Below are 455,398 nucleotides of genomic sequence, written 5' to 3'. Positions count from 1 at the left end.
CGTGCCCGGCGCGGGCAATGGCGTTGGTGTCCTGCCCCGTATCGGCCCAGAGGAACATGCCCGCGCCGTGCTGCGCGAACAGCTTCAGCCCCATGCGCTCGAGGCTGCGCTGCACGCCGTCGCGGGCGCGGTCCAGACGGGCGCGTATGCGTTCGACATGCTTGCGGTAATGGCCTTCAGTCAGGATCTTGTAGAGCACGCGCTCGTTGATCTCGGGCGTGACGAGGCCCGTCAGCAATTTGCCGTCGACGAGGTTCTTGGCCAGCTCCGGATGGCAGGCAATAAACCCGACGCGCAGGTTCGCCGCCAGCGTCTTGGAGAAGCTGCTCAGGTAAATGACGCGGCGCAGCTGGTCCAGGCTCGCGAGCCGTGTGCCGGGGTGTCCGGGCGGCGCGAGATCGCCGTAGATGTCGTCTTCGACGATCAGGAAACCGTACTGCTCGGCCAGCCGCAGCAACTGAAACGCCTTGGCCGCCGACAGCGACGTGCCCGTCGGGTTATGCAGGATCGAATTGATGATCAGCAGCTTGGGCCGGCGCACCTGCACCAGCCCCTCCAGCGCAACCAGATCCGGCCCCTCGGCGGTGTACGGCACGCCGATCACCTGCGCCCCTTGCGCGGCAAAGCGGCCGAACATGAGGAACCACGCCGGATCGCCCACCAGCACCGTATCGCCGGGCTGCACGTACTGACGCGCGATCAGGTCGAGCGACGACGTGATGCCCGAGGTCATGACGATCTGTTCCGGCCGCGCGCCGATCTCCAGCTCCGCCAACCGTGTCTGCAACTGCTGACGCAGCGGCAAAAAACCCTGCGGCGATCCCCACGCGAGAAACTGGTTGCCGTTCTGCCGGCCGAGCGTGCGCAGCGCGTTGGCGATCAGCTCGCCGTCGAGCCAGCCGTTGGGCAGAAAGCCGATGCCCGGCGCCTTGCGCGGCTCCGCAGAATGGAACATGTTCCGCAGCAGCCACGTCACGTCGATCTTGCGGGCGGCGGTGGGCGGCGGCGCAACCGGCTCCTCGGGCAGTGGCGCCTGGCGCTCCTTGACATAGAAGCCCGAGCCCCGGCGCGATTCCAGATACCCCTGTGCCACCAGCCGCTCATACGCCTCCACCACGGTGAACCGCGAAATGCTCTTTTCCTGCGCCAGTTGCCGGATCGACGGCATGCGCATTCCCGCGCGAAACACACGCTCGTCGATGCGCATGCGCGCCCATTCGGTGAGCTGGTCCACCAGCGTCATCTGCGCGGATGGAATTGGATCCGGCAACTGCTCCGCCGCCGGGCGGGCGGCCGCGCGGCGGGCATCCAGGCTGATGATGTGGGAGGTGGAATTCATGACGAGGTAGGCGGGAGCGGGCAGAAAACTGTACAGAAAGCGCCACGACAAAGTGTACAGGTACTGTACAGACACAGTTCGGTAGGATCAAGGTCAGAATTCCGCCCCCAGCGAACCCGGAGACGCCCCCATGCCAACGTTGAAACGTTTTGACGAAGACGCTTACCGCACCACCTGCGATGCCACCGTCGTCGCTCTGCACCCGGAAGGCATTGAGCTGGATGCAACGGTGTTTTACGCCCGCAGCGGCGGCCAGGCTGGCGATACCGGCACACTCGTCCTGGCCGATGGAACAACCATCGCGATTGCCGACACCGTCTACAGCCCGGATCGCCAAACCGTCCTGCATGTGCCCGCCGACAATGCTGGCCTCACGCTGCCCGCGCCCGGCACGGCCGTCACGGCCACCATCGACTGGGACCGGCGCCACCGGCTGATGCGACTGCATACGTGTTTGCACTTGCTGGGCTCGCTCATTCCCGTGCCGGTCACAGGCTGCGGCATCTCGCCAGACGCCGGCCGCATCGACTTCGACCTGCCGGAATCGACGCTCGACCGCGACACGCTCACCGCGCAACTGAATGAACTCATCGGCCGGAACACGCCGGTGCGCATCGACCTGATCACGCCGGAAGAACTGGCCGCCCAGCCCGATCTTGTACGCACCATCGGCGCGGCGCCGCCGGCGGGCGCATCGGCCATCCGCATCATCCATATCGACGGCATCGACCGGCAGCCGTGCGGTGGCACCCACGTGCGCGCTACCGGCGAAATCGGCCGCGTCGTCGTCACCAAGATCGAAAAGAAGAGCCGCCAGAACCGACGCGTGGCCGTAGCGTTTGCAGATTGAGCGACCACCATGAACGAGTCCGCCGCCCTCCCCATGCAACACGCCGACCATGCCGAACGCCGGGGCTTGCTGCTCGGCTTCATCGGTGTGGCCATCTTCAGCCAGACGCTGCCGTTCACGCGCATGGCTGTCGCCGAACTGGATGCCACCTTCGTGGCACTGGCGCGTGCCGTTCTGGCGAGTGTGCTGGCGCTGGCGATGCTGGCGGCCACGGGCGCGTTCTCCGCCGCCAAACGCCCGCGCGGTAGTCAATGGTGGCAACTTGCGGTGACGGCGATGGGCGTGGTGGTGGGCTTTCCGCTGTTTTCATCGCTGGCGATGCGCGATGTGCCGGCCGCGCATGGCGCCATCATCACCGGCCTGCTGCCGCTTGCGACCGCCATCTTCGCCGCCTGGTTTGGGCGCGAGCGGCCGTCCCCCGGGTTTTGGCTCTGCGCGGTCATTGGCAGCGTGCTTGTTGTTTCATTTGCACTGCTGCAAGGAGCGGGCGCCCTGCACCGCGCCGATTGGCTGCTCTTCGCCGCGATGGTGACCGGCGCCCTCGGCTATGCCACCGGCGGCAAGCTTGCGCGCGAGGTGGGCGGCACGCAGACGATTGCCTGGGCGCTGGTCGTCTCGCTGCCCGTGTTGCTCCCGATCGTGGGGGCGCTGGCGTGGATGCCGTCATCCCATCAGGCCGAAGCGCTGGCGCATGCGTCGTCCCGCGCCTGGATGGGGCTGGCTTACGTGTCGGCCTTTTCCATGTTCATCGGCTTCCTGTTCTGGTACTCCGGCCTGGCGGCAGGCGGTGTTGCGCGGGTCGGCCAGATACAATTGCTGCAACCTTTCATGACGTTGATCGGCGGCTGGCTGCTGCTGGGCGAATCGCTCGATGCGCCTACCGTACTGTTTGCGCTGGCCGTGATTGCCGTGGTCGGCATCGGCCGGCGCACGTCGGTCCGCCGATAGCAACGTCTTCCCTGTTTGTTGACCGCACTTACCAAGGAGTCTTCATGTCCGCCTCGCACGACGCTCAGGCCAAGCTCAAGCAACTCGGCATCGAACTGCCTGCCGCCGGCGCCCCCGCTGCCGCCTACGTCATGGCCGCGCAAACCGGCAACCAGGTCTTCCTGTCCGGCCACATCGCCAAGAAAGACGGCAAGCCGTGGGTTGGCAAGCTCGGCGCCGACATGACCACGGAACAAGGCAAGGCCGCGGCACGCGCCATCGCCATCGACCTGATCGCCACGCTGAACACGCACCTGGGCGGTGATCTCAGCCGCGTCAAGCGGATCGTCAAGGTGATGAGCCTGGTCAACTCCACGCAGGAGTTCACCGAGCAGCACCTGGTGACCAACGGCGCATCCGAACTGTTCGTCGAGGTGTTTGGCGACGCCGGCAAGCACGCCCGCAGCGCCTTCGGCGTCGCACAGATTCCGTTTGGTGCGTGCGTCGAGATCGAGCTGATTGCAGAAGTCGCCTGAGCGACGCTTTTTCCTGCTGTGCCACCGGCAGCCGGCCAGTGTTAGACGGGTCGGTTGCCTGCTATTCTCACCGTCTTGCCCACCCACGGCGCTCGCTCACGAGGTGGGCGCTGTAACACTAGGACCACACCATGGACCATACCGCCTGTACCTTCTCCAGCCGCGCTCAGAAACTGACCAGCTCGGCGATCCGGGAAATCCTCAAGATCACCGAACGTCCTGAGGTCATTTCGTTTGCCGGCGGCCTGCCCGCTCCGGTCACCTTCCCGGTTGAAGCGATTCAGGCGGCGTGTGCCCGCATGTTTGCCGACAATCCGCAGGCCTCGCTGCAATACACGCCGACGGAAGGCCTGTCGGTGCTGCGCGAGTGGATTGCCCAGCGTCATGGCACCACCGCCTCGCGCGTGCTGATCACCACGGGCTCGCAGCAGGGCCTGGACCTGCTCGGCAAGATTTTCATCGACCCGCAAAGCAAGGTGCTGGTCGAAACGCCGACGTACCTGGGCGCGCTGCAGGCGTTCTCGCTGTTCGAGCCGACCTATACGTCCATCGCCACCGACGACAAGGGCCTGCTGCCCGACGCGCTCACGCCGGAGCTGGCGGCGGGCGCGCGCTTCTTCTACACGATCCCGAACTTCCAGAACCCGACCGGCCGCCGTCTACCGCTGGACCGCCGCCAAGCCCTGGTCGCCCGCGCGAAGGAACTCGGCGTTCTGCTCGTTGAAGACGACCCGTACGGTGAACTCAGCTACACCGGCGACGCCCTGCCCTCGCTGCGCTCGCTCAATCCGGACGGCGTGGTCTACATGGGCTCGTTCTCGAAGATCCTGGCGCCGGGCATGCGCCTGGGCTACATCATCGCGCCCGAGCATATCCACTTCAAACTCGTGCAGGCCAAGCAGGCATCGGATCTGCACACGCCGAGCTTCACGCAGCGTGTGGCGTACGAGGTGCTGAAGACCGGGCTGCTCGATACGCACATCCCGAGCATCCGGAACCTCTATGGCAAGCAATGCGAAGCGATGCTGGACTCGCTCGCGCGCCATATGCCAGCCGGCGTGCACTGGAACCGTCCGGAAGGCGGCATGTTCATCTGGGTTGAGGTGCCGGAAGGCATCGACACGATGGCGCTGCTGGAAAAGGCCGTCGCGCGCAACGTGGCGTTCGTGCCGGGCGCGCCGTTCTATGCCAATGCGCCGCGTCGCAATACGCTGCGACTGGCGTTCGTGACGGTGGCACCGGAGCGCATCGAGCAAGGCATTGCCGTCCTGGGCGAGCTGATCCGCGCGGAAATCGCTGCGCTCACGCCCAAGGCCGCGTAAATTCGCTAACACCATTCACTTGTTCATCTAAGAAAGGAGCCGTCGTCGATGCTGCGGATCTGGGGAAGACTCTCTTCGGTCAACGTTCAGAAAGTGGTCTGGTGCGCGCGCGAGCTGTCGCTGGACCATGAGCGCATCGACGTCGGCGGCGCCTTTGGCGGGGTCGACACGCCGGAATTCAAGGCGATGAACCCGAACGGCATGATCCCGGTCATCGAAGACGGCCTGAACGACGCCGGGGACACGCGCTTCGTGCTGTGGGAATCCAACGCCATCGTGCGCTATCTCTCGGCGCGCTACGGCCCGGGCAACCTCTACCCGCTCGAACTGCACGAGCGCGCCGATGCCGACCGCTGGATGGATTGGCAGACCACGTCGTACAGCCCGTCGATGGTGGATGCGTTCCTGCAGCTCGTGCGAACGCCGGAAGACCAGCGCGACGCCGCGCGCATTGAACGCTCGCGCCAAGCCGCGGAGCGCAGCACCGCTGTCCTCGAGGCCGTGCTGGCCAAGCAGCCGTACGTGGCCGGCCGCCGCTTCACCATGGCCGACATCGTCTGCGGCTGCGCCACGCACCGCTGGCTGGGCCTGCCGATGGACCGCCCAGCGCGACCGAACCTCGAGCGGTGGATGGCCGAACTGCGGGACCGCCGCGCCTCGCAAGAAGTCCTGGCGCTGCCTGTGGTCTAAGCCCACCTGAAACCAATTGCGGTAGCATCATCAACCGCGCACGGCACCTACGCCGGCGCGGTTTTTTGTTTTCACCGAGGGAAACCCGGATGCCATTGAACCGACCTTCAACGACCGTCGCCACGGCCCTCTGGGGCGCGCTTTACCTGGTTGCCGCCATCGTGTCGCACCGGCTGAACGGGCCGATCGACATGACGGGTTACATCTGGCTGCCGGCGGGCGTCGCCATGGCCGCGTTCATGCTGCGGCCGTATCGCGAATGGCCCGGGCTGGGGGCAGCGTTTGCCGTGGCGCAGCTGGTGCTGGCGGCGATCGAGCGCACCAACCCCGCGCACGCGATGCTGTTCGTGCTGGACGAAGCAGGTAGCGCGGCGCTGGCCGTGGCACTGGTGCGGCTGGCACGCGTCCCGCTTGAAGGGCTTTACTTCGTGCGCGCAATGCTGGTGGCGGGCGCGGTCAGTGCGCTGCTTGGGGCGTTGTTCGGCGCGGCATGGTTTGCGTGGTCGCAGGGCGGCTCGTTCGGACACGTGCTGCGCATCTGGGCGGCTTCGGATTTCCTGGGCGTGCTGATCGTCACGCCGGTGCTCGCGGCATGGTCGCGCTTTCGCGCATTTCGCTCGGGTGGCACAGACCGCACCGATTTTCTGCTGGGCCTGGCGGCCTTCGTGGCGCTGGGGCTGTCGGCCTACGTCATCTTCGATGGCAGAACCGATGCCAAGTTCGGCGACGGGGTCGGCTTTGCTCTGACCTACGTCCCGCTGTTCTTTGCCGTGGTGGTGGCCCTGCTGTGGGGCGGCCGCGGTGGCTCGATGGCCGTGCTGCTGCTTACGCTGCTGGCGCTGACGCAAACCGCCGAGGGCGACGGCCCGTTCGCCGTGCTCGATCACCACTATGGCCAATCGCTGCTGGAAGCGCAGCTGTACCTGGGCGTTGCCGCGCTGCTGGTGCTGCTGGTGAGCGCGCTCAAGACCACGCGCGAACAACTGCACGAGCAAAGCGCGCAATGGCAGAACCGCGTTGAACTGGCGTTGGCAGCATCGGGCCAACTGGTCTACACCATCGACCCGGCCACCGGCCGCATCGACTGGGGCGGCGACGTGGTGCACCTCTTCGGACACGACCCGGCGAGCATGGCGTCGATCTCGACCGTGCTGCAACTGGTGCATCCGGATGACCGCGACGCGCTGCGTGCACGCTGGCTGGGAGAAGCCGCCCCGGATAACCAGACCGCCATGCCAGCGCGCCGCCAGACGCTGCGCATCACTGCGCGCGACGGCACGCTGCACACGGTGGTGGATACCGGCGGCCCGCTGATGGACGCCGTCGGCAACATGGCGCTCATCACCGGTACCTGGTCGGTCGAGACTGCATTGTGACCACATCGGCGTCGGGCAGCACGGCCGTGCTGCTGATCCATGGTCTGGGCGGCACTGCCTACGATGTGGGCGTGCTCCAGAAGGCGCTGCGCAGCGCCGGCGCGGTCACGTACGTGCCAACCCTGCCCGGCCACGGCACGCGCCCCGAAGACCTGATCCACACCCCTGCCGAGGCATGGCTTGAAACGCTGACGCAAGCGTATGAGCGGCTCGCCGCCGAGCACGACACCGTGCATATCGCGGGGATGTGCATGGGCGCATTGCTGGCACTGGTGCTGGCGCACCGGGTTCGGCATGGCATTGCGCGCCCGCAGGACAGGCTGGCGCTGCTCGCCACGCCCGTCCATATCGATGGCTGGTCGACGCCGTGGTATCGGGATCTGCGCTACGCGGTGTATCGCATCCCGGGCATGGCTGCACGCATGCGCGTGGAAGAGGACGAGCCGTTCGGCATCAAGAACCCCCTGTTGCGGCGGATCATCAAGGCGAAGCTCGCACGCGGTGACAGCTTCCACTACCCGTGGGTGCCGCTGGCGTGCATTCGGCAGGTGGACCGCCTGCGACGCTGGGCACTGGCCGGGGCGCCCGATACGCAGTGCCAGACGCTGGTGATCCATTCGCGCGAAGACGAACTCACCAGCCTGCGTTCCGCCCAAACGCTGCAGGCCACCCTGCCCAATGCGCGCAGCGTGGTGCTGGAAAACAGCTACCACATGATCTGCGTGGACAACGACCGCGATCAGGTCGCAGCAGAGGTCCTTGGCTTTTTCGGCTTCGACCCGGCAGCAGCCAGGCGCAAAGGCCCAGCCGCCGCAGATTGATGCCGACGCCGATCAGGCGGCCGGCCCGGCCGTCTCGTGCTCGTGCGCCGCGTCCAGCCGGCGCTGCCGCTCGCTGCCCTTGAACACGCGCCGCACCACCACAAAGAACACCGGCACCAGGAACACCGCCAGCACCGTTGCAGCGATGATCCCGCCCAGCACGCCCGTGCCGATAGCGCGCTGGCTGGCCGATGCCGCGCCGCTTGCAAGCGCCAGTGGCACGACGCCAAACGCAAACGCGAGCGACGTCATCACGATCGGCCGGAACCGCAACCGCGCAGCTTCCAGCGTGGCTTCAATCAAGCCCATCCCTTGCGCCACCAGATCCTTGGCCACTTCGATGATCAGGATCGCGTTCTTGGCCGACAGGCCGATGGTGGCAATCAGCCCGACTTTGAAGTAGATGTCGTTGGGCAGAAAGCGCAGCGTGGCGCCCAGCAGCGCGCCCAGCACGCCGAGCGGCACCACCAGCAAGACCGCCAGCGGAATTGACCAGCTCTCGTACAGCGCGGCCAGGCACAGAAACACGACGAGGATCGACAACGCAAACAGCGCCGGCGCCTGCGCGCCCGACAGCCGCTCCTCGAACGACTGCCCCGTCCACTCGTAGCCGAAGCCTGCAGGCAGACCGCGCGCGATCGACTCCATCGCCGCCATGGCCTCGCCCGAGCTGTGACCGGGTGCAGGCGAGCCGGTGATCGTCATGGCCGGAAAGCCGTTGTAGCGATCGAGCTTGAGCGGCCCGACGATCCACTTGGTGGTGGTGAATGCGGAAAGCGGCACCATGGCCCCTGCTGCATTGCGCACGTGCATGCGGCCAAGCTGCTCGACCGAAACCCGCTGCTTGCCGTCGGCCTGCACGATCACGCGGCGCACCTGGTTGCGGTAGACGAAATCGCCGGCGTAGTCGGAGCCGAACATTACGGCCAGCGTGCGGTTGATGTCTTCGATCGATACACCCATCGCCAGGGCTTTCTTGCGGTCCACATCGATCAGAACCTGCGGCGCATCGCCCTGGCCTGCAAACGTGACTTCCGATAGCGCAGGATGCTTCGCCGCCTCGGCAAGCATGTGGTCGCGTGCCTGCGCGAGGCGCTCGTAGCCGGCACCGCCGCGGTCTTGCAAGCGCAGGTCGAACCCCGGCTTGCTGCCCAGTTCCGGCAGAGCCGGCGAGTTCATCGCCATGACCATCGCGCCCTTGATCTTGCCGAATGCCGCGTTGGCGCGCTCGACCACGGCATCGACATGCTGGCCAGCACCCTTGCGCTGCTTCCAGTCCTTGAGCGTCAGGAACAGCATGGCCGCGTTCTGGCCGTTGCCGTACAAGCTGAACCCCGTGATGGCGAGCGTAGACGCCACGGCCGGTTCCTGCGTCATGAAGTACTGCTCTGCCTGCCGAACGACGTCGAGCGTCTGCGCCTGTGTGGCGCCGGTCGGCAGCATGACGACGGTCATGAACTCACCGGTATCTTCCTCCGGCAGAAAGGCCGTCGGCAGTTGCATGAACAGCAGCACGACCACGCCGATAACCGCGCCGTATGCCACCAGTGCACGGCCCGTGCGATTCAGCAGCATGGCAACGCCGCCCCGGTAGCGTGCCGTCAACCGCGCAAAGCCCCGGTTGAATGCGCCGAAGAAGCCCTTGCGCTCGGCGCCGTGGTCCGGCTGCACCGGCTTGAGCAGCGTCGCGCAAAGCGCCGGTGTGAGCGTCAATGCCAGGAATGCCGAGAACACCATCGACACGGCAAGCGACAGCGAAAACTGCCGGTAAATGTTGCCTACCGCGCCGCCAAAGAACGCCATCGGCACGAACACTGCCGTCAGCACCAGCGAGATGCCGACAATCGCACCGCTGATCTGCCGCATCGCCTTGGCCGTTGCCTCGCGCGGCGAGAGCCCTTCTTCGTGCATCACGCGTTCGACGTTTTCCACCACCACGATGGCATCGTCGACAAGGATGCCGATGGCGAGCACCAGGCCGAACAGCGTCAGCACGTTGATGGAGAAACCCATGGGCAGCATCACCGCGAACGTACCCAGCAGCGCGATCGGCACCACCAGCGTCGGGATGAGCGTCGCGCGAAGGTTCTGCATGAACAGCATCATCACCAGGAACACCAGCACCACGGCTTCGAGCAGCGTCTTCACCACCTGCTCGATGGCAATGCCGACAAAGCGCGAACTGTCGTACGCCACCTCGTAGCGCACGCCGGGCGGGAATTGCGCCTGCGCTTGGTCCAGCACCGCGCGCACGCGCTTGGCAACGCCCACGGCGTTGGCACCCGGCGCCAGCTTGATACCGATGGTCGTGGCCGGCTTGCCGTTCATGCGCGAGAGGTACAGGTAATCGCTACCGCCCAGTTCCACGCGGGCGACATCGCGCAGCAGCACCATGCGGCCCTGCGCGTCTGCACGCAGCGGAATCTGGCCGAATGCTTCAGGCGTGGTGAGTCCATCGTCACCGGTGACGCTCGCGTTGATGGGCGCGCTGCCCGGTACGGCGCCGCTGCCGATCTCACCCACGGTGATGCGTGCGTTGTAACGACGCACGGCATCGCTCAAATCACCGGCGGTCAGGCCCAATGCAGTCAACTTGTCGGCATCGGGCCAAATGCGCATGGCGTATTCCGCATCGAACAACTGCGCGGTGCCAACGCCCGGCACGCGACGCAACTGCGGAATCAGATCAGACGAAGCGAGGTCGCCCAGGTCGATGCCGTCGAAGCGCCCGCGCTCCGCCGTCAGCGACAGATACATCATGTAGTTCTCGGCCGCCTTCTCGATGCGGATGCCATTGCGGCGCACGACTTCAGGCAGGCGCTCTTCGACGATCTTCAGCCGGTTCTGCACCTCCACCGCCGCAAGATCCGGGCTCGTACCCTGCGTGAACGACAGGTTGATCGACACGTTGCCCGCCGCATCGGACGACGACGACATGTACAGCAGCCCCGGCGCGCCGTTCATCTCGCGCTCGATGATGGCGGTGACGGCACTCTCCACCGTGCGCGCCGACGCGCCCGGGTAGTTGGCCGAGATGCTGACGTTGGGCGGCGCGATGTTCGGATACTGCGCCACCGGCAGCTTGGGCAGTGCGAGCACGCCGGCCAGGATGATGGCCAGCGCAATCACCCAGGCAAAGACCGGGCGGTCGATAAAGAAGCGCGCCATGGTCAGCCCTTCTTCGGCTCGGTGTCAGCACGCGGTGCTGCTGGCACCGGCTTGACCGCCATGCCCGCTTCCAGCGTCTGCATGCCAGGAATGGCGAGGCGCTCTCCACCGGACAGGCCGCTCGTCACCAGCCATTGGTCGCCGGCCAACGTTTGCGCAGCCACCGGCCGCGCGGCCAGCGTATTGTCGGCCTGCACCACGAACACCGATGCCCCCTGGCGATCGCGCTGCAATGCGCCCTTCGGAACCGTCACCGCGCCCTGCTGCACGGCGTGCGAGAGCTTCACGCGCACATACATGCCGGGCAGCAGCAAGCCATCGGGGTTGGGCAGCACGGCGCGCATCGAAACGTTATCGGTCGCGCGGTCCACCGCCAGATCGGAGAACAGCAACCTGCCGGGGCGCTCGTACGCCACGCCATCGCTCAGGATGACCTGCACGCCGATGTCCTTGCCGCTCAATGCAGCGGCCTGGCCCTTCTTGAGCGCGCGCTGCAAGGCCAGCACCTCGGCGGCGGGCTGCGCGAAGTCGACGTAGATCGGGTCGATCTGCTCGACGGTGGTCAGCGGCGTGGCGGCGTCTTCCTTGACCAGCGCGCCTTCGGTGACCTGCGCGCGGCGCGAGCGGCCGGCAATCGGGGCCGTGACGGTGGCATAACCCAGGCGCAGTTGCGCGGTTTCCAGCGCAGCACGGCTGGACACCACGTCTGCGGCGGCCTGACGCTCTGCGGCTTGCGCTTCTGCGTATTCCAGCTCGCTCACGGCGCGCGTGGCGGCCAATCCCTTGTAGCGCGCAGCCTTGTCGCGGGCGATGGCGAGCTGCGACTGGGCACGGGCAAGCGCCCCTTGCGCAGCGTCCACCTGCGCCTTGAGCGGCGCGGGGTCGATGCGGAACAGCACCTGGCCGGCCTTGACCACCTGGCCTTCTTCGTAGGCGCGCTTGAGGACGATGCCGTCCACGCGCGCGCGCACCTCCGCCGTGCGATACGGCTCAAGGCGGCCCGGCAGTTCGGTCACCAGGGGCGCATCGGAGCGCTGTGCAACGACAAACTCGACCTCCGGCGGACCAGCGGGCTTGGCGGCCTCATCAGCATGCTTGCCGCAGCCCTGCAACACAGCCAAGGCGCACACGCACAGCAACCACGGGGACGAACGGTAACGACGGAACAACACGGAGAACATCATGGGAAAGGGGGCTGGGCGCGACCGCGCCCGAGGTCTTGAACGAAGCGAAGCGGAAGGCTAGCACGCACATCCGCCGCAGGCTGACCGATTGATTTCCCAATCTGATCAAGACCTTACGAAGCAGGCCCTGACCGTATGCCAGGCAGGCCTGCTGCCCCTTGATGCGGTTTCAGAAGACGCGACCGAGCTGCAGGTACACGTTCCACACGCCCTGCGGCGCCACCGCAAAACCGAAGTAGAGCGGCCCGATCGGGCTGGTGCCTCCGACAAATACGCTGCCGCTCTTCAGGTAAGGGCCCTTGCCAAAGTTGTTGCGCAACTGCCAGACATTGCCGGCCTCGGCGCTGGCGCCGAACACCGGTGCGCGCAGACCGAGCAGATCTTCGACGCGCAGGTCGTACAGATAGGTCAGGCGGCCGTACAGCATGTACTGGCCGTTGAACTGATCCTGCGCGTAGGCGGAAAGGTGCTGGAAGCCGCCCAGGAAAAAGCCCTCGTTAGCGCCGTTGCCCGTGTTGCCGTCGTTTTCACGCGTCGGGCTGTTAATGCCAAACTGGCCCGCCCCTTCCAACGCCACATTGAACGTGTGGCGCCCATAGCTCGTGGCCCATAGGCCCTTGGCCTGGGCGGTGTTGAACTTCTTGTCGAGCGAGCCGAAGCCCGTTTCCACGCTGCTGTAAAAGTAATAGCCGCTACGCGGGAACAGCGGATCGTCGAGCTGATCCAGCGTGAGCTGGGCGCGGAAGGCCGGCTGCTGCGCGCGGGTGGGGTCAACGGCCGTCGCATCCACGACATTCCCGGATTCGTCCGCGATCAATTGCAGGTAATTGAACGTTGCCGTCTTCCTGACGTAGTTCACGCCCAGGCGCAGTTCACCCTTGCGGCCCAGCGGGATGCCAAGGTCAACGCCGGCGCGTGCCGTCTCGATGGTCAGGTTGTTGAACGGCTTGGCGTCCCGCGTGGGGGGCTGGTCGTCAAAGTAGAGATCGGAGCGCCGGCGCGAGTACTCGGCGTACGGCGCCACGTAGAACCCGCGCGCCTGCCACAGCGGCTGGCGCAGCTCGGTGTGGATGCTCGCCCGGTTGCTGCCGAGCACGATGTCATTGCGCCACTCCAGTCCGCTCTGCGTGAGCCACGGATACCGATGGCCGAGGTTGACGTTGAATGCGCCGCGCCCGTCGAAGTTGGTCGACATGCCCAGTCCGAACAGGAAGAACTGGTTGCCCCACGACTTTTCGTGCGCGTCGATCTTGAGCGTATGCACGCCGTTCTGTTCGACCAGCTGCTGCGTGACGGTTTCGAAGTCGCCGGTGGTGGCGAGCGCCGACAGCTCGCGGTTGAGGGCCTCGGCGTCATACGCATCGCCCTCGCGCACCTTGATCAACTGGCGCACACGCGCCGCAGGCACACGGCCGTTGGTGGTCACATCGATGGCGTCGATGCGCGCGCCTGCCACCAACGTGCCTTGCGGCTGATGGGCGGCGCGGTACGCGGCATACGCCTGCGGCGACAGCGACAACGTCGCGAGCTTCGCCTCGACGCCCTGCGCCGCGCGCTCGCCTTGCCGCACGCCCTGCGGGCCCTTGGCGAAATCGGTGAACGAAAGTTCCGAGAGCTGCGGCTCGATCAGCACATCCTTGGCGCGCAGCAGCGCCTTTTGCGCCCGCACGTTCTGGCCGACGAGGATCGTGATCATCTGCTGCGTGACCGCCGCAGGCGAGGCCAGGTCTTCAGGCCGCTCCAAGTCCGACCCGATGTTGACGGCGATGATGATGTCCGCGCCCATGTCGCGCGCGAGCTGCACCGGCAGGTTGCTCACCAGGCCACCATCCACCAGCGTGCGCCCGCCCACCTCGATGGGCGCGAACAGCCCCGGCACCGCCATGCTGGCCCGCATGGCCAGTGGCAGCGAGCCGTGGTCGAGAATCACCCCGTCGCCCGTGGCCAGATCCGTCGCCATGGCCTTGAACGGAATCGGCAGGCGCGAGAACTCGATGTTGTCGGGCCACTGCGCCGTCCAGTTCTTGAGCAGCGCGAGCAGACGGTTGCCCTGCACCAGCCCGGCCGGCAGCCTGAGCTTGCCGTCGCCATAGCCGGCCGACAGGCCGATCGGATACTGGAAATCGTCCTCGCGCAGCGACTGCGGCAGCTTGGCGCGATCGTTGCGATCGAACGCGATGTCGCTCAAGTCGACCTGCGAGAGCTTCTGTTCCAGCGCATCCGCACGCATGCCGCTCGCGTACAGGCCGCCCACGACGGCGCCCATGCTCGTGGCGGCAATCACATCCACGGGAATGCGCATGCGCTCCAGCATCTTCAGCACGCCGATATGCGCATAGCCGCGCGCCCCGCCACCCGAGAGCACCAGGCCGATACGCGGCCGCGTCGATTCGGTATTCGCCTGCGCGGGCGCTGGCGCGGTCTGGCCATGCACGGCGGGCGACAGCGCCGCCGATGCCACAAACACGGTGATCACGGCGGTAGTCAGTCGGGAGCCGTGGCGGCGAAGCAGGAAGGCCGTCAGAGAAGCCATGGATGGAGGGCGAACTAGGGTTATGGGGATGCTGGGCAGCGCTGCAGGCGCAATGATTCCACAACCCGGATTTACCCGGTGCAATTGCGTGCGCCGCGCCAAACAACGGCTCGGCGCCGATGAATACTTTTCAGGGCGAAAGTGACAGAATATTGCCGGGACCCGGACACGCTTGTTCCTACAATCCGCGTTTGCCCCTGCGAAAAGGGGCAACAGAAGACGTTCGGTATCGACAAGAACTGAAACGCCCAAACAGGAGGAGATCAAGATGTGGAATCAAGTCTATGACCCGCTCGGCAGCGCCGTGTGGTCGACCATCGCAGCCGGGATACCGGTGGCGGTGCTGCTGTGCTCTCTGGCGTTTTTCCATATGCAGGCGCATCTGGCCGCCGGCCTGGCGCTGATCGTCGGGGTGGGGATTGCCTCGTTCGTGTTCGGCATGCCGACCGCGATGGCCGGCAAGGCAGCCGGTCTGGGCATCGTCTCCGGCCTGTTCCCGATTGGCTGGATTGTTCTCAACATCATCTTCCTGCACCGGCTCACCACCTTGAACGGGTCGTTCAAGGTGTTACAGACTTCGATTTCCGGCATCACCGAAGACCGCCGCCTGCAACTGCTGCTGGTGGCCTTCAGTTTTGGCGCGTTCTTTGAAGGCGCAGCAGGCTTTGGCACGCCGGTGGCCGTCACGGGGGCCATCCTGATCGGCCTGGGCTTCTCGCCGCTGGCCGCGTCGGGCCTGGCCCTGATTGCCAACACCGCGCCGGTGGCCTACGGCGCGCTGGGCGCTCCGCTCATCGGCCTGGCTTCCGTCACGGGGCTGGACTTGCTGCAGCTCTCGGCCATGGTCGGCCGCCAACTGCCGTTCTTCTCGGTGCTGGTGCCGTTCTGGCTGATCTGGGCGTTCGCGGGCTTCCGCGGCATGCTGCAGATCTGGCCGGCGATCCTGGTGGCGGGCGTGTCGTTTGCGATTCCGCAGTTCCTGGTGTCGAACTTCCACGGCCCGTGGCTGGTGGACGTGATTGCGGCGCTGGTGTCGATGGGCTCGCTCACGCTGTTCCTGAAGGTGTGGAAGCCCAAGACGATCTGGACGTCGACCGCCCTGCGCAACCGCGAGGACAACTCCAGCGTCGACCCGGAAGCCGCCGCAGAGGCGCGAGAAGCCACTACGGCCACCAACGGCAAGATCACGCGCGTGCAGGCCTGGCTGCCGTGGGTGATCCTGACGGTGTTCGTCTTCATCTGGGGCGTGCCCCAGTTCAAGGCGTTTGCCGACGGCCTGTGGGCCTACAAGCTCGCCATTCCGGGCCTCGACAAGATGGTGCTCAAAGGCCCGCCGGTGGTGCCCAAGGTGATTGCCGAAGGTGCTGTGTTCAACTTCAACGTCCTGTCGATGGCGGGCACGGGCATCCTGTTTTCGGCCATTGTGGGCGGCCTGCTGATGGGCTATTCGCTGCCGCGCATGCTCAAGGAGTACTGGAACACCATCAAGCTCACGCGCTATTCGCTGCTGACGATCTGCGCGATGTTCGGCATCGGCTACCTGACGCGCTACTCCGGTCTGGACGCGACGCTGGGCCTGGCCTTCGCCCACACGGGCGTGCTGTACCCGCTGTTCGGCACGATGCTGGGCTGGCTGGGCGTGGCGCTGACCGGCTCGGACACGGCATCGAACGTGCTGTTCGGCGGCCTGCAGAAGACCACGGCCGAGCAGCTTGGCCTGTCGCCGATCCTCATGTCTGCGGCAAACAGCTCGGGCGGCGTGATGGGCAAGATGATCGACGCGCAGTCCATCGTCGTGGCCTCCACGGCCACCAAGTGGTACGGCCACGAGGGCGACATCCTGCGGTATGTGTTCTTCCATTCGCTGGCGCTGGCCTTCCTGGTGGGACTGATGATCACCCTGCAGGCCTATGTGGAGCCGTTCACGCGGATGGTGGTGCACTGAGCCCCCAACTCCCGACGGAACCCGAAAGCCGCTCAATCGAGCGGCTTTTTTCATTCGAAGCCGACACGTCGAGCGAAAAGCCTCGCACGTCGGGTTCCGAACTACAACGGCGGAGTAAAAAGCCTCACGCGTCGAGCTTTGAGCTCCACTCGCCGAGCAAATAGCCTCACGCGTCGAGCTCTGAGCTCCACTCGCCGAGCAAAAAGCCTCGCGCGTCGAGCTCTGAGCTCCACCTGCCGAGCAAAAAGCCTCACCCGTCGAGCTCCGAGCTCCACCTGCCGAGCAAAAAGCCTCACCCGTCGAGCTCCGAGCTCCACTCGCCGAGCAAATAGCCTCACGCGTCGAGCTCTGAGCTCCAACCGCCGAGCAAAAAGCTTCGCGCGTCGCGTTCTGAACCCCGACCGCCGGGTCTAAAACCTCACGCGTCGCGTTCTGAACCCCAATCGTCAAGTTCAAAACCTCACGCACGGCGTTCAGAACGCCGATCGCCGAGCCCTGCACTCCGTAAGCCACCCCGCCATCATGGGCCCTTTCACGCGCGTATCATGGGCAGCTCTTCCGCGCACGTCCCGCCCTGGGGCGTCGGTCTTCCCCCTCCCGACCCGACATGCTGCTGCGCCGCCTGGAAAAGCTCATCGATCCGTTCCGTCCCCTGCCCGACACACAGCCTCCGGCCAATGTGTGGCGCTTCTACGCCTACTTCCTGCGCGAGGTGCGCGGCGTTTTTGCGTTCCTGCTGGTCGTCGGGTTGCTGGGCGCGCTGATTGAAGTCGCGCTGTTCGACTTCCTCGGTCGCATCGTCGACATGATCCAGGCAACCCCCGGCGCGGAGTTCTTCGACCGCCACCGCAACGAACTGCTGTGGATGGCCTTTGTGGCGCTGATCGCGCGACCGGTCATCTTCGGGCTGCACGACGTGCTCGTGCATCAGGTCATCAACCCCAACCTGTCGAACCTGATCCGCTGGCAGAACCACCGCTACGTGCTCAAGCAGAGCCTCACGTTCTTCCAGAACGACTTCGCGGGCCGCATTGCGCAACGCATCATGCAGACCGGCTTTTCGCTGCGCGATTCCGCCGTGCAGGCCGTGGACGCGCTCTGGCATGTCGTCATCTACGCGATCAGTGCGATGGTGCTGTTCGCCAGGGCCGACTGGTGGCTCGTTGTGCCGCTGCTGGTGTGGATTGGCTGCTACATCGCGGCACTGAGCTATTTCGTGCCGCGCGTGAAAGCGCGTTCGGTCATCGCCACGGAATCGCGCTCCAAACTGATGGGCCGCATCGTGGACGGCTACACCAACATCACCACGCTCAAGCTGTTTGCGCATACGCAGCACGAAGAAAGCTATGCGCGCGACGCCATGGCCGAGCAGACGGACAAGACCCGCCTGTCGGGCCGCATGATCAGCGGCATGGATTTCACCATCACGGCCATGAACGGCCTGCTGATTGTCGGCACGTCGGCGCTCGCGCTGTGGTTGTGGAGCCAGGGCCGTGTGAGCGCCGGCACCATTGCGCTGACCACGGGGCTGGTGATCCGCATCAACAACATGTCGGGCTGGATCATGTGGGTGGTCAACGGCATCTTTGAAAACGTCGGTCAGGTGCAGGATGGCATGCAGACCATTGCGCTGCCGCGCGCGGTGATCGACCAGCCCGATGCCAAGCCGCTGCGCGTGACGCGGGGCGAAGTGCGCTTCGAGCACGTGGGCTTTCATTACGGCAAGGGCAGCGGCGTGATCGAAGGGTTGGACCTCGTGGTGCGCCCGGGCGAACGGATCGGCCTGGTCGGCCCCTCTGGGGCGGGCAAATCGACGTTGGTCAACCTCCTGCTGCGCCTGTACGACGTGGAGCGAGGCCGGATTCTGGTGGACGGTCAGGATATTGCGACCGTGACGCAAGAAAGCCTGCGCGAGCAGATCGGCATGGTCACGCAGGACACGTCGCTGCTGCACCGGTCAATTCGCGACAACCTGCGCTACGGCAAACCCGACAGCACCGAGGCGGAATTGAAGCAAGCCGTGCACCGGGCCCGCGCCGACGAGTTCATCCCGCAGCTGTCCGATGCGCAAGGGCGGCGCGGCTTCGATGCGTTGGTTGGGGAACGTGGCGTGAAGCTGTCGGGCGGTCAGCGGCAGCGCATTGCGATTGCGCGCGTGCTGCTGAAGGACGCGCCGATCCTGATTCTGGACGAAGCCACGTCAGCGCTGGATTCGGAAGTGGAAGCGGCCATCCAGGAAAGCCTGGAAACGCTGATGCAGGGCAAGACCGTGATAGCCATTGCGCACCGGCTCTCGACCATCGCGCGCATGGACCGGCTGGTCGTGCTCGATGGCGGCCGCATCGTCGAGAGCGGCACGCACGCCGAGTTGCTGGAACACGGCGGCCTGTATGCGCGGCTGTGGGCGCACCAGACCGGCGGTTTCGTTGGGGTGGACTGAGCGTTACGAGAGGCGGCGGCCCAGCGTTTCGGGCACCATCGCCAGCCCGATCAGCGAGACCAACCCGCAGCCGATCACGTAGAAGGCCGGCGCATTCGCGTTGCCCGTGAGGTGGATCAACTCGGTGGAGAAGAACTGCGCAAATCCACCGAAGATCGCAATGGCCACACAGTAGGCAATCGACAGCCCCGTGGCGCGCAGCCGCTGCGGCAGCACCTCGCTCACCAGCACCATCGATGCCGGCGAGGTCATCGACATCGGCACCGACAGGCAGCCGACCACGATCAGCAACCGAGTCAGCGAAGGGTCGGCGTTGATGAGCGCGAAGGCCGGATAGATCATCGCCAGCAGCGCAACGCGCGACCACAGCACGACCTTGCGGCGCCCGACGCGATCGGCCAGCCGGCCCGCAAACGGCGACAGCACCACCTGCACCAGCGCCGCAATGCACGCCGCCCAGATGCCCAGCGACAGCGGCATGTGCAGCACGCTCACGGCGTAGTTGCTGAGGTAGTACACGATGATGTACGTGGACGACGCCACGCCGATCATCAGCAGAATGCTGGCCACCAGCGTGCGACGGTGTTCGCGCAGCAGCGGCAGCGTGGCGTCGGCTTCGCGCGTGCTGGGCGATGCGGCGGTTTCCTCCAGCCGGCGTCGGATGATCAGGCCGACCGGGATCACGAGAATGCCGATCACGAATGCGAGCCGCCAGCCCCACGACTCCAGTGCCGCGGGCGCCAGCACATTGCTCAGCAGCAAGCCGACCAGCGCGCCGAACAGCGCCGCCAGCCCCTGGCTGAACGGCTGCCAGCTCGTGTAGAAACCGCGCGAGCGGTCGTCGGCGTACTCCAGCAGCAGCGCTGTCGAAGCGCCCATCTCCCCGCCGATGGCAAAGCCCTGCACGAGCCGCGCAAGCACGACGAGCACCGGTGCGAGGATGCCGATCTGGGCGTAGGTCGGCGTGACGACGAAGATCAGCGACGACAGGCCCATCAGCCACAGCGTGAGCGCCACGGCGGGCTTGCGGCCTGCGCGGTCGGCGTACATGCCGATCAGCAGACCGCCGAGCGGCCGCATCAGGAAGCCGACGCCGAAGGTGGCGAACGACATCAGCAACTGGCCGGTCGCATTGCCGACCGGAAAATACAGCCGGCCGATCAACGTGGCGAAGAAGCTGTAGACCACAAAGTCATAGAACTCCAGGCCGTTGCCGATGGTGATGGCGGCAATGGCGCGCGTGCGTGACAGCGGTTGGGCGTGGCCGGTCGCCTGCGTGCCGGCGCGGCCGGCGTACGACGGCGCAGAGGTGTGGTTCGACATGGGTTGTCTCCGAAACTTGTCTCGTCTTCTCTTTGCGGGCGGGCCGGGTTCAAACCCCGCTTGCCACTTCAGCCAACACGGATGCTGCGTTGGGCTTCACGCGCAGATACCACGCTGCCGACATGAGCAGCACCCAGCCTGCGCCAACGTAGAGCGCCACGCGCGTGTCTTCCATGGTGCCCAGCACGCCAATCACGAACAGCATGAAAGCGATGGCGAGCGCCGGCCCGACAGGCCACAGCGGCACCTTGAACTTGAGCGCGCGCACCTCTTCAGCCGACAGACGCCGGCGCATGGCCACCTGCGAGAGCAGGATCATCAGCCAGACCCAGACGGTCGCGAACGTGGCGATCGACGCGATGATCACGAAGACGTTTTCGGGAATCAGATAGTTCAGCACCACGCCGCACAGCAGCGTGCCGGCCATGAACAGCACCGTCACCCAGGGCACACCGTGACGCGACGTGGCCGCAAAGATGCGCGGCGCCTGGCCCTGCTCGGCCATGCCGTACATCATCCGGCCCGCGCCGAAGATGTTGCTGTTGATGGCCGAGATGGCGGCCGAAATGACGATGAGGTTCAGGATCGCCGCCGCAGACTGGATGCCCAGTCCGGAGAAGATCTGCACGAACGGGCTGCCCTGGCCGTCGATGCCCGTCCACGGGAAGATCGCCATCAGCACGCACATGGTCAGCACGTAGAACAACAGGATGCGCGCCGGCACGGCATTGATGGCCTTCGGGATGACCTTGTCGGGGTTCTGTGCCTCGCCGCCGGTAATGCCGATGATCTCGACGCCGCCGTACGCAAACATCACCACAGCAAACGACGCCACGAGGCCGCCCACACCGTGCGGCAGGAACCCGCCGTGCGACCAGAGATTGCTCAAGCCCGACGCGTGCTCGCCATTCATCTTCACGCCGAGGAACAGGATGACGGTGCCGCCGACGATCATGGCGCCGATCGCCGCGATCTTGATCAGCGCGAGCCAGAATTCCATCTCGCCGAACACCTTGACGTTGCAGAGGTTCAGGCCGCAGATGAGCATGACGATGCCCAGCACCCAGATCCATTGCGGCACCTCGGGAAACCAGAAGCCCATGTAGATGCCGAAGGCGGTCACGTCGGCCAGGCAGACGATCACCATTTCGAGGATGTACGTCCAGCCGGTGAGAAAGCCGGCGAGCGGACCGAGGTTGTCGCGCGCATAGCGCCCGAAGGAGCCGGAAACCGGCTGGCGCACCGCCATCTCGCCGAGCGCGCGCATGACCATGTAGACGGCCGCGCCGCCGATGATGTACGCGAGGATCACGGCCGGCCCGGCCAGTTGGATGGCCGAAGCGGACCCGTAGAAAAGGCCCGTGCCGATGGCCGAACCGAGCGCGAGAAAGCGGATATGCCGCGCGCGCAGGTTGCGTTGAAGGTGTTCCAAACTGTCTCCTCTTTATGTCGGCGAGGCTGTCAGCGCAGTGCCGGGCTGGACGGATGCGTCGAGCGGATCGAAATTCACATACAGACAACATCGCTTTGATCGATATGTTGTTGTATATACATCATGAACGGCATTGGGGTATTCCCGAGGGCCGTGGCGCCATCTCGTTGGCGAGCGGGCCAAGAAAAAAGGCGGACACGCGTCCGCCTTGGATTTCGCTGGCCGCGCAGTACGGGCGCTACACCCAGCCCATGCCGCCAACCAATGCACCCAGCCCCACCAGCACCAGCGGGTGCACACGGGTGAAGGTGCAGACCAGGACGGTGGCGACGGTCAGCGCGATGGTGCTGAAGCTGCTGTCTGCGCCCCGCGCCAGCACCCAGCCGGTGGAGAACAGCAGCCCGATCGTCAGTGGCGCAAGGCCGCGGCGGACCAGCGCAATCCAGCGCGCGTCGGGCTTGCGGTCCATGACGCGCGCGATGACGGCGGCAATCACGCACGACGGCCCGCAGATGCCCACCAGCGAGGCAATCGCCCCGCCCAGGCCCGCCGCCTGCCAGCCGAACAACTCCACGAACAGCACGTTGGGGCCCGGCGCCGCCTGCGAGATGGCGTACATGGCGCTCAGCTGCTCGCTTGTCATGTAATGCCGCGTGTCGACCAGAAAGCGGTGCATGTCGGGCAGCGTCGAGCTGGCCCCGCCGATGGCGAGAAACGACAGCACAAGAAAGTGCCAGAACAAGTCGTAGACGGTGGTGAGGTAGCTCATCGCATCGCCCACCATTCGAGCACGAGTGCGAGCGGAATCAGCACCAGCATCACGGGAAGCAGCGGCCACTGCAGGACGCCAATGGTCAGGAAAACCGCCAGGCCGATGGCGAACGCTCGCCACGTGCGCGACTGCCCCTGCGCCAGCTTGATGGCCGTTGAGAGCACCAGCCCCGCTGCCACCGCCGCCATGCCTTTGAGCAGGTTCTGCACCACCGAAAGCGCGCTGAAATGGTCGTACAGCATGACGATCAGCAACAGCAGCACCGCAGGCGTCAGCACCAGACCGGCCATTGCGGCTGCGGCGCCGCGCACGCCGTGAAAGCGGTAGCCGAGCATCACCGAGAGGTTGACCACATTCGGGCCGGGTAACACCTGACCCAGACTCAGCAACTCGGCGAACTCGGTATTGGAGAGCCAGCGGTTGCGATCGACAATACCGGCGCGCGCAAAGGGCAGCACGCCGCCGAAGCCCGACAGGCCCATCCGCGCAAACTCGGTGAAGAGCTTGCTGCAGGACGGAATGTTTGTGTTTGCTGCGGCGTTGGCGTCAGGTGCGGCGCTCGGATCGCTCATGGGCTCAGGCGGCGTCCGGGGCGGGCTTGGGCAACGAGAGCTTCGGATCGCGCAGCTTGGGCTCGAGCGTCTTACCCTTGCGCGCGCGCTTGCCGGCGTACGGCTCCTGCGCGCGGGTCGTCATGGTCTGCTCGACCGCCTTGCCGCCGCGTGGGCCGGTGCCCGAGAGCACAAAGCCCGCTGCACCAAAGGCCACCGCCTGGAGCAGCGCTTCGTTCTTCTCCAGCTCCATCAGGATCACGCCACGGCCGCCGCTTGCGAGCGTCTTCAACTCGCTGATCTGGAACAACAGCAAGCGGCCGCCTTCGGACAGGCAGGCCACGCCATAGGCGTCAGCCGGCACCGGCGCCGGCTTGTTGGGCTGATCGCCCTCATCCAGCGTCAGGAACGCCTTGCCAGCCTTCTGGCGGCCGACCATGTCACCCACCTTGGCCAGGAAGCCGTTGCCGCCGCGCGTGGAAATCACCAGACTCTGTTCGGCGTGACCCGCGAACGTGTGGGCGATATGCGTGCCCGGCGCGAGTTCGATCAGCGTCGTCAGCGGCACGCCATCGCCACGGCCGCCCGGCAGGTTGGCCACGGCCACGGAATAGACCCGGCCCGTGCCCTTGTCGTCGCGCGTGCCGAAGATCAACAGCGCATCGGTGGTCCGGCATTCAAACGTGTCGTACAGCGTGTCGCCTGCCTTGAAGGTGAATTGCGTGGCGTCGTGGCCATGGCCCTGGCGCGTGCGTACCCAGCCCTTCTGCGAAACAATCACCGTGACGGGTTCATCGACGATCTTCACCTCGGCGGCGGCACGGCGCTCTTCCTGGATGAGAGTGCGGCGGTCGTCGCCGTATTGCTTCGCGTCGGTCTCGATCTCCTTGATGATGCGACGGCGCATCATGGTCTCGGACTTCAGCAGCACGTCCAGCTCGCCCTGCTCTTCGCGCAGGTTCTTCAGCTCCTGCTCGATCTTGATCGCTTCCAGGCGAGCAAGCTGACGCAGGCGGATTTCCAGAATGTCTTCGGCCTGGCGGTCGCTCAGGTTGAAGACCTGGATCAGCGCAGCCTTGGGTTCCTCGCTCTCACGGATGATGCGGATCACGTCCTCGATGCGCAGCAGTACCAGTTGCCGGCCTTCGAGGATGTGGATGCGGTCTTCCACCTTGCCCAGACGATGGCGCGTGCGGCGCGTGACCGTGGCGAAGCGGTACGTGATCCACTCGCGCAGGATCTCGGCCAGGCCCTTCTGCCGAGGCCGCCCGTCCGTGCCGATCATCACCAGGTTGATGGCCGCGCCCGACTCCAGCGACGTATGGGCGAGCAGCGCGTTGGCAAATTCCTGCTGATCGATGTTCTTGCTCTTGGGTTCGAACACAAGGCGCACCGGCGCGTCCTTGCCCGACTCGTCGCGCACGGCATCGAGCAGACCCAGCATGGTCTGCTTCATGGTGAGCTGATCCGGCGACAGCGACTTCTTGCCCGTGCGCACCTTCGGGTTCGTCAGCTCTTCAATTTCTTCCAACACCTTCTGCGACGAGGTGTTGGGCGGCAATTCGTTCACTACGAGTTGCCACTGGCCGCGTGCGAGTTCTTCGATCTTCCAGCGCGCGCGCACCTTCAGGCTGCCGCGACCACTCTCGTACACCTGCGCAATGTCCGCCGCCGACGAAATGATCTGACCGCCACCCGGGAAGTCCGGGCCCGGCATGTACTGCATCAGGTCGGTGCTGGTGAGCTTGTCGTCGCGGATGAGCGCCACGGTGGCGGCCGCCACTTCGCGCAAATTGTGCGACGGGATCTCCGTGGCCATCCCGACCGCAATGCCCGATGCGCCGTTGAGCAGCACGAACGGCAAGCGCGCCGGCAGCAGCTTTGGCTCTTCCATCGAGCCGTCGTAGTTCGGGATGAAATCGACGGTGCCCTGGTCCAGCTCTTCGAGCAGCAGACGCGAAATGGGCGTGAGGCGCGCTTCGGTATAGCGCATCGCCGCCGCACCGTCGCCGTCGCGCGAGCCGAAGTTGCCCTGCCCGTCGATCAGCGGGTAACGCAGCGAGAAATCCTGCGCCAGGCGCACCAGTGCGTCGTAGGCGGATTGATCGCCATGCGGGTGGAATTTGCCGAGCACGTCGCCGACCACGCGCGCCGATTTGACGGGCTTGGCATCGGAGCGCAGGCCCATCTCGTGCATCGCGAACAGGATGCGGCGCTGCACCGGCTTCTGGCCATCGGCCACTTCGGGCAGCGCACGGCCCTTGACCACGCTGATGGCGTAGTCGAGGTAGGCACGCTCGGCATAGGCGCCAAGCGTGAGCGCTTCGGCCGGCTCGCTGGGGTCGAAGAGGATGTCTTGTTGTTCCATGGAGGCTCAAGCAAAAGCGGCGCGCTTCAACGTGGCGGCGCCGCCGGGATCAATGTTGGGGGAGGTTCGTGGCCACGCCGGTGGCGGGGTCCAATACGAGTTCGATGCGTGCGGGCCGGCCCGTGCGGCCTGGCTTGCGTGTGGCGATGACGCCGTTGCCGCTCGCGTTCATCAACCCGGGCACGGCGGCGACCGGGTTGTAGTAGCGATAGAACTGCAGCACCGTCTTTACGTAGTTCTGTGTCTCGGCGTAGGGCGGAATGTCGTTGCCGTGCTTCTGCACCGCGCCTTCGCCCGCGTTGTAGGCGGCCAGCACAAGCTCAAGGTTGCCTGAGAACATGCGCAGCAGATCGCTCAGGTAACGCACGCCGGTGGTGATGTTGGTCTTCGGGTCGGCCAGTTTCTGCGCGGCCGTGCGGCGGGCGTCGCCGGTCACGCCGTAGCGCGCGCCGGTGTCCGGAATCACCTGCATCAGCCCGATTGCTCCCTTGGGCGACACGGCCTGCGGATTGAAACCCGATTCAGCGGCAATCACGGCCTTCACTAACGCGGGGTCGATGCCGTGCTTGGTCGCGGCCTGGCGGATCAGCGGTTCCACCGTCGGCACGTTCGGGTGCTGCAGCACCGCGCGCACCAGGCGCTGGCGCATACCGGCGGCATTGTCGAGTGCATCGCGCTTGCTGGCGTTGAGATAGGCATCGGCATCGGGCAGCTCAGTTGCCGGCAGGGCGATGGCGCTATCGTCCTTGGCCTTGTCGTCGCCCTTGCCCGCCACCGCCGCGCCCTTCATGAACAGCACGTAGCGATCGTCCAGCCGTTCGGCAGCGAAGTGCGCCAGACCGTTTTCATCGATGTAGCCGTAGACGTCCGCGCGCACCGGCTGGCTGGCCAACAAGGCCAGCGCCGTTAATGCGAATGCGAAACGTACGAAAAGCTTCATCGTTGTCGGTTTGCGATCAGATATCGGCTTCGACTTCGTTGCCGCGCGCTTCCAGCCACGTGCGGCGCGCGCCGGCTTCGCCCTTGCCCATCAGCATGTTCATCATGTTGATGGTCTGGTCTTGGCCCAGTTCGCCCAGCGCCACGGGCAGCAGACGGCGCGTGTCGGGGTTCATGGTGGTTTCCCAGAGCTGCTCGGCGCTCATTTCGCCCAGGCCCTTGAAGCGGGAGATCTGCCAGGCGCCTTCTTTCACGCCGTCCTTACGCAGCTTGTCTTCAATGGCCTCCAACTCGCCATCGTCCAGCGCGTAGAGCTTCTGCGCAGGCTTCTTGCCGCGGGCCGGGGCATCGACACGATACAGCGGCGGACGGGCCACGCACACGTGCCCCCGATCGATCAGTTGCGGAAAGTGCTTGAAGAACAACGTGAGCAGCAGCACCTGGATGTGCGCCCCGTCCACGTCAGCATCGGACAGGATGCAGATCTTGCCGTAGCGCAGGCCCGACAGGTCGACCGTATCGTTCGGACCGTGCGGGTCCACACCGATGGCGACAGCAATGTCGTGCACTTCGTTGTTGGCGAACAGGCGGTCGCGCTCGGTCTCCCAGGTGTTCAGCACCTTGCCGCGCAACGGCAGGATGGCCTGGAATTCCTTGTCGCGGCCCATCTTGGCCGAGCCACCGGCGGAGTCGCCTTCCACCAGAAAGAGTTCGTTGCGGGTGACGTCGTCGGATTCGCAATCGGTCAGCTTGCCGGGCAACACGGCCACGCCGGAGCCCTTCTTCTTCTCGACCTTCTGCGCGGCACGTGTACGCGCCTGCGCCTGCTTGATGACGAGTTCGGCCAGTTTCTTGCCGTGGTCGACGTGCTGGTTCAGCCACAGCTCCAGCGCCGGGCGGCTGAAGGTGGACACCAGCCGCACCGCATCGCGGCTGTTCAGGCGTTCCTTGATCTGGCCTTGAAACTGCGGGTCGAGCACCTTGGCCGAGAGCACGAACGAAGCACGCGCAAAGACGTCTTCGGACATTAGCTTGACGCCCTTGGGCAGCAGCGCATGCATCTCGACAAAGCTCTTCACAGCCTGGAACAACCCTTCGCGCAAACCGGATTCATGCGTGCCGCCAGCAGGCGTCGGGATCAGGTTCACGTATGACTCGCGCACCGGGGAGCCTTCTTCTGTCCAGGCCACCACCCACGAGGCGCCTTCGCCGAAGGCAAAACCTTCTTCGCCGGGCTTGTCTGGGTCGGCAAAGTGTTCGCCTTCGAACAGCGGGATCACCGGCTCGGCGCCGCTGCCCTGCGCAAGCGATTCGACCAGATAGCCGCGCAGGCCCTGGTCGTATTGCCATTCGAGCGTCTCGCCGGTTTTTTCCAACGTAAGGGTGACCTTCACGCCCGGCAGCAGCACGGCCTTGCTGCGCAGCAAGCGTTGCAGCTCGGCAAGCGGGATGTTGTCGGAATCGAAATACTTGGCGTCCGGCCACGCACGCACGCGTGTGCCGCTCTTCTTCTCGCCGCGTTCGGCCTTGCGGGTGGTCAGCGGTTCAATCACGTCGCCGCCCGAGAATGCGAGCGTCGACACATTGCCGTCACGCCAGACCGTCACTTCCAACCGCGTCGACAGCGCGTTCGTGACCGACACGCCAACGCCGTGCAGGCCGCCGGAGAACGCATATGCGCCGCCTCGGCCCTTGTCGAACTTGCCGCCGGCGTGCAGACGCGTGTAGACGATCTCGACCACCGGCACGCCCTCTTCGGGGTGGATGCCGACGGGAATGCCGCGCGCATCGTCTTCCACGCTCACGCTGCCGTCCTTGTGCAGCGTCACGGCAATCAGCTTGCCGTAGCCGCCCAACGCCTCGTCAGCGGAGTTGTCGATGACTTCCTGCACGATGTGCAGGGGATTGTCGGTGCGCGTGTACATGCCCGGCCGTTGCTTGACCGGTTCGAGGCCCTTGAGGACCTTGATCGACGATTCGCTGTATTGGGAGGTTTTGCTCATGGAAGGCGGAAAAACTGACCAGGCTTGGGTCTGTCCCCAAGCACCGGGAATGCAGCGCGCATTGTAAAGGAAGCTGTCCTCGACAATGCGGAGGGATCGTCAGCGCCGGGATGCGAGCCGAAACTCACATTCGCTCGACATCCCGCTGACATATTGCGTGGCTAATGCAGCGTCACACCGTGCCGGCGCGCTTGGCTTCGAGGGCTTCCCAACGTTCCAGCGCCTCCAGCAGCTCCAGTTCGATGGCCTCGTGGCGCTCGGCCAGCTTTTGCGCGCGCTCCGGGTCGCGGCCGTAGATCGAGCCGTCCTCCAGTTCGCCGCCGACCTGCTTCTGCTCGGCCTCCAACGCCTCGATGGTGGCGGGCAGCGCGTCGAGTTCGCGCTGCTCTTTGTAGCTGAGCTTGACCGTGGCACGCTCGCGCGGCTTGGCCATCTCGGGCTTCTTCTCTTCGGCTGCCGGCTTGGCGGCTTGGGCCATCTGCGCCGAGCGTGCCGATTGCATCTGCCAATCCGAGAACCCGCCCACGTATTCGCGCCACCGGCCTTCGCCCTCTGCCGCAATCACCGAAGTGACGACGTTGTCGACGAACGCGCGATCGTGCGAGACCAGGAATACCGTCCCGCTGTATTCCTGCAGCAGTTCTTCCAGCAGTTCGAGCGTGTCGATGTCCAAGTCGTTGGTCGGCTCGTCGAGCACCAGCACGTTGGCCGGACGGGCAAACAGGCGCGCCAGCAGCAGCCGGTTGCGCTCGCCGCCTGATAGCGAAGCCACCGGCGAGCGGGCACGCTCGGGCGGGAAGAGGAAGTCGCCCAGATAGCTCATCACGTGCTTGCGCTGACCATTGACTTCGATCCAGTCGCTGCCGGGGCTGATGGTGTCGGCGAGCGACCGGTTCAAGTCGAGCTGCGCGCGCATCTGGTCGAAATAGGCAACCTGCAGGTTGGTGCCGTTGCGCACCGTGCCCGAATCGGGTGCGAGTTCGCCGAGAATCAACTTCAGCAGCGTGGTCTTGCCGACGCCGTTGGCGCCGAGAATGCCGACCTTGTCCCCGCGCATGATGGTGGCGGTGAAGTTGTCGACAACGGTCTTGTCGCCATAGCGCTTGGTCACGTCGATCAACTCGGCGACGATCTTGCCGGAGCGATCGCCCTGGGATACCTCAAGCTTGACGTTGCCCTGCACCTCGCGGCGCGCCTGGCGCTCCACACGCATCTGTTCAAGCCGCGCCACGCGGCCGACGCTGCGTGTGCGCCGCGCTTCCACACCCTTGCGGATCCACACTTCTTCCTGCGCGAGCAGCTTGTCGAAGCGGGCGTTTTCCAACGCTTCGGCGTCCAGCTCCTGCGCCTTGCGCGTCTGATACGCCGTGAAGTTGCCGGGGTACGAGCGCAGCTTGCCGCGATCGAGTTCGATGATGCGTGTGGCCACGCGGTCGAGAAACGCGCGATCGTGCGTGATGAACAAGACGCTGCCGCGGAAGGCCAGCAGCAAATCCTCGAGCCAGCGGATGGAGTCGTAGTCGAGGTGGTTGGTCGGCTCGTCCAGCAGCAGGATGTCGGGCGCGCCCACCAGCGCCTGCGCAAGCGCCACACGCTTGGTCAGGCCGCCCGACAGCGAACCGATACGCGCGCCGGGCTGCAGGCCCAACTGGGCGATGGTCGTTTCCACGCGCGTACGCAGTTGCCAGGCATCTGCCGCTTCCAACTGAGATTGCAGCGCCTGCAGCTTGTGCATCGCCTCATCATTGTGCGTATCGCCCATCGACGCGATCAGCGCCTCGTATTCAGCCAGCAGGCCGGCGGCATGCGGCACCCCCATCGCCACGGCTTCGGCCACGGTCTGCTCGGGGTCGAATTCGGGCTCTTGCGGCACATAGGCCGAGGTCACGCCGCTCTGGCGGGCGATCAGGCCGTCATCGGGCGAGGTCGTCCCCGCCACGATCTTGAGCAGCGACGACTTGCCGGTGCCGTTGCGGCCGATCAGGCCAACGCGCTCGCCGGCTTCCAGCGAGAAATCGGTGTGGTCGAGCAGCGCCACGTGGCCGAACGCCAGTTGCGCATCGGTAATGGAAAACAGGGCCATGCTGGAGTGAAAAAGGTGCGGGCGGCGTACGGCCGGAAGGCGCGTATTGTAGTCGCCCCGCGCGTCGCCCATCGGCAGCATTGCGCTTGCGATTGCCAGTGCTATAACGCTTGTGCCGCCGGACTCGCTTTTTCCGGCCGCGCCATCCATACCGTTACGAAAGGGGAATGACGATGCGCGGACTTTTCGGGCTGTTGATCATCTTGATCGTGGCAGGCATTCCGGTGCGGCAGATCTTGCTGCGGACCGGCTTCTCACCGTGGTGGACCCTGCTTGTGCTGGTGCCAGTGGCGAACCTGGTGGCGCTATGGATTTTCGCGTTTTCGAACTGGCCGCGGCAGGCGTCTCAGCCCGGCAACGTGCTACCGAATCAGAACTGAGCAAAGCTCGAACGCGCAGGCGCCAAAGAAAACGGCCCGCTTTCGGCGGGCCGGAAGAGTCTCTCCTCGATGCCTTGCGAACAAGACATGCGCGCAGCATAGCGCCCCTCGCCAGTCTCGGGCAGTCGGGACAAACCCGGTAGGGAAAAACGCGTAACACCAAGCCCGGTGCGGCTTCGCACCGCAGCAGCGCATGCGGCGTCAAGCATGCACCGCGGGCAAGTTTGCTGCACCGGCCGAATCGCGCGGACAGTGCGCTACGCACATACCATGTGCGCGGCGCACCACTGAAAAACACGCGCTGCCGCCGCTTTTAGAAACCCGAATCCACTGATGCAGCCTGCTTACAACACCAAAAAGGCACAGGCCTGCAGGTTGCAGCGCTGCGCCGTATCATGCGGCAGGCCCTCCGGTCACGAGCCGGGCATAACGATAACGTGGGCTGCCGATTCTTCCCGGGGGATACAACCATGCCGTTCTTCACGCGCGCGCTGCCCGCTGCAGCGCTGCTCTTCGCTTCGCTCTCCAGTTTTGTTCCGGGCAGTGCCCAAGCCTCGTCGACGCACGTACTTGACCGCATCCGCGATACCGGCGCCATCCGCGTCGCCTATCGCGAAAGCTCCGTGCCATTCTCGTTCTACGACGCCGACAAAAAGCCCATCGGCTATGCCATGGACCTGTGCCTGCGCGTGGTCGACAAGCTGCGCACTGATCTCAAGCGGCCGGACCTGAAAGTCCAATATGTGATGGTCACGCCTTCCACCCGGATGCCGGCCATCATCGAAGGCAAAGCGGATCTCGAATGTGGTTCGACCACGAACAACCGCGAGCGCCGGGAGAAAGTGGCCTTCACGATCCCGCACTACATCGCGGGCATCCGCATGCTCGTCAAGACTTCGTCGGGCATCCGCAAGTGGGACGACCTGCGCGGCAAGACCGTCGTCACCACAAAGGGGACCACCAGCGTGGCTGAACTGCGCAAGATGAACGATGTGCGCGTCCTGAACATGACGTTCCTGGAAGCCAAGGACCACGCTGAATCTTTTGCGATGGTCGAAACCGGCAAGGCGGACGCCTTTGCCATGGACGACGTGCTGCTCTACGGCTTCCGAGCAAATACCAAGACGCCAAGCGACTATGCCGTGGTCGGCGACATGCTGACGGTTGAACCCTACGCGATCATGCTGAGCAAGGACGATCCCGAGTTCAAACGCCTCGTGGATCGCGCGATGACCAACATCATCCTCGACTACGACGCCGAGAAGCTCTACAAGAAGTGGTTCCAGCAGCCGATTCCGCCGCACAATGCCAAGCTGGATATCCCGATGAGCTTTTTGCTGCGCGACTCTTTCAAATATCCGAGCGACAAGGTCGCTGATTAAACGGATCAGCGCGCACCATCAGCGCCGCCGTCATGCACGGCGGCGTTTTTGTTTGTGAGCGACACAAACAAAGATGGGCTTTAAAGGAAGTGTTTGACGACCTGCTCTTCCAGGCCGACAAAACGCACGAGCTGGCGCGAGCCGTCAGGAAATTGCTTGATGACGTGGCCGTCGGGCGTATCGGTATGACGGAAGTAGATCGGCCGATCGATCGACCCGGGCCGATGCTTGGGGAGCAGACTTTCCAGCGACGGCTCCACCGTCCACGGATCGTCCCGTTCTTCGGATGTCAGCATGTTGGTCGCCTAGGGGTTTCTGAAAAGGGGTGATGAAGCATAACTTCCGTGAACAATCGTGGAAAGTTCGTAATACTTAAATCTGATTCTTTGACCGATCGTTCGTTCGATTTAGCGTTTGCTTCATCACGAGAACGCTCGAACTGTGGGCGGCAACCTACAAAAACCATGCCGTCATCATCGTTTCATATGGCGTCGGTAATGGCTGCCCAAGCGTCGCCCCTCCTCGGGGTTGTCTGGTTTTGGTTCCGCAAATTGCGTAGAATCGCGGCTCGCTCGGGCGGCCGTTCGCGTCACCCGGGGGTCGGTTTCTCGCCGTAGCACAATGGATAGTGCACGCGCCTCCTAAGCGTGAGATACAGGTTCGATTCCTGTCGGCGGGACCAGCAGATACGACAAAGCCAGGCAGCGCGCCTGGCTTTTGATTTTTGGTCCGCACAAAACGACGAGGCCCGCCACACGCGGGCGGGCCTATGGCTGCGGATGGCCCCGGGCCATCTAGGTCAGCACCGGCAGCGCTTCGAGCAAGAGCAGGCCAATCAACACCCCAATGATCGTCAGCAGCACGCGAACCCCTACTCGCGCGCCTCGGATCACCAGTGGCGCAGACGCCAGCCCAATGACGCCCGCAACGCAAACGGCGAGCAACAGATATAGGTTGGAGAAGGCCATCGGGAATTCCATCATCCGCCCCTTTCCGGCCGAACGTGACCGGTGTCTTGAGTATAGGCCGCACGTTCGATCCGGCAAGCGTCGGCGCTGCAAGACGCGGCGCCAGCGGAATTTTTGCGCACTGCAAAAATCCGTGCTATAGTCCGTGGCTTGGCTGCTTACTGCCGTATTTTTCGGTCCGCGATTGGCCGATGTGCTGGTTCCAAACCAGCGCGCATCGTCCGAACCCCCGCCCGTTGCAAGCATGCGCAGCCGATTGCCATTGTGCTTGGCATCGTCTCCGATCTCCCGCGTGGATTCACATCACGCCGAAGGGACCGCCGCCCCACCTCGCTGACCTGTTCAGCTTGAGGTCGGCCAACTCCCCCGCCTGTCCGTTCTGCAGCCCGTCTGTCGAACCGGCCTTATCCGATTGGCGCCGACGCCCGTGATTAACCGGTCGCCGTATCCCATTTCCGTCGCCTGCATCCGTTGATGTAGCGGCGCGGCAGCCTTACTACCTATTCGACATGACGCAGCCTCAAGACGGCAGCGGCGCCATTGCGCACGCTGAAACCATCAATACCAATACCGAAAACCTTATCGCCGAAGCCGCGACCCGTGCCAGCGCCTTTGCTGCGCTGGGCCTGGACGACCGCATCGTCCGCGCGCTGGGCGAAGTGAACTACACCACACCCACGCCGGTGCAGGCGCAAGCCATTCCGGCCTGCCTGTCGGGCCGCGACCTGCTGGTCACGAGCCAGACCGGCTCGGGCAAGACCGCCGCGTTCATCCTGCCGGCCATCCAGCGCATCAGCGAGCAGCCTGAGCCGCAGCGTCCGCGCATGGACGGCCCGCCGCAACGCATGAAGGGCCGTCGCCCTCGCCCGGCGCCGGCCAAGCCGTCGCTGCTGGTGCTGACGCCCACGCGTGAACTGGCCCTGCAAGTGACCACCGCCACCGCACAATACGGCCGCCATCTGCGCCGTATCGTCTGCGCGAGCATCCTGGGCGGCATGCCCTACCCGAAGCAGCTCGACATGCTGGCACGCATGCCGGACATCATCATCGCCACGCCGGGCCGCCTGCTCGACCACATCGACTCGGGCCGCATCGACCTGTCGGCACTCGACATGCTCGTCTTTGACGAAGCGGACCGCATGCTGGACATGGGCTTCTCGGATGACATCGAAGCCATCGTCGGCGCAACGCCGGCCACGCGCCAGATGCTGATGTTCTCGGCCACCATGGACCGCCGCATCGAGCAACTGGCCGAGCGCATGATGCGCGAGCCGCAGCGCATCGAAATCGCCGCTGCCAAGGTCGACCAGAGCAACATCGAAGAGCGCCTGCACTTCACCGACGACATGTCGCACAAGCAGCAGCTGCTGGATCACCTGCTGCGCGATGCATCGCTCAAGCAAGCCATCGTCTTCACGGCGACCAAGCGTGATGCCGATTCGCTGGCCGAACGCCTGACCGAGCACGGCTTCTCCGCCGGCGCCTTGCATGGCGACATGCACCAGGGCGCGCGCAACCGCACGCTGACGGCACTGCGCCGCGGCCAGTTGCGCGTGCTGGTGGCCACCGACGTGGCAGCGCGCGGGATCGACGTGCCGGACATCACGCACGTGGTCAACTTCGACCTGCCCAAGCAAGCGGAAGACTACGTGCACCGCATCGGCCGTACGGGCCGTGCCGGCCGCAGCGGTATCGCCATCAACCTGGTGAACCACAACGACACGTTCCAATGGCGTCGCATCGAGCGCTTCGTTGATCGCCGCATCGACGCCTCCGTGGTGGAAGGCCTGGAGCCGAAGCGTTCGCCCAAACCGCGTACCGGCGGCCCGCGTGCCGGCGGCGACCGTGGCGGCTACCGTGGAAACGGTGGCAATGGTGGCGGTTATCGTGGCCAGCGCGAAGGCTACGGTGCACGCCAAGGTGGCAATGGCGGCAACAGCGAAGGCCGCTTCCAGCGCAGCTTCGGCGGCGACCGCGAAGGCTTTGCTCCGCGCCGCGACGATCACAACGGTAACGGCGGCGGCTACCAAGGTGGCCAACGCGAATGGAACCGCGACGACCGCGCTCCGCGTCAGTCGTACGGCCAAGGCCAGCAAAACCGTGGTGACTGGCAACAGCGCCCCGCGCGTACCCAAGGCACGCAAGACGGCAACCGTGGCTACGGCAACAGCAATGGCGGCAACGGTGGCGGTTATGGCAATCGTGACGGCAACCGTGAGAGCTACGGCAACCGTGAAGGCGCCCCGCGTCGCTTTGGCGACAACAATGGCGGCAGCCGCTTCGGCGACGCTGGCAACGGCGCGCAGCGTCGCAGCTATGGCAATCGCGACGGCAACCGCGACAGCTACGGCAGCAAGGGCCGCTCGCGCGACTTCGATCGTTGATCGATGAAGGGCCATCTCCTCCGGATGGTCTGAGCAGCAGCCAACAAAAAACCCCACGTCTAACAGCGTGGGGTTTTTTTTGCTTCTTGGGCAGCGCCGGTCCGTTGCAGTTCGACTTGCCGGCCCTGCCCAAAACGCTTCCGTCAAAGCGCACAGGTTCGGAAGCCGACAAAGATGTCGTCGCGCTCCGGCAGCAGGAAGCCCCGAAAACGCGGATGGCGCGCGCGCTGTGGCGTATGTGCGGCCGCACCCCGCACTGCCTGCATCGTTTGGAAGTGCGGCGCCGACAGGCTCGCCACACGGCCGCGCGGCATGCCCGGCACAAAATCCGGGTACGGCTCGAACGGCGACGACGTCCACTCCCACACCTGCCCCCAATGGAAGCCGGCGCGACCCTGCACCGCGGCCATTTCCCATTCGTCTTCCGTCGGTAGGCGGCGGCCAGCCCAGCGGCACCACGCCTGGGCTTCGTACAGGCTCACATGGCGCACGGCTTCATCTCTGTTGATCGTGCGCGCCTGACCATAGCGCAGCGCCTGCCAGGTACGGGTGGCAGGATCGCGCTGCCAGCCCAAGGGCGCAGAACGCTCCTGCATCATCAGCCACTCCATGCCGGCCGGCGACCACCACTGTGGATGGTCGTAACCACGGTCCTCGATGAACTCGAGGTATTGGCCATTCGTGACGGGCTGGGCATCGATTTCGAACGCGGGCACATAGGTGGGGTACGGCGGACATTCGTTGTCGAAGAAGAAGCCATCGGCGTCGGGCCAGCCCATCTGGAAGCGACCACCCGGCAACGACAAGGTCTGCGTCGCCGGCACGGCCACAGCGGCCAGCGGCGGCTGTCCAGCGGGTTGCAGGCGCAATATCTGCAGCAGGCCGTGCAGATGTTCGGCGCGCAGGTCTTCGTGGAATACCGCCCAGCGGAACGGTTCAAGTGCCGCATCGTCGTCGGTGCCGAGCGTGGCGAGCTTGCGCAGCACGCGGTCGAGCACGTCATGAGCGTACTGCTTGATCGTTGCAATGCCGGGCAGCGTCAGCTCCCAGCACGCCTCCGGCGGCATGCGATCCATGTCGAAAAACGTATCGGCACCGTCAAGGGCGGCAGGTTGCGTCGCCTGCCAACGGGCCAATTCCCATTCGGTACCCGCGCCGTCTTCGATGGTGTCGCTGCCATTGCGACGCGGTTCGCGCAGGCACCAGAACTCGGCGAACCAGGCCAGTTGCCCCAGGGTCCAGAGCGGCGGGGCGTGATGCTCGACGCGTTCAATCTGCCAGCCGCGCTGCGTATCGCCGAACGCCGACAACAAAGCCAGCGTGCGATTGCGCGCGTCGACCAGGCTGTGCGCAATGCCCTGACGCGGCAGGCGACGGCCGTCGGTCCAGTCGGGAAGCGATCCGATGAACGTCGGATCAGGGAGCATGAAGAATTCAGCCATCGCGGCACACCTCGGGCGGGAATCGGTCCATTATCGCACCGGCCTGCCTGGCGTTCTGCCGCCCCGCCTACCGGGCCACGCTCGCGTGGCAGACGGCAAAGTCGCCGCTGGCGTCGGTCCAGGCATGCAGGTCTTCGAAGCCGGCATCGGCAAACATCGTTTGCAGGCTGGGCAGGTCGTACTTGACCGAGTTCTCGGTGTGCATGCGTTCACCCGCCGCGAAGGCCCGCGCGTGCTTGCCCCACCGCACCGTGACATCGCGACGCGCTTCGAGATGCATCTCAACGCGGTGCGCCTCTGCGCGGTACAGCGCAACATGGCGCCAATCCCGCACGTCGAAATTCGTACCCAGAAGGCGATTCAGATTGCGCAGCACGTTCAGGTTGAAAGCTGCCGTCACACCGAGCGGATCATCGTAAGCGGCTTCCAGCCGTTGGGCGTCTTTGATGAGGTCGATGCCGATCAGAACACTGTCGCCGGGGGCCGAAGCTTCGTGCAAGCGCGACAGAAATGCGCCCGCTTCTTCCGGCGTGAAGTTGCCCAGGCTCGAACCGGGGTAAAACCACACGCGGCGTCCGTCGCCGACGGCATCGGGCAGCACCAGCGGCGCACACAGATCGGCGCCAATGCCGACCATCGGCAATTGCGGATGCTGACGTGCAAGCCCGCGCAGCGTGTCGCGCAGAAACTCCGCCGAGATATCGATCGCCACATACCGCGACGGCGCCAGCGTGCGGAACAGACGTGCGGCCTTCTCGCAGTTGCCGGCGCCCAGGTCGATTAACGTGGCGCCACGTCCCACGCGCAGTGCGATCTCAGCCGCATGCAAGGTGAAAATGGCGGCTTCGGTGCGCGTCGGGTAGTACTCGGGTAGATCGGTAATCGCCTCGAACAGACGCGAACCGAGGGCATCGTAGAAAAACTTCGGGCTGATGCTGGCCGCGGGTGCCAGCAGGCCGGCTTCTGCCTCGGCGCGCAGCGCAGCGTCGTCTTCCGTAAAGAGTTGGTAGAAGGTCAAGCCTGCGCCAACGGCGTCGACCGTGGGCTGCGGCTGGATCAGTCGAGCCAGCGCGCGGCGGGCATAGGCATCGGCGGACGGCTTGGTGGCCTGCATGGTGTCTCCCGTTGTGGGTGGAACGGCGTGGTGCTGCATGGTCATGAAGGCCATCGACAGCGAGAAATGTGCCATCGCGCCGAAGCCATCACCGCAGGTCAATTGCGCGCGGATGAAATTGCAGCGTAGACGCCGCTTTGTGACAGCGCCACCGTTCTTTCGCCGGAGGCTGTCACAACGCGCCATCGCGCCCATCGTAAAAATCACCCGCAGCGCTGAAAAAACCGCGCACGGCGCACCACCATGCCGATGTTGCGTTTTTGCACCGCACAATCGGTCCGCTGCGATACAATGCGACCTTCCTCAAAGGGGAGTAGCTCGGGGGTTCTTCAGCCCCAGGCACGATCGTCATGACGAAGCGCACGCTTCCGGTCGTGCCGGCATCGGCAGGTTCCCAACCTGCCCGTGTCGAGCAAGACCTTTGCAACCGGATTTCATGGTCTGCAAAGCGTCTCGCCCCAGCACTCCATGCAGTTCGGTCAACCGATTTTTATTGTTGTTTGACCTGGAGCCACCATGGAATGGTTGTCTGACATTTTCACCATGCAGTTTGCTGCCGCGCTGGCATCGATCATCGTGATCGACCTTGTGCTTGCGGGCGATAACGCCATCCTCATCGCGCTGGCTGCGCGCAACCTGCCCCCCGAGTTGCAGAAGAAAGCCATCATGTGGGGCGCCGCGGGCGCCATCGTGGTACGCGCCTTGATGACGCTGGCGGTGGTGTGGCTGCTGAAGATTCCAGGCCTGATGCTCGTCGGTGGCTTGGCGCTGGTGTGGATCGCATGGAAGCTTCTGGCTGACGACGGCCAGGGCGGCGATGAACACGGCGCAGGCAGCACCACGCTGATGGGCGCGATGAAGACCATCATCATTGCAGATGCGGTCATGGGCATCGACAACGTGCTCGCCATTGCCGGGGCATCCCACGGCAGCTTCCTTCTGGTGGTATTGGGCCTGCTGATCAGCGTGCCGGTCGTGGTGTGGGGCAGCGGCGTGGTACTGCGGCTGATCGAGCGCTTCCCGATCATCATCTATGGCGGCGCTGCGGTGCTGGCTTATACGGCGGCGCACATGATCGTGGCCGAACCGGTGCTCAAGGCGTTCTTTGCTTCGCAGCCGCCACTTAAGTGGGCCGTGTATGTGGTGGTGTTCCTGATCGTGCTGGGCGGCGGTTGGCTGGTGCAACGTCGCCGCCAACAACCTGCCTAAGGCAGGATCGGCTGACCGGCAAGCACGCGCGCCAGCTTTGCGCGATCGATGTTGCCGCCGGTCAGCGGCAGACCGATGCGCTGGCCGGCGATCTGTTCGCGCTGCTGCCATGCACCCGCCAGGGCCGCGGCGGCAGCGCCCTCGGCCACGTTGTGGGTGGTGGAGAAATACAGGCGAATGGCCTCCGCTACTTCGTCATCCGTCACCGCAATGACCTCGTCGACGCCAGCGCGGATGACCTCAAGCGCCTTCGCATCAGGCGTGCGGCACGCCAGCCCGTCGGCCAGCAGCGTCGAGACCGGCGCCGACACCACGGTACCGCTTTTGAGCGACTGCTCATAGCATCGGGCATGCGCCGACACGACGCCCACAATGCGCGTCGACAGCGCCAGCGCATCGCGCGCCCGTACCGCCGCGCAAATACCCGAACCCATGCCGATCGGCACGTAGACCACATCCAACGGCGTGGCTTCAAAGAACTCCAGCCAGTAGCTCGCCACCCCGACAACCAGATCGTCGTGGTACGAGGGCACAAAGTGCAAGCCGCGTTCAGCGGCCAACTGATCGGCCACCTCGCGGCTCGCCTGAAAGTCCTCGCCCGCTTCAAGCAGCTCGGCCCCGAGTGCGCGCATGGCGGCGTTCTTCTCCACGCTATTGCCGTGCGGCACGACGATGGTGACGGCGAGACCGTTCCGGCGCGCCGCCAACGCAATCGACTGTCCATGGTTGCCACGCGTCGCGCCGATCACACCGCGCACCTGGGGCTCGCGTTGGCGTAGGACATGCAGATAGGTCAGCCCGCCCCGAAGCTTGAACGCGCCCACTTCGGTGTGGTTTTCATGCTTCACCCACACCGCTGCGCCCATGGCTTGCGAGAGCAACGGCCAGCAGTATTGCGGAGTCGGCGAAACCACGGCATGGACCACGCCCGCCGCCGCGCGCAGATGGCGCAATTCGGCGGCCCGGTCCAGCGACGCAGAGGTAGCAGTGAGCGACATGACTTCTCCAGCTGACAGTTGAAGCGATCGCGCCATCTTGCCCGCCCCGCGTGTCTGGCAACATCGACAATTCCGCGTTTTGCCAGTCCAGCCGTGCCGCCCATTCGACCGGGCCAGTTTCCGGACACTGCCGGTACAGTCGACCCCGCGCCTGTCACGTTACAATGCGGCTCACCCGATTTCAGACGCACCGCCTCTTCGCCCGCGCTCGCATGAAGCCCTATCTCGACCTGATGCGCCATGTCTACGAACATGGCACCGACAAAGCCGACCGCACCGGCACTGGCACGCGCTCTGTGTTCGGCCACCAGATGCGTTTCAACCTGCAGGACGGCTTTCCGCTGGTGACCACCAAGAAGGTCCACATCAAGTCCATCGTCTATGAACTTCTGTGGTTCCTCCAGGGCTCGACCAACGTGCGGTGGCTGCAAGACAACGGCGTGACGATCTGGGACGAATGGGCCGACGCGGACGGCGAGCTGGGCCCCGTCTACGGCTCCCAATGGCGCTCGTGGCCGACGCCCAACGGCGAACATATCGACCAGATCGCCGAGCTGATCGCCCAGATCAAGCGCAACCCCGATTCGCGCCGGCTGATCGTGTCTGCCTGGAACGTGGCGGACATCCCGCGCATGAAGCTGCCGCCCTGCCATGCGTTCTTCCAGTTCTATGTGGCCGACGGCAAGCTGTCGTGCCAGCTTTACCAGCGCAGCGCCGATATCTTCCTCGGCGTGCCGTTCAACATTGCCAGCTATGCGCTGCTCGTGCACATGGTTGCGCAGCAGACCGGCCTCGATGTGGGCGATTTCGTCTGGACCGGCGGCGATTGCCACCTGTACAACAACCACTTTGAACAGGTCGAAACGCAACTCGCGCGCGAACCGCTGCCGCTGCCGAAACTGCACATCAAGCGCAAGCCCGAGAGCATCTTCGACTACCAGTACGAAGACTTCGAGATCCTGGGCTACCAGAGCCACCCTGCGATCAAAGCGCCGGTGGCCGTGTAACCGTATGACCATCCTGACGCTCATCGTCGCCCGCGCCCGCAATGGCGTGATCGGCCGCAACAACACGCTGCCATGGCGCCTGCCAGAAGACCTCGCGCACTTCAAGCGCACCACAATGGGCGCGCCCATCGTAATGGGCCGCAAGACGTACGATTCGATCGGCCGCCCGCTGCCTGGTCGCCGCAACATTGTCGTCACGCGCAATGCCAAGCTTGAACTGCCGGGCTGCGAAATCGCGTATTCGATGGAAGACGCGCAGCGTCTGTGCGTAGGTGCCGAGCAGATCTTCCTGATCGGTGGTGCGCAACTGTACGCGGACGCCCTGCCGAGCGCAGATCGGCTGATCGTGACCGAAATCGACGCCGATTTCGAAGGCGATGCGCACTTTCCCGCGCCCGACCCCAAGGTGTGGCATGAAGTCTCGCGCGAGACGCACCACGCTGCAGCGCCCAACGATTTCGACTACGCATTCGTTACGTACGAGCGCCCGCCATCGAACGAGCAATAATTCCGGCAGGCGATAAAAAACGCGCTCCGTTTCGAGCGCGTTTTGTTATTTCTGGTGTGACGATTTACTCGCCGGCAATCGTCATTTGTTCGATCAGGATCGACCCGGTTTCCTTCGTACCGCGCACCAGCGCATCCGCGCCGATGGCGACGATCTGGCGGAACATCTCGCCCAGATTGCCCGCGATCGTGATCTCTTCCACCGGATACTGGATCACGCCGTTCTCCACCCAATAGCCCGACGCGCCGCGCGAATAGTCGCCCGTCACATAGTTCACGCCCTGACCCATGAGTTCGGTCACCAGCAGGCCCGTGCCCATGCGGCGCAGCATGCCGGCAAAGTCATCCTGGAGCGTCGTCTTGTCGGAGAACAGCGTCAGATTGTGCGAGCCGCCCGCGTTACCGGTGGTCTGCATACCGAGCTTGCGCGCGGAATACGTCGACAGGAAGTAGCCCTCCACGACGCCGTTCTTCACCACATCGCGACGCTGCGTCCGTACGCCCTCCTCGTCGAACGGCGCGCTGCCCATGCCATTGAGGACGTGCGGATCTTCCGTGATCTGCACGTGCGGCGCGAAGACTTCCTTGCCCAGCGTATCGAGCAGGAACGTCGACTTGCGGTACAACGCGCCACCCGACACCGCCTGCACGAACGCGCCGAGCAAGCCCGCCGCCAGCGGTGCCTCGAACAACACCGGGCACTTGCGCGTGGTCAGTCGGCGCGCGCCCAGACGTGCCAGCGCGCGTTCCGCCGCGTACTTGCCGATCGCCTCCGGTGCGGCAAGATCGTCCGGCGAGCGCTTCGACGAGTACCAATCGTCGCGCTGCATATGCGCGCCCGACCCGGCGATCGGCGCGGCCGAAATGAAGTGGCGCGAATATGGGTAGCCGCCCATGAAACCGCGCGACGTGGCCAACACGAAGTGCGAATGCTGCGCCGAGATGCTCGAGCCATCGCTGTTGCGGATTTTCGGGCTCACCGCAAAGGCAGCGGCTTCCGCAGCGCGTGCGATCTCCACGGCGGCTTCGGCGTCGATCATCCACGGGTGATAAAGCTGCAGGTCTTGCGGGTGCTTCTCCAGCAGCTCTTCTTCGGCCAGGCCGGCGCAGTCATCGTCGGCGGTGAACCGCGCGATGTTGTAGGCCGCCTCGACGGTGGATCGCAATGCCGCCGGCGAGAAGTCCGACGTACTGGCGTTGCCGCGCTTCTTGCCCAGCATGACCGTCACGCCGACAACCTTGTCGCGGTTCTGCTCAATGGTCTCGACTTCGCCCTTGCGCACCGTGACCGACAGGCCCTGACCTTCGGAGATTTCCGTCGCAGCATCGGAGGCGCCAAGTTCGCGTGCAATGCGCAGCACATCGGTGGCCATCTCCTCGAGCTGTTCGCGGCGGTAGGCAAACACGGGGGCGGTCTTGGAATCGAGCGTTTGAGACATAGGCAATGGAGGGGGAGAAACGGGTGCCGCGATTTTGCCAAAAGCGGGCAATAACCGGCGAAAGTGCCCATCATAGCAAGATACAATGCGCGCCATGAGCCGAGCATCCCGACACAACCCCACGTATCTCCAACCCGTCGTGCGCACCGACATCGGTGACGAGGACGATCCGGATACGCCCAAGAGCAAATCGCAGCGCAAGCGCGAGGTCAACGCCTTGCAAGACCTGGGCACCGCCCTGGAGGCGCTGCCCAAGGACAAACTCGCCAAGGTGCCGCTGCCCGAAAAGCTGGTCGACGCCCTGCGCGAAGCCAAACGCACCACCGCGCATGAAGGCAAGCGCCGCCAGATGCAGTACATCGGCAAGCTGATGCGCGCGCTGACCGAGGAGGAAGTGGAAGCCATTCGCCGCGTCCTGGCCACCTTCGTTGGCGCCTCGAAAGCCGAAACCGCGCGCCTGCATGCCATCGAGCGTTGGCGCGACCGCCTGATCGCCAGCGACGACGCCATCACCGAGTTCATTGCAGCGCACCCGGACGCCGACGTGCAGGCGCTGCGTACGCTGGTGCGCAATGCGCGCAAGGAAGCGCAGTTGGCCAAGCCGCCCAAGTCGTCGCGCGAACTGTTCCAGATGGTCAAGCAAGCCCTGTCTGCCAACGACCGCGACGAAGACGACGCCGATCAACCCGTAGCCGAAGACGACGAAGCATGACCGCCCCTGCCCCCTCCGCGCCGATCACCCGCCGCCATACCGACGAGCTGATCGTCGGCTTTGTGTCGATTTCGGACCGCGCTTCGGCCGGCACGTATCAGGATGAAGGCATCCCCGCACTGCGAGACTGGTTTGGCGCCGCGCTGTCTTCACCGTGGCAAGGGGTGGAGCGCCTGATTCCGGACGACCAGGCGACAATCGCCGAAACGCTGATCGACCTGGTCGACCATGCCGGCTGCGATCTGGTGCTCACCACGGGCGGCACCGGCCCGACGCGCCGCGATGTGACGCCCGAGGCCACGCTGGCCGTCGCCACCAAGGAAATGCCGGGATTTGGCGAGCAGATGCGCCAGATCAGCCTGCATTTCGTTCCGACGGCGATCTTGTCGCGCCAGGTGGCGGTGATCCGCGAAACGCCGTCACGGGCCGCGCTGATCATCAACCTGCCCGGCCAGCCTCGCGCCATCAAGGAAACACTGGAAGGCCTGAAGGATGTGGAGGGCCGCGCAACGGTGCCGGGCATCTTTGCGGCGGTACCGTACTGCATCGACCTGATCGGCGGCCCGTATATCGAGACGCAGGACAGCGTGGTGAAGGCCTGGCGGCCGAAGCACGCTGTGCGCGCAAAGCCGCTGCAGGTTTAATGGTTACGGGGCGACCGAAGACGCCAGCGCTTCAGCGTCGGGCGTTTGCGGCACATCACGGATGAAGTGCTCGCGGTAATAACGCAGTTCTTCGATCGATTCGATGATGTCGGCGAACGCCGTGTGCCGTTGGTGCTTCGTGAAGCCCTTCGCAATGGCCGGCTGCCAGCGCTTGCAGAGCTCCTTGAGCGTGGAGACGTCCAAGTTGCGGTAATGGAAGTACTCCTCCAACTTGGGCATGTAGCGCGCCATGAAGCGGCGATCCTGGCAGATGGAGTTGCCGCACATCGGCGACTTGCTCTTCGGCACCCACTTCCTAAGGAATGCCAGGAGCTCCGCTTCCGCTTCCGCTTCGGTCGTGGTCGATGCCTTGACCTTGTCGATCAGGCCTGAACGGCCGTGCGTGCCCTTGTTCCAAGCGTCCATGCCGTCGAGCAGCTCGTCGGATTGATGGATCACCAGCACGGGGCCTTCAGCCAGGATGTTCAGCTCTGAATCCGTCACCACCACGGCCACTTCGATAATGCGGTCGTTCTCGGGGCTCAGGCCGGTCATCTCCATGTCGAGCCAGATCAGGTTGTTGTCGCTCTTGGCTGCAACGCGGTTCGGGGTCGACGGAGAACCGGCGGACGGGGAAACAGGGGTACTCACTGGGGTGCTCACTCAAGGGCCTTGAGAAAATGACTGAAGGCTATAATTTTCGCATATCTGATAGGTGTTTCCCCACATGCCCGCCCCGACCGTCTTTAGCGTTGTCTTCCTGATCGCCCTTGTCTTGATGTCCGCCACGCGCCTGTGGCTGGCCGCGCGGCAAGTCCGTCACGTCGCGCGTCACCGCGATGCCGTGCCCGCGCAGTTTGCCGCATCGATCACACTGGACATGCACCGCAAGGCTGCCGACTACACCATCGCCCGCACGCGCCTGGCGATGCTGGAAGTACCGGTCCAGGCGGCCCTGCTGATCGCCCTGACGCTGCTCGGCGGCCTGAACTGGATCAACCAGGCGTGGCTGGGCGTTTTTGGCCCCGGTTACGCATATGGGGTGGCTCTGATCGCGTCGGTCATCGCGATCAGCAGTGTGATCGAATTGCCGTTTTCGCTGTATGGGCAGTTCGTGGTCGAGGAGCGTTTCGGCTTCAACCGCATGACGTTCAAGCTTTGGCTGGCCGACAACCTCAAGGGCCTGGCCATTGGTACCGTGCTGGGTCTGCCGCTGCTGCTGGCAGTGCTCTGGCTGATGGACAAGATGGGCGCGTACTGGTGGCTGTACACCTGGATCGTGTGGATGGCTTTCATGCTGTTTGTCCAGGCGATCTACCCGAACGTCATCGCACCGCTCTACAACAAGTTCACTCCGCTGCAGGACGAGGAAATGCGCTCGCGCATTGAAAGCCTGCTCCAGCGTTGCGGCTTCGCCAGCAAGGGCCTGTTCGTGATGGACGGCAGCCGCCGCAGCGCCCACGGCAACGCCTACTTCAGCGGCTTTGGCGCAACCAAGCGCATCGTCTTCTTCGACACGCTGCTCGCGCGCCTGAACCCCTCCGAAATGGAAGCCGTGCTGGCGCATGAGCTGGGCCATTTCAAGCGCCACCACATCACCAAGCGGATCGCCGTCACGTTCGTGCTGAGCCTTGGCGCTCTGGCTCTGCTCGGCTGGTTGATGACGCGCACGTGGTTTTACCTGGGCCTTGGCGTCGCTCCGAACCTGTTCTCCGACAACCATGCGCTGGCACTGATGCTGTTTTTCCTGGTGCTGCCGGTGTTCACGTTCTTCGTCTCGCCGCTGGCGAGCCTGTCGTCGCGCAAGGACGAGTACGAAGCAGACGCCTTCGCCGCCGAGCACGCCGACGCCAATCAACTTGTCTCGGCGCTGGTCAAGCTGTTCCAGGACAATGCGTCGACGCTTACCCCGGATCCGGTCTATTCGACGTTCTACTATTCGCACCCGACTGCATCGCAGCGCGTGGAGCGCCTTGTGCAGGCCCGCACGGCATGACGCGCGGCAAACCGGGCCGCGCCCATAAGCAGGCCGCCTCCGGCGAGCACGGGCTCGTCATCGCGGCACACGGGCGCCATTACCTCGTAGAGCGCGAAGGCGGCGGTTTCCTGCAATGCTTCCCGCGCGGCAAACGCAGCGAATGCGCTGTCGGCGATCGCGTGGTCTTTGAAACCACCGCCGTCGACCAGGGCGTGGTGGTGCGTGTGGACGAGCGCCGCAACCTGCTCTATCGCTCCGATCAGTTCAAATCGAAGGTGCTGGCCGCAAATCTGGATCAGGTCGTCATCATGCTCGGCACCGAGCCGAGTTTTTCGGAAGACCTGCTCGGCCGCGCGCTCGTCGCCGCAGAATCCCTCGGCATCACCCCGCTGATCCTGCTGAACAAGATCGACCTGACCGCGCGACTGGAGACGGCTCGCTCACGCCTGGCGCTCTATCGGGACCTGGGCTACACCATCGTGGAACTGACCGTGCACGGCGCGCCAGAAGCCGCGCATACCGCGCTCGAACCGCACGTAGCCGGGCGCGCTTCAATCCTGATCGGGCAATCGGGCATGGGCAAGTCCTCGCTGTTGAATCTGCTGATTCCGGGCGTGGATGCGCAAACGCGCGAGATCTCTGAAAAGCTGGATTCCGGCAAGCACACGACCACCTTCACGCGGCTCTATCACCTACCCGCTGAATGGGGCCAGGGCGGCGTGCTGATCGACTCGCCGGGCTTCCAGGAATTCGGCTTGCATCACCTCAGCGAAGGAATGCTGGAACGCGCCTTCCCGGAGTTCCGCCCGCGCCTGACCGAGTGCCGCTTTTATAACTGCCGGCACCTGCAGGAACCCGGCTGTGGCATTCTGGGTGCGATGGCCGAGGGCAAGATCGATCCACGCCGTCACCAGCTTTACGCGCAATTGCTGCACGAATCGGAACAGCAGAAGCCCTGGTAACGGCTTCGTCATACGCTCGTGGAGGGTGGGATGAAGTTGCTGATCAGCAGTCCATCGCTCGGCATGGCGGCACACTGGCAGAACGTCCTGTCTGCCGCCGGCATTCGCACCGAGCTGCGCAACATCTACTTGAGCAGTGTGGCGGGTGACGTTCCGCCGCAGGATTGCGCAGCGCAGGTCTGGCTGGTGAACCCCGCGCAGGAAGCGCAGGCCCGCGTGCTGCTCGATCAGGCGCAGCACCCGCCGACCGGCCCGGCATGGCGTTGCGCCCATTGTGGAGAGAGCCATGAACCGCAGTTCGCCCAGTGCTGGCGCTGCGGCAAAGACCGTGAAAACGCGGCCTGATTGAACGATCCTTCAGCGACTAGGTGTCGTGCCCAATCAGCCGAGCCACACGGCAATCGACAGCATTGCCAGCAGCAGCATCCACAGCACCACAGCACGCCACACCAAACCTACAGCCGACTGCAGCGTCCGTACGTTCGGCTCGTGCCCTACTTCCATCGGATAAGCGCCGTCCTCATCGGCAATGCTGTCGGCCGAATCGCGTTGCGGAATGGGCGTGCCAAGACGGACGCCGAGCGCGCCGCCACCCGCTGCCAGCAGGATGCCGTTCACTTCGTCGTTCCACTTGGCCGCACGGTTGCGCCACGCGTACACGGCATCCTCAAAGTTGCCGACGATGGAGAAGCCAATCGCAGTCAAGCGCGCGGGGATGTAATCGATGACGAAAAACGCTTGGCGTGCGAACAGTCCAAGCGCGGGGCTGCGTTCCGTCGACGTATCGCTCCAGTGTCGGGCGAGGTATTCAGCGCCGCGATACAGCACAACACCCGCCGGCCCAATCGGCACCAAGAACCAGAAAAACACGCCAAACACGTGCCGATGTGCCGCCACAATCGCGCATTCGAGCGTGTGACGGACGATCTCATTGACCGGCATGTCGGTCGTGTCGCGCCCCGACCATTCGTTCAGTAACAGGCGCGCGGTGACAACGTCATCGCTGCGCAAGGCCTCGTGGATATCGGTGAAGTAGTGGCTGAACTGGCGGAAGCCGAGCGTCAAGTACACCATCACTACGTTCCACAGAAACGCCAGCCCAAGGCTGATTGACGACAGCAGGTAGTGCACCAGTGCGACGACCACCACTGCGGGTAGCGTGACCACGCACCAGGCAAGCACGGCATCGCGACGATGACCGGTATCGAACCATTCTTCCGCCCTGGCGGCCAGTGCGCGCACGACGTCGTAGATCGGGTTGTCCCGGCTGAGCGCACGGAACTGTTCGAGAATCAGCGCGCAGAGTACGGAGAAAAAAGTCATTGGAAGGGCGTTGCGAGGGCGTGAATCACGCCGTGAATGCGATGTGCAAGACGATAGCACACAGCGTGCGCGCAACAGCGCACAGGGAGCCCATATTCGCGCCGACGCTACGCTGCCAGCAGGTGATACAGGTTGCGCAGCATGCCCGCGGTCGCGCCCCAGATGAAGTGATGGCCTGCATCAGGCGCCTGGCCCGATCGCCCAGATCGCCGGTAAGGCATTGCATAGAAACGACGGACGCGGTCTTCCCACCGTAGCTCGCGGACTTCGTGGTTGGCCGGGTCCATCAAAAAGGCGAGCGGCACTTCAAATACCTCGGCCACTTCACTTGGATCCGGCTGCAGCGTGAAATCGGACGCGAGCAAGCCAACGATCGGGCTTACATGAAAGCCTGTCCCGGTAATGTAGTCGGGCAAGCGACCAATCACCTCGATGTGATCTGCGCCGATGCCCACTTCTTCCATCGTCTCGCGCAGCGCCGTGTCGACCATGTCGCGATCAAATTCTTCACGTCCGCCGCCGGGAAAGCTGACCTGGCCGGCATGCTGGCTAAGCGACGCATTGCGCTGTGTCAGCAGCACCGTCAGCCCGGCCTCACGCTGCACCAGCGGCACGAGCACCGCCGCCTCGCGTAGCTTGAGCGACGCATCGATCAGGCGGGATTCGTCCGTTTGTTCCGGGTGCCAGTCGGGTTGCTTCTGCAACCGCGCGCGTACGAACTCTGCCGTCAACCGCGAGCCCTCAAGCGCCGGCAACGATGCCTCGGTCGGCACCACCGGCAACTGCTCAGGATCGAAGACGGGACGACGCATTGGATGGGATTGAAGGTGGTGGGCGGAAGACATACATGCGGTCAATCTTCCGCCGCAAAAGAGAAAAAAGGCACCCGAAGGTGCCTTTTCGCAACGCGCGCAGATTACTCCGCTGCGGCTTCCTTGCGCTTGAAGGTCAGCTTCTCCTTGATGCGCGCCGACTTGCCCGAGCGTTCGCGCAGGTAGTACAGCTTCGCACGGCGCACATCACCGCGACGCTTCACTTCGATGCTGGCCAGCAGCGGCGAATACAGCTGGAACGTACGCTCCACGCCTTCGCCCGAAGAGATCTTGCGAACGATGAACGACGAATTCAGGCCACGATTGCGCTTGGCAATCACGACGCCTTCATACGCCTGCACACGCTTGCGGGTGCCTTCAACGACGTTCACGTTGACGATCACAGTGTCGCCAGGGGCGAACGGGGGGATCGTCTTGTTGGCCGTCAGGCGCTTGATTTCTTCCTGCTCGATTTGCTCGATGAGATTCATCTTTTTCTCCTTGACCATCATGCCGGCGTTTTGCCCAGTCGGTAGACCGCGGCCCCGGTAGAGGATGGGAACTTCACTTGGCCGAGCCTTCCGGGACGGAAGCCTCTGACCCCTTTGCCGTTATCGCCGCGGCAGCGAGGAAAACCTCATCGCTGCGGGACAACAAACCCTGCTTGCGCGCCGCCTCGATGAGATCGGGCCGCTTGCGCATTGTGTTCATCAGCGCCTGCTGGCGGCGCCACTTCTCGATCTCGGCGTGATGGCCACCCAGCAGCACATCGGGCACACGCACACCTTCGTACTCTTCCGGCCGCGTGTAGTGCGGGCAGTCGAGCAGACCGTTGACGAAGCTGTCTTGCACTGCCGATTGCGCATCGCCCAGCACGCCAGGCAACTGTCGCACTACCGCGTCGATGATCGCCATCGCCGCAATCTCGCCGCCGGAGAGGACAAAATCGCCAAGGCTGATTTCCTCATCAACGCGACGGTCGACCAAGCGTTGATCGATCGCTTCGTAGCGCCCACACAGCAACGTGAGTGCCGGCAGCTGCGCCAGCTCCATCACCCGCTTGTGCGTGAGCGGCTTGCCTTGCGGCGACAGCAGCACCACATGCGACGCCGCCGGCGCTTGCGCCTGGCGAATCGCGTCCAGTGCAGCTTCCAGCGGCTTGGCCAACATCACCATGCCTGGACCGCCGCCGTAAGGGCGGTCGTCCACGGTACGGTAGTTGTCCGTCGTGAAATCGCGCGGGTTCCAGGTGCGTAACGTGTACACCTGCTGTTTGACTGCGCGGCTGGTGATACCCCAGTCCGTCAGCGCCCGGAACATATCCGGAAACAGCGAGACGACGTCGAACTGCATCGCCGAATTCTCCGGCCGCATGTTCAGTAATCCAGACCCCAGTCGACGACGATGCGCTTGCCTGCCACATCCACCGACTTCACGTAAACCTCGACAAACGGCACCAGCCGCTCGACCTCACCTTCACCGACAATACGCAGGATTTGATGCGCGCCGTTGTCGATCAAGCCACCCACCGTGCCGAGCGTTTCCTGCTGCTCGTTGACGACCGTGGCGCCGATCAGGTCGACCCAGTAGAACTCGTCATCGTCAGGCTCAGGAAAGTCGGCCCGGCTGACCCACACGGCATAGCCGCGCAGCGCCTCGGCGACATTGCGATCGGGTGCTGCAGGCGAACCTGCCACCACCGTGCCGCTATGCTCACGCGACGTACCGACAGGAAACACCCGCCAGTCCGCCGACGTTGCCAGCGCCCCGGCAGCCGGCTTTAGCCACCACGTGCGGGCATTCAGCAGCGCGTCGGCGTCGCCGTGCAACTGGACCTTGATCCAGCCGCGAATACCGTAGGCCCCACCCACATAACCCACCTCGACGAGATCGTCCGGGAGTGTCGGATTGTTGCCCACGCCCGGGCGCATGGCTTGCAGCCGGTCGGCAATCTTCTGCGAGATCGCCTGCGTTGCAAGAGCCACCGGTCCGGGCCGTGTCGATCCAGCGCGCGTCACAGCAGGATGTGCTCGGACGGCACCGTCGATCGACCCATGCTAAAAATTAGGCAGCAGCCTTCTTGGCGCTTTGCTTCACCAGACGGGCAACAGTCGGCGACAGTTGTGCACCCACGCCTTCCCAGTAGGTCAGGCGGTCTTGCACGATGCGCAGACCTTCCTCGCCTTCACCGGCGAGCGGGTTGTAGAAACCGACGCGCTCGATGAAACGGCCATCACGGCGGTTACGCGAGTCGGTCGCAACGATATTGAAGAACGGGCGCTTCTTGGAGCCACCGCGGGCCAGACGGATCACGACCATGGATCTTTTCCTTGAAAAACTGGGTATGCGTACAGAGAAACACGCAAGTATAGCCCAATTTCTCCGACCAAACAAACACTTAGGCGTATCCAAACGATGTAGCCGTTGGCGCGCCTTGCGGGGACGATGCTTGTGGCCGGCGGTTGTGCTCGCCGCTTGGCTTGGCGCGGGGCCGGCAGCGCTCGCAAAGCTGCCCGTCGAGTCAGTGCGGGTACCGCCGGGTTTCCATGTCGAAGTGCTGACCGACGCAATGCCAGCAGCCCGCGAAATGGCACTCTCTCCAGCCGGCATACTTTATGTAGGCAGCCGCGCGGGCAAGGTGTACGCGATGTCGTTGCAAACGCCGGATGCGCCGATCCATGTGGTCGCGTCTGGGCTGCAATTGCCGGTGGGCGTGGCATGGCGTGACGGCAACCTTTATGTGTCGGCCGTTTCACGCGTGCTGAGGATCGACGGCATTGACAGCCGGCTCGGTAATCCGCCGGACTCGGTGATCGTCAACGACAAGCTGCCGACGGAAACGCATCACGGGTGGAAATTCATTGCGTTCGGGCCGGACGGCAAGCTGTATGTGCCGGTGGGCGCACCTTGCAACATATGCCGCCCCGATGAGAACCGGTACGCCAACCTCATGCGCATGAACGCCGATGGAAGCAGACTGGAACTCGTGGCGCGCGGCATCCGCAATACGGTCGGCTTCGACTGGCACCCGAGCACGCACGAATTGTGGTTCACCGACAACGGCCGCGATCTCATGGGTGACGACGTGCCAGACGATGAACTGAACCGCATCACCAAGCCCAATCCGCACTTTGGCTATCCGTTCTGCCACGCCGGCGACATTCCGGACCCTGAGTTCGGTGCCGGACATCCGTGCTCAGACTACACACCACCGGCCGCGAAGCTGGGAGCCCACGTAGCGGCCTTAGGCATGCGCTTTTATACGGGCAGCAGCTTTCCGCCGGAATACCGGAACAACGTCTTCATTGCGGAGCATGGTTCGTGGAACCGATCGTCAAAGGTGGGCTACCGCGTCGTGCGCGTCGTTCTGGATGCCGCCGGCAATGTGACGAAGCAGGAGCCGTTCGCCCAGGGCTGGCTGCAAGGTGAGAGGGCCTGGGGACGCCCCGCAGATGTGCTCGTGGCACCGGACGGCAGCCTGCTGGTCTCCGACGACTTGGCGGGCGCAGTGTATCGAATCCACTACACCGGGAAATGATCTTTGCGTCGCCCACCGCACGGGCAAAGCGTGCGCGAAACATCTCGTTACATGGGTAACGTTCGGACAGTGGATGCCCGATGAGTGAAGCCTTACATTGACAGGCATGAACACGCGCTGTCGATCTCTCTCTCTCAACTGCCAGAAGCACGCGGCGCGTGGCGCTTTCGAGTTCTTGCCCGACAGGAGATAGCCATGCCGATCCGTGCATTGCTTCGCACCTTCGCGGCAGGCGTTCTGATCGTCGCCTCTGCGGGCGCTGTGGCTGCCAACGCAACGGCGCATCAAACCGCCGCCGCCTTTGCAGAATCCACCATGCCCACATGGACGCAAGCGGCACAGACCATGCCGCAACCGCGCCCGTTGGTGGCGCAACTCTTCGCGGACAGCCGAGGCGAACAGGCAGCGCGTATCCGCGCGCAGATGGAGCGGATGGAAGCGCGCGCCCGCGCTGATGACCGCCTGAACGGTCGGATTCAGCCCCGCGACGGCGGCGGCCGTGGGGACTGGCAGCAACAGGAACGTATGCGCCAGGAACGCGGGAACGGCGATCAGGGGAACTGGCACGGCTCCCGCCGCGGTTGAGCCGAGTCGCCGTCCCATTTCACATCCCGGAACTTGGCCGGGACGCCTGGGTCGCACCAGGTGGCACGCATACGTTTGAAGCGACGGTGCCATCACACCCATCACAACGACAACAGGTGCTCCAATGTCATTTCCCCTCCACCGCCATGTGCGGCTTATCCTCGGTCTGGTCTGGACCACGGCCTTTATGCTGTTGCTGGCTCACCTGCTCTACGGTGAAGCAGCATCCCGCCATCAGGCGCCGCAGCAGGACTCGACGGCGATTTCGATGAGCGTGCCGTCGCTGCGTCCGGTTCCGATTTAGTGATCCTGCCCCACCTGCCGCAAGCGTCGAGCAGCGTTGTGCGCATCCGGCCGAACTGACGGCCTCTTCTCCCCGTTGCTGATGCGTCTTTAGGACGCGCTCCCGGCGCCACCGTTTGGCTGCGCCGCGGTCGACGTTGGGCGTAGAATGCGCGGCGCTGTGTTGTCTTGCCGTGTGTTCACCGCCCGCTATGCCTACGACCGCTCTTCAAAAAAAATCCAAGCTGCTGACCGTGCTGCTCGCCTTCCTGTTCGGAAGCGTGGGCGCGCATCGTTTCTACCTCAAGGGCGGACGCGACTTCTGGGCGTGGTCGCAAGTGCTTGCCATGGTGCTCGGTGTGATTGGCGTGGCGCTGCTGTGGTCCACCCAGCGGGCGAGCGTCCCGGGCTGGGTCTGCGCAATGATCGGCGGGGCTTCCGTGTTGGCGGGCTATCTGTCTGCGCTCGTCTACGGTTTGCGCCCCGACGAAAAATGGGACGCGCAATTCAATCCCGACGGCACGCCCACACATTCGGGCTGGCCTGTCGTACTGCTGAGCATTCTCACGCTGATGATCGGCACGGGCCTGCTCATGGCGGGCCTCGCCATCACCTTTCAGACCTATTTCGAAACGCAGGTGCAGGCAGCGAAAGAGTTGTCGCAGTAATCAGAACAAGCTGCCCTGGCGCTCGTCGACCGGCTTTCGCGATTTGACGGCGCTCGTGGGGGGCTTGAACTGCGAGGTGTCGAGCACCCGTTCGTTGTAGCGGTGGTAGCTGAAGCCGAGCCTGTCGGCGGCCTTGTAGAAACGCTGCCGCAACAAGTCGGCCCAAATGCCGGTGCCGCGCATGCGCGTGGCGAAATCCGCCTTGTAGTCTTGCCCGCCGTGCAGATCGCGGATGCGGTTCATCACGCGTTGCGCGCGGTCGGGGAAATGCGCCATCAGCCAATCCTGGAACACCGCGTTCAGCTCGTTCGGCAAGCGCAGCACGATGTAGCTCGCGTACGTGGCGCCCGCCTCGCGCGCGGCTTCCAGGATCTGCTCCATGTGGTCGTCGGTAACGAAGGGGATCATTGGAGCGACGCTGACACCCACCGGAATACCGGCCTCGGCCAGCGTGCGAATCGTGCGCAGGCGACGCGACGGCGTGGCGGCCCGGGGTTCCAGCTTGCGCGCCAGTTCAGCGTCGAGCGTGGTGATGGTGACGGCGGCTACGACGAGGTTCTTCGCCGCCATCGGAGCGAGCAGATCGATGTCGCGCTCGATCAACGTCGATTTGGTGATCAGCCCCACCGGGTGATCGCAATCGTGCAGCACCTGCAACACGTCGCGTGTGATGCGCAACTCGCGCTCAATCGGTTGATATGCATCGGTATTCACGCCCAGCGCTATTGCCTCGCAGCGGTAGCCTGGCTTGGCCAGCGTTTCGCGCAGCACCTCCGCGGCATTTGTCTTGGCGAACAGCTTGGTCTCGAAATCGAGCCCCGGCGATAAGTCCAGATACGCATGCGTCGGCCGCGCAAAGCAATACACGCAACCATGCTCACACCCGCGATACGGATTGAGCGACACCCCAAACGGAATATCCGGCGACTGGTTATGGCTCAGGATGGAGCGAGCGCGCTCAACCGAGACGCTGGTCTCGATGCGCGGCGGCGCCCCATCCGGATCGAGATGCCCGACAAGCGGTTGCCAGCCGTCATCGACGCGCGTGCGCTCGTCGCGCTCGAAGCGGCCTTGCAGATTGGACGTGGCGCCGCGTCCCTTGCGGGGGACGTGGCGATCGGACATGTCGGACACAGCGGAAAAGTTTGGATGCGGGGGCTTGCTGATCGTATCGCATCCGCTCCCGCTCCGCTGTGGGCGACGCCGGCTACGCCTCGGGGTCGAGCTTCACTTCCCAGAGCGATTTGCCGTCGAGATCGTGCAGCGATACAAGCATCGTGCGCGTGGCCGGGTCGATCTTGGCTCGGCCATAATACTGCTGCAGCGCTGCCGGCGACTGGTTCTGCGGATTGTCCTTGGGAATGCTGATGTAGCGCAGGTCCGGCCCAAAGGTCTGATCCACTTCGTTAGGCCCGAACGTGCCCGCGTTGATCGGGCCGCCGACGAACTCCCAGAACGGTTTGAACTCCGTGAATTTGGCGCGCGACGGGTGGTAGTACGTCGCTTGCGCGTAGTGCACGTCTGCCGTCACCCACACCACGTTCTGGATGTTCTCCTGCTTGATGAAACGCAGGATTTCGGCCAATTCCAATTCGCGGCCCGACGGCGCGCCATTATCCGCATTGGCCCAGGCTTCGTAGGTACCCTTTGGCACGTCCGGGTTCAGATCAGGCACCACCAGCGAGATCGGCATGTCGCTGGCAATCACCTTCCACGTGGCCTTTGACTGCTTGAGCGATCGCTTCAGCCACGCCGTCTGCGCCGGGCCGAGGAAAGCGGAATCGGCATCCAGCGTGGTCTGCCGGTTCGGCGAGTTGCGACCGCGATAACTGCGCTCGTCCAGCATGAACACGTCGAGCAGCGGGCCGTACCGGAATGCGCGGTAGATCTGCTCGGGCTCGACGGGGTTGAAACGGAACGGGTTGTACTCGAACATCGCCTGCTTTGCGCGGGCGGCCAGCACGGATGCGCTGCGTTCTTGATAGCGTTTCTCTTCCGGGCCGATCTGCTGGCCGGGGTACCAGTTGTTGCGCACCTCGTGGTCGTCCCACTGCACGAGGAAAGGCACCTCGGCAGCAAACGCCCGCTTGTTCTTGTCGAGCTGGTTGTAGGCGAAGGCGCCGCGATAGTCCTCCAGCGTCTGCGCGACGTGCGACTTCGCTTCGGTCGTGAGGTTGGTCCACAGCGAACCGTCGGGCAGCTTCACCTCGGCTTCGATGGGGCCGTCAGCGTAGATCTGGTCGCCCGAGTGGATGAAGAAATCGGGCGACTCGCGGCGCATGGCTTCGTACAGGCGGTAGCCGCCGAAGCGCTCGTTGATGCCCCAGCCCTGGCCGGCTTCGTCGCCGGAGAACACGAAGCAGATTGGGCGGTTGGCTTGCACCGGCGCGGTACGGAAGCGGCCGACGACGGGCTCGCTGAACGCCTTCTCATGCACGAGATCCTGGAAGCGGACGCGGTAGAACAGGTTGGCACCAGCAGGCAAGCCGGTGAGATCGACACGCGCGGTCAGTCCGCTGGTTTCGATGGCCGTCGGGCCAACACGGCGCACGACCTTCTTGAAGGCCGCGTCGGTCGAATATTCGACGATCATCCGCGCGGGACGATCGGTGCGGCTCCAGACGATGGCACTGTCAGCCGTGATATCACCGCTCATCACTCCGCCGGGCACTTGCGGACGCAGGCGCTCGGACGTCACCACGGCCGGTGCAACGCCCTGGGCCAACACTTCGCCCATACGCGAACCGAGCAGCGCGGTGCCGCTGGCGGAAACGAGACCCTTGATCAGTGTGCGGCGGGTCGGCTTGAAGATCGGCTGGTCGGACATGCGGGCTCCGTTATCGGTGATAAAGCTGCAGGCCAGCCTAAAGCGCTTCCGTGACAGCGCTACGTCACCCGCCCTCTTCCGTCACATCGATGGCCAGCGTCTCCTTGATCTCCTCCATCACGATGTAACTCTTGGACTGCACGGCGCCTGGCAACTGCAGCAGGATGTCGCCCAGCAAGCGTCGGTATTCGCCCATCTCGCGAATGCGGGCTTTGATGAGGTAATCGAAATCGCCGGACACGAGGTGGCACTCCAGCACCTCCGGAATACGCAGCACCTCGCGCCGGAACTGCTCGAACATGTTGCCGGACTTACTGCCCAGACTGATCTCCACGAACACCAGCAGCGAGGCTCCCAGCATGGCCGGGTTGAGCCGCGCGTAATAGCCCAGGATGAAGCCCTCGCGCTCCAGGCGTTTGACGCGCTCGATGCACGGCGTAATGGTCAGGCCGACTGCCTCGGAGAGTTCCTTCATCGACAGGCGCCCGTCCTTTTGCAGGAGGTCGAGGATGCGCCGATCGAGCTTGTCGAGTGCCCGGACGGGCTTGCGCTGGGTTCGCATGACTTAAAACGCCTCAAAATCGAAGTAGTTTCTGTTTTGGTTAAATATACAGAAACAATTACTAGGTTTGTGCGAATACGATAGCGGCATCTATCGCAAATGCATCCCCGGGGAGTATCACCATGCGCGTGCTCGTTCTTGGCAGCGGCGTGATTGGCGTGACGAGCGCCTATTACCTGGCCCGTGCGGGCCATGAAGTCACTGTCGTCGACCGCGAAGCGGGTCCGGCGCTGGAGACCAGCTTCGCCAATGCTGGCCAGATCTCGCCGGGCTATGCGTCGCCGTGGGCCGCGCCGGGCGTCCCGCTCAAGGCCATCAAGTGGATGTTCCAGCAGCACGCGCCGCTGACGATCCGCCCCGACGGCACCCTCTTCCAGCTCAAGTGGATGTGGCAGATGCTGCGCAACTGCGACGCCGCCAGCTATGCGCAGAACAAGGAGCGCATGGTCCGCCTGGCTGAATACAGCCGCGACTGCATCCGCGACCTGCGCGCCGACACCGGCATCGCCTACGAAGGCCGCCAGCAAGGCACGCTGCAAATCTTCCGCACCCAGCAACAGCTCGACGGCGCCGCGAACGACATCGCCGTGCTCGAGCGCGCCGGCGTGCCCTACGAACTGCTTTCGCGCGAAGACCTCGTGCGCAGTGAACCAGGCCTGGCCTCGACCCGCCACAAGCTGGCCGGTGGCTTGCGCCTACCCAATGACGAAACGGGCGATTGCCAGCTCTTCACCACGCGCCTGGCTGCGATGGCGGAAAAGCTCGGCGTGCGCTTCCGTTTCAACAGCACGATCAACAGTCTGATCTTGAAGAACGACGCCGTACGTGGCGCGCTGGTCGACGGCCAGCCGATCGATGCTGATCTCGTGGTCGTGGCGCTGGGCAGCTACAGCACGCCGTTCCTGAAGAATCTGGTGAACGTGCCGGTCTACCCGCTCAAGGGGTTCTCGATCACCGTGCCGATGACGGACGCGACGAAGAGCCCCGTGTCCACCATTCTGGACGAGACCTACAAAGTGGCCGTGACGCGCTTTGACGACCGTATCCGCGTGGGTGGCATGGCGCAGATCGTCGGCTATGACAAGCGCCTGGACCCGAGCAAGCGCAAGACGCTGGAGTTCGTGGTCAACGATCTGTTCCCGGGTGCCGGAGATGTGTCGCGCGCCTCCTTCTGGACGGGCCTGCGCCCGATGACGCCGGACGGCACACCCATCGTGGGCCAGACGCCGGTGCGCGGCCTGTGGCTCAACACGGGCCACGGCACGTTGGGCTGGACCATGGCCTGCGGCTCGGGCAAGCTGCTGGCGGATCTGGTGTCCGGCCGCTCGCCCGCCATTCGCTCGGATGACCTCTCCGTGTATCGCTACCTGGGCGGCACGCCGATGCCGGCGACCAAGCCTGCGCTGGCCTGATCGCCCGCACCGCACGCAGTAAAAAGGGAGGCCGAAGCCTCCCTTTTTTGTTCCGCTGATACCGCTCAAAACTGTGCTTCGGGCACCGCACCGATCGTCTCACCGCCCGTCAGGATCGACTGTGCGATACCCGGTGCCTGCGTGAGCAACACGTCTGCGAACACGCGCGCCGTGGCGATCTTGGCGCCGTAGAAGTTCGGGTCTTCACTCTCGCGGTCGATGGCGACCAGCAGAGCACGCGCCATCTGCCAACCCGACAGCACGATGCCGCACAGTCGCAGATACGGCACGCTTCCCGCGAACACGGCGTTCGGCTGCGCCTTGGTCTGCACGACCACAAAGCGCACCACCGACTCCAGCGCCTCGCGGCCCGCCGCCAGACGCGCACGCATCGCATCGCAATGTGCACCGCCCTTTGCAGCCAGTGCCGCTTCCACCTTGGCAATTTCCGCACAGATGCCCAACGCTACCGCGCCACCGTCACGCACCGTCTTGCGGCCAATCAGGTCGTTGGCCTGGATGGCCGTAGTGCCTTCGTAGATCGGCAGAATGCGCGCATCACGATAAAACTGCGCGGCGCCCGTCTCTTCGATAAAGCCCATGCCGCCGTGCACCTGCACGCCCATGCTCGTGACGTCGATCGACATCTCGGTGCTCCAGCCCTTCACGATCGGCACCAGGAATTCGTACAGCGCCGCGTTCTGCTTGCGTGCTGCGTCATCGGCAGCGTGATGGCCGGCATCGCACGCTGCGGCGGCCACGTAGGCGAGCGCGCGCGCGCCTTCGGTCATGGCGCGCATCGTCAGCAGCATGCGCTTCACATCCGGGTGGTGAATGATGGGCACGGCCTTGGAAGCAGAGCCATCGACGGGGCGGCTCTGCACGCGCTCGCGGGCATAGGCCACGGCCTTCTGATAGGCACGCTCCGACACGCCAATGCCCTGCATGCCGACCGCATAACGCGCCGCGTTCATCATGATGAACATGTATTCCAGGCCGCGATTTTCTTCGCCGACCAGCGTGCCAATCGCGCCGCCGTTATCGCCAAATTGCAGCACGGCCGTCGGGCTCGCCTTGATGCCGAGCTTGTGTTCGATCGACACGCAGTGCGCGTCGTTGCGCGCGCCCAGCGAGCCGTCCGGATTGACCATGAACTTCGGCACCACGAACAGCGAAATGCCCTTCACGCCTTCCGGCGCGCCCGGCGTGCGCGCCAGCACGAGGTGGACGATGTTCTCGGCCATGTCGTGCTCGCCCCAGGTGATGAAGATCTTCGTACCGAAGATTTTGAACGTGCCGTCGCCCACCGGCTCGGCGCGCGTGCGCACGAGTGCCAGATCCGAACCGGCCTGCGGCTCGGTGAGGTTCATCGTGCCCGTCCATTCGCCGGAGATGAGCTTGGGGACGAAAAGCTGTTTCTGCTCTTCACTACCGGCCGTCAGCAACGCCTCAATGGCGCCATCCGTCAGCAGCGGGCACAGGGCGAACGACAGGTTGGCCGCGTTCAGCATTTCGATGCACGCCGTGGCGATCAGCTTCGGCAGGCCCTGGCCGCCGTATTCCAGTGGATGCTGCACGCCCTGCCAGCCGCCCTGGCCGAACTGCGCAAACGCCTCCTTGAAACCCGCGGTGGCCGTGACGATGCCGTCCTTCCAGCTGCTCGGGTTACGGTCGCCCTCCACATTCAGCGGCGCAACGACTTCACCGGTAAAGCGCGCGCTTTCTTCCAGCACGGCCTGCGCCGTATCTGCGGTGGCGTCCTCAAAGCCGGGCAGCTTGGCGACGTTGTCCAGGCCGGCCAGCTCGTTCATCACGAACAGCATGTCCTTGACGGGGGCTTGATAGGTCATGTCTCTCTCCAACTCTCGTTAAGCGCGATCAGGACAGCGCAGCATCAAGTGCGCGACGCGCTCTCCTGATGGCGCTTGCGTATAAAAAAGCCGTTTCCAAACAGGTCGGAAACGGCTTTGCGTCGGGCATTGCGGCGCGCCTTAACCAAGGCACGTCGCACAGTGCAATCAGCCCAGTGCGGTCACCAGCTCCGGCACGACGGCGTTCAGGTCGCCCACGAGGCCATAGTCCGCCACCTGGAAGATCGGCGCTTCCGGATCCTTATTGATCGCGACGATCACCTTCGAATCCTTCATGCCGGCCAAGTGCTGGATCGCGCCCGAGATACCGACGGCGATGTACAGCTGCGGCGCGACGATCTTGCCGGTCTGACCGACCTGGTAGTCATTCGGTACGAAGCCGGCGTCCACTGCGGCACGCGAGGCGCCCAGCGCGGCGCCCAGCTTGTCGGCCAGCGGCGTCAACACCTTGGTGTAGTTCTCGCCCGACCCTACGCCACGGCCGCCCGACACGATGATCTTGGCAGCGGTCAGTTCCGGGCGGTCGCTCTTCGTCACTTCACGCGAGACGAATTGCGAGATGCCGGCATCAGCCACGGCAGTCAGGTTTTCGGTAGCAGCCGAGCCACCGGTAGCGGCAGCCGGGTCGAATGCCGTGCCGCGCACGGTGATTACCTTCACCTTGTCGGCCGATTGCACGGTGGCAATCGCGTTGCCGGCGTAGATCGGGCGCTCGAAAGTGTCCGGACCGTCGACCTTGGTGATGTCGGACAATTGGGCCACGTCCAGCTTGGCGGCCACGCGCGGCAGGATGTTCTTGCCGTAGGCGGTGGCGGGCGCCAGGATGTGGCTGTAGTTGCCGGCAACGGCCAGGGCCTGCTCGGCGACGTTCTCGGCCAAGCCATCGGCAAACTGGGGCGCGTCGGCCACCAGCACCTTGGTCACGCCGGCGATCTGCGCGGCGGCCTGTGCAGCGGCGCCGCAGCCAGCGCCGGCCACCAGCACGTGGACGTCACCGCCGCATTGGGCGGCGGCCGTCACGGTGTTCAGCGTCGCGGCCTTGATGGATTGGTTGTCGTGTTCAGCAATAACGAGTGCGGTCATCTTGATCTGCCTGTTCGGTGTGCTTGAAGTTGCGTGCGGTTGCGGGAAGGTTACAAACCCGCCGCTTACAGCACCTTGGCTTCCGTCTTGAGCTTGGACACCAGCGTGGCCACATCGGGCACCATCACGCCGGCGCTGCGCTTGGCGGGCTCGACCACCTTCAGCGTCTTCAGGCGCGGTGCAACGTCCACGCCCAGATCTTCCGGCTTGACCGTGTCGAGCTGCTTCTTCTTCGCCTTCATGATGTTCGGCAGCGTCACGTAGCGCGGCTCGTTCAGGCGCAGGTCGGTGGTGACCACGGCCGGCAGCGTGACCGACAGGGTTTCCAGGCCGCCGTCCACTTCGCGCGTGACCGAAGCCTTGCCGTCGGCAATCTGCACCTTCGAGGCAAACGTGGCTTGCGGCAGGCCGGCCAGCGCAGCCAGCATCTGGCCGGTCTGGTTGGCGTCGTCGTCAATCGCCTGCTTGCCGAGGATGATCAGCTGAGGCTGTTCCTTGTCGACCAGCGCTTTGAGCAGCTTGGCCACGGCCAGCGGCTGCAGTTCTTCATTCGTTTCAACCAGGATGCCGCGATCGGCGCCGATGGCCATGGCAGTGCGCAGGGTTTCCTGGCACTGCGTCACGCCGCACGAAACGGCGATCACTTCGGTAGCGACGCCCGCTTCCTTCAGGCGAACCGCCTCTTCCACGGCGATCTCGTCGAACGGGTTCATGCTCATCTTGACGTTGGCCAGATCGACACCGCTGCCGTCCGTCTTCACGCGAACTTTCACGTTGTAATCGATCACGCGCTTGACTGCGACCAGGACTTTCATGCGCTCACTCCACTAATTGATAAGACGATTTTGCAAAACGCCGGCCATTATAAGGGGGGCTGGTCGCTCGCGTAATTTTTCCGAACGGTCGTGCTATTTTAACCGCGAAAATTTGCCGGACGCCAGTCAAACGTCCGGCAATCTGTTTGGTAGAACCCTCTACCGGATCACCGAAGGATCAGGAAGTGGTTACCAAGCCACAATCACCGCATCTTTGTACTTCGTCTTGACGAAGGACTTCACGGCGTCGGAATGATACGCCTTCACGAGCTTGGCGACCCAGGGTTGATCCTTGTCGGCCACGCGGACGGCGATCACGTTGGCATACGGGCCCTTCGGGTTTTCGATGGCGATGCCGTCCTTGGTCGGGTCCAGGCCGGCCTTTTCAGCGTAATTGCCGTTGATGGCGGCGGCATCCAGATCATCCAGCGAGCGCGGCAGTTGCGCGGCGTCCAGCTCGACGAACTTCAGCTTCTTCGGGTTATCGGCCACGTCGCGCGGCGAAGCCTTGAAACCGGCGTTCGGCTTGAGCTTGATCACGCCTTGCGATTGCAGCAGCAGCAGCGCGCGGCCGCCGTTGGTCGGATCGTTCGGCAAACCGAAGCGCGCACCGTCCTTCAACTCCTTCAGCGACTTGATCTTCTTCGAGTAGATCCCCATCGGGAAGGTGATGGTTTGGCCGACGCTCACGAACTTGTAACCGCGCGTGGCAATCTGGTCGTCGAGATACGGCTGGTGCTGATAGCTGTTTGCATCCAGGTCACCGGCAGCCAGGGCCGCGTTCGGCTGGATGTAATCGTTGAACTCAACAATCTGCAGCTTCAAGCCGTCCTTCTCGGCGACCTTCTTTACTTCTTCCATGATCTCGGCGTGCGGCCCGGCGGTCACGCCAATCTTGATCGGCTTGCTCTGCGCGAGCGCGCTGCCTGCGACCAATGCCAATGCGGCGCCAAGGCTCGCGGACCATTGCAGCAGTTGACGGCGATTCATTGTGTTTCCTCGTTCTGTCTGTCGATTGAATGATTAACGGTGGCTCAGGCGGCGCACGAGCCAATCGCCCGTGGATTGCACGGCCTGCACAAAGACGATCAGGATGACGACGACCGCCAGCATGATGTCCGATTCGTAGCGCTGATAGCCGTAGCGGATACCCAGGTCGCCCAGCCCGCCGCCGCCGATGGTGCCGGCCATGGCCGAGTAGCCGACAAGGCTGACGAAGGTGATCGTCAGGCCGGCGAGGATGCCCGGCATCGCTTCAGGCAGCAGCACCTTGTAGACGAGTTGCCCGGTCGTCGCGCCCATCGATTGCGCCGCTTCGATCAGGCCACGATCCACTTCGCGCAGCGCAGTCTCAACCAGACGTGCAACAAACGGAATCGCGGCAATCGTCAGCGGCACGATGGCCGCCGCGGTGCCAATGGACGAGCCCGCCAGCAGGCGGGTGAACGGAATCACGGCGACCAGCAGAATGATGAACGGCACCGAGCGCACGGCATTGACGACAAGGCCCGCCACGCGGTTGAACACCGGTGCCGACAGCACGCCACCCGTGGTCGTCAGATACAGCAGCACGCCCAGCGGGACGCCGAATAACGCGCCAATACCGCCCGACACGCCGACCATGGCGAGCGTTTCCCAGAAGGCGGGCAAAAACAGATCGGTCAGGTCAGACCACATGATTGATCTCCTCGACCACCACGCCTTGCTCGCGCAGGAAGTTCATCGCGTTGTTGATGTCGGCGGTATCGCCCGATGCCAGGATCGCCAGCGAGCCGAAGGCCTGGCCCTGAATTTCGTCGATATGGCCGTGCAGGATATTGAAGTCGAGCCCGTAGTTGCGGATCGCCTGGGCCAGCACCGGTTGGTCCACGCCTGCGCCGGTAAATGCGAGGCGGAACAGGTGGTCACGGCCACCCTGCTCACGTGCGGTGAGGCGGCTTTCCACGCGCGCCAGAACGGTGGGCGGCAGCTCTTGGGAGATCACCTCGCCGATGAGCGCGCGCGTCACGTCATGCTTGGGTTGCAGGAACACATCGATGACGCGGCCGAGTTCGACCACGCGGCCAGCGTCCAGCACCGCCACACGGTCGCACACCTGCTTGATGACTTCCATCTGGTGCGTGATCAACACGATGGTCAAACCGAGTTCGCGGTTGATCTTGCGCAGCAGGTCGAGAATCGAGCGCGTCGTCTCCGGATCCAGCGCGGAAGTCGCCTCGTCGGAGAGGAGCACATCGGGCTGGCTTGCCAGCGCGCGGGCGATGCCAACGCGCTGCTTCTGGCCTCCGGAAATCTGCGCGGGGTAGCGGTCCTTGTGCGCGGACAGACCCACCAGCTCCAGCAGCGGCAACACGATCTCGCGGATGCGTTCGCGTGATGTGCCGGCCAACTCCAGCGGCAGCGCCACGTTGTCGTAGACGGTGCGCGACGACAGCAAGTTGAAGTGCTGAAAGATCATCCCGATCTTGCGGCGCGCCTGGCGCAGTCCGTCGGCATTCAGGGCAGTCAGTTCCTGCCCTGCCACGGTGACGGTGCCCGAGGTCGGCCGGTTCAGGAGATTGATGACGCGGACAAGCGTGCTCTTGCCCGCGCCACTGCGGCCAATGATGCCGAAAATCTCTCCCCGGTCGATGGACAGGTCGACGCCGCGCAGCGCGTGGACGTCATGGCCGCCCGCTCCCCGAAAGTGCTGCGATATCCCCTTGAGTTCGATCATGCGTACAGACAAAAACGGCAACCGCCCTGCTTAGGCCGTTGCCGTCTCTTTTTTGTTTGAATGAGGCGCTAGTGTAAGGCAGACCCTACATGCGAGGAACGATTCTTTAACGATGTATTTATTACTTTTTCGAATATCATCAACGATTCGTCATCGTCAATCGGTTAAAGCTCGGCCAACGCCTTGACGTGTGCCACCACGCTGCGACCCAGCGCGCTGAGGTTGTAGCCGCCCTCCAGACAGCTGACAATCCGGCCCTTGGAGTGCTTGCGCGCCACTTGCATCAGCTGTTTCGTAATCCAGGCGTAGTCCGCCTCGACCAGGCCCATCTGGCCCAGATCGTCTTCGCGATGCGCATCGAAGCCGGCAGAAATGAACAGCATCTCGGGCTCGAACGCCTCCAGGCGCGGCAGCCAGATGGTCTCCACCACCTCACGTACGGTCAGGCCATTGGTATACGCCGGCAGCGGAATGTTGACCATGTTGGCCGCCACTGCCTCGGTGCCGGAATACGGATAGAACGGGTGCTGGAAGATGCTGCACATCAGCACGCGAGGTTCATCGCGGAAGGCCGCTTCGGTGCCGTTGCCATGGTGGACATCAAAGTCGACGATCGCCACGCGCTGCAAGCCGTGATGCTCCAGTGCGTGACGCGCGGCCACGGCCACGTTGTTGAAGAAGCAAAAGCCCATCGCGCGGCCGGGCTCGGCATGGTGGCCGGGCGGGCGGACGCTGCAGAAAGCATTTTCAAGTTCGCCTGCGATGACCTTGTCGGTGGCATCCACCGCCGCACCGGCGGCCAGCACTGCGGCCATATAGGTGTGCGGGTTCATCGACGTGTCGGGATCGATCGGCATATAGCCGGCAATCGGCACACTGGCCACCAGCTCGCGCACGTATTCGGCACGATGCACGCGACACAGCTGCGCCTCGGTGGCAGGGGGCGCCTCGCACGGGACGAGCAAGTCTTCGATGCGGCTGGCGATGAGCTGGTCTTCGATCGCGCGCAGGCGGTCCGGGCATTCGGGATGGTGTGGGCCCATCTCGTGCCGGAGGAATTCGGGATGCGTGTAGAGGCCGGTCGCCATGTTGTTGTGATCCGGTGTGCTTCAGTGTCTCCAGCCGCTACGTTAGCACGGCTCTGCGACAACGCCGCGCGCCCCGGGCGATCCAACAGACGCATCCGCTACAATGCCCTGATCCCGTTTGAAGCCTGCCCATGAGCCAATCGCCTTCTTCCCGTCGTCCCGTATTGCGCGCCCTGGTGGCTGGCGCAGCGCTCTCCGCACTCTCTTTCCCGGCACTCTCGCTGGCGGCCAAGAAGGCCGCCAAATCGTCCAAGCGCCGCGTCGCGGTGCATGAAGAAGAGATTGATCCCGATCGTTATCGCAACAACCCGCAGACGCAGGCCTTCATCGGCATGCTGGTCGCGCAGTACAACTTTGACCGGACATCGCTCGATACGCTTTTTGCGGGCACGGCCTATTCCGCCACGGTGGCGCGCTTGATCCTGCCGCCAGCCACGCCCGCGCGTCGCAGTTGGACGGCCTATCGCGGCCGCTTCATCGAACCCATCCGCATTGGCGCCGGCGCGCGCTTCTGGCAGCAATACGGCGATACGTTGCGCCGCGCCGAAAAGGAATTCGGCGTGCCTGCCGACGTGATCGTCGGCATTTTGGGCGTCGAGACCATCTATGGCCGGGACATGGGCAACTTCCGCGTGATTGATGCGCTGTCCACGCTGGCTTTCGACTACCCCGACACGCCCAACCGCGAAGACCGCAGCACGATGTTCCGCAATCAGTTGAAGGACTTCCTGCTCTGGTGCCGCGACACGGGCACGGACACGTTCTCGGTCCTGGGCTCGTATGCGGGCGCAGTGGGCATTCCGCAGTTCATGCCGACCAGCATCCGCGAATACGCCATCGATTACGATCGCGACGGCCACATCGATCTGCGCAACAGCGCGGTGGATGCCATTGGCAGCGTTGCCCGCTTCCTGCAAATGCATGGCTGGGAGCCGAACCGCCCCGTGATGTGGAACATTGCCGGCGATGCCGACAGCCAGGGCATTGCGGCAGCAGCCGCAGACGGCCAGCCGTATCCCGGCATGACGCTGTCCAAACTTACACGTGCGGGGCTGACGCTGACGCCGGGCGTCGATGCTGCGCGCGAGCAGGAAACCGAAGTGCTGATGATCGATCTGCCGACGCCCGGCCAGCCGACGGAATACCGCGTCGGCCTGCGTAACTTCTACGTGCTGACGCGCTACAACCGCAGCTTCTTCTATGCGGCGGCGGTGTACGAGTTGGGCCAGGCCGTGCGGCAGGCGATGCAGGGTTGATCTGCCGTCCACGCAACAAAAAAAGCGCAGCCTCGGCTGCGCTTTTTTCATGGCGATGCGGCGTGCCGTCAGGCGGGGAAGACACCCGTCGACAAGTAGCGATCGCCTCGGTCGCAAACCACGAACACGATCGTCGCGTTTTCGACTTCCTCAGCCACGCGCAGCGCCAGGCACAACGCGCCAGCCGCGGAGATTCCGCAGAAGATGCCTTCTTCACGCGCCATGCGCCGCGCCATGTGCTCGGCGTCGGACTGGCTCACCGGTTCGGTGCGATCAATGTATTTCGGATCGTAGATCTTCGGCATGTACGCCTCGGGCCACTTCCGGATGCCCGGAATGCGCGAGCCTTCTTCCGGTTGTGCACCAATGATCTGAATATCCGCGTTCTTCTCTTTCAGAAAGCGCGAGACGCCCGTAATGGTGCCCGTCGTGCCCATCGCCGAAACGAAGTGCGTAATACGGCCTTCGGTCTCGCGCCACAGTTCGGGGCCGGTGGTCTCGTAGTGCGCGAGCGGGTTGTCCGGGTTGGCAAACTGGTCGAGGATAACGCCCTTGCCTTCCTTCTCCATCGCATCGGCCAAGTCGCGAGCGTATTCCATACCGCCCTTAACGGGCGTCAGGATGATCTCGGCGCCGTATGCGGCCATGCTCTGGCGGCGCTCCACCGACAGGTCTTCCGGCATGATGAGCACCATCTTGTAGCCGCGCACGGCAGCGGCCATGGCCAGCGCAATGCCGGTGTTGCCCGAAGTGGCCTCGATCAGCGTATCACCCGGCTTGATGCGGCCCCGAGCTTCGGCGCGCTTGATCATCGACAGCGCGGGGCGATCCTTGACTGAGCCGGCTGGGTTATTGCCTTCGAGTTTGCCAAGGATGACATTGCCGCGACGCGCGTTGCCTTCGCCTGGAATGCGCTGGAGCTGCACCAGCGGCGTGTTGCCGATGGTGTCTTCGATCGTGAGATAGGCCATGATGCGTAAGGGACGGGAATCAAGTCATTGTAATGCAGCCCAAATCCCTCCCCCGCACATGGCAAAACGCCCCGCTCGGGGGCGGGGCGTTTTTGGGCAGGTGACCCAGCGTTACTTCTTCTTAGCGTCCTTGCCATCCTTCTTGGCTGCCGGTGCAGGAGCCGGAGCACCGAACGTCAGACCTTCGTTCTCGAGCTTGACGAGCGTCTTGTCACCAATGCCGGACACGCGGGCCTTGAAGTCGGCAGCATCCTTGTACGGACCATTCTTGGTGCGCTCTTCGATAATCAACTTGGAACGCTTGGGGCCAATGCCGGACAGCGTCTCCAGCCCCGCGTGGTCAGCGGTATTTACATCTACCGCCGCCCACGACATCGACAGCATCGACAGGGACATCAGCGCGGTGGCCAATAGCTTCTTCAACATGTGCTTCTCCTGGGTATAGGGAATAAAAAAAACCGCCACGTGAGCGGCGGTTTCAGCACATCTTAAAGAGCGTTCTGGCGATGCTGCTGCCCGCGGACAAAAAGTCACACGCAGTCTGATTCTTTGCAGGACTGACAGATCAGGCTGGCTGCTTCAGCAGCCACTGGCAGTAACGTTCCACGCCTTCCTGCACGGTCAGGAACGGCGTCGCGTAGCCTGCCGCCCGCAGGCGGGACTGGTCAGCCTGCGTGAAACACTGGTATTTGCCGCGCAATGCATCGGGAAATTTGACGTACTCGATGAGACCTTCCTGAGCCAACTCTTCGGTGGAAAGTGCCGGCTTGCCTTCTGCTGCGCGCAACGTGTTCACGACCGTCGTGGCGATATCGTTGAACGGCTGTGCGCGGCCCGTACCGAGATTGAAGATGCCCGACTTGTCCGGATTGTCGAAGAAGAACAGGTTGACCTTCACCACATCTTCCACCGACACAAAATCGCGCATCTGGCCGCCTTGCGGGTAGCCGTTGTACTCGCCGAACAGCTTGACGGTACCTTCTGCGCGGAACTGGTTGAAGTTGTGGAACGCCACCGACGCCATGCGCCCCTTGTGCTGCTCGCGCGGGCCGTAGACGTTGAAGTACCGGAAGCCGACGATCTGTGACAGCGCGGTCGGCATGACACGACGCACGATCTGGTCGAACAGCAGCTTGGAGTAGCCGTACACATTGAGCGGCCGCTCGAACTGGGGCTCTTCGCGGAACGTTTCCGACGCGCCGTACGTGGCTGCCGACGAGGCGTAGAGGAACTGCACGCCTTGGTCCAAACACGCGCGCATCACCGCCAGCGAGTAGCGGTAATTGTTGTCCATCATGTAGCGGCCGTCGGTCTCCATGGTGTCGGAGCAGGCGCCTTCATGGAAGATCGCACGGACCTTGCCGAACTCGCCGCGCGCAAAGCGCTCGACAAAATCGGTCTTGTCCAGGTAATCGCTGATCTGGCAGTCGACGATGTTCTTGAACTTGTCGGCCCGCGTGAGGTTGTCGACAGCGATGATGTCGGTCTCGCCGCGCTCGTTCAGGCCCTTGACGATGTTGGCGCCGATAAAGCCGGCAGCGCCGGTGACAATGATGGTCATGATCCGTTGATCAGGTGATCAGTTGAAGAGTTCTGCGTGCGTGACGACAGCCGTACCCAGCTTGCCGACCACGATGCCGCCTGCGCGATTCGCGTACTGAACCGCTTCCTTGATGTTGGCGCCCGCACCCAGCAGCGTGGCCAGCGTGGCGATGACGGTATCGCCCGCGCCCGAAACATCGAACACCTCGCGCGCCTGCGCCGACACGTGGAGCACTTCGTGCTCGGTATAAAGCGTCATACCTTCTTCCGAGCGCGTGAGCAGAAGTGCCTCGAGCTGCAACTCACGGCGCAGATTCTGTGCGCGGATGGTGAGGTCCTGCTCTGACTTCCACGAGCCGACCACCTGACGCATTTCAGCCCGGTTGGGCGTGATCATGGTCGCGCCCTTGTAGCGCGAATAGTCGTCGCCCTTCGGGTCGACCAGCACGCGGCGCCCCGCCTGGCGCGATGTCTCGATCATCTTGCCGACGTGCGTGAGACCGCCCTTGCCGTAGTCGGACAGCACCACCACGTCATGCTGCGGCACCAGCGTACTGAAACGATCGAGCACCGACATCAGCACTTCGTGCGTGGGCGCATTCTCAAAATCAACGCGAATCAATTGCTGCTGACGTGCGAGCACGCGCAGCTTGATGGTCGTGTTGACCGCCGGATCCCGATGGAGATGGCCGGTGACGTGGCTCTCGCCGAGCAGCGTTTCGATGCTGCGACCCGGCTCGTCGTCGCCGATCACACCAAGCATGGCTGCCTGCGCACCGAGCGCCGCCACGTTGCGGGCCACATTGGCCGCACCGCCAAGACGTTCATCCTGGCGCTTGATCTGCACAACGGGCACCGGAGCTTCCGGTGAAATCCGATCGACGTCTCCAAACCAGTAGCGGTCGAGCATCATGTCGCCGACCACGAGGATGCGGGCGGCGTAAATCTGTTCGGAAGCGAGCGTGGTCATGGGTCTTGGCGTCGGCAGCGGCCGGTGGATCTCGGTGATTACGATTGGGTAGAGCGTCCGATGGCCTGGTATTCAAAGCCCGCATCGCGCATGGCTTGCGGCTCGAACAGGTTGCGGCCGTCGAACACCATCGGCGTCTTCAACAGGGCCTTCACGGCATTGAAGTCCGGGCTGCGGAACGCCTTCCATTCGGTCACGATGACCAGAGCGTCCGCATCCTTGAGCGCGTCCATCTGACCGGCGCAGAACGTCACGCGTTCCAGTTGTTCGGCAGAAAGATCGAGCCCCAGCGCGTGGCGGGCTTCTTCCATCGCAACCGGGTCATACACTTGCACGCGCGCGCCACGGGCCAGCAGCGCGGCAATCAGAATGCGGCTTGGAGCCTCGCGCATGTCATCGGTGTTCGGCTTGAACGCCAGGCCCCAAATGGCGAATGTGCGCCCGGTCAGGTCGGCACCCAAGCGATCTTCGATCTTGCCGACCAGCACTTCCTTCTGCTTGTCGTTGACGGCTTCGACGGCTTCGAGCACATGCAGCGTCTGACCGTACTCCTGTGCCGTGCGCACCAGCGCCTGCACGTCCTTCGGGAAACACGAACCGCCGTAGCCGGTGCCAGCGTAGAGGAAGCTGTAGCCGATACGCGGGTCAGAGCCGATGCCAAGGCGAACGAGCTCGATGTCTGCGCCCACCTTGTCCGCCAGATTGGCCATCTCGTTCATGAACGAAATGCGCGTGGCGAGCATTGAATTGGCGGCGTATTTAGTGAACTCGGCGGAGCGCACGTCCATGTAGAACGTCCGCTCGTGGTTGCGGTTGAACGGCGCGTAAAGCGTGCGCATGATCGCCTTCGCGCGCAGGCCATCGGCGTCGCCATAGGTGCCGAGCACGATACGGTCGGGGCGCATGAAGTCGTCCACCGCCGCGCCTTCCTTGAGGAATTCCGGATTCGATACCACAGAGAAGCCGATGTCCGACTTACCGCGCGTTGCCAGCACTTCGCCCACCGCGGCACGCACCTTGTCGCCCGTTCCCACCGGCACCGTCGATTTGTCGACGATCACCTTGAAGCCCGTCATGTGCTGGGCAATGTTGCGGGCAGCCGCGAGCACGTATTTCAGGTCGGCCGAACCGTCTTCATCGGGCGGCGTGCCCACAGCGATGAACTGCACGTCGCCGTGTGCCACGCTGGCAGCCACATCGGTCGAAAACTGGATGCGGCCAGCCGCGCGGTTGCGCTCGATCAGCTCTTTCAGACCGGGTTCGTAGATGGGCACGCCGCCGGCGTTGAGCAGGTCGATCTTCTTCTGGTCGACGTCGAGGCAGAACACATCGTTGCCCAGCTCCGCCAGACACGCGCCGGTGACCAGACCGACATAACCGCTACCGATGATGGTGATTTTCATACGAACACTTGAAGATTAAAAAAGCGCCTGCGCGGTCGCCGCAAATACACCGCGCCGGACTGAATTACATGCTGGCGCCACCGCTGCCGCCGAGCGTTTCGGTACGGCGCGGGGCATACGTCTCCCAGCGGTTGCAGCCGGGGCATTGCCAATAAAACAGACGCGCGCGGAAACCGCACTCCTGGCAGGTGTAGCGCGCCAAGTTGCGCGTTCGACTTTGCAGCAAATCGCGAATGGCGCCGAGATCCTGCGCGCGCTGGATGTCGGCATTACTCCCCGCTTCCACCGGGTCCGCCAGCGCACTCTCGGCGACGTCGACCGTGACCGGCGCTTCATGACCAACGGCTTCAGACGCGCGCGTCGCTTCGGCTTCCACCAGTCGAGTCAATGCCATCAACGAAGGCTGACGGCGGATCTGGTCGCGCATCAGTGCCACGGCATCATCGATACCGTGTACGTCCAATTCGTATTTGTAGACCGTATCGAGCAATTCAGGGCCCAGTCGGGCGTCCATCTTCGATCGCAACCAGGCAAGCCCCTCGGCGGCGCGGCCAAGCTGCGTGTACGCCTTCATCAGACGCTCTGCCACCAACGGCAAGAAGGCCGCGTTCTGCTGTTCGATGCTGCGCCAACGCTTGATGGCGCCCTCGATATCACCCTGCCCTTGTGCAACGTCGCCCAATTGAATGGTGGCGCGCACGTTCTTCGGGTTCTCTTGCAGGGCGCGCTCGAGCCATTCGACGGCGGTCGGCACGTCTTTGCGCTGCAGCGCTTCCTGCGCCACCTCACAGCAGAACTGTGCGATCTGCACGGCGTAATCCTTGCCTTGCAGCTTCTGCAGCTCGCGTGCGGCGTCAATGGCCTTGCGCCATTCCTTCTCGACTTCGTATAGCTCAAGCAGCACGCGCTTGGCCGGCTCAGCAAATGTGCCGTCCATCAACATGCGCAGGGATTCTTCGGCACGATCCAGCAGCCCCGCACGCAGAAAATCCTGCCCCAGTTCAAATAACGCGTGATCGCGCTCGTGGGGCGGTAGATCAGGGCGGTTCACAAGGTTCTGGTGAACGCGGATGGCGCGTTCGGTTTCGCCCCGCCGACGGAACAGGCTGCCGAGCGCAAAGTGCAGTTCCGTGGTCTCGGGATCCAGCCGTGCAACTTCAATGAAGGCGTCGATGGCCTTGTCCGGCTGCTCGTTGAGCAGAAAATTCAAGCCCTTGAAATATGAGCGAGGCAGCGACGATTGTTCGGTACGCAACTGGCGGGCATCGAGCCGGGCGGCCACCCAGCCCAAGCCAAACACCAGGGGGATGGCCAACAGCCACCAGAGATCAAAATCCATGCGTCAGACCTTGGGGCCGGGAACGTGATACGGAGAATCGACAACGACCGGCGGCTGCGCCTCGGCGCGCTCTTCGTCCTTCTTCATGCGACCGATCTGGCGACGCAGACGGCTCGCCGTGAGGCGATGCCGCATCACACGCGGTGCCATTGCCAACATGGCCAGCAAGATGCCGGCGACAAAGAACACCAGCGCGATCAGGATCAACGGTGCATGCCAGACCACGCCAAACGGCAACGCGAGCGAGACTTCCGTCGTGTTGTGGAGTGCCAGCACGAAGAGCAGCACAAACAACAGGATGCGGATGGCCCAGACGAGAAATTTCATGCGGATTCAAAAACGAGCGGCGGTGCAGCTGCAGGATGCGACGCAATTGGCGGCACGATTGCCGGGATGTGCCGCATTGTAGCGGATTCATATGGCGGCCAGCCACGCGGCGAGTGGCAGCACACAGGCATTGCCGGAATAAAAAACGCCCCGACAAGCGGGGCGTTCCTGAAACAACCAAGTGTCACCTGGCTCAACGCGACATGGCCAGCGGCACCGACCCATCTACCGGAAAACCGGCAGTCTGACGGCTGCTGTCAACCTGTCGGCCAGCCTTTACAGCCGCAAGCGACACAGCAGGCTCGCCCTCCGAAGAAGGCTCGCCTTGTCGCTCCAAACTGCGGTCGACCCGTTCTCGCAATTCCTTGCCGGCCTTGAAGTGCGGCACCCGTTTCTCAGGGACCAGCACCTTCTCGCCGGATTTGGGATTGCGACCGACTCGGGGCGGACGACGATTCAGACCGAAACTCCCGAACCCGCGGATCTCGATGCGGTGCCCGTCCGCCAGCGCGTCAGACATTGCATCGAGGATCGTCTTGACCGCGATGTCCGCATCCCGCAGCAGCAGCTGCGGAAAGCGGGCGGCCAGCTTTTCCACGAGTTCGGACTTGGTCATGGGCATCTTGCGCGCGTCCTCGTCGTTCTTTAGGGTCGACCCGGTGGATGCTTACTGGTTGGTTTCGTTCAGCTTGGCCTTCAGCAGCGCGCCGAGGTTCGTGGTACCAGCTGCGCCGGTATCCGCCGAGAACTTCTGCATCGCTTCCTGTTGGTCGGCGCTGTCCTTCGCCTTGATGGAGACGTTGATGTTGCGCGACTTGCGATCGATGTTGACGATCATCGCGGTCATCGTTTCCCCTTCCTTCAGCACGTTGCGGGCGTCTTCCACGCGGTCGCTCGAGATTTCCGAGGCACGCAGGTAGCCTTCCACGTCGTCAGCCAGCTGCACAACGGCGCCCTTCGGATCAACGGTCTTGATCGTAACCTGCACGATCGAACCCTTGTCGTTGGTCGACACGAAGTTGTTGAACGGGTCGCCCGACAGTTGCTTGATACCCAGCGAGATGCGCTCCTTGTCGACGTCGATGGCCAGCACCACGGCTTCCACTTCGTCGCCCTTCTTGTACTTGCGAACGGCTTCTTCGCCAGTCTCTTGCCACGACAGGTCCGACAGGTGCACCAGGCCGTCGATGCCGCCCGGCAGACCGATGAACACGCCGAAGTCAGTGATCGACTTGATCTGGCCGGCCAGCTTGTCGCCCTTCTTGTGGTTGCGAGCGAAATCGTCCCACGGGTTGGCCTTGCACTGCTTCATGCCCAGGCTGATACGACGCTTGTCTTCGTCGATGTCCAGGACCATGACTTCCACTTCGTCGCCCAGCTGGACAACCTTGGACGGAGCAACGTTCTTGTTGGTCCAGTCCATTTCCGACACGTGCACCAGACCTTCGATGCCGGCTTCGATCTCAACGAACGCGCCGTAGTCGGTCAGGTTGGTCACCTTGCCGAACAGGCGGGTGCCTTGCGGGTAGCGGCGCGAGATGCCGACCCACGGATCTTCGCCCAGTTGCTTGACGCCCAGCGAGACGCGGTTCTTCTCTTGGTCGAACTTGAGGATCTTGGCGGTGATTTCCTGGCCAACCGACAGCACTTCGCTCGGGTGACGCACACGACGCCATGCCAGGTCGGTGATGTGCAGCAGACCGTCAATGCCACCCAGATCCACGAACGCGCCGTAGTCGGTGATGTTCTTGACGATACCGTTGACGATTGCACCTTCCTTGAGCGTTTCCATCAGCTTCTGACGCTCTTCGCCCAGCGTGGCTTCAACCACGGCACGGCGCGACAGCACAACGTTGTTGCGCTTGCGATCCAGCTTGATGACCTTGAATTCGAGGGTCTTGCCTTCGTACGGCGTGGTGTCCTTGATCGGACGCACGTCGACGAGCGAACCCGGCAGGAATGCACGAATACCGTTGACCATGACGGTCAGGCCGCCCTTGACCTTGCCAGTCACCGTACCGGAGATGATCTCGCCGGATTCCAGTGCCTTCTCAAGGTTCAGCCACGAAGCCAGACGCTTGGCCTTGTCGCGCGACAGGATCGTGTCGCCGTAGCCGTTTTCCAGCGCGTCGATTGCGACCGAAACGTAGTCGCCGACTTGCACTTCCAGCTCGCCCTGATCGTTCAGGAATTCTTCGACCGGAACAAAAGCTTCAGACTTCAGGCCCGCGTTCACAACGACGAAGTTGTGGTCGATACGCACAACTTCCGCAGAGATCACTTCGCCAGCCTTCATATTGGACTTGGCGATCGACTCTTCGAACAGGGCGGCAAAAGATTCGTTAGTTTGGGACATAAAAAATGGACATCCGCAGAACATGCCTCGCATTGCTTTCGCACAGAATGGGCGAAGACACGCATGCGGGGTTATAAGTTGAACAACCGCCGGCAGCGACATGCCGCCGGCACCAAACGAACCAGCCCAGCCGAGTCAGTTTGCCTTGTTGGCGCCCTGCACCTGCCGGTACCAGTCCAGTACCTGCGCGACAACTTCATCGACCGTCATGTCGGACGAATCCAGTTGCCGCGCATCTTGCGCTGGGCGCAGCGGCGCGACACTGCGGGTGCGATCCCGCAAATCACGCGCCTCCAAGTCCTGCGAAAGACTTTCAACTGTAGCAGAAAAACCCTTTGCAATCAATTGTTTATAGCGCCGCTCGGCGCGTGCCTGCACGCTTGCCGTCAGGAACACCTTGAGCACCGCTTCCGGAAAAACCACGGTGCCCATGTCCCGGCCGTCGGCCACGAGACCGGGGGCTTCCAAGAAGGCCCGCTGACGTGCGTGGAGCGCCTCACGCACCGCGCCATGCACGGCGATGGCCGAAGCCTGGTTGCCAACCGACTCATGGCGTAACGCCAAGCTCACATCTTCACCCTTGAGCCAGATGTGATCCGCCTTGAAGCGCACATCCAGCTCGCGAGCAATGCGCACAAGACTATCGACGTCGTGGTCATCAATGTTCTCGCGCATGCTGGCGAGGGCCACCAGGCGATATAGCGACCCGCTGTCCAGCAGGTGGAAACCAAGCAGATCAGCAACTTGGTGGGCGACCGTGCCCTTGCCGGATGCGGTCGGGCCGTCGATGGTGATGACCGGATACGGCATGGAAGCAGCGGTGTCGGACATGATGAAAATGCAGGCGGTTAATTGCGCTTCAAGCGGTGATGCCGCTGAAGGCCGTGAAATATTCCGGGAACGTCTTGCCGACGCAGCGCGGGTCGTTGATCCGCACCGGCACCGGGCCGAACGCCGCCAACGAGAAGGCCATCGCCATACGATGGTCATCGTAGGTGTCGATGCCACCGGCCGGCGGCGTCCATTGCGACGGAGGCGTCACGCGAATGTAGTCTGCGCCCTCCTCCACCGCGGCGCCGAGCTTGCGCAGTTCGGTGGCCATGGCGCTCAGGCGGTCGGTTTCCTTGACGCGCCAGCTCGCGATATTCGTCAGCGTGGTCGTGCCGTCGGCAAACAGCGCAGCCACTGCCAGCGTCATTGCCGCATCTGGAATGTGGTTGCAATCCAACTCGACGGCGTGCAACTTGCCGTCGTCGCGCTCAACACCGCGCACTTCGATCCAGTTGCCGCCGGCCATCACGTTGGCGCCCATGCGGTTCAGCGCGTCGGCAAAGCGGACGTCGCCCTGAATGCTCGACATGCCAACGCCCTCCACACGCACCGGCCCGCCGCCCAGCGCGCCGGCCGCAAGGAAGTACGACGCCGACGAGGCATCGCCTTCCACAAAGATCTCGCCCGGCGCTTTGTAGGCCACGCCGGTCGGCACCGTGAACGACGCCCAGCCGTCACGCGCGACCTGCACGCCGAAGCGCGCCATCAGATTCAGCGTGATCTCGATGTACGGCTTGGAAATCAACTCCCCCACCACTTCGATGGTGACGTTGCCGGCGGACTCCACCAGCGGCAACGCCATCAGCAATGCCGTCAGGAACTGGCTCGACACATCGCCGCGCACGCGAATCGGCGCGTCGATCTTGACTGGCGCGGCGTGGATTGCCAGCGGCGGATAGCCCTCGTTGCCCGTGTAGTCGATGTGCGCACCGACTTGGCGCAGGCCGTCGACCAAGTCGCCGATCGGCCGTTCGTGCATGCGCGGCACGCCGTGCAGCGTGTACTCGCCACCTTGCAGCGCCAGCGCGGCCGTCAGCGGACGGATGGCTGTGCCAGCGTTGCCCATGAACAGATCGGCCGACTTGTTCGGGAAGCGGCCGCCGGTGCCGGTGACGCGATATGCGTTGTCGCCCAGGCCTTCGACCGCGACGCCCAGCTTGCACAGCGCATCGAGCATGACACGCGTGTCGTCAGAGTCGAGCAAGTCGCGCACCACGGTTTCGCCCTGCGCGAGTGCGGCGAGCAGCAGAACACGATTGGAGATGCTCTTCGAGCCCGGCAGCTTGATGGTGCCGCGCGCCGTCTTCAGCGGGCCGACGTCGAGATGTTCCATGAATCCACTCAGTTCAAAACAAAACGTTATTCGGATTGCGGGCCGGTGGCACTTGCCGCTGCCACGCGTTGCGGCCATGCCAAACGCGCCTCGCTGGCACGGCGGAACACCCGCTCGAGCGACGCGCCGTCTTGCTCTGCAATCATCGTCTTCAAACGGCCGATCACGGCTTCATACGTTGTCAGTTCCCGCAGCAAGGCATCCCGATTCGATAAGCAGATGTCACGCCACATTTCCGGCGATGATGCAGCGATGCGCGTGAAATCGCGGAAACCGCCGCCTGCAAAATCCAGCTTGAGCGACGCATCTTCGGCATTGATGATCTGCGCGACCAGCGCGTACGACAGCACGTGCGGCAGGTGGCTGACCGCAGCGAACACGGCGTCGTGCTGCACGGCCGACATGATGTGGCAATAGGCGCCCGCCGCTTCCCACATCGCCTGCACACGGGCGATATCGCTGCGACGGTTTTCCTGCAGAGGGCATAGCACGGTCTTTCTGCCGACATAGAGATCGGCCAGCGCTGCCTCCACACCGTTCAGCTCTCGGCCGGCAATCGGATGCGCCGGCACGAACTGGCTGACTTGATCGCCCAGCGCCGTCTTGGCGGCCATGATGACGTCGGATTTGGTGCTGCCGGCATCCGTCACGATGGTGTCCGGGCCCAGATGCGGCTGCATGGCGAGCAGAAGCGGCAGCGTCTGCGCGACGGGTGCGCACAGCACCACCATGTCGGCGCCGCGCACGGCCTCTTCCATCGGCAACGCTTCGTCGATCACGCCCAGGCGGATCGCGGCCTCAAGCGACGCAGCCGATCGGCCGACGCCCACGACATGCCCCACCACCCCGGCGCGACGCAAGCCGAGCGCCAGCGAACCACCGATCAAGCCGACCCCGACAATCACCAACCGGGAACTGGAAAAAGAAGAGGCCACAACACCGCCCTGCCAGAAAAAAGCAAAGCGGCATTGTAGCCCGATGTGCAGGGCGCCCGATGCCTGAGACCGTGCGCCGCGGCGGTTGCGAAGGAAGTTACGCGGCCGCTTTTTCCTGCGCCAGCGCCGCCTCTAGTGCGCCGATGAACGTGGCGTTCTCTTCCGGCAAGCCGATGCTGATGCGCAGCCATTGCGGCAAGCCATAGTTGCCGACTGGACGCACGATCACACCTTGCTTGAGCAATGCAATGTTCACGCGCGCACCGGCGCCCGCGTCATCGCCCACGCGCACCAGCACAAAGTTGCCCGCTGACGGCACGTACTGCAAACCCAGCCGATCAAACGCGTCCGTCAGTTGCACGTAGCCGGCGGCGTTCAGTTCAGCCGATTGGCGCAGAAATTCCGCGTCGTTGAGCGCTGCCACCGCCGCTGCTTGCGCCAGGCTGTTGACGTTGAACGGCTGGCGGATGCGATTAAGCAGATCGGTCAATTGCGGTTGCGCAATACCGTAGCCCACACGCAAGCCGGCCAGCCCGTACGCCTTGGAGAACGTGCGCGACACCAGCAGGTTCGGGTATTGGCGGACCCACGCGGTGGAGTCGTACTGCTGCTCCGGCTTCAGAAATTCGTTGTACGCCTCGTCCAGCACGACAACCACCGTCGGCGGCACCTTTGCCAGGAACGTCGCAATCGCATCGGCCGGCAGGAACGTGCCGGTCGGGTTGTTCGGGTTGGCGATGTAGATCAGGCGGGTGTCCGGCGTGATTGCAGCGGCCATCGCGTCAAGATCGTGGCCGTAATCGCGGGCCGGCACCTCGATGGCACGCGCGCCCACCTCCTGCGCGGCCAGCGCATACACGGCAAACGAGTGCTGCGCATACATCACAGCCTGCCCCGGCGACACCAGCGCGCGAGCGGCCAGTTCGAGGATGTCATTGCTGCCGTTGCCGAGCGTGATCCATGTTTCCGGCACGCCAAACTTGGCATGCAGCGCGGCCTTCAGGCTGAAGCCGTTGGCATCCGGATAGCGCGCCAGTTCATCAATTGCCGAGGCCATCGCGTTCTTGGCTGACTGCGCCATGCCCAGCGGGTTTTCGTTGGACGCCAGCTTGACGATGCGTGCGGCATCCAACCCGAACTCGCGTGCCACCTCGGAAATCGGCTTGCCGGCCACGTAGGGGGCGATGGCGCGGACATACTCGGGGCCGAACTGCAAAGACATGGGGTGCTCCTCCGTTATCGACGCTCTGCCCATGCAGAGCGCCTTGAATCCCTCAATGTGCCGAGGGATAGGACCCCAACACTTTGAAATACGCTGCGTCGTGACGCAGTTTTTCCAGCGCGCGCGCGACTTGCGGGTCACGCTGATGACCTTCCACGTCGACGTAGAAGTAGTACTCCCACGCGCCGCTGCGTGCCGGACGCGACTCGAAGCGGCACATTGACACGCCGTTCTCCGCCAACGGCGCCAGCAACTTGTAGACAGCCCCAGCCTCGTTCGGCACCGACAAGATCAGCGATGTCTGATCGCGCCCGCTCGGCTCGGTCTCGTAGTTGCCGATCACGACAAAGCGCGTGCGGTTGTGCGGATCGTCTTCCACATTGGCCCGCACCACGTGCAGGCCGTAGCGGTTGGCCGCCTGCACGCTTGCCAGCGCAGCAATGGTTTCGTCCTCGCCCGCCATGCGCGCGGCCTCGGCGTTGCTTGACACAGCCTCGCGCGGGAGATTCGGATAGTTCGTGTTCAACCACCGTTGACACTGGGCCAATGCCTGCGCATGCGCACGCACCACCTTCACTTGCGACATGTCGCCCGTCTTGTGCAGCAAGTTATGGTGCACGCGCAGCGCGATCTCGCCGCTGATCTTCAGCGACGTCTGCAAGAACAGGTCGAGCGTGCGCGACACCACGCCTTCCGTCGAATTTTCGACCGGCACCACGCCGCAATCGACCGTGCCGGACTCCGCCGCACGAAACACTTCGTCGATGCTCGGGCACGGCATCGGCTGGATCTCGTGTCCGAAATGCGCGATCACCGCCTGCTCCGAAAACGTGCCCGCCGGGCCGAGGTAACCGATCCGCAGCGCCTGTTCCAGGCCACGGCACGCCGACATCACCTCGCGCCAGATGGCGGCGATGCTTTCGTCGTGCAGCGGCCCCGGATTGCCCGACTGCATCTTGCGGATGACCTGCAGTTCGCGATCCGGCCGGAACGCCGGCGACGAATAGCGCTTTTTCACCTCGCCCACTTCCTGCGCCACCTTGGCGCGATCGGAGAGGAGCGAAAGAAGCTGGTTATCGATGGCGTCGATCTGCGTGCGCAACGGCGCAAGCTCCGCCGCCAATGCAGCGTCCTTGTTTTGCTTCGTATCGTCTGACTGACTGGTCATTGTAGGAATCGGGTTCGGCAACGGATTGCAAATTGCCGCGCGAAGCGGGCGTTTCGCGCAATGTTCTGCCGTGATTGAGGGTGGGCCTTACGCCGACACTCGTTCAAACTCACGCATGAAGTCGACCAGCGCCTCCACACCTTCCAGCGGCATCGCGTTATAGATGCTCGCTCGCATGCCGCCCACGGACTTGTGGCCCTTGAGCTGCACCAACCCGCGCTCGCGCGCCTGTGTGAGGAACGCCTCGTTGCGGGATTCGTCGTTGAGGAAGAACGGCACATTCATGCGCGACCGGCACGTCGGATGAATCTCATTGCGGTAGAAGCTGCTGGCATCGATAAAGTCGTACAGCATCTTCGACTTGATGATGTTGCGCGTTTCCAGCGCCTCAACCCCGCCCTGGCGCTTGATCCACTGGAACACAAGCCCCGCGATGTAGATGGCGTAAGTGGGCGGCGTGTTGTACATCGAGCCGTTCTCGGCCACGAGGCGCCAGTTGAACGCCGACGGGCATAGCGGGTGCGCATGACCCAGAAGGTCCTTGCGGACAATGGCGATCGTCAGGCCGGCAGGACCGATGTTTTTCTGCGCGCCGCCGTACAGGACCTGGTAGCCGTTCCAGTCGATCGGCCGGGAAAGGATGTGGCTCGACACATCAGACACCACCACACGCCCATGTGCCTGACCGACGTCAGGCGTCTCCTGATATTCAACGCCCACAATGGTCTCGTTCGTGCACAGGTGCACGTAGGCCGCGTCAGAAGACAGCTTCCAGCTCGACACATCCGGAATCTTGTGGAAGCGTTCAGCCTCGCTGGTGGCGGCGATGTTCACCTCGCCGTACTTGCGTGCTTCCTGTTGCGACTTGATCGACCACGTGCCGGTGACGATGTAGTCGGCCTTCGGTGCATCGGCCGACAGGCGCCGCATCAGGTTCAGCGGCACGATCGCGTTTTCGGCGATGGCACCGCCTTGCAGGAAAAGGATTTCGTAGTTGTCCGGCACGGCCAACAACTGGCGCAAATCGCTGAACGCCGCTGCCAGGATGCTTTCAAACTCGCGGCCGCGATGACTCATCTCCATCACGCTCATGCCGCTGCCGTGCCAGGAGACCATCTCGTCCTTCGCCTGCTCCAGCACCTCGACCGGCAACACTGCCGGCCCCGCCGAAAAGTTGTACACACGCGCCTGGCTGGCTTGAAGTGCTCGGTCCGCTTGGTTCATAGGGCGAAGGGCAAAAGAAAAATGGCTGTCCGGGCGCAAACCCAAACAGCCATTATCTACCAACTGACAGCGCTAAGGGGGTGCCCCCCCGTTTGCCTGCCTACGCCGGCCAATTACTTCGAAGCGGCGGCAACTTCCTTGTCAGCCATGTCGCGCATCTTCTTGCCGACCTGCGGACCGTACTTTTGCATCACGTTGCCCCACACTTCCTGCATGGCCTTGCCTTGGTTGGCCATGAACTTCTGGCCGCTAGGCGTCTTCAGGAATGCAGTGAGATCCTTGATTTCCTGGGTCGAGTAGTACTTACCCAGCGAATCATAGTGGGCTTGCAGAGCGTCTTTGCGGAAGGCTTCGGTGTCGAAGTCCTTGCCAGCGCCGTCGGTCATGCGCTGCACGGCGCCGTTCTTCTTCAGCTTGTCGACAGCGGCTTGCTTTTGCTTGTCATTCAGAGTCTTGTTCTCGACCAGTGCCTGCTCCAGCACCAGCGGGGCTTCCTGCTTTGCGCCGTTGGCCAACACTTCACCTTGACCCTTGATGGCCGCGTCGACGTTCATCGTCGTCAGCAAGTCCTTGATGGCTGCCGTCTTGTCAGCGTCGGCTGCCTGCGCGAACGCGAACAGCGGAGCGAAACCGGCCACCACGATCAGATGTTTGAGTTTGAGACTCTTGTGCATTGTTGCTCCCTTGAGATAAGCGTTGCGTTTAGGCCGGGCGAGTGACGCAAAAGTTCCAAGCCCTTGCCGCGCACAGGCCGGCATCATGACAGAACTGCGCGCAACGGCAAGCAAAAGATGTTTCCAATTATGTCTCGGTGCTGTCATCCGCCTGTGCATCTGCGCCCGAGGCGGCATCGGTCGCATCGGCGCCCTCAGCACCATCTGCACCTTCAGCGTCGGACTCCATCACACGTTGCAGCCCGGACAGCTTGTTGCCTTCACCCACCGAGATGAGCGTGACACCCTGCGTGGCCCGACCCATTTCACGGATCTCGTCCACACGCGTGCGGATCAGCACGCCCCCCGTCGTGATCAACATGATTTCGTCTTCCGGCGCCACCAGCGCCGCTGCCACGACCTTGCCATTACGCTCGGAGGTCTGGATGGCGATCATGCCCTTCGTGCCGCGGCCATGCCGGGTGTATTCGGAGATTGGCGTGCGCTTACCGTAGCCGTTTTCAGTGGCGGTCAGCACGCTGCCGGCGCCGGATTGGGACCCTTCGCCCGCGGTTTCTGCCGGCGCGACCAACATGGCAATCACCTGCTGGTTCTCTTCCAGATTCATACCGCGCACGCCGCGCGCCTGGCGACCCATCGGGCGCACGTCGTTTTCATCGAAGCGCACGGCCTTGCCCGCGTCGGAGAACAGCATCACATCATGCTGACCATCGGTAATGTCCGCGCCGATCAGGAAATCGCCCTCGTCCAGATCCACCGCGATAATGCCGGCCTTGCGCGGATTCGAGAACTCGGTCAGCGCCGTCTTCTTGACCGTCCCCTTGGAGGTGGCCATAAAGACGAAGTGCTGCTCGTCGAACTGCTTCACCGGCAGGATCACGTTGATCTTCTCGCCCGGCGACAGCGGGAACATATTGACGATCGGACGGCCGCGCGAATTGCGGCTGCCTTGCGGCACTTCCCAAACCTTCAGCCAGTACAGGCGGCCACGGTTCGAGAAGCACAAGATGTAGTCATGGGTGTTGGCGACGAAGAGCGTGTCGATCCAGTCGTCTTCCTTCGTTGCCGCAGCCTGCTTGCCGCGGCCGCCACGCTTTTGCGCCCGGTACTCGGAAATCGGCTGGCTCTTCATGTAGCCGCTGTGGGACAGCGTCACCACCAGATCTTGCGGCGTAATGAGGTCTTCTGTATCCAACTCGGTCGCATTGTGCTCGATCTGCGAGCGACGCTCATCGCCGAATTCCGCGCGGATCGCGGTCAGTTCCTCGACGATGATGGCGGTAATACGTTCCGGCCGCGCCAGGATATCCAGCAGATCGGCGATCTGCGCCATCACTTCACGATATTCCTGAACGATCTTGTCCTGCTCGAGCCCGGTGAGGCGTTGCAAGCGCATCTGCAGGATTTCCTGCGCTTGCGTGTCCGACAGCTTGTACAGGCCATCGCCCTGCATACCGAAAGCGGGCAGCAGACCTTCCGGCCGATACGCGGCGCCACCGCCAGACGTTTCGCTCTCTGCCCGAACAAGCATGTCCCGCACGAGCCCCGAATCCCAGCTGCGGCTCATCAACTCTGCCTTCGCGACCGGCGGGGTCGGCGCGGCCTTGATGATGGCGATGAACTCGTCGATGTTGGCAAGCGCAACAGCCAGACCTTCCAGGATGTGACCACGCTCGCGCGCCTTGCGCAGGTCGAACACGGTGCGACGCGTCACCACCTCGCGGCGATGCAGCAGGAAGCACTCCAGCATCTGGCGCAGGTTTAGCAGGCGCGGCTGGCCGTCGACCAGCGCCACCATGTTCATGCCGAACGTGTCTTGCAGCTGGGTATTCTTGTAGAGGTTGTTGAGCACAACCTCCGGCACCTCGCCGCGCTTGAGTTCGATCACCACGCGCATGCCGGACTTGTCCGACTCGTCGCGAATGTCGGAAATGCCTTCGATACGCTTTTCGGTGACCAGCTCAGCAATACGCTCCAGCAGCGTGCGCTTGTTAACTTGATACGGCAGTTCGTCGACGATGATCGCCTGGCGCTGGCCGCGGTCGATATCTTCAAAGTGCGTCTTGGCGCGCATCACCACACGGCCGCGGCCGGTGCGATAGCCTTCACGCACACCCGAAATGCCGTAGATGATGCCCGCCGTCGGGAAGTCCGGCGCCGGGATCAGTTCAATCAACTCGTCGACCGTCGCTTCCGGGTTGCGCAGCAAGTGCAAGCAGCCATCGACCACCTCATTGAGGTTGTGCGGCGGAATGTTCGTTGCCATCCCCACCGCAATCCCGGACGAGCCATTGATCAGCAAGTTGGGAATGCGCGCTGGCAGAACGGACGGTTCAGTTTCGGAGCCGTCGTAGTTCGGCTCGAAATTGACGGTTTCCTTGTCGAGGTCGGCCAGCAGTTCGTGGGCGATCTTCGAGAGGCGGATTTCGGTGTAACGCATCGCCGCCGCGTTGTCGCCGTCGACGGAGCCGAAGTTGCCTTGGCCGTCGACCAGCATGTAGCGCAGCGAGAAGTTCTGCGCCATCCGCACGATGGTGTCGTATACAGCAGTGTCGCCGTGGGGGTGGTACTTACCGATCACATCCCCGACGATACGAGCGGACTTCTTATAGGGGCGATTCCAGTCGTTGTTCAGCTCGTGCATCGAATAAAGCGCACGGCGATGCACCGGCTTGAGACCATCCCGCACATCGGGAAGCGCGCGGCCCACGATCACGCTCATGGCGTAAGCGAGGTACGAACTACGCATTTCTTCTTCGAGCGATACCGGGAGTGTCTCTTTGGCGAATTGATCCATTGGGCGAACGGTGGGAGGTCCCTAGTGAGCACAGCGACGCGCACCACAGGACGCTGCGGTTGCGCGAATAACAGAACATTTTACCATGCCGCAAGCCCCCTCCCCTCATGCGCGCGAGCGACGCATCGGCAACCCCGGGCACGTTCCCTGCGAGGGAGGGCAAAACCGGCGAGCCAATCCCCATAAGGGTTTGCGAGCCATTTCCTGCCTTGTTGCGTACACACCACAAGGCCATGGCGCCCCGTTCGAATCGCTTATATTTGCTTTTTAGGAGTGCGTGCTTGTGGCACAATCCCCCAGCGAAGAGGCAGACATTGTTCGAAGTGGAGCCTTCACCACACCGAGAATGTTATACTCCGAAGAATGTATGACTTGTTTTCGTCCCATCTGCTCGCAGTCTTCTGCGGTGATCTCATCCTGAGAGGAGAAATATGAAAAAATTTGCCAAGCTCGCGTTCGCTGCAGCTGCGGTAGCCATGGCTGCGTCCGCTTACGCTCAGTCGGTGCCCTACGAAAAGAAGGCCGTCAACGACAACTGGGGTAACGGCACGAGCGAGTGGGTCTGGAAGAACGGCACGAACGAACTGTGCTGGCGCAATGGCTTCTGGACGCCGGCAACCGCCAACGCACAATGCGACGGCGCTCTGGCTCCGGCTGCTGCTCCGACGGCTGCTCCGGCCGCTCCGGCTGCTCCGGTTGTGTCGAGCGAGAAGGTTACGTTCGCTGCTGACACCCTGTTCGATTTCGACAAGGCGGTGCTGAAGCCGGAAGGCAAGGCTAAGCTGGACGACCTGGTCTCGAAGCTGCAAGGCATCAACCTGGAAGTCGTGATCGCCGTTGGCCACACCGACTCGTTCGGTTCGGACAAGTACAACGACCGCCTGTCGGTCCGTCGTGCTGAAGCCGTCAAGGGCTACCTGGTCAGCAAGGGCATCGAAGCCAACCGTGTCTACACGGAAGGCAAGGGCAAGCGCCAGCTGAAGGTTGATCCGAAGTCGTGCAAGGGCGCTCGCAAGGCACAAATCGCCTGCCAGCAACCGAACCGCCGCGTGGACGTCGAAGTGGTCGGCACCCGCAAGGCTCAGTAAGTCGGTTCACACCGGGAAAAAGCCCAGCGAAAGCTGGGCTTTTTTTTTCGTCCATAAGTCTGCGGATCTTCCTCGTCTGGTTTACTGCGGGATGGGCATTAAAAAAGCGATGACGCCAAATGCGCCATCGCTTTTTTGCTTTTGGGGCATCCGGCGCCCCTTTCTCACAACTGCCCCTCTTACTAATAAGAAGGTGTCGCCTGATCGTTGGCGACCATGGCGCGATCGCCAACACGCAGGTTGTTCGGATTCCGCTGCGTCACGGTCGCGACGCGGCCATCGTCCAGGCGCACGCTGATGCGGTACACGGTTTGCCCACCGGCGCCGGCGCGCTGTTCAACCTGGTTGCCTGCATAAGCGCCAAGCGCTGCGCCGCCAATGGTCGCAACGGTGTTGCCCGTACCCCCGCCCACTTGGTGACCGAGGATACCGCCGGCCACACCACCGATAATCGTGCCCAAGATGCCCGGGCTATTGGCCGGGGCTTGCATCGGCTGGATCGATTCCACGCGGCCATAAAGAGCGCCCGTTTGCTGCGGCTGCCCGCCATAAGCCGGTTGCTGGCCATAGGCCGGCTGTTGTGCATACCCACCGTTATAGCCACCGCCGTAACCCGGCGCGGCACAACCTGCCAGCACCGTGAGGCCAGCAACACCCAGTCCTATCAGAATGTGTTTGGATTTCATTGATCTCTCCTTGAGCGAAGGTGACAGTTGGAGGAATTGCATGCGCGTTTGTTCACGTCTGTTTCAATGTGAAACCTTTTCGCAGACCCGCTATTTGGTCGGGGCCTCGCTTTTTGGTACATTTCCTCACCTAGCCGATATGCCCTGGCGCAGCGCAACATGACGACCACTCACGCGAACGCCGATCCCGGCGAACTCGAAAAATTCAGCGAACTTGCTCACCGCTGGTGGGATCCGAACAGCGAGTTCAAACCCCTGCACGAAATCAATCCGCTGCGGCTTGACTGGATTCAGTCGATCGCCCCGCTGGCCGGCAAACGCGTCGTCGACGTGGGCTGCGGCGGCGGCATCCTCTCAGAGAGCATGGCGCGTGCCGGGGCCATCGTCAAAGGCATCGATCTCTCCCGCAAAGCATTGCGTGTTGCCGACCTGCATAGCCTTGAGGCCGGCGTTACCGTCGATTACGAGGAGATCGCCGCAGAAGCGTTGGCCGCACGCGAGCCGGGCAGCTTCGATGTCGTCACTTGCATGGAAATGCTCGAACATGTGCCTGATCCAGCATCGGTTGTGCGCGCTTGCGCGACGCTGGTCAAACCGGGTGGATACGTCTTTTTCTCCACCATCCACCGGAATGCCAAGGCGTATCTGCTAGCCGTCATTGGCGCGGAATACGTCCTCAACATGCTGCCGCGCGGCACGCATGATTACGCTAAGTTCATCCGCCCGTCAGAGCTGAGCGCGTTCGTACGCGCGGCCGGCCTTCAGGCGCAAGAGTTGCGCGGGCTGGAATACAACCCCATCACCGCCCGCTACGCTCTTACGCGGGACACGAGCGTCAACTACCTGATGGCGACGCGCCGTCCGGTCGAGGCATGACGGCGCGCCGGTTTCCCGATCCGCTGGGCGCGGTGCTGTTCGATCTGGACGGCACGCTGGCTGACACGGCTCCCGATTTGGCCGCGGCGGCCAACAAGGTGCGCACTGACCGCGGCCTCGAGCCGGTCGACTACGAAGCGCTTCGCCCGGTGGCCTCGCATGGTGCGCGCGGGCTGATTGGCGTGGCCTTCGGCGTTGGGCCGGGGGACGAGGAGTTCGAAACGCTGCGACTCGCATTTCTCGCCAACTACGAGGCGGAAATCTGCGTGCGTACACAGCTGTTTCCGGGCATGGCAGACGTGCTGGCCGAACTGGGCCGTGCCGGTATTCCCTGGGGGATCGTCACCAACAAGTCGGGCCGACTGACGGTACCGTTGGTTGCACAGTTGCCGTTGCCGGTGCCGCCGGCGTGCGTCGTTGCGGGCGACACTACGCCGCACGCCAAGCCCCACCCTGCCCCGCTGCTGCATGCGGCCGACTCCATCGGCGTCGATGCACGGCAGATCGTCTACGTGGGCGACGACCTTCGCGACATTGAAGCCGGCCGCGCCGCCGGCATGCCTACCATTGCGGCCAGTTACGGCTATTGTGGTAATGGACCATCGCCCGTGGAATGGCGCGCCGATGCGCTGATTGCCAGCGCGGCCGAGCTGATTCCGCTGCTGCTCGAATCGAAACGCGCGTGACCACGATGCTCAGGTGAAGGCCTGGGCGCCGCACTTTTCAGGACCGCTGCCTCCCATCGGGGACGTGGCGGTCGACCGACTGACGAAGTAGGCCACGCTATGGCCGCCGACACCAGCATGAGTACCTCCCCCGATTCGCGCCCTGAACTGCAATCAAATACCCACGGCTGGCGCGCACGGCTTGAACGCGTGCGCGGCACGGCCGGCTGGCAACGCGTGGCGCGAGTCGGTACATCCCGGCGCACCAAGCGCATTGGGATCGGCGTACTGGTCTTCCTGGTGGTGTTCGGCTTGCTCGGCGCCTTCGGCGGCCCGCCACTGCTGCGCCACGTAGCTCAAACCCAGCTCAGCAAGCTGCTGGAACGGCCGGTTTCGGTGGGCAAGATCAGCATCAACCCATACACGCTGCGGCTTGATGTCGACCAGTTCCACGTGACCGAGCGCGACGGAAAGACACCGTTCGTCGACGTTGGCCACCTGCATATGAACGCGTCGTGGAGTTCGATCTTCCGCCGCGCCCCTGTCATTGAAGAACTCAGCATTGACGCGCCCCACGTGCGCATCGTGCGCACTGCCGAGCAGCGCTTCAACTTCTCCGACATCGTCGACCGGCTAAGCCAGCCGGAGAACCCGCCCAAGCCGAAGTCGAACGAGCCGGCCCGTTTCGTCTTTGCCAATCTGCAGTTCGCCAACGGCGCTATCGATTTTGTTGACCAGCCACTCGGCACCCAGCACAAGGTCGATGGCCTGCAGATCGGCGTGCCGTTCCTGGCGAGCCTGCCAGCCGACGTGGACATCTTTGTGCAGCCGCTGCTGGCCGCGCGCATCGACGGCGCTCCGCTGCATTTTGCGGGCAAGACAAAGCCATTCGCCGATTCGCTTGAATCCAACCTCAACGTCAAGATCGATGGCTTGGATCTGCCTCGCTACCTCGGCTACGTGCCCGGCCCGCTTCCGGTGGGGGTGCCGCAAGGCAAGCTGACGACCGACCTGACGATCGACTTTCAAAAGCCGAAGAGCGGCGCGCCGATACTGCGCGTGCGTGGCACGACTGGCCTCGACAACCTGGAAGTGGTCGATGCCAACAAAGCACCGCTGGTGGCCGCAAGACAGGTGCGCGCAACGCTTGCCGATGTGCGTCCTCTGGACAACGTATTCCACTTCGATGCGCTGACGCTCGATGGCGTACGCGTCGATGCCACACGTGGCGCTGATGGCGCGGTCAATTTCGCGAAGCTCGGCGGCAAACCTGCGCCTGCCGACGCACAAGCAGCCAAGGCCGAGCCCGCACCAACCGCCAAACCGAAACCCTTCGATGTGGTGGTCAGCAAGCTGCAACTGATGAGCAGCACCGTTCATTGGCGTGACGCGGCTACGCAACCGGCCGCCGACCTGACGCTGGAAGACCTTCACGGCGATATTGGTGTGCGTACGCTGGGCGGCCCCACCACGCTGGATGTGGGCGCCAAGCTGGCGCAAGGCGGCGCGCTCCATATCAAGGGCAGCACGTCACTGGAGAAGCACACGGGCGAACTGGAACTGAAGCTGGACGGCGTGAAGCTGGCCGGCATCGGCCCGTATCTGCGCCAGGCGGGTGCCCCGCAATTGCAGAACGGCGCGCTGTCGGCCGACGGCAAGGTGGCACTCGACTTCGGGCCGGATAAATTCAACGTGCGTGCGGCACCGCTGACCGCAAGCCTGGCCGATCTGTCGCTGGCGCCCGCCTTGGGTAAGGACACCGCGCTGCGCGCCAAGCTGCTGCGCGCGGACGTCAAGAGCTTCGACCTGGGCGCACGCACCATCGCGCTCAACGAAGTGCGTGCCGACGGGCTGCAGATCGACGCACTGCGCAAGAAGGACGGTACAACCACGTTGACGCTGCTCGATGGTCCGCAACCGGTGGCGGGCAACCCGTCAGCGCCCGTCAAGTCCGACGCAAAGCAGAACGCCCCGGGGGAAAGGCCGTGGGCTGTGACTGTACAAACGCTCAAGCTGGACAACAGCGCTGTCGGCTTTGAAGACCAATCGAACTCGCGCCCGGTCAAGGTGCGCGTCGAACCGCTGAACGTGGTCGTGCAGAACGCATCGAACGATCTCAGCAAACCCGTCAACGTGCAGATTAACGCGGGCCTGGGCACGAAGGGCAAGCTCGATGTGCGCGGCCAAGTGGTGCCGCAGCCGCTGAAGGCGGACCTTTTCGTGAACTCGCAGAACCTATCGCTGGCGGGCTTCGATCCGTATCTGGACAAGACGCTGAATGCGGCGATTACGAGCGCGCTGCTATCGATGGACGGACGCCTGGTGCTCAACCAGGGCAAGGCGCTGACGGTCAACTACCAGGGCAACGCGACGTTGGGCAACGTGCGTCTGCAAGACCGCTTGAGTTCGGACGACTTCCTGCGCTGGCGTTCGCTCGCGCTCAACCGCATCCAGGCCAACTACGACGGCACCACGCCGCGTGTGCGGGTGGGCGCGGTGGCGCTGTCGACGTTCTACGCGCGGATCATCATCAATCCGAATGGACGCCTGAACCTGCAGGACATCCGCGTGCAGCCGACCGAGGAGCGACGCTCGCTAACGCAAAGCGAACCTGCATCGGCATCGGGCGCTGCAGCGTCCGCCTCGGCAGCCGCCCCCGTGGTGGCTTCGGCCCTGACTGCGGCACCCGCATCGGCCGTCACCGTCACAGCCACGGGCCCCACGCCCAAAGCCGGCGGCGCCGACCTTCGCGTTGATGCCATCACGCTGCAGGATGGCAACATCCGTTTCACAGATAACTTCGTCAAGCCGAACTACACCGCCAACCTGACCGCCATCGGAGGCTCGATCGGCACGATCAGCACGGCCTCCAGCCAGACACCCGCAGATGTGACGCTGCGGGGCAGTGTCGACGGCACGGCACCGGTGGACATCCACGGCAAGGTGAACCCGCTCGCCCCCACGGCCTTCGTGGACCTGACGGCCAAGGCCGACGGCGTGGAACTGACCAACCTCACGCCCTACTCCGCCAAATACGCCGGCTACCCAATCACCAAGGGCAAGCTGACGATGGATCTGCACTACCTGCTCGACCAGGGCAAGCTGACCGCCGATAACCACATCTTCATCGACCAGCTCACCTTCGGCGATCGCGTAGAAAGCAAAGATGCTACCAACCTGCCGGTGCGCCTTGCGGTGGCGCTGCTGAAGAATTCACGGGGCGAGATCGACGTGCGCGTGCCGGTATCTGGCTCGCTCGATGACCCACAGTTCAGCATCGGCGGCGTCATTTTGCGTGCATTCGTCAACCTCATCGCACGCGCCGTGACGGCACCGTTCTCGCTGCTGGCGAGCGCATTCGGCGGCAGCGGTGGCGAAGAACTCGGCTACATTGAATTCGATCCGGGCACATCAACCATCAGTCAGGCGTCGGTGGCAAAACTCGACAAGCTCGCCACCGCACTCAAGGACCGCCCTGCCCTGAAGGTCGACATCGTCGGTCGCGTCGATCCAGAATTCGACCGCGACGGCCTGCGCCGGGAGGCCGTGAACCGTCAGATTCGCGAACAGAAGCTCCAGGACGCCGGCGATGCTGCTGAGGCGGATACGACGGTCAAGCCAGAAGAAGAGAACAAGTACCTTGAACGTGCCTACAAGGCCGCCAAATTCCCGAAGCCGCGCAACGTGATCGGACTTGCCAAATCGTTGCCAGCCGACGAGATGCGCAAGTTGATGGAGACCAATGTGCAAGTGACGGATGCGGATCTGCGTGAACTCGCGCAGCGTCGCGCGAATGCGGTGCATGTTGCACTTGCTGAACGCGTGGATCCGGAGCGCCTCTTTGTTGTCGCCCCAAAACTCAGCGCAGAAGGCATCAAGGACAAGGGCAAGACGACGCGGGTTGATTTCTCGCTGAAGTAGCCCATCTATGGGATAATCGATACTTCCTTACTGGGGCCGACCTGGTTTCGACGTGGGTTGCAAAGCAGTGGAGGGCATACCGAGGACCCGTCACCTCGTTAATCAATGGGAATGCAATAACTGCTAACGACGAACGTTACGCACTGGCAGCCTAAGGGCCGCCGTCCTCGCACTGGCTCGCTGACGGGCTAGGGTCGCAAGACCAGCGAGGTCATTTACGTCAGATAAGCTTTAGGTGAGTCACGGGCCTAGAGACGAAAACTTAGTGAATCGCCGTCGTAGAGCGTGTTCGTCCGCGATGCGGCGGTTAAATCAAATGACAGAACTAAGTATGTAGAACTCTCTGTGGAGGGCTTGCGGACGCGGGTTCGATTCCCGCCGGCTCCACCAGCTTTTCAAAGCAAAAATCCGCGACAGTGCAAGCTGTCGCGGGTTTTTTCTTGGCGTGCTCTAAGCACACGAAGATGTTCTAAAACAGGTAACTGACGTACTGAGCTGAACAACTCACTACGTAGACCTAGTCATAGCCCATCACAAACGTGACTGAGGTATTCGCAGTACCCGGCACGACCGTGGCCGCGGTCTGCTGATATGGCCTGCATCGGTATGTTGAAGTTGCCACCCAGCTTGTCGTACGCGCTGAACTGGAGCGGCGTCTTCACCGCAACAGGGTTGCCCGCGTTATCCAGCAGCTGCAACCCCACGCCCTTGGCTGTCGAGCCAGCATCAAGTGCAACAACCGCGCGCGTGGCATCCACTATGCCGGTGTTGGGGTTCAACTGATACGAATAGATTTAAAACATTTGCCCTCACGATATTTCGCTTATCTGCGGCAAATCCATATCGATTAGATATAAAAATTGAACCCGACGGAATCCTGCATCAATTCGTATTCCTGATTTGTTTGCGTCAGCCGATTGACGTACTGATATCGGTACTCTTCCTCAATGATTCTTTCAGGTTGTATCCCTTCGGATTGATTTAGCGCCCTACCGCACGGGCGTGATCGCGTGGCGCACCTAAGCGTCGCCGCTGCGCAGATTCGACAAGGAGCGGCGGTGGAAGGTGACTTCGACGGTGAGGATGTCGCGCCCGCCGGTAATCAGCGGCAGCGCAGCGTCTGCCTCTGATAATTCCGCCCGGCTTCGGCGGGGCGCAGGGCGTAGGGCGCTTGGCATTGACCGCTCTTCCACTTCACCGACAAGGTGCCCTGCTCCTGATTGAGCAGCACAAATGCGCTGCCGTTCGGATCGGCGATGCCGAGGTGGCGGCCGGTTTGTGCGTCTTCCACGCTGGCGCCAAAGGGAACGGGCTTGCCGTCGGCCTGCTGGAGTGCAAACTGGGCGCGCTGCCCGCTGTAGCCCTTGAAAGTGGCCTGCACGATGGCGCCGCGGCGCGGCACCACCTGCATCACAGTGTCTTCCAGTTCGACATCCGCGCCAAGGTTATGGGTCTCCGGGCTCAGTGCATTCAGCCGATACGGCTGCGCGTACGTGACCACGGCGTAGCCGTTGCGGCCGACCGAGGTGCCAACATTGGTCTTGACGTCCACGCCTTTGAGCCCTTCAAGCTTCATCAGCGCGAAGGTATCGCCAACGGTACGGCTCAAGTTGACGCCACCGCGATGGACCACCACGGAACCCGTGGCGCCAACACTGGCCGATTGATAGTCGCGGGCGACGTTCACGTTGGCGTTGAGCTGGCCGACGTCGGTATCGCGGGTGAGGCTTGCCCCGCCCGTCGCGCCGCGGCCCCCGCCGGTGTAACCGGCCTGCATGGCGTACGACGTGTTCTCGTTGATGAAACCGCTCAGGCCGCTTTGAACGTTGGTGCCGCTATTGCTGGTGTTGCTGACGTTGGTATAGGCACGCGCAGACCGAAGCTTGGCACCCAGCGGGATGGACATTGTCAGCATGACTTGCGTGCTGCTGCCGCTTCCGCCAAAGCGCGTGTCCTTAGTTTGGCTGAGGCTCAGGTTGTAGCTCAACTGCTTCCAGTTGTTGCCGTATCCAACGCTAACGCTGCGGCTCGAGCCCGGCTGATTCCAAAAGGTCTGCTGGCTGAGGTTGAGGTAGACGCTGCCGTATCGGCGATCGACGCCACCCAGGTCCTGGCTGGTCGTCAGGTCGATGCGTGAGCGGCTACGGCCGCCCTGGAAGCCCGAGGCGTTGAACCAGTCGTTGCTTGGGTTGTTGCTGAGATCGTTGACGTGATCATTGAAGGTACGGTAGCCCGACGTGGAATACCGATAGGCAGCCAACGTGAAGTTGGTATTGGTGCTCGTGAACGTCTTGGCGTACAGAATCCGCACACTCTGGCCGGTGTCGCGCTTGCCACGCACGCGGCTGCTCGATTGCGTGACATCAACGGACAGCGCGCCGATGGGCGTGTTGGTACCAACGCCCACGTTCAAGGCCTGGAAGTCTTTCGACACTTGCAGGCCGCCCGCCACCGTGCTGTTGTCGGTCAGGCCATAGACGAGCGAGCCGCTGACCAGATTAGGCGCGGGGCCCTGGTCGCCATCGTACTTGCCGCCCGCAAAGCTGTACTTCAGGCGCCCATTGCGCAGCATCAGCGGCAGGCTTGAAAACGCCTGATGCGTGACGCGCTTGCTACCGTCAGCTTCAATAACGGTGATCTCCAGATCGCCATTGGAGCCGGACGGGAAGATGTCGGTCAGCTGGAACGGGCCAGGCGGCACGTTGGCCCGATAGAGCACATAGCCGCTCTGGCGCACCTCGACCACCGCGTTGGTGGTTGCTTGACCGCGCACTACCGGCGCATAGCCGCGCTCGCTGTCGGGCAGCATGGCATCGTCAGAAGTGACTTGCACCCCGCGAAACCGCACGCTATCAAACAGCGTTGCGTCAGAATACTGCTCGCCGAATGTCAGCTGGCCCTTGATGGCATCGACGTCGCGCTGCACGAGCGTGCGGTTGCTCTTAAATCGCGTCTGGCCGCTGTTGCTGCCGGTGAGCGTGGACTCGTTTCGCAGGCGCCAGCGCCCGATATTCACGCCGTTCTGCAGGCCAATGAAGTAACTGCTGCTGTCAGTGCCGATGTGGCTATGACCGTAGTTGCCGCTGAACTGGTAGTTGACGTAACCGGCAGTGACCCCTTCGTCCCACAGCGCAGGGTCTACATAGCCGCGCGCCGCGCGGGAAAGAAAGGCTTGCGGAATGCTCAGGTTGAGCTGGAGCCTGCCAGCGTCGAAATCGACCGATGCTTGATCCAGCAGGTGCGGCAGATCAAGGCAGGCTTGGCTGTTGACATCCAGCGGCGGGTTGATCGCGCTCAGGTTGACACCGAAGTCCTGAAGCATCTTCGCCGTCAGGCACGGGCGCAGCTTGGCCTTGTCGGTGTCTTGGTAGAAATCGATGTCGCGACGCCCGACCAGATTACCGTTGACCTCCACCTCCACCCGATAGTTTCCGGGCGGCACGCTGCTGCCCGAACTCAGTACGGCGCTCAGGTCCGCTGGCCGTCCTTGGCCGTTCAGGAAACTCGTATTGAATGCGAGGAGCGTTGGATCCACCTGTGCGACGAGCGTCTCCCCTTCGGTGGCGCGCGCGCTGTTCATCATCGCAAGACACACGGCCAGGTAGAGCGGCGTTGTGCTCGGGCGTACAAGAGCCGCTTTCCCAACGGCCTTTCTGGAGAACGCTTTGGTCGTCTGGCAGGTAGACATTGCAATGCTCGCTTCTGGCTTTGTGAATCGGAGGGCTGTCACATAGGCAAGCTCCGCTACGGTGGGTGCGGGCTAAGCCAGCCCAGGCGGGCTGGCGCCATCGAACTGGCTTGCTGCCGGCTCGATCAATTGCCGGTGGAGACCGGCGTGCTCGGCTGACTGCTGTGCAAGGTGACGCGGTAACTTTGGCGGCCGCCGTAGTCGTTGATCACGTCGTAGCGAAGCTCGGGTGCGCCGGCACCGGCGGCCGGCAGCTTGACGGGCACAGCAACCGTCGAGTTAGGCGCAATCATCTTCGCGTCGATGACGGGCTCCTCTGCACTGCCGACATGCACCTTGGCATCCACCACGGTCACGTGGTACAGGCTCGGGTTGCTCAAACGCAGCATGGCCTTGCCGCCATCCTGGTTGAGCTGCCATTGCAGGCTCCCGGGGGCCTTCTGTGGATCCGCGCTCAGACCGGTCGGCCGATAGAACACCTTGATTCGCTGGCGCACGGCCAGTTGCAATACGTTGTCGTTGTGGGCTGTCTGCGGAACTTCTTGTACGTTCAACCAGAAGGCCGACTCACGATCTGCCGGCATACCCACGCCTTCGTAAAGCACGCGTAGCAATTGCTGCTGCTTTGCTGCCAGCTTCGCCAGCGGCGGTGTAATGGCAAACGGCAGTTGACCGTGCGCACCTTCATCCAGGGGGTCGAGCCACGCCTGGATCAGTGCATCGCCACCATCGTTGTTGACGGTTACGGACGTCTCCTTGTTCTTGCCGTCAAAGATGAGCCGCGTGGTGCTAAGGGAAATGCTGGCGTGACTCGCGGACGCAGCCAACGCGCACGCCAACGCCGCGCCAGCGGCGCATCGTTTTGCTTTCATATCCGGAATTGCCTGTGAAGAAATAGGCGGCAGCGGGGTAATGACCGCTGCCGATTGAAGCCAGCCGCATTGGCTGGCGCTTGGCTTATGCTTACTCGTAGGTGAGCGTGAACGGCAGGCTGGCGTTGGCAATACCCGGCTTGATCTTGGCCGCGTCTGCGGCCACATAGGCGGCGGAGAACCGGACGTTGACTGCCCCGCCGGTCGCCGGCACCGTGGTCTGTGCCAGCAGATCGCCGTTGCTCAGGTCGAACGCGTTTGCACCTGCGCCCGTACCTTCGTACACAGCAATGCCCACACCTTGTGCGAAACCTGCAGCGGTGTTGCCGCTATTCACGCGCAGCGTCTTCTTGTCGGCGCTCAGGTCGGCCGCCTTACCGGCGAACTTCATGCTGACCTTGGCGCCCGTCTTGCACACCACGTCAATGTTGGCCGAGCCAGAACCGCTGGTCAGAAGCTTCGGTGCAGCAACCGTGCCGATGTCGTCCGCAGCGATCTTGCCCATGTTCACGTTGATGGTGCCTGCATCGCCGGTGAGCGAAGACACCTTGCAGGTGTCGCTCAGGATCGTGCCTTGGAAATTGATAACGCCATCCACCGACGCAGGCGCTGCTTGCGCCATTGCGGCGAAAGAAAGAGCAGACACGGCGACGCCAGCCAGGAACAGTTTTGCTTTCATTGACTTACCCTTAGATTGAATCCGCAGCACGAACGTGCGGGATTTGGTCGAGAACAAATGCCTATCGAAGAAGGCAGGCGCAAGTATTCCAAGCGTGGCGGCTGCGCCATATCAGACTGTTCTGAAAAAGCGGAGGGATTCTTGCGTTCTGCTCGCACGCCTCCGCTTTAGGCATTGGGGCGCGCGGAGACATTCTCGTCACGAACGAGGCGACTCGCTAGGCATGCGGCAGAACCCGGAAATCGTTGCAGCACAAGGCTCCGTGCCGCCTCAGGCAAGGCGTACACGGCATATGTGGGGGGATACGGAACCGGAGCGACGTTCGCTCCGTTGACAAATTCAGGTAGTGGCGCTGTCCGTCGGGTGCAGCGATTGGAGTTCCGCCAGGAGCGCATGCGCGTCTGCCGTGATGCCCCCCGACGCCTTCGAAAGATGCCGCTCCAATTCGCTTGCCACTTGGCGCGTTCGCAGGTCGTCCACAACGGCAGCGGCACCGGATATCCGATGTGCCGCGCGACGTGCCTGCTCGATATTCCGATCTGCGAGACCCTGCGCGAGCATTTCAAGATCGGTTTTCATGGTCTCTCGATAGATCGCCAGCACGTCCACCGTCGATTCCGTCTCGCGCTCTGCCTGCACCGTACGGGAGCCGGAATCACCATGGCCGCACCAAAGCGCGATCAGTTCCCGTAAGGCGGCAAGGCGCAGCGGCTTGCTAAGGACGCCGTCCATGCCGCTGTCGAAACACCGGACGCGGTGCGTGTCGCCTGTCACAGCCGAGATGGCCACAATGGGCGTGCGCTCGCCTCCGCGCTGATGTTCGATGTTTCGCATGCGCTGCGCGACGGTATATCCATCAATCCCCGGCAGATTGCAGTCGAGCAGCACCATGTCAAACGCTGCTGACGCAAACTGTTCGAGCGCGGCCTCACCGGTGCCGGCGATTGCAGACCGGCAGCCCAGTGCCTCAAGCTGATGCTGGATCGCGTGTTGCACAGCCTCGTGGTCATCGACCACCAGGACCAGCGGGCCCTCCTCCGATTCCGGCGACGGCGCCTTTCCCGCCCGAGGAGGCGATATCGCGTGAGGCGCAGACGCCCCCGCTGCTTCCGCAGCCTTTGGCAACGCCATCGCTGCGCGCGCCTCCCGTGCCGGCAACATGACAGTGAAAACTGTGCCGACCTCGGGGCTGCTGCTGACGGTGATCACGCCTCCCATCAACTCCACGAGTTCGTGGCAGATCGACAAGCCCAGCCCGGTTCCGCTGGCACCGCGATTGCCCGGGCTTTCCACGCGTGCATACGGTTCGAAAATATTCCGCTGGCGCTCCGGAGGAATGCCCATGCCCGTGTCTCTGACCTCGAGTACGAGCGTTCCGGCGGCGCGTCGCTTTGCGGGCAGATAGTCGACGCGCAGCACGATCTTGCCGACCGTGGTGAATTTGATCGCGTTCACCAACAGGTTCAAAACGATCTGCCGCACGCGCATGGCATCGATGTCCACGCTGAAATCCGGCGCGCAGGCAAGATCGAGCGACAACGCCAGCTTCTTCTCATCGGAGCGCCAGCGGACCATGTCCAGAGCCTGCTCGGCCCAGGGCCCGATCGCCGTAGGCTGAGGCGCGAGTGTCACGCTGCGGGATTCGAGACGCGAGTATTCAAGGACATCGTCAAGCAGCGCCAAGAGCGTTTCCGACGCCGAGACAGCGGCATCCGCGCGACTGGCTTGCTGGCCCGTCAATTGCGAGCGCTGCAGCAGTTCCAGCGAAGCCAGGATCGTGTGCATTGGCGTGCGGATTTCGTGGCTGATGAATGCGAGGAACATCGCCTTTTCACGCTCACTGCGAACGGCGGCCACACGCGCACGCCATAGCACATAGGCCAACACCGCAAACGCCAGAACAACGGCCGCAACGAGAGCGACCTGGCGCCAGCGGTAATGCAGGATCGACGCCAACGACGGCGCGCCGTAGTCGGTCGTTTCCTGCCAACGCTGCCGGATAGCATCGGCCTCCGACGCCGAAATGGCGGTCAGCGATTTATCGAGAATCGACGCGAGCACGGGGTTGTCACCGCGAGTGACCATCGTCAACGCATAGGGCCGGTCCCAGAGGCTGCCCGAAAGGAACAGTTGGCCCTTGAACTGCCGGTGCAGTTGCGGAACGATCGAAGCGTCCGTCCCGAGTGCGGCGTCGGCATCGCCGTCAACAACCGCCTGCAACGCGTCGGACTCGTTTTGAAACGTTACCAACTTCACTGGGACGGAGCTGCGGCGGATGGCCAGTTCAAGACCACCGCCGCCCTTGATCGCAAGCCGCTTGCCGGACAGTTGCGAGAAACTGGCGAACAGGTTTTCCTGTTCCGCCGTAACGATTGCGATTGTCCCGACGTAGTAGGGCGTGCTCGCGATGTAACCGTCCCGGTAGGGTGCCACGGCTTCGTCCTTGCTCCAGTCGGGGAGCATGTCCACCTGCCCGAGCTTCAGTGCAGCCAGCGAGCCGTTCCAGCACGCACCGTCCACATATTCGAAACGCAGCCCACTCACATGGGCAACCGCATCGAGGAACGATGGAACCATGCCGGCCACCTTGCCGGCTTTGACAAACTCGAACGGACGCCAATGCGCATCCACGCAGGTGCGCACGATCGGATGCGCGGCGATCCAGGCATCCTCTTCGGGTGTGAATAGCGAAGTCGGGGCCGCATCGCTGCCGCCGGACATCAAGCCGAGCCAGAAGCCTAAGATCAGCGCGCGGACCGCCGCGGCTACATTGCTCACATCTCCCCCCGTCGCCATATCGGAATCGATTGCCTCGGCGCGTCGGGTTCGAGATGTTGCTGATCGCGCCAGTTCAGAAGCTTAATTCAGTCACGAGCCGGATGGCCGGAAACGACCTGAAGGCTGTGTCGAACGGTCAACGAACGCATGGATGCGATTCGACTGGCGATGGATCTGCCGCGCGTCGCCCGAGGAAGCGCGCAGACGCTCAAGACCGACACGCACGACGCCGCGCCAAGGCTACCGCAGCGGCGGCCAGTGAGAGCCCGAGGATCGGGTCCACCGCACCAGCACCCCCCACCCCTGTGCTGCCCGTGGCCGCACCCGCCGCCGCATCGGCTTCCGGATTCGTGCCGCCGCCTGCCGTCTGCGTGTTGAGCGCGAGGTCGACCAGCACCGGATCGTGATCCGAAGAGCGGTACGCGTCCGGCGCGTAGAACGTCTGCTGCTGTTCGGCGCTTTTGTAGGCGAACGAGTATTCCAGCGCAATCGGCTCATCGGCGTTGATGTGCCACTCGTGCACGGCGCGCACACGTTCGGCCAGGCCCGGAGTGGCCAGCGCATGGTCGATGTAGCCGGCTTCGCCGCCATAGACGTAGCTGTACGCATCCTTGCCGATGAACTTCGCCACCATGTCGGCGTAGCCTTTGTCGGCGAACAGCACGATGGGGTCTTCCTTGGCATAGCTGTTGAGGTCGCCGATAAGGAGCTTGCCGATGTCCGCCACGCCGGTCGGCGAGGTCGCCAGCCAGTCGGCGATCAGGCCGGCAGCGCGGACGCGGGTGGGGTTCCAGCAGCTTTGGCCATCGCCTTGGTCGGCGTCCTTGCCGGTCGCGCCGGAGCAGCCCTTCGACTTCAGATGATTCACGACGACGGTGAAGTTCTGCGTGCCGCCGATGCGTCGGAAGCTGCGCGCGAGCGGCTGGCGGTTCTTGTCGTCGATGGCAAGCGTGGCCGGCGTGCCGACGGGCTCCACTGTGCGGCCGTTGTAGATGATTGCCACCGTGATTGCATCGCCGCCGAGCTTCGGTATGCCCGGGTCGACATAGCGCCAGTCGGCGCCAAGCTGGGTCGTCAGGCGGCGGATGGCGCTGAGCTCGCCGTAGCCCTCGTTCTCGATTTCCATCAGGCCGACCACGTCGGCATTGAGGTCGCGGATGGCGGCGACGATCTTGGCTTCCTGGCGCTCGAACTCGGCCTGTGTCTTGGCACCTCGATTGGCTGGATCATCAAAGCCAGCCCCTTTGCCGTCTCCGTTGAAGTAGTTCAGCACGTTGAACGAAGCGACGCGCACATCGGCCTGGGCGTGGCGCGCAGGGGCACCCGCACGCGGGTTCGCAGCAGCATTGAAAGCCGGCGCGGCCGCACCCGGGACAGGCTGCAGGCGCCAGGCGTTGTAGCGCATTTCAAGCACGCCCTGCACACCGCTCACGGTATAGCCGGCGCGCACTGGATTTGCCGCCGACAGGCCCGGCGCCGGGTAACGCACGCTGGCGGGATTCTGCTGATTGGAGCCATCGTCAAGCACGATGCGGTTCAGCGCATTGGCCGATGCCTGGGCCGCCGCGCCAGTTGCGGGCCGTGCCACGTTTGTCGGCAATGGCAGGCGCCCGTTGCTAAGCAGCAGACTGCCGTAGCGTCCAAGTTCGTACGTCTCGCTTACCGTGAGGGTCTGCGGCAGGCGCAGGAGCATCCCTTCATACGCCGACCACGCCCTCGCATCGGCCACGGGCAATGTCACGTCGATCGGCGTCACGCTGTTGCCGCCGGCGCAGCTTGCGATGCCGTTGGTGGCCAGCGTCAACTGCGTCTGGCCATACTTCTCCTCCACCTTGCCGACGAGGTGGACAAGGTCTCCCGCACGGGCCGTGACGCCGGGCGCGTGGACGAACAGTCCTTCCGATACGCCGGGCAGTCTGCGGCGCTGCGCGTCGGGCTGTTGCACGAAGAAGCCGTTGAAACCGCTGGTGCCGCTGTAGTCGGCGGTCACCACGGCTTCGATCTCGACGTTCTGACCGGCCAGCGGCGAGGTCGGGCCGGCGCCCTGCACATCCGCAAGGTGCGTTGCCGGCGCCCCGCACACGGCAGCGGCAGCCGCAGGCGGTGGCGTGACGGCGCCCTGCCCGTTGTACAACCCAAGGTCGGAAAAGTCGTCGACGTTGAACGCGTCCCATTGCAGGGACGGATCGAACGCAGCCGTCGCTGCCGTATCGCCCTGCTTCAGCGAGCCCTTGCGGCGCAGCGTGTGGTCTTTCGTGCCGGCGCTGGATGTCCCCCAGAAGCCGGATGGGGGTTGAAAGCCGATCTGGCCGATGCGGTCGACAACCACACCGGAACGCGTGAGCGTCAGCGCATCGTCGCCATTGAAGGAGAACGCCGCGGTCTGGTTGACGCGGCTACCGAGCACGCCGGCCAGCGTGCTGTGCGCCATCACGTGGACTGAGCCCGGCGCCAGCTTGCCCGAAAGCGCAAACGATGCGGTGGGCGTGCTGGCGCCATTGTTGTACTGCTCGATCTTGTAGACCGACAGATCGGCTTCGGCGCTATCTGGGTTATAGATTTCGATGGCTTTGTTGTTCGAGCTGCCCTCTACGTACTCGCTGATAAGAAGCTCGGCATGAACAGGCGACGCCGTGAGCAGCACGGCGGAAAGAAGGAAATGCAGGCGCATGGGGAACAAGGGGGATCGGGGGGAATGATTTCGGCATACCTTCAACAACGCCGATGACGCACGCATGGCGCGCGGCCGTCAAACGTTCAGCATTCTGTAAGCCGGGCCCTCCGGGGTGCCTGCTCTCACCAAAAAATGAAAAACCCGCGACGCTTTCGCAGTCACGGGTAGCTGGCGCAACGGATCGCTGTCTTAACCGCCGATCGTCACATTGAAGACGAGACCGTCCGGTCTCACCAGGTAGTAACCACCGTCTACGCCGACCCAGTGATAGCCGCGCGGCGCCTGAGCAGTCAACCGACCAATACAGAATTGCGGAATTTTGTGAATTTCTGTACCTGTTGGGCCATCGAGAGCGGGTGCTAGCCTGCAAGCTCCTCACCTTTGCCGCCGATTGCGCATCCGCCATGCCCACCCTCACCAACCTGCTCACTTTCGCCCTGGTCGCGCTCGGCATGGTGCTGACGCCGGGCCCGAACATGATCTACCTGATCTCGCGTTCGATCTGCCAAGGGCGCAACGCGGGGCTGGTGTCGCTGGCGGGCATCGCTACAGGCTTCGTCTTCTACATGCTGTGCGCCGCTTTCGGCATCACCGCCTTGCTGATGGCCGTGCCGTTTGCCTACGACGCGCTGCGCTTTGGCGGCGCGATCTATCTTCTGTACCTCGCTTGGCAAGCGGTGAGGCCGGGCGGCCGGGCGCCGTTCCAGGTGCGTGAACTACCGGTGGACAGCCCGCGCAAGCTCTACACGATGGGCTTGCTGACCAGCCTGCTCAACCCAAAAGTGGCGGTGCTGTATCTGTCGCTGCTGCCGCAGTTCATCGAGCCGGCGCACGGCAGCGTGCTGGTGCAATCGGTCTGCCTGGGGCTTACGCAGATCTGCGTGAGCTTGACCGTCAATTCGATGATCGCGGCCACGGCCGGCAGCATCGCTGCATTCCTCTCGCGCAAGCCGAGCTGGCTATCGGTTCAGCGCTACCTGATGGGCACCGTGCTGACCAGCCTGGCGCTGCGCATGGCGATGGAAGCGCGCAAGTAGCCACGCAGTCGATAAAAGTATTTGCCGCCAAATGAAAATGGGGCGATCCGGCCAAACCGGATCGCCCCGCTTTCTTTGAACGCGCTACCAGATCAGCGGCGGCGCATGTAGAACGTGAACACCTTGTCGTGCTCGCTGTGCTCCAGCAGCTCGTTGCCGGTTTGCTTGGCGAACGCCTGGAAGTCCCGCGTGGCGCCGGGGTCGGTGGCAAGAATCTTGAGCACGTCGCCGCTTTGCATGTCGGCAAGCGCCTTCTTCGTGCGCAGGATGGGCAGCGGGCAATTCAGGCCGCGCGCGTCGATTTCCTTTTGAAACTCCATGTCTTCCTCAGTGGTACGGGCCAGCGGCGCAGTGCCGCTCGCGTCAGTCATTCCGGGATTGTAACGAGCCGGGTGGGTTGCCACTGGCGCGGCGGCGGCTCGGCCGGTTCGCCGGTGCGGATGTCGATGTAGTTGACGGGCAGCCCGCGCGCGGTCAGAAAATCGGCGACGGCATAACCGGTGCCGGCCGTCCAGGGGCGGACTTTCTCGAACGGCTTCAGGCGGTATTCAACCAACTCTTCCGACAGCGCGATCTCGCCATCGGCCACCACGTGGTACGCAATGATCAGTTCATTCTTGCGGATGAACTCATACACACCGATCAGCGAGATCGAGCGAGCGTCGAGGTTCGTCTCTTCCTTCAGTTCGCGCGCGATGCCCTCTTCGGGTGTCTCGTCGCGTTCGAGAAAACCCGTGACGAGCGCGAACATGCCCTCAGGCCACAGCGCATTGCGCGCGAGAAACATGTGCCCGCGATATTCGACAACCGCCGCCAGGACCGGCAGCGGATTGTTCCAGTGGACGAAGCCGCAGTCCGGCACCGGACACGCGATGCGCAGGCGGCCGGCGTTGTGCTGCTCGACGAGCGGCGTAGCGCATTGGGGGCAGAAGCGGTAGTCGAAGCTCATGGCAGAGAGATGCGTTAGACAGCTTGCTCACAGGCGTTGCGGATGTCGGCGGCGAAGGCTTCCACCGTCTCGGGCTCCACATCCCACGAACACATCAGGCGGCAGCCGCCGGCACCAATGAAGGTGTAGAAACGCCAGCCGCGGGCGCGCAGCGCCTCAATGGCGGGCACCGGCAACTCGGCGAACACGGCGTTCGACTCGGTCGGGAACATGATGCGCACGCCCGGCACGTCGGCAATGCGCGCGTGCAGTAACTGCGCCATCGCGTTGCCGTGACGCGCGTTGCGCAGCCACACATCGTTCTCGAGCAGACCCAGCCACGGCGCCGAGATGAAGCGCATCTTCGACGCCAGCTGCCCAGCCTGCTTCACGCGATAGGCAAAGTCCTCGGCCAGGCGGCGGTCGAAGAAGACCACCGCCTCGCCGACCGGCAGACCGTTCTTCGTGCCCCCAAAGCACAGCACATCCACACCGGCACGCCACGTGATCTCGGACGGATGCACCCCAAGCGAGGCCACCGCGTTGGCAAAACGCGCGCCATCCATATGCACGCGCAACTGCCGACGCTTGGCAATCGCGGCAATCGCGCGGACCTCCTCGACGGTGTAGACGGTGCCGACTTCCGTCGATTGCGTCAGCGAAACGACCTTGGGCTTCGGGTAGTGAATATCGGAACGCCGCGTGACCAGGGCTTCAACCGCATCCGGCGTGAGCTTGCCGTTCTCGCCCTTGGCGGTCAGCAACTTCGAGCCGTTGGAAAAGAACTCGGGGCCGCCGCATTCGTCGGTTTCGATGTGCGCCAGCTCGTGGCAGATCACGGAGTGATACGACTGGCATAGCGACGAAAGCGCCAGCGAATTGGCGGCCGTACCGTTGAAGACAAAGAAGACTTCGCAATCCGTCTCGAACAGGTCGCGAATGCGGTCGCACACGCGCTGCGTCCACGAATCATCGCCATAGGCAGGCTCATGGCCGCTGCCGTTGGCCTCCAGGAAATACTTCAGCGACTCCGGGCAGAAGCCCGCGTAGTTGTCTGAGGCGAAATGCTGCTTGGGCTGCATGGCGGGCCGGCAAATGTGTGTGGAAAAGAATGGGTTACTTCTGCTCGGACCACAGCACACCGCCGGTAGCCCAGTTCTCGCGCTTGATGTCAGTGATGATGATGTCGACGGCGCCCGGGGCGCAGCCCAGCGATTCGCAGGTGACGCGCGTCACCTCTTCGACGAGCTTGCGCTTCTGCTCAACGCTGCGGCCCTCGAACATCTCGATATGGAAAGTCGGCATGGTGTCTCCTGTTTAGTGCGTCGCTCTGATAGTCGCGGCGGTTGTATCAGTCGCGATACGAAGCGTCGATTTTATCCAGTTTGCGCAACAGCGCCGGCCACTCGATCACACCTTCGATGGCGCCGCCATCTTCGAGCTGCTCTGCCGAACGCTCTGCCACTTCCGGCGCCGGCGCGACGACCTCGCCGCCCGCAAGCGCCTGAATCTGTATCTCGCATGCCTTGATAAGCGTGGCCATCAGCACGTGCGCCTCGGCCACGGTCCGGCCGATGGTGAGGGTGCCGTGATTGCGCAGCAGCATGGCGAAATGATGGCCGAGCGACGCGGTCAGCCGCGCGCCCTCTTCCGGCGTGAAGGCAAGACCTTCGTAATCGTGATACGCGATGCGCCGATGAAACCGCAGCGCATGCTGAGACAGCGGCAGCAGCCCGCGCTTCTGCGCGGACACAGCAATGCCCGCCGTGTTGTGCAGATGGATCACGCACTGCGCGTCGCGCCGTGCGGCATGCACGGCCGCGTGCAACGCAAAGCCCGTGACGTTGACGGACGGACGCGCAGCGCCCTCGGGCCAATCGCCGACAAGCTGGCCGCGGCCATTGATCTTGACGAGGTTGGATGCGGTGATTTCGTCGAACGCCAGGCCGAAAGCGTTGATCAGGAAGTGATCGGGCTCGCCCGGCACGGTCGCAGACAGATGGGTGTAGACCAGATCGTCCCAACCGTTGAGCGCGGCCAGTCGATACGCGGCTGCCAGATCGACGCGCACCGCACGCTCGGCTTGGCTGATCTCGCCGCCGGGCACAACGGCATCGGGGCGCAGGGCAAAAGACATGAGGCTCCTCCAATGGAGGAGGCATTCTAGAACGGGTGCACCGACCGCGCTGTCCGCGCCTTTACATGCCGCGCATCACGCACGCGCCGGGGCCACGCGCTTGACCACAAGAAAGATGACCACGCCGGCCACGAGCGACACGGCTGCCACGGCAAGCGATGCATTGAAGCCGCCCGTGGCCGCAAACAGCCGGTTCGCCAGCGGCGGCCCGGCGATCTGGCCGATGCCATACGCGGCCGTCATCAGCCCCATCAGACGCGGCGCGGCATGCGGCCAGAGCCGGCGCGCCTCGCGCATGGCGAACAGCGTGATCGCCGTGAATGGCAGGCCTAGCAGCGTGCTCGAAAGCGCAAGCCCCGCCACTGTCGGCCAGACGATGCTGATGGTCACGGCAACCGCTTGCATGCCATAGGCCGTGGCCAGCAGCGAACGGTTGTCGCGCGCCAGGCTGATCCGCGTGGAAAGGAATGCCCCGAGCGCCACGCCGGCACCGAACATCGGCCAGAACAGATCGGGCCAGAGCGAACCTGCAGGTAGCACCTTGCGGGCGATCACGGGCAGGAACGTGGCGGTGATGATGTAGCCGAACCCGGCCAGACCGTAGGCAATCGTGAGCGCGCTGGTGGGCGCATCCAGGCCGGGTGCCTTGCCGGATGCGGCGGACGCCGGAGTGGCATGCGCCGGTGCCTCGGGCCGAATGGTCGACCACACCGCCGCCGAAAGCAGCGCAGACAGCACGCCAAACGCAATCCACGCCGACGTTGCATGCCAACCCAGCGCCACCATGCCGCTGGCCGCCAGGCCCGGAATGGCGATGCCGAGACCCGGCCCGCAGAAGATGATGCCGCCGAGCGCCGCGTGGCCCAGTTCGGTCAGCCGATGCAGGCACCAGCCCGCCGTAAATACGAACACCAGCGCGCTGGCCATACCGGCCGCAAAGCGCAGCACAAGCCACGCAGGCTGCCCTTGCAACACGCCCATCCCGGCGGTCAGCAGCACCGTCGCAACCAGACCGATGCGGATGAGGCGCGCTGCATCGCCGCGCACCGCCATGCAGGCCAGCGCGCCCACGAAATAGCCCAGGTAATTGCCGGTGGCCAGCCAACTGCCCTGCGCCAGCGTCAGGCTGCCGTCGTGCAGCATCATCGGCAGGATCGGCGTGAAGGCGAAGCGGCCGATGCCCATCGCCACGGACAGCGCCACCATGCCCGCAATCGCCACGCGCCAAGCGCTGGCTCGCTGGGAATGCGCGACGGACAAGGCTGAGGGGGAAGACAGCGTGTGCTCCATGGAGTGGGCCCGGATGAGGGAATTGGCACTTCATCGTACGCAAGGCCGCTCATCCTGAAAAATGAATTATATTGAACAAACCCATTAGCATTTGAGATACATCATGGATCTGTCCTCGCTCGAGATCTTCCGCGCTGTCGTGCGCGAAGGCGGCGTCACGCGGGCGGCTCAGCAGCTCAACCGCGTGCAGTCGAATGTGACGACCCGCATCCGCCAGCTGGAGACTTCGCTCGGCGTGCAACTGTTCGTGCGTGAGAGCAAGCGCATGGTGCTCACGCCCGCCGGGCAGACCCTGCTGACCTACGCCGACGACATCCTCCGCCTGGCCGCCGAGGCTCGCCAGGCCGTGCAGCCGCGCGAACCGCACGGGCGCCTGCGCATCGCCTCGATGGAAAGCACGGCGGCCAGCCGCCTTCCTGCCCTGCTGGCCACGCTGCATCAACGCTGGCCGCGCGTGCAGCTTGAACTGGTGACGATGACCACGCGCCACTCCCTCCAGGCACTATCGAACTTTGAAGTCGATTGCGCGTTCGTTGCCGAAACCGCGTGCTCGAACAACCGGCGCGCCGCCATGACAACGCTGCCGGCTTTCTCGGAAGAACTGGTACTGATTGCCCACCGCGCCCATCCACCGATCCGTCGCGCTTCGGATGTACAGATCACGGGCCTGCTCGCGTTCGAAGCCGGCTGCGCCTATCGGCAATTGATCGAAGACTGGTTTGCGGCAGACGGTGTGGCGCCATCGCGGGTGCTGGAGCTTGGCTCGTACCACGCCATCATCGCGTGCGCGGCAGCCGGTATTGGCGTGGCGTTCGTGCCCCGCTCGGTGCTGGAGCTGTATACGAATGCTCCGGAAATCAGCATCCACGCGCTCGGCAAGCCAGGCCGTGTCGACACGCTGCTTGCCTGGCACCGCGACATGGCCGGACCCGCCCTGCAGGCGCTCGTGCAGGTGCTGAGCGAGCCCCAAGCAGCGGCAAGCAAGACCGCGCGGGAAGCCATTGCCGCCTAAACTGAAAGCGGATGCTGGGACCGTGCCGCCGGTCTGATCGGGCAAAGCGCGGCAATCACGGACGGAGGCGCGAATGCGACCGTCGTTGCGGATGCGGCGTTGGATGGGATGGTTGGCAGCGGTCATCGCCGCAGTCTGGACCAGCCTTGCCGTGGCAGCGGCGCCGGTCGTGGTGTTGCCGGTCAACGGTGCCATCGGGCCAGCCAGTGCGGCCTACGTGATCCGCGGCCTGCAACAGGCGCGCGACCAAGGTGCGCAGCTTGTCGTACTGCAAATGGATACGCCCGGCGGCCTCGATGCGTCGATGCGCCAGATCATTCAGGCCATCCTTGCGGCGCCCGTGCCGGTGGCTGGCTACGTGGCCCCCGGTGGCGCGCGGGCAGCGAGCGCGGGCACCTACATCCTTTATGCATGCCACGTTGCCGCAATGGCGCCCGCCACGAACCTGGGTGCGGCCTCTCCGGTAGCGATCGGCATGGGCGGCCACGCTCCCAGCCCTGGCGCCACACCGGCGAGCGCGCCAGCCGCCTCCTCCAGCAACGAAGACACCCTCGCCCGCAAACAGATGCACGACGCAGCGGCCTACATCCGGGGCCTGGCGCAACTGCGCGGTCGCAACGCGGAATGGGCTGAGCGCGCCGTGCGTGAGGCCGTGAGCCTCGACGCGCCCGAAGCCGCCAGCCAGCACGTGATCGATCTTGTTGCGGCAAACCTCCCTGATCTGCTCAAACAAATCGATGGCCGCGCGGTGCGCACGTCCGCCGGCATGGTCACGTTGCGTACAGCCGAAGCCACGATCGTCACGCTGGAGCCCGACTGGCGCAATCACTTCCTCGGCGTCATTACCGACCCAAGCCTGGCGCTGCTGCTGCTGACGGTGGGCGTGTATGCACTGATCTTCGAATTCTCGACCCCTGGCATGGTCGTGCCCGGCATCCTCGGCGCCGTGTGCATCGTGGTCGCGCTCTACGGGCTGCAGATGCTCCCGATCAACTACGCGGGGCTCGCCCTCATTGCACTTGGCCTCGGCTGTATGGTGGCTGAAGCATTCCTGCCGACGTTCGGCGCGCTCGGCGTGGGCGGCATCGTTGCGTTCGTGCTGGGTGCGGTGATGCTGATCGATACGCAAACGCCGGGCTTTGGCGTGCCGCTTCCGCTCATCATCGGACTGGCCTTCGTGAGCCTGACCGTTGTTCTAGCGCTCTCCAGCCTGGCGGTGCGTGCGCGACGGCGGCCGATCGTGACCGGCGGCGATACGCTCATCGGCATGACAGGCGAAGTAGTGGACGTCGATACACCGCACGCCGACGCCGACAGCGACGGCTGGGCGCGCATTCATGGCGAGCGCTGGCGTGTGCGCTGCGATGGTGGCATCGCGCGTGGCGATCAGGTGCGCGTGATCGGCCGGCGTGGGCTGACACTGATGGTGGAACCCGTTGCCCCCCTCGCCGCGTCTTCATAAGGAGAAGAAAAATGCTCTACGGTTTCTTCAGCGCAGGCGGCCTGATCTTCCTGGCCGTGCTGCTGGTCATCTCCTCGTTCCGGGTGCTGCGCGAATACGAGCGCGGCGTGGTGTTTCTGCTGGGCCGCTTCTGGCGCGTGAAGGGGCCGGGGCTGGTGCTGATCGTGCCGGCGATCCAGCAAATGGTGCGCGTGGATCTGCGCACGGTTGTGATGGACGTACCGCCGCAGGATGTGATCTCGCACGACAACGTTTCGGTCAAGGTCAATGCGGTGGTGTATTTCCGTGTCGTCGATCCGGAGCGCGCCATCATCCAGGTGGCCAACTATCTGGAAGCGACCAGCCAGCTCGCCCAGACGACGCTGCGGGCCATCCTGGGCAAGCACGAGCTGGACGAGATGCTGGCCGAGCGCGAAAAGCTCAACCTCGACATCCAGAAGGTGCTCGACATCCAGACCGACCCGTGGGGCATCAAGATCGCGAACGTGGAGATCAAACACGTCGACCTGAACGAATCGATGATCCGCGCCATCGCCCGTCAGGCCGAGGCCGAGCGCGAACGCCGCGCCAAGGTCATCCACGCGGAAGGCGAACTGCAGGCGTCGGAAAAGCTGCTCGAAGCCGCACGCATGCTGGCCCAGCAGCCCGAGGCAATCCAGTTGCGCTATCTCCAGACGCTCACGCAGATCGCCGGCGACAAAAGCTCGACGATTGTCTTTCCGCTGCCGATGGAAGTGCTGGGCGCAGTGAAGAAAGCGGCCGGTGGCTGACACGCATCACAGATCGATCTTCATGCCGAGTTTGAAAAGACGTGGCGCCCCCATCGACAGACGATTGTTCCCGGCGCCCGCCCAGTAACGCTTGTCGGTCAGGTTGTCGACATTGAACTGCAGCGTTGCCCGCTTGCCCGAAATCCGCGTCACATAGCGCACGCCTGCGCTGAAGAGCGTCGTGCCGCCCAGCTCTGCTTGGTTGGCGTCGTTCACAGGCCGTGGGCCGAGGTAGTAGGCGCCCGCGTTGAGCGAGACAGCGCGCAGCATCGGCAACGTGTATTCGGCAAAGATGCTGGCGGTGCTGCGCGGCGTGTTTTCCGGCGTTTTTCCGTCGAGGCCGTTGCCGACACCGCGGAACTTCGCGTCCGTCCAGCCGGCCGAGGCCAGCAGCGACAAATCCGGGGTGACGCGGCCTTGCGCGGTCAGCTCGATACCGCGGATGCGCTCGCGACCGTCTTGCACGAAGATATTGGCGTCGTTGGTGTACGCTGCCGCGCGGTCGATGTCGTACACGGCAGCGGCGAGCTGTGTGCCGGCCGGTGTTTCGTAACGCAGGCCGAGTTCCTTTTGCTCCGACAGCGCTGGCGGCATGGCCACATTGGCATTGGCGGCCGTATTTGGGGCGCGCGCTCCGGCTTCCAGGCCTTGTGCGTACGACGCATACGCCGACAGCGTCGGCGTGAACTTGTAGATGACCGCCCCCAGCGGCGTGGTCTTGCTGGCTTCATAACGGTTGGGCGCCTGCTCGCTGGTATAGCGCGTGTAGCGCAGGCCAGCGATCACCTGCCAGTGCTCCGACAACGTCATTCGATCCAGCGCGTAGACGCCGCTGTCTACGGCGCGCTGCTCGGCGGTAAAGCCGGTGCCGGTGGTCGGCAGCCAGCCGAGGTCGACCGGGTTGTACAAGTTCTGCGCGCCTGAGAAGCGGTCGGAGTACACGGCCGCCTGACGCATGTCGGATCGCGCCACACCAAAGGTCAGGTCATGCGTGATCCACCCCGTCTTCTCGGTACCGGAAACGTCTACCCGCACGTGGCTGGTATTCCAGCGACCGCTCTGCCGCTGGCCCGACAACGTGCCGGCGCCCGTCAGCGTGTTCGTCAGCCGAAATTCGGAGAACGCCCGCGTCCGCGCCGTCTCCGACATGCCACCTTCCACCGTCAGCAGCCATGCATCGGCAAGCGCGTAATCGGCGCGCAGCAGCGCGTTGGTGTTGTTGCCATCAAAGTCGGCCCAGCCCGGCGAAATGCGTTTGCTCGGGTCGGGCATGGCCGGCAAGGTGATCACCCCGTTTTTCGCGGCGGGCAGCGTCACCACCGACTGCTCGGTGATGACCTTGCGCGAATATTCCACGTCGGCTTTCAGGGTGAGGCGGCTGTTGACCTTCCAGTCGAAGGCCACGGCGGCGAGCTGGCGCGTGCCGTCAATGCCGCTGGTAGGCGACTGCAACGAGACACCCGCGGCGTTGAAGCGAAGGCCGTACTGATTGTCTTCACCGAAGCGGCGCCCGACGTCGAGCGTGCCCACAGCGGTGCCGTTGCTGTCGAACTGCATGCCGAGCGTGGTCACCGGCGTATTGCCCGCCCGCTTGGTCACGAGATTGACCACACCGCCCGGCGTCGTGTAGCCGTAATACAGCGCCGACACGCCTTTCAGCACCTCCACGCGTTCCTTGTCTTCCAGCGGGATCGCCGTGAGTGCAGCCATCGGCATCGAGCCGTTGAAGCGGAAATTGGTGCGGTTCTCCAGCGTCACGCCGCGGATGGCGAGGTTGTCGAACGTTTCGCCTGAGAGCTGCTGGCGCGTCACGCCGGCCGTCTTGCGCAGGGCGTCGTACAGCGACGTGTCCTGCTGCGCGTCGAGCGCCTCGCGCGTGACCACGTTCACGGTGGCAGGGATGTCGCGCAACGCCATCCCGCGGAACGCCCCAACCTGTGCCGTGCTGGCTGCAAAGCCCCGCTGGCTGGCCGCCGTGACGGTCGTCTCGTTGAGGTTCACCGTGGCGCCGCCTGCGGCCGGCTGGTCGGCTTCGGCATGCGCCAATGTGGAAACGGCAAGAGGAATGGCGGCGAGCGCGCACGAGAAGGCGCGAGCCGCGAGATGACGGTTCATCGCGGGCAAAGGGTCAATCAGGATTGGCGAAACCGGACGCGCGGCAATGCGCTGAGAGAAGAGAAAACGCGCCGCAAAACATCATGCGGCGCGTCGATCCGTTGGCTGGCAGGTGGAAACCTGCTGGCTCGCCCGGCAGGAGCGATGGTCAGCGGGTGGGCATTCGCCCGTGGCCTTCCATCAAATGAGAATGATTCGCATTATATAGATTGAAATGTGATGTCAGCAACTGTTAATTCGCCGGCACCCCCTGTTTCCACTGGGGCCAGTGCTGCACGATGTCGTCCAATAACGGCTTGGCCGCATTGACGAGGTTGTGCGTGGCCGGCACAAAGCCGCCCTGCTGCGCGTAGTTAATGAGCCCGTCGGAGGCGCTCTGGCCGTCGTATGGACGATCGAAGTCGGACCCGGCACGCAGCAATGCCACGCGGCTGAAGTCGACCTTGCCGGCGCGGGCGCCGCGCGTCAGGACTTCCAGCGTGGCGTTGTCTTCCTGCGCCGTCGTGCAGTAGGTGCCCTTGTTGTCGGTCATCGTCTTCACCCAGTCTCGCGCCCGCTGGCCCAAGTTGCGGCCGGCCCACCATGTGTCGGCGGAAGCCACGTCGCACTGGATGACGGCAGGCGGCTGGTTGGCCGGCGCATACGCGTAGTTCTTGCGGAAGGCGATGGCCTCGGGGCTGTCTTCCAGCGTCGCCGATTTCGACAGCGTGTACGCCTTCTGCAGCAGCGTCTCGTTGAGCTGGAACACCTCGGTGCGGTAGTCCATCGGCGGCTTCTGGCCGGGGCCCTTGGTGCCGATGCCGAAGTAGCCGTACGGCCAGCCGGCCGGCATCTCGCGCGCATCGATCTCATGCGACAGGCCGTAATCGACCGCATACCGCGCCCACGCCGCCGAGCCCACTGTCCCCTGCCCCGGATCGATGCCCGCAATGCCGGCAATCACAAAGTACGTGTGCGAGAGGTCCAGCTTGCTGCGATAGAGCAGCGCGGAAATCGTCGACGCGGCATTCGCGTAGCCCATGCCGGTCGTGACCTGGCAGATGCCGTCGTAGTTGCACAGCATGTTCGGCGCATCGGGTGACAGGCCGGAAATATAGACCTTCTCCTTCAGGTCGTAGCGGTCAATAAAGGGTTGGGCTTCGCCCTGGAACATGTTGATGACGATGACCTTCACTCCGTCATACGCGCAGCTGTTCAAGGTCAGCGCTGCGGCACCGACGGCGCAGAGCTTCGCGATCGTACGCAAACGCGGCATGGGCATCTTGAGTCGGGAATCGATCATGGCGAGGGCACTCCGTGTTTCCACACGCTCCAGCGCGTGACGATCTCGTTGACCAGCGGACCGCCCGCCAGGTACAGGTTGTTGAGCGACGGCACGAACCCGCCCGAGTTGCTGTTGACCAGCGAGTCGTACGGTGTCTGCCCCGGATACGGTCGATCGAAGTTGGATGCAGTGCGCAGCACGGCCACCCGCTGCAGATCGAGCAGCCCCGCCTTCGCGCCGCGCGTGAGCGCCTCAAAGGTGGCGTTGTCTTCCTGCTGCGTGGTGCAATACGTGCCCTGCCCGTCCGTCAGCAGCTTGACCCACGCGGCTTCACGCTCGCCCAGCTTGGCGCCGTGCCAGTACGTGTTGCCGGCAGCGGTGTCGCATTGCACGACAGAGGGCGGCTGGTTGGCGGGTGCGCTCGGATAGTTGGCGCGATAAGCCCGCGCGGTGGCGTTGTCGTCCAGCACCGCGCCCTTGGAGAGCGCCAGCGCCTTCTGCAGCAGCGCCTCGTTCACGCGGAAGACTTCGGTCTTGTAATCCAGCGGCGGCTTCTGCCCGGGGCCTTGCGTATTGATGCCGATGAAACCGTTCGGCCAGCTGGCGGGCACCTCGCGCGCATCGATCTCCCACGCGATGTCGCTGTCGACCAGGAAGCGCGCCCACGCGGCGCTGCCGAGCGTGCCCTGCAACGGGTCGATCCCGGCAATGCCCGCCACGAGGAAGTACGTGCGCTGCAGATCAAACTTGCCGCTGTAGATCAGCGCCGACACCGACGACGCGGCATTCGCCTTGCCCATGCCGGTGGTGAGCTGGCAGACGTCGCTGGCGTTGCAATGCACGTTCGGATAGTCGAAGGACAGGCCCGGCACCGGCACGTCCTGCGTGAGGCCGAGCTTGTCGATCCACGGCTGCGCCTCGGGCGCGAACATGCTGATGATCAGCACCTTGACCTTGCGCGCATGCGATTCCGGTGCGAGTTGCGCACCGGGCTGCGTCGACGCGCCAACGCCCGCCGCCAGCAATGCGCCAACCGCGACGGCACGCGCCAATCGTTTGCCTTTGCGCCCGAGCAGCCGGTGCGGCGGCTGCGGTGGCGGGGCGTCGACCTTGTCAGATAGGACGCTCATGGTTCTCCTCGGATTTTGGGGATAGGGATGGGATCAACCCGCGCTGTGGGGAACAGCGCGCGCCACCGATGCAAATTGCCTGCCAGGCGGCAAACACGCTCTACGCAATCGGCAACGTGTTCCGGTATAGGCCATGGCGGCGCCTGTCTCCAGCCGGGCACCGTTCCCGAGCTTGTCCTTGCGATGCAGACAAGCCCCACCACGGGGCGCCCGGTGCCCTGAAAGCCCTCGGCCCGCCCGCTGAAATCCGTTGCTCAGCTTTCTGACGCGCCGCTCAGGGTCTCCGTAAGTTGCGCGTGATGTACTCCACAGCGCCCCGCCAGACCGGGTCGGGGCGTTCTGTCTGACATCCAAGCCGATCGGCCCACCTTCTTCCGGGCCGCATCCGGCCAACCGGAAAACCTCGCACCATGCAGGAATCCACACGCCCTGGACGGCGGAGCGCACACGCGCCCGCCGCGACCACGCACGCGCGTGACTTCACCGCCCGTCCTGCCCTGCTTGCCACAGGCGGGGTGATCACGCCGGCAGCGCCATCCGTGCGCGCATGGCCCTGGCGCGCGTTGCGCAAATGGCTGCTAGTCGCGCTGGTCGCCTGCGCCTACCTGTTGCCCGGCACGCTCGGCCACGACCCGTGGAAGCAGGATGAGACCTACACGTTCGGCATCGTCCAGCACATGGTGGCAACCGGAGACCCGATCGTGCCGGTCAGCGCAGGCCAACCCTTTGTCGAAAAGCCGCCGCTCTATGCGTGGGTGGCCAGCACGCTGGTCTGGCTGCTGGCAGACGTGCTGCCCGCGCACGACGCCGCGCGGCTCGCGAGCGCACTGTTTGCCGGACTCGCGCTTGCGTTCACGGCGCGGCTCGCGCGGGCCGCCACAGGCGCAGCTTCATGGACGGATGCGCGCGTGCTCGGCACGGTGGCGCTGTGCGCAGGCTCGCTGATCGTCGTCAAGCACGCCCACGAGATGATCACCGACGTGGCGTTGCTGGCGGGCACCGCCATCGGTTTCTGCGGCTTGTTCGAATGCGTGCTGCCGGCAACCCATGCTCGCGGCTCGGCATGGCTGCTCGGCATTGGCATGGGGATGGCGCTGCTGGCCAAGGGCGTATTCATTCCGATGGTGTTCTGCATCACCATCGCCGGGGCTTGCGTGCTGCTGCCCGCATGTCGCAGTCGCGCGTTCGTGCGCCGACTCGGGACGGCGACGCTCGTCTTCCTTCCGTTCGCCACGATCTGGCCAACGCTTTTCTATCTGCGTGCGCCGGACCTCTTTCAGGTCTGGTTCTGGGACAACAACATCGGCCGCTTCCTCGGCTTCTCCGTGCCGGTGCTGGGCGCGGAGAATGACGATCCGCTCTACGTCTGGCATTCGCTGCTGACCATCGGGTTTCCCGCCGGCCCGCTTGCGCTCGTCGCGCTGGCCCGCGGCGCATGGCGAGACTGGCGTACACCGCACGTGGCACTGCCGCTCGTGTTCACGGCGGTAGGGCTGCTGGCGCTCCAATTCTCGGCGACGGGCCGTCCGTTGTACCTGCTGCCGTTCATCGAGCCGTTGGCAATACTGGGGCAGCGCGCCATGTCGCGGCTGCCGATGCGCGTGCACATCACGTGGGACTACCTCAGTCGCACGCTGTTCGGCGGTCTCGTGCTGCTTGCATGGCTGCTGTGGGCCGTCATGACGGAAAACACATCGCATGCAGGCCTGCGCTGGCTCGACCGCTGGTTGCCGGTCGATTGGACCTTGCCGATCCAGCCAACGCTAGTGGCCGCGGCGCTGGCCCTCACAGTGGGATGGCTCTGGCTGCTGCCGCGCCTGAAAGCGGCCGGCGCATGGCGCGGGGCAATGTCATGGGCGGCCGGTGCCCTGGTCGGCTGGGGCTTGATCGGCACGCTGCTGCTGCCGTGGCTGGACGAAGCCAAAAGCTATCGCTCCGTGTTCGACAGCTTCGGCGTCAAGCTGGCGCCGGCATGGCGCGCCGATGATTGCATGGCGAGCCTGCATCTGGGTGAATCGGAGGCGCCCATGCTGCGCTACTTCACCGGCATCCTGCACCAGCCCGTTGGGCAATCCACCGCACACCATTGTCGATGGCTGATCGTCCAGGACAGCCATGCGCACGCCCGAACGCCCGGAATGGAGTGGACCCTGTTCTGGTCGGGCGCCCGCCATGGCGACCGAAATGAGCGCCTGCGTGTCTTCCAGCGCGAAACCGCCCCGCCGCCCTGATCGCCCCAAAACAAAACGGCGCGCGCCCCGTTGTCAGGAACGCGCGCCGTTCAGCGCATGCGGTTCGAAGGCGTTACATCAGACCTTCTGCTGCACCCACGCTGCCACACCGGCCAGCGCCTGCGGCAGGTTGTCCGGCTCCGTGCCGCCGGCCTGGGCCATGTCCGGTCGGCCGCCACCCTTGCCGCCGACCTGCTGGGCAACAAAGTTGACCAGCTCGCCCGCCTTGACCTTGGCCGTGGCGTCAGCCGTCACGCCGGCAATCAGCGCGACCTTGCCGTCAGTCACGCTGCCCAGCACGATGGCTGCGGTCTGCAGCTTGTCCTTGAGCTTGTCCATGGTCTCGCGCAGCGTCTTGGCGTCGGCGCCGTCCAGCTTGGCAGCCAGCACCTTGATGCCGGCCACGTCCACAGCCTGGCTCACGAGTTCGTCGCCCTGGCTTGCGGCCAGCTTCGACTTCATGCGCTCCAGTTCCTTCTCGAGCGTCTTGACCTGGTCTTGCACCTGCACGATGCGTTGCGTCAATTCCGAAGGCTGCGCACGCAGTGCGGCGGCCGCTTCGTTGATGCGCGTATCGAGCGTCTGCAGGTAGTGCAGCACGTTGTCGCCGGTGATGGCTTCCACACGGCGGATGCCCGCTGCCACGCCCGACTCGCTCACGATCTTGAACAGACCGATGTCGCCCGTGCGCGCCACGTGCGTGCCGCCACACAGTTCCTTCGACGAACCGATCGACAGCACGCGCACTTCGTCGCCGTACTTCTCGCCGAAAAGCGCCATCGCCCCATTCTTGACCGCGTCGTCAAAGCCCATGAGCTGCGCGCTCGTGGCCGCGTTGGCGAAAATTTCTGCGTTGACGCGCGCTTCCACTTCGCGGATCTGCAGCGGCGTCATCGGTGCGTTGTGCGAGAAGTCGAAGCGCGTCTTTTCCGCATCGACCAGCGAGCCTTTCTGCTGCACGTGGCTGCCCAGCACTTCGCGCAGCGCCTTGTGCATCAGGTGGGTGGCCGAGTGGTTGCGCATGGTGCGCGCGCGGCGCACTGCGTCCACTTCCGCCGACACGGCATCGCCCACCTTCAGCACGCCGGTGCGCAGCTCGCCGTGGTGCCCGAACACGTCCGGCTGCACCTTGAGCGTGTCGGTCACGTCAAACCAGACGGTCGCAGCCTTGAGCGTGCCCTGGTCGCCAACCTGGCCGCCCGATTCCGCATAGAACGGTGTGTGGTCCAGCACCACCACGCCGGTCTGGCCCGGATGCATTTCCTGCACCGATGCACCGTCGACAAACAACGCCGTCACTCGCGCGGTTTCGCGCACCAGCTGCTCGTAGCCGTGGAAGGTCGTCTTGTCGCCGGTGTAGTCGAGCGTGCCGGCGGCCATCTTGAACTTGCCGGCGGCGCGTGCCTGCTCGCGTTGGCGGGTCATGGCGGCGTCAAAGGCGGCTTCGTCGACGATCACATCGTTCTCGCGGCAGACGTCTTGCGTCAGGTCCAGCGGGAAACCGTAGGTGTCGTGCAGCTTGAAGGCCAGCTCGCCGTCGAGCATCTTGGCACCCGAGGTCTTCAGCTCGCCCAGCGCGGCGTCGAGGATCGACATGCCGTGCTCGATGGTCTCGAAGAAGCGCGCCTCTTCCGTACGCAGCACTTCGACCACGCGGTCGCGCGCCTCACGCAGTTCCGGATAGGCTTCGCCCATCTGCGCGACGAGGTCGTCCACAAGCTTGTGGAAGAACGCAGCGCGGCAGCCGAGCTTGTAGCCGTGGCGGATGGCGCGGCGGATGATCCGGCGCAGCACGTAGCCGCGGCCTTCGTTGCCCGGGATCACGCCATCGACGATCAGGAACGAGCACGCGCGAATGTGGTCGGCAATCACGCGCAGCGAGTTGTTGGTCAGATCCTTCGTGTTCGTCTCGCGCGCAGCGGCAGCGATGAGCGCCTGGAACAGGTCGATCTCGTAGTTGCTGTGCACGTGCTGCAGGATGGCAGCCAGGCGTTCCATGCCCATGCCGGTGTCGACGCACGGTGCGGGCAACGGAGTCAGCGTGTATTCGCCGGTCGCCGGATCGAGCTGGCGGTCGAACTGCATGAACACGTTGTTCCAGATTTCGATGTAGCGGTCGCCGTCGGCATCTGGGCTCCCGGGGGGGCCGCCCCACACGTCCGGGCCGTGGTCGTAGAAGATTTCCGAGCACGGGCCGCACGGGCCGGTTTCGGCCATCTGCCAGAAGTTGTCGGAGGCGTACGGCGCGCCCTTGTTGTCGCCGATGCGTACGACGCGCTCGGGCGGCAGACCAATGACCTTGGTCCAGATGTCGTAAGCCTCGTCGTCGGTCTGGTAGACGGTGGCCCACAGCTTCTCAGCCGGCAGCTTGTATTCCTGCGTCAGCAGTTCCCACGCCCACACGAGTGCGTCGCGCTTGAAGTAGTCGCCGAACGACCAGTTGCCGAGCATTTCGAAGAACGTGTGGTGGCGCGCCGTATAGCCGACGTTTTCCAGGTCGTTGTGCTTGCCACCGGCGCGCAGGCAGCGCTGCACGGAGGCCGCGCGCACGTACGGGCGCTTGTCGGTACCGAGAAAGACGTCCTTGAACTGCACCATGCCGGAGTTGGTGAACAGCAGCGTCGGGTCGTTGCCCGGCACCAGCGGCGAGGAGCGCACCACGGTGTGGCCCTTGCCCTCAAAGAACGTCAGGAATTTTTGGCGGATATCGGAGGCTTTCATGTCGCGGGGTGCCGGAGTCAGCATTGCGCCTCGGAGCATCCCGCTCCTGAGCGCCTTGGATTAGTGCAAACCATTGATTATACGGGGTTCACGGCCGGGTGCCGTCCTTCTGCGCCGCATTTTCCGCGCTTGGTCGCATGGGGCTCGGGCACCGCCGGGACGTGGTGTAGAGTGCACCCGTTCCAATCGTGTCGATTCGTCAATCCATGGGCGCTCTGAGCCATCTTCGTGTTCTCGACCTGACCCGCGTGCTTGCCGGCCCCTGGTGCGCGCAGAACCTTGCCGATTTTGGCGCCGACGTCATCAAAGTGGAGCGTCCCGGCGCCGGCGACGACACGCGCACATGGGGCCCGCCGTGGCTCAAGGACGAAGCGGGCAACAACACCGCCGAAGCCGCCTATTACCTTGCGGCCAATCGAAACAAGCGGTCGATCACCGTCGACATCAGCATGCCGGAGGGCCAGGACATCGTCCGCAAGCTTGCCGCGCACGCCGATGTGGTGCTCGAGAACTACAAGGTCGGCCAGCTCAAGAAGTACGGACTCGACTATGCATCGCTCAAGGCGGTGAAGCCGGACCTCGTTTACTGCTCCATCACGGGCTTCGGCCAGACCGGCCCTTACGCCGCACGCGCCGGCTACGACTTCATCGTGCAGGGCATGGGCGGCTTCATGAGCCTGACCGGCGAGCGCGACGACCTGCCCGGCGGCGGCCCGCAAAAGGCCGGCGTGGCCATCTCCGATTTGATGACCGGCATGTACGCCACCGTCGCCGTGCTGGCCGCGCTTGCGCACCGCGACCGCACCGGCGAGGGCCAGTACATCGACATGGCGCTGCTCGACGTGCAGGTCGCCATGCTGGCCAACATGAATACCAACTACCTCGCCAGCGGCCAGGCGCCCAAGCGCTGGGGCAATGCGCATCCGAATATCGTGCCGTACCAGACGTTCCAGGCCGCCAATGGCTGGATCATCGTGGCGGTCGGCAACGACGGCCAGTTCCGGCGCTTTGTCGAGGCCGGCGGCATTCCCGAGCTGGCCGACGATCCGCGCTTTGCCACCAACCCGCAGCGCGTGGCCAACCGGGACGTGCTGGTGCCGATCCTGGCAGAGATGGTCAAGCGCTTCGGCAAAGGCGAATGGATCGACAAGCTCGAAGCCGCCGGGGTGCCGTGCGGCCCGATCAACTCGCTTGACGAGGTGTTCGACAACGAGCAGGTACAGGCGCGTGGCCTGCGTGTCGACCTTCCGCATCCGAGCGCGGGCACCGTCAAGCTGGTCGGCAGCCCGGTCAAGATGAGCGCCACTCCGCCCAAGGCCGCGAGCCATCCGCCGTTGCTGGGCGAGCACACCGAGGCCGTGCTGCGCGACGTGTTGAACCTGAGCGCGGACCAGGTCGACTCGCTGCGCAGGCGCGGCGTGATCTGAACCGGAGCATTTGGCGCAAACCATTTCCCCACCCCTGACGAGGTCAACATGTGGCTTGATGCGTTGCTGGCTTACCTGCATTACATCTCGATCTTCACGCTAATCGTCTTTCTCACCGCCGAGGCCGTGGTGCTGCGCCCCGACATGACGCCGGAGATCCGCAAACGCCTGGGACGTTATGACGCTGTGTATGGCGTGGCGGCCGTCGCGGTGGTTGTCACCGGCGTGCTGCGTGTGATTTACGGTGCCAAGGGCTACGCCTTTTATGTCCACAACCCGGTCTTCCACATCAAGATCGGGCTGTTCATCCTCGTCGGACTGCTGTCGATTGTTCCGACCATCAACATCCTGCGCTGGAACAAGCAAGGCAAGACGCTGCCCGACTTCGTGCCCACCCCGTCGGAGATCGCCAAAACGCGCCGCTGGGTCATGATCGAGTCGCACCTGATCATCTTCATTCCGCTGGCGGCCGTGCTGATGGCGCGCGGTATTGGCATGTAATTGCACCGGGGGCCGCGCAACCGCGTTGTGCGGCCCCAATGTTGCTCAGGGCAACGCTAGGGACAAACCCTGAACCGTTTGCCCGGGGCGCCGCGCCGGCTCATGAAGCGGCATGCCCCCCTTCGCAAGCTGCTTGAAAGCCGGTCTGCTTAGCGTGCAAACTTGGTCGCCTTATCACGCACAAGGCGGCCCGCCGAACCCGCGCGGCACGCCATCCGAGGAGACCAGACTTGCAGAACGATCCACAAGGTCGTCCGGTGATCCGCAGTCAGCAGGACTTTGCATCCGGCATCATGTTCATCGTCGCCGGTGCGGCGTTTGCCCTTCTGGCGCGCAGCTACCGCATGGGCACGGCCGGCAGCATGGGCCCGGGCTATTTCCCGTTCTGGCTGGGCATGGTGCTCGTGCTGCTGGGCGTGGTTGTCGTCGTGCAATCGCTGTCCCGCAAGGGCGTGGTCGATCGCATTCCGCGTTGGGACGTCAAGACGCTGCTGTGGATTCTCGGCTCGGTTGTTCTGTTCGGACTGCTGCTGCAACCGCTTGGCCTGGTGCTGTCGCTTGTAGTACTCGTTTTCGTTTCCAGCATGGCCAGCCACGAGTTCACGCTGAAGGGCGCGGCCGGCACCGCCATCGTCATGGTGGTGATGAGCCTAGCGGCCTTCGTGTACGGGCTCAAGCTGCAGTTCCCGGTGTGGCCCGCCTTCATCGGCAATTGAGCGAGACGCGGACGACACCATGGACCTCTTTGCCAATCTCGCGCTCGGCTTCTCCACCGCGCTCTCCATCCAGAACCTGATCTACGCGTTCATCGGCTGCGTGCTCGGTACGTTGATCGGCGTGCTGCCAGGCCTTGGCCCCATCGCCACGATTGCGATGCTGCTGCCGGCCACGTACGCGCTGCCGCCGGTGGCTGCGCTCATCATGCTGGCCGGCATTTACTACGGCGCGCAGTACGGCGGCTCCACCACAGCCATCCTCGTTAACCTGCCGGGCGAATCGTCATCGGTGGTGACGACCATCGACGGCTACCAGATGGCGCGGCGCGGGCGCGCGGGCGTGGCGCTGGCCACCGCGGGCCTCGGCTCGTTCTTCGCGGGCTGCGTGGCCACGCTGGTGCTGGCGGCGTTTGCCACGCCGCTGTCGGAATTCGCGTTCAACTTCGGGCCGGCAGAATATTTCTCTTTGATGGTGCTGGGCCTGATCGGCGCGGTCGTGCTGGCATCGGGCTCACTGATCAAGGCGATTGCGATGATCGTCCTGGGCCTGTTGCTTGGCCTGGTCGGCACCGATGTGAATTCGGGCACCGCGCGTTATTCGTTTGACGTGCCGGAACTGGCCGACGGGTTGAACTTCGTGTCGGTGGCGATGGGCGTGTTCGGCTTTGCCGAGATCATCGCCAACCTCGAACAGAAGGAGCATCGTGAAACCTTTGTCGAGCACGTGCGTAACCTCTGGCCCAGCCGCGAAGATTTCAAGCGCATGATCCCGGCCGTACTGCGCGGCACGGCGCTGGGCTCGCTCCTGGGCATCCTGCCGGGCGGCGGCGCGACGCTGGCATCGTTCGCGTCGTACTCGCTGGAGAAGAAAACCTCGAAGTATTCGAGTGAATTCGGCAAGGGCGCCATCGAAGGCGTGGCGGGCCCGGAATCGGCCAACAATGCTGCGGCGCAGACGTCTTTCATCCCGCTGCTCACGCTGGGCATTCCGCCCAACGCAGTGATGGCGCTGATGGTGGGCGCGATGACGATCCACAACATCCAGCCCGGCCCGCAGGTGATGACCAGCAACCCGGCGCTGTTCTGGGGCCTCATCGCCTCGATGTGGATCGGCAACCTGATGCTGATCGTGCTGAACCTGCCGATGATCGGCGTGTGGGTACGCCTGTTGAAGGTGCCGTATCGCTTCCTATATCCGGCCATCCTGGTGTTCTGCTGCATCGGCGTGTATTCAGTGTCGAATACGACGTTCGATATCTTCCAGACAGCGCTGTTCGGATTGATCGGCTACATGTTCGTCAAGCTGCGCTGCGAGCCAGCGCCCATGCTGCTCGGCTTCGTGCTGGGGCCGATGATGGAAGAAAACTTCCGCCGCGCGCTGTTGCTGTCACGCGGGGATTTCTCCACGTTCGTCTCGCGGCCGCTGTCGCTGGGGCTGCTGATTGCGGCGGGCATCCTCGTCTTGCTGGTGGCGCTGCCCGCCATCAACAGAAAACGCGTGGAAGCGTTCCAAGAAGAATAAGCGTGGCGACGTTGCTGCATCGCACCCTACGAAACCGGAGGCCTGCCCTCCGGTTTTTGTTTGCGCACGCGGCGGCGCAGCATTAGAGCCAAACCTCCACTCCAGTTGACGTTGGGCACGGCGCTTCGGATAACGGAGGGCGATCGACCCAAAGAGGTCGACCACCTATCCAATGTCCAGGAGACAACCGAATGTCACAGACTTCCCTGTTCCATGTTGTGTATGGATCAGTGCGCGGCTTCCTGCGCACGCACGCTGCAGCCGCCGTCTTGGCCACCTCCGCCCTCACCCTGGGTACCGTCGCACCGGCGCAGGCCGCCGGCACCTATGCCGCAACCAAGTACCCGATCGTGCTGGTGCATGGCCTGTCGGGCACCAGCAAGTTTCTCGGCGTGGTCGATTACTGGTATCAGATCCCCGAAGACCTGCGTGCCAACGGCGCCAATGTCTACGTGGCCGATGTCTCCGCCTTCAACGATGAAACCGTGCGCGGCGAACAGCTCGTCAGCCAGATCCGCAGCGTGCTGGCTACGACGGGCGCCGCCAAGGTCAACCTCATCGGACACAGCCAGGGCGGACTGACATCGCGCTATGCAGCCGCCGTGGTGCCGAACCTCGTAGCCTCCGTCACCACCATCGGCACGCCGCACAAGGGGTCCGAGTTTGCAGACTTTGTGGAGTCGACACCGGCCCCGTTCAAGGCGCTCGTGAACCTCGGTGCCGATGTATTCGGCTCGGTGCTCGGCTGGTTCAACGGCAACAGCAATCCGCAGAACGGTTTTGCGGCGCTGCATATCCTGTCGACGTCGGGCGCGGCTGATTTCAATAAGGCGTTCCCCAGCGCGGGCCTCGCCAGCGGATGCAACACCGGCAGCGCCACCGACGTGCGCAATGGCAACGTGCAGAAGCTGTATTCGTGGACGGGCCGCTCCACTGCCACCAACGTGCTCGACGTGTTTGATCCGGTGCTGGTTTTCAGCGGAAGCGTCATGCAGGCGCGCGGTTCGGGGACGAACGACGGGCTTGTCTCAGTTTGCAGCGCGAAGTTCGGGCAGGTCTTGTCGACGGATTACGCGTGGAATCACCTGGATGAGGTCAACCAGCTGCTCGGCCTGATCGGTTGGGGCGCGGCCGACCCGGTTGCGGTGATCCGCACGCAGGCCAATCGGCTGAAGACTGCAGGCCTCTGACCCTCGAACTGCCTAACGCCGATTGCCACGATGAAGACCCTGTCGCCATCGATACAACCTATGACGTTTGTTGTTGCCGTACTGGTGGCGGTATCGGTCGCGGGCGGGGTCTACTGGTGGCACACGTCGGACGCACCTGACACGCCTGTGGCTGCACAGCCGCAGGCAGTCAAGGGGGCATTCATCGGCAGTGCGGGCGGTGATCCGTTGACGACGGGCACGCCGGCACCCGAGCTGGCCGACACACAGGCGCCCGACGGGCTCCACGCGGATGCGCGCGGCCACCTCATCGTCGAAGCCGCCAACCGCGCCGTGTTCGACTACTTCCTCGACGTGCCGGCGTCGCTGCCCGAAGCCCAGCGGGTGTCGATGGCCGAGGCGCATCTGCGCGCCAAGCTCATCACGCCGGCACTGGCGGAGGCGCAATCGTTGTTGCAGCATTACCTGGTCTATCGAAAGGCAGCCGCTGAAAAGGGCAGCACCGGCCACAACAAGCCGACTCTCGAACAAGTCCAGCAGCGCCCGGAGCTGATCGCCACGCTGCGCCAGCAGTTGAGCGAGCGCACCGCGCTGCGTCGACAATACCTGGGAGCGGACGTCGCCCAGGCCTGGTACGCCGATGACGACGCCATGGACGCCGCCGCACTCGAGCGCCTGGCCGTGATGGCAGACCCGTCGCTCACGCCGGAACAACGCACGGTGCGAATCGCTGCCATCGATGCCAACCTGCCGCCCTCGGTGCAACAGGCGCGCCGCGACGCCTCCGCCCCGCTCAAGCTCGCCGCCGACATGGAAACGTGGACAAAGCAGGGCATGAGCGAAGCCGAGATGCGCCAGCGCCTGTCGGCCCGGGGGGTGGACAACCTGGTAGCCGACCGCCTCATCCAGGGCAATCGCGAGGAAGCCGACTGGCGCAACCGCTACGACGCGTACGCCCTTGAACGCGATCGCATCAACGCCTTTGCCGGCCTGTCGGATGCCGATCGGGCCGCGCAAATCGCACAACTGCGGCAACAGACCTTCACCGCCTCGCATGAGCTGTTGCGCGCACAGGCGCTCGATGGCCTTGCCCAGCGTAAATAGCGTCCCGGGGCGCGGAGCGCCGGGCACGGTAAAATCCCGGGATTGCCGAATCACGCACTCCCATGAGCCAAGACAACGCCACCGCCCCGACGTCCAACTTCCTGCGCCAGATCATTGACGCCGACCTCGCGCAAGGCACCTACGCCGATCGCAAGGACGCCACTGGCCAGCCGATTCCGCCGGTGGTCACGCGCTTTCCGCCGGAGCCCAACGGTTACCTGCACATCGGTCACGCCAAGAGCATCTGGGTGAACTTCGGCATGGCCCGCGATTACAACGGCCGCTGCCACCTGCGCTTCGACGACACGAACCCCGTCAAGGAAGACACCGAATACGTCGATTCCATCATCGACGCCGTGCACTGGCTCGGCTACTCGTGGAGCGACGCCGGCGGCGAACACCTGTACTACGCCAGCGACTACTTCGAGCAGCTCTACGGCTTTGCCGAGGTACTGATCCAGCGCGGCGTGGCCTACGTCGACAGCCAGAGCGCCGAACAGATCGCCGCCAACCGCGGCGATTTCACCCGCCCGGGCACACCGTCGCCGTTCCGTGACCGCTCGGTGGACGAAAACCTGGCGCTGTTCCGCGACATGCGCGCCGGCAAGTACAAGGACGGCGAGCACGTGCTGCGCGCCAAGATCGACATGGCCGCACCGAACATCGTGATGCGCGACCCGGTGCTGTACCGCATCCGCCATGCGCATCACCACCGCACCGGCGACGCGTGGTGCATCTACCCGATGTACGACTTCACGCATTGCATTTCCGATGCGCTGGAGAACATCACGCATTCGCTCTGCACGCTGGAGTTCGAGAACAACCGCCCGCTGTATGACTGGGTGCTCGACCACCTGCGTGATGCCGGCGTGCTGGCCGCCCCGCTGCCGCATCAATACGAATTCGCGCGCCTGCACCTCACCTACGCCATCACCAGCAAGCGCAAGCTGCTGCAACTGGTGACGGAAAAGCGCGTCGACGGCTGGGACGACCCGCGCATGCCGACGCTCGTTGGCATCCGCCGCCGTGGCTACACGCCCGAATCGATCCAGCTGTTCTGCGAACGCGTGGGTGTGTCGAAGGCCGACAGCTGGATCGACATGAGCATCCTGGAAGGCGCCGTGCGCGACGACCTCGACGCGCGTGCGCCGCGCTCGGTGGCCGTGCTGGACCCGGTCAAACTGGTGCTCGACAACGTGCCGGCCGATTTCAATGAGCCGTGCTCCGCACCCGTGCACCCGAAGCAACCCGAACTGGGCCGCCGCGAATTCCCGCTCACGCGTGAGCTGTGGATCGAGCGCGAGGACTTTACCGAGACGCCGCCCAAGGGCTACTTCCGCCTCTTCCCGGGCAACAAGGTGCGCCTGCGCTACGGCTATGTGATCGAATGCACCGGTTGCGACAAGGATGCCGACGGCAACATCACCGCCGTGCACGCCAACATCATTCCGGACACGAAGAGTGGCACGCCGGGTGCTGACAGCGTAAAGGTGAAAGGCAACATCCACTGGGTGAGCGCCGCACATGCGCTGGAAGCTGAAGTGCGCCTGTACGACCGCCTGTTCAGCGATCCGCAACCGGATTCGGGCGACAAGAACTTCCTGGATGCGCTCAACCCGGATTCCAAGAAGATCGTCACGGCCTACCTGGAGCCGACGCTGGCAACGGCCAAGGCGGAAGACCGCTTCCAGTTCGAGCGCCATGGCTACTTCGTGGCAGACCGCATCGACTCGCAGCCGGGCAAGCCCGTGTTCAACCGCGTGGTCGGCCTGAAGGACAGCTGGGGCAAGTAAGCACAGGCCCATGCGCGCCATGGGCCTCTGATAATCGGAGGCATCATGCGTGCATGGATTGTATTGCTGGCGGGGTTGTTCACCACTCCCGCCTTCGCCGCATCATTTGCGCCAGATCTGGCGCACACGTCGGTCTACTTCGGCGCATCGCATTTCGATCGCAGCACGATGCGCGGCCGCTTCGACAAGATCGACGGCGCCATCAACTTCGATGAAGCCACCCACCAGGGCGGCTTCGATTTCACCGTCGACGCCGACTCCATCAACACGCGGCTGCGCGTGCTGGATGGCGTGCTGAAATCGGAGCAGTTTCTCGACGCTGCGAAGTTTCCGGTCATCCGCCTGCGCAGCGACCGCTTTGTCGTCGAGGGCGGCAAGCTCATCGCCATTGAGGCCAACCTGACGCTGCACGGTGTGACGCAGCCTGTGCGCCTAGAGGTGCGCCGCTTCAGTTGCGGCGACGAAAAGATGCCCGGCAGCACGCGCCACGTTTGCGGGGGTGACTTCCACCTCGCCATTGCCCGCAGCGCCTTCGGCATGACGCGTTTCCTGCCCGACGTGGGCGACGGCGTCGACCTCGACATCAGCGTGGAAGCCACGCCTCAATAAATCTCGCAATCCATCCATGCCCAATATCGATTTCGCCTTGACCACCGAATACATCGAGCTGCACAAGCTGCTCAAGCTCACCGGCGTGGTGGACAGCGGCGGCGCCGGCAAGGCGGTGGTCGCCGATGGTGCGGTCACGGTCGACGGCCAGCCGGAACTGCGCAAGACGGCCAAGATTCGAGCGGGCCAGGTTGTCATGCTCGGGGATGTGCGCATTGCCGTGCAAGGTTTCGACTAACGTCTCAGGTGTTTGAAAACGCGCCTTGTGCTACGGTGCGGCACCTTCACACCCATCCACATCCAGGAGACTGACCATGCCGATCGCCCTCTGGTGCGTTCTGGTGGCAGCGGTGTTGCCGATCGTGTGCGTCGGCATCGCCAAGGCCAAAGGCCCGCGGTACGACAATCGCAACCCGCGCGCGTGGCTCGCACAGCAAACCGGCGTCGCGGGCCGTGCCGCCGCCGCACAGCAGAACCACTTCGAAGCGTTTCCGTTCTTTGCAGTGGCAGTGCTGGTGGCCATCCTGGGCGGCGGCATCATTGACCGCATCAACCTGCTGGCCATCGCATTTATCGTGGTGCGCGTGCTGTACACGGTGTGCTATCTCGCCAACTGGGCTCCGCTGCGTTCGCTGATGTGGTTTGCGGGCTTTGCCTTGTGCGTTGCGCTGTTCGTGCAACCGGCCTTTGCGCACTGAACATCCGCTCCGCCAGGAAGAAACGGCGCCCAGGTGGCGCCGTTTTCTTTGGGCAATGCAGATTACGTCGAAGCATCCGGTGGCACCGACGGCGCGCGGAACAACCGCCAAGCCATCCCGCCAAGCACCGCTACCGCGGCCAACAACGCGCCCCACAGCACCCACTGGCGCCGGCGCCCCCCGGGTGGCTCGGCTGTCAGCGCGTCGGCAGGCGAATCGCTCATCGCGCCAAGCTGTGCCTGCGCAATGGCGGGCGACGCACCCGCCAGCAGATCCGCGCGTGCGACCGGATTGCCGCGCGCCACTTCCGCCACCGCCAGCGTGAAGGGCACATTGCCGCGCGCCGCATACGTAACCGTGGCCGGACGCCAGCCGATCGCCAATTCCGGCGCGCCGGCACCCAGGCCGCCGCTGCGCGTGTCGACCTGCAGACGCCAGTAGCGCTCCCCGGTGGCGGGCACCGTGATGGCCGCGCTCTCCTGCTCGCCTTTCCCGTCGGCCCCAGCCAGCCGGAACAGGCGGGCAGATGTGACCGGCCGCCAGGGCGCCTGGGCATCGGCCCGCGCATAGAGCGTTGCCTGTGCGACAGTGTTGGCTTGCGGCAGACGGATCTTCACACGCTCGACCGGGAACACGCCGCCGGTATCGAACTGGTAGTCGCCCGCCGCGGGCGTCTGCACCGGCGCCAGCCCCGAGCGCCACTGAATGGCGTTATCCGCAAGCGCCACCGGCGCACCGGCAGCCAATTCTGCGCGCACGGCGTCCGGCGCAGGCGGTTTGCCTTGCCACGTCAGACGCAAGTATTTCGCCCGCAGCCCCGTGAACTCGATGCGATCCTGCACCAGCGTGCTGCCCTGATTGGACAGCCGGAACAGCGTGGCCTGAGCGACCGGGCTCCAGTGTTGCAAGTCATCGCTGGCCTGCACGCTCACACCGCTCTGGAATTCCGCAGCGGGCAGCGCAACGACCAGCGCTGTCACCGTGTCACGAAGCTGGCTGAGGTCGACCAACCACGCGCGCACAGACGCCTGCGACAGCTGAGCGCCGCTCGCACGCAGCACGCCATCGGTACCGAGCACGACACCTGCGGCGCTGGGCCTCTGTGCGTCGTCGATGGGCGTGGCGAACCAGTGCACGTCCCGCAGCGTGCGTGCCTGGGGCGGCGGATCGCGCGGGATATCGATGGTAAAAGGCACGGGCTCGCCGTCGCCATTGAGGATGCGCAGGTCGGCCAGATTGGCCTCGCGGGCATGGGCATAGACGTCTTCGCTCAGCGTGACGGCGTAGTACGGGGCGCCGGGCGTGCCGGTCAACGCAAAGCGTTCGGCCCAGGCCGGCGCAGACAACAGCGACGCCACGGCCATCGCAAGAGCAACCTTCTTCACAGAACCTCCCCGGTTTCAGCTCCGGCGCTGGTTTTGGGCTTCGGCGGCAACGGCGACAGATAGCCGATCAACAACAGCAGCACGCCAATCCCGATAAACGACACGATGCGCTCCACACCCGTGACGCGTGACAGGTCGAACAGGAACAGCTTGACCACCGTCACGCCCAGCAGCGCTCCGCCGGTGAACCACAGCGCCCGGCTGGCGCGCCGCGTGGCAAACACCATCACCGCCAACGCCAGCACCGTCCAGAACATCGACAGCGACGCCTGCACCAGCATCGAGGCACCCAGATCGTCCAGCGTGTATGGAACATGCGCCCAATGGTGCAGCGTGCGCAGCAGCACTGCGTTGGCCCAGATGAACAGCGTCGCGCCGATGGCGTAGCCGATCACCATCGGCTCGGGCACCAGCTTCTGCAGCGCCACGCGGCGCATCCACAGCGCGATGGCAAGAAACACCAGCAGTTGCGCCACGTCCAGCGGGTTGAGAATCGGCAGGTAGAACAGCGGCGCCGCATTGCCGTCACTGGCGGCGCTCGCCAGGCTCCACAGCCACAGCAGGGCAGTCAGCGGCGCGGCGCCCCACAGCAGGTAGGCGCGCTCGAATCGGGCGATCGGCCAGCGGATACGCCAGCCCGCGCCCGCCAGCAGGGCGAGCAGCGCGCCGTAGGCATAGGCCCAGGCGGCGAAGCTCCACGTGCCCTCGGGCACGTAGGCATCAAGGCGCCAGTAGCCTTCCGTGGCCAGTACGCCGCAGATCAGCCAGAACAGCACGGTATGCAGCGGCGCGAGGATGGCGCCCTTCACGTCGCGCTCCTGCCGGCGCAGCAGCACGAAGGCCAGCACCACGGCCGCAATCCACACCAGCCCGCCCCACCCGGCCAGCGGAGAGGGCACCCAGTGTTCGATCGCAGCCAGCGAAATCAGCGCCAGCACCGGCGACAACGCCAGCGCAGGCCACTCGGCCAGCGCCCAATCGAGCTTCCGGCGCAGGCCGTGCGCAGCCCACGCCGTCAGCACGGCGAAGACGGCCCACAGTGGAATGTCCGGCCGGTCGACGGTCTTGCTGGCGATGCGCCAGGCCCAGCGATCAATCTCGTTGCTGCCGCTGCCGAGCCACCACAGCAAGCCCCACCCCGACGCCACAACCCCAAGCACCGGCGCGGCCTTCAGCCATGCACGCGCCTCCGCCTTGCCATGCAGGCGCCAGCCGCTGAAGACGCCCGCCAGCGCAATCAATACCCCGCCGATATAGCGGCTGTTGAGCACGGCCCAGCCGCTCTGCGGCGCCCAATCGAATGCGGCATCCAAGGCGAAGGCGGCGCCTGCCGCGAGTTGCAAAAGGAGGCCTGCCGCCAGCGCCAGACGCCGCTGCTGGCGCACGCCCAGCCAAACCACGGCAGCACCTTCCAGCGCCCACACCGCACTGGTCGTGCGCCCATCGAAGGCCAGCGGAATCGCCAGCGTGATGAAGATCACGCCGAGCGCGAACATCGCCTCGTACAGCAGGCCAAGGCTGGCACGCCTCGGCGCCAGCCAGCCCGCAATCCCCAGATAGAACGCGGCCAGCGCGGTGGCGCTCCACGCCATCGCAAACGGAATGTGGTGCACCAGCCCAGTCTGCAAACCCATTGCCACCAGCGGCGTGCCGAACACCAGCGTGCCGTCAACGTAGTTGGTGAGGCTGATATGGCGGCGCAAGGCAGTCAGCAGCGCAATGCCCACATACATCAGGAAGAAGAGGATCAGGAACGGCTCGGTGCTCGCCAGCAACGACGGCTGATAGCGCAGCACGCCCCACGCCGTGGCAATGCCGAACGTAAAGACGAAGCCCAGCAGATTCAGCGCCCGCCACGCGCGGAACCACGCAATGGCGAAGATGCCTGCGTTGAGCAGTGCGTAGTAGCTGAACAGCGCCACGTGGCTGCCCTGTCCAGTCGAGATCAGAATCGGCGCCAGGAACCCGCCCGCGCTGCCGGTAAAGGCGAGCGCCGGCGCGTTCTGCTTGACCGCCAGCCCGGCGGCCAGCGCGCAGATCAGCACCAGCAGCGGAAACGCCATCCCCGGGCTGAGCAGCGGCACCACGCGCGTGGCTGCAAACACGGTCAGATACAACACGCCGACCCCGCCACCCTGCAGCACCAGCGCATAGCCCGGGCGCTTTTCGCGCAGGCGCCAGCCGATGCCGAGCAGCACGATCGCCCCGACCGCCACACCCGCCAGCCGGAACTCGACCGGCAGCAGGCTATTGTCCGCCGCGTACTTGAGCAGGAACGCCACGCCGAAAAACAGGACCAGAATGCCGACCCGCACCACGCTGTTGCCGCCCAGCAGCCAGTCGCGGGCAGCGCCCACGGCGCGCTCGACCCAATCCGGCTCGTGCGGTGCCAAGACGGGCACGGGCTGCGCAGCAGATTGAGGCATTGGCTGCGGAACCGCAACCTGCGGCGCAGGCACGGACACGGGCACAGGCACCGCAGGCGTGTCCACGGGCGGCAATGCCTCGGCCACGACCGGTGGCACCTCTGCGGCTGCCTGTTCCACATCGGCAGGCGCGACGAACGTTCCGCCTTTCATTTCAGCCAGTTGCCGGCGCAGGAGCGAAACCTCGTGCTCCAGCCGCGCCACCCGCTCCTGCAGCGTCGCGGGCGGCGGCGACACGGCTGCCTGCGTGGCCGCATGGCCTGGCGCCGCGCTCGTTGCGCCCGGAACGTCGGGTGGATTGGCCCACTGCGCACTGGCCCGCTTGTCCATGTACAAGATCAGCGAGGCCAGTCCCAGACCGATCAACGCCCCAAAGAACGCCCCGATGACGCCCCCCGACAGGCCTCCGAGCAGCAGCCCCACGATTCCGAATATCCAACGCATCGTTCTGATTGTCCTGGTTTGGATAGGAAAACCATGCGCCGACTGGCGCACGCACCGCTCATATACCGCAAACAGCCGCCGTTGGGAATGCGGCCCGCCAATACCGTCAGCTTCATCGGCCCGTGCGACAATGCGCGCTTTGCCAAAAACGGCCCATTTGCCGACCACCCGCATGGCCCTGAAATCCACGATCTACAAGGTCGATCTGCAGATCGCCGACATGGATCGCCACTACTACGCCAACCACGCGCTGACGGTCGCCCGCCACCCGAGCGAGAACGACGAACGCATGATGGTGCGTGTGCTCGCCTTCGCCCGCCACGCCAGCGAAACTCTCGCCTTCACACGCGGTCTGTCGGAGCCCGACGAGCCCGAACTCTGGCAGCGCGACCTGACCGACGCCATCGAGTTGTGGATCGACCTGGGCAACCCCGACGACACCCGCATCCGCAAGGCCAGCAACCGCGCGGAGCAGGTCGCCGTCTATACCTATAGTGGCAACGCGAGCCGCGTGTGGTGGCAACAAACCGAGACCAAGATCACGCGCTTTGCCAACGTGTCGGTGTACGAAGTCGCGGCGGACACGGTGGCCGCGCTGGCCGCCATGGTGGAACGCACCATGCGCCTGCAAGTCACCATCCAGGACGGCGACATCTGGATCGCCAACGACGCGGACAACGTTCACGTCCAGCTCGAAACGCTGAAGGCCGCAGACGCTGCCTGAGACCTTTCCCCTCATCACCCACGTCACTCCACGAGGCTCATCATGACCATCGAAACCACCGCAAGCGGTCTGCAATACGAAGATGTCGTCGTCGGCGACGGCGCTGAAGCCACGGCCGGCAAATACGTCACCGTGCACTACACCGGCTGGCTCTACGAAAACGGCCAGGCCGGCAAGAAGTTCGATTCCAGCAAAGACCGTAACGACCCCTTCGCCTTCCACCTGGGCGGCGGCATGGTCATCAAGGGCTGGGACGAAGGCGTGCAAGGCATGAAGGTCGGCGGCACGCGCAAGCTGATCATCCCGGCAGCCCTGGGCTACGGCGCACGCGGCGCCGGCGGCGTGATCCCCCCGAACGCAACGTTGATTTTTGAAGTCGACCTGCTGGAAGTCTGATCCTGCGCTAGAATCCGCCCCGGCTTGCGATGCATCACACGGTGCATCACGAGCCGCCTCCCCCGGCGGGGTGGCAGAGTGGTCAATGCTGCGGCTTGCAAAGCCGTATAAGACGGTTCAATTCCGATCCCCCGCCTCCAGTTTTCCGGCTGCCCACGCTTCACCGTTGCGGCCGCGCCATAGTCGAACCTCCGCCTACACTCGCAACGCCCTGTTTCCGGGCCATCGGGCGTCCGCCTGCGTGACCAGTCTTTACGATTGCTCTATGCTTGCGACATGGCCGTCACCCGAGAGGATCTCGAACAGAACCGGTTGCGCGCCGCCCTGGGTGATTCGCCCGTCGCGTCGTCGTTGCTGACCGAGGCTGCGCTGGAAGCGTCGCTTGCATCGACGCTCGCGCGGTTGTCGGCTGCGCCCGGTGATTGCCAAGACGCCTGGGTGTTCGGTTACGGCTCGCTGATCTGGAACCCGATGATCTTCCACACCGAGGCCGCCCGCGCCACGGTGCACGGCTATCACCGCGGCTTCTATCTATATTCCCGCATCAACCGCGGCACCTGGGACAATCCGGGGCTCGTACTCGGACTGGACCGTGGCGGCAGTTGCCGAGGCGTGGCCTTCCGCGTACCGCGCGACCATGTCGAGCATGAATTCCGCGTGCTGTGGCGCCGCGAAATGCTGACCGGCGCGTATCTCCCTCGCTGGCTGCCGACCGACATCAACGGCAAACGCGTCCTGGCGCTGGCCTTTGTCATGAACCGAGCGCACGAAGCGTACGCCGGCCGCCTGCCCGACGAGCGTGTGGTCGGCTGCCTGCGGAATGCCGTCGGGCTGTACGGCCCAGCGCGCGAATACCTGCAGCGCACGCTGATCGGCCTGGCCAGCAACGGGTTGCACGATCCGTATCTGGACCGCCTATGGTCGCGCCTGCAGGCGATCGACGCGGCAAACGGCCCCTCCGCCACCACGGAGGCAACCGACGCAACGGACACGGCACCGCTGCCCGATCCCTATCTCAGCGCCTGAACCCCCCCGCCATGCTCATCGCTCCGCACCCTGCGCTCAACCAGCTCATCGGCGTCATGCTGGGGATGGCGCTGGCGGTGGGCGACATGGCCAACGCGTGGCAGGAGCAGCATCTGCCGATTCTGCACGTCGCCGCCAGCGCCAGCGGGAAAGCGGCACCCGTTGCGACCCACGCCGCGGACACCCGCCCCGTGCGCCGCAGCGACCCGGCCACGCGTGACCGCGACCTGATCCTTGCCGCACAAGCCGGCAACACGATGGCCATCCAGTCGTTGCTGGCCGAAGGCGCCAGCCTCAAGGCGCGCGACGCCGATGGCCGCACCGCGCTCATCGCTGCCGTCATGGCGCACATGGGCGCAGCGGCACGCCTCCTCATCCAGGCCGGTGCCGACGTCAACATGCAGGACAACACGCAGAACAGCGCCTTCCTGCTCGCTGCCAGCCAGGGCGATGCGGAAACGGTGCGCCTGGCGCTTTCGCACGGCGCCAACCTGCGCGCCACCAACGCTGACGGCGACACCGCGCTCATCCCGGCCGCGCGTCGTGGCTATGTCGAAGTCGTCAATGAACTCGTGAAGGCCGGCGTTCCACCCGATGCCACCAACAACCTGGGCCTGACCGCGCTGATCGAAGCCGTGGCGCTGGGCGATGGCAGCGACAAATACGAGAAGACCGTGCAAGTTCTGCTCGACGGCGGAGCGGACCCGAACCTGGCCGACCGCGGTGGCGTCACGCCAATGCGGCATGCGCGCCAGCGTGGTTTCCACGGCATCGGCGCACTGCTCTTCAAAGCGCGCGGACATTGAAAAAGGGGCCACTGGGGCCCCTTTCTCTTGCTGCGCGCGTTAAGCAGCGGCCGGTTTCCCGGCTGCTTCATTTCTTGCGTTTTCCTGCTCCTGCAGCGTGCGCCACATCACCTTGCCCGTCCCGGACTTGGGCAGCGCGTCCACAAACTCCACCACGCGCGGGTACTTGTAGGCCGCCATGTTGTCGCGCGCCCAGTTGATGATGTCGTCTTCGGTGGTCTTGCCCTTGGCGTGGGCCTTGAGTACCACCACCGCCTTGACCGACTCGCCGCGATACGCATCGCGCGTGCCGATGATGCAGGCCTCCTGCACGTCGGGATGCTTGTACAGCAGGCTTTCCACCTCGGCCGGCCACACCTTGAAGCCCGACGCGTTGATCATGCGTTTCAGCCGGTCGGTGAGGAAGAAGTAGCCGTCTTCGTCCATCCTGCCAAGGTCGCCCGTGCGGAAGAACTTCTTGCCTTCGAATTCGATGAAGACCTCGGCGGTGGCCTGAGGCTTGCCCCAGTAGCCGAGGAAGACCTGCGGGCCGCTGACGATGATTTCGCCCACCTCGCCAATCGGCAACTCCTGCAGCGTCTGCGGATCGACGATGCGCGCGTCGGTGTTGAACACGGGAATGCCCAGGCACTGCTGCTTGGCCCGATCAGCCGGATTGCTGTGCGTCGGCGCGATGGTTTCCGACAGGCCGTAGCCTTCCTGGTAGGCGAGGTTGAAATCCTTCAGCAGGCGCTCCGCCACGGCCTGTGGCATCGCCGCGCCGCCGCCGCCGATGTAGGTGAGGCTCGACAGGTCGAACTCCGCGAGCTGCGGGCTCGCCAGGAAGTCGATGACCATGGTGGGGATGTTCGTCCAATGGGTGATCTTGTAGCGCGAGATCAGCCGCCCCGCGACCTCGCGATCCCAGCGCGGCAGCATCACGACCGTGGAGCCCATGTAGATCGGCGCGTTCATACCGTACTGCATGCCGGTCACATGGAACAGCGGGATGATCGACAGGCTCACGCCCTCCTTCGTCCCATTCGACCACATCGAGCCACCGACGATGTTGTGCATGACCGTGCGATGCGGGTGCATGCAGCCCTTCGGGAAGCCCGTGGTGCCTGACGTATATGGCATCACGGCCAGGTCGTCCGGCCCGGCCGTGTGCGGGCCGGGTACAAGGCGCTGCGCGAGCACGTCGTTCCATGCAACGGCGCCGGGCTGCGCCGGATGCTGCGCGGTGATCCAGGCGGGGGGTGCATCTTCAGGATATTCGTACGTGGCAGGCAGCGCATCGGCGTACGACGTGACCAGCAGGTGCCGGGTGCGCTGCGCTTCCGGCAGCTCGGCGTTGGCCGTCGTCACATTGACGGCCAGATCTGCGCTGCAGATGACCGTGGCGGCGCCCGAATCGGTCACGTAATGCTTGAACTCTTCGGGCCGGTTCATCGGATTGACCGGCACGACCACCGCATCGGCCCTCAAGATGCCGTAGTAAGCGGCCATGAACTGCGGACAGTTCTGCATGTACAGCAATACGCGATCGCCCTTCTGCACGCCCGCCACCTGCTGCAGCCAGCCCGCCACGGCCACCGCATCGTCGTGCAACGCTCGGAAGGTCGTGTGGCGACCGTAAAAAATGACTGCGTCCTTGTCCGGATAGCGTCGGGCCGACACTTCCAGGTTGTACCAAAGGCTCGTTTGCGGCGAGCTGATGTTGTGCGGCAAACGGCGGGGCCAGAACTGGAAGTGCGGTCGTGTCATGCCATGTCTCCGTGAATCTGTGTGTTGTTTTTACCGGATGGTATCCGAACGATCGTTCTATTTTCAACCGTTGCTCTGACATACGTTATTGCCGGGAGCGGGCAGACAGCAGACGGCCTCGCAACGAGCCGCTGCGCCCCCAAGTAAAATGCCTGATACCTCTCGCCGGCGCGTGTGCCGGCGCCATTGCCCCTCAGGAGAAGCCCGACGATGAGCGACATCACCTCGCAGAATTTCGCGCAGGAAGTGGTCGAAACCTCACGCCAGATCCCGGTGCTGGTCGATTTCTGGGCGCCGTGGTGCGGTCCCTGCCGCACATTGGGCCCGATGCTGGAAAAGCTGGAGGCCGAATACGCCGGTAAGTGGAAGCTCGCCAAGATCAACTCGGACGAAAACCCCGAGCTTTCCGCCCAGTTCCACGTCCGCAGCATCCCGTACGTGGTGGCGTTCGTGGACGGCAGGCCGGTCGACCAGTTCGTCGGCGTGTTGCCGGAAGCGCAATTGCGCGCGTTCCTGGATCGCGTGATTCCGCAACCCGCAGAAGTCGCCTATCGCGAAGGGCTCGCCGCGAGCCAAGCCGGCGAAACCGCCCACGCGCGCGAAGCGTTCCAGAACGCGCTGGCCTTCGACCCCGGCTTCGATGCCGCGCGCTTTGCGCTGGTGAACCTGCTCCTCGACACCGGCGACGCGCATGCCGCGCAGGGCGAATTCGCCTTGCTTTCACCCAAGGCGCCGCAAGATGAGCGCTATGCCCCGCTGGAAACGCGGCTGAAAGCCACTGAACGAGCCGATACGCTGCCCGATGCCGGCGCCCTGCGCACGGTCGTGCAAGCGCAACCGGACAATCTGCAGGCGCGGCTCGACCTTGCCCAACAGTACATCGCCGGCCAGGATTACGAAGCCGCCCTGGAGCAATTGCTCGCCATCGTCGAGCGGGATCGCGCCTTCCGCGACGACATTGCGCGCAAGACCATGGTGTCGGTGTTCGACATGATGCGCGACGCGCCCCAGGCGGTATCACACTGGCGCCGGCAGCTTGCGTCCAAATTGAATTGAGGCAGCCATCATGCGATTGATCTACGTGGCCGATCCGATGTGTTCCTGGTGCTACGGCTTCGGTCCACAGTTGGCTGACCTGCGCAAGCGGCTGGCGGACACGCTGGGCGCACCGGCGCCTGTTACGGTCATCACCGGCGGCCTGCGCCCCGCGCAGCGCGAACCGATGGCCGCAGACAAGCGCGACGAAATCCTCCACCACTGGCATGCCGTGGCCGAACGCAGCGGGATGCCGTTCGACCAGTCGCCCGCGGTGGCGATGCGCCGTGACGGCTTCGTCTACGACACCGAACCCGCCTGCCGCGCCGTCGTCATGGCGCGCGAACACTGGGCTGAGGACGACGAGCGCGTGCTCACCTTCTTCCATGCCATCCAGCACGCCTTCTACGCCGAAGGCCGCGACACCACACAGGCCAGTGTGCTGCGCGACGTTGCGCTCGCCAATGGCGTCGAGGCGGAACACTTCGATGCCGTGTTCGACACGGATGCGCTACGCGATGAAACACGCGAAGACTTCCGCCTGTCGCGCCGCTGGGGTATCACCGGCTTCCCCAGCTTGCTGGCCGAACAGGGCGGCACGCTGTACCAGATCGGGCGTGGCTATGCCCCGTCCGTGGCGCTCTATGCGCGGGCGGTGGAAGTGCTGCAGCAACATCCCGCGCCGGACGCCGGCTAATACGTTTGCCCGTCGTCAAACTGTGGCGAGGCGGCCGTCGCTTAAGCTGACCGCCTCGCCCATCCAATTCTTCAGCCTGCCATGCCCGTGATCGAATGGTCGGAGGCACTCCAACTCGGAGACGCTGCCACTGACGCCAACCACGTCGAGTTCTGTGCGTTGCTCAATGCCGTTGCAGATGCACCGGATGCCGAGTTCATTTCCGCGCTCGACGCCTTCATCGACCACACAGAGCACCACTTCGCTGAAGAGAACGGATGGATGGACGCGGCGGACTTTCCCCCGCGCCACTGCCATCGCGGCGAGCACGACAACGTGCTGGCGCTGTGCCGCGAAGTGCGCAAGCGCGCCGCCGCCGGCGACATGGACCTCGGCCGCAGGCTCGTGGCGGAGCTGCCCGCCTGGTTTGCCCAGCATGTCGACGTAATGGACCGCATGATGACGACGTATCTGGCGCAAATGGGCAATTCGGTGCGCAATATCGAGCACGTTGGCTGAACGCGGGTTGTCGACCGGCGATCTGCTGCCTAGAGTCAGAATGGCCCTGCCCGCTGGCCTTCGTTGCGCGGGCGTCCACTCCAGCCTGGGAGCGCCCATGAAGATCGTCAACGATGCCTCGTTTCAATCCGATGTGATCGACGCCTCGCAACGCAACCCGGTGGTCGTGTGCTTTGCCGCAGAGTGGAGCCACCCGAGCCAGGCCGCCGTGGCCAGCCTCGAGCAGATGGAATCGAGCTACGCCGGACGCGCCACGTTCGTCACCATGGACTTCGACGAAAACCAGCACACCGCCGATCGATACGGCGTGTCGGTCATGCCTGGTTTTGTGGTCTTTGCTGACTGCCAGCCGCGCGATGGATGGTCGGGCGTCTATGCCGACACCATCCGCGAGAAGCTCGATCAGGTCATTCCTCGATCAAGCAATACGCCATCAGACGCCGGCGATCGCCCGCAGCGCCGTTGACGCGGCCACCATCCCGAACACCGCAGTCACGCATACGGACGAACCAAAGCCCGCGCATGCCAGGCCTTGCGGCCCCTGCGCAGGCTGCGGTGCGGGCGGCGCGTTGACCACAGCAATCTCCCCTGCCGCCGCGAGGTCGTCGATGCCGGCGTGGCTCGACTCAACCGGCAACTCGACGGCGCATGCCTGCTGCTCGGGTTCCGGATAGCGCAGGGGCTCGTCGGAAAACACTGCGTCAATACCGAAGCGGGACTTCGGGTTTTTCGAAAAGCCATGCTGGCGGCGCAGGTTGCCGCGTACCTTGGCGAGCAGGGGATCCTGAATCGTGCGCGAGAGGTCCGTCACGCGAATGCGCGTCGGGTCCAGTTGCCCGCCGGCGGCGCCGCACGTCACAACGCGTTTGCCGTTGCGTTTGCAGAACGCAATGATGGCCGTCTTCACTTTCACCGCATCGATCGCGTCGATCACGTAATCGAACGGATGGCCGAGCAATGCTTCGACGTTCTCGACCGTCACGAAATCGTCAATGCGGCTGATCTCGGCGCGCGGATTGATCTGCAGAATGCGCTCTGCCATGGCGTCAACCTTGGCCATGCCATACGCGTCGCCCAGTGCGTGGATCTGCCGGTTGGTGTTGGACACGGCAATGTGATCGAGGTCGATCAGCGTGAATTTGCCGACACCGCAGCGCGCCACTGCCTCGGCCACCCACGAGCCCACGCCGCCGATGCCGATCACGCAAACGTGCGCCGCCGCAAAACGCTCAAGCGCATGGGGGCCGTACAGCCGGGCAACCCCACCAAAGCGGCGTGCGTATTCGTCATCGAGGATGGGCGGGTGCGCTGGCGCGCTGATTGCTACTTGGCTCATGACACAATTGAATCGTGGTTGCGCCGAACTATATATCAACGCGCGCGGTCGCATTTTTGTGCCAATACCGACAAAAACACGATGCGTACATCCGGCAAACTCGCCCTCGGACTGGTCATCACACCCGTGGTCATCGTGGCAGCGGCGGTCATCTTTGTGCTGACGTTCGACTGGAACCGCGCCAGGCCTTATCTCAATGATCGCGTCTCGCAAGCCATCGGACGCCCCTTTGCCATCAACGGCGATCTGGTGCTCACGTGGAAGAAGCCCGAAGGCGAATCCGGCTGGCGTGCTTACGTGCCCTGGCCTCGGTTCATTGCCAACGACATCACCGTCGGAAACCCGGATTGGGCCAAGCAGCCGAACGTGGCCACCATCCGGCAACTCACGTTTGTGCTGGAGGCACTGCCGCTGCTCGCGCATCGCATTGTCATCCCGAGCGTCACACTCGACACCCCCGCGATTGCGCTTGAGCGCGACAAGCAGAACCGCAACAACTGGACGTTCGATCTGACGGGCGGCGAAGGCGACAACAAGAAGCCATCAGACTGGAAACTCGACCTGCGCGAAATTGCGTTCAGCAGGGGCTCGCTGGCGCTGGACGACGACATCAAGCGCATTCACCTGACGGCAACCGTCGACACCATAGACAACCAGACGCTGTACACCGCGGCTAACGGCACGGCCATCAAGAGCGCGGATCAGCCCGCCAAGGAGCCGGCTGCGTCCGGCGCCGCAGCCTCCGCTACCGCGGCACAGACGCCGGCGGCGCCGGATCCGCAGCAGCCTTATGGAATCGCGTGGACGGTCAAGGGCACCTATAACAACGCCGCCATCACGGGCAGCGGCAAGGCGGGCGGCGTGCTCCGCCTGCAGGACGCGCAACGGCCCTACCCGCTGCAGGCCGACGTGACGGTCGGCAAGACCCGCATTGACCTGGCCGGCACGCTCACCAACCCCGCCAGCCTGACAGCGATCGACTTGCGCGTGCACTTGTCGGGCGCGAGCATGGCGCAGCTGTATCCGCTGACCGGCGTGGTGCTGCCGGATACGCCCCCCTTCGACACGCGCGGCAGGCTGATCGGCGAGTTGCGAAAACGGGGTTCGACGTGGCGCTACGAGAAATTCACGGGCCGCGTGGGCGGCTCCGATTTAGGCGGCACCCTCGCCTATACGATGCGCGAGCCCCGTCCGCAATTGACGGGCGAGTTGGTTTCGCATCAATTGCTGTTTGCCGACCTCGCGCCCATCATCGGCGCCGACTCCAACGCCAGCAAAGCCAAGCGTGCTGACCCGAGCACCGACCCCGGCGACAGCAAGACCGTGCGCCAGCCTGCCGACAAGGTGCTGCCGGTGGAGCCCTTCCGCACCGATCGCTGGAACGCCATCGATGCCGACGTGAAGTTCACCGGCGAGCGCATCGTCCACACCGCAGATCTGCCGATCAACCACCTTGTGACGCACGTCAAATTGCAGGATGCGGTGCTCACGCTGGACCCGCTTAACTTCGGCGTTGCGGGCGGTACGCTCAGCTCCAACATCCAGCTCGACGGGCATGCCACGCCCATGCAGGCGCGCGCCGCGCTGGCAGCACGGCACTTCAAGATCAAGCAACTGTTCCCGAAGATCGAGTCCGTGCGTGCAAGCGTGGGCGAGATCAACGGCGATGCGCGGCTCTCGGCCACGGGCAACTCGGTGGCGGCACTGCTCGGCTCTTCCAACGGCGAGGTGAAGATCCTGGTGGAGCAAGGCACCATCAGCAAGTTCATCCTGGAAGCCATGGGGCTGAACGTCGGCAACGTGATCCTGACCAAGCTCTTTGGCGACAAGCAGGTCACCATCAACTGCGCGGCCGGCGACTTTGCCGTGAGCGATGGGCTGGCGCAGGCACGCACGTTTGTGGTGGATACACAGGATGCCGTCATCGACGTGACCGGCGCGACGAGTTTCAAGCAGGAAGCGCTGGACTTCACCATCCATCCGGATTCGAAGGGGCTGCGCGTGTTTTCGCTGCGCACGCCGCTGTATGTGAAGGGCACTTACAAGCATCCGGATGTGTCGGTCAACCCGGCCGTCGTGGCGCTGCGGGCAAGCGGCGCAGTGGCGCTGGCACTGACGGCGCCGGTGGCGGCGGTACTGCCTGTGCTTGAGCTCAAGCCGGCGCCCGAAAGCGCCTGCGGCAAGCTGCTCGCCGATGTGCGCCAACGCCCGATCGCACCGCCGCCCGGCCAGACATATCACAGCAAGAAGCCGGGCCGCACGCCGGAAGGCGATTTAAAGTCGACGCAGCCCGACTCGGGCAAGACCGCAGCGCCGCAGCGTCGCGCAGGCCCCCCGTCGCGCGACCCGCTGACCACCGGCGGCTGAACCCCGCCGCCGGCACCATCGCCGCTACTGCGATGAACGCCGCTTTGCGATGGCTTCCGCCGTCACCGGCGGCGTGGCCGGGTCACCAAACTGGCGCGTGACGTAGTTCGTGAGGGCGGCAAGCTGCTCCTCCGACAACTGACGGGCAAAGGCCGGCATGCCGATGTGCTTGTCGCCAGCCTTGCGCTCAATGCCAAACAGAATCACCTGCACAAGGTTGGTCGTGTCCCGCGTGCCCACCGTGGAGTTGTGCAGCAACGGCGGGTAGTAGCCATCGGGCGTGCCGCGTCCATCGGCCTGGTGACACGACGCGCAATTGCCCAGATACAGCCGTGCGGCGTCAATCGTGGTCTCGATGGGCTTGCCGCGCAGCGTCGTCACATCGGTGGCGGGCTTGCCCCAATCCTGCCGTGCGCGTTCAAGGTTGTTGCTCACCGCAGGCACGGTCCGCAGATATTCGGCGATGGACTCGACGTCCTGCACCGTCATCTTCGAAAAGCTGTGCTGCACCGCTTCACCCATCGGCCCCGCGGCCTGGGCCACTCCGGGCACGCTGCCGGTACGCAGGTATTGGACGAGCTGCTCGCGCTTCCACGCGCCAATGCCGCTCGTTGGGTCCGACGTGATGTTGAAAGCCGTCCAGCCCGCGAGTGTTGAGCCCGCCAGATAACCGCTGCCGCGCTCATCCAGTGCCTTTTCCTGCATGGCGAAACCGCGCGGCGTGTGGCACGTGCCGCAGTGTGCCAGCCCTTGCGTGAGGTACGCACCGCGATTCCACGTCGGAGATTTGTCGGCCTTCGCTACGTACGGCTCGCTCTTGAGGAAGATGAGGTTCCACAGCTTGAGCGGCCAGCGCATGTTCAGCGGCCAACGGATGGTGCTGCGCGGCCGTCGGTTTTCCACCGCCGTGACGCCGTTGCGGAAGTACGCATAGAGATCGCGCATGTCCGCATCGTTGATCTTCGCGTACGACGGATACGGCATGGCGGGATACAGATTATTGCCGTCATCGTCCACGCCTTTTCGCACGGCGCGCTCGAATTCTTCGTAGGTCCATTTGCCGATGCCGGTCTTTTCATCGGGCGTGATGTTGCTGCTGTAGATTGTGCCCAGCATCGGGATCTGCATCGGCAAGCCGCCGGCAAACGGCTTGCCGCCCGGCGCCGTGTGGCAGGCTGCACAGTCGGCCGCAATGGCGAGGTATTCGCCGCGTTTGATCTGTGCGGTGTCGGCCGGCGTGTCCTTCGCCCACGCATTGGCCACCAGGCCGGCGAGCAACAGCAGCGAGAAGGAAGCGATCGCTTTCATCTCACGCCTCCTTCTTCAGTTGATCGGCAATCCGCAGGGCCAGTGCCGCGATGGTCAGCGTCACGTTGACGGTGCCCACCGTCGGCATGGTGGAACTGCTGCTGATGAACAGATTCGGATGGTCGAACGTCCGGCAATCCTTGTCGACCACCGAGTCTTTCGGATCGGCCCCCATGATGGTTGCGCCGGTGATGTGATTGTTGGGCGCGAAATCGTCGTGGAATTCGACATTGGTGCCGCCCATTACCTGGGCTACCGTCGCGTAGACCTCCCGCGTATGCACGGCGCTGCGTTTAACGTAATCGTCAATGTGGTACGTGATCTCGGGGCGTGGAATGCCGATGGCGTCCACTTCCGTCGCACTCGGCACGATGCGGTTCTCGGGCAGCGGCAGGATCTCGTGAAAGCTGTCGAACTGCACGTAGCGCGCGGCCTGGTCGCGAATGCGTGCATCGAGGTCGGCCGGTTTGATCAGCTTGCCTTCCTTGAAGATGCGCTGCGTTTCCTGCTCGATGCGCGAGATGTTCGACAGGTGCAGCTTCTTGCCGGCCTGCGTGGCGCGAAACGGCCCATCGCGAAAGCCGATCAGCGACGTCATTTCCTGCGGCCCGCGTCCGGGCCATAGCTTGCGGTCGGCATAGAAGCTCACGCCGGTGCCGGGATGGTCCATCAGGTTGCGCCCCACCATGTCGGAGCTGTTGCCCACGCCCTTGGGAAAATCCTGGCTGGTTGACATCAGCATGAGCTTGGGCGTTTCGATGCCGTTGGCGGCCAGCACGAACCACTTGCCTTCCACGCGGTGCTCTGCGCCTTTCGCGTCTTTGTAGCGCGCGGCCACGATGCGCTTGTTTGGGCCGACTTCGAGCTTGAAAACCACGGCGTTCTCGATCAGCCGAGCGCCGGCCTGCTCGGCTTTCTCTACATGGAAGATGCCGTTGTACATCGCACCGATCGGGCAGATCGGCATACAGTTGTTGTTGCCGCAGCAGGTCGGGCGGCCGTCGTACGGGCGGCTGTTGCGCGCCACGGGTTCGGTCACCACGTGGAAGCTCGCGTCGTGCGCATTGAGCGCTTCCTTGATCGTGCGCTCATTGAACGAGAGCGGAAGCGGCGTCATCGGATAAGGCTGGCTACGCGGCGAGCCGAGGTCTTCGTCGTTCGGTCCCCAGACGCCGAGGGCCTCTTCGGCCAGGCCGTAATAGCGCTCCAGATCCTGATACTGGATCGGCCAGTCGCGCGCGATGCCGTACACGCTGCGCAGCTTGAAATCGTTCGGAAGGAAGCGCCACGTCGATGCGGCCCAGTGCCAGGTCGTGCCGCCCACCGCCCGGATGTACTGCGAGTTGAACTGATGCTCACCCTTGAGCACGAGGTAGTTGTTGGGTGGCCCGTATTCCGGGTGCGGCGCCCATGCCGTCGACGGATACGGCGCCATGAAATCCATCTTGTCGGCCTGGTTGCGGAAGCGCTCGACAATTTCCCAGCGCGGCAGGCGCGGGCCGGCTTCGAGCATCAGCACTGACTTGCCCGCGCGCGCCAGCTCGTACGCCACCAGCGCCCCGGCCACGCCGGAGCCCACCACTACGATATCGGCTTGTTGGCGAGTTTGTTCAGATTGGGCCATCAGGCTTGCCTCTCGACGGGGGGCTCGGCCCAGAAGCCGGGCTGGTTGGGGCAATACGTGCGGATGACGAGCGTGTCTGAAACCACGCTATACATCAGCGCTTGCTCGTACGTGACGACATTGCCGTCGACCACACCCAGGTACCAGGCTTCCAGAATCTGCAGCGCCGTCTTCTGCTGCGCATCGGAAAGCGAGCCCACTGCCAACGCCTGCGCCAGCGGCCGCAGTTGCGCGGCAAAGTCGGCGCTCGATTTGCCCAGCGCCGCCAGCAACCGCGTGCCCACGCCGCGATCCAGCGAGGGCCGTGCCGTCAGCGCCTGTGACAACGCGATGAATGCATCGAGCGATTCAGTCGGGCCCTGGGCGACCGCGCGCAGCACCTGCGAGCCCGCCAGCCCGGCCGCGGCCAACGCGAGTGTGCCCTGCAGCCACTGGCGGCGCGTCAAGCCGGCAGGGGTGTCGGGATCATGGGAACGGGGGACCATTTTCGACATCCTGTTGAAATTTTTGTGGCAGACGCGGCGAGCGCCGCAGCCTGATGCCCTTGACTAGCCAATATAGGCGGCGCAAAACGGACCGCCAGCCTTCCGCCGCAAGCGCAAACCGTGCCAGCCCTTTTGCGCGCAAGCAAATAACGGCAGGCGGTGTTTGTCTATACTCGGCCCGTTCGCATGCCGCATTCGCCACGCTCATGACCTCCATTGCCGATATCCGTACCGATTACGCCCGCGCTTCGCTCGACATCGCCGACGTGGACGCCAACCCCCTGCGCCAGTTCCGCCGCTGGTTCGACGAAGCCCTGAAGGCCGAGATCGCTGAAGTCAACGCCATGACGCTCGCCACCGTCGACCCGCATGGCCAGCCCTCGGCCCGCATCGTTCTGCTCAAGAACCTGGACGAACGCGGCTTCACCTTCTTCACGAACTACGCCAGCCACAAGGGCGAAGAACTGGCCGCCAATCCGCGCGCAGCGCTGCTGTTCCACTGGATCGGGCTGGAGCGGCAAGTGCGCATCCAGGGCATCGTCGAGAAGGTGAGCGACGCCGAAAGCGACGCCTACTACCACTCGCGCCCGCTCGGCTCGCGCCTGGGCGCGTGGGCCTCGGAACAAAGCAGCGAAGTGCCCGACCGGGCCACGCTCGAAGCTCGAGAAGCCGAATACCGCCAGCGCTTTGGCGACGCCCCGCCGCGTCCGCCGCACTGGGGCGGCTACCGCCTGCTGCCCGAGCGGCTGGAGTTCTGGCAAGGCCGCCCGTCGCGGCTGCACGATCGGCTGGAGTACCGCAAGCACGCCGACGGCAGCTGGACAATCGTCCGCCTTGCCCCGTAGTCCGGAGCGGACGGCGCCGCAACAGGCTATTGCGCATTGCGTCATACCGGCACGGCGCTTGCTGCAACGGGCTTGGCCCGGCACCCGCCCGCAAGACCCGCACAGCACAATGGGAAAGTTTGTCGTAAGCTAATGTGATGCGTTCGGGCCGCAATCCGATGGCCGACCCGAACACCTGCACATCAGGGAGGCGTCGACATGTTTTTCCAACAGGCGATTGACCGCAAACTCGAACAGTGGATCCACGACATCCGCGAGTCTGCCGACCTTCCTGTCCGCCTGCGGTTATGGAACGGTGACCAATACGAACTGGGCCGCTTCGATCAGCCCCGCGTCACGCTCACCGTGCGCGAAGCGAGCGCCCTGCCGCTGCTGCTTTCCCCTACCCTCAACAACCTCGGCGAAGCTTACGTCCAAGAGAAGATCGACCTGGACGGCAAGCTCGCCGACATCATCAACGTGGGTTACAGCCTGGCTTCTGCGGCGGCAGTCAGCAGCGGCAATGCGCTGGCCCGCGTGGTGCGCCACTTTGCCCATACCAAGGAAGGCGACAAGGAGTCGATCCAGTACCACTACGACGTTTCCAACGACTTCTACAAACTGTGGCTGGACCAGAACATGGTCTACTCGTGTGCCTACTTCGAAAACGGCGATGAAACGCTCGACGAGGCGCAGCTCAAGAAGATCGACCACATCCTCACCAAGATCCGCCTGCAGCCCGGACAGACGCTGCTCGATATCGGCTGCGGCTGGGGCGCGCTGGTGCTGCGTGCAGCCCAGAAGTACGGTGCGCGCTGCCTGGGCGTGACGCTGTCGCAAAACCAGTACGACCTCGCCACCGAACGCGTCCGTGCTGCGGGCCTGCAAGACCAGATCGAGATTCGCATCCAGGACTACCGCGATCTCACGGGCCAGTTTGACCGCATCACCAGCGTCGGCATGTTCGAGCACGTAGGCCGCAAGAACCTGCCAGGGTATTTCCGCCGCATGCACGACCTGCTGGCCGACGACGGCATTGCCATGAACCACGGCATCACTTCGTCGGACTCGGCCGGCGGCGAAAGCTCGATGGGCGGCGGCGACTTCATCGATCGCTACGTCTTTCCGCAAGGGGAGCTGCCGCACATTTCGCTGGCACTGAGCGCCGCGCAGGATGGCGGCCTGGAAGCGCTTGACGTTGAAAGCCTGCGCCGCCACTATGCGCGCACGCTCGAACACTGGGCCGAGCGCTTCGAGACCAACGGCGAAACCATCCGCGCGATGGTGGGCGAAAAGAAATACCGCATCTGGCGCGTCTACCTGGCCGGCTGCGCGCACGCCTTCGACGCCGACGAGATCTCGATCTTCCAGACCGTGTTGCAGAAGTCCGGCAAGTCGGCGTCGACGATCCCGTGGTCGCGCCGCTATATCTACGCGTAACCATTTGACCGCCAGTTTCCCCATCGACGATCTGTTCGGCGCGCCGCCCGCCCCCACCGACGGCGCGGCCGCCGAAGCAAGCAAGTCCGCTCCGAAACCCAAACGTTCCCCCGCCCGCCAAGGCGTACTGCCGGCGCTGTTCGCACCCGAAGTGGCGGAACTCGCGCAACGCTTGCCGCGCGGCCTGCGCATCGGCACGTCATCGTGGTCGTATCCGGGGTGGGACGGGCTCGTGTATGGGGGCGAGTATTCCGAGTCCATGCTTGCCCGCAAGGGCCTGACGGCGTATGCCCAGCACCCGCTGCTGCGCACGGTCAGCATCGATCGCGGGTTCTATTCGCCGATCCCACTGGCGGACTACGTCGCCTATGCGGCCAGCGTGCCGGAAGATTTCCGCTTCGCGGTCAAGGCAACCTCTGCCGTATGCGACGCTTGGATTCGCGAATCGGACGGGCGCGGCCGCATGGCCAATCCTGCCTTCCTGAATGCTGAATTTGCGATCCGCGATTTTGTCGAGCCGGCCACCCGCGGGCTCGGGAAGCGATGCGGTCCGCTCGTGTTTCAGCTTTCGCCGCTGGGCGCGCTGGCTGAAGATGCCACCGGTTTTGTGGAACGGCTTGAAGCATTCCTGGCCGCGTTGCCTCCACTCGATCCGCAACTCAATCCCGACGCTGTCTACGCGGTGGAGTTGCGCGACGCCACGCTGCTCACGCCGCGCTTCATCAAAATGCTGCGCGCGGCGGGGGTACGTTATTGCGTCGGCCTGCATGAGCGGATGCCGGCAGTGGACCGGCAAGCGGCCGCCGTTGCGCTGCTGGATGAAGGTGGCGGTGGCCCGTTGGTGGTGCGCTGGAACCTGAACAGCCGCTATCGCTACGCGCAAGCCGAAGCAGCGTACAAACCGTTCAACAAGCTCGTCGATGAAGACCCGTTCTCGCGCGAGACGCTGGCCGACATGGCCGTCGCCGCGCTGGCGGCCGGGCGCAAGGTGACGATCCTGGTCAGCAACAAGGCGGAAGGATCGTCCCCGCTGTCGTGCATCAAGCTGGCCGAGGCCATCGCCGCGCGCCTGCCGGCAGACGCAGCGTAGCCTCGACGCCGGCTCCAGCCGACGCCTAGCCCTGCAAGCGGTGCGCGAACTGCTTGCGGAACTTCGCCACCTTGGGCGAGATGACGAACGCGCAGTAGCCCTGGGCCGGGTGGTCGCGGAAGTAGTTCTGGTGCTCGTCCTCTGCGCGCCAGAAGGTGACCTTGCCGTCAGCGGCATCCACTAGCTCCGTCACGATGGGCGCTTCAAAGATGTCGCTGGCGCCCAGCTCGGCGATGGCCGTGCGCGCCGTCGCCAATTGCTCGGGCGTTTGCGCGAAGATGGCCGAACGGTATTGCGGGCCGACATCGTTGCCCTGGCGATCCACCGTGGTGGGGTCGTGGATGGCGAAGAAGATGTCGAGAATCTCGCGATACGGGATCACGGCGGGGTCGAACTTCACGGCCACCACTTCAGCATGGCCGGTATTGCCGCTGCAAACGGCACGGTAGCTCGGATGATCGACCTGGCCGCCGGCATAGCCGGACACCACGCTCTGCACCCCTTGCACCTCCTGGAACACAGCTTCCAGGCACCAGAAGCAGCCTCCGCCCAGGACGGCGGTTTCAAGGGCACGTTGTTCAGTCATTCGGATTCTCCTGCATTGATTGGGCTGCCATTGGTCGGCCGAAGACGCCAATCCTGACACAGTCGCCATCATGTGGACGCGACATCACGCAAAGCCCTACGTCCGGGCGGCCTATCGCTCGTCCGTTACAATTGCACATTACTTTCGGTAGTTTTCATGGACCAACACGGAGCCATTCCCATGGATGCGCGCGACCGGGAATCTTCCGCGCGCGAGGCGTCGTCACATCGACGCCCACATGGCCGCGCCACCCCGCCCGATTTCGATGCCGCGCATTTCCGGCATGCCCTGTCCCAGTTTGCCACTGGCGTGACGGTGGTCACCACGCGCTCGGAAGGCCGGCCCGGAACACCGGCGTTTGTCGGGGTGACAGCCAGCTCGTTCAATTCGGTGTCGCTCGACCCGCCGCTGGTGCTGTGGAGTCTGGGCATGCAGGCGAATTCATTCCCACTCTTCCACGCCGGCTCGCACTACGTCATCAATATCCTGGCCGCGGAGCAGCTGGACCTGTGCAAGCGCTTCGCCACGCTCAAGGGCGACCGCTTCGCCAACATCGACTACCGCCTCAGCCCGACCGGCCTGCCGATCCTCGCGCAATCATTGGCCTGGTTCGAGTGCCATAACCGCAGCCGATACGACGAGGGCGATCACGTCATCTTCGTGGGCGAAGTCGAGCGCTGCGGCGTCGTCGACGCTGAGGGTGCGCCGCTGGTGTTTCATCGCGGCGCGTTTTCGTCGCTCACCCGCCTCGGCGACTGAGTCGCCGTCATGCGGCGGTAATGTCCTGGCCATGGCCCGCTTCGGTCGACAAGACATGGGCCACTATCCGCGCATGCTTGCACGGGGATTGATCGCCGCCAGCAGGCGGAGCGCTAGTTAGCCCTTCCCGCGCTTGCCCGTCGCCCCGCCTTCCAGCGGGCGCACGCCACGCGCGTCCATCAGCAGCGCGAGACCGCCCTCGCGGTCCTTGATGGTGCGCAAGACGATATTCGAGCGGATATCCATCACGCCGGGCGTCTTGTACAGCCGCTCGATGATGAATTCCGAGTAGTGCTGCAGATTGGGCGCCTGCACGCGCAGGATGTAGTTGCAATCCCCGGTGATGATGTAAGCGGCCACGATCTCGGGCCAACTCTGCACGGCGGCCATGAACGTCTCGTGCCAGCCCGTCACGTCTTGGCGCATCGACACCTGCACGATCGCTTCCAGTTCCAACCCGAGCGCGGCGCGGCCCAGTTGCGCCCGATAACCGGTGATGGCGCCGCCCTCTTCCAGCATCCGCACACGCCGCAGACAGGCCGAGGGCGACAGCGCGACGCGCTCCGCCAAATCCTGGTTGCTGATGCGGCCGTCTTCCTGCAACACCTGCAGAATGCGCAGATCGGTGGTATCGAGTTGCATCTTTCGTGCTTCCTTGCGTCATCGCTTGATTGCTTTGCATTTTATGCGAATCTCACGCGATGACGCGCACGATTATGCAAACCCATTGCGCGCGGATTTCCCTATCATTTCGGCACGGATTCAACGAATTTTCCGCCCTGGAGCCGCCTTGGAACGCACTTTGTGGGACATCAGCCCCGCCCTCTCGCCTGCTACGCCCACTTGGCCCGGCGACACGCCGTTTTCGCAGGAAATTGCGTGGAAGCTCGAAGGTGACTGCCCAGTCAACGTCGGGCGCATCACGCTCTCGCCGCATACGGGTGCGCATGCCGATGCGCCGCTCCACTACCGCGCCGACGGCGCTGCCATCGGCCAGGTGCCGCTGGACGCCTACTTGGGCCCATGCCGCGTTATCCACTGCGTAGGTGTAGCGCGCGTCGAACCTGAACACGTGCGCGATGCATTGACTGACGTACCGCCGCGCGTGCTGCTGCGCACGTACGCAGAGATGCCGCAAACCGCGTGGGACGACGACTTTGCGGCCGTTGCGCCCGAGACGATTGCATTGCTGGCCGCGCACGGCGTCAAGCTCATCGGCGTCGACACCGCCTCGCTCGACCCGCAGACCTCCAAGACCATGGACGCGCACCACGCAGTGGGCAAACACGGCCTTGCCATCCTCGAAGGGCTCGTGCTCGACGACGTGCCCGCCGGCGATTACGAACTGATCGCCCTGCCCCTCAAGTTCGCCACGCTCGATGCGAGCCCGGTGCGCGCCGTGCTGCGCAGCCTCCCCTGATCGACACAACGACAGAACACCCACCCCTTTTTACCCGGCATTCACATGACCATCACCCGCAACTCCTGCGTCGAACGCGACGCGGCCGATCCGATCGCCGCGCTGCGCGACGCCTTTGCGCTGCCCGACGGCGTGATTTATCTCGACGGCAACTCGCTGGGCGCCCGCCCGAAAGCCGCGCTCGCCCGCGCGCAGGAAGTCGTCGCCAACGAATGGGGCGATGGCCTGATCCGCAGCTGGAACCAGGCCGGCTGGTTCGAGTTACCGCGCCGCCTGGGCAACAAGATTGCCCCGCTGATTGGTGCACGCGAAGACGAAGTCGTCGTCACCGACACCACATCGATCAATCTCTTCAAGGTGCTGGCCGCCGCGATTCGCGTGCAGCGCGAAGACGCGCCCGCCCGCAAGATCATCGTGTCGGAAACGCATAACTTTCCGACCGACCTCTACATCGCTGAAGGCCTGGCCGACCTGCTGCGCGACGGCTACAAACTTCGCCTGATCGACTCGCCGGAAGAACTGGAAGGTGCGCTGGGCGACGACGTCGCCGTCACCATGCTCACGCACGTGAACTACAAGAGCGGGCACATGTACGACATGGCGGCCGTCTCGGCGCTGGCGCACAAGCACGGCGCGCTGGCCATCTGGGATCTGGCGCATTCGGCCGGCGCCGTGCCCGTCGACCTGCACGCTGGCGGCGCGGATTACGCCATCGGCTGCACCTACAAATACCTGAATGGCGGCCCTGGCTCGCCGGCCTTCGTGTGGGTGGCGCCCGCGCTGCGCGAACGCTTCTGGCAGCCGCTGTCCGGCTGGTGGGGCCATGCGCGGCCGTTCGCGATGGAGTCGCGCTACGACGCCGATGCCGGCATCGGCCGCTTCCTGTGCGGCACGCAGCCGATCACGTCGATGGCGATGGTGGAATGCGGGCTCAACATCTTCGCGCAGACGTCGATGGCCGCCCTGCGCGCCAAGTCGCTGGCGCTCACCGACCTCTTCATCACGCTGGTGGAAACGCGCTGCGCAGGCTTTCCCCTCACGCTCATAACGCCGCGCGACCACGCCATCCGCGGCAGCCATGTCAGCTACGAACACCCCAACGGCTATGCCGTGGTCCAGGCACTGATCGCGCGCGGCGTGATCGGCGACTACCGCGAGCCGCGCATCATGCGCTTCGGTTTCACGCCGCTGTACACGAGCTTTGCCGATGTGTGGGATGCCGTGGAGGTGTTGCGCGATGTGCTGGAAACCGGCGCGTGGCAATCGGCCCAATTCAACGAACGTACGCTGGTGACCTGAGATGTCGAACCCGAACCAACCCGCAGCATCGGGCTGCCCCATGCATGCCCCCCAGGGCGAAGGCTGGCACGACGCGCAGCTCGATTTTTCAAAATCGATGAGCTATGGCGACTACCTCGCGCTCGACCAGATATTGAACGCACAACACCCGCGCTCGCCGGATCACAACGAGATGCTCTTCATCGTCCAGCATCAGACCACCGAGCTGTGGATGAAGCTGATGTTGCACGAGCTGCGCGCCGCGCGGGATTGCGTGCGCAATGACAACCTGCCGCCTGCGTTCAAGATGCTGGCGCGCGTGTCGCGCATCATGGATCAGCTGGTGCAGGCGTGGAACGTGCTCGCCACGATGACGCCGCCGGAATACTCCGCCATGCGTCCGCACCTGGGGCAATCGTCGGGCTTCCAGTCGTATCAGTACCGCGAGATCGAATTCATTCTCGGTAACAAGAACGCGGCGATGCTCAAGCCACATGCGCATCGCACGGAGCATTACCAACAGGTCAAGACTGCACTGGAAACGCCGTCGTTGTATGACGAGGCGGTGCGTTACATGGCGCGTCACGGCTTTGCATTCGATGCGGATTGCATCGAGCGTGACTGGTCACGGCCGGTCACCTACAACGCCTCGGTGGAAGCGGCGTGGCTCGAGGTCTATCGCGACCCGACGCACCACTGGGAGCTGTACGAACTGGCCGAGAAGTTTGTTGATCTGGAAGACGCGTTCCGACAATGGCGCTTCCGGCATGTGACCACGGTGGAGCGCGTGATTGGTTTCAAGCGTGGCACGGGCGGCACCGAAGGTGTCGGCTACCTGCGGAAGATGCTGGATGTGGTGTTGTTTCCGGAGCTTTGGAAGTTACGGACTGACTTGTGACTTTTGCTATTGGTCGATCTCTGGTTTCATCCCCTGCCGGGGCTGACTCACTTTCTTTGTCTTGCCAAAGAAAGTAAGCAAAGAAAGGCGCGCCCGAGATGGCGACTCACCCCTTGAATTTATGTCGCAGAGAGGGGAAGGGAAAAACTCGCTTCGCTCAGACAGTTTCCCTTCCTTTTTCCTCTCTGCAACAGAAATTCAAGGCGCCATCTAGGGCATCAACGGCCAAACCCTTCTCGCCGCCAGCGCTGGCGGCAAAACAGTTTCCGGGGATCTCTGAGCGGCCTACGCGGCGGGCTCAACCACTTGGCCGAGCCGTGCCGCGAACTCGCGTAGCGCGGGGGCCAGTTCGTCGCGGATGCGCTCTGCATCGGCGGACGTGTACGGCGCGCTGCAACTCACGACATACGGCTCGCGCTGGCTTGGCGCGAAGAACGCGACTGCGCATGCGTGGATAGCGGGATGCCAGTCGCGCAGCGATACGGCGTAGCCATTGCGGATGCCGGCTTTCACCGCGTCATCTGCGGCGGCCCCTTCTGCCGCCCACTGCGCCGGCTGCTGCGTGCGCAATGCTTCGTACAAGCGCTCACGCCGCGCGGCGGGCAACGAAGCCAGATACGCCCGTCCCATCGAACTCGACAGCAGCGACAGCCGCGAGCCCACGCCCAAGCCAGATGAACCGCTCATCGACGGGCTGTCGTGGCGGATCGTCTCCAGATAAACCATGTCCAGCCGATCACGCTTGCCCAGTGAGATCGACACGCCAAAGCGCTGTGCAAACGCGCTCATGTGTGGCCGCGCGAGCTGGATCACATCGCTGGAGGCCAGATAGGCAAACCCGAGTGCGAGCACACCGGCGTCGAGCCCGTATTTGCCGAGCGCGTCGTCATAACGCAGGTAACCGAGCGACACCAGCGTGCCAGCCAGCCGGCTGACGGTGGCTTTGGGAAAACCCGTGCGCCGGACGAATTCCTGGTTGCCGAGCAACGTGTCGCCAGGGCGGAATGCGCGCAGCAGTTCCAGCCCGCGCGCGAGTGCCGTGACGAAATTCGGGTCGCTCGACTCGGCGGGCGCCGTGTCGAATTCGGGATCGGGGAGACGGGTCGTGCTCATGGCAAAAAAGCCCTGGAAATCGTCGGTGGTTGCGCTATGATAGCCCTAAATTTCGAAACTGTGTTCCGTATATCGGAACAACAACGACTCGGAGACGACCGCTGTGACCGCTCGCAACGCCTTCAATTGGGCCGACCCCCTGCTGCTCGACCAACAACTGACCGACGACGAGCGCATGGTGCGCGACGCCGCCGCATCGTATTGCCAGGACAAGCTGATGCCGCGCGTGCTGGAGTCGTTCCGGCATGAAAAGACGGATGCATCGATCTTTCGCGAGATGGGCGAACTGGGCCTGCTGGGCCCGACGATTCCCGAGCAGTACGGCGGCCCCGGCCTGAACTACGTCAGCTACGGCCTGATCGCACGTGAAGTGGAGCGCGTCGATTCGGGCTATCGCTCGATGATGAGCGTGCAGTCGTCGCTGGTGATGGTGCCGATCTACGAATTCGGCAGCGAGGCGCAAAAGCAGAAGTATCTGCCCAAGCTGGCCACCGGCGAGTGGATCGGCTGCTTCGGCCTGACCGAACCGAACCACGGTTCCGACCCGGCCTCGATGATCACGCGCGCCAAGAAGGTCGACGGCGGCTACTCGCTGTCGGGCGCCAAGATGTGGATCACCAACTCACCCATCGCCGATGTGTTTGTCGTGTGGGCCAAGCTGCCGAACGACAACGGCGAGGACGAAATCCGCGGCTTCATCCTGGAGAAAGGCTGGAAGGGACTGACGGCGCCCGCCATCCACGGCAAGGTCGGCCTGCGTACGTCGATCACCGGTGAAATCGTGCTGGACGAAGTGTTCGTGCCGGAAGAAAACCTGATGCCGGGCGTACGCGGCCTAAAGGGTCCGTTCACGTGCCTGAACTCGGCACGCTACGGCATCGCGTGGGGCGCGCTGGGCGCAGCCGAAGCCTGCTGGCACATCGCACGCCAGTACGTACTCGATCGCAAGCAGTTCGGCCGCCCGCTCGCCGCCAACCAGCTCGTGCAGAAGAAGCTGGCCGACATGCAGACCGAAATCACACTTGGCCTGCAAGGCTGCCTGCGCCTGGGCCGCATGAAAGACGAAGGCACCGCCGCGGTGGAAATCACGTCGATCATGAAGCGCAACTCGTGCGGCAAGTCGCTCGACATCGCCCGCGTGGCGCGCGACATGCTCGGCGGCAATGGCATCTCGGACGAGTTTGGCGTGATCCGCCACGTGGTGAATCTGGAAGTCGTGAATACCTACGAGGGCACGCACGATATCCACGCGCTGATCCTCGGCCGCGCTCAAACCGGCATTCAGGCGTTCTTCTGATTGCGCTTTGTTTTTCCGGCGAGTTGGGGCACACTCGTGCACCACTCGCCACACCCGTGGCTGCACCTCTCGCCCGTCCTGGGCACCGTTGTTCTCCGCCCCTCCCGATATACCAATTTGCAAATGACCGGGATACGCTACGCCGCATGAATCGGCGGTAGCGCGCGTCTATGCTTCGGTCCAAGTGTCGGCGGATTGTTGGGCCGCACGCCCTCACACCGATAGAACGAGCGCGCAATCCACACGCAGAGTGCAGCGCCACGCGACAAAACCAATCGCGAGACAACGGTCTGGAGAATGCCGGCGCGCGTACGCAGGCACCCGTACCGATATCAAAACCAGAACAGGGCACCCTACGCGGACGACCAAGATCGGCCGGCGCGGAGTCCTGCCAGGAGACAAACCCACCATGGCTGAACAGTCCATTCCGTCGTCGACGGAACTTGGCGCCGCTGGCATCGCCGATGCGCGTGCCATTGATCGCTATTTCCAGATTTCTGCACGCGGCAGCACGCAAAAGCGCGAGGTCGTGGCTGGCATCACCACCTTCATGGCGATGGTCTACGCCGTATTTGTCGTGCCCGGCATGCTGGGCAAGGCCGGCTTTGACACCAGCGCCGTGTTCGTCGCGGTGTGTCTCACCACCGCCTTCGGTTCGCTGCTGATGGGCCTTTGGGCCAAGCTGCCCATCGCCATCGGCTGCGCAATTTCGCTGACGGCGTTCATGGCCTTTGGCCTGGTGCTGGGGCAAAAGCTGACGCCGGAAATCGCGCTCGGCGCCGTGTTCCTGATGGGTGTGGCCTTCACCGCCATCTCGGCTACGGGCGTACGCTCGTGGATTCTGCGCAACCTGCCTTCGGGCGTGGCACACGGCACGGGCATCGGCATTGGCCTGTTCCTGCTGCTGATCGCCTCCAACGACGTCGGCCTGGTGGTCAAGAACGCCGGTGCGGGCCTGCCCGTTGCTCTGGGCCACGTGACCGCCTTCCCGGTGATGATGTCGGTGCTGGGTCTGGCCGCGATCTTCGGCATGGAACGCCGTCGCGTCCCGGGCGGCATTCTGATCGTGATCATCGCCATCTCGGTCCTGGGGCTGATCTTTGACCCGGCCGTGAAGTTCACCGGCGTGTTTGCCGTGCCCTCCCTCGCCGCTGCAGGGCATGCCTCGCTGATCGGCACAATGGATATTCGCGGCGCACTCACGGCCGCCGTTCTGCCGAGCGTGCTGGCGCTGGTGATGACCGCCGTGTTCGACGCCACCGGCACGATCCGCGCCGTCGCCGGCCAGGCCGGGCTGCTCAACGACAAGGGCCACATCATCAACGGTGGTCGCGCGCTCACGGCCGATTCGATCAGCTCGATCTTCTCGGCGTTCTTTGGCGGGGCTCCCGCGGCCGCCTACATCGAGTCGACGGTTGGCGTGGCAGCCGGCGGTAAGACGGGCCTGACGGCTGTCGTGGTCGGCGTGATGTTCCTGGCCGTGATGTTCTTCTCGCCGCTCGCAGGTCTGGTGCCGTCGTACGCAACGGCCCCGGCGCTGATGTATGTCGGCTTGCTGATGCTCTCCAGCGTGAGCAAGCTGCACATGGACGACATGGTCGACGCGCTGTCCGGGCTGGTCTGCGCCGTGTTCATCGTGCTGACCTGCAATATCGTCACCGGCATCATGCTGGGCTTCAGCACGCTGGTCATCGGCCGCCTGGTAGCCGGCGAATGGCGCAAGCTGAACATCGGCACCGTGGCGATCGCGGCTGCGCTGGTCGCGTTCTACGTAGGCGGATGGGCGATCTGATCGCACACGGAACCGTCTTCACAAAAGACAAACCGGCCAGACCCGAAAGGGCTGGCCGGTTTTGTTTTGCACGGCACGACAAAAAACGCCCGGCACAAGGCCGGGCGGCAATCACACTACCAAGGAGACGGTCACTTGTTGGGCTGCGGCGTCAGGCGCAGATACGGGCGCAACGCCTTGTAGCCCTTCGGAAATTTCTGCTTGATGACTTCCTCATCCTTCAGCGACGGCACGATGACCACGTCATCGCCGTCCTGCCAGTTACCCGGCGTGGCCACGCTGTGGTACTCGGTCAACTGCAGCGAGTCGATCACACGCAGCACTTCATTGAAATTGCGCCCCGTCGATGCCGGATACGTAATCGTCAGGCGAATCTTCTTGTTCGGATCGATCACGAACAACGAACGCACGGTGAACGTCTCGCTCGCATTCGGATGAATCATGTCGTACAGCTGCGAAACCTTGCGATCGGGATCGGCAATGATCGGGAAGTTGACGCTGGTGTTCTGCGTCTCGTTGATATCGTTGATCCAGCCCTTGTGGGACTTGACCGAATCGACCGACAGCGCAATCGCCTTGACATTGCGCTTGGCAAATTCGTCCTTCAGCTTGGCGGTCAGGCCCAGTTCGGTGGTGCAAACGGGCGTGTAGTCGGCCGGGTGCGAGAAAAGCACGCCCCAGCTGTTGCCCAGCCACTCATGAAACTTGATGCGGCCTTCGCTTGAATCCTGCTCGAAATCAGGGGCGATATCGCCCAAACGTAGAGACATCGTGTCCTCCATACACAGGTTGGGAACCACTATAGCCAGATTGCCATCCAACCAAAACGACTATAAATTCACAACAACATCACTTTTCGTCATTAGGCCCGGCATTTGCTGACAACAAGGTGGAAGGCATGCGCACATTGCCGGACAATGACTGCGGTCTTGATCCATCGCAGCATGCGCAATGCGGGCGCTTGAAGTTTCGCAACGCCCACACATATGCTAGCGAATAAGCGCGCCGACATATTGACGATTGAACCACCCCGATAACGAGGACCCGACCATGACGAACACTTCCCCCAACCTGGCCGATTCCGTCAATAAGGAGAAACTGATGACCGACGTGAAGACTGTACTGTCCGACGCTGAAACCCTGCTCAAACAAGCTGCGTCCAGCAGCGGCGAAAAGGCCGCCGAGCTGCGCGAGCGCGGCATGGGCATGCTCCGCCAAGCCAAGGAAAAGGCGCAGGACCTGCAAGACGCGGTCGTCCACAAGAGCAAGGCTGCCGCCCGCGCCACCGATGATTATGTTCACGATCACCCGTGGCAAGCCGTGGGCGTGGCAGCTGGCGTGGGCCTGCTGATCGGCCTGCTGCTCAACCGCAAATAACCTGCCGCAGTCTTTCTGGCCGATGGCGCGCGCCTTGTGGGACGCGCCATCGGCCAGTTGCATTTCGGCGGCTCGATCCCGGGCATGGCGCGTGCTGTGTCTGGGGTGTCTCCGATCGCCTCGCACCCTTTCCACACCCCATGACCGACGACACCAGTCCAAAGCTGTTCGCTTCCTTGAAGAAACTGGCCGGCACGGTCGTCTCGATGCTGCAGACGCGGCTCGAACTGGCGAGCGTCGAACTGGCTGAAGAAAAAGAACGGCTGCTTGGCACCGCCTTCCTGGGCATGCTGGCCGTAAGCCTGATTGCACTGTCCATCATGACGCTGACGGCGCTGGTGGTCATCCTCTGCTGGGATACCTATCGCTGGCAGTCTCTGGCCGTCATGGCCGCGCTTTACGCGCTGGGCGCGGTGGCATGCCTTTGGAAGGTGCGCTCGCTGCTGCGCAACGCACCGCCACTGTTCGAGGCCACACTGGCTGAACTGGACAAAGACCGGGAGATCCTGCGCCGATGACTGACCCGACCGAACACGCGCCGTCGCCCGGCACCTCCGGCACTTCCATGAACGAACCCGCATCGAGCGCGCGCCATCACGTGCGGCCGTCACGCCGCAGCGCCGAAACGCGCCTGCCGCTGAGCGTGCGCAAGGAATTGCTGCTGACCCGCGCCGCGCTGGAGCGCTATGACTACGCCCAGGCGCGCAACGATGTGCATCGCGCCACCAGCCGCACCTTTAGCCTGGGCGGCTTCGGGGCACTGCTGCCCAGCTTGATCCGACCATTGGCCCGTCCGAACAGCCTGATGCGGACGTTGGGTATTGCACGTGAATATCCGCTGGTGGGCACCGCGCTGTCGCTCGCATATGCAGGGTTGCGCCGCACCGTCATCGGGCGCCTCACGCGCAAGCTGGGCAAGGTGGGGGTCGTGGCCGGAGCGGCCTGGTGGGCCTACAGGAAATGGCGGGAGGCGCAAGGCCAGGACACCGCCATCGCGCCCACGCGGACACCCGGTGCCGACGCGGACGAGATCATTCCTGGGAGCACTTCCTGAGGGCGAACCACGTAACAAAAAAGGCCGGAAAAGTCCGGCCTTTGTCGTTTACGCACTGCAGTATCAGCGCTCTTTCAGTGCAGCGGAATGGGATGACGCATGCGCTCCCACCGCCGGGCCATACTCTGGCGCAAACCCGACAGACCGTGCGCTTGAAGCGCGGGGCCGTTGTCGGGTTCAACGGTCGGCTCTGTCACACCACCGTCACGCACGACGCCGCGGCGGCCATGCCACATCAGCACGCCGCTGGCCGTCCAGCCGATCACGAACAGCGTGTCGCCAATGTGACTGAGCGACTTGGGGGACGTACCCGCATGAAAAATCGCGCTGAGCATATCGGGAGGCAACTCCGCGCAGATCCAGAGAAAAATGGCCGGCGCCGATGCAAAGACTCCCGGCTGCCACCATGGGTGGGCAACTTGCACTTTTTCGGTCTCCATGGCGCCCTCCATCGCTCTTTTTTAGTGATATTCCGATCCTATGCCGCGTCTGCGCAAATGGCGACCCGCCCGCCGCTGAATGGCATGTCGGATTCGTCCGACATCAGCCTTTGCTCAACGCATCGACGCTGATCTGTTTGGGCTAAGGGCGACTCCGCATGGGCACGTGGATGGCGTCACCACGCCGCAGCCGCACAGCGTCGGCCCAGAAGTATTCAGGATTACGGCTGAGGACCGCCCCACCCGTTCATATGCATAATGCATAAATTCGGCGCATTGATGCCGCACCGTCCGCAACACACTCGCCTCCATGCTGGCCGCCACCTCCCTTGAACGCCGCGATGCACGCTCCGGTGCCACGCTGCTGCAACCCGCCACGCTTGTTGTGCGGGCCGGCGACCGCATTGCCCTGACCGGGCCATCTGGCGGGGGGAAGAGCGTGCTGCTGCGCGCGCTGGCGCTTCTTGATCCGCTCGATGGCGGCCAAGTGACGTGGCAAGGCGAAGCGATCCACGTAAGCGCCGTGCCGGCGTATCGCTGTCACGTCGCATACGTGCGCCAACGCCCGGCGCTGCTGCCCGGCACGGTGGAAGACAACCTTCTGATGCCGTATCAGCTGCGTGCACGGCGCCACAGCGCGGCATTCGACCGTGACGCCGCCATCGCTCTGCTCGCCGGCGCGGAGCGCGACGCCAGCTTTCTTGAAAAAAATGCCAGCGATCTTTCCGGGGGCGAAGCGCAGATCGCCGCGCTGGTCCGCACGCTGCAGACCCACCCGACCGTGCTGCTGCTCGACGAGCCTACGGCGGCGCTCGACCCCGCCTCTGCTCACGCAGTTGAATCGCTGTTGCAGCATTGGTTTGCCCAGGCGCCCGAACGGCATGCATGGATCTGGGTGACGCACGATCCGGCGCAAGCGGAGCGCGTCGGCCGTCAGCATTGGCGCATGGCGGCGGGGCAGCTCAACACGGAGCCCGCACGATGAATGGCCAGGACTTGTCGCTTTCCGCCTGGCAGGTCGGCATTGCGGCCGCGCTGATTCTCGTGAATGGCGCGTTGTCGATTGGGCTGGGCCTCGGGCTCGAGCGACGCCTGGCGTGGGCGGCCGTGCGCACCGTCGTGCAATTGCTGGCGGTAGGTTTCGTCCTCGAATGGGTCTTCGCCCACGCGCATTGGGCGGTAGTGCTGGGCATCGTGGCTGTCATGACGCTGATTGCGGGGCACGCAACCGGCAGCCGCGGCGCGCGCAGTTACGCGGGCTTGCGGTTGGACGGCACGTTGTCGGTTTTCGGCAGCACATGGCTGATCGGCGCGATCGGGCTGGTGGCCGTGCTGCATGCGCGCCCGTGGTATGAGCCGCAATACGCCATCCCGATCATGGGTATGATTCTTGGCAACACGCTCACCGGCGTAGGCCTGGCGCTCGAGCGCATGACCGGCGAGCTGACTGCCACGCGCGACCAAGTGGAGACGGTTCTTGCACTCGGCGGCACGCGCTGGGAAGCGGCGCGCAACGCAGCACGCACAGCCGTACGCGCCGGCATGACACCGATCATCAACCAGATGACCGTGGTCGGGGTGGTGAGTCTGCCCGGCATGATGACAGGCCAGGTGCTGGCCGGGCAGTCTCCACTGGAGGCCGTGCGCTACCAGATCGTCATCATGTTCCTGCTGGCGGCCTCTTCAGGGTTGGGGACGGTCGCGGCGGTGCTGCTGGCGTATCGCAGGCTGTTCAGCCGCGCCCACCAATTGCTGAGTGCGCGCATCACGCAACGCGGCGGAGCGAAATAGCGTGCCGATCGCCCTGTCCTGCGGCCTGGTGCTGCTCAACGAAGATGGCGATGTGCTCCTCGCGCACGCCACAGAGACGCGCCACTGGGACATCCCCAAAGGTGCACCGGAGCCTGGCGAGGACCATCGCGACACCGCCCTGCGCGAGACGCGCGAAGAGACCGGCCTTGTGCTCGACAGCCACGCCCTGATCGAACTCGGCCGGTTTCCCTATCGCCGCGACAAGGAGCTGCATCTGTTTGCCGCGCGCCTGCGCCGCGCCGACGTCGCACTCGAGAGGCTGACCTGCACGTCGATGTTCCACAGCTATCACACCGGCCGCCTCATCCCCGAGATGGACGCGTACCGCTGGGCCACGGCGGAGGAGGTGCCGACGTATGCGAGCCAATCGCTCACGCGATTGTTTGCACAGACGTTGACGCTGGCGAGTATTGATGCCCGCCTCGCCGAGGCCGGGCTGTAGACGAACGGCGCTTAAACCGGCACGTCGCCTTCGATGGTCGTGCGATGCAGCGTGCGCCGATACTTGTCCGGGCAGCCGGGCGCAAAGTGGATGGTGGAGCGGTTGTCCCAGAACAGCATGTCACCAGGGCGCCACTGGTGCGTGTAGACGTTGTCGGCGCGGACGCTGTGGGCGAAGAGCTGCTCCAGCACGCTGGTGCTCTCGTCTTCCGGCAAGCCGATGATGTGCGAGGTGAAGCCTTCGTTGACGAAGAGCGCACGTTTGCCGGTTTCCGGATGCGTGCGCACAACGGGGTGATCGACCGGCGGAACGGCGTCGCGCTGCGCTTGCGTAAGCGGCGGACGCCAGGTCGACAGCGCGCGCAATCGCTCATAGCGGTACACATACGAATGCACCGCGCGCCGTCCTTCGATGATGCGCTTGAGATTGGCCGGCAGCGTTTCATAGGCGCGCACCATGTTGGCGAACAGCGTATCGCCGCCCTCTTCCGGCAGCTCGCGCGTGAGCAGCATCGAGCCGAGGCTCGGCAACGGCTTGTATGAGAGATCGGAATGCCAGTCGCGCCCCGCATCGCCCAGCCCGATTGGCTTACCGTTTTCGACCACGTTGGAGACGACGAGGATTTCCGGATGTCCGCTCAGATGGAACTGGTTCAACACATGAACCTGCTGCGGACCGAAGCGCCGGCTGAAGGCCACTTGCGCCTGCGGCGTGAATTCGACGTCACGGAACACGAGCAGACCGTCATGCGCGAGCCAGGCTTGGCGGATCGCGGCGATGTCGGCGTCAGACAAATCGGCTGCATCGCCCAGGCCCAGAACCTCTGCGCCAAGCGGCGCGTCGGGCAGACGGCGAATGTGGAATCGGGCGGTGTGAACGGCGGGGGCATCCGTGGCAACAACGGCGTCGGACATGATGTAAGCGCGCGGCAATAGACGAATTTCACATTACACTGCCCGCCGCGGTCGTGTGCCAACGAAGGAATGCGCAGATCGATAGGCGTTCAGCCGTAGATGGTGGCGTCAGGCAGGATGCCTTCCAGCGCGTAGCGGCCGATGGCGCGCAACTTGTAGTCAAGCGGGTCGTGCAGCGTATGTGTGCGCGCGTTGCGCCAGAAACGGTCCAGCGCCAGCGCGGCCTTGGTCGAACGTGCGCCCGTCGCCTCAAACAATTCCTGGGCGACGAACAACGCGGCACGATGTGCCAACACCTTGGCTTCGGCCGTGGCAAGCGAGACCTCGGCCCGCTCGTCGGCGCCGAGCGCGGCGCCTTTACGCCAAGCGCGGTCCAACCGTTGGATGGCGCGATCGGCCAGCGCTTCTGCAGCCAGCAATTGCACGCGCATCTCGCCAAAGCGGTGAATTTGGTAAGGATCGTCCGCCGCGCGCTCCACACCCGAGGTGATCCATGGCCGCGACGATTGCAGCGTGTGCTTGCGTGCCTCGTCCAGCGCGCCTGCGGCAATGCCGGTGTAGAGATTGACCAATACGTTCTGCGCGATACAGGAACGCAACGTTTGATATGGCGTGAGGACGGCCTCGGGGCGGACCAGCACTTCGTCTTCGCTGACCTGCACGTGCCGGAATTGCACAGACGCGCTGTCGGTCTGGCGCTGCCCGATCGGATGCCAGTCATCCCTCACCGTGATGCCGTAGCGCGCGGTCGGCACCACTGCGACAACGGGGTTGCCGCTGGCCGCATCGTGGGCAGACACGACCATCACGTCGGAGCCGAGCGTGCCGGAACAGAAACCCTTTTCGCCATCGAGCAGCCAACCGCTGCCCGAGCGCTGCGCACGCAGTCGATGATCGAGCGGATTGACAGCGTTGCCCCACCACCACCCCAGCTCAGCGGTCGGACGCAGGAAGCGTTCGCGTTGCGCGTCGGAGCCGTACAGATAGACGGTCGCGGTTTGCAGATATTGGAAAGCAATCAAATGCCCAAGCGAGCTGTCGACTGCGGCAATAGCGCGCACCGTGGCAAAGGCATCGGCCCAACTGACGCCGGCTCCGCCGTATTGCGTGGGAATCACCAGGGGCAGCAATCCGGCGCGTGCAATCGCCGCTTTCTCGTGCGCGGCATGGCCGCCGTGCTGGTCACGCTGCGCAGCAGTCGCTGCCAGCTCAGCCAGCAGTTGCGTCAGGTCTGGAAGTTGATGCAGATCGTCGAGCTTCATGCGTTTGCCTTGCGTCGGAGACGCCATCCGGTGCAGGCACTATACGGACGGCGCCTACCGCCTTGAAGGAAGCAATCCGCATACGCATATCCAGCGCGCGACTATGTGTAGTGTGCGCACATGCGCTCGAGGCACGCGCGCACATCGCCCACGACGAGGTGACAGCTGCACGCGATCATGAGGTTGCGCGGCAGGCCGAAATCTTCCACGGCCCAGCCGTCGGCATCGTTGCCGTTGGTGTTCGGCACCTGCGCCAGGAGCGGTGCGTCGGGCACGTGATAGCACCACACGTCTTTGCCGCGGGCGATGGCGTAGCCGATTTCGAAGCACGTGCCGGAATCTGGCTCGTGGCCCCGAAAATCCGCTACGTTGGCGAGCACGGCGTCAGCCGAGTCGATCAGCGCGATGTTCTGGCGATAGATCTCCGCAGCGGTGGCAGGGCCGTCGGCTTGCGGAGCGATCGTGTTGTCGAGCGGATACAGGCCGATGAAGCCGAACTCGGCGCACAGCGCCTTCAGGGCTTCGCCGTGCGCGATGGGCTGGGGACGGAAAACATCCGGGCCGGCGAGGTAAAGACGCACCGTCATGACGCGGCCTCGACAACATGCAGCGTCGAAGCCCGCTCGACGAGCGTACCAGGCAGCAATACGACGCGGGCATCCCCGGTCACGCCTTCGATGCGTTCATGCACAAATTCGACGGCCTTGTAACCGATGTCGTACGTCGGTTGCCGGATCGTGGTGATGCCAATCAACTCCGCCCATTCCGGATCATCGATCGACAGCAGGGCTGCCCGCTCCAGCCAGGCCGTGCCGAACTGCGTGCGCAGATGCCGCGCAACGATGAGCGCAACCGGCGCATTGGCAATGAACAGCGCCAGTCGCTTTCCGCCCCGGCGCTGCACGGCATCGATGCGTACATCGATTTCGGCCAGCGCACGTGCAGATGCGGCCGGATCGTTCGGGTCGAGCACCACGGTCGGCTCCGCTGGCAGGCCTCTCGCTGCCATCGTCTCGCGAAATGCGCGTTCACGATCTCGCCGCGAACTGACCTGTTCAAACGGTTGCACGATGAACTGGATGGCATCGAAGCCTTGATCCAGCAAATGCTGCACCCCCAGGCTGACGGCATCACGGTTATCGAGCCCCACGAGGTCGGCGTCGAACCCGTCGACGGTGCGATCCACCAGCACAGCCGGAATACCGCCACCCCGCAAGGGACGCAGCACGGCCTCTTCCGCGCCCAGCGCGTTGACGATCAAGCCTTCGACCCGATACGTCGTCAGCAACTGGACGAACCGGCGCTCCATCTCGATCTCGTTGGCGGCGTGGCAGATGAGCGGCATGTAGCCCAGCGCGTGGCAGGCTGCCTCCACGCCCTGCAGCACTTCAATCGTATAGGGATTGGTCAGATCGGCCACCAGCATGCCGAGCAGCCGATTGCGGCCCCGCTTGAGGCCACGGGCCATTTGGTTGGGCCGGTAGTTCAACCGCTTAATGGCGGCTTCGATGCGTTGTCGCAAATCTTCGGAAAGGACTTGCGTCTCGCCATTCAGGTAGCGGGACACACTGGTCTTGCCGGTTCCCGCTTCGCGGGCCACGTCGGTGATGGTCGCAGGGCGCGAGGAAGAGGATGGGAAATCAGTCACGATGCGCTTCAGAACAGGCCGTCGGCGCGAGGGGCCGGAGCCGGAGTGCGAGGATCATAGCGCAATCCCGGCACGCAGCTCACGAGGTGCGCGCGTGCTCCAGCACCAGTGGATTGACCAGGTTTTCACGTAACGTGCCGGCCAGCGCCTTGATCAGGTTGTCTGCCGCGCAGCGCGCCATGGCGTGCCGCGTCTCGTGCGTTGCGGAGCCGATATGGGGCAAGGCCACCACATTCTTCATCGCCAGCAATGGCGAGTCGGGGGGCAGCGGCTCGTGCTCGAACACATCGAGCCCGGCGCCGCGGATCGTGCCATTGCGCAAGGCATGAATGAGCGCCGCTTCGTCGACGACGGGCCCCCGCGATGCATTGATCAGGATCGCGCCTCGCTTCATCTTGGCCAGTTCCGCCGGCCCGATCAGGTGCTGTGTTTCGGGCGTCAGCGGCACCTGTAGGCACACAAAATCCGATTCGGCCAGCAATGTGTCGAGCGTCACGCGGCGCGCGCCGTACTGCGCTTCGGCCTCGGGATGCGGATGCCGGTTCGTGTAGAGCACGTGCATCCGAAACCCGTGCACCGCACGGCGGGCCAACGCCGCGCCGATCCGACCCAGCCCGAGGATGCCGATCGTCTTGCCGTGGACGTCCGTGCCGTAAAGCTCCGGCCCGATGCTGCGCTGCCAGTTGCCGGCCCGGACCCACTCGGCCAGCTCCACGACACGACGCGCCGACGCGAGAATGAGCGCAAACACGGTATCGGCGGTCGACTCGGTCAACACATCCGGTGTGTGCGCCAGCACGATGCCCCGACGCGTGAGATCAGGCACGTCGAAGTTGTCATAGCCGACGGAGATCGTGGACCACGCCCTGAGGCGTGGCGCGTGGTCGAGCATCCGGGGCGTGATCTTCAAGCTCGCACCGATCGCGCCTTCGGCGTTGGCAAGCGACTCGGTCAACGCCGCAGCGCCGTCGACCTCGACAAGTTCGACATGCTGGCGCAACTGGGCCGCCACATCGTCGGGCAGCGGTTTGTAGGCAACGACAAGCGGTTTCATCGGTTCATTTTCCAGACACAGGATGGGCGAACGCGTACGTTTCTGGCGGCTGCGGCTTGACGCAGAGCGTGAGCACCACGGCGGCCAGGAGCGCGGCGCTCATGAATGCGTACGACGCCAGCGGCGAGCCGGTGGCACCGTTGAGGTAGCCAACGAAGTACGAGCCAACAAACGAACCGAGGGCACCCATGCTGTTGATCAACGCCATCGCCCCACCGGCGACGTTCTTCGGCAGCAGCTCCGGCACGATCGCGAAGAACGGACCATACGGCGCATACATCGCCGCTCCGGCGATCACGAGCAGCACATACGACATCCAGAAATGCGTGGACCCGAGCGCAAACGATGCGGCAAACGCCGCAGCGCCCACCAGCAGGAACGGCCAAACGAAGCCGCGCCGCGACCCCACCTTGTCGGATGCCCACGACGCCGCGAGCATCGCGATGGTGGCCGCAAGGTACGGCAGCGCCGACAGCCAGCCCGTCTCGACCATGCCGAGCGACGAGCCGTTCTTGACGATGGACGGCAGCCACAGCACGAAGCCGTACACGCCAATGCTCCAGCAGAAGTACTGCGCACAGAGTTTGACGACCGCAGGCGAGCGGAAAGCTTCGCCATAGTTGCGCATCGGCTTGATGCCCGCCTGTTCCGTTGCCAAGGCTTGTTCCAAATCGCGTTTTTCCTGAGGGCTCAGCCACGGCGCCTGCGCGGGCTTGTCCTGTACCAGACACCACCAGCACACGGCCCAGATTATGGCGGGCACGCCCTCAGCGATGAACATATGGCGCCAGCCAAACTCGCGCACGAGGTAGCCCGATACCACCGACATCCACAACACCGTCACTGGATTGCCCAGAATCAGAAACGTATTCGCGCGCGAGCGTTCTTGCTTGGTAAACCAGTTGCTGATGTAGATCAGCATTGCCGGCATGACGGCCGCCTCGACTACGCCCAGCACAAAGCGAATCGCGAGCAGCGAGGGAATGTCGCTCACGACACCGGTGAGCGCCGCGCACAAACCCCATAACACCAAGCTGATGAACACGAGCTTCTTCACGCTGCGGCGCTCTGCATAGATCGCGCCCGGTATCTGGAAGAAGAAGTAGCCGAGGAAGAACAGCGCCCCAATCAACGACGACAGCCCCTGGCTGATCCCCAGATCGTGATTGATGCCAGCCGCCGCCGCGAAGCCATAGTTCGCGCGGTCGAGGTAGGCCAGGCTGTAGGTGATAAAGACGATCGGCATGATCATCCACCAGCGCCGCGCAGCAAGTTGCGTTGCCATGTTCGTGTCTCCTTTGATGGTGTGCGTTGCCCGCGAGGGCGGCAGTCGAAGCGCTGCGTTAGACGCTGGGAATGGATTCCGGCTCGCACCCCAGGCGGGCCGTTTCTTCAAGTACGTCGAGCGCGGCACGCGTCGGCAGGCCTTCGGAATCGCCGATCACCTGGATCGCCAGCGCGCCAATCCGGTTGCCGCGCGCAACAGCCTGCTCTGCGGACAGCCCTTCAAGCAGCGCGCTGACCACGCCCACCGCAAAGCCATCGCCCGCACCGACTGTGTCGACAACGCGCTCCACACGGACGCCGTCGGCGATGCCTTCCGCGCCATCAGCGGTCTGGTAGTAAGCGCCGGCAGCGCCCAGCTTGATGGCAACGCCGCGCGCACCCCGATCGAGATAAAAGCGCGCGATGTCGGCTGGAGTGTCATGGCCGGTCAGTTGCCGCCCCTCAGCCAAGCCGGGCAGCACCCAATCGGAAAGCGACGCCAACGCGTTGAGCGTGGTCACCATCTCCGTTGTGGAACGCCACAGCGTTGGGCGCAGGTTCGGGTCAAACGAAATCGAGCGACCAGCCGCACGCATCTCCCTCGCGAGGTGGAACGCAAGTTCGCACGACGACGCAGAGATCGCGGGAGCCACACCCGTCAGGTGCAGATGGCGCGCGCTGAGTACATAGTCGGCCACATAGTCGGCGCGGGAGAGGCGGCTGGCAGCCGAGCCTTTGCGGAAGTACTCGACACGCGGGTCACTGCCATCGTCGGCGCGCGACTTTAGCTGGAAGCCCGTGGGATATTGCGGATCCACAGCTACACACGATGCGTCGATCCGTTCGCGTGCCAGCGTTTCCAGCACGTATTCACCAAACGAATCCTGCCCCACCCGGCTCACATAGCCGACGCGAAAACCGAGGCGGCTCAGGCCGACTGCCACGTTCAGATCGGCACCTGCGATGCGCTTGGTGAACTGCGTGACCTGCGCGAGCGGCCCCGGCGCCGTCGCCACAAACATCGCCATGGCTTCGCCGTAGGTGATGACATCCAACGTATGCGACATGCGCAGGCTCCTTCGATGTCGAGTCACCGTCAGGCGGCCTTGAGCCACACGACATGTTGATGGGCGTCCGCGGCGGGATCGACCGCGTTGAACGGGAATTCGATGCCGCGCGGTACATCGCCGGGCAGCGCGGCCAGCACAGCGGCGAATCCGGCATCGTTGCCCGCAGGCGCCACCGCAAAGCGACGCGCGCCCTCGCCCGCAACGCTCTTGCAGTGGATGTATTGGACATACGGCGCCAGCGCCTGCGCGCATGTGAGCGGCGCTTCGCCAGCCCACTCCCAGTTGCCGATGTCGAACGTCATGCCGAGCATGTCGTTCAGGCCCGCCGCTTTCAATGCGCTGAACAGGTCGCTGAACTGCGACAGCGAGCCGCCTACCGCCTGCTGACCGTTCTCAACGAGTATCCGTGCTCGCGCGCCTTGCAACAGCTGGGCCAGCGCCTCTGCCGACGCATCGCCGGCAAATCCGCCGAGCTGGAACTTCACAATGCGCGCACCCAAGGTCTGCGCTTCAACCAGCGCGCCGCAGATCGCGCCTGCATCCAAAGCACCGTCGTCCGTGTAAAGCGTGGCCGGTGTCGAGTAGACCGCCCAGAGACCATGCGCGGTGATGAGCCGGCCCAAGGCAACCAGGACCTCAGCGGATACCGTGCCATCGAGGCCAACAGGCAACAATTCACGCCGCACCTCGAAGCCGGCAGCACCGACCGACGCCGCCAGCGGGACATAGACGTGATGTCCCTGCTCAAGCACCTGAGCGACGCCGAACGCGCTTGCCACGATCACGATATCTGCCATTTGTGCGCTTTTCTCCGTATGGAACCGGTTCCATTAGAGGATATGGTCGCGGTTGGAGGCGGCCCGCGCTATAGAGGAAATCCCTAGCAGCGGTGGCCAGATGCGACACGCCGCACATGTGTTCGGCGCGGAGCGAGTATTGTGCTTTCGGGAGGGATGCCCGCGCTTTGAATGTGGAAGCAACGCCACGCGCAGAGCAGAAGAGTGGCAGCCGTGCAGAAAGACAGCCAAACAAAAAGGGCCGACAGTTGCCTGTCAGCCCTTCGAATTTTGGTGGGTCCTGCGGGATTCGAACCCGCGACCAATAGATTAAAAGTCTACTGCTCTACCGACTGAGCTAAAGACCCCAAAGACCGCGATTATAGGGAGATACCCGCGATTCTGTCAACGGCCCGTCAGATCAAACCAGACGTTCCATTCGCCAGATCTGGTAGCGGAACGCCAGCACCGCGCCGATCACGATGCCCGCGAGCGCGATGAACGATCCGACCGCCAGCGTCGACACACCGGACAGCCCTTGCCCGATCGTGCAACCGAGCGCCGTGACGCCGCCAATGCCCATGAGGATACCGCCGATGATGTGGTTGCCTGTGTCCTCGGCATTGGCAAAGCCCTCCCAACGGAACGTGCGCGTGGCCAGCGCCACCGCCGCCGAACCGGCAATCACACCGAGCACGCTGACGATACCGACCGTCAGGACCTTCGACGTATCGCTGAAGAACATCAGCCACTCCAGCGTATACGACACCGGCGCCACGAAACTCAATGCCTCCATGCGGCCGCTGTTGGTCGCCACGAACGCTTCCTGCAGCGTGCTCGGATCTTCCTGCACGTAGCCGAGATGCCCGGAGACATACCACATGCCGACGATGATGAGGCCAACGCCGATGCCACCGAGCAGGTTGTCACCGGTGCGGAAATCGCGCGAGATGAGCGCCCACACCGACAGCGCCCCACCGATTACCAACGCCAGAACAAGGCGCAGCATGCGCGCATCGGCGGAGAACGCGTGGCCGAGCACGCTGGGCAAATCCTGCGACGTCGGCAATGTAATCGCCACGCTGTCCACCGTTGCGACGCGCACCACGCCAAACACGCCCTTGAGCGTCATGTACGCCGCCAGCCCCAGAAACACCAACACGACGACCGACTTCAAATTGCCGCCGCCGATACGCACCAACGTCTTGCTTCCGCACCCTGAGCCCAGCACCATGCCGAAGCCGAACAGCAGGCCGCCCACCAGCGACGACAGCCACAGCAGCTTGCTGGCCGTGTAGATCGTCTTGCTTGTATCGATCAGGCCAAGCCAGCTCAGGCACCCGGTGCCGATCATGGCCACACCGATGGCCAGTGCCCACATGCGCAGCCGGTTCCAGTCGCCGATGTTGACGACGTCGGACACCGCGCCCATCGTGCAGAAGTGCGTGCGCTGAAGGATCGCGCCAAACACGAACGTCAGCGCAAACGTGGCCCACAGCACCGTGTGGGACAGCGCGTTGAGGTCGATATCGGGCATGGTGCGTCAGACGTAGCGGGTGGGGTCGGGCACGCCCGCAGCTTCAAAGCCGGCCTTGCGAATGCGGCATGAATCGCAGACGCCGCAAGCCCGACCCTCGTCGTCGGCCTTGTAGCAGGACACGGTCAGGCCGTAGTCCACACCCAGCCGCACGCCGGCCTGGATGATTTCCGCCTTGGTCATGTCGATGATGGGTGCGTTCACGCGGATGCGCTCGCCTTCCACACCGGCCTTCGTCGCCAGGTTGGCGAGCGTTTCGTAAGCGGCAACGTATTCGGGACGGCAGTCCGGATAGCCGGAGTAGTCCACGGCATTTGCGCCAAAAAACAGGTCGCGTGCGCCGACCGCCTCAGCCCAGCCAAGCGCCAGCGACAGCATGATCGTGTTGCGCGCCGGCACATACGTGATCGGGATACCCGTCTGCGCACCGTCGGTCGGCACGTCGAGCGTATCGTCGGTCAAGGCCGAGCCACCGAACTTGCGCAGGTCCAGATCGACGATTTCATGGCGCACTGCGCCAAGCGCCGCCGCGACTTTCTTGGCCGCTTCCAGCTCGGACGAGTGGCGTTGGCCATAGCGCATCGACAGCGCGTAAGTCTCAAAGCCGTCCGCATTGGCCATGGCGAGCACGGTGGCAGAGTCCAGCCCGCCGGAGAGCAGGACGATGGCGCGTTTTTTCATGGGCGAAGCCTTGCAAAGCAAATCGGGAAGGCCCGCATTTTAGCGTGCCGCCGCCCTACCCGCGCCCAACACGGCTTATGCCCGCTATTCGGCGGTCCATGAAAAAACGCCCGCCGGTGCAGCCACGGGCGGGCGTTCGTTCAGATGCCGAGCGGCTTGCCGATCAGCGCATCGACTTCAGACGGCTTTGCGCGGTCTTAGCCTGCTCGGTGCCGGGATACTGAGAGACCACCGATTCCAGCGTCTTGCGTGCGGCCGCCTTCTGGCCGGACTCGCCCTGGTTGGTCGCCACCTGCAGCAGCGCATCGGGCGCTTTGGGATGCTGCGGGTTGCTGCGCGCCATGTTTTCGAGCACGTAGCTGGAGCCCTTGTAGTCGCGCTGTGCATAGAGCGCGTTACCGAGCCAGAACTGCGCGAGCGGCAGATACGGGCTTTGCGGATACTTCTTCACGAACGCCGAGAACTGGTTGCCCGCGCCCTTGAAGTCGCCCGCCTGGAACGCCTTGAGCGCAGCGTCGTATTCCGGCTTCTCGTTCGGCTGGACCATGCCTTCGCGGCCATCCACCGTTGCTTGCTGCGGCTCGAATTTCTTCAGGCGCGCATCCAGGTCGGCGTAGTAATCCTTCTGCTGCTTGGTCAGCGTATCGACGCTGTTCTGCAGGACTTCGTTCTGCCCGCGCAGGCGCGCCACTTCGGATTTGAGTGTCTCGATCTGGTTTTGCGCGTCGATCAGGTTCTTGCTGTTCTGATCGATGCGCTGGGCAGCCGTCGACTGGAAGTTGTTGAACTTGTCGCGCATGTCGATGATGGCGCGGCGCGCCTCATCGTCGTCAAACACCCCCGCTGCCGCCGGGCCGGCCACGGTGAGGGCGCCACCCGCGACGAGCGTCGCCAACAGGATGGCCCGACGCATGGCCCCATAAGCGCGCTGTTTCATCATCGTATTCATGTGATTGCCAACGTAAGAACGCCGGCCGCAACCTCGCAGCCGGCGCGTTCCACTTCAAACCGTACCGATCAGTAGACGATGTCGGCGCGGCGGTTCTGTGCCCACGAATCTTCGTCGTGGCCGGTCGCTTGCGGCTTTTCCTTACCCAGGCTCACGGCTTCCATCTGGCTGTCAGGCACGCCCATCGACGACAGGGCGCGACGCACGGCCTCGGCACGCTTCTGGCCCAGTGCGAGGTTGTATTCGCTCGTGCCGCGCTCGTCGGTGTTGCCCTGGATCAGGACCTTGCGCTGGTTGTGCGATTGCAGGTAGCGCGAGTGCTGGCCCAGCAGGCCTTGGTACTCCGACTTCACCGAGTAGCTGTCGAAATCGAAGTAGATGCTGCGCTTGGCGAGCGGGCTGTTCGGGTCGGTCAGCTCGTCACGGCCCACGTCCACCGGCGTCACCGTGCGGGCATCCGCACCCGTACCGGCACCACCGCCCGTACCGTTCTTGGCCGTATCGTCCAGCTTCACGCCCGAGCTGCAAGCGCCCAGGGCCAGCAGCGCGGCAATGGCTGCGATTTTGATCATGGTTTGGGACTTCGACATGTCCGATTTCTCCTAGTGGAACAGCTTCGTTATTGCATGAAAGGACCCCACGCCGGCTCACGAACTTCGCCGGCCTGGAGGGAAAGAACCTGACGCGTGCGGCCATCGGTGGACACAGCGGCCAACACCGATTTGCCGCCAACGCGCGTGGCATACAGGATGAACTTGCCGTTGGCCGCAAAGCTCGGCGACTCGTCGTTCGAGGTGTCCGTCAACGCGTTCACATCGCCATTCGACAAGTCCTGCGTGTACAGGCGGAAGGCACCCCCCACGCGCGAGATGTATGCCAGCAGCTTGCCGTCCGGCGACACGCGCGGGCTGGTGTTGTAGTTACCCTTGAACGTCACGCGTTGCGCACCGCCCGCCTCTTCGCCGTCAACCGACATGCGATAGATCTGGGGCGCACCGCCGCGGTCGCTGGTGAAATAGATGGAGCGGCCATCCGGCGAGAACGACGGTTCGGTGTCGATCGCGCTGCTGCGGCTCAGGCGGCGCAGGCCCGAGCCATCGGCGTTGACCAGGTAGACCTGCGTATTGCCATCGCGCGACAGCGACACCGCCACGTGGCGACCATCGGGCGACCAGGCGGGCGCCGAATTGTTGCCCTTCTGATTCGAGATCACCGTGCGGCGGCCCGCCACCAGGTCATGCACGTACACCACCGGCTTCTTGCTCTCGAACGACACATACGCGACTTTGGTGCCATCCGGCGACCACGACGGCGAGATGATCGGCTCATTGCTCGTCAACGCGATCTGCGGGTTGGCGCCATCCGAGTCAGAGATCTGCAGTTGGAAGCGACGGCCAACCTTGGACACGTACGACAGACGCGTTGCAAAAACGCCGCGCTCGCCGATCAGCTTCTGGTAGATGTAGTCCGCGATCTCATGCGCAGCCAGGCGAAGCTGGCCGGGGCCACGCGTGAGCGACAGGCCGCCCAGGCTTTCGCCCTTGGCGGTGTCGTACAGGCGGAAGCGAATTTCGTAGCGGTCGCCGTTGCGCGTCACGGTGCCGCCCACGAAGGCTGCGGCGCCCTTGGTCTTCCAGGCACCCAGGTCAGGCGCCGGGCTTTCCGGCACGACTGCACCGGCCACATCGACGTTCGAGAAACGACCGCTGCGCGCCAGGTCCGCCCGGACAATCGCGGAGAGGTTTTGCGGAGCCTGTGCCTCGCCCTGGAAGTTGGCGATTGCAATCGGGTACTGGCTGGCGCCGACACCCGAGATCTCCACGTTGAGCTGGGCATGGGCCACGCCCGCGCACGCTGCGCTCAGCAGAAGCGCCTGCGCTGCACGTCGGAACATCGGAATCCACATCGTTCGCATCATGTTCATCTTCCCTACTATCAAATCCGGAATCCGAGTACGCCGGCCAGCGCTGCCTTGAGCGGCGCTAGCCCGTTATTCCTTCGGCCGGAACGTCAGGATGACGCTCGACGGCGCTTTGCCGTTGGTATCGCGCGGCAGCGGGTCGGAGCGCTCAACCGCGCGCATCACGGCTTCGTCATAGGCGCCGTTGCCACTCGATTTCGTCAGGCGCTTGGACAGGATCGAACCGTCCGGCGCCATCTGCACCGACACGACGGCCGACGGATTGCCATTGACGGCCGACGGATCGAACAGGATGTTCGGCTTGACCTTGGCCCGCACACGCTCTGCGTATCCTGCCGACGCCGTGCCACCCGTGCCCTGGGCATTGCCGACACCACCACCGGAGCCCGCCACCGTGCCCGTCGCACCCGCACCAGCCATCGCGCGCAGCCGATCCAGCTGCGCCTGGCGTTGTGCATTGGCGCGCGATTCATTCGCCTTACGCTCTGCGTCGGCCTTGGCCTTGGCTTCTGCGGCGGCCTTGGCCTTCAATTCCTTCTGCTTCGCATCCGCTTCCGCCTTTGCCTTCGCTTCGGCCTGGGCTTGAAGCTGTGCATTCTTGCGGGCCTGCGCTGCGTCCGCGGCAGCCTTCTCAGCGGCCTTTTCCTTGGCCTGCTGTTCGGCCAGGGCCTTGCGTTGGAGTTCCGCCTGACGCGCCTGTTGCTCTTCCTTCAGACGGGCTTGACGCTGGGCTTCTGCCCGTTCTTCGGCGGCGCGGCGAGCGAGTTCGGCCTCACGGGCCGCTGCAGCCTCCTGCTCGCGCTTGCGCTTTTGCTGCTCCAGCGCGATATCCGCTTCCTCTTCCACCTTGGCCGGCGGCGCCTTGATCACCGGTTCGGGCTTGACCTCGGGCACCGGCGCGGCCTGCTGCACGGCCTGCTGAACCGCCGCCTCGTCCCACAGTTCAGCCTCCTCGCCGCGCGGGGTGCTGCTCTGCCACTGCACGCCAAAGTACAGAAAGATGATCAGCAGAACGTGTGTCAGGAGCGCCAGCCCGAACGCGCGCAGCGTGCCGCGCTCGCGAACAGGCTCGTAACGATGCAACGACGTCGTAGCCATGACGTTCAGGTTGCCCCGCCGTGGTTCGTCAACGCTCGCTTCAGCAACCTGCTCATGACGATTTCACCATCAGGCCGACGCGCTTTACGCCATCGCCCTTGAGCACGCTCATGACGGTCAGCACGCGGTCATACTGGACCGATTTGTCGGCGGCAATCACGACGGGCTGATCGGGGTTTTCGTCCGTGCGCTGCTTCACGAATGCGCGCAGCTCGTTGTTGTTGGCGAGCCTCTGCTCGGTTGCTCCCGAACCGGTTTTGATGCGAGCAAGGATCGTGCCGTCGCTCTTGATGGTCACCACAATGGGCGGCTGCGTCTGCTGCGGCGTCGCGTTTGCCACCGATGGCAGATTGACCACGCCCGGGTTCACCACGGGCGCCGCCACCATGAAGATGACCAGCAGCACCAGCATTACGTCGATGTAGGGGACGACGTTGATGTCAGCCTTGGCCCGTCGGGCGCGGCGCGTTCGCTGGATGGTAGCCATGAGTGCGGCTCCTTAGCGCGTCTGGCGCTGGAGGATGTTCGAGAACTCTTCCATGAAGCTCTCGAAGCGGTTGGCCAGGCGGTCGATCTCGGTGGCATAGCGGTTGTAGGCGATCACCGCCGGAATGGCCGCAAACAGACCGATGGCCGTGGCGACCAGCGCTTCGGCAATACCGGGCGCTACGGCCGAGAGGGTCGCCTGTTGTACGTTGGACAGGCCGCGGAAGGCGTTCATGATCCCCCAGACCGTGCCGAACAGGCCGATATACGGACTGACCGAGCCGACCGACGCCAGGAACGGCAGGTGGGACTCCAGCGAGTCCATCTCGCGCTGGTAGGCGGCACGCATGGCACGACGGGAAGCATCGAGAATGGCGCTCGGATCGCCGCCGCCGCGCTGCAACTCGCGCGCCTTCAGGTATTCGCGCATGCCGGCTTCGAAGATACGTTCCAGCGCGCCGGTAGTGTGACGGTTGTTGGCAGCGCTCTGATACAGCGCCTGCAAGTCGCCACCGGCCCAGAAATCGCGCTCGAACGATTCGGTCTGGCTACGCGCTGCGCGCAGTGCAAACGCTTTGCGGAAGATGTACGTCCAGGAGAACAGCGACATCACCAGCAAGAGGCCCATGACGAATTGGACCAAGAGGCTGGCATGCAGCACCAGCGAGACGATCGACAGATCTTGTGTGACCTCGACGGGATTCATGCGGCGGCTTTGATGGTTGCGAGTACGGGAGCGGGAATCGGGGTCGGCCGGAAAGTGAGCCGGTCGACACATCCAACACGAATCGTGCCTGATGCGAGCAAAACGTCGCCGCGCCAGCCTTCTTGGGCGAATTGGACCGACACGGGGCCGACCCGTTCCATACGCGAACGGATCTGAAGCAGGTCGTCCAGGCGTGCCGGCGCGCGGTAATTCACGGCAGTGCTGCGCACCACGAAAATGGCTCCGGTCGTGTCGGCCAGCGCCTGCTGATCGACCCCAAGCGCACGCAGCCACTCGGTGCGGGCGCGCTCGAAAAATTTCAAATAATTGGCGTAGAACACCACGCCGCCTGCGTCGGTATCTTCCCAATACACGCGCAGGTTCCAGTCAAAAGAAGCCATCGGGTAATTTTACCAAGACGCAAATGACGGCCAGGCATCCACCGACTGGCCGAGGGCTTGCGCTCGAATTCAGGCCATGCCTCGCGTCACGCTGGTGGCCGAGAATGACTGGCAAACGGGCATCAGCTCCATCGCGTTGACATTGAAGTGCGCCGGCAGCGCCGCCATCCAGTAGACCGCTTCGGCGATGTCGTCGGCGGTGAGGGCTTCCGTGCCTTCGTAAACCTTCTCCACACGGGCATCGTCGCCCTTGAAACGCACGTTGGAAAACTCCGTGCCGGAGCACAGCCCTGGCTCGACGTTCGATACGCGTACGCGCGTGCCGGTCAGGTCCGCCCGCAAGTTCAACGAAAACTGGCGGACGAACGCCTTGGTGGCGCCATACACGTTGCCGCCCGGATACGGATACGTCCCCGCGATCGAGCCAATGTTGATGATGTGACCACGATTGCGCTCCACCATGGCGGGAAGTAGCGCACGCGTCATATGCACGAGCCCGGAGCAGTTGGTGCCGATCATGCGGTCCCAATCGGTCAGGTCGGCACGCTGGGCGGGTTCGAGGCCCAGTGCCAGGCCGGCGTTGTTGACCAGCACATCGACTTCGCGCCAACCCTCGGGCAGGGAGCCCGGCAAGGCCGCAACGGCATCGGCATCCAGCACGTCAAGCACGAACGGCAGCACAGCGTCGCCCAATTCGGCCTTGAGCGCGTCGAGACGGTCCTGGCGGCGGCCTGCCGCGATCACACGATGGCCTTCTCGCACGAAACGCCGCGCGATGGCAGCGCCGAACCCGGCCGTTGCGCCGGTCACGAATACGATCATGGAAGTGTCTCCGGGCCTAAAAAAACGAAAGTCAGAGTTTACCTGAAGCCTTATGCGGTATTGCACCGCAATGTGCGCGTCTGCACGCCCGCTGGTTGCAGCGGCCATGGGGCTGTCGTACACTCGCGGGCAACCATTCCACCTTGCGCGACTGGCGAATCCTGAAGCGGCTTTGAGCGGCTTCGACATGTGGGCAGCGACCACGAGGAAGCGCAAGGTTTCTGACGTCATGCACAACGGCGCCTGCCGCTCGCCTGGGCAGCGAATGGGAAGCACAGGGTGACTTGGACACCCGCTGCAATCGGCCGACACCGGGCGCAGCCGTTCAAGCCGCGCGCATGTTTCCCCACGCCTCGCCCGATCTCCGCCATTTCCGTTTCGTTTCAGACCAGACACTCGCCATGTTCGAACGCAGCCGCTATACGATCGACCAGATCGATCCCGAAATCTTCGCCGCCATCCAGCAGGAAAATCAGCGTCAGGAAGACCACATTGAGCTGATCGCCTCCGAGAACTACACCTCCCCGGCCGTGATGGCCGCGCAGGGTTCGCAACTGACCAACAAGTACGCCGAAGGCTACCCCGGCAAGCGCTACTACGGCGGTTGCGAATACGTGGACGTGGTCGAACAGCTCGCCATCGACCGCGTGAAGCAGCTCTTTGGCGCCGAAGCCGCCAACGTGCAGCCGAACTCGGGCTCGCAGGCCAACCAGGGCGTGTTCTTCGCCGTGCTCAAGCCGGGTGACACGATCATGGGCATGAGCCTGGCCGAAGGCGGCCACCTGACGCATGGCATGGCGCTCAACATGAGCGGCAAGTGGTTCAACGTGGTCAGCTACGGCCTGAACGCGCAGGAAGACATCGATTACGACGCGCTCGAAGCCCTGGCGCAAGAAAAGAAGCCGAAGCTGATCATCGCAGGCGCATCCGCCTTTGCGCTGCGCATCGATTTCGAGCGCATCGGCAAGATCGCCAAATCGATCGGCGCGTACTTCATGGTGGACATGGCGCACTACGCCGGCCTGATCGCTGCAGGTGTGTACCCGAATCCCGTGCCGCACGCTGATTTCGTCACGACGACCACCCACAAGAGCCTACGCGGCCCGCGCGGCGGCGTGATCCTGATGAAGGCCGAGCACGAGAAGGCCATCAACTCGGCGATCTTCCCGGGTATCCAGGGCGGCCCGCTGATGCACGTGATCGCCGGCAAGGCGGTGGCGTTCAAGGAAGCGCTGTCGCCCGAGTTCAAGGCTTACCAGCAACAGGTCGTGAAGAACGCGGCCGTCATGGCTGAAACGCTCATGGCCCGAGGCCTGCGGATCGTGTCCGGCCGCACGGAGAGCCACGTGATGCTGGTTGATCTGCGCGCCAAGAAGATCACTGGCAAGGAAGCCGAAAAGGTGCTGGGCGACGCACACATCACCGTCAACAAGAACGCGATTCCGAATGACCCGGAAAAGCCGTTCGTGACGTCGGGCGTGCGCCTGGGTTCGCCGGCCATGACCACGCGTGGCTTCAAGGAAGCCGAGGCCGTGAAGGTCGCCCACCTGATCGCCGATGTGCTGGACAATCCGCACGACGAAGCCAACATCGCCGCCGTGCGCGCCAAGGTGGCTGCGCTGACCAAGCAGTTCCCGGTCTACGGCTGAAGCATCCGCCAATGGCCGGATCGGCCAGCCACGTAGTACCCTGCCGCGATGCGCCCCCAATTGAATGAGGGGCCATCGCGGCGTTGTTCTTTTAGCGCAGTGCGTTCTTTGAGGTTGCCGAGGAGACCACCGGCATGAAATGCCCCTTTTGCGGCCACGCGGCCACCCAGGTCATTGATACCCGCATGTCGGAAGAAGGCGACACCGTGCGCCGCCGCCGTCGTTGCGAATCCTGCGACCGCCGCTTTACCACCTACGAACGCATCGAGCTGTTCTTCCCTGCCGTCGTTAAAAAGAACGGCAGCCGTGTCGACTACGACCGCAACAAGGTCAAGGATTCCATGCGCCTGGCGCTGCGCAAGCGCCCCGTTTCCGCCGAGGCCATCGACGAGGCTATCGCCCGCATCGAAGAAAAACTCCTCAGCCACGGCGAGAAAGAAATCGGCAGCGACCGCGTGGGCGAACTGGTGATGCGCGAACTCAAGCGGCTGGACAAGATCGGGTACATCCGCTTTGCTTCGGTGTACCGGAGTTTTGAGGATCTGGCAGAGTTTCGGGACGTGCTGGATGAGGTTGCGGCGACGAATGTGCGGAAGTGAGTTTCAGCAGACGGCTGCACTTCTCCATCGGCGACAAGTCCGCCATCCAAATTAGCCTCTTGCGGCATTGAGTCTCAGGAGGAGGCGGGGCGGTTGCTTCCGATGGACGGTTGAATCTGAAACTCCAACTCCCTTACAGCAGCGACATCCGCGCCCAAGCGCTTGGCGGGAACAAAACGTGTCTCCATGAGAATCAAAGCCAATCTGGCCGCGGCGGGACGATTGTCTTCATTAGCACGGACGATTTCAGCGCGCACGACCACGCCATCAACACTGATATAGACGCGCAAGGTTATGGGCGATGCATTTTCGACCAACGCCATCACGTCTAAAAGTTCAAGTGAGCTAGCCGGCAAGGCCTGGCGGTCCACCTCCGTCGATGCATAAAACCGCATCCCGTCGAGATTCTCCGAACGCGAAGACTCAGGTGCAGACAGTTCCGATCTGTAGCCTGCGCTGCCAAAGACGTTAGCGTTAGGCTTCACGGGAGAGGCACCCCGCAGCGGTGAGAGCGCTGCAGAACCGACTTCTCCGCTTCTTTGGCCGTTTGCGCCGGTGCCTTTACCCGTCAGTTCCGGCGACAGGCCTACGTACAACAAACGAGTGCCCGCGTGGCCCTCCTCCGGGGCCGTCTGAGGTTTCCACGCGCTGACAGCGTGCAGGAAAGCCAAATGGGCCGCCACTGCAACAGCGCAGGCGATCAAGCCACGCCGCATCCTCACTATTCCGTGTCGGTGCTTGGCGCTGCGTCGCGATACCGCATCATCAAATCAGCGCTAGTCGGCAGTAGGCACTTCACGCCAGTTGATCTGACGGATTGCTTGCACCACCGTAGGAACCAATGGCACTGAATTGATCGCGCTATTGTCTGTACCAGCCTCCAGCCGAACGGAACCATTGACATTAAGGTAGGACAGATCCACAACCAGCCCGCCACCGGTGTAATACGGTTGGAGTAGGCCAGCATTGTTTACCACGCGGCTCGTGCCAGTACCGATATCCAGCGAGAACACCCGATTCATGCCGGAAGGATTGCAGGCATCACCGTTCGGCAGATTGGCAGCAAACGACACCGTGCCGAAGTTCGAGACCGGCGCCACGTTCACGCGCTCCGCCACATTGTTGGACGATTGGCCGAGGTCAATGTAATAGCCCATGACCGATGGCGGCGCGCTGCCAATGCCGTTCAGCAGATTGGTGTTCGCATTCAGATCTTTGCGTTTGATTGGGAACGTGACCCCAGTCGGGAGATCCGTGCTGCTGTTGAAGCGCTGCACAACGCCGTCATAGATGACGTAGAAAGTCTGCGTCTGGCTGGTTGCGATATCGGTACTGCCAAGGAGCTGACCCGTCCCCACCATGACATAGCGCTTGAGCGAATTCGGCTGGATCTCGATCAGCGGCGGCGTGGTGACAGGCTGTGTGTTGCCGCTCGGGTCGGTCAACTGCGCAATCTGGGTCGGTGCCGGATAGGCGCCGCTTGCCGCCGTGAGATCAAAACGCCAGACGTTGCCCAGCAGATCGCCTGCATAGATCGAGTCCGCAGTGTTGTCGGTGTAGTCGGCCACATAGGCAGACGCATAGGCCAGACCTGCAGGCGAGCTTGCTGAACCGACACCCGTCGAAATCGACTCCAGCAAGGCGCCCGTCGCCGGGTTCAGAATGAAGAGCCGCCCCACGCCATCAGCGTTGTTGTAGCCCGACGGCACTGCAACGATCCAGCCGTACTTCTTTGTCTTCACGACGATCGGGTCGCCATAGGTGAAGCCCAGGGTGCCTTGCTGGACGTTGGACGGGCCACCGAATTCCCACATCACCTTACCCGCCAGCGCGGTCTCGGTGGTGATGGTCGTGGGGTCGGTAATGTCCAGCGCGTAGTAACCCTTTCCGCCCTTGCCCAGACCGCCGATCAGCATGGTGCGCCAGTTCGGCGTACCAGTAATGGCTGTTGAGCCACCCGTACGGTCTAGATCGACATCGAACGCCTGGGGCGTAGCATCCACCATGGCATGGTGGACGAAATTCGTGCCCGACAACCCCAGCGATGCCAGGCCATTGACGGTCGGCGTGCAGGTACCTGAAGAGCACGGTCCTTGGTAAAGGAAGCTCGGCACGTAAGCAAACAGCTCGTTGCCGCTGGTTGTGTTGCCGATCGTGCCATCGAACGCGTGCACCATGCCGTCGTTCGCGCCAACGTAGACCACGGGCTTGCGATTGACATTGCTGCTCTTGAACGCTGCATAACCTGGGTTGGTCGCACTGGACAGCACGGCAATGGGTGGGCCCACGGGATCGACCTTCGAGCCAACAATGTCACCGAGCAGGCTGCTGCGCTGGCGATAGACAGCCTTGCCACTTGCTCCTTCGTTGGTACGGTCGCCGCGCAAATAATTCAGGAAATCCTGGTTGTTCCAGTTCTTCACGGCCGAATTGCTGAGCGCACTCTGGTTGGTCGCGCTGAGCTTAGCCAATTGGAATGGCACACCCTGCGCCGTCCCAACGCTATTGCTGGTGGCAATCAAGCGCGACGAACTCGATTGATTCGCGAGCTGCGCCTGTGCAGACCAGGCTTTCGTCTGTGTGGGTAACCCGGTCTTGGCATCAAAACTAAGCGTACTGCCCACGACGTCCCCACTCCAAGTCGACGAGTTGTAGGACGCGGAATATCCAATATTGCCGGTCAGGCTCACATTGGCGGACGACACTGCCAGCGCCGTCGTGGCCGCCTGAATATCGTTGGAGATATTGTTGAACGCAGTGTTAAGCCCATTCACCATCAAGTCCGCCTGACCGGCCAGATAGTAGTTGTCGGGCATTGGTTTGCCATTCGGGTCTGTGTTGCCGCTCGCGTTCCACAGCGACTGAGCCAACGCCGTTGTGTTGCTCGTGTTGTAGTTGCTCGGAACACTGAAGCCACCGTACTTTGCGGCCAGCCAGAACTGGTTCTGATACTTGTATTGCTGATATTCCTGCACATCCAGCCAATAGGTGGATATTGTCTGGATCTTGGACTTGTTGCCGAGGGGGTCCTTGAAATCGTTCGGGCGAATGTCGCGCACGTGCGAGTCGTAGGCCAGCCCCGCCATCAGGAACGTGTTGTTATCCCCACAGCACCACGGCGGCGAAGCCGTGTTGAGATTGCCGATGCCTTCCATCTTACCCACGAGGCTGGTCGCCGAATCCACATTGACCGTGGTATCTGCAGAAACCTCCGGAGGAAGCGCAGGCTCATTGGCGCTTTGGATAATCGTACTGCCCGGCAAATTGGCGTCCGCATGGGTGTTGACGTCGCCGATACCCAATATGTAGTTCTTCTGGCAGGAGTACAGAATGGGGTCATCCCACTTCTGAATCACCGGAAAGCCGTCGACATACGTCGCCGTAGTGTTAGCGCTTACGCTATTACCGCTGGCATCGTGTGTCACGTCGGAATAGGCAGCAACGTTCCCCAACTTCTTGTAGTAACGAATGCCCGCGTAGTACAACTCGCTCACCGGGTCATATGTCTTGTAGGTGTGGGAAGTCGATCCGAACTTGTTCAAATAGTTCATGACCCCGCTGTTACTCACATTGCTCGAGGAAGCATCACTGGGGTTTGGATTGACAAGCATCGTGCCGTCTGTCGCACTCCACTCGGCCAACGCGTTGGTCGTGGGACTCTTGCCAGGGACCGGCTGCATAGGCCCGATGAACTTCATATTGGAGCGCAGCACCCCGCCATCGCGCAGGATGTTCGAATCATTGATGTATCCGAACGCACCGAAACGGATGCGTTGCGAGTACTTCTGCATCAGGCCTTCCGGCTTGTAGTTGCTGCCGTACTTCGTGCAGTTCGCCTCCAGTTGCGATGGGTCGCACACCTTGACGCGCACAATCACGGACCACACCTTGGATGAGTCTTGGGACGAGCCTGAAGTGTAGGTGTTGACCCTGTCCCGATCCAAATTACCGTCTTGAGTGAAGTACAGCTTATTGCCCGCACCATAGACGCGTACGCTGATGCTGCCCCAATCGGAGAACGGCGTAATGGCCCCCACAATACCGCTCCCGTTGGGATCATTGACGGTGCGGTTCGGCGTTTCACTTGCGCCACCCTGACCTGACGCCCAGGCCTTCTCAAGCACGGTCAACGACGGAGTATCCGTGACGCGATAGCCGCCCGTCAGCGCCCATCGAAATGGATCGATGGTTTGCATCGTCGCCCAGTTCAGGAACGCGCCGGACCAGTAATTGTTGCCGCTGGCGCACTGGAAATTGCTATCCGATGCTGTAGCCGGCACGAAATAGTTGTTGGCGTCGACCTTAGAGTCGTACTGATACGTGTAGCACTTGAGCGGATCGAAGTAGCCCAGGTACTTCACCCCCGCCGTATAGCTGCTGACATACGCAATGCTGTTGGCGGTCGGGTACTCCACCGACAGCGAGAGCAGGAGGTTGCCAGGCACCGATACGGAGCTGAAGAGTGGCTGATCTGCCAGGTCGGTCTGTGCAGCCGACACCAGTAGCGCAGGTAGCAACAAGACGCTTGCAAGCAAGCTGCGCAGGAAAGTCATAACGGAAGGGCTCCGCGAAGCGCTGGCCTTCCAACCTCGGTCACAATTGGGATGCATGGCTGTTCAGCAACTCAGAGAGAAACAGTGGTCTGAAGGAAGGTCTGGCTATTGCGCGGCCCATCGACCCGCACGCTAATACGGTACACAGGCACCGAAGGCGGTTGGGCCTGACCACGATATGGCAGGACCGTGCCCCCCTTCGCTGAGCCGATCGAACTGACCACGCAAGCATTGGACGGGTCAGTCGAGCCCGTTGCGCTACAGAGCCGGTCGATCATGTAGTAGATCGTGATGCCGTCGCCGGCGTTGATCGTCGGCAATGGCGGTGTGGACGGTTTGCTCGGGAGATACCCGATCAGAGTGTTCGGAACGCCGTGCGTGCCGGTGGCCTGCATCGTGGCGTAGTAGCCGCTGGCAAGTTGATTGCTCTGGCGCGTCGACTCCTGGTTGAGCGCGCCGCTGGTCAGGGCTGCCTTAGCGGCGACAATGCCTAGCTCGCCACGGTTGGTCATATCGCGCTTGAACGCGAGGTTGCCTGCATTGAACAGTGCGGCATCGGACGAGCGGAACAGCGCGACGGTCCCGATGGCGAGGATGACCACGGCGATCAAAGCGATCAGCAAAACAACGCCGGACTGATGCCGGCGCACCATGGCGCGCAAGGGACGATTCGAGCGGAGCTGGGGCGTGGTCGACATCTTCAGCGCTGCAACAATGTGTTGCGCAAAGGGATCGTGGCTTCCAACACGCGGTAACGATAGTTTTGCTCCGCGCCCGTGAGCTTTCGCGTATAGGCCTGTCCTGGTACATCGGCAAACAGAACCAGCGGCCCCGGGCTGACGACGCCACTCGCGGTGACTGCGCTAGCACTCGTCACATATTGCTGCGCGCGCTCAGGCAACGACGTCCGCAGGATCAAGCCGATCCGCACCGCCTTGACCGCGTAGAGATTTGCAGCGGCTGTCTGCGTACCGTTGGACAGCGTTGCCGCATCGAACGCGCCCGTCGGCGCTTGCCAGGTGACATTGCCGGTGTTGTTTGGATCAATGCCGTACAGGGCATGCATTTCCATCACGCCATCGGCGAGCGGGATTGCGCTATTACCGTTGCCACTCGATTGCAGCAGGTCGTAGAACATCAAAGTGTTGTTGGCACCCACGCCATACACGCCAAAGGCCGGCAAGTTGCCCCCCCCGACATTGCCGAGGTTCATGGCCACACCTGTTGCGGAGACGTTGGCCGCGCCCCCGTCCGTGCCAACCGATGCGTCATAGGCACCAGTCAACGGCAGTTGTACTGCAACGCTGCCGGTAAAGCCCGCCTTCACCTGGCCGATATAGCAGGGTTGTAAGTTGCCCGCCGTGTTATTGCGGTCCGCCACCAGCACGAGGTTGCCCGCGTTGAACGTCATGGTGTTGATCAGGCTGAGGTTCACCACGCCTGCGGACACCACGGGTGCAGTATTGGAAAACTCAGTCGGAATCTCTCCATAACCAGCATTGCCCGCCATGGTAATGATCGCATCAGAACTTCCCGTAGTCAGCGGCGTTCCGTTCTGCACGATTAGTAGCGGCATCAACCGAAAGCCGCCCAACTGCGTCAACAGCTTGTCAAACGGCGGCGGCATACTCGCCGGAGACGGAAGAATTTGATTGCCGTTCAAATTGACATTGAGGCGGCAGCCATAGGTCAGCGGCCAGTTCTGTGAATAGCCCGACCCGGCGCTGCGGATCGCCTTGTCCAATTGGTACAAAGCGAACACACCGCTTTGGTTGATGTCACTGACCGACATCGTGGTGCGCTTGCGCCCTTCCGACACACTCATCAGGCCGAACACCGCGCCCACGATGACCATGCTGACGACCAACGCCACCATCAATTCAATCAGGCTGAGGCCGGCTTGGCGGCGCGCGCGCAATGGCCGCTTGGTGGAAATCCGGGCGCTCATGGCAGCACCACCTGCGTCACATACTGGCTTGTGCTGCTCATACCGGCGGTCGCGTTCACACCGTGGGACGGTGCTTGCCAAGTAATGGTGATCGTCGCGATATTGGTCGTGCTATCGACGGAGACCGAGCCGGTACCGTTGGGCAGGCCGCCCAGCCCGCTGCCCACGGGGCTCGATGCGCTGGCTGTCCGATAGCTCACGTTGGCCCCCACCATCGTTTGCCACGCCGCCACCGATGACGCCGGCAGATTGACCGTGTGGTTCTGCCACATGGTGCTCGCGAGTTCATTAGCCAGCAAAGCAGCGCGATTGCGGTCCTCGGCGTCAACCGACACTTGCGAAGCTCGGATCTGCGCCATCACCATGGCCGTCAACGCCACGGTGAGCAGTAGCATCGCAACCAGCACCTCGACGAGCGTCATCCCGCTCTGGAGTCGGGAGTCGAGCGTAGCGCGGTGTGAGGCGGGGTTAGCTGCACGCATCTGGACTATTCTGCGACAAAGACTTTTTCGGATCGCACACTCGAATCGAACCACCAAGGCCTACGGTAACGTTCAATGCCCGGGCGGTTGCAGATCGGCTGTTCGTCACGGCGTAAATGACCGTGCCCGTGGCCGGAATGGTGCAGCTGTACGTGCCATCGTTGAGGGTGGTCAGCCGGCCCAACGAATTGAAGCAGACCGCCGCCTGGCCGTTGATCTGCGCGTTAGGTGCAACCGCGCCAAGCGTGCCGCTTTGCACCATCAATGGGGATGGGGCCGGCGGAGTGGGGTACGACTCGCCTGCCGTGGTGTTCGGAATCACTGTAACGAACCAGTTCTTTCCGTTGGCTTGTGCCGTCACGCCCGGGTTCGGCACGCCGTTGGTTAGCACCATCGCAACCTGACGATGGCGGCGCGCCGCTTCGGCTTGCGCAACACGCAAACCGTTCTGCAATGATTCGGCTGCGGTACGCACCTGTGCATCCTGAATCCAGCTCGTAAAACTCGGGGCCGCCAAGAGCATCAAAAAGGCAAACACCGAAATCGTGACGAGCAGTTCGATCAGCGTGAAGCCGCGGCACCGGGCTTCGGTGCCCATCAGCACGACTGACCTCGCTTAGTCACCCAACACGTGGTGGATGTGTTCCAGCCGCGGGGTGCCGCAGTCGTCGCCTGAACATTTGCCTCATTGACTGTGTACGTGAAGCCGGCCGTTGTTCCGGAACCGGTGGCAATCATCTGGTAACCATTACCGTTGGCCGTGATGTTGCAGGCCAATGAAAACTCGGCTACAGACGAGATCGCCTGACAGGGCGGGGTGAAAGTCCCGACCGCCGCGTAGGTGCGATTGTCTTGGTAATACTGTTCCATCTGCGCGCGAATACCCGCGAGCATGTTGGTCACGTTGGCCAGCTTGCCGCGTGTGATGTAGTCGGTGTAACTGGGATACGCAATCGTAGCCAGGATGCCCACAATGGCCACCGTGATCATGAGCTCGACGAGCGTAAACCCAGAAGCGCACGCAACGACCGGACGCAGCCGCCTTTTAGTAACTAAAGGCGAACCAGTCCAATCAGGATCACGTGGCACGCTTGCGTTGACGCAGAGCGGCGCGGACATGTCAACGCCACCGCAGAAAGATTGACTGCGTTAGAGTTACTTTAACCCTGTGCATGTAGCCCCCCGGCTGCTTGAAACGATAGACGCATCTTGACAAAAGATGCGTCCTTCCCGATTACCCGATTACTTTTTTTTGATTCTGCCGCCCCGCACACCAAGCAGATATAGCGTCAATCCTAACGCTCGCAATCATGTAGGAGGCAACCAATCACTGTCAATAGGCCCGGTCCGATAGACAAGCGTCTTTTGTTGGTGCAACGCAACCCGGCCACCAGGATCTCAGTGACCGTACGTCATTGGCGTGACTCCCTACAAACAACGACCTGAGGGAGAAGTCGCGTCGGGAATCAGCTAACTGGATATCCAAAATAGCGTCACACCCCAACAGAGGTAGGCGGACACTCGACCATCGTAGAGGGTATTGACCAGATATGACAGTTATACGGCCAAATTCCCACTAACTTGAGCGGCTAACCAGTTCCAGCCGACTCATGCCACATCGCCACCACGTCATGCATCAACAGGGCGCCATCCTGCTCGAATCCCTTGTCGCCCTGGCCGTCCTCTCGCTGGGCGCTGCAGCCATGCTCCACGCGCTCGATCATGTGGAGGCCACCAGCCATGCCGCTCGCGCGCTAGGGGTCGAGGCCCGTGCCCATATCAACGAGACGGAAACTCGCTGAGATGCCGCGCCCGCTCGCGCGGCATACGCGCGGCACATCGCTGGTCGAACTGTTGGTCGGCATGATCATCGCCCTGATGGTGCTGGGCATCGCGTTGCAACTCATGCTCGTAGCGCGGGTGCGCTACCAGCGGCTGGCCGACGAAGCACTCATTGAAGACCGCGGAATGCGTGCATTGGAGCTGATCGGCAAGGCGGTACGTCAAGCGGGATGGATTACCGACACGCCTACTTCTTCTCCCGTACGGCGCTGGGCGGAGAGCGCCGCACCATTGTCCCTGGTCGGAGCGGACGACTGCGGCCAGCCTAAGAAAACTGTCGAATTGGAATGCGGTCCGCGCGGAATACAAGGCAGTGACGCATTGATGGTGCGTTTCTCCGGTCGCAACCAACTGCCTCCAAACGCGCATGAGCCTGACGGCGCCACGCTGGACTGCGACAACTACGGCGTACGAGAACGCGCCGGATCGGAATCGGATCCGCGCTTGGGAAATATTCTGCTGTTCATCTCCGTCAGCACGGACGCCGAGGAGGCGCCGCGACTGATGTGCCGGTCCTTGTCGCGCAATAGTGGTGATGTATTGGTGGCAGTGAACTCGAACGAAGCGGTCCGCGGGGTCGAAACGTTACAACTGCTGTATACGCTCGCACCGACGGCTACATCGCAAGCCAAAACCGTGTCCGCTCGCGCCATGGCCACCACAGATTGGCATCGCGTAAAGCTGGTCCATGTTGCCCTCGTCGTACGCGGTGACCGGCATTCACTCAGGCAGCCCGACTCGGAAAGTATCGCCCTGTTTCCCGCATTTGGCTCGGCCTCAGGCGCTCGTACGGAAGACCTGGAATTCCAACCCAAAGATCCACGCCGTAATCGCGCGCTCTTCACCGCCACGTTCGCCGTACGCAACTCACTACGCTGCGAGGCGGACGCATGCTGATCCAGCATACAAGCGTGCGAGGCTTCTCGATCATCGCAGTGACTGGTGCGCTGATCATCATCAGCCTGCTGACGGTCACGGCCTTGCAGCTCGCACAAGACCACCTCCGCCGTGCCGTTCTGTCTGCAGACTATGCCGTCGCTTTGCAGGCCGCCGAGTCTGCACTGGCAGCGGGCGAGTGCGATCTAGCCGTTGCGACACGTACGCCAATCCGCAGAAACTGCCCTGCAACGGTGGATGCAGCGCGCGTCGCGGCGCTTGATCCCATCACTTTGGCGGGTTTCGTTCCGGGCCTCTGTGGGCAGGGCACTGAAGCGGGTTTGTGCTGGCCGCTGCAGGGTCAATCCGCTTCCAAGCTCGCGGATTTGATCGAAAACGGTTCGAGGAGTGTGACAGTTACCACAACTAAGCAGCGGGACGGGCGCAGCGCAACGCCGGCCCGCTATGTCATCGAGCCGATTCCTGACGCATTGCCTGGCCAGTGGATACAAGCCGGTGCTGAGCGCCCCCCTTCGCTTTTCCGGATTACGGCAGCAGGCTTTGGCACCAACCCGCAGATTAATGTGCTGCTGCAAACCGTTTTTCGCCCACGGGCAAACGAACCATGAAGGCGTGTCAAATCTGCATGGGAATCGTTACAGCGCTGATCAGTTCAACGCTTGGCGCTACGAGTGGTAGTCCCGCGGGTCAACTGCCGACCCACGTCGTTGTCGAAGCCGGCGACGATGCTTGGAGCGGCAAACTCCGTGGTATGCAATTTCTGCCCACACTGGGCACGCTCGACGCCCCTGCTCCGCAAGATCTCTGGGAGGCCAGTCGACAGCTCCGTGATGTCGCTCCGGATGCGCGGCATCTGTGGACTTTCCATCGCAGTCCTTCCGGCGTTCGCACGCCAGCCCCGCTGCGCTGGGCAGCCCTGTCGCGCTCCCAGCAGACCGAGATCGCCGCGAGCGATGAGCCCGGCGCCCGACGCGTCGATTACGTGCGTGGTGTACGGCAGCACGAGCACGTCGATCCCACACTGCGGCCACGCACGTCTGTACTAGGCTCCATGCGCGGCGCACACGTCCTGCTGCTCGGCCCTCCCGGCGTGGCTCTCGATGCAAGTCACGAACTCTTTCGCCGCCAGCACATGCGCCGTCCATGGATGGTCTACATCGGTGCGAACGACGGCATGTTGCATGGCTTCGATGCGCTTACCGGTATGGAACGCTTCGCCGTCATACCGGATGCCGTCCTGACCGCTGCTGCGCGCAATGCCTCCTTAGGGCAGCCGGCACCGGCTCCGATCTGCAGCCGGCCTTTGGCCACCGATGCACGAGTCGGCAAGCAATGGCGTTCAATACTCGCTTGCCCCAATGGTGCAATGGGGTCGGGCCTCTTCCTTGTGGACATTACCGACCCGCCCTCTTCTACGCCTCCACCCATGCTTGCCTATGACGCAAGCAATGACGCCGGTGTCGGCCACATGACAGGCCCTATCCCCATCGTGCCACTCAACGCGGGTGGCGACGGGGAGCAGCGATGGTTCGCAGTCAGCGGCAATGGTGAAGGTGCCGAGCGTGCTGGGAGTCGTCTGCTGCTCTTGCCTTTGGACCAACCCGGCACAGCTCTATCGATCCAGGTGCCTCCGAGTGCAAGTCAAGGGGGGCTTGGCGCACCAGCGGTGGCACTCGGGCCGCGGGGGACAGCCCAATCGGCGTACGTCGCTGACACTGAAGGCCGAATCTGGCGCTTCGACCTGACGGGCGCCCCGCCGTGGTGGCAAGCATTGGGAACGAATGATGCCGAGCGCCGCACGCCCTTCTTCACAGCCACCTCTCTCGGAGGCTCTGTCCAGCGCATTCTTAGTCCGATCTTGCTGTCGTCAACGGCTGGAGGCCCATTGCTTGTTTTCACCGCGCTAGGCGCCGACGGGCATGCCACGCTTTATGGCGTAGCGGACACAAACACGTCGCTACGCAACCTGTCGCGCGACAGCCTCGAAGGCTTAAGCACCCGCGAGGTCGCAGACGGCGTGGTGATCCAGCCGGGAAGCAACAGCGCGGCTGGCTGGCGCATCGATCTGCCGGCCGGCCAAAGGCCAGACGACCTGACCGCAGCCGGTCCCGATAGCTTGCTGCTCACTACACGTGACGCTGCCGACCGCGAACGCACCCTTCTGTTGGACGCGAAAACCGGCCTCCCCGTGAGCAAAGATGGGCGAACAGGCCGGGTTGTCCTCGGCGCACCGCTCATTACCATACAGAGCGCCCCGCCCGCCGAGACACCTCGCGGTGGCACCACGCAAGCAACTCACACCGTCCTGTGGCAACTGGATGGCGAACGTGTCCAGCAGCTGGAATCGCGCACATACACGCGCCAACTCGGCCGACTCAGCTGGCGCGAAGTGACCGAAGCTGGGGCACGCAGATGCGTCCTACGCGGGCATTCACGTTGATAGAGCTGATGGCAGCGCTTGCCGTCGTGGGGTTGCTAGCTTTTTTCGCCATATCAAGCTGGTCTACGTATTGGCAGCGTGCACATCGCGTCAGCGCGGGCGCCGCCTTGGTCGGTGCCCTATCGCAACTGGAACTCCGGCGTGCGCGCACAGGTACGTACGATGGACAGTCGCCATTTCACGGCCCGATCCCGCATGCGGACGGTTATTCCATCCGCCCCCAGGCGTGCTCCAGTGGGGGTATAGAGCGGCCGAAGACTCAATGTATTGAAGTGGTCGCCGTTCCGGATAGAGCGGATGCCTCCTGCGGCATGCTCATTCTACGAAGCACCGGCGAACGCGAACCACGCGACGCGGCATGTTGGCCATAACACTACCAATGCTAGCCACCCGGAAAGCAGGCGTGACCCTTTTGGAATTGGTGATCGTGCTTGCCATCCTCACTTTACTGGCCGTGATGACAGTGCCACCGACCATCGACCGCTGGCAGCGCGAGACCGTGACGCTCCTCGCCGAACGCTTGGCCAGCACGATATCGTTGGCTCAGCGTACGGCTCAGCATCGTCATCTCCAGACAGAGATCGCCCCTCGAAATGCTTCATCAGACTGGGCTAGCGGCTGGGAACTCACTGTATTGGCAACGGCAGGTACGCCTGGCGCTGCAGCCGCGTCGGAGAGAGAAATCATGGTCTCTATCCCGTTGCCCACGGTGCCCGCCGTCCGGCTCAGCGTGCCTCGCAGCAAAATTTCCTACGAGGCTGTGGGATACTCACGGATGACAGAAGTAACCGGCACCACAGTGACGATCTCTAGCGGACGCCATACGCGTCTAGTACGGGTCAACACCGTTGGCCGCCCCCGCATCTGTGACCCACATGCGGATCGCGGCGGCAATTGCCGAGCACCCAATACCGATCCGTAACCAGGCCGCGTCACACCCATGTTTTCCGACTTCGACCACGCCATGATGCAGCGCGCCCTGGCGCTGGCCGAGAAGGGCTTGTTCACCACCACGCCCAACCCGCGCGTCGGGTGCGTGATCGTGCGAGACGACACCGTCATCGGCGAGGGCTACACACAACCCGCCGGCCAGGACCATGCTGAAATCCAGGCCATCAAGGACGCCCAGTCCCGCGGCCTCGACGTGCGCGGCGCCACCGCCTATGTGACGCTGGAGCCCTGCAGCCACTTCGGCCGCACCCCGCCCTGCGCAGATCGACTGGTCGAAGCAGGCATTGCACGCGTGGTGGCGGCCATGGAAGATCCAAATCCTGCCGTCTCTGGGCGTGGTCTGCAGAAGCTGCGCGATGCCGGCGTGGACGTGCGTTGCGGTCTGCTTGAGCGCGAGGCGCGCGAGCTGAATATCGGTTTCGTTTCACGTATGACCCGCGGCACACCGTGGGTGCGCGTGAAGGTCGGCGCATCGCTGGACGGCCGCACGGCGTTGGACAACGGCGTCAGCCAATGGATTACCGAAGCCGAAGCGCGCAACGACGGGCACCGCTGGCGCGCGCGCGCCTGTGCCATCCTGACCGGCATCGGCACCGTACGCGAAGACAATCCGCGACTGACCGTGCGTGCCGTCAATACGCCTCGCCAGCCACGCCGCGTGCTGATCGACTCTGCGCTGGACGTGCCGCTCGACGCGCATATCCTCACGGCAGATGGTCACCATGAGCCGACGCTGATTTTTGCCGCCCAGCCCGAAGCGGGCCGAATGCGGGCGTTGAGCGAGCGCGGCGCAGAGGTCATCCTGCTGCCCAATGCGGCTGGAAAGGTCGACCTGGCCGCGGTTCTGCGCGAACTTGGCCGCCGCGAAATCAACGAGCTGCACGTCGAGGCCGGCTTCAAGCTTAACGGCTCGCTGCTGCGCGAAGGGCTGGTTGACGAGGTCCTCGTCTATCTGGCGCCCAAGGTGCTGGGCTCGGGCCAGGGCATGTTCAATATGGGGCCGCTGCAGACGCTGGAAGGCGCGGCCGAATTCTTCTTTCACGATATCTCGCGCATCGGGGGCGATCTCCGCATCCTGGCGCGCCGCAACCCGACGGATTGATTGCTTATGTTCACCGGAATCGTCGCCGCAGTTGGCCGAATTGAAACTGTCTCGCCGCTTGGCGACAACGCCGATGCCGGCGTGCGCTTGTCCATCGACGCCGGCGGCCTGCCGCTTGCAGACGTGGCTTTGGGCGATTCGATTGCCATCCAGGGCGCGTGCATGACGGTCGTCGCCAAAGCCGACAACCGTTTCGAGGTCGATGTGTCACGCGAATCGCTCTCCAAGACAGTCGGGCTGGAAGGCCCGGGCGAGGTCAATCTGGAGAAGGCCCTGCGCCTGGCGGACCACATCGGGGGGCACCTCGTGTCAGGCCACGTGGACGGCCTGGGCACGGTCACACACTTCGCGCCCGTCAACGAATCCCACGAACTGCGTGTGCGGGCGCCGGCAGAGCTCGGCAAATATCTGGCCTACAAGGGCTCCGTGGTGGTGAACGGCGTATCGCTTACGGTCAATACCGTCCGTGACGACGCCGACGGCTGCGAGTTCTCGATCAATCTGATCCCGCACACCGTGGCAGTCACCACGCTCAAGCACTTGAAGGCCGGCAGCCAGGTCAACCTGGAGATCGACCTGATCGCCCGCTACGTGGAACGCATGTTGACCCACGCCGCTATTGGCCTGCCCGTGGGCACCCAACCCCTGGCAGCCGTTTGAACCATTGGCCCCACTGGCTTGGGGCCGCCTTGGCGTACAATAGCGGGCTTCCCATTTACGCAGTCGCACGGCCCCCGAAATCACCGATTGGCGGGAGTTGACCGGCGGCGCGCACCCCTGCTACGCCATGTCGATCGCCACAGTCGAAGAAATCATTGCCGAAATCCGCGCCGGCCGCATGGTCATCCTGGTCGACGAGGAAGACCGTGAGAACGAAGGCGACCTGATCCTGGCGAGCGATTTCGTCACGCCAGAAGCCATCAACTTCATGGTCACGCACGCGCGCGGCCTGGTGTGCCTGACGCTCACCGAAGAACATTGCGATCAGCTCGACCTGCCCATGATGGCGAGCCGCAACGGCACGCAGTTCGGCACCAATTTCACCGTTTCGATCGAAGCGGCCGAGGGTGTGACCACGGGTATTTCGGCAGCCGACCGTGCACGCACGATCCAGGTGGCCGCGGCCAAGAACGCGAAACCGTCTGATCTGGTGAATCCGGGCCACATCTTCCCGCTGCGGGCCCAGAAGGGCGGCGTGCTCATGCGCGCCGGCCATACCGAAGCCGGCTGCGACCTGACCGCACTCGCTGGCCTGACGCCCGCCGCCGTGATCTGCGAGATCCTGAAGGACGACGGCACCATGGCGCGCTTGCCGGACCTGGTGGAATTCGCCAAGAAACACGGTTTGAAGATCGGCACGATTGCCGACTTGATCCAATATCGCAGCCGCACCGAGAGCATCGTCGAGCGCGTCGGCGAGCGCACGATGGAGACGCAGTTCGGCACGTTCCATGCCGTTGCCTTCCGCGACCGCGCGGCCGGCCGCGCCCATCTGGCGCTGGTCAAGGGCACGCCGACACCGGACACCGAAACGCTGGTGCGCGTGCATGAGCCCCTGTCGGTGCTTGATCTGCTGGAATGCCAGCGCACGACGCACTCGTGGAGCGTGCCCGCTGCCCTGCGCGCCGTGCAGGCCGCCCCGACCGGCGTGGTCGTGCTGCTCAATTGCGGCGATTCGGCGGACCGCCTGTTCACCCAGTTCACCGCACTGGATGCGCCGCACGAGCGCCCGCGCACGAAACCCGATCCGCGCATCTATGGAATCGGCGCACAGATTCTCAAGGAGGTTGGTGTGGGCAAGATGCGGGTGCTGGCCTCGCCACTCAAGCTGCCGAGCATGGTCGGCTACGATCTGGAAGTGACGGCGTATCAGTCGATGGCGGATGCGCCGGACGTCACTTCGGCTTCGTCCGCCGCCACGCATTGAACTTCGCGCGGTAGATAAACTGCCGCGCCGACTTTCTTTTTTCTGACGTTGCCAGATAGACAACCTCAGGCAACCCCAACCGGAATACACCATGGACCACGGCTTCTACCCGACCAATCTCAACGGCGAAGGCCTGCGCATCGGCATCGTCCAGGCGCGTTTCAACGAGCCCGTGTGCGAAGCGCTGCGCGAAGCGTGCGTCGCTGAACTCGAACAACTCGGCGTGGCCGGCGAAGACGTGCTGCTGGTGACCGTGCCGGGCGCGCTGGAAGTCCCGCTGGCCCTGCAGAAGATGGCCGAATCGGGCCAGTTCGACGCGCTGATCGCGCTGGGCGCAGTAATCCGCGGCGAGACATACCACTTCGAGCTGGTGTCCAACGAATCGGGCGCCGGCATCACGCGCGTGGGCCTGGACTTCAACATCGCCATCGCCAACGGCATCCTGACCACCGACACCGACGCACAGGCCCATGCCCGCACCCGCGAAAAAGGTCGCGACTGCGCCCGTACCGCTGTTGAGATGGCCAACCTGACAAATGACCTCGATGGTCTGCAGGATCACGGTCAGGACGACGACGGCGAGAATGAATAAGCGCTTCCTCGCGCAAAGGCTTTTCCCATGACGCAAGACAATTCCCAAGCCAAGACCAAGGCCCCCGCCAAGAGCGCGCGCCGCCGTGCGCGCGAACTGGCATTGCAGGGTCTGTATCAATGGCTGCTCAATCGCAACGACCCCGGTGTGGTCGAGGCGCATCTGCAAGACGCACAAGGTTTCAACAAGGCCGACCGTGCGCACTTCGACGCGTTGCTGCACGGTGCGATCCGCGAAGAAACCACGCTGACCGAGGCGTTCACGCCGTACCTGGATCGCCCGGTTGCCGAGCTGTCGCCGGTCGAGCGTGCCGCCCTGCTGGTCGGCGCGTACGAGTTGGTGCACTGCGTGGACATCCCGTACAAGGTCGTGATCAACGAGGCCGTTGAACTGACCAAGACCTTCGGCGGCGTCGAAGGCTACAAGTACGTCAACGGCGTGCTGGACAAACTGGCCGCCCAGGTCCGCGCTGTCGAGGTCGCTGCCCGCCGGTAATTCGGCGTCTGCCGTTCGCTTTACCTTTTGCATCGCTTGAAGATGGACGCCCACCGCCTGCAGACAGCCGCCCGGCTGGCCAATATCCGCGCCTTTCACGTGATGGAGCTGGCCAAGCAGGCCCGCGAGCTGGAACTGGCTGGACGCAGCATCATTCACATGGGCATCGGCGAGCCGGACTTCACCGCCGCCGAGCCCGTCGTGCAAGCCGCGGCCGACGCCATGCGGCGCGGCGTCACGCAGTACACCGGGGCCTTGGGCATCCGCCCGCTGCGCCAGGCAATCGCCCGCTACTACCACACCGTTTACGGCCTCGAGATTGCGCCCGAGCGCATCATTGTGACGGCGGGCGCGTCTGCGGCATTGCTGCTGGCGTGTGCGGTGCTAGTGGAGATTGGCGGCGAAGTCCTGATGCCCGATCCGAGCTATCCGTGCAACCGGCACTTCGTGGCTGCCTTCAATGGCGAGGCAAAGCTGGTGCCGTCGGGGCCGGACGAACGCTTCCAGTTGACGGCCGCGCAGGTCGACGCTCACTGGGGCGAGCGCACGCAGGGTGTGCTGCTGGCCTCCCCTTCCAACCCGACGGGCACCTCGATCCTGCCGGATGAGCTGCAGCGTATTGTGCAGACCGTGCGCGCGCGAGGCGGATTCTCGATCGTCGACGAGATTTACCAAGGCCTTTCGTACGACCAAGCCCCGGTCTCCGCCCTGTCGTTCGGCGACGATGTCGTCACGATCAACAGCTTTTCGAAGTATTTCAACATGACCGGCTGGCGACTCGGCTGGCTGGTGGCGCCCGCCGAACTGGTGCCGGAGTTCGAGAAGGTCGCGCAGAATCTGTTCATCTGCGCGTCGGCGGTGGCGCAGTACGCGGCGCTTGCCTGCTTCGAGCCGGAAGCGTTGGCGATTTACGAAGAGCGCAAGGCCGAATTCCGCCGCCGCCGGGATTTCATCGTGCCAGCCCTGGAATCGCTCGGCTTCAACGTACCGGTCAAGCCGGACGGAGCATTCTATGTTTACGCCGATTGCCGGGGCGTGAACCATCCGCATGCCGACGATGCCGATGCCCTCACCCAGTCGATGCTGCACGACGCGGGCGTGGTGCTCGTACCGGGACTCGATTTTGGACCGCATACGGCGCGGCACTACATCCGGCTGTCCTACGCCACATCAATGGCACATCTGGAAGAAGCGGTCGCACGGCTGGGCAAGCTATTCGGTCGATAAAGCACGCTTCGCATCGCCCAAACAGAAAGGCCGTCCCGGAGGACGGCCTTTCCGTTTAGTGCAGCGAATCAAGCTGATCAGGCTTGGCCTTGCGACTTACTGTCCAGACGCGCCTCTTCCTGCTGACCCGGGGCTGGTTTGTCGGACGGCTTGGCAGCTTGCGTCTTCACGTCAGCCTGCGCCACGGGCGCGGCTGTCGCAACTGGCTTCACCGGTTCGCGTTCGGATGCCGCGGTCATCGGCGAACGATGGCCTGTCGCGACCATGCGCAGGCGCGAACGCTCCTGCAACACCTTGCCGCCGTAGCCGCCATCGCCCTGCGTCACGGCCCCGACATACAGCTTCAGGCCGCCCTCGATCGATCCTGCGCGTGCGATGCAATCCTTCAGTACCAGCGCACCGACCTTGATGTTGGCGTACGGGTTGAGCGCTGCACCGACGCCGCCCATCACTTCGTACTTGTCCTGGTGGACCTTCGTCATGACCTGCATCAGGCCCTGCGCACCCATACCGCTCTCGGCGAACGGGTTGAAGCTGGACTCGATCGCCATCACGCCCAGGATGAGCAACGGATCCAGGCCGACTTCCTTTCCGGTCTGATACGCAGCCTTCACCAGCTGGCCGGTGGCTGTAGCCGCCACGCGATACTTGCGGGCAATGTATTCCGCTACGGCGGCCTGCTCTCGCGGGGTACCGGCGGTTGCCGACTCACGCGCGTCGCGGACGACTTGCGTGTTCGGAATCTGCGCGGCCAACTCGGCCACGGACGGCACCTTCGAAAGCGCGTCCCAACCTGCCGCCGCAACCGTGCCACCCTGTGCCGTCGCCGGAGCAACAGCTTGAGCGGCGCCCGTACCAGCAGACGGCGCAGTCGGCGCAAAAGCCACCGGCTGCACGCCAGCCGCAATTGCGGGAGACGGATTTGCCGAGGCGACACTGGTGTCGACACCCGGCGTGAAATGCAGCACGCGTTGAGCGACCGTGGCACGCCACTCGCTGTTCAGCGAGAGTGCAACTGCGGCGGCGACCGCCAGCAAGCCGATGCTATTGAGCACGACATGCCCGCTGCGGAACACCAGCAGTACGCCAGGATGCAACTCATTGCGGGACGCGGCGGCGCCCCCTGCGTTCAACTCCATGCGCAGCTTACGAGGCAGCGCAACTTGACCGGCACGCGCGAGGCGGCGGCCAACCGGGGCTACGAGCCGGCGTTGCAGCGCCGATCCGATCCCGGAAGAATGAAGGGTTTTCCAACCGTTCATACTTACCTCCGTCCGCTGCTCAGATCCGGTAGACGCCTTTCTTTTGCATGGCGCCGTGCGTTTCAGGTCGCAACGGTTTTTAGTAAGGATGCCGCGCTGTTGCAGTCAGCCGGCATCTGTTGGGGGCACTCCCCTAGTGCCCAGAGAAATGCGGGCCGTGTCCTTGGGGAGGTCACGTCCCGCAGCGATGCTGATGTGCTCTGGTGTCGCCCCTCACATGGTTGAGAACGGGGCGAAGGCATTAGCCGAAAACATGTTGCGTTGCAACAATTGCCAGATCGGATTGGATTGTAGGAAGCGCGTTATGCCAAGTCAATCATAAAGAAACGATTTTTCATATCCAAAAGTTATGATAGGCGTCCCGTTGTTGGGACTAGCTGACCTGCGACGCGTTCTGTCATCAGGGGGCCATGCGGTTTTGGCCGTACAATCGCGGCCACCCTGCCTACACCAAAAAAAATGTCGCCCGGACGACCATTCGGGGGGCGGCCCGTCCGCGTGATAGGCGACCGACCTTACCTTTGGTTACAAAATCTCCATGCAATACAGAGACTTACGTGACTTTCTCGCCCAGCTCGAGCGCGCGGGCGAACTGCGCCGCATACACCGGCCGGTGTCGCCGCGCCTGGAAATGACCGAAGTCTGTGACCGTCTGCTGCGCGCCGAAGGCCCAGCGGTCGTCTTTGAGCAGCCGGTGGACGGCGCACAGAAGTACGACATGCCGGTGCTGGCGAACCTGTTTGGCACCACGCGTCGAGTGGCGCTGGGCATGGGCGCGGAGTCGCTCGATGAACTGCGGGACGTCGGTCGCCTGCTCTCGGCGTTGAAAGAGCCCGAACCGCCGCGCGGCCTGCGTGAAGCCGGCAAGCTGTGGACAATGGCCAAGGCCGTGTGGGATATGGCGCCGCGCAAGGTGTCGTCGCCGGCATGCCAGGAGATCGTGTGGGAAGGGAATGCCGTCGACCTCTCGCGCATCCCCGTACAGACGTGCTGGCCTGGCGATGCGGCGCCGCTTGTCACTTGGGGGCTGGTCATCACCCGCGGGCCGCACAAGAAGCGGCAGAACCTGGGGATCTACCGGCAGCAGGTCATCAGTCGCAACCAGCTCATCATGCGCTGGCTGGCGCACCGCGGCGGCGCGCTGGATTTCCGCGAGCACGCCATCGCCAATCCGGGTCAGCCGTTTCCCATTGCGGTGGCACTGGGCGCCGACCCGGCCACCATTCTTGGCGCGGTGACGCCGGTGCCGGACACGTTGTCGGAGTACCAGTTTGCGGGGCTGCTACGCGGCAGCCGGACCGAACTTGCGACATGCCTGACGCCGTCCTTGGCGCAGGCGCAACTGCAAGTGCCGGCCGGTGCCGAAATCATCCTCGAAGGCCACATCCAGCCGGACCCGACGCACCCGAGTGGCTATCAGCACGCGCTCGAAGGCCCCTTCGGCGATCACACCGGCTATTACAACGAGCAGGACTGGTTCCCCGTGTGCACGGTCGAGCGCATCACGATGCGCCGCGACCCGATCTATCACTCCACATATACAGGCAAGCCGCCCGATGAGCCGGCCGTGCTCGGCGTGGCGCTCAATGAAGTGTTCGTGCCGCTGCTGCAGAAGCAGTTTCCGGAGATTGCCGATTTCTATCTGCCACCCGAGGGCTGCAGCTATCGTATGGCGCTGGTCAGCATGAAGAAGCAATACGCCGGCCACGCCAAGCGCGTGATGTTTGGCGTGTGGAGCTTCCTGCGGCAGTTCATGTATACGAAGTTCATCGTGGTGGTGGACGACGATGTGAACCTGCGCGACTGGAAGGAAGTGATCTGGGCGATCACCACCCGCGTCGATCCGGCGCGCGATACGGTGATGGTGGAAAACACGCCGATCGACTACCTCGATTTCGCCTCCCCGGTGTCGGGCCTGGGCTCCAAAATGGGCATCGATGCCACCAACAAATGGCCCGGCGAGACCACGCGCGAATGGGGCCAGCCCATCGTCATGGATGCCGCTGTCAAAGCCCGCGTCGACGCCATGTGGGACACGCTCTTCCAATAACCACAAGGCCTGGCGGCACGATCTGCGAGCGAACGACCGTTCGGTTATTCTTAGCGGGTTAAGCGACTGCTGCATCTAAAAGGCGGGCCCTTTTGTCTACTGGGTCCGCCTTCCTTATGGAGAACGCCATGGCCGAAGCACTCGACTCATCCCGCACAGCCTCCAACGCGCTGGAGCGCATCACAGACCGCACCCTCGTCAAGACGCAGTCCTATGTCGACGGCGCCTGGGTAGGCGCGGCAGACGGCGCGACGTTTCCCGTCTACGACCCTGCCACCAACGCACACCTGGCCGACGTCGCCAATCTCGGCCACGCAGAAACGCTGCGCGCGATCGACGCGGCCAATGCGGCGTGGCCCGCGTGGCGCGAGCTGACCGGCAAGGAGCGCGCTGGCCTGATGCGCCGCTGGTTCGACCTGCTTATCGCCAACGCCGACGACCTCGCCGCGCTGATGACGGCTGAACAAGGCAAGCCGCTGGCCGAAGCCAAGGGCGAAATCGTCTACGGCGCGTCGTTCATCGAATGGTTTGCCGAAGAGGCCAAGCGCGTCTCCGGCGACGTGATGGCCAGCACCTGGCGGGACAAGCGCATGGTCGTGTTGAAGCAGCCGGTCGGTGTGTGCGCATCCATCACGCCGTGGAACTTCCCGCTGGCGATGATCACCCGGAAGGTCGCACCAGCCATGGCGGCAGGCTGCACCATCGTCATTAAGCCGGCCGAGCAAACGCCGCTGTCCGCGCTCGCGATGGCCGAACTGGCGCACCGCGCGGGCATTCCCAAGGGCGTGGTCAATGTGGTGACGGGCGACGCGGACCGCTCGATCGCCATCGGCAAAGCCCTGTGCGAATCGCCGATCGTGCGGCATCTGTCGTTCACGGGCTCGACCCCGGTCGGTCGCATCCTGATGCAGCAATGTTCGCCGACGGTGAAAAAGGTGGCGTTGGAACTGGGGGGCCATGCGCCGTTCATCGTCTTTGACGACGCCGACATCGATGCCGCCGTGGAAGGCGCAGTGCAGTCGAAATACCGCAACGCCGGCCAGACCTGCGTGTGTACGAACCGTTTCTATGTCCATGCCTCGGTGTACGACACGTTTGTCGAAAAGCTCTCGGCCAAGGTGCGCGGCATCAAGGTCGGCAACGGTTTCGAATCGGGCGTAGTGCAAGGCCCGCTGATCGACGACCAAGCGGTGGAAAAAGTGCAGCGTCACATCGACGACGCGACGCAGAAAGGCGCGCGCCTGACCGCCGGCGGCAAACTGATGCAGGGCTTCGGCTCGCAGCGTTTTGTCGAGCCCACCGTGCTGGCGGACGCCACGCCCGACATGCTGATCGCGCGCGAAGAGACCTTCGGCCCGGTCTCCGCCATCTTCAAATTCCAGGACGAAGCGGAAGTCGTGCGCCTGGCCAACGACACCGAATTCGGCTTGGCTTCGTACTTCTTCAGCCGCGACATCGGCCGCATCTGGCGCGTGGCCGAGCAACTCGAATACGGCATGGTCGGCATCAACACGGGGCTGATCTCGAACGAGGTCGCGCCGTTTGGCGGCATCAAGCAATCGGGCCTGGGCCGTGAAGGTTCGGTCTACGGCATCGACGAGTATCTCGAACTCAAGTATCTGTGCATGGGCGGCATCTGAAGCGTCGCCCCCTCTTGGCCGACCTGCCACATCGATAGAGCGGGCGCCTTTCCCCTTGCCTGACCGGCGGAGGAGACACATGAGCACCATCCAGGAAGGCGCCCTGCTTTGGACGCCATCGGCTGACTTCATCGCGCGCGCGCGCCTGACGCATTACCTCGACTGGCTCGCGCGCGAACGCGGGCTGCGCTTTTCGGCGACCACGCCCGAGGGCTACGCACGACTCTGGGAATGGTCGACCACTGAACTCGAGGCGTTCTGGACGTCCGTCTGGGACTACCTTGACCTGCGCGCCTCGACACCGTTCACGCAGATGCTGGGCGACCGCACCATGCCCGGCGCGCAATGGCTGGTCGGCGCGAAGCTCAATTACGTCGATCAGGTCATGCGCCATGTGGAAGAAGGCGGCAGCCCCGACCGCACCGCCATCCGATACGCCAGCGAGACCAAGCCGCTGGCCGACTTGTCATGGCGCGAACTGCGCCAACGCGTTGCCTCGCTGGCGGATGCGCTGCGCAAGATGGGCGTGGTGCCAGGCGACCGCGTCGCCGCATATCTGTCGAACACGCCGGACGCGATGGTGGCGTTTCTCGCCACGGCCAGCGTCGGGGCCATCTGGTCTGTCTGTGCGCCCGACATGGGCCAGGTGGCCGTGACCGACCGCTTCCGCCAGATCGAGCCCAAAGTGCTGATTGCGGTGGACGGCTATCACTACGGCGGCCGCGCGTTCGACCGCGCCGACGTGGTCGCAGAGATGGTCGACGCGCTGCCAACAGTCGAACACCTCGTGCTCGTGCCGCAGTTGCTTGGCGAGATCAACCGCGCACGTTTCCCAGAGGCCCACGACTGGCGCGACCTGACGGCCGACGACGTGCCGCTCGTCGTCACACCCGTTGCCGCTGACCACCCACTGTGGATTCTCTATTCGTCCGGCACCACCGGCATGCCCAAGCCGATCGTGCACGGCCACGGCGGCCTCCTGCTGGTGCAGACGATGATGGGCGCGCTACATCTCGACCTTGGCCCCGACGACGTCTACCACTGGTACAGCAGTACCGGGTGGGTCATGTGGAATTCGCAAGTGAGCGGCCTGCTGGGCGGCGTCACGCTCGCCATCTACGACGGCAACCCCGGCACGCCCGATCTCAATACGCTGTGGCGCTTCGCACAGGATGCGGGCGTGAGCTTCTTTGGCGCCGGGGCGGCGTTCTTCGCCAATTGCCTGAAGGCCGGCATCGAGCCCGGTCGCGATTTCGACTTGTCGAAGCTGCGCGCGGTTGGGTCGACGGGCTCGCCGCTCTCCGCCGAGGCGTATGACTGGATCTACCGCCACGTGAAGGCCGATGTCTGGCTCAATCCGATTTCCGGCGGCACCGATTTCGCCGGATGCTTCGTGGGCGGCGTCGCCACGCTGCCCGTCTATGCAGGTGAGATGCAATGCCGCAACCTCGGCTCGCGTGTTGAAGCCCTGGACGAGGCCGGCCAACCGCTGATCGATGCAGTGGGCGAACTGGTCTGCACGGCACCAATCCCATCGATGCCACTGTTCTTCTGGGGCGATACCGATGGCAGCCGCTACCGCGACAGCTACTTCGACATGTACCCCGGCCGGTGGCGCCACGGCGACTGGATCAAGATCACGCCACGCGGCGGCGCCATCATCTACGGCCGGTCGGATGCCACGATCAACCGCCACGGTATCCGCATGGGCACAGCCGAGCTGTACCGCGTAGTGGAAGACCTGCCGGAAGTGCTCGACAGCCTCGTCGTCGATCTCGAATTTCTCGGCCGCGAATCGTTCATGCCGCTGTTCGTCGTGCTGCGCGAAGGTGCGACGCTCGACGACACGCTGCGCAGCACGATCAACACACGCATCAAGGCGGGACTGTCAGCCCGGCATGTGCCCAACGTGATCGTGCAGGCGCCAGGCGTGCCGCGCACGCTCTCGGGCAAGAAGATGGAAGTGCCCATCAAGAAACTGCTGCTTGGCGCACCAGTCGAGCGCGTCGCCCACCCCGATGCAATGGCAAACCCGGAGGTGCTCGCGTGGTACGCGACCTACGCCGGGTCGCTGGCTCGTCAAAGCAGCGCGCACGGCGAGCCCGCGCCCGCATTGGAATCGTGGCGGAGCTAGACCGATCGTTGGTCTCTGGTTTCACAATCTCCGCCAATCGAACGATGGCAGGGGTCGGGTGTGATGACTAACGTACAGCTAGCACCGGCACATCAAGATGCCGGGCAAGTCTGCTTAACGGGGAGTCACCATGCTTGTAACGACGAACGTCCTGATCAAGACGGAGGACGGCCGCGAAGCCTTGGCCCAGCGCCGCCATGACATGCAGATGCGCCAGCGGCATCTGCTGATCCTCATTGACGGAGCCCGCACAGTCGGGCAACTGCATCAACTGCTGAGCGACTGGCCGGACCTCGACGACCTGCTGGTGGGGCTGCAACGGGCCGGCATGGTCGACGTGCTTCCCGGTATCTCGCCTGAAAACACAGCGACTGCCGCGCCTTTCGACCCCATCGCGCACTTCAATCGTCCATTGTTCGACGACCATGGCAGCCCCGGCCCTGCTGCCCTCTCTCACATCTACGACGAGCTGCCGCCGTTGACGGGCATGACGCTTGGTCTGCAAGCGGTGGCGGCGCCGATCGACGAGCCCGCCGCCAATGACGCCAGCAAGCCGCACACGGCGCCGGTCCAGGTCATTTCTGCGCCACAGCCTGCCGTGCCACCGGAGTTGGCCGACGTGTTGCCCAACGTGGTCAAGGTCGAGCTGATGCGTTTGGCCGTGCAGCACTTCGGCTCTGCGGCAGGTGCCGCCATGCCGCTGCTGCGAGCCTGCAAGGAAGACCCGCAATCGCTGTGCGACGTGGTTGCCGCATGCGCGAAGGCTGCAGCCCCCCTGGCGGGCGAACACGCCGCCGCGAAGTTCGTGGATGCGGCCATGCAGGCGATGGCGTCGCGGCGCTAGGCAACAGCACCGGTAACACGTCGTGCGGCTTGTCCGCGCGTCGACGCCGACGGCGGCTATGAGAGGACCCCCGCGGCGTAGGCAGCGTGTTGGTTGCGGGGGATCAAGGCGAGATCATCAAGATCATTCAGGCCAGCGTAGAGGCCATGTCCGCGGCCACGGCGGCAAGCGCGCCGGCCACCCGGTCGATCTGCTCCGAAGCGAGCCCTGCAATATTGATCCGGCCGCTCTGCGTGCCATAGATGGCGTGATGTGCGCGCAAACGCTCCATGGCATCGGCATCCCACGGCAACGTGGAAAACATGCCCTTGTGCCGTGACAGATTCTGTAGCGCAACGGGGGCGCCCAGACTGGCCAGTGCGTCATCAAGGCGACGCCGGTTGCCAGCGATGCGCTGACGCATATGTTCGAGTTCGTCACGCCAGGACGCCCTCAGTGCGACATCGCCAAGAATGGCAGCCGCGATCGCCGCGCCGTGGTCCGGCGGCATCGAATAGTTGCTGCGTGTGATGCGCTCCAGCACGCCGCCAACCGGCTGCAGCGCCACCCTGTTCTTGCCGAGTACCATCGCCGCCCCGGTGCGTTCGCAGTACAGGCCCATGCTCTTTGAGCAGCTTGCCGCCACCAGCACCGTATCGAGCGCATCGACAAGCAACCGCAGGCCTGTGGTGTCCTGCTCCAAACCATCGGCCAGACCCAGGTACGCCATGTCGACCAGCGGGATCAAGCCCCGCTGCGCGCACTGCTCCGCCACGGTTTGCCAGACCCCGACGCCCATGTCGATGCCAGTCGGGTTGTGGCAGCAGCCGTGCAGCAGCACGATATCGCCCGCACGCGCAGCCCACAGGTCTGCGAACATGGCGTCCGCGTCGAGCACCCCGCCTTCCGCGCGCCAGCGGTAGCGGTCTACCGCAAGCCCCGCCGCTCGCATGATGGGCACGTGGTTGACGTAGCCTGGGTCGGACACCCAGACGCGAGCACCGGGCGAAGCCACGGCGATGAAGTCGGCGAGCAATCGGAGCGCGCCGGTCCCGCCCACGGTCTGCATCGTGTGCTGGCGTGCCAGCCGCCCCGCGTCGTTGCCAAGCAGCAGCGTCGCCAACCCGGCATTGAAGTCGGCGTTGCCTGCCAATCCGCGGTATGCCTTGGAAGCGCCGGCGGCAGCCAGACGCTCCTCGACGGCCTTCACTGCGGCCATGACCGGTGTCTGCCCGGTTTCATCGCGATAGACACCCACGACAAGATCGACCTTGTCCGGTCGGGGGTCCGCACGGAAAGCGGCGGTCAGGCCCCACAGCGGATCCGGGGCAACGGTGGCGAGGCTTGCTAGCATGGGGTGGGTTTCCGGAAGAGCGATGCGACGGTCTACGCGCGGTTTGCGAGGATCACGCCAGCGGTGATCACGGCAATGCCGCAGGCAACAGCCAGGGTGAGCGATTCACCGAGCAAGGGCACCGCCCCCAGGCAAGCCAGCGCGGGCGCCAGCGAGCCGATGGCGGAACAGCGCGGCGTATCCAGATGACGAATCGCCAGCGCATAAGACAGGCTTGAAATCACGCCAACCCCCAAGCCCTGGGCCAGCAGGAAAGGCATGGCGTTGGCCACGGTGAACTGCCCGACATGGCTGTCAACCACGCCCAGGCTCACCAGCAGCGCGGTCAACAAAAAGGACGGCACGCTCAACAGCAATGCGCAACCGATGGCATCGAGCCCTGCCCGGCGCAGCCCCAGCGTGTAGCTGCCCCAGAGCAGACTCGCCAGCAGCAGCAATCCGGCGCCGCCGACAAACGCGCCATGCGATACATGCGATTGCGATACCAGCAGGAGCAGCACGCCAGCGAGAATGAGCGCGATGGCGCGCCCGCGTGCCGCCGTCATGCGTTGGCGATCCACCACATACGCGATCAGCGCCACCGACAGCGGCGTCGTACCGGCAATCAATGAGGCCACGTGGGCGGCCGAGGTCACCTTGCCGCCTGCCGAAGCCATGAAAAAGAACGGCACGCCGCCGCCCATCAGGATCATCAGCGCGCTGAGCGGCTTCACCCGCCGCAGCATCGCCCAGCGGGAGGGCAGGAACGGCACCAGCAGCAAGGTCGGCAGGCCGAACCGGATGAGCGCCACATCGGCAGGCGCCAGCGGCGACGCGCCAATCGCCCGGATCGACAGGGCGAACCCGGCCCAGATCAAAACCGTCAGCACCATCGCCGCATACCCGATCAGCGGATTGGCCTCGAAGGCATTTCGCCCAGACTGCGCGCCCACGCCCACCGTCAATGTCGAACCACGCATGCCGCCCCACCCTTGCTTTTCAGAATGGAAACAGAATGCCTCAGTACAAAAAGTAGTATCTTGCTATTTCCGCTAATGCCGCCTTTTGATTTGGCAGAAGCTGCCATTCTTGGAAAATCGCATGGATAAGAAAGACAGGCAGATCATTGCCGCCCTTCAGAAAGAAGGCCGCTTGACCAACCAGGAGCTGTCGGAGCGTGTGAACCTGTCGCCCTCACCCTGCCTGCGCCGGCTGCGGTTGCTGGAAGACGCTGGCATCATCCGCGGCTACACGGCCATCGTTGATGAAGAGGCATATGGGCTGCCGGTGACGGCATTCGTGCATATTCGTCTGCAACAACACTCTCGCGAGGTCGTCTCGACGTTCGAGAACCGCATCCGCGCCATCGACGCGATCCTTGATTGCTATGTGCTGACTGGCGAGGCGGATTACCTGCTGCGTGTGCTGGTGGAAAGCCTGCAAGACTACGAGCAGTTCGTGCGCGGGCAATTGCATGCCATTCCCGGCATCGCCGCCATCGACACGAGCTTTGCGTATGGCGTGGTCAAGCGCTCGACGGTGTTTCCGGCCTGGGATGAGAACAAGCGGAGTGCGGTGCGGCGGCGTGGAAATGCCTCAGCGCGGTAGTTCGATCGCCGCCCGTCGTCTCATTACCCGGCAACGGGATCGCACAAGACGAGATAGCGATGGAGCGGATTGGCGAGCACCCGACCGCGCCAGCGTTTGAAGCGCACGCTCACTCTCATCGCTCAAGAAACGCGCAGGCGAACCGATACTACCGCTGCATCAGGCAACGCCGCTGCTCCGCCTGCGGCGAGACAAGCATCACCCCTAACGAGTGGACCGATCCATGGAACGAAAGAAGCCCGCCCCCTGCCCCGACAACAATTTTGTCGAAGAGGCCATCTTCTCTCTGGTCGCGAGGCAGGTGGGGGATGGGAATCGCGATGCATTCCGGTTTGGCGGATTGCTGCGGTACGTCAATCGCCGCGCGCTGGCCAAGCTCATTTGTCATTACGAGATCTACAAGCAGGTCAATGACTTGCCCGGCCACATCGTCGAGTTCGGCGTCTTCAAGGGTGAATCACTGCTCCGCTTCGCCCAGTTTTCTGAAATCTTTGCGCCTTACGACCGCAGCTTCGATGTCATCGGATTCGATAACTTTTCCGGTTTTCCTGATTTTCATGAGAAGGACGGTGCGCGGAAGGCCATCAACGATAAGGTCGAAGGCGGATGGTCCTCTGCGCAGTACCGTGAAGAGCTGTATGACCTGATCAATGTCTTCGATCATGATCGGTTCGCGCCTCACAAGCCTCGAATCAGGATCATTGAAGGTGACATCCGGCAGACCGTTCCGCAGTACGCGAGCGAAAATCCCGGTACCAAGATCAAGCTGCTCCATCTCGATGCCGATCTGTACGAGCCGACCAAGGTGGGACTGGAGTGTCTCTGGGATCGGCTCGTGAAAGGCGGCATCCTGCTGCTCGACGAATACGGGTTCGATGTGTTTCCAGGTGAAGCGTCCGCAGTGGACGAGTTCTTCCGCGCACGCGGCATTGCTCCAAGGATCCAGAAGTTCCCGTTCTCGGACAATCCGGGCGGCTATATCGTCAAGGAAACCTACTGATTTGCACGCATGAAAGAAACCATGCGCCAAACCACGACGACGGGCTCGCTTGCCGAAGAGGGCTGGGAAAAGATCGTTTTCTCCGAAGCGCTCAAGAGCGACGTTGAGGCACTGTTCTTCGACGTGTGCAACTACCTCTTGGTGCTGGTGAAGGACGACTCACGGTTCGACGAGTCGGCCCAGCGACGGCTGCGAGAAGCCGTCAAGGACCGGGATGCCGTCGCCGCCGAGCGCCATCTTCAAACGATCACCCTGGAACTGAATGCCAAGGATCGGAAGCTTCTGGGCAAGCTCTACGATCTGGGCACCCGGCCGATGCGGCTCATGTCGGGCATGCGCCTATTCTTCAACCCGCAGATTCAGCAGATCGTCGAACGATTCTTTGACCATTCGGAAGCGCCCTCCATTTTGGTCCGCCCCTTCAACGGCGAAACGCTGCATGTGTTTCCGCCCGGCGAGGAGAACTACCGATACAACCTGCCGGTGCATCAGGATTTCCCGTACTTGCTGCAAAGCGAGAAGCAGCTCACTTTCTGGCTGAACCTGACCGACAATTTGAACGGCGAAGCCGGAGGCGTCCGGATCTATCCGCGCACGCACAAGCTTGGGCTGCCGAAGACCACCAAGAACGCGTTCGGGCATTACGAGGTTGCGATCGAGCACTATCCCGACTTCGATCAGAACGATCACGTGGAATCAGCGTCCGGAATGTTCGAGCTTTACGCGATTGATTCCCTGACCTGGCACAGTTCCGTGCCGAGCATTTCCAAGGACAGCACGCGTCTGACCTATATCTTTCGCGTGTCGGATATTGGTACGCCCGATCGCATCCCTTATGGAGCCGACAGATCGCACCCTCAGGGCAAGCGTTTCGAGGATCTGTATCCCGAGCTATACATCGAACCGGCAACGCGGTAGCCGAGCGATGCACGACCCGTCATCAGAGCAGCCAGCCAAGGGCGCGCGCAAAATGACTTCAATGCCACTTTTCATGCCGCCCTTCGCCCTCGCGGCTTGCCGAACCGCCGCAACCCCGCATAAAATGTGGGGCTACGCGGGCGTCGTATAATGGTAATACCCTAGCTTATACGGGATTATCAAACCTGCTGTTCATGCGGGGTTTCATCGCATTATTTCGCGGATTGATTTTTTAGCCACGTAGTCTGCGAGTTTTGGAGCGATGCCAGTCCTCACCCCAGCAGATATCAATAAAAGCTATTGATATACCTCATGGCAATTTCCCGCAAATCCGCATTCGTCCCCCAGCCGCCTGATACGCCGGTATCGGAGCTTGCCCTGCGTGTACTCGTTGAGTTTGCAGATGGGGATGCGCATGTCATCGGCACAGCAACCCTGATTGCAACGCACCTCGCTCTTACCGCGCAACACGTGGTAGACGACATCCTGACAAGATTCGGACATGGTGAGTTGAAGGACAATGCTGCGGATGTCACTGAGTATTCCATCCGTCTCTATCAGGTCCTTCCAGGCGGGCACTACGCTATTTGGAATGTTTACACTGCCTGGAAGTGTCCCGGCTCCGATCTCGCGCTGCTACATCTAGGTCTCTTCGGTCAAAGCGATCCGAACACGCCAATCAACTGGCGAACTCCACCACTCATTTTTACGGCTCCGCCCGTCGGCACTCCAATTGCGGCCTTCGGCTACCACAGCTCTGTTGTCGCAACTCGCCCCGCTGACGAGGGCGGCTATCATATGGAGTTGAAGGACAAGCCAACTACGTCAACAGGCGTCATCGAAGAGATACTGCCAAACGGGCAACCGAGCGGGAACTTCACTTTCCCATGCTATCGCGTTGCAGCTCGATTTGACGGAGGGATGAGCGGCGGCCCCGTGTTCGACGAGCGAGGAAGGCTATGCGGCATCATCTCAGGTTCACTATTTCCAGGTGACGACGAGGAAGAACCGATCAGCTACGTGTGTATGCTATGGCCCATCCTGCCACTGGGAATTTCTGTGAACCGTGGTCCCTCCCATGCAAAGAACGTCAAGTACCCAGTAGCTCATCTGGTACGGGATCGCATTATTCATACGTGCGAAAGCAGCTTCAACGGCATCGATCCACGTCTCTTAATAACGTGGTATTGCCTGCCTGAAGTGCCAATCTGAGCCATCCGATATAAGGCTCCGTTTATTTCTTGGCTTTTTTCATATGCTGCACATTGCAGTACCGATAACCACAGGTACGCGGCCAACTCTCATCTCGCCAACATAGTTGCTCAGAAGCAGTCAAGAAGAAGACTCCGCGCAGGAGTCTTCTTCTTTTGTGACCCAAATTTTCCGTCACACCTTCGACTTGCCTTCCAGTTTGGTGGTTTCTAGTTCCGATAACGCACTAGCCTGAACGACCGTGGTCTCCGCTAGGTAACGTTTGAACGCTTGACGCTTTTAAACTTCGCTGCCGTTGTGTTGTCATAGACGATAGGATCTATCAAATTCATCCGATGCCTTGGATCGATCTGAAATACCCTCTTAAAATCTTCTGGCCCCAAAATCTCCAGGCAGCCTTGCAGGAATTCGTCCACTCTAGAATTTATTGATTCGGCAGTTGGGATCGTTTTTTTTGACCTCACCTCGACAGTCGCTGCAACATACGCCTTACGGCGTTTTAAGAGCTTCTTGAGCTTCGCTTCCTTGCTCTTCCCGGCAAGCACTGCGCGCGCATGAGCTTCAAAGCTGTCAGCTTCTGTCTTTGGGTGACTATAGGCCAAGTCCATGGTGACTGGCTGTGGCCCACCATCTCTATGCTTGATCCAAGCATCTTCGTTTAGCCCATATTGCCCAAACAGCGCGTGGCTTACATGGTATCCACGTGCGAGCTCAACGGTCTGAGGCTGTTGATTCACCGAGCCCGTAGACCAAAGAATCTGATTGGCGAGTTGGTGGCACACGCCATCAATCCCATAAAGGAAAATAGTCCCCTGGGCATCCCGAAATTCTCGGGAATCCTTGTTTGGTTTGCACAAGTAGAGGGCTGTTTTGAGGTTCGCCGCCCCTTGAGCAATTGACGCTGTACCACCCGGGTGAAACGAACCCCATGAATACCAGTAGTTGCTCGAAGCCTCGATGACATCATCAATTGTCTGGTACGGGGTAACACGGTTGTCGTATGAGGTCACCCACGTATGGTCAACTATTGAATCTTGGAAAAACGCCGGCGTTGTCCAAGCATACAGTTTTACAGACAGCATACGTCCCCCTCGCACACAAATTACATTGATGCGACGTCTTCGGAAAAACCCAGCATAGCAGGGAGACCGGCTTATGACATCAACATTTCAATGGACAGCATTATCCAATACCGACTAAGCAGATACCCGGTAATTCAATTTAGGTAGTACTGGAGCCACACTTCAAATCATCCCCGCATATTCTTCTGCTCAGTCAATTTCTCGTACAAAGATGGACAATAGACCCAGTAGTAAGTCTCAGTCCTAAAGAATCGATAGAGGAACATGAACAACAAACCAGCTATTGGCACCCATACGTACAAAGGCGATCCAAAGTATCTCGCGAACACCACAGAGATAGCACTTCCCTGAGAAAAACTCAAGTAATAGTTCCAGCACAACATGGATAAACAATAGAAAGCAAAGAGAGCGAACTTCGTCAGCTTATCTCTATGATCACTTATTTCCTCTTCATATCTTGCATACAGGGCTAAGAAATACGATTCCTTCGTCGCATGAGCCTCTACCCTAAGCTCATTGAGGCTCACATTGTTGAACGGCCGCCTGTAGCTATCGTCCTCGCGACCAAGCAACCTCCTCAAATACATGCCCAGTGAAACTTGGGCACTCCCAAACATGGCGATGTAAACCTCATCAACAAACGCCGCGACCAACGGCAACGCTATTGACGTAAGGAAAGAAAACCCCACTAGTATGAGTATGATCTTAATAGCAAGATTTGACTTTGCCATCAAATCATAGCTTCCGGCAATTTCAAATATCCCAGGCTGATGAAGGCTCAAAAATACATTATCAACCAAGAGCACGAATGCCGATGAGAGCAGGAAAAATCGAACCTCGGTAGCAGCCTGAAGAGTGGAAAATACCCCAAGCCCCTTTACAGCCCCTTCGCTTGAATCGCTCAACTCATTCCTCCAACGGTTTTTCAACCACGTTCACATCACACGTGTGGAACTTATACGGATGAAAAATACGGAACTTAATACCCCACACGCGCAGGGAAGTCGAGCAGACCAGTAACAACCACGCTGATGGGATTTTTCACGGGTTGCGTTACCAACCATCAGAAAAATAGCGCCGGAAGAAGCCATATAACCGTATCCTTGAGCCGATTATTGGCATATGCTGCGCGTTGCAGTACCGCAAACCCCAGGGAAACCATGGCTACTTATAAAGAACTACTCGCTCAGAAGCAGAAGCTGGAAGAACAGCTTGAGGGCGCCCGCCTCAAAGAGCTTGAGCAGGTCATTGCTCAGGTTAAACAGATCGTGGCCGACTACGGGCTGACGGCAGAAGACATTGGACTGTCGTCCAAAAACAAAGCGAAGGCTCGCCGCACCGTTGCGCCGAAATACCAAGACCCGAAGACCGGCGCTACTTGGACGGGTCGCGGTCGTGCACCCACGTGGATCGCAGGCAAGAACTATGAGCGTTTCCTGATCGCCTAGTCCCCAAAGACGTTCGACAAAGCCCGCTTCGGCGGGCTTTTCCCTTGCTTCCTCACGGCGTCGAACGCAGTGGAACGCGAGCGGAGCGCCACACGTGCTCGCGAACGCTACCGGAGATACCGGCCTGCGTCGAAACGTCCGTGAACCCTCTCAATGCGAATTGGAGCCCCAAAGAGCACCCTGCATGCGTTGATCTTGGGGGGTACACCGGGCACACCTCACACACGTCCTTTGTTTACCGCGTGATCTGCATGTCGTAGGCACCCCCGCTGTCGTTGAGGCAGACGCCTGTCCCCTGCTGCGTCCAACCACTGAAGCTGAACACACATCGCAGGTTGTGCTGGCCGTCAGCGGATTGCGCGAGGACGTTGCCGTTACCAACGGCGCTCACACCGATGGCGCTGCCGGTAGCCGGTTGCCCGCCGCCGAAGGCCGTGCCCAGGGAGAATGAGCCGCCCTGCACGTACACGTAGTGTCCGACGTATGTTTCGCCATCCAGGGCGATGGATACCGACTTGTCTATCTGCTTGGCCGTGCCGTGGGCTATCGGCCCCGCTCCACGTGGCATCAGCGACAGATCGTAGACAGCGCACCCTTGAAGGGCAAGGGTTGCGCAGCAGAGGAACCACTTCTTCATGAGCTGCCCCCCCCCCGGACTCAGTTAGCGGCGCTGTCCGGTGCGGATTTCTTCGGCAATCCGCTCGACCACGGCGTTCTTGGCTTTCCAATCGGCGTCGGCCGCATCAAGTTCACGCAGATCGGCATCCGCTGGCTCGCCATTGCCGTGCGGAGCGAATTGCCTGGTCACGGTCATGAAGGCTCGGTGTCGGCGCTCGAATGCCAAGCGTTCGTCTTCGATGGCCCTCTGCTCCTCGGCCCGTTGCTCCGCCGCCGTCCCCATGCTCGCCCCCGGTATTGCTCGGTTATGGAATCACACTATAGGGCAGGCATCGGGAATCGCAATTTCCACCACGAGCACGCCCGAAAGCACCCTACCCGCCCCAAAAAAAATGGCCCCCCGGAGGAGCCACATGAACGACACGTCAGCGTCATCATTTCGAGGGCGTTGCGCCCTTCTTCTTAATCATCTGGTAGTACGTGCTCGCACCCGCCTTGGTCAGCTTCACGTCCTCGATGAACGCCTGAATGATGTCCTTGCGGGTGACACCCTTCACGCCGACCATTCGTTTGTAGATTTCCGTCGCCACGACCATCTTCGTCGGCGTGGCGTCAACCAAGGGCGCATCCTGCCTGCCTGCTTCCGGTTTGGCTGCTGCCTCGGGCTTCACCGCCTGCGCATTCTGGGCGTTCTCAGCCTTCGCAGCAGCCTGGCGCAACCACTCGGCATCCGGGTTCGGCTCGTCCATCTTGGCGTCGGGCTTCTTGTCCTCCGGCTTCTGGACTTCAGGCTTGGCCGCCTCCACCGTCTGCCCTTCCTGCTTCGCGGCCTCCGGCTTGGGGGCTTCCGGCTTCGGTGCTGCGCCAGCCTGCACAACAACCGCGCCCGTTTGCTTCACGGGCTCGCCCGTTGCCTTCCCTGCGTTGGCGTCTTTAGCGTTCGGGGTTGCGACTGCCTTGGCGTTGCTCATGTTCGGGACTCCTCATGTCATTGGAGTCCCCACTGTCCGGCGAACCTCCCGAGCAGACAACAGGGGCACAATCAGTCACTTTCTCGGCGCCGCCGACAGGGAATCACGGGGTAACAATGACAGTTTTCACGTCACCGCCCGATCAGCACGCGCTAACCCCTTGTTTTTACGGGGTTTTCTGAGCCAGATCATCAGCTTAACTAGGCTCGACTTGGGGAACAGCCGGGGGGTCCAACCCCCGGCGAGCAGATAACACGCCCGTATATCAAATACAAAAAATCAGTTATCTATTCAATAGCTCATAGAGGTGGGTTATCTCAGGCGACATCGGAGTTGCGGTCAACTGCCACGATGTCCTTGCCGTCCTTGATCATCAAATCCCATTCCCCCGATTCGATATTCCACGCCCCGTACGCTTCCCTCAGGCCACGGCGATAGTGGTCGCTGTACGACTGGAGCTGATCAAGACGATCAAGGTCGAGGCCGTACGTGTAGACCTTCTTCTTCCCATCCTCGTAACGCACCTTGGGCTTGCCGAACTTCAAACCAATCAGCCGAAGCAGATCACCCAACTGCGACATGGGTTTCCATTCGAAATCCTCACGCACGCTGATGCCGAGCACCAGGCCAATGTTCACGGTCTCCTCCTTCACGGCGGCGATAAACGAGTCCAGCTTCGCGCCCTCGAAACGTTCCATCGTGTTGAGAACCCCAGACTCATCAATCGCCCCGGCGACGTGGAAGAGCTTTTGCAGCAAATCGCACTTGCGGCGGTACCCCTTCATATCGACGGTCAATTTGCCCTGCTCTGCATAGTTAAACCACAACCGCTGCGTGTTCGACGCAGTGAAGAACGAGAACAACCGCACGCATTCCCGATACCGGCCGTTGCCGTCGAGCGAAACGAGTTCAGGGGTGACGTCCTTGACGCCATAGAACTGAGAGATGCGGAAACGCTGAAGCTGCCTTTGCTCATCGATCGATGCATCCAACTTGTCTTTAAGCTCCTTATACTCAGCAGCCTTGATCCGCTTTGCATGGGCAACGCCGTCGAACTCCTGCTTCTTGACGATACCGCGAGCGAGCTTGAGTTGCTCTTGCAACGGCTTCATATCCACCCCGGAAGACAACGCTTCGACGACATTCCAGCCCTCGGACTGCTTCAAGGCTATGAAGTGCTTACGCGCATTGTTGAGAGACGCGTGACGCATCGACAAGACTTCGGCGAACACGTCGAGCAACTTGCTATCCGTCTCATAGGAGGGTGCGCCCTCGGGGGTGTAACCCTTGAGCAGTTCGGGCAAAGCTCCTTTGGCAAGTAGGCTGCTGCGGATCGCATCGACTTCGTACTCGAAGAAGCGATACGCCGGCGACACCCACACGTGCTGGTCCTTCATGTTGCGAACACGGGCAAGTTGCTGATCCATATCGAAGTGGGTAGTAATCCCCACGCCGAAGAACCCGAAAACATGCGTGAACTGGTGGGCTTCCACCTGGACCGAAATATCGATGCCCGTACCCAATGCTGGCGACACGATCAGCACATCACAATCTGCGACCGCGCTACTGATCGACTTGATGAAGCCCTGAATTTCCCGCGTGCTGGAGTTCTCCGAGGTAATCAACTGAACGCGCCGTTGCAATCCAAACTGCAAGCGCAGGGTCTCGGCTATGGTTTTTGCCTCATCCTTCGAATTGCAGGCGATGTATTGCTTCCCGCCTTCGGTGACAGCGGCGAAAACACGTTCGATCAAGTCTTCCCGGCTGTAGTACATATGTAGGGTGTGGTCGTCGGACTTGCGGTAACGATTCACGTAGACATAGCTCGGCCCCTTCCCTGCCCTGAGGATGTCAGTGATATTGACCGTCAACCAGCCCAGGTCCGCGTCGCTCAACACCACGCGCTTGGCTTGCCGCACGTAGTGATGCAGTAGCAGAAAGCACGCATTGCGCTTTCCGTTCAGGGTGCTGGATGTGATGTGCGAATACACCTGCTCGCTTTCGTCAATGAGGACGACATCGAACTTGTGCCGCTGCGGGTTGAGCTTTTGCAAGCTGTCCAGACACACCGCGTAGTAGCGCTTCACAAGATCAGGGTCTTCGTGCTCCTCGATCTTGTCGAGGTAGCAATGTAGGCCGAGACGATGCGCGAGCGACTGAAGCAGAGCTTGGCGGTGCCCGATGAGCAGCACGGACAAACCCTCAGCCTTCAACTGCGCGACAAGCTGATCCAGCCACTCCGTCTTACCGGTCCCCTTGGGGCTGCGAACGAACGTCACGCCATCGCGTGCAACGGGAGCGATGATGTCCCCTGCATCGCAGTGATCCTCCGGTACGCTCGTGCTCCATCCACCCGCATCTTGCTCCGAAGCGGCTTCTTTGTTCTTCGCGGCGGACTGAAAGCTGCGCAAGTACGCCACAGCATCCCCGGTAAAGGAGATGGCTTGCGAGCCGGGTGCGGTGCTGGAGCTCTTCTTGGGCGCCAGATACCGGCTATTGCGCTCAAAGATTCCCGTCCCGTTGGTTATCTCCCAGTACTCTGCCGGCGCATCGTCATCCAGCCATTCGAACGGGTGCTCTTCGTGCGCCTGTTCACTCAGCAAGTCTTCGAACCCGCCGAAGTCGAACGACAGCAGTTCTTCGCGCTTGTGCCAAGCAGGCCAGAAGGTGCGAGCGCAGGCGCTGCAATGCACCCCGTTCTGCATACGCCGGGAGGTCACGACCATCGCACTGGCATGCTTATCCTCGTGCTTGGGGCAGAAGATGCGCGTAAGGCTCTTGAGACTCGAGAGAAATTCCACGCTTTGGTTTGCAGTGACGACAAGCTGATCTTCGTCCAAGGCGTCGGACGAGCGATTCGTGACGCGACCGCCTGCCATCGCCGCCCTCCCGTTCGAAGAGGCATCCGAGCCATCCTCGCCCAACTCGATCAGGCGTTCGACTTGTTCGATCGGCAAGGTCTTGCCAACAAAATGCACTTCGCAGCCCTCGGCCCCGAAGAACATGCGACAAGCATCGGTACAGGCGCGATCCCCATCGAACTTGCGGATAAGTCCAGTGTAGGCGGCACGCATGCGCTTTTCATCGGTGATGGGAGCCTCCATCACGAAAACAATACGGAAACGGTGAGCGTCCGGCTGATGGCTGACGGTGGTGTAGATGAAGGAGCCAAACTCCTGGAAGAACGGCGATTGCACCGCCGCATCCACCGTCGAACCCGAATCGATATCAACCGCCAGCACCTGCATGCATTGGAAGTTGGCGGACTTACGCGAACTACGGTGTTGAGCGCAGAAGGCGTAGCCCGAACGGATGCTTTCGATCAGCTCCGTAACGGTGAGATCGCAGTTTTCGAACTCCTTGGCGAGCGAAACCCAAGCGGCCTTGTCGTCGCCCCCCGGCTTGTTTTTGACGATGCTATTGACAGCGACCTTGATGCTTATGGCGTCGCCGGGTTCGGTATTAAAAGAAATCTTATAGCTCACTAGATTCTCCAGATTTAAATAATGCGAATAAAAACGGGAGAACCAGATGCTGTGCAGCAGCACATCTTTAAGCTGTACAGCGCTGGTCCAGACATCGTTAAGGCGGATAACGCAGTGAAACGAGTCTTGAACCGGCGCTATGCAAGCGGTACAACTTGGCGGAATGAATAGACGCGGACTTTCCTTGAGCCTTCTCAGGAACACGGACGACGCGGAGGAAGATTACTGCTTGGCGGGAAGGGCAAATGAAAAAAGCCATCGTTTTTTCCAATAATTTGGTTAAACCGATGGCTTCCATGTTCGGAAGCAGACAGTACCATCGGCAAGTTACCTTTGCTGAAAATCAGCAAAAGAAATCTTGACCGAGGTCTGTACATTCCTGCGCTTAGCCGCTAGCTAAGCTGACCCTAGGGTCCAGACAACGCGCGGTAACCTCGTTGCCTGCTAAGAACAAATATTCCCCATGACTGTCTACACGGGGCGTCGCCGCATGCTCTCCTCGAACAATGAAAAAATCATAACCCCCAGCCCGAGAAAATGTCAAGCCCCCATCACATTGGGCATGGCTGCTGGGGCGAGGGAAGCTGTTGATCTACTCCCGCGACTGACCGGAAGGTGTGCATTCGTCAGCAGGCAATGCCTTTCATCGACCACGGGTTCGAAGTAGGAAGCTGACCACACTTCCCCATTGCAGTCGTCCAGGCATTGCAGCATGTGAATCGACCCGTGGCACTCGTGCACGCTTGCCGGATCAAACTCCGCTTGCTGGAACTGACCATCGACGTTGCTGGTGAAGACGCGATAGCCTTCCGGCATCGCCTCTGCAATCTCCCGCAGGAGGTGAAATCCAGCATGGGGAACGGTCTTCCGGTACAGGGCCAGTCTGTGACCGTAGAACCCCCAAGCCTGCTGAGGCCGTGTGCAAAAGGCTTCAGGTGTGGCGATGTCATGGAAACCGATGCCATCGTGCCTCAGTGCGGGATAGGCCCGCCAAAACCCTTCTGGCCCACGGAAATCGGGCAAGCCTGAATCCACGCCCATACCTGCACCCGCCGTGACAATCAGTGACCGGGCTTCCCGTATCCAGCGGGCAGCGGTGCGCAGGTTAGATTCGATCATGAGGAAGGTCTGTCCCTTTCCGTACTCAGAGGAAATGCGAAGCACGCGGCATGGCGGAACGTTCTGCCTTGATGGCATCAAGCTCGGCTTGCCAAACGTCCATCCGGCGGGCCTGCTCTGCTGGCGGCAGGTTCTTGAATTCCGGTTCGGAAGATGGGTTGGCGTACATGCAGTCGAACATCTTGCGCGTCATGGCCTCAAAAGGCACTTCGTATTGCTGGTGCAAACGCTCCCTACGATCCAACTCCCGTTGCGACGGTCGCCATGCGAACTGATATCCGCAACCGCCGTACATGCGATAGCGACAGTACCCGATGGTTGCGATTCCCAGCACATACATCCAGTTGATTTGCACCAGGCGCAGGTAGTCGTACTGCTTCCAGATCGCGTGATCCATGAACATCGCATGCAGCGTCCCGAACACGTTGATGGCAGCGGCGATGTAGAAGGTCTGCTTGCGGTCCGAGAGGTCGAAAACAAAGACCTGCACGAACCACAGGATCAGGGTGAGCGACCCGTACATCAGGACCGCGTGGGTGCTGCGGTACATCGTCCAGAACTTGCGTTCGTCATCACAGCATGCGGACGGGAGCCTCTCGGTCGCGCCCTTGACCTTGAGGAAGAAGTAATAGGGCAGCGCCAGAATGCCGACCACGATCCAGATCAGCAGGAGCGAACGCAATAGCCTGAGGATCGGATTGTTGTCCCAAGAGCGGTTATCGGTCATTGGATTGAAGGGCGGTTTCCCGCCCTTTCGTTGCACAACTTACTGAGACACCGATACGCCGTCGGACGAGTCGAGGCTCATGATCTTGCCTTGGTACGGAATGATCCAGTTCAGCCAGGACGAACCGTTCGGGAAGTTCGGGGTGTTCGTGTAGATCCGGCTCGCAGCGTTGGTGCTGAAATCGACCTTCTGAATCTCGCTGAAGCCATACGATCCCGTAGCGGTCTCATGGACGCGGTTCAGGTACACCTGACCGTTCGTGAACAGAATATCCAGCGTGTTCGTGAAATTCGCGTCGCCCGCCAACGTCTTGGTGGTAGAGAAGTGTTCTGTGCCGTCGTTCTGCACTACAGTCGGATACCAGCTTGCGCCCGAAGGGTTCTGTTCATCCCCGCCCAGGAACAGGTCGAGTTGGTTACGGCCGAAATCGATTAGCTCTGCCGTGAAGATCGGCGCACCAGTCGGAATCGTGTTCTGCAAGCGCGTCAGGTCTTCGGTGAAGTTGCCGCTCTTGTCGTTGATGAGGAAGTACGGCTTGCCGTGTTTGATGTTGTCTACCACGACCACATCTGCATACCCATTGCCGTTGAAATCGGCAGCGGACGCGCTATGGCAGAAACACTTCGTCGTTGCCGTCACATTCTGATATGTCCCATCAGCCTGGCTCAGCAGGTAATGCGGCTGCTCCCCAGGGAACGGAGCACTGTCATACCCATGGCAGGCGAAGAACACATCGGGCTTGCCATCGCCGTTGAAGTCGGCGACGACTGCCTTACGTGGATGCAGGCAACCAGTGTTGTTGGTCAGAATGTCAGCGGTGTGGTCGATCCACTGGCCGTTCATGCTTTTCCAGAAGTGGATATGGCCGAACTTGTTCTGGGTACTCGGGTCGCCCGGGTTGTATTCGAGGGTGTGCGTGACCATCGAATACGCCCCCTCTTGGAAGAAGTCAGCGAACGCAACGGCATTGCCCTGTGCGACTTCGGCGGGAAGCGGTTGCGATCCGAGTGCGTTGGCAGCCGCCACCTTGTTCAAGTACGAAGTCTTCTGAACCGGCAGCGGCACCATCATCGTTGCCGACTGCGTTGCCGTGCCACCGGGACCCGTACATGCCAACGTGAATGCGGCTTGGCCGGGTGTCGTTGCGGCTTGTGTCGATGTGCCCGAGGTGGCTTGCGTTCCGGACCATGCGCCGGACGCTACGCACGATGTTGCATTGGTCGCCGACCACGTTAGCTTTGCGCTCTGACCGAGCGCCACCTTCGGTTGATCGAATGTGAGGGAGACGGTCGGTGCGGGCGTTCCGTCACCCCCACCACCACAGGCCGAGAGGGCAAGCGCGGCCATGACTGCGCCAGCGCGCAGTACAAGAAACTTGTTCATATCTTGAAATCGAGTTGGAGGATGACGCGCCGCTCAACCGGCGCATCACCCACTAGATCAATGGAGCGATGCGCTTTGTGTCAGGCGTCGCCTTGGGCGTTCGGATCGGTGTCGTCGTACCGGCAGATGTAGGCCGATTTCTTGGCACCGCGACTCTGGACGTAGATGTTGCGCTCGAAGGGGTACTTCTTGCCCGCGAAGGCAAGCTTCTGCTTGGTTGCCAGTTCATAGGAGCCCTGCCCCGCACGGCTCAGCGTCTGCCCGGTGGAACGGGTGATCGCAGCGGCAAGCGCATCCGCCGTCATGTTGAACTCAATGACCACGAAGGGCGGCGCGAAGTTGTCGAGCTTGCTGACCGGCTGGCCGAACACGGTGATCGGCCTCGGCAGCATGAAGATCGTCTGATCTTCGGGCGGTTCCCCAATGTGGCGGGACCGGACGCCGGCAGCCTTCAGGTCCTTCACGAACTTCGCTGCTGCCGCTTCGTCCTTCTTGCTGCCCGGAAACGCGCTCGCATCGCACGAAGCCATCCGTTCGAGCTGCGGCGCCATGCCTTCGAGCGGCGTTGCGGCGACTGCCGCAGTGCATGCCGAGGCCGCGATGACCGCTGTTGCCGCCTGACCAGCGAGCACTTGAAGTGCCTTGAACATTGATACCCCCTGTCTTCTTGGTTTGAGTTTGGGATGGGCCGCGTAGTCCACCCCGTCGACGCGCGGATATCTTACTCGAACCTCACGCTAGAATCAACCTATATGGAATTTAACATTCCATATTGGATGTTCATCCTAACGGGAATAGGAACCACCATCGTGTCCTATGCCTATCCGCACACCCCCCTCAATCGAAGACACCCAGGACGCAGCCCTTGCGGCCCGCGTGGGAGCAGCCATTTCTGAACGGAGGCGCGCACTCGGTCTTACGCAGGCTAGGCTGGCGGAACTGATTGATCTTGAACAGGAAGCGGTCTCCCGGTGGGAACGTGGCACCCGCGTACCAACGCTGTATCGCCTTCAGCAGTTGAGCGATGCGCTGGACTGCACAGTGGATGCGCTATTGCGGCGCGGTTCGCGACACATTGATGATCAAAGCGCGGCGGTGTCTGATGCGCTCAAGGGCTTGGACGATGACGAGCGAGCACTCGTGGTTAACTTTGTGCAGCAGTTCACTGAGCTTCTTCGATCCAAACACACTCAACGTCGGCGGGTAAAGTAGAGGCGAGGACGTCTCTGCCACGGGTTTCGCCATGATCCCGCCCCACCCGTCGAACTCAGTTGCCAAATGCGCCTGTTAGCCAGCCTCACCCTTACCCTCGGCTGTTTGGCGTCTGCCTCTCAGGCTGCTACGGAGAAGCTGCCGTTGCAACGCACGAGTGGTGCGGCGATATCCACCCCCGCCGCTCGGGACACCGACGCCTGGGAGGTGTTTCCTTCCCAAAGGGGGGAGCATCCTGCACTCATCAGCTACAACAAGAGCTATTCGCAGATAGCAGCAAAGGATGCTCGGTCGTCCTTGTTCCGAGTTCGCCTGGAGTTCAAGCACCCAACCCCGAAAGGCTGGCCACCCGCAGAAGAATCCCCAGAACTCAACAGAGTCGAGGACTTGTTGGAGGCTGCTGTCGCTGCAAATGGCGGCATCCAGGTTGGCCGTATCACGGTGGACGGCCATCGGGAGTTCTACTTCTACGTCGCATTCCCGGAGAAGAGGGCTCAGGACATCGTGACATCAGTGGCCGCTCAGGCGTCATACAAGCTTCAGAATGTCTACCGGCGCGATCCTGCCAAGGAAGGATATTGGAAGTACCTTTATCCCACCGCAGACGACCAACAGGTCATCGGTGACATGCGCGTTCTGGACTCCCTCAGGCAACAAGGAGACATCGGTACAGTGAGCCGACACGTAACGCACTGGGCCTACTTCCCAAAGCAAAGAGAGGCTCAGCAGTTCGCGAACTGGGCCAACGCAAACGCCTACAAGGTCAGCTCTGTCGCGCCGACTGCCGACAAGAGCAAGGTCGGAGTGCGCTTCACCCATGATGGAACTATGGAGCTTGAGGACATCACGCACCACACCATCAGCATCAATCGTAAGGCTCGGGCGCTCGGGGGTGACTACGATGGCTGGGAAACGAGCGTCGAGCGTAAGCGCTAAGTCCCTACCGCCGCAACCGCTGGTACACACCCCAAATCCGCTGCACTATGCCAGCGTTAGGCCCGCCCTCAAATCCCGCAATGTCCTCGCAGATCATCGCCAAGGCATCCGCGAATCGTACGAAGTCCAAGGTCTTGCCGAACTGCTCGGCGACAACATCAGCGAGAAAATTTTCCTGCTCTTGGGTGAGGGTCTGCGACATGTCGTTGGCTGGGGTTATGCGCCAACCATCAACAATCCACTCACGTCAGACAACGACTAAAAGCAAGCACAAGCCAGTCTCGCAAAGAAACCCACGAGCCCATGAATGGCCAAGGTCGTCCACCATCACGGGCTCACTGATTCAGCCGATCTAATTGAGATCGCCCCAGCATGCCGGCGGTTGCCAGCAGGCGCACGCGTGCCGAACGCCATTCCGAGATACACCTGACGCGCTCCTGCAAGGCGTCTGACAGCGCAGATTGTGTCGAAAGCAACTCTAGGATGTCCGCCGCGCCCCTCGCGTAACGCCTTTCCGATGACACCAGTGCCGCCCGAGCGGAGTTCAGCAGCGTGTCCGAAGCCTCCAAGTTACCGAGCGCGGAGACCGCATCTGCGTGCGTCTTGATCACATCGGAAAGCGTCTGGTGTTCGATATCCTCGTACTGAGCAGCACTTTGCTCAACCTGTGCCGCAGCACCTTGGACCTTGTATGTCCGCGCAAAGCCCTCGAACAGCGGGATCGTCAGGGTGACGCCGACTGTCGTAACCGTCGTGCGCGCGCCTTGCAACCCCTGATTCGGATAGCCGTTCTGGTAGACGTTGCCGGTCAGGTCAATGCTCGGTAGGCCTTCGTCCCGGACTTGGCGCACCTTGGCACGTGCCGCGTCCCATTGCGCCCTTGCTGCGGCGATTGCGGGATGCTTGGCCACTGCCTCATCCAGCCAACCTTGAAGATTGCCAATCCCCTCAGTGGACGTTCCTTCTCGCATCTCCACCAGTTCAATGGGTACACCCGGTTTCAGGCCAATGGCGTAGACCAGTGCTGCGACGGCTTTGTTGTCGTCAGCACACGCCCGTTGTTCGGCAAGCTGAGCCTTGGCCAGCGCAGTACGGGCCTGCAGCGTGTCGCTTTGACCGGCAGCCCCTTTTCTCTCTCGCCGCTCGGTTGCATCCAACGTGTCCTGTGCCAGCTTGGTCGCTTCTGCTCTGGCAGCAACGGCCGCGTGCGCTGTCAACACGTCGAAGTAGGCGCCAACCACGCTAGCGAGCGTCTTCTGCAGGGCAGCATCGTGTGCGGTCATGGCGGCAACCAGCAACGCATTGGCTGCCTCTCGATTTGCCGCCCGGGTACCGAAATCGAAGATGCGCCAGTTCAACCCGGCATACAGGGTGTGTCCATCAGTCGAGTTGTTGGCATCCGGATGACCCGGAAACTCATTGCGCGTGTGCAATTGCGACAAGGTGGACGTGACCGTCGGCAAGTAGGCAGCTCGGGCCTCACCCACGGCTCCGGATTGAGTCTTGATGGCAGCCCACGCCGCTTTGATCTGCGGGTTGTTGCACAGCGCCAAGTCCACCGTCTCGCTCAGTGTGAGTGGATGGTTCGCCACCGCCCCTGAAGTGCACACGATGGGCTGCCCATCGCCAGGAAGAACAGCCCCACGATCCAGTACCGGGGGGCGTGCATAGAGCGGATCATCAAGACGAGCCGGCCAACTCCAAGCTGATGCCGCACTTCCACACAGCAATGCGAGCCCACAGACGCCCCCGTACAACAACGCCTTGGCGGCGCTCCCTCCCACCTTACCGCTCATGCAAGCTTTCCTGTCCATGCTGGATCAACGGCGAGAGCACATACTCGATCACTCGTCGCGTTCCAGTCTTGATATCCACCGTCGCACTCATGCCGGGGGCCAGCGCGACTTGCTTGCCATCGACATCCAGCGTGCTCCTGTCGAGCGCGACCTTGACCGAGTAAATCAGGCCCTTCTTTTCGTCCTCAATGGCGTCACGCGACACGTGGGTGACGTGTGCCGGCACCGTGCCGTACTTGGTGTACTCAAAGGTATCGATCTTGACCTGGGCTTCCTGCCCTTCCTGGACGAAACCGACGTCCTTGTTCTCCATAAAGGCTTCGACCTCAACCACACTCTGTTGCGGCACGATCTGCATCAGCGGCTGCGCGGCCGGAACGACGCCACCCACCGTGTGAACGGTCAGTTGCTGGACCGTGCCGTCCACAGGCGCCACCAGCTTCAACAGCTCACTATGCACGCCTGCACGCCTCGCATCTTCGGACGATTCGCCGAGGGTCTTCTTGGCTTCGTTCAGGCTGTCTTGGGCAACGCGGCGCGTCTCTGCCGTTAGCGCGGCTTTCTGGTTGCGCGCGTCGACGAGCTGGCCTTCAAGATCGACACGCGCCTGTTCTTTCTCCAGATAGGCGTGGCGGGAGACGTCGTGACTGTTTGCCAAGTCGGCATAGTCGTGCGCACGCTGAGCCGCCAGCGGGAGTGCTTCTGCATATCGCCGGATTTCGCCATCTAACCGCGTGAGCTTGGCGGTGTAATCGCGCCATTGGTCTTGCAGATATTGCTGCGCCTCGCGCCAGCGCTCGATTGGTACCTCGTCTACCGGGGGTAAGATCGGCGCCTTTCCGCGGTCAATGCCGTCCAGCAGTGCGCGGGAGCGTGCAGCCTGCAGGCGCGCCAGTTGTGCATCGCCGACGGCCTTGTCGCGTTCGCTGTCGCTCGCCCGGGCATCGAGTTCGACGAGCAGGTCGCCCGCATTTACCGCCTGCCCCTCTTGGACGTGGAGGGCATGTACGCTGGCGATTTCCACCGAGGCGATCGTCTTGGTCCGTCCCGACGGCACGATCTTGCCCTGTGCGTTCACGATGATGTCGATCTTGCCCACGATGGACCATACGAGCAGCACAAGGATCAGCAGCATCAGAATCCTCGCAACCCAGCGCCCAACCGGAGAGACGGGTTGCGCTTGCAGCGATAGCGCCGAGGGCAGGAATTCCGCTTCATGCGGCATGAACTTCGGCATCGTGATGGCATGACGATGCTGCCAGGCGTGGCGGAATGCCGCGCCATAGCGACGCCACAAGTCTCCCCACGCTTGCATGCGATGGCGCAGACTCATACCGCGCCTCCTTGCTGGAGGTTATAGAGGTGGGTATAGATGCCCTGCGGATTCTTCAGCAATTCAGCGTGGCTACCCATCTCGGCGATCTGCCCGCGCTCCATGACGATGATGCGATTGGTTTCACGAACGGCCGACAGCCGGTGCGCGATGATCAGTACCGTGCGCCCCTGGCAGATGCGCCGCATGTTGTCCTGAATGATTTTCTCGGATTCGTAGTCCAGTGCACTGGTCGCCTCGTCGAAGATCAGGATTCGCGGGTTGGTGATCAGCGCACGAGCAATCGCAATGCGTTGACGTTGGCCGCCAGACAACCCCGTACCGTGCTCACCGACGACGGTGTCATAGCCCTCCGGCAGTTCGCAGATGAAGTCATGCGCGCCAGCCAACTTCGCCGCTTCCATGATCACTTCCAGCGGCGCTGCAGCATTGGACAACGCAATGTTGTCGCGAATTGAGCGGCTGAAGAGCGTGTTCTCCTGCAACACCACGCCGATCTGCTGGCGTAGCGACGCTGTATCGATGATGGCGATGTCCTGGCCGTCGATGAGAACGCGGCCGCGCTCCGGCACATACAGGCGCTGTACGAGCTTGGTCAGCGTACTCTTACCCGAGCCGGATCGACCGACGATACCGATCACTTCGCCTGGGGCGATCGCCAGAGATATCCCCCGGATGACGTCCGGGGCGTCGGGCCGATAGCGGAAGGCGACTTGATCGAACCCAATGGCACCTGCGAGCTTGGGCAAACGCGACTTCTGGCCGACGACCTCAGTGCGAGCATTCAGAATGTCTCCCAGCCGGCTCATCGAGATACCGACTTGCTGGAAGTCGTTCCAGAGTTGCGCGAGGCGCAAGATCGGAGATGAGACCTGGCCGGCGAGCATATTGAAGGCAACCAGTTCGCCCACCGTCATCTTGTGGTTGATCACCAGGCTAGCGCCCAACCACATGATGCCGGCGGTCACGAGCTTGCTAATCAGCGTGACGCCACCGCTGGCGATGGTGGCGACGTTGGTCACGGCCAGGCCTGCCGTCACATAGGCGGCAAGCTGTTGATCCCACTTCTGGGTCCACCGGGGCTCGACTGCCATGGCCTTGACCGTATCAATGCCGCTGATGGTCTCGACCAGGAAGGACTGGTTCTCCGAGTTGCGGTTGAACTTGACGTTCAGGCGAGCGCGGATGATGGGCGTGAAGATCGCCGACAGCGCGATGTACAGCGGAATGGAGACCAGTACGATCAACGTCAGCCACGCGCTGTACCACAGCATCACCGCCAGGAAGACGCCCGAGAACAGCAGGTCCAGCACGACCGTCATAGCGTTGCCGGTCAGGAAGCTGCGTATGTTCTCCAGCTCCCGCACTCGAGCGACCGAATCGCCCACGCGCCGTGCCTGGAAGTAGGCCAGCGGCAGGCTGAGCAGATGGCGGAATAGGCGTGCACCCAGCTCGACGTCGATCTTGCTGCTGGTGTGCGAGAAGACCCAGCTGCGGATGCTGGTGAGCGCAACCTCGAACAGGTTTGCACAGATCAGGCCGATGGCAATCACGTTCAGCGTCTTCATGGCGTGATTGACCAGCACCTTGTCCATCACCACCTGGAAGAACATAGGCGTGACCAGACCGATGATCTGCAGCGTCAGGGAAACCAGAAGAACTTCGGCCAGCAGCTTGCGATACTTGACGACTGCGGGCACGAACCACGTGAAGTCGAACTTGGCCATGTCGCCGGCAAAGCTGGCTTTGCTGGTGCACAGGATCAATTCGCCAGACCAGAGGGCGAGGAAGTCTTGCAGGGACAGGACGCTGGGGGCGCTGCCGGGATGTTGGATCAGAACACGCGGCGAGCCGTTGCCTGCATCGATCTTGCCGACGATGAAGAAGCGGCCGGACTGGTCGATGCCGATGGCGGGCAGCGGCGTCCGGTCCAGACGCTCGGCGGGCTGCCGAACCAACTTGGCGGATAGGCCGAGTTGCTTGGACGCCAGCAAGACCGTCTGCGAGTCGAACTTGCGGTGGCCGAATTCGTGGCGTAGCTGGGCCTCTTCTGTGGCGATGCCGTGGAAGTTCGCCATGATGAGGACACAGCCCAATGCGGTATCGATGTCTTTGGAAACGCCCTCTTCGATCTGAGAGGGGGCCGGATCGATACTGATTTGAGTCATGAAGCGCTTGGGGAGAATGCAGGGAAGACGTCCGCGTTGATATCCTGCACACGAACGTAAGCACGGTGCTCCACGGAATAACATCCCGTGGAGCACCACATGAGCCTCACAGTGGGCGACGCGTAGTTAGTGTGCAGCTGCCAAGAGTGGCCCCATGATTGCCGTCTGGTCAGAAAACAGAGGCGAATAGGTTTGGCCTGCGAAGGCCGGTGCGAAGCCTGCCATCGATTGGACCAGCTGATCAGCTGCGACGCTTGCTGGCGCGGCGGTTTGGGCACCGGCCCGCGCATACTGCAGACTGACCCCCGCGATATCACCTGTTGTTCCATTTGCTAGCGCGAAGGTGCTGTCGTCCAGAATCGTATTGCCGCTGCTGTTCTGGTTGACATGCACTGCGTTCAGGTTGATTCCCGTGATCCCCAACTGATCGAGGCTGTACAGTTGCCCGCTCTGGAATTGGCCCGTACCTGCAGAATCGACCCATACCTTCAAGTCACGCCACAACCCGTTGGAAGCGTCCAGCACTCCGGTGCCAGTGCCGCCGGCCTGTTGCGCAAGCGACTCCAGTGCTCCGAAGCCACCGATCAGTTGGCTATCCTGTGTAATTGCCATGGAGTTGCTCGGATCATTAGGGTCATACACGAGGTAGCCCTCCCCGGCGGTGCCCCATGCTGTCTGGACCGTTTGGCCGCTATTCTGCATATCAAAGCGTGCTGGGGAATCCGCCAAGGCAGTCGTTTGTACCGAGCTGCCTGCCAAATTCAGAATGATCGGATCAGTACCATCGGGACATGAGCTCAAATCGGGCAAATCAGGCGGCGTATCGGGGCTGGTGCTGACAGAGGGATCTGTAGCCACCGGGTCGCCTGGAGAATACGATTGCCATGCCCCATTGCTGTAGTACGCCGTCTCAGCACCCGTTTGGCCGTTGAATTGCTCGCCAGAAGTCTCCGCTCCGGTGGAAGAATTGAAGTAATCCACTTCACTGAAGTACTGTCCACCGTTCGAAAACTCCTCTTCATAGGCATAGTTGTTGGTCCCGTCCCAAAAATAGACCGCAGTTGCCTGACCAGTCGAGGCATTGAACTGTTCATCTTCAACTTCCTTGCCATTCGAGTTGTATTGCAGGATCTCGTCCGCATACTGGCCGGCAGCAGGGTTAAATCTCTCCTCCTCCGTTTCAAGACCTGTTGAAGGATTGAAGAACATTGCGTCAGTCTGCTGACCAGTTGTTTGGTTATACTGGTCCACCTCGGTCGCCCCACTTGAGTTGAATCTGTCTATTTCATACGAATAGGCGGCACCGGAATTAAACTTAACATTCTCCGTCTCGTAGTTAGTTGGTCCAGATCCAATGAAATACTGTGCATCAAGCTCGTGACCAGTAGAGTCGAATTGAATGTTCGATGTCGCGTACCCATTTGATGGGTTGTAGCTAATCTGGCTGGTTTCGTAGTTGTTAGTCGTCGTTCCTGCGAAATACTGGATCTCTGTCTCCTGCCCCGAGGAGTTGTACAGAACGTTTGTTGTCTCGGCTCCGTTGGCCGTGCTGTAGTTGACTTGATTGGTTTCGTAGTCGTTGGTCGTCGTTCCGGCAAAAAACTGCTCATCCGTTTCTTGTCCCGACGCGTTGTACTGCATGTTGGAAACTTCAGCTCCGTTGGCTGGGTTGAAGTTTTCCTGATTGATTTCGTAGTTGTTGCTAGTGGTACCCGCGAAATTCTGTACGGCTGTTTCTTGACCCGCCGAGTTATAAAGCACGTTCGACGTCGCAGCACCTGTGGAGGGGTTGTAGTTTATCTGGTTGGTTTCATAGTTTCCGGTTGCGGTGCCGGCATAAACTTGAACATCAGTCTCTTGTCCCGACGAGTTGTATTGAACATTGGACGTTTCCGCGCCGGTGGTCGGATTGAGGTTGACCTGGTTGGTTTCGTAATCGTTGCTGGTGGTTCCCACGAAGTACTGCACATCTGTTTCTTTTCCCGATGTGTTGTACTGCATGTTTGAGATCTCCGCGCCAGTGGACGGATTAAAATTCTCTTGATTGATCTCATAGTCGTTCGTTGTGGTACCGGCATAATTTTGAATACCGGTCTCCTGACCCGCTGAGTTATACAGTACGTTCGTTGTCTCAGCACCAGTAGACGGATTGAAATTTACCTGATTGGTTTCATAGTCGTTGGTCGTTGTCCCAACGAAGTACTGTATATCCGTCTCCTGCCCTGACGAGTTGTACTGAACATTCGAGATCTCGGCACCCGTCGCCGGATTGAAGTTCTCTTGGTTGGTTTCGTAAGTGGACAGCAATCCACTGGTGAAGTACTGCACTCCGGTTTCCTGGCCCGCCGAGTTATACAAAATGTTGGATGTTTCGGCGCCAGAGGCTGGGTTGAAATTTTCCTGATTTGTTTCGTAATTTCCAGTGGCGGTGCCGGCATAAACCTGGACGTCGGTTTCTTGCCCAGATGAGTTGTACTGGACGTTTGACGTCTCCGCACCAGTGACAGGGTTGAAATTAACTTGATTGGTCTCGTAGTCGTTGGACGTGGTTCCAACAAAATACTGCACATCGGTCTTTTGGCTCGATGTGTTGTACTGGATGTTCGAGATCTCAGCGCCGGTAGACGGGTTGAAGTTCTCTTGATTAATTTCGTAGTCGTTCGTGGCAGTGCCGGCGTAGTTTTGCACCCCGGTTTCTTGGCCTGCCGAGTTATACAATACGTTTGTTACCTCACCGCCGGTGGACGTATTAAAATTTACCTGATTTGTCTCGTAGTTATTGGTTGTTGTGCCAGCGAAATACTGTACATCTGTTTCCTGTCCTGACGAGTTGTACTGAACGTTCGAGATTTCGGCGCCCGTCGCTGGGTTGAAATTTTCCTGATTGGTCTCGTAAGGAAAGAGGCCCAGAAAGCCAGTGGTGTAGTTGACGGCATCTACCTCCTGCCCTTGGGAGTTCAACTGCTGATCCTGAGCGGTCGTACCATCCGAGCTGGTTACAACCGTGTTCTCGCCAGAAGTGGTGAATGTATGAGCTGGCGTGGTAACGGTGTCACTACCAATTACTGTGACAGCATCCCCATTCCCTTCTTTTACCGTGTTGCCAGACCCCGTAATGGTAGCGGTCGCCCCATTTGCCACCGAAACGGCGGCATTATTCGCGTTGATTGAACCACCGTTACCGGTAAAATTCGCCGTCAGCACTGAGCCTTGAGGCGTTTCCGTTCCATTAACGTCGCTTATCGTTGTTCCGCCGTTTATCGGCGTTGTGCTCTTATCAAATGTGCACTGCGTGCCGCCTGGATTATAGTTGACGAAATCAACCTCCATGGTCCCTGCGGAATAATTGTAACTCGTCGTCGTATCTGTGCTCAATTTGGAGCGACTGCTGTCTGTATAGACAACCGTTTCAACCGTGTCGACCTTGCCATCACCGTTGCTGTCTGTAGATGTGGTAATGGTTGTTCCGTCAGAGCTATATGTTGTTTTCGTTTCGCTCGCCAAAGATCCGTTGAATATAGTTTTTATGTCATCGGAGGCAAGAGTTGCTTGCTTCGTATTATTTGAAGATGTTGAGATGTTGTATGTTCTCGTTTCGTCGCTCGTAAACGAGCTTGGCACTGACTTAAACTCAACTGTGGTCTGATTGGCGTTGAAGCTGAAAATACTTGTACTGCCATCCGCTGCATTAATTATCGTACATTGTTGTCCGGCGCTGCTGTTTATTAGATTAGATCTAATCATTAAATCGTCAGCTTCCAACGTTGAGAGCACGCCCCCATTGTTCGGCGCATTCGTCAGCCCGAGTGCGGATTAATCGATTTGAAATGCCCTACCATTCTCTGCGATGGCGATCGCATCGATTTTCGGGCCATCGTAGAATTGACGATAGGTGTCCGCGACGCCATTGCCGGTGGACGGCGTATAGTTACCATACTGATTTGCCGCATTCGCGACGGTCTGAGGGTCAGTGATGAGAATTTGTCCCGGATTATTCGGGTCGGGAGCGAAGCCTGGCTTTAGATTGCCGTTTCCGTCGTAAAAGGAATGACCTAAGAGACTGGTTAGAGTGCTAATGTCAGTTGCAGTTGGTGGATGACCAAGTGCCGACACTGCGGCGTTCCAGCCGGCAATGTCGGCTTTCCCCTCATCATTTAGATGTGCCTGTTGGTCTGCTGCAAGGATGGCCGTATAGTCATGCGGCTGGGAGCCGCCAGAACTGGCCTTATTAGAAACTGCTTGATTAAATGTAGAGTCAGCGGCGGCCACATCAGCCGCATCTACATCATGCTGCCCCTCATGCCCCATTAAATAGCTTAGTTTTTCTTGATTTATGCTCCCACTTACACTGATCCAACCTAAGCCGATATGCATTGTTCCCGAGCTGTACCAACCGGTTTTGTCACCAATGTCGGGATTGTAATCAATCTTAGTGAGAACTTGATCCCCGTGATTTCCATTTGCCATGTCTGTGTACATAGCCAGTAGCGGAGGCGAAGCCAACAAGGCGTTGGTAATCGCCGTTTTTCCAGCAGGGTCGGAAATAGCATTCAGCAGTGCATTCAACTTTGGGTCGGTAATGGACGTCGGCATGATTGTCTCCTAAATCACGCGAGGCTATTTAGTTGGATCGTGATCTAATTGAAAGTGCGACCACGCAGGAACTAGACTCGCTTGGGGATGTGACTGAGATGTATGGTTTGGTTGTTCCAACAATTTCCGGCGGCGCGGGATCGCCGGACATGAACAAAACTCTGGAGTATTCGCCGACCGGAATGGAATTTCCTTTTGTCTCCCACCCCAATTTCCCCAGATCACGCAAGACACCATTCACCATCAAGCAGTTCGGCTCCACTCCATAGTCCAGGTGAGGATGACGATTTTCCAGGGCCACCGCCGGGTCGTTCTCCTGACCCATGGCGTATTGTTGGCGCTGAAACCAATCGACGTTTAGCAATGAGAAGGTCTTGTCCTCATAAAGTCCTATCTTTACTTGTCCAATACCGTAAATTTCATTATTAAATTCGTAGAAGTATTCGGACCCAAGATTTCTCCGATCACCATCCTTTTCAATATGCGAAAAGTGAATAGATAACTTCTCCTCGACCTCACTCTTCCTGACGTAGCCTTTATGGTTGTTGCCTATCAATGCTAATATTCGTTGCCAAAATTCTTGGATACCGACCGGTGATCCAGATGGATTCTGGGTTTCCATTTTCCTCAAATCCTTCTGAGTGAGAGCGGCATCCCGGGGAGGACTAGAGGATGCACAAGGTGACGCGCAGATCAATGCCATCAAGAGAACGATGGTTGAGTTTTTTCTTCTGTTAGCGCATCTCTCCATTGCGAAGAATCCGGGGCTAGATCGCGAATTAATCATTAATAGGTCTCCACATCGATCCAACTCATCCGGGCTACTACTGATGGCAACATTTAATCGCCGTTGGTCGTGACGTGTACGCTTTCAACAAGTGCCGCACGATTATTGGGCGCAGAATTTCACTCCGTGGAGCCGTGAGTTATAAAAATGACCACCAAAAGTACGAATTTGCGGAACCGGCAGACATAATATTTCCATAGGGTGCACACTGCCAAGCCATTCGTCGTAATATCAAGTGCTCAAACGTGATTTGCGAAGGCGAAACGTCGCCTCCCTCACCATGCATGGCGAAATGCAATTGACGAATCAAATCTGTGATAACTTAGGAAATCGCTAAGTCGAAGGCAGGACTCGGCGCAGGCTGAGCGACTTGGTGCGCCGTGGGCTCTGAGGCGTGGAAATAACTCCAGCGTGGAATTCAAAGAACGCGGGAAGGACGGAAATCGAACGCGAGCGATCCATCATTGTTTTCACTTGTAACTCCGATGACATTGGCCACCGTACCGCCCGTGCGCTTTGTGTCGGACTCTGAGGTCGACTGCATAAAATCCTAGCAAAAATCTTGGCTGTGGAAATAACCCAAATTGACTAATTGATAAGAAATTCGATGTTGTTATTATTTTTTATATCTGCGTTGAAAAATTTAGAAATAGACGGCTGAGCTGGTTTGCGCGCGACTGCAGGCCGCTGGTAGGGCAGAATTTCATCTCTGGTGATGGTGGCTTGCCCGGAGGCATAATTCCAGCGCCCCGCGACCAACATAGTCGAACTGGGTGCTTAGGTGCGGTCATCTATCACGCGCAACCGAGGGCACCACTACAATAAAGCGCGTGACTCTATTGCCCAGCCTGCTTTTGAGCTTGACATGCTAGGCCGAGACGGCCAATCTGCTCATGGGCGCGATTCATAAGGAATACGGCCTCACGTTTGACAAGACTGGCGCAGCCGAGGCGGAGCAGAAAGCCTTGTCAAACCCCGCACACGCATGCCGCCTCTCCAAGGCTGACGCTGGCCAACATTCCCTTCCCATTCTCCGAAGCCGAACTGTCCCAGATTCGAGAGCAACTGGACGGACTTGCCGTATCTGAACTTCGAGACGGCTTCGCCCCGTCTGGGAAGCTGCACGCGATCTTTGAGCGGGAGCCATGGGAGAAGCACGTAGCGTATCGCGACGCTGTGGCGTGCGTTCTGATTGAACGCGGATCCTTTCCCAGCATGGGCGACATCAGCGACCAGATACAGGTCGCGCCATGACTACAGAACATGCGCTTCGCGACTCTGCGGAGCCCATGCGTCAAAGATGACTTGTCACTCTCAATGCCAGCGAATGCAGCGAGCGGAGTGCCGGTGGTGACACTTTTCACGTCACCGTCCATCCTCCCCGCTTGCCCAACCCTTGCAACCCCGCATAGAATGTGGGGCTACGCGGGCGTCGTATAATGGTAATACCCTAGCTTCCCAAGCTAGAGCCGTGGGTTCGATTCCCATCGCCCGCTCCACCGAACAGTCTGAAGCCGCCCTCGGCGGCTTTTTTGTTGCCTGCGCGCCCCTCGTCCATTGACGGGCAACCGGCACGGGATCTCCATGCAGCCCATCGAACAGCCGGGCACCGGCCCCGACGACATCACGCCGGAATCGCAAGACACCAATACCGCAGAAAGCGCCGAAAGCGGTGCGGAAACCGGCCACCCGCGTCGCATCCGCTCGTTCGTGCGCCGCGCCGGCCGTACCTCGACCGGCCAGCAGCGTGCCATCGATGAACTCGGCCCGCGCTTCCTGCTGCCTTACGCTGCCGAGCCCTTGGATTGGGACGCCGCCTTCGGCCGCGCCGGCGCCAAGCGCATCTTCGAGATCGGCTTTGGCATGGGCGAGACCACCGCGCACATCGCGCAATTGCGCCCGGACGATGATTTTCTCGGTGTGGAAGTGCATGAGCCTGGCGTTGGTGCGTTGCTCAAGCTGATCGGCGAACGCGAGATCGGCAACATCCGCATCGTTTCGCACGATGCCGTGGAAGTGCTGGCCCACATGATTCCGGAAGGCACGCTCGATGGCATTCACGTGTTCTTCCCCGACCCGTGGCACAAGAAGCGCCACAACAAGCGGCGCCTGATCCAGAGCCCGTTCGTCGCACGTCTTGCCGCGCACCTCAAGCCGGGCGGCTATCTGCATTGCGCGACGGACTGGGAGGAATACGCCGACCAGATGCTCGAAGTGTTGTCCGCCGAACCGACGCTGGAAAACACCGCCGACGGCTTCGCGCCGCGCCCCGACTATCGGCCCGTCACGAAGTTCGAGAAGCGCGGCCTGCGCCTCGGGCACGGCGTGTGGGACGTGGTCTTCCGCAAGCGGGCCTGACCACGTCCGCGCATGCTGGCGCGCGTCAGCGTGCGCCGAAATGCGTATCGCCGAAGAGGTTCTTGGCGTGGCGCGGGAAGGCGCGCCAGTATTGCGGAGGTGCCTTGACCGTCGCGCCCAGCTCAGCGGCGGCCGCCCAGGCCCAATGCGGGTTGTAGAGGAACGCCCGGCCGACAGCGACCAAATCCGCACGCCCTTGCGCAACGATGGCCTCAGCCTCATGCGCTTCGTTGATGAGGCCGACGGCGATGGTCGGGATGTCGGCTCCGTTGCGGATCTTCTCGGCAAACGGCACCTGGTAGCCGGTCGATAACGGAATCTGCTGCAGCGGCGACACACCGCCCGACGAAGCATCGATCCAATCGCAGCCGCGGGCACGCAGCGCCTGTGCAAACGCCACCGAATCTTCCGGCGTCCAGCCGCCCTCCACCCAATCGGTGGCCGACACGCGCACCCCCACGGGGATGTTGTCCGGCACCACTGCGCGCACCGCATCGAAAATCTCCAGCGGATAACGCATGCGGTTCTCACGCGAACCGCCATAGGCATCGGTGCGCTGATTGGCAATCGGCGACAGAAATTCGTGCAGGAGATAGCCATGTGCGGCGTGCAGCTCGATGGCCGCTAGCCCCAGCCGCACAGCGCGGCGAGCGGTACCGACGAACTGATCGCGTACGCGGGCGAGGTCTGCATCGGTCATTTCGCGCGGGGCGCGCTCCTCGGGGCGCTGCGGCAACGCGGACGGCCCCATCGTTTCCCAACCGCCTGCGTCGAGCGCCAGCAACGCTCCGCCTTCCCAAGGCCGAGCGCTCGAAGCCTTGCGGCCCGCGTGCGCGATCTGCATGCCGATCGGCACCAACGCATTCTGGCGAATGGCAGCCAGCGTGCGCTCAAGCGCGGCTTCGGTCGCGTCGTCCCACAAACCAAGGCAGCCGTTCGTGATGCGGCCTTCTGGCGACACCGCGGTCGCCTCAATCATCAGCAATCCGGCGCCCGAAAGCGACAGGCTGCCCAGATGCGTGTGATGCCACGCCGTGGCTTGGCCGTTGTCGGCCGAGTACTGGCACATCGGCGAAATGACGACGCGGTTCTCAAGCGTGAGACCGCGCAGGGAAAAAGGCTGGAAGAGAGCACTCATGATCGGGAGATTCGGCAGTCAGCGGCTGGCTAAATAAACCGCCAGTGTGTCCGAATCTGCCCGATCGTGCAGACGGTGCGAAAGCCTCGCACCGAAGAAGGGAAATGCTTGCGTGTGGCTCAGGCTTGCCAGGCGATGAGGTGCGTATAAGCCGTTACCAGCACGATGATGCCGAAGATGATCCGGTACCAAGCAAAACCGCGGAAATCATGCGTGGCAATGAACTTCAGCAACCAGCGCACGCAGAAGAACGCGGAGATGAATGCGGCCACAAACCCCACGGCGAAGATCGACAGATCATCGGCCGACAGCAGCGCCCGCGACTTGTACAGCTCGTACACCGTCGCACCGAAAATCACGGGAATCGCCAGGAAAAACGAGAACTCCGTCGCCACCTTGCGCGACAGCCCAAACAGCAGGCCGCCGATGATGGTCGAGCCGGAGCGCGACGTGCCCGGAATCAGCGCGAAGCACTGCGCGAAACCCACCTTGATGGCATCGGAGATGCGCAGGTCATCCAGCGTTTCAATGCGCGGCGCGCCAGCCTTGGCGGCTTCGAGCAGCGCATTGGCGCGTGGGTCGTGCGTTTCGCCGCGATGACGTTCGCGCCATTCGGCCCACAGGATCACAAAGCCGCCAATGATGAACGCCGACGCCACCACGATCGGGTTGAACAGATGCGCCTTGATCGCTTTGCCGAAGATCAGCGCAAGCGTGATTGCAGGGATCGTCGCCACGATCACGTTGATCGCAAAACGCTGCTGACGCGGGTCATTCGGCAATCCCTTGATCACGTCGATGATCTTGTGACGGAACTCCCAGCACACCGCCAGGATGGCGCCGAACTGGATCACGATCTCGAAGATCTTGCCTTTTTCGTCATTGAAGTCGAGCAGTTGGCCAGCGAGGATCAAGTGGCCGGTGCTGGAAATGGGAAGGAACTCGGTCAGGCCTTCGACGATGCCGAGAATCAGCGCTTTGATGGCGAGTGCGATGTCCATGCAGTAGGCAAAGAAGGAAGAAGAAAACGAAGCGCTGGGCGTGCTGCAGATTCAGGGCCGCTTGGCTTGAACGTGCACACCTTCGGGCAAAACCGTGATTGTACCGGGCTCGACCGCAATGCCGGCCACTTTCAGCTGGTCGGGCTTGAACGTGTAGACGGCGTAGTCATTGAGCAACTGGCCCGCAATCAACGAACCGATCGAGCTGATCTGCGGACCGATACCGCCGGGCACGTTCTGCAGATCGAAGCGATCAACACTGGGCTGATTCAGTCCGATCGAATGCGTGGACGGGTCGTAATGCAAGCCGCTGGAGACGGCAAGTGGACCTGTCAGCGGCTGGCGGAACAGGCCGCTTTCCACCACGGCATCTGCCTGGATGGCAATGCGATTGCGCGCGGGGTCAAGTGACACCTGCGGGTTGGATAGCGTCACGTCGAAGAAGCCGAGGAAGCGCCGCTGGAACGGAAACTTGCGCGCCAGCGCGTCCTGCATCTGGCTGCGCGAAAAGGTGTAGCCGTCACCGGTCCAACCAGTGGGCATGCAGGCTACGAGCGTGACGGCAATGGCTATTCCAACAGCGGCCGCACCCGCCCACCAGCGAACGCGTTTGGATCGAGCGGCAGTGTTCGTGGAATCGGTCATGACAAATCAGTGCGCTGCGGTTGCGATTTCAAGTCGCGTCAGAAACTGCATGGCATGCGTGGCCGAGCTTCCGCACATGTCGGGCTCGGGCTGCAGGCTGCCGCACACCGCCGGACGTTCCGGCTGGCCGAAGATACGGCAACCGTTGGCGTCGTCCAATTGCGCGCAGCGCACGCCGGCCGGCTTGCCGTTCGGCATGCCAGGAATGGGGCTAGAGATGGAAGGCGCGATGCAGCAGGCGCCGCAGTGGGGTCGACAGTCCATGCTGTCCCAGTCAACGAAATCGGGGCGGAAACCGCTATTGTGCACCAGCACAATCGAGGCCCAGTCTGATTGACAGTGCCGAAGCCGCTTGACCCACCCCTGCCGCGTGCGTACATTAATGACCGGAAAGTAAGTTATCTGTGAGTCAGTGACCGTGCGCGCTGACTGACGCCCTATCGCCGTGACTGATCAAGATTCCGAGTCTTCCTCCAAACGCTGGACCCGCCGCAAAGAGGCCCGCCCCCAGGAACTGGTCGCCGCCGCGCTGAGCCTGTTCGTGGCGCGCGGCTATGCGGCCACGCGGCTGGAAGACGTGGCGTCGGCTGCCGGCGTATCCAAGGGCACGGTCTACTTGTACTTCGCGAACAAGGAAGAGCTGTTCAAGGCCGTCGTGCAGGAAAACCTGGTGCCCGCGCTGGCCGAGGGCGAGGCCCTGATCGACAGTTTTGACGGCACCAGCGAAGCGCTGCTGCACGAGATTCTGATGGGCTGGTGGGAACTCATCGGCGAATCCCCGGCTTCGGGCCTCACCAAGCTGCTGATGGCCGAATCGGGCAATTTTCCCGACCTGGCGCAGTACTACCACGAAGAAGTCATCGACCGCTGCGACCGCCTGTTCGCGCGCATCCTCGAACGCGGCATGGCCCGCGGCGAATTCCGCGACGTCAACATCGACCTGACCACACTGACCATGGTCGCGCCGATGATCTTCCTGATGATGTGGAAGCATTCGTTCGGCCCCTGCTCGCACCGGGAGCTGGAACCGAAGGCGTTTATCGCCCACGTCGTGTCGCTGCTGCTGCACGGCGTGCTACGCAATCCGGCGACGGGCGCGGTGATTCCGCCTCCACCCGCCCTCACCGCGCAACCGTGGCGCCCCTTGCCCGAGGGCGGCGACAACCCCGATCAAGGCGCCTCGTCATGACAACATCTGCCGGAATGTCCTCCGGACTTGCTAAAATGCCGGGTTTCTCGTCAAACCCTCATTTGCATCACTCGCTCCGCGTGGAAGGCATGCCCATGGACATCGAAAAATCCCGGTTCAACATGATCGAGCAGCAAATCCGTCCTTGGGACGTGCTCGATACCGACGTTCTCGACCTGCTCAGCGTCGTCAAGCGCGAACACTACGTGCCCGAGGCCTACCGCGCGCTGGCTTTCGTCGACATGGAAATCCCCCTGGCTGGCGGGCAGAACATGCTGGCGCCGCGCGTGGAAGCCCGCGTGCTGCAAGAGCTGGTCGTGCGCAAGCACGAAGACGTGTTGGAAGTCGGCGCTGGCTCCGGCTACATGGCCGCCCTGCTGGCCCATCGCGGCCGCCAGGTCACCACGCTCGACATCGTGCCGGAACTCGTCGCCTTCGCCCGCGACAACCTTTCGCGCAACGGCGTCACGAACGTCGACGTGGTCGAAGCCAGCGGCGCACAAGGCTGGGGCGATGGCCTCTACGACGTCATCTGCGTATCGGGCTCGGTACCTGCCGTGCCGGAAGCGCTGCTCAAGCAACTCAAGGTTGGGGGCCGCCTGTCGATCTTTGTGGGCGGCGCGCCGGTCATGGAAGCACAGCTCATCACTCGCATCTCCAACACCGAATATCAGACGCGCAACCTGTTCGAGACGTATGTGACGCCGCTGGTGGGCGTTCCCGCACCGTCGCACTTCCGCTTCTGATCCATCTCGGCTCCCCAATCATCATGCAGCAGCTCGCCCCCACCGCCCTCGCCCAATGGCTCGCCGACGCATCGCGCGCGAAGCCCGTCCTGCTCGACGTGCGCTGGACGGAGGAGGTGGAAATCTGTGCCATTCCGGGCATCACGCACATCCCGATGGACCAGATCCCGGCACGTGCCAGCGAGCTGAATGCTGACCAAGACATCGTCTGCATCTGCCACCACGGCGGACGCAGCGCGCAGGTTGCGCAGTTTCTGATTCAACGTGCCGGCTTTGATGCTGCGCGCGTCTACAACCTGCAAGGCGGCGTCCATGCCTGGGCTCACCAGGTGGACCCGCAGATGGCGACGTACTGATTGGGGAAGCCGCCGCCGGGCAAAGCCTTGTTCAGGCTCCGCAGCCACTGAACAGGGTCTGAAGCGCCCGCGCTGCCTTCCGAATGCGAACGTTTCCTCCTCGCTCGGGGGCTTTATGACTGTTGCTCGCAGTAGCCGTACGCGGATGGCCGCGCGCGGTTCGCTTGTTGTGCTGTGCTGTTCGATGATGCCGATGTTCGCGTGGGCGCAGGCCCAACCGAACCCGGCCGCTGCAACCGACCTCCTCTCCGCGTACCGTGCCGCGCTGGCGAACGATCCGCAATTCGCATCGGCGCGCGCGCAGTCGCTGGCGCAACGCGAGAAGCTCACGCAAGGCCGCGCCGGTCTGCTGCCGCAAATTGGCGGCGCCTGGAGTTCCACGCGCATCATCTTCGATCAAACCGCCCCGGCTGAATTCAACAAGACGTTCTCTTCGACGGGCTGGACGCTGTCGCTGTCGCAGCCGCTCTTCCGCTGGGACCGGTGGGAAACCTACAAGCAAGGGGAAATCGCTGCGCAGGCCGCCGAGGCCTCTCTCGCGCAAGCGCAACTCGATCTCATCACGCGCACGGCGCAGGCCTACTTTGACGTGCTCAACGCGCAGGACACGCTGCAACTCGCCACCGCGCAGCGCGATGCGATCCAGCAGCAGTACGAACAGGCTCGCCGCAACTTCGACGTCGGCAACGCCAACATCACCGACGCGAACGACGCGCAGGCCCGCCGCGACGCGATCGACGCCAGCGTCATTGCCGCACGCAGCGACTTCGAGATCAAGCAGTCGGCGCTCAAGCAGATCATCGGGGAGCCTGTTGGCACGTTGGCCGGCGTGCGCCCAGGCGTCGCGATCCCCCAGCCGGAGCCCGCTTCAGCGGAACCTTGGGTGGACCAGGCGCGCAGCAGCAACCTGCAGGTGGCACTGGCGCAATACAACCTGCAAAGTGCAGAGCGCGATGTGAAGAAAGCCACCGCGGGCCACCTGCCTTCGGTCGACCTCGTGGCGCAGACCGGCCACACCAATGCCAGCGGCAACCAATACCTGCCGTCGCTGCCGGGCGGCGCGCGCTTCGACAGTTCACAGATTGGCGTGCAGGTCTCGATCCCGATCTTTGCGGGCGGGGCGATCCAGTCGCGCGTGCGCGAGAACATCGCGTTGCAAACCAAGGCCGCAAATGACCTCGAATTTGCCCGCCGCTCTGCCGAGCAAGGGGCGAGGCAAGCCTATATTGGCGTGATTGCCGGACTTGCGCAGGTGAAAGCGCTGGAAGCGGCCGAGCTATCGGCGCGCACGGCATACGACTCCAACCAGCTCGCCTACGGTGTGGGCGTACGCATCGGCACCGACGTGCTGAATTCGCAGGCGCAGCTCTTCCAGGCACGCCGCGATCTGGCGCGCGCGCGTTACGACACCATCGTCAATGGGCTGCGGCTGAAGTCTGCCGCCGGCTCGTTGAGTGAGGCAGACGTGATTCAGGTGAACACGCTACTCACGGCAAACGGCTCGAGCGATATCACGGCGTTACCACCGGCAAGCGCCAAATCTGAATCGGCCAAACCTGCCGGCAAGTCCGCCAAGCGCTGATCAGTGGGTCTGGCCGCGCGGCGGCAAAGGCCGTTCGGCAAACTGCAGCAGTGCGCCGCTGGTCGTCTTCCAGATCACCTGGCGGCCCTGCTTGCCGCTGGCCGAGGGCTGCATACCGACAGTCGCCAACGGCGACTTGAGCGCCTCCAGGAACGCGGTTTCCAGCTCCATGCGCGCCGGGTCGCACGCCATGCGCGTCGATACCAGGTTGCCGAAGCGCATGCCCGAGGCGAGCTTCTCATACGGCCCCGAGAAGCGATTGCAGCCCGAGTAGCCGGACACCACGCCGTTGGCCGCCTCCAGGCCGCCACTGAATTCGATGGAAATCGGCTGCGCAGCCGGGTCAGCGTCGTCGCCTTCGGCAGAGGGCAACTCCTTGGGCGCAGCGCCCGACTCTTGCCAACGCACGAGCACGAACCGCGAGCGGCCTTCGCCCTGCGCTTGGGCGAGCGACGCCTGGCCCGTATTGGGTGCGGCGTTGGCAGGAGTCTGTTTGGTTGCAGCGGCGGACGCTGACGCAGCAGCGGGGGCGGCCGCAGCGGGCGAGGATGAAGGCGTTGGCGTCATGCAGCCGGCACCGATGATGGTGGCGGCGGTCATTGCGGCCAGCGCCGCGGCGGTCAGCACCACGCGGCGCGGCGTTTTCAGCAGGCTCGGCTTGGGTCGATTCGGTTGGGACATGAACGGATCGTGAACGATGACGGAATGCAAACTACACGAGAGCCATTAGTCTGCCCGACTCGTAATGAGTTCGCACGTTTCGTGCCGGACATGCACCGCATCACAGCGTTGGTTACAGCGTCGGCAGGACGAGAGACGCCACCGCCTCCACCGTACGGGCCGTCGCACCTCCGTGGGTAGCGGCAAAAGCCAAAGCCGCGCGTGACGCAGCTTCGCGAGCATCGGCATCCGACAGCCACGCGTCGATCACACGTACGGCCGCGGCGGCATCGGCCACCTGCGCGCACGCGCCTGCCGCCACCGCATCGCGCGTTGCCTGCGCGAAGTTGAATGTATGCGGGCCGATGACCACGGGCGTGCCGACTGCGCAGGCCTCGATCAAGTTCTGCCCACCGAGCGGAAGCAGGCTACCGCCAATGAACGCCACTTCGCCAGCTGAGTAATACAACGCCATCTCGCCCATCGAATCACCAAGCAAGACATCGGCCTCGGCAAGTCGATCGGAATCCGTCAACCCTGCTGCCGACACCGACAATGCACTGCGACGCACGACGCGTAGGCCTGCGCGCTCGGCGGCCTGGGCCACTTCTTCAAAGCGCTGCGGATGACGCGGCACAAGAATCAGCAGGGCATGCCGGCGCCCGACATGCTGCGCGCGATGTGCCAGCCATGCGTCGAGCAGCAACGCCTCTTCGCCCTCGCGCGTGCTGGCCGCCACCCATGCTGAGCGACCGTGCAGCGCATCATGCAGCACGCGGCCAGCCATGATCTGGTCGACATGCGGCGTGATGTCGAACTTCAGGTTACCGGTCACCCGCACGCGCGGCACGCCGAGCGAGCGGTAGCGATCAGCATCGTCGGGCGTCTGTGCCAGCACCGCGGCGAGTTGCGCGTACGTCTGGCGCGCGGCGTCACCCAGGCGCGCGGTCCGCCGGTGGCTGCGCGCAGACAGGCGCCCGTTGACGAGCACCATCGGCACACCAGCCGAGTAGGCACGCTCGATCAGCACCGGCCAGATCTCGGTCTCCATCAGCAAACCAAGACGCGGTTGGAAATGACGCAGAAACCGATCGACTACGCTCGGCAAGTCGTACGGCAGATACGCCTGGATGATCCGGCCGCTGCGTTGGGCCGCAAACTCGGCGCCGGTGCGGCGACCCGTCGGCGTCATGTGCGTCAGCAAGACAGCGTGGTGCGGGAAGCGCGCCAACAGCGCATCGATCAGCGGCTGCGCAGCGCGTGTCTCGCCAACGGACACGGCATGCACCCACAGCAGCGGGCGGTCCGGATTCGGGCGTGGCGGGTAGAAGCCGAGCCGCTCGCCGACGTGCTGGCGATAGCCGGGCTCCTTTCGGCCGCGCCACCACAGGCGCAGCAGGGCGAACGGCAGCGCGATGCGCCACAACCAGCGATACAGAAGGCGCAGCATCAGAGCACACCCAGCGTACGGAGCGCATCGAGCGCCTGCGCGCTGGTGGGATGGGCTTGGGCGTTGCCGATGTCGTGTACGTTCGGCGTCCAATAGCCACCGGTACGCCACGACGTGGTGAAGTTGTAAAGCGCCACGGTCGGCTTGCACAACGCTGCCCCAATGTGCACGAGGCCGGTATCCACCCCCACCACCGCAATCGCTTGATCGAGAAATGCCGTCACATCCGGCAGAGACATGCGCGGCGGGATCACCACGCGCCCCACCGTTCCGGGCACCGCGGCGACGATGGCCTCACGGATGGCTTCACTCGTGCGTCGCTCGGTCTCGCTGCCCCACGGCAAGGCGATAGCGTAGTCGCGTGCAAGCAGCGCGCGTGCGACATCCACCCACGCCTCCAGCGGCCACCCTTTGTCGGCACGCGAAGTCGCGTGCACCAGTGCCACGTACGGACGCGGCAGATTGAACGGCAAGTCGGCCGGCGGCTGCAAACCGAAGTCGATGGTGTCGGTCAGCGCGTAACCGAGCGCCTCCGCCACCATGCGGCGCGAGCGCTCGACCACATGGATGTGCGGTTCCATTTCGATTTTGCGTTGGTAGAACAGCTTGGCAAGCGGCTCATAGCCGGCACCTTCCGTGCGATTGCCGAAGCCCGCCACGAAACCGCCCGGCGCCAGCTTGGCCTGGGCCGCGACGAGCGCCGTCTTGATGAGGCCTTGCGTGTCGAGCACCGCATCGTATGACTTCGCACGCAACGCGCGACGGAACGCCGCCACCTCGCCCCAAGTCCTGCCGGAGCCCAGTGACTTGCGCCACCGCCGCAGGGAAAACGGAATCACGCCCCGGACCCCGCGCACGATGCGCACCAGTCCGGCAAAGCCCTCTTCAACCACCCAATCGATCTCGGCATCCGGATACGCACGCAGGATATCGGCCACCACCGGCGTGCAATGCACCACATCGCCAAGCGACGAAACCTTGACGATCAGCACGCGCATGCCGCCACCCCTTCCCCCAACTTCATGAGTGCGAACCGTGCGATCAGAACGGCAGTTGCGCGTCCGGCTTCTCGGCCAGGATCACGCGGCGGAATTCACCCTGGATGCGCGCCATCGCGGCATCGTTGTCGGCCTCGAAGCGCATCACCACCACCGGCGTGGTATTGGACGGACGCGCCAGGCCAAAGCCATCTTCGTATTCCACGCGTACGCCGTCGATGCGGTTCACTTCCTTCGCGCCGGCAAACGTGGCATTGGCCTTGATCCTGTCGAGCAGCTCGAACGATTCGCCCTCCGCACACTTCAGTTGCAGCTCAGGCGTGCAGTGCGAGTTCGGCAGCGCGTTGAGTGTGGCGCTCGGATCTGCCAGGCGCGAGACAATTTCCAGCAGGCGCGCGCCCGTGTAAAGACCGTCATCGAAACCGTACCAGCGATCCTTGAAGAAGATGTGGCCGCTCATCTCACCGGCCAGCGGTGCGCCCGTTTCCTTCAGCTTGGCCTTGACGAGCGAATGGCCCGTCTTCCACATCGTGGCCTTACCGCCGTGCTCCCGAATGAACGGCGCCAACTTGCCCGTGCACTTCACGTCAAAGATGATTTCGCCGCCCGGGTTGCGCGACAGGACTTCCTGCGCGAACAGCATCAACTGGCGGTCGGGGAAGATGACCTGGCCGTCCTTGGTGACCACGCCCAGGCGGTCGCCGTCGCCATCGAACGCGAGGCCGAGTTCACAATCGGTGGTCTGCAGCGTGCGCACCAGGTCCTGCAGGTTCTCGACGTGGGCCGGGTCCGGATGGTGGTTCGGGAAGTGGCCATCCACCTCGCAGAACAACTCCGTCACCTCGCAGCCCATCGCACGGAACAGCTCCGGGGCAAAGGCGCCTGCCACACCGTTGCCGCAGTCCACGGCAATCTTCATCGGGCGGCTCACCTTGACATCGGAGATGATTCGGTCGATGTACTGTTGACGGATGTCCACCTGGACGTAATCGCCTGCGCCCTCGGTGAAATCGCCCTGCTCGATGCGCGTGCGCAATGCTTGAATCTGCTCGCCGTAGATGGCCTGGCCTGCCAGCACCATCTTGAAACCGTTGTAGTCGGGCGGGTTGTGGCTGCCCGTGACCATCACGCCTGACGTGGCGCGACGACCGGCCAGCTCGATGTTTGTGCCAAAGTAGACCATCGGCGTGGCCACGAGGCCAAGATCGATCACATCGACGCCGCCGGCGCGTAGGCCCTCTGCGAGCGCTGCAAGCAGTTCCGGGCCAGACAGGCGGCCATCGCGACCGATGACGACGGCAGATTCGCCCTTGGCGCGAGCTGCGGAGCCGAAGGCACGGCCGATCAGGCGTGCGGTTTCGGCATCGACGGTTTTTCCGACGATGCCGCGGATGTCGTAGGCTTTGAAGATGGTGGGGTTGATGCTGCTCATGGAATGGTCCGTGAGAATGTAAGATGAACAGCATTGTAAACGGTCAAGATGTGCGTGCCGCCGTTACATTGTCCATTAGCTGGACAGTCCAACCAACGGTGTCACGCGCCTTATAATGGACGGTTGACCGGCACTGGCCGGCGTCGGTGGGCGAACCCGCCTTATTCTCTGCCAGCTTGGACGCCATTTGCACCGTGTCTTCCCATTTGCCGCCGCGCCGCCCGCGCGTTGCCTATCTAATTACCAACTCCGAAGTGGGAGGGGCGCAGGCACATGTTGCTGATTTGCTTAATGCATTGCATGGGCGTGTCGATGCGGTGGTACTTGCGGGAGGTGATGGCCCACTGTTCGACGCTGCGCAATCCAGGGGCGCCAATACAATTCGCCTGACGCTGCTGGACAATGCGCTGTCGCCGAGGCGCGCTCTGTCGGCATTCAAGCAGTTGATTGCTGCATTGCGCACCACGAAACCCGATTTGATTCACGCGCATAGTGCCAAAGCCGGTGCCTTGGGACGGCTGGCCGGCTGGGTGCTTGGCATTCCCGTCGTGTACACCGTACACGGGTTCGCATTCAAGCCAGCGGCACCCTTGCGGCAGCGGCTCGTCGCGCGCGTGGTCGAATGGATACTGGCACCGCTGACGGCGCGCATGATCTGCGTTGCCGAGGCCGAGCGCGCCATGGCGAATACGCTGCCCATCGCCTCCAAACGCGTTAGTGTGATCCGTAACGGCATCGCCGATACCACTGCCGCTCCCGCGGTCCCTGGTGCAGCGGTGGTCCGTATCGTCATGGTTGCGCGCCTGGCTGCCCCCAAGCGCCCGGATCTCGTCATTCGTGCCTTCGCTCAGGCGACCCTCCCGGACTGTGAGCTGGTACTCGCGGGAGATGGTCCGCAAATGGAAGCCTTGAGCGCGCTGGCTGACGCCGTGGCTCCGGGAAAGGTGAGGTTTCTCGGTGCCATTCCAGACGTTCCGTCTTTGCTGGCGTCCGCGCAGATCTTCGTGCTCGCATCGGACCACGAAGGCTTTCCGCTCTCCATCCTGGAAGCCATGCGAGCTGGCCTGCCCATTATTGCAAGTGATCTGCCCGGCATCCGCGAGCAACTGGCAGACGGAAGTTGCGGGCGCCTTGTCCCGGCCAGCGACGTACAAGCTTGGGCTGAGACGCTGGCGCAACTGGCGGCTAACGGGGCAGAAAGAGAGCGCCTCGGGAACGACGCCCGCCAATACTGGGAACAACATTTCGGCATGGGCAACATGGCGGACGCAACTTGGCAGGTATATCAAGAGGTCTTGGTACACCGAGGCGCCAACCATTCTGAGCAACCACTCCAAGAACAAACAGGCCATGAATAAAGGCACCAGCGCAGGACATCCCGCCCGACCGCTCCATGTCAGAGGCTCGGAGACAATCCGACGTGCAACCCGCATGTTGACTTGGGCCGTGCTGGGGCTCGCTTTCTTGGGGCTGACGATCGCGCTGGCAACGTTGGCACGCCACGCTGGCGCAGTCACACACGTTTTCACCAATACGCTGGTCTGGTCGCTGCTGCCGTATGTGTGCGCATTTCTGCTATTGCATCGTGCCCTCCACCTGCCCTCCATTGAAGGCAACAGCTTGATCGGCGTCGCTACGACCTTGCCCTTCGCTGCGCTGCTGTTTGTCGTGGTCGCCTTCCATCTCGAGTATTCGCGAGGGGCCATGCTGCTCGCTTACTTCACGACGCTGGCGTGGATCTGGTTCGGCTATCGGCGCTATGTGCACAACTACGTGCCCGTGTTCGGTTACACCGACGCGGCAACGCTCGAGCAGCTGGAGCGGATTCTCTCCATGCCCGGCACCTCTCCCGCAAGCCCGACGCAGTTCCGCGTCATCAACTCCCTCTCGGACGCCGTGCACTGCGATGGCCTGATGCTGGATCGAAACGCCACGGCTGACCCCGAGCGCACGCGCGCCCTGGCCCAGTTCAAGCTCAGCCACGTGCGCATGTATTCCGTGGAGCGCATCGGCGAGATGCTGACGGGTCGAGTCGGGCTCTCACATATCGACGAGAACTTTCTCGATGACTACGCCGCGCATTACTTCTATGGCTTCACAAAGCGACTGATTGATCTGGTGGCCGTGCTGTGCCTGGCGCCACTGGCACTGCCGATTGGCTTTGCCGTGGCCATTGCCATTCGACTGGAATCTCCGGGGCCGGCCTTGTTCCGGCAAGTACGCGTTGGCCTATTTGGCAAACCCTTTACCATGCTGAAATTCCGCAGCATGGGCGTCGATGCCAGCGCCCCCCCTCAGTTCGCCGCTCGACGAGACCCGCGGGTGACCCGGGTCGGCCGGGTCATCCGCAAATACCGGCTCGATGAGATCCCTCAGCTGTGGAACGTCTTGGTCGGCCATATGAGCCTCATCGGCCCACGCCCCGAACAGGTGCCGATGGTCGAGGATTTTGAGCGAACTATTTCGTACTATCCATACCGTCATCTGGTTCGGCCGGGCCTGTCGGGGTGGGCACAAGTCCAGCAGGGCTACGCGGGCACGCACGAAGAAACCGTGACCAAGCTCAGCTACGACCTCTATTACGTCAAGCACTGCTCGTTCGCCTTGGATCTGCTGATTGCCGTCAAGACGCTACGGACGATGCTGACGGGGTACGGGGCACGGTGAGCATGCCTTACATCCGCCTGCACCGCCCACAGCCAATGCGCATCCTCTTATTGACCACGGGCTTGAAGCTTGGCGGCGCTGAACAGCAAGTCGCTGCGCTCGCCCGGCAATTCGTCGCCCTTGGGCACGCCGTAGCTGTTGTCAGCCTCACCCCCGGAAGCGATGTGGCTTTGCCCGAAGCAGTCACGGTCGTGCCTTTGGAAATGCGAAAGACACCCCTGTCGATAATGCGGGCCCTATGGAGACTGCGCGCGTTCGTACGTCAGTGGCAGCCGGACATCGTCCATGCCCACATGGTGCACGCCAACCTGCTCGCGCGCATCCTCGCCGCGACGGGAGACATGCCCCCCGTCATCTGCACGGCACACAGCGCACGCGAAGGTGGCGGCTTGCGCATGTTGGGCTATCGGCTGACTGACCGCTGGAGCCAACTCACCACGCACGTCAGCCCGCAAGGACGACAAGCCATGATCGAAGCTGGGGCGGTGTCCTCAGCGCGCATCACAGTGGTACCCAACGGCATCGATACAGCGCAATTTCACCCCGATACGGCACTGAGGCAACGCGCCCGGGAAGCGCTTGGACTGCAGGACAGCACTCGCCTGCTGATCAACGTTGGGCGCCTCGTCAAAGAGAAAGCCCAGGCGACGCTGATCGATGCGTTTTCCCAGCTCGAGGCGGATTCCGACACGCAGTTGCTCATCGTCGGAGATGGGCCGCTCCGGGGCGCACTGGAACAGCAGATCCGCGACCGTCGGCTCACGGGACGTATTCGTCTTACGGGTGCCCGCAGCGATATTCCTGTCCTGTTGAATGGCGCCGATCTGTTTGTGCTGTCTTCCGACATCGAAGGCATGCCGCTCGCACTCGGCGAGGCGCTGGCTTGCGGCCTGCCCGTTGTAGCAACCGATGCCGCTGGAGTGGCGGAATTGCTGGGGGAATACGGTGAAATCGTGCCACGCGGCGACTCGGCTGCGCTTGCTGCGGCGATGCGCCGAGCACTGGCTTGCGGCCTGGGCGATGCTGACGCGCAAGCCGCGCGACGTGCCCACATTGCCAGCCGCTTCAGCCTTGAAGCTGTCGCCTTGGAATGGTTGGGGCGCTACGCCAGCCTCATCGGCACGGACCGTGCCGCCTCAGCAAGGGTCGCGCAATGAAACACAAGGTTGTCAGCAACCTGATGTGGATGCTTGCCGAGCGAGGTCTGCAGATCGGCGCCGGCATCGGCGTGGTTGCCATGCTGGCACGTGGCTTGGGGCCGGAGGGGTTCGCGCATTTCCAGTACGCGCAGGCGGTGGTCTATGTGGCGGCCTCGGTTGCCCTGCTCTGCGGTGCGGAAGTCGTCATCCCGCGCCTGGTCGCTCATCCGGAACCGAAAGCGCAACATCGGTTGTTGATGCATGCCTTCGGCTTGCGATTGGCAGCAGGCATGCTGGGCTATCTGCTGATGTGTGGGTTCCTTGCTATCACGCAGCAGCCGATGGATTTCTGGTTGCCAGCGCTCATCCTGGGCATTGCGATCCTGCTGCGAGAGCCCTTCGGTGTTGTCACCGCCTGGATGCAAGCGCACACGCGCACACGCCCCAACACGCTGTTCAACGTTGTGTCGCTGACGATCAAGGTGGCCGGCGTGGCAACGCTATTTGCCCTTGGCGTACATAGTGTGCCGGCTTACGCCACGATGTTCTCCGCCGAGTCCATCGTACTGGCGGCATTGCTTGCCGCGTTCTATCTAAGCCGTGCGCCATGTACACCCACCGCCCGCGACCCAGAGCTCACGCGCGAACTGTTCACCAGTGGCCTGCTATTCTGGGTCAGCTTCATGTGCATGATGGCTTCGCGTCGCGTTGACCAGCTGCTGCTCAAGCCGTTCGTCTCACTCGGCGAACTTGGCGCTTATGCCGCGTCAATGCAGATCCTCGACAACTTCGTGATGCTGGCGACGATTCTTTCTGCAGGGTTGGCGCCGGTGTATGTTTACTCGCAATCCACGCTGGCACTGGCTCGCCGCAACGTACTCCGAATCGCGGGAGGCATGGTGGCCGTGGGCGTGGTCGGTGGCGTGTTGATCGCGCTGAGCGCGCACTGGATCGTCCACCTGCTCTATGGGGCCGCCTTCGGGCGAGCTGTCGAGTTGCTGCAGCTGACCGCCTTGGCATCGACACTCGTATTCGCCGATGTTGCACTCACGCTGCTACCCATCCATATGCGGGCGCCGCGCCTGGTCGCCATCAAATGGGGGCTGGCGCTCGCTGCCACGCTAATCGTCGATGCCGTGGCCATTCCGCGTCTTGGTGCCTATGGCGCCATTCTCGGCTATGCAATCGCGAATCTGATTTCTGTGCTATTTGGCATGGCCGTCTGGATGCGCTGTCGCACGATTGCGCGACGCGCCCTTGGAGTCAGCGCATGACGCAGGCAAAACCACGGTTGTGCTTCCTGACCGGAACGCTCAACGCGCTCGCGGGCGCTGAGCGCATGACGGCCACCATCGCCAACGGGCTCGCAGAACAGGGCTACGAAGTCACCATCCTCAGCTTGTGGGACAACGCGAGTTGCTTTGCTCTGCATCCGGCCGTCCAACACGAAGCGCTCGTTGCCGAGCGCCCTTCATTCAAACGCACCTACGCGGCCACAGTTGCCGGCATTCGGAAGCACCTCAAGCGGCATCACATTGACGTACTGGTGCAAGTCGACACGATGCTGTCACTCTTTGCGCTGCCGGCAGCACTGGGGCTCGGTGTGCGGCACATTGCCTGGGAGCATTGCCACTTCGACGAAGACCTTGGCCGACGTGCACGCAGATGGGCACGGCGCCTGGCGGCGCGCTATTGCGAGCAGATCGTTGTGCTGACCGAGCGCGATCGGGAGCGGTGGCTGGAAGCCTTGCGCCCAAGCAGTTCGGTGGTCTGCATTCCCAATCCGCTACCGTTTCCCATCCCGACACAACCTGTGCCGAGGACAAGCAAAACCGTCCTTGCGGTCGGCCGGCTTGTGCACGCCAAAGGGTTCGATGTGTTGCTGAACGCCTGGGCAATCGTCGCGCAGCACGCTCCGGAGTGGAAACTGATGATTGCCGGCGAAGGTGAGGAACGCCGCGCGCTGGAAACACTGCGCGATCAACTTGGCCTGCGTGACAGCGTAACCTTGCCAGGCGTTGCGTCGGACATCACGCAAGCCTATGCACAAGCTTCGATCTTTTGCCTCTCGTCGCGCTACGAAGGTTTCGGGCTGGTGTTGATCGAAGCCATGGCGTTTGGGCTGCCGATCGTCTCTACGGCTTGTGAGACTGGGCCCCGGGAATTGCTGGAAGACGGGCGGGATGCCGTGATGGTTGCGGTTGATGATCATGCAGCACTTGCCGATGCACTGCTACGCCTGATTTTGGATCGTGATGAGGCAGCCCGATTAGGGCAGGCTGCGAGCCTGAAAGCGACGCTATTTACCAAGGAACGAATCGTCGCGGCGTGGGATGAGCTGTTGCGGTAGAACGAGCGGCCACGCCCGTACGTTCAGCAGCAACATCTATGACAACTTAGTGTCGATCATGCCGGAAAGATCGCTCCAGTGCAGATGCGGGGTATACCTCACATGAGACAAGGTATGAAGGCCGCGCGCCGGGAACGGCATCATCGAGAAGAAAGGCCCATCCATGACGGTGACGCCGATCTCCTTGAGGCCTGCTGAGATGACCGCTGTGCCGGTCACAGAAACCGCGAGACGGTATCTGACGGACCTCTGGAGATAGTCTGCCCACGGCCCCCACAGGTCATGGCTTACGCGTGAGAGGCAACTTGATTAACAGGTGACGTAGTATCTGTCGAAACACGGCCATGGTTTGCGATATTTCGCCGCATTCAACATGGCCGCCTTTCGGCATCGACTCGATCACGATATCGTTACAGCCAAACCTGTCACGACCGCTCTCCCCCGTACTGGCCGCAGACATCCGCCATACCGTGAGCACACCCCCGCAAGATCATTCTTCTCTGCTCGGATCGATTCTCCACACAAAGGGAATAGAAAACGCCCTTCAGAAGTAACCGATATCCGTCATTCAAGCGCCAACGCCATGGAATGTAAGAGCGCCGATACAGGCGCAGCGCATTGCGAAAGAGATAATAGTGCCGAAGCGGCGAATGCATCGGCACACGCAATCTACCTCGCAGATATCGCCGTGGTGGCTCGCCGAGATCGTGTTCCATTGCCGCGTCAAAAACGCCAAGGTTCACGAACCCTTTCGATCTCGCGCGCAAACCCCACTCGATATCGATGTAGTCGATAAAAAGTCCATCCTCCATGCCACCGATTTCGTCCAACGCGGCCATGGAAATCAGACACCCAGAGGTGATGAGGTAGTCGGCGGAGCACCACGACTCGGTGTCCGGCTGGCGTACCCGCTCAATTTTCCAGCCACTGAGCCGGATGAACGGGTAGTAAGAGCCATCGCGCGGGTCATGAAAGAAAGGACCAGCGCTGGCGGCCTTCAATCCGTGTCCCTCCGCCGCGCTCATGGCATCTCGCAATCGGGCAATCATTGTTGGCGCCGGCAAACTATCCTGGTCGAACAGGACGACATGAGTTGCCTGACGGTCACGAGCAGCCGCAATCCCCATGTTATGGCCCGTTGCGACGCCAACGTTGCCATCCATGGGCAGATAGACGCAATGCCCAGTGCTCCGACCGTCCATCCATTCGCGCAGCCCCTTGCCAGGGTCGTTATCGACCACGATGATGCCCGTCACCTGCGGAGTCACTGCCTCTAGCAACCCGGAAAGCTGCTCGAGCGCGGGACGGTAACAAACAACAACGGCCCAGATGTTATCGACCGGCGCCATCACCGCAAGCTTTCCAAAACATAACGCCCCAGGCGCAAATTGCGTGCAACGGATGCCGGCACTCTGTCCAGCAGGGCATCAAGCCGATAACGCCATTTGATATTCGGCTGCTTGGCCAGACGCTCGCGCTCGCGCGATGCATACGTCGCCATGGCGGCCTCATTCATCGTCGCAATCTCGTCGCGAGTGACCCGTGGCGCGTCCATGATCCCGTGCAGTCCGGCAAGAAACTCGCGTGACGAGGCATACCAGTCTGGCCACGACATTGCCGTCTCTCGCGCCCCTTGCTTGAGCGAAGCGAGCAATTCCGGCTCACGTTGCAGGCGTCGCACCGCACTGACGACACCCGCCTCGTCATCGCGCGCCACAACCAACGCGTTTTGTCCGTCCACGATGTACTCGTCGTGTCCCGTCACGTCATACACAACCGCGGTGCCGCCACAATGGAACATTTCCAATGGAGGGCCGAACATCCCTTCAACGTAGCTGAGTTTGACGATGACATCGCACGAGCGATAGATCTCCGCGACTTTGTCGATTGGCACACGCGAGAACAAACGGTTCACCTGCGGATACCAGGACACCTCTGACGACGTCAGGAGCCAAGTCTCTGTCGGCTGTGCCTTACGCATCAACTTGAGCGAGCGCCCGACGTTCTTGAAGAACACACCAAAAGGCCCCTCCACCAGCACGCGCAACTCGCCTTTGCCAAGCCGCGGCGCTACCGCTGGGCCATCTTCCCGGTAGATATCCTTCCGGATACCGTTACGTGCCAGATGATAGGCGTGACCGTGGTGCTCGTTCAGATATTGCTGGATCCATGTGGCTTCCGTAACTCCTGGCAACGGCAGGCGATACGTACTGTCGACGAGATCGCGGAGCGGCCCTTCTCCGTCGGCATAGAAGCGCGATTCGATCGACTGCACAAAGTACGCATACTGCCGCGCCTTGAGTCGATGCAATTCCGTTGCGGTCCTCCACCACGTGGCAATGGCGAGATCGAACTCATGGTCAGCTTCCAGCGCATCGATGTGCAATATCCGCAGTTCACTCGTCGCTGGGTGCCATTTCAACTGATGCGGCTGATACGCGTACTGGGCAACGATCGTAACGTCGTGCCCCTCCCGTCGCGCGAACAAGGCATGTTGATAGATCACATAGGATCCACCGCTGATATCAACGGAGCCAAGAAAAAATGCAATCTTCATAGTTTTTTTGGACAGTCTTGGCTGGCGCTCAACGCAGCCGATACATCCGGTAGAAATGCGCAACGAGACGACCGCCTCGCTGCCGGCAACGTAGCCATGGCCAGAAGCCAAGATCCATGCGTCCGCGCTGGCGTAGCAGTGCGCAGATGAATCTCATCTTTGCCAGCCAGAACCCGTTCACGACGGGCGATCCGAACACGGAATGTTCGAAGACGCCGAAGTTCTCGACGTGATAGACATCGGTAAACCAGGCAATCTCAGCAGGTGCCGGATTAAAAACCATCCGTGCATGATGCCGAGCCGTGACGGCAAGCAGCCACCGCTCGCTGTAATAACGATGGGCCAGCAAATCGTCCAGGCGCTCGAAGGTTGCCAACAAGCGCAGTTGCTCGGGCCGGACCTTCGTCTCGAACAGCGAGCGCTCGCTGAATTCGCCGAGCACGACCTCGCCCTGGCCGTCGGGCCGCAGGCGGTAGGCCGCAGCTGAGCCGTGGTCGGCGGCGAGCATCACTTCGAACAACGCGCGATTCTCGTTGAACACCGCATAGTGCGGCGTGCGGCCATCGATGGCAGAGAACATCAAACCGCGCTTCTCGTTTCCGGGGCCAGCCTCACCCGCGCTCACCAGTCCAAGGTAAACGCCATTGAGTGCCTTGGCCGGCCGGCCGCCCTCTGCCTCTTCAGCCTGGAAGAGCCTGCGCAGGTTGTCTTGGATCGTTCCCTTCCACCCCACGTCGACGATCGTCAGTGCCGCGTTGGGCGCCTGCAACGCAAAGCCGTCCAGATAGGCCAGCATGGCCTTGCGACCATTAACGCGCGCGGTTTCATAGGCTGTACGAAACCCTTCGTTCGCAAGAAGTTCCTGGAAAACCGGGCTCGTTGGCAAATCCTCCTCTCGCACATGCAGGTCGTGCCCCGGCAGCTCACGTTCCAGCTGCGGCAGCATGTGCTCGAGACTGAGGTTCAGCAGAAACTCCTCTGCCGAGATGCGCCGGTATTGTCGGAAAAGGATCTCGAAGCGCTCTGTTTCCAGCGGCCCCAATGACGGCAGAAAGGTCGCCCGGCGCGACACCTCAAGGTAGTGACTCCGAATCTGCATGTCAGCAGTCGGCGTTCGCTGATTTTGGTAGTGGTCGAACAATTGCTTCAGCAACTGCCCTTCGCGCGCCAAAAAGAAGACGTCACGCACACCGGCGCCCAACAGCGATGCGTAGAGCCGCTCCGTGAACGTGAACAGCGTGAGTGCGAGCTCCGGGAATGCCGATGCCTTATCACCAGCCAAACACGCATCGATCTCGCGCTCTGTTGCCGCCCTGTCCGCTGCGCGCCGCGCCAAGCTGGCGTACATATCATGACGCGCCGCGCGGTCCAGCAGGATCGTAGCCATACCATGCTGCTGCGGCTGACGATGATCTGCCTCCGCGTTGTCGCCGATCATCACAGCGTCACTTGCGCCTGCGCCGATCGCCTCCAGGATCATCGGGAAGGCGCGGCCGGACCGCTTGGTGAGCAAGGAATCAGCAGACACGAAGACGCGATCGAATAGCTGCTCGATCCCGTGAAACCGCAGCATCCGGCGAAACGCCGTCTCAGGAAAATAGAAATCGCTGACGAGGATGATACGGCGGCCCGCCTGTGCCGCCTGCTGCAATAGAGCAACGACCCCTTGATCAAGCCGCTGCACAGCGCACTCGATCGAGAGCTCCAGTTCCAGGCTTAGCGCCAAAAATGCTTCGAGACGCGGGCGCGTCTCTGGTGCAAGTTCCTCCCACACCTTCTGGTAGCACTCGACGACGTTGAACTCGGGGTCTGCGCCATTTGCTGCGTTGCGCTTGCACAGCGCTACTTCAATTCGCGCTCGGCGCCCATACAATTCGCCGTCTGACAGACCCAGCCCGAACGCGTGCGAAACCCGCTCCGCCCATTGTCGCTTGACGTCTTCGGGGTGGATTGCCCGCGAGACCAATGTGTCGAAATAGTCGCTGCAGACGATGGTGACATGTGGTGGAACCGCATCAATGTTGACCGATGCATCGTTCAATTCGTGAACTTCGATATTCATGATTTTATGGCGGTCACATTCACTTTGAAGGCACCGCCTCCTTCCATTCTGGCCTTGCCCGTGGGGGCTCTTGAACACTGTCCTTACGGCGCTGCCTGGCCCACTCGCACACGGCAATAGGCAGCAGCAGGAAGCCCAGGAAGTGCATGTCATACAGATACAGAAAGACGTCGGCCGGTGCTAGCAAGAAGAACACGCCGGCACGCGCAAGCAGCGCGAGTGCAATGACGCCCGCTATCGGTACGACACGAATCAGGCCTACCAGCAGCACGCACAGAAGGAATTGCGGCAGCGTCGTAGCATATCGACCGTAAAAGTCGAGTATGGCCCTCGAGGCCATCTTGAACTCCCGCGTCTCAAGCGTAAAGCCGAGCAGGTCGTTCATGACAACGGTGTCAGTGTCCTTCATCCAGACTCGGTCACTAAACTTCCCATAGCTCTCTGGAGCGTGCGCTGGTGACTGTCGCACGGGAATCCATCGATGGCCAAGCGTCGAGAGAAAAATCGCACTGCGCATCTCAACGAATCGCAGGGGGTCGCCTAGCGCACCCCGAAATAAGTCCTTCTTGAGCATGCGAATAGCTTCCGCGGGTGGCAGTTGCCGACCTTCCTGGTCCTGATGCCACCAGATGACGTGGAAGACGCTCCAGTTGTCGATGGCCCGACGAACATCCATTAACCCGCTCAGGTCGTTCTCTATCTGTCCCCTCTCCGCCGGGGACAGCTGACTATCTGGATTGGTTAAGAAACCGACCAGCGGGCCAACGAGTGAAGCCTCGGCGTATTTGTTGCGCTCGCCCTCCGGATATCCCGCCTTACCAAAAATGACGCGTTCTGCGGCAGGATTGGCAAGCAGCGTGACCACAAGAGTGATCGCTGAGTAGACGATCACCAGTCGCCTGCCACTACTGCTAAGCAGGGGGGATGCGATGAAGATCACCGCCAGGAAGGCAATATTGTCGATGCGCAGCAGCACGAGACAAACAGCAAGCAGGCCGAGCACCGTGCGGTATGGCAGGGTTGCACTGTCTCCACGCGCCTTGTGCCTCAACACGCCGGCAGCCCATAGCACACCAAAGGCGGCGACAAGCACTCCGTTCATCGCATCGCGGAGATGAACAGTCGCACCGAACGGAACGATCGTCAACGGCATAAGTAAGCACGCGAGCGCCCCAACGCGGCGCGCTGCCACGCCCGATTCGACGCAGCGAACGGTAACCCACTGGATCAGGAGCGCCGCAATGACACACTGCCATACGCCAATGAGTGGAGGCGGCATCAAAAGGAACAAGGCGCCAACGATCATCGGGTAGCCGATGCCATACCAAAGCGTAATGGTTCCGGTTTGAGCCTGGATGAATGGTGAATAAGCATCCCATCCCACCGTCCCGGGCCACTGAATAACCAGGGTCAACAATACCCAAGCCATCGGCGCCGTATACAGCCATGTGACAAGGTGGCGACTGCCGTGCTGCCAGTTCCGACATGCGACTTCAAAATTGCCCACGGCGATCAAGGCCAAAAATGGGAGAACGCCCACCAAACAGGCGGCGATAATCTTCTGGAGGAAGAACGCTTGTGTGTCTCGCCGGTTGATCTCAAGAAGCGCATGGCTGCGCCCAAGTTCGCTTGCTGGCGCATAGCCAACGGGGCTGTCTACCGAGAGTTGCAGCAGCGCCAACTCACGCCCGCGGGTATCCTGAGCCCGAACGGATCGAATCAACGAGTGCGGGAACTCCCACGGCGAAATTCGGATGAAAGCCCGGCTGTATGATACCGAGACGCTATTCGCATGGCACTGCGCGACAACGTAGCCATCAACCTGCCCATGTGCAGCATCGCTTGGCGCGACGAGGGCGCCCTCCGTTATGCCGATCCTTACGCGGATTCCTTGTCCATCAGACGCCACATGTCGAAACACCTGCAGACCCTCGCCCTCGGCGCATACGTTACCGCCAGCCGACAGTACCTCGTCTTGCCCTCGCTTTCCCACTCCATCGAAGGGACGCACCGGTCGCAGATAGCCGGACTCTGGCCGTAGGTACACAGCTTCGCCTTTACCTCGTTCGGCCGACAACTCTACGGATGGCCCGCCGGCCCCTTCTTTAAGCGGTAACGCAAATGGGCCCGAGCCCGCATCAACCTCCAGGCGAGCAACGGACCCGGTGCCATACGCAAGGAGTTCTAACGTGCCCGGGTACGAACGGCCAGCCACGCCGATACCTGTCAGTGTGCCCAAGAGGACAGAAGCTGTAGTCACCACTTGCCAGCGCGATGGTAGCGAGACCAACAGTGCACCAAGCGACAGGAGTGCCATCAAAGGGATCAGGCCGTAAAGCACACGCCGCATCTTGCCCGCAGTGGACGACATTGGATGCGGCAGGTCCATCGCCATCACCGATTGCGCCTCTGCAAAGAGATCAACACGCTGCTCAGTAGTGCCCATCCGGACGATGGCAATTCCGGAATACGGATGCATCGCCAAGCGCAAGACGTCGCCATCACGCCACTTCCCTCTGAGCACCGCACGATTGGGCTGGTCTTTATAGGATACGGACACAGCGTTGTCTCGTCGCTCCCAGCCTGGCCCCTCGAAATAAATCCTGCCCGGCGTCACGTCAGGTAACCAGATTTCAGTGCCGCCAGCATGCGGATTGTGTTCGCCCGTTGCAACAACCTCGACCGTCGGATAGGCATCCATCACGGGCGGCATCATCGACGCGAGCAGGAGGCCACACAGGCCGTGCAAGGCCAACACGGCGAGCGCCCGGCCGCCGCTCAATGCCTTCAGCACATGCACAAAACCCGCGCCCAGCACTCCGGCCACCAAGCCAAGAGCCAGTTGCGGGACATCGAGTTCGTACATGCCGACGGCGCTGCGCGCCACGAAATAAAGCGAAACCGCGACTGCCAGCCCCGTCAGCACGCAACGGCGCCGGTTTGCCACCAGCATATGACTGATACGCCAGCGCGGCCGGCTTACCGTCGCCATCGACTTTTCTCGCCTCACGACTGGTCGCTGCTGGCCGTCGGCACGTCCGATCTGGAAAGGAACGCATCCACGTCAGCGGGCGTCCCCAGCGGAATAACACTGCTGGCAGGCACACGATGGACATAGACCGGCCGATCCTCACCGATCAAATGGTTGTAGAGCGGCGCGATATATTTCTCGCCCTTGGCCATGTTGCGCTCATCTGCAAAAAACTCGCGATACGACCTTGCGTACAGGGCGAATGACGAAAACCAGTACAACCCAACCGTTGCATCGTCCGAGATGCGCTCCTTTTCCTTCAGCTCGGAGATGCGCCCGGTACCGTCGGCTTTGGCGAAGCTCCAAGCCGAACCAGCCCCCGGGAAGCAAGGAATCCAGCCGTCCCCGCGCACGGCATCAGCTGGAAGCGCAGCTGGTTCCACGAAAGTGTCGATGTTGTAAACCAGCATCGGCTGAGCGGGATCGCGCACCGCTGGCGCCGCAAGCATCGCGCTTGTCGCCTGACCGTCGGTCAGCGTGTCGAGACCAACAATGCCGAAGTCGCGGATACCGAGCTGGACACATTGGGTCGCGATGAAATCGTCTGCCTCGTCCTCCTTGCGCACGACAAAGATGAACGGCGAGCCCTGACGAATGAAGTTGGCGAGGCTCAACATCGACCACGCAAAGAGGGTCTTGCCGTGTGCCTCGATCTGATACTTCGGCACACGGTAGCCGGCATCGCGGAAACGCTGGCCCATACCAGCCATCGTAATGATCACGGTAGATGTCATCTCAACTCCATTGCACGGCTACTGGCCGTTTTCACCAGGAGAAATAATTTCCAGCACTTCTTCGTAGCTGTGCTTAAGGAACTCGTCGGGGCGAATCGCCTTATCATCGACGTAAAAGCCGCCATGGCCCACCCAGGGCTTGCCGAGATGAAGCTCGTCATGGGGAATCTGGTGTTTCTCCAGCCAGTTCAGTAAGACCTTCGCAGTATTGGCGTTGATCAACCCGACATTCCCCTCGTACGTCTTCATGTTCCGCGAGGAATACAGAATGATGTAGAAACCCATCTCGCGGTACTCGCGAATCTTCGCCACCACATCCGGGAACGGGATTAAGTCTTCGTACCGCTCCGATGAGCCCTTGGTTGGGACGATCGTGCCGTCTATATCCAGGACCAGGCAACGCTCTTTGCTAATCATGGCTTTCCTTATGCAAGATTCGTCTGTCTGCGCGGCGCAATCTCATCCAAAATGGCAGCCGCATTCAGGACAAAGGCCAGTACCTTCTTAGGGATGTCGATGTGCAATGGCAACATGCTAATAAAAAGTGATGCCTCGCACAGGCGCACCAAGACCGGCTCGAAGCCACGCTGCGCGAGCATCGCCTGGAACGCTACGCGTGCCCACTGGCGGTCTCCCTCATCAGTTTGCAAGGCCATATCGAGACCGGCACCCATGTCGATATTGAAGCGCCCACTGTTGATGAAATCGTAGCCGCCCTGGATCGAGTGCGAGAGCTTGGCAAGGTCGTAGTACGGGTCGGTGTAGAGGTCGTCCTCCGTCGTTGCGCCGCGCGGATCGATCAAGCGTAACAACTGCGTCGACTTGCTATACAGCATGTTCGAGAAGCAAAGATCGCCATGACCAACCGCTAGCTCGGCCAGCGGGAATTTCGTTCGAGCCCCGAAATAGCATGCTTTGTAGCGCTCGAGCAGCGCATCAATACCGCCCACAGCCTGATCGATCAATGGCCGCAAACGCGCATACTGCGGCATGCTCTTCAGCTCACTGATACGCTCGGCGACTTTTTCCCAGTACAGCCGATCCAGAGTTTCAAGGGCTTTCTGGCGGCCCACGGCGCGCTTCGGGCGAACGTCGACAAAGTGGAAGATCCGCTTCAACAGCCGATCGAACTCCTCGGGCCGGATCGCATCGTGAACCCATTGAATAGCCATGTCCGGCAGGAACAGCCGCTCCATGCGATAGCTCGCATAACCATCGTGTTCTTCGAAATCAAAAGGCTGCACGAAGAACATCTGCACCCGTGGAGGCAAGAGACCGTAGTAGCTAAACTCCCGCTTCAGCTTTGCAATATCTGTCGAACGTTTAACGATCGTGAAGTTCTCGTTGACGATCGCGTTGAAATGACGGACCTCAAAGTTGCTGGTCAGAAAGATCAGAAACTGCGCTTGATCACGCAAATCAACAAACTGCAGGTCGTTCTCAAGGGTGGCGAGTTCTCGGCCATGGCGTGAAATAAAATCGGTCGATCGCCCTTCGGCGGCTAGCGCCGCCAAGTAGCGCCGCGCCAGGGCCGCATCGAGCAACAATAGACCTGACCATTCCGCGCCGTTGGTGACAGCAAGTTGCAGGTTGTCGGGCGCGTAACGAAGCTGCTTCAAAAGCGTGACGAGCTGGGCCTTTGGCGCAAGCGCGACGATGTTCGCAGGGAACACGAGATATCGCCCAGGCTCATTCTGATGAACCAATCGCTGCTCGAGTTCAAGGACACTCTGATGGCTCGAAAGCACAATTGGCGGCGACAGCCCTGCAGCAGCTGCCGCATCCTCGATGTGCTGTGTCAGCGTCCGCCTGCGATACAACAGGCTGCCAAAGCTGTTAACACCAGTCAGGCCGGCAACGTCATCCGAGACGCGGACGGTATCGTCAATAACAAGGGATAGCATCTGAGACAATAGTTCTCGTTACACGGCGTCAGGCCCGCCGCGGCACCACCGGTGTTTCTTCCGACAGGCGGCCTGGCGCATAGATCAGCCCGGCCAAGCACGCTACTGCCAGCAGCGACGTGCGCATCACGATGCCGTAGGTGATCAGTTGCGATGCCATCGTCCACACGCCGTTTTCAAGCGTCGATTCAACGAATGTGAAACTCTGTTCTGAAAACGCGACGTAGCCCACGGATGTCGCCGAAACGTAGCGAAGAAAGCCATCAAGTGCCGACGCCCAAACTGAACCTGCTGCATTCAGGACCAAACCAAACGATGCGAGCTCCAGCAGCCAGATCAGCGCAGAGATCGTGCTGACGACCGCATACTTGCCGCGAATGATCCGTTGGCCGTGCCGGAGAAAGGTCAGCATGGTGTGCACGACGCGCAGCACAACCACTGCACGTTCGGTTCGATAGCGCCGGATGATGAACAGCGACAGCGCCTGCAGGTTTTCCGGCAGCACCACGAAAGCGACGCCCGTCAGGACGATGAATGCGGCCGATACACCAGCCAGCGGCAGCATGGCTACTGCTCCAGTCCCCGACCATGCCACTGCACATACCATTAGCAGGACGAGCGCACCGACATCAAAGCCACGTTCGATCCAGACAGTCAGCAACGATCGCTGCATGCTGCCGATCACCGTTCTCAGCTCAAGCACCCGATATGCTTCCCCAAGCTTGAACGGAAGCAACAAGCTGACGCCCGCCGTGAAGAAATGAACCAGCGTGAGCCGACGCAGACTGACTTCATGACTGCCGGCCAGCATGGCCAAACGCAGCGCGCGCAGCAAGTGCGAGAACAGGTACGCAAGTATCGCCAGCGTAAGGAGCCAGCCACCTGATTCCCCAAGGCGCGCGAAGATGCGGAAGAAAGAACCCGAGATCGTCCCCAGTGCCACGCAGGCACCAATCAGCACCAGCAGGAAAAGCGCTGTGCCTGCGGTCTGCCACGCGGATCGTGGAGAGCCGGATCTGCCAGCCCCGAGAGGCCCGTTGCGCCAAATCATTGGGCCGCCACGCGAGCGTCGATGTTCGCCGCAATTACTTCCGAGCGGTAGTCGGCGTCAGGTTTACCACTGTGATCTGCCTCAAGAAACCAGCGCTTCCTGAACATAAAGCTCGCCACAATACTCAGCGTGCGACGCGCCTGTTTGAACAGCTTGACGTTGGAAATCTGGTCGTCCTCACGCCAGGAGATCGGGAAGAAACGAATCTTCCACCCCGCGGCGACAGTACCGAGAATCATGAAATAGTTGAATGTCAGGTCGTTGGCGTACTTCAGATAGCCAGTCTTTGCCAGCGCCTCGGTAGAGTAAAGGTTCAATCCGGAGCCCAGATCATAGAGCCGCGTCCCTGCGGCAACCGAGAATATCCAGTTAAACACCTCGTTGCCGAACGTACGGAAACGCGAGTAATTCTGAAGGCGAGAACCACGCATGAAACGTGCACCGAGAAGACAATCCGCACCAATGTGCTCACGGGCCTGCAGCAACGGCAGAAGATCGTGGACATCGCCTTGGTCATCGCCGTGCAGAACCACGACATAGTCGAAACCGTGCTCGCGCGCGTAGTTGAAAGCCACCTTATGCGAGCCACCCAGGCCATAGTTGCCGACGTTCTCGAGCAAGCGTGCGGGAATCGTGTCGACCTTGTCGAGCGCCGCCCTGGCCGCCACTTGGCTACCATCCGTGCTGCGATTGTCCACGACAATCACCTCGTGGATATCCTTGCACACCTCTCCGTCAAGCTGGCCCAGCACGCGGCCAATCTGACGTTCGCAGTTGTACATGGGAATGAACAACAGGACCTTACGCTTATCGCTCTTCATCATCTTTCCAAATAACAAGCCGGTCAGCCATGGCTGCCGGCTTCGTGGCGCCCGCACCGCCCTCTGTTAGTGGGCAAGCACGACAGGGGCCCGATTACAGGCTAAGCCGCTCCGTCGCGGTCTTGCTCACAGCGAAATTACAAAGCATAACTACGGGCGTGATAGCGATCTTGGCCGCGACGATCGCCTCGCCTCGCGTAAGCATCGCCACCAGCCAGGTCACCAGTTCCTTCATGACCCACGAGGCGACAAGAATCATGCAACCGTTGTAGACCAAATAAAAAGCCAGCTTCCGATGCATGAGGCCGTTGTTCCGGTTGAAGACAACGTGCGCGGTGATCAGAAACGCAGTGGCCGCCGCAATGGTGGAGCTGACGATATTGCCAAGCAGCGGACCGATGCCAACCCAACCTGTTAATGCCAGCAGGATTGCAAAATCCAATATCCAGCACGCGCCAGAAACACCTGCGAATCTCATGAACTGTCGGAGCGTTCTTTGCAATACCTCGCCGTCGATCCCCATCTGTCGCCTCATTTAGTCGCCAGAAGCGAATCAAAGAATTCGCCAAATTTGTGCGCCTTTGACTCCCACGACCAATCTTGAATGGACACGAGGTTCTCCCGTGACAGCGCCTTGAGTTTGGCTGGCTCCCGAAGCAATTCGAGTAGCTTTCCCTTTAACGCAGCACGTGAGCGCTCCGGCAAAATGAATGCCTTCTGTAGTGGCCCGAATGCTTGTGGAACGATGCCAACGTCCGTGGATACCACTGGCACCCCACACGCCATTGCCTCAAGCACTGGGTTGGGCGTGCCCTCAATCTTTGAAGGGCAGACGTAGATATCAATGGCACTGTAGTAATCGGGCATCTCCTCGTGAGGGATGAAGCGGTCTTGCCGATCTGCAAAGTGCGCTCGGATCGGCCAGCCTTCTGCGCGCAACTCTTCCAAGACAGGTTTAAGGATTGTATGAAGCCCCTTGAAATCCTCTTGCAGATCCGACGCCCACTTACTGTTGCCCACCCACCCGATCACCAACTCACGCCCCTCTGTATGATCGAAGCGGCTCAGTGCCTTTGGTGTGAACAAGCTGAGATTGACGCCATCCTCGATCACAGCGGTTGGCTGGGGATACTGTGGAACCTCTTTATATATTGCGTTCAACTTCTCCGAGGAAACCGTATAACCGTCAATCAGACTTCCGAAAATTGCCTCTCGGCCTCGCAACTCGTCCTCGCCAAGCAACAGGTGATCGTAGACACTCGTGCTGAGCTTCTTTGTCTTGACAAAGCGTCGCTCGAACTCCTCGTATGAGATGCCGAGCTGCTCAACATATCCCCTGTAGTACGGGGTCCCGATCAACGTCAAATGTTCGCGCCAGAAGAAGTGCACGATCTGACAGTCAGCAGTCATCAAGAAGATTTGATCGATGTTGTCGATCACATCCATCGGAATGATCTTGACTTCGTAGCGTGATGAAAGATGTGCCTGAAGCTGCCGCGCGATATTGCCGAAAGCCCAATTATCGGTGTCAATAATCAACGCGATGCCAACTTTGCCGGCATCACTCCTCCCCGACGCCAGCGAATCCGAAACGATGGAAGCCGTTGATATCCCAAGCTCCTCCTGCCTGGCTCCGAGCCAGACATCGACTGCATCGCTCCATACCTTGAAGCCATGCTTGGATTCCAAGTGCAGGGCTGACTTTTTAAGGACGTCCCGCGAAAACCGCTCTCGCTCATAGTCCTTGTCAGATTTGCTTTCCGGCTTCGGATGATCATGAACAAATGCCAGCACCGACGTGGAACCAACTTTGTACCCTTGCTGAAACAGGCGAATCGAGAAATCGATATCCTCGAAGCCCACAAACATCCGCTCGTCATATCCGCCGACGGCTTCGAACGTGCTGCATTTGAGAACACAAGCGCCGCCGAATAGAAAAGTTGACAGAAACGGCGTCGCCTCCCGCTCGTCCGTTACCACCTCCTGTCTGCAAGCGCTCCCAGCCCCAATGTAGAGCTCTTTCCCGTCAAAATGGATGTATAGATGCCCACCATAGGCAAAGATCGTCGCCTGATCAGGATCGAGCAGAGGGAGGCTCATGAAATGGCATCCCAACTGTGCCAAGTCCTTCTGAAGGCGCGGCAACGGATCGTCGATAAGATAGATATCGTTATCGAGACACATCAACCATTCGGTCTGGACTAGCGGAATCGTCCGATTCCTCCCGCCGGCCACACCGTAGTTCTCGCCGAGCTCGACGATTCGGTAGCGATAGGGCTGCTCTTCACATACAGAACGCAGGTACGCCAACTCGTGCGGCGCCGAACCGTTGTCAATGATCAGCACTTCGCCTGCGAATGAGGGAATACAGCGCGAAATCGATCTGAGCAGCTTCTCCGAAAGCTGCGACCGATTCATCGACAAGAAGCTGATGGTCAGATTTTGGCCATGCTGACCAATATTCGGCCCGTGGGGTTGGTGGAGATCATTCGCCAGCCATGCGTGATTGGCGTCGAAAACGTAGCCGAGTTGCACCAAGCCATCGACGAGACGCTTGTCACTGGCCATGTACAAGCCTCCTCAAACTCCTTGCCAATCGTAGTATTGGCATGCGGATCGGCGCGGGTATCAGACTCCTCAGTCGCACGTAGCGAGCGGCTGCCACGGAAAGGCGCAGGTTTTCCGCCCGCAACTCCTCATGGGCAACCTTCAATGCGTTGTACTCTGCCTCCTGAGCAACCTTCAACGCGTTGTACTCCTCATTGCGTCTCGTCAGCCCCTCCCTCATCAACTCATTCTCAGCCAGAAGTGCGTGGTTGCGCAGCAGTACCTTTCGAAGTTCGCCTTCACCATTGGCACCTATCGACCTCAATTGACTAGCAAGTTGATCAACTTTTACCTTGCTAAGCCGTAGTTCCTCCCGCAGTCGATCTGCGTCGTGCAGGTGCCCCTGAAAAATACCTTCCTTGAATGCATCCATCGAGAGAGGCAGAACGGCGGCAGTCCCAGTCGCAGGGCCGTTATCGCCCCACACGCCCACGAAGTAGCTGGCGTTCTTGGCACGTGGCCCACCACCAGGCTCTGCTGGGACCGCCACTGCGCTCAGATCACGCGTCTCTCGCATGAGAATTTGCCCGCTCTCCGCATTTGCACGCACGTAGCCTTCCAGAGGCAGGTTGCAGAAACCTGTAATCGGCCCCCCCAGATACCAGCCGGAGGCTTCTCCCAGTACGCCCCGAGCCAGCTCCTGGAACTCATCGAGAGAGTACTTGCGTCGATGGAAGGGATTGCTTCTATCCGCTTCCGGGAAATACCACCAGTCATTCGGGCAGCTCACCACAATCGTCCCGCCCGGCTTTAACAAGCGCTTGATTGCCCGGAGGAATGCTGCTGGATCCTCCACATGCTCCACCGTCTCGAGAGAGACGATCAGATCGAAACTTTGTGGCTCAAACAGCGTGTCAACGGCCTCAGCACTGTGCTGGGTGAAGTTCACCTTCTCTCCACCAAACACGTTACGCGCGTGCGCCACAGCCTCCTCGGAGATATCCACGCCCTCAACCGCCGCGGCACCCCAGTCGACCATCATGCGGGAGCCATAGCCCTCCCCGCACGCGATATCGAGAATCCGTTTTCCCTTGCATTGCCCCTTTACAAATCCGTACCGCGCAATGTGAATAGCGGCTTCGAGGCCATCGTAGCCTCCACCCTGTTCGAAACTCAGTCTCTCAATGTGCATCTTGTTTACTTCCTTACATCATCAACCATCGCAACGTCCCATCGACGATCGAGATGAATCAGGCCAACGGAATTGAAGTCGTCGACAACCCTGAACGGGCACACGTCTTTGGCTTCTGCATGAACGACAAGACCACCTTCGTCATTGATCGCCACCCGCCATTTATAGCTGCCGCTTAGCAATGGGAAATTTGGAAAAGTGACGGTGAACTCGCCCTGTTGTGATGAAGGATGAGGTGAGTACCCGTCCATCAGTGTTGTCGAACCGCACAGGTATAAACCGTCGTGGCGGTATAGGTTAAAAACGAAGCTGATATGTTCTGGAATTCGCATCGCTTTTGCTGCGAAGCGAACTCGCAATTGTATGGTCTCTCCACTTGCCACTTCGTCTATGGAGTGACCATCAGCATTCGTCAACGCAACATCTGTAATAGCAAACAGACGCTCCGGTTCGGCCGGCTCCGGCTCCGACACAACTTCAGTGTTCACCGCCTCGCTGTCCGTGGGTATCGTCGGTTCCTCTTGCTCCTTTGCCACAGGGGCAAGGATAAGAGCAGAGGCGACCTCCATATCGACCGAGTACTGATCAATCACTCGCCCCGCGCTGCCGAACATTTTCTGCTGTCCGTGATCAAGATACAGCGCCCGCTGGCAGATGGACTTCACCTGATACTGATCGTGGGACACGAACAGTATCGTGCAACCCTTTTCCCGGACTTCATAGAACTTCGCCAAGCAACGGCGCTGAAACGCAGCATCACCCACTGCAAGAATCTCGTCGACAATCAGGATTTCCGGATCGACGTGAATGGCCACCGAAAAGGCCAAGCGTGCGAACATGCCGCTTGAGTACTGCTTGACTGGTTGCTCGATGAACTGACCGATATCAGCAAACGCGGCAATCCTGTCGAAACGAGCATCGATCTCCTGCGACGTCAAACCGAGCAGCGCGGCATTGAGATACACGTTTTCCCGGCCGGTGAATTCCGGATTGAAGCCCGCGCCGAGTTCCAGCAGCGCCGCGACGCGGCCGTTTGTGCGGATCGCCCCCGTTGTCGGAGTGACCGTCCCGCAGATCATCTGCAGCAGCGTGGACTTGCCCGACCCATTCCTGCCGATGATGCCGACGGTCTCACCCTTGCGAACGTCGAAGGAGACATCACGCAGCGCCCAAAACTCTCTGGCATAGCTGCGCGGCTCTGCCCCGACAAGCCTACGCAGCCGCGGAACAATTGATTGCTTCAAACGGTCCTGAGGGCGGTCATAAATGTTGTAACACTTGCCGAGCCCCTCGACGTGAATGGCCAAATCATCAGAGGACATCAGCAAATCCTTTACGCGTTTTCTGGAACCACAACAGTCCGAGGATGGCGATCGCCGCGCCGAAGGCCAGGTAGATCAGCCACTGCAGCCAGTCCATCGAACGTCCGAAGATCACGGTGCTCCTCGCCTCTTCGATGACATAGGTCAGCGGGTTCAACCGCATCCAGATCTGGAACCGCTCGGGCAGTGCCGAAATTGGGTAGAAGATGGGCGAGATGAACGCCAGGATCGTCGTAAACAGACTGGTTGCCTGCGCGATGTCGCGCACGTATACGCCCAACGCGGCCAGAAACCATGCGACCCCCACCGTGGCAAGCACCAGGGGCAATAGCACCAGCGGCAAATACACCACTGTCCACGGTACAGAGCCGATAATCAAGAACTCAGCGATCAGCAGCACAATGAAGCTCACAGCCATGTGGAACAGCGCCGAGCCCATCGCCACCAAGGGCAGTATCTGCAGCGGGAACACCACCTTCTTGACGTACGTGACGTTGTTCAGGATCAGTGTCGGCGCACGGTTGACGCATTCCGCAAAAAGCCCATGCACCATCATGCCGACGAAGAGAATCACGGCGAATTCGGAGTGCGACGCATTCTGCGCACCGCCGCTCCAGCGTGCCTTGAACACGACGGCAAAGACGAACGTATAGACCGCAAGCAACAGCAGCGGGTTGAAGAATGACCACGCGAGCCCCATCACGGAGCCGCGGTAACGCCCAAGCACCTCTCGCTTGACCATCTGCAGAACCAACCCTCTGTAGTTCCGCAGGGCCAAGATCGAATTCAAGACTACATTCACACTGATATTCCTTTCAGACCAGAAACGCCGGCACTCCACCGAGGCGAGAGCTCGCCTTCACTCTGGGACACGACGTTTGGCCAGAACAAGTTTCCGACCGAAACGAATGAACCGCCAAGCATTCCTCATGACCAGCAAATGGACGATGGTGACCCCCAGGAACAGGAGAAAGAGCCCCTGCTCGGACATCCCAGTCTTCCAACCAACAACACCAATAAGCCCCATCAGCGAATTGCTGAAAACGAGGATCCAAACAATGCTCTCGGGCTTCAGGTCTAACCGCAACAGGATGTGATGCAGATGCGTGCGATCTGCTGCAAGCGGGTTCTTACCTTTGAGCATGCGGCGGAGCACGACCGCAAGCAGATCGATCAGGATGAAGCCGAGCACCCAGAGCATCACCACCGGTGGCACGTGACGCGAATCGCTAGGCGTCGACTGGGACAACTCCACGGCAAACCATACGATTGCATAGCCAAGCATCAGGCTGCCGGCGTCGCCAAGAAATACCCGCAGCTTTCCGCGCAGTGGATTGCGGATGTTGAAAACCAGAAAGCCAATCAATGCACCGCAAAAAATGACGCAAATCCGTTGCGTCACGCCGTTACCAATTTCGCCGGCAATATACGCAAACCAGGCGAAGATCACAAACCCCAGGCCACCCGCAAGACCGTCCATGCCATCGCACATGTTGAGCGCGTTGACGACAGCGACCACAGCGAAGAGCGTTAGCGGAATTCCCCAATTAGCCAACTCGATTTCGCGCCGACTAAAGAGGTCTCCCAACGACGTCAGATAGACGCCCCCCCAGGAGGTCATCAAGATGGCAGCACACAACTGCACGACGAGCTTCGTCATCGGAGCCACATTCTTGACATCATCTAGCACGCCCATCATGGCAAGCAGCGCCATACCGGCTAGCAATGGGATGAAGGATCCCTGCACGCGCACAAACAATACAGCCGTCACCGTCACTGCCACCGTCATGGCGATACCGCCGACGAGCGGGACATCCCCGTCATGGCGCTTCCGCACATTCGGCCGGTCAACCAAGCCAATCACGACGGCAAACGGCCGCAGCAGCAGGATGGTGATCACGCAGAGCAAGAATGCGAGGGCCGGAACCCAGAAGAAATCGAACATGTTCGCGTTGGTGCTAATTCAGGTGATACGCCATTGAGCCAGACGGAAACGCCAGTACGTCTTTGAGCACATCAAGCGGACAAGGCTGCCGATATGCCACGCTAGGTAGCGCCATTTCCGACGACTCGCGCGCTGCGCATCATGCTGAACAACGGCGTGCTGATTCCATGTAACAGACAGCCCGGCAAGGTGGCTGCGCAGACAGATGTCGACATCTTCGCAATAGAGCTTAAAAGCCGGATTGAAGCCCCCCAGACGCAAATAGGTCGCGCGATCAAACACAAGACACATACCAGCCAACCAGTCGACCTGCTGTTCTTCAACGGCTGGGGAATAATCCGCCACGAACCGCCGCCGGATCCAGCGATTCAACATTCTTCGAATCGAAGGCACATATCTCGCACTGTCTTCAATCGTGCCGGCTGACGATACGACTCTAGGGCCTGCCACGCCGGGCCGACGCCGCACGCAATCACTCAACGCAGTCAAGCTGGAAGCATCCAGCCGCACATCGGGATTCAATACGCAAAAGCACTCTGCCCGACAGTGAGAGAACGCATTGTTGTGGTTCTCGCCGAAGCCCAATGGCCGCTCGTTCATCACCCACGTGATTCGGAAGCGATCGCTTTCGCTGACGGAGGGCCGCCGCTCCGGGAGGTTTTGCGTAATCACCACGTGCAGGGGCACCAGCGCAGCAGCCTGCTCCAACTGTGCCAACAATGGCAGCAGAAGATCAATCTGGCCATGACTGACTACAGACACCGTGATTGGTCTCACGGCTCCACTTACCTGAGTTGCGCTCATGGTTCAGTCCTGCAGCCACCCCGATGCGAACACTTCGGCATCGGACAAGTGCGGCGCGCGTGCGTCCTTGTCAGAGAGTACAGGCGCAGCGGTTATCGGCCACGCTACTCCAATGTCGGGATCGTTCCACGCGATGCACCGTTCATCACCCTGATACCAATACTCCGTCGTCTTATAAGCAAACTCCGCAGAATCTGACGTGACCAGAAAACCGTGGGCAAAACCTTCCGGAACCCACAACTGCCGCTTGTTCTCTGCGGACAATGTCACACCAACCCAGCGACCAAACGTGGGGGAATCCTTCCGGATATCCACAGCCACATCAAACACTTCCCCGGCAACAACACGTACGAGCTTGCCTTGGGGATGTTGGATTTGGTAATGCAAGCCACGCAGCACATTACGCACGGAACGCGAATGGTTGTCTTGCACGAACTCCCGTCGCAAACCCGTCGCGGCTTCAAAATCCTTTGCGCTGAAGCTTTCAAAAAAGAAGCCTCGGCTATCGCCAAATACCTTTGGTTCGAGAAGCAATACGCCGGGCAGCGTAGTTGGAGTAACCGTCAATTTCATGAGGCGATGATGTTGTTATCGGATCGACTCGGAAAGAATCCGCAGCAAATACTGACCATACGCGTTCTTTGTCAATGGGGCGGCTAGCTCGGCCACTTGATCCGCATCGATCCACTTGTTTCGGTAGGCGATCTCCTCGGGACACGCCACCATCAGCCCCTGTCTATTCTGCAATGTCGCAATAAAGCTGGATGCCTCCAGCAACGACTCGTGTGTCCCGGTATCAAGCCAAGCGAGGCCACGCCCCATGATCTCAACGTTCAGCTGCGCCATTTCCAAATAGCGCCGGTTGACATCGGTGATCTCAAGCTCCCCGCGAGCAGACGGTTTAAGGTCCGCTGCGATATCGCAAACTTGATTGTCATAAAAATACAAACCCGTCACCGCATAGTTTGAACGCGGCTTAACCGGTTTTTCCTCAAGCGACACCGCTCGAAACTGCTCGTCGAACGAGACCACGCCATAGCGCTCAGGGTCCTGTACGTGATAAGCAAAAACGGTTGCACCCTGAGCCTGGGCAGTGGGGCGGTTCAACTGACTGACCAGATCGTGTCCGTAGAAGATATTGTCCCCAAGAATCAGCGTCGATGGATCATTACCAATAAAATCGCGCCCGATAACAAATGCCTGCGCCAAACCATCGGGGGACGGTTGCACCGCGTAACTAAGGTTGAGCCCCCAATTTTTTCCGTCACCAAGCATGCCAGTAAACAAAGGCACATCGTATGGAGTGGAAATGATCAAAATATCTCGAATCCCCGCCAGCATCAGCGTGGACAACGGATAGTAAATCATCGGCTTGTCATACACCGGCAGCAGTTGCTTGGAAACCGAGCGGGTGATCGGATACAGCCGGGTGCCGGAACCTCCGGCGAGAATGATGCCCTTGCGCATGGTGTCCCGCTCAGAAAAGAATCTGATCCAATAGGTGATGAATCCCTTGCCGCCAATCCGGCAGATAGATGCCAAACGTTTCGCACAGCTTGTTGGTGTCCATACGGGAATTGGCCGGTCTCGGAGCTGGCAAAGGGTACGCCGTGGCCGGGATCGCCTCGACGCGGGATGGATCCACCTTCAACGCATACCCATGTGCGATGGCATAGCGCACGACTTCGGTCGCGTACCCGTGCCAAGTCGTTTCTCCTGATGCGGCCAAATGATAGATTCCAGACGCGAAATCGACGCGATCCCCCAAAAGCCAGTGCCTGGCTACGATCTGGGCCGTGACGTCAGCGATCAGCGCTGCCGAAGTCGGGGCGCCAAATTGATCAGCAATGACGCGCAAGTTGTCGCGCTCGCGCCCGAGTTTAAGTATGGTCTTGGCGAAATTGTCGCCATGTGCGCCGGCCACCCAACACGTACGGAATACAACGGCAGTTGCCCCTGTTGCAGTGATCGCCTGCTCACCAACCAATTTGCTCTTGCCGTAGACCGACTGCGGATTGACAGTATCAGTCTCGACATATGCGCCGTGCTTGCGGCCATCAAATACGTAGTCTGTGGAGTAATGCACCAGAAGCGCGCCCAGCGCCTTAGCCTCCTCGGCCAGTACCGCCACAGCGGTGCCATTGATGGCGTATGCAGTTGCGGGGTCAGTTTCCGCTTTATCTACCGACGTATAGGCGGCAGGGTTGACGATGACATCGGGGCGCAATTCGCGTATTAATCGCCGAAGTTCGTCGGTCCGCGATAAGTCGCAGCCTGTCCGATCCAACGCGACAATTCTGCCCAAGGGTGCGAAGCTGCGCCTCAGTTCGAAGCCGACTTGACCCTGGCTCCCCGTTACCAGAATTGCAGGAATGCCAGGCCCCTTACGCCGCATATTGCCTGGCCATCCAGTTCCGATATTCCCCCGACATCACGTCCTGTACCCACATCTGATTATCCAGATACCACTGGATCGTCTTGCGCAAGCCAGTCTCAAATGTCTCCGCGGGCTTCCAGCCCAGTTCGCGCTCCAGCTTGCGAGCATCGATCGCATAGCGCCTGTCGTGTCCCGGACGATCCTGGACAAACGAAATCTGGTCCCGGTACGAGCCAACTGTCTTCGGCTTAAGCTGATCCAGCAGGTCGCACACCGCATGGACGACTTCCAAGTTGGTCTTTTCGTTCCAGCCGCCCACGTTGTACGTCTCACCCACCCGTCCCCGAGCGAGCACCTCGCGAATGGCTGCACAGTGGTCGCCGACGTACAGCCAGTCACGCACATTCTGGCCGTCGCCATAAATGGGTAGCTGTTTTCCACCAAGCGCGTTGGCAATCATCAACGGGATCAACTTTTCCGGAAAATGATACGGGCCGTAGTTATTCGAACAGTTGGTCGTCAGAACCGGCAAGCCATAGGTATGGTGGTATGCACGCACCAGATGATCGGAGGCAGCCTTCGAAGCCGAATACGGGCTGTTGGGTGCGTAAGGCGTGGTTTCCGAGAACTGCGGTGCGTTGCGCTCTAGCGACCCGAACACCTCGTCGGTCGACACATGCAGGAACCGAAATGCCGCCTTGGAACCGACATCGAGCTGCGTCCAGTAGGCGCGAGCAGCTTCCAGCAATGTGAACGTGCCGACGATATTGGTCTGAATAAACTCCGCCGGGCCGTGGATGGAGCGATCGACATGGCTTTCTGCGGCAAAATGAACCACGGCGCGCGGCCGGTACTTGGCAAACAAGCCATCCAGTGCTGTGCGGTCACAGATGTCTGTCTGCGAGAAGATGTGCCTCGGATCATTCTCGAGAGGAGCCAACGTCTTGCGATTGCCGGCGTAGGTCAGCTTATCAACGTTGACGATGCCGTCCGCGCCAAGATTGGCTAGCCAATTCAGGACAAAATTGCCACCGATGAATCCGGCACCGCCGGTAACGAGGATATGAGACAAACTCGAAGCTCCTGCCTGCCGCCAAGCCGGGCCCGGGTGGCGCACGACCGTCAGCTGCCCGTTGCACCCGATGAGAGCAGCGGAATTGTTAAATATGGTGGGAAGTCGCGTATTCTATCCGACCCTAGGGCATACCCTGCCAAAGGGTCCGATCTTTTTGTAGCGCGTTGTAACACTTGAGGCGCTAACGCCTCAACCCCATCGAATGCGCGGTTGACAGCACATGACGGTTGCATCTCCCCCCCACGCCATCGGCGACCTCCAAGGCTGCTGCTCCCCCCTCCAGTCGCTGCTGGCCGCCCTCCCCGCCAACGCCCCCCTGCGCTTCGTCGGCGACCTCATCAACCGCGGCCCCGAGTCGCTGGCCACGCTGCGCCAAGTCATCGCACTTTGCGAGTCCGGCCGTGCACGCACCATCCTCGGCAACCACGACATCCACCTGCTGGCAGTCGCTGCAGGCGTCCGAAAACCCGGCAAGCGCGACACGATCGCCGACATCCTCTCCGCGCCCGATAGCGACCGGCTCATCACATGGCTTCGTCACCAGCCGCTGGCGATCTTCGAAAACGGCTTCCTGATGGTGCACGCCGGCGTCCTGCCGCAGTGGACGACGGGCGACGTACTGGAGCTAGCCGGGGCGGTCGAGCGCGAATTGCGCAGCCCACATTGGAAAACGTTCCTGGCGGACGCCTTCGGCAACCAGCCAGACAAGTGGAGCAACGATCTCGTCGGCATGGACCGCCTGCGCCTGACCATCAACGCGCTGACACGTCTACGCTTCTGCAAACCCGACGGCACGATGGAATTCGAAACGACGGATGCCGATGGCGCTCCGGATGGCCACATGCCGTGGTTCGACGTACCGGGGCGGCGTACGCGTGGCACGCCGATCGTGTTCGGGCATTGGTCCACGCGCGGGCTCGTGATGCGCGACGACGTGATGGGCCTGGATACTGGGTGTGTGTGGGGCGGAAAGCTGACGGCCGCCAAGCTGTCGCTAGCGCCGGCGGGGCGCGACGTGGTGCAGATCGATTGCGAGCAGGCCCAAGACCCGCTCGCGCACAAGAAGAAGTCGCCTTGAGGCCTCAGTCCGCGCGGTTGATCAGCGCGGCGACGGCTTCCTGGCTATGGGCCGCCAAGGCCCGACGGTCCATCTCGGGGGCCAAGGCCGGCCCCACCAACACTTCCACCACCAACGGCGGCCCGTTCAGGATCGCATTGATCGTGTCCATCATCGACAGATCGCCGATGTACGCCGGAATGGTCGTCAATTCGCCCGTGGCGGCGACCCGATAGCGCAGCGCCAGTGGGCGGATCGGTGCGCCAGCGCTGACGGGCGCCTGGAACAGGTTGGCGTGGAACGGCAGCAGCTGCAACCCGTCCGACGTCGTCCCTTCAGGAAACACGCAAATGGCATCGCCAGAGCGCATCGCGTCTGCAATGACGTGCATGATGCGATGCGCATCGCGCTTGCGGGCACGCTCGACGAACAGCACGCCGGTCTGCGCGCACAGCCAGCCAATCACCGGCCAGCTGCGAATCTCCGATTTGGCGACGAAGCGCGGTGGATACCAACTGTTGATCGCGTAGATGTCGATCCACGACACGTGGTTGGACACCAGCATGGAGCCCGCCAGCTCCTGGCCCGCGACGTGTTCGCCATGCACCACGAGCGAGACCCGGAACAGCGCCAGCAACTTGCGCGACCAGCGTTGAATCAACGCTCGCTTGGTCTGCGGGTTGATCCACCAGAACAGCAACGCGCACGTGATCAGGCCTTCAACCAGATGCACGAGCAACCGCAACTTGCGGAGCACATGCTTGCGCTGTGGCGTGCGCATTTCGGCGGACGCGCTTGTCACGCGTTGATCAATGCCCGTCATAGGCAAGATGCCCGGCAACCATCGTGGCACGTACGCGGCCGGCAAGCTCGAAGCCCAGATACGGCGAGTTCTTGCCCTGGCTGCGCAGGGTGCGCGGCTCGAGCTTCCACGTTGCCTCCGGATCGAACACGCACACGTCGGCCATCGCTCCCACCTCCAGCGAGCCCGCATGCAGACCCAGCACGCGGGCGGGCTCGCTGGTGATGCGGGCCAGCGCCTTCGGCAGCTCGACCTTGTGCTCGGCTGCCCAGCGCAGCGTGAGCGGCAGCAGGGTTTCGAGGCCGGTCGCACCGGGTGTGGCTTCGGCAAACGGCAGCAGCTTCTCGTCGTCGTCCACGGGCGTGTGGTCGGAGCAGATTGCGTCGATGGTGCCGTCGGCGAGCGCGCGCACAATGCCGTCACGATCACGGCCGGAGCGCAGCGGCGGCACGAAGCGCATCTGCGAATTGAAGTAGCCGATGTCGACGTCAGTCAGCGAGATGTGATGGACGTTCACGTCGCACGTCACCGGCAGGCCTTCGGCCTTGGCGCGACGCACGAGGTCGATGCCGGCAGCAGACGACAGGCGGCAAAGATGCACGCGCGCACCCGTGCTGCGCATCAGTTCAAAAATGGTGTGCAGGCGCACGGTCTCGGCCATCACGGGCACACCGGACAAGCCCAGGCGCGAGGCCAGCGGGCCGCTTGCAGCCACGCCGCCCTTGCCCAGATACGGATCTTCCGGGCGCAGCCAGACGGTAAAGCCGAAGGTCTGCGCGTATTGCATCGCACGCATCAAGACCTGTGTATCGATGATCGGCGAGTCAGCCTGCGAGAAGCCGACGCAGCCCGATTCGGTCAATTCGGCCATCTCGGTCAACACCGCGCCTTTGAGGCCCACGGTCAGTGCGCCAAGCGGATACACGTGCGCCTGGTTCAGGTTGCGCGCGCGGAACTTCAGCATCTCGACCAGGCCGGGTTCGTCCAACACAGGATCGGTGTCCGGCGGGCACACCAGCGAAGTCACGCCGCCGGCCATGGCCGCCGCCATTTCCGATTCCAGCGTGGCCTTGTATTCAAAGCCCGGCTCGCGCAGGCGGGCGGACAGGTCGATCAAGCCCGGACAAACAATCAGGCCGGTCGCGTCGATGGTCTTGTTGGCATGAAAATCCGCCGGCGCCTGGCCCACGCCCACCACCTTGCTTGCTGCGATGTAGAGATCCTGTTGCGCGTCGATGCCGTTGGCCGGGTCGATCAGGCGGCCGCCCTTGATATGCAGTTTCATCGCTTTCTTAGTCGTTGTTGCCGGCAACAATGCCCATCACGGCCATGCGCACGGCGATGCCGAACGTCACCTGATTCAGGATCACCGATTGCACGCCATCGGCCACGGCGGAATCGATTTCCACGCCGCGGTTCATCGGTCCGGGGTGCATGACAATGGCATCCGGCTTGGCCAGCGCCAGCCGCTCCTGCGTGAGGCCATAGGCCTTGAAGTATTCCTGCGCGGACGGCAACAGCGCACCGCTCATGCGCTCGTTCTGCAGGCGCAGCATGATGACCACGTCCACGCCCTTGAGCCCCTCTTCCATGTTGTGGAAGACACGCACGCCCATGTGCTCCAGTCCGCCCGGCAGCAGCGTACGCGGGCCGATGGCACGCACTTCGGCGCAGCCCAGCGTCGTCAACGCATGGATGTCCGAGCGCGCCACGCGCGAGTGCAGGATGTCACCGACGATCGCAACCGTCAGGTTGGAGAAATCCTTCTTGTAGTGGCGGATGGTGAACATGTCGAGCAGCCCCTGCGTGGGGTGCGCATGACGGCCGTCGCCTGCATTGATCACGTGCACGTGCGGCGCGACGTGCTCGGCGATCAGGTACGGCGCCCCGGAACTGGCATGCCGCACGACAAACATGTCCGCCTGCATCGCCGACAGGTTGTTGATTGTGTCGAGCAGCGACTCGCCCTTGCTCGTGGAAGACGCATTGATGTTCAGATTGATCACGTCCGCCGACAGCCGCTTGGCTGCGATCTCGAACGTGGTGCGCGTGCGCGTGGAATTCTCGAAGAACAGGTTGAACACGCTCTTGCCGCGCAGCAGCGGCACCTTCTTCACCTCGCGGTCGGAATCCGATACGGAGACGAACTGCTGCGCGGTGTCCAGCACGTGCGTGAGGATGTCGCGCGACAATCCCTCGATCGACAGCAGGTGCTTAAGCTCGCCGTTTTTCGTGAGCTGCGGGTTGGCAAAAGTCTTGGGCATGGAGAAACGAAAGGCGACGAGGTCAGTACAGGTCAGGTCAAAGCCGGTGCGGTGCGCGCTTGAAGTCAGGTGCCCTTGGGCTCGCGCGTGAAGGTGAAGCGCGCGGCAGCGCCCTCGCCGGCTTCGCTCAGCACGAGCGATTCATCGGCGGGCAGCGTGATGCGTTCCCCGATGTAATCCGGCGCAACAGGCAGTTGGCGTTCACCGCGGTCGACCAGCACGGCCAGTTCCACCGCCGCCGGACGGCCGTAGTCGAACAGCTCGTTGATGGCCGCGCGGATGGTGCGGCCGCTGGCCAGCACGTCGTCCACCAGGAGGATGCGGCGCTCGTTCACATCGAACGGCAGCGTGGTCGGTTGCGCCTTGGCGTGCAGGCCCTTCTTCGCGTAGTCGTCGCGGTGCATGGCAACGTTGACGACGCCGTATTCCGGCAGGCCAAGGTCATGCGCCAGCCGCTTGGCGATCCAGGCGCCGCCGCTGACAATGCCGGCCACCGACCAGGTGTGGCCGTCGGCCAGCCGCGTGCGCAGTTGTGCAACGAGGCTCTGGTACAGCGCCTCGGCATCGATCTGTTGCGATGTCATGCGTGTTCGTCGAAAAACTGTTGGAGGATGATGCGCGCGGCTTCTGCGTCGAGCACATCGTCGGAGGCACCGGCATCCTGCGCGGCGATGGACGAATAACGCTCATCCACCCAGGTGACCGGCAGACCATAGCGGCCGTGCAATTGATTGCCGAAGCGCTTGGCGAGCTTGATCATCGGCTGTTCCTCTCCGTCGGGGTGGACCGGCATGCCGACCACAAAACCCACAGGCTGCCATTCTCCGACCAGCCGGCTGATCTGCGCGAAGCGGAAATCGACCGAGCGGTTCGGAATGGTTTCCAGCGCCCGTGCCGAACGCGTGATGGAATTGCCGAGCGCCACGCCAATGCGCTTTTCGCCGTAATCGAATGCCAGCAAGGTGCCTTCTGCGGGCATGGGAGCGGGGGCCGGACGTGCCGGCTCAGGCATGCCCGGCCTCACCCGACAGCATGGCGGGGTTGATGCCGAGCAGATTCAGCGCCGCGGCAAACCGCGCTTCGGGAGGCACGTTGAAGATGATCTCGGGATCGGCCTGGACGGTCAGCCAGCCGTTGCGGCTGATTTCGTCTTCCAGTTGACCGGCACTCCAGCCGGCATACCCGAGGGTCAGGATGAAACGGTGGGGGCCGCCGCCCTGGGCGACGGCTTCCAGCACATCCTTGGAGGTGGTCATTTCCAGCCCGCCCGGCACCGCCAGCGACGACGAATACGCGCCCGTGGCGTCGTGCAGCACAAACCCGCGCTCGGTCTGCACCGGGCCGCCGTAGTACACGGATTGTTCTGCCAGGGGATGGATTTCGAGCTTGAGGTCGATCTTGTCGAACAGCGTCGCCAAGTCGATGTCGATGGGGCGGTTGATGACGAGCCCAAGCGCACCGCGCTCGTTGTGCTCGCACATGTACACGACCGTGCCCGAAAACGTGGAGTCCGCCATGCCGGGCATAGCGATCAGGAACTGATTCGTGAGATTGATAAGTGCGTCAGGCGAGGCCATGGGGGGAGTTTACCAAAAGCCCCCGGCCGCTGCCCCTCTCATTTGGAGGAATCGGCCTTCAGCGCAAGGTTTTTTGGGATTACGCATTGTGCCGCTTCAGGCACTTGGCCCGGTTGCATGGGGTGGCGTTGTGTTTAGCGCTTCCAGATCGGCGGCTTCCAGCCAGCGCCATTCGCCCGGCGCCAGATCCCCCAGCGACAACCCGCCAATGGCGCTGCGGTGCAATCCAGCCACATGGTTACCGGCGGCGGCCACCATGCGTTTCACTTGGTGGTATTTGCCCTGCGTGAGCGCCATGCGCAAGTGGTGCGTGCCGACGCGCTCGGCCCAGGCGGCGGCAACGTTTTCATTTTCGTCAGCCAGCACCACGCCGGCGCACAGCTGGGCGATCTGCGCATCGGTCACGGGCTCGGCGGTGGTGATCTCATACACCTTCGGCACCAGGTGGCGCGGGCTGGTGATGGTGTGGACGAACTGGCCGTCGTCTGTCAGCAGCAGCAACCCCGTGGTGTCCTGGTCGAGCCGTCCGACGCACTGCACGGCCCGCTCGCGCAGCGGCACCGGCAGCAGCGTGTACACGCTCGGATGATGTTTCGGCTTCTGCGAGCACTCCACGCCGGCCGGCTTGTTGAGCATCAGATAGGCGCGGGCGTGATATGCCCAGCGTTCGCCGTCGACATCCAGGACCAGGCCGGCGGTATCGACCAGCGCATCGGGGCTTTCCATCTCGACGCCGTTGATGAAGACCAGCCCCGCGAGGACGAGGTCCTTGCAATAGCGGCGGGTGCCGAAGCCCTGGGATTGGAGGATGCGATACAGCGGAAGACGGGAAGAATCAGCCATGACAACAACGTGAACAAAACAAAAAGGGGCGAATTTTGCGATACGCTCCGCCAGTCTAAAGAGCAACCGATTCCATCCGATGCCCTCCACCGCCCCAAGCCGCCAGCCTTACAACATCGGAGCGCACTTCCAGCGTGGTCTGGTGTGGTTCCGGCGCGATCTGCGGCACGTTGACCACGCGGCGCTGCATTATGCCTTGCGGCACTGCCGCGAGGTCTATTGCGTGTTCGTGTTCGATCGCGACATCCTCGACGCGCTGCTTGCGCGCGGGCTCAAGGCCGACCGCCGCGTCGAGTTCATCCGTGCGTCCATCGAAGAACTCCGCGGCGCATTGCGCGAGGCCGGCGGCGACCTGATCGTCGTCCATGACCACCCACGCCACGCGATTCCGGAGATCGCGCGCCAGCTCAACGTCGAAGCGGTTTTCGCCAACCACGACGAAGAGCCTTCCGCGCAGGCCCGCGACGAAGCGGTGCGCAAAGCATTGGCGCAGCAGCCGTGCGCCTGGTTCGACTTCAAGGATCAGGTGATTTTTGAGCGCGACGAGATCCTGAATGGGCAAGGCAAACCGTACGGCGTCTTCACGCCTTACAAGAACGCCTGGTTGGCCGCGCTGACGCCGTTCGACTTGCGCGCGTATCCGACAGAGCCCTACTTCGGCGCGCTGGCGAAGCCGCCTGAGGCACTTGCGCACCCAACGCCTGCGCTGGAAGCGATGGGCTTCGCCCGCACCAATCTGTCGGAAATCGCCCTGCCCAGCGGCATGTCGGGCGGGCAAACCTTGCTCGACGAATTTGAAGAGCGCATGGACGACTACCATGCGCGCCGCGACTTTCCCGCCGTGCGCGGGCCCAGCTATCTGTCAACGCATTTGCGCTTTGGCACCGTGTCGATCCGCACGCTGGCCGCGCGTGCCCATGCCGCCATGCTGCGCGGCAGCCGGGGCGCGGCGACATGGCTGTCGGAACTGGTCTGGCGGGATTTCTATTTCATGATCCTGCACCACCGCCCCGATCTGGCCGACGGCGCCGCGTTCCATCCGGAATTCGACCGCATCCGCTGGGTGGACGGCGACACTGGCGACGCGCGCTTTGAAGCGTGGAAGGCCGCGCGCACCGGTTATCCGCTGGTCGATGCGGCCATGCTGCAGATCTTTCAGAGCGGCTACATGCACAACCGCCTGCGCATGGTTGCGGCCAGTTTTCTCATCAAGAATCTTGGTATCGACTGGCGGCGCGGCGAACAGTATTTTGCCGACGTGCTCAACGATTTCGACTTTTCCGCCAACAACGGCGGCTGGCAGTGGGCCGCCTCCAGCGGGTGCGATGCGCAACCGTGGTTCCGCATCTTCAACCCCGTCACGCAATCGGAGAAGTTCGACCCGCAAGGCCGCTTCATCCGCAAGTACCTGCCGCAACTGGCGAAGCTGCCCGACAAGTACATCCATGCGCCATGGACGGCACCGGCCAATGTGTTGAAGGAAGCAAGCGTGGTACTGGGCGAGACGTATCCGCTGCCCATCGTCGACCACGCGGCCGCCCGCGCAGCGACGCTCGACCGCTATGCCGTCACCAAGGCACATCGCACATCGGGCGCTGAGGCTGCGGCACTTACCAAAGCCGGCGCCGACGATTGAAGATCACCATCCGCCAAAAACAACGGGCCGGTGTGTTACCGGCCCGTTGTTGTTTCTGCGAAGCGTCTCGTCAGCCTGCCTTGGCCGCCGGTGCGCGCTCGCCGATGAGGTTGCGCAGATGCTGGAGCAACTCCTCTTCGTTGTACGGCTTGCCCAGGTAGACGTTCACGCCGATCTCCGCTGCGTATCGGCGGTGTTTGTCCGCCGTACGCGAGGTGATCATGATGATTGGCGTGGCGCCGATACGTTCGTCCGCACGCACGTTGCGTGTGAGGTCGAAACCATCCATGTGCGGCATTTCGATGTCGACGAGCATTGCGTCGGGCGTGATCTCCTGCAACTGACGCAGCGCATCCACACCGTCACGTGCGAGCACGGCCTGGTAGCCGGAGCGCGTGAGCAGACGCTGCGTGACCTTGCGCACGGTCAGCGAATCGTCGACCACCATGACGATCGGCTGTGTGGCGAGGCCCGGCACGGCGTCGGTGCTGCCATCGCGCTGCAGCTCGGCCACGGCGCCTGTGGCTTCCGGGTCTGACAGGCTGCGTGCAACGGCTTCGCGCTCAAAGCGCTGCGTGAGCACCACAGGGTTGTAGATCAGCACGATCTCGCCGTCGCCCAGCGTCGTTGCACCGGCAATACCTTCCAGACGCGCAAGGTGCGGGCCAATGTGCTTGACCACGACTTCGCGGTTGCCGATCACTTCATCGACATGCACGGCGGCGCGGTCAGCACCGTTGCGCACCACCACGGCCGGCGAGTACTTGCGCCCGCTTGTGACAGACGTCGCTTCTTCAAGCAGCGCGCCAAAGTAGTGGAACGGCACGGGGCCCGTCGGCAGTTGCAGCGCGGCGGCGTTGTACGCCTCGGCCAGCGCCTGCGGGCGCAGTTGCTGCACGTGGTCGATCATGCCCGACGGAATCGCGTACACACGCTCGCTCACACGCACCAGCAGCACCTGCGTAATCGCAGTCGTCAGCGGCAGGTGGATGGTGAAGCGCGTACCGACTTCCGGCGTGGTCTGCAGCGAGATCCGGCCGCCCAGGGCGACGGTTTCTGCGCGCACCACGTCCATGCCGACACCGCGGCCGGCCAGTTCCGACACCTGATCGGCCGTTGAAAAGCCCGGCGTGAAGATCATCTCGGTGAGGCGCGCGTCGCTGGCTTCTTCGTCAGCAGCCAGCAGTTGACGCTCCAATGCACGCGCGCGGATGCGATCGAGGTTCAGGCCCGCGCCGTCGTCGACGAAGTGCAGGACGACTTCGTTACCTTCCTGCTGCACTTCGAGCGTCAGTTCACCGGCGGGTGCCTTGCCCTTGGCGCGGCGCTCGTCGGCCGATTCAATGCCGTGCGCAACCGCATTCCGAATCATGTGTTCCAGCGGGCCGCCCATGCGGTCCAGCACGCTGCGATCCAGTTCTACCGTACCGCCCTTGATGAACAGCCGGACTTCCTTGCCGGTTTCCGCTGCTGCCTGGCGCGCCACGCGATACAGACGGTCGGCCACGGTATCGAACTGCACCATGCGCGCACGCATCAGGCTGCGCTGCAGACCGCGCGTGAGGCGCGCCTGCGTTTCCAGATCGAGCGATGCCTGATCGAAACCGCGGAACAAGTTCTGCTGCACCGTCGCCACGTCGTTGACGGACTCGGCCATCATCCGCGTGAGTTCCTGCAAGCGCGTGAATCGGTCGAACTCCAGCGGGTCGAACGACTCGTCGTGCGCAGCCGCATCGGCAATGCGCGACTCCATCTGCGTTTCGGCCTGGATTTCGATCTCACGCACCTGCGAGCGCAAACGCGCCACGTTGTCGTTCAGTTCCGACAGATAGGTCTTCAGCGCATCGACTTCCGACTCAAGGCGCGCACGCGCCGCACCGACTTCACCCGCATCGTTGATGAGCGAATCGAGGGCACGCGCCTGAACCCGCACCATCGCGCGCTGGCGTTCGGCCACTTCCAGCGCCTCGGCTTCGGGGCTGCGCGTGCCGGACAAATCGACGCTGGTGGTGGCCATGGCCGGCAGCATCGACGTACCGGACGGCGTCTGCGTTTCGGACGATGCCTGCGTGGCATCGGCGGCATCGGCAAGGCCGGCATCGAGCGGCAGCAGGTTGCCCGCGCCCAGCGCATCGACGTGCGCTTGAATGCGGTCGAACCAGACGTAGAGCTTGCGGAACAGCGCGTCGTCCACGCGGTTCTGGCGCAGGCCGCCTTCAATGGCGCTTTCCATTTCGTGCGCGGCCTGACCCAGCGTCATGGCACCGGCCATGCGCGCACTGCCCTTGACGGTGTGCAGGTTACGCAGGAGGAGGCCGGCGGCATTGCGGTCTTGCGGCGCGGCTTCCCAAGCGCGCAGATGCTGACCCAGCTCGGGCAGCGCGACGTGCGCTTCTTCCAGGAAGATCTCAAGCAGCGCCGGGTCGAGCGCGTCTGCCGGCGCCTGGCGGACCAGTTCACCCACGGCAGGTTCGGCAACCGGCGACTCGTGCACCGGCACGAACGTCGGCGCAACCGGTGCCGGGTCAAACTCGGGCTCGCCAGCCGAACGAGCAGTTTCATTCTCGGCCTGTTCGGCTTCGGAGAAGGCAGCGGGTGCTGGCTCCAGCGGCAGGCGCGGCCGCACGAGCAGGCGCTCGCACAGCTCGTCCAGGCTGCGGCGCAGCGGCTCGTCAGTGTCCGGCCACAGGCTGGCGGCAAATTGATGCAGCATGCCGCGCATGCGCTCGACGGCTTGATCGAGCAGACGGAAATCGCCCGGATGCATCGCCACCGGCCGGCTGTTCAGGTTCAACAGCACCTGCTCCAGCGCCCCAGCCAACTGGCGCACGGGCTCCAGCTCAACCACGGCGGAACTGCCTTGCAGCGTGTGCGCGGCGCGCAGGGCCAGCTCGCTCGGCGGCGTGCGGCCTTCGTGCCGCCACTCCGAGAAATCCACACCCAGGCGGCGGATCAGATCATCGGCTTCCTGCAGGTAGACGTTGTACAGCGCCACGCTGATGCGGACCGGACCAATCTCCTTTACACCATCGTCGTGCGGCACCTCTTCCGGTTCGCCGCTCTGCGCGAACGGGAACGGGATCACCTTGGCGTCGGCATCGGCGGCAAGCGGTTCAGCGGCGGCTTCCTGATGGGCCTCTTCAACGTGCTCTGTAACCGGCTCGGCTACGTCATGCTCGACCACCGGTGCGGTGGCGTCGGACACCGGCGCCTCGACTTCGGGCATCGTTGGTTCGTCGTCCCATGTGAGCGCGACCGCGTCTTCGGCTTCAGCAACGGGGGCATCCGGCGCGGCCAATTCCAACGACGGTTCAGCGACTGCGTCGTGCGATGCGGTTTCAGCCGCCGGCGCTTCCACCCGATGCGGCTCTGCGTATTCAGCGGCCGGAGCAGCTTCGGCTGGCTCAGACGTCGGCACGGCCTCCAGCCACACGAATGGGCCGCCATGGCGCACGCGCTCTGCGGCGGCGACCAGCGGTTCGATGGCGTGATCGGCTTGGGGCGTTTGCGCGATGGCAGCGGCCCACGTCGACAACTCGGACTCGGCGCGCGTGAGGAGCGCGGCCAGGTCAGGCGTCGGCACACGGCTCTCGGCCAGCCAGACATTCATCACCTGCTCGATGGCCCAGGCCGCTTCGCCATAGCGCGTGAGCCCGACCATGCGGCCCGAGCCCTTGAGCGTGTGGAACGCGCGGCGCAGCTGCGTAAGCAAGTCCAGGTCCGAACCGGCAGCCAGACCGCCTGTGCCCATGTCGGCAGCGGCCTGCAGACCCTGCAGATCGGCGCGCACGCCGGCCAGCACTTCTTCGGCTTCAGACAGGAAGATGTCGAGCAGCTCGGCATCAATGGATTGGGTATCCCGTGCGGCAGTTGGCGCAGGTGCGGCGGCCGCAGGCGCGGCAACCGGTGCAGCCAATGCCGCCTGCATCCGCTCAAGCGCGCCGGGGCTGCCAACCTGCCATGCATCGAACTGGGCCAGCGCCTCTTCCAGGCGGCGGCGGCGAGCCGGATCGTCGTCGATGGCGGCGGCATCGCGCGCTTCCTGCAGCGCGGTGCGCAGCTCCGCAGCCAGCGGGTCGGTCGGGTCGACCGGTTGCTTGGCGAGCAGGCGATCGAGCAACGATTGCAGCGGCGACGCCGCATCGGCGTTGGCCGCGTCTGCGCCGGACTGCGTTTCGGACTGCGGCTCGCGGCGGGCCAGCATGCCGGATTCGGTATCGAAGACGAACTCGCGCCATGCGGTCTCGCGCGCATTCGGCGTCAACTGGCCTTCGATGACGATCTCGTCGACTTGGCCACCGGTCAACTCTGTGCCGGCGGAGAGCGCATCCAGCAGGGCCTGCAGGCCGCTGACGTTGGCGGCCAGCGCGGCCAGGTAGCGTTCGCGATCGGCGGTTGCGCCTTCGCCCGCAGCTTGTAGAGCGTTGATGGTCGACTGCGCAGCTTCGGTGGCATGCACCGCCTCATAGGCGTCCAGCGCGGCGAAGGCGTTTTGCATCTCGCCGAACAGACGGGCGGCTTCCTGAAGGCCGCCGCTTTCTTCGCCTTCGCGCTCGAAAGCATCGAGGTGCGTTTCGGCGGACGCCAGCTGCGTTTGCAGTGCGCGAACCTGTTCAGCACGCGTGCGGCGTTGCGCAGCTTCTCCGGCCAGCAGCGTGAGCCATGCAGGTGCCGGCACAGCCTGACCGTCTTGTGCGACGCGGGCGTGTTCGGCCAATTCACTGCAGCGAGCGGCAAACCACGCGCTGCGCAAATCGCCGGATTCACCATGCAGCGCCCACGGGCGGGCCAGCATGCGCGATAGGAATTGCAGCGTAGGGGCAACGTCCTGCCCGGCGGCTTCGGTCAGGCGATTCGACAGCTCAGACAGCGCCGGCTGACCGAGCGCATCGGCATGCAGCGCCAGCGTCTGCAGTGCAGCGTCGAGTTCGTCCGCAGCGGGCGCAGGTTGTTGGCTCAGTGTTTCGAGTGAGCGGCCGACGCGTTGCAGCGTGTCGCTGGCGTCGGTCGGCAGCAGCGCGTAGTACTGGCGCGTGTGCAGTGCGCCAGCAGGCGCGTGCGTGGGTGGAATCGCAAAGGCCTGCACGCACGCCACGATGTCCGGGCCGAGCGTGTCGTCGCCCACCGGCGTCGCCGGCGCGTTGCTGTACGCCATGCCGGCCAGCAAATACAGCGCGTCGGTCAGCAGGCCTTGCGGCAGATGGACATTGTTGTGCGAATACTGGCGCAGCAGCAGGTTGACGCGTGCGGCGAGGCGCTTGGCGGTCATGTCGGCCGGCACCAGGCCAGCACGCAGGGCACCAAAGGTCAGGGCCAGCACGAGCCACAGATCGCGGTGCAGATCGTCCCCGGCGCGGCGCGGTTCACGCTCAAGCGCGCGGATGCCGTGCAGCAGGTCTTCCAGTGGCGCGTAGGCCGCTGCGGCGGCTGACGGATCCACCACCGCTCCATCGGCGTTGGAGGCCGGCGCACGCAGCGCGGTCAGCAACGCAAGTTCGAACTTGCGGCGCAGGCGCGCCAGGCCCGGCAGATCGCGCGAGGGCAGCAGTAGCGCCGGCAGGTGCCGCAACTCATCGGCCCACAGGTCGGCCGGATGGATGCGCTCTTCGCTCAGGCGGGTCAGCACGGCCTGATACGGCTGGAACAGGCGCAGCGGCTCTTCGCCCATACCGGCCATCAGGTCGGCCACGTATTCCTGCAACGCCTGCACGGCGCGCGAGAACACATCCAGCGTCTGGGCGTCGGCGGGAACGGTGCCGGCATCCACTGCCTCAAGCAGGCGCTTGGCGGCCTGGCAATACACGTCGACACCGCGCAGACCGACGATCAGCAACGCGCCGGCAGCCTGGTGCAGATATTGGCCGGCGAGGCGCAGCGATGTCGTATCGCGCGCACCGATGACCTCCGGATCGGCGATGACATCGGCTGCGTATTCGCCGAACTCGCGCACGGCATCGTCGAGCGCGGCGCGCATGTTGGGCGCAACCCACGCCAGCGCGGAGAGATCACGTGCGGGCACGGCGGCTTTCGGACGAACCGCGGGGCCCCCGGTCGCCTCAAGCGAGGCAGGATGGGACTGGGCGGGCTCGGCGGCAGATTGATGACGCATGTGTGCTTCCAAAAAGCAGGTGGCGGTTGCCGCGATTGCCCCGGGGTGGCCCCTTCGGCGTTCCCGCCCGAAATCCAGTGGTGACGAGATCAGGCGATGCGGAACCGCGCCACGGAGTCGCGCAGTTCTTCAGCAAGCTGCGTCAGCTGGCGCACCGACTGTGCGGTCTGGCGCGTACCCGTGGAGGTCTGCTCCGTGATATGCAGGATCTGTTCGATGTTCTGCGCAACGTCCGAAGCCAGCGTCGCTTCGTGCGACGTCGTCTGCGAAATGCTCTCAATCAGTTCGGCAAGCTGGCGCGACACGCGGCCGATCTCCACCAGTGCGGCACCGGCGTTATCGGACAGCTTCGCCCCTTCCACCACACCCGCCGTGCTGCGCTCCATGGCGTGCACCGCGTCTTGCGTGTCGGTCTGGATGGTGCGGATCAGCGCCCCGATCTGCTTGGCTGCCTCGGCAGAGCGTTCTGCCAGGCGCTGCACTTCTTCTGCCACCACCGAGAAGCCGCGGCCCGCTTCACCAGCAGATGCCGCCTGGATGGCAGCGTTCAGTGCCAGCACGTTGGTCTGCTCGGTAATGTCCGAGATCAGCTCAACGATTTCACCGATCTCCTGCGACGACTCACCCAGACGCTTGATCCGCTTCGAGGTTTCCTGAATCTGATCACGGATGTCGTTCATGCCCGTGATGGCGTTCTGCACGGCCTGCTGACCTTGCTCGGCAGCGGCCAGCGAGGCGCGTGCAACGTTCGCCGATTCGGCTGCGCCGCGCGAGACCTGCGTAATGCGGTCCGCCATCTCCACCACCGACTGACCGGTCTGGCGAATCTGGCGCGATTGTTCTTCCGATGCGGCCACCAGGCTTTCCGACGTGGTCTGCACCGCCGACGATGCCTGCGTCACCTGCTCGGCCGTCTGCTGCACCCGGCCGACCAGCTCGCGCAGTTCTTCCACGGTGTAGTTCACCGAGTCGGCGATGGCGCCGGTAATGTCTTCCGACACGGTGGCCTGCTTGGTCAAGTCACCGTCTGCAATGTCCTGCAGCTCGTTCATCAGACGCAGAATTGCAGCCTGGGTGGAATCGTTGTTGCGCTTTTCCACCATCCGGCGCTCTTCAGCTTCGCGCTGACGGGCTTCTGCTTCCATCGTACGCACGCGCGAATCGCGCAGGTACAGGGCGGCCAGGCCGGCCAGGCAGACCACGGTCAGGATGGCCGACAGCACCACCGCACCGAGCGTCACCGGACGGCTACGCACGCTGCCGGCATAGGCCGACTGCAGGTCCGACAGGTCGGCACGCAGCTTTTCGTTGTCGTTGAAGATCTGCTGCTGGGCGCGCTTGGCGGCGATCAGGCCCGGCAGGTTTTCCAGAATGATCTGCGTGGTCTTCTGCACGTTGTCGAAGCGGGTCGACAGCTCTTGCAGATAGCCCTTCGTCTCGGCATCAGTAGCGGCCGACAGGCGCAGCGCTTCCGAGCCGTTGAGCAGGCCGTTCAGGGTTTCGCGGAAGGTGTTGGTGTCCTTACCGAGCAGGAACGCTGTTTCCGGGTTCACGCCTTCGCCGGCCAGGAACTCGTTCATGTTCTTACCCAGACGCTGCGTCAACATCACCAGCTGCGACGAGGCGGCCACTTCACGCGCCGGCGCGTTGGTCTGCAGCTTCATCGACGAGATCTGCTCGGCTTCTTCCAGCAGTTCGGGGTTCGACGCGTTGAACACGTTCAGCGTCTTACCCACCGCCACCAGCGTCTTTTCCTGCGCCAGAATGGCCTGGGCGCTCTTGTCGCTGCGCTTCCACTCTTCGATCGACTTGTCGAGCAACGCTTCGGCATCGCCACCCGAGGCGCGTACACCGCGCTCGGAGTTGCCGTTCTTCAGCGCATCGAGGTTTTCCTGCAAACGCGCGCGGCTCTCCTTGAGCTGGGCGAATGCGTTGGTGTTACCCAGCAGCGCAACCGGCACCGCCTTGGCCAGACGCTGCGAGTGCATCAGCGTGTCACCGGCAATTTCAATCTGCACCGAACCGTTGTTGGCCTGGCGGTTATCCAGGTACACCGAGATCAGCAGGGCCAGCAGACCGACCACCAGGCCGATCGTGAACACGCGCTGCTGCGCGGCAAACGGCACGCGCTCCATCCAGCCGACCACGGCATCCATGGGCGAGCGGCCCAGTTGCGTGGGCGTGCCAGCAGGATTGTCGTCATCCGTATGGGACGCATTGTCCAACTGCGCCAACTGCACGGAAGCCGTCGACGCGCCCTCCGCTGCAACCTCCGGCGCCCCTGCCTCACCGGCACGGCGACCTGCGTTGAACCACTTGAACCCCATAGGACCCTCTTTTCTTGTCGATGCTGCCGTCCCGTTCTGTCGAGATCAGCCGCATGGATTTCCCGTCCGCGTCCGCGCCTTGTTCCATCTGGCGTGGTACGCACCTTCGGCGATGCCCGTGAATACACCTTGGCCACCTGGCGCGCCCTGTTGCACGCGCCTCGCACCGCCTCTTGCCCCTGCACACGCCGCTCCCGTTGCGGCGTGCCCAATCTTTCTTTCTCGTGTGCTCTACGGCTCTACGGCCTGATTGCCCACTCGCTTTACGTGCGGCTGCGACCGACCTGCAGGAACGCCGGATCGGCCAGCAACTGCCGCACATCCAGTTCGCGCCATTGCGTGCCCTGCGCGTCGCTCCAGGCGCGTCCCAACCACGGGCGCCCCTCTTCCGCCGTGGCTTCCGCAGGCTGCAGATCGCTCAGGCTGCGCAGGCCGGCCACGCGCGGCACGACAATCGCGCACGCACGCTGCGGGTCTTTGGACAGCACCACGATCTTGGCGCCGCTGCCACTGCCCGTCGGCGCTTCACCGCAGAACAGGCCGAAATCGATCACGCCGAGCAGATTGCCGCGCGCGTTCACGAGACCGAGGTACCACGGCTGTGTGAGCGGCACGCGTGCGGGCGGCTGGTAGTCCAGCACCTCGCCGGTTTCGGTCAGCGACAGCAGCCAGTGGTGGTCGCCGATCTGCACGCCCAGAAAGCCTTCCGTCGCCGACTTGGCGCGCGCCTCCTGCAGGCGGCGGGCCAGCATCGCCTGGTATTCGTGCAGGCGCTGGCGGGAGGTCAGGTTGGTGCGCTGTTCGTTCACGTCTGGCTCATGTCCGGTGCTGGGTCTTTGCTGCGCGCGGTCTTGATGTCGCGCTTCTAAACGAACTGCCGCAGGATCACTGCGCCAGCTTGGCGATCTTCTCGAGCAGCTCTTCGGCCTTCACCGGCTTGACGATGTAGTCCGATGCGCCCTGGCGCATGCCCCACACGCGGTCGGTCTCCAGGCCCTTGGTCGTGCACATGATCACGGGGATGCCCTGGAAGCGCTCGTCCTTCTTGATGGCGCGGGTTGCCTGGTAGCCGTTCTGGCCCGGCATCACCACGTCCATCAGGATCAGGTCGAAGGTTTCGGCTTCGAGCTTGGTCATGGCCTGCTCGCTATCGGCAGCGACCGTCACCTTGAAGCCGTTCTTGCCGAGAATCTCCGACAGGTGCAGCGCTTCGGTCGGAGAATCATCGACCACCAACACTTTCTTGATTGCCATACAAACAGTCCTTCATTAAGAGAGATGCCGTCACTGCGCGGCGGCTTGCGCCACCGGCAAATGCGTCTGGACCGCCTCCAGCAGCGCTTCCTTCGAGAACGGCTTGGCGAGATGGTCCACCGCCCCGACCGACTTGCCCCGCGCGCGGTCGAAAATTCCGTCGCGCGAAGACAGCATGATCACAGGCGTGGCATGAAACTTTGGGCTTTTCTTGATCAGCGAGCAGGTCTGGTAGCCGTCTAGATTGGGCATCAGGATGTCGCAGAACACGAGATCGGGCTTCAGGTCACCCACCTTGGCCAGTGCGTCGAAGCCATCTTCGGCCAGCACGACCTGGCACCCGGCCTGGGTGAGGAAAATCTGCGCGGTACGGCGAATGGTGCTGGAATCGTCGATTACCAGCACTTTGCAGCCTGTCAGGGAATGCGCCAGCGGAGAGTTCGCCAGCGGTTGAGAGTCAGCCAGTTGTTCCACCCGCGCGGATTGCATCATGTTCTCGCAGTGCGCGACCACGGGTCGCCACGACATTCTGACCGGATGGATCGCGGCAAATCGCCACGCAGCGCGCCCTCCAAACGGAAAAGGCCCACGCTGGCGACGACTTCAAAACTACGCCCCCCGGCCCGCTTATGAAGTGTGAAGCTCAGAATTTGACGAAGTGTGACAAGTCACCTATTCGCCGTCAATGGCGCCGGCCGTCCGCCGAGCGCTTGTGGCATGGAAGCGACGAGCCCATTCATCGAACCGTCACTTCCTGATACTTGGCTGTCAGCAAGAGGGCAAACACTCACTTGCCAACGAGGGACAGGTCAGATCCGGATCAGATCTGCACCATTTCGAAATCTTCCTTGCGCGCGCCGCATTCCGGGCACGTCCAGTTGATGGGCACGTCTTCCCACTTCGTGCCGGGCGCAATGCCGTCGTCCGGGGCGCCTTGTTCTTCGTCGTAGATCCAGCCGCAAATCAGGCACATCCACGTCTTGTATTCAATCTGTTGTTCCATAGGGCAAAGCTTCGGTGGGTTCCGTCTATTAAAATGGCAGGCCAGATGGTACCGAATCACGCCCGGCTGCGCCAGAACAGGCGCCGGGCAGACACGGTGTTTGACCGCATCCAACCCGGATCTGCGGCAAACCACCACATAATCGCCTCGAACCGCCTTTAAACCGTGCCGCAGCGCCGCTCAGCCCGGCGCCACGCTCTCTCCGAACACCCTCCATGTCGACTCCCTCCCGCAGCGCCGCCCTGTTTGAACGTGCCCAGAAGACCATCCCCGGCGGAGTGAACTCGCCGGTACGCGCCTTCCGCTCGGTGGGCGGCACCCCGCGCTTCATTGCCAAGGCAGCCGGCCCGTACCTGTGGGACGCCGACGGCACCCGCTATATCGACTACGTCGGCTCGTGGGGCCCGATGATCGTCGGGCACGCGCATCCCGAGGTCGTGCGTGCCGTGCAGGACGTGGCAGCCGACAGCTTTTCGTTTGGCGCGCCCACCGAGGCCGAAGTCGTCATGGCCGAGGAAATCTGCAAGCTCGTGCCGTCGATCGAGCAGGTGCGGCTCGTGTCGTCGGGCACCGAAGCGACCATGAGCGCCCTGCGACTGGCCCGCGGCTTTACCGGGCGTGACCTGATCGTCAAGTTCGAGGGCTGCTACCACGGTCACGCCGACAGCCTGCTGGTCAAGGCCGGTTCGGGCCTGCTGACGTTTGCCGATACGACGCAGAACGCGCCCTCTTCCGCTGGCGTGCCGGAAGACGTGGTCAAGCACACGATGGTGCTGCCGTACAACGACGTAGCCGCGCTGCGTGAGGCCTTTGCCCGCCACGGCAAGGAAATCGCCGCCGTGATCGTCGAGCCGGTGGCCGGCAACATGAACCTGGTGCGTGGCAGCCACGAATTCCATCAGGCCATGCGCGCGCTGTGCACCGAGCACGGTGCCGTACTGATCTTTGACGAGGTGATGACGGGCTTCCGCGTGGCGCTCGGTTGCGCCCAGGCGCTCTATGGCATCAAGCCGGACCTGACGTGCCTGGGCAAGGTCATCGGCGGGGGCATGCCAGCGGCTGCCTTTGGTGGCCGCCGCGACATTATGGGATTTCTGGCGCCGCTGGGTAACGTGTACCAGGCGGGCACATTGTCGGGAAATCCGCTGGCCGTGGCGGCCGGGCTCACGACGCTGCGGCTGATTGCTGCAGACGGCTTCCATGACCGGCTGGCCGCGCAGACACGCAAGCTGGTGGATGGGATGGCCGATATCGCACGTGAAGTTGGCGTGCCCTTTGCCGCTGACAGCGTCGGCGGCATGTTCGGCATCTACTTCCGTGAAGGCGTGCCCACGAGCTTTGCTGAAGTGACCAAGAGCGATGTTGGACGCTTCAATGCGTTCTTCCATGCGATGCTGGATCAGGGTGTGTATCTGGCGCCGTCTGCGTTTGAGGCCGGATTTGTGTCTGCGACGCACGATGATGGGATTTTGGATGCGACGTTTGAGGCGGCTCGGAAGGCGTTTAGGGCTGTTTGAGATTTGTTTCTTGGGATGGTGCTTGGTGGTGCATCCCTTGTTTCATCCCCTGCCGGGGCTGACTCACTTTCTTTGGTCTTGCCCAAAGAAAGTAAGCAAAGAAATGCGCGCCCGAGATGGCGAAGGATTCCTTGAATTTATGTCGCAGGGAGGGAGGGAAGGCAAACTCGCTGCGCTCAGACAGCCTCCCCTCTTTTTCCTCCCTGCAACAGAAATTCAAGGCGCCATCTAGGGCAGGGAAAGTCAAAGGACAACAGCCAAACCGCCTAAGCGCAGCCCCAAACGACAAGGCCAACCTCACGATGGGGTTGGCCTTTTTCTTTTGATGTTAGGCCCTTGATGGCGCCTTGAATTTTCGTAAGCGGGCGGAAAAAAGGTGGGGAACTGTCTGAGCGCAGCGAGTTTTTCCCACCTCCGCCCGGTTACGCAAATTCAAGGAATCTTTCGCCATCTCGGGCGCGCCTTTCTTTTGCCTACTTTTCTTTGGCAAGACAAAGAAAAGTAGGTCGTGCCCGGCAGGGTACGAAACAGGGATGGACCACCGACAAAAAAATCAAACCCGCGCAACCACTTCCCCCAACTCCTTGGCAACCCCCTCAGAAGCCCCCATCATCGGCGCCCGCAACACATTCCGAATCAACCCCTCGGCAGCAAGCCAAGCCTTCAAAGGCCCCGGATTCGTCTCGGCAAACAGCAACCGAATCACTGGTGCCAGCGCATGATGCAACCGCCGCGCATCGTTCAACCGTTGTTCTTGCACCGCCCTTGCCATCTCGACAAACAGCTCCGTGCGGACATGCGCGGCAGCAATGATCGCCCCCACGCCACCCGCGCACAGCGTGCCGAACACCTGCGCATCCTCCCCCGCTAGCACCTGCAACCGCCCGTCGGCAATCACGCGCTGCGTCTTGTCCGCGTCGCCGCCGCAATCCTTGATGCCGTGGATGTTCGGATGCGCCGCCAGCGCAAGCAGCGTTTCGGTGTCGATGTTTGCGCCGGTGCGATACGGAATGTCGTACAGCAGCACGGGCACAGGCGAGGCGTCGGCCAGTGCGGTGAAGTATTCGATGATCCCGTCCTGCGATGGCCGAATGTAGGAAGGCGCCGGAATCAGGAATGCGGCTGGCCGATGTTCCGCGAGGCGCAGCATCCGCTCGCATACAGATGCGAGGGCGCTCCCCGAGACGCCCATCACTACGGGTAAGCCGTCGGCGGCGGCACGTACCGTATCGAGCACGTCGGCCTGTTCCTGATCGGTCAGCGCTGCGGCTTCGCCAGTACTGCCGCACGCCACGAAACCGGCAACACCCAGCGCGCGGTACCGCACCACTAATGCATACAGCGCGCCGTAGTCGACCGACCGTGCCGCGTCATCGGCAAACGGCGTCACGATGGGCACCCAGATGCCCGCATAAGACGGACGCTCGCGGGTGGACAGACTGGTGGATGAATTTTCAAGCACGACAACACTCCTGGACGAATCAACGACCGGTCAAAGAATCGTCAGAATCGCTTCGGGAATGCGGCCCCACGAGATGCGGGTGAGAGGCAACCGTGTCTAACGTATCGGTCAACCGCTGTTCCGTCGCCCATCTGACGGAACAGCGCTCCGGTCAGATGAGCGGCTGTTTGGTGGCTTTTTTGGCGCGGGCGAGCGTCGACACGACCGACAGGCTGAATGCCGGTGCCGTGCTGATCGACGAGGAAAGGGAAATCGCGCGCATGAAAATTGTCAAAAAAGTCCTGATACCGTACTGATGTGTGACTGGGGCGTCAAGCGCATAAGCTAAAGTGCGCTGGAACGTCGTGAGGCGCCGTCAGTCTCATGCCACACTCTTTTCGGATTCAAGATCTAGAGGACTTCATGACCCCTGCCCTGACCTTCCGCTCGACGCGTTTTTCGGTGCTGCGCTGGCTGGCACTCTCGTTGGCCGTGCTCGCCGCACCGTTCTTGTCTGCATGCGGCTACAACGATTTCCAGGCGAAAGACGAAGCCACCAAGGCGGCCTGGGCCGAGGTGGTCAACCAATACCAGCGTCGTGCGGACCTGATTCCGAACCTGGTGAATACGGTCAAGGGCTATGCGTCCCACGAAAAGGACACGCTGGAGGCCGTAACCAAAGCGCGCGCGGCAGCCACCAGCTTCCAGATCACGCCGGAGGTGCTGAACGACCCGGCGGCCTTCCAGAAATTCCAGCAGGTGCAGGGCGAGCTTTCGAGCGCGCTGTCGCGCCTGATGGCCGTGTCGGAAAACTACCCGCAGCTCAAGGCTGACCAGTCGTTCCGTGATCTGCAATCGCAGCTCGAAGGCACCGAGAACCGCATTACAGTGGCGCGTCAGCGTTACATCAAATCGGTGCAAGACTACAACGTGCTGACCCGTAGCTTCCCGACCAACCTGACGGCCAAGGTGATGGGCTACCAGGTCAAGCCGAACTTCACGGTCGAGAACGAGAAGGGGATTTCCACCGCCCCGGCAGTGAAGTTCTGACGAGCTGACGATCATGTCGATGCGCGCGCGTGCCTGTTTCGCCTTCCTGCTGACTGCAGCCCTGTGGCTGGCCGCCGCGCTGCCTGCGCGCGCGCAAAGTGACATGGTGGCCGTGCCGCCGCTGGCCGCGCGCGTGACCGACCTGACCGGCACGCTCAGCGCCGAACAAAAAAGCGCGCTCGAACAGGTGCTGGCCGATTACGAGCAGCAGCGCGGCAGCCAGATCTTCGTGCTGATGGTGCCATCCACTGCGCCGGAGCCCATCGAGGCGTACGGCATCCGCGTGGCCGATGCGTGGAAGGCCGGCCGCAAGGGCGTGGACGACGGCGCGATCATCCTCATCGCCAAGGACAACCCGGCCTCGCTGCGCAAGATGCGTATCGAGGTGGGGCGCGGCCTGGAAGGTGCGCTGACGGACGCGCAATCCAAGCGTGTCCTGCAGGACGTGATGGCGCCGCACTTCCGCCAGGGCGATTTCTACGGCGGGCTGTCGGCAGGTATCTCGGCCATCCAGACCGTGATTGCCCAAGAGAGCCTGCCGCCTGCCGAGCGGGCGAAGCGTCAGCAATCCGGCGGGGGCATCGGCGATTGGCTGCCGGTGCTGTTTCCGCTGGCGATCATCGTGTTCTTCGTGCTCAGCGCGGCCATGCGCTCGGGCGGGCGCGTCACGGGCAGCCTGCCCGGCCGACCCGGATCGCGCGTGGTGATGGGCAACCGCGGCTGGGGCCCGGGCACCATCGGCGGCTTGGGTGGCGGATTGGGCGGCGGCCTCGGCGGTGGCTGGGGACGCGGCGGCGGTGATTTCGGCGGCGGCAGCGGTGGCGGCGGAGGCTTTGGCGGCGGCGGTGGTGGTGATTTCGGTGGCGGTGGCGCCTCCGGCAACTGGTAACAGGCAGCAGATAACGGCATCCATGGCTTCCAAGACCCGACACCACCACGGCGCGCGCCGTGCCCTGACCCACCTGCTGACGACCTCGTCGCACGCCAAGCGCGCATTTCCGCCGGCCGATCTGCAAAAGCTCGAGGCCGCCGTGCGAGAAGGCGAACAACGCCATCGCGGCGAAGTGCGTGTCGTCATCGAAAGCTCGCTGCCGGTGCGCGACGCGTGGGCCGGTGTGTCGCCGCGTCACCGCGCCCGGATGCTATTCGGGTTGCTGGAGGTGTGGAACACGCGCGAGCACGTTGGCGTGCTGCTGTACATCAACCTGGCCGACCACGCGGTTGAGATCCTGGCCGACCACGGTATCGCCGCCAAGGTGGACACCCACGCGTGGCGCACCATCTGCGAGACCATCACGCGCGGCTTCGCGCAGCGCGTGAGCATGACGCCGGTACTCGATGCGCTGGCGCAGATCAATGACCTCCTCGCCGCGCACGCGCCTTCCGATGGCACGCCGCGCACGAACGAGCTGAGCGATCGGCCGGTCGTGCTGTAACCGTCCTGAGGAGCTTTCTCGCCCAGCCGGCGCGCGCCAACTTCCTGCGCGTCTACGCCGTCTCGCTGCTCGGCCTGGCATTGACGCTGGCAATTTCGTGGTGCGCGCAGATGCTAGCCCTGAGCTATTGGATCGGGCTGGCGGGCATCCTGTCGATGGTGCCGCCGCCGACCTTTGTGCTTCACCGGTTCTGGACCTTCCGCTGACGCGGCTGCGTCCTCCCGCTCAGTCGGCGTCGCCGCTGTCGCTGCCGCCGTGCGTGCGGTCGAAGCGGCGCAGCGTATCGATGCGCTCACGAGTCAGCGGGTGCGACGAGAAAAACGCCGAAGCATCGTCATCGCTGGCGGCCTCAGGCTTCTTCGCGGCATCGGCGGCGTCTGCCTTGCGGGCGCCACCATGCGTGTCTTCCAGCGCCTGCAGCACATCGGCAAACGCGCCGACAGACAAGCCGTTCTCCTGCAGCAGCAGCGCGGCATAACGGTCGGCGTCGCGCTCGTAGTCTCGCGAATAGCGCAGCGTCAGCAGCGCCGCCGGCACGCCTGAGAGGATCGTCGAAACATCGCCAAACAGCAGCGCCGCCGTTGCCCCAATGGCCGACGACTGAATCACCTGCCGCAACCCGTGGCGATATTCAACGTGACCCGCCTCGTGGGCCAGCACACCCGTCAGGCCATCGCCCTCGCCCACCAGCTTGACCAGCGCATCCGTCACGACGATGTCGCCACCGGGCAGCGCAAACGCATTGGCGCCGATGTCGGCATCCCGGAACACGATGTGGTACGTGTGCGTTGCCTGCGGCGGCCGGTGCAGCGCCGCAAAGCGTGCGCGGATGCGGTCCTGCTGCGCAACGGGCAGCTTGCTCGGCCGTAGCCAACGTTCGTCCATGGCTTTGAGCGTGCCGCGCCCGAGCTGCGCCTCGGCACGCTGAGGCACCATATTGGCCACGACCTTCGCACCCCACGGCAAGCCGTAGCGATAGCCCAGCGCCAGCACCACGACCGTGGCGAGCAGCGAGCCCAGTGCCAGCTTCCAGCTGTTCTGCGCCAGCACGACCCAGCCCTCGCGATAGCCGGTGCGATGCAGCAGCGCATTCAGCGAGGTCTGCTCCGCCGGGTCGTTGATCTCGCAAAATGCGCCGTCTTCGAAGGTAATCAGGCGCGGAGCATGCTTGACGCGGTCCGACACCCGCAGCGTAGAGAGCGGCGCGCGGCGCAGCACCGCGCCTTCGGGCTCGAATAGCACGGCCTCGCCCGCCTCGACGGCAAGGCGCACGGGTTGCGCGCGCGAGGTACGGCCGTCGAAGTAGGTCGCAAGAATCACGGCGGGTGCCTTTACCTTGCAGCGCGGGTTAGAGCGCGATGTCGATGTCGTACCAGTCCACCGTGGCGTCGCCCAAGGCGCCCACGTTGGTGGTTTCACCGGCAACGAAGGTATCGAGCGAACCGGCCGCGAGCATCGTCACCGAGTCGAGCTTGTAGCGTGCCGTACGCACGCGCGCAAACGGCGTGAACAAGCCGATGGTGATCAGGATCAGCACCGCATTGGACACGAAGATCCAGAACAGCTTGCCCGCGCCCACCTGGCTTTGGAAGCGGTGCGCGCCCAGCGTGGTGTGGTTCCAGATCAAGTTCTGCAGACGCGACAGGAAATACGGCGTCAGGAACAGCATCGCGGCATACATGAACAGCCCGATGACGATAAAGCCGAAGATCTGGCCCACGCCCGGCGCACGGTGCAACGACACGCCCAGCAGCAACGCGAGGCACGAGGCCACCACGAGCGCCAGGATCGCCAGCCCGAAGGTGCGCAGATACACGCCATAGAAGTTGCCCGGCGTGCCCGAAAAATCAAACTGCGCGGTACCGAAGCGCGTGTTCTTGTGCTGGAAGCGCTTGAAGCGCTGGTGCGCCAGCGGTGCGAGCAGGTACAGCGACAGCACGCTGAGGATCGGCCACACCAGAAACACCATGTACCCCTCGGCATCCTTGCCCGTAAAGGCAAAGCGCAGGCCGCGGTAGCTGGAATTGGCCATGCGAAAACGCAGCGAGCGTACAAGCAGCCACGGAAACGCCGCAGCCATCACGATCAGCAGCGCCAGCCCCAGCAGCGGCGACGAATGGCCGAGGAGGTTGAACGCAAACGCCAGCACGAAGATGATCGCGCGGCCCTTGAGAATGGCGATCGGGCTGCCGTGATAATCGAAGCTCGACCCCGCCAGTTGCGTGTTGCGATAGAAATACTGCAGCGTACGCACCTTCGCCCAGGCCGAGTAGATGCCCAGCGTGACGATGGTCAGCAGCAGGTTGACGATCCAGATGCGGAAATATTCCGAGCCGCTGCCGGTAAAGCGCAGCCGCAAGGGTTGCGGCGCAGCCGCGGTGGGACCACCAGGGGCGCTGCCCAGGACGGGCTCGCGTGTGATGTCGTTCATCTGTTTTCCCTTCCCTGAGTTGTTGTCGTGCCCCGCTTCAGGACGCTCATCGATACTTGAGGACGCTGAGGCTCGCGGGTTGGCCGATTGTAGCGAAGGCCGCTGCCTTGCAGCGTTAACGCCGCCTTAACAAAGCAGGCAACAAAAAACCCCGTGGGCTCGCACCCACGGGGTTCTTTGTTTGGAACAGCCATCCCGAAGGATGGCCGGGCCAGGGCCGGTACGGCAAATTACATCATGCCGTCCATGCCGCCCATGCCACCCATGCCGCCCGGCATTGCCGGAGCTGCATCGTCCTTCGGCAGTTCTGCCACGGCGCAATCCGTCGTCAGCATCAGCGAAGCGACCGAAGCGGCGTTCTGCAGCGCGGTGCGGGTCACCTTGGTCGGGTCCAGCACGCCCATTTCCACCAGGTCACCGTACTCGCCGGTGGCGGCGTTGTAGCCGTAGTTGCCCTTGCCTTCGATCACCTTCGACACCACAACCGAAGCCTCGTCGCCAGCGTTGGTGACGATCTGGCGCAGCGGCTCTTCCATGGCGCGCAGCACGATCTTGATACCGGCGTCTTGGTCAGCGTTCGCACCCTTCAGGCCGGAGATCAGCGCACGGGCACGCAGCAGTGCAACACCGCCACCAGCCACGATGCCTTCTTCCACGGCAGCGCGCGTTGCGTGCAGAGCATCTTCCACGCGGGCCTTCTTTTCCTTCATTTCGACTTCGGTGGCAGCGCCGACCTTGATCACGGCAACACCGCCGGCCAGCTTGGCCACGCGCTCTTGCAGCTTTTCACGGTCGTAGTCCGAGGTCGCTTCTTCGATCTGGGCGCGCACTTGCTTCACGCGGGCTTCGATGTTGCGGGCATCGCCTGCGCCATCGATGATCGTGGTGTTTTCCTTGCCGATTTCAACGCGCTTGGCTTGGCCCAGGTCGTTCAGGGTTGCCTTTTCCAGGGTCAGGCCGACTTCTTCAGCGATGACCTGGCCGCCCGTCAGGATGGCGATGTCTTCCAGCATGGCCTTGCGGCGGTCGCCGAAGCCCGGAGCCTTCACGGCGGCGGTCTTCAGGATGCCACGGATGTTGTTCACCACCAGCGTTGCCAGGGCTTCGCCTTCAACGTCTTCAGCGATGATCAGCAGCGGACGGCCAGCCTTGGCCACTTGCTCCAGCACCGGCAGCAGGTCGCGGATGTTGCTGATCTTCTTGTCGAACAGCAGCACGAACGGGTTGTCCAGCTGAACAACTTGCTTTTCCGGGTTGTTGATGAAGTACGGCGACAGGTAGCCGCGGTCGAACTGCATGCCTTCCACGACGTCCAGCTCGTCGGCCAGCGACTTGCCGTCTTCCACCGTGATCACGCCTTCCTTGCCGACCTTGTCCATGGCTTCAGCGATGCGCTGGCCGATGGATTCGTCGCTGTTGGCCGAGATGGCGCCAACTTGAGCGATTTCCTTGCTGGTGGTCGTCGGCTTGCTGATCTTCTTCAGCTCTTCGACAGCGGCCGTCACAGCCTTGTCGATGCCGCGCTTCAGGTCCATCGGGTTCATGCCGGCGGCAACGTACTTCATGCCTTCGCGCACGATCGACTGGGCCAGCACCGTTGCGGTGGTGGTGCCGTCACCGGCGTTGTCGCTGGTCTTGGAAGCGACTTCCTTGACCATTTGCGCGCCCATGTTCTGCAGCTTGTCCTTCAGCTCGATTTCCTTGGCGACGGACACACCGTCCTTGGTCACGGTCGGGCCACCGAAGCTGCGCTCCAGCACCACGTTGCGGCCCTTCGGGCCCAGGGTCACCTTCACTGCGTTGGCGAGAATGTTCACGCCTTCGACCATCTTGGCACGTGCGGCGTCGCCGAACACTACGTCTTTAGCTGCCATCTTGAGAATCTCCGAGATCTTTGGATGTTGCCCGCGCGCTCAGTCAAGGGCGCCGGCAATGAGGATTGGGTTACGGGTAAGCGAAGCGGCGGAGCGCGTGCTTACTTTTGCACCACGGCCATGATGTCTTCTTCGCGCATGACCAGGACTTCCTGACCATCCACCTTGACGCCCTGGCCGGCGTACTTGCCGAACAGCACGCGGTCGCCGACCTTCACGTCCAGCGCGATCGCATTGCCCTTGTCGTCTTTCTTGCCCGGGCCGACGGCCAGCACTTCGCCTTGATCCGGCTTTTCAGCGGCGGCGTCAGGAATGACGATGCCCGAAGCGGTCTTGGTTTCGTTGTCCAGGCGCTTCACGATCACGCGGTCGTGCAAAGGACGCAGGTTCATACACAACTCCTCAATGCAAAGTGAGTGTTTATTCACAAAACGCGCCGCAAGACGCGGCGCATCGGGAAAGCATCGGGACCGAAGGCATTGTTAGCACTCCTGTCCGGCGAGTGCTAATTATAGGGACGGGGTATGACGATTTCAAGAACGGGGGTCGAGATTTGCTTATGGCGTGTCGACAGCCACCCCGCACAAAGCGCGTGATTTCCCCTGACGATTCCCTTAGAATGCGAACGCGAATTGTTCCTATTACCATTAATCGAATCGTTTGAGCGGGCCTGAGAGCCTGCCGCGCCAGGGAAATGAAAGATAAGAAAAGTGGAGGAGAGGCCTCTCGTACCAGCAATGTGGCACGGGGGTCGTGGCGTGCGGCTTCGTTGCTTGCGGCGACATTGCTGGCCGCGTGTGGTGGCGGAGATGGCGGCGGCAGTACGTCGTCGCCGGCGTCGGCATCGAGCGCGACGCTGTCGCCGATGGCGCAGGTCGGCAAACAGATCTTTTTTGATCAGACGCTCTCTGCCTCGGGCAAGCAATCCTGCGCTTCGTGCCATGACCCGTCGCGCGGCTATACCGATCCGAACAACTTGGCCGTCTCGATCGGAGGGCCGAAGTCCGATTTGCCCGGCCTGCGAAACACGCCGTCGCTCAATTACGCGTCGTTCACGCCGAACTTCAAGATCGACAGTACTGGCAAGGCTTCCGGAGGATTCTTCCGCGATGGCCGTTCGGCATCGTTGGCGGACCAGGCGCAGCAGCCGTTCACCAATGAATTCGAGATGGCAAACGCCTCGGCAGACGATGTGTTGAAGACACTGCTGACGCGCCCGTACCTCGATCAGTTCACGGCGGTGTTCACCAAGGCCGGCATCCAAGACAGTGCGACCGCTATGCAGAGCATCGGCCGCGCGCTGGCCGCATTCCAGAGCGAAGACCCGAGCTTCCACCCCTTCGACAGCAAATTCGATGCGTACCTCGCAGGCAAGACAACGCTGACGGATGCCGAGACACGGGGCCTGCTGCTGTTCAACAACCCAACCAAGGGCAACTGCAACGCTTGCCATATCTCGACAGGTAAGGGCAGCACGCCGGCATTGTTCACCGATTTCACGTACGACAACGTCGGTATCCCGCGCAACTGGAACATCGCCGCCAACCAGGAAGGCACCACGCTGCCGTACGTTCCGAAGAACGGCCTGGCGCTGGGCAGTCCGAATTACAGCTACTACGACCTGGGCATCTGCGGGCCGCTGCGTACCGACTTCCGCGTGGGTGGTTCCACGTGCGGAAAGTTCAAAGTGCCGACGCTGCGCAACATCGCGCTGACGCCACCGTATTTCCACAACGGAGTGTTCCAGACGCTGGATCAAGTGGTGGCGTGGTACATCACGCGCGATACCGACCCGGGCCGATGGTACGTCAAGGCCGATGGCACGCCCGATGTGCCGTACAACGATCTGCCGGTTGGCTTCGATGCCAACGTGAACGTGGCCGAAGTGCCCTACAACCCAGGGACTGCGCCATCGCTGACGAACCAGGAAATGAGCGATCTCGTGCATTTCCTGTGCACGCTCACCGATGGATTCGATCCGGCCAACCCGTCGGCCTATCGCATGCCAGCCCAATGCGATTCCACCGCTGCGAGCGTGGGCGCCGCCCGCATCCAGACCGTCTCTACCAGCGGAGCCACGCTGAGCAAGACGGCAACAAGCAAATAAGCCAATTCAACATTCCAAGACCAGGGAGCGTCACAGCATGAAACGAACCGCCTTGTCGGTAGCCGCCGCCATTGCGCTGATGGGGGCCGGTGCAGCCGATGCCGCCACCACTGCGCAACTCGAACAGAAACTCGACGCCATGGCCGCGCAGATTGAAGCGCTCAAGGCCGAGCTGAAGGAAGTCAAGGCGCAGAATGCGACGCTCGCGACGCAGCAGCAGACGCAGGCGAAGGCGCAGGCACAGCAAACCGCGGCCCTGCAAGACGTGCAGCAGACCGTGCAGACGGCACAGCTCGCCTCGACCCGGCCCTCGCCGCTCGACAACCTCACGCTCTGGGGCTACGGCGAGGTCAACTACAGCCGCCCGACGCGCCGCTCCGAAGACACCAAGATGGACCTGGCGCGCGCGGTGTTCGGCATTGGTTACAAGTTCGACGACAAAACTCGCTTCAACTCCGAATTCGAGATTGAGCACGCCATTACGTCGGCCACTGACTCCGGTGAATTCGAAGTCGAGCAGTTCTACATCGACCACAAGCTGACCGACAAGATCGGCATGAACGCGGGCCTATTCCTCATCCCCGCCGGCTTTATCAACCGCAACCACGAACCGACCAACTACTACGGCGTCCATCGCAATTTTGTCGAGACGCTGATCATCCCGAGCACATGGCGTGAGGGAGGTCTCTCGCTGTACGGCGATACCGATTTCGGCCTGAACTGGAATGTGGGTCTGACCACCGGCCTGAACCTCGCCAAGTGGAATTTCAACCCCGAGAACCCACTGTTCAAATCGGCGCTGGAGATGCAGAACAACGCCATCGCGCCGATGCAGACCTCGCACCAGGAACTGGGGTTGGCCAACGCCAAGAACCTGTCGCAGTATGTGGCGCTCAACTACACCGGTATTTCGGGTCTGACGCTGGGCGGCTCGGTTTTCACCGGCAAGAGCAGCCGCTCGAGTACCGACGCGCCGCTACCGGAACAGCGCGCCACCTTGTATGAGGCGCACGCCCGCTGGACGCCGGGCAAGTGGGACCTGTCCGCTCTGTACGCACGCGGCACGTTCAGCAACACCGAGGCCGTCAATCAGGCCAACCCAGGCGCAGCCAATCCGATGCCCTCGGCGTTCTACGGCTGGTTCATGCAGGCCGCGTACAACGTGTGGCAGAAGGGCGACTATCGTTTTGCACCGTTCGTCCGCTACGAGCGCTACAACATGGGTGAAAAGTACGCAGGACTTGCGCCCGGCTTCACCTTCCCTGCCGGTTGGCCTTCGCTGTCCGATACGGTGTACACCATTGGCGCAAACTTCTATCTGAACCCCAACGTGGTCTTCAAGGTGGATTACCAGCGCTTCAAGCAGAACCGCGATTTCTCGCGAGTGGATCTGGGCCTGGGCGTGTCGTTCTAAGCTGCGGGAGCGGCAAATCCAAGGAGGTGCAAGCCATGCGTTACCAGCCAGTGCCCATTGTTCTTGTCTGTGCCGCCGCCGTCGGTGCGCCGGGCATGATTGTCACCAAGGCGTTTGCGGCGGACTACCTGTCCGCGGCCGAGGCCCAGAAGGCAATGTTTCCTGACGCCACAAGCTTCGAGCCGGTACCGCTCACGCTCTCTGCCGACCAGCTCAAGCAGCTGGCCGAACGCGCGGGCGGTCCGGCCAAGCCGGGGGCGTGGCGCGCATGGCAAGCCAAGCAAGGTGATAAGGCAGTCGGCTACTTCGTGACCGACGCCGTCATCGGCAAGTTCGAACTCATCAACTACGCCGTGGCCCTGAACACGGCCGGTGAAATCAGCGGCGTGGAAATCCTCACCTACCGCGAAAGCCACGGCTACGAAGTCCGCAACAAGCCTTGGCGCGCCCAGTTTCTGGGCAAGTCAGCCAAGTCGGCGCTGCGTGTGGGCGACGACATCAACAACATCAGCGGCGCAACGCTGTCGTGCACGCACTTGACCGACGGCATTCGGCGCATTGCGGTGATGGCGCAGTTGGCGCTCGTCCAGCGCTGATGCGGCCGAGCTGCCGGCGCGCGCGGCCGTGGCTCGGCACGCTGGTTGACGTGCAGGCTGAAGGCCTTGAAGCCGAAGCCGCCGTAGCGGCTGCGTTCGACGAAATTGCCGCCGTTCACGCGCTGCTGAGCTTTTATGTCGCGGACAGTGACTTGCACGCGATCAACCGCGCGCCGCCTGGCGCCAAACTGCGCGTTGATCCAAGAACGTTGACCGTGCTGCGTTTGGCCAGCACTTTGCACGCCGCATCCGCGCGTGCATTCGATTGCCGGGTTGGTACGCCCGAGCAGCTGGCCGATACGCGTTTTCCTGTCGCGTTCGCCGGTGATGTCGTTTGCAAGCAAACGCACGCCTTGATCAACCTGGGCGGAATCGCCAAGGGGTATGCCGTTGATCGCGCAATCGAGAAGATCCAAGGCTGTGCTGTAGAAAATGCCATCGTCAATGCGGGTGGTGATCTACGACACCGTGGCTCAAACCCGATGACTGTGCAGATACGTGACCCGCGCAATGCGGCGCGGATCACCGCAACGGTGCTGCTCGACAATGCGGCGCTGGCCACCTCCACTGTTGGCGGTCTTGGGGCGGGCCCCGATGACCCATCGCGCATTCATAACGCAGACCGGCTCGCTCTTCCGGCGCTCGCAGGGGCGACCGTGCAGGCACCCACCTGCGTGCTCGCCGACGCGCTGACCAAGATTGTGCTGGCAACGGGCGACGCAACGCATCCATTGCTTGCCGAATACGGAGCAGCGGTCACCGTATACTCGCCCGGTTAATCCGCTGTCTCACACACCATGTCTGTTTCTCCGCGTTTTGCCCACCACGTGCGCGAGAGCGCGTTCCGCTTGAGCCGCCGACGGCGGTGGATGGTGTATGGCGTGTTTGCCGTCCTTCTCGTCACGGGCCTGGCCTGGCTCGCCCTGCACTTCCTCGACGAGGGCAGCGACACCGGCACGCTTGCGCTGGCGTGGAGCATGAAGTTGCATGGCGCCGCCGCCATGGCGAGCTTGTATCTGCTCGGCATGCTATGGGGCCCACACATCCGCAACGCGTGGGTGCGGCGGCGCAATCGCACAGCAGGCGCAATGGTGGGCGCACTGACGATCGCGCTGGTACTGACAGGTTATGCGCTGTACTACGTCAATGGCGAACTGATGCGCCAGAGTGCAGAAGTGTTGCACTGGTCGGCAGGTATGGTGGTGTGCATCGCCCTGTGGATTCACATCATGATCGGACGGCGCAAGCGCAAGACGCCCCCTTTTCAGATCTGAGCGGCACACCGCGCTGAATCCGCGTGCTGCAGGACGGCTGCGACGTTTCACAACACACTCTTGATATTGACGTCGACCATACAGCCCGCGACGCGAGTCGAACTGGCAGCACGGATGCCGCGGTCGGAACGCGGCTGTAGCGCCAGCAAGGTCTCTATTGCTTCTTGCTTCGAACCCGCGTCTCAGCCGCACGCTGCTTGGCCAGCGCCGCAGCACGCTCCACCAGGAACTCCACGAATACCCGCACGCGCAACGGCAACAAACGGCCATGCGGGTACACCAGACTGACCGGCCGTGACCTGCCTGCATACGCCTGCAGCACTTCAACCAGCGTGCCATCGGCCAGGTCCTTCTCGACGATGAAGCGATAGGTCTGGAACAACCCCGCGCCGGCCCTGGCCAGGGTCACGCCGGCCAATACATCTTCGGCACACAGGTAGTGGCCTTCGGTGGGCAGCACCTCTCGATCGCGGCCCTCATCCGAAAACAACCACGCGATCGGCCGCCCGCTGCTGGGCAGATCGAACTGGATGCACTCGTGCTGCTTCAGGTCTTCGAGCGTGTGAGGCCGCCCTGCTCGCTGAAGGTAAGCAGGACTGCCGACGACCACGAGTTCGGCGTCCTCCAGGTGGCGCGAGACCATCGTCGAATCCGGCTGTGTACGAAACCGGATCGCCACGTCGAAATTTTCCTCATGAAAGTCGATATTGCGGTTGCCGATGTGGACTTCGAACTTGAGCAGCGGAAATGTCTCCCGCAGCGCGGGCAGCAACGGTAGGAGCCGGTAGTGCCCATACGTGGTCGGCGCACTGATGCGCAGGGTGCCCGACGGCTGCACCTGTTCGCCTGTCACCTTGCGCTCTGCCTCGATCAACTGGTTGAGCGCGGCGCGGCATTGCTCGAAGTAGTCTCTGCCGCCTTCGGTCAGACGCAGACTGCGTGTCGAGCGCACGAACAGACGTACGCCCAGACGTTTCTCCAAACGTGCGATCGAGCGGCTCACCGCCGCGGGCGTCACCCCCGCGGTATTGGCCGCCGCCGTAAAGCTGCCAGCCTCGGCGGCCAGGCAGAACAGTTCGATGCTGCCAAGCAGGATGTCGTCGAATTGCCGGTGCATATTTGTTACCCCATGTAATAGGACAAGTGTAGCCGACCCCATTTTTTGCTTTCCAAGGCCGCAATACAGTGCATTGCACCGGCGGCGCTCTTCCAACACGGCGCCGGCCCCACTCCCCCTATGCACTGGAGATTCATCATGAGCAACGCGCATCCCACCGCCATCATCACTGGCGCGACAAGCGGCATCGGCCTTGGCTTGGCCGAGGCTTTTCTCAACGAGGGTTACAACGTCGTCGGCTCCGGCCGCTCGGCGCAACGCCTGCAATCTGCTGCCGCCCGCCTGAACGCCGGCGATCGCTTCCTGGGTGTGGCCGGCGATGTCGGCAAGCCCGAATCTGCGCGCGAGCTTTTTGCCCAGGCCATCGCCCGCTTCGGCCAGGTCGATGTGCTGGTGAACAACGCCGGCATCTTCGCTGCCAAGCCCTTCGTGCAGTTCACGCCCGAAGAAATCGAGGAGCAGATTTCGACCAACCTGAAGGGCACGTTGTACGCGTCGCAGGAAGCCGCCAAGCACATGAGCGAGCGCAAGCGCGGCAAGATCATCAACATCACCGCCTCGCTGGCCATGCAGCCGCACGGCAGCGTGCCGGCACTGCTGGCGGTGGCCCTGAAGGGCGGCATCAACCAGGCAACACGCGCCTTGGCGCTTGAGTTGGCACCCTTCGGCGTGACCGTGAATGCGGTGGCTCCTGGCGTGACAGATACGCCGATGCATCCGGCCGCTACACATGCCGCACTCGGCAGCATGCACCCACTGGGCCGCATCGCACGCATCGACGAGGTCAGCGCAGCCGTGCTCTACCTCGTCAACGCAGAGTTCGTGTCGGGCACCGTGCTGCCCGTGGACGGTGGTTTCAGCGCCGGCCGCTGAGTCCTGCACCTACCACTGACTGAAGACCGGGGACTGCCGTGAAGGTATCGCGGCGGCCCCGATCAACAGGGAGTCGCGTCATGAGCAACGCAACCGCTTTTGAGTCGTCCGTACAGCAACGGCTGGCAGCGCGCGGGCTGGCCTTGCCCGATCCGCCCAAGCCGTTGGGCAGTTATACGGCCGTCGACCAGGCAGGCGATCTGCTGTTCATTTCTGGGCAATTGCCGCTGGTCGAGGGCAAAGTCGTCTGGCAAGGCCAAGTCGGCACACAACTCACCCTGGATGAAGGCCGTCGCGCGGCCGAGCTTGCAGCGTTGAATGTGCTGGCGCAGATCCATGCCCATCTGGGCGGTTTCGAGCGACTGGACCATATCGTGCGGCTGGAAGGCCATGTGACAAGCGCTGAAGGCTGGCTGCAGCAGCCCGCCGTCATCGACGGCGCATCGGATCTATTCGCCGACGTGCTGGGCTCCCGGGCCGGCCATGCGCGGGCGGTCTATTCGCATTTCCAGCAACCGGCCAACGCAGCAGTGATTCTGGTGGCGATTGCACAGCTGCGCGGTGTTTGAACCTCCGATGACTTCGGCGCGACATGCCGCCGATCTGACGACACACGCCTACGCTTTCCCCTTGAGAAGCGGCTCGGCAAGTTGCTTGAGTGCCTCCAGAACCGTGCGCAAAGGCTGCCCCATCTGAGCGTGGACGATGGCGCCATCCACGGCCAAACTCAGTGCTCTCGCCCGAGCCGGGCGCCCTGCTCCATGCAGCAGAAGCGTCTCGAAGGCCGCGGTCATTTCCTCTTTGTGGCGCCTCGCCAGCTCAACCGCTTCAGGAAGCTCAACGGCGGCGTTGATGAACGCGCAGCCGCGATAGTCCGGGTGACGCCACCATTCATTGAAGGTCGCCAGCAGGGCATCGAGCGGGGAGCTTCCCGAACTGAGATGTCGCTCCAACGTTGTCCGAAGCCACTGCATCCAGTTGTCGTGGCGGAAATTCAGGTAAGCCGTAATGAGGTCGCTCTTGCTCGGGTAGTGCCGATAAAACGTCGCCTTAGCGACCTGGGATACCTCAATGACGCGGTCAATACCGGTTGCACGAATGCCTTCACGATAGAAGAGGTCGTGCGCAGTCAACAGGATGCGCTCACGGGCAGAGAAATCGCTGGGGGCACGGGTTTCGGAGGTCATAGGGGGCATTGTAGACAAGTTCGTCTGCCTTGGACGGGCGGACGCAAGATTGCCCTAGACAGATCTGTCTCTTTGCACTACCTTTGCACCTAGACAGATCTGTCTACACTGACCAACAACCACATGGAGTTGCCATGGAAGCCCGCCCACCCCTACCCCCATTCACTCGCGAAACCGCCATCCAGAAGGTTCGGCTGGCAGAAGACGCGTGGAATACACGTGAACCCGCCCGCATTGTCCTGGCATACAGCCCGGATACCCGCTGGCGTAACCGGACGGAATTTCCTGTCGGCCGGGAACAAGCGCAGGCGCTCCTGGAGCGGAAGTGGAAACGCGAACTGGACTATCGCCTGATCAAGGAATTGTGGGCTTTCGAGGGAAACCGTATCGCCGTGCGTTTCGCTTACGAGTGGCACGACGACGCTGGTCAGTGGTATCGCAGTTACGGCAACGAGAACTGGGAATTCGACGAACAAGGCCTGATGACGCATCGCCATGCGAGCATCAACGACCTCCCCATCAAGGAAGTCGACAGGAAGTTCTTCTGGCCCCTTGGGCGCCGCCCGGAGGACCATCCCGGTTTGTCCGACCTGGGACTCTGAGTTTCGCGGGGGCTACGGCCTTGTCCGAGTGTGGCCACCCGAGGAGGGTGGCCTGCGCATGTTGAGAAGACGGTCAGCAGCTTCACTCTCAGACAGTGAAGCCCCAGCCTTAGACAGTGAAGCGCCAGCCTTAGACATTGAAGCTTCACCCTCAGACATTGAAGCTCCACCCTCAAAGACTGAAGCTTCACTCCCAAACACAGGCGCTCCACCCTCAGACACTGACGCTCCACCATCAGACACTGGCGCTTCACCCTCAGACACTGGCGCTTCACTCTCAGACACTGGCGCTTCACCCTCGAACACTCGGACGCCACGGTCCAAGCCTCGTGCTCCACGCTTAAACACTGGAGCGGCGAACGGAAGGAGGCCCTTCGCCCATTTCGTGTTCAAGGCCCCACTCTCTCGGAACTGCCGTCGCAGCTTGCTCCCGGCGCCTTACGGCGACGAACGGATAAAAGCCGCCAGCTCTTGGGGCTCGCCCGTCGGGAATGCGTCTTTGAGATGCTCGAGAAAAGCGGAAACGCGGGCGCTCAGCAACCGCCTGGAAGGGTAAAGCGCCCATAGCGCGATATCGGGGCCGTCCACATCGCCCCAATGCACCAACGTGCCGGCCTCCAGATCGTGGGCCACGAGCGACACCGGCAGGCACGCGGCCCCCACACCAAGCCGCACCGTGTCGCGCACCATGATCAACGATGACAAGTGCGCAACGGGCCGGATCGCGATGCGGGACTTCCCGTGGGGCCCGGAGACGTCCCAGGCGGCCCTTCCGGTGCCCGCGCCGCGAAGGACGGCCGGCACGACAGCCTTGCCGGAGGGCCGTTCCAGTTCCGGCGTTGCCACAACGACAAGGCGATCCCGCAAGAGCACGCGTCCGATCAGGCTTTCGTCCGGGTCCGGATTAACTCGGATCACCAGGTCATATCCTTCTTCGATCATGTCGACGCCACGGTCTTCGGTGGTCACCTCCAGCTGCACCTCGGGATGTTTCAACGCGAACGTGGCCACCAGCTTGCCCATGGCCACCTGCGAAAACAGCATGGGCGCGCTGATGCGCAAACGCCCTCGTGGCCGTTCGCTACCGGATGCAATTGCGGCGGCCGTCTCCGCAATCTCGGCGAGCAGCGTGCCCGTACGCTCGTACAGCGCCTGCCCTTCCTGGGTGAGCTTGAGCCCGCGCGATCCGCGCTCGAACAATCGAAGTTCGAGACTGCCCTCCAGCTCCGACACCCTGCGAGAGAGCGTCGCCTTCGGCCGCCCCGTCGCCCGGGCAGCCTCGCCAAAGCTTCCATGTCGGGCAACCAGGTTGAAATCGGCAAGCGCGAGCAAATCCATGTGTTCCACCAGTGAGATACCCTGTCTATTTATAGCATCTTCCGGACCACAGATGGATCACCTACCTTAGCTGGGAACCCAACCCACTCAAGGAGTGAACATCATGACCATCCTCGTTACTGGTGCTACCGGCCGCGTCGGCCGCCAAGTCGTCCATCAACTGGCCAACCGCGGTGCGGACGTGCGCGCGCTGGTGCGCGACCCGTCAAAGGCCGACTTCCCGGCCAGCGTGAACGTCGTGCAGGGCGACATGCTGGATATCGAATCGCTGCGGCGTGCCTTCGTTGGTGTCCGGACCCTGTTCCTGCTCAACGCGGTCGCAGGCGACGAATTCACGCAGGCCTTGCTTGCGCTGAACGTGGCGCGCGAATCCGGCGTCGAGCGCGTCGTCTATCTGTCCGTCATGCATGCCGAGCGCTTCGTGAACGTGCCGCATTTTGCAGTGAAGTCCGGCGCGGAACGCATGATCGAGCAGATGGGCTTCAGCGCCACCATCCTGCGTCCGGCCTATTTCATGGACAACGAACACATGGTGAAGGACGTCATCGTCAACCATGGTGTCTACCCGATGCCGATCGGCAGCAAGGGGGTTGCGATGGTCGACACACGCGACATCGCAGAAGTGGCGGCCATTGAGTTGATCCGCCGGGATGCGGCACCGGGCAAGCTGCCGATCGAGACCATCAACCTGGTGGGCCCCGACACGCTGACGGGCCCCGAGTTGGCCTCGATCTGGTCTGAAACGCTCGGCCGCCCCGTGGCCTATGGCGGCGATGATCCGACCGGATTCGAGACCAATCTGACCAACTTCCTGCCCAAATGGATGGCTTATGAGATGCGCCTGATGGCCGAACGCTATGTCAGCGACGGCATGGTGCCGCAGGCGGGCGATGTCGAGCGCCTGACCCGCATTCTGGGGCGGCCGCTGGGCAAGTATCGCGATTTCGCAGCGGCGCTTGCGCAGTGAGCCGCGCGCAGGGCGGGGCAGGCGACAGGCGGGGGCCTGACGCCCGCCTGCCCTCTTCCGCGCCTTTGTGCTGAGCGGGAGCGACGTTAACCGCTCGCGGGGCTGCAGTTTTGGTGTCTTGTGCCGATAACCAGCGGTGACGGCGTGCCCCACACGCATCCATACCGTCCCCAAGATCGATCGCCCGATGCCTCGTCGAACAGGCTGAGGTGCGGTTTGTCGTCGCCCAAGACCACGACATGCACCTTCGCCCCCTCGCCCGACGGCTGGCCACATCGGCAGGCCACCATCCCTTTGTTGTTGGTGCGCTGGGGACGCTGCTCACATTCATTGTCCTGGCAATCAGCGTGCTGACCCTTTGGGCCAACCGCGAAACGGCCATCGAGCACGCACACGACACCTCGAAGAATGTCGCGGCAGTTCTGGCCAGCCACATTTCGCGCACCGTTGAATCGGCAGACCAGTCGTTGCAGACGCTGATAGGCGCGCTCGACAAGCCCGGCATCCGCAACCTCGATCCGCAGGTTCGGCACGATCTGCTGTTCAGCCCGACGGCATCCGCCCGGTATGTCACCGGCATGGGCGTGACCGACGACAAGGGCCAGCTCGTCGACGGATGCTGCTCCTTGACCCGCCGCTGGGATTTCAGTGACCGCGACTACTTCATCGTTCATCGCGATCACGCAAACGTTGGCCTCTATGTGTCCGGCGTCTACAAGGCCCGGTCACGCGCAGGCGTGGAGGCCATCGCGCTGAGCCGAAGGATGGACCGGCGGGATGGAACGTTTGCGGGCACCGCTCTGGTGGCAATCGACCTCGATTACTTCAAGCAGCTTCTTGAAAAGCTCGATGTGGGGCCACGCGGCGTTACGGCCATCGTGCGCACCGACGGCACGCTGCTGGCGAGAAATCCACCGCCCAGCGCGGCTCGGGCACCCGATCTCAACAAATCGTTGACGTTCCCGCGCATGGTGAATCAGGAGTCGGGCTTTTACGTGGCGCCGTCGTCCAGCGACGGTGTGCTGCGGCTCTACACGTTTCAGCGCGTGCCGGGCACACCGTTCATTGCGGTCGTTGCCCCCGCCATGAGCGACGCGCTTGCACCGTGGCAACGGCTGTCGTGGATCGTCGGGTTGTCGTCGCTGTCGGTCAGCCTCGCCTTCTGCGCAGGCGTATGGCTCCTGGCGTTTGCGCTGCGAGGGCGCGTGATGGCGGAAAACCACCTGCGTGAGCTGACACAAACCGACCCGCTCACCGGGCTGAAGAACAGGCGCGCCCTGGATGTTGCGCTGGAGAACGAGTGGGATCGGCTGCAACGGAATGACAGTCGGCTGTCCGTGCTCTTTATCGATGCCGATCACTTCAAACGCTACAACGACGCGCACGGCCACGCTCAGGGCGACGTCGCACTTCAGTACCTCTCCCAGTGCATTTCCAAGCATGCGCGACGACGCGGCGACCTGGCGGCCCGATACGGCGGAGAGGAATTCGTGGTGTTGTTGCCCGATACGGGCGAAACGGGTGCCACGCGGATCGCCGAAGCGATCCGTGCCGAAGTGGAAGGCGCCGGCGCGCCCGTCGGCGACACCGGTTTGGCCCCTTTCACCGTGAGCGTCGGTTGCGCGACCGCGCGGCGCGCGAGCTTCCCGTCGCTGAACGCATTGACCAAGGCTGCGGACGATGCGCTCTACGAAGCCAAGCGTAAAGGGCGCAACCGCGTTGACTACGCCGCGGTTGCCTAGCCCCACGTGAGCGCCGCCCCTGATCTACAGACCGAGCAGCCGTGCAAACTGGCCGCCGTCGGTGTTGATCGTCGTCTGGTACGTGCTGCCCGAGCCAAAGCATCCAACTGGGCGGGCCACGCCGCGGGCCGCTGGAGACGTGTCACCCCGTGATAAATCGCGCAAAATGCTGCGCATCTGGGATGTGGAGGCTGGCCGGTGGGCATCAATTTCGATTTGACGGACTTGCAGGCATTTCGCGCGGTGGTGGAGTTGGGCAACTTCCGGAAGGCCGCCGAGGCGATCAGCATTTCCCAGCCCGCGTTGAGCCGCCGGATCGACAAGCTCGAAAGCGCGCTCGGCGTGCCCCTGTTTGAGCGCACCACCCGCAGCGTCACACTCACCACCGTCGGCCGCGTGTTTGCCCGCAGCGCTGAACAACTGCTCGACGATCTCGACGTCGCCCTGCTCGGTATCCGCGACGTTTCATCGAGCCGCCTCGGGCAGGTGACCATCGCATGCGTGCCGTCGGTGGCCTATTACTTTCTGCCGAACCTGATTGCGAACTATCACCGCCGCTTTCCACGCATCCGGGTCAAGCTGCTCGATGCAAGCGCGAACGAAGTGCTGGGGGCAGTCATCAGCGGCGAGGCCGACTTTGGCCTGAGCTTCATGGGCAGCCAGGAACCGGAGATTGAATTCAAGATGCTGCTGCAGGAGCGGTTTGTTGCAGCATGCCGGCGCGATCATCCGCTCGCCCGCAAGAAGCGCGTGACATGGAAGGAGCTTTACGCGCACGAATACGTGTCGGTGGACAAGACCTCCGGTAACCGCCTGCTGCTCGATCAGGCGCTGTCGGCCGTCGCCCCGCGTGCACCAAGCGTCTGCGAGACGCGGCACGTCACGACCATGCTGGGGCTGGTTGAAGCGGGGCTGGGTGTCGCTGCGGTGCCATCGATGGCCATGCCGGGGCATGACCATCCAATCCTCACGAGCGTGCCGCTGGTGGAGCCGGTCGTGAAACGGCGCGTGGGTATCGTGAAGCGGCGCGGCCGGGCATTGACGCCCGCCGCAGAAGAATTTCACCAGATGATCATCGACGCCAAGCGCAGGGGCGTGACGACGGGCGATGCATGACCCGCACCGCTTGACCTGCCGCGCCGCCGCACTACCTCATTGCACAGGCACGGAATCAAGCCCGGTCGACTTTACGTCTGCCTGCACTGCGGGCGAAGCCAGGTAGTCGAGAAGCGCCTTGGCTTCTTTCGGGTGCTGGGCGCCAACCGGGATGCCCGCAGCATAGCGCGTCACCGACTGCAGCGACTCGGGAATCTTCCCGACGAAGGTTGCTCCCGGCACCGGCAGCAACTCGCTCACTTGCTGGAAGCCGACTTCGTAGTCGCCGGTCGCCACCACCGATGCCACCGGAATACGCGGAATCATCTTCGCCTTCGCCTTGACCTGCTCTTCAATACCGAGCTTCTTGAACAGCTCGCGCTCGATATAGACGCCGCTCGCGCTATCCGAATAGGCGATCGACTTGGCATGCAGCAGCACGTGCTTGAGGGCTTCGGGTGAGCTGATGTCGGGCTTGGCCGCGCCTTCGCGCACGACCATGCCGATGCGCGAGTCGGCCAGTTCCACGCGCGATTCCGGGATGACCTTGCCTTGCTTGATCAGATCGTCGAGGGCGTAGCCGACCATGATCACGGCGTCGGCAGGTTCGCCACGTGCGAGCCGATTCGGAATCGCTTCGGGCGACTTGCCCATCGACGGGCCGAGTGCAGTGTTGAGCGAGTTGCCCGTCTGCGCGGCGAACTTGGGCCCAAGCACCTTATAAGCCGCCGTAAAGCCACCGGAACTCATGACGTGCAATTCGGCAGCGTGGACGGTGGCTGCCCCCGCCGACGTTGCGACAAGCGCGGCTGCGCACAGTTTCAGAAGCAGAGTCTTCATGGTGAGGGTCATGCCAGGTCGTACATTGTTTGTGAAGATGCGGGGCGCGGGATGCACCCCGCGTCAGTGCGCCGGCGCCAGCGTCAATGCACGGCGGCGATAGAGCGTCAACGTCGCCATCAGTGCGCACACTGCGGCAAAACTCATCCAGTAGCCAGGAGCAGCCTTGTCGCCGGTCATGTGAATGACCGCTGTCGAGATGGCCGGTGTAAAGCCGCCAAACACTGCCGTCGCGAGGCTATAGGCAAGCGAGAATCCGGCAACGCGCACCTGCACGGGCATCACTTCGGTGAGCGCGACAACCATCGCGCCGTTGTAGATGCCGTACATGAACGAGAGCCACAGCAGCACGAGCAGCATGTTCATGAAGCTCGGCGCGTGTGCGAGGAATGACAGCGCCGGATATGCCGTTGCAATCGTGAGCACCGTCATGCCGATGAGCAGCGGCCGGCGACCGATCCTGTCGGAAAGCGCACCGCCAATCGGCAGCCACACGAAGTTCGACACCCCCACGCACAGCGTAACGAGCAGGCTGTCGGCCGTGCACAGATGCAAGACGGTTTTACCGAACGTCGGCGCATAGACGGTGATGAGGTAGAAGCTCGTCGTGGTCATCGCCACGAGCATCATGCCGGCAACGACGACACCCCAGTTTTGCAGCAGCGTGCCGAACACCTCCTTCATGCTCGGACGGTGCCTGCGGGCCTTGAATTCCTGCGTTTCTTCAAGATTGCGGCGCAGCACGAAGATGAACGGCACGATCATGCAGCCGACGAAGAACGGCACACGCCATCCCCAGGCAGCAATGGCCGGTGCGCTCAGCCATTGGTTGAGTGCGAACCCAAGGCCCGCCGCCACGACGATGGCGACCTGCTGGCTGGCGGACTGCCAGCTCGTGAAGAAGCCCTTGCGCCCCGGGGTGGCCATCTCGGCCAGATAGACCGATACGCCGCCCAGTTCCGCACCGGCCGAGAAGCCCTGGAGGAGACGCCCCAGCAACACGAGCGTCGGTGCCAGCAGGCCGATCGTGGCGTAGCCGGGAACGAACGCGATCAGCACCGTCCCGCTTGCCATGATGGACAGCGTGACGATGAGCCCCTTGCGGCGGCCGACATCGTCAATGTAGGCGCCGAGCACGACTGCGCCGAGCGGTCGCATCAGAAAACCGGCGCCAAAAACAGCGAACGTCATCATCAGCGAGGCGAACTCGCTTTCGGTCGGAAAGAAGACGTTGGCGATCTGCGTGGCGTAGAAGCCGAACAGAAAGAAGTCGAACTGCTCCAGGAAATTCCCGGCGGTGACGCGGAAGACCGCTGCGGCCTTGGATTGCCCGGTCGACAGGCTGGACGGGGGGTGCATCGAGGTGTCTCCTGGAAGCCAAAAAAAGAATACGCCGTCGAACGGCGTTTGTCGTTTTGGCAATGTTCGCCCGGAGACCCACAAACGAGAAGTGCAATTTTCGGAAGGATTGATGTGCTTTGGTTATCAATCCCATCTGCGCGCAACGTCCCGTGGGTAGAGGCGAAACCGCAGGTTCAAGCAATGCATTGCGTCGGAATTGCCCCCCCAAAAAAAAACGCCAACCCGCAATGGGTTGGCGTTGTGCTTTCGGTAGGACCTTGGCCGCGAATCAGTGGAACTGATTCATGGTGTTGTCTTTACCTGCCGCCTTCAGCGCCGCTTCGCCGCTGAAGTATTCCTTGTGGTCGTCGCCGATGTCCGAGCCCGACATGTTCTGGTGCTTGACGCAGGCGATGCCTTGGCGGATTTCCTTGCGCTGCACGCCAGCCACGTAGCCGAGCATGCCCTGGTCGCCGAAGTATTCCTTGGCCAGGTTGTCGGTCGACAGCGCGGCGGTGTGGTACGTCGGCAGCGTGATCAGGTGGTGGAAGATGCCGGCTTCGCGCGACGCATCGGCCTGGAAGGTGCGGATCTTCTCGTCGGCGAGCTTCGCGAGTTCGCTGTCGTCGTACTCGGCGCTCATCAGTTGGCCGCGCTCGTAGGCCGACACGTCCTTGCCGGCTTCCTTCATCGCGTCATACACCTGCTGACGGAAGTTCAGCGTCCAGTTGAACGACGGGCTGTTGTTGTACACCAGCTTGGCGTTCGGGATGACCTTGCGGATTTCCTTGACCATGCCGCCGATCTGGCCGATGTGCGGTTTTTCGGTTTCGATCCACAGCAGGTCTGCGCCGTTTTGCAGCGAGGTGATGCAGTCGAGCACGCAACGCGCTTCGCCCGTGCCGGCGCGGAACTGGAACAGGTTGCTCGGCAGGCGCTTCGGACGCAGCAGCTTGCCGTCGCGCTTGATGACGACATCACCGTTGCCGAGTTGGTCAGCCGACAGTTCTTCGCAGTCGAGGAACGAGTTGTACTGGTCGCCCAGGTCGCCCGGCGCATTCGTCACGGCGATCTGCTTGGTCAGGCCGGCGCCCAGCGAATCGGTACGGGCGACGATGATGCCGTCGTCCACGCCCAGCTCCAGGAACGCGTAACGGATCGCGCGGATCTTGGCCAGGAAGTCCTCGTGCGGCACGGTGACCTTGCCGTCCTGGTGGCCGCACTGCTTCTCGTCCGACACCTGGTTTTCGATCTGGATGCAGCAGGCACCCGCTTCAATGAACTGCTTGGCCAGCAGGTAGGTCGCTTCCGCATTGCCGAAACCGGCGTCAATGTCGGCAATGATGGGCACGACGTGGGTGACGTGGTTGTCGATCTTTTCCTGGATGGCGGCCTTGGCGGCGGGGTCCTTGGCAGCATCCAGTTCGCGGAACAGGCCACCCAGCTCGCGGGCGTCGGCTTGACGCAGGAAGGTGTACAGCTCGCGGATCAGCGCGCTGACCGAAGTCTTCTCGTGCATCGACTGGTCCGGCAGCGGGCCGAACTCCGAGCGCAGCGCAGCGACCATCCAGCCTGACAGGTACAGGTAGCGGCGTTCGGTACTCTTGAAGTGCTTCTTGATGGAAATCATCTTCTGCTGGCCGATGAAGCCGTGCCAGCAACCGAGCGACTGCGTGTACTTGGACGGATCGGCGTCGTAGGCAGCCATGTCCGCGCGCATGATCTTGGCGGTGTACTTGGCGATGTCCAGACCCGTCTTGAACTTGTTCTGGGCACGCATGCGGGCAGCGTACTCAGGATTGATCGCGTTCCATGCGCTGCCGTAGGTCTCTTTCAAACCGGCAACTGCCTTGATGTCGTCTTGATACTGGGCCATGTCAATTTCCTGGAAATAAAGCGCGTTTGAGAAGAATCGGTTGCGTGTGCAGCTACGGAATTCGAAGCGAGCAGCGTGGATTTATTGTAGGTCTGCTTTGACGCGACGCAGCAAGGTCTTATATAAGACATAAGAGTTAGTTTTTCTTTATATTTCAATGAGATAGACGACAAATTTTGCGATGCGGAACGTGTTTTCAGCAAACGGGAAGACGCCGCGGGAAAAATCCTGGACGAATTCCGCAATGTGGAATGGCCTTTCAAGTGCCGAAGCCTGCCGAACCCGCTCGCGCGCCTGGGGCCGCAAACATGTCTCTGCCTGCGTAATGCGATGCGCGCGCTACCAGTTGCCCGGCGGACTAGACGCCTTCACTATTTTGTTTGCCGCTGAACGAGAGAAGAAGCGCAAGGCGGCGCCCTCATCCGCCCACAGAAAAAAGGAAGGCTCCATGCCCGCTCCGGACTATGACGTTGTCGTTTTCGGCGCCACCAGCTTTGTCGGCCAGATCCTGACCCGCTATCTGTCCGAACATCTTTCGGGCGATGGAGAAGCGCTGCGCTGGGCCATTGCCGGGCGATCCGAAGCCAAGCTGCTGGACGTCAAGCGCGCACTGGGTGCGGCGGGCGAGTCGCTCCCGATCATCGTGGCGGACGCTGCAAATGAAGCTCAGTTGCGGGCACTGTGCGCCCAGACCCGCGTGGTGGTCTCTACGGTTGGGCCCTACGCGCTATACGGCGAGCCGTTGATCAAGGTCTGCGCCGAAAGCGGCACAGACTACTGCGACCTCACCGGCGAGACGCAGTGGATCAAGCGCATGATCGACAAATATGAAGCAACGGCGCAGCGGTCTGGGGCTCGCATCGTGCATTGCTGCGGCTTCGACTCGGTGCCGTCGGACATGGGGGTCTATTTCCTGCAGCAACAAGCCATGCGGCAATGGGGCACGCCCGCCACGCAGGTGAAGTTGCGGGTCAAGACACTGAAAGGCGGCGCCTCCGGCGGCACCGTGGCCAGCCTCGTCAACGTCGTGCAGGAAGCCGCTGCCGACCCCGCCTTGCGCAGGGAGCTGGCCGACCCTTACGCGCTGTGCCCCGGGGGCCACGGCTTCACGGCACGCCAGCGCTCTGTCAGAGGCGCGGCATTCGATGCCGATTTCAATGTGTGGATTGCACCGTTTGTCATGGCCGCCATCAACGAGCGCGTGGTGCATCGCTCCAACGCCTTGTCCGGCAACGCCTATGGCAATCCATTCCTCTATGACGAAGCGGTGATCACCGGAGCAGGCCTGAGCGGTCGTATGAAAGCGATGACCATGGTGGCCGGCCTGGCCGCATTCATGCTGGGCATTGTCATCAAGCCCGCCCGCATCGTAATGCAGCGCTTCCTGTTGCCCAAACCCGGCGAAGGCCCCACGCCTGCGGCGCAACTGGCAGGCCGCTACGACCTGCGGCTCTTTGGCCGAACCGATCAAGGAAACACCTTGCGAGTGAAGGTGACCGGCGATCGGGACCCCGGCTATGGCTCCACCGGGAAGATGCTCGGCCAGGCCGCCATCAGTCTTGCGCTCGACCACACGAAAGACGGCCTCAAGACCGGGCGCCCAGGCGGCTTCTGGACGCCCGCCACCATGTTCGATGACCGATTCATCGAGCGCCTGACCCGCCACGCAGGTCTGCGTTTTGAGCGGATATGAGCGCGATGAAGCGTCCGCTCGGCAGCGGCATCACTCGTTCTGCTCGCGCGCAAAGATGTCCCAGCTGGCCATGAACAGCGCGGCGACCAACGGCCCGATCACGAAACCGGTGATGCCGAACAGCTCCATACCGCCCAGGGTGGAGATCAGCACGACCCAGTCGGGCATCTTGGTGTCCTTGCCGACCAGCAGCGGGCGCAGCAGGTTGTCGACCAAGCCGATGACGCCACCGCAGAAGGCGACCAGGATCACGCACTTCCAGATCGCGCCCACCATCAGGAAATAGACCGCGACCGGAATCCACACGAGGCTCGCGCCGATCGCCGGCAGCAGCGACAGGAACGCCATCAGCGCGCCCCACAGCACCACGCCGTCAATGCCAAGGAACCAGAAGATGAGCCCACCGAGCACGCCCTGCACCAGCGCCACGGCAATGTTGCCTTTTACGGTGGCGCGCACAACGGTCGTGAACTTGTTCAGCAGCAGGCGCTTGTGCTCCTCGTCCATCGGCAGCGCGCGGCGCACGCGGCGGCCAATGTCGGTGCCGTCGCGCAGCAGGAAGAACACCATGTAGAGCATCACGCCGAAACCGACCACGAACTGGAACGTGTTCTGCCCGATGCTCAGGGCCTTCGTGGCGGCAAACTGGCTGATCTGCGCAGCGCCATCGGCGAGCTTCTTCTGGATGCCGGCAATGTTCGTCAGGCCGGCTTTGGCAAGCAGTTGCTGCACCCACGTCGGCAGCGCCTGCACCGCTTCGGAGAGGTATCTGGAGTAATTCGGCTGCGCGCCCTGGACCTGCTGATACGCGACGCCGATTTCCTGCACGATGGTCGCCGTTACAAAGATCACGGGCAGGATCACGATGAAAATGATCAGCGTGAGCGTGGCGAGCGCCGCCAGGTTGCGCCGCTTGCCCATCCGGGCGACCAACGCGCGCTGCACGGGCTGAAACAGAATCGCCAGGATGACGCCCCAGAACACCGCGCCAAAGAACGGCGAGAGGATCCAGCAGAGCCCGAGGGTGACGACAAACAGCAGGAGGAAGAAGAATTTCTGGTGGCCGTTTCCGCTATCCATGGATTGCTTTCGCTTGAAAGTGATGTCTGAACAGCCCGAGCAGGATCCGGGCCAAGGCAGTGAAATCCGAGTATGCCCGCGCAGCCCGCGTTGTCATAGAGGCCGTCCGCGGCCACACAGACATTTGGGAGCCAACCCGACATTGGCGCCCCGCGCGCCGCACCGCCCCATGCATGCCTGGCGATGGCGGCGCCGATTGCCGGCTATAGTCTGCTCACCCATCCAACCGAACGGAGCACAACGTGGTATTCGAAATGGCACATATTGAAATTCTCGCCGGCAAACAGCGCGAGTTTGAAGCCGCTGTCCAGCAAGCCTTGCCGCTGTTTGCGCGCGCCAAGGGGTGCCACGGCGCCGAGCTGCATCACATCGTCGAGCGCGACACCAGCTACGTGCTGCTGGTGCGCTGGAACACCGTGGAAGACCACATGGTCGATTTCCGCGAATCCGACGATTTCCAGGAATGGCGCAAGCTGGTCGGGCCCTTCTTCGCAAAGGCGCCCGAGGTTGTGCACTCCAACGTAGCGGTCAAGTAGCCCCCCAAAATCATTCGATACCCGCACCTGGCACAGGATGCGCAGCACCTCCCGCCGCGCATCCCCACCTGTGCCATGCCAGGGCAACTGCCGACTGCCCCGGCTTCTTGCGAGGCTGCGTCCTGAACATCCCGCAAGAATCCTTTTTCATTTGTTTGCACTCTGCCCTCCCGGCCGGGGTTCAATGACACGGTAAAGATGGCCCCGATGCTGCCGTTAGCCAGGGATGTGCGTTGCGCACGGTCACTTGCGCGGGCGCCTGTGCAGTCCGTTCGCAACCGCCTTCCGACTCCTGCCCAGCCGTTCGCCAAGACTCTCCACCACTCCGTTCATGCCTTCAGAAACGTCGATGGAACGGCGCTTTAGCGCCAGCGTCGCCATCGTCCTTGTTCCGGTGTTGTCGTTGTCGTGCTGGCTGCTCGGCTACGCATGGCTGGCCTACGGCCGCGCAGACGATGCCGCTCGCAGCGTCCAGGCGCTGCGCATGGCGCTGCTGGCCATGGAGAAGGTTTCCGCTGAGCGCGGCCCGACCAACGGCGTGCTGGGTGAAGACCTGCCGGTACCGGCTGAGCGCAGCGCGGCCCTGCAACGCATGCGCGCCGTCAGCAATGACCACATCGGCAAGCTGCTCGACGCGCTCGGGCCTGAACATTGCCCAGGATGCCAAGCCGACATCAGCGCCGCCCGCCGCGCCCAAACCAACCTGGCCGCTGCACGTGCCAACATCGACCGGCTGACGGCCCTGCCGCTGCACGCGCGCAGCAGCGACGACCTGGCCGACGGCGTGAACCGCATGATCGCGGTCATCCCCGAATTCCTGCCCATCGTGAACGCGCGTACAGCCAACATCACACGCGGCGATCCCGACGTGCTCAATTGCCTGACGCTGGCGCGGCTGGCAGCGGATCTGCGCGAATACGCGGGCCAGCTCGGTTCGCGATTTACCGGCGCGCTGGCCATGCACCGCGCGCTGACGCTTGACGAGCAGCTCGCCATCGAACGCACACAGGGCCGTATCGACCAGCTGCGCAGCATGATCGAGACCCGCGTGGCCACGCCATCCACCGTGAACCAGCATGCGGTCGCAACGCTCGGGGCACAGTACTTCGGCGATGGGCTGCGCTATGTGGCCGCCGTGCGCGCCCAGGCCAGCCAGCCGGGCGGCGTCGATACCACGCCCGCCGCATTTGCCGAGCGGTACGTGCCCACGATGCGCGCCATCACGGATTTCCGCGACATCGTGCTGCGCATGGCGGAAGACGACATCCGCCAACATCGGCGTGAAATGCTGTTTGTGCTCGTCGGCTCGGCCGGCGCGGTGTTTTCGCTGCTGGGGGCACTGGCATGGATGACGCTTTCGTTCCGCCGCAACGTGGTGGGCCCGTTCGTCAACGCCACGCGGCTGATCGACGGGATTGCGCGCGGCAATCTCAGCGTGCATATCCCGACCGGCTTTGCACGGCGGGAGATCCGCGCGATGTTCGAGGCAATCCGCGTGCTGCGCATCAACAGCATCGAACGCCGCCGGCTGGAGCTTGAACGTGCTCACCTGATGCAGGAACTCGCGCGCATGGCCGAGACCGACCCGCTCACGCAGTTGCTCAACCGCCGCGCCTTTGAAGATCGGGCCGATGCCATGTGCAGGTTGGCGCAGCCGAAAGCGCCGCTGCTTGCACTGATCATGTTGGACATCGACCACTTCAAACGCATCAACGATACATACGGCCACGCCGTGGGCGATGAAGCGCTGCGCACCGTTGCAAGCCTGTGCCGCGCCGAAGGCCCGTCTGCAGACGTGGTGGCGCGCATCGGCGGGGAAGAATTTGCGGTGATGGTGTGGGCGGATAGCCTCGCGCAGGCACGCGCGGTGGCCGATCACCTGCGCCATCGCATTGCCGAGGTGACCGTGCCGACCGGCACCGATCTGCCCTGCCGCATGACGGCCAGCTTTGGCGTGGCGATTGCGCCGGCCGCCGATGGTCCCACCCTCGAATCGCTGCTGCGACGGGCAGACCATCTGCTCTATGCCGCCAAGCTGGCCGGCCGCAACTGCGTGATGACCGACTCGCCGCCGGCATCGCATGATCTGTCGGCTGCAGCCGACTGAGACACCGCCACACCCATCGCTTCACAAGGTTCGAGCAGGATCGCAATGTTCCAGCGCCCCTTCGAAGTGACACGCGGAGGCGGCGGAAGCATGCCGCGATGACGCACCGCAGCAGCGGATTTTCCAAGACGGAGCCGAGCCGACCGCCTAGAGTGGCAAGCTGACATTCACCCGTTTAGCGCACACCGGAGCCCACGATGCCGCAAGACCGCCACCTGATCCTCTACCACTCGCCACGCAGCCGCTCGCGGGGCGCGCGCATGCTGCTCGAAGAGCTCGGCGCCGACTACGAGGTGCATGCCTTTGACCTGACGACGGGCGAGCACAAGACGCCGGCGTTTCTCGCCATCAACCCGCTGGGCAAGGTGCCGACCTTGCGCCATGGCGATGCGGTCATCACCGAGCAGGTGGCGGTGTATCTGTATGCGGCGGAGCTGTATCCGAAAGCCGGGCTGTCGCCGGCCGTGGGCGATCCGCTGCGCGGCGCGTACCTGCGCTGGATGGCGTTCCATGGCGCGTGCTTCGAGCCGGCCATTGTCGATCGCTCGATGAAGCGCGAACCGGCTGCGTATTCGATGTCGCCGTATGGCAACTTCGACGCCATGCTGGACACGCTCACGGCGCAATTAGAGAAAGGGCCCTACCTGCTGGGCGAACGCTTTACCGCGGCGGATGTGCTGTGGGGCGCGGCGCTGGCGTGGACGACAATGTTCAAGCTCATCCCGGACACGCCATTGGTGCGTGGCTACATTGACCGCGTGATGGCGCGGCCCGCCATGCAGCGCGCGCAAGCCGCCGACCTCGCGCTTGCCCAGGCGCAGGACAAAGCAAAGGCCGAGGCAACAAACGCTGCCCCGGCCCCATAACGCTGCAACCGCGCAGGTCTAGCGGACTTAGTGCGACAGGCGGAACTGCCCCACTGCCTCGTTCAGGTTGTGTGCCTGTTCTTCGAGCGACTCCGCGGCGGCGGCGGCTTGTTCGACCAGCGCAGCGTTTTGCTGCGTCACCTGGTCCATCTGGTTGACGGCCTGGTTGACCTGTTCGATGCCGCTGCTCTGCTCTTCCGAGGCGGCCGAAATCTCGCCCATGATGTCGGTCACGCGCTTCACCGCATCGACGATCTCCGCCATCGTCACGCCGGCCTGATCGACCAGCGCCGTACCGTTGCTCACGCGGTCTACCGAGTCATGGATCAGCGCCTTGATTTCCTTCGCCGCGCCAGCCGAGCGCTGCGCCAGGCTGCGCACTTCGCTGGCCACCACGGCAAAGCCACGGCCTTGCTCGCCGGCACGCGCGGCTTCCACCGCGGCGTTCAGCGCCAGGATGTTGGTCTGGAACGCAATGCTCTCGATCACGCCGATGATGTCGGCGATCTTTTTGCTGCTCTCGTTGATGCCGCCCATGGTCTGCACGACCTGGCCGACCACATCGCCGCCGCGCGTGGCGACGTCCGACGCCGTCACGGCAAGCTGGCTGGCCTGACGTGCGTTGTCGGCGTTCTGCTTCACGATGCTCGTGAGCTCTTCCATGCTGGACGCGGTTTCTTCCAGCGAGCTGGCTTGCTCTTCCGTGCGCTGCGAGAGGTCTGCATTGCCGGCAGCAATTTCCTGCGCGGCCGAGCGCACCGAATCGCTGCCCAGGCGGATCTGCTGCATCACGGCGGTCAGCTTGTCGGCGAACGTGTTGAACGAACGGGCAATCTGTGCGACTTCATCTTCGCCATCCGACGGCAGGCGCTTGGTGAGGTCACCGCTGCCCGAGCCGATCTCGTCCATCGCATCGCGGATCATCGACAGGCGACGGAATGCGCGCGAAGTCATTGCGCCGACGATGAGGGCCGCAACGATGGCCACGCCCACCAGCGCGCCGATCGAGGTCATCACCAGCGAGCGCATGCCCGCGGTGGCGTCGGACTTGTCCAGGGCCACGACCAGGCCCCAGTCGGTGCCCTTCACGCCCTGGCGATAGAGCAGCTTGGCCGCGCCATCCACCGCCACTTCCACGGGCTTCTCTGCCTGCGCCAGCGAAGCCAGGGTGGCTTCGTTCAGCCCGGCCGACAGATCGGTCACCGGCTTGAGCGTGAGCTTGTCATTCGGGTGGGCGACGATCTTGCCGGCCGCATTGACCAGGAAGCCGAAGCTGGCCGGCGTCGGATGAATGGCCTTGACGTTGGCAATCACGCTGTCCATCGCCACGTCGCCGCCGATCACGCCCTTGAGCGTGCTGCCTTCGAGAATGGGCACGGCGAACGTCACCACCAGCTGGCCGGTGCTGACGCTTACGTACGGCGGAGTCACCACCGGCTTGCCTGCCTCCACGGCCTGCTTGTACCAGGGGCGCGCGGTCGGGTCGTACGTCGGCGGAATACCCTCCGGGTTGGAGAATTTGTACGATTTGTCGGGATAGCCGACATAGACGTTGATGAAGCCGCCAGCCTTGTGCACGGCCTTGAAGACCGGGATCGGGTCGGCAGACACTGCTATGTCTTGCAGCGACACCATCATCTGCGTCTTGGACGCCACCCAGTCGTCGATGCCGGCGATGTGGCCACGCGCGACCGACTGGAGGTTCTGGCGGATGGACTCGTCGTTATACGAACGCGTCACGAGATAGTTCAGACCGCCAGCAAAGGTCAATGCGCCGACCACGATGGCAACGCAGGTCAGCAAAATGCGAGTACGGATGGATGCGAGCACAGTATGGTTTCCTACGAGGCCCATGGCAGGGGTTCCACCATGTAAGGCATACGGCACACGGCCCTGTCGGCCTGCCGTCGCACAAAGAACGGCCGTTGTAAGGAAATCTGAAGTCTGATGTGCCGGACGCGACTTTGCTGTCACGTTGCCCCGGCAGGCAACGTTCTACAACCGCCCTCCCTACGCTGCCCGCGCCGGGCAGGGTCCACTTCAAAAAAAGGAATGCGCATGAAAACCAAAGCCGCCATCGCCTGGAAAGCCGGTGCTCCGCTCACCGTGGAAGAGGTCGACCTGCAAGGCCCGCGTGCCGGCGAGGTGCTCGTGGAGATCAAGGCGACCGGCATCTGCCACACCGATTACTACACGCTTTCGGGTGCCGACCCCGAAGGCATCTTCCCGGCGATCCTCGGCCATGAAGGCGCGGGCGTCGTGCTGGAGGTGGGCGCGGGCGTGACATCGCTCAAGGCCGGTGACCACGTGATTCCGCTTTACACACCGGAATGCCGCCAGTGCAAGTTTTGCCTGTCGCGCAAGACCAACCTGTGCCAGGCCATCCGGGCCACGCAGGGCAAGGGCCTGATGCCGGACGGCACGTCGCGCTTCTCGCTCGATGGCAAGCCGCTGTTCCACTACATGGGCACGTCCACGTTTGCGAATCACATCGTGGTGCCGGAGATTGCGCTGGCGAAGATCCGCCCCGACGCGCCCTTCGACAAGGTGTGCTACATCGGCTGCGGCGTCACCACGGGCGTGGGCGCGGTGGTCTACACGGCCAAGGTGGAAGCCGGCGCCAACGTGGTCGTGTTCGGGCTGGGCGGCATCGGGCTGAACGTGATCCAGGGCGCAAAGATGGTGGGCGCCGACAAGATCATCGGCGTGGACCTGAACCCCGCACGCGAGGCCATGGCACGCAAATTCGGCATGACGCACTTCATCAACCCGAACGAGGTGGAGAACGTGGTCGACCACATCATCCAGCTCACCGACGGCGGCGCGGATTACTCCTTCGAATGCATCGGCAACACGAAGGTCATGCGCCAGGCGCTGGAGTGCACGCACAAGGGCTGGGGCCAATCGATCATCATCGGCGTGGCCGAGGCCGGCGCCGAAATCAGCACGCGCCCGTTCCAGCTCGTCACGGGCCGCGAGTGGAAAGGCTCAGCCTTCGGCGGGGCACGTGGTCGCACAGACGTGCCGAAGATCGTTGACTGGTATATGGAAGGCAAGCTCAACATCGACGATCTCATCACGCACACGCTGCCGCTGGAGCGTATCAACGAAGGCTTCGAGTTGATGAAGCGCGGTGAGTCGATCCGCTCGGTCGTGCTGTATTGAGCCCTGAAGACGGAGCTACGTCATGACGATTCCGTTACCGGAACTTGAGCTGCTGTCCGAGCATGCGTGCTTTGGCGGGCTGCAGCGTTTCTATCGGCATGCCTCGACGGCGATCGGGCTGCCGATGCGCTTCTCGGTCTACCTGCCGCCTCAGGCGATGGCCGGCGCACGGTGCCCTGCCCTGTTCTATCTGGCCGGGTTGACGTGTACGGAAGAGACCTTCGCCATCAAAGCCGGCGCGCAACGCGTCGCTGCGCGCGAAGGCCTCATTCTGATCGCGCCGGACACCAGCCCGCGCGGCGCGAACATCCCCGGTGAAATCGACAGTTGGGATTTCGGGATCGCCGCCAGCTTTTACGTGGACGCTACACAGGCCCCGTGGCGCGATCACTACCGCATGGAAAGCTACGTCGCCGACGAACTGCACCGCATTGCGCGCGTGGCGTTTCCGGTGGCGGCGGGGCGCATTGGCATCTTCGGGCATTCGATGGGCGGCCACGGCGCATTGACGCTGGCCCTGCGCCATCGGGAACGCTTTGCTTCGGTATCGGCGTTTGCGCCGATTGCGCATCCGTCGGTGTGTCCGTGGGGCATCAAGGCGTTTACCGGGTACCTCGGGGACGATCGCACCGCGTGGGCCGCGCACGACGCCACGCACTTGATGCGGCAGGCCTCATGCCCGTTTCCGGGCGGCATCCTTATCGATCAGGGCGAGGCCGACAAATTCCTTGCCGAACAGTTGTATCCGGAAGACTTTGCCGCCGCGTGCGCCGCAGCCGGGCAGCCGCTGCAATTGCGCCGCCACGCCGGCTACGACCACGGCTATTACTTCATCGAGACTTTCATCGAAGATCACCTGCTGCACCACGCAGCACAACTGCGCTAGCAGCAGGTAACCCCACGGTTAGCGGCCGCTCCCACCGCCGCTGCCGCCAGCGCCTCCGCCGGCACCCCCGGCGCCTGCCCCACCACCGACACCGCCCGAGCCCGCAGCACCGCCGCCGGTGCCGCCACCATTGCCACCGCCCGGCGCTCCCATCGAGCCGCCGGTGCCTGCGGCACCTACTCCAACCCCGCCGGAGCCGCCGCCGCTGGTGCTGCCGGTCGAATCGTTCGAGCTGCCGCCATAGCCGCCGCTCGAACCCGAGCGCGACGATGTACTTCCGGAGCGCCCCTGCTTACCGCTGGCATTGCGATTGCGGGTGGCGTCCCGACCGCTGCCCGTCGAACCGCCGTTGGCGGCGGTGCCCCCCGTGCCCGTGGCGGTTGCGTCGGTGCTGGTGCCGCCGGCCGGGGACATGCTGCTGCCACCCGCTGTGCTGTTGGATTGGGTCGCTCCCGTCTGGGCATAGACCGCCGCGGTACCGCCTGCCAGCGCCAGCGCGACTACAAGAGAAGATGCACGGAGATACGTCATGAGTTGCTCCTTTGAGGTTGGGATGTGCCCCTTCAACTCAGCAAGGCCCGTTCCGCCGTCACCCCGCGCATTCGCCGGGCGGGCCGACGGGCGGGATATTTGCTAATCACCGAACGTCAAATGCGCAGCCCTGCACTCAGCTAAACGTTCACCCCTGTATGTACAATCGGCTGCCCGACTGACAGTGCGCCGTCCCGTGTGCGTTCAACGCTGCGGCCGCGCCTTCAGCCCGACGATGGAGCTGCTCACCGTGAAAATCCCCTTCCCGCTGCCGCGCCCATGGCGCGCAGCGGGCGATGCCCCTGACGCCAAGGCCGCCCCGGTCGCGCAACCGCTGCCGGGCGATCCCGATGCCTGGATCGCCTGCGAGCATTGCGACACCCTGCATCGCCACGAAGTCATTGCGCTGGATGAAGAGGCGCATTGCACACGCTGCGGCATCAAGCTGTATCGCAATCAAAGCGAGCGGCTGTCGGTGCTGCTGCCCCTGGTGGTGACGGGCCTCATCGTCTACATCGTCGCCAACATCTTTCCGATAGCCGAGATGAACGGCGGCGGCAACCGGCACGCCACCACGCTGTGGGGCGCCATCGTGGCCCTGTATGACTACGACATGCTGTTCGCTGCCGTGCTGGTGGCGCTCACCACGGTGTTCTTCCCGCTGATGTACATGTCGGTGCTGGCGCCGCTGCTTATCGCGAGATGGCGCGGGCGGCAGCATCCGGCGGCCGCGCTGGTGCTGCGCGCGGCTGCGTTGATTCGCCCCTGGGCGATGATTGAGATCTTCATGCTGGGCGTGGTGGTGGCGCTCATCAAAGTGGCCCGCATGGTGTCGCTCGAGGCCGATGCGGGCTTGTGGGCGTTTGCCGCGCTCACTGTGTTCCTGACGGTGGCGTTGTCGATCGACCTGCGACCGTTCTGGCGCGAAATAGGGTTGACGCTGCAGCCGGGCTCGCACGTCGACGCGCCGACCGGCATGGACGCCGCGGCCCGCCCCGGCGAGGATCGTCCATGAACAGCGCCACCACGCCTGCCTCTGCACAGCCGGCGCAACAAGGCCGCCCGCTGCGCGCCGCCGCGCATGGCCTGGTGACATGCGAGCGCTGCGGCCTGCTGGCGCGCATGCCCGAATCAGAGGCCGGCACGCGAGCGGTGCTGACCCACGCAGACGCGCCCGACGAAACCGCCCTAGCGCCAGTTTGCCCGCGCTGCATGTCGCCCCTGCACGTGCGCAAGCCCGACAGCCTGGCGCGCTGCTGGGCGCTGCTGATTGCGGCAGCCGCCATGTACCTGCCCGCCAACCTGCTGCCCGTGATGATTACCGACACCCTGCTCGGCTCGCAGCAGGACACCATCATGAGCGGGATCGTCTACCTGTGGACGTCGGGCTCGTGGCACCTGGCCATCATCGTGTTCATTGCCAGCTTTCTGGTGCCGCTGGCCAAGCTCGGCATCCTGGCGGTGCTGTGCCTCTCGGTGCAGCAACGCTGGCATTGGAATCCGCGCCTGCGCACGCGCCTGTACGCGCTGGTCGAGATCATCGGCCGGTGGTCGATGCTCGATGTGTTTGTGGTGACGCTGCTGGCAGGGCTTGTCCATCTGTCGACGCTGGCCGTCATCAAACCCGGCCCTGGTGTCGGCCCGTTTGCCGCGGTGGTGGTGCTGACCATGTTCGCCGCCCGCTGTTTTGATCCCCGCCTGATGTGGGACGTCATCGACGAGCCCGATCCTGAAGAGACCGATGTATGACCGACCCCGTCGATAACGAAAACGTCCCGGCGCCTCGCCGCACGAAGCGCAAGCGCTGGCTGCCCTCACTGATCTGGCTGGTGCCGATCGTGGCACTCGTGGTGGGTGCAACGCTCATGGCACGCGTGATCCTGGCGCGCGGCGCGCAGGTGACCGTCACGTTCAGCTCGGCCGAGGGCATCGAGGCGGGCAAGACGCGCGTCAAATACAAGAGCGTGGATATCGGCGTGGTCAAGGCGGTGGGGCTCAGCGACGACCGGTCCGGCGCCGTGGTACTGATCGAACTGACGCATGACGGCAAGGCGTTTGCCGCATCCGACACGCGCTTCTGGGTGGTGCGCCCGCGCGTGGCGGCCGGCAGCATCTCGGGGCTCGGCACGCTGCTCTCCGGGGCGTACATCGGCGTGGACGGCGGCCGCTCGCAAGAGAAAAAATCCGTCTTCAAGGGCCTCGACACACCGCCGGCCATCTCCGCCGATGCGCCCGGCAAGCAGTTCACCTTGCACGCGCCCGACCTGGGCTCACTCGATATCGGCGCGCCGGTGTATTTCCGCCGCGTGCGCGTGGGGCAAGTCACCGCCTACGACATCGACGCCGACGGCAAGGGCGTGACCTTGCACATCTTCGTCAACGCGCCGTTCGACAAATTTGTGGCACGCGGCACGCGGTTCTGGAACGCCAGCGGCATCGACCTCAAGCTCGACGCCAACGGGCTGAAGGTCGATACGCAATCGCTGCTGACCGTGGCGCTCGGCGGCATTGCGTTCCAGACACCGGAAGAAGCCGATCACGAGCCGGCTGCCTCCGACGCACAGTTCCAGCTCGTGCGCAACGAAACCGCGGCGCTGAAGGACCCGGAACACCTGTCGCAGACCGTGGTGATGTACTTCCACCGCTCGCTGCGCGGGCTCAACGTGGGCGCACCGGTGGAGTTCAAGGGCATCAACGTGGGCGAGATCAAGTCGATCGGCATCCACTACAGCAAGAAGCGCCACGAGTTCGTGCTGCCCGTGACGGCCACGCTGTACCCCACGCGCTTCGGCATGGACATCCGCGACGACAACCCGCAGCACGCCGCCGAAGACGTCCGCACACAGTTCGACGTGCTGGTGAAGAACGGCATGCGCGCGCAGCTCAAGAGCGCGAGCCTGCTGACGGGACAGCAGTTCGTGAACCTCGACTTCATCGACACGGCCGAGCGCGAGAAGACCCCGCCGCGCTTCGGCATGCGCGATCGCGACGGCGCGTATGTGTTCCCCACGGCCGACAACCCCACGGACGATATCGAAGCGCAGATTGCCGGCATCGCCAAGAAGCTCAACAAGGTGCCGTTCGAGCAGATCGGACAGGATGTTCACCGCACGCTGACGACGCTCGACGCTACGCTCAAGCAGACCGAGCAACTGGCCAAGACCGTCAACAGCGATCTCGCCCCGCAGATGAAGGAAACGCTGGCCGAGGCGCGCCGCACGCTCGACTCTGCGCGCCAGGTCTTCTCCGACGATGCCCCGCTGCAACGCAATGCGCGCGACACGCTGGAACAGGTGGCCAAGGCCGCCGCGTCCGTGCGCGTGCTGACCGATTATCTGGACCGCCACCCGGAAGCGCTGATCCGCGGCAAGGCAAAGGACGCGCAATGATGCCGATGCAAACGACGATGCTGTCTTTTTCTCTTCGCGTGGCCGGCGGCGCTGCCGTGGCCTTGCTGGTTGGCGCGTGCGCCTCGCCCGAGCCGACGTTGCATACGCTGTCGGCGCGCCCTGAAGCAACCGACGCCGCCCGCTTTCAGCGTGCATTCCGCCTCTCGGGCGTGCGGGTGCCCGATCGCCTGGACAAGCCGCAGATCGTGCTGCGTACGTCCGACAGCGAAGTGGTGGCGCTGGAGCAGCAACGTTGGGCCGCGCCGTTCGGTTCGGAACTGCGCGATGCGCTGTCTGCGAACCTGGCGACGACGCTTGCTGCCGTGGACGTGGGAAGTGCCGCAGCGCCTGCGGGCGTGCCGCTCTACCGCATCGGTGCCGAAATGCGCAGCTATGACGCGCGGCCTGGCCAAGGCGTGACGGCGCTAGTGACGTGGCGCGTATCGCGCGATGCGGCAAACCAAGGGGCAGCGCCCGCAGCCCTCACCTGCCAGACGACGCTGGCCCTGCCCGTCAATGGGCAAGCCGCGGGTACGGATTCAGAGGCTGGCGTCAACGCGGTGGTGTCGTCCACGCAACGCCTCGTCCAGCAATGGTCGCAACAGATTGCGCAAAGCGTGCAGGGTCTGGAAACACCTTCCGCGGTGCCGGCATGGTGCCGGTGAGGCGATGCGTCAGCGCTCGGCCAGTTGCTGCGTGAGCTGGCCGAGCGTGGCAAGCGCAGCTTCGAGGTTGGCCGAAGGTTCCAGCCCGAAGCAGATGCGGAAGAAATGATCGAAGCGGTTCAGGTTCGAGAACATCGTGCCCGGCGCAATCCGGATGCCCTGGGCCAGCGCCGCATCGAACAGTTCCATTGACGACACGTTGGCTGGCAGCTCGACCCACATCGCCAACCCGCCTGACGGCACCGACAACCGCGTGCCCGCGGGGAAGCATCCCGCAATCGATTCAGCCATGCGCTCGCGCTGTTCGCGCAACGTCTGGCGCAGCGTACGCAGGTGACGGTCGTACGCACCCGACGCGATGAAGCGCCCCGCCAGCACCTGCGACCACGAATCGTTCGGCCGCGACTGCGCAAACTTCAGCATCTGCACGCGCCCCTGCCAGCGGCCGGCCGCCATCCAGCCCAGGCGCAGGCCGGGTGCCAGCACCTTGCTCAACGACGCGCAATAGATGACGTTGCCCGTGCGGTCCCACGCTTTGAGAGCCTTGAGCGGCGTGGGGCTGTCGCCAAGGGCGCTATACGTATCGTCTTCAATGAGGGCGATGCGGTGGGCGTCGCAAAAGGCGGCCATCCGGCGCTTGGCGGCGTCAGGCATGATACTGCCGAGCGGATTCTGCAGATTGGGCACCACCACCACGGCGCGAATGTTGCCGTAGGCCTGCACCGCCATCTCCAGCGCCTCGAGCGACATACCGGTGCGCGGGCTGGTAGGAATTTCCACCGCGCGCATGCCCAGGCTTTCCAGCACCTGCAGCAGCCCGTAATAAGTTGGTGATTCCACTGCCACGGTATCGCCCGGTTGGGCCACCGCGCGCAATGCGAGGTTCACCGCCTCGATGCAGCCATGAGTGACGATCACGTCGTCCGGCGCGACCTGCACGCCCATGTCGAGCGCACGGCGCGCCACGGCGGTCTGCAACTCGGGATGGCCGTTCGGGATGACAGCCTGCGTCAACAGGAGCGGATACCGCCGCAGCACCTGCGACGCAATCCGGTTGAGTGCCGCCGCCGGGTACAACGCGGCCGCCCCACTCGCTCCCGACAGGTCGACATGCACCGTGGCCTGCTGGCCGCGCGCCACGATGGCGGACACGCGCGCATGCACGCCCACGTAAGCCGCCGGATCGGGCGTCGAAACTTCTGGCTCCTTGACCGGAGCCAGCAAGGCGCGCCGCGGCTGACGCACAAAGTAGCCGGAGCGCTCCCGTGCTTCCAACCAACCTTCCGTCTCCAGATGCCGGCACACCTGCAGCGCCGTCGACAGACTCACGGCGTGCGTGCGCATCAGCATGCGCACCGACGGCATGCGCTCGCCCGGCGCCAGCACCCCGCTGCGAATCGCGCCGAGGTAATGGTCGGCAAGCGTCCGGTACAGCGGCTGCGCGGGCGGGGAGGTCAACTCGGTGACGGACATGGCGGCGGAGGGCGACGACAGGCGGCGGGTAGAGTCCAGCACATCATGCCGGTACGACCGCGACCGCAACAGATACAGACAGCGGCAAACTGTACCGTAACAGATGGTCACAACACCTCGGGTGTTGCGGCCCACGTCGCCCCGCTCTGTGTCTGTTGGCGGCCCGGCGTGTTCCCTACGCTGCAGCCATGTTCAGGAGATCGACATGACTGCGATGACATCCGCACACGAACCGCAATGGTTGGCGCTTTGCCCCGGACAAGCCGGCCTGCACTGGCTGCCCGTTGGAACCACGCTCGTGACTTTGGAAGGCAGCTTGCGGCTGGAGCCACCATCGCGCTCGGTAGCAGCCGCGCGGTACACCCTCGGCGCTGGCCACGCGTACGTTGTGGAAACGTCCGGGTGGTGGCGTCTGCGTGCCGATGGGCGCACCGGCGCGCACCTGCGCATCGTCGCCGGTGCTGCCCGCACACCACGCCCGATGTGGTCAGCGATGTGGCGTTGGCTGGCAAACATCATTCAGCCGCGCCAGCCCTCGCGCGGCTGAAATGACGATGCTGAGCGGCTAGCGCCGCCGGTCTGGCTTGGCTGGCGGCGCTGCGGGGCGTTCCCCGTCGCCCGCGCGGATCGAAGCGTTTTCGAAGTCGCCCGGGTCCTCTTCGCCTACGCCGCTCTCGCTTGGGATGGCCGGCGCGACGGGTTTGGCGGTGGCGTCACTCGAAGGCGCTTTGGCTTTGTTGTCATCACGGGGTGTATGGGTACCGCTCATGGCTGTTTCCGGCTGTTCTGGTGCTGCCCCAGGCGCTGCTGGTTTTGCGGCAGTTGCCCCTCTTGAGCAGCGGCACGGCCGTCTTCAGCGGGCGTCGGCGTCGGGCGCTTGGCAGACTGATCGGTGCCGTGCTGCATCGAAGTGCGCTCGGCGCGGTCGGATTCTGTGCTGCCCTTGGCGCCAGCCCCTTCCTTCTGCGCTTGATCGCGGCGATCGCCCTTCTTACTTTCACTCGTTCGTTTCCCCGCGCTTCCTCCCGCCTGTGCAGCGGGCTTGTGCGGTTGCTGTGCGTGTTGCTTCATCGTCAGCCTCCTGGTCTCGGTTGCGGGCGGCTTGCCCGCGGCAAAGTGGGTCGCAACGAGCGTGCCGCCCAAACAGTGCGCTGCCGGACGCCGCTTGCGCCGCGCGCAGGTATCTGGCTTGCTGCGTTGGCTGTGTCGCGCCTTGGCGCACAAGCACGCATGGAGAATCCACATGGCAACCAGCAATCTGTATCGCACCGGCGAGGCACCTGCACAAACCGGCAAGGGTCACGGCACCGACGCCCTCGGCCCCTCCGACAGTTCGGACTCGGGCAGTGACGTGGTCGGCGGCCCGGGTCTGGGCAGCGACGTCGAAGATCGCTTTGACGACGATCCCGCCGTCCATCCGCATGGCAATGCAGCCAACCGCACGGCTGGCGCGGACCTTGGCGACGTCAATCTCGACAGCGACACCGATTCCACCGGCACGGGCGAGCGGCGCGCAGCGGGGCACGAACCGGTGATACGCGAGGGCGGCGACTTAATGCCCGACACCATACGGGACCTGAATGACCCGGAAGTCGATACCCCCATCGACGACGAGAACTTCGAGCACGCCACAGGCCTGGCCGGAGAAAACGACGACGCAGACGCCCCCGACGCCGTCGAGCTGGACGATGCGCCGATCGACCCGCAACCCGGCAGCCGCGATTTGCCGGTGCAATCGCCCACCGGAGGCGGCACGGATGGGGCCGACAACATGCGCCGCAGCCGCCCGACGTACAAGGGCAAGCGCGTGCCGGGTCAGCATCGCGGTTGAGCCGGGCGGGATGACCGCGGGCCGCCCTGCACGCCAGCGCGGTCCGGTCTAGACTGGCGGCGGACCAGCGCTTCGCAAACGCGCATGCACGCTGGCCCGCCGCGCCCACGTCTGGGTGAATCTCACGTGCCTGCCCTATGACCCGTCTACGCTCCTTTGCCCGTACTGCTGCCGCTGTCGCCCTTCTGACTGCGGCCCTTCCCCTCCCCGCTTCCGCACAAAGCACCGCCGCCGCGCCCACGCGTGTGCGGGCCACCATCAATGCGGTTCACAGCACCACTGTCGACGTGACCGACACGTCCGGCAACAAGGCCACCGTGACGCTGCCGGTGGACATCAGCGTCACGCAGGTTGCGCCGATCGAGCCGTCGGCCATTCGGGCCGGCAGCTACATCGGCACGGCAGCGGTCAAGGAGCCGGACGGCACGCTGCGTGCGCTGGAGGTACACGTGTTTCCGGAAGCCATGCGCGGCACCGGAGACGGCCACCGCCCCTACGATCTGGGGCCGAACAGCAGCATGACCAACGGCACGGTCGAGCAGGCAGGCGCCGTCACCGGGGCGCAGGGCCGCACGCTGTCTGTCAAATACAAGGATGGAGAGCAGCGCATCGTGGTGCCGCCGCAGGTGCCGATCGTCACCTTCGAGCCGGGCCGCCGCGACGACTTGAAGGCGGGCGCGCATGTCGTCATGTTCGTACGCGCCGATGCGCAGGGCACGCTGGTCGCGCAACGCGTGTTGGTCGGCAAGGACGGGATGGTCCCGCCGATGTAATGACGATGTAATGGATGCAACATCGGGCCAGCCACATGTGCTGGCCCGATTTGCTTAGAACGGCTTGCTGACCGACAACAGGAACGTACGGCGCGGCGCAAACTGCGGCGCCCCCACGCCGATGCCCGTGCCGTCGCGCAACTGGTAGCTGCGGTCGAAGATGTTCAGCACGGTCAGCCGCGTCTTGAACTTGCCCAGCGTCGGCAGGGTGAAGTCGCGGGCGGCGCCCAGGTTCATCTGCCAGTAGGCAGGCAGGTGGTCGGTATTGGCGAAGCCGTTGCGCAGTCCCGTACCAAACAGCACATCGCTCGAATAGGTCGTGCCGGAATACCGATACGACACGCCCGCCGACGCGGTCAGGCGCTGATCGTGATCGAGGTTGACCCAATGGTTGTTGATGTAGGCCAGCTCGTCCGCATCGAAGTGGAACTGGCCGGTCTCGATGCCCTTGCCCTGCGCGCGCGACACGGCCAGGTTCAGATACGCCCCGAAGTTGCCGTTGCGGTAGTTGGCGCTGCCTTCCAGCCCGTAGATGCGGCCACGCTCGTAGTTGAAGGCGGAGTACAGCAGCGCGTTGCCAAACTGCCCTTCATCCTGCAAATGGCGCACGTCGCGGTAATACGCATCCAGGCCCAGCGTCAGATGCGGCGTGAGCTGGTGGGAAATCCCCAGATCAAAGTAGTTCGAGCGCTCCGACTTGACGGCCGTGTTCGCATCCGAAGGCAGCGCGTTGGTCGTGCCGGCAAAGGCTTGCACCGAGGTGTTGTCGAACTTCTCCGTGGGCGGCGGCGTGAAGTAACGCGCGTAACCGGCATGCACGCGGGTGCGCGACGTCAGGTCATACGTCAAGCCCAGGCGCGGGCTCAGCTGCTGCTCGCTGACGACGGTGTTGACGCGGTCGTAGCGTGCGCCGTAGTTGACGGTGAGCCTGTCGGTGGGCTTCCACTCGTCCTGCAGGTAGACGCCGAAGGTTGTCCCGCTGCCGCTGTGGTTGTCGACGATGGTGAACGGCGTGGTGCTGGTCTGCGCGCCGGAGTCGTCGGCGGCAAACACGCTGGAGGTGTTGTTGGCCACATAGCGCTCGCGCTGCACGAACACGCCGGCACGCAGCGTGTGCTTGTCGGTCAGCTTGTAGCTTGCGTCGCCCTGCACACCATAGGCCTCATTGCGGCGCATGATGTCGGCCGCCACGCCGTTGTAGACCAGATCCCCGATCGGGTCGGGCATGTAGTCGATGCGGCTGACACGGCGGAACACCGACACCTGGTAGTCCAGCTTGGGCGATACCTTCTGCTGATACGTCAGGATCTGGAAGTCAGTCTTCTCGCGCTGATTGGCGTTGAGCGCTTCCGACGCCGGCGGCACTGCGCCATCAAGCGTGAACTTCGGCGTCAAGCCCGGGCGCGTCGGGATCTGGAAGCGGCCGTTCGACGTGCCGAACATGAAGCTTACGCGGCTATCGCTATCGAGCAGGTACGACAGCATGCCGAACGACTTGTTTTGCGTGGTGTGGTCGTGCGTGGCGTTGCGGTTGCCCGTCGGGTTCTCAATGCCCATGTTGTTTTCGGCAAACACGCCTGACAGGTAATAGCTGAAGCGGTCTTTCGTGCCCTGGATCTGCGCATTGACCTCGTGCGTGGCATTGCTGCCCAGCACCGTGCCGATCTCGCCGCCAAAGGCCTTCGGCTCGCCATCCTCGTCGGCCGATGCGCCTTTGGTGGTGATGTCGACGATGCCGGCGGTGCGGTAGCCGTACTGCGCTGGCAGCGCACCGGTCAGCACGTTGATCTGGTTGGCGAAGCGCGTATCGAGCATCTGCCCGAAACCGCTGATCGGCTCAGGCACGATCACGCCATTGATGCGGTACTGAAGGTTCGAATGGTCTCCGCGCACGTGCAGTTGCCCGTACGAATCCTGCACCACGCCCGGCGCCTGCAGCAGCACCTGGTTGAGCGGCGTGGCATCGCCCAGCGGCAGGCGGGCGATGTCATCGGTGTCGAACTTGTAGACGGAGCTGCCGGTGTCCGGCGACAGCGCATTGCGTGCGGCGTCCAGGCGCTTGGCCGTGACGCGGGTTTCGCTGAGGTCGCGCACGTTGGTGGCGGGTGCCGTCGTGGCGGGCGTGGAAGGCGCGGCGGCCGGCGGTGTGGCCTCCTGAGCCAGGGCGGAAACCGAGGCGACGGACGGCAGGACGGCGGCAAGCGCCATCACCAGCTTGCGGGGCTGGAAGGGAATCATGAAAAAACCTTTGAATCGAGCGGATGCGTTAAACAGCGGCACGCGCATGCGTCACTACAACGCGCGCGCCGACGGGCAAGGCAGGAATCAAAGGCGGATTGGAGGATCGCGCGAACACACGGCGACCGGAAACACCGGCGCGCCCGCATGAAAACCGATGTGCGGAAAGTGCCAGCGGCGCGTATGTGCCAGCCGCAGCGCCACCAGCATCGGCAAGGCAGCCGCCAAGGCGGCATAGGCCGCGCACTGCAGGCACGCGGCGTGTTCCTGCGCGGGCTGACTGCGCTCGGCACTGGCCGGCTTGGCCGTGGCAGCGGCATTGAACGCGACGCCGGTCGCTTCGCTGAATTCACTCCAATGCGAGAGCGCATGCCGCAGCGCGCCCTGCTGACCGAACAGCAGGAACACGGTCAGCAGGCAAGCCAGCCAACGCGGATGGAGGAAGGATGAGCGGAAGGAACGCAAGGTCGGGCGCAGATGCGGGCGCGCAGTGTCACCGACATGCGCGCCTCAATGCAACTAAGTTGCGAATTCTGACACCACCTGTCTGATTCAGCAATCCGTCAGGTGGTGGGGCAGAACAGCCTCTGAGCCTAGCGCCCCAGTATTACAAGCGCGTGTGCGCAAAGCCCGGCATGAGACGCGTCGGCACGCCAAGGCTCGGCACCGGCACGCGCTTCCAGTTCGGGCGCGTCTTGCGGGCGGCCTCGGCGCGTTGCGCGGGGGCACCCAGCTCCGTGGCATCGTGCAGGCTTGCCAGCCACGCGCCGTAGTCGAACCAGCCGTCGCGCACGAGCTGTTCGCCCACGCAATTGGCAAAGCGATCCGATTTGGGCAGGAAGCACAGTTCAAAGCCTTCGGCCTCGCGACGGCCATGCATCCAGCGATGCGGTACCTGGTGGCTGGCCAGCGCTTCCGACAAACGGGTGCCGTAGCGCTGCTGCCCTTGCCGCCGCGCGCCGATCACATGGAAGCTGTCAAGCAACCGGCGCAGCCCCAGCGCAGAACGCGCATGACGCACCTCGGCATCGACCAGCAGCTCACGGTTCTGCGTGCGAGCCTGCAACGCCAGCGCCGCGAAATGGTGTGCGCCCCACTCGTTCATGTAGAACAGCTCGCCGCCGGCAAAGTCGTAGGCGCGGAACACGTTGGCCTGATCTGCGTAGCGGAAGACGTGGCGCCGGTTGGCGGCAAAATCCGCGTCCGTGCTATGCGGAATGCGGCGGCAATGCTGATGCGCAAACACCAGCATGCTCGGAAACGAATGCACCGAGCACGGCGACTGCGCCAGCCCCGTCACGGCGCGAATGTCGATCTTGCAATGCTCACGGCGCACGCCCACAAGCTGGCTCAGATGGTGATGCAGCTCGTCCACCCATTCGGCATGCGCCAGATGCTTGGGAAACAGTTGGTGCGCGGGTTCGGCAAGGCCGCCCTCGAACAGGAACGGCACGCTCTTGTGCCAAATATCGAGTTTCCAGTGCGACAGCGCATCGCTGGGCGTGCGATGGTGTGCAACCGATTGCGTGACATTGAAGGCGCGCGACTGGATGACCCAGTTCGACGCCGCATGCAGCAGATTGGAAACGTTCATGTCACCCCCCGGAAGACTGAATCGTTTGTTTGCGGGTTGCCGACATCGCTCTGAATGTGTGGCGAATGTTCAGCAATGTAAAAACCAACGACTCAAAAGTACCCCACTTTAGAGGGGTGTGCCATGAAGTTTGTTGAAGTCCGTGTTAAGAAACATACACATAAACCGTAGGGGCTTGCCAGGCGCGCGACATGCTGGAAGAGAGGCATCCGCAGATCAGGAGGAAACCGCAATGTCCGCTCAACCAGGTCATTCCGAAACCGATACGACGCAGCCACCCGCCGACACGGGACACCCGAAGACCACGCCTGCGCCGGACAAGCGCAAGCCCGGCGGCCCACAGGTGCCCCGCGACACGCACCCCGATCCCGCCGAGCAGAAAGAGCCCCCCGTGGAAGACTACTGACGCCCTCCAGCCCCGAGAGCCGGCGCCTCAGACCAGGCACATGTCGGACACTTCCTCGTCCGACAAACCCCACGTGGTGGCGTCTTCCACGGTCACGATGGAATCGTCGGATTTACCCAGGCTGATGCGCTCGGGGCGCACGCGCGTCTTGGTGTTGCCCGAATAGAAGACGACCACGTCCGGCTTCAGCGCAGACGCTTCGTTCTGGTGGACCACCACGCCCAACCGGTTGGTGCGCAGTTTGACCAGCGTGCCGACCGGGTAGATGCCCACGCTGCGCGTAAAGGCCTGGAAGACGGTGCGATCGAATTGCGTGTCGGTGCGCGCCATCATGTATTTCAGGGCCTGCGCCGGGGACCACGCATGGTGATAGGGGCTGCTCGACGTGAGGGTGTCGTACACGTCGCAAATCGCGCCCATCTTGGCCCACAGGCTGATGCCGTCGGCCTTCTGGGCGTCGGGATAGCCGCTGCCGTCAATGCGCTCGTGGTGGTGCAGGCAGATCTCGCGTGCAATCTCGCTGAACTGTCCGGTGCCCTGCAGCAGGTGATGGCCGCCCACGGCGTGCGTCTGCAGCAGCGCCAGTTCGTCCTTGGTCAGCGCCGTGCTCTTGTCGAGCAGCGTGCGCGGCATGGCCGATTTGCCGATGTCATGCACCAGCCCGCCCAGCCCGCATTCGCGGATCTCGTCTTCGGGCAAGCCCAGCGTCTTGGCCAGCGCCACCATCAGCGCGCACACGGCAAACGAATGCAGGTAGGTGTAGTCGTCCTTGTTCTTCAGGCGCGCCAGGGCGATCAGCGCGTAAGAGTTGCGTGCCAGCGAGTTCGATACGTCGTCCACCAGAAGCAGCGCCTTTTCGGTTTCCAGCGCACGGCCCATGCGCGCCTCCGAAAACATGTGGCCAAGCGTCGCCTTGCCGTTCTGCATCAGCTGCTGGGCGTGCTTCCACTCTTCCTTGAGCGACGTCGGCGTGATCGGCGGTCGCGCAGCCACGGTCTCGCGCGTGAGCGGCTCGGGTGCGGGCGCCGGAGCCGGTGCCGGCATCAGCGTCTCGGACATGACATCTTCGCCGCGCTCGGGGTCGATCCAGATCTCGGTGATACCCGCTTTGCGGATGTCGTCGATCTGGCCCTGGTGCGACAACTGGAATTGCGCACGCCAGAACGGGTGCTTCAGCCAGGACCCGCCCAGCTTCATCACAAACATGCCGACACGCAATTGGCTCGCATCGATTCGCTTCATACCCTGCCTACCTCGGCTCGAAGTCCGGTTTTTTCATTGAATTAGGGGAGCGGCGTGCCAGCCGACACTGGCTCGTATTTCGCAGTCCAGGCGCTTCAAGCTGGTGGATGCTCTGGTCCTCCAGCACGCCAAACCGCGCTTGGCTTATCGGCAGCCCTACGCAAAACTTGAGGTGGATATGGGTTGGGCGGCGCGCGGCATACCGCAGCCGCGGCAAGCAAACACCGGAAAACCGGCTGTGGCAGCGGCCGAATCAAACAGGTGACGCGTCAAGACCCTCGCCGGGCGGGCTGGCGGCCCGGCGCGGGAGGGGTACACTAGCCCTCAAGGATGCGCATCCGATATGACTCAAGATCCCGTCTCTCAACGCAAGCAGCATAACTCCGATGACTTCGCACTCAACCGCGATGCCATCCGGTGGCTCGCGTCCCTGCCCGACCCGGTGCGGCCGATCGAACTCGGCCGGAAGTTTCCGCGCATCATCAACACCATTGCCGCCAAATGGGCCGATTTCATCGGCTGCCGGCGCTACCTGAACAGCCTGCAGATTGACGACCGGGGCGGCCGCCAGGGATTTCCGTTCGAGATCGTCCAGGAAATCTGCACGCTGCGCGAATACTTCGATTCGCTGTATCCGCCCGACAAGGACCTCTGGCAAAAGGCCATCGACGCGAACAAGCGCTGAAGCACTCGCAGCCCGCACCAAAGCCAGGCGGCCCACTGTCGGGCCGCTTGTCGTTTGCATGCGCCCGCTGCAGTTCAGGATGCGGAACCCGACCCCGATGCCAGCTTGTTGAGCAACGCCAGCAGCGTCTGCCGCTCATCCGTCGAAAGATGCGCCGTCACGCGGGCGTCGTGCGCGGTGACGGCCCGGGTGATTTCGTCGAGGGTGGTCGCCCCCTTGGCGGTCAGCACAAGCCGGAATGCGCGCTTGTCCTTGGGCGAGGGCTGGCGCTCGACCATACCCATGTCTTCGAGCGTATCGACCAGCAGCACCGCACCGGAACGCGCGACGCCCAGGATGTTGGCCAGCTCCGTCAGCTTGAGGTTTGGGTTGTGCGCGATCACGGTCATGGCCGAGAAGCGCGGGGGCGTGATGTTCCACGCCTGCAGGGAACGCACGAAATCTTCGTAGATGTGCAGCTGCGCCCGGCGCACCGCATAGCCAACGAGGCCGTCAAGCGCGCCATACTCCACGTCCGCCAGATGCGGGTTGAAGTGCCCCGAAGGGGCCACAGCGGGGTACAGGTCGTCAGCTTTGGGGGTGCGCGGCATGGCGGTGTCGATGGTGAAAGACCCCTGGATTATCGTCGGCGACGCGCCCGCCGGCCATGCACGCGCGTGCGTTTCAGTTCAACAATTTCCATTTGCCGTGGTCGATGGTCAGCAATACGCGACCACGCGCATCAAAGCCAAAGTGATCCGTGGACGTGTAGTTGAGCACGCCATGTGAAACAACAATGTCGCGCTCCGATTCCAGCGCATTCTTCAGCGCCTGGCGGAACTCCGACGTGCCCGGCTTGGCCTTCTTGAGCGCCACCGGCACGATGCGCTGGAGCACCTGCAGCGCATCCCACGTATGGGCGCCGAACTGCGTGCGGGTGTCGGGGCCGTTGGCTTTCTCATAGCGCGTCACGTATTCGAGCGCCGTCTTCTTGCTCGGGTGACTGTCGGGCAATTGCTCCGCCACGATCACCGGGCCGGCCGGCAGGATGGCCCCGTCGACCGCTTTGCCGCCGATGCGGATCAAGTCTTTCGTGGCCGCACCATGCGTCTGGTAGATCGGGCCCGCATAACCACGATCGCGCAATGAGGTGTGCGGCAGCGCTGCGCCGGTGCCCGCGCCGGCCACCAGGACCGCATCGGGCTTGATGCTGACCAGCTTGGCGACCTGCCCCGTCACGCTGGTGTCTGCGCGGGCATAGCGTTCGACGTCGACGATCTTGATGCCGTGCGGCGTGGCTGCAGCGGTGAAGTCTTTGAGCCAGCTCTCGCCGTACGCGTCCGAAAAGCCGATGAAACCGACGTTCTTGACGCCGGACGCGGCCATGCGCGTAGCGATTGCCTCGGCCATGAGGGAGATCGGCTGCGCAAGCCGATAGGTCCAATCGCCCTTGCCCGGCTTCAGCTCGACGGGCGCCAACGCCAGTTGCGGCGTGTGCGATTCGGTGGCGACTTCGGCAATCGCAATCGACGGTGCCACGGCCGACGACCCAACGATGATGTCGGCGTGGTCTTCGGTGACAAGCTTGCGCGCCAGGCGCGTGCCGGTGCTCGGATCGGAGGCGTCATCCACCACCACAAGGCGCAGTTTTTCCCCGCCGATGGCATCCGGATAGAACGCCAGCGAATTCTTCTGCGTGATGCCGAGCGACGCCGACGGCCCTGTGGTCGACAGGCTGACCCCAACGACGATGTCGGCATGAGCGGCGGTGGCAAGCAACAGCGCAGCGGCGGCGCAGATGGTGCGGCGGATGGTCATCGGTCCCCTCTTTTCTTGGCGTTTGAACGTACAGGGCCTTCAGGCACGGCCCGGCATGGGCGGCTGATCGCGCAGCGATTGCGGATCGAAACCGGCCAGTTTTTTATAGCGCATCGCAATCCCTTCCAGCTCGGCGCGCGGGATCACGTCCTCGATGCGCGCAAAGCCCTGAGGGGCGCGTTCATGCGCGAGTTGCATGACCTGCTCCGGCCCGTTGAGGCGGTTGCGCAGCACGATGCCAGCCGTGCGCGGCAGGCGGTCGGCCTCGTATTCACGCAGGGCAACGCCGGTGTCGCGCGTGGCGAGCAGGCAGTCGACCAGCGCACGGGCATCGAGAATCGCCTGCGCGCTGCCATTCGAGCCGATCGGATACATCGGGTGCGCCGCGTCGCCCAGCAGCGTGACGCGGCCGAAGGTCCAGCGCGGCAGCGGGTCTTTGTCGACCAGCGGGAATTCGTACACGGCCTGCGCGCCGTCGATCAAGGCGGGAATGTCGATCCAGTTCCATTTCCAGTCGGCGAAGGCGCTGCGGAAGATCGCGCGGTCGACCTCGCGGTTCCAGTCGCTGCGCGGCGGCGCCTCGTCGGGCACGCGCAGCTCGGCAATCCAGTTGATGCGCGAGCGGCCCTGCTGGCGCAGCGGTTCGGAGATCGGATAGGCGACGAACTTCTGGTCCTGATGGCCCGCCATGAACATGGTGCGGCCATCGAGATACGGCTCGGCTTCAGTGACGGCGCGCCACAGCATGCGGCCCGCAAAGCGCGGTGCATCGCCCGTCGGGTAGAAATGCCGGCGTACGGCCGAGTGAATGCCATCGGCACCGATCAGCACGTCGGCTGAGGATTCGACAACGGTGTCGTTGGTGCGATCACGCAGCGTGAAGCGCACGGGGCCGCCTTTCTCGCCTGTCGATTGAACCGCTTCGAAGGTGTGACCAAGGCGGATGCAATCCGCACCGAGCCGCTCAATCACGGCATCGGCCAGGGCCATCTGGAATTCGCCGCGATGGATGGAGAACTGCGGCCAGTCATACCCGGCGGCCAACCCGCGCGGCTCGTGCCAGATCGGCTGGCCGAAACGGTTGTAGTAAGCCAGTGCCGAAGTACGAATCGCCAGCGCGCTCAGCGTGTCTTCCAGCCCCAGCTCGCACAACTGGCGCGCAGCGTGCGGCAGCAGGTTGATGCCAACGCCCAGCGGCCGCAGCGTCTGCACGGCCTCCCACACTTCGACTTCAAAACCCTGCCGCTCGGCCATCAACGCGAGCGTCAAGCCGCCGATGCCCGCCCCGATGACGGCGATCTTCATGGCTGTCTCCCTGAAATTTGTTGCAGTCTATAACGAATCTCAACGGCATCACGCCAGGGGCATATCAGGGCAAATACCTAGACAAAGACCGCTGAAAGCAGCGCGTTGTACCCTTGACGCTCTGTGAGATATCACAATACCATCACTCGACTTTTACACGAATCGAGGTCGCTTCCATGTCGCGTCCGATCAAGCTGGTTTCCGGTTCCGCCCAAACCGCGCCGGCATCTGCACCGTTTGCCGTCGAACCTGCTGCGCATGCGCCCAAGGGCGCCGCCATGCGTGAACTCGCCTACAACGAGATCAAGCGCCGCATCATGGCGTGCGAATTCCGCCCCGGCGAGCCGCTCAACGAAGCGCAACTCGGCGCGCTGCTGGGGCTGGGCCGCACGCCCATCCACCAGGCGCTGCATCGGTTGGAGGTGGAGGGGCTGGTGCAGATCCTGCCGCGCAAGGGCGTGCTGGTGACGCCACTGTCGCTCAACGACGTGCTCGACATGATCGAGGTGCGCGCCACCAACGAGATCCTGTGCGTAACGCTGGCCGCCGAGCGCGCCCACCCGGCGGATTTCGAAGCCATGCGCGCCATCGTCGATGCATCGCCCGCGCTGATCGAACACCGTGACATTGCCGCGCTGGCCGCGCTGGACCTCAAGTTCCACCTCGCCATTTCCGCGGCCTCGCGCAACCGCGTGCTGGCTGAATTGCTGCGCGGCCTGCACGAAAAGCAGGCGCGCTTCTGGTTCCTGTCGCTGTCAGAGCCGCAACACCTGCAGAACGTTTACGACGAGCACCTTGCCGTGCTCGATGCGCTGGAGCGCCGCGACGTGCCTGCAGCGCGCGAGGCCATTCGCGAGCACATCGACGAGTTCCGCCGCACGATCATCCGCACGCTCTGATCCCGATTTCCCCCCGTTTGTTGTTCCCGCCCCTTCCGGATTCCGCATGACCACGCTGCACCTGAACCTGATTGGCCACGGCCCCATCGACGTGACCGTAGACCACCTTGTCATTGCCGGCTGGACCGGCCGCGATGCGCAAGCCGTTGAACACCACATCGCCGAGCTTGAAGCGATCGGCGTGGCGCGTCCGGCGCGCGTGCCGTGCTTCTACCGCGTGTCGGCCTCGCTGCTGACCACCGACGCCACCGTGGAGATTCCTGGCGCCGATTCGTCCGGCGAAGCGGAATTCGTGCTGTATTCCACGCCGATGGGCCTGCTGGTCGGCATTGGTTCGGACCACACGGACCGCAAGGTCGAAGCCTATGGCGTGACCGTCTCCAAGCAGATGTGCGCCAAGCCCGTAAGCCGCGACGTGTGGCGCTTCGAAGCGCTGGCCGATCATTGGGACAGCCTGCAGATGAAGACCTGGCGCACCCGCGACGGCCAGACCGCGCTGTACCAGGAAGGCGGCGTCACCCGCATGCTCGACCCGCGCGACCTCATCCGCCGCTACACCGGCAACGGCACGCTGCCGGTCGGCACCGCTATGTTCTGCGGCACGCAGCCCATCATCGGCGAACTCGGTTTCGGCGAGGCCTTCGACATGGCCCTGATCGACCCCGTGTCGGGCACCGAGTTGCGCCATCGCTATGCTGTCGACACGCTGCCTGTTGAAGGCTGAAGCGCCCCACCTCACGGAGATCACCGCATGATGACGCCCCGCCCGAACATGATCCGCTCGCTGGCCGCTGCCCTGGCCGCCGGCCGCACCACCAGCGTCGCGCTGACCGAAGCCGCGCTGGAGCGCGCCGAGTCGCATCGCGCCGCAGGCGGGACCGCCTATGTAAGCATCGACGAGCAAGCCGCGCTGGCCATGGCGCGCGCCGCTGATGCCGCGCGTGCTGCGGGCAATGTGCCCTCGCTGCTGGCCGGGTTGCCTGTGTCGATCAAGGATCTGTTTGACGTGGCGGGTCAGGTGACGGCGGCCGGTTCGCGCGCATTGGCGGACCAGCCGCGCGCCACTGCCGATGCGGCTGCCGTGGCACGCCTGCGCGCGGCCGGCGCCGTGCTGCTGGGCCGCACCAACATGAGCGAATTCGCGTTCTCCGGACTGGGGCTGAACCCGCACTACGGCACGCCGCGCACGCCAGCGGACGGCGCACGTGCAGCGGGCGGCTCCACGTCGGGCGGCGCCGTCACCGTTGCGGGCGGCATGGCCGTGGCGGCGCTGGGCACGGATACCGGCGGCTCGATCCGCATTCCCTCTGCGTTCTGCAATCTGACCGGCTTCAAGCCCACCGCGCGCCGCGTCCCGATGACGGGCGGCGTGCCGCTGTCCACGTCGCTCGATTCCGGCGGCCCGCTCGCCAACTCGGTCGACTGCTGCGCAATCGTCGACGCCGTGCTGAGCGGCGAGTCAGGCAGCGACGCGTTCGACACCGCCGCCGTGCCGCTGGCCGGACTGCGCTTCGGCGTCACGCAGGACTATGTCGGTGCGGATCTCAACAACACGGTCGCCGTTGCATTCAACCGCGCTGTTGAACAGCTCGAACGTGCCGGCGCGCACATCGTGCGTTTTGAATTTCCCGAGCTGCTGCAACTGCCCGAGATCAACAGCGGCGGCGGCTTCTCGGCCGCGGAATCCTGGGCATGGCATCGTTCGCTGCTCGCGCGTGCGGAAGCCCAGTACGACCCGCGCGTCGCCACGCGCATCCGCCGTGGTGAACAGATGAGCGCGGCCGCATACATCGATGTGATCAACGCACGCGCACGCATGATCGCCGCCGCTCGCAAGCGCCTGGGCAACTTCGATGCATGGCTGATGCCGACGGTTGCCATCGTGCCGCCCGAGGTCGCCCCGCTTGAAGCGGACGACGCAGCCTTCTTCCGCGTCAACGCCCTCGCGCTGCGCAATCCGAGCGTGATCAATTTCCTGGACGGCTGCGCGCTGACGCTGCCGGTACACGCGGCCGGTGAACTGCCGGTCGGTCTGTCGCTTTGCGGTCTCGCCAACGACGACGCGCGCATCCTGCGCGTCGGTCGGGCGGTGGAGGCTGCCCTGCGTTGATCGACTAGCCAGAACATTCGCCGCCGGCGTCCGGGCCACGCAGGCGGTTCCCCAAGCCAAGCCGAAAAAAAAGGCGCGCTGTAGACGCGCCAGGCCCAACGCATGCCTGCGTTTCGTAAAACACAGCAGCACACGAAGCGCAGGCGCCCTCACACGCTATTGGAGGAAACCATGTCGCAAACCCAAGCCTTGCCGGCCCACCCGACGGATCCGGCCAGCCGCCCACTCCCCAGCAGCGAGCTGGATGCCACCTACCGCCGCATTGCGTACCGCCTGGTGCCGTTTTTGGTGGTGTTGTTCATCCTCGCGTGGATCGACCGCGTCAACGTCGGCTTCGCCAAGCTCTCGATGCTGCAGGATCTGCAATTCAGCGAAGCGGTGTACGGCCTGGGCGCCGGCATCTTCTTCATTGGCTACTTCCTGTTTGAAGTGCCGAGCAACCTGCTGCTGGAAAAGATCGGCGCACGCAAGACGCTGGCACGCATCACCATCCTCTGGGGCCTGGCCTCGATGGCGATGATCTACGTGAAGACGCCGACCACGTTCTATGTGATGCGCTTTCTGCTGGGCATCTTTGAAGCCGGGTTTTTCCCCGGCGTGGTGCTGTATCTGACGTACTGGTTTCCCTCCGCACACCGCGCGCGTATCAACGGCCTGTTCATGACTTCGTTTGCAATTGCGGGCGTGGTGGGCGGCCCGATTGCCGGTTTCATCATGAGCCGCATGGAAGGCGTGGGCCACCTCGCCAACTGGCAATGGCTGTTCCTGCTGGAGGGCATTCCGTCCGTGCTGGCCGGCTTTGCCGTGCTTGCGTGGCTGCCCGAAACGCCTCGACAGGCCAAATGGCTTTCCGCCGCCGAGCAAGACGCCGTCGTTCGCGCCGTTGAAGCGGAGAATCGCGACCCCGCCAAGCATGCCTCATTTGGTGCGGCACTCGCCAACCCCCGCGTGTGGGTCTGCGCATCCATCTACTTCTGCGTGGTCAGCGGCAATGCCACCATCGCGTTCTGGACGCCGTCGATCATTAAGGAGCTGGGCGTGCAGGGCAATTTCCAGATCGGCCTGATCGCGGCCATTCCGTTCATCGCCGGCACGATCGCGATGGTCTGGAACGGCGCGCATTCCGACCGTACGGGCGAGCGCCGCATGCACTGCGCCATTGCGGCCGTCATCGCAGCCGCCGGCTTGGTCGCAACAGGCGCACTGCTCGGCTCGCCGGCGCTCGCGCTGATCTCGCTCACCGTCGCCGCCATCGGCATCCTCGCCGCGTTCCCGGTGTTCTGGTCGATCCCCGCTGTCTTCCTGGCCGGCACCGCTGCCGCAGGCGGCATCGCCCTCATCAACTCCATCGGCAACCTCGCCGGCTTCGTCGCGCCGTACATGATCGGCTGGCTGAAGACCAGCACCGGCCACCTCTCCGCCGGCCTCTACTTCGTAGCCGCGCTGGAGCTGGGCGCCGCCGTCCTGGTCATCCTGGGCACGCGCAAACACTAAGCACGCAGATGAACCATCGCGGCCAACTCCCGCTCCGCGATGGTTTGGCCGTTGACGTTCCTGCCCTAGATGGCGCCTTGAATTTCTGTTGCAGGGAGGAAAAGGGAAGGAGGCCTGTCTGAGCGCAGCGAGTTTGCCTCCTTCCCCTCCCTGCGACAGAAATTCAAGGAGGGGGTCGCTATCTCGGGCGCGCCTTTCTTTGCTTACCTTTCTTTGGCAAGACAAAGAAAGTAAGTCGGCCCCGGCAGGGGACGAAACCAGGGATGCACCAGGACCCGCAGAAACCCACGCGCGAGGTTCCAAACCTTACCCCCGGCGTTACGCACCTTAGCCGGCCACCTTGTAGCCCATCCGGAACCCACCCCAGTGGCGGCCCTTGACGTAAATCGGCGCCGACACATCCTTCATCATCGCAAACGTCCCGTTCCCCATATCGCGACGATACGTCTGCAACAGGAACGCCTCGGTATTGCGCGCCGCCCCCAGCCCCGTGCGATCGGTGAACAGCCGGCGGTTGCGGCTGTTGGCCGCATTCCAGACCGGATCACTCCCCTGCGGCTGCGAGAACTTCAGGTTGTGCGTCGGCAGGTAGCCGTTGGTGTCGACCGCCGCGCAGAACACCACACGCGAATCCAGTTTGAGCAGCGGTTCCTGCACCGCTGGCAGCACGCGATCCGTGAACGCCGTAAACCGCGTCATGTGCTGCGGCGGGTCGGTATTCGGCACGGGCACATAGTCGCGGTCAAACAGATCACTTTCGCTGATATCGCCGCGCGCCAGCGCCGATTCAAACAACGCGCTGATCTTGCTGGCCGCCGTTTGCACCGCCTCGATGAACGGCGTATCGGCACTCTGCACACCGGTTGAAGCCGTCAACCGGATCAACGTTTCCGAAGCGCCCAGCAGCCCCGACAGTTGCCGCTGCGCGTTGTCGATGTTGTGGCTCGATTGCTTCACACCCTCGGCCATCGCCTCCACCTCACGCGCGAGGGATGCGCATTCGTCTTCGATGGCGGCGGTGGATTCCGCGATGCTCGTGGCCTCGACGTCGAAGCGCGCGATGGCCTCGCCCGCCACGCCAATCACGGCGCCAATCGCCTGCGTGCCGGCATCCACGCGCTGGGCGCGCGCCACGTTGACGCTGCTGTCGCCGATCAGCTTGTCGGTCTGACCCGACAAGTCCGCCAAGGTGGTTTCGATACGCTGCGTTGCTTCGGCGGTCTGCCCGGCAAGCTGCTTCACCGCACCCGCGACCACTGCAAAGCTGCGGCCCGATTCCCCCGCACGTGCGGCTTCGATGGCCGCGTTGATCGCGAGCAGATTGGTCTGCTTGGCGATCTGCGAAATCTGTTCGGACGCCTGCGCGACATGGATCAGCGCCTCACGCAGCGCAGCAATCTGCTGCTCCATGCTCGCCACCCCCACGGCAAGCTCGCGAATGTCGCGCAGCGATGCATCGACCGTTGCACGTGAGCCGCTCACCTCTTCGCTGGCGTGCGATGCGACTTCGCGCGCATGCCGCGCCGCCACCGCGATGTCGTGGTTGCCGCGCATGGTGACATCGGCTGCGTTGCGCAGCTGGTCGAACACGCTGGCCTGCCGGCGCAGGCGCACGGCCACGTCTTCCACGTTGCCGGAGACTTCACAGATGCCCATGCCGACGCGGCCGGCCTCTTCGGCAATGCGGGCAACAAGGTCGGGAGAGACTTTCGGGCCGCGGCCCCAGGCGAATGGCTTCACGTGCGGTTGTCTCCGGTTGTCGTTGTTGTATGCGCCTTCGCACGCATGGCGAAGCGGCCCTCTACAGGTGTATCGGCACAGGTGAATGCGCGCTTGAGCGACGCTACCCGCACTGACTTACGCGGGCATTACAGGCGTACTGCCCAGCACTAAGCCTGCGCGGGGCGGTTGCGGCGCAGCCGTGCCTCGTAGGCGGGGGCCGTCATGGGCGGACCAAACAGGAAGCCCTGCAACTTGTCGCACCCGGCGGCTTGCAGGAATTCGGCCTGCTCCAGCGTCTCGACACCCTCTGCAGTGACCGTCATGTCGAGCGAGGCGGCCATGGCGACGATGGCGCGCGAGATCACCACGGAATCGCGATGGCGCGGAATGCCCGAGACGAACGAGCGATCCACTTTCAGGTTGTCGATCGGGAAGCGCTGCAGATACGACAGCGACGAATACCCCGTCCCAAAGTCATCGATCGAGATGCGAATGCCCAATGCCGTGAGCGCATCGAGCACCGGCATCACGGCGGCGGTGTCGCGCATGAGCAGGCCTTCGGTAATCTCCATCTCCAGCGCGCTCGCTGGCAGTCCGGCCTCGGTCAGGCACCGCGAGATGGTCGGCACCAGCCCCTCGCCAAACTGGCGCGGCGACAGGTTCACGGCGACGAAGAAATCCGGCATGCAGGTGGCGCGCCAATGCGCGGCCTGATGACACGCCTGTGCCAGCACCCATTCACCGATGTCCCCGATGAGCCCCGCATCTTCAGCCACCGGAATGAATTCGGCCGGCGACACCTCGCCCAGCTCGGTGCTGTGCCAGCGCAGCAGCACTTCAGCACCGACGATGTCCATCGATGTGGCGTCGACGATGGGCTGGAAGCGCAGCGACAACTCGCCGGCGGCCAGTGCACGGCGCAGGTGGTATTCCAGCTGGAAGCGCCGCTGCGCACGCTGCGACAGGCGCGCGGTGTACACGCGATGCTGATTGCGGCCGTTCTGCTTGGCGTTGTACATGGCGGCATCCGCACAGCGCAGCAGCGTGGCGGCATCGTTGCCGTGTTCCGGGTACACCGCAATGCCGATCGACGCGCCCAGGTAGTACTCGGTGCCGCCCGTCGAAAACGGCTGCGCGATCGAATGGACGATGCGCTTGGCCAGGCGCTCGGCCTCGCCCAGCGAGCGCACGTTGTCGAGCAGCACGACAAATTCATCGCCGCCGAGACGCGCCAGCGTATCGCTCTGGCGCACGCAGGCCGAGAGGCGTTGCGCGACGATGCGCAGCAGGTGGTCGCCCGCTTCATGACCAGCGGTGTCATTCACTTTCTTGAAACCATCCAGATCCAGGAACAACACGGCGACTTGGCGCGCCTCGCTGGCCTGGCTGGCGGCCTGCTCCATCACCGCCTGCATGCGCTGCGAGAAATACGCGCGGTTATACAAACCGGTGAGCGCATCCCGCTGCGCGAGGAACGTGAGCTGCTGCTGGGCCGCGCGCGCCGGCCCGATATCGTTGAACGAGATCAGCACGGCCGAGGGAGCATCGTCGCCGGGGCGCACGATGGGCAACACGTTCTCGTGCACCCACACCACATCGCCGTCCACGAGTTCAAGGCCGACGGTCAAGCCGAGCAGCGGCCGGCCGGTGGCCAGTACCACGCGGGTCGGACGTTCGTTGAGCGGGATCTCAGTGCCGTCTTCGCGCAACGATCGCCGCATCAGCGCCAGGTGACTGGTGCCCACGGGCGACACGTTGCCCGCCCGCAGAATGCGGCGCGCGCTCGGGTTGCACGCGAGGATGGTGCCGTCGGCGGCCTGCACGACAATGCCTTCGGTCAGGTTGTCGACGGCCAGGCGGTAGCGTTCTTCGCTCTCCTGCAGATCGCGCGCAATATGCGCTTTCTGCACCGCCACGCCGATGATGTCGGTAATGCCTTCGAGCAGCCCCATGGCGTCGCGCGTGGGCGCCCGCGGGGTGTCGTAGTAAATGCCCATCGCGCCGATCATCTGCGCGTTGTCGCCGCGGATGGGCGTCGACCAGCACGCGCGCAGGCCTAGCGGCGCGACGATGTCGCGGTAGCCGTCCCAGAGCGGGTCGGTGTCGATGTCTTCCACCACCACGGTCTTGTTCAGGAACATGGCAGTGCCGCACGAACCGACCGCTGGACCGATCGCGATCCCGACCAGCACCTGGGAGAGCATGAACGGCAGCGACGGCGCCACGGCCTGCGTCACGTGCTCGCCATCGCTGCTCAGCAGGACCGAACACTTGGCGCCATCGTCAAGGAGTGCCTCGACGAGCCGGCATACCTCGGCCAGCAGGTCCGGCAGCGGCACGTTGCGCGAGCTGAGTTCGAGTACGGTCTTTTCGCAGCGCAGCAATTCCTTCGCGCGAGCAGTCTCGGCCGCCAGCGCCCGGTAATTGGCTTCGGATTCGCGCAGGGCCTGTTCGGCCTGCTTGCGCTGCGTGATGTCGCGTGCCACCACCTGGATGGCGGTGCGCCAGCCGAGCTGCACCGGCGCGGAAAGCACCTCGACCTCCACCGGCGTGCCATCGCAGCGCAGCAAGGTCTGCTCGACGGGCGGCAAGCCTGCGCCATGCGCGAACATCCACTCGCGGCGCTGCCGTGCAAGTTCCACCGAGTTGTCGTGCACGAACTCGTTCAGCTCGCGCCCGACGATATCGCGCGCCGATTGCGCCCCAAACAGGCGAACGCCCGCCTCGTTGACGAAAACGATGATGTCGTCCGCCACGATGTACAACGCATCCGGCATTTGCCGGACGAGCGCTTCGTAGCGGTCGTCAGCGAGCGGCAGCGGCCTCGGGTTGTCCTGTTCGATCACATCCGGTTCAGGACGGTCAGGCCGCTCTGCAGAGGTGGCGTCCATATCTGGGGTGTTTTTCACGATATCGACCATCGTGTCGGGAAAGTTAAGGCGTTTGGCTGCCTTTCCCCACTTCAGAGTGGGGCAAATGGCCGATGTGCGGATAAGCGGCACACAGGTTGCGGCACAATGCCTGCACGGTGTTCCTGCGCATCTGATCGCACATTGGCCCTATGCAATCGTTTTCGTCCTCCGTCGGGCACGTGGCTGGCCTGATCTCGCGACGCTCCCTCTTGCCCGGGGGCCTGGCTGAGGCCGCGGTGCATTTTTGCGACGGGCAGATCTCCGCGTGTGACGCCAACCCGACCCGCGGCATGATCGACTGCGGCGACCTGCTCGTCCTGCCCGGCATCGTCGATCTGCACGGCGACGCGTTCGAGCGCGCCGTCATGCCGCGCCCCGGTGTGTCCTTTCCCTACGAGACTGCCCTGGCCGACGTTGACGGCCAACTGCTTGCCAACGGCATCACCACCGAATTCCACGGGGTGACCTATTCCTGGGAAGGCGGCCTGCGCGGCCGCGCCTATGCGCTGCGCATGCTGGACACCCTCGACGCGATGCGCCCGCACCTGGGCGCGCAGCACCTGATGCACTTGCGTTTCGAGCTGCATCACGCGGATGGCGCCGCCGACGCGCTCGCCTGGATGGACGCCGGCCGCGTGCACTTCCTGTCGTTCAACGATCACCTGCCGATGATGCGCGACAAGCTGGGCGACGCGCGCAAGCTCGCACAATACGCCGATCGCGCCGAGTGCGACATCGACACATTCCTGGCCCGTTTGAATGCTGCGGCAGCCAATGCGACGAGGCTCAACGAGGTGACCGGAACGCTCGCCCGGGCGGCACAGCAACGCGGCATCTGCATGGCTTCACACGATGAACCCGACATCGCCACGCGTAATACCTTCCACGCGCACGGCTGCACGGTCACGGAGTTTCCGTTGACCGAGGATGTCGCGCGGGCAGCGCGCGCGCATGGCGGACATACCGTCTTCGGGGCGCCCAACGTGGTGCGTGGCGGCAGCCACCATGGCGCGCCGAATGCCTCGGCCATGGTGGCGGCGGGCCTGGGTACCGTGCTGGCGTCCGACTATTACTACCCTGCCCTGCTGGCAGCCCCGTTCAAGCTCGCCGAGCGCGGCGTGGTGCCACTGGCCGAGGCATGGGCGCTGGTGGCCTCGAACCCGGCCGAAGCCGCGGGCCTGGCGGATCGCGGCGCGCTCGCGCCTGGGCTGCGCGCCGATGCCATCGTGGTGGATGACCGCCGTCCCGGGCTGCCGCGCGTGGTAGCGGCCGTGGTGGGCGGACGGCTGCGCCATGCCGCCGGGCAGTTGCCGCTGATCGGCTGAGCCCCGCCATGGCGCAGGCACCGGCACCCTTATCGCGATCGACGCCCGCCGCCTGGCGATATGCGCTGTACCTGCTGCCGCCGGAGCCCTGGTACGGGCTGGGCACATGCTGGCTCGGCCGCTGCGCCCGCACCAACACGGCCATCTCCGCAGATCAGCGCGAGGCATTTGTGCGCGAAGCCGGCATCGACCTCGCAACGCTCGACCGCTGGACTGAAGCGCCGCGCCAGTACGGCCTGCACGCGACGTTCAAACCGCCGTTCCGCCTGGCAAGCGACCGTACGGTCGATGAGCTGGACGCCGCGCTGCGCGGTTTTGCACTGCAGCAGCAGGCCTTCACCATCGAGCCGGCCCTGCACACGCTGCGCGGCTTCCTGGCCTGGCGGCTGCGTCATGGCGATCCTGCCCGCGACACGCTCCACGCATTCGCCGATGCGTGCGTCAGCGAATTCGACGCCTTCCGCGCACCGCCACCGCCCGCAGAACTCGCGCGGCGCCGTCGCGTCGGCCTGTCGGACGCGCAGGAGCGTCATCTGCAGCGCTGGGGCTATCCGTATGTGTTCGGTACGTTCACGTTCCACATCACGCTGACCGGCCGGCTCGACCATGCCGAGCAGCTTGCGTGTTATCGCGCATTGGAAGCGACGCGCGTGGTGCTGCCAGCCGCCATGCCCATCGACCACATCGCGTTGTTCTCGCAGGCTGCGCCGGAAGCGCCTTTCAACGTGGTGCGTGTGTATTGGTTTGACGGCAGCACCGAAGACTTCAGCGCTCCACACGGCACGCCTAGCGCTTGAGTTCGACCACGTCGATCACCTGCGTCTGGCCGTGCTGCTCGACCTCCTGGCGCATGACGACGGCCGCTTCCGGGCAATACCAATCGGTGATGTGTGCAACGGTGGGATCGGGCTCGAGCGTTTCATTGCCCAGCCGCAGCACCCCGAGGCGCGCGGTGCGCGTGTAGCGGATCGGCCGGCACTGCAACTGGCCGACCACGGTGTTCATCGACTGAGGCGGCCCGACCTCGCGCTCCGACACCTCCACCTTGGCGCGCTCGGCCCGCATGCGCCCGACGGAAATTCCCAGCCGCGGCGACACCACATCGAAATCGAAGCTCGATTCGTACGTGTCGCCGGGCAGCATCTGGGCTTCAGGCGCCAGGCCGGCGCCGTACAGAAACATGCCCGAGATGGCGGTGCTGACGGTGCCGACAAGATCGGCATGTTCGCTTTGCGCAAACACGCGGCCATTGATGCTGACGATGCGCGTGACCACGCCAGCTTCGTCCACCAGCAGCTGGTGCTCCTGCACCGTCTCGATGGGGCGGCCGCCCAGCGCCACCAAGCCCGATTTGGCGTAGATGTGCAGGCCGATTTCGCAGCCGTCCTGCATGTCGTGACTGACATCGTGCACCGTGAACTCGACAATCATCGGCGTCTTGCCGTTGCCATCCAGGCGCACGCGGCTGCCGTCATGCACCCACGGCGCGGAGCACAGCCCCGCTGCCTGCGCCGGCAACGCCAACGCAATCGCCGCCGCGGCGGCGCCGTTCCATAAAGAAAAACGCCGATGCATCGGGCGATGCATCAGCGTCTTCATGAACCCGATCGGCACGGGCTTACTGCTTGGGCGCGTCCTTCTTGTTGGCACCCTCGCTGTACGGGTCGAACTTGCCGCCGGCCTTGGCGCCCTGGCTGTACGGATCGAACTTCTCGCCGGCCTTGGCGCCCTGGGTGTACGTGTCGTACTTGCCCTTCTCTACATTGGCCGGCTGAGCGCCGGGGTTGAGCGCACTGGCGGTGCTGTCGTTCTTGTTGGCGCCTTGCGAATACGGGTCGAACTTGTCGCCGGCCTTCGCTCCTTGCTGGTACGGATCGAACTTGTCGCCGACTTTTGCGCCTTGGCTATAGGGGTCGAACTTCTTCTGGTCAGTCTGCGCGTGGGCCACGGTGCCGACGGCGGCTACGACAGCGACCGCTGCCACGAGGGTAAGACGTTTGTACGGCATCTGAAGCTCCTTTCCTATGGGTCGTTTGGGCTGGTCAAATCAAATGGAGCAGCCTCGTTTTGAACGCATCCCGATGTCGTGCGCAACTTGGACGTTGGCGCCGGCGCCGGGAAACCCCCTCTCCTCGTCGTACGCTATGGCAAGCGCACAGGAAAGTCAACGCAGAGGAACTGCATATTTTTTGGGCAAATTCGGGCGGCAGCCCGGGGCCGTCAGCGATGTTCCGGCAGGCGGATCGCCCGGGGCCCCGCCAACGCGATCATCGCCATGGTGAGCGCCACCACCGACAGCCCCCAGCGCAGGTCGGAGCGATGCGCAATCAACCCGATGATGACCGGACCGATCAGCAAGCCCACGTAGGCAAAGCGCGCTACGGCGGCAATGCCTTCGGCGGCCGGCACGCCAGGCAGACGCGACGCGGTGATGAAAAAGATCGGCACCATGTTGGCGGCGCCCACACCCATCAGCGCAAAGCCTGTCAGGACAGCCATCGGCGCGGGCCACAACAGGGCAAGCAGGATCCCACCCGTTGCCAGCACGCCACTGGCGCCAAGCACCCGCATGTTTCCCCAGTGCCCGCGTGCGAAATCGCCGCCAAAACGCGCCAGCGCCATTCCGCCCGAAAACGCGGCGTACCCGGCGCTGGCAATGGCTTCGGGCGATTGCGCGATCTCGCGCATGTATACGGTCGTCCAGTCGTACATCGCGCCTTCGCCTACCAACCCCAGGAAGGCCAGCACGCCCAGCAGGAACAGTGTGCGCCCCGTGGTCGGATGTGCCGATTCGCCTTCTGCGTGCATGTGATCGGGCAGCATGAACGGGCCGGCACACAGCGCCGCCGCCATGGTGACGAGCGCCATGCCGCCGCAATGCACGGCCGGTGGCACGCCCAGTTCCAGCAGCACGCCGCCCACGGCCGCTCCTGCCATGCCGCCCAGGCTGAACATGCCGTGCAGCGACGAGATGATCGGCTTGTGATGATTGGCCTCGACCGTGGCCGCTTGCGCGTTCATGGCGACATCGAAGCCGGCGTTCGTGATGCCGAACAGCAGCAGTACCGCCAGCAGTGCCGGGTAGGTCGGCATCAGCATGATGAGCGCGGTCATCACGCCAAATGCCACGCCGCCCTGCACGCTTGCGCGCCGCGTGCCGACGCGCGCCGCCCACTGGCCCGCGAACTTCATCGCGACGATGGCGCCCGCGGCCACCATGAACATCGCCAGAGACAGCGAGGCCTCGGACAACCCGAAGCGCGCCTTCACCGTCGGAATGTGAATGCCCCACGTCGCAAACGTTGCACCGTTGGCGAAAAAGAGCGCCATCGTCGCCGCGCGGGCCGACAAGGGAAGCCGACGGGGCGGCACCGCGCCGGCAGATTGAACGTATTCGGAAGAAGACATGAAGGACTACTGAGAAGAACGCGTGGCGCAAGCGCAGGGCGCCAGAAAGCCACCATGCTACCGCGCCCGGCTGAGGAGCGTATGGCGCCGCCTCAGCCCCGCAGGTATGCCGCTTGCGTCACCACGCTCGAATCCACCGCATCGGGAGACCTGCCATGCCCCGCGTGATCTGGAAGGGCGCCGTGAGCTTCGGCCTCGTCCATATTCCCGTTGCGCTGTATCCGGCAACCCGCAGCGACGACCTCGACTTCGACTGGCTCGACCGCCGCACCATGGACCGCGTCGGCTACAAGCGCATCAACAAGACCACCGGAAAAGAGGTGCCGCGCGAGCAGATTGTGCGCGGCTATGCCTACGAGAAAGACCGCTACGTGATCCTGACCGACGAGGACATCCGCGCGGCCAACCCTGTCTCGACGCAAACGGTCGATTTGCTGACCTTCGTGGATGCGGCGGAGATTCCGTTCCTTTATCTGGATACCCCGTACTTTCTTGCGCCCGACCGGCGCGGCGAAAAAGTCTATGCGCTGCTGCGAGAGGCATTGACGCGCTCGCAGAAGATCGGTGTTGCCAACGTGGTGCTGCACACCAAGCAGCATCTGGCGGCGTTGATTCCCATGGGGCCCGTGCTTGTGCTGCATACGCTGCGCTGGTCCAACGAGGTGCGCGACTGGTCTGAACTCGACTTGCCGGAAGAAGGTGCCAAGGCGGCAAAGCTCACGGCCAAGGAAATCGACATGGCCGAAAAGCTGATCGACGACATGAGCGGCAAGTGGGACCCTGCCGAGTACCACGACACGTTCCGCGACGACATCCTCGGGTTGGTCGATCGCAAAGTGCGCGAAGGCCGCACGGAATCCGTCGAACCGATGGAGACCGAAACCGCTGCACCGCGCAGCGGCAATGTGATCGACCTGACCGACCTGCTGCGCCAGAGCCTCGCCAAGCGGGGCAAGGGCAAAGGCGAGTCAGCCCAAGAAGCTGAAGAAGAACCCGCCCCGCGCAAGCGTGCACCGCGCAAAGCCGCCACGAAGGCGGCGCGCAAGACGGCCACGCGCAAGCGCGCCTAACACGACGGAGCCGACGCCATGCCGCGCCATCTCGCCGACTACCGCAGCAAGCGCGATTTCACGCAGACCCAGGAACCCGCCGGCGCGCGCCGCAAGGCCGACGAACAGCGTGACCATGGCGCCCTGCACTTCGTGATCCAGAAGCACGACGCAACGCGACTGCACTACGACTTCCGGCTGGAACTCGACGGCACGCTCAAGAGCTGGGCCGTCCCCAAGGGCCCGAGCCTGGACCCCGCCGACAAGCGCCTCGCGGTACACGTTGAAGACCATCCGCTGGACTACGCCGATTTCGAAGGCCATATCCCCGAAGGCCAATACGGCGGCGGCGACGTGATTGTGTGGGACCGCGGGACATGGCGCCCGCATGGCGATCCGCGCAAGGCCTACCGCGACGGCAAGCTCAAATTCGACCTCCATGGCGAAAAGCTGCATGGTGCATGGGCGCTGGTGCGCACGCACTTGCACGGCACGGGCAGCCATCCGAAAGAACGGTGGTTGCTGATCAAGGAACGGGACGACCAGGTGCGCGCGTCCAGCGACTACGACGTGACGGAGGCACTGCCCGCGAGCGTGATTACCGGCGAGAACATCGGCTCCAAACCCCGTGGCAAAGCAAAGGCCAAGTCCAGTGACGGCAAGACTGGGCGCTCCGAACCGGCGCAAGTCCAACCGCCCGCCGGTGCCGTGCCCGCCCCGTTGCCCAGAACGCTGGAGCCCCAACTCGCCACGCTCGTCGATGGTCCGCCCGCCCAAGGCGAATGGGACTACGAAGTCAAGTTCGACGGCTACCGCATCCTTGCACGCATTGACGGCGACACGGTGCGCCTGTTCAGCCGCAACGGCCGCGACTGGACGGCGAAGCTGCCCCGTCAGGCGCGCACACTGCAGGCGCTGGGCCTGCGCGAGGCGTGGCTCGACGGCGAAGTCGTGGTGATGGGCGAGCGCGGCGTGCCCGACTTCCAGGCGCTGCAGAACGCCTTTGAAACCGCGCATGCCGAACACATTGCCTACTACCTGTTCGACATTCCGTTCTGCAACGGTATGGACTTGCGCGGCGTGCCGTTGCGGGAGCGGCGAGCGCTGCTTGAGCGCATTCTCAATGCCGCCCCGGGTGACCTGGACCGCGAAGCGGTGCTCTTCTCAGGGACATTTCACGCGGCACCCGAAGACCTGCTGTCTTCCGCGTGCAGCATGTCGCTCGAAGGGGTGATCGGCAAGCGCGCCGATGCGCCGTACCGGGCAGGCCGCAGCCCTGCCTGGATCAAGCTCAAATGCGGGCAGCGGCAGGAATTCGTGATCGGCGGGTACAGTGCGCCCAAGGGCAGCCGCAGCGGCTTCGGCGCGCTGCTGCTCGGCGTGTATGACGACGCGGGCAAGCTGCGCTATGCGGGCCGTGTCGGCACGGGCTTCAACGAGACGAGTCTGCACGCTTTGCACCACGAGCTGACGGGTCTGACCGTCGACACGCCGCCCTTCGCCAATCCGCCCACCGGCAGCGATGCGCGCGACGTGCAATGGGTGAAGCCCGAACGCGTGGCGGAAATCGCCTTTGCCGAATGGACGCGCGAAGGCATCGTGCGGCAAGCGGTGTTTCAAGGTTTGCGCGACGACAAACCCGCGCGCAACATCGTGCGTGAAAAAGCCAAGCCGCCCAGTGCCGCCGCCCGCAAGGAGACCCGCGCCGTGCATGCTACCGAACGCAAGGTACGCCCCGGTGCCGAACGCATCGCGGGTGTGGACGTCACGCATCCGGATCGCGTGATCGAGAAAGCCAGCGGCACCACCAAGGCGGACCTTGCGCGCTATTACGCCGGGGTGGCCGAATGGATGCTGCCGCATCTGCACAATCGGCCGACATCGCTCGTGCGCGCGCCAGACGGCATCGACGGCGAGCGCTTCTTCCAGAAGCATTCCGCCGCGCTCAAGCTGCAGGGCATCACACAGCTGGACCCATCGCTCGACCCGGGGCATCCGTCGCTGCTGGCCATCAACTCGGCCGAGGCACTGGTCGGGGCGGTGCAGATGGGCACGGTGGAATTCCACACCTGGAATGCCCTGGCCGACCGCATCGAACAGCCCGATCGCATCGTCTTCGATATCGACCCAGACCCAGCGCTGCCCTTCGCGCGCGTGATCGAGGCCACGCAGCTCATGCTGGCCATGCTCGATGAACTGGGCCTGAAGGCGTTCCTGAAAACCAGCGGCGGCCACGGCATGCATGTGGTGGTGCCGCTCACGCGCCGCGAAGCCGCCGGCTGGGACACGCTCAAGACCTTCTCGCAAGCGGTGGTGCAACACATGGCCGCGACGTTCCCCGACCGCTTTGTCGCCAAGATGGGCCCGCAGAACCGCGTGGGAAAAATCTTCATCGACTATCTGCGCAACAACCGTGGGGCGAGCACCGTGGCCGCCTACTCGGTGCGCGCGCGGACGGGGCTGCCGGTGTCGGTGCCGATCCGCCATGACGAACTGGAAGGGCTGCAATCGTCTGCGCAGTGGACGCTGCGCACGCTGCCGGATCGCCTCGCCAAGCTCAAGGGCGATCCGTGGGCCGATTATGCCGGCACGCGCCAATCGGTGACGGCCGACATGCGCAAGCGCATCGGTGCCAATGACTGACCCGTCACACATCGGCGTTCCTCAAAGAATTAGGCGGTGAACGGCCCCTTGCTTGTCGGCCGAGGCCCGGGGTTGCTGCGTTAACATGCCTGCGTCTGCACTTGGCGCACGTGTGCGCCCCCACCCTGCCCCCGCCGATGGCCCGAATCCGTCCGACCCGCCTACTGAATCTGTCGCGCAGCGCCCTCGCCTGCGCCTTGCTCCTGACCCTTGGTGCGACGCCGCTGGCCCATGCCAAGAAGGCCAAGGCTCACGCGGCGCCGCGCACCACCGCTGCACAGGCACGCCAGGCGGCGCAGAACCCCGCTGGCTTGCCTGCCAACGTGGCGCTGGCCTTTGCGCGCGCGCATATCCCGCTGGATGCCGTGAGTGTGTTCGTGATCCGCACCGGCACCGCCACGCCCATCCTGCAATGGAATGCCGACGCTGGAATGAACCCGGCGTCGACCATGAAACTGCTGACCACGTTCGCCGGGCTGGATTTGCTTGGCCCGGACTTTCGCTGGAAGACCACGGCCTATGCCGACAGTGCTCCGGTCAACGGCACGCTGAACGGCAACCTGTACCTGCGTGGCCAGGGCGATCCAAAGCTGATTCCCGAAGAACTCGTCAAGCTGGTGAGCGACGTGCGCCGCGCAGGCGTGGATGAACTGGCCGGCAATATCGTGCTGGATCGCACCTATTTCGAGGGCGGTCTGTCGGAAGCCCCGCCGCTGGACGGTGACAGCGCGCGTGCCTACAACGTCGCGCCCGATGCGCTGCTGTATTCCTTCAAGACGCTCACGTTCACGCTCTCGCCGGATGCCGGCAACGGCGCGGTCAACATCGATGTATCGCCGCCGCTGGCGCAGTTGCAGATCGACAACCAGTTGCGCACCACGCGTGGAGGCTGCGGGGACTGGCAGTCCGCCTCGCGGGCCAACATCTCCACGCAGACCGACGGCCATGTCATCGCCAGCTTCGGCGGCCGCTATGCCGCGGCGTGCGGCGAACGCGTCTTCAATATCGCCGCGCTCACGCATGCCGACTTCATCTGGGGTGGCTTCCTGGCGCTATGGCAGCAGGCCGGTGGCACGACGCGTTTCACGCCGGGCTTGCGCGAAGGCAAGGTACCGCGTCAGGCTGTTCTGCTGGCCACCCATTACGGCCCGCCGCTGTCGGAAGTCGTGCACGACATCGACAAATATTCGAACAACGTGATGGCGCGCCAGCTCTTCCTCACCATCGGCGCGGAAATCGGGCGCAAGCCCGCATCGGTGCGGCAATCGACCGAGGTCATCAACCGATGGCTCGCCAAACAGAACCTGACGATGCCGGAGCTGGTGCTGGAGAATGGCTCCGGCCTGTCGCGCATCGAGCGCATCAGCGCGCGCAACATGGGGCGCCTGCTGCAGCAAGCTGATGCCAATCCGAACGGCGGCGTGCTGCGCGATGCGCTGCCTGTCGTCGGCGTGGACGGCACCATGCGCAACAGGCTCACGCGCGCCGGTGTGGCCGGCAATGCCGAGATCAAGACCGGCACACTCAACGGCGTGCGCGCCATCGCCGGGTATGTGGAAGGCGAAGACGGCCAGCGCTTCGTGGTGGTCAGCATGATCAACCACCCGAACGCCAGCGGCGGCCAAGCCGCGCACGATGCACTGCTGCAATGGATCTACCAGGGCGCGCAGCGATGATTTCACGCAAGGCATTGCTTGGCATCACCGGCACGTCGGGCAGCGGCAAGACCACGCTCGTCGAACAGCTCATCACGCGCTTCGTACGCGACGGGCGGCGCGTCGCAGCCATCAAGCACACGCATCACGGTTTCGATCTCGATTCGCCCGGCAAGGATTCGCACCGCATGCGCGAAGCCGGCAGCGCCGAAGTCGTGCTCGTGGGCGGCGAGCGGCTCGTGCTGATGCGTGAATACGCCAACGCGCTGGAACCTGAACTGGACGACGTGCTGGCGCTGCTCTCGCCCGCCACCGACCTCGTCATCGTTGAAGGCTACAAGCGCAGCACGTTTCCGAAGATTGAAGTCTTCCGCCCTTCGCTCGGCCGCCAGCCGCTTTGGCCGGAAATTGGCGGCGTAGTGGCGGTGGCCACCGATTCGCCTGCCGCCGTGCGACCACCCGAAGGCGTGGCCGTGCTGGATCTGAACGACGTCGATGCGGTGTACCGGTTTGCCATACAGCAACTGGCCAACGCCTCCATATGAAGCACTTTTAACATCCGGGCAAGGCAGCTTGGCTATGATGGGGCAATTGCGTTTTTCGCCAGCCCCCTCCTAACAACAAGCTTTCCCGTCGATCGGCCGCGCTGCTTGGCGCGGCATTTTTTTGCCCGGCGCTGCCAGTCGCTCAGCGCGACTCTGTCGCCCCGAATGCGCCCTTGGGCGCGGCGCGCAGGTGCGCCAGTTCGTGCGCGTTGACCCTGCAACCCGGTGCGCGCCGTCCAACATACGCTATCGCCTGGCAGTGATCTTGCCACCGGCTAACGCCAAGTCGACGCCATCGCTACAAACAAAAACGCCCGCTTCGCGCGGGCGTTGTGTCTCGGTGAGGCTCGATCAGTGCGTCACACCGTCCGCCAGCAGCCGTTGCAGCACGTTGCTGGAGATCAGGCGATGGCCGCCCGTGGTGGGGTGCACCCCGTCGGCGAACAGGTAGGACGTGTCTGCACCTGCGGTCACCAACGTGTTGGCGGAGCAGAACAGCGAGCTGCCGCCGGCACCCGGCACGAGTGCGTTGATCTTGGTCGCATCGCAAGCCGGCACACTGGTATTGCTGAAGCCGAACATCGCCCCGTTCTGAATCACGGCCGTCAATTGCGAATTGAAGTCGATCACACGGGCACCGGTACCGGCAAGCCCCGCCTGCAGCGTGGTATTGAACGCGCCCACCAGCGCGTGCAACAGCGCCTGGCCTGCGGCACCGCCCGCCACGCCTTGCGGCGTCAGGCTGCTGTCGGGCAGGTTGAACACATAGAGTTGCGTCGCGTTCTTGCTGATCATGTCTTTGACGTAACCGACCAGTTCAGTCGCCGCCTGCTGCACCTGTGCGGTCGCGATGGCGGGCGTCACACCCGAATTCGGTGTCGCCACGGCCGCGGCCCAGTAGAAGATGTCGTTGTTGCCACCAAAGACGAACACCACGTCGTTATTGCCATTGAACGTGTTGTTGCTGGCCGCGTAGAAGTTGGCAAGCTGCTGTTTGACCGGATACGTCAACGCCCCGGCACCACCGTTGTGGCCGATACCGTTCGGGTCGGTCACGCGCGAGCCACCTTGCGCATAGTCGAAGCAGCCGGGTTTCGGGCAGGCTTGCACCGAGTTGGCGTAGCCCATCACGGCGGGCGTGAGCGCCACACCGAGCTGCGCCGCCACCGTTTCCGCCCAGACCGGGCCGGGGTTGGTGGTGAACTTGCCGCCGCCTGCGGCCGCCGCTGCCGGTGTGTAGGTGCCGGCATCACTCAGGCTGTCGCCGAACACCACCATGCGCTGGACCTTCGCAACGTTGGGGTTGCCGCTCTGATCGCTTTCACCGCCGCCGCAAGCGGCCAGGCCCAAGGCCAGGGTCGCCGAGGCGACGACGCCCATCCATTGACGCAACTTCATGATGTCTGTCTCCCGTGTGGAATTTTTATGATCTGTGGTGCCGCGGTGCGTAACCTCGCCGTGCGCGTTTGAAGCACGCGGAACGACACAACGCCCAAGTGTAGCGAGGTTGCCGGGCGCACGGCGAACGCCTGGCCCGTAAGAATTAGAGGTCCGTCTCGAACGCGGCGGCCGCGCGACGCAGGCGGTCGTTGACCGCAGCCCAGGCGGGCGTATCGGCTAGGGTTTCCACCCAGATGGCGTCATAACCGCCGCGGTCGAGTTCGCGCAACAGCGCGTAGAGCGCGTTGGCATAGGCGGCGGGTGTGGCGGGTGCGACGCGCTGGTCGCAGCCGTCACGCAGCGCCACGGGGGCACCGAGCCACACGACGCGTTTGTCTGCAGGCAGTGCGGCCAGGCGTGCGGGCACGTCGGCGGCCGATAGCAGATACAACGGCGTGCGCGGCGCGTAATGCGCCTTCAGCGTGCCCGAAGCGCGCGGCGCAGCAGCATCGGGAAGCGCCGGCAGTTCGCCGGTCACGCGCTCGATGTCTTCAGGCGTGATGGCGCCCGGACGCAGCAGCACGGGGCCAATGCCCTGCTCCAGCCGCGAGAGATCGATGATGGTCGATTCGATGCCCACGTCCACGCCGTCACCTTCGAGCACGAAGACCGCATCGCCAAACTCGTCCCGCACGTGCTGCGCGGTGGTCGGGCTGACCTGGCCGAACTTGTTGGCCGACGGCGCCGCAATGCCGCCGCGTCCGCGCTTGAAGCGCGAGAGCAGCGCCTGTGCTACCGGGTGCGACGGACAACGCAGCCCGATGCTGTCCTGCCCACCTGCCACGGCGGCCGGAATGTGCGGCGCACGTTTCAGGATCAGCGTCAGCGGTCCCGGCCAGAAGGCTTCGATGAGCTGCAGCGCGATGCCGGGCACCTCGTCGGTCCAATACGAAATGTCGGCGCCATCCACCACGTGCACGATCACGGGGTGATTGGCGGGCCGGCCCTTGGCCGCGTAGATCTTGGCGATGGCCTGCGGGTTTTCGGCATCGGCGCCCAGCCCATACACGGTCTCGGTCGGAAACGCGACCAGCTCGCCGGCCTCCAGCCTGCGCGCGGCCTCATCGAGGCGCTCGGCAGAAGGCATCGTGTAGGGCGTTTTGGTCCGATGCGGCATGGGCGACTCGCTTTATTCCGGCTGCAGGCCCAGCACGTGCGCGGCATGGCGGAACGCTTCGTCCACCACTTCAGCAGAAGTGCCCACGCAGTTCACGTGGCCCATCTTGCGGCCCGGCCGGGCGTCGGCCTTGCCATACAGATGCACCTTCGCACCGCTGTGGCCCATCACTTCGTGCCACGCGGGCGTACGTTCCAGGCCGTATTCAAACCACACGTCGCCCAGCACATTGAGCATGCGCCCCGGCGAATGCTGCCGCGTGCTGCCCAGCGGCAAGCGGGCCATGGCGCGCACCTGTTGCTCGAACTGGCTCGTCTCGCACACATCCATGGTGATGTGGCCGGAATTGTGCGGACGCGGCGCCATTTCGTTGGCAACCAGCGAGCCGTCCTGCAGCACGAAGAACTCGATGCAAAGCACGCCGACGTAGCCCATCTCTTCGGCGATCATCGCGGCGGCGGCGCGCGTGCGCGTAGCAATGTCGTCCGACACGCTGCGCGACGGCATGATTGTCGAAAACAGGATGCCGTCACGGTGCACGTTTTCTGCCAGCGGCCAGGTGGCCGTGCTGCCATCGGCACCACGGGCGGCCAATACAGAGACTTCGTAGGCCAACGGCAGCATCTTTTCCAGCACGCACGGCACGTGCTGCATGGCGCCCCAGGCGGCCCGCAGCTCTTCAACCGTCGAAACACGCGCCTGGCCCTTGCCGTCGTAACCCATGCGGGCAATCTTCAGGATGCCGGGCAGCAGGTCGGCGGGCAGTTGTTCGATATCGGCTTCGTGCTCGATCACCCAGCTCGGTGCCGGGTGGATGCCGGTGCGGGCGGCGCACAGCGCGAAGAATTTCTTCTCGGCGATGCGGTTCTGGGCGATGGAGACGCAGTTGGCACGCGGCGCAACGAACGCGCCGAGTTGCTCCAGGCGGTCGAGCGCCTGCGCCGGCACGTTCTCGAACTCGGTGGTGACGGCCGGGCACAGCGCGGCCATCTCGGCCAGCGCAGCTTCATCGGTGTAGCCCGCGCACAGGTGGCGCTCGGCGATGGTGCCGGCGGGGCTGTTCGGATCCGGATCGAGCACGCAGACCTTGTAGCCCATGGCCTGCGCGGCGTGCGTGAACATGCGGCCGAGCTGGCCGCCGCCGAGCATGCCAAGCCAGGCATCGGGCAGGATCGCGTTGGGAACGTTCAGCGCGCGGGATTCCGCGGTGTGGGCTTGCGCCAGGCGCGGGTTCAGGTCGTCGGCCATGAATCGGGTCGTAGGTTACTTAGGCGCCGTGCACAGGGAGCGTCATGCCGCGTGCGACTTCGGTCTGCTGGGCGCGGAAGGCTTCGAGCTTGTCGGCAAGCGCCGAATCGGTGGTGGCGAGGGTGGCGATGGCCGCCAGCGCTGCGTTGGCGGCACCGGCTTCACCAATCGCGAACGTCGACACCGGAATGCCCTTGGGCATCTGCACGATGGAAAGCAGCGAGTCTTCCCCACGCAGATACTTTGACGGCACCGGCACGCCGAACACCGGCACGATCGTCTTGGCGGCGATCATGCCCGGCAGGTGCGCTGCCCCGCCGGCGCCAGCGATGATGGCGCGCAGACCCCGGCCGCGTGCGGCTTCGGCGTAGCGAAACATGTCGTCCGGCATGCGGTGCGCCGAAACAACCTGCGCTTCGAACGGAATGCCGAACTGCGTGAGGATGTCGACGGCATGGCGCATGACTTCCCAGTCGGAGCTGGAGCCCATCACCACGCCAACGAGCGGAGCGGATTGCTGTGCGGTCATTGTCATCGCTCCGGTTTATCGCAGGGACTCGCCGGTGAGGCGGGTCAGTGCTTCGCGATACTTTTCGGCTGTCTTTTCGATCACGTCGGCGGGCAGTTGCGGCGCCGGCGCGGTCTTCGGCCACGGCTTGCCGTCGATACGCACGGCTTCGAGCCAGTCGCGCACGAACTGCTTGTCGAACGACGGCGGGTTGGTGCCAACCTGGTACGAATCGGCGGGCCAGAAGCGCGACGAATCTGCGGTGAGCGCTTCATCCATCAGCGTGAGCGTGCCGTTCTCATCCAGACCGAATTCGAACTTGGTGTCAGCGATGATGATGCCGCGCGTGGCGGCAAAGTCGGACGCTTCCTTGTACAGGCGGATGCTCACGTCGCGGATCTGCGCGGCAAGGTCCGGGCCGATGCGGCGCTCGACTTCATCGAACGAGATGTTCTCGTCGTGCTCGCCCATCTCGGCCTTGGCGGCGGGGGTGAAGATCGGCTCGGGCAGCTTCTGCGCGTTCTGCAGGCCGGGGGCCAGATGCACGCCGCAGACGGCGCCCGTAGCCTGGTAATCCTTCCAGCCGCTGCCGGCCAGGTAGCCGCGCACCACCGCTTCGACCAGGATCGGTTTCAGGCGCTTCACCACGATGGCGCGGCCCCGCACTTGGTCGACTTCATTCGGAGCCACCACGGTTTCCGGGGCGATGCCGGTTTCGTGCGTCGGCACGATGTGGCGCAGCTTGTTGAACCAGAAATCCGACATCTGCGCGAGCACGCGGCCCTTGTCCGGAATCGGCTGGCCGAGAATCACGTCAAACGCCGACAGGCGATCGGTGGTGACCATCAGCAGCTTGTCGTCGCCGACAGCGTAGTTTTCGCGCACCTTGCCGCGGCCGAGCAACGGCAGGCTGGTGATCGACGATTCGTAAAGGGCGGAGGATGCGGGGGTGGCGGACACGGCGGAACCCGAGATGAGATAAGAAAACGTGGAAGGCCAGCATTATACGTGGCCCATGGGGTGGCCGATGAAGTGGCCCACGCAATGCAAAACGGCTGGCGCAGTGCCAGCCGTTTGCTAGATGTGACGCGAAATGCTTATTGCACCACTTGCGCCAGATCGCCGCTTTGGTACTTCTGCGCCATCACAGACAGGCTAATGGGCTTGATCTTGCCGGCCTGACCTTCGCAGCCGAACTCGATGTAACGTGCCTTGCAAACTTGCTTGGCGGCTTCGCGGGCGGGCTTGAGCCATTCGCGGGCGTCGAACTTGTCCGGATTTTCGGCCAGGAACTTGCGCACCGCGCCCGTCATTGCCAGGCGGATGTCGGTGTCGATGTTGATCTTGCGCACGCCGTACTTGATGGCTTCCTGGATTTCTTCGACGGGCACGCCGTAGGTTTCTTTGATCTTGCCGCCGTACTGGTTGATGATGGCCAGCAGTTCTTGCGGCACGCTCGACGAGCCGTGCATCACCAGGTGGGTATTCGGGATGCGGGCGTGGATTTCCTTCACGCGGCTGATCGCCAGGATGTCGCCCGTGGGCTTGCGCGAAAACTTGTAGGCGCCGTGGCTGGTACCGATGGCGATGGCCAGCGCGTCAAGCTGGGTGGCCTTGACGAACTGCGCCGCTTCTTCCGGATCGGTCAGCAGGGCCGAGTGGTCGAGCTTGCCCTCGGCGCCAATGCCGTCTTCCTCGCCGGCCATGCCGGTTTCCAGCGAACCCAGACAGCCCAGTTCGCCTTCAACCGTCACACCAACCTTGTGGGCCATCTCGACCACGCGGCGCGTCACGTCGACGTTGTAGTCGAAATCAGCCGGCGTCTTGCCGTCTTCGCGCAGCGAGCCGTCCATCATCACCGAGCCGAAGCCCAGGTCGATGGCGCCTTGGCAGATGGCCGGGCTTTGGCCGTGATCCTGGTGCATGACCAGCGGGATCTCCGGATAAGCCTCGACAGCGGCCTGGATCAGGTGCTTGATGAACGATTCGCCGGCGTATTTGCGGGCGCCCGCGCTGGCTTGCAGGATGACGGGTGCGCCGGCTTCCTTGGCGGCTTCCATCACGGCCTGGACTTGTTCCAGGTTGTTCACGTTGAATGCCGGCAGGCCGTAGCCGTTTTCAGCGGCGTGGTCCAGCAGTTGGCGCATCGAGACGAGTGGCATGGTTTTCTCCTATGGATCGATCTGTATTCGGTCTCAGGAACGCGTGGGCATCTGAACTACGTAGCAAACGGCGTTCCGTCGTGGGCGTCAGTGCATGCCGACGCGAACAATCTTGAGCGTATTGGTGCCGCCGGCCTGGCCCATCGGCTCGCCGACGGTGAGGACGATGAAGTCGCCACGCTGCACGACGCCGCGCGCGACCAGCAGTTCTTCGGCCTGGTGCAGCGCTTCGTCGCGGTCCGTGCTGTTGGCCAGCGGCAGCGACTGCACGTTGCGGTACAGGGCCATCTTGCGCTGCGATGCCACGTTGGGTGTCATCGCATAAATGGGAATGTTGATGCCGTGGCGGCTCATCCACAGCGCCGTCGCGCCAGAATCGGTGAGCGCGGCAATCGCCTTGACCTGCAGGTGGTGCGCCGTGAACAGCGCGCCCATGGCAATCGACTGGTCGATACGGCTGAAGGTCTGGTCGAGGAAGTCCGCATCCAGATGCACGGTTTGCGACTTCTCGGCTTCCACGCAGATGGCAGCCATGGCTTCGATGGTCTCGACCGGGTAGCGGCCGGCGGCGGTTTCCGCCGACAGCATCACCGCATCGGTGCCGTCGAGCACGGCGTTGGCAACGTCCGACACCTCGGCGCGCGTCGGCACCGGGTTGACGATCATCGATTCCATCATCTGCGTGGCGGTGATGGCCAGCTTGTTGGTTTCGCGGGCCAGCTTGATCATGCGCTTCTGCAGCGCCGGCACGGCTGCGTTGCCCACTTCCACGGCCAGATCGCCGCGCGCGACCATGATGCCGTCGGACGCAGCGAGGATCTCTTCGAGCACGCCCGGACGGATGGCCTCGGCACGCTCGATCTTGGCGATCATGCGGGTCTTGTGGTTATGCGGCGCACCGGCCACGGCAGCCAGTTGGCGGGCCATCTCCATGTCGGTCGCGTTCTTGGGGAAGCTGACCGCGACGTAATCGGCGCCGAGGGCCATCGCGGTCTTGATGTCTTCCATGTCCTTGGCCGTCAGCGCCGGCGCCGACAACCCGCCGCCCTGGCGGTTGATGCCCTTGTTGTTGGAGAGATCGCCGCCGATCTTGACGATGGTCTCGATCTCTTCACCCACCACGCGCTCGACCTGAAGCACGATCAGGCCGTCGTTGAGCAGCAGCAAATCACCGGGGCCGACGTCGCGCGGCAGTTCCTTGTAGTCGAGACCGACGCGCTCCTGGTTGCCCAGCTCGCAGCGGGCATCCAGTGTGAAGCGATCACCCGGCTCGAGCGTAATCTTGCCGTTCTCGAACTTGCCGACCCGGATCTTCGGGCCCTGCAGGTCGGCCATGATGGCCACCTCGCGGCCGACCGAACGCGCCACTTCGCGCACGAGCTGCGCGCGATCGATGTGGTCTTGCGCCGCGCCGTGCGAGAAGTTCAGCCGCACCACGTCGACCCCCGCGGCAATCATGCGGGTCAGGACTTCCTGCGTGCTGGACGCGGGGCCGAGCGTTGCGACGATCTTGGTAGCGCGGGTCATGGGCGGCGGTGTCTCGTTGTTGTGGCGGGGATGTTGGAGGCGCTTGCGCTCAGGCCACAGCGGCCTGGTTCTGCGCGCGTTGTTCCAGGATTTCGACGGCCGGCAGCGTCTTGCCTTCCAGGAATTCCAGGAACGCACCGCCGCCAGTGGAGATATAGCCCACCTTGTCGGCGATGTTGTACTTGGCGATGGCAGCCAGCGTGTCGCCGCCGCCGGCAATCGAGAAACCCGACGAGGCAGCAATCGCCTCGGCCAGCACCTTGGTGCCATTGCCGAACTGGTCGAATTCGAACACGCCGACCGGACCGTTCCAGACGATGGTGCCGGCGCTCTTCAGTTGTTCGGCCAGTTGCGCAGCCGTCTTCGGGCCGATGTCGAGGATCATGTCGTCGTCGGCCACATCGGCCACGTCCTTGACGGTAGCGACCGCGGTGGCGCTGAATTCCTTGGCGCACACCACGTCGACGGGGATGGGCACCGACGCGCCGCGTGCGGCCAACATCTCGATGATGGACTTGGCATCGCCCACGAGGTCGGCTTCCGCCAGCGATATGCCAATCTTCAGGCCGGCAGCGAGCATGAACGTGTTGGCAATGCCGCCGCCGACGATCAGGTTGTCCACCTTGTCAGCCAGCGACTTCAGGATGGTCAGCTTGGTCGACACCTTCGAGCCGGCCACAATGGCCACCAGCGGACGTGCCGGCTGGCCCAGCGCCTTGCCCAGCGCATCCAGCTCGGCGGCCAGCAGCGGGCCGGCGCAAGCGACTGGGGCAAATTTGGCGATGCCGTGCGTGGTGGCTTCCGCGCGGTGGGCGGTGCCGAAGGCGTCGTTGACATAGACGTCGCACAGCTTGGCCATTTTCTGGGCCAGTTCGTCGCTGTTCTTCTTCTCACCCTTGTTCACGCGGCAGTTTTCCAGCAGCACGACCTGGCCGGGCGCGACATCCACGCCATCCACCCAGTTCTGGACGAGTTTCACGTCACGGCCGAGCAGTTCGGACAGACGCTTGGCAACCGGCGCCAGCGAATCTTCCGGTTTGAATTCGCCCTCGGTCGGGCGGCCCAGGTGGGAGGTCACCATGACCGCGGCACCAGCGTCCAGCGCGGCTTTGACGGCCGGCACGGAAGCGCGGATGCGCGTGTCTTCGGTGATGTTGCCGGCATCGTCTTGCGGCACGTTGAGGTCGGCGCGGATGAACACGCGCTTACCGGCAAGCTTTCCTTCGGAGATGAGATCGGACAGACGCAGGACGTGAGGCATGGCAGCTTCGGAAGAAATCGCGGAAAGCGGCGATTTTACCCGATGCGCCTGGTCAAAACGTGCGTTTCTCGGCGGAATCCTCCGGCCTCGGCCGTCTTGCCGAGGCCGATCGGCGGGGGCTATACCGGCAGCGGCGTGCGACGGCGCAGCTGCACCCAGCTTTCAGCCGAATACACGGCCAGACCTGCCCAGATCAGCACATAGCCCGCCACCTTCGGCCCCGCAAACGGCTCGTTGTAGAGCCACACCCCCAGCAGCAACTGCAGCGTCGGGCTCACGTATTGCAGCAAACCCAGCAGCGACAGCGGAATGCGTCTCGCGCCAGCGCCGAACAGCAACAGCGGCAGCGCCGTCAATGGGCCAGCCAGCGCCAGCAGCATCTGCATGCCCGGCGATGCGGCCAGGAAGGCGTTCTGATGCTGCGAAGCCAGCCAGCCGAGGTAGGCCAGCGCCAGCGGAAACAGCAGCAAGGTCTCCAGCGTCAGCCCTTCCAGCGCGCCCAGCGGCGAAGTCTTGCGCAACAAACCGTAGAACCCAAACGAAAACGCCAGCGCCAAGGCGATCCACGGCAGCGTGCCAGCCTGCCACGTCAGCCATGCCACGCCCGCGGCGGCCAGCGCCACTGAAACCCACTGCACCGGCCGCAGCCGCTCGCCGAGCACCAGCGCAGCCAGCATCACCACCACGAGCGGGTTGATGAAATATCCGAGGCTGGCTTCGAGCACATGATCGTGGTTGACGGCCCAGATATAGGTCAGCCAGTTGGCGGCCAACAGGCTGGTGCTGGCCGCGTAGCGCCCCACGACACGCGGCTGCGTGCGCAGCGCCCATAGCCACGCCCAGTGCCGCTTTACGAGCAGAATCACCACCATGACCGCCAATGACCAGATCACCCGGTGCGAGAGAATCTCGATCGGCGACACCGCCTTGAGCAGCTTGAAGTACAGCGGAAAGAGGCCCCACATGGTGTAGGCCAGAAACGCGAAGATCACGCCGTTGCGGTTGGAACCCGACATGTTCATCCCCAGAGACGCAGCACGGTAAAAACGCCCATGCCGACGAAGATCATGCCGAGCATGCGCCGCGTGGCAACGTAAAACGCGGTGGCAGCAATGCCGGCCATCAGGCGCGGGTTGGTCCAGCTTGCATCGAAGTGGCCCTGGTTCCAGAGCAGATCGGGCAAGACGATGGCGACGAGTGCGGCAGCCGGCGCGAAGCGCAACGCGTGCTGTACGCGGGTGGGCAGCGTCATGCGATCGCCCACGATCAGGAACAACGAGCGCGTGACGATCGTCACCACCGTCATGCCGGCAATGACCAGCCAGATTTCGAGCGCGCTCATGCATCGTCCTCGTCAGTTGCAGGCTGGGAGGCGCGGCGGCGCTGCCACTGCAAACGCGCCGCAGCTTCGTCTGCGGCCAGACCGGCGGCCATCGCGCCAGTGACGGCAAGCACGAGGCTCAATCGATACGGCAGCTTGAAGGCAACCAGCGCCAGCACCGCCGCCACAGCCACCGCCATGAGCGTGGCCCGGCTACGAATGGTCGACACCATGACGGGAATCAGCGCAAGCGTCCCGGCCAGCGCCAAGCCCCACGCATCGGGAAACAGGCTCGCCGCAACGATGCCTAGGATGGACGACACCTGCCAGCCAACGAAGCTCAGCAGGACCATGCCCCAGTAGTAGCCTTCCTTGCCCGCCTGCGGGGCCGCCGAAGGGTACTGCTGGGTAAACAACACGAACGGCAGATCACCGTTGAACACGCCCAGGACCACGCGGCGCATGAACGGCAGGTGCCCGAAATGCTGCATCAGCCCGGCGCTGAAGATGATGAAGCGCACATTCACGATGAACGCCGTCAACAGCACCGTCCAGATCGGCAAGCCCGCTGCCAGCAGCGGCAGCACCGCCAGCTGCGACGATCCCGCATACACAAAGATCGTCATGCCGATTGCCTGCGGGATGGTCAGCACCGATTTGCTCATCGCCACGCCGGTCACCAAGCCCCAGGCCAGCACCGGCGGCATCGACGGCATGTAGGCACGCACGCCGGCAAAGAAACCCGCACGTTCGGCCGGATCGATCGCCTCCCAGCGACGCTGCAATGCCGCCGCCCAGCGGACTAGCGCCATGGCGCCCCCAAAAGTGGCGAATAGACTTCTTTTTGATGAGCCGGGCAAGGGCAGCCGGCAACGCGGGCGCGCAGGAACGTCGGGGGCGACATGGGTGGCTCGTAGGAAACAGACGATTATACTTTTGATGTTAAGCGTTCGCTTAACGGCCATGCGCCCCGGCCCCAGCGATTGCGTGATTCATGCCGGGCGCCACGCACTGCAACAATCGGCGTTGGCGCGCCTGCGCCCACCCCTTACAATTTCGCCTTTGTCGGTTTTTGAACCTGCAGCCCATATCAGGGCGCGGCTGACCCGTTCAGACCGCGCCGGCACTCCTCACTGACCATGACCACGCAAACCGCAACCTCGATCGAAATCGGCGCAGACGACCTGCCGCTGCATTGCCCGACCGCCAAAACGCCGGCCTGGAACTATCACCCGCGCGTGTTCCTCGACATCGCCGACACCGGCGAAGCCAAGTGCCCGTACTGCGGCACCGTCTACAAGCTGGCTCCCGGCGTTGAACTGAAGGGCCACCATTGAGCCCGATTCACCTGCAGTACCCCGGTCGCCGCACGCGCCTGGCGATTCGATGATGCGCAAGATCCTCGTCGTCGCCCCCAACTGGATCGGTGATGCGCTGATGGCGCAACCGCTGTTCGCGCAGCTCAAGGCGCGGCACCCGCGCGCGCAGATTCACGCGATCGCCCCGAAATGGGTGGCGCCCGTGCTCGCGCGCATGCCGGAAATCGCACGCGTGCTGCCGACTGATCTCGCCCACGGCAAGCTGCAGCTCGGCAGCCGCACGATGTTTGCGCAGCAGCTCAAGGGCGAAACCTTCGATGCAGCGTACGTGCTGCCGAACTCGTTCAAGAGCGCGCTGATCCCGTGGCTGGCAGGCATTCCGCTGCGCATCGGCTACAAGGGCGAGTCGCGCCTGGGCGTGCTGAACGTGCGCTACCCGAATCCGCCCAAGAACGCGCGTCCGCCGATGGTGCAGCACTACGTGGCGCTGGCGTTCAAACCCCACGCCAAGCTGCCCGACACCCTGCCCGATCCGAAGCTCGACGTTGATGTGCAGCGCGTGGCCGCTACCTCGGCCAAGTTCGGCATTCCGGGCAACGCGCGGCTGATTGCCTTCTGCCCCGGGGCGGAATACGGCCCGGCCAAGCGCTGGCCGGCCGAGCATTTCGCAGAGCTGGCGCAGATGCTGCGCCGCTCGTTCCCGTACGCGCAGATCGTTGCGCTGGGTTCGGGCAAGGACCGCGAGATGGCCAACGCCATCGTCGAGCGCGCACCGTTCGTGCGCAACCTGTGCGGCGAGACCTCGCTGGATGAGGCGATCGAACTGCTCGCCCGCGCCGAGGCCGCCATCTGCAACGACTCCGGCCTGATGCACGTGACGGCTGCCCTGGGACGCCCGCAGGTGGCCGTATTCGGTTCCAGCGACCCCCGCCACACGCCGCCGCTGTCGCCCGCTGCGAGTATCATGTGGCTCCATCTGGAGTGCAGCCCGTGCTTTGCGCGCGAATGCCCGCTGGGCCACTTGCGCTGCCTGCGCGACATCGGCCCCGAGATGGTGTTTCATGAATTGCGCCGACTGCTGCAGCCGCAGTAATACGCTCTCCTTAACATCCACCGCCATGCCACGATTTGCCCGCCTGTTCGAAGCCGCCGAGGACATCCTCGAAGCCTATCGCGATGCGCTCAAGCGCCGCGATGCCGATGGCGCGCTCAAGCTGTGGCTCGACGAGGATTCGGTGAGCTTCATCCTGCCCGACGGCCAGCGCCTGCACGGCCACGAGCAGCTGCGCGGCTGCCTCGATGCGCTGGTCGAGAAGAATCCGGTCTGGATCGAATGCCTCTCGCAGCAGGTGCATTCGTCGCTGGGGGTCTCGATTTTCGAAGCCACGGAAGCGCTGCGCTTTTCGGCCACCGCCACCGAGGCCGATCTGTACGTCCACACGACCTACGTGCTGATGCAGAACCACGAAGGCTGGCGCATCGCCCATGTGCATTCCAGCCAGGCCGCCGAGGAACGCGTGGCCGCCTCCATCGCCAGCGTCACGCACTCTCTGCACTAAGCTGCCGCGCTGGGCGTGGCCGCCGTCTCTTTCGATGACCCATCCGTCTCGCCACGCCACTCCCCTTGAATTGAATCTGAGCGCCCTGCTTGCAGGGCCGTTCGAGCCGCACGCGTTCCGTTCGCCGTGGTGGCTGATCGGCGGCAATGCGCAGACGATCGTGCCCGCGCGCCTGTGGCGCTTTCCGCGCATTGCGTATCGGCGCGAACGCTGGGACACGCCCGACCACGACTTCATCGACCTCGACTGGACCACGCACGAGACCGACGCGCACGCGCCGCTCGTCGTCATGTTCCACGGTCTGGAGGGCGATTCACGCAGCCATTACGCGCGGCTGCTGATGGACGCGTTGCGCGGCCGCCGCTGGCTGGGCGTCATTCCGCACTTTCGCGGGTGCTCGGGCGAGATGAACCTCGCGCCGCGCATGTACCACTGCGGCGATGGCGCCGAGATCGCGTGGATCCTCGAACGCCTGTATCGGACGGTTTGCCATCCGCAGGGCCGCAAGCTCCTTGTCGTCGGCATCTCGCTGGGCGGCAACGCGCTGCTGCGCTACCTGGGCGAACACGGCGCCGATGCCCGCTACGTGACGGCGGCTGCGACGGTCTCCGCACCGCTGGACATGCGGGCCGGCGGCGCAGCGTTGTCCAAGGGCTTCAACATGGTCTACACGCGCATGTTCCTGCGCACGCTCAAAGCCAAGGCCAATGCAAAGCTCGATCAACATCCTGGCCTGTACGACCGTGCCGCCATGATGGCCACGCGCACGTTGGGGCAGTTCGACAACCTCGTCACCGCGCCGCTGCACGGTTTTCGCGACGTGCTGGACTACTGGACGCGCGCCTCGTCGAAGCCCGTGCTGCGTGACGTGCGGGTGCCGGCGCTGGTACTAAACGCACGCAACGATCCGTTCCTGCCCGGACAGCATCTGCCCGGCGTGGCCGAGGTGTCACCCGACATCACGCTGGACCAGCCGCTGCACGGCGGCCACGTCGGCTTCCTGCTGCGCCATGGAAAGACGGGCCGCGTCGATTGGATGCCTGCACGCGTCCTGCGCTTTTTCGATGATGTGCTGGGCCGCCAAGCCAACGCGGAGGATGCGCATGGATGACATCGTCCGCCAGGCCATGGCCAAGTGGCCGAACGTGCCGAATTGCTTTGGCTGGCTGGCGTTGGATCGGCGCGGCCAATGGCGCATGCGCAACGAATATGCGCAGGCCAACAAACTGTCCGGCGAGCCGATTCGCCACACAGCGCTCCTCGATTTCATCGTGCGCAACTACGCGCATGACGATGCCGGACGCTGGTTCTTCCAGAACGGGCCACAGCGCGTGTTTGTCGAACTCGATTACACACCCTGGGTGGCGCGGCTGTCAGCCGGTGGCGCGCCGCCAGCGTTCACGACGACCACAGGGGCTGCGTTCTCACCGACCGGCTGTTTTGTCGACGAACAAGGCAGCGTGCTGCTCTCGGGTTACGTGGGCGGATACGAAGCAGAGGAAACCGTCGCCCTGCTGCACGATCATGACTTGGAGCCGTTTTCTTCGTTGGCCCACTGGCACGGAGAGGCGTGCGGAGCCGCGCTGGGAACGCTGACGCTGGGTGACCGGACATTCGACATTGAGCCGATTGCGCGCGCGGAAGTGGCAAAGCGCTATGGCTTCGTTGCACGGCCAGCGGAATACCCGCGATAGGCCCACCGGCCCTACTTTGGCAGCGCCTTGTCTTCCGCCTTCTCTTCGCGGTATTGCCGCTCCATCTGGTGCAAGCGCGCGTCGACTTCGGATAGCGTGTAGAAATCTGCATCCCCCGCATCGCGGGCGAGCTTCAGCTGCTCCACAGCCGATCCCCACGCCCCATCCCGCGCGTATTTCTCCGCCAGCGCGCGATGCTGCTCAACACGCTTGCCCTTGTCGGCGTAGGCACGGGCGAGCATCTCCCACCAGATCGGCTGGGCAGTGTCTTCGCGGGTCTTGTCTTTCAGGTACGGAATCGCGTCATCGGTCCGGCCGGCAGATAGCAGCGTTTGCGCATAAGTGATGCCCACCGCGCGCGACAGCGGATACGCACCGAGCGCCGCGCGTGCCAACGTCAGCGCCTCGGGCGCACGGTTACGCGCGCGTGCCAGTTCGATGGCCGTGACGTCCAGCTCGACGCTGCCCGACGTGATGCCGGGAATGTTGCCGTACAGGCGTCGCGCTTCCTGCAGCGCTTGTTCAGCGTCATCCAGCCGCCCCGCCATCTGATTGGCAACTGCCACGCCGTACCACAAGGCCGCGCGCTTCTCCACCGGCGCATCCGGCGCCGACGACAATTGCGAGCGCATCGCGTTGCGCACGTCGATATAGCCGCTCGTCGACGTTTCCTGCAGCACGCGCGCACGCACCTTCGCAAAACCAAATTCCGGGCGGCGCGGTTGGCGCGGATGCGGCAGGCCACGCGCGCGGTCTTCCATGTCGGCGATGCGCTCGCCGGTCAGCGGGTGGGTGCGCGCATAGCCGGGAATCACGCCCGTATCGGCAATGTTCGTGACGCGCTGCAGACGACGGAAGAAGTCCGGCATGCCGTCCGGGTTGTAGCCCGCGGCCGTGAGCAGCGTGAAACCGACGCGGTCGGCCTCGCGCTCCGCGCCACGCGAGAACGCGAGCTGGTTCGACACCGCCGCCGCTTGCCCGCCCATCGCGAGGGCCTGCGCGGCGTCCCCGCTCTTGGTAGCCGCCAGACCCGCCAGCAGGATCGACGCCAGCGCAATCCACATCGACTCGCCCGATTTATCGATACCGCGCGCAATATGCCGCTGCAGCACGTGACCGATTTCGTGGCCGAGCACCGAGGCCAGCTCTGATTCGCTCTCGGTCGCGACCAACGTACCGGTGTTCACGCCGATGTAGCCGCCCGGCAACGCAAACGCGTTGATGCCCGGGTCCCGCACCGCAAACAACTCAAAGCTCGACGCGGAGGTACTGCCCGCCACATGCTGACGGCGCGCCGCTTCGATCAGCTTGTAGCCGATGGTATTGAGGTAGTCGGTGATCAGCGGATCGGGCACGAAATCCGGATCGCGGCGGATCTGGCGCATCACGCGGTCACCCAGGCGTCGCTCCATCTCGGGCGACAGCGACGCCGTCGACGGATCGCCCATATCGGGCAACTCGTACGTTGGCGCGTCGATGACGGTCGGCTCCTTCGGCAAATACGGCGACTGCCGGCCGATCTGCACGCTGCGGATCAGGTTGCTCTGCACCTGATCCGCTGCCGCGGCAGAACCCAGCCCCGCGTTGACAGAAGCCGTCGGCGCGGACGCCGCCACCTGCGCCAGCACAGGCAACGGCAGGGGCGCCAGCCACGTCGACAACAACACAGCAGCCGTCAGCTTGCGGACGCGCGGCCGAAAAAGGGAAAGCGTCATACGGAAAGCACGAGGAGCGGAATCAGCGCGGCACCATCGCCACAAGCCGGGTGCTTGCTATCATAAAACGCTTCGTCCCATGCCCCGCAAAACGCGCTATCACTCATGTCGCAACTCACCCACTTCGATTCCGCCGGACAAGCCCATATGGTCGACGTCGGCGACAAGGCCGTCACGCACCGCGTGGCCGTAGCCACCGGCACGATCCGCATGCTGCCCGAGACGTTTGCGCTGGTGCGCGATGGCACCGCCAAGAAAGGCGATGTGCTGGGGATTGCGCGCGTTGCGGCGATTCAAGGCTCCAAGCGGACTTCGGATTTGATTCCGTTGTGTCATCCGTTGGCGTTGACGAAGGTGGCGGTGGAGTTTTCCTTGGATGAGGCATCACACACCGTCCGCTGTACGGTTCGGGCGGAGACGCGTGGGCAGACGGGCGTGGAGATGGAAGCGATAACCGCCGTGCAGGTTGGCCTGCTCACCATCTACGACATGTGTAAGGCTGTGGATCGGGGGATGGTGATTGGGGATGTGCGGCTATTGGAAAAGCATGGGGGGAAGTCGGGGGATTGGGTGGCCGCCTGAAATGAAAAAAGAAGAGCGCTGATCGAGCGCTCTTTTCTTACCGTATTAAGTTTCCGCGTTTTCTGCTGGAGACACCCCGGTCTTCGATTTGCTGCACGGCTGAGGGCCTACGCCAGCGAGAATCCATGTAAGCACATTTGCGTTGGTTGCACTGTCGGGAGTAGCAGTGACCGTGCAGCTACCGACACCCGCCGTTCCTACCATGCTAATGACGCCCTTGGCACCCAGGGTTACCGTAGCATTTGCGGGAGCTGGAAGTTTTGCATAGCCTGTTTCCGCCTTTAGCTGGTCTGCGGTATCGCATGTTCCAGCAATCGTGCCGCCATTTTTCTGAGCGCACTCTGCAATTGCCAGCTTCAAGGGTTGGATCTGTATATACACTTCCGCCCACTTTGAACGCGTCACGTAGTCTTGATACTGCGGGACAGCCACAGCGGCCAAGATGCCAATGATCGCAACGACAATCATCAGCTCGATGAGGGTGAAGCCTTGGTAGCGCCGAACGTTGGGTCGACATTGATGTCGCATAGATTTCTCCACAATTATGATTTCACTTCACTCGTAAATTCGGAAGCAAAGCGAGATTAGTGGACAATCCAGCTTGTTTGATATCAGACAATCAATTTTTACGAGTTTTCAATCCACCCGCCCAAAATAAATCGCCTGATTAAATTCAGAAAATTTACATTGAATCTTCGTTCAATCGGCGTTAGGGTGCAGCACTTCAGATTTCAAACGCGAACAAAATGTCTTTAAGACATCCAGGTTGCGTTGACAGGTCTGACCCAGCAAAGCGCTTTGCGAAGCAAAGTCCGTCCAATAGTGATTGTGAAGACGCCTGACCTGAATGACGGCTTCTTCAGTCCTACCTTCAAAAGCAAGCGCCAGTGCATACCGCTGGATCGTTGAGGACGCGGGGTAGAACTGCACCGCCTGCCGCTCGAGCTTTATCAGCGAGGGCGCAGTTTGTTCGGTGACGGATGCGTTCATGGCCGTGACCAGTGTTGCGTAAGGGGTGAGCAACACAGGGCTGCCTGGGTGCCCTGTCGAGTCGATACGCGCGCCCGGCACGAAATAGAGTCGTTCGAGCACACGATAATCCGCCCACAGACGGACAAGAAGCACCGCCCCCAAAACAACGATCACCCCCGAGAAACCCCAGGCGACAGGCGGCGAAGGGAACCGCAACGTCTTGCTGTCGAGCAAGCCGAGAACGAAGGCAAACGGAAACAGAAAAAATACGTAGTGAAGCGGGTACTCTAGCAGGGAGTGCACAACCATAACGGCAATCACGGCCGACAGGAATGCCACCTCCGGAGACCGCAGTCGCTTAGGTAGATCAAGCGCCCACCACACAACCGGAACCAACACCGCCAGCAAACCGGCCACGCCCGCCTTTGCCAATAGGTCTAGCACGATGTTGTGTGCATTCATCGACATCTCGACCTGGCCGAGCGTGTCGGTTTGCACATATTGATTCCAGGCGTAATCGCCCCACCCTCCGCCAAGCCACGGGTGCGCGAGGAAGATGTGCCAAGCATGCTTCCAGAGCAGTGGACGCAGGCCGACGCCCTCATGCATGCGCTGCCCCATGGAGCCCGGCAAGTCGAGCGCCCAGGCGCCGTTGGCGAGCGCGATCAACGAGCCCCAGCTTTGGTACGCCAGCGCAAGCAACAGCGCGGGGCCGCAGAGCGCAAGCCATCGAATCGGCCAAGCACGCCCCCGTGCTTCTGCTGCAAGCGGTATGCCGGCCAACAGCCCAACCACCGCAATATGGATCCAGGTCACGCGCGAGAACGTCAATGCCATGCCCAGCAGCAAGACGAGCACGGCGAGTGTCAGCAAACCCAGCCACTTCCGGTGGCGCTGCCTCAGAAAGAGACATGCCGCCAATCCAAACGCGAGATAGGTACCGACGTGATTCGGTTGATTCAGATTGCCCCACATGCGCCGTGCGCTGCCCGTCGGCGTCATCGAAAAGAAAGTCTCCGGCAGGTTCGGCACGCGAAATACTTGCACCAACTCAATCGATACTGTCAGCAAACCACCGAGGGTTACGGCAACCGCAAGGCCATCCAATACACCCGGCACATCGCGGCACCGCGCGCCTAACCCGCAGATCACGGCAGCCGCCAGCAACGCCGTGATGGCTCCGGAAGAGAAGAACGGATTGAGCGGTGGCGCAATCGCCAGTTGGAGGGTCAATACCGCAATCAACGCCAGTGGCGCAAGCGCGGCTCTCGGCAGGCCAACGGCTTGGCCCCACGTGGCGCCCAACGCCGCCACTCCCAGCGTGATCCAGCATGCGGCAGCCACCCACTCGGAATAGAACGTGGGGATGGGATAGGTATGTGGGGCGACCAGGAACGGGATCACCCAGCACGCCCCCAAGGCGAGCCAGACGGGCAGCAGCAAAACGGAGGATCGGCGCATCGGTGAGTAGGACTGGGGAGATGCTGGAAACGAAAAGAGCGCCCGAGGGCGCTCTTGCTAGGCGGGCTAGTTTAGCTTAGGGGCCGTTCGCCACACCAGTGTTTGCGGTGGACCAAACGCGTTCAGTCAAAACCGCCTACGGGTGCATAGGCTTTGATCGTGCCTTGCGCATCGAGCAGGGCAATCCAGGTATCCAGTTGTTTTTGACTGACAAGCGGCAGGTAATAAAGTTGGTCGATTGGTAACCCTGCTTCCTTGGCCGCCTCTTCAACCACGGTTTGTTTGTCCGCTTGTAGCCGAGCTCGCAGCGCAGCGAGCGCTTTCATGCGTTGCTGCACGAGCGGCCGACTTTTTTCATAGCTTTGCCACCAACCAGGGCGGGCACTTGGATCAAGGCCGCGCAGCGACAGATCCAGACTTTTCAGAGCCTCATCTGCATCCTTAGGCGCACGAGTACCCAGGAGTAAAGGGCCAGCCCATGAAAGCGATTGGAATTCACGTGGGGCCTGTGGCAAATTGCTTTGGTTGATTTGAGCAGCGGAAACCGCAACCAAGCGATCGGTTTCAAAAGCCAGTACCACGGGGCGCGCCACGCAGACGCTGTAAAGGCCATACGCCAGCGCAGCGAGTTGCACCAACGCGACCAAGGACAAATCCACCGCCAGTTGACGGCGCGATTTGGCGGGGTTGAACAGCACGCTCGTGAGCAGGGGGCCACAAACCACATCCACGCCCACCATGACCCAGAACAGATGCTGACCGCCCGACAATGCACGAAAAGGGTAGGGAAACCACAGGCCGAGAACGACGGCTGCCGCCCCCAGCGCAACCAGCACACTTAAACTCAAATGAAGACTGGCTGCCCGGATGGCTGCGCGAGCCCTAACGTAATTCAACATTGAGGATAAAAATCATCACCCATAAATGGAAATGGATTTCGGGTTACCGAAATCCATTTCTGAACACCTCCAGGCATTAACCCGGAGCATTACACCCTATTAGCGGCACTGGGGCGGAGCGAACTTCGCCAAGAGCGTAGCACCGGGAGTGACGCCATCAACCCCTTTCTTGTTTGCGGTATAGCAGGTCCAAACAAGGCTAGTGGCAGGCGGAGTGCCAACCGTCAACCCAGCACCGGCTGCGGTCGGCCACAGTTCCACAGTATTGGCGTTAGCCGGCGCGACCGAACTGGAATAGGTGATCTGAATATGCCCATCTGTAGTGGTGCCAATAATAGAAGTCAAATTGTTACCGAGGCCCTTACCGCCATTCAGCGAACAGGTGCCCTTGGCGTTGCACAGCCCAGTGCCATCCTGACTAGTCGGCATGCTCGCAAAGAAACCGCCGCTAGCATCGGGAGTGCCGTTAGCAGCGTTGTCTGCCACGACAGACTTCAGACCGGATGCCAATACCAGACCATCCGATACCTTCGCGCGAACGGTGTAATCCTGATAAGCCGGCAGCGCGATGGCAGCCAGAATACCGATAATCGCGACCACGATCATCAGTTCGATCAGCGTGAAACCCTTCTGGACACGCTTGTTGAGTCGCATCGACTTCATGAAATCCCCCGGATTGTTTGGTTAAAGATGATGCGGGGGAGATAGAGCATGGACCGTGCCAGCCGAGAAAGCGTGCCTGTCAGCGAAAAGCTGACGCGGTTCGTATGAGCGACGTGACAGACTGTGACACGTTTTGACACCAATTGACGAAGTTCGTCAATTTGTTATTCGTAAATCACTCAAGCAGGTCGCAGCGTTCTCCCGCTCAGCCACCGGCCTACGCCTACGACCAGCAGCGCCCCCACGCACCCCACCACTACATCCGCATACGGCACCGCGCGTTCAAACCACGCCGCATCGATCGGATCGGTGACGAGCATGTCGCCAGCCAGATAGCCGAGCAGCGCCGCCCCGAGTGTGATGATGACGGGGAAGCGCGCCATAACGCCCACCAGCAGCGTGCTGCCGAATACGATCAGCGGTACCGACAATCCAAGCCCCAGCACCAGCAGCAGAAACGTCGTACCTGGCGGCCCCTTCTCGGCCGCGGCGGCCACGGCAACGACGTTATCGAGCGACATCACAAAGTCGGCGATGAGAATCGTTTGGATGGCAGGCCACAGGCCGTCGCGCTGATGGCGATCGGCGGCTTCGTCTTCGGCATCCGTGAGCAGCTTCACGCCGATGTAGACCAGCAGCACCGCGCCAATCGTCTTCAGGTACGGCAGCGCGAGCAACTTGACGGCCAGGATGGTCAGCACGATGCGCAATACGATGGCGCCGGCACTGCCCCAGAAAATGGCCTGCTTTTGTTGGCGCTTCGGCAGATTGCGCGCGGCCAGCGCGATGACCACCGCGTTATCGCCCGACAGCACGATGTTGGTCAGGATGATGGAACCAAGTGCGAACCAGAATGCGCTTGAGGTGAGCGCCATAGTGTTCCTGAAGCCGTTCTTATGGGAAGGATGATCTGCTTATACACATGTCGTGCCGAGATCGCACGTTGCATCATCAACGAGACGCGCGCACAAACAAAAACGGGAGCCGAAGCCCCCGTTCTCGCACAACCTCAAACTTCGTCGATTACAGCATCGCCTTGAGCAGACGTGCCATTTCCGACGGGTTCTTGGTGGTCTTGATGCCACATTCTTCCATGATGTCGAGCTTGGCTTGCGCGGTATCGGCACCGCCCGAGATCAGCGCGCCCGCGTGGCCCATGCGCTTGCCCGGAGGCGCGGTCACGCCAGCGATGAAGCCCACTACCGGCTTCTTCATGTTGTCCTTGATCCAGTAAGCCGCGTTGGCTTCGTCCGGACCACCGATCTCACCGATCATGACCACGGCATCCGTTTCCGGATCGTCGTTGAACATCTTCATCACGTCGATGTGCTTGAGGCCGTTGATCGGGTCGCCGCCGATACCGACTGCCGACGATTGGCCCAGGCCCAGCGCGGTAAGCTGGCCCACGGCTTCGTACGTCAGCGTGCCCGAGCGCGACACCACGCCGATGCGGCCCTTGCGGTGGATGTGACCCGGCATGATGCCGATCTTGATTTCGTCCGGCGTGATCAGGCCCGGGCAGTTCGGACCCAGCAGCAGCGTCTTGCTGCCGGCCTTACGCATCTTGTCCTTGACCATCATCATGTCGCGCACGGGGATGCCTTCGGTGATGCAAACCACCAGATCCAGCTCGGCCTCAACGGCTTCCCAGATTGCGTCAGCGGCGCCTGCGGGCGGCACGTAGATCACCGACACGGTTGCGCCGGTCTCTGCCTTCGCGTCCTTAACGGTCGCGTAGATGGGAATGCCTTCGAAGTCTTCGCCGGCCTTCTTCGGGTTCACGCCTGCGACGAAGCAGTTCTTGCCGTTGGCGTAGTCGCGGCAGCCGCGGGTGTGGAATTGGCCGGTCTTACCGGTGATCCCCTGGGTGATGACCTTGGTGTCTTTGTTGATCAGAATCGACATGCTGTAATCCTTTTATGCAGCGAGCCGCGCCGACGTACTCAGCAGCGGGCGCAACTCGCGTTCGCGTATGGTTGGGTCAGCGGGCGGCTTACTTGCCGGCGGCTGCGGCCACGACTTTCTCGGCGGCCTCTGCCATCGTGTCTGCGGCGATGATGGGCAGACCCGAGTCGGCCAGCATCTTCTTGCCGAGGTCTTCGTTAGTACCCTTCATGCGCACCACCAGCGGCACCGACAGCGACACAGCCTTGGCTGCAGCGATCACGCCTTCGGCGATCACGTCGCAACGCATGATGCCGCCGAAGATGTTGACCAGAATGGCCTTCACGTCCGGGTTCTTCAGCATCAGCTTGAAGGCTTCGGTCACCTTCTCGGTGGTGGCACCGCCGCCCACGTCGAGGAAGTTGGCCGGCTCGCCGCCGAACAGCTTGATGGTGTCCATCGTGGCCATGGCCAGACCAGCGCCGTTCACCAGGCAGCCGATGTTGCCGTCGAGCGAGATGTAAGCCAGGTCAAACTTCGAGGCTTCGATTTCCGCCGGGTCTTCTTCATCCAGATCGCGGTAGGCGACGATTTCCGGGTGACGGAACAGTGCGTTCGAGTCGAAGTTGAACTTGGCGTCCAGTGCGATGACCTTGCCGTCGCCGGTCAGGATCAGCGGGTTGATTTCAGCTTGCGAAGCGTCGGTTTCCCAGAACGCCTTGTACAGGCCTTGCAGAGCTTGGCGGGCTTGCGCGATCGAAGCATCCGGCACGCCGATCTTGCGAGCGATGTCGTCAGCCTGAGCGTCTTGCAGACCGGCTTGCGGATCGATCAGCAGCGTGTGGATCTTTTCCGGGTGCGATTCGGCGACTTCTTCGATGTCCATGCCGCCTTCGCTCGAGGCCATCAGCGCCACTTGCTGCGACACACGGTCCACCACCAGCGACACGTACAGTTCCTTCTTGATGTCCGCGCCTTCTTCAATCAGCAGGCGCTTGACCAGCTTGCCTTCCGGACCGGTCTGGTGCGTCACCAGCGTCATGCCCAGGATGCTGCTGGCGTATTCCTTGACCTGCTCGATGCTCTTGGCAACCTTCACGCCGCCGCCCTTGCCACGGCCACCCGCATGAATCTGTGCCTTCACGACCCACACCGGGCCGCCGAGGGTTTCAGCAGCCTTGATGGCCTCGTCGACCGAGAAGGCCGGAATGCCGCGCGGAACCGGCACATTGTATTTGCGCAGGATTTCCTTGCCTTGGTACTCATGGATATTCATGCGTGTTTCCTTTGCTAGGCAGAGTGAGTGTGATGAGTATTGAAAACGCGAACGGCGCGGTGCCCTTCAGGACGAGGGCTCAAGCGACAGCTCGGTGGGTGGCGGTTGGATCTTGGCTTCGGGCTGGTATGCAAACCAGCGCGGGTAATGCTTGCGGACCACCTCACCCTCTAAATGCAGGGCATGGCAGCCGTGGAGTTGGTAAGGCGGCTTCTCGCCGGCTTCGACAGGACGCAGGTCGTTGGAGTTATCGCGCACCGGGAATACATCGCCGGCAAAAGCCTGGATGGCGGCGGTCGGCAGCACGCCACACAGCTCGGTGAGGTGCGTACAGCCCGCCACGCCGCCGAGTCTCTCACGCGAGGCCTTTCGAAAACCCTTCATCAGGTTCAGGCCGATGAGTTTCCGGTAGGCCGGGCCGATCGTGTCGCAGTGTGTGGGGTACGGCACCCAGTCGGAACACGCTTCCGCATCCACGACGTTCATATGGGTGTCGATGGTCACTCGCAGCCACAGGTCATGGAGCGGCTGGCCCTCGGGGCGTACGCCGCCGCTCGCCAGGGGGATGTCGCGTGGTTTGGTGTCGGTCAGGTGCGCTTCGATGTCCCATAGGCCGTCTTCCCGCAAATAGGCCTCCACCGTGATGGCACGGCGGTGGCGCATGACGCGCGGGACGGGATCAGACAGAGGCATGGACCAGACAGACCGATAGGACCGATGGAGGCGGCACACGCAGATCGCGCGCATCGCCTACGGGACGTATGCGACAGCGCATCAGCCGCCACACACGAACATACCGCCCTGCAACCAAAATTACGGTTCGGGGCGGTATCAAAGACCGGTATTTTAACACGTCGTCACGACCAAGCCGGTCGCCTGCTGCAATGCAGTGTGAAAGCGGTTGCAACAACGTCGTGAGGTGCAACCAACGCGATTCGTGCGCAGCCGGATTGTCCGAGCGAATTGTTGGGAGATCGACGGCATTCAGGCCGACTCGTCGCCATCTTCCAACAGTTCATCGGCTCCAGCGATGATGCGCGACACGACGGAACGAGAGAAACCGCGCGCCATCATGTAGCGCACCTGCTTGGCTCGTTCAGCCAGATCGGCCGGTGGGCGGCCGAAGCGCTTTTCCCATAGGGCTTTGGCCCGCGCAGCTTCGGTGCTTTGCAGCTGCGCCTTGACCTCGCCCAGCGTTTCTTCGCCGAGCTGATGCGTTTTCAACTCCTGCATCAAGCGCGCTGTACCGTAACGACCCGCGCGGCGGTGCACCATGCTTTCGGCAAAACGCGTGTTGGACAGCCAGTTTTCGCCCTCAAGCCAATCCAGCAGCGTATCGACCTCTTCGACGGATTCGGCGTGCGGCACCAACTTACGGCGCAATTCGACGCGACTGTGCTCGCGCCGAGACAGATAGCCCAGCGCACGAGCCTTCAGCGACAACGGTGGGCGCGGCAACGGCATACAGTTTCAGGCTTAAAAAGAAAACGCCCACCGTTGGGGAACGGCAGGCGTATGAAGCTCGATAGAGCCGTCGATCTGCGCCGACGGTCAACCCAATTACTCTTCTCCGACTTCCTCGGCCACCGCCACGGCGCCCATTGGCGTCACGCCCAGTGCCTCGCGGACCTTGTTCTCGATGTCGCGGGCGAGGTCGGGGTTTTCGCGCAGGTATTCACGGCAGTTGTCGCGGCCTTGGCCGATTCGCTCGCCACCGTAGCTGTACCAGGCGCCGGACTTTTCAACGATCTTGGCTTCCACGCCGAGGTCGATGATTTCGCCTTCGCGCGACACACCCTGGCCGTAAAGGATGTCGAAGATGGCTTCGCGGAACGGCGGCGCCACCTTGTTCTTGACGACCTTGACCTTGGTTTCGTTGCCGACCACGTCGTCGCCCTTCTTGATCGAGCCGATGCGCCGGATGTCCAAACGCACCGAAGCGTAGAACTTCAGTGCGTTACCGCCCGTGGTGGTTTCCGGCGAGCCGAACATCACGCCGATCTTCATGCGGATCTGGTTGATGAAGATGACCATGCAATTGGTCTTCTTGATGGTGCCGGTCAACTTGCGCAGCGCCTGGCTCATCAGACGGGCCTGCAGGCCGGGCAGCGCGTCGCCCATTTCGCCTTCGATTTCAGCCTTCGGCACCAGTGCGGCCACCGAATCGATGACGATCAGGTCGACCGAGCCTGAGCGCACCAGCGCATCGGCAATTTCCAGGGCCTGTTCGCCCGTGTCCGGCTGGGAGATCAGCAGGTCCGGCACGCTCACGCCAATCTTGTCGGCATAAGTGACGTCAAGCGCATGTTCCGCGTCGATGAAGGCGCACGTGCCGCCCAGTTTCTGCATCTCGGCAACCACTTGCAGCGTCAGCGTGGTCTTACCCGACGATTCGGGACCGTAGATTTCAATGACGCGGCCGCGCGGCAGGCCGCCAACGCCCAGCGCCACGTCCAACCCGAGCGAACCCGTCGACACGACCTGGACCGGCTCGACCTCGGCGTCGCCCATCTTCATGATGGAGCCCTTGCCGAACTGCTTTTCGATCTGCGCGAGCGCGGCAGCCAGCGCCTTCTGCTTTTCTGCGCTCATCGCGGCTGCCTTCTTACCGTCTTCCATGGTCGTCCTTCGTGCAAATTGGTGTATAAATGGGCCGCAAGGGCTTGCGATTCCAGCGGTTGCCTGCAACAACGGGCCGCTGGCTGATTGCCCCGACGCGACCCATTTCATGACTTTAGCGCCGCCAAGACTACAGCACCGCGAATTCGGAGTACTGTATAAAAAACCAGTGGTTTTGACAAGTCTCCAGATCAGTTATCGCGCGAAAACAATGTAGCGGGCGGGATGGGCAAGATATCTTGCCCGGCATCGCGGGGAGACACGCATGCGCATCCTGATTGCCGAAGACGACGCCACGCTGGCGGACGGGCTCACACGCTCGCTGCGCCAGGCGGGTTATGCCGTCGACCAAGCCTCCGACGGGGCGACTGCCGACGCAGCGCTGTCCGCACAGACGGCCCAGACCTATGACCTGCTGATTCTCGACGTGGGCCTGCCGCGCATGTCGGGGCTGGAGGTTCTCAAGCGCCTGCGCTCGCGCGGGGCCATGCTGCCGGTGCTGATCCTGACCGCCGCCGACAGCGTGGAAGAGCGCGTCAAGGGCCTGGACCTGGGCGCCGACGACTACATGGCCAAACCGTTCGCGCTGTCCGAGCTGGAAGCGCGCGTGCGTGCGCTGGTGCGGCGCGGCACGGGCGGCGGTGCCACGCTCGTGCGCCATGGGCCGCTGGCGTTCGATCAGGTCGGGCGCATTGCCTATATCCATGATCAGGTGGTGGAACTGTCGGCGCGCGAGATCGGGCTGCTGGAGATTCTGCTCGCGCGCGTCGGCCGCCTGGTGTCGAAAGAACAGCTGGTCGACCACCTGTGCGGCTGGGGCGAAGAAGTCAGCAACAACGCCATTGAGGTCTATATCCACCGCCTGCGCAAGAAAATCGAGGTGGAAGGCATCCGCATCGCTACCGTGCGCGGACTCGGCTACTGCCTGGAACGCGTGGCCACCCCGACGACCACCGCCGCCGCCCATGGGTGATCGGCTGGCCTGGCCGTGGCGTCGGCATCGCGCGTTGCCGCGCGAACGTGCCGGCACGGCGCCAGGGGCAGACGGCCGCGATGACGGAGGCGATGGCGGCGGCAACCTCGCCGACACCCTCCCCCACCTCGAAGACGACGCCACGCGGCCCGTCGCCCGATCCCTCTTCGGCGAAATTCTCGACTGGATGCTCGCGCCGCTGCTGTTGCTGTGGCCGATGAGCATTGCGGTGACGTACCTGGTGGCCAAGTCGATCGCGAATGCGCCATATGACCGCGCGCTGGAATCGAGCGCGATCGTGCTCAGCCAGCAACTGCGCGAGGTGAATGGCCGCGTGACGCTGCAGCTGCCGATCTCGGCGCGTGAGATTTTGCGTGCAGACGAAACCGACAATATCTATTACCAGGTGCTCGGCACCAACGGGGAGTTTGTCTCCGGGGACCGCGACCTGCCGCTGCCGCCCGAGGAAGACGCCAACGCGGGCGGCCTCGTGCAACTGCGCGACGACCACATCCACGGCACAGAGATCCGTGTTGCCTACACGTTTGTGCAGCGGCCTGGCCCCGGCGATAAGCCCGCGCTGGTGCAGGTGGCGGAAACGCTCGACAAGCGCGCGCAACTGGCCAACGAAATCATCAAGGGCGTGATCCTGCCGCAGTTCGTGATCCTGCCGCTCGCGGTGATCCTGGTGTGGTTCGGGCTGACGCGTGGGCTGGCGCCGCTCAATGCGATTCAGGAGCGCATTCGCGCGCGTAACCCGGGCGACACCAGCCCCATCGATGAAGGGGCCGCACCCCAGGAGCTGACGCCGCTCGTGGCGTCATTCAATGATCTGCTCGGGCGACTGGAGCAATCGGTGCATACGCAGAAGCGTTTCATTGCGGATGCCGCGCATCAGATGAAGACGCCGCTGGCCGGTCTGCGCATGCAGGCCGAGCTGGCACAGCGCGAACAATCGCCCGACGAACTGCGCCGCACGCTCGCGCATATCGCCGACAGCTCGGATCGCACCGCACACCTCGTCAAGCAGTTGCTCTCGCTGGCGCGCATGGAAAACATGGGTGCCACCGACGGCTTGGTGCCGCTCGATATCTGCGCGCTTTCACGTCAAGTGGTGGCTGACTGGCTGCCCAAGGCGTGGGCCAAGCAGATCGACCTTGGCTTTGAGGAACCCGGGCTGCCGGTCACGATTTCGGGCAATGCGACGATGCTCGCCGAGATGCTCAACAACCTGCTCGACAACGCGATCCGCTATACGCCCGATGGCGGACATGTCACCGTGCGCGTGACCACCGCGCCATTCGAGCCGTTCGTCTTCATCGACGTCGATGACACTGGCCCCGGCATCCCAGTGGCCGAGCGCGAACGCGTGATGCAGCGCTTTTACCGCATTCTTGGCACACAGGCCGAGGGCAGCGGTCTGGGCTTGGCCATCGTGCGCGAGATCGTGCAGCAGCACGGCGGAGACATCGAGGTGCTCGACAACGTGTATCAGGCATCGCCGCGGCTGGCGGGCGCGCGCTTTCGCATCACGCTGCATCGCGCCTCGGCCGGCGAGGAGGCCACCGCATGAGCATCACGCCCGGAACGCCAGCGCGCCGCAGGTGGATTGCCAACATGCGTTGGATCGCAGCGCTGCTCGCAGTGTGGTTCGTGGTGACGTTTGTGATCGCGTTTTTTGCACGCGACCTGTCGATGCACCTCTTCAACTCGGACTGGACCTTCGCGTACTGGGTTGGCGCGCAAGGTGCGCCCATCGTCTATGTGCTGATTACCGTGCTGTATGCATGGCGCACCAACCGCGCTGCAGATACGGCCGCCGAACACGAAGAAGCGGTGCAGCGCGATACGTCGGAACCCACCCAGCCGCCGTCCATCTGACCCCGCGCGTTACGCTGCTCCCAATTGGCGCAGCTTCACAAAGGCCAACGCAGCCATCACCGCGTCGTTCAGCGCGTCGTGCGCATCCCAGGTCGGCAAGTCGAGTTCCTTCATGACGGTGGCGAAGCGCAGGTCGAGATCGGCGTCGCCCTGCTGCCGATACGGCGGCAGCTGCTGGAATCGATAGTCGTAGTAAAGGGCCGAGACTTCGATCTTGGGCTGCGGCAATCCGATGCCGAGCATGGGCACCACCACCCGATTGAGCATCGCCACATCGAACTCAAGGTAGTAGCCGACCAGAGGCCTGCTGCCAATGAAGTGCAGCAGTGCATGAATGGCCTGCTCGATCGACACCCCGCTGTCCAGGTCGCGATTGCGCAGGCGATGCACGCAGATGCTTTCCGGGCGCATCTCCCCTTGCGGCCGGATCAGCAGCTCCAGGCGTTCGCTTGTCAGAATGCGATTGCCGACGATACGGACGGCACCGATGGAGACAACCTCGTCGGTGCGCACGTTCAGGCCGGTGGTCTCGCAATCAAGCGCGACCCACTCGCCTGGGGGCGGTGCATCAAGCAGGAAGCGGAACGCCGGATCGCGCAACTTTCGCATCTGGCGCTGCCTTTGCAGAACCTGCAGCCAGCTCGCAAGCCGCCCACCCATGATCACATCCACTCGGTCCGCCAGCGCTGCCGGAGCAGCGTTTTGAACCGTTTGACGGTGCTCAGCGCGTCCTTGAGCAGATCGCGCTCCAGCGACGAAAGGCGCGCCAGATGCACGTCGCTCGACACAGGTTGATGCGCATCGATTTCCGCCAGCCCGGCTTTAAGCCGCAGCGTCATCAGGAAGTGCAGGCTATCGCCCAGCTCGGCGGCCATGTGCGCGTCGAGCGCCCCGGCGCGCACCAGAGCTTCCAGGCGCGGCACGGTGCCTGTCTCGTCGAGTATCCGGTGGGCGAGCGCAAGGCTGCGCACCCCATGAACGATCGGGAAGATGCCCTCCTTCTTCACATCGAGTACGGGGTCGGAGTCGCCAAACCCAAGCAGGCGATCGCGCCAGCCCGGCGCGGCGCTGAAAGCTTCAACAGCAGCGGCAAAGCGGCCGAGGACGGCGTCATTGTCGACCGTCAATTCCAGCAGAGCGCGCCGCAGTTGGTTGAGCAAGGCGGCATCGCCGCACACCGGATGCGCATCGAAGAAAATCGCCAGATGCATCAGGCCCTCGGGGCTCGGCAGGATGAGCCATTCGCGAATGCGCCGCGCGAAGTCACTCGCGGTCATGCACCACTCGGGCCGGCTCAGCATGATGCCGCCGGGGCACGGCGGGTAGCCGAATGCGCCCAGCGCATCGGAGAAGCGCGTGACGATACGCTGCAGATCCGCGGGTGGCACGTAGCCATCGCGCAGTACCAACGCGTTGTCCTGATCGGTCTTGAGCAGTTGCTCGCCGCGCCCCTCACTGCCCATGACGAACAGGCAACTGTTTTCAACGAGTTCGGGGGGCGCAACCATCTGCCAGGCGCGTTCAAACAGGCGGGCGTTGATTTCGCGCACGAGACTGGCGACGTGGTCAATGCGCGAGCCGCCACGCGTGAGCAACGCGACCATCCGCGTAATCTGCGCTGCCACCTGGGCGAGCGCGTCCAAATCCTGCGCCAGGTTGATCTGGACTGTCAGCAGATAGGAGTGGTTGGCAAGAAAGCTGAACACATCCAGTGATTCCAGCAAACCGAGAATCTCATCCCCGCGGGTGACGACCAGCCGGTGCACGCGATGGCGCAGCATCAATGTCAGCGCGTCGCTGATCTGCGCAGAGGCCGGCACGGTGATCAGCGAGAACTGGCTCATCTGCCCCACCGGCAGACGATCCAGCGGAGTGCCTTGCAGGACGGCGCGTTGCAACGAACTGCGTGTGAAGATGCCCACTCGCGGCGGGCTGGCGGTGCCATCGCGCACGAGCACATTCGAGGTGTTCAGTGCCTGAAACAGCTTCACCACGGAGACCACGTCCGTGCCGGCATCGACAAAATGGGCAGGCCGGATGAAGGCATCGCTCACATGCGAGACGGCCAGCGACTGCATCGTCTCCATGCTCTGCCGCTGTGCAATGGCGCTGAGCTTGCTGCCGAGATCGGAAAAAAGCAGCGCACCGAAGGTGGCGTTGGCAGCAATAAGGTCGCGCACCGCCTGACGTGCCACCTGATAAGCCACCACTTCTTCAGCAGCGACGAAGCTGCTGCTCGCCTTGCCGGCCACCAGCGCCCGGCCGTCAAAGCAATCGTCGGGGCCGTAGGTGGCGATCAGCTCGTCGCCGTCGTACTGGGCGACACGGCCTTTGATGATCACGAACAGGTGCAGCGGTGCGGCACCTGCATCCAGGATGGTCTGCCCTTCTGGGTAATAGCCGATGTCGACCGCATCGCGCACCAGGCGCTGCTCGTCCTGATTGAGGCAATCGAACGGCCAGACGGCGAAGTTGAAAGCGCTGGGCATGGTTGCCTTGAAGGCGGGCGATGCAGTGCGTCACCCGCCTCCGGTCAGCGTGGGCAGTGGCCGATCAGTGGCCCGATGCGCCAGCCGCACCGAGGCCCGTTTCCGAGCGGACCTGTTGCGCGGCAAACGACGCCTTTTCGTTCTTGGCGCGAACGCTGCTGTCCAGCACGGAGAACAGCCACACGCCCACGAAGCCGATCGTCATCGAGAACAGCGCGGGCGATGTGTACGGGAACCACGCCGAGCCCTTCGGATAGCCGAGTGTGGCTTCCCACACCGACGGCGAAACGATCGTCAAGCCGACCGACGAGATCAGCCCCAGGAACCCGCCGATGACCGCGCCACGCGTGGTACAGCCCTTCCACAGCATCGACAGGAACAACACCGGGAAGTTGGCCGATGCCGCCACCGCAAACGCCAGCGACACCATGAACGCGATGTTCTGCTTTTCAAACGCAATGCCCAGCAGCACGGCGATCACGCCCAGGACCAGCGTGGTGATACGCGAGACCTTCAGCTCATCGGCGCTGTTGGCCTTGCCGTTCTTGAATACCGTGGCGTAGAGATCATGCGACACGGCCGACGCGCCCGACAGCGTCAGCCCCGCCACCACCGCCAGAATCGTGGCAAAGGCCACGGCCGAAATGAAGCCGTAGAACACATCGCCGCCCACCGATTTGGCCACCAGCACGGCCGCCATGTTGGCCGTGCCTGCGCCGCCCTTGATCACGCCCTTGGCCACATCGGCCATTTCCGGGTTGGTCAGCACCAGCGTGATGGCGCCAAAACCGATGATGAAGATCAGGATGTAGAAGTAGCCGATCCAGGTGGTGGCCCAGAAGACCGATTTGCGCGCCTCCTTGGCATCGGGCACCGTAAAGAAACGCATCAGAATGTGCGGCAGGCCGGCGGTGCCGAACATCAGCGCCATGCCGAACGAGATGGCCGAAATCGGATCCTTGATAAAGCCACCCGGCGACATCACGGACAAGCCGATCTTGGTTGCGTCGTCCGGCGACTTGCCCGCGTTGGCAGCAATGGCGGTCTTCACCTGCACCGCCTTGGCAAACAGCGCTTCCGGGCTGAAGCCGTACTGCGCCAGCACCATGATCGCCATGAAGGTCACGCCCGCCAACAGCATGCACGCCTTGATGATCTGCACCCAGGTCGTTGCGGTCATGCCGCCGAAGAGCACGTAGACCATCATCAACGCGCCGACGATCACCACCGCGATCCAGTAATCCAGCCCGAACAGCAATTTGATGAGTTGACCTGCCCCCACCATCTGGGCGATCAAATAGAACGCCACCACGACCAGTGTGCCGATCGCGGCAAAGCTGCGGATCGGGCCTTGCTCGAAGCGATAGCCCGCCACGTCTGCAAAGGTGAACTTGCCAAGGTTGCGCAGCCGTTCGGCCATCAGGAACGTGATGATCGGCCAGCCGACCAGAAAGCCGATGGAGTAGATCAGGCCGTCGTAGCCGGAGGTCATCACGGCGGCGGAAATGCCCAGGAAGGACGCCGCCGACATGTAGTCGCCCGAAATAGCCAGGCCATTCTGGAAACCGGTGATGCCGCCGCCCGCGGTGTAGAAATCTGCCGCGGAGCGCGTGCGCTTGGCCGCCCACTTCGTGATCCACAGCGTGCCGGCCACAAACAGTGCGAAGAGCACGATGGCCGTGGTGTTGGTGGCCTGCTTGGCGGTCTGTCCGACATCGCCACCCGCAGCGAAGGCTGCTCCGCAGGCGCCTGCGGCCAATGACGCCGCCAGCAAGATTGAAAGCATCTTCTTCATTTGGCGACGTCCTTCAGGATGTCCTGCGTCAGTTGATCGTATTCGCTGTTGGCGCGGCGCACGTAGATGCCGGTAATGACGACAGTGAAAATGATGACCGCCATGCCGACTGGCACGCCCACACTCATCACGCCCGTGCCCACGGGCTTGGCGAGGAAGGGCTTATCGAACGCGATCAGCGCGATGTAGCCGTAATACACCACCAGCATCAGCACCGTCAGAACGACGCCAAGCCTGTTGCGTCGCTGCTTGAGCTGCGCATATTTCGGATGCGCCTCGATTTTTCCTACCAATCCATCCTGCATCGCCTGTCTCCTGGTTTGCTCTTGGAATGTGTGCGGCGATTCTGGAGAGCGAAACTGACTGAACTCTTACTCACGCTGTCAGCGGCGGTTTTACTGCGATAGTGGTTTTCCCTAGCGCTACAACCAGACGTCAGAAACCGTACGCGCCAACTGCCGGCAAATCCGCTGCAAAACGACGCCCCTTGCCAAAAACCGCGCCGTCAACGGTGCACATCTTGTGCGCATGCACATTTGGAGGAAGTGCATATACCGGTTGGCGCTGCTTGCATAAGCCGGCTTTGGGATGATGCAGCGCACGCATCGGTGCCAGGGCCGAAACCATGGTCGGCGCGACCGCCGGAGCAATCCCAAGTGCCTGATTTTTCGGGAATCCAGACCGCCGATCGCGCGCATCGAAAGGCACATGCTTGTCAGAACGCCGTAAGTTTCGGCTCCCACAATCCTTGACACTTCCGCGGGCGAAAAGCGTTTGCGTTGTCATGTCCATGCCCAGCGGGACGACCTACGAAAAAAACAGGAGACAACATGGCAACCGTGCAAAGTGCACCGAACGCGCCCGCCGGGCGTGTGCAGCCCGCGCCCATGACGAGGGAGGAGAAGAAGGTCATCTTCGCTTCGTCGCTGGGGACGGTCTTCGAGTGGTACGACTTCTATCTCTACGGCTCGCTTGCGGCCATCATCGCCAAGCAGTTCTTCTCGGGCCTGGACCCCACGGCTGGCTTCATCTTCGCGTTGCTGGCATTTGCTGCCGGCTTCCTGGTGCGCCCGTTCGGCGCGCTGGTGTTTGGCCGGCTGGGCGACATGATCGGGCGCAAGTACACGTTCCTGGTGACCATCGTCATCATGGGTACGTCGACGTTCATCGTCGGCCTGCTCCCGTCATACGGCACGATTGGCGTTGCCGCGCCGATCATCCTCATCGCGTTGCGCATGCTGCAGGGTCTGGCGCTGGGCGGTGAGTACGGTGGCGCCGCCACGTATGTCGCCGAGCACGCGCCGCACGGCCGCCGCGGTGCCTACACGTCGTGGATCCAGACGACGGCCACGCTCGGCCTGTTCCTGTCGCTGGTCGTCATCCTGGCCGTGCGCGAACTGACCGGCAAGGCGTTCGACGACTGGGGCTGGCGCATTCCGTTCCTGGTCTCGATCCTGCTGCTCGCCACGTCGGTGTACATCCGTTTGTCGATGAGCGAATCGCCGGCATTCCAGAAGATGAAGGCAGAGGGCAAGACCTCCAAGGCCCCGTTGACGGAAGCGTTCGGCCAATGGCGCAACCTGAAGATCGTGATCCTGGCGCTGATCGGCCTGACCGCCGGCCAGGCTGTGGTCTGGTACACGGGCCAGTTCTACGCGCTGTTCTTCCTCACGCAGGTGCTGAAGGTCGACGCCTTCACGGCCAACGTGCTGATTGCCGTAGCGCTTGCTATCGGCACGCCCTTCTTCGTGTTCTTCGGCTCGCTGTCGGACCGCATCGGCCGCAAGAAGATCATCATGGCCGGCTGCCTGCTGGCGGTGGTGACCTACTTCCCGCTGTTCAAGGCGCTCACGCACTATGCCAACCCGGCGCTGGAGCGTGCCCAGCAGACCGCGCAGATCACCATCACGGTCGACCCGAAGGAATGCTCGTTCCAGGGCAGCCCGATCGCCCGCGAGGTGGACTTCCGCTCGTCGTGCGACATCGCCAAGCGTACGCTGGCGCAGGCGTCGGCCAGCTACGAGACGGTCGAAGGCCCGGCCGGCACGGTGGCCTCGGTGTCGATCGCGGGTAAGCAGATCAGCTCGCTCAACGCCACGCGCACGGCAGACGGTCAGAGTTTCGACGCCGACAGCAAGACGAAGATCGCCGACTTCAAGAAGCAGGTGAGCGAGTCGCTCAAGGCGGCCAACTACCCCGCCAAGGCCGATCCCGCCCAGATGAACACGGTCATGGTGCTGGTGATCCTGGTGATCCTGGTGATCTACGTGACCATGGTCTACGGCCCGATCGCGGCGATGCTGGTGGAGATGTTCCCGACGCGCATCCGGTATTCGTCGATGTCGCTGCCGTATCACATCGGCAACGGCTGGTTCGGGGGCCTGCTGCCGACCATCTCGTTCGCCCTGGTGGCCCAGAACGGCAATATCTATCACGGTTTGTGGTACCCGATCTGGATCGCGGCCATCACCTTCGTGATCGGTGTGCTCTTCGTGCGCGAGACCAAGGATGTGGATATTTATCGCAACGACTGACGCAGGGGGTTGACATATTCGCCGAAGACGGTAGAATCCCGCTTCTTCGGCGAATTAGCTCAGTCGGTTAGAGCGACGGAATCATAATCCGCAGGTCCGGGGTTCGAGTCCCTGATTCGCCACCAAATACCAAAAAGCCCTGCTTCGGCAGGGCTTTTTGCTTTTCTGCTTCGCCCCTGCCATCGCCAGGGGGAGTCGCGTTACGCAAGCACTTCTGCTTGCGCCGGCGCCGCAGCGGCCACCGCCAACACCCAATCCGTCGTCAACGCCGGTTGCGTCACGGGCAGCATATGGCCACCGTCGATGATGCGCAGGTTCACACGATCGAGCTTCTGCTTGAGCGCTTCGCCCTGGCGTTTGACGTTGAGGATGCGGTCACCGCGGCCGTACAGCACGTCGACGGGCACCGTCATCGAGGCATAGCGGCGTTCCATGTCGGGCAGGTCTTCCGGCGCAGCGACCAGATCCGACGAAGCCGCATAAAACACATGCGGACGCAGCCCCAGCAAGCCCCCACCCTTGAACGGGAAATCCTTCGGCATGGCCTCGGGCGCAAACACCGCGTCGATGGCCTTACGGGAGTTGATGATCGACAGCGGGATCGCCAGCGTCCATGACACCAGCCTGCGCACCAGCGGCGACGTCAACACCAAGCCCCTGAACGCACCCGGCGGCGCGCTTTCTGCGTGCGTGAGCGGCGCGATCAACGCGAGCCGGCGGATAACGTGCGGATGGTTCAGCCCCACCGCAAGCGAAATCGCCCCACCAAGCGAATGCCCCACCAGCACGGGCTTGTCGAGCCCAAGCTGCTCGATGCACTGCGCGACCGTGCGGGCCTGCGCGTAGATGTTGACCGGCGAATCCGCAGCGCGCACGGATCGCCCTGCCCCCGGTCGGTCGATCACGATCACGCGGTGCGAGCGCGCCAGCCGGTCCATATCCAGGTACGCAAAGTTGCGCAGATTTCCGCACAGGCCGTGCACGAATACGATGGCAGGGCCTTGGCCCCGATCGATGTAGTGCAGGCGATCGCCGCCGATATCAATGAACTGACCTTCGGGCGGGAACCCCTTGGTGACGCGGCGAGCGATGAAAAACGTGAACGCAACAGGCGCGAGGATGGCTAGCGCGATGACGCCGAGAACGATGCTGGTCATAGTGTCCCCAAAGCGGGAGGCGGTTAGGCGGGCTGCGCCGCGCCGATCGGCTGGGCACGGCGTTCGAACTGCATGGCACTGTCGGCCAGTGTGCCGAACTTGAGCATCATCAGATCGCGCGCGTAGTTCTGATATGACTTCCACGGCTGCTTGTCGCCCTGCTTGGGCAGGATGGCCGACGCGCGCTGGATGTAGCCTGACGTCAGATCGACGGCGGGCTCGCGGCTCATGGCTTCGTCGTCGAGACGCGGCACGCAGGTATCGAAGCCGTTGGACTGCATGTGGTTGAGCAGCCGGCAGACGTACTGCGCGATCAACTCAGCCTTGAGCGTCCACGATGCATTCGTATAGCCGAATGACGACGCCAGGTTCGGCACGCCGCTGTACATCATGCCCTTGTACGACACCGTCTCGGCCAGATTCACGGCACGCCCGTCGACGGTGATGGCCGCCCCGCCCAGCACTTTCAATTTGAGCCCCGTGGCCGTGACGATCACGTCCGCATCAAGATGCTCGCCGCTCTTGAGCTGCAGGCCGGTGGCGGTGAAGCGTTCGATTTCGTCGGTCGCAATCGACGCCTTGCCCGCGCGGATCGTCTTGAACAGATCGCCGTCCGGCACGAGGCACAGGCGCTGGTCCCACGGGTTATAGCGCGGCGTGAGGTGTTTGCGCACGTCGAACCCGGGGCCGATCTGCTTGCCGGCCATGCGGATGATGAAGTCTTTGAATGCCTTCGGCTTGCGACGCGCGAGGCTGTAGAAGTACATCGTCAGCAGCACGTTCTTCGTGCGCACCAGCCGGTGAGCGAGACCGGACGGCAGCCAGCGACGCAACGTGTTGGCCAAGGCATCCTCTTCGGGCCGCGAGACGATGTAAGTAGGCGAGCGCTGCAGCATCGTCACATGCTGCGCGGTGCCCGCCATCGCGGGCACAAGCGTGACGGCCGTGGCCCCGCTACCGATCACCACCACACGCTTTCCCGCATACGAAAGATCGTTCGGCCAATGCTGCGGATGGACGATGCGGCCCTGGAACCTGTCCATCTCGGGCCACGTCGGGGCGTGGCCCTCTTCGTAGTCGTAATAGCCGCTGCACATGTAGAGGAACTTGCAGGTGAACTGCACCGGTTCCTCGCGCGTGCCATCGCTGCGCAGCGCCTGCACGGTCCAGCGCGCGGCGGCGGAATCCCAGCTCGCACCCGTCACCTTGTGGCGGAAACGGATGGATTTGTCGATGCCGAACACGCGCGCGGTGTCTCGGATGTAATCGAGGATCGTCTGACCGTCGGAGATGGCCTTGCTGCTGTGCCACGGTCGGAAGCTGTAGCCGAGCGTGAACATGTCGGAATCGGAGCGGATGCCCGGATAGCGGAACAAGTCCCACGTGCCGCCGATGGCTTCGCGCCCTTCGAGAATGGTGAAACGCGCCGACGGGCAGCGCTCGCGCAGGTGATACGCCGCGCCAATGCCCGAGAGGCCCGCACCGACGATCAGCACGTCGACGTCGGTATCCGGTGCGGCTGCCCGATTGCGGGGCACGCCCGGGTTGGCGCTTCGCTCCATCGTCGTGTCCATGCGGTCTCCTGGTTGCAGCCCGGGGGCGGGATCAGCAAATTTCGCATTAAATGTGGTGTGATTCGTCACCACTTTAATTTTCGAGCGTCCTGACGTCAAATAGCGAAATGGAGAAAACACTTGAAACAGCACACGCGCCCGCGAAGAAAGGCCGCCCGTATGGCGGTGTGGCGCCGGAGGCACGCGCGGCAGAACGCCGCGATGCACTCATTCGCGCTGGCACGCGCGTGTTCGGCACGGTGGGCTTTCGCAAGGCCACCGTGCGCGCGATCTGTCAGGAAGCGAAACTCAACGACCGGTACTTTTACGCCGCGTTCGACAGCACCGAAGCCCTGCTCCGCGCGACCTACCAGCAGCATGCCGAAGACTTGCGCGCGCAGGTTTCAGAGGCCACCGCCGCCGCTGGCAATACGCTGGAAGCGCGTGTCGACGCCGGCCTGCACGCGTTTTTCGCGTTCTTGCGTGACCCATGTGCGGCGCGCGTGCTGCTGCTGGAAGTGATGGGCGTGAGCCCGGAAACGGATGCGACCTACCAGCGCAACCTGCTGGAGTTCGGCAAGCAGATCATGGCGAATGCCGAACTGCCCGGCGCCCCCCTTGAGGACAACGCCGAACAGCGCGCCGACCAGCGCATCCTCGGGTTGGCACTCGTGGGTGCCCTGACCAACGTGGGGGCGGCGTGGCTTCTGACCGGCTATCGAGACGCCGAAGACAAGATGGTGCGCAACTGCCGGCAAGTCGTGCTCGGCACGTTGCGCGCCATGCTCGGCGTTTAGGCCGATCCTTCCAGCCTGCCCAGTCGAACCACGGTCACGCCGGGGGCCAGATGCCGCAGCGATGGCTGCAGCAGCACGCAGTTGTCGTACGGCGTGACGATTCGCAGCGCTCCATCGGTGGCGATGACGGTGCCGGCGCGCGCGATGGTCTCCATGCCGCGATAGTCGTCCGCAAAACGGAACGCGGCGGACTTAGCGACCACCGGATCGGTCACCCGAATGCAACGCACCTCCAGCGCAGGCGCCATGCCCAGCCATTCCGATACTGCTGACGCATCGACGGTGCCCAGCGCCACCAGAAAACGCGCGCACGCGTCCAGCGCAACATCCCGGCTCACGCGTTCGAAGTGTTGACCGCATTCGATGAGCAGCGCGTTCTTCGGACTGGCGGCATCGCCAAAGCCGCCGTAGTCGCGCAAGCGGCGGCCTGCGGCATGGCCGGCATCGATCATCAGATGTGAAGGCGCGCCAACGAGGCGGCCCAATGCGACGCCTTTGACATGCGGGCCGGTCAGCATCAGCGGCTCGGCCTTCTCATGCATCGAGTGAATATCGAGCAGGGTATCGACCGTGTCGATCACCGGGCGCAGCTCGCGCGCGCGGCGAAGTTCCAGCGTGTTGCCGGAGCCATCAAGCTTGTCCGCAGACCACACGCGGTTCAGGTCTTCGTCAATGAAGCGCGTGGCATCCGGGTCGTTGATATCGAAGCGCTCATACGCCTCGACGTTGGCAAATGACAGCGTGAGCCGGCCATGTGCTGGGCGCACGCCGGCAGCCAGCAGCGCATCCACGGCAATCGCGCCGCACAGCTCATTGCCGTGCGTAAGCGCGTTGATCATGACGTGCGGACCGGGCATACCGCTATCGAACGTGTGCACGTAATCAATACCGTGCGTGCCGGCTTTCCAACGGCGGATATCAGGCTTGTACAACTCGATCGGGTAGACCGGGAGCGTGGCGCGCAGCGCCTCCAGGGTCATCATGCGAAATCCTTCGGTGTGACGAGAAGTCTGTTCAGGTTCGATCCGCACGAGCGCGCCCGCGCAGCATCCACAGCGAGGCCAGGCTGATCAGCGTGGTCGCAAACACGTAGAAACTCGGCGACGTCTTGATGTGCGTAACGCCAATCAGCCACGTGACGATCAGCGGCGAGAATCCACCGAAGATCGTCACGGACAGGTTGTAGCTCAGCGCCAGGCCCGTGCCACGCGTGCGCGTCGGGAAAATATCGGCAAGCAGCGCAGGCAGCGGCGCCAGGATGGCCGCCAGAAGCACACCCACGATCGCCTGCATGACCAGCAGCGTCCAGAACGTCGGCTGTGCGACCAGCGTGGCAAACATCGGATACGTCGACAGCGCAATCACCACCATCGCAATCGACACCACACGGATGCTGCCGAAGCGATCTGCCAGCAAGCCGAACGCGGGTGCCATCACCATCAGCATCGCGCCGGTGATCATCGTGCAGACCAGCGAGGCACTGGTGGCGATATGGAGTTGATTGATGGCATAGGTCGGCATGTAGACCTTCTGCACGTAGTTGAATGCAGTGACGGCCACGACCACGCCGGCGCCCAGCAGCAGCCCCGGCAAACCCTGCGTGAGCGTATCGCGCAGCGGCGAGCGCTCTTGCAGCGCAGCCGGCGCTTCCGCCTGCATGGCGACGAACTCCGGCGTTTCCGGCGTATGGCGGCGGATGTAGACGCCAATCGGGCCGATCAGCAAGCCGAACAGGAACGCCACGCGCCAGCCCCACGACTCCACCTGCGCGGTGGTCAGCGCGTAGGTGATCCACGCGCTCAACCCTGCGGCAAGCAAGGTGGCAAGACCCTGCGTGGCGGCCTGCCAGCTCGCGTTGTAGCCCATGCGCTTGCCGTTGGCGTGCTCGATCATGAACGCCGTGGCCGATCCGAATTCTCCGCCGGCCGAAAAGCCCTGCAGCAGCCGCGCCACGATCACGATGGCCGGCGACCACAGGCCGATCGACGCATATGTCGGCGCAAACGCGATCATCGCCGTGCCCAGCATCATCAGCAGGATCGACCACGTTAGCGCGGCCTTGCGCCCCACGCGGTCGGCATAGCTGCCAAGCACCATCGAACCCAACGGCCGCATGATGAACGACACGCCAAACGTGCCGACGGAGAGCATCAGCGAACTCCACGCATCGCCCGTCGGGAAGAACAGCTTGCCGATGGTGATGGCGAAATAGCCGTAGATCAGCAGATCGTAGTATTCGAGCGCATTGCCGACGCTGGCCGCCAATACGGCGCGCCAAGGCGCGGGATGTCGATGGGTGGCGGCGGCGCGTGCTGCTGCGCCGCTCGCGTTGAGGGTGTGGGCTGGCATGGTTGTCTCCCCGTGGTCTGTGCCGACCCGCCTGTTTTGCCGAACGGCGCTGGCGGGCGAAGGTTGCGGAGGAGTCTAGGTGCCGCGCCGAGGCGGCTTGTGCCGTTTCGGCACAAGGTTGGGCTTTTTGCGACGCGCCTCAGGCGAGATCGTTACGGCCGTGACCGCTGGCATTGTCGAGCGCCCGTTGCCACACTTCGTCGAGCAACGCGCTCTGGTTGCTGCGCACGCGCATCATGCGGATGTTGACGTGGATGTGCCAGGTGTCGTCACCAGCGGGGCGCAGTTCACCCGCGTTCAGGTGCGGCCTGGCCAGGCGATAAGGCAGCCACGCCATGCCGAATCCGCGCAGGGCCATCTCTTCCACCGCTTCGTAAAAATCCGCCTGGAACACGGGCTGCAGATGCGCCTTCCGATCGGCGGCCGCCAGATGGCTGTCGAGCATCTGCCGCAATGTCAGCCCACGCGCGAAGGCCAGCCATGGAAGCGGTTCTGCAGCCAAGCCCGGCAGCGTGAAGCGCGGGCGGCCGCGCTTGTCGGGGGCGCTCACCGGCACGAGCGTCTCGCTGCCCAGCAGGCAATGGTCGTACTTGCGCGGATCGAGCAGCGCATCGGCCTGCGGGCTGGCGTAGGCGATCAGCAAATCGACCGTGCCATCGGCAAGGGCCAGCACGCCCTCTTGCGTGCCGCCTGTCGTCACGCTGAGCGGAAACACGCCGCGCTGACGCGCCAGCGATTCGTACCAGCCGGGGACGAAGGTGCGCGCCAGCGTACGCCCGGTGCCGATCCTGAGCGCCACGGGCAGTTGCGCCTCCCGCAGCAGCAAGCGCGCATCGTTCAGACCGTCCACGGCATTGGCGGCCGCATCCAGAAACAAGCGCCCTGCCGCCGTGAGCGTGACCGGATGCTCGCTACGCTCGATCAGCGAGGTGCCCACCCATTCCTCTAGCGCCTTGATCCGGCGGCCGAATGCGGGGTGCGTGACGTTGCGGTTCTCGGCGGCGCGGCTGAAGCTGCGCGTCTTGGCGAGTTCCTTGAAGTCTTCCAGCCATTTGATCTGCATGGCGCGTCCGGTCTTGTGTGGTGGGCGTGAGGTCTGCGCATTATCTCCGCAGCCTGCGCGAACAGCCTTAACGTGCGCGCCGTATCGTTATCATCTTGAGCAAACGATCCGCCACGCTTTCATGTCCGCACTTCGCCCGCTCTCCATCGGCATTGCCGGCGCCGGTAACGCCGGCCTCGCCGCCGCCATCGCGTTTGTCCGCCAGGGGCACGACGTGCACGTCTTCGAAAAACACCCGCAGCTGACCGCCATGGGCGCAGGCCTGCTGATCCAGCCACAGGGTATTCGGGCGCTGGAGGCGCTCGGCGTGGGCCGCGAGCTGGAGGGCATCGGCGCGCCGATTGATCGGCTGATCGGTCTGAACCATCGCGGCTGGCGTCTGCTCGACATCGACTACGCCGAGACGCCCGGCCGCGCCGTCACGCGGCATGCGCTGTCGTCCATGCTCTACGACGCCGCCTTGCATGCGGGCGCAACATTCCACTTTGGTTGCGCGATCCAGCAGTTGCTTGTTGATGGACCACGCGCGCAAGTCGCGCACACGCAGGGCGAATCAGTCTTCGATCTGTTTGTAATTGCCGATGGCGCGGCGTCAGCGCTGCGTGAGTCCGCAGGCCTGGCCGGCCCGTCAAGTACCTATCGATGGGGCACGCTGTGGTTCCAAGGATGGGTGGAGGGCTGGAACCCGCGCGTGCTGCAGCAGCGCTTTCGCGGCACGCGCGAGATGATGGGCCTGCTGCCTACCGACGTAGACGGCACACGTACGCGCCTGTCGATGTTCTGGAGCCTGCCCAGCGATGCCGTCGACGCCTGGCGACAGACCGACATCACACAGTGGAAGGCGCATGTCCTCAGCCTGTGGCCGCAAGCCGCGCCCATGGTCGAACAGATCGGCTCGCACGACGATATGCCGTTTGCCGTCTATCGCCACACGTGGCCGCGCGCGTTGGCCAAACCACCTTACTGCGTCATCGGCGATGCTGCGCACGCCATGAGCCCGCAACTCGGCCTGGGGACCACGCTGGCCGCACAAGATGCACTCGCACTTGCGGGATGCGTGCAAGTCCATGGTGCCGCCGATGGCGCGCTCGCCTACCACGCCCGTCGCCTGCGCACCGTGCAGGCCTACCAGACACTGAGCCGCGCGCTCACGCCATGCTTCCAGGCGCAATACGGCGGTTGGATGCGAGACGTGGTGTTTGCCACCGGTTTGCGCGTACCCGGTGTCGCCTGGCTGATGAAACGCAGCCTGGCCGAGCCGCCCGCGCGCGATGCCGCACTCGCTCCTGCTGCGGCTTCCACGGCTGCGAGCGAAAAGCCTCAGGCATGACACCACGCCATCCATCGGCATGAGTCTGTTGCAGACCTTCCTTCCCGAGCATCAGTTCAGCGAGCAGCACCACATACGGGTCAATGCACCGCCCGCGCGCGTGCTCGACATGGCATCGCAACTTGACGTCAAGGATTTCCCGGTGGCCAGACTGTTCCTGCATCTGCGGGCCATCCCGGCGCGCATCGCCGTCGCGCTTGGCAGGCCCAGTGCGCGCCGGATCGACGCCGGATTCGGCCTGCACGATTTCACCGCTCTCGGCAGAAACGGAGATCACGAATTCGCCCTCGGCTTGGTGGGTCGCTTCTGGGAAGCGGCCGGCGGGCTCATCCACGTTGAAGCCAGCGCGTTTCACACGTTCTGCGCCCCTGATATCGCCAAGCTCGTCATGACGTTCGTCGCTGAGCCCGTGGGCACCGGCACGCTGCTGACCACGCGCACGTGCGTGCACTGCTGCAGCACAACGGCGCGCCGGCGCTTCACGCCTTACTGGATACTGGTCCGCGTGCCAAGCGGGCTGATCCGCCGGATGATGCTGCAGCGGATCAAGCAGCTTGCAGAGGCAGAAGACGCGCCGCTTACACGTCCAGAATAACCAGCGTGCCGGCGCTGCCGGCATCTACGCTGTGCGGTACGCCGGCAGGCACCACATACAGCTCGCCGCGCGAGACCGTCACCGCTTCGTCGCAGATGCGCAGGCGAAGCTCGCCATCGATCACCAGCAGGCCTTCGGCATAGTCGTGCACCTCGTTGGGATACGACGTGCCGTCCATGCGCAGCACCTTGAAATTGGCGCTACCAAAACGCTCCATCACGCGAGACGACCATGCGCGCGGCAGCGCTTCGGCCTCTGCATTGAGATTGAAAAACGGCACGCTGGCCTCGCCCAGAGAAAGAGAAACGCCGAGCATAACAGCCGATGAAAACAATAAGGGCGTCCCATTCCATTGCTGGACGGGCACCCTCACTGCGCGCTGATGGCCTCGGGCTTAAGCGTCGTACGATGCGATATCCATCTCGGACAGCGCATTCATGTTGTTCGCCGGTTTGAGATGGTCGACGCGATAGCCGTGCTTGTACACCGCCACCAGGCGCACCTCGTTCACCGGCTCGATATTCAGTTTCATGCGGATGCGCGACACGTGGCTATCGATCGTGCGCGTGTATTCCGATGAATTGCGGCCCCACACCTGCCCGAAGATGTGGTCGCGCGACAGCGTGCGGCCCACGTTCGAGAACAACAGCAGCGCCAGCTGGAACTCGATGCCCGTCAGCGTAACGGGTTCGCCGTGCAGGGTGATCTGTTGGCGCTGCGTGTTGAAGTGGTACGGCCCTACGGCGAATGGCAGACGACCATACGGAATGGGATAGGCACGGCGCAGCAGCGCGTCGACGCGCGCACGCAGCTCGGCAATGCGGAACGGCTTGGCGATGTAGTCATCCGCGCCGTGCGTGAGGGCGCGCACAAGACTTTTCTCGCCTTCTTCGGCCGTGACAAAGAGCACCGGCAACACTTCTTTATGGCGGCTGCGCACGACGCTCAGTACGTCGATCCCGAGCATGCCAGGCGTATGCCAGTCGAGGATCAGCATGTCGTACGACGATCGGCCCAGCATGCGCAGCAAGGTCGCACCGTCGGTGTAGGTCACCACGTCGTGGCCGGACTGGGAAAGGATCTGGACGATGACTTCGCTTTGGAAGGGATCGTCTTCAAGCAAGGCGATACGCATGTTCGACTCCATGAAAATTCGCACATGCGTCGCGGCGGGTGCGGAATTGATGGCGCTTATTCAAGCGCGTTCGGCGCATTCCGTTGCATGTGTTACGTGGCAGCAATTTTCATGGCGAGGTTTGCTACGAACCATGAGAAGAGTCCTAATTTGTGAAGGCCGTTAAACACCGTGCGACAAGCATTCGTGAAACGGCAAAAAAAAAAAGCCCGGACGATGATGTCCGGGCGGCGGTGCTTCCCACAACAGTGTGACGGGATCAGAAACACCCAAGGGTCGCATGTGCCAGACACATCGCAGCGCACCGGGGGGAAGCACTGCAACGCTTACGGGGGTGACGTCATGGAGGGTCAGACGTACTGGTCCGGCACACGTGGATCGCATGGTGCCTTGCGAACCGTGCGACGGGCGCAGTCGTGACAACATTTAACGTCGGCAGCTTCTATGCCGCGACACTTCAGGTGGGATCAGCGTTTTCCAGCTCCTGCCGGATCGACTCGGTCAGCATGTCGATCAGCAAGCGAACGCGCCTGGGAACGAACCGGGCAGAGGGCGTGACGAGGTTGATCGGCTCACCGCTGGTCGCATAGTCCGGCAGCACGCGAACGAGTCGCGGCAGCGGTGCGTTGGCGCGCGCCACGGCACTCGCATACAGCGGCAGCGGGCCGATACCGGCGCCTGAAGCAATCAACGTTTCCAGGTAGATAAGGCTGTCGGCATTCAGCCGGGCGCGCACGGCCACGGTTTTCAGGCCATCGGGGCCGACGAGGCGCCATTGCGTTTCGCCGCGGCCGGTGCCGCGAAAATCGAGGCAGCAATGGTCGGCCAGCCCTTGTACGGTGTCCGGCGCACCGCGGCGCTGCAGGTATTCGGGCGAGGCGAACAGGCCGATGCGCAACACGCCCAGCGACCGCGCGACCAGCGAACTGTCGGCCAGGCGTCCGACGCGGACGGCAAGGTCAAAACCTTCCTGCACGAGATCGACATTGCGCGGCGTCAGCACGACGTCCAGATCGATCTCCGGATACTGCTGCATGAAGCGCGCCGCCACCGGCGCCACCAGCAGGCGGCCGACGTCTTCGGAAGACGTGATCCGCACCTTGCCGCGCGGCAAGTCCTGCAGCTCGCCGGCGCAGGTGGTGGCGCGCTCGATGTCTTCCAATGCATGCGAAGCCACCTGATACAGGCTCTGGCCCGCGTCGGTCAAATGCAGGGTGCGCGTCGTGCGCTGTAACAGTCGCACGTTCAAATCCTGTTCAAGCGCAGCAATGCCCCGGCTGACGGACGATTTGGGCAGATCCAGCCGCGTTGCCGCTGCCGTGAAGCTCCCCGCTTCGACCACCCGCACGAACAGCGCCAATTGGTTCAGATCCATGGTTTCCTCCTCTTATCGTGATGCGCACCCGCCTAGCGGTGATTGTCTCACCGGGAGCAACATTTTTTCCCACCATAACCGACTAGTGCAAACGAGGCAACTACCCTACATTTGGCGTATGACAAATGCCGAATTTCAGGAGAACCACATGGAAACCCTCGTGCAACCGCAAGTGCAGCCCGTGCAACGTGGCCGTCGCGTGGAACGCATCATCACCGGCCGCCCTACTTCGGACGGTGCGGGCGTGAAGCTGACGCGCGTGCTGACGAACAACCTGCAACGCCGCCTCGATCCGTTCCTGATGCTGGACGCATTCCGCAGTGACGATCCGAACGACTATCTGGCCGGCTTTCCCGATCATCCGCACCGCGGCTTTGAAACGGTGACGTACATGATCGCGGGCCGCATGCGCCACCGCGACAGTGCCGGCCACGAGGGCCTGCTGCAACACGGCGGCGTGCAGTGGATGACGGCCGGCAGCGGCGTCGTGCACTCGGAAATGCCGGAACAGGAAGACGGCGTGATGGAAGGCTTCCAGCTTTGGCTGAACCTGCCCGCCCGCGACAAGATGACGACGCCGTGGTACCGCGACATTCCGTCGAACGAGATCCCCGAGTTCACGACGGAAGACGGCGTGGCCGTGCGCGTGATCGCCGGTGAATCGCACGGTGTGCAAGGCGCGATGACGCGCGAAGCGACACAGCCGCTGTACCTCGACATCACGCTGCCGGCGGGCGCGTCGTTCGCGCAAGCGCTGCCGGCCGGACACAACGCGTTCGTCTATGTGTTCCGTGGCAGCGCGCTGGTGGGCGACGCCGAAGCAGCCGGCAACGCCGGGCTGCAGCGCGTGGAAGACAAGCAGATGGCCATCCTTGCCAACACGGAAGGCAGCGACGGTGTGGTGATCCGTGCAGGCGACGCTGAGGCGCGTGTGCTGCTGGTGGCCGGCAAGCCGCTGAACGAGTCGATCGCGCAATACGGCCCGTTTGTGATGAACACGCAGGAAGAAATCTTCCAGGCCGTGCGTGACTTCCAGGCCGGCAAGTTCGCCTAAGCCCACGCCTCAAAGAAAAACCGCCGCTCGGTTTCACCAGAGCGGCGGTTCGTCCAACAGCGCGATCTGCTCGCGCAATTCCAACACCCGGTCCTGCCAGTAGCGTTGCGTGTTGAACCACGGGAACGCGGCAGGAAACGCCGGATCATTCCAGCGACGCGCCAGCCATGCGCTGTAATGCAGTAAGCGCAGCGTGCGCAGCGCTTCCACCAGATACAGCTCGCGCGTGTCGAATTCACAGAAATCCTCATAGCCGGCCAGCAGGCTGGCAAGCTGCGATTGCATCGATGCGCGATCACCCGAGAGCAGCATCCACAGGTCTTGCACGGCGGGACCGGTGCGGCTGTCGTCAAAATCGACGAAATGCGGGCCGGCCGAGCGCAGCGAATCCCCCTTCTGCAGCGGATCACCCTGCTTGGCGTCGGCCTCTTCGATCCAGAGCACGTTCGAGGCGTGGCAATCGCCGTGCAGGCGCAGCAATGAAACGTCGCCCGCGCGGTCGTAGCAGCGGCGCACGCCGTCGAGTGCGGCGTCGGCCACGCTGCGCCACGCCGGCAACAAATCGGGGGGGATGAAATCGTGTTCGAGCAGCCAGTCGCGCGATTGCACGCCGAAGGTGTCGATGTCGAGCGCCGGACGGGCCGTGAACGGTCGCTGCGCACCAACAGCGTGAATGCGCCCGAGGAAACGTCCCATCCATTCAAGGGTGTCGTCCTGCTCGATGGCAGGCACACGGCCTGCACAACGCGGGAAGACCGCGAAGTGCCAGCGTTCGAACGCGTGCAGCGTACGGCCATCGATTTCCAGCGGCGCGATCACCGGAATTTCCGCCGCTGCGAGTTCGGCCGTAAAGCTGTGCTCTTCGACGATCTGCGTGTCGGTCCAGCGGCCCGGGCGGTAGAACTTGACCACCACCGGCGCGCTGTCTTCCACGCCGACCTGGTAGACCCGGTTTTCGTAGCTGTTGAGCGCGAACATGCGGCCGTCCGGCATCAGCCCGACCTCCGCCAGCGCATCCAGAATGCTGTCAGGCGTCAGGCCGTCGTAGGGCGCGTCGGCTGATGCGGGTGGGCCGTCGTCGTGCATCAACGTCAGGCTTTACGGCCGCCGAGCAACGCAGCCGCCTTGGCGAACAAACCATTGAACGGCTGCTTGGCCGGCTGTGCCTTATGGGCGGGCTGCGCGGCTTGCGTGTTCGATGCACGACGTTGTTGACCGCCCTGCCCGCCTTGTCCATTGCCTTGGCCTTGGCCTTGGCCTTGACCGTTGCCCTGGCGCTGGCCACGCGCCTGCGATTGGCCGTTGCCGGCACCGTGGCCATTGCGCGGCTTCGGCGCAGCCTGGCCGTCACGTTGACCTTGCGCCTGACGCTGGCGGCTGCCGGCACCATTGCGGCCTTGGCCTTGGCCTTGGTTCTGACCCTGACCCTGACCCTGACCCTGGCCCTGGCCCTGACCGTTACCGCTCGACTCGCGACGCGGCTCACGAGGCTCACGCGGAGCCCGCGGCTCGCGCGGCGCAGCGTTGCCGCTGGCCTGGCGCGGCTGCTGGCTGCGCCCACCGCCCGGGCGGCCACCGCGCGCGTTACCGCCACGGCCCGCGGAGTTGCGCCCGTTCGGAATCGGCTCCGCCGCGATGGCCGGGTCCGGCTCGAAACCTTCCAGCACGGTACGCGGCAGTTCGCGCTTGATGAGGCGCTCGATGTCGCGCAGCAAGCCATGCTCGTCCACGCAGACCAGCGAAATCGCCTCGCCTTGCGCGCCGGCGCGGCCCGTGCGGCCGATACGGTGCACGTAGTCTTCCGGCACGTTCGGCAGGTCGAAGTTGACCACGTGCGGCAGTTGGTCGATGTCGATACCACGGGCGGCGATGTCGGTTGCGACCAGCACCCGCAGCGTCCCGGCCTTGAACTCCGTCAGCGCACGCGTGCGCGCCGATTGGCTCTTGTTGCCGTGGATGGCCAGCGCGGGAATGCCGTCGCGCGTGAGCTGCTCGGCCAGGCGGTTCGCGCCGTGCTTGGTGCGCGTGAAGACCAGCACCTGGTGCCAGTCGTTGTCGCGCACGAGCTTGGCCAGCAGTTCGCGCTTGCGCTCTCGGTCGACCGGGTAGATGCGTTGTTCGACTGTTTCGGCGGTCGTGTTGCGGCGCGCGACTTCGATCAGCGCCGGCTTGTCCAGCAGGCGATCGGCCAGTTCGCGAATGTCGTTGGAGAACGTTGCCGAGAACAGCAGGTTCTGTCGCTTCGGCGGGAGGATGTTGAGGATCTTGCGGATGTCGTGGATGAAGCCCATGTCCAGCATGCGATCGGCTTCGTCCAGCACCAGCAGTTCAATGTGGGACAGATCGATGGTGCGCTGGCCGACGTGGTCCAGCAGGCGGCCCGGCGTGGCCACGACGATATCGACACCGCGCTTGAGCGCATCGATCTGCGGGTTGATGCCGACGCCGCCGAACATCACCATCGACTTCAGCGGCAGGTATTTGCCATAGGCGCGCACGCTTTCTTCCACCTGCGCGGCAAGCTCACGCGTGGGCGTCAGCACCAGCGCGCGGATCGGAAAGCGCATGCCCTGCGGCGTCTGCACCTTGTTGGGCTGCGATGCAGACAGGCGGTGCAGCAGCGGCAGTGTGAAACCGGCGGTTTTGCCGGTGCCTGTCTGTGCACCGGCGAGCAGGTCACCGCCCTTGAGGATGGCAGGGATGGCCTGGCGTTGAATCGGAGTGGGTTCTGCGTAGCCGAGTTCGGCCACGGCACGTACCAGCTTGTCTGACAAGCCGAGTTCGGAAAACGACATGGAAAAGCGATTGGACCGGCGTGTCCCGCGCATTCGTTCGTGCGCCAATCGTGGACAAAGCCTGGGTAGGTGACGGGGCGACTGGACCCCGGGGACTGCAAGAAGGGCGCTAGTTTAACAGGTGATGGTGTTTACCCCACCGCCGCCCGCAATGCCTCCACGGCGTATGCACCACATCCCCGGCCGCTCCATCAACGCATATCGTCGGAAATGCACGGGGAATGCGCCTCCGGCTGTAGACACACGCCGCTCCCGCCTATCGCAAAGATCGGCATTCGTGTGGGGGGGGCCTGCACGCTGGTGGTCCAGGACGGCGGCTCCACGTCCCAACCCTGCACAAAACCCTGCCCCATTTTTTGGCAGTCTGAACTCGCTCCATCGGCCGGCGGGCTGACCCGCTCCTCGCGGTGCGAGCCTGGTTGAGCTTTCTTATGTTTGCGCTCACTCACTTTCCGAGCCACGTGTTTCATACATTGGCTGGGCAACCTCTTCCGGTCTAGAGTGCCTGCTCGAATTGGGCGCTTGGCGTTTTCAAACGTCTGTTCCTAACATGCCCGGGCAACCCCATACACATGTTTGAATCGTACGTTCGAGCGCTGCACCGCAGCAATCGAGCCCGATATCAGGCTTAAAAAAACGAGGTAGGAGACATGGGACGTCCTGGAGCAGGAGACACCAAGGGCCGCATTCTGGAAGCCACCGAACTGCTGTTCATCGAGTTCGGCTACGAGGCGATGTCGTTGCGGCAGATCACGGCGCGCGCCAAGGTCAATCTGGCGGCGGTCAATTATCACTTCGGCAGCAAGGAAGCGTTGATGCAGTCGGTGCTGGGGCGCCGTCTCGACCCGCTCAACACGCGCCGGCTGGCGCTGCTGGATGCGTGCGAAGAGCGCTGGACGAAAGAGCAGCTGACCTGCGACCACGTGCTCGGCGCGCTGTTCGTGCCGGCGCTGCAGATGGCGCGCAACCCTGACACCGGCGGGCCTGCGTTCCTGCGGCTGATGGGGCGGGTGTATTCCGATACTTCGCCGTTCGTGCAGAACTATCTGCTCGGCCACTATGCGCCGGTGTTCGATCGCTTCTTCGAAGCCTTCTCGCGCGCGCTGCCACACCTGCCGCGGGCAGAACTGGGCTGGCGCCTGCACTTTGCTCTCAAGGCACTCGCCGGCGTACTGGCCGGGGACGACCTCAACAATCTGCTGCCGCTGTTCACGCAGGGCAAGCCGATGAACGATGCCTCACTCCTGGCACGCCTGACGGCGCTGGTGGTGGCCACGCTCAACGCCCCGCTGCCTGGCGAGGCCGGCGCGCTCGACCAGGTCGTCGAACTGGCCGAAGCACAGGTGCCCACGCCGGTCGCGCAAGCAGACGATGCCTCCAACGGCAACGACAGCGGCCACGGCGGCTCGGGCCGCCACGCCGGGCACGGCAATGGCCGCATCACCGAACGCAGCGCGACGCCTGCCACGGCGTCGCCCTTCGCCGGTGACTTGTTCGGCCGCACGCCGGGCTCGCGCGCAAGCGCAGACGATGCCGCGGACGACCACGACGACCTCAGCGCCGACGAGCACGACGATCACCACGGTGCCGACAGCGATAGCGACGGCCCCGCGCCGTCTGCGCGCACCCGGGCATTGGCCATTCGCCGCAGCAATGCAGCACGGGCGATCTTCCCGGCCAACCCGATGCGGCCCTGGCGCAGCCCCAACGCCTGACAACGCGGGCGCCGCGCGGCACTCCCGTGTGCAGGCACGGGAGTCGCTCCGGTGTTCGGCAGGTGCCGCCGCATGTTCGAGACAGCCGGCACATCAACGCATCGAATGGAGACCCTCATGACGACGATCTGGATCGTCCTGCTTTGCATCGGCGCGCTCGCTCTCGCCAGCATGGAAGCCTCGGCATTCGCCTGGCTGATCGCAACGGCGGTGTGGCTGGTCGCCGGTGCTTGGCTGGGCCTCGTCGGCCCGGTGATGACAACGGTGCTCGCCATCGTCTTTGTGCTGCCCGCGCTGGTGCTTGCGGTCAAGCCGTTGCGCCGGGCACTCATCGCGCGCCCGGTGCTGGCGATGTTCCGCAAGATCATGCCGGAGATGTCGCAGACGGAGCGCGACGCCATTGAAGCCGGCACGGTCTGGTGGGATGCCGAATTGTTCTCGGGCCGGCCGAACTGGTCGCGTTTGCTGTCTTCCCCGCCGCCCCGTCTGTCGGCGGAAGAGCAATCCTTCCTCGACGTCGAAACTGAAAAGCTTTGCGACCTTGCCAACGATTGGGAAAGCACGCAGATCTGGCAAGACCTGTCGCCCGAGGCTTGGGCCTATGCCAAGCGCGCGGGCTTCCTCGGCATGATCATCCCGAAGGAATACGGCGGCAAAGGCTTCTCGGCGTATGCGCACTCGCAGGTCATCATGAAGCTGTCGACGCGCTGCTCCGCTGCAGCCGTTTCGGTCATGGTGCCCAATTCCCTGGGCCCCGCCGAGCTGCTTCTGCACTACGGCACAGAAGCGCAAAAGGACCATTACCTGCCGCGCCTCGCACGCGGGGAAGAAATCCCATGCTTTGCGCTGACCAACGCGTATGCCGGCTCCGATGCCGCCGCCATTCCCGACGTGGGCGTGGTCTGCCGCGGCATGCACGAAGGCCGCGAGACCCTTGGCTTTCGCGTGACATGGAGCAAGCGCTACATCACGCTCGGCCCCATCGCGACAGTGCTGGGACTGGCCTTCCGCGCAGTCGATCCGGATGGTTTGCTCGGTGCCGACAAGGAACCCGGCATCACGTGCGCGCTCATCCCGACTAAGCATCCGGGCGTGAACATCGGCCGCCGCCATTGGCCACTCAATGCGGTGTTCCAGAACGGCCCCAATTGGGGCAAGGATGTGTTCATCCCCATCGACTGGGTGATCGGCGGCCGGGCACAGGTCGGCCGTGGCTGGCGCATGCTGATGGAATGCCTGGCAGCGGGCCGCGCCATCTCGCTGCCTTCGTCGAACGTAGGCATGGCCAAGCTGGCCGTGCGCAGCACCGGCGCGTACGCCGCCGTGCGTCGCCAGTTCCGTACCCCCATCGGCAAGTTCGAAGGGATCCAGGAAGCGCTCGGTCGGATGGGCGGCAATCTGTACATGATGGACTCGGCACGGCGTCTGTCCGCGTTGGCCGTCGACCTGGGTGAAAAGCCTTCAGTCATCTCCGCCATTGCCAAATACCACGTCACCGAGCGTGCGCGCGATGTGGTCACCGACGCGATGGACATCGTGGGCGGCAAAGGCATCTGCATGGGTCCGAACAACTTCCTGGCGCGTGCATACCAGCAGGTGCCGATCGCTATCACGGTGGAAGGCGCCAACATCATGACGCGCTGCCTGATCATCTTCGGGCAGGGCGTGATCCGCTGCCATCCGTATGTGCTGCGCGAGATGACGGCCGCGCAAGGCACCGATTCGCCCGAGACGCTGCGCGCCTTCGACTCGGCGCTGTTCGGCCACGGCGCGTTCATCGCCGGCAACGTGGTGCGTGCGTTCTTGCATGCGCTCTCCGGCGGGCGCGTAGCGAGCGTGCCGGGCAACGCTGCACCGGAAATGCATCGGTACTACCGTGCCGTGAACCGCTTCTCGACCGCGCTGGCGCTGCTGTCCGATGTGTCGATGTTTACGCTGGGGGGCACGCTCAAGCGCCGCGAGAGCATCACGGGGCGGCTTGGCGACATCCTCTCGCAGATGTACCTGATCTCGTCCACGCTCAAGCGCTTTGAAGATGAAGGCCGCCCCGCCGAAGACACGCCGCTCGTGCATTGGTCGGTGCAGGACGCGCTGGTGAAGGCACACGATGCGCTCGACGGTGTGCTGGCCAACTTCCCGAACGCAGGCATCGCGGCGCTGCTGCGTGCGCTGATCTTCCCGTTTGGCACGCCGTATCGAAAGCCGTCGGATGCGCTGGCTGCACAGGTCGCCGAGCTGATGCAGACGCCCGGCGCCGTACGCGATCGCCTGCTTGCCGACTCGTACTGCCCGACGCCCGAAGTTGACCCGATCGCCTATGGCGAGGCGGCCTTCCGCCTGCAACCGGCCGTGGACGCAATCGAGCAACGCTTGAAACCGGCCATCCGGGCAGGCAAGCTGCCGCCCGTGCCGCAAAGCCTGCCTGACTTCGAAGCCTGGACGGCGCAAGCGGTGGCACAAAACCTCATCGACGAAGGCGAACGCAAGCAACTGTGCGACTACGCGCGCTATGGCGAACACGCGGTCGCCGTGGATGACTTCCCGCCCGACTTCAACCTGATGGCCGACCTGCAGCGCCGCAAGGATGCGCTCGATGCCCTGCAGGCCGCCGAGCGCCGCGCAGCCTGAAGGTCCGGGCCTGACCAACGACAACAACAACGATGCAAGACAAATACCTCGATTTCGTCGGTTCCGGCTTCGGCAAGTGGCTGTCGGCCAACCTCGGCCTGCCGCAGCCGGTGCCGCTGCGCCGTTACGTGCCCGGCGAACCGGAATTTGTCGGGCCGTTTCTGGTGGGCGCGGCGCCAGGCGGCTCCATGCGCGAGACGCTCGCAGCGCTCTTTGCCGAGACCGGCGTCCCCACGCGCTTTCATGAAAGCGATCCGGAGTGGCTCGGCACTGCCAACCGGCACGGGCAGATCACCGGCCGTTTTGTCGCGCCCACGGGCAAGGAAGGCGAGGCGTTCGATCGCATTGGCGGCATCGTTTTCGATGCCACGGGCATTGCGTCGGTCGACGGCCTCGATGCGCTGTATCACGTGTTTCACGATGGCGTCCGGGCCATCGGCCGTTGTGGGCGCGTGGTCGTGATCGGCCGTCCGCCCGAAGGCAGCAAGACGCCCGAGGCGGCGATCGCGCAGCGCGCGCTGGAAGGACTCACGCGATCTCTCGGCAAGGAAGTCCGGCGCGGCTGCACGGCGCAGCTGGTGTACGTAGCGGAGGGTGCGGAAAACGTGGCCGCGTCGACGCTGCGGTTTCTGCTGTCGGCGCGCTCGGCGTATGTGTCGGGGCAGGTGGTGCGCGTGCATCGCGCCACAGCGGTCTCGGTGGATTGGCAGAAGCCGCTGGCCGGCCGCACCGCGCTGGTGACCGGTGCCTCGCGCGGCATCGGCGCGGCTATTGCGCACGTGTTGGCGCGTGATGGTGCGCGCGTGCTCTGCCTGGACGTGCCCGCCGCACAAGAGGCGCTGGGCGCCGTCGCCCAGGAAATCGGCGGTGAAGCCATGGCATACGACATTGCCGCGCCTGAAACACCCGGCTTGCTCGCGCAGCAACTTGCCGCATTGGGCGGCGTCGACATCCTCGTGCACAACGCAGGCATCACGCGCGACAAGACCATCGCCCGCATGACCGAACCCGCGTGGCGCAGCGTGCTCGATATCAACCTCGCCGCTCAGTTGCGCATCAACGACGCACTGCTTGCAGCCAATGCGCTGCACGCGGGCGGAGCCATCGTCTGCGTGTCGTCCATCAGCGGCATTGCAGGCAACCTGGGGCAGACCAACTATGCGACGTCCAAGGCTGGCGTGATTGGCCTCGTGCAGGCTGGCGCGCCGTTGCTGGCGGAACGCGGCATCACCATCAACGCGGTTGCGCCGGGCTTTATAGAAACGCAGATGACCGCAGCCGTGCCGTTTGCCATTCGTGAAGCCGGCCGCCGCATGAATGCGATGAGCCAGGGCGGCCGGCCCGTCGACGTGGCCGAGACGATTGCGTGGTTCGCCAACCCTGCGTCGAACGGCGTAACGGGCAACATCGTGCGCGTGTGCGGGCAAAGCCTGCTCGGCGCCTGAGCGATCGTGCGCACGCTGGCCCCGCTCTTTCCCATGATCGCCACGCAGACGCTGGTGACGGCGCCACCATCCCCGGGGGCGCTGGCGTGGCGCGCGCTGCTGTCGCAACGTAAAGGCAAGCGTGGCGGACCGCTGCCGCGCCACACCCTGGTGCGGCAGGAAGTGCCGCTCGAAGCGGAACACATCGCCCAGTACGCGGCGGTGTGCGGATTCTCGCCCGCGCATGGCGTACCGATGACGTATCCGCACCTGCTGGGCTTTCCGCTGCAGCTCATGCTGATGACGGAATCGGCGTTTCCCTATCCGGTCATCGGCCTGGTGCATCTGTGCAACACGATCCGCCAACACCAGCGTTTGCAGGTGGGTGAGCGCGTGCGCGTGGAAGTGCGCCCCCGCCGGTTGTTCCACCATGCACGCGGACAGGCGTTCGCCATCGAAACGGCCATCGTCAAAGGCGGGGCCGTGGTGTGGGAATCGCTGTCGACCTATTTGCGCGTGGGCGTGCCTTCTCCGCAAGGTGCGCCGCTGATTGCGCTGCCCGGTGCCCAGACCTTGTCACCAGACGGCCGCTGGGATGTGCCGGCCGACACCGGCCGACGCTACGCCGGCGTGTCGGGCGACTGGAACCCCATCCACGTGTCCGCTATCGGTGCAAGGCTGTTCGGCTTTGCGCATCCCATCGCTCACGGCATGTGGACGAAGGCCCGAGCGCTGGCAGAGCTGTTGCCCGCGGCGCCGCTCACGCAAGGCGAAGTGGTGGCCGAATTCAAGACGCCGCTATCGCTGCCCGGGGCGGCGACGCTGTGGCATGCCCGTGAAGCCACACCGGGCCGCGCATTTGAAGTGCGCAACGCCGCGGGCGACAAACCCTATCTGCGCGGCATGCTGACGTTGCCGCAGGCACAACAAGAAAACTCGGGAGACTGAATTCATGCTCGTCAACGCGCAGCTGCGCCGCGTCGCCATCCTCGGCGGTAACCGCATTCCGTTTGCCCGCTCGAACACGGCCTACGCCACGGCTTCGAACCAGCAGATGCTGACCGCCGCGCTGCAAGGCCTCATCGACCGCTTCAACCTGCATGGCCAGCGTCTGGACGAAGTCGTGGCCGGCGCGGTCATCAAGCACGCGCGCGATTTCAACCTGACGCGCGAAACGGTGCTGTCTACCACGCTCGCCAAGCAGACGCCCGCGTACGACATCCAGCAGGCCTGCGGCACCGGGCTGGAAGCCGCCATCCTCGTTGCCAACAAGATCGCGCTCGGGCAGATCGACGTGGGCATTGCCGGCGGCACGGACACTACCTCCGATGCGCCCGTCGGCCTGAACGAGAAGATGCGCAAGATCCTGCTGGAGGCCAACCGCGCCAAATCCACCGGTGCGCGCGTCAAGGCGCTGGCCGGACTGCGGCCATCGATGTTCGTGCGCCCGCTCCTGCCGCGCAACAGCGAGCCGCGCACTGGCCTGTCGATGGGCGAACACTGCGAGCTGATGGCCAAGCGCTGGGGCATCCGTCGCGAAGACCAGGACGCGCTGGCCCTGCGCAGCCACCACAACCTCACGGCGGCCTACGAGCGCGGGTTCTTCACCGACCTGATGACCGCCCACCTCGGGCTTGATCGCGACAACAATCTGCGCAGCAACTTGACCCTCGAGCAACTGGCGAAGCTGCAGCCGGTATTCGACCGCAGCGCCGCCGGCACCATGACGGCCGGCAACTCCACGCCGCTCACCGATGGCGCTTCGTGCGTGCTGCTCGCCAGCGAAGACTGGGCGCGCGCGCACAACCTGCCCGTGCTCGCCTACATGACCTGCGCGGACACGGCGGCTGTCGACTTCTTCAGCGGCACGCCGGAGCAGAACGAAGGGCTCTTGATGGCCCCGGCCTATGCCGTTTCCCGCATGCTGGAGCGCGCGGGCCTGACGCTGCAGGACTTCGACTACTACGAGATTCACGAAGCCTTTGCAGCGCAAGTCCTGTGTACGCTGGCGGCGTGGGAATCGCCCGAATACTGTCGCGAAAAGCTGGGCCGCAGCGCGCCGATGGGCAGCATCGACCGCAGCAAACTCAACGTGAACGGCAGCTCGCTGGGCACAGGGCATCCGTTTGCCGCCACGGGCGGGCGCATTGTCGCGACGCTGGCGAAGATGCTGGCGCAGCGCGGCAGCGGCCGCGGGCTGGTGTCGATCTGTGCCGCGGGCGGGCAAGGTGTCGTCGCCATTCTGGAGCGCCCCGAAACGATGTCGCAGTAAACCGCTCGGGCCACAACGGGAACGGCCCGCGTCTAGCAAGATTCAAAACCCGCGCGGCACACAATAAAACCACGCCGCGTTTTTCATGGACGGAGACACCATGAACACCGTTGCCGACCGCAGCGATCTGACCGATCGCATCTGGCTGAAGTCGTACCCCGAGGGCGTGCCCGCGGAGATCAATCCCGATCGTTATCACTCGCTGGTCGAGGTGTTTCGGGAATCGGTGGAGAAGTACCGTACCCGCGTCGCCTACGTGAGTGTCGGCACCGAAATGACGTACGGCGAGTGCGAGCGCCAGGCCAAGCAGTTTGCGGCGTGGCTGCAGTCGCGCGGCGTAAAGAAAGGCGATCGGGTGGCGATCATGCTGCCCAATAGCCTGCAGTACCCCTTGTGCCTGTTCGGCACGCTGCTGGCCGGCGCCATCGTCGTCAACGTCAACCCGTTGTACACGGTGCCGGAGCTGGCCCATCAGTTGCGCGATTCCGGCGCACAAACGATCGTGGTGCTGGAGAACTTCGCGCGCACGCTGGAGCAGGCGCTGCCCGGCAGCCAGGTGCGCAACATCGTCATGACGGGCATCGGCGACCTGATGGGCGGGGCGCTCAACCTCAAGGGCCGCGCGCTGAACTTCGTGATGCGCCACGTGCAGAAGCAGGTGCCGCCGTACAAGCTGCCCTCGCCGGTCTGGCTGCGCGATGCGCTGGCCGCAGGAAGCTTACGCACACTGCAGTCAGTGCAGCTGGCGCCGGAAGATCTGGCCTTCCTGCAATACACGGGCGGCACCACGGGCGTGGCCAAGGGCGCAATGCTCACGCACCGCAACATCATCGCCAACCTGCTGCAGGCCGAAGAGTGGTCCAAGAGCATGCTCAACGGCGGCGTGGAAACCAACGTCACGCTGCTGCCGCTGTATCACATCTTCTCGCTCACGGTGAACCTGCTGATGTTCATGACACTGGGCGGGCGCAATATCCTGATCGCCAATCCGCGTGACACCAAGCGCGTGATCTTCATCCTGCGCAACGAACGGTTCTCTGGCATTGCGGGGGTGAACACGCTCTTCAACGCACTGCTGGAAGACCCGGACTTCGCCAAGCGGGATTTCTCGGCCATGAAGATCACCATCGGTGGCGGCATGGCGGTGCAGCGCGCCATTGCCCAGCGCTGGAAGGAAGTCACGGGCCACACCATCGTTGAAGGCTACGGGCTGACGGAATGCTCGCCGGTCGTGTCGATGAACCCGCCGCACGTGACCGAATTCAGCGGCACGATCGGGTTGCCCGCGCCCTCCACCGAAGTGCGCTTCAAGCGCGACGACGGCACGATCGCGCCGCTCGGCGAACCGGGCGAACTGCAGGTGCGTGGGCCGCAGGTCATGCGCGGGTACTGGCAGCGCCCCGATGAGACCGCCAAGTCCATCGACGCCGAAGGGTGGTTCTCCACCGGCGATATCGGTGTGATGGATGCCAACGGCTACATCCGCCTGATCGACCGCAAAAAGGACATGATCCTGGTCTCGGGTTTCAACGTGTACCCGAACGAGATCGAAGACGTGGTGGCGCTGCATCCTGAGGTGCTGGAGGTGGCGGCCATTGGCGTGCCCGATCCGGTGGCCGGCGAGCGCGTGAAGATCATCGTGGTACCGCGCACCGGTGCGCTGACCGAAGCCGCGCTGCTCGAACACTGCCGCGCTCATCTGACCGGCTACAAGATGCCGCGCATCGTCGAGTTCCGCCACGAAGAGCTGCCCAAGTCGACCGTGGGCAAGATCCTGCGCCGCGAACTGCGCGATGCCGATCCGGACATCAAGCGCGCCCGCGCGCAAGCTCAGCAATAACAGCGACAGCGGAGACTCGTATGCAATTGCGTACTCTCGCCCTGGCCACGCTGCTGGCCGGTGCCGTACACGCCTGGGCCCAGCCTGCCGCGCCGGATGCTTCTGTGCCAGCGGCAGCCGCGCCGAGCGCCACACAGACCGCCGCATCGCAATCGGCGGCCATCGGCAGCTTTGCCGCCATGGACATCGCCAGGCAGACGGCGTGGCTCGGCAGCCAGGTCAACGCCAACGCGTTTGCGGCCTGGTCCGACGAAGACGTCCTGGCCATGGCGCAGGCCATGAAGCCCGAAACGCTGGTGCGCTGGCTCAAGGGCGAGGCGGCCAAGTTGCCCGAATATGAATACCGCATGCGCCGCCAGGAACGCGTGAAAGACCAGTGGCAAAGCCAACCTGCGCTCATGCTCATCCGCTACCGCAACGCCCCACGGCAGGTCTACGCGCGCTGGCTCAAGGGCGGCGCGCACGCCGGCCAGGAGATCATCTACGACGAAACCGTGCGCAAGGACGAGATGTATGGCCACCTTGGCGGGCTCGTCGGTTTTGTGGCGATCTGGAGTGCGCTGGACGGCTCGCTGGCCAAATCGCAGTCGAACCACACGGCGCGTGAGCTTGGGCTGCAGTTCATCGTCGATTCGGTCGAGCGCGACGGACGTGCCCACGTGGCTGCCGGCGGCAGCGGCAAGTTCAACGAAGCCAAGGTGGTGACCGAAGACGGCGAGCGCATGCTGAGGCTGACCTGGGATGCACCAAGCGGGCCGCCCACGTTCTACGCCAAGCGCGTGCGCCTGTATTTCGACCTCAAAAACCCATGGGTTCGCATTGAAGAGGCGTGGGACGAATCGGGCAATCAGCTCGAGAAAATCGTCATTGAGAGCGTGACGCGCAAGACCTGGAACGACCAGACTTTCAACCCCAAAAATCCGGAATACAAGTTTTAGACTGCGGCCCCAAGACCGTTGTGGGCCAAGGCTCCGCCGTCCGGCGGACAGTATGAAACGCGACTAGGGGAAACCCCTTGTTGCGTGCGTACACGCTAGAGGAAAACTTCGGTCATCGCAGCGTAACCGAACAAAAGCGCTGCGTTATGCTGCGGAAACACAAATCGCCACACCAAGGCGTGATAACAATCCAATCCAGAGAGACAACCACATGAACCGCACTGCCCGCCGCTTTGCCGCAGCCTTTGCCTGCGCTGCCGCCAGCACCCTTGCTGCCCCCTTGGCACACGCCCAATCCACCGCAGAGGCCAACGTAGCCGCAAGCGCCAGCAATGGCAGCGGCACCAGCAGCGGCGGCGGCTTCAGCGGCTTCATGGACAACTACGTCTGGGGTCGCAACGTCATGGCGCTGGGCTGGTTCTACATCCGCCCGATGGATTCCGCCACGCCGCTGACCACCACCACCAGCGCGCTCGGCCTGGGCACCTACCAGTCGCCGGGAACTGACGTGAAAGTCAGTAACGCGAATACGCTGTCGCTCACGTTCACGCACTTCTTTAACGACAACATCGCCGGCACGTTCGTAGGCGGTGTTCCACCCAAATTCAACCTGTACGGCAGCGGTAATGTGATCGCCCCGGTGCCGGTGGTCGGGCCGCTGACGCTGATCAATCTGGGCCTGCCGCAGAACAACCCTGTCGCCACCGTGCGTGAATGGAGCCCGGCGATCGTCGCGCAGTACTACTTCGGCACCAAGGAAAGCAAACTTCGTCCGTTCGTCGGCGCAGGTGTCAGCTACAACTTCTTCACCAACCTGAAGTTGAACCAGAACTTCGTCAACGGCCTGCAAAACCTGGGGCAGGTGCTTCAGTTGGGCATGGGTCAGGTGCCGACGGGCCCGGCGAAGGTGACGGCGGAAACGTCGAGCTCGTGGACGCCGGTCGCCAACGTGGGTGTGTCGTATGAGTTCGCCAAGAACTGGACCGCCATCGGCACGGTGTCGTACCTGCCGCTGAAGACGACGTCCACCATCACGATCCGCAGCCAGCAAGGCCAGGTGCTGGCCGTCAACAAGACCGACATCAAGGTCGACCCCATCGTCTTCGGGCTGGCAGTGGGTTACAAGTTCTAAGCTGCAGAATTGCTCCATCGCAAAACGCCACCTTCGGGTGGCGTTTTTCATTGGGGCGCGACCCGATATCATGGCGGACTGTTACTCGCCGATCACCGCGCCGATTCCGGATTCCTGCCCCCGAACGCACGCCACATCCATGACCCAGCCTTCCATCGCCATCGTCGGAGCCGGCATTGCCGGCGTTGCCTGTGCCAACGCGCTTGCCGCCGAAGGCATCGCCACCACGGTCTACGAGCAGGCCGCAGGCGTGGGCGGCAGGCTGGCGACTACGGTATTGCCTGAGGCGGCCCCGGCGTATGCGTTCGATCATGGTGCGCAGTCGTTCAACGTGCGCAGCGAGGCCTTCCGCCGTGCGGTGGACGCCGCTGGCCGTCAGGGCTCGGTGCTGCCGTGGCCCGCACGCTGGGGCCATCGCACTGTCGATGGGCTGGAAGCCGACTTCCGCGATGAAGCCCGCTATGTCGGCCTGCCCGGTATGGGTGCGCTGGTGCGCAGCCTGGCAGCACCGCTCGATGTGCGCTTCGGCCACGCTGTCACGCGTGTAACGCACGATGGCCGGCGCTGGATGATCGAGCGCAACGGCACGGACGCCGCCCATGCCGACTTCCTCGCCCTGGCCCTGCCCGCGCCCGAACTGCCCGCACTGTTTCACGGCGCCACGCCCGCTTCGCTGCAGGAAGCCATCGCCCCGGTGCAATACGCCCCGTGCTGGGCGCTGATGATGGGTTTTGCGCAAGCCCTGGACCTGCCGTATGACGGCATCCGCATCGACGACGACATGCTGGCCTGGGCGGCCCGCGACAACACCAAACCGGGCCGCGTCATGGTCGATGAATCCTGGGTGGTGCATGCATCGCCGGGCTGGTCGGCCGCACATGCCAACGACAGCCCCGAGCAGGCCCTCCATGCCATGCACGCCCGCTTTGCGGAAGCATTCCCGGGGACGCCGGAGCCCGATCTGATGGCCGTGCACCTGTGGCCACATGCGCTGGTCGAGCAGTCTGCCGGCATGCCCTGCCAGTGGGACGCCACCGTCCGCCTGGGCGCCTGCGGCGATTGGTGCGAAGGCCCGCGCGTAGAAGCCGCGTTCCTGAGCGGCGTTGCGCTGGCCGCCAAGATTGCCGAAGCGCTATAAGACTTCGGCCCGGAACGCTACAATATCGGGTTGTCTCGTGTTTCGTGTGCCGGGTCGCTCACCCGGCGGTGGCTTTCTCCTGACGACGCCATGCGCACCCGACGCCAAGTTCTCGCCCTAGCCTTTGCTGCCATTGCTGCAGCATCGGCGCCGTTGCTGTCTCATGCGCAAGTCCTGCGCAATATTCCGGCGACGGCCCCGGCAGCCCAGTTGACCGTCAATTCGGCCAATACCGGCACGCTGAGTACCGGCAGCACCGGCATCGTCCGCATCCTGCTGTTGGGCTTCGGCAGCAGCAGCGCCGATATCCGCTTTGCCCCGGGCGTGCGGATCCTGTCGCTCGATGGGCGCCTGCTGCCGCCGGGCTCGGTGGTCGGCCAGACGTTCAAGGTGCGCTATCAGCTGGACTTGTATCAGCAGTTGCTGACAGCCTGGGTTGTCAGCGATGACGATTACAAGGCTGCGGTGGCGGCACAAAGTCAGGCGCAAGCGCAGTCCCAGTAGTCAGAACGCCCCACGAAGCACGTGCCCCCAGGTCAACCACTGTGAACGGCACATGAAAAAAGTCTTCATCAAAACCTACGGCTGCCAGATGAACGAGTACGACTCGGACAAGATGTCCGACGTACTCAACGCGGCTGAAGGCCTCGTCCCCACCGACACGCCCGAAGATGCGGACGTGATCCTCTTCAACACCTGCTCCGTGCGCGAAAAGGCGCAGGAGAAAGTGTTTTCAGAACTCGGCCGCGTGAAGGCGCTCAAGGCGCTCAAGCCGGATCTCGTGGTCGGCGTGGGCGGCTGCGTGGCCAGCCAGGAAGGCGCGTCCATCGTGGCGCGCGCCCCTTACGTTGACGTGGTGTTCGGGCCGCAGACGCTGCACCGCCTGCCCGACCTGATCGCAGCACGCCGCCGCACCGGCCGCTCGCAGGTCGACGTGTCGTTCCCAGAGATCGAGAAGTTCGACCACCTGCCGCCCGCGCGCGTGGACGGCGCCAGCGCCTTCGTGTCGATCATGGAAGGCTGCTCGAAATACTGCAGCTACTGCGTGGTGCCGTACACGCGCGGCGAAGAGGTCTCGCGCCCGTTCGACGACGTGCTGGCCGAAGTGGCCGGCCTGGCCGAACAGGGCGTGCGGGAAGTCACGTTGCTGGGCCAGAACGTCAACGCCTACATCGGCAAGATGGGCGACACGAGCGAGCGTGCGGATTTCGCGCTGCTGCTCGAATACGTGGCCGAGATTCCGGGCATCGAGCGCATCCGTTACACGACCAGTCACCCGAAGGAATTCAGCTCCCGCCTGATCGAGGCCTATGCCACCAACCCGAAGCTCGTCGACCACCTGCACCTGCCCGTGCAGCATGGCTCCGACCGCATCCTGATGGCGATGAAGCGCGGCTACACGGTGCTCGAATACAAAAGCAGCATCCGCAAGCTGCGCGCGATCCGGCCAAATATCTCGATCGCCACCGACTTCATCGTCGGCTTCCCGGGCGAGACGGATGCGGACTTCGCCAAGACGATGGACCTGATTCACGAGATCGGCTACGACACATCGTTCAGCTTTATCTACAGCCCCCGCCCCGGCACGCCGGCCGCCAACCTGCCCGACGATACGCCGCAGGCCGTCAAGCTCGAACGCCTGAAACATTTGCAGGCGACCATCGAAGAGAACGTGGCACGCATCAGCCAAGGCATGGTCGGCAGCGTGCAGCGCATTCTGGTGGAAGGCCCGTCGCGCAAGGATCCGACTGAGTTGCACGGCCGCACCGAGAACAACCGTGTCGTCAACTTCGCCCTGCCCGATCTGCCGCAGGCGCGTCGCGACCAGCTGATCGGCCAGATGCTGGACGTGCGTATCGTGCACGCATTCCCGCATTCGTTGCGTGGCGAAGTGGCCGAACAGCGTACGGCCAGTGCGACTCACTGATCATCAACACAACCCGACTTGATGAAACCCTCCATCGCAGAATTCACCGCGCCCAAGAACGACAACACGCGCCTGCAGAACCTGTGCGGGCCGCTGGACGAGAACCTGCGCCAGATCGAGCAGGCGCTGGACGTGACCATCAGCCGGCGTGGCAGCAAGTTCACCGTGCGCGGCACCAACGCGCAAGGCGCGACCAACGCCCTGGAGACGTTCTACAACGCCGCGCGCGATCCGCTGTCGGTGGACGATATCCAGCTTGGCCTGGTGGAAACCCGCCAGGTCGCCGCACATGGGGCTTACCTGCCGGAATCGGGCACCGACGAGCCGGACGGCAATGATCTATCGCCGGTGCTGCATACGCGGCGCACCGATCTGCATGGCCGCACGCCGATGCAGCGCGCGTACCTGCGCAACATCCTCTCCCACGACCTGTCGTTCGGCATCGGCCCGGCGGGTACGGGCAAGACGTATCTGGCCGTCGCCTGCGCGGTGGATGCGCTGGAGCGCGACGCCATCAAGCGCATCGTACTGACGCGCCCGGCGGTGGAAGCCGGCGAACGCCTCGGCTTCCTGCCCGGCGACCTCGCGCAAAAGGTGGACCCGTACCTGCGCCCGCTGTACGACGCGCTGTACGACCTGCTCGGCTTCGACAAGACGCAGAAGATGTTCGAGCGCCAGATGATCGAGATCGCGCCGCTGGCCTACATGCGCGGGCGCACGCTCAATCACGCCTTCATCATCCTGGACGAAGCGCAGAACACCACGCCGGAACAGATGAAGATGTTCCTCACGCGGATCGGCTTCGGCTCCAAGGCGGTGATCACCGGCGACACAACGCAGATCGATCTGCCGCGCGGCCAGAAGAGCGGCCTGGTCGAAGCGCAGCACGTGCTGCGTGACGTGCGCGGCGTTGCGATGACGCGCTTTACGAGCGTCGACGTGGTGCGGCACCCGCTGGTGGCCCGCATCGTCGAGGCCTATGACGAATTCCATGCCCAGCATAAAGATGCATAAGGACGCCTGAACGTGGCTAAAGCAAAAACCGATACCAAAGCAAAAACCAAGAAGACCCAGACCGCGGCCGCGGAGTCGCTCGGCCCGCGCGTTGACGTGTTCGACGCCCAAGGCAAACCGAAGACGGTGGATGCGAGCGCGCTGCGCATTGCGTTCGCCGATGGCCGCAGCCTGATCCTGGGCCTGCCGAATACCGTCGATGGGGCGATCACCCTCGTTGCCGAGCACGCCGACGCCGACATGCACGCCATGCTTTCGCTGCGCCCGGAGCACCACGACAGCATCACGTTGCGCATCGAAACCCAACCCGCTGAATTGGCAGACTCCACAGAAGAAGCCTTCGACGACGACACCGCCGGCGCCGAGATGCTCACGCTCGACCTGACGGTGCAGTACGGCGATGAACTCAAGGCGGCCGTTCGCAAGGCATTGCCGAAGGAACGCGACATCGAGGCATGGATCGCCCCGGCACTGTTTGCCGATGCGCAGCTCAACGTGCGCTTTGTCGGCGAAGAAGAAGGTCGCACGCTCAACCGCACCTACCGCGGCAAGGACTACGCCACCAATGTGCTGACCTTCTCTTACGCCGAGAGCGCGGAAGACCCGGTGTCGGCCGACATCGTGCTGTGCTGTGCGGTGGTCGAAAAGGAGGCAAAGGAACAAAAGAAGCCGCTGCTCGCGCACTACGCACACCTGATCGTGCACGGCGCGCTCCACGCCCAGGGCTACGACCACGAAGACGCGGCGGATGCAAAGGAAATGGAAGGCATTGAAACGGAGATCCTCCGCGACCTCGGTTTTGCCGATCCATACGCAGAGCGCTAGAGCGCAACGCCCCTGATGTTCAAACGCCGGCCTCGCGCCGGCGTTTTGCTTTTGCATGTTCCATTCTTGCAGCGTGGTGTTTCAGCGATGAATCAACCCGCAATAACGCAAAGCCAGTCCTGACAACGATCTACAGGTTTCCCTCCGCCATTCGGCGCATGCTCGCGCCGTTCGAATCGCGCATACGCGTCGCACAGGCCATCGGCCATCCGGCACCCTCGTCGCTCTCCGTATGGCGCATGGGTTTTGCCGTAGCGATTTCTATCCTCCACGCATAAGCCGCCACGCGAGCGCGCTTAGCGAACTCGGCGCAAACGAGCGCCATCGGCCAAACCCACACACAGATGGGTCAGGCCACTCCGGGGAGGTCATCATGCGTCAACGCTTCATGGACAGCATTCCGTGGACCACGCTGCTGGTTGGCGTGGGTGTCGGCACGGCGCTCGCGGTCGCGCCCCGCATCGCGCACGCTGATCACAAGCAATCGTGCTACGCGGGCATCGTCATCGTGTTCGACGGCGCCTGGCATCCGGGCGCGGTCGTCGGTTGCCGCACGGTCAACATCTCCGACAGCAACAACGTGGTTGGCGCCGAGGTGAACCTGATGGTCGCGCAAGGCACCATCCGGCCCCGCGTGCAGGCCGTGGTGGGCAGCACCAGCGTGCAGGCGCTCATTGGCGGCGGCTACGACTTTGCAAGCAGCAAGGCGCTGGTGGGCGTGGGGGCCACGGGCGACCACTGGCTCGCCGGCGTCGACAAGGAAATCGCCGGACGCTGGACGGCCTACGGCGGCGCGAGCACGCTGGGGCGGTATCACAGCAATTCCCGTCCCGCAGATCCGGCACCGGCGGCAACCCCGCCCAGCAGCAATAGCGACGCACCGCCCCCGAGCGGCAACAACGCGCCACCGTCCAAGCCCAGCCCGACGCCAGCCCCTGCACCCGGTGCGTCGCCCAGCCCTGGCCCCACGCCGGCACCCACACCGAGCCCCGGGCCCAGTCCGTCGCCAGCTCCATCGCCGAGTCCGAGTCCAACGCCGACACCAGCTCCAACACCCACACCAACGCCGAGCCCATCGCCCGTCCCATCGCCGTGCGGGAGCTGCCACGACGGCGGTCACCATCACGGCCACCACCATGATCACGATCACGATCACGGCGGCCATCATGAGGGGGACCACGACCATGGCGGCGACGGTCATCACGGTGGGGATCACGACCATGGCGGCGACGGTCATCACGGTGGGGATCACGACCACGGCGGCGACGGTCATCACGGTGGCGACCACGACCATGGCGGCGACGGTCATCACGGTGGCGACCACGACCACGGCGGCGACGGTCATCACGGTGGGGATCACGACCATGGCGGCGACGGTCATCACGGTGGGGATCACGACCACGGCGGCGACGGCAACCGCGGCCACCACGACGGTGAGGATCACCACGGCAGCAACGGTCATCACGACGGCGAGGGCCAGGGTAAAGGCAACCACGGAGCAGACCATGACCGCGGCGGCGAGGGCGACGACTCTGGGGGACAGAGGCAGCATCACGGTCAGGGCGATGGAGTTCCGGGCCGGAACGACCGTCACCAAGACGACGAGGGCAGCAACGCGCATGGCAATGGCCACCAACGCGGCACCAACGGTGGGCACGACTGACCGCTTCCGCGTCGGCAGATCGTCCGCCTGAATGCGCCTGAACCGGGCCTCCAGAAGTGGAATAAGACGCACTTCTCGGGGCCGGGCGGCCACCCCCCGTCATCGGGACGGCAGGGCTTTTGGTGTATGCTGGCCCGATGTTTAACGACGCGCGACCGCGCCATGAATGATCCGTATCCCAGTCCGAAGCCAGCCGACAAACCCCGCTCGCTGCTGGAACGCCTGACCGACCTCATCTCGCCCGAGCCCGAATCGCGGGCCGAGCTGCTCGAAATCCTCCAAGACGCCCATGCGCGCAGCCTGATTGACGCCGACTCTCTGTCGATGATCGAAGGGGTGTTCCAGGTCTCAGACCTGTGTGCGCGCGACATCATGATCCCGCGCGCGCAGATGGATGCGCTGAACATCGCCGACGCGCCGTCAGAATTCATCCCGTTCGTGCAGGAAGCCGCGCATTCGCGCTTCCCTGTCTACGAAGGCAGCCGCGACAACATCATCGGCATCCTGCTCGCCAAGGATCTGCTGCGCTTCTACACCGACGAAGGCTTTGATGTGCGCGACATGCTGCGCCCGGCCGTGTTCATTCCGGAATCGAAGCGTCTGAACGTGCTGCTGCGTGACTTCCGCGTCAACCGCAACCACATCGCCATCGTCGTCGATGAATACGGCGGCGTAGCAGGCCTCATCACCATTGAAGATGTGCTCGAGCAAATCGTTGGCGACATCGAAGACGAATACGACTTCGATCAGGAAGAAGACAACATCCTGCCGACCGCCGATGGCCACATGCGCGTGCGCGGGCTGACCGAAATCAGCCAGTTCAACGAAGCCTTCGGCACGCATTTCTCCGACGAAGACGTCGATACCGTGGGCGGGCTGCTGTCCAACCACCTGGGCCGCGTGCCGCACCGGGGCGAAAAGATCGTCATGGGCACGCTGCAATTCGACGTGTTGCGCGCCGATGCGCGCCAGGTGCAGGTGCTGCTTGTGCGCCGCCTCACCACGCCGGCCGGCGGCAGTGCCACGGCCGACACTTCTGGTTCTCATCCCGCCTGATCCTTCCGTGCCCGCTCAGTTCTCTTCCCCTGCCGCACCGTCGCGTCGGCAGGACGCACAAGCTGTGCCGCTCGCGCGGTTGCGTTTTGCGATGCCGCTGGCAGCGCTGCTTGGCGTCATGCATACGCTGTCGTTCGCGCCGAACCACTGGTGGTGGCTGCAGATACTCTCCCTGACGGGCTTGGCCGCGCTCGTGCAGCGCGCGCCACGCTTGCGTGATGCGGCGTGGATTGGCTATGGCTTTGGGCTCGGCTGGTTCCTGTCGGGTGTCTGGTGGCTCTATATCAGCATGCACGTCTACGGCGACATGCCGGCCTGGATGGCGGCGCTGGCCGTGCTGCTGTTTGCCGGCTATCTGGCGCTGCATCCGGCGCTGGCGGTGTGGGCATGGCAGTGGCTGACACGACGCGGGCGGTGGTCCGGTGCTGCATCGGCGCTGGTATTTGGTGCGGCATGGGCCGTCACTGAATGGCTGCGCGGCACCGTGTGGACCGGCTTTCCATGGATCAACGGCGGCTACGCACACACCGATGGCCCGTTGGCCGGCTACGCGCCGCTGGTCGGCGTCTACGGCATCGTGCTGATTGCCGCCGTGCTGGCCGGTCTGCTGTGCGTCGCAGCCGAGCGCCGCCTGCACTGGCTGGCTGGCATTGCGGGAGCGCTCGTGGTGGCGGCCGGCTGGCCGCTGCACGGCGTTGCATGGACACAGCCGGTGGGCAAGCCGATCTCCGTGCGTCTGTTGCAGGGCAATGTGCCGCAGGACGTGAAATTCCAGCAGACCGGCATCGAGCGCTCGCTGGAGCTGTACACCAAGATGGTCACCGAGAAGCCCGCACAACTCGTGGTCACACCCGAGACGGCTTTCCCGATCATGATTCAGGAGATGCCGCAGGAGATCGCGCTGGCCCTCCGCACCTATGTGGATACCACCGGCTCCAGCGTGCTGTTCGGCGCCGCCAGCGAGGACTCCCGCGTCGATTACACCAACAGCGTGTTCGGCATCGGCCCGCAATTCCAGGGCGTGTACCGCTACAACAAGCACCACCTCGTGCCCTTTGGCGAGTTCATCCCCCTCGGTTTCCACTGGTTCGTCAACATGATGAACATGCCGCTGGGCGATTTCCGGCGCGGGCTGCCCGTGCAGCCGTCCATGGCGGTGGCCGACCAGCGCGTCGCACCCAACATCTGCTACGAGGATTTGTTTGGCGAGGAAATTGCCGCCTCGCTTCGGCACGCAGACCAGCCGGCCACGATGCTCGCCAACGTGACGAACCTTGCATGGTTTGGCGACACGATCGCGCTGGACCAGCATCTGCAGATCTCGCGCATGCGGGCGCTTGAAACGGGCCGTCCGATGCTGCGCGCCACCAACACGGGCGCGACCGCCGTGGTGCGGCCGGACGGCAGCGTTCAGGCGCGCCTGCCGGTGTTCACGCTGGGCACGCTGCAGGCTGACGTGCAAGGCACGCAAGGCCTCACGCCATTCGTACGGGCCGGC

Annotated in this window: 409 protein-coding genes, 5 tRNA genes, 1 other RNA gene, 4 pseudogenes and 1 riboswitch (2 of these 420 only partly in view); of the genes and pseudogenes, 183 read left to right on the top strand and 236 right to left on the bottom strand. The window is 63.2% G+C overall.

Translation table 11 applies throughout. The annotated features are described in order from the left end of the window. A protein-coding gene (locus tag N5B55_RS04200; protein WP_304539234.1) for an aminotransferase-like domain-containing protein crosses the window boundary here: on the bottom strand, positions 1 to 1,414 show its 5' portion. 140 nt of this gene lie to the left of the window's left edge; the window shows 1,414 of its 1,554 coding nt (coding positions 1-1,414); it begins with the start codon at positions 1,412 to 1,414; the stop codon falls past the left edge of the window. A 55-nt stretch (positions 1,415 to 1,469) separates the two neighbouring features. On the opposite strand from N5B55_RS04200, the gene N5B55_RS04195 reads away from it, so the two are divergent. From N5B55_RS04195 to N5B55_RS04165, 7 genes are all read left to right on the top strand, one after another. Continuing rightward, positions 1,470 to 2,189 (top strand): alanyl-tRNA editing protein, encoded by a 720-nt coding sequence (locus N5B55_RS04195; RefSeq protein ID WP_304539233.1) that lies wholly within the window; start codon positions 1,470 to 1,472, stop codon positions 2,187 to 2,189. Between the two features lie 9 nt (positions 2,190 to 2,198). Next, positions 2,199 to 3,137 carry a DMT family transporter gene (locus N5B55_RS04190; protein WP_304539232.1) on the top strand — a complete coding sequence of 313 codons (939 nt, stop codon included), beginning with the start codon at positions 2,199 to 2,201 and terminating at the stop codon, positions 3,135 to 3,137. 44 nt (positions 3,138 to 3,181) lie between these two features. After that, entirely contained in the window at positions 3,182 to 3,652 is a 471-nt protein-coding gene (locus N5B55_RS04185) for a RidA family protein (RefSeq protein WP_116574762.1), read from the top strand. Positions 3,653 to 3,783: 131 nt separating this feature from the next. After that, positions 3,784 to 4,974, top strand: coding sequence for an aminotransferase-like domain-containing protein (locus N5B55_RS04180; protein WP_304539231.1), 1,191 nt, complete (start codon positions 3,784 to 3,786; stop codon positions 4,972 to 4,974). 48 nt (positions 4,975 to 5,022) lie between these two features. Further along, positions 5,023 to 5,664, top strand: a complete 642-nt coding sequence (locus N5B55_RS04175; RefSeq protein ID WP_154207230.1) for a glutathione S-transferase family protein — start codon at positions 5,023 to 5,025, stop codon at positions 5,662 to 5,664. Positions 5,665 to 5,753: 89 nt separating this feature from the next. After that, positions 5,754 to 7,040 carry an MASE1 domain-containing protein gene (locus N5B55_RS04170; protein WP_304539230.1) on the top strand — a complete coding sequence of 429 codons (1,287 nt, stop codon included), beginning with the start codon at positions 5,754 to 5,756 and terminating at the stop codon, positions 7,038 to 7,040. Further along, the gene (locus N5B55_RS04165) at positions 7,037 to 7,861 is read left to right on the top strand and encodes an alpha/beta hydrolase (RefSeq protein WP_304539229.1); all 825 of its coding nucleotides are present in this window, start codon (positions 7,037 to 7,039) and stop codon (positions 7,859 to 7,861) included. Before N5B55_RS04170 ends, N5B55_RS04165 begins: the two co-directional genes overlap by 4 nt. Before the next feature lie 12 nt (positions 7,862 to 7,873). Here N5B55_RS04165 and N5B55_RS04160 read toward each other — a convergent pair whose 3' ends face one another. From N5B55_RS04160 to N5B55_RS04150, 3 genes are all read right to left on the bottom strand, one after another. After that, positions 7,874 to 11,029, bottom strand: a complete 3,156-nt coding sequence (locus N5B55_RS04160) for a multidrug efflux RND transporter permease subunit (protein ID WP_304539228.1) — start codon at positions 11,027 to 11,029, stop codon at positions 7,874 to 7,876. A 2-nt stretch (positions 11,030 to 11,031) separates the two neighbouring features. Then, entirely contained in the window at positions 11,032 to 12,213 is a 1,182-nt protein-coding gene (locus N5B55_RS04155) for an efflux RND transporter periplasmic adaptor subunit (RefSeq protein ID WP_369812422.1), read from the bottom strand. A gap of 169 nt (positions 12,214 to 12,382) precedes the next feature. Beyond that, positions 12,383 to 14,746, bottom strand: coding sequence for a patatin-like phospholipase family protein (locus N5B55_RS04150; RefSeq protein WP_304539227.1), 2,364 nt, complete (start codon positions 14,744 to 14,746; stop codon positions 12,383 to 12,385). 268 nt (positions 14,747 to 15,014) lie between these two features. On the opposite strand from N5B55_RS04150, the gene N5B55_RS04145 reads away from it, so the two are divergent. Further along, complete coding sequence (locus N5B55_RS04145; RefSeq protein ID WP_065857319.1) at positions 15,015 to 16,691, top strand: L-lactate permease; 1,677 nt, start codon at positions 15,015 to 15,017, stop codon at positions 16,689 to 16,691. Between the two features lie 607 nt (positions 16,692 to 17,298). Further along, a complete protein-coding gene (locus tag N5B55_RS04140) occupies positions 17,299 to 19,131 on the top strand; it encodes an ABC transporter ATP-binding protein (protein ID WP_304539226.1) in 1,833 nt (610 codons plus the stop codon). A 3-nt stretch (positions 19,132 to 19,134) separates the two neighbouring features. Here the strand turns inward: N5B55_RS04140 and N5B55_RS04135 are convergent, their stop codons facing one another. The 10 genes and pseudogenes from N5B55_RS04135 to N5B55_RS25350 all read right to left on the bottom strand — a co-directional run. After that, positions 19,135 to 20,454, bottom strand: a complete 1,320-nt coding sequence (locus N5B55_RS04135) for an MFS transporter (protein ID WP_304539225.1) — start codon at positions 20,452 to 20,454, stop codon at positions 19,135 to 19,137. Positions 20,455 to 20,503: 49 nt separating this feature from the next. Further along, positions 20,504 to 21,886, bottom strand: coding sequence for an amino acid permease (locus N5B55_RS04130; RefSeq protein ID WP_304539224.1), 1,383 nt, complete (start codon positions 21,884 to 21,886; stop codon positions 20,504 to 20,506). 238 nt (positions 21,887 to 22,124) lie between these two features. Next, positions 22,125 to 22,670, bottom strand: a complete 546-nt coding sequence (locus N5B55_RS04125; RefSeq protein WP_304539223.1) for a chromate transporter — start codon at positions 22,668 to 22,670, stop codon at positions 22,125 to 22,127. Continuing rightward, a complete protein-coding gene (locus N5B55_RS04120) occupies positions 22,652 to 23,230 on the bottom strand; it encodes a chromate transporter (protein ID WP_304539222.1) in 579 nt (192 codons plus the stop codon). The genes N5B55_RS04125 and N5B55_RS04120 overlap by 19 nt, the downstream gene beginning before the upstream one ends. Positions 23,231 to 23,234: 4 nt before the next feature. Next, positions 23,235 to 25,577: a DNA topoisomerase IV subunit A gene (gene parC, locus N5B55_RS04115; protein WP_304539221.1), complete on the bottom strand. Its 2,343-nt coding sequence runs from the start codon at positions 25,575 to 25,577 to the stop codon at positions 23,235 to 23,237. A 49-nt stretch (positions 25,578 to 25,626) separates the two neighbouring features. Continuing rightward, positions 25,627 to 26,517, bottom strand: coding sequence for a lytic transglycosylase domain-containing protein (locus N5B55_RS04110; protein ID WP_304539220.1), 891 nt, complete (start codon positions 26,515 to 26,517; stop codon positions 25,627 to 25,629). 16 nt (positions 26,518 to 26,533) lie between these two features. Further along, positions 26,534 to 28,519, bottom strand: a complete 1,986-nt coding sequence (locus tag N5B55_RS04105) for a DNA topoisomerase IV subunit B (protein WP_178959805.1) — start codon at positions 28,517 to 28,519, stop codon at positions 26,534 to 26,536. A 172-nt stretch (positions 28,520 to 28,691) separates the two neighbouring features. Next, positions 28,692 to 28,952 carry a hypothetical protein gene (locus N5B55_RS25360; protein ID WP_437440163.1) on the bottom strand — a complete coding sequence of 87 codons (261 nt, stop codon included), beginning with the start codon at positions 28,950 to 28,952 and terminating at the stop codon, positions 28,692 to 28,694. Between the two features lie 303 nt (positions 28,953 to 29,255). Continuing rightward, positions 29,256 to 29,567, bottom strand: a pseudogene (locus tag N5B55_RS25355) (ATP-binding cassette domain-containing protein); the annotation flags it as partial. A gap of 201 nt (positions 29,568 to 29,768) precedes the next feature. Beyond that, positions 29,769 to 30,602 (bottom strand): annotated as a pseudogene (locus tag N5B55_RS25350) (ABC-F family ATP-binding cassette domain-containing protein); the annotation flags it as partial. A gap of 173 nt (positions 30,603 to 30,775) precedes the next feature. On the opposite strand from N5B55_RS25350, the gene N5B55_RS04095 reads away from it, so the two are divergent. Continuing rightward, positions 30,776 to 30,982 (top strand): hypothetical protein, encoded by a 207-nt coding sequence (locus tag N5B55_RS04095; protein ID WP_065857951.1) that lies wholly within the window; start codon positions 30,776 to 30,778, stop codon positions 30,980 to 30,982. A gap of 470 nt (positions 30,983 to 31,452) precedes the next feature. After that, on the top strand, positions 31,453 to 32,364 hold the full coding sequence (locus N5B55_RS04090; RefSeq protein WP_304539218.1) for an amino acid ABC transporter substrate-binding protein: 912 nt from the start codon (positions 31,453 to 31,455) through the stop codon (positions 32,362 to 32,364). A gap of 80 nt (positions 32,365 to 32,444) precedes the next feature. On the opposite strand, the gene N5B55_RS04085 is transcribed toward N5B55_RS04090, so the two are convergent. Further along, complete coding sequence (locus N5B55_RS04085; RefSeq protein ID WP_119440473.1) at positions 32,445 to 32,660, bottom strand: hypothetical protein; 216 nt, start codon at positions 32,658 to 32,660, stop codon at positions 32,445 to 32,447. Between the two features lie 311 nt (positions 32,661 to 32,971). Between N5B55_RS04085 and N5B55_RS04080 the strand changes: the two genes are divergently transcribed. Further along, a tRNA-Arg gene (locus N5B55_RS04080) sits at positions 32,972 to 33,046 on the top strand. A gap of 112 nt (positions 33,047 to 33,158) precedes the next feature. On the opposite strand, the gene N5B55_RS04075 is transcribed toward N5B55_RS04080, so the two are convergent. Continuing rightward, on the bottom strand, positions 33,159 to 33,347 hold the full coding sequence (locus N5B55_RS04075) for a hypothetical protein (protein ID WP_024973145.1): 189 nt from the start codon (positions 33,345 to 33,347) through the stop codon (positions 33,159 to 33,161). A 494-nt stretch (positions 33,348 to 33,841) separates the two neighbouring features. Here N5B55_RS04075 and N5B55_RS04070 point away from each other — a divergent pair, with 494 nt between their 5' ends. Then, positions 33,842 to 35,716, top strand: coding sequence for a DEAD/DEAH box helicase (locus N5B55_RS04070; RefSeq protein WP_154207217.1), 1,875 nt, complete (start codon positions 33,842 to 33,844; stop codon positions 35,714 to 35,716). 143 nt (positions 35,717 to 35,859) lie between these two features. Here N5B55_RS04070 and N5B55_RS04065 read toward each other — a convergent pair whose 3' ends face one another. Together N5B55_RS04065 and egtD are read right to left on the bottom strand one after the other, a co-directional pair. Beyond that, positions 35,860 to 37,158 (bottom strand): ergothioneine biosynthesis protein EgtB, encoded by a 1,299-nt coding sequence (locus N5B55_RS04065; protein WP_304539217.1) that lies wholly within the window; start codon positions 37,156 to 37,158, stop codon positions 35,860 to 35,862. A gap of 67 nt (positions 37,159 to 37,225) precedes the next feature. Next, complete coding sequence (gene egtD, locus N5B55_RS04060) at positions 37,226 to 38,272, bottom strand: L-histidine N(alpha)-methyltransferase (protein ID WP_304539756.1); 1,047 nt, start codon at positions 38,270 to 38,272, stop codon at positions 37,226 to 37,228. A 516-nt stretch (positions 38,273 to 38,788) separates the two neighbouring features. Here egtD and N5B55_RS04055 point away from each other — a divergent pair. Next, complete coding sequence (locus tag N5B55_RS04055) at positions 38,789 to 39,481, top strand: TerC family protein (RefSeq protein WP_154208175.1); 693 nt, start codon at positions 38,789 to 38,791, stop codon at positions 39,479 to 39,481. On the opposite strand, the gene N5B55_RS04050 is transcribed toward N5B55_RS04055, so the two are convergent. Continuing rightward, entirely contained in the window at positions 39,478 to 40,479 is a 1,002-nt protein-coding gene (locus N5B55_RS04050) for a threonine dehydratase (RefSeq protein ID WP_304539216.1), read from the bottom strand. The two genes, N5B55_RS04055 and N5B55_RS04050, sit on opposite strands and share 4 nt — an antisense overlap. A gap of 212 nt (positions 40,480 to 40,691) precedes the next feature. On the opposite strand from N5B55_RS04050, the gene N5B55_RS04045 reads away from it, so the two are divergent. Further along, positions 40,692 to 41,486: a thymidylate synthase gene (locus N5B55_RS04045; protein WP_065857292.1), complete on the top strand. Its 795-nt coding sequence runs from the start codon at positions 40,692 to 40,694 to the stop codon at positions 41,484 to 41,486. Positions 41,487 to 41,490: 4 nt separating this feature from the next. Next, a complete protein-coding gene (locus N5B55_RS04040; protein WP_004629118.1) occupies positions 41,491 to 41,994 on the top strand; it encodes a dihydrofolate reductase in 504 nt (167 codons plus the stop codon). A gap of 64 nt (positions 41,995 to 42,058) precedes the next feature. Here N5B55_RS04040 and pmbA read toward each other — a convergent pair whose 3' ends face one another. Next, positions 42,059 to 43,432: a metalloprotease PmbA gene (gene pmbA, locus N5B55_RS04035; protein ID WP_154208179.1), complete on the bottom strand. Its 1,374-nt coding sequence runs from the start codon at positions 43,430 to 43,432 to the stop codon at positions 42,059 to 42,061. Between the two features lie 94 nt (positions 43,433 to 43,526). Between pmbA and yjgA the strand changes: the two genes are divergently transcribed. Both yjgA and mog read left to right on the top strand, forming a co-directional pair. Continuing rightward, positions 43,527 to 44,144 (top strand): ribosome biogenesis factor YjgA, encoded by a 618-nt coding sequence (gene yjgA, locus N5B55_RS04030; RefSeq protein WP_301540019.1) that lies wholly within the window; start codon positions 43,527 to 43,529, stop codon positions 44,142 to 44,144. Continuing rightward, positions 44,141 to 44,788: a molybdopterin adenylyltransferase gene (gene mog / locus N5B55_RS04025; RefSeq protein WP_304539215.1), complete on the top strand. Its 648-nt coding sequence runs from the start codon at positions 44,141 to 44,143 to the stop codon at positions 44,786 to 44,788. Before yjgA ends, mog begins: the two co-directional genes overlap by 4 nt. 3 nt (positions 44,789 to 44,791) lie before the next feature. On the opposite strand, the gene orn is transcribed toward mog, so the two are convergent. Beyond that, positions 44,792 to 45,439, bottom strand: a complete 648-nt coding sequence (gene orn / locus N5B55_RS04020; RefSeq protein WP_009238621.1) for an oligoribonuclease — start codon at positions 45,437 to 45,439, stop codon at positions 44,792 to 44,794. Positions 45,440 to 45,515: 76 nt separating this feature from the next. On the opposite strand from orn, the gene N5B55_RS04015 reads away from it, so the two are divergent. From N5B55_RS04015 to N5B55_RS04005, 3 genes are read left to right on the top strand one after another with little or no spacing between them, the layout of a single operon-like run. Further along, positions 45,516 to 46,784 carry a M48 family metallopeptidase gene (locus N5B55_RS04015; RefSeq protein ID WP_304539214.1) on the top strand — a complete coding sequence of 423 codons (1,269 nt, stop codon included), beginning with the start codon at positions 45,516 to 45,518 and terminating at the stop codon, positions 46,782 to 46,784. Continuing rightward, positions 46,781 to 47,728 (top strand): ribosome small subunit-dependent GTPase A, encoded by a 948-nt coding sequence (gene rsgA, locus N5B55_RS04010; protein WP_304539213.1) that lies wholly within the window; start codon positions 46,781 to 46,783, stop codon positions 47,726 to 47,728. The genes N5B55_RS04015 and rsgA overlap by 4 nt, the downstream gene beginning before the upstream one ends. 30 nt (positions 47,729 to 47,758) lie before the next feature. After that, complete coding sequence (locus tag N5B55_RS04005; protein WP_304539212.1) at positions 47,759 to 48,073, top strand: hypothetical protein; 315 nt, start codon at positions 47,759 to 47,761, stop codon at positions 48,071 to 48,073. Between the two features lie 36 nt (positions 48,074 to 48,109). Here N5B55_RS04005 and N5B55_RS04000 read toward each other — a convergent pair whose 3' ends face one another. The 6 genes from N5B55_RS04000 to rpsP all read right to left on the bottom strand — a co-directional run bounded on the left by N5B55_RS04000 (position 48,110) and on the right by rpsP (position 52,182). Further along, entirely contained in the window at positions 48,110 to 49,051 is a 942-nt protein-coding gene (locus tag N5B55_RS04000; protein ID WP_304539211.1) for a CobD/CbiB family protein, read from the bottom strand. 107 nt (positions 49,052 to 49,158) lie between these two features. Further along, the gene (locus N5B55_RS03995) at positions 49,159 to 49,863 is read right to left on the bottom strand and encodes a CoA pyrophosphatase (RefSeq protein ID WP_304539210.1); all 705 of its coding nucleotides are present in this window, start codon (positions 49,861 to 49,863) and stop codon (positions 49,159 to 49,161) included. A gap of 104 nt (positions 49,864 to 49,967) precedes the next feature. Next, positions 49,968 to 50,354 (bottom strand): 50S ribosomal protein L19, encoded by a 387-nt coding sequence (gene rplS, locus N5B55_RS03990; protein ID WP_012761581.1) that lies wholly within the window; start codon positions 50,352 to 50,354, stop codon positions 49,968 to 49,970. A 73-nt stretch (positions 50,355 to 50,427) separates the two neighbouring features. Then, positions 50,428 to 51,216, bottom strand: coding sequence for a tRNA (guanosine(37)-N1)-methyltransferase TrmD (trmD, locus tag N5B55_RS03985; protein WP_009238627.1), 789 nt, complete (start codon positions 51,214 to 51,216; stop codon positions 50,428 to 50,430). A gap of 23 nt (positions 51,217 to 51,239) precedes the next feature. Beyond that, the gene (gene rimM / locus N5B55_RS03980; RefSeq protein ID WP_065857945.1) at positions 51,240 to 51,794 is read right to left on the bottom strand and encodes a ribosome maturation factor RimM; all 555 of its coding nucleotides are present in this window, start codon (positions 51,792 to 51,794) and stop codon (positions 51,240 to 51,242) included. A 133-nt stretch (positions 51,795 to 51,927) separates the two neighbouring features. Further along, positions 51,928 to 52,182 (bottom strand): 30S ribosomal protein S16, encoded by a 255-nt coding sequence (gene rpsP / locus N5B55_RS03975; RefSeq protein WP_012761578.1) that lies wholly within the window; start codon positions 52,180 to 52,182, stop codon positions 51,928 to 51,930. A gap of 145 nt (positions 52,183 to 52,327) precedes the next feature. Between rpsP and N5B55_RS03970 the strand changes: the two genes are divergently transcribed. The 4 genes from N5B55_RS03970 (at position 52,328) to N5B55_RS03955 (ending at position 54,936) form a co-directional block, all read left to right on the top strand. Then, on the top strand, positions 52,328 to 53,401 hold the full coding sequence (locus tag N5B55_RS03970; RefSeq protein WP_369812426.1) for a PQQ-dependent sugar dehydrogenase: 1,074 nt from the start codon (positions 52,328 to 52,330) through the stop codon (positions 53,399 to 53,401). A gap of 195 nt (positions 53,402 to 53,596) precedes the next feature. After that, on the top strand, positions 53,597 to 53,986 hold the full coding sequence (locus N5B55_RS03965; protein ID WP_178959789.1) for a hypothetical protein: 390 nt from the start codon (positions 53,597 to 53,599) through the stop codon (positions 53,984 to 53,986). A 124-nt stretch (positions 53,987 to 54,110) separates the two neighbouring features. After that, the gene (locus tag N5B55_RS03960) at positions 54,111 to 54,290 is read left to right on the top strand and encodes a hypothetical protein (RefSeq protein WP_304539209.1); all 180 of its coding nucleotides are present in this window, start codon (positions 54,111 to 54,113) and stop codon (positions 54,288 to 54,290) included. A 190-nt stretch (positions 54,291 to 54,480) separates the two neighbouring features. After that, positions 54,481 to 54,936 carry an NINE protein gene (locus N5B55_RS03955; protein ID WP_009238632.1) on the top strand — a complete coding sequence of 152 codons (456 nt, stop codon included), beginning with the start codon at positions 54,481 to 54,483 and terminating at the stop codon, positions 54,934 to 54,936. On the opposite strand, the gene N5B55_RS03950 is transcribed toward N5B55_RS03955, so the two are convergent. The 3 genes from N5B55_RS03950 to N5B55_RS03940 form a co-directional block, all read right to left on the bottom strand. Then, the gene (locus N5B55_RS03950; protein WP_304539208.1) at positions 54,937 to 56,061 is read right to left on the bottom strand and encodes a PA0069 family radical SAM protein; all 1,125 of its coding nucleotides are present in this window, start codon (positions 56,059 to 56,061) and stop codon (positions 54,937 to 54,939) included. A gap of 82 nt (positions 56,062 to 56,143) precedes the next feature. Next, a complete protein-coding gene (locus tag N5B55_RS03945; RefSeq protein WP_304539207.1) occupies positions 56,144 to 57,763 on the bottom strand; it encodes an alkaline phosphatase D family protein in 1,620 nt (539 codons plus the stop codon). A gap of 64 nt (positions 57,764 to 57,827) precedes the next feature. Then, entirely contained in the window at positions 57,828 to 58,325 is a 498-nt protein-coding gene (locus N5B55_RS03940) for an Lrp/AsnC ligand binding domain-containing protein (RefSeq protein WP_009238635.1), read from the bottom strand. Between the two features lie 122 nt (positions 58,326 to 58,447). On the opposite strand from N5B55_RS03940, the gene N5B55_RS03935 reads away from it, so the two are divergent. Beyond that, positions 58,448 to 59,737 carry a D-amino acid dehydrogenase gene (locus tag N5B55_RS03935; RefSeq protein WP_304539206.1) on the top strand — a complete coding sequence of 430 codons (1,290 nt, stop codon included), beginning with the start codon at positions 58,448 to 58,450 and terminating at the stop codon, positions 59,735 to 59,737. A 65-nt stretch (positions 59,738 to 59,802) separates the two neighbouring features. Here the strand turns inward: N5B55_RS03935 and N5B55_RS03930 are convergent, their stop codons facing one another. The 7 genes from N5B55_RS03930 to N5B55_RS03900 all read right to left on the bottom strand — a co-directional run bounded on the left by N5B55_RS03930 (position 59,803) and on the right by N5B55_RS03900 (position 67,310). Then, a complete protein-coding gene (locus tag N5B55_RS03930) occupies positions 59,803 to 61,587 on the bottom strand; it encodes an acyl-CoA dehydrogenase (protein ID WP_304539205.1) in 1,785 nt (594 codons plus the stop codon). A 168-nt stretch (positions 61,588 to 61,755) separates the two neighbouring features. Continuing rightward, positions 61,756 to 62,691: an electron transfer flavoprotein subunit alpha/FixB family protein gene (locus N5B55_RS03925; protein WP_027677863.1), complete on the bottom strand. Its 936-nt coding sequence runs from the start codon at positions 62,689 to 62,691 to the stop codon at positions 61,756 to 61,758. Between the two features lie 65 nt (positions 62,692 to 62,756). Further along, the gene (locus N5B55_RS03920) at positions 62,757 to 63,506 is read right to left on the bottom strand and encodes an electron transfer flavoprotein subunit beta/FixA family protein (RefSeq protein ID WP_154208199.1); all 750 of its coding nucleotides are present in this window, start codon (positions 63,504 to 63,506) and stop codon (positions 62,757 to 62,759) included. A 189-nt stretch (positions 63,507 to 63,695) separates the two neighbouring features. Beyond that, the gene (locus tag N5B55_RS03915; protein ID WP_065857263.1) at positions 63,696 to 64,496 is read right to left on the bottom strand and encodes a MetQ/NlpA family ABC transporter substrate-binding protein; all 801 of its coding nucleotides are present in this window, start codon (positions 64,494 to 64,496) and stop codon (positions 63,696 to 63,698) included. Positions 64,497 to 64,529: 33 nt separating this feature from the next. Beyond that, entirely contained in the window at positions 64,530 to 65,183 is a 654-nt protein-coding gene (locus N5B55_RS03910; protein ID WP_009238641.1) for a methionine ABC transporter permease, read from the bottom strand. Continuing rightward, positions 65,173 to 66,222, bottom strand: coding sequence for a methionine ABC transporter ATP-binding protein (locus N5B55_RS03905; protein ID WP_154208200.1), 1,050 nt, complete (start codon positions 66,220 to 66,222; stop codon positions 65,173 to 65,175). Before N5B55_RS03905 ends, N5B55_RS03910 begins: the two co-directional genes overlap by 11 nt. Before the next feature lie 164 nt (positions 66,223 to 66,386). Continuing rightward, on the bottom strand, positions 66,387 to 67,310 hold the full coding sequence (locus N5B55_RS03900) for a histone deacetylase family protein (protein ID WP_065857259.1): 924 nt from the start codon (positions 67,308 to 67,310) through the stop codon (positions 66,387 to 66,389). Between the two features lie 131 nt (positions 67,311 to 67,441). Here N5B55_RS03900 and mltB point away from each other — a divergent pair, with 131 nt between their 5' ends. Then, complete coding sequence (mltB, locus tag N5B55_RS03895; protein ID WP_304539204.1) at positions 67,442 to 68,566, top strand: lytic murein transglycosylase B; 1,125 nt, start codon at positions 67,442 to 67,444, stop codon at positions 68,564 to 68,566. Between the two features lie 68 nt (positions 68,567 to 68,634). Here mltB and cysM read toward each other — a convergent pair whose 3' ends face one another. The 17 genes from cysM to gyrA form a co-directional block, all read right to left on the bottom strand. Next, a complete protein-coding gene (gene cysM / locus N5B55_RS03890; protein WP_304539203.1) occupies positions 68,635 to 69,537 on the bottom strand; it encodes a cysteine synthase CysM in 903 nt (300 codons plus the stop codon). A gap of 111 nt (positions 69,538 to 69,648) precedes the next feature. Beyond that, complete coding sequence (locus tag N5B55_RS03885; protein ID WP_009238646.1) at positions 69,649 to 69,963, bottom strand: ComEA family DNA-binding protein; 315 nt, start codon at positions 69,961 to 69,963, stop codon at positions 69,649 to 69,651. Positions 69,964 to 70,102: 139 nt separating this feature from the next. Beyond that, entirely contained in the window at positions 70,103 to 71,098 is a 996-nt protein-coding gene (rfaD, locus tag N5B55_RS03880; RefSeq protein WP_154208204.1) for an ADP-glyceromanno-heptose 6-epimerase, read from the bottom strand. An 18-nt stretch (positions 71,099 to 71,116) separates the two neighbouring features. After that, positions 71,117 to 72,049 carry a D-glycero-beta-D-manno-heptose-7-phosphate kinase gene (gene rfaE1 / locus N5B55_RS03875; protein ID WP_304539202.1) on the bottom strand — a complete coding sequence of 311 codons (933 nt, stop codon included), beginning with the start codon at positions 72,047 to 72,049 and terminating at the stop codon, positions 71,117 to 71,119. 38 nt (positions 72,050 to 72,087) lie between these two features. Further along, the gene (locus N5B55_RS03870; protein WP_304539201.1) at positions 72,088 to 73,452 is read right to left on the bottom strand and encodes a UDP-glucose dehydrogenase family protein; all 1,365 of its coding nucleotides are present in this window, start codon (positions 73,450 to 73,452) and stop codon (positions 72,088 to 72,090) included. Positions 73,453 to 73,516: 64 nt separating this feature from the next. Next, positions 73,517 to 74,791, bottom strand: coding sequence for a lipopolysaccharide assembly protein LapB (gene lapB / locus N5B55_RS03865; RefSeq protein ID WP_116574736.1), 1,275 nt, complete (start codon positions 74,789 to 74,791; stop codon positions 73,517 to 73,519). 3 nt (positions 74,792 to 74,794) lie between these two features. Next, positions 74,795 to 75,118 (bottom strand): LapA family protein, encoded by a 324-nt coding sequence (locus N5B55_RS03860; protein WP_304539200.1) that lies wholly within the window; start codon positions 75,116 to 75,118, stop codon positions 74,795 to 74,797. 193 nt (positions 75,119 to 75,311) lie between these two features. Continuing rightward, complete coding sequence (locus N5B55_RS03855; RefSeq protein WP_009238652.1) at positions 75,312 to 75,740, bottom strand: integration host factor subunit beta; 429 nt, start codon at positions 75,738 to 75,740, stop codon at positions 75,312 to 75,314. A 45-nt stretch (positions 75,741 to 75,785) separates the two neighbouring features. Continuing rightward, positions 75,786 to 77,474, bottom strand: coding sequence for a 30S ribosomal protein S1 (gene rpsA / locus N5B55_RS03850; protein WP_009238653.1), 1,689 nt, complete (start codon positions 77,472 to 77,474; stop codon positions 75,786 to 75,788). Between the two features lie 135 nt (positions 77,475 to 77,609). Then, the gene (cmk, locus tag N5B55_RS03845; RefSeq protein WP_304539199.1) at positions 77,610 to 78,305 is read right to left on the bottom strand and encodes a (d)CMP kinase; all 696 of its coding nucleotides are present in this window, start codon (positions 78,303 to 78,305) and stop codon (positions 77,610 to 77,612) included. Between the two features lie 28 nt (positions 78,306 to 78,333). After that, complete coding sequence (gene aroA / locus N5B55_RS03840) at positions 78,334 to 79,638, bottom strand: 3-phosphoshikimate 1-carboxyvinyltransferase (RefSeq protein WP_304539198.1); 1,305 nt, start codon at positions 79,636 to 79,638, stop codon at positions 78,334 to 78,336. Between the two features lie 26 nt (positions 79,639 to 79,664). Then, positions 79,665 to 80,573, bottom strand: coding sequence for a prephenate dehydrogenase (locus N5B55_RS03835; RefSeq protein ID WP_304539197.1), 909 nt, complete (start codon positions 80,571 to 80,573; stop codon positions 79,665 to 79,667). A gap of 97 nt (positions 80,574 to 80,670) precedes the next feature. After that, entirely contained in the window at positions 80,671 to 81,795 is a 1,125-nt protein-coding gene (gene hisC, locus N5B55_RS03830) for a histidinol-phosphate transaminase (RefSeq protein WP_304539196.1), read from the bottom strand. 52 nt (positions 81,796 to 81,847) lie between these two features. Further along, positions 81,848 to 82,963, bottom strand: coding sequence for a prephenate dehydratase (gene pheA / locus N5B55_RS03825; RefSeq protein WP_065857234.1), 1,116 nt, complete (start codon positions 82,961 to 82,963; stop codon positions 81,848 to 81,850). Between the two features lie 87 nt (positions 82,964 to 83,050). Further along, positions 83,051 to 84,187, bottom strand: coding sequence for a 3-phosphoserine/phosphohydroxythreonine transaminase (gene serC, locus N5B55_RS03820; RefSeq protein ID WP_154208216.1), 1,137 nt, complete (start codon positions 84,185 to 84,187; stop codon positions 83,051 to 83,053). A 113-nt stretch (positions 84,188 to 84,300) separates the two neighbouring features. Next, a complete protein-coding gene (locus tag N5B55_RS03815) occupies positions 84,301 to 84,861 on the bottom strand; it encodes a DUF2059 domain-containing protein (protein ID WP_065857230.1) in 561 nt (186 codons plus the stop codon). 127 nt (positions 84,862 to 84,988) lie between these two features. Beyond that, positions 84,989 to 87,658 carry a DNA gyrase subunit A gene (gyrA, locus tag N5B55_RS03810; RefSeq protein WP_154208218.1) on the bottom strand — a complete coding sequence of 890 codons (2,670 nt, stop codon included), beginning with the start codon at positions 87,656 to 87,658 and terminating at the stop codon, positions 84,989 to 84,991. Between the two features lie 431 nt (positions 87,659 to 88,089). On the opposite strand from gyrA, the gene ompA reads away from it, so the two are divergent. After that, a complete protein-coding gene (gene ompA / locus N5B55_RS03805; protein WP_065857225.1) occupies positions 88,090 to 88,746 on the top strand; it encodes an outer membrane protein OmpA in 657 nt (218 codons plus the stop codon). Positions 88,747 to 88,928: 182 nt separating this feature from the next. Here the strand turns inward: ompA and N5B55_RS03800 are convergent, their stop codons facing one another. Then, positions 88,929 to 89,432, bottom strand: coding sequence for a glycine zipper 2TM domain-containing protein (locus N5B55_RS03800; protein WP_065857223.1), 504 nt, complete (start codon positions 89,430 to 89,432; stop codon positions 88,929 to 88,931). Positions 89,433 to 89,591: 159 nt separating this feature from the next. Between N5B55_RS03800 and ubiG the strand changes: the two genes are divergently transcribed. The 4 genes from ubiG (at position 89,592) to ssrA (ending at position 95,284) form a co-directional block, all read left to right on the top strand. Then, positions 89,592 to 90,308, top strand: a complete 717-nt coding sequence (ubiG, locus tag N5B55_RS03795; protein WP_304539195.1) for a bifunctional 2-polyprenyl-6-hydroxyphenol methylase/3-demethylubiquinol 3-O-methyltransferase UbiG — start codon at positions 89,592 to 89,594, stop codon at positions 90,306 to 90,308. Next, entirely contained in the window at positions 90,305 to 90,994 is a 690-nt protein-coding gene (locus N5B55_RS03790) for an HAD-IA family hydrolase (RefSeq protein WP_154208222.1), read from the top strand. Before ubiG ends, N5B55_RS03790 begins: the two co-directional genes overlap by 4 nt. A gap of 117 nt (positions 90,995 to 91,111) precedes the next feature. Continuing rightward, a complete protein-coding gene (locus N5B55_RS03785; protein ID WP_304539194.1) occupies positions 91,112 to 94,894 on the top strand; it encodes a DUF748 domain-containing protein in 3,783 nt (1,260 codons plus the stop codon). A gap of 32 nt (positions 94,895 to 94,926) precedes the next feature. Next, positions 94,927 to 95,284, top strand: a transfer-messenger RNA (tmRNA) gene (ssrA, locus tag N5B55_RS03780). 131 nt (positions 95,285 to 95,415) lie between these two features. Here the strand turns inward: ssrA and N5B55_RS03775 are convergent. From N5B55_RS03775 to N5B55_RS03750, 6 genes are all read right to left on the bottom strand, one after another. After that, positions 95,416 to 95,673, bottom strand: a complete 258-nt coding sequence (locus N5B55_RS03775; protein WP_304539193.1) for a hypothetical protein — start codon at positions 95,671 to 95,673, stop codon at positions 95,416 to 95,418. Positions 95,674 to 95,996: 323 nt separating this feature from the next. Further along, the gene (locus tag N5B55_RS03770; RefSeq protein ID WP_304539192.1) at positions 95,997 to 98,582 is read right to left on the bottom strand and encodes a fimbria/pilus outer membrane usher protein; all 2,586 of its coding nucleotides are present in this window, start codon (positions 98,580 to 98,582) and stop codon (positions 95,997 to 95,999) included. Positions 98,583 to 98,707: 125 nt separating this feature from the next. After that, a complete protein-coding gene (locus N5B55_RS03765) occupies positions 98,708 to 99,454 on the bottom strand; it encodes a fimbrial biogenesis chaperone (RefSeq protein WP_065857214.1) in 747 nt (248 codons plus the stop codon). Between the two features lie 91 nt (positions 99,455 to 99,545). Further along, positions 99,546 to 100,190 carry a fimbrial protein gene (locus N5B55_RS03760; protein WP_287277258.1) on the bottom strand — a complete coding sequence of 215 codons (645 nt, stop codon included), beginning with the start codon at positions 100,188 to 100,190 and terminating at the stop codon, positions 99,546 to 99,548. Between the two features lie 282 nt (positions 100,191 to 100,472). Continuing rightward, on the bottom strand, positions 100,473 to 102,929 hold the full coding sequence (locus N5B55_RS03755) for an ATP-binding protein (protein WP_304539191.1): 2,457 nt from the start codon (positions 102,927 to 102,929) through the stop codon (positions 100,473 to 100,475). A gap of 190 nt (positions 102,930 to 103,119) precedes the next feature. Beyond that, a complete protein-coding gene (locus N5B55_RS03750) occupies positions 103,120 to 105,582 on the bottom strand; it encodes an ExeM/NucH family extracellular endonuclease (protein ID WP_304539190.1) in 2,463 nt (820 codons plus the stop codon). Positions 105,583 to 105,989: 407 nt separating this feature from the next. Here N5B55_RS03750 and N5B55_RS03745 point away from each other — a divergent pair, with 407 nt between their 5' ends. Next, a complete protein-coding gene (locus N5B55_RS03745; protein WP_009277329.1) occupies positions 105,990 to 106,622 on the top strand; it encodes a LysE family translocator in 633 nt (210 codons plus the stop codon). 92 nt (positions 106,623 to 106,714) lie between these two features. Here the strand turns inward: N5B55_RS03745 and N5B55_RS03740 are convergent, their stop codons facing one another. The 6 genes from N5B55_RS03740 to N5B55_RS03715 form a co-directional block, all read right to left on the bottom strand. Beyond that, complete coding sequence (locus N5B55_RS03740) at positions 106,715 to 106,942, bottom strand: sulfurtransferase TusA family protein (protein WP_004629370.1); 228 nt, start codon at positions 106,940 to 106,942, stop codon at positions 106,715 to 106,717. A gap of 47 nt (positions 106,943 to 106,989) precedes the next feature. Further along, positions 106,990 to 107,571, bottom strand: a complete 582-nt coding sequence (locus N5B55_RS03735) for an NUDIX hydrolase (RefSeq protein ID WP_304539189.1) — start codon at positions 107,569 to 107,571, stop codon at positions 106,990 to 106,992. A 14-nt stretch (positions 107,572 to 107,585) separates the two neighbouring features. Next, entirely contained in the window at positions 107,586 to 108,632 is a 1,047-nt protein-coding gene (locus N5B55_RS03730; protein ID WP_304539188.1) for a threonine aldolase family protein, read from the bottom strand. Positions 108,633 to 108,666: 34 nt separating this feature from the next. Then, the gene (locus N5B55_RS03725; RefSeq protein ID WP_004629375.1) at positions 108,667 to 108,855 is read right to left on the bottom strand and encodes a 4-oxalocrotonate tautomerase; all 189 of its coding nucleotides are present in this window, start codon (positions 108,853 to 108,855) and stop codon (positions 108,667 to 108,669) included. Between the two features lie 46 nt (positions 108,856 to 108,901). Beyond that, the gene (locus N5B55_RS03720; RefSeq protein ID WP_304539187.1) at positions 108,902 to 109,687 is read right to left on the bottom strand and encodes a class II aldolase/adducin family protein; all 786 of its coding nucleotides are present in this window, start codon (positions 109,685 to 109,687) and stop codon (positions 108,902 to 108,904) included. Positions 109,688 to 109,762: 75 nt separating this feature from the next. Continuing rightward, entirely contained in the window at positions 109,763 to 110,977 is a 1,215-nt protein-coding gene (locus N5B55_RS03715; RefSeq protein ID WP_304539186.1) for a YbfB/YjiJ family MFS transporter, read from the bottom strand. A 103-nt stretch (positions 110,978 to 111,080) separates the two neighbouring features. On the opposite strand from N5B55_RS03715, the gene N5B55_RS03710 reads away from it, so the two are divergent. From N5B55_RS03710 to N5B55_RS03700, 3 genes are all read left to right on the top strand, one after another. Next, positions 111,081 to 111,989 (top strand): LysR family transcriptional regulator, encoded by a 909-nt coding sequence (locus tag N5B55_RS03710; protein WP_304539185.1) that lies wholly within the window; start codon positions 111,081 to 111,083, stop codon positions 111,987 to 111,989. Positions 111,990 to 112,062: 73 nt separating this feature from the next. Continuing rightward, on the top strand, positions 112,063 to 113,451 hold the full coding sequence (locus tag N5B55_RS03705; protein WP_304539184.1) for an NfeD family protein: 1,389 nt from the start codon (positions 112,063 to 112,065) through the stop codon (positions 113,449 to 113,451). Between the two features lie 11 nt (positions 113,452 to 113,462). Then, positions 113,463 to 114,221: a slipin family protein gene (locus N5B55_RS03700; RefSeq protein ID WP_009238739.1), complete on the top strand. Its 759-nt coding sequence runs from the start codon at positions 113,463 to 113,465 to the stop codon at positions 114,219 to 114,221. A 6-nt stretch (positions 114,222 to 114,227) separates the two neighbouring features. Here the strand turns inward: N5B55_RS03700 and N5B55_RS03695 are convergent, their stop codons facing one another. From N5B55_RS03695 to N5B55_RS03685, 3 genes are all read right to left on the bottom strand, one after another. Beyond that, complete coding sequence (locus N5B55_RS03695) at positions 114,228 to 116,336, bottom strand: TonB-dependent siderophore receptor (RefSeq protein WP_304539183.1); 2,109 nt, start codon at positions 116,334 to 116,336, stop codon at positions 114,228 to 114,230. A gap of 232 nt (positions 116,337 to 116,568) precedes the next feature. Further along, the gene (locus N5B55_RS03690; protein WP_051530814.1) at positions 116,569 to 117,618 is read right to left on the bottom strand and encodes a purine-nucleoside phosphorylase; all 1,050 of its coding nucleotides are present in this window, start codon (positions 117,616 to 117,618) and stop codon (positions 116,569 to 116,571) included. Beyond that, positions 117,615 to 118,730: a purine-nucleoside phosphorylase gene (locus N5B55_RS03685; RefSeq protein WP_304539181.1), complete on the bottom strand. Its 1,116-nt coding sequence runs from the start codon at positions 118,728 to 118,730 to the stop codon at positions 117,615 to 117,617. Before N5B55_RS03685 ends, N5B55_RS03690 begins: the two co-directional genes overlap by 4 nt. 410 nt (positions 118,731 to 119,140) lie before the next feature. On the opposite strand from N5B55_RS03685, the gene N5B55_RS03680 reads away from it, so the two are divergent. Next, entirely contained in the window at positions 119,141 to 120,961 is a 1,821-nt protein-coding gene (locus N5B55_RS03680; protein WP_304539180.1) for an ArnT family glycosyltransferase, read from the top strand. 78 nt (positions 120,962 to 121,039) lie between these two features. Here the strand turns inward: N5B55_RS03680 and alaS are convergent, their stop codons facing one another. Further along, complete coding sequence (alaS, locus tag N5B55_RS03675) at positions 121,040 to 123,682, bottom strand: alanine--tRNA ligase (protein WP_304539179.1); 2,643 nt, start codon at positions 123,680 to 123,682, stop codon at positions 121,040 to 121,042. 206 nt (positions 123,683 to 123,888) lie between these two features. Here alaS and N5B55_RS03670 point away from each other — a divergent pair, with 206 nt between their 5' ends. The 10 genes from N5B55_RS03670 to N5B55_RS03625 all read left to right on the top strand — a co-directional run bounded on the left by N5B55_RS03670 (position 123,889) and on the right by N5B55_RS03625 (position 133,221). Next, positions 123,889 to 125,109: a CaiB/BaiF CoA transferase family protein gene (locus N5B55_RS03670; RefSeq protein WP_304539754.1), complete on the top strand. Its 1,221-nt coding sequence runs from the start codon at positions 123,889 to 123,891 to the stop codon at positions 125,107 to 125,109. A gap of 48 nt (positions 125,110 to 125,157) precedes the next feature. Further along, a complete protein-coding gene (locus N5B55_RS03665) occupies positions 125,158 to 125,610 on the top strand; it encodes a DUF2214 family protein (RefSeq protein ID WP_304539178.1) in 453 nt (150 codons plus the stop codon). A 293-nt stretch (positions 125,611 to 125,903) separates the two neighbouring features. After that, the gene (locus N5B55_RS03660; RefSeq protein WP_304539753.1) at positions 125,904 to 126,326 is read left to right on the top strand and encodes a tripartite tricarboxylate transporter TctB family protein; all 423 of its coding nucleotides are present in this window, start codon (positions 125,904 to 125,906) and stop codon (positions 126,324 to 126,326) included. A 19-nt stretch (positions 126,327 to 126,345) separates the two neighbouring features. Further along, positions 126,346 to 127,848: a tripartite tricarboxylate transporter permease gene (locus tag N5B55_RS03655; protein WP_065857188.1), complete on the top strand. Its 1,503-nt coding sequence runs from the start codon at positions 126,346 to 126,348 to the stop codon at positions 127,846 to 127,848. A gap of 191 nt (positions 127,849 to 128,039) precedes the next feature. Next, a complete protein-coding gene (locus N5B55_RS03650; protein ID WP_012761525.1) occupies positions 128,040 to 129,038 on the top strand; it encodes a lipase family alpha/beta hydrolase in 999 nt (332 codons plus the stop codon). Between the two features lie 60 nt (positions 129,039 to 129,098). Then, positions 129,099 to 130,121, top strand: a complete 1,023-nt coding sequence (locus tag N5B55_RS03645) for a lipase secretion chaperone (RefSeq protein ID WP_304539177.1) — start codon at positions 129,099 to 129,101, stop codon at positions 130,119 to 130,121. 62 nt (positions 130,122 to 130,183) lie between these two features. Further along, positions 130,184 to 131,914 carry a glutamine--tRNA ligase/YqeY domain fusion protein gene (locus tag N5B55_RS03640; RefSeq protein WP_065857182.1) on the top strand — a complete coding sequence of 577 codons (1,731 nt, stop codon included), beginning with the start codon at positions 130,184 to 130,186 and terminating at the stop codon, positions 131,912 to 131,914. A gap of 45 nt (positions 131,915 to 131,959) precedes the next feature. Further along, complete coding sequence (locus N5B55_RS03635; protein ID WP_304539176.1) at positions 131,960 to 132,523, top strand: YceI family protein; 564 nt, start codon at positions 131,960 to 131,962, stop codon at positions 132,521 to 132,523. A 16-nt stretch (positions 132,524 to 132,539) separates the two neighbouring features. Next, complete coding sequence (locus N5B55_RS03630) at positions 132,540 to 132,761, top strand: RNA-binding S4 domain-containing protein (RefSeq protein ID WP_009238752.1); 222 nt, start codon at positions 132,540 to 132,542, stop codon at positions 132,759 to 132,761. A gap of 76 nt (positions 132,762 to 132,837) precedes the next feature. Then, positions 132,838 to 133,221: an MAPEG family protein gene (locus N5B55_RS03625; RefSeq protein WP_009238753.1), complete on the top strand. Its 384-nt coding sequence runs from the start codon at positions 132,838 to 132,840 to the stop codon at positions 133,219 to 133,221. Between the two features lie 62 nt (positions 133,222 to 133,283). Here the strand turns inward: N5B55_RS03625 and N5B55_RS03620 are convergent, their stop codons facing one another. Continuing rightward, on the bottom strand, positions 133,284 to 134,606 hold the full coding sequence (locus N5B55_RS03620) for a DUF3999 domain-containing protein (protein WP_304539175.1): 1,323 nt from the start codon (positions 134,604 to 134,606) through the stop codon (positions 133,284 to 133,286). After that, positions 134,603 to 137,476 carry a DUF2339 domain-containing protein gene (locus tag N5B55_RS03615; RefSeq protein WP_304539174.1) on the bottom strand — a complete coding sequence of 958 codons (2,874 nt, stop codon included), beginning with the start codon at positions 137,474 to 137,476 and terminating at the stop codon, positions 134,603 to 134,605. The genes N5B55_RS03620 and N5B55_RS03615 overlap by 4 nt, the downstream gene beginning before the upstream one ends. A gap of 172 nt (positions 137,477 to 137,648) precedes the next feature. Between N5B55_RS03615 and N5B55_RS03610 the strand changes: the two genes are divergently transcribed. The 5 genes from N5B55_RS03610 (at position 137,649) to N5B55_RS03590 (ending at position 140,428) form a co-directional block, all read left to right on the top strand. Beyond that, the gene (locus tag N5B55_RS03610) at positions 137,649 to 138,200 is read left to right on the top strand and encodes a YaeQ family protein (protein ID WP_065857175.1); all 552 of its coding nucleotides are present in this window, start codon (positions 137,649 to 137,651) and stop codon (positions 138,198 to 138,200) included. A gap of 42 nt (positions 138,201 to 138,242) precedes the next feature. Beyond that, positions 138,243 to 138,596 (top strand): FKBP-type peptidyl-prolyl cis-trans isomerase, encoded by a 354-nt coding sequence (locus N5B55_RS03605; RefSeq protein ID WP_304539173.1) that lies wholly within the window; start codon positions 138,243 to 138,245, stop codon positions 138,594 to 138,596. Between the two features lie 64 nt (positions 138,597 to 138,660). Next, positions 138,661 to 138,736 (top strand) — tRNA-Cys (locus tag N5B55_RS03600). Positions 138,737 to 138,872: 136 nt separating this feature from the next. Then, a complete protein-coding gene (locus N5B55_RS03595) occupies positions 138,873 to 139,622 on the top strand; it encodes a gamma-glutamylcyclotransferase (RefSeq protein WP_065857172.1) in 750 nt (249 codons plus the stop codon). An 11-nt stretch (positions 139,623 to 139,633) separates the two neighbouring features. Next, complete coding sequence (locus N5B55_RS03590; RefSeq protein WP_154208263.1) at positions 139,634 to 140,428, top strand: ankyrin repeat domain-containing protein; 795 nt, start codon at positions 139,634 to 139,636, stop codon at positions 140,426 to 140,428. A gap of 39 nt (positions 140,429 to 140,467) precedes the next feature. Here N5B55_RS03590 and N5B55_RS03585 read toward each other — a convergent pair whose 3' ends face one another. Next, positions 140,468 to 142,174, bottom strand: coding sequence for a long-chain fatty acid--CoA ligase (locus N5B55_RS03585; protein WP_304539172.1), 1,707 nt, complete (start codon positions 142,172 to 142,174; stop codon positions 140,468 to 140,470). A gap of 210 nt (positions 142,175 to 142,384) precedes the next feature. Between N5B55_RS03585 and trxA the strand changes: the two genes are divergently transcribed. The 4 genes from trxA to N5B55_RS03565 all read left to right on the top strand — a co-directional run bounded on the left by trxA (position 142,385) and on the right by N5B55_RS03565 (position 144,870). Continuing rightward, positions 142,385 to 143,230, top strand: a complete 846-nt coding sequence (gene trxA, locus N5B55_RS03580) for a thioredoxin (RefSeq protein ID WP_065857168.1) — start codon at positions 142,385 to 142,387, stop codon at positions 143,228 to 143,230. 10 nt (positions 143,231 to 143,240) lie between these two features. Further along, the gene (locus tag N5B55_RS03575; RefSeq protein ID WP_304539171.1) at positions 143,241 to 143,906 is read left to right on the top strand and encodes a DsbA family protein; all 666 of its coding nucleotides are present in this window, start codon (positions 143,241 to 143,243) and stop codon (positions 143,904 to 143,906) included. A gap of 81 nt (positions 143,907 to 143,987) precedes the next feature. Then, the gene (locus N5B55_RS03570; protein WP_304539170.1) at positions 143,988 to 144,404 is read left to right on the top strand and encodes a bacteriohemerythrin; all 417 of its coding nucleotides are present in this window, start codon (positions 143,988 to 143,990) and stop codon (positions 144,402 to 144,404) included. A gap of 97 nt (positions 144,405 to 144,501) precedes the next feature. Further along, positions 144,502 to 144,870: a thioredoxin family protein gene (locus N5B55_RS03565; protein WP_065857163.1), complete on the top strand. Its 369-nt coding sequence runs from the start codon at positions 144,502 to 144,504 to the stop codon at positions 144,868 to 144,870. Here N5B55_RS03565 and tcdA read toward each other — a convergent pair. Beyond that, positions 144,838 to 145,740: a tRNA cyclic N6-threonylcarbamoyladenosine(37) synthase TcdA gene (gene tcdA / locus N5B55_RS03560; protein WP_304539169.1), complete on the bottom strand. Its 903-nt coding sequence runs from the start codon at positions 145,738 to 145,740 to the stop codon at positions 144,838 to 144,840. The genes N5B55_RS03565 and tcdA overlap by 33 nt on opposite strands. 81 nt (positions 145,741 to 145,821) lie before the next feature. Here tcdA and N5B55_RS03555 point away from each other — a divergent pair, with 81 nt between their 5' ends. Continuing rightward, on the top strand, positions 145,822 to 148,107 hold the full coding sequence (locus tag N5B55_RS03555) for an AsmA family protein (RefSeq protein WP_304539168.1): 2,286 nt from the start codon (positions 145,822 to 145,824) through the stop codon (positions 148,105 to 148,107). A 24-nt stretch (positions 148,108 to 148,131) separates the two neighbouring features. Here the strand turns inward: N5B55_RS03555 and N5B55_RS03550 are convergent, their stop codons facing one another. From N5B55_RS03550 to N5B55_RS03540, 3 genes are read right to left on the bottom strand one after another with little or no spacing between them, the layout of a single operon-like run. Beyond that, complete coding sequence (locus N5B55_RS03550; RefSeq protein WP_304539167.1) at positions 148,132 to 149,415, bottom strand: cytochrome c; 1,284 nt, start codon at positions 149,413 to 149,415, stop codon at positions 148,132 to 148,134. Between the two features lies 1 nt (position 149,416). Next, complete coding sequence (locus N5B55_RS03545) at positions 149,417 to 151,039, bottom strand: GMC family oxidoreductase (RefSeq protein WP_304539166.1); 1,623 nt, start codon at positions 151,037 to 151,039, stop codon at positions 149,417 to 149,419. Continuing rightward, complete coding sequence (locus N5B55_RS03540; protein ID WP_304539165.1) at positions 151,039 to 151,524, bottom strand: sugar dehydrogenase complex small subunit; 486 nt, start codon at positions 151,522 to 151,524, stop codon at positions 151,039 to 151,041. The genes N5B55_RS03545 and N5B55_RS03540 overlap by 1 nt, the downstream gene beginning before the upstream one ends. 206 nt (positions 151,525 to 151,730) lie before the next feature. On the opposite strand from N5B55_RS03540, the gene pdxH reads away from it, so the two are divergent. From pdxH to N5B55_RS03525, 3 genes are all read left to right on the top strand, one after another. Next, complete coding sequence (gene pdxH / locus N5B55_RS03535) at positions 151,731 to 152,369, top strand: pyridoxamine 5'-phosphate oxidase (protein ID WP_009238769.1); 639 nt, start codon at positions 151,731 to 151,733, stop codon at positions 152,367 to 152,369. A gap of 198 nt (positions 152,370 to 152,567) precedes the next feature. Continuing rightward, a complete protein-coding gene (locus N5B55_RS03530) occupies positions 152,568 to 153,788 on the top strand; it encodes an SAM-dependent methyltransferase (protein ID WP_154208284.1) in 1,221 nt (406 codons plus the stop codon). Between the two features lie 4 nt (positions 153,789 to 153,792). Next, entirely contained in the window at positions 153,793 to 154,878 is a 1,086-nt protein-coding gene (locus tag N5B55_RS03525) for a DUF72 domain-containing protein (RefSeq protein WP_304539164.1), read from the top strand. A gap of 25 nt (positions 154,879 to 154,903) precedes the next feature. On the opposite strand, the gene msrA is transcribed toward N5B55_RS03525, so the two are convergent. Next, a complete protein-coding gene (gene msrA, locus N5B55_RS03520; RefSeq protein ID WP_304539163.1) occupies positions 154,904 to 155,464 on the bottom strand; it encodes a peptide-methionine (S)-S-oxide reductase MsrA in 561 nt (186 codons plus the stop codon). A gap of 180 nt (positions 155,465 to 155,644) precedes the next feature. Between msrA and N5B55_RS03515 the strand changes: the two genes are divergently transcribed. Further along, positions 155,645 to 156,223, top strand: a complete 579-nt coding sequence (locus tag N5B55_RS03515) for a flavin reductase family protein (RefSeq protein WP_027677934.1) — start codon at positions 155,645 to 155,647, stop codon at positions 156,221 to 156,223. Positions 156,224 to 156,340: 117 nt separating this feature from the next. Here N5B55_RS03515 and N5B55_RS03510 read toward each other — a convergent pair whose 3' ends face one another. Further along, entirely contained in the window at positions 156,341 to 156,865 is a 525-nt protein-coding gene (locus N5B55_RS03510) for an Lrp/AsnC family transcriptional regulator (RefSeq protein WP_065857144.1), read from the bottom strand. Positions 156,866 to 157,013: 148 nt separating this feature from the next. Here N5B55_RS03510 and kynB point away from each other — a divergent pair, with 148 nt between their 5' ends. The 3 genes from kynB to kynA are packed head-to-tail and all read left to right on the top strand — an operon-like array spanning position 157,014 to position 159,819. Then, positions 157,014 to 157,643: an arylformamidase gene (gene kynB / locus N5B55_RS03505; RefSeq protein ID WP_065857143.1), complete on the top strand. Its 630-nt coding sequence runs from the start codon at positions 157,014 to 157,016 to the stop codon at positions 157,641 to 157,643. A 45-nt stretch (positions 157,644 to 157,688) separates the two neighbouring features. Continuing rightward, positions 157,689 to 158,942 carry a kynureninase gene (gene kynU / locus N5B55_RS03500; protein WP_304539162.1) on the top strand — a complete coding sequence of 418 codons (1,254 nt, stop codon included), beginning with the start codon at positions 157,689 to 157,691 and terminating at the stop codon, positions 158,940 to 158,942. A gap of 40 nt (positions 158,943 to 158,982) precedes the next feature. Beyond that, positions 158,983 to 159,819: a tryptophan 2,3-dioxygenase gene (kynA, locus tag N5B55_RS03495; RefSeq protein ID WP_369812425.1), complete on the top strand. Its 837-nt coding sequence runs from the start codon at positions 158,983 to 158,985 to the stop codon at positions 159,817 to 159,819. Between the two features lie 285 nt (positions 159,820 to 160,104). Here the strand turns inward: kynA and N5B55_RS03490 are convergent, their stop codons facing one another. Next, the gene (locus tag N5B55_RS03490; protein ID WP_154208292.1) at positions 160,105 to 160,932 is read right to left on the bottom strand and encodes an IclR family transcriptional regulator; all 828 of its coding nucleotides are present in this window, start codon (positions 160,930 to 160,932) and stop codon (positions 160,105 to 160,107) included. A gap of 103 nt (positions 160,933 to 161,035) precedes the next feature. Between N5B55_RS03490 and N5B55_RS03485 the strand changes: the two genes are divergently transcribed. Both N5B55_RS03485 and N5B55_RS03480 read left to right on the top strand, forming a co-directional pair. Continuing rightward, positions 161,036 to 162,229, top strand: coding sequence for an acyl-CoA dehydrogenase (locus N5B55_RS03485; protein ID WP_178959736.1), 1,194 nt, complete (start codon positions 161,036 to 161,038; stop codon positions 162,227 to 162,229). A gap of 409 nt (positions 162,230 to 162,638) precedes the next feature. Next, positions 162,639 to 164,021: an NCS2 family permease gene (locus N5B55_RS03480; RefSeq protein ID WP_304539161.1), complete on the top strand. Its 1,383-nt coding sequence runs from the start codon at positions 162,639 to 162,641 to the stop codon at positions 164,019 to 164,021. Between the two features lie 131 nt (positions 164,022 to 164,152). Here the strand turns inward: N5B55_RS03480 and N5B55_RS03475 are convergent, their stop codons facing one another. Continuing rightward, positions 164,153 to 164,791 (bottom strand): peroxiredoxin, encoded by a 639-nt coding sequence (locus N5B55_RS03475; protein WP_304539160.1) that lies wholly within the window; start codon positions 164,789 to 164,791, stop codon positions 164,153 to 164,155. A gap of 280 nt (positions 164,792 to 165,071) precedes the next feature. Between N5B55_RS03475 and N5B55_RS03470 the strand changes: the two genes are divergently transcribed. The 3 genes from N5B55_RS03470 (at position 165,072) to N5B55_RS03460 (ending at position 166,452) form a co-directional block, all read left to right on the top strand. Continuing rightward, a complete protein-coding gene (locus N5B55_RS03470) occupies positions 165,072 to 165,398 on the top strand; it encodes a DUF883 family protein (protein WP_009238780.1) in 327 nt (108 codons plus the stop codon). 140 nt (positions 165,399 to 165,538) lie between these two features. Then, on the top strand, positions 165,539 to 165,916 hold the full coding sequence (locus N5B55_RS03465; protein ID WP_065857134.1) for a phage holin family protein: 378 nt from the start codon (positions 165,539 to 165,541) through the stop codon (positions 165,914 to 165,916). Then, on the top strand, positions 165,913 to 166,452 hold the full coding sequence (locus N5B55_RS03460) for a DUF3318 domain-containing protein (RefSeq protein WP_304539159.1): 540 nt from the start codon (positions 165,913 to 165,915) through the stop codon (positions 166,450 to 166,452). Before N5B55_RS03465 ends, N5B55_RS03460 begins: the two co-directional genes overlap by 4 nt. A gap of 74 nt (positions 166,453 to 166,526) precedes the next feature. Here the strand turns inward: N5B55_RS03460 and N5B55_RS03455 are convergent, their stop codons facing one another. Beyond that, complete coding sequence (locus N5B55_RS03455; protein ID WP_304539158.1) at positions 166,527 to 166,892, bottom strand: hypothetical protein; 366 nt, start codon at positions 166,890 to 166,892, stop codon at positions 166,527 to 166,529. Positions 166,893 to 167,202: 310 nt separating this feature from the next. On the opposite strand from N5B55_RS03455, the gene N5B55_RS03450 reads away from it, so the two are divergent. The 3 genes from N5B55_RS03450 to N5B55_RS03440 are packed head-to-tail and all read left to right on the top strand — an operon-like array spanning position 167,203 to position 169,146. Continuing rightward, positions 167,203 to 167,877, top strand: a complete 675-nt coding sequence (locus N5B55_RS03450; RefSeq protein ID WP_304539157.1) for an ABC transporter ATP-binding protein — start codon at positions 167,203 to 167,205, stop codon at positions 167,875 to 167,877. Further along, positions 167,874 to 168,683, top strand: a complete 810-nt coding sequence (locus tag N5B55_RS03445) for an ABC transporter permease (RefSeq protein ID WP_178959731.1) — start codon at positions 167,874 to 167,876, stop codon at positions 168,681 to 168,683. Before N5B55_RS03450 ends, N5B55_RS03445 begins: the two co-directional genes overlap by 4 nt. Position 168,684: 1 nt before the next feature. Then, the gene (locus tag N5B55_RS03440) at positions 168,685 to 169,146 is read left to right on the top strand and encodes an NUDIX domain-containing protein (protein ID WP_304539156.1); all 462 of its coding nucleotides are present in this window, start codon (positions 168,685 to 168,687) and stop codon (positions 169,144 to 169,146) included. 11 nt (positions 169,147 to 169,157) lie between these two features. Here the strand turns inward: N5B55_RS03440 and N5B55_RS03435 are convergent, their stop codons facing one another. From N5B55_RS03435 to ydfG, 19 genes are all read right to left on the bottom strand, one after another. Then, positions 169,158 to 170,060: a TauD/TfdA dioxygenase family protein gene (locus tag N5B55_RS03435; protein ID WP_304539155.1), complete on the bottom strand. Its 903-nt coding sequence runs from the start codon at positions 170,058 to 170,060 to the stop codon at positions 169,158 to 169,160. 89 nt (positions 170,061 to 170,149) lie between these two features. Continuing rightward, entirely contained in the window at positions 170,150 to 171,322 is a 1,173-nt protein-coding gene (locus tag N5B55_RS03430) for an acyl-CoA dehydrogenase family protein (RefSeq protein WP_178959728.1), read from the bottom strand. Between the two features lie 101 nt (positions 171,323 to 171,423). Next, positions 171,424 to 171,909, bottom strand: a complete 486-nt coding sequence (locus N5B55_RS03425) for a nucleoside 2-deoxyribosyltransferase (protein WP_304539154.1) — start codon at positions 171,907 to 171,909, stop codon at positions 171,424 to 171,426. Continuing rightward, a complete protein-coding gene (locus N5B55_RS03420) occupies positions 171,906 to 172,970 on the bottom strand; it encodes a LacI family DNA-binding transcriptional regulator (RefSeq protein WP_304539153.1) in 1,065 nt (354 codons plus the stop codon). The genes N5B55_RS03425 and N5B55_RS03420 overlap by 4 nt, the downstream gene beginning before the upstream one ends. A gap of 79 nt (positions 172,971 to 173,049) precedes the next feature. Continuing rightward, a complete protein-coding gene (locus N5B55_RS03415; RefSeq protein ID WP_304539152.1) occupies positions 173,050 to 174,024 on the bottom strand; it encodes an NAD(P)-dependent oxidoreductase in 975 nt (324 codons plus the stop codon). A gap of 4 nt (positions 174,025 to 174,028) precedes the next feature. Continuing rightward, positions 174,029 to 175,309 carry an MFS transporter gene (locus N5B55_RS03410; protein ID WP_304539151.1) on the bottom strand — a complete coding sequence of 427 codons (1,281 nt, stop codon included), beginning with the start codon at positions 175,307 to 175,309 and terminating at the stop codon, positions 174,029 to 174,031. Positions 175,310 to 175,367: 58 nt separating this feature from the next. Beyond that, positions 175,368 to 176,357 (bottom strand): sugar kinase, encoded by a 990-nt coding sequence (locus tag N5B55_RS03405; protein ID WP_304539150.1) that lies wholly within the window; start codon positions 176,355 to 176,357, stop codon positions 175,368 to 175,370. Positions 176,358 to 176,386: 29 nt separating this feature from the next. Next, positions 176,387 to 177,157 carry a sugar phosphate isomerase/epimerase family protein gene (locus N5B55_RS03400; RefSeq protein ID WP_178959722.1) on the bottom strand — a complete coding sequence of 257 codons (771 nt, stop codon included), beginning with the start codon at positions 177,155 to 177,157 and terminating at the stop codon, positions 176,387 to 176,389. Positions 177,158 to 177,428: 271 nt separating this feature from the next. Next, positions 177,429 to 177,504: transfer RNA gene (locus N5B55_RS03395), tRNA-Lys, on the bottom strand. A gap of 53 nt (positions 177,505 to 177,557) precedes the next feature. After that, the gene (locus tag N5B55_RS03390; protein WP_304539149.1) at positions 177,558 to 178,673 is read right to left on the bottom strand and encodes a YeeE/YedE family protein; all 1,116 of its coding nucleotides are present in this window, start codon (positions 178,671 to 178,673) and stop codon (positions 177,558 to 177,560) included. A 6-nt stretch (positions 178,674 to 178,679) separates the two neighbouring features. Continuing rightward, positions 178,680 to 179,354, bottom strand: a complete 675-nt coding sequence (gene queC, locus N5B55_RS03385) for a 7-cyano-7-deazaguanine synthase QueC (RefSeq protein WP_154208322.1) — start codon at positions 179,352 to 179,354, stop codon at positions 178,680 to 178,682. Positions 179,355 to 179,517: 163 nt separating this feature from the next. Beyond that, the gene (gene ybgF / locus N5B55_RS03380) at positions 179,518 to 180,303 is read right to left on the bottom strand and encodes a tol-pal system protein YbgF (RefSeq protein ID WP_304539148.1); all 786 of its coding nucleotides are present in this window, start codon (positions 180,301 to 180,303) and stop codon (positions 179,518 to 179,520) included. A 68-nt stretch (positions 180,304 to 180,371) separates the two neighbouring features. Then, the gene (gene pal / locus N5B55_RS03375) at positions 180,372 to 180,893 is read right to left on the bottom strand and encodes a peptidoglycan-associated lipoprotein Pal (RefSeq protein ID WP_065857103.1); all 522 of its coding nucleotides are present in this window, start codon (positions 180,891 to 180,893) and stop codon (positions 180,372 to 180,374) included. 29 nt (positions 180,894 to 180,922) lie between these two features. Then, positions 180,923 to 182,227, bottom strand: a complete 1,305-nt coding sequence (gene tolB / locus N5B55_RS03370; protein WP_065857101.1) for a Tol-Pal system beta propeller repeat protein TolB — start codon at positions 182,225 to 182,227, stop codon at positions 180,923 to 180,925. 66 nt (positions 182,228 to 182,293) lie between these two features. Next, a complete protein-coding gene (gene tolA / locus N5B55_RS03365; RefSeq protein ID WP_304539147.1) occupies positions 182,294 to 183,322 on the bottom strand; it encodes a cell envelope integrity protein TolA in 1,029 nt (342 codons plus the stop codon). A gap of 52 nt (positions 183,323 to 183,374) precedes the next feature. After that, positions 183,375 to 183,809: a protein TolR gene (tolR, locus tag N5B55_RS03360; protein ID WP_304539146.1), complete on the bottom strand. Its 435-nt coding sequence runs from the start codon at positions 183,807 to 183,809 to the stop codon at positions 183,375 to 183,377. Between the two features lie 12 nt (positions 183,810 to 183,821). Beyond that, on the bottom strand, positions 183,822 to 184,514 hold the full coding sequence (gene tolQ, locus N5B55_RS03355; RefSeq protein WP_012761461.1) for a protein TolQ: 693 nt from the start codon (positions 184,512 to 184,514) through the stop codon (positions 183,822 to 183,824). After that, on the bottom strand, positions 184,511 to 184,915 hold the full coding sequence (ybgC, locus tag N5B55_RS03350) for a tol-pal system-associated acyl-CoA thioesterase (RefSeq protein WP_304539145.1): 405 nt from the start codon (positions 184,913 to 184,915) through the stop codon (positions 184,511 to 184,513). Before ybgC ends, tolQ begins: the two co-directional genes overlap by 4 nt. 69 nt (positions 184,916 to 184,984) lie before the next feature. Next, a complete protein-coding gene (gene ydfG, locus N5B55_RS03345) occupies positions 184,985 to 185,737 on the bottom strand; it encodes a bifunctional NADP-dependent 3-hydroxy acid dehydrogenase/3-hydroxypropionate dehydrogenase YdfG (RefSeq protein ID WP_012761460.1) in 753 nt (250 codons plus the stop codon). 137 nt (positions 185,738 to 185,874) lie between these two features. Next, a riboswitch (ZMP/ZTP riboswitch) is annotated at positions 185,875 to 186,004 on the top strand. Positions 186,005 to 186,138: 134 nt separating this feature from the next. On the opposite strand from ydfG, the gene glyA reads away from it, so the two are divergent. Next, on the top strand, positions 186,139 to 187,386 hold the full coding sequence (gene glyA / locus N5B55_RS03340) for a serine hydroxymethyltransferase (protein ID WP_304539752.1): 1,248 nt from the start codon (positions 186,139 to 186,141) through the stop codon (positions 187,384 to 187,386). Between the two features lie 134 nt (positions 187,387 to 187,520). Then, entirely contained in the window at positions 187,521 to 187,985 is a 465-nt protein-coding gene (gene nrdR / locus N5B55_RS03335; protein ID WP_004629525.1) for a transcriptional regulator NrdR, read from the top strand. A 74-nt stretch (positions 187,986 to 188,059) separates the two neighbouring features. Here the strand turns inward: nrdR and N5B55_RS03330 are convergent, their stop codons facing one another. The 7 genes from N5B55_RS03330 to N5B55_RS03300 form a co-directional block, all read right to left on the bottom strand. Beyond that, a complete protein-coding gene (locus N5B55_RS03330; protein WP_304539144.1) occupies positions 188,060 to 188,689 on the bottom strand; it encodes a hypothetical protein in 630 nt (209 codons plus the stop codon). Between the two features lie 72 nt (positions 188,690 to 188,761). Beyond that, on the bottom strand, positions 188,762 to 192,538 hold the full coding sequence (locus N5B55_RS03325) for a pilus assembly protein (protein WP_304539143.1): 3,777 nt from the start codon (positions 192,536 to 192,538) through the stop codon (positions 188,762 to 188,764). Positions 192,539 to 192,609: 71 nt separating this feature from the next. Beyond that, on the bottom strand, positions 192,610 to 193,236 hold the full coding sequence (locus N5B55_RS03320; RefSeq protein WP_304539142.1) for a pilus assembly PilX family protein: 627 nt from the start codon (positions 193,234 to 193,236) through the stop codon (positions 192,610 to 192,612). Positions 193,237 to 193,238: 2 nt separating this feature from the next. Then, a complete protein-coding gene (locus N5B55_RS03315) occupies positions 193,239 to 194,486 on the bottom strand; it encodes a PilW family protein (RefSeq protein ID WP_304539141.1) in 1,248 nt (415 codons plus the stop codon). Then, the gene (locus tag N5B55_RS03310; RefSeq protein WP_304539140.1) at positions 194,483 to 194,968 is read right to left on the bottom strand and encodes a type IV pilus modification PilV family protein; all 486 of its coding nucleotides are present in this window, start codon (positions 194,966 to 194,968) and stop codon (positions 194,483 to 194,485) included. The genes N5B55_RS03315 and N5B55_RS03310 overlap by 4 nt, the downstream gene beginning before the upstream one ends. Then, the gene (locus N5B55_RS03305) at positions 194,955 to 195,566 is read right to left on the bottom strand and encodes a GspH/FimT family pseudopilin (RefSeq protein WP_304539139.1); all 612 of its coding nucleotides are present in this window, start codon (positions 195,564 to 195,566) and stop codon (positions 194,955 to 194,957) included. Before N5B55_RS03305 ends, N5B55_RS03310 begins: the two co-directional genes overlap by 14 nt. Next, positions 195,566 to 196,087, bottom strand: coding sequence for a type IV pilin protein (locus tag N5B55_RS03300; protein WP_304539138.1), 522 nt, complete (start codon positions 196,085 to 196,087; stop codon positions 195,566 to 195,568). Before N5B55_RS03300 ends, N5B55_RS03305 begins: the two co-directional genes overlap by 1 nt. 491 nt (positions 196,088 to 196,578) lie before the next feature. Here N5B55_RS03300 and N5B55_RS03295 point away from each other — a divergent pair, with 491 nt between their 5' ends. The 12 genes from N5B55_RS03295 to N5B55_RS03245 all read left to right on the top strand — a co-directional run bounded on the left by N5B55_RS03295 (position 196,579) and on the right by N5B55_RS03245 (position 206,441). Beyond that, a complete protein-coding gene (locus tag N5B55_RS03295) occupies positions 196,579 to 196,770 on the top strand; it encodes a type IV pilus modification PilV family protein (protein WP_304539137.1) in 192 nt (63 codons plus the stop codon). A gap of 1 nt (position 196,771) precedes the next feature. Beyond that, positions 196,772 to 197,707, top strand: coding sequence for a PilW family protein (locus N5B55_RS03290; protein WP_304539136.1), 936 nt, complete (start codon positions 196,772 to 196,774; stop codon positions 197,705 to 197,707). Beyond that, a complete protein-coding gene (locus N5B55_RS03285; RefSeq protein ID WP_304539135.1) occupies positions 197,701 to 198,315 on the top strand; it encodes a pilus assembly PilX family protein in 615 nt (204 codons plus the stop codon). The genes N5B55_RS03290 and N5B55_RS03285 overlap by 7 nt, the downstream gene beginning before the upstream one ends. A 17-nt stretch (positions 198,316 to 198,332) precedes the next feature. Next, positions 198,333 to 200,147, top strand: coding sequence for a pilus assembly protein (locus tag N5B55_RS03280; RefSeq protein ID WP_304539134.1), 1,815 nt, complete (start codon positions 198,333 to 198,335; stop codon positions 200,145 to 200,147). Continuing rightward, on the top strand, positions 200,120 to 200,518 hold the full coding sequence (locus N5B55_RS25305) for a type IV pilin protein (RefSeq protein ID WP_369812421.1): 399 nt from the start codon (positions 200,120 to 200,122) through the stop codon (positions 200,516 to 200,518). The genes N5B55_RS03280 and N5B55_RS25305 overlap by 28 nt, the downstream gene beginning before the upstream one ends. Beyond that, positions 200,506 to 201,069, top strand: coding sequence for a GspH/FimT family pseudopilin (locus N5B55_RS03275; protein ID WP_369812420.1), 564 nt, complete (start codon positions 200,506 to 200,508; stop codon positions 201,067 to 201,069). Before N5B55_RS25305 ends, N5B55_RS03275 begins: the two co-directional genes overlap by 13 nt. 18 nt (positions 201,070 to 201,087) lie before the next feature. Next, complete coding sequence (ribD, locus tag N5B55_RS03270) at positions 201,088 to 202,200, top strand: bifunctional diaminohydroxyphosphoribosylaminopyrimidine deaminase/5-amino-6-(5-phosphoribosylamino)uracil reductase RibD (protein ID WP_065857069.1); 1,113 nt, start codon at positions 201,088 to 201,090, stop codon at positions 202,198 to 202,200. Between the two features lie 6 nt (positions 202,201 to 202,206). Continuing rightward, entirely contained in the window at positions 202,207 to 202,860 is a 654-nt protein-coding gene (locus tag N5B55_RS03265) for a riboflavin synthase (protein WP_009238858.1), read from the top strand. 127 nt (positions 202,861 to 202,987) lie between these two features. Next, positions 202,988 to 204,127 (top strand): bifunctional 3,4-dihydroxy-2-butanone-4-phosphate synthase/GTP cyclohydrolase II, encoded by a 1,140-nt coding sequence (gene ribBA, locus N5B55_RS03260; RefSeq protein ID WP_304539133.1) that lies wholly within the window; start codon positions 202,988 to 202,990, stop codon positions 204,125 to 204,127. A gap of 91 nt (positions 204,128 to 204,218) precedes the next feature. Next, complete coding sequence (gene ribH, locus N5B55_RS03255) at positions 204,219 to 204,719, top strand: 6,7-dimethyl-8-ribityllumazine synthase (RefSeq protein WP_004629552.1); 501 nt, start codon at positions 204,219 to 204,221, stop codon at positions 204,717 to 204,719. A gap of 27 nt (positions 204,720 to 204,746) precedes the next feature. Continuing rightward, positions 204,747 to 205,214 carry a transcription antitermination factor NusB gene (gene nusB / locus N5B55_RS03250; RefSeq protein WP_012761449.1) on the top strand — a complete coding sequence of 156 codons (468 nt, stop codon included), beginning with the start codon at positions 204,747 to 204,749 and terminating at the stop codon, positions 205,212 to 205,214. Between the two features lie 42 nt (positions 205,215 to 205,256). Next, positions 205,257 to 206,441: a pyridoxal phosphate-dependent aminotransferase gene (locus N5B55_RS03245; protein ID WP_178959709.1), complete on the top strand. Its 1,185-nt coding sequence runs from the start codon at positions 205,257 to 205,259 to the stop codon at positions 206,439 to 206,441. A gap of 77 nt (positions 206,442 to 206,518) precedes the next feature. Here the strand turns inward: N5B55_RS03245 and N5B55_RS03240 are convergent, their stop codons facing one another. Then, positions 206,519 to 207,703, bottom strand: a complete 1,185-nt coding sequence (locus N5B55_RS03240) for a lytic transglycosylase domain-containing protein (protein ID WP_154206499.1) — start codon at positions 207,701 to 207,703, stop codon at positions 206,519 to 206,521. Positions 207,704 to 208,241: 538 nt separating this feature from the next. Here N5B55_RS03240 and ubiD point away from each other — a divergent pair. The 4 genes from ubiD (at position 208,242) to N5B55_RS03220 (ending at position 214,371) form a co-directional block, all read left to right on the top strand. After that, positions 208,242 to 209,753 (top strand): 4-hydroxy-3-polyprenylbenzoate decarboxylase, encoded by a 1,512-nt coding sequence (gene ubiD / locus N5B55_RS03235; protein WP_304539132.1) that lies wholly within the window; start codon positions 208,242 to 208,244, stop codon positions 209,751 to 209,753. Positions 209,754 to 209,881: 128 nt separating this feature from the next. Beyond that, positions 209,882 to 211,393 carry an NAD-dependent succinate-semialdehyde dehydrogenase gene (locus N5B55_RS03230; protein ID WP_178959706.1) on the top strand — a complete coding sequence of 504 codons (1,512 nt, stop codon included), beginning with the start codon at positions 209,882 to 209,884 and terminating at the stop codon, positions 211,391 to 211,393. 79 nt (positions 211,394 to 211,472) lie between these two features. After that, the gene (locus N5B55_RS03225; protein WP_304539131.1) at positions 211,473 to 213,527 is read left to right on the top strand and encodes an acetoacetate--CoA ligase; all 2,055 of its coding nucleotides are present in this window, start codon (positions 211,473 to 211,475) and stop codon (positions 213,525 to 213,527) included. Between the two features lie 130 nt (positions 213,528 to 213,657). Then, positions 213,658 to 214,371: a hypothetical protein gene (locus N5B55_RS03220; RefSeq protein WP_178959704.1), complete on the top strand. Its 714-nt coding sequence runs from the start codon at positions 213,658 to 213,660 to the stop codon at positions 214,369 to 214,371. 127 nt (positions 214,372 to 214,498) lie between these two features. On the opposite strand, the gene N5B55_RS03215 is transcribed toward N5B55_RS03220, so the two are convergent. Together N5B55_RS03215 and N5B55_RS03210 are read right to left on the bottom strand one after the other, a co-directional pair. After that, the gene (locus N5B55_RS03215; protein ID WP_304539130.1) at positions 214,499 to 215,704 is read right to left on the bottom strand and encodes an amino acid aminotransferase; all 1,206 of its coding nucleotides are present in this window, start codon (positions 215,702 to 215,704) and stop codon (positions 214,499 to 214,501) included. 32 nt (positions 215,705 to 215,736) lie between these two features. Further along, positions 215,737 to 216,663 carry a DMT family transporter gene (locus tag N5B55_RS03210; protein WP_304539129.1) on the bottom strand — a complete coding sequence of 309 codons (927 nt, stop codon included), beginning with the start codon at positions 216,661 to 216,663 and terminating at the stop codon, positions 215,737 to 215,739. Between the two features lie 121 nt (positions 216,664 to 216,784). Here N5B55_RS03210 and N5B55_RS03205 point away from each other — a divergent pair, with 121 nt between their 5' ends. The 4 genes from N5B55_RS03205 to N5B55_RS03190 all read left to right on the top strand — a co-directional run bounded on the left by N5B55_RS03205 (position 216,785) and on the right by N5B55_RS03190 (position 220,421). Then, positions 216,785 to 217,291 carry an Lrp/AsnC family transcriptional regulator gene (locus tag N5B55_RS03205; RefSeq protein WP_154206493.1) on the top strand — a complete coding sequence of 169 codons (507 nt, stop codon included), beginning with the start codon at positions 216,785 to 216,787 and terminating at the stop codon, positions 217,289 to 217,291. Positions 217,292 to 217,514: 223 nt separating this feature from the next. Then, positions 217,515 to 218,291: a TylF/MycF/NovP-related O-methyltransferase gene (locus N5B55_RS03200; protein WP_154206492.1), complete on the top strand. Its 777-nt coding sequence runs from the start codon at positions 217,515 to 217,517 to the stop codon at positions 218,289 to 218,291. A gap of 9 nt (positions 218,292 to 218,300) precedes the next feature. After that, positions 218,301 to 219,209: a phytanoyl-CoA dioxygenase family protein gene (locus N5B55_RS03195; RefSeq protein ID WP_304539128.1), complete on the top strand. Its 909-nt coding sequence runs from the start codon at positions 218,301 to 218,303 to the stop codon at positions 219,207 to 219,209. A 312-nt stretch (positions 219,210 to 219,521) separates the two neighbouring features. Continuing rightward, positions 219,522 to 220,421, top strand: coding sequence for a S1 family peptidase (locus N5B55_RS03190; protein ID WP_304539127.1), 900 nt, complete (start codon positions 219,522 to 219,524; stop codon positions 220,419 to 220,421). Between the two features lie 251 nt (positions 220,422 to 220,672). Here N5B55_RS03190 and N5B55_RS03185 read toward each other — a convergent pair whose 3' ends face one another. Together N5B55_RS03185 and N5B55_RS03180 are read right to left on the bottom strand one after the other, a co-directional pair. Continuing rightward, positions 220,673 to 221,503, bottom strand: a complete 831-nt coding sequence (locus N5B55_RS03185) for a hypothetical protein (protein ID WP_304539126.1) — start codon at positions 221,501 to 221,503, stop codon at positions 220,673 to 220,675. A 167-nt stretch (positions 221,504 to 221,670) separates the two neighbouring features. Then, positions 221,671 to 222,408, bottom strand: a complete 738-nt coding sequence (locus N5B55_RS03180; RefSeq protein WP_304539125.1) for a hypothetical protein — start codon at positions 222,406 to 222,408, stop codon at positions 221,671 to 221,673. 255 nt (positions 222,409 to 222,663) lie between these two features. On the opposite strand from N5B55_RS03180, the gene N5B55_RS03175 reads away from it, so the two are divergent. Continuing rightward, entirely contained in the window at positions 222,664 to 222,951 is a 288-nt protein-coding gene (locus tag N5B55_RS03175; RefSeq protein WP_304539124.1) for an H-NS histone family protein, read from the top strand. A gap of 235 nt (positions 222,952 to 223,186) precedes the next feature. On the opposite strand, the gene N5B55_RS03170 is transcribed toward N5B55_RS03175, so the two are convergent. From N5B55_RS03170 to N5B55_RS03135, 8 genes and pseudogenes are all read right to left on the bottom strand, one after another. Further along, positions 223,187 to 223,588, bottom strand: coding sequence for a hypothetical protein (locus tag N5B55_RS03170; protein ID WP_304539123.1), 402 nt, complete (start codon positions 223,586 to 223,588; stop codon positions 223,187 to 223,189). A 24-nt stretch (positions 223,589 to 223,612) separates the two neighbouring features. After that, complete coding sequence (locus N5B55_RS03165) at positions 223,613 to 223,765, bottom strand: hypothetical protein (protein WP_304539122.1); 153 nt, start codon at positions 223,763 to 223,765, stop codon at positions 223,613 to 223,615. Between the two features lie 238 nt (positions 223,766 to 224,003). Further along, positions 224,004 to 224,318: a hypothetical protein gene (locus N5B55_RS03160; RefSeq protein ID WP_369812424.1), complete on the bottom strand. Its 315-nt coding sequence runs from the start codon at positions 224,316 to 224,318 to the stop codon at positions 224,004 to 224,006. Positions 224,319 to 224,857: 539 nt separating this feature from the next. After that, on the bottom strand, positions 224,858 to 228,025 hold the full coding sequence (locus tag N5B55_RS03155; protein ID WP_304539121.1) for a plasmid replication protein, CyRepA1 family: 3,168 nt from the start codon (positions 228,023 to 228,025) through the stop codon (positions 224,858 to 224,860). Positions 228,026 to 228,652: 627 nt separating this feature from the next. After that, positions 228,653 to 229,144, bottom strand: a pseudogene (locus N5B55_RS03150) (SIR2 family NAD-dependent protein deacylase); the annotation flags it as partial. Positions 229,145 to 229,169: 25 nt separating this feature from the next. Next, the gene (locus N5B55_RS03145; RefSeq protein WP_304539120.1) at positions 229,170 to 229,871 is read right to left on the bottom strand and encodes a hypothetical protein; all 702 of its coding nucleotides are present in this window, start codon (positions 229,869 to 229,871) and stop codon (positions 229,170 to 229,172) included. Positions 229,872 to 229,910: 39 nt separating this feature from the next. Further along, complete coding sequence (locus tag N5B55_RS03140; RefSeq protein WP_304539119.1) at positions 229,911 to 231,254, bottom strand: FG-GAP repeat domain-containing protein; 1,344 nt, start codon at positions 231,252 to 231,254, stop codon at positions 229,911 to 229,913. 80 nt (positions 231,255 to 231,334) lie between these two features. Beyond that, positions 231,335 to 231,904 (bottom strand): hypothetical protein, encoded by a 570-nt coding sequence (locus N5B55_RS03135; RefSeq protein ID WP_304539118.1) that lies wholly within the window; start codon positions 231,902 to 231,904, stop codon positions 231,335 to 231,337. Between the two features lie 166 nt (positions 231,905 to 232,070). Here N5B55_RS03135 and N5B55_RS03130 point away from each other — a divergent pair, with 166 nt between their 5' ends. Together N5B55_RS03130 and N5B55_RS03125 are read left to right on the top strand one after the other, a co-directional pair. Then, entirely contained in the window at positions 232,071 to 232,466 is a 396-nt protein-coding gene (locus N5B55_RS03130; RefSeq protein WP_304539117.1) for a helix-turn-helix domain-containing protein, read from the top strand. 66 nt (positions 232,467 to 232,532) lie between these two features. Further along, entirely contained in the window at positions 232,533 to 233,402 is an 870-nt protein-coding gene (locus N5B55_RS03125) for a DUF695 domain-containing protein (protein ID WP_304539116.1), read from the top strand. A gap of 4 nt (positions 233,403 to 233,406) precedes the next feature. Here the strand turns inward: N5B55_RS03125 and N5B55_RS03120 are convergent, their stop codons facing one another. From N5B55_RS03120 to N5B55_RS03090, 7 genes are all read right to left on the bottom strand, one after another. Continuing rightward, positions 233,407 to 233,604: a hypothetical protein gene (locus N5B55_RS03120; RefSeq protein ID WP_304539115.1), complete on the bottom strand. Its 198-nt coding sequence runs from the start codon at positions 233,602 to 233,604 to the stop codon at positions 233,407 to 233,409. 133 nt (positions 233,605 to 233,737) lie between these two features. Further along, entirely contained in the window at positions 233,738 to 235,216 is a 1,479-nt protein-coding gene (locus tag N5B55_RS03115) for a TolC family protein (protein ID WP_441295868.1), read from the bottom strand. Continuing rightward, the gene (locus tag N5B55_RS03110; protein ID WP_304539114.1) at positions 235,188 to 236,531 is read right to left on the bottom strand and encodes an HlyD family type I secretion periplasmic adaptor subunit; all 1,344 of its coding nucleotides are present in this window, start codon (positions 236,529 to 236,531) and stop codon (positions 235,188 to 235,190) included. Before N5B55_RS03110 ends, N5B55_RS03115 begins: the two co-directional genes overlap by 29 nt. Beyond that, positions 236,528 to 238,699, bottom strand: coding sequence for a type I secretion system permease/ATPase (locus N5B55_RS03105; protein ID WP_304539113.1), 2,172 nt, complete (start codon positions 238,697 to 238,699; stop codon positions 236,528 to 236,530). The genes N5B55_RS03110 and N5B55_RS03105 overlap by 4 nt, the downstream gene beginning before the upstream one ends. A 126-nt stretch (positions 238,700 to 238,825) precedes the next feature. Then, entirely contained in the window at positions 238,826 to 242,461 is a 3,636-nt protein-coding gene (locus N5B55_RS03100; RefSeq protein WP_304539112.1) for a beta strand repeat-containing protein, read from the bottom strand. 51 nt (positions 242,462 to 242,512) lie between these two features. After that, positions 242,513 to 243,292, bottom strand: coding sequence for a hypothetical protein (locus N5B55_RS03095; protein WP_304539111.1), 780 nt, complete (start codon positions 243,290 to 243,292; stop codon positions 242,513 to 242,515). Between the two features lie 28 nt (positions 243,293 to 243,320). Further along, entirely contained in the window at positions 243,321 to 243,914 is a 594-nt protein-coding gene (locus tag N5B55_RS03090) for a hypothetical protein (RefSeq protein ID WP_304539110.1), read from the bottom strand. A gap of 1,590 nt (positions 243,915 to 245,504) precedes the next feature. Here N5B55_RS03090 and N5B55_RS03085 point away from each other — a divergent pair. Both N5B55_RS03085 and trmB read left to right on the top strand, forming a co-directional pair. Next, positions 245,505 to 245,578: transfer RNA gene (locus N5B55_RS03085), tRNA-Gly, on the top strand. An 85-nt stretch (positions 245,579 to 245,663) separates the two neighbouring features. Next, positions 245,664 to 246,437 (top strand): tRNA (guanosine(46)-N7)-methyltransferase TrmB, encoded by a 774-nt coding sequence (gene trmB, locus N5B55_RS03080; protein WP_304539109.1) that lies wholly within the window; start codon positions 245,664 to 245,666, stop codon positions 246,435 to 246,437. Positions 246,438 to 246,462: 25 nt separating this feature from the next. Here trmB and N5B55_RS03075 read toward each other — a convergent pair whose 3' ends face one another. The 4 genes from N5B55_RS03075 to N5B55_RS03060 all read right to left on the bottom strand — a co-directional run bounded on the left by N5B55_RS03075 (position 246,463) and on the right by N5B55_RS03060 (position 249,485). Then, entirely contained in the window at positions 246,463 to 247,575 is a 1,113-nt protein-coding gene (locus N5B55_RS03075; RefSeq protein ID WP_304539108.1) for an NADH:flavin oxidoreductase/NADH oxidase, read from the bottom strand. Between the two features lie 119 nt (positions 247,576 to 247,694). After that, a complete protein-coding gene (locus N5B55_RS03070; protein WP_009238869.1) occupies positions 247,695 to 248,576 on the bottom strand; it encodes an undecaprenyl-diphosphate phosphatase in 882 nt (293 codons plus the stop codon). A gap of 51 nt (positions 248,577 to 248,627) precedes the next feature. Then, positions 248,628 to 249,221 carry a DUF1439 domain-containing protein gene (locus N5B55_RS03065; protein WP_304539107.1) on the bottom strand — a complete coding sequence of 198 codons (594 nt, stop codon included), beginning with the start codon at positions 249,219 to 249,221 and terminating at the stop codon, positions 248,628 to 248,630. Positions 249,222 to 249,227: 6 nt separating this feature from the next. Beyond that, positions 249,228 to 249,485: a YkgJ family cysteine cluster protein gene (locus N5B55_RS03060; protein ID WP_065857921.1), complete on the bottom strand. Its 258-nt coding sequence runs from the start codon at positions 249,483 to 249,485 to the stop codon at positions 249,228 to 249,230. 181 nt (positions 249,486 to 249,666) lie between these two features. Between N5B55_RS03060 and N5B55_RS03055 the strand changes: the two genes are divergently transcribed. The 4 genes from N5B55_RS03055 to N5B55_RS03040 all read left to right on the top strand — a co-directional run bounded on the left by N5B55_RS03055 (position 249,667) and on the right by N5B55_RS03040 (position 253,094). After that, a complete protein-coding gene (locus N5B55_RS03055; RefSeq protein WP_304539106.1) occupies positions 249,667 to 250,410 on the top strand; it encodes a TetR/AcrR family transcriptional regulator in 744 nt (247 codons plus the stop codon). A gap of 95 nt (positions 250,411 to 250,505) precedes the next feature. Then, positions 250,506 to 251,156, top strand: a complete 651-nt coding sequence (locus N5B55_RS03050; RefSeq protein ID WP_304539105.1) for a protein-L-isoaspartate O-methyltransferase family protein — start codon at positions 250,506 to 250,508, stop codon at positions 251,154 to 251,156. 23 nt (positions 251,157 to 251,179) lie between these two features. Continuing rightward, positions 251,180 to 251,512 (top strand): rhodanese-like domain-containing protein, encoded by a 333-nt coding sequence (locus tag N5B55_RS03045; RefSeq protein WP_154206486.1) that lies wholly within the window; start codon positions 251,180 to 251,182, stop codon positions 251,510 to 251,512. Positions 251,513 to 251,657: 145 nt separating this feature from the next. Beyond that, the gene (locus N5B55_RS03040; protein ID WP_304539104.1) at positions 251,658 to 253,094 is read left to right on the top strand and encodes a TolC family outer membrane protein; all 1,437 of its coding nucleotides are present in this window, start codon (positions 251,658 to 251,660) and stop codon (positions 253,092 to 253,094) included. Here the strand turns inward: N5B55_RS03040 and N5B55_RS03035 are convergent, their stop codons facing one another. From N5B55_RS03035 to N5B55_RS03020, 4 genes are all read right to left on the bottom strand, one after another. Next, positions 253,095 to 253,775 carry an META domain-containing protein gene (locus N5B55_RS03035; RefSeq protein ID WP_154206485.1) on the bottom strand — a complete coding sequence of 227 codons (681 nt, stop codon included), beginning with the start codon at positions 253,773 to 253,775 and terminating at the stop codon, positions 253,095 to 253,097. A 112-nt stretch (positions 253,776 to 253,887) separates the two neighbouring features. Continuing rightward, positions 253,888 to 255,204 (bottom strand): lipid IV(A) 3-deoxy-D-manno-octulosonic acid transferase, encoded by a 1,317-nt coding sequence (waaA, locus tag N5B55_RS03030; protein ID WP_304539103.1) that lies wholly within the window; start codon positions 255,202 to 255,204, stop codon positions 253,888 to 253,890. Next, on the bottom strand, positions 255,204 to 256,202 hold the full coding sequence (gene waaC / locus N5B55_RS03025) for a lipopolysaccharide heptosyltransferase I (RefSeq protein WP_304539102.1): 999 nt from the start codon (positions 256,200 to 256,202) through the stop codon (positions 255,204 to 255,206). Before waaC ends, waaA begins: the two co-directional genes overlap by 1 nt. 43 nt (positions 256,203 to 256,245) lie before the next feature. Beyond that, the gene (locus N5B55_RS03020; RefSeq protein WP_304539101.1) at positions 256,246 to 257,634 is read right to left on the bottom strand and encodes a phosphomannomutase/phosphoglucomutase; all 1,389 of its coding nucleotides are present in this window, start codon (positions 257,632 to 257,634) and stop codon (positions 256,246 to 256,248) included. 194 nt (positions 257,635 to 257,828) lie between these two features. On the opposite strand from N5B55_RS03020, the gene N5B55_RS03015 reads away from it, so the two are divergent. The 5 genes from N5B55_RS03015 to N5B55_RS02995 are packed head-to-tail and all read left to right on the top strand — an operon-like array spanning position 257,829 to position 263,790. Beyond that, positions 257,829 to 258,992 (top strand): glycosyltransferase family 4 protein, encoded by a 1,164-nt coding sequence (locus tag N5B55_RS03015; protein WP_304539100.1) that lies wholly within the window; start codon positions 257,829 to 257,831, stop codon positions 258,990 to 258,992. Further along, positions 258,985 to 260,301 carry a sugar transferase gene (locus N5B55_RS03010; protein ID WP_304539099.1) on the top strand — a complete coding sequence of 439 codons (1,317 nt, stop codon included), beginning with the start codon at positions 258,985 to 258,987 and terminating at the stop codon, positions 260,299 to 260,301. The genes N5B55_RS03015 and N5B55_RS03010 overlap by 8 nt, the downstream gene beginning before the upstream one ends. A 2-nt stretch (positions 260,302 to 260,303) precedes the next feature. Next, positions 260,304 to 261,458, top strand: coding sequence for a glycosyltransferase (locus N5B55_RS03005; protein ID WP_304539098.1), 1,155 nt, complete (start codon positions 260,304 to 260,306; stop codon positions 261,456 to 261,458). Further along, positions 261,455 to 262,714 (top strand): lipopolysaccharide biosynthesis protein, encoded by a 1,260-nt coding sequence (locus N5B55_RS03000; RefSeq protein ID WP_304539097.1) that lies wholly within the window; start codon positions 261,455 to 261,457, stop codon positions 262,712 to 262,714. Before N5B55_RS03005 ends, N5B55_RS03000 begins: the two co-directional genes overlap by 4 nt. Beyond that, entirely contained in the window at positions 262,711 to 263,790 is a 1,080-nt protein-coding gene (locus N5B55_RS02995; RefSeq protein WP_304539096.1) for a glycosyltransferase family 4 protein, read from the top strand. Before N5B55_RS03000 ends, N5B55_RS02995 begins: the two co-directional genes overlap by 4 nt. A 425-nt stretch (positions 263,791 to 264,215) precedes the next feature. On the opposite strand, the gene N5B55_RS02990 is transcribed toward N5B55_RS02995, so the two are convergent. The 20 genes from N5B55_RS02990 to rfbB form a co-directional block, all read right to left on the bottom strand. Beyond that, positions 264,216 to 265,139 (bottom strand): glycosyltransferase family 2 protein, encoded by a 924-nt coding sequence (locus tag N5B55_RS02990; protein ID WP_304539095.1) that lies wholly within the window; start codon positions 265,137 to 265,139, stop codon positions 264,216 to 264,218. Beyond that, a complete protein-coding gene (locus N5B55_RS02985) occupies positions 265,139 to 266,347 on the bottom strand; it encodes a glycosyltransferase (RefSeq protein ID WP_304539094.1) in 1,209 nt (402 codons plus the stop codon). The genes N5B55_RS02990 and N5B55_RS02985 overlap by 1 nt, the downstream gene beginning before the upstream one ends. A 28-nt stretch (positions 266,348 to 266,375) precedes the next feature. Continuing rightward, positions 266,376 to 268,409, bottom strand: a complete 2,034-nt coding sequence (locus N5B55_RS02980) for an HAD family hydrolase (protein WP_304539093.1) — start codon at positions 268,407 to 268,409, stop codon at positions 266,376 to 266,378. A 19-nt stretch (positions 268,410 to 268,428) separates the two neighbouring features. Then, positions 268,429 to 271,401 carry a hypothetical protein gene (locus tag N5B55_RS02975; protein ID WP_304539092.1) on the bottom strand — a complete coding sequence of 991 codons (2,973 nt, stop codon included), beginning with the start codon at positions 271,399 to 271,401 and terminating at the stop codon, positions 268,429 to 268,431. A 14-nt stretch (positions 271,402 to 271,415) separates the two neighbouring features. After that, positions 271,416 to 272,174 carry a glycosyltransferase family 2 protein gene (locus N5B55_RS02970; protein ID WP_304539091.1) on the bottom strand — a complete coding sequence of 253 codons (759 nt, stop codon included), beginning with the start codon at positions 272,172 to 272,174 and terminating at the stop codon, positions 271,416 to 271,418. Between the two features lie 18 nt (positions 272,175 to 272,192). After that, the gene (locus N5B55_RS02965; RefSeq protein WP_304539090.1) at positions 272,193 to 272,591 is read right to left on the bottom strand and encodes a capsular biosynthesis protein; all 399 of its coding nucleotides are present in this window, start codon (positions 272,589 to 272,591) and stop codon (positions 272,193 to 272,195) included. An 8-nt stretch (positions 272,592 to 272,599) separates the two neighbouring features. Next, entirely contained in the window at positions 272,600 to 274,078 is a 1,479-nt protein-coding gene (locus tag N5B55_RS02960) for a capsular biosynthesis protein (RefSeq protein ID WP_304539089.1), read from the bottom strand. Positions 274,079 to 274,106: 28 nt separating this feature from the next. Next, complete coding sequence (locus tag N5B55_RS02955; RefSeq protein ID WP_304539088.1) at positions 274,107 to 275,129, bottom strand: lysylphosphatidylglycerol synthase domain-containing protein; 1,023 nt, start codon at positions 275,127 to 275,129, stop codon at positions 274,107 to 274,109. Next, on the bottom strand, positions 275,126 to 275,953 hold the full coding sequence (locus N5B55_RS02950; protein WP_304539087.1) for a glycosyltransferase family 2 protein: 828 nt from the start codon (positions 275,951 to 275,953) through the stop codon (positions 275,126 to 275,128). The genes N5B55_RS02955 and N5B55_RS02950 overlap by 4 nt, the downstream gene beginning before the upstream one ends. A 91-nt stretch (positions 275,954 to 276,044) precedes the next feature. Next, complete coding sequence (locus N5B55_RS02945) at positions 276,045 to 276,473, bottom strand: GtrA family protein (protein WP_304539086.1); 429 nt, start codon at positions 276,471 to 276,473, stop codon at positions 276,045 to 276,047. A gap of 8 nt (positions 276,474 to 276,481) precedes the next feature. After that, complete coding sequence (locus tag N5B55_RS02940) at positions 276,482 to 278,518, bottom strand: glycosyltransferase (protein ID WP_304539085.1); 2,037 nt, start codon at positions 278,516 to 278,518, stop codon at positions 276,482 to 276,484. Beyond that, a complete protein-coding gene (locus N5B55_RS02935) occupies positions 278,508 to 279,689 on the bottom strand; it encodes a class I SAM-dependent methyltransferase (RefSeq protein ID WP_304539084.1) in 1,182 nt (393 codons plus the stop codon). The genes N5B55_RS02940 and N5B55_RS02935 overlap by 11 nt, the downstream gene beginning before the upstream one ends. 5 nt (positions 279,690 to 279,694) lie before the next feature. After that, positions 279,695 to 281,011 carry an ABC transporter ATP-binding protein gene (locus N5B55_RS02930; protein WP_304539083.1) on the bottom strand — a complete coding sequence of 439 codons (1,317 nt, stop codon included), beginning with the start codon at positions 281,009 to 281,011 and terminating at the stop codon, positions 279,695 to 279,697. After that, positions 281,001 to 281,753 carry an ABC transporter permease gene (locus N5B55_RS02925; protein WP_304539748.1) on the bottom strand — a complete coding sequence of 251 codons (753 nt, stop codon included), beginning with the start codon at positions 281,751 to 281,753 and terminating at the stop codon, positions 281,001 to 281,003. The genes N5B55_RS02930 and N5B55_RS02925 overlap by 11 nt, the downstream gene beginning before the upstream one ends. Positions 281,754 to 281,870: 117 nt before the next feature. Continuing rightward, positions 281,871 to 282,956: an MraY family glycosyltransferase gene (locus N5B55_RS02920; RefSeq protein WP_304539082.1), complete on the bottom strand. Its 1,086-nt coding sequence runs from the start codon at positions 282,954 to 282,956 to the stop codon at positions 281,871 to 281,873. Between the two features lie 18 nt (positions 282,957 to 282,974). Then, the gene (locus N5B55_RS02915) at positions 282,975 to 283,760 is read right to left on the bottom strand and encodes a glycosyltransferase (protein ID WP_304539081.1); all 786 of its coding nucleotides are present in this window, start codon (positions 283,758 to 283,760) and stop codon (positions 282,975 to 282,977) included. Positions 283,761 to 283,763: 3 nt separating this feature from the next. Continuing rightward, positions 283,764 to 284,333: a dTDP-4-dehydrorhamnose 3,5-epimerase gene (gene rfbC, locus N5B55_RS02910; RefSeq protein WP_304539080.1), complete on the bottom strand. Its 570-nt coding sequence runs from the start codon at positions 284,331 to 284,333 to the stop codon at positions 283,764 to 283,766. A 15-nt stretch (positions 284,334 to 284,348) separates the two neighbouring features. After that, on the bottom strand, positions 284,349 to 285,227 hold the full coding sequence (gene rfbA / locus N5B55_RS02905) for a glucose-1-phosphate thymidylyltransferase RfbA (RefSeq protein ID WP_304539079.1): 879 nt from the start codon (positions 285,225 to 285,227) through the stop codon (positions 284,349 to 284,351). A 10-nt stretch (positions 285,228 to 285,237) separates the two neighbouring features. Continuing rightward, complete coding sequence (gene rfbD / locus N5B55_RS02900) at positions 285,238 to 286,155, bottom strand: dTDP-4-dehydrorhamnose reductase (protein ID WP_304539078.1); 918 nt, start codon at positions 286,153 to 286,155, stop codon at positions 285,238 to 285,240. Then, positions 286,145 to 287,209, bottom strand: a complete 1,065-nt coding sequence (gene rfbB / locus N5B55_RS02895; RefSeq protein WP_304539077.1) for a dTDP-glucose 4,6-dehydratase — start codon at positions 287,207 to 287,209, stop codon at positions 286,145 to 286,147. Before rfbB ends, rfbD begins: the two co-directional genes overlap by 11 nt. Before the next feature lie 223 nt (positions 287,210 to 287,432). Between rfbB and N5B55_RS02890 the strand changes: the two genes are divergently transcribed. Then, on the top strand, positions 287,433 to 288,290 hold the full coding sequence (locus tag N5B55_RS02890; RefSeq protein ID WP_304539076.1) for a symmetrical bis(5'-nucleosyl)-tetraphosphatase: 858 nt from the start codon (positions 287,433 to 287,435) through the stop codon (positions 288,288 to 288,290). A gap of 4 nt (positions 288,291 to 288,294) precedes the next feature. On the opposite strand, the gene N5B55_RS02885 is transcribed toward N5B55_RS02890, so the two are convergent. The 7 genes from N5B55_RS02885 to N5B55_RS02855 form a co-directional block, all read right to left on the bottom strand. Then, a complete protein-coding gene (locus N5B55_RS02885) occupies positions 288,295 to 289,092 on the bottom strand; it encodes a lysophospholipid acyltransferase family protein (RefSeq protein ID WP_369812418.1) in 798 nt (265 codons plus the stop codon). Continuing rightward, entirely contained in the window at positions 289,079 to 290,356 is a 1,278-nt protein-coding gene (locus N5B55_RS02880; protein ID WP_178959677.1) for a dihydroorotase, read from the bottom strand. The genes N5B55_RS02885 and N5B55_RS02880 overlap by 14 nt, the downstream gene beginning before the upstream one ends. Before the next feature lie 7 nt (positions 290,357 to 290,363). Further along, positions 290,364 to 291,335: an aspartate carbamoyltransferase catalytic subunit gene (locus N5B55_RS02875; RefSeq protein WP_027678022.1), complete on the bottom strand. Its 972-nt coding sequence runs from the start codon at positions 291,333 to 291,335 to the stop codon at positions 290,364 to 290,366. Between the two features lie 65 nt (positions 291,336 to 291,400). Further along, a complete protein-coding gene (pyrR, locus tag N5B55_RS02870; RefSeq protein ID WP_009238896.1) occupies positions 291,401 to 291,919 on the bottom strand; it encodes a bifunctional pyr operon transcriptional regulator/uracil phosphoribosyltransferase PyrR in 519 nt (172 codons plus the stop codon). Then, entirely contained in the window at positions 291,916 to 292,347 is a 432-nt protein-coding gene (ruvX, locus tag N5B55_RS02865; RefSeq protein ID WP_009238897.1) for a Holliday junction resolvase RuvX, read from the bottom strand. Before ruvX ends, pyrR begins: the two co-directional genes overlap by 4 nt. After that, positions 292,340 to 292,912: a YqgE/AlgH family protein gene (locus N5B55_RS02860; protein WP_009238898.1), complete on the bottom strand. Its 573-nt coding sequence runs from the start codon at positions 292,910 to 292,912 to the stop codon at positions 292,340 to 292,342. Before N5B55_RS02860 ends, ruvX begins: the two co-directional genes overlap by 8 nt. A gap of 96 nt (positions 292,913 to 293,008) precedes the next feature. Further along, positions 293,009 to 293,755 carry a pseudouridine synthase gene (locus N5B55_RS02855; RefSeq protein ID WP_154206460.1) on the bottom strand — a complete coding sequence of 249 codons (747 nt, stop codon included), beginning with the start codon at positions 293,753 to 293,755 and terminating at the stop codon, positions 293,009 to 293,011. Positions 293,756 to 293,834: 79 nt separating this feature from the next. Between N5B55_RS02855 and N5B55_RS02850 the strand changes: the two genes are divergently transcribed. Beyond that, positions 293,835 to 295,391, top strand: a complete 1,557-nt coding sequence (locus N5B55_RS02850; protein WP_304539074.1) for a cryptochrome/photolyase family protein — start codon at positions 293,835 to 293,837, stop codon at positions 295,389 to 295,391. Between the two features lie 70 nt (positions 295,392 to 295,461). Here the strand turns inward: N5B55_RS02850 and N5B55_RS02845 are convergent, their stop codons facing one another. The 6 genes from N5B55_RS02845 to N5B55_RS02820 all read right to left on the bottom strand — a co-directional run bounded on the left by N5B55_RS02845 (position 295,462) and on the right by N5B55_RS02820 (position 306,084). Next, the gene (locus tag N5B55_RS02845; RefSeq protein WP_304539073.1) at positions 295,462 to 301,500 is read right to left on the bottom strand and encodes a hybrid sensor histidine kinase/response regulator; all 6,039 of its coding nucleotides are present in this window, start codon (positions 301,498 to 301,500) and stop codon (positions 295,462 to 295,464) included. Between the two features lie 89 nt (positions 301,501 to 301,589). Continuing rightward, positions 301,590 to 303,827, bottom strand: a complete 2,238-nt coding sequence (locus N5B55_RS02840) for a methyl-accepting chemotaxis protein (RefSeq protein ID WP_304539072.1) — start codon at positions 303,825 to 303,827, stop codon at positions 301,590 to 301,592. A 263-nt stretch (positions 303,828 to 304,090) separates the two neighbouring features. After that, positions 304,091 to 304,636 (bottom strand): chemotaxis protein CheW, encoded by a 546-nt coding sequence (locus N5B55_RS02835; RefSeq protein WP_304539071.1) that lies wholly within the window; start codon positions 304,634 to 304,636, stop codon positions 304,091 to 304,093. Between the two features lie 76 nt (positions 304,637 to 304,712). After that, entirely contained in the window at positions 304,713 to 305,081 is a 369-nt protein-coding gene (locus N5B55_RS02830; RefSeq protein ID WP_004629647.1) for a response regulator, read from the bottom strand. A gap of 30 nt (positions 305,082 to 305,111) precedes the next feature. Beyond that, the gene (locus N5B55_RS02825; RefSeq protein ID WP_009238904.1) at positions 305,112 to 305,609 is read right to left on the bottom strand and encodes a response regulator; all 498 of its coding nucleotides are present in this window, start codon (positions 305,607 to 305,609) and stop codon (positions 305,112 to 305,114) included. Between the two features lie 292 nt (positions 305,610 to 305,901). Next, entirely contained in the window at positions 305,902 to 306,084 is a 183-nt protein-coding gene (locus N5B55_RS02820; RefSeq protein WP_003261842.1) for a rubredoxin, read from the bottom strand. Between the two features lie 215 nt (positions 306,085 to 306,299). Here N5B55_RS02820 and hemL point away from each other — a divergent pair, with 215 nt between their 5' ends. After that, positions 306,300 to 307,601: a glutamate-1-semialdehyde 2,1-aminomutase gene (hemL, locus tag N5B55_RS02815; RefSeq protein ID WP_304539068.1), complete on the top strand. Its 1,302-nt coding sequence runs from the start codon at positions 306,300 to 306,302 to the stop codon at positions 307,599 to 307,601. Positions 307,602 to 308,154: 553 nt separating this feature from the next. Here the strand turns inward: hemL and dapA are convergent. After that, positions 308,155 to 309,063 (bottom strand): 4-hydroxy-tetrahydrodipicolinate synthase, encoded by a 909-nt coding sequence (gene dapA / locus N5B55_RS02810; RefSeq protein ID WP_304539067.1) that lies wholly within the window; start codon positions 309,061 to 309,063, stop codon positions 308,155 to 308,157. Positions 309,064 to 309,155: 92 nt separating this feature from the next. On the opposite strand from dapA, the gene N5B55_RS02805 reads away from it, so the two are divergent. The 5 genes and pseudogenes from N5B55_RS02805 to N5B55_RS02785 form a co-directional block, all read left to right on the top strand. Further along, positions 309,156 to 309,359 carry a hypothetical protein gene (locus N5B55_RS02805; protein WP_304539066.1) on the top strand — a complete coding sequence of 68 codons (204 nt, stop codon included), beginning with the start codon at positions 309,156 to 309,158 and terminating at the stop codon, positions 309,357 to 309,359. Between the two features lie 106 nt (positions 309,360 to 309,465). Beyond that, positions 309,466 to 310,092 carry a LemA family protein gene (locus tag N5B55_RS02800; protein ID WP_012435014.1) on the top strand — a complete coding sequence of 209 codons (627 nt, stop codon included), beginning with the start codon at positions 309,466 to 309,468 and terminating at the stop codon, positions 310,090 to 310,092. Between the two features lie 13 nt (positions 310,093 to 310,105). Then, positions 310,106 to 310,981 carry a TPM domain-containing protein gene (locus N5B55_RS02795; protein ID WP_304539065.1) on the top strand — a complete coding sequence of 292 codons (876 nt, stop codon included), beginning with the start codon at positions 310,106 to 310,108 and terminating at the stop codon, positions 310,979 to 310,981. Between the two features lie 22 nt (positions 310,982 to 311,003). Further along, a complete protein-coding gene (locus N5B55_RS02790) occupies positions 311,004 to 311,528 on the top strand; it encodes a TPM domain-containing protein (RefSeq protein ID WP_304539064.1) in 525 nt (174 codons plus the stop codon). Further along, positions 311,525 to 311,734: pseudogene (locus tag N5B55_RS02785) on the top strand (GtrA family protein); the annotation flags it as partial. The gene N5B55_RS02790 and the pseudogene N5B55_RS02785, both read left to right, overlap by 4 nt. Positions 311,735 to 311,753: 19 nt before the next feature. On the opposite strand, the gene N5B55_RS02780 reads toward N5B55_RS02785, so the two are convergent. The 4 genes from N5B55_RS02780 to groES form a co-directional block, all read right to left on the bottom strand. Beyond that, positions 311,754 to 312,848, bottom strand: coding sequence for a M48 family metallopeptidase (locus N5B55_RS02780; protein ID WP_304539063.1), 1,095 nt, complete (start codon positions 312,846 to 312,848; stop codon positions 311,754 to 311,756). 28 nt (positions 312,849 to 312,876) lie between these two features. Continuing rightward, a complete protein-coding gene (locus tag N5B55_RS02775) occupies positions 312,877 to 313,959 on the bottom strand; it encodes a YjgN family protein (protein ID WP_154206451.1) in 1,083 nt (360 codons plus the stop codon). 230 nt (positions 313,960 to 314,189) lie between these two features. Continuing rightward, on the bottom strand, positions 314,190 to 315,833 hold the full coding sequence (gene groL, locus N5B55_RS02770) for a chaperonin GroEL (RefSeq protein ID WP_009238928.1): 1,644 nt from the start codon (positions 315,831 to 315,833) through the stop codon (positions 314,190 to 314,192). Positions 315,834 to 315,934: 101 nt separating this feature from the next. Next, complete coding sequence (gene groES, locus N5B55_RS02765; protein WP_009238929.1) at positions 315,935 to 316,225, bottom strand: co-chaperone GroES; 291 nt, start codon at positions 316,223 to 316,225, stop codon at positions 315,935 to 315,937. Positions 316,226 to 316,527: 302 nt separating this feature from the next. Between groES and N5B55_RS02760 the strand changes: the two genes are divergently transcribed. Genes N5B55_RS02760 through N5B55_RS02740 form a run of 5 tightly spaced genes read left to right on the top strand, consistent with a single transcriptional unit; the run spans position 316,528 to position 321,224 of the window. Next, positions 316,528 to 317,940, top strand: coding sequence for a cytochrome-c peroxidase (locus N5B55_RS02760; protein WP_304539062.1), 1,413 nt, complete (start codon positions 316,528 to 316,530; stop codon positions 317,938 to 317,940). Between the two features lie 37 nt (positions 317,941 to 317,977). Then, on the top strand, positions 317,978 to 319,354 hold the full coding sequence (locus N5B55_RS02755; protein WP_304539061.1) for a porin: 1,377 nt from the start codon (positions 317,978 to 317,980) through the stop codon (positions 319,352 to 319,354). A 35-nt stretch (positions 319,355 to 319,389) separates the two neighbouring features. Beyond that, positions 319,390 to 319,950, top strand: coding sequence for an FMN-binding protein (locus tag N5B55_RS02750; protein ID WP_304539060.1), 561 nt, complete (start codon positions 319,390 to 319,392; stop codon positions 319,948 to 319,950). Then, complete coding sequence (locus tag N5B55_RS02745; protein WP_304539059.1) at positions 319,950 to 320,729, top strand: FAD:protein FMN transferase; 780 nt, start codon at positions 319,950 to 319,952, stop codon at positions 320,727 to 320,729. Before N5B55_RS02750 ends, N5B55_RS02745 begins: the two co-directional genes overlap by 1 nt. A gap of 18 nt (positions 320,730 to 320,747) precedes the next feature. Next, positions 320,748 to 321,224 (top strand): hypothetical protein, encoded by a 477-nt coding sequence (locus N5B55_RS02740; RefSeq protein ID WP_304539058.1) that lies wholly within the window; start codon positions 320,748 to 320,750, stop codon positions 321,222 to 321,224. Positions 321,225 to 321,378: 154 nt separating this feature from the next. On the opposite strand, the gene N5B55_RS02735 is transcribed toward N5B55_RS02740, so the two are convergent. Continuing rightward, entirely contained in the window at positions 321,379 to 322,341 is a 963-nt protein-coding gene (locus N5B55_RS02735) for a LysR family transcriptional regulator (protein ID WP_304539057.1), read from the bottom strand. A gap of 138 nt (positions 322,342 to 322,479) precedes the next feature. Here N5B55_RS02735 and N5B55_RS02730 point away from each other — a divergent pair, with 138 nt between their 5' ends. Both N5B55_RS02730 and N5B55_RS02725 read left to right on the top strand, forming a co-directional pair. Beyond that, complete coding sequence (locus N5B55_RS02730) at positions 322,480 to 323,214, top strand: SDR family NAD(P)-dependent oxidoreductase (protein ID WP_154206445.1); 735 nt, start codon at positions 322,480 to 322,482, stop codon at positions 323,212 to 323,214. A gap of 80 nt (positions 323,215 to 323,294) precedes the next feature. Further along, a complete protein-coding gene (locus tag N5B55_RS02725) occupies positions 323,295 to 323,783 on the top strand; it encodes a RidA family protein (RefSeq protein ID WP_065856925.1) in 489 nt (162 codons plus the stop codon). 48 nt (positions 323,784 to 323,831) lie between these two features. On the opposite strand, the gene N5B55_RS02720 is transcribed toward N5B55_RS02725, so the two are convergent. Beyond that, entirely contained in the window at positions 323,832 to 324,401 is a 570-nt protein-coding gene (locus N5B55_RS02720) for a TetR/AcrR family transcriptional regulator (protein ID WP_304539056.1), read from the bottom strand. Between the two features lie 134 nt (positions 324,402 to 324,535). Between N5B55_RS02720 and N5B55_RS02715 the strand changes: the two genes are divergently transcribed. Continuing rightward, positions 324,536 to 325,003, top strand: a complete 468-nt coding sequence (locus N5B55_RS02715; protein ID WP_065856921.1) for a nuclear transport factor 2 family protein — start codon at positions 324,536 to 324,538, stop codon at positions 325,001 to 325,003. Positions 325,004 to 325,441: 438 nt separating this feature from the next. Here the strand turns inward: N5B55_RS02715 and N5B55_RS02710 are convergent, their stop codons facing one another. Next, positions 325,442 to 326,341: a LysR family transcriptional regulator gene (locus N5B55_RS02710; protein WP_304539055.1), complete on the bottom strand. Its 900-nt coding sequence runs from the start codon at positions 326,339 to 326,341 to the stop codon at positions 325,442 to 325,444. A gap of 103 nt (positions 326,342 to 326,444) precedes the next feature. Between N5B55_RS02710 and N5B55_RS02705 the strand changes: the two genes are divergently transcribed. The 3 genes from N5B55_RS02705 to N5B55_RS02695 all read left to right on the top strand — a co-directional run bounded on the left by N5B55_RS02705 (position 326,445) and on the right by N5B55_RS02695 (position 330,166). Then, the gene (locus tag N5B55_RS02705) at positions 326,445 to 327,308 is read left to right on the top strand and encodes an SDR family oxidoreductase (protein WP_304539054.1); all 864 of its coding nucleotides are present in this window, start codon (positions 326,445 to 326,447) and stop codon (positions 327,306 to 327,308) included. A gap of 239 nt (positions 327,309 to 327,547) precedes the next feature. Further along, positions 327,548 to 329,050: a GGDEF domain-containing protein gene (locus tag N5B55_RS02700; RefSeq protein WP_304539053.1), complete on the top strand. Its 1,503-nt coding sequence runs from the start codon at positions 327,548 to 327,550 to the stop codon at positions 329,048 to 329,050. A gap of 198 nt (positions 329,051 to 329,248) precedes the next feature. After that, positions 329,249 to 330,166, top strand: coding sequence for a LysR family transcriptional regulator (locus N5B55_RS02695; RefSeq protein ID WP_065856913.1), 918 nt, complete (start codon positions 329,249 to 329,251; stop codon positions 330,164 to 330,166). 36 nt (positions 330,167 to 330,202) lie between these two features. Here the strand turns inward: N5B55_RS02695 and N5B55_RS02690 are convergent, their stop codons facing one another. The 3 genes from N5B55_RS02690 to N5B55_RS02680 all read right to left on the bottom strand — a co-directional run bounded on the left by N5B55_RS02690 (position 330,203) and on the right by N5B55_RS02680 (position 334,202). Then, a complete protein-coding gene (locus N5B55_RS02690) occupies positions 330,203 to 330,985 on the bottom strand; it encodes a substrate-binding domain-containing protein (protein WP_304539052.1) in 783 nt (260 codons plus the stop codon). Positions 330,986 to 331,048: 63 nt separating this feature from the next. Beyond that, positions 331,049 to 332,344, bottom strand: coding sequence for an MFS transporter (locus N5B55_RS02685; RefSeq protein ID WP_304539051.1), 1,296 nt, complete (start codon positions 332,342 to 332,344; stop codon positions 331,049 to 331,051). Between the two features lie 271 nt (positions 332,345 to 332,615). Then, positions 332,616 to 334,202 (bottom strand): isocitrate lyase, encoded by a 1,587-nt coding sequence (locus tag N5B55_RS02680; RefSeq protein WP_154206437.1) that lies wholly within the window; start codon positions 334,200 to 334,202, stop codon positions 332,616 to 332,618. Between the two features lie 448 nt (positions 334,203 to 334,650). On the opposite strand from N5B55_RS02680, the gene N5B55_RS02675 reads away from it, so the two are divergent. Further along, a complete protein-coding gene (locus N5B55_RS02675) occupies positions 334,651 to 335,895 on the top strand; it encodes a saccharopine dehydrogenase family protein (RefSeq protein ID WP_304539747.1) in 1,245 nt (414 codons plus the stop codon). Positions 335,896 to 335,925: 30 nt separating this feature from the next. On the opposite strand, the gene N5B55_RS02670 is transcribed toward N5B55_RS02675, so the two are convergent. Beyond that, complete coding sequence (locus N5B55_RS02670; protein ID WP_304539050.1) at positions 335,926 to 336,975, bottom strand: AI-2E family transporter; 1,050 nt, start codon at positions 336,973 to 336,975, stop codon at positions 335,926 to 335,928. A gap of 254 nt (positions 336,976 to 337,229) precedes the next feature. Here N5B55_RS02670 and N5B55_RS02665 point away from each other — a divergent pair, with 254 nt between their 5' ends. The 3 genes from N5B55_RS02665 (at position 337,230) to N5B55_RS02655 (ending at position 340,484) form a co-directional block, all read left to right on the top strand. Further along, positions 337,230 to 337,511, top strand: coding sequence for an antibiotic biosynthesis monooxygenase family protein (locus tag N5B55_RS02665; protein ID WP_178959417.1), 282 nt, complete (start codon positions 337,230 to 337,232; stop codon positions 337,509 to 337,511). Between the two features lie 349 nt (positions 337,512 to 337,860). Then, positions 337,861 to 339,618: a GGDEF domain-containing protein gene (locus N5B55_RS02660; RefSeq protein WP_065856902.1), complete on the top strand. Its 1,758-nt coding sequence runs from the start codon at positions 337,861 to 337,863 to the stop codon at positions 339,616 to 339,618. A gap of 197 nt (positions 339,619 to 339,815) precedes the next feature. After that, the gene (locus N5B55_RS02655) at positions 339,816 to 340,484 is read left to right on the top strand and encodes a glutathione S-transferase family protein (protein WP_304539049.1); all 669 of its coding nucleotides are present in this window, start codon (positions 339,816 to 339,818) and stop codon (positions 340,482 to 340,484) included. 27 nt (positions 340,485 to 340,511) lie between these two features. Here N5B55_RS02655 and N5B55_RS02650 read toward each other — a convergent pair whose 3' ends face one another. Beyond that, complete coding sequence (locus tag N5B55_RS02650; RefSeq protein WP_304539048.1) at positions 340,512 to 342,314, bottom strand: methyl-accepting chemotaxis protein; 1,803 nt, start codon at positions 342,312 to 342,314, stop codon at positions 340,512 to 340,514. A 228-nt stretch (positions 342,315 to 342,542) separates the two neighbouring features. Here N5B55_RS02650 and N5B55_RS02645 point away from each other — a divergent pair, with 228 nt between their 5' ends. Both N5B55_RS02645 and fghA read left to right on the top strand, forming a co-directional pair. Continuing rightward, the gene (locus N5B55_RS02645) at positions 342,543 to 343,649 is read left to right on the top strand and encodes an S-(hydroxymethyl)glutathione dehydrogenase/class III alcohol dehydrogenase (RefSeq protein ID WP_304539047.1); all 1,107 of its coding nucleotides are present in this window, start codon (positions 342,543 to 342,545) and stop codon (positions 343,647 to 343,649) included. A 22-nt stretch (positions 343,650 to 343,671) separates the two neighbouring features. Beyond that, positions 343,672 to 344,535, top strand: a complete 864-nt coding sequence (fghA, locus tag N5B55_RS02640; RefSeq protein WP_304539046.1) for an S-formylglutathione hydrolase — start codon at positions 343,672 to 343,674, stop codon at positions 344,533 to 344,535. An 18-nt stretch (positions 344,536 to 344,553) separates the two neighbouring features. On the opposite strand, the gene N5B55_RS02635 is transcribed toward fghA, so the two are convergent. Next, a complete protein-coding gene (locus N5B55_RS02635) occupies positions 344,554 to 345,066 on the bottom strand; it encodes a hypothetical protein (RefSeq protein WP_304539045.1) in 513 nt (170 codons plus the stop codon). A gap of 235 nt (positions 345,067 to 345,301) precedes the next feature. Here N5B55_RS02635 and N5B55_RS02630 point away from each other — a divergent pair, with 235 nt between their 5' ends. Genes N5B55_RS02630 through N5B55_RS02615 form a run of 4 tightly spaced genes read left to right on the top strand, consistent with a single transcriptional unit; the run spans position 345,302 to position 349,120 of the window. Beyond that, positions 345,302 to 346,081 carry a paraquat-inducible protein A gene (locus tag N5B55_RS02630; RefSeq protein ID WP_178959410.1) on the top strand — a complete coding sequence of 260 codons (780 nt, stop codon included), beginning with the start codon at positions 345,302 to 345,304 and terminating at the stop codon, positions 346,079 to 346,081. Further along, positions 346,078 to 346,815, top strand: a complete 738-nt coding sequence (locus N5B55_RS02625; RefSeq protein ID WP_304539044.1) for a paraquat-inducible protein A — start codon at positions 346,078 to 346,080, stop codon at positions 346,813 to 346,815. The genes N5B55_RS02630 and N5B55_RS02625 overlap by 4 nt, the downstream gene beginning before the upstream one ends. Beyond that, entirely contained in the window at positions 346,812 to 348,455 is a 1,644-nt protein-coding gene (locus N5B55_RS02620; protein WP_154206428.1) for a PqiB family protein, read from the top strand. The genes N5B55_RS02625 and N5B55_RS02620 overlap by 4 nt, the downstream gene beginning before the upstream one ends. After that, positions 348,452 to 349,120, top strand: a complete 669-nt coding sequence (locus tag N5B55_RS02615) for a PqiC family protein (protein ID WP_304539043.1) — start codon at positions 348,452 to 348,454, stop codon at positions 349,118 to 349,120. Before N5B55_RS02620 ends, N5B55_RS02615 begins: the two co-directional genes overlap by 4 nt. Positions 349,121 to 349,129: 9 nt before the next feature. Here the strand turns inward: N5B55_RS02615 and N5B55_RS02610 are convergent, their stop codons facing one another. Next, positions 349,130 to 350,593: an aminotransferase-like domain-containing protein gene (locus N5B55_RS02610; protein WP_154206426.1), complete on the bottom strand. Its 1,464-nt coding sequence runs from the start codon at positions 350,591 to 350,593 to the stop codon at positions 349,130 to 349,132. 205 nt (positions 350,594 to 350,798) lie between these two features. Between N5B55_RS02610 and N5B55_RS02605 the strand changes: the two genes are divergently transcribed. Beyond that, positions 350,799 to 351,140: a hypothetical protein gene (locus tag N5B55_RS02605; protein ID WP_304539042.1), complete on the top strand. Its 342-nt coding sequence runs from the start codon at positions 350,799 to 350,801 to the stop codon at positions 351,138 to 351,140. A gap of 18 nt (positions 351,141 to 351,158) precedes the next feature. On the opposite strand, the gene N5B55_RS02600 is transcribed toward N5B55_RS02605, so the two are convergent. Beyond that, entirely contained in the window at positions 351,159 to 351,362 is a 204-nt protein-coding gene (locus N5B55_RS02600) for a hypothetical protein (protein WP_065856879.1), read from the bottom strand. Next, positions 351,359 to 351,664 carry a hypothetical protein gene (locus tag N5B55_RS02595; protein ID WP_304539041.1) on the bottom strand — a complete coding sequence of 102 codons (306 nt, stop codon included), beginning with the start codon at positions 351,662 to 351,664 and terminating at the stop codon, positions 351,359 to 351,361. Before N5B55_RS02595 ends, N5B55_RS02600 begins: the two co-directional genes overlap by 4 nt. A 172-nt stretch (positions 351,665 to 351,836) precedes the next feature. Here N5B55_RS02595 and N5B55_RS02590 point away from each other — a divergent pair, with 172 nt between their 5' ends. Together N5B55_RS02590 and N5B55_RS02585 are read left to right on the top strand one after the other, a co-directional pair. Continuing rightward, a complete protein-coding gene (locus tag N5B55_RS02590) occupies positions 351,837 to 352,424 on the top strand; it encodes a hypothetical protein (RefSeq protein WP_012761287.1) in 588 nt (195 codons plus the stop codon). Between the two features lie 137 nt (positions 352,425 to 352,561). Further along, on the top strand, positions 352,562 to 353,197 hold the full coding sequence (locus N5B55_RS02585; protein WP_304539039.1) for a hypothetical protein: 636 nt from the start codon (positions 352,562 to 352,564) through the stop codon (positions 353,195 to 353,197). Between the two features lie 54 nt (positions 353,198 to 353,251). Here N5B55_RS02585 and N5B55_RS02580 read toward each other — a convergent pair whose 3' ends face one another. The 3 genes from N5B55_RS02580 to N5B55_RS02570 all read right to left on the bottom strand — a co-directional run bounded on the left by N5B55_RS02580 (position 353,252) and on the right by N5B55_RS02570 (position 357,029). Beyond that, on the bottom strand, positions 353,252 to 355,435 hold the full coding sequence (locus tag N5B55_RS02580) for a TonB-dependent receptor (RefSeq protein ID WP_304539038.1): 2,184 nt from the start codon (positions 355,433 to 355,435) through the stop codon (positions 353,252 to 353,254). Between the two features lie 87 nt (positions 355,436 to 355,522). Further along, the gene (locus N5B55_RS02575; RefSeq protein ID WP_049779081.1) at positions 355,523 to 355,900 is read right to left on the bottom strand and encodes a hypothetical protein; all 378 of its coding nucleotides are present in this window, start codon (positions 355,898 to 355,900) and stop codon (positions 355,523 to 355,525) included. Positions 355,901 to 356,042: 142 nt separating this feature from the next. After that, positions 356,043 to 357,029, bottom strand: a complete 987-nt coding sequence (locus N5B55_RS02570) for a DUF6685 family protein (protein ID WP_304539036.1) — start codon at positions 357,027 to 357,029, stop codon at positions 356,043 to 356,045. 232 nt (positions 357,030 to 357,261) lie between these two features. On the opposite strand from N5B55_RS02570, the gene N5B55_RS02565 reads away from it, so the two are divergent. After that, a complete protein-coding gene (locus N5B55_RS02565) occupies positions 357,262 to 357,435 on the top strand; it encodes a hypothetical protein (protein WP_304539035.1) in 174 nt (57 codons plus the stop codon). 27 nt (positions 357,436 to 357,462) lie between these two features. Here N5B55_RS02565 and N5B55_RS02560 read toward each other — a convergent pair whose 3' ends face one another. Then, positions 357,463 to 358,677 carry an HD-GYP domain-containing protein gene (locus N5B55_RS02560; protein WP_065856867.1) on the bottom strand — a complete coding sequence of 405 codons (1,215 nt, stop codon included), beginning with the start codon at positions 358,675 to 358,677 and terminating at the stop codon, positions 357,463 to 357,465. A gap of 343 nt (positions 358,678 to 359,020) precedes the next feature. Between N5B55_RS02560 and N5B55_RS02555 the strand changes: the two genes are divergently transcribed. Further along, on the top strand, positions 359,021 to 359,362 hold the full coding sequence (locus N5B55_RS02555; protein ID WP_065856865.1) for a hypothetical protein: 342 nt from the start codon (positions 359,021 to 359,023) through the stop codon (positions 359,360 to 359,362). Between the two features lie 74 nt (positions 359,363 to 359,436). Here N5B55_RS02555 and N5B55_RS02550 read toward each other — a convergent pair whose 3' ends face one another. The 3 genes from N5B55_RS02550 to N5B55_RS02540 all read right to left on the bottom strand — a co-directional run bounded on the left by N5B55_RS02550 (position 359,437) and on the right by N5B55_RS02540 (position 362,464). Continuing rightward, positions 359,437 to 359,952 carry a MarR family winged helix-turn-helix transcriptional regulator gene (locus N5B55_RS02550; RefSeq protein WP_065856862.1) on the bottom strand — a complete coding sequence of 172 codons (516 nt, stop codon included), beginning with the start codon at positions 359,950 to 359,952 and terminating at the stop codon, positions 359,437 to 359,439. 73 nt (positions 359,953 to 360,025) lie between these two features. Then, complete coding sequence (locus tag N5B55_RS02545; RefSeq protein WP_304539034.1) at positions 360,026 to 361,159, bottom strand: ABC transporter substrate-binding protein; 1,134 nt, start codon at positions 361,157 to 361,159, stop codon at positions 360,026 to 360,028. Positions 361,160 to 361,198: 39 nt separating this feature from the next. Then, the gene (locus N5B55_RS02540) at positions 361,199 to 362,464 is read right to left on the bottom strand and encodes a flavin-dependent oxidoreductase (RefSeq protein ID WP_304539033.1); all 1,266 of its coding nucleotides are present in this window, start codon (positions 362,462 to 362,464) and stop codon (positions 361,199 to 361,201) included. Between the two features lie 176 nt (positions 362,465 to 362,640). Between N5B55_RS02540 and N5B55_RS02535 the strand changes: the two genes are divergently transcribed. The 4 genes from N5B55_RS02535 (at position 362,641) to N5B55_RS02520 (ending at position 366,967) form a co-directional block, all read left to right on the top strand. After that, positions 362,641 to 363,363, top strand: coding sequence for a GntR family transcriptional regulator (locus tag N5B55_RS02535; protein WP_065856856.1), 723 nt, complete (start codon positions 362,641 to 362,643; stop codon positions 363,361 to 363,363). A 46-nt stretch (positions 363,364 to 363,409) separates the two neighbouring features. Continuing rightward, positions 363,410 to 364,087, top strand: coding sequence for a DUF2848 domain-containing protein (locus N5B55_RS02530; protein WP_178959401.1), 678 nt, complete (start codon positions 363,410 to 363,412; stop codon positions 364,085 to 364,087). A 27-nt stretch (positions 364,088 to 364,114) separates the two neighbouring features. Further along, positions 364,115 to 365,473 (top strand): amidase, encoded by a 1,359-nt coding sequence (locus N5B55_RS02525; protein WP_304539031.1) that lies wholly within the window; start codon positions 364,115 to 364,117, stop codon positions 365,471 to 365,473. A 171-nt stretch (positions 365,474 to 365,644) separates the two neighbouring features. Then, positions 365,645 to 366,967: an MFS transporter gene (locus N5B55_RS02520; protein ID WP_304539030.1), complete on the top strand. Its 1,323-nt coding sequence runs from the start codon at positions 365,645 to 365,647 to the stop codon at positions 366,965 to 366,967. A 327-nt stretch (positions 366,968 to 367,294) separates the two neighbouring features. On the opposite strand, the gene N5B55_RS02515 is transcribed toward N5B55_RS02520, so the two are convergent. Together N5B55_RS02515 and N5B55_RS02510 are read right to left on the bottom strand one after the other, a co-directional pair. Further along, positions 367,295 to 368,707 (bottom strand): methyl-accepting chemotaxis protein, encoded by a 1,413-nt coding sequence (locus N5B55_RS02515; protein WP_304539029.1) that lies wholly within the window; start codon positions 368,705 to 368,707, stop codon positions 367,295 to 367,297. A 149-nt stretch (positions 368,708 to 368,856) separates the two neighbouring features. Beyond that, positions 368,857 to 371,580 (bottom strand): sensor domain-containing protein, encoded by a 2,724-nt coding sequence (locus N5B55_RS02510; protein ID WP_304539746.1) that lies wholly within the window; start codon positions 371,578 to 371,580, stop codon positions 368,857 to 368,859. 170 nt (positions 371,581 to 371,750) lie between these two features. Between N5B55_RS02510 and N5B55_RS02505 the strand changes: the two genes are divergently transcribed. Continuing rightward, a complete protein-coding gene (locus tag N5B55_RS02505; protein ID WP_304539028.1) occupies positions 371,751 to 372,926 on the top strand; it encodes an alpha-D-ribose 1-methylphosphonate 5-triphosphate diphosphatase in 1,176 nt (391 codons plus the stop codon). An 8-nt stretch (positions 372,927 to 372,934) separates the two neighbouring features. Beyond that, entirely contained in the window at positions 372,935 to 373,723 is a 789-nt protein-coding gene (locus N5B55_RS02500) for a DUF1045 domain-containing protein (protein WP_304539027.1), read from the top strand. Here N5B55_RS02500 and N5B55_RS02495 read toward each other — a convergent pair. The 3 genes from N5B55_RS02495 to N5B55_RS02485 all read right to left on the bottom strand — a co-directional run bounded on the left by N5B55_RS02495 (position 373,713) and on the right by N5B55_RS02485 (position 376,334). Further along, positions 373,713 to 374,525: a hypothetical protein gene (locus tag N5B55_RS02495; RefSeq protein WP_304539026.1), complete on the bottom strand. Its 813-nt coding sequence runs from the start codon at positions 374,523 to 374,525 to the stop codon at positions 373,713 to 373,715. The genes N5B55_RS02500 and N5B55_RS02495 overlap by 11 nt on opposite strands. Positions 374,526 to 374,544: 19 nt before the next feature. Next, the gene (locus N5B55_RS02490) at positions 374,545 to 374,934 is read right to left on the bottom strand and encodes a hypothetical protein (protein ID WP_012761272.1); all 390 of its coding nucleotides are present in this window, start codon (positions 374,932 to 374,934) and stop codon (positions 374,545 to 374,547) included. Between the two features lie 212 nt (positions 374,935 to 375,146). After that, positions 375,147 to 376,334, bottom strand: coding sequence for an MFS transporter (locus tag N5B55_RS02485; RefSeq protein WP_304539025.1), 1,188 nt, complete (start codon positions 376,332 to 376,334; stop codon positions 375,147 to 375,149). A 155-nt stretch (positions 376,335 to 376,489) separates the two neighbouring features. On the opposite strand from N5B55_RS02485, the gene ku reads away from it, so the two are divergent. From ku to mobB, 4 genes are all read left to right on the top strand, one after another. Then, complete coding sequence (gene ku / locus N5B55_RS02480; protein ID WP_304539024.1) at positions 376,490 to 377,404, top strand: non-homologous end joining protein Ku; 915 nt, start codon at positions 376,490 to 376,492, stop codon at positions 377,402 to 377,404. Between the two features lie 18 nt (positions 377,405 to 377,422). Then, the gene (gene ligD, locus N5B55_RS02475) at positions 377,423 to 380,026 is read left to right on the top strand and encodes a DNA ligase D (RefSeq protein WP_304539023.1); all 2,604 of its coding nucleotides are present in this window, start codon (positions 377,423 to 377,425) and stop codon (positions 380,024 to 380,026) included. Positions 380,027 to 380,163: 137 nt separating this feature from the next. Further along, positions 380,164 to 381,702, top strand: a complete 1,539-nt coding sequence (gene dacB, locus N5B55_RS02470) for a D-alanyl-D-alanine carboxypeptidase/D-alanyl-D-alanine endopeptidase (protein ID WP_304539022.1) — start codon at positions 380,164 to 380,166, stop codon at positions 381,700 to 381,702. Next, positions 381,699 to 382,226 (top strand): molybdopterin-guanine dinucleotide biosynthesis protein B, encoded by a 528-nt coding sequence (gene mobB / locus N5B55_RS02465; RefSeq protein WP_304539021.1) that lies wholly within the window; start codon positions 381,699 to 381,701, stop codon positions 382,224 to 382,226. The genes dacB and mobB overlap by 4 nt, the downstream gene beginning before the upstream one ends. 351 nt (positions 382,227 to 382,577) lie before the next feature. Here mobB and N5B55_RS02460 read toward each other — a convergent pair whose 3' ends face one another. The 11 genes from N5B55_RS02460 to N5B55_RS02410 form a co-directional block, all read right to left on the bottom strand. Further along, positions 382,578 to 383,624, bottom strand: a complete 1,047-nt coding sequence (locus N5B55_RS02460) for an SGNH/GDSL hydrolase family protein (RefSeq protein ID WP_065856831.1) — start codon at positions 383,622 to 383,624, stop codon at positions 382,578 to 382,580. A gap of 145 nt (positions 383,625 to 383,769) precedes the next feature. After that, positions 383,770 to 384,783: an L-threonylcarbamoyladenylate synthase gene (locus N5B55_RS02455; RefSeq protein WP_304539019.1), complete on the bottom strand. Its 1,014-nt coding sequence runs from the start codon at positions 384,781 to 384,783 to the stop codon at positions 383,770 to 383,772. Between the two features lie 12 nt (positions 384,784 to 384,795). After that, the gene (locus N5B55_RS02450) at positions 384,796 to 386,031 is read right to left on the bottom strand and encodes a 5-(carboxyamino)imidazole ribonucleotide synthase (protein ID WP_009239031.1); all 1,236 of its coding nucleotides are present in this window, start codon (positions 386,029 to 386,031) and stop codon (positions 384,796 to 384,798) included. A 19-nt stretch (positions 386,032 to 386,050) separates the two neighbouring features. Next, complete coding sequence (gene purE, locus N5B55_RS02445; protein WP_154206404.1) at positions 386,051 to 386,560, bottom strand: 5-(carboxyamino)imidazole ribonucleotide mutase; 510 nt, start codon at positions 386,558 to 386,560, stop codon at positions 386,051 to 386,053. Positions 386,561 to 386,575: 15 nt separating this feature from the next. After that, on the bottom strand, positions 386,576 to 387,499 hold the full coding sequence (locus N5B55_RS02440; RefSeq protein ID WP_065856825.1) for a phosphoribosylaminoimidazolesuccinocarboxamide synthase: 924 nt from the start codon (positions 387,497 to 387,499) through the stop codon (positions 386,576 to 386,578). A gap of 137 nt (positions 387,500 to 387,636) precedes the next feature. Beyond that, positions 387,637 to 388,701 carry a class II fructose-bisphosphate aldolase gene (fba, locus tag N5B55_RS02435; RefSeq protein WP_065856823.1) on the bottom strand — a complete coding sequence of 355 codons (1,065 nt, stop codon included), beginning with the start codon at positions 388,699 to 388,701 and terminating at the stop codon, positions 387,637 to 387,639. A gap of 87 nt (positions 388,702 to 388,788) precedes the next feature. Then, the gene (gene pyk, locus N5B55_RS02430) at positions 388,789 to 390,228 is read right to left on the bottom strand and encodes a pyruvate kinase (protein ID WP_027678120.1); all 1,440 of its coding nucleotides are present in this window, start codon (positions 390,226 to 390,228) and stop codon (positions 388,789 to 388,791) included. Between the two features lie 49 nt (positions 390,229 to 390,277). Beyond that, positions 390,278 to 391,489, bottom strand: coding sequence for a phosphoglycerate kinase (locus tag N5B55_RS02425; protein ID WP_304539018.1), 1,212 nt, complete (start codon positions 391,487 to 391,489; stop codon positions 390,278 to 390,280). A 119-nt stretch (positions 391,490 to 391,608) separates the two neighbouring features. Continuing rightward, positions 391,609 to 392,505, bottom strand: a complete 897-nt coding sequence (rarD, locus tag N5B55_RS02420; RefSeq protein WP_154206401.1) for an EamA family transporter RarD — start codon at positions 392,503 to 392,505, stop codon at positions 391,609 to 391,611. A 2-nt stretch (positions 392,506 to 392,507) separates the two neighbouring features. Beyond that, a complete protein-coding gene (locus N5B55_RS02415; RefSeq protein ID WP_009239038.1) occupies positions 392,508 to 392,831 on the bottom strand; it encodes an AzlD domain-containing protein in 324 nt (107 codons plus the stop codon). Then, positions 392,828 to 393,622 carry an AzlC family ABC transporter permease gene (locus N5B55_RS02410; RefSeq protein ID WP_009239039.1) on the bottom strand — a complete coding sequence of 265 codons (795 nt, stop codon included), beginning with the start codon at positions 393,620 to 393,622 and terminating at the stop codon, positions 392,828 to 392,830. Before N5B55_RS02410 ends, N5B55_RS02415 begins: the two co-directional genes overlap by 4 nt. A 327-nt stretch (positions 393,623 to 393,949) precedes the next feature. Here N5B55_RS02410 and N5B55_RS02405 point away from each other — a divergent pair, with 327 nt between their 5' ends. The 5 genes from N5B55_RS02405 to N5B55_RS02385 are packed head-to-tail and all read left to right on the top strand — an operon-like array spanning position 393,950 to position 397,382. After that, positions 393,950 to 394,147 (top strand): zinc-finger domain-containing protein, encoded by a 198-nt coding sequence (locus tag N5B55_RS02405; RefSeq protein ID WP_009239040.1) that lies wholly within the window; start codon positions 393,950 to 393,952, stop codon positions 394,145 to 394,147. 49 nt (positions 394,148 to 394,196) lie between these two features. After that, complete coding sequence (gene waaF / locus N5B55_RS02400; protein ID WP_304539017.1) at positions 394,197 to 395,222, top strand: lipopolysaccharide heptosyltransferase II; 1,026 nt, start codon at positions 394,197 to 394,199, stop codon at positions 395,220 to 395,222. A 25-nt stretch (positions 395,223 to 395,247) separates the two neighbouring features. Further along, on the top strand, positions 395,248 to 395,688 hold the full coding sequence (locus N5B55_RS02395) for a YybH family protein (RefSeq protein WP_009239042.1): 441 nt from the start codon (positions 395,248 to 395,250) through the stop codon (positions 395,686 to 395,688). A 34-nt stretch (positions 395,689 to 395,722) separates the two neighbouring features. Continuing rightward, complete coding sequence (locus tag N5B55_RS02390; RefSeq protein WP_304539015.1) at positions 395,723 to 396,799, top strand: YheT family hydrolase; 1,077 nt, start codon at positions 395,723 to 395,725, stop codon at positions 396,797 to 396,799. Continuing rightward, a complete protein-coding gene (locus N5B55_RS02385) occupies positions 396,792 to 397,382 on the top strand; it encodes a DUF2946 family protein (protein ID WP_304539014.1) in 591 nt (196 codons plus the stop codon). The genes N5B55_RS02390 and N5B55_RS02385 overlap by 8 nt, the downstream gene beginning before the upstream one ends. Positions 397,383 to 397,393: 11 nt before the next feature. Here the strand turns inward: N5B55_RS02385 and N5B55_RS02380 are convergent, their stop codons facing one another. Next, positions 397,394 to 399,097 (bottom strand): beta-barrel assembly-enhancing protease, encoded by a 1,704-nt coding sequence (locus tag N5B55_RS02380; protein ID WP_304539013.1) that lies wholly within the window; start codon positions 399,095 to 399,097, stop codon positions 397,394 to 397,396. Positions 399,098 to 399,202: 105 nt separating this feature from the next. Here N5B55_RS02380 and moaC point away from each other — a divergent pair, with 105 nt between their 5' ends. Then, positions 399,203 to 399,679 carry a cyclic pyranopterin monophosphate synthase MoaC gene (moaC, locus tag N5B55_RS02375; protein WP_304539012.1) on the top strand — a complete coding sequence of 159 codons (477 nt, stop codon included), beginning with the start codon at positions 399,203 to 399,205 and terminating at the stop codon, positions 399,677 to 399,679. A 45-nt stretch (positions 399,680 to 399,724) separates the two neighbouring features. On the opposite strand, the gene N5B55_RS02370 is transcribed toward moaC, so the two are convergent. From N5B55_RS02370 to recA, 10 genes are all read right to left on the bottom strand, one after another. After that, positions 399,725 to 400,207 (bottom strand): pilin, encoded by a 483-nt coding sequence (locus N5B55_RS02370; protein ID WP_304539011.1) that lies wholly within the window; start codon positions 400,205 to 400,207, stop codon positions 399,725 to 399,727. Positions 400,208 to 400,378: 171 nt separating this feature from the next. Further along, complete coding sequence (locus tag N5B55_RS02365; RefSeq protein ID WP_304539010.1) at positions 400,379 to 402,112, bottom strand: PglL family O-oligosaccharyltransferase; 1,734 nt, start codon at positions 402,110 to 402,112, stop codon at positions 400,379 to 400,381. 122 nt (positions 402,113 to 402,234) lie between these two features. Then, positions 402,235 to 403,011, bottom strand: a complete 777-nt coding sequence (tfpZ, locus tag N5B55_RS02360) for a TfpX/TfpZ family type IV pilin accessory protein (protein WP_304539009.1) — start codon at positions 403,009 to 403,011, stop codon at positions 402,235 to 402,237. A 99-nt stretch (positions 403,012 to 403,110) separates the two neighbouring features. After that, complete coding sequence (locus N5B55_RS02355; protein WP_304539008.1) at positions 403,111 to 403,674, bottom strand: pilin; 564 nt, start codon at positions 403,672 to 403,674, stop codon at positions 403,111 to 403,113. Positions 403,675 to 403,853: 179 nt separating this feature from the next. Beyond that, positions 403,854 to 404,549 (bottom strand): TerC family protein, encoded by a 696-nt coding sequence (locus N5B55_RS02350; protein WP_304539007.1) that lies wholly within the window; start codon positions 404,547 to 404,549, stop codon positions 403,854 to 403,856. Positions 404,550 to 404,697: 148 nt separating this feature from the next. Then, on the bottom strand, positions 404,698 to 405,579 hold the full coding sequence (gene sucD / locus N5B55_RS02345) for a succinate--CoA ligase subunit alpha (RefSeq protein ID WP_304539006.1): 882 nt from the start codon (positions 405,577 to 405,579) through the stop codon (positions 404,698 to 404,700). Between the two features lie 88 nt (positions 405,580 to 405,667). Continuing rightward, positions 405,668 to 406,834, bottom strand: coding sequence for an ADP-forming succinate--CoA ligase subunit beta (sucC, locus tag N5B55_RS02340; protein WP_004635396.1), 1,167 nt, complete (start codon positions 406,832 to 406,834; stop codon positions 405,668 to 405,670). A 66-nt stretch (positions 406,835 to 406,900) separates the two neighbouring features. Continuing rightward, on the bottom strand, positions 406,901 to 407,527 hold the full coding sequence (locus tag N5B55_RS02335) for a DUF2889 domain-containing protein (protein WP_304539005.1): 627 nt from the start codon (positions 407,525 to 407,527) through the stop codon (positions 406,901 to 406,903). A 291-nt stretch (positions 407,528 to 407,818) separates the two neighbouring features. Further along, positions 407,819 to 408,298 (bottom strand): recombination regulator RecX, encoded by a 480-nt coding sequence (recX, locus tag N5B55_RS02330; protein WP_065856791.1) that lies wholly within the window; start codon positions 408,296 to 408,298, stop codon positions 407,819 to 407,821. A gap of 96 nt (positions 408,299 to 408,394) precedes the next feature. Continuing rightward, the gene (gene recA, locus N5B55_RS02325) at positions 408,395 to 409,453 is read right to left on the bottom strand and encodes a recombinase RecA (RefSeq protein WP_065856789.1); all 1,059 of its coding nucleotides are present in this window, start codon (positions 409,451 to 409,453) and stop codon (positions 408,395 to 408,397) included. 265 nt (positions 409,454 to 409,718) lie between these two features. Here recA and N5B55_RS02320 point away from each other — a divergent pair, with 265 nt between their 5' ends. From N5B55_RS02320 to N5B55_RS02310, 3 genes are read left to right on the top strand one after another with little or no spacing between them, the layout of a single operon-like run. After that, positions 409,719 to 410,426: a response regulator gene (locus N5B55_RS02320; protein ID WP_009239054.1), complete on the top strand. Its 708-nt coding sequence runs from the start codon at positions 409,719 to 409,721 to the stop codon at positions 410,424 to 410,426. Further along, positions 410,419 to 411,999, top strand: a complete 1,581-nt coding sequence (locus tag N5B55_RS02315; protein WP_304539004.1) for a sensor histidine kinase — start codon at positions 410,419 to 410,421, stop codon at positions 411,997 to 411,999. The genes N5B55_RS02320 and N5B55_RS02315 overlap by 8 nt, the downstream gene beginning before the upstream one ends. Continuing rightward, positions 411,996 to 412,307: a DUF4212 domain-containing protein gene (locus N5B55_RS02310; RefSeq protein WP_009239056.1), complete on the top strand. Its 312-nt coding sequence runs from the start codon at positions 411,996 to 411,998 to the stop codon at positions 412,305 to 412,307. Before N5B55_RS02315 ends, N5B55_RS02310 begins: the two co-directional genes overlap by 4 nt. Positions 412,308 to 412,316: 9 nt before the next feature. Here N5B55_RS02310 and N5B55_RS02305 read toward each other — a convergent pair whose 3' ends face one another. The 5 genes from N5B55_RS02305 to N5B55_RS02285 form a co-directional block, all read right to left on the bottom strand. Continuing rightward, positions 412,317 to 412,967, bottom strand: coding sequence for a 3'-5' exonuclease (locus N5B55_RS02305; RefSeq protein ID WP_304539003.1), 651 nt, complete (start codon positions 412,965 to 412,967; stop codon positions 412,317 to 412,319). A gap of 2 nt (positions 412,968 to 412,969) precedes the next feature. Further along, a complete protein-coding gene (locus N5B55_RS02300; protein ID WP_304539002.1) occupies positions 412,970 to 414,796 on the bottom strand; it encodes a DUF294 nucleotidyltransferase-like domain-containing protein in 1,827 nt (608 codons plus the stop codon). 64 nt (positions 414,797 to 414,860) lie between these two features. Continuing rightward, a complete protein-coding gene (locus N5B55_RS02295; protein WP_065856782.1) occupies positions 414,861 to 416,591 on the bottom strand; it encodes a cation acetate symporter in 1,731 nt (576 codons plus the stop codon). Continuing rightward, entirely contained in the window at positions 416,588 to 416,896 is a 309-nt protein-coding gene (locus N5B55_RS02290) for a DUF485 domain-containing protein (protein WP_065856780.1), read from the bottom strand. Before N5B55_RS02290 ends, N5B55_RS02295 begins: the two co-directional genes overlap by 4 nt. Positions 416,897 to 417,026: 130 nt before the next feature. Next, a complete protein-coding gene (locus tag N5B55_RS02285; RefSeq protein WP_304539001.1) occupies positions 417,027 to 417,377 on the bottom strand; it encodes a hypothetical protein in 351 nt (116 codons plus the stop codon). 44 nt (positions 417,378 to 417,421) lie between these two features. Between N5B55_RS02285 and N5B55_RS02280 the strand changes: the two genes are divergently transcribed. After that, complete coding sequence (locus N5B55_RS02280; RefSeq protein WP_065856776.1) at positions 417,422 to 419,125, top strand: MFS transporter; 1,704 nt, start codon at positions 417,422 to 417,424, stop codon at positions 419,123 to 419,125. A 48-nt stretch (positions 419,126 to 419,173) separates the two neighbouring features. Continuing rightward, a tRNA-Met gene (locus tag N5B55_RS02275) sits at positions 419,174 to 419,250 on the top strand. 75 nt (positions 419,251 to 419,325) lie between these two features. Here the strand turns inward: N5B55_RS02275 and N5B55_RS02270 are convergent. Both N5B55_RS02270 and N5B55_RS02265 read right to left on the bottom strand, forming a co-directional pair. Further along, complete coding sequence (locus N5B55_RS02270) at positions 419,326 to 420,282, bottom strand: alpha/beta fold hydrolase (RefSeq protein WP_304539000.1); 957 nt, start codon at positions 420,280 to 420,282, stop codon at positions 419,326 to 419,328. A gap of 23 nt (positions 420,283 to 420,305) precedes the next feature. After that, positions 420,306 to 421,856, bottom strand: coding sequence for a flavin-containing monooxygenase (locus N5B55_RS02265; RefSeq protein ID WP_369812417.1), 1,551 nt, complete (start codon positions 421,854 to 421,856; stop codon positions 420,306 to 420,308). Positions 421,857 to 421,963: 107 nt separating this feature from the next. Here N5B55_RS02265 and N5B55_RS02260 point away from each other — a divergent pair, with 107 nt between their 5' ends. Then, positions 421,964 to 422,632 (top strand): TetR/AcrR family transcriptional regulator, encoded by a 669-nt coding sequence (locus N5B55_RS02260; protein ID WP_154206380.1) that lies wholly within the window; start codon positions 421,964 to 421,966, stop codon positions 422,630 to 422,632. Here N5B55_RS02260 and N5B55_RS02255 read toward each other — a convergent pair. The 3 genes from N5B55_RS02255 to N5B55_RS02245 form a co-directional block, all read right to left on the bottom strand. Further along, positions 422,629 to 423,615, bottom strand: a complete 987-nt coding sequence (locus N5B55_RS02255) for a M14 family metallopeptidase (protein ID WP_304538999.1) — start codon at positions 423,613 to 423,615, stop codon at positions 422,629 to 422,631. The two genes, N5B55_RS02260 and N5B55_RS02255, sit on opposite strands and share 4 nt — an antisense overlap. 31 nt (positions 423,616 to 423,646) lie before the next feature. Next, positions 423,647 to 424,981 carry an MFS transporter gene (locus N5B55_RS02250; RefSeq protein WP_304538998.1) on the bottom strand — a complete coding sequence of 445 codons (1,335 nt, stop codon included), beginning with the start codon at positions 424,979 to 424,981 and terminating at the stop codon, positions 423,647 to 423,649. Positions 424,982 to 425,120: 139 nt separating this feature from the next. Continuing rightward, entirely contained in the window at positions 425,121 to 426,044 is a 924-nt protein-coding gene (locus tag N5B55_RS02245) for a LysR family transcriptional regulator (protein WP_304538997.1), read from the bottom strand. A gap of 121 nt (positions 426,045 to 426,165) precedes the next feature. Between N5B55_RS02245 and N5B55_RS02240 the strand changes: the two genes are divergently transcribed. Further along, complete coding sequence (locus tag N5B55_RS02240; RefSeq protein ID WP_304538996.1) at positions 426,166 to 427,374, top strand: FAD-dependent oxidoreductase; 1,209 nt, start codon at positions 426,166 to 426,168, stop codon at positions 427,372 to 427,374. Between the two features lie 19 nt (positions 427,375 to 427,393). Then, positions 427,394 to 427,969, top strand: a complete 576-nt coding sequence (locus N5B55_RS02235; protein WP_304538995.1) for a hypothetical protein — start codon at positions 427,394 to 427,396, stop codon at positions 427,967 to 427,969. On the opposite strand, the gene N5B55_RS02230 is transcribed toward N5B55_RS02235, so the two are convergent. The 3 genes from N5B55_RS02230 to N5B55_RS02220 all read right to left on the bottom strand — a co-directional run bounded on the left by N5B55_RS02230 (position 427,953) and on the right by N5B55_RS02220 (position 430,479). Next, positions 427,953 to 428,285: a cupin domain-containing protein gene (locus N5B55_RS02230; protein WP_304539744.1), complete on the bottom strand. Its 333-nt coding sequence runs from the start codon at positions 428,283 to 428,285 to the stop codon at positions 427,953 to 427,955. The genes N5B55_RS02235 and N5B55_RS02230 overlap by 17 nt on opposite strands. A 78-nt stretch (positions 428,286 to 428,363) precedes the next feature. After that, the gene (locus tag N5B55_RS02225) at positions 428,364 to 429,104 is read right to left on the bottom strand and encodes a response regulator transcription factor (protein ID WP_304538994.1); all 741 of its coding nucleotides are present in this window, start codon (positions 429,102 to 429,104) and stop codon (positions 428,364 to 428,366) included. A 457-nt stretch (positions 429,105 to 429,561) separates the two neighbouring features. Continuing rightward, positions 429,562 to 430,479, bottom strand: a complete 918-nt coding sequence (locus N5B55_RS02220; protein ID WP_154206373.1) for a LysR family transcriptional regulator — start codon at positions 430,477 to 430,479, stop codon at positions 429,562 to 429,564. Positions 430,480 to 430,627: 148 nt separating this feature from the next. On the opposite strand from N5B55_RS02220, the gene N5B55_RS02215 reads away from it, so the two are divergent. Next, entirely contained in the window at positions 430,628 to 431,533 is a 906-nt protein-coding gene (locus N5B55_RS02215) for a pirin family protein (RefSeq protein WP_102065133.1), read from the top strand. 33 nt (positions 431,534 to 431,566) lie between these two features. Here N5B55_RS02215 and N5B55_RS02210 read toward each other — a convergent pair whose 3' ends face one another. Further along, complete coding sequence (locus tag N5B55_RS02210; RefSeq protein WP_304538993.1) at positions 431,567 to 432,619, bottom strand: serine/threonine protein kinase; 1,053 nt, start codon at positions 432,617 to 432,619, stop codon at positions 431,567 to 431,569. Between the two features lie 5 nt (positions 432,620 to 432,624). Continuing rightward, complete coding sequence (locus tag N5B55_RS02205) at positions 432,625 to 434,328, bottom strand: DEAD/DEAH box helicase (RefSeq protein ID WP_304538992.1); 1,704 nt, start codon at positions 434,326 to 434,328, stop codon at positions 432,625 to 432,627. 650 nt (positions 434,329 to 434,978) lie between these two features. Here N5B55_RS02205 and N5B55_RS02200 point away from each other — a divergent pair. The 16 genes from N5B55_RS02200 to lnt all read left to right on the top strand — a co-directional run. After that, positions 434,979 to 436,043, top strand: a complete 1,065-nt coding sequence (locus N5B55_RS02200) for a TetR/AcrR family transcriptional regulator (protein ID WP_154206369.1) — start codon at positions 434,979 to 434,981, stop codon at positions 436,041 to 436,043. Positions 436,044 to 436,160: 117 nt separating this feature from the next. Next, positions 436,161 to 438,671, top strand: coding sequence for an acyl-CoA dehydrogenase (locus N5B55_RS02195; RefSeq protein WP_304538991.1), 2,511 nt, complete (start codon positions 436,161 to 436,163; stop codon positions 438,669 to 438,671). A 32-nt stretch (positions 438,672 to 438,703) separates the two neighbouring features. Further along, complete coding sequence (locus tag N5B55_RS02190) at positions 438,704 to 440,116, top strand: 3-oxoacyl-ACP reductase (protein WP_304538990.1); 1,413 nt, start codon at positions 438,704 to 438,706, stop codon at positions 440,114 to 440,116. Positions 440,117 to 440,122: 6 nt separating this feature from the next. Next, on the top strand, positions 440,123 to 441,043 hold the full coding sequence (locus N5B55_RS02185) for a MaoC/PaaZ C-terminal domain-containing protein (RefSeq protein ID WP_304538989.1): 921 nt from the start codon (positions 440,123 to 440,125) through the stop codon (positions 441,041 to 441,043). 4 nt (positions 441,044 to 441,047) lie between these two features. Beyond that, positions 441,048 to 442,367: an acetyl-CoA C-acetyltransferase gene (locus N5B55_RS02180; RefSeq protein ID WP_304538988.1), complete on the top strand. Its 1,320-nt coding sequence runs from the start codon at positions 441,048 to 441,050 to the stop codon at positions 442,365 to 442,367. Positions 442,368 to 442,467: 100 nt separating this feature from the next. Further along, positions 442,468 to 444,207: an AMP-binding protein gene (locus N5B55_RS02175; protein ID WP_304538987.1), complete on the top strand. Its 1,740-nt coding sequence runs from the start codon at positions 442,468 to 442,470 to the stop codon at positions 444,205 to 444,207. A 20-nt stretch (positions 444,208 to 444,227) separates the two neighbouring features. After that, positions 444,228 to 445,145 (top strand): DUF1571 domain-containing protein, encoded by a 918-nt coding sequence (locus tag N5B55_RS02170; RefSeq protein WP_154206363.1) that lies wholly within the window; start codon positions 444,228 to 444,230, stop codon positions 445,143 to 445,145. A gap of 211 nt (positions 445,146 to 445,356) precedes the next feature. Continuing rightward, positions 445,357 to 446,277, top strand: a complete 921-nt coding sequence (locus tag N5B55_RS02165) for an OmpW/AlkL family protein (protein WP_154206362.1) — start codon at positions 445,357 to 445,359, stop codon at positions 446,275 to 446,277. A 139-nt stretch (positions 446,278 to 446,416) separates the two neighbouring features. Then, positions 446,417 to 447,415, top strand: coding sequence for an NAD(P)/FAD-dependent oxidoreductase (locus tag N5B55_RS02160; RefSeq protein ID WP_304538985.1), 999 nt, complete (start codon positions 446,417 to 446,419; stop codon positions 447,413 to 447,415). A 90-nt stretch (positions 447,416 to 447,505) separates the two neighbouring features. After that, positions 447,506 to 447,919 carry a hypothetical protein gene (locus tag N5B55_RS02155; protein ID WP_154206360.1) on the top strand — a complete coding sequence of 138 codons (414 nt, stop codon included), beginning with the start codon at positions 447,506 to 447,508 and terminating at the stop codon, positions 447,917 to 447,919. 52 nt (positions 447,920 to 447,971) lie between these two features. Then, a complete protein-coding gene (gene miaB, locus N5B55_RS02150) occupies positions 447,972 to 449,342 on the top strand; it encodes a tRNA (N6-isopentenyl adenosine(37)-C2)-methylthiotransferase MiaB (protein ID WP_012761214.1) in 1,371 nt (456 codons plus the stop codon). A 21-nt stretch (positions 449,343 to 449,363) separates the two neighbouring features. Then, complete coding sequence (locus N5B55_RS02145) at positions 449,364 to 450,356, top strand: PhoH family protein (protein ID WP_304538984.1); 993 nt, start codon at positions 449,364 to 449,366, stop codon at positions 450,354 to 450,356. 12 nt (positions 450,357 to 450,368) lie between these two features. Further along, a complete protein-coding gene (gene ybeY, locus N5B55_RS02140) occupies positions 450,369 to 451,181 on the top strand; it encodes an rRNA maturation RNase YbeY (RefSeq protein WP_304538983.1) in 813 nt (270 codons plus the stop codon). 373 nt (positions 451,182 to 451,554) lie between these two features. Further along, positions 451,555 to 452,844 carry a hypothetical protein gene (locus N5B55_RS02135; protein ID WP_304538982.1) on the top strand — a complete coding sequence of 430 codons (1,290 nt, stop codon included), beginning with the start codon at positions 451,555 to 451,557 and terminating at the stop codon, positions 452,842 to 452,844. Positions 452,845 to 453,006: 162 nt separating this feature from the next. Next, on the top strand, positions 453,007 to 453,900 hold the full coding sequence (locus tag N5B55_RS02130) for an HlyC/CorC family transporter (RefSeq protein ID WP_065856702.1): 894 nt from the start codon (positions 453,007 to 453,009) through the stop codon (positions 453,898 to 453,900). 64 nt (positions 453,901 to 453,964) lie between these two features. Further along, positions 453,965 to 455,398, top strand: the 5' portion of a protein-coding gene (gene lnt / locus N5B55_RS02125) for an apolipoprotein N-acyltransferase (RefSeq protein WP_304539743.1). The gene runs 78 nt beyond the window's last position; 1,434 of the gene's 1,512 nt are visible here — the first part of the coding sequence; it begins with the start codon at positions 453,965 to 453,967; its stop codon lies beyond the right edge, outside the window.

Source organism: Ralstonia pickettii (genome assembly GCF_030582395.1).
GTDB lineage: Bacteria > Pseudomonadota > Gammaproteobacteria > Burkholderiales > Burkholderiaceae > Ralstonia > Ralstonia pickettii_D.
Note: the sequence above shows the minus strand (reverse complement) of the source record. Positions and strands in the feature narration are given on the sequence as shown.

What these genes read in the sequence shown, in the direction of transcription:
- N5B55_RS02460 (WP_065856831.1), bottom strand. Translation starts at nt 383,624, where the DNA reads ATGAAGTTGCGTCAATGGATGGGCGTCGTCGCCTCGGCGACCCTGGCC.
- N5B55_RS02570 (WP_304539036.1), bottom strand. Translation starts at nt 357,029, where the DNA reads ATGAACGTTTCCAATCTGCTGCATGCGGCGTCGAACTGGGTCATCCAG.
- N5B55_RS03630 (WP_009238752.1), top strand. Translation starts at nt 132,540, where the DNA reads ATGCCCAATATCGATTTCGCCTTGACCACCGAATACATCGAGCTGCAC.
- N5B55_RS02195 (WP_304538991.1), top strand. Translation starts at nt 436,161, where the DNA reads ATGACGACGATCTGGATCGTCCTGCTTTGCATCGGCGCGCTCGCTCTC.
- N5B55_RS04145 (WP_065857319.1), top strand. Translation starts at nt 15,015, where the DNA reads ATGTGGAATCAAGTCTATGACCCGCTCGGCAGCGCCGTGTGGTCGACC.
- waaF (WP_304539017.1), top strand. Translation starts at nt 394,197, where the DNA reads ATGATGCGCAAGATCCTCGTCGTCGCCCCCAACTGGATCGGTGATGCG.
- N5B55_RS02205 (WP_304538992.1), bottom strand. Translation starts at nt 434,328, where the DNA reads ATGTCGTTTTCCGAACTCGGCTTGTCAGACAAGCTGGTACGTGCCGTG.
- N5B55_RS03960 (WP_304539209.1), top strand. Translation starts at nt 54,111, where the DNA reads ATGTCATTTCCCCTCCACCGCCATGTGCGGCTTATCCTCGGTCTGGTC.
- N5B55_RS02775 (WP_154206451.1), bottom strand. Translation starts at nt 313,959, where the DNA reads ATGAACGACATCACACGCGAGCCCGTCCTGGGCAGCGCCCCTGGTGGT.
- ybgC (WP_304539145.1), bottom strand. Translation starts at nt 184,915, where the DNA reads ATGGCTTCTTTTGACTGGAACCTGCGCGTGTATTGGGAAGATACCGAC.
- N5B55_RS03670 (WP_304539754.1), top strand. Translation starts at nt 123,889, where the DNA reads ATGGGCGCTCTGAGCCATCTTCGTGTTCTCGACCTGACCCGCGTGCTT.
- pal (WP_065857103.1), bottom strand. Translation starts at nt 180,893, where the DNA reads ATGTCGAAGTCCCAAACCATGATCAAAATCGCAGCCATTGCCGCGCTG.
- N5B55_RS03590 (WP_154208263.1), top strand. Translation starts at nt 139,634, where the DNA reads ATGCTCATCGCTCCGCACCCTGCGCTCAACCAGCTCATCGGCGTCATG.
- rimM (WP_065857945.1), bottom strand. Translation starts at nt 51,794, where the DNA reads ATGCGCCCGGGCGTGGGCAACAATCCGACACTCCCGGACGATCTCGTC.
- N5B55_RS03705 (WP_304539184.1), top strand. Translation starts at nt 112,063, where the DNA reads ATGCGACCGTCGTTGCGGATGCGGCGTTGGATGGGATGGTTGGCAGCG.
- N5B55_RS04135 (WP_304539225.1), bottom strand. Translation starts at nt 20,454, where the DNA reads ATGTCGAACCACACCTCTGCGCCGTCGTACGCCGGCCGCGCCGGCACG.
- N5B55_RS02300 (WP_304539002.1), bottom strand. Translation starts at nt 414,796, where the DNA reads ATGCCCAGCGCTTTCAACTTCGCCGTCTGGCCGTTCGATTGCCTCAAT.
- N5B55_RS04150 (WP_304539227.1), bottom strand. Translation starts at nt 14,746, where the DNA reads ATGGCTTCTCTGACGGCCTTCCTGCTTCGCCGCCACGGCTCCCGACTG.
- N5B55_RS03690 (WP_051530814.1), bottom strand. Translation starts at nt 117,618, where the DNA reads ATGATCGATTCCCGACTCAAGATGCCCATGCCGCGTTTGCGTACGATC.
- N5B55_RS03315 (WP_304539141.1), bottom strand. Translation starts at nt 194,486, where the DNA reads ATGAGCGCCCGGATTTCCACCAAGCGGCCATTGCGCGCGCGCCGCCAA.
- N5B55_RS02370 (WP_304539011.1), bottom strand. Translation starts at nt 400,207, where the DNA reads ATGCGACATCAATGTCGACCCAACGTTCGGCGCTACCAAGGCTTCACC.
- N5B55_RS03910 (WP_009238641.1), bottom strand. Translation starts at nt 65,183, where the DNA reads ATGTGGTCTGACCTGACCGATCTGTTTTTGCCCGCCTTCTGGGAAACG.
- N5B55_RS02230 (WP_304539744.1), bottom strand. Translation starts at nt 428,285, where the DNA reads ATGCTCGGCGTTTCTCTTTCTCTGGGCGAGGCCAGCGTGCCGTTTTTC.
- pmbA (WP_154208179.1), bottom strand. Translation starts at nt 43,432, where the DNA reads ATGTCTCAAACGCTCGATTCCAAGACCGCCCCCGTGTTTGCCTACCGC.
- N5B55_RS03185 (WP_304539126.1), bottom strand. Translation starts at nt 221,503, where the DNA reads ATGCTGTCTGTAAAACTGTATGCTTGGACAACGCCGGCGTTTTTCCAA.
- rfbC (WP_304539080.1), bottom strand. Translation starts at nt 284,333, where the DNA reads ATGAAATTGACGGTTACTCCAACTACGCTGCCCGGCGTATTGCTTCTC.
- cysM (WP_304539203.1), bottom strand. Translation starts at nt 69,537, where the DNA reads ATGGCCTATCTCACGATCGAAGACACCATCGGCAACACGCCGCTGGTG.
- N5B55_RS03915 (WP_065857263.1), bottom strand. Translation starts at nt 64,496, where the DNA reads ATGAATCGCCGTCAACTGCTGCAATGGTCCGCGAGCCTTGGCGCCGCA.
- N5B55_RS02845 (WP_304539073.1), bottom strand. Translation starts at nt 301,500, where the DNA reads ATGCGTCATCAATCTGCCGCCGAGCCCGCCCAGTCCCATCCTGCCTCG.
- N5B55_RS03790 (WP_154208222.1), top strand. Translation starts at nt 90,305, where the DNA reads ATGACGGCGCGCCGGTTTCCCGATCCGCTGGGCGCGGTGCTGTTCGAT.
- kynA (WP_369812425.1), top strand. Translation starts at nt 158,983, where the DNA reads ATGCATGCCCCCCAGGGCGAAGGCTGGCACGACGCGCAGCTCGATTTT.
- N5B55_RS03295 (WP_304539137.1), top strand. Translation starts at nt 196,579, where the DNA reads ATGCCACATCGCCACCACGTCATGCATCAACAGGGCGCCATCCTGCTC.
- N5B55_RS03170 (WP_304539123.1), bottom strand. Translation starts at nt 223,588, where the DNA reads ATGAAGAAGTGGTTCCTCTGCTGCGCAACCCTTGCCCTTCAAGGGTGC.
- recX (WP_065856791.1), bottom strand. Translation starts at nt 408,298, where the DNA reads ATGCCGTTGCCGCGCCCACCGTTGTCGCTGAAGGCTCGTGCGCTGGGC.
- N5B55_RS02500 (WP_304539027.1), top strand. Translation starts at nt 372,935, where the DNA reads ATGGCGCAGGCACCGGCACCCTTATCGCGATCGACGCCCGCCGCCTGG.
- rsgA (WP_304539213.1), top strand. Translation starts at nt 46,781, where the DNA reads ATGACGCGCGGCAAACCGGGCCGCGCCCATAAGCAGGCCGCCTCCGGC.
- N5B55_RS02935 (WP_304539084.1), bottom strand. Translation starts at nt 279,689, where the DNA reads ATGCACATTGAGAGACTGAGTTTCGAACAGGGTGGAGGCTACGATGGC.
- queC (WP_154208322.1), bottom strand. Translation starts at nt 179,354, where the DNA reads ATGAAAAAACGCGCCATCGTCCTGCTCTCCGGCGGGCTGGACTCTGCC.
- mobB (WP_304539021.1), top strand. Translation starts at nt 381,699, where the DNA reads ATGATTTCACGCAAGGCATTGCTTGGCATCACCGGCACGTCGGGCAGC.
- rplS (WP_012761581.1), bottom strand. Translation starts at nt 50,354, where the DNA reads ATGAATCTCATCGAGCAAATCGAGCAGGAAGAAATCAAGCGCCTGACG.
- N5B55_RS02410 (WP_009239039.1), bottom strand. Translation starts at nt 393,622, where the DNA reads ATGGCGCTAGTCCGCTGGGCGGCGGCATTGCAGCGTCGCTGGGAGGCG.
- N5B55_RS02710 (WP_304539055.1), bottom strand. Translation starts at nt 326,341, where the DNA reads ATGGATTTGCTCGCGCTTGCCGATTTCAACCTGGTTGCCCGACATGGA.
- N5B55_RS03540 (WP_304539165.1), bottom strand. Translation starts at nt 151,524, where the DNA reads ATGGTCCCCCGTTCCCATGATCCCGACACCCCTGCCGGCTTGACGCGC.
- N5B55_RS03125 (WP_304539116.1), top strand. Translation starts at nt 232,533, where the DNA reads ATGCGCCTGTTAGCCAGCCTCACCCTTACCCTCGGCTGTTTGGCGTCT.
- N5B55_RS02950 (WP_304539087.1), bottom strand. Translation starts at nt 275,953, where the DNA reads ATGATGAAGAGCGATAAGCGTAAGGTCCTGTTGTTCATTCCCATGTAC.
- aroA (WP_304539198.1), bottom strand. Translation starts at nt 79,638, where the DNA reads ATGGAACATCTCGACGTCGGCCCGCTGAAGACGGCGCGCGGCACCATC.
- N5B55_RS03115 (WP_441295868.1), bottom strand. Translation starts at nt 235,216, where the DNA reads ATGGACAGGAAAGCTTGCATGAGCGGTAAGGTGGGAGGGAGCGCCGCC.
- N5B55_RS03565 (WP_065857163.1), top strand. Translation starts at nt 144,502, where the DNA reads ATGAAGATCGTCAACGATGCCTCGTTTCAATCCGATGTGATCGACGCC.
- rfbD (WP_304539078.1), bottom strand. Translation starts at nt 286,155, where the DNA reads ATGCGGCGTAAGGGGCCTGGCATTCCTGCAATTCTGGTAACGGGGAGC.
- N5B55_RS03570 (WP_304539170.1), top strand. Translation starts at nt 143,988, where the DNA reads ATGCCCGTGATCGAATGGTCGGAGGCACTCCAACTCGGAGACGCTGCC.
- N5B55_RS02990 (WP_304539095.1), bottom strand. Translation starts at nt 265,139, where the DNA reads ATGGCGCCGGTCGATAACATCTGGGCCGTTGTTGTTTGTTACCGTCCC.
- N5B55_RS02235 (WP_304538995.1), top strand. Translation starts at nt 427,394, where the DNA reads ATGAGTCTGTTGCAGACCTTCCTTCCCGAGCATCAGTTCAGCGAGCAG.
- rfaE1 (WP_304539202.1), bottom strand. Translation starts at nt 72,049, where the DNA reads ATGACCACGCTCGCTTCCGAACAGATTTACGCCGCCCGCATCCTCGTG.
- N5B55_RS02490 (WP_012761272.1), bottom strand. Translation starts at nt 374,934, where the DNA reads ATGCCGTACAAACGTCTTACCCTCGTGGCAGCGGTCGCTGTCGTAGCC.
- hisC (WP_304539196.1), bottom strand. Translation starts at nt 81,795, where the DNA reads ATGTCTTTGCAGTTCGGCCCCGAGTATGTCCGCGCCATCGCCCCCTAC.
- ydfG (WP_012761460.1), bottom strand. Translation starts at nt 185,737, where the DNA reads ATGATCGTATTCGTGACCGGCGCAACGGCCGGGTTCGGCGCTGCCATC.
- N5B55_RS03730 (WP_304539188.1), bottom strand. Translation starts at nt 108,632, where the DNA reads ATGCAGCCCAAGCAGCATTTCGCCTCAGACAACTACGCGGGCTTCTGC.
- N5B55_RS03685 (WP_304539181.1), bottom strand. Translation starts at nt 118,730, where the DNA reads ATGAGCGTCCTATCTGACAAGGTCGACGCCCCGCCACCGCAGCCGCCG.
- N5B55_RS03095 (WP_304539111.1), bottom strand. Translation starts at nt 243,292, where the DNA reads ATGCCGACGTCCATTACCGACCCAAAGTTGAATGCACTGCTGAATGCT.
- N5B55_RS03105 (WP_304539113.1), bottom strand. Translation starts at nt 238,699, where the DNA reads ATGACTCAAATCAGTATCGATCCGGCCCCCTCTCAGATCGAAGAGGGC.
- N5B55_RS03005 (WP_304539098.1), top strand. Translation starts at nt 260,304, where the DNA reads ATGCCTTACATCCGCCTGCACCGCCCACAGCCAATGCGCATCCTCTTA.
- N5B55_RS02980 (WP_304539093.1), bottom strand. Translation starts at nt 268,409, where the DNA reads ATGAATATCGAAGTTCACGAATTGAACGATGCATCGGTCAACATTGAT.
- N5B55_RS03870 (WP_304539201.1), bottom strand. Translation starts at nt 73,452, where the DNA reads ATGAAAATCACCATCATCGGTAGCGGTTATGTCGGTCTGGTCACCGGC.
- N5B55_RS02130 (WP_065856702.1), top strand. Translation starts at nt 453,007, where the DNA reads ATGAATGATCCGTATCCCAGTCCGAAGCCAGCCGACAAACCCCGCTCG.
- N5B55_RS03465 (WP_065857134.1), top strand. Translation starts at nt 165,539, where the DNA reads ATGACCGACGACACCAGTCCAAAGCTGTTCGCTTCCTTGAAGAAACTG.
- N5B55_RS02590 (WP_012761287.1), top strand. Translation starts at nt 351,837, where the DNA reads ATGGCAACCAGCAATCTGTATCGCACCGGCGAGGCACCTGCACAAACC.
- N5B55_RS02505 (WP_304539028.1), top strand. Translation starts at nt 371,751, where the DNA reads ATGCAATCGTTTTCGTCCTCCGTCGGGCACGTGGCTGGCCTGATCTCG.
- pheA (WP_065857234.1), bottom strand. Translation starts at nt 82,963, where the DNA reads ATGACCAGTCAGTCAGACGATACGAAGCAAAACAAGGACGCTGCATTG.
- N5B55_RS03130 (WP_304539117.1), top strand. Translation starts at nt 232,071, where the DNA reads ATGCCTATCCGCACACCCCCCTCAATCGAAGACACCCAGGACGCAGCC.
- rpsP (WP_012761578.1), bottom strand. Translation starts at nt 52,182, where the DNA reads ATGGTCGTGATCCGTCTGGCCCGCGGTGGCTCCAAGAAGCGCCCGTTC.
- moaC (WP_304539012.1), top strand. Translation starts at nt 399,203, where the DNA reads ATGTCGCAACTCACCCACTTCGATTCCGCCGGACAAGCCCATATGGTC.
- N5B55_RS02155 (WP_154206360.1), top strand. Translation starts at nt 447,506, where the DNA reads ATGCGCACCCGACGCCAAGTTCTCGCCCTAGCCTTTGCTGCCATTGCT.
- N5B55_RS03480 (WP_304539161.1), top strand. Translation starts at nt 162,639, where the DNA reads ATGGCTGAACAGTCCATTCCGTCGTCGACGGAACTTGGCGCCGCTGGC.
- N5B55_RS02280 (WP_065856776.1), top strand. Translation starts at nt 417,422, where the DNA reads ATGGCAACCGTGCAAAGTGCACCGAACGCGCCCGCCGGGCGTGTGCAG.
- N5B55_RS04195 (WP_304539233.1), top strand. Translation starts at nt 1,470, where the DNA reads ATGCCAACGTTGAAACGTTTTGACGAAGACGCTTACCGCACCACCTGC.
- N5B55_RS03905 (WP_154208200.1), bottom strand. Translation starts at nt 66,222, where the DNA reads ATGATCGAACTCAAGGGGATATCGCAGCACTTTCGGGGAGCGGGCGGC.
- tolR (WP_304539146.1), bottom strand. Translation starts at nt 183,809, where the DNA reads ATGGCTACCATCCAGCGAACGCGCCGCGCCCGACGGGCCAAGGCTGAC.
- N5B55_RS02135 (WP_304538982.1), top strand. Translation starts at nt 451,555, where the DNA reads ATGCGTCAACGCTTCATGGACAGCATTCCGTGGACCACGCTGCTGGTT.
- N5B55_RS03515 (WP_027677934.1), top strand. Translation starts at nt 155,645, where the DNA reads ATGGATGCGCGCGACCGGGAATCTTCCGCGCGCGAGGCGTCGTCACAT.
- N5B55_RS03190 (WP_304539127.1), top strand. Translation starts at nt 219,522, where the DNA reads ATGGCAATTTCCCGCAAATCCGCATTCGTCCCCCAGCCGCCTGATACG.
- N5B55_RS03195 (WP_304539128.1), top strand. Translation starts at nt 218,301, where the DNA reads ATGAAAGAAACCATGCGCCAAACCACGACGACGGGCTCGCTTGCCGAA.
- N5B55_RS04180 (WP_304539231.1), top strand. Translation starts at nt 3,784, where the DNA reads ATGGACCATACCGCCTGTACCTTCTCCAGCCGCGCTCAGAAACTGACC.
- tolB (WP_065857101.1), bottom strand. Translation starts at nt 182,227, where the DNA reads ATGAACATGATGCGAACGATGTGGATTCCGATGTTCCGACGTGCAGCG.
- N5B55_RS03135 (WP_304539118.1), bottom strand. Translation starts at nt 231,904, where the DNA reads ATGTTCAAGGCACTTCAAGTGCTCGCTGGTCAGGCGGCAACAGCGGTC.
- N5B55_RS02635 (WP_304539045.1), bottom strand. Translation starts at nt 345,066, where the DNA reads ATGACGTATCTCCGTGCATCTTCTCTTGTAGTCGCGCTGGCGCTGGCA.
- N5B55_RS03275 (WP_369812420.1), top strand. Translation starts at nt 200,506, where the DNA reads ATGTTGGCCATAACACTACCAATGCTAGCCACCCGGAAAGCAGGCGTG.
- ribD (WP_065857069.1), top strand. Translation starts at nt 201,088, where the DNA reads ATGTTTTCCGACTTCGACCACGCCATGATGCAGCGCGCCCTGGCGCTG.
- N5B55_RS03585 (WP_304539172.1), bottom strand. Translation starts at nt 142,174, where the DNA reads ATGACACGACCGCACTTCCAGTTCTGGCCCCGCCGTTTGCCGCACAAC.
- N5B55_RS03240 (WP_154206499.1), bottom strand. Translation starts at nt 207,703, where the DNA reads ATGAACGGTTGGAAAACCCTTCATTCTTCCGGGATCGGATCGGCGCTG.
- dacB (WP_304539022.1), top strand. Translation starts at nt 380,164, where the DNA reads ATGGCCCGAATCCGTCCGACCCGCCTACTGAATCTGTCGCGCAGCGCC.
- N5B55_RS03715 (WP_304539186.1), bottom strand. Translation starts at nt 110,977, where the DNA reads ATGGAGCACACGCTGTCTTCCCCCTCAGCCTTGTCCGTCGCGCATTCC.
- trxA (WP_065857168.1), top strand. Translation starts at nt 142,385, where the DNA reads ATGAGCGACATCACCTCGCAGAATTTCGCGCAGGAAGTGGTCGAAACC.
- N5B55_RS04040 (WP_004629118.1), top strand. Translation starts at nt 41,491, where the DNA reads ATGACCATCCTGACGCTCATCGTCGCCCGCGCCCGCAATGGCGTGATC.
- N5B55_RS02945 (WP_304539086.1), bottom strand. Translation starts at nt 276,473, where the DNA reads ATGGGGATCGACGGCGAGGTATTGCAAAGAACGCTCCGACAGTTCATG.
- N5B55_RS03765 (WP_065857214.1), bottom strand. Translation starts at nt 99,454, where the DNA reads ATGAAAGCAAAACGATGCGCCGCTGGCGCGGCGTTGGCGTGCGCGTTG.
- gyrA (WP_154208218.1), bottom strand. Translation starts at nt 87,658, where the DNA reads ATGGATCAATTCGCCAAAGAGACACTCCCGGTATCGCTCGAAGAAGAA.
- N5B55_RS03645 (WP_304539177.1), top strand. Translation starts at nt 129,099, where the DNA reads ATGACGTTTGTTGTTGCCGTACTGGTGGCGGTATCGGTCGCGGGCGGG.
- N5B55_RS02675 (WP_304539747.1), top strand. Translation starts at nt 334,651, where the DNA reads ATGCCCGCTCCGGACTATGACGTTGTCGTTTTCGGCGCCACCAGCTTT.
- fba (WP_065856823.1), bottom strand. Translation starts at nt 388,701, where the DNA reads ATGCCACTCGTCTCGATGCGCCAACTGCTGGACCACGCCGCTGAAAAC.
- N5B55_RS02660 (WP_065856902.1), top strand. Translation starts at nt 337,861, where the DNA reads ATGGAACGGCGCTTTAGCGCCAGCGTCGCCATCGTCCTTGTTCCGGTG.
- N5B55_RS03940 (WP_009238635.1), bottom strand. Translation starts at nt 58,325, where the DNA reads ATGCGAACCCAGCGCAAGCCCGTCCGGGCACTCGACAAGCTCGATCGG.
- N5B55_RS02320 (WP_009239054.1), top strand. Translation starts at nt 409,719, where the DNA reads ATGCGCATCCTGATTGCCGAAGACGACGCCACGCTGGCGGACGGGCTC.
- N5B55_RS02995 (WP_304539096.1), top strand. Translation starts at nt 262,711, where the DNA reads ATGACGCAGGCAAAACCACGGTTGTGCTTCCTGACCGGAACGCTCAAC.
- N5B55_RS04000 (WP_304539211.1), bottom strand. Translation starts at nt 49,051, where the DNA reads ATGACTTTTTTCTCCGTACTCTGCGCGCTGATTCTCGAACAGTTCCGT.
- N5B55_RS03305 (WP_304539139.1), bottom strand. Translation starts at nt 195,566, where the DNA reads ATGGGCACCGAAGCCCGGTGCCGCGGCTTCACGCTGATCGAACTGCTC.
- N5B55_RS04155 (WP_369812422.1), bottom strand. Translation starts at nt 12,213, where the DNA reads ATGATGTTCTCCGTGTTGTTCCGTCGTTACCGTTCGTCCCCGTGGTTG.
- tolA (WP_304539147.1), bottom strand. Translation starts at nt 183,322, where the DNA reads ATGGCTACGACGTCGTTGCATCGTTACGAGCCTGTTCGCGAGCGCGGC.
- N5B55_RS02745 (WP_304539059.1), top strand. Translation starts at nt 319,950, where the DNA reads ATGCGGCCGAGCTGCCGGCGCGCGCGGCCGTGGCTCGGCACGCTGGTT.
- N5B55_RS04050 (WP_304539216.1), bottom strand. Translation starts at nt 40,479, where the DNA reads ATGTCGCTCACTGCTACCTCTGCGTCGCTGGACCGGGCCGCCGAATTG.
- sucC (WP_004635396.1), bottom strand. Translation starts at nt 406,834, where the DNA reads ATGAATATCCATGAGTACCAAGGCAAGGAAATCCTGCGCAAATACAAT.
- N5B55_RS02405 (WP_009239040.1), top strand. Translation starts at nt 393,950, where the DNA reads ATGACCACGCAAACCGCAACCTCGATCGAAATCGGCGCAGACGACCTG.
- N5B55_RS04110 (WP_304539220.1), bottom strand. Translation starts at nt 26,517, where the DNA reads ATGAAGCTTTTCGTACGTTTCGCATTCGCATTAACGGCGCTGGCCTTG.
- N5B55_RS02210 (WP_304538993.1), bottom strand. Translation starts at nt 432,619, where the DNA reads ATGCACGACGACGGCCCACCCGCATCAGCCGACGCGCCCTACGACGGC.
- N5B55_RS03230 (WP_178959706.1), top strand. Translation starts at nt 209,882, where the DNA reads ATGGCCGAAGCACTCGACTCATCCCGCACAGCCTCCAACGCGCTGGAG.
- N5B55_RS03410 (WP_304539151.1), bottom strand. Translation starts at nt 175,309, where the DNA reads ATGGCAACGCAACTTGCTGCGCGGCGCTGGTGGATGATCATGCCGATC.
- N5B55_RS02530 (WP_178959401.1), top strand. Translation starts at nt 363,410, where the DNA reads ATGACCACGCTGCACCTGAACCTGATTGGCCACGGCCCCATCGACGTG.
- rpsA (WP_009238653.1), bottom strand. Translation starts at nt 77,474, where the DNA reads ATGTCCCAAACTAACGAATCTTTTGCCGCCCTGTTCGAAGAGTCGATC.
- rfaD (WP_154208204.1), bottom strand. Translation starts at nt 71,098, where the DNA reads ATGACCATCATTGTCACCGGCGCTGCCGGCTTTATCGGCGCCAACATC.
- N5B55_RS03050 (WP_304539105.1), top strand. Translation starts at nt 250,506, where the DNA reads ATGGACATCGAAAAATCCCGGTTCAACATGATCGAGCAGCAAATCCGT.
- N5B55_RS02385 (WP_304539014.1), top strand. Translation starts at nt 396,792, where the DNA reads ATGGATGACATCGTCCGCCAGGCCATGGCCAAGTGGCCGAACGTGCCG.
- N5B55_RS02450 (WP_009239031.1), bottom strand. Translation starts at nt 386,031, where the DNA reads ATGGCCGACGACCTGAACCCGCGCCTGGCGCAAGCCCACACCGCGGAA.
- N5B55_RS04140 (WP_304539226.1), top strand. Translation starts at nt 17,299, where the DNA reads ATGCTGCTGCGCCGCCTGGAAAAGCTCATCGATCCGTTCCGTCCCCTG.
- N5B55_RS02160 (WP_304538985.1), top strand. Translation starts at nt 446,417, where the DNA reads ATGACCCAGCCTTCCATCGCCATCGTCGGAGCCGGCATTGCCGGCGTT.
- sucD (WP_304539006.1), bottom strand. Translation starts at nt 405,579, where the DNA reads ATGTCGATTCTGATCAACAAAGACACCAAGGTCATCACCCAGGGGATC.
- msrA (WP_304539163.1), bottom strand. Translation starts at nt 155,464, where the DNA reads ATGACTGAACAACGTGCCCTTGAAACCGCCGTCCTGGGCGGAGGCTGC.
- N5B55_RS02545 (WP_304539034.1), bottom strand. Translation starts at nt 361,159, where the DNA reads ATGACCATCCGCCGCACCATCTGCGCCGCCGCTGCGCTGTTGCTTGCC.
- N5B55_RS02255 (WP_304538999.1), bottom strand. Translation starts at nt 423,615, where the DNA reads ATGATGACCCTGGAGGCGCTGCGCGCCACGCTCCCGGTCTACCCGATC.
- ligD (WP_304539023.1), top strand. Translation starts at nt 377,423, where the DNA reads ATGCCGCGCCATCTCGCCGACTACCGCAGCAAGCGCGATTTCACGCAG.
- kynU (WP_304539162.1), top strand. Translation starts at nt 157,689, where the DNA reads ATGACCATCACCCGCAACTCCTGCGTCGAACGCGACGCGGCCGATCCG.
- alaS (WP_304539179.1), bottom strand. Translation starts at nt 123,682, where the DNA reads ATGAAAGCCTCCGATATCCGCCAAAAATTCCTGACGTTCTTTGAGGGC.
- rarD (WP_154206401.1), bottom strand. Translation starts at nt 392,505, where the DNA reads ATGTCGGGTTCCAACCGCAACGGCGTGATCTTCGCGTTTCTGGCCTAC.
- N5B55_RS03020 (WP_304539101.1), bottom strand. Translation starts at nt 257,634, where the DNA reads ATGAGCAGCATCAACCCCACCATCTTCAAAGCCTACGACATCCGCGGC.
- N5B55_RS02215 (WP_102065133.1), top strand. Translation starts at nt 430,628, where the DNA reads ATGGAAACCCTCGTGCAACCGCAAGTGCAGCCCGTGCAACGTGGCCGT.
- N5B55_RS04190 (WP_304539232.1), top strand. Translation starts at nt 2,199, where the DNA reads ATGAACGAGTCCGCCGCCCTCCCCATGCAACACGCCGACCATGCCGAA.
- N5B55_RS02250 (WP_304538998.1), bottom strand. Translation starts at nt 424,981, where the DNA reads ATGCCAGCCCACACCCTCAACGCGAGCGGCGCAGCAGCACGCGCCGCC.
- N5B55_RS03650 (WP_012761525.1), top strand. Translation starts at nt 128,040, where the DNA reads ATGTCACAGACTTCCCTGTTCCATGTTGTGTATGGATCAGTGCGCGGC.
- N5B55_RS03725 (WP_004629375.1), bottom strand. Translation starts at nt 108,855, where the DNA reads ATGCCGACTTTCCATATCGAGATGTTCGAGGGCCGCAGCGTTGAGCAG.
- serC (WP_154208216.1), bottom strand. Translation starts at nt 84,187, where the DNA reads ATGAACCAAGCGGACCGAGCACTTCAAGCCAGCCAGGCGCGTGTGTAC.
- N5B55_RS04090 (WP_304539218.1), top strand. Translation starts at nt 31,453, where the DNA reads ATGCCGTTCTTCACGCGCGCGCTGCCCGCTGCAGCGCTGCTCTTCGCT.
- N5B55_RS03815 (WP_065857230.1), bottom strand. Translation starts at nt 84,861, where the DNA reads ATGCACAAGAGTCTCAAACTCAAACATCTGATCGTGGTGGCCGGTTTC.
- purE (WP_154206404.1), bottom strand. Translation starts at nt 386,560, where the DNA reads ATGACCGCACAGCAATCCGCTCCGCTCGTTGGCGTGGTGATGGGCTCC.
- N5B55_RS02830 (WP_004629647.1), bottom strand. Translation starts at nt 305,081, where the DNA reads ATGGCAATCAAGAAAGTGTTGGTGGTCGATGATTCTCCGACCGAAGCG.
- N5B55_RS02560 (WP_065856867.1), bottom strand. Translation starts at nt 358,677, where the DNA reads ATGAAGCGAATCGATGCGAGCCAATTGCGTGTCGGCATGTTTGTGATG.
- N5B55_RS04160 (WP_304539228.1), bottom strand. Translation starts at nt 11,029, where the DNA reads ATGGCGCGCTTCTTTATCGACCGCCCGGTCTTTGCCTGGGTGATTGCG.
- N5B55_RS02525 (WP_304539031.1), top strand. Translation starts at nt 364,115, where the DNA reads ATGATGACGCCCCGCCCGAACATGATCCGCTCGCTGGCCGCTGCCCTG.
- N5B55_RS03770 (WP_304539192.1), bottom strand. Translation starts at nt 98,582, where the DNA reads ATGTCTACCTGCCAGACGACCAAAGCGTTCTCCAGAAAGGCCGTTGGG.
- N5B55_RS03325 (WP_304539143.1), bottom strand. Translation starts at nt 192,538, where the DNA reads ATGACTTTCCTGCGCAGCTTGCTTGCAAGCGTCTTGTTGCTACCTGCG.
- N5B55_RS04185 (WP_116574762.1), top strand. Translation starts at nt 3,182, where the DNA reads ATGTCCGCCTCGCACGACGCTCAGGCCAAGCTCAAGCAACTCGGCATC.
- N5B55_RS03160 (WP_369812424.1), bottom strand. Translation starts at nt 224,318, where the DNA reads ATGGACGAGCCGAACCCGGATGCCGAGTGGTTGCGCCAGGCTGCTGCG.
- N5B55_RS03995 (WP_304539210.1), bottom strand. Translation starts at nt 49,863, where the DNA reads ATGCGTCGTCCCGTCTTCGATCCTGAGCAGTTGCCGGTGGTGCCGACC.
- N5B55_RS04070 (WP_154207217.1), top strand. Translation starts at nt 33,842, where the DNA reads ATGACGCAGCCTCAAGACGGCAGCGGCGCCATTGCGCACGCTGAAACC.
- N5B55_RS02880 (WP_178959677.1), bottom strand. Translation starts at nt 290,356, where the DNA reads ATGAAACTGCATATCAAGGGCGGCCGCCTGATCGACCCGGCCAACGGC.
- N5B55_RS02735 (WP_304539057.1), bottom strand. Translation starts at nt 322,341, where the DNA reads ATGCACCGGCAATTCGACGACATCCTGCTTGGCAGCATCGAACTGTTC.
- ruvX (WP_009238897.1), bottom strand. Translation starts at nt 292,347, where the DNA reads ATGCCTGAGCCGGCACGTCCGGCCCCCGCTCCCATGCCCGCAGAAGGC.
- N5B55_RS02220 (WP_154206373.1), bottom strand. Translation starts at nt 430,479, where the DNA reads ATGGATCTGAACCAATTGGCGCTGTTCGTGCGGGTGGTCGAAGCGGGG.
- ubiD (WP_304539132.1), top strand. Translation starts at nt 208,242, where the DNA reads ATGCAATACAGAGACTTACGTGACTTTCTCGCCCAGCTCGAGCGCGCG.
- N5B55_RS02595 (WP_304539041.1), bottom strand. Translation starts at nt 351,664, where the DNA reads ATGAAGCAACACGCACAGCAACCGCACAAGCCCGCTGCACAGGCGGGA.
- N5B55_RS02585 (WP_304539039.1), top strand. Translation starts at nt 352,562, where the DNA reads ATGACCCGTCTACGCTCCTTTGCCCGTACTGCTGCCGCTGTCGCCCTT.
- N5B55_RS02335 (WP_304539005.1), bottom strand. Translation starts at nt 407,527, where the DNA reads ATGCCTCTGTCTGATCCCGTCCCGCGCGTCATGCGCCACCGCCGTGCC.
- N5B55_RS02265 (WP_369812417.1), bottom strand. Translation starts at nt 421,856, where the DNA reads ATGGACACGACGATGGAGCGAAGCGCCAACCCGGGCGTGCCCCGCAAT.
- tcdA (WP_304539169.1), bottom strand. Translation starts at nt 145,740, where the DNA reads ATGAGCCAAGTAGCAATCAGCGCGCCAGCGCACCCGCCCATCCTCGAT.
- N5B55_RS03425 (WP_304539154.1), bottom strand. Translation starts at nt 171,909, where the DNA reads ATGACGGTGCGTCTTTACCTCGCCGGCCCGGATGTTTTCCGTCCCCAG.
- N5B55_RS02740 (WP_304539058.1), top strand. Translation starts at nt 320,748, where the DNA reads ATGTCTGTTTCTCCGCGTTTTGCCCACCACGTGCGCGAGAGCGCGTTC.
- N5B55_RS02940 (WP_304539085.1), bottom strand. Translation starts at nt 278,518, where the DNA reads ATGGCCAGTGACAAGCGTCTCGTCGATGGCTTGGTGCAACTCGGCTAC.
- N5B55_RS02925 (WP_304539748.1), bottom strand. Translation starts at nt 281,753, where the DNA reads ATGGTCAAGCGAGAGGTGCTTGGGCGTTACCGCGGCTCCGTGATGGGG.
- N5B55_RS03060 (WP_065857921.1), bottom strand. Translation starts at nt 249,485, where the DNA reads ATGGACTGTCGACCCCACTGCGGCGCCTGCTGCATCGCGCCTTCCATC.
- N5B55_RS04170 (WP_304539230.1), top strand. Translation starts at nt 5,754, where the DNA reads ATGCCATTGAACCGACCTTCAACGACCGTCGCCACGGCCCTCTGGGGC.
- N5B55_RS03450 (WP_304539157.1), top strand. Translation starts at nt 167,203, where the DNA reads ATGCTGGCCGCCACCTCCCTTGAACGCCGCGATGCACGCTCCGGTGCC.
- fghA (WP_304539046.1), top strand. Translation starts at nt 343,672, where the DNA reads ATGACGATTCCGTTACCGGAACTTGAGCTGCTGTCCGAGCATGCGTGC.
- N5B55_RS02625 (WP_304539044.1), top strand. Translation starts at nt 346,078, where the DNA reads ATGAACAGCGCCACCACGCCTGCCTCTGCACAGCCGGCGCAACAAGGC.
- ribBA (WP_304539133.1), top strand. Translation starts at nt 202,988, where the DNA reads ATGTCGATCGCCACAGTCGAAGAAATCATTGCCGAAATCCGCGCCGGC.
- N5B55_RS03575 (WP_304539171.1), top strand. Translation starts at nt 143,241, where the DNA reads ATGCGATTGATCTACGTGGCCGATCCGATGTGTTCCTGGTGCTACGGC.
- N5B55_RS03930 (WP_304539205.1), bottom strand. Translation starts at nt 61,587, where the DNA reads ATGACCTATCAAGCCCCCGTCAAGGACATGCTGTTCGTGATGAACGAG.
- N5B55_RS02600 (WP_065856879.1), bottom strand. Translation starts at nt 351,362, where the DNA reads ATGAGCGGTACCCATACACCCCGTGATGACAACAAAGCCAAAGCGCCT.
- N5B55_RS02725 (WP_065856925.1), top strand. Translation starts at nt 323,295, where the DNA reads ATGAGCAACGCAACCGCTTTTGAGTCGTCCGTACAGCAACGGCTGGCA.
- N5B55_RS03660 (WP_304539753.1), top strand. Translation starts at nt 125,904, where the DNA reads ATGTTCATCGTCGCCGGTGCGGCGTTTGCCCTTCTGGCGCGCAGCTAC.
- N5B55_RS02580 (WP_304539038.1), bottom strand. Translation starts at nt 355,435, where the DNA reads ATGATTCCCTTCCAGCCCCGCAAGCTGGTGATGGCGCTTGCCGCCGTC.
- N5B55_RS04015 (WP_304539214.1), top strand. Translation starts at nt 45,516, where the DNA reads ATGCCCGCCCCGACCGTCTTTAGCGTTGTCTTCCTGATCGCCCTTGTC.
- N5B55_RS03695 (WP_304539183.1), bottom strand. Translation starts at nt 116,336, where the DNA reads ATGAACCGTCATCTCGCGGCTCGCGCCTTCTCGTGCGCGCTCGCCGCC.
- parC (WP_304539221.1), bottom strand. Translation starts at nt 25,577, where the DNA reads ATGGAACAACAAGACATCCTCTTCGACCCCAGCGAGCCGGCCGAAGCG.
- N5B55_RS02890 (WP_304539076.1), top strand. Translation starts at nt 287,433, where the DNA reads ATGACGGTTGCATCTCCCCCCCACGCCATCGGCGACCTCCAAGGCTGC.
- mltB (WP_304539204.1), top strand. Translation starts at nt 67,442, where the DNA reads ATGAGCCAATCGCCTTCTTCCCGTCGTCCCGTATTGCGCGCCCTGGTG.
- N5B55_RS03065 (WP_304539107.1), bottom strand. Translation starts at nt 249,221, where the DNA reads ATGACCGATTCCACGAACACTGCCGCTCGATCCAAACGCGTTCGCTGG.
- N5B55_RS03220 (WP_178959704.1), top strand. Translation starts at nt 213,658, where the DNA reads ATGCTTGTAACGACGAACGTCCTGATCAAGACGGAGGACGGCCGCGAA.
- N5B55_RS02795 (WP_304539065.1), top strand. Translation starts at nt 310,106, where the DNA reads ATGTCGATGCGCGCGCGTGCCTGTTTCGCCTTCCTGCTGACTGCAGCC.
- N5B55_RS03320 (WP_304539142.1), bottom strand. Translation starts at nt 193,236, where the DNA reads ATGTCGACCACGCCCCAGCTCCGCTCGAATCGTCCCTTGCGCGCCATG.
- N5B55_RS02565 (WP_304539035.1), top strand. Translation starts at nt 357,262, where the DNA reads ATGTCCGCTCAACCAGGTCATTCCGAAACCGATACGACGCAGCCACCC.
- N5B55_RS03605 (WP_304539173.1), top strand. Translation starts at nt 138,243, where the DNA reads ATGACCATCGAAACCACCGCAAGCGGTCTGCAATACGAAGATGTCGTC.
- N5B55_RS03860 (WP_304539200.1), bottom strand. Translation starts at nt 75,118, where the DNA reads ATGAAATTTCTCGTCTGGGCCATCCGCATCCTGTTGTTTGTGCTGCTC.
- ybgF (WP_304539148.1), bottom strand. Translation starts at nt 180,303, where the DNA reads ATGAATACGATGATGAAACAGCGCGCTTATGGGGCCATGCGTCGGGCC.
- N5B55_RS02200 (WP_154206369.1), top strand. Translation starts at nt 434,979, where the DNA reads ATGGGACGTCCTGGAGCAGGAGACACCAAGGGCCGCATTCTGGAAGCC.
- nusB (WP_012761449.1), top strand. Translation starts at nt 204,747, where the DNA reads ATGACGCAAGACAATTCCCAAGCCAAGACCAAGGCCCCCGCCAAGAGC.
- N5B55_RS03625 (WP_009238753.1), top strand. Translation starts at nt 132,838, where the DNA reads ATGCCGATCGCCCTCTGGTGCGTTCTGGTGGCAGCGGTGTTGCCGATC.
- N5B55_RS03615 (WP_304539174.1), bottom strand. Translation starts at nt 137,476, where the DNA reads ATGCGTTGGATATTCGGAATCGTGGGGCTGCTGCTCGGAGGCCTGTCG.
- N5B55_RS04105 (WP_178959805.1), bottom strand. Translation starts at nt 28,519, where the DNA reads ATGAGCAAAACCTCCCAATACAGCGAATCGTCGATCAAGGTCCTCAAG.
- N5B55_RS03280 (WP_304539134.1), top strand. Translation starts at nt 198,333, where the DNA reads ATGGGAATCGTTACAGCGCTGATCAGTTCAACGCTTGGCGCTACGAGT.
- N5B55_RS02800 (WP_012435014.1), top strand. Translation starts at nt 309,466, where the DNA reads ATGACCCCTGCCCTGACCTTCCGCTCGACGCGTTTTTCGGTGCTGCGC.
- N5B55_RS03655 (WP_065857188.1), top strand. Translation starts at nt 126,346, where the DNA reads ATGGACCTCTTTGCCAATCTCGCGCTCGGCTTCTCCACCGCGCTCTCC.
- N5B55_RS03945 (WP_304539207.1), bottom strand. Translation starts at nt 57,763, where the DNA reads ATGTCCGACCAGCCGATCTTCAAGCCGACCCGCCGCACACTGATCAAG.
- N5B55_RS03415 (WP_304539152.1), bottom strand. Translation starts at nt 174,024, where the DNA reads ATGAAACCGCTTGTCGTTGCCTACAAACCGCTGCCCGACGATGTGGCG.
- N5B55_RS04075 (WP_024973145.1), bottom strand. Translation starts at nt 33,347, where the DNA reads ATGATGGAATTCCCGATGGCCTTCTCCAACCTATATCTGTTGCTCGCC.
- N5B55_RS03140 (WP_304539119.1), bottom strand. Translation starts at nt 231,254, where the DNA reads ATGAACAAGTTTCTTGTACTGCGCGCTGGCGCAGTCATGGCCGCGCTT.
- N5B55_RS03075 (WP_304539108.1), bottom strand. Translation starts at nt 247,575, where the DNA reads ATGAGTGCTCTCTTCCAGCCTTTTTCCCTGCGCGGTCTCACGCTTGAG.
- N5B55_RS03740 (WP_004629370.1), bottom strand. Translation starts at nt 106,942, where the DNA reads ATGGAGTTTCAAAAGGAAATCGACGCGCGCGGCCTGAATTGCCCGCTG.
- N5B55_RS03400 (WP_178959722.1), bottom strand. Translation starts at nt 177,157, where the DNA reads ATGGCAGATATCGTGATCGTGGCAAGCGCGTTCGGCGTCGCTCAGGTG.
- N5B55_RS03475 (WP_304539160.1), bottom strand. Translation starts at nt 164,791, where the DNA reads ATGTCTCTACGTTTGGGCGATATCGCCCCTGATTTCGAGCAGGATTCA.
- trmD (WP_009238627.1), bottom strand. Translation starts at nt 51,216, where the DNA reads ATGCAGTTCGACGTCGTCTCGCTGTTTCCGGATATGTTCCGGGCGCTG.
- N5B55_RS02175 (WP_304538987.1), top strand. Translation starts at nt 442,468, where the DNA reads ATGAACACCGTTGCCGACCGCAGCGATCTGACCGATCGCATCTGGCTG.
- N5B55_RS02555 (WP_065856865.1), top strand. Translation starts at nt 359,021, where the DNA reads ATGACTCAAGATCCCGTCTCTCAACGCAAGCAGCATAACTCCGATGAC.
- yjgA (WP_301540019.1), top strand. Translation starts at nt 43,527, where the DNA reads ATGAGCCGAGCATCCCGACACAACCCCACGTATCTCCAACCCGTCGTG.
- N5B55_RS03035 (WP_154206485.1), bottom strand. Translation starts at nt 253,775, where the DNA reads ATGTCCCAACCGAATCGACCCAAGCCGAGCCTGCTGAAAACGCCGCGC.
- N5B55_RS02720 (WP_304539056.1), bottom strand. Translation starts at nt 324,401, where the DNA reads ATGACCTCCGAAACCCGTGCCCCCAGCGATTTCTCTGCCCGTGAGCGC.
- pyrR (WP_009238896.1), bottom strand. Translation starts at nt 291,919, where the DNA reads ATGACATCGCAACAGATCGATGCCGAGGCGCTGTACCAGAGCCTCGTT.
- N5B55_RS02605 (WP_304539042.1), top strand. Translation starts at nt 350,799, where the DNA reads ATGACTGCGATGACATCCGCACACGAACCGCAATGGTTGGCGCTTTGC.
- N5B55_RS02755 (WP_304539061.1), top strand. Translation starts at nt 317,978, where the DNA reads ATGAAACGAACCGCCTTGTCGGTAGCCGCCGCCATTGCGCTGATGGGG.
- N5B55_RS03935 (WP_304539206.1), top strand. Translation starts at nt 58,448, where the DNA reads ATGCGCGTGCTCGTTCTTGGCAGCGGCGTGATTGGCGTGACGAGCGCC.
- N5B55_RS04065 (WP_304539217.1), bottom strand. Translation starts at nt 37,158, where the DNA reads ATGGCTGAATTCTTCATGCTCCCTGATCCGACGTTCATCGGATCGCTT.
- N5B55_RS03950 (WP_304539208.1), bottom strand. Translation starts at nt 56,061, where the DNA reads ATGTCCGATCGCCACGTCCCCCGCAAGGGACGCGGCGCCACGTCCAAT.
- N5B55_RS03470 (WP_009238780.1), top strand. Translation starts at nt 165,072, where the DNA reads ATGACGAACACTTCCCCCAACCTGGCCGATTCCGTCAATAAGGAGAAA.
- N5B55_RS02875 (WP_027678022.1), bottom strand. Translation starts at nt 291,335, where the DNA reads ATGCCCAAGACTTTTGCCAACCCGCAGCTCACGAAAAACGGCGAGCTT.
- ubiG (WP_304539195.1), top strand. Translation starts at nt 89,592, where the DNA reads ATGACGACCACTCACGCGAACGCCGATCCCGGCGAACTCGAAAAATTC.
- N5B55_RS04005 (WP_304539212.1), top strand. Translation starts at nt 47,759, where the DNA reads ATGAAGTTGCTGATCAGCAGTCCATCGCTCGGCATGGCGGCACACTGG.
- N5B55_RS03390 (WP_304539149.1), bottom strand. Translation starts at nt 178,673, where the DNA reads ATGCCCGATATCGACCTCAACGCGCTGTCCCACACGGTGCTGTGGGCC.
- N5B55_RS02960 (WP_304539089.1), bottom strand. Translation starts at nt 274,078, where the DNA reads ATGCTATCCCTTGTTATTGACGATACCGTCCGCGTCTCGGATGACGTT.
- N5B55_RS02975 (WP_304539092.1), bottom strand. Translation starts at nt 271,401, where the DNA reads ATGGCGACGGTAAGCCGGCCGCGCTGGCGTATCAGTCATATGCTGGTG.
- N5B55_RS02145 (WP_304538984.1), top strand. Translation starts at nt 449,364, where the DNA reads ATGAAACCCTCCATCGCAGAATTCACCGCGCCCAAGAACGACAACACG.
- N5B55_RS03090 (WP_304539110.1), bottom strand. Translation starts at nt 243,914, where the DNA reads ATGGAAACCCAGAATCCATCTGGATCACCGGTCGGTATCCAAGAATTT.
- N5B55_RS03245 (WP_178959709.1), top strand. Translation starts at nt 205,257, where the DNA reads ATGGACGCCCACCGCCTGCAGACAGCCGCCCGGCTGGCCAATATCCGC.
- N5B55_RS03550 (WP_304539167.1), bottom strand. Translation starts at nt 149,415, where the DNA reads ATGAAAGCGATCGCTTCCTTCTCGCTGCTGTTGCTCGCCGGCCTGGTG.
- N5B55_RS03405 (WP_304539150.1), bottom strand. Translation starts at nt 176,357, where the DNA reads ATGTCGCATACGTTGGATGTCATCACCTACGGCGAAGCCATGGCGATG.
- N5B55_RS03435 (WP_304539155.1), bottom strand. Translation starts at nt 170,060, where the DNA reads ATGTCCGACGCCGTTGTTGCCACGGATGCCCCCGCCGTTCACACCGCC.
- N5B55_RS02510 (WP_304539746.1), bottom strand. Translation starts at nt 371,580, where the DNA reads ATGGACGCCACCTCTGCAGAGCGGCCTGACCGTCCTGAACCGGATGTG.
- N5B55_RS02395 (WP_009239042.1), top strand. Translation starts at nt 395,248, where the DNA reads ATGCCACGATTTGCCCGCCTGTTCGAAGCCGCCGAGGACATCCTCGAA.
- N5B55_RS02630 (WP_178959410.1), top strand. Translation starts at nt 345,302, where the DNA reads ATGGAGCTGCTCACCGTGAAAATCCCCTTCCCGCTGCCGCGCCCATGG.
- N5B55_RS03490 (WP_154208292.1), bottom strand. Translation starts at nt 160,932, where the DNA reads ATGAGCACGACCCGTCTCCCCGATCCCGAATTCGACACGGCGCCCGCC.
- N5B55_RS02355 (WP_304539008.1), bottom strand. Translation starts at nt 403,674, where the DNA reads ATGAAGTCGATGCGACTCAACAAGCGTGTCCAGAAGGGTTTCACGCTG.
- trmB (WP_304539109.1), top strand. Translation starts at nt 245,664, where the DNA reads ATGCAGCCCATCGAACAGCCGGGCACCGGCCCCGACGACATCACGCCG.
- N5B55_RS02365 (WP_304539010.1), bottom strand. Translation starts at nt 402,112, where the DNA reads ATGCGCCGATCCTCCGTTTTGCTGCTGCCCGTCTGGCTCGCCTTGGGG.
- hemL (WP_304539068.1), top strand. Translation starts at nt 306,300, where the DNA reads ATGTCGACTCCCTCCCGCAGCGCCGCCCTGTTTGAACGTGCCCAGAAG.
- N5B55_RS02540 (WP_304539033.1), bottom strand. Translation starts at nt 362,464, where the DNA reads ATGAAGATCGCCGTCATCGGGGCGGGCATCGGCGGCTTGACGCTCGCG.
- N5B55_RS02985 (WP_304539094.1), bottom strand. Translation starts at nt 266,347, where the DNA reads ATGAAGATTGCATTTTTTCTTGGCTCCGTTGATATCAGCGGTGGATCC.
- N5B55_RS04125 (WP_304539223.1), bottom strand. Translation starts at nt 22,670, where the DNA reads ATGGTGGGCGATGCGATGAGCTACCTCACCACCGTCTACGACTTGTTC.
- N5B55_RS02495 (WP_304539026.1), bottom strand. Translation starts at nt 374,525, where the DNA reads ATGAAGACGCTGATGCATCGCCCGATGCATCGGCGTTTTTCTTTATGG.
- N5B55_RS02850 (WP_304539074.1), top strand. Translation starts at nt 293,835, where the DNA reads ATGCCCTCCACCGCCCCAAGCCGCCAGCCTTACAACATCGGAGCGCAC.
- N5B55_RS04175 (WP_154207230.1), top strand. Translation starts at nt 5,023, where the DNA reads ATGCTGCGGATCTGGGGAAGACTCTCTTCGGTCAACGTTCAGAAAGTG.
- N5B55_RS02705 (WP_304539054.1), top strand. Translation starts at nt 326,445, where the DNA reads ATGACCATCCTCGTTACTGGTGCTACCGGCCGCGTCGGCCGCCAAGTC.
- waaA (WP_304539103.1), bottom strand. Translation starts at nt 255,204, where the DNA reads ATGCTGCGCCTTCTGTATCGCTGGTTGTGGCGCATCGCGCTGCCGTTC.
- N5B55_RS03735 (WP_304539189.1), bottom strand. Translation starts at nt 107,571, where the DNA reads ATGAGCTTCGACTACCGCTTCTGCCCCCAATGCGCTACGCCGCTCGTC.
- N5B55_RS03145 (WP_304539120.1), bottom strand. Translation starts at nt 229,871, where the DNA reads ATGACCGATAACCGCTCTTGGGACAACAATCCGATCCTCAGGCTATTG.
- N5B55_RS03750 (WP_304539190.1), bottom strand. Translation starts at nt 105,582, where the DNA reads ATGCGCCTGCATTTCCTTCTTTCCGCCGTGCTGCTCACGGCGTCGCCT.
- N5B55_RS03310 (WP_304539140.1), bottom strand. Translation starts at nt 194,968, where the DNA reads ATGCGTGCAGCTAACCCCGCCTCACACCGCGCTACGCTCGACTCCCGA.
- N5B55_RS02970 (WP_304539091.1), bottom strand. Translation starts at nt 272,174, where the DNA reads ATGACATCTACCGTGATCATTACGATGGCTGGTATGGGCCAGCGTTTC.
- N5B55_RS03045 (WP_154206486.1), top strand. Translation starts at nt 251,180, where the DNA reads ATGCAGCAGCTCGCCCCCACCGCCCTCGCCCAATGGCTCGCCGACGCA.
- N5B55_RS02885 (WP_369812418.1), bottom strand. Translation starts at nt 289,092, where the DNA reads ATGACGGGCATTGATCAACGCGTGACAAGCGCGTCCGCCGAAATGCGC.
- N5B55_RS02455 (WP_304539019.1), bottom strand. Translation starts at nt 384,783, where the DNA reads ATGCCGCATCGGACCAAAACGCCCTACACGATGCCTTCTGCCGAGCGC.
- tolQ (WP_012761461.1), bottom strand. Translation starts at nt 184,514, where the DNA reads ATGAATCCCGTCGAGGTCACACAAGATCTGTCGATCGTCTCGCTGGTG.
- N5B55_RS02620 (WP_154206428.1), top strand. Translation starts at nt 346,812, where the DNA reads ATGACCGACCCCGTCGATAACGAAAACGTCCCGGCGCCTCGCCGCACG.
- N5B55_RS03640 (WP_065857182.1), top strand. Translation starts at nt 130,184, where the DNA reads ATGAGCCAAGACAACGCCACCGCCCCGACGTCCAACTTCCTGCGCCAG.
- N5B55_RS04120 (WP_304539222.1), bottom strand. Translation starts at nt 23,230, where the DNA reads ATGAGCGATCCGAGCGCCGCACCTGACGCCAACGCCGCAGCAAACACA.
- N5B55_RS03755 (WP_304539191.1), bottom strand. Translation starts at nt 102,929, where the DNA reads ATGGCGACGGGGGGAGATGTGAGCAATGTAGCCGCGGCGGTCCGCGCG.
- N5B55_RS03000 (WP_304539097.1), top strand. Translation starts at nt 261,455, where the DNA reads ATGAAACACAAGGTTGTCAGCAACCTGATGTGGATGCTTGCCGAGCGA.
- N5B55_RS02685 (WP_304539051.1), bottom strand. Translation starts at nt 332,344, where the DNA reads ATGCACCCCCCGTCCAGCCTGTCGACCGGGCAATCCAAGGCCGCAGCG.
- N5B55_RS02715 (WP_065856921.1), top strand. Translation starts at nt 324,536, where the DNA reads ATGGAAGCCCGCCCACCCCTACCCCCATTCACTCGCGAAACCGCCATC.
- N5B55_RS03700 (WP_009238739.1), top strand. Translation starts at nt 113,463, where the DNA reads ATGCTCTACGGTTTCTTCAGCGCAGGCGGCCTGATCTTCCTGGCCGTG.
- N5B55_RS02645 (WP_304539047.1), top strand. Translation starts at nt 342,543, where the DNA reads ATGAAAACCAAAGCCGCCATCGCCTGGAAAGCCGGTGCTCCGCTCACC.
- N5B55_RS02825 (WP_009238904.1), bottom strand. Translation starts at nt 305,609, where the DNA reads ATGTCGTGGCGACCCGTGGTCGCGCACTGCGAGAACATGATGCAATCC.
- N5B55_RS03925 (WP_027677863.1), bottom strand. Translation starts at nt 62,691, where the DNA reads ATGACCGCACTCGTTATTGCTGAACACGACAACCAATCCATCAAGGCC.
- N5B55_RS03300 (WP_304539138.1), bottom strand. Translation starts at nt 196,087, where the DNA reads ATGTCCGCGCCGCTCTGCGTCAACGCAAGCGTGCCACGTGATCCTGAT.
- N5B55_RS03610 (WP_065857175.1), top strand. Translation starts at nt 137,649, where the DNA reads ATGGCCCTGAAATCCACGATCTACAAGGTCGATCTGCAGATCGCCGAC.
- N5B55_RS03445 (WP_178959731.1), top strand. Translation starts at nt 167,874, where the DNA reads ATGAATGGCCAGGACTTGTCGCTTTCCGCCTGGCAGGTCGGCATTGCG.
- N5B55_RS02690 (WP_304539052.1), bottom strand. Translation starts at nt 330,985, where the DNA reads ATGAAGACTCTGCTTCTGAAACTGTGCGCAGCCGCGCTTGTCGCAACG.
- N5B55_RS03595 (WP_065857172.1), top strand. Translation starts at nt 138,873, where the DNA reads ATGGCCGTCACCCGAGAGGATCTCGAACAGAACCGGTTGCGCGCCGCC.
- N5B55_RS02840 (WP_304539072.1), bottom strand. Translation starts at nt 303,827, where the DNA reads ATGGGGTTCAAGTGGTTCAACGCAGGTCGCCGTGCCGGTGAGGCAGGG.
- N5B55_RS03215 (WP_304539130.1), bottom strand. Translation starts at nt 215,704, where the DNA reads ATGCTAGCAAGCCTCGCCACCGTTGCCCCGGATCCGCTGTGGGGCCTG.
- N5B55_RS03955 (WP_009238632.1), top strand. Translation starts at nt 54,481, where the DNA reads ATGCCTACGACCGCTCTTCAAAAAAAATCCAAGCTGCTGACCGTGCTG.
- N5B55_RS02425 (WP_304539018.1), bottom strand. Translation starts at nt 391,489, where the DNA reads ATGCCTCACGTCCTGCGTCTGTCCGATCTCATCTCCGAAGGAAAGCTT.
- N5B55_RS02665 (WP_178959417.1), top strand. Translation starts at nt 337,230, where the DNA reads ATGGCACATATTGAAATTCTCGCCGGCAAACAGCGCGAGTTTGAAGCC.
- N5B55_RS02610 (WP_154206426.1), bottom strand. Translation starts at nt 350,593, where the DNA reads ATGTCCGTCACCGAGTTGACCTCCCCGCCCGCGCAGCCGCTGTACCGG.
- rfbA (WP_304539079.1), bottom strand. Translation starts at nt 285,227, where the DNA reads ATGCGCAAGGGCATCATTCTCGCCGGAGGTTCCGGCACCCGGCTGTAT.
- N5B55_RS02820 (WP_003261842.1), bottom strand. Translation starts at nt 306,084, where the DNA reads ATGGAACAACAGATTGAATACAAGACGTGGATGTGCCTGATTTGCGGC.
- N5B55_RS03165 (WP_304539122.1), bottom strand. Translation starts at nt 223,765, where the DNA reads ATGACCGTGACCAGGCAATTCGCTCCGCACGGCAATGGCGAGCCAGCG.
- N5B55_RS03285 (WP_304539135.1), top strand. Translation starts at nt 197,701, where the DNA reads ATGCTGATCCAGCATACAAGCGTGCGAGGCTTCTCGATCATCGCAGTG.
- N5B55_RS04095 (WP_065857951.1), top strand. Translation starts at nt 30,776, where the DNA reads ATGCGCGGACTTTTCGGGCTGTTGATCATCTTGATCGTGGCAGGCATT.
- N5B55_RS02245 (WP_304538997.1), bottom strand. Translation starts at nt 426,044, where the DNA reads ATGCAGATCAAATGGCTGGAAGACTTCAAGGAACTCGCCAAGACGCGC.
- N5B55_RS02920 (WP_304539082.1), bottom strand. Translation starts at nt 282,956, where the DNA reads ATGTTCGATTTCTTCTGGGTTCCGGCCCTCGCATTCTTGCTCTGCGTG.
- N5B55_RS02315 (WP_304539004.1), top strand. Translation starts at nt 410,419, where the DNA reads ATGGGTGATCGGCTGGCCTGGCCGTGGCGTCGGCATCGCGCGTTGCCG.
- ompA (WP_065857225.1), top strand. Translation starts at nt 88,090, where the DNA reads ATGAAAAAATTTGCCAAGCTCGCGTTCGCTGCAGCTGCGGTAGCCATG.
- N5B55_RS02750 (WP_304539060.1), top strand. Translation starts at nt 319,390, where the DNA reads ATGCGTTACCAGCCAGTGCCCATTGTTCTTGTCTGTGCCGCCGCCGTC.
- groL (WP_009238928.1), bottom strand. Translation starts at nt 315,833, where the DNA reads ATGGCAGCTAAAGACGTAGTGTTCGGCGACGCCGCACGTGCCAAGATG.
- N5B55_RS02165 (WP_154206362.1), top strand. Translation starts at nt 445,357, where the DNA reads ATGAACCGCACTGCCCGCCGCTTTGCCGCAGCCTTTGCCTGCGCTGCC.
- N5B55_RS02170 (WP_154206363.1), top strand. Translation starts at nt 444,228, where the DNA reads ATGCAATTGCGTACTCTCGCCCTGGCCACGCTGCTGGCCGGTGCCGTA.
- N5B55_RS02550 (WP_065856862.1), bottom strand. Translation starts at nt 359,952, where the DNA reads ATGCCGCGCACCCCCAAAGCTGACGACCTGTACCCCGCTGTGGCCCCT.
- egtD (WP_304539756.1), bottom strand. Translation starts at nt 38,272, where the DNA reads ATGCAGGCCACCAAGCCGTCCGCCGATGCCTATGCCCGCCGCGCGCTG.
- N5B55_RS02855 (WP_154206460.1), bottom strand. Translation starts at nt 293,755, where the DNA reads ATGGCTGATTCTTCCCGTCTTCCGCTGTATCGCATCCTCCAATCCCAG.
- N5B55_RS02295 (WP_065856782.1), bottom strand. Translation starts at nt 416,591, where the DNA reads ATGAAGAAGATGCTTTCAATCTTGCTGGCGGCGTCATTGGCCGCAGGC.
- N5B55_RS02380 (WP_304539013.1), bottom strand. Translation starts at nt 399,097, where the DNA reads ATGACGCTTTCCCTTTTTCGGCCGCGCGTCCGCAAGCTGACGGCTGCT.
- N5B55_RS03455 (WP_304539158.1), bottom strand. Translation starts at nt 166,892, where the DNA reads ATGGAGACCGAAAAAGTGCAAGTTGCCCACCCATGGTGGCAGCCGGGA.
- N5B55_RS02180 (WP_304538988.1), top strand. Translation starts at nt 441,048, where the DNA reads ATGCTCGTCAACGCGCAGCTGCGCCGCGTCGCCATCCTCGGCGGTAAC.
- N5B55_RS03800 (WP_065857223.1), bottom strand. Translation starts at nt 89,432, where the DNA reads ATGAAATCCAAACACATTCTGATAGGACTGGGTGTTGCTGGCCTCACG.
- N5B55_RS02285 (WP_304539001.1), bottom strand. Translation starts at nt 417,377, where the DNA reads ATGACAACGCAAACGCTTTTCGCCCGCGGAAGTGTCAAGGATTGTGGG.
- N5B55_RS03210 (WP_304539129.1), bottom strand. Translation starts at nt 216,663, where the DNA reads ATGCGTGGTTCGACATTGACGGTGGGCGTGGGCGCGCAGTCTGGGCGA.
- N5B55_RS03665 (WP_304539178.1), top strand. Translation starts at nt 125,158, where the DNA reads ATGTGGCTTGATGCGTTGCTGGCTTACCTGCATTACATCTCGATCTTC.
- N5B55_RS04085 (WP_119440473.1), bottom strand. Translation starts at nt 32,660, where the DNA reads ATGCTGACATCCGAAGAACGGGACGATCCGTGGACGGTGGAGCCGTCG.
- ribH (WP_004629552.1), top strand. Translation starts at nt 204,219, where the DNA reads ATGGACCACGGCTTCTACCCGACCAATCTCAACGGCGAAGGCCTGCGC.
- N5B55_RS03855 (WP_009238652.1), bottom strand. Translation starts at nt 75,740, where the DNA reads ATGCCCATGACCAAGTCCGAACTCGTGGAAAAGCTGGCCGCCCGCTTT.
- N5B55_RS03635 (WP_304539176.1), top strand. Translation starts at nt 131,960, where the DNA reads ATGCGTGCATGGATTGTATTGCTGGCGGGGTTGTTCACCACTCCCGCC.
- N5B55_RS02535 (WP_065856856.1), top strand. Translation starts at nt 362,641, where the DNA reads ATGTCGCGTCCGATCAAGCTGGTTTCCGGTTCCGCCCAAACCGCGCCG.
- miaB (WP_012761214.1), top strand. Translation starts at nt 447,972, where the DNA reads ATGAAAAAAGTCTTCATCAAAACCTACGGCTGCCAGATGAACGAGTAC.
- N5B55_RS25305 (WP_369812421.1), top strand. Translation starts at nt 200,120, where the DNA reads ATGCGTCCTACGCGGGCATTCACGTTGATAGAGCTGATGGCAGCGCTT.
- N5B55_RS04045 (WP_065857292.1), top strand. Translation starts at nt 40,692, where the DNA reads ATGAAGCCCTATCTCGACCTGATGCGCCATGTCTACGAACATGGCACC.
- N5B55_RS03555 (WP_304539168.1), top strand. Translation starts at nt 145,822, where the DNA reads ATGCGTACATCCGGCAAACTCGCCCTCGGACTGGTCATCACACCCGTG.
- N5B55_RS02730 (WP_154206445.1), top strand. Translation starts at nt 322,480, where the DNA reads ATGAGCAACGCGCATCCCACCGCCATCATCACTGGCGCGACAAGCGGC.
- lapB (WP_116574736.1), bottom strand. Translation starts at nt 74,791, where the DNA reads ATGGATTTTGATCTCTGGTGGCTGTTGGCCATCCCCCTGGTGTTTGGC.
- N5B55_RS03530 (WP_154208284.1), top strand. Translation starts at nt 152,568, where the DNA reads ATGTTTTTCCAACAGGCGATTGACCGCAAACTCGAACAGTGGATCCAC.
- N5B55_RS03120 (WP_304539115.1), bottom strand. Translation starts at nt 233,604, where the DNA reads ATGTCGCAGACCCTCACCCAAGAGCAGGAAAATTTTCTCGCTGATGTT.
- N5B55_RS03290 (WP_304539136.1), top strand. Translation starts at nt 196,772, where the DNA reads ATGCCGCGCCCGCTCGCGCGGCATACGCGCGGCACATCGCTGGTCGAA.
- N5B55_RS02670 (WP_304539050.1), bottom strand. Translation starts at nt 336,975, where the DNA reads ATGGATAGCGGAAACGGCCACCAGAAATTCTTCTTCCTCCTGCTGTTT.
- tfpZ (WP_304539009.1), bottom strand. Translation starts at nt 403,011, where the DNA reads ATGTTGAATTACGTTAGGGCTCGCGCAGCCATCCGGGCAGCCAGTCTT.
- pdxH (WP_009238769.1), top strand. Translation starts at nt 151,731, where the DNA reads ATGACCTCCATTGCCGATATCCGTACCGATTACGCCCGCGCTTCGCTC.
- nrdR (WP_004629525.1), top strand. Translation starts at nt 187,521, where the DNA reads ATGAAATGCCCCTTTTGCGGCCACGCGGCCACCCAGGTCATTGATACC.
- N5B55_RS03040 (WP_304539104.1), top strand. Translation starts at nt 251,658, where the DNA reads ATGGCCGCGCGCGGTTCGCTTGTTGTGCTGTGCTGTTCGATGATGCCG.
- N5B55_RS02655 (WP_304539049.1), top strand. Translation starts at nt 339,816, where the DNA reads ATGCCGCAAGACCGCCACCTGATCCTCTACCACTCGCCACGCAGCCGC.
- pyk (WP_027678120.1), bottom strand. Translation starts at nt 390,228, where the DNA reads ATGACCCGCGCTACCAAGATCGTCGCAACGCTCGGCCCCGCGTCCAGC.
- N5B55_RS03680 (WP_304539180.1), top strand. Translation starts at nt 119,141, where the DNA reads ATGCAGGAATCCACACGCCCTGGACGGCGGAGCGCACACGCGCCCGCC.
- N5B55_RS03900 (WP_065857259.1), bottom strand. Translation starts at nt 67,310, where the DNA reads ATGGCGACCGGCCTCTACACGCATCCCGAATTCCTCCGGCACGAGATG.
- N5B55_RS02305 (WP_304539003.1), bottom strand. Translation starts at nt 412,967, where the DNA reads ATGGGTGGGCGGCTTGCGAGCTGGCTGCAGGTTCTGCAAAGGCAGCGC.
- N5B55_RS02260 (WP_154206380.1), top strand. Translation starts at nt 421,964, where the DNA reads ATGGAGAAAACACTTGAAACAGCACACGCGCCCGCGAAGAAAGGCCGC.
- N5B55_RS03205 (WP_154206493.1), top strand. Translation starts at nt 216,785, where the DNA reads ATGGATAAGAAAGACAGGCAGATCATTGCCGCCCTTCAGAAAGAAGGC.
- N5B55_RS03920 (WP_154208199.1), bottom strand. Translation starts at nt 63,506, where the DNA reads ATGAAAGTCCTGGTCGCAGTCAAGCGCGTGATCGATTACAACGTGAAA.
- N5B55_RS03965 (WP_178959789.1), top strand. Translation starts at nt 53,597, where the DNA reads ATGCCGATCCGTGCATTGCTTCGCACCTTCGCGGCAGGCGTTCTGATC.
- N5B55_RS02955 (WP_304539088.1), bottom strand. Translation starts at nt 275,129, where the DNA reads ATGATTTGGCGCAACGGGCCTCTCGGGGCTGGCAGATCCGGCTCTCCA.
- N5B55_RS25360 (WP_437440163.1), bottom strand. Translation starts at nt 28,952, where the DNA reads ATGGCCAAGCCGCGCGAGCGTGCCACGGTCAAGCTCAGCTACAAAGAG.
- cmk (WP_304539199.1), bottom strand. Translation starts at nt 78,305, where the DNA reads ATGTCCGACACCGCTGCTTCCATGCCGTATCCGGTCATCACCATCGAC.
- N5B55_RS03070 (WP_009238869.1), bottom strand. Translation starts at nt 248,576, where the DNA reads ATGGACATCGCACTCGCCATCAAAGCGCTGATTCTCGGCATCGTCGAA.
- N5B55_RS03785 (WP_304539194.1), top strand. Translation starts at nt 91,112, where the DNA reads ATGAGTACCTCCCCCGATTCGCGCCCTGAACTGCAATCAAATACCCAC.
- N5B55_RS03745 (WP_009277329.1), top strand. Translation starts at nt 105,990, where the DNA reads ATGCCCACCCTCACCAACCTGCTCACTTTCGCCCTGGTCGCGCTCGGC.
- N5B55_RS03200 (WP_154206492.1), top strand. Translation starts at nt 217,515, where the DNA reads ATGGAACGAAAGAAGCCCGCCCCCTGCCCCGACAACAATTTTGTCGAA.
- N5B55_RS03710 (WP_304539185.1), top strand. Translation starts at nt 111,081, where the DNA reads ATGGATCTGTCCTCGCTCGAGATCTTCCGCGCTGTCGTGCGCGAAGGC.
- N5B55_RS04055 (WP_154208175.1), top strand. Translation starts at nt 38,789, where the DNA reads ATGGAATGGTTGTCTGACATTTTCACCATGCAGTTTGCTGCCGCGCTG.
- N5B55_RS02790 (WP_304539064.1), top strand. Translation starts at nt 311,004, where the DNA reads ATGGCTTCCAAGACCCGACACCACCACGGCGCGCGCCGTGCCCTGACC.
- N5B55_RS02860 (WP_009238898.1), bottom strand. Translation starts at nt 292,912, where the DNA reads ATGGCCTCGCCTGACGCACTTATCAATCTCACGAATCAGTTCCTGATC.
- N5B55_RS02930 (WP_304539083.1), bottom strand. Translation starts at nt 281,011, where the DNA reads ATGTCCTCTGATGATTTGGCCATTCACGTCGAGGGGCTCGGCAAGTGT.
- N5B55_RS02310 (WP_009239056.1), top strand. Translation starts at nt 411,996, where the DNA reads ATGAGCATCACGCCCGGAACGCCAGCGCGCCGCAGGTGGATTGCCAAC.
- N5B55_RS03110 (WP_304539114.1), bottom strand. Translation starts at nt 236,531, where the DNA reads ATGAGTCTGCGCCATCGCATGCAAGCGTGGGGAGACTTGTGGCGTCGC.
- N5B55_RS02240 (WP_304538996.1), top strand. Translation starts at nt 426,166, where the DNA reads ATGTCCGCACTTCGCCCGCTCTCCATCGGCATTGCCGGCGCCGGTAAC.
- N5B55_RS03510 (WP_065857144.1), bottom strand. Translation starts at nt 156,865, where the DNA reads ATGCAACTCGATACCACCGATCTGCGCATTCTGCAGGTGTTGCAGGAA.
- N5B55_RS02965 (WP_304539090.1), bottom strand. Translation starts at nt 272,591, where the DNA reads ATGATTAGCAAAGAGCGTTGCCTGGTCCTGGATATAGACGGCACGATC.
- recA (WP_065856789.1), bottom strand. Translation starts at nt 409,453, where the DNA reads ATGGAAGACGGTAAGAAGGCAGCCGCGATGAGCGCAGAAAAGCAGAAG.
- N5B55_RS02190 (WP_304538990.1), top strand. Translation starts at nt 438,704, where the DNA reads ATGCAAGACAAATACCTCGATTTCGTCGGTTCCGGCTTCGGCAAGTGG.
- N5B55_RS03265 (WP_009238858.1), top strand. Translation starts at nt 202,207, where the DNA reads ATGTTCACCGGAATCGTCGCCGCAGTTGGCCGAATTGAAACTGTCTCG.
- N5B55_RS02520 (WP_304539030.1), top strand. Translation starts at nt 365,645, where the DNA reads ATGTCGCAAACCCAAGCCTTGCCGGCCCACCCGACGGATCCGGCCAGC.
- N5B55_RS03175 (WP_304539124.1), top strand. Translation starts at nt 222,664, where the DNA reads ATGGCTACTTATAAAGAACTACTCGCTCAGAAGCAGAAGCTGGAAGAA.
- N5B55_RS02225 (WP_304538994.1), bottom strand. Translation starts at nt 429,104, where the DNA reads ATGCGTATCGCCTTGCTTGAAGACGATCCCTTCCAAAGCGAAGTCATC.
- N5B55_RS02760 (WP_304539062.1), top strand. Translation starts at nt 316,528, where the DNA reads ATGAAAGATAAGAAAAGTGGAGGAGAGGCCTCTCGTACCAGCAATGTG.
- ku (WP_304539024.1), top strand. Translation starts at nt 376,490, where the DNA reads ATGCCCCGCGTGATCTGGAAGGGCGCCGTGAGCTTCGGCCTCGTCCAT.
- N5B55_RS03460 (WP_304539159.1), top strand. Translation starts at nt 165,913, where the DNA reads ATGACTGACCCGACCGAACACGCGCCGTCGCCCGGCACCTCCGGCACT.
- N5B55_RS02915 (WP_304539081.1), bottom strand. Translation starts at nt 283,760, where the DNA reads ATGAGCGCAACTCAGGTAAGTGGAGCCGTGAGACCAATCACGGTGTCT.
- N5B55_RS03545 (WP_304539166.1), bottom strand. Translation starts at nt 151,039, where the DNA reads ATGGCCCAATCTGAACAAACTCGCCAACAAGCCGATATCGTAGTGGTG.
- groES (WP_009238929.1), bottom strand. Translation starts at nt 316,225, where the DNA reads ATGAACCTGCGTCCTTTGCACGACCGCGTGATCGTGAAGCGCCTGGAC.
- N5B55_RS02290 (WP_065856780.1), bottom strand. Translation starts at nt 416,896, where the DNA reads ATGCAGGATGGATTGGTAGGAAAAATCGAGGCGCATCCGAAATATGCG.
- N5B55_RS02350 (WP_304539007.1), bottom strand. Translation starts at nt 404,549, where the DNA reads ATGGCGCTCACCTCAAGCGCATTCTGGTTCGCACTTGGTTCCATCATC.
- N5B55_RS03225 (WP_304539131.1), top strand. Translation starts at nt 211,473, where the DNA reads ATGAGCACCATCCAGGAAGGCGCCCTGCTTTGGACGCCATCGGCTGAC.
- mog (WP_304539215.1), top strand. Translation starts at nt 44,141, where the DNA reads ATGACCGCCCCTGCCCCCTCCGCGCCGATCACCCGCCGCCATACCGAC.
- N5B55_RS02415 (WP_009239038.1), bottom strand. Translation starts at nt 392,831, where the DNA reads ATGAGCGCGCTCGAAATCTGGCTGGTCATTGCCGGCATGACGGTGGTG.
- waaC (WP_304539102.1), bottom strand. Translation starts at nt 256,202, where the DNA reads ATGCGCGTGCTGATCGTCAAGGTTTCGTCGCTTGGCGATGTGGTGCAT.
- N5B55_RS02680 (WP_154206437.1), bottom strand. Translation starts at nt 334,202, where the DNA reads ATGGCCCAGTATCAAGACGACATCAAGGCAGTTGCCGGTTTGAAAGAG.
- glyA (WP_304539752.1), top strand. Translation starts at nt 186,139, where the DNA reads ATGTTCGAACGCAGCCGCTATACGATCGACCAGATCGATCCCGAAATC.
- N5B55_RS03430 (WP_178959728.1), bottom strand. Translation starts at nt 171,322, where the DNA reads ATGAAGCTCGACGATCTGCATCAACTTCCAGACCTGACGCAACTGCTG.
- N5B55_RS03010 (WP_304539099.1), top strand. Translation starts at nt 258,985, where the DNA reads ATGAATAAAGGCACCAGCGCAGGACATCCCGCCCGACCGCTCCATGTC.
- N5B55_RS03885 (WP_009238646.1), bottom strand. Translation starts at nt 69,963, where the DNA reads ATGTTGAAGAAGCTATTGGCCACCGCGCTGATGTCCCTGTCGATGCTG.
- N5B55_RS02485 (WP_304539025.1), bottom strand. Translation starts at nt 376,334, where the DNA reads ATGTCTTCTTCCGAATACGTTCAATCTGCCGGCGCGGTGCCGCCCCGT.
- N5B55_RS02700 (WP_304539053.1), top strand. Translation starts at nt 327,548, where the DNA reads ATGCACCTTCGCCCCCTCGCCCGACGGCTGGCCACATCGGCAGGCCAC.
- N5B55_RS03720 (WP_304539187.1), bottom strand. Translation starts at nt 109,687, where the DNA reads ATGTCTTTTGCCCTGCGCCCCGATGCCGTTGTGCCCGGCGGCGAGATC.
- N5B55_RS02615 (WP_304539043.1), top strand. Translation starts at nt 348,452, where the DNA reads ATGATGCCGATGCAAACGACGATGCTGTCTTTTTCTCTTCGCGTGGCC.
- N5B55_RS02270 (WP_304539000.1), bottom strand. Translation starts at nt 420,282, where the DNA reads ATGACCAGCATCGTTCTCGGCGTCATCGCGCTAGCCATCCTCGCGCCT.
- N5B55_RS02390 (WP_304539015.1), top strand. Translation starts at nt 395,723, where the DNA reads ATGACCCATCCGTCTCGCCACGCCACTCCCCTTGAATTGAATCTGAGC.